This window comes from Streptomyces sp. TLI_146, assembly GCF_002846415.1.
GTDB lineage: Bacteria > Actinomycetota > Actinomycetes > Streptomycetales > Streptomycetaceae > Streptomyces.
On record NZ_PJMX01000001.1, the window covers coordinates 4,898,853 to 5,360,225 of the forward strand.

Annotated in this window: 373 protein-coding genes, 14 tRNA genes, 6 rRNA genes, 1 other RNA gene, 4 pseudogenes and 1 riboswitch (2 of these 399 running past the window's edge); of the genes and pseudogenes, 239 read left to right on the forward strand and 159 right to left on the reverse strand. The window is 71.4% G+C overall.

The features are described 5' to 3' along the window. The 4 genes from BX283_RS22025 to sigJ all read left to right on the forward strand — a co-directional run. Window positions 1–1,366, forward strand: partial view of a Geosmin synthase gene (locus BX283_RS22025; RefSeq protein ID WP_101389268.1) — the 3' portion only. The gene continues 866 nt to the left of window position 1, outside the view; only the last 1,366 of its 2,232 coding nucleotides appear in the window; its start codon lies off the left edge, out of view; it ends in the stop codon at window positions 1,364–1,366. Between the two features lie 13 nt (window positions 1,367–1,379). Further along, on the forward strand, window positions 1,380–2,300 hold the full coding sequence (locus tag BX283_RS22030) for a cation diffusion facilitator family transporter (RefSeq protein WP_101389269.1): 921 nt from the start codon (window positions 1,380–1,382) through the stop codon (window positions 2,298–2,300). 74 nt (window positions 2,301–2,374) lie between these two features. Further along, window positions 2,375–3,151 carry an SDR family oxidoreductase gene (locus BX283_RS22035; protein ID WP_101389270.1) on the forward strand — a complete coding sequence of 259 codons (777 nt, stop codon included), beginning with the start codon at window positions 2,375–2,377 and terminating at the stop codon, window positions 3,149–3,151. Continuing rightward, window positions 3,148–4,056 carry an RNA polymerase sigma factor SigJ gene (sigJ, locus tag BX283_RS22040; protein ID WP_373979276.1) on the forward strand — a complete coding sequence of 303 codons (909 nt, stop codon included), beginning with the start codon at window positions 3,148–3,150 and terminating at the stop codon, window positions 4,054–4,056. The genes BX283_RS22035 and sigJ overlap by 4 nt, the downstream gene beginning before the upstream one ends. Window positions 4,057–4,326: 270 nt before the next feature. On the opposite strand, the gene BX283_RS22045 is transcribed toward sigJ, so the two are convergent. Beyond that, a tRNA-Ser gene (locus BX283_RS22045) sits at window positions 4,327–4,414 on the reverse strand. Between the two features lie 71 nt (window positions 4,415–4,485). Between BX283_RS22045 and ffs the strand changes: the two genes are divergently transcribed. From ffs to BX283_RS22075, 6 genes are all read left to right on the forward strand, one after another. Continuing rightward, an RNA gene (ffs, locus tag BX283_RS22050) (signal recognition particle sRNA small type) lies at window positions 4,486–4,584 on the forward strand. A gap of 189 nt (window positions 4,585–4,773) precedes the next feature. After that, the gene (locus tag BX283_RS22055) at window positions 4,774–7,032 is read left to right on the forward strand and encodes a DNA polymerase III subunit gamma and tau (protein WP_101389271.1); all 2,259 of its coding nucleotides are present in this window, start codon (window positions 4,774–4,776) and stop codon (window positions 7,030–7,032) included. 61 nt (window positions 7,033–7,093) lie between these two features. Beyond that, window positions 7,094–8,350, forward strand: coding sequence for a phosphoribosylamine--glycine ligase (gene purD / locus BX283_RS22060; protein WP_101389272.1), 1,257 nt, complete (start codon window positions 7,094–7,096; stop codon window positions 8,348–8,350). Window positions 8,351–8,623: 273 nt separating this feature from the next. Next, the gene (locus BX283_RS22065; protein ID WP_101389273.1) at window positions 8,624–10,270 is read left to right on the forward strand and encodes a hypothetical protein; all 1,647 of its coding nucleotides are present in this window, start codon (window positions 8,624–8,626) and stop codon (window positions 10,268–10,270) included. Between the two features lie 446 nt (window positions 10,271–10,716). Continuing rightward, window positions 10,717–12,180, forward strand: a complete 1,464-nt coding sequence (locus BX283_RS22070; RefSeq protein WP_101389274.1) for a N,N-dimethylformamidase beta subunit family domain-containing protein — start codon at window positions 10,717–10,719, stop codon at window positions 12,178–12,180. 85 nt (window positions 12,181–12,265) lie between these two features. Further along, window positions 12,266–13,177 carry a phosphoribosylaminoimidazolesuccinocarboxamide synthase gene (locus tag BX283_RS22075; protein ID WP_101389275.1) on the forward strand — a complete coding sequence of 304 codons (912 nt, stop codon included), beginning with the start codon at window positions 12,266–12,268 and terminating at the stop codon, window positions 13,175–13,177. Window positions 13,178–13,222: 45 nt separating this feature from the next. Here BX283_RS22075 and BX283_RS22080 read toward each other — a convergent pair. The 8 genes from BX283_RS22080 to BX283_RS22115 form a co-directional block, all read right to left on the reverse strand. Beyond that, window positions 13,223–13,295: transfer RNA gene (locus BX283_RS22080), tRNA-Gly, on the reverse strand. A gap of 22 nt (window positions 13,296–13,317) precedes the next feature. Continuing rightward, complete coding sequence (locus BX283_RS22085; protein WP_101389276.1) at window positions 13,318–13,968, reverse strand: response regulator transcription factor; 651 nt, start codon at window positions 13,966–13,968, stop codon at window positions 13,318–13,320. After that, window positions 13,965–15,215, reverse strand: a complete 1,251-nt coding sequence (locus tag BX283_RS22090; protein ID WP_257583493.1) for a sensor histidine kinase — start codon at window positions 15,213–15,215, stop codon at window positions 13,965–13,967. Before BX283_RS22090 ends, BX283_RS22085 begins: the two co-directional genes overlap by 4 nt. A 17-nt stretch (window positions 15,216–15,232) precedes the next feature. Further along, window positions 15,233–16,027 (reverse strand): ABC transporter permease, encoded by a 795-nt coding sequence (locus BX283_RS22095; protein ID WP_101389278.1) that lies wholly within the window; start codon window positions 16,025–16,027, stop codon window positions 15,233–15,235. Then, a complete protein-coding gene (locus BX283_RS22100; protein ID WP_101389279.1) occupies window positions 16,024–16,947 on the reverse strand; it encodes an ABC transporter ATP-binding protein in 924 nt (307 codons plus the stop codon). The genes BX283_RS22095 and BX283_RS22100 overlap by 4 nt, the downstream gene beginning before the upstream one ends. A gap of 130 nt (window positions 16,948–17,077) precedes the next feature. Continuing rightward, window positions 17,078–17,150: transfer RNA gene (locus BX283_RS22105), tRNA-Gly, on the reverse strand. A 79-nt stretch (window positions 17,151–17,229) separates the two neighbouring features. After that, window positions 17,230–17,301: transfer RNA gene (locus tag BX283_RS22110), tRNA-Gly, on the reverse strand. 135 nt (window positions 17,302–17,436) lie between these two features. Continuing rightward, complete coding sequence (locus BX283_RS22115; RefSeq protein WP_101389280.1) at window positions 17,437–17,754, reverse strand: Lsr2 family protein; 318 nt, start codon at window positions 17,752–17,754, stop codon at window positions 17,437–17,439. Between the two features lie 331 nt (window positions 17,755–18,085). Here BX283_RS22115 and purS point away from each other — a divergent pair, with 331 nt between their 5' ends. From purS to purL, 3 genes are read left to right on the forward strand one after another with little or no spacing between them, the layout of a single operon-like run. Beyond that, window positions 18,086–18,337, forward strand: a complete 252-nt coding sequence (gene purS, locus BX283_RS22120; protein ID WP_067162360.1) for a phosphoribosylformylglycinamidine synthase subunit PurS — start codon at window positions 18,086–18,088, stop codon at window positions 18,335–18,337. Continuing rightward, window positions 18,334–19,014 carry a phosphoribosylformylglycinamidine synthase subunit PurQ gene (purQ, locus tag BX283_RS22125; RefSeq protein WP_101389281.1) on the forward strand — a complete coding sequence of 227 codons (681 nt, stop codon included), beginning with the start codon at window positions 18,334–18,336 and terminating at the stop codon, window positions 19,012–19,014. The genes purS and purQ overlap by 4 nt, the downstream gene beginning before the upstream one ends. Continuing rightward, the gene (gene purL / locus BX283_RS22130) at window positions 19,014–21,263 is read left to right on the forward strand and encodes a phosphoribosylformylglycinamidine synthase subunit PurL (protein WP_101389282.1); all 2,250 of its coding nucleotides are present in this window, start codon (window positions 19,014–19,016) and stop codon (window positions 21,261–21,263) included. Before purQ ends, purL begins: the two co-directional genes overlap by 1 nt. Before the next feature lie 266 nt (window positions 21,264–21,529). Here the strand turns inward: purL and BX283_RS22135 are convergent, their stop codons facing one another. Then, the gene (locus BX283_RS22135; protein ID WP_101389283.1) at window positions 21,530–22,978 is read right to left on the reverse strand and encodes an MFS transporter; all 1,449 of its coding nucleotides are present in this window, start codon (window positions 22,976–22,978) and stop codon (window positions 21,530–21,532) included. A gap of 236 nt (window positions 22,979–23,214) precedes the next feature. Here BX283_RS22135 and BX283_RS22140 point away from each other — a divergent pair, with 236 nt between their 5' ends. From BX283_RS22140 to purM, 4 genes are all read left to right on the forward strand, one after another. Next, window positions 23,215–23,868, forward strand: a complete 654-nt coding sequence (locus BX283_RS22140; RefSeq protein WP_101389284.1) for a TetR/AcrR family transcriptional regulator — start codon at window positions 23,215–23,217, stop codon at window positions 23,866–23,868. A gap of 262 nt (window positions 23,869–24,130) precedes the next feature. After that, complete coding sequence (locus BX283_RS22145; RefSeq protein ID WP_101389285.1) at window positions 24,131–24,931, forward strand: maleylpyruvate isomerase family mycothiol-dependent enzyme; 801 nt, start codon at window positions 24,131–24,133, stop codon at window positions 24,929–24,931. 306 nt (window positions 24,932–25,237) lie between these two features. Next, window positions 25,238–26,764 carry an amidophosphoribosyltransferase gene (gene purF / locus BX283_RS22150; RefSeq protein WP_101389286.1) on the forward strand — a complete coding sequence of 509 codons (1,527 nt, stop codon included), beginning with the start codon at window positions 25,238–25,240 and terminating at the stop codon, window positions 26,762–26,764. A gap of 45 nt (window positions 26,765–26,809) precedes the next feature. Beyond that, window positions 26,810–27,877, forward strand: a complete 1,068-nt coding sequence (gene purM / locus BX283_RS22155) for a phosphoribosylformylglycinamidine cyclo-ligase (RefSeq protein WP_101389287.1) — start codon at window positions 26,810–26,812, stop codon at window positions 27,875–27,877. Between the two features lie 118 nt (window positions 27,878–27,995). Here the strand turns inward: purM and BX283_RS22160 are convergent, their stop codons facing one another. After that, the gene (locus tag BX283_RS22160) at window positions 27,996–28,259 is read right to left on the reverse strand and encodes a DUF3073 domain-containing protein (RefSeq protein ID WP_101389288.1); all 264 of its coding nucleotides are present in this window, start codon (window positions 28,257–28,259) and stop codon (window positions 27,996–27,998) included. 281 nt (window positions 28,260–28,540) lie between these two features. After that, complete coding sequence (locus BX283_RS22165; RefSeq protein ID WP_101389289.1) at window positions 28,541–29,644, reverse strand: Glu/Leu/Phe/Val dehydrogenase dimerization domain-containing protein; 1,104 nt, start codon at window positions 29,642–29,644, stop codon at window positions 28,541–28,543. A 176-nt stretch (window positions 29,645–29,820) separates the two neighbouring features. Here BX283_RS22165 and BX283_RS22170 point away from each other — a divergent pair, with 176 nt between their 5' ends. Both BX283_RS22170 and bldC read left to right on the forward strand, forming a co-directional pair. After that, complete coding sequence (locus BX283_RS22170) at window positions 29,821–30,663, forward strand: hypothetical protein (protein WP_101389290.1); 843 nt, start codon at window positions 29,821–29,823, stop codon at window positions 30,661–30,663. Between the two features lie 542 nt (window positions 30,664–31,205). Continuing rightward, window positions 31,206–31,412: a developmental transcriptional regulator BldC gene (bldC, locus tag BX283_RS22175; RefSeq protein WP_003949541.1), complete on the forward strand. Its 207-nt coding sequence runs from the start codon at window positions 31,206–31,208 to the stop codon at window positions 31,410–31,412. Between the two features lie 360 nt (window positions 31,413–31,772). On the opposite strand, the gene BX283_RS22180 is transcribed toward bldC, so the two are convergent. The 3 genes from BX283_RS22180 to hrpA form a co-directional block, all read right to left on the reverse strand. Then, the gene (locus tag BX283_RS22180; protein ID WP_306822814.1) at window positions 31,773–31,997 is read right to left on the reverse strand and encodes a DUF6274 family protein; all 225 of its coding nucleotides are present in this window, start codon (window positions 31,995–31,997) and stop codon (window positions 31,773–31,775) included. Between the two features lie 257 nt (window positions 31,998–32,254). Beyond that, window positions 32,255–32,329: transfer RNA gene (locus BX283_RS22185), tRNA-Asp, on the reverse strand. Window positions 32,330–32,433: 104 nt separating this feature from the next. Then, complete coding sequence (gene hrpA / locus BX283_RS22190; protein ID WP_101389292.1) at window positions 32,434–36,366, reverse strand: ATP-dependent RNA helicase HrpA; 3,933 nt, start codon at window positions 36,364–36,366, stop codon at window positions 32,434–32,436. Window positions 36,367–36,448: 82 nt separating this feature from the next. Between hrpA and BX283_RS22195 the strand changes: the two genes are divergently transcribed. The 3 genes from BX283_RS22195 to BX283_RS22205 all read left to right on the forward strand — a co-directional run bounded on the left by BX283_RS22195 (window position 36,449) and on the right by BX283_RS22205 (window position 38,529). Then, entirely contained in the window at window positions 36,449–36,811 is a 363-nt protein-coding gene (locus BX283_RS22195) for a hypothetical protein (RefSeq protein ID WP_101389293.1), read from the forward strand. A gap of 99 nt (window positions 36,812–36,910) precedes the next feature. After that, the gene (locus tag BX283_RS22200; RefSeq protein ID WP_101389294.1) at window positions 36,911–37,711 is read left to right on the forward strand and encodes a thioredoxin domain-containing protein; all 801 of its coding nucleotides are present in this window, start codon (window positions 36,911–36,913) and stop codon (window positions 37,709–37,711) included. After that, window positions 37,708–38,529: a cytochrome c biogenesis CcdA family protein gene (locus BX283_RS22205; protein ID WP_101389295.1), complete on the forward strand. Its 822-nt coding sequence runs from the start codon at window positions 37,708–37,710 to the stop codon at window positions 38,527–38,529. The genes BX283_RS22200 and BX283_RS22205 overlap by 4 nt, the downstream gene beginning before the upstream one ends. Window positions 38,530–38,571: 42 nt before the next feature. Here the strand turns inward: BX283_RS22205 and BX283_RS22210 are convergent. The 3 genes from BX283_RS22210 to BX283_RS22220 all read right to left on the reverse strand — a co-directional run bounded on the left by BX283_RS22210 (window position 38,572) and on the right by BX283_RS22220 (window position 38,856). Beyond that, window positions 38,572–38,645, reverse strand: a tRNA-Phe gene (locus BX283_RS22210). A 24-nt stretch (window positions 38,646–38,669) separates the two neighbouring features. After that, window positions 38,670–38,744 (reverse strand) — tRNA-Asp (locus tag BX283_RS22215). Between the two features lie 39 nt (window positions 38,745–38,783). After that, window positions 38,784–38,856: transfer RNA gene (locus BX283_RS22220), tRNA-Glu, on the reverse strand. 177 nt (window positions 38,857–39,033) lie between these two features. Here BX283_RS22220 and BX283_RS22225 point away from each other — a divergent pair. The 8 genes from BX283_RS22225 to BX283_RS22265 all read left to right on the forward strand — a co-directional run bounded on the left by BX283_RS22225 (window position 39,034) and on the right by BX283_RS22265 (window position 48,509). Next, a complete protein-coding gene (locus BX283_RS22225) occupies window positions 39,034–39,384 on the forward strand; it encodes a metallopeptidase family protein (RefSeq protein ID WP_180357222.1) in 351 nt (116 codons plus the stop codon). After that, on the forward strand, window positions 39,381–39,887 hold the full coding sequence (locus tag BX283_RS22230; RefSeq protein ID WP_101389297.1) for a CrcB family protein: 507 nt from the start codon (window positions 39,381–39,383) through the stop codon (window positions 39,885–39,887). The genes BX283_RS22225 and BX283_RS22230 overlap by 4 nt, the downstream gene beginning before the upstream one ends. Next, window positions 39,884–40,246, forward strand: a complete 363-nt coding sequence (locus BX283_RS22235; protein ID WP_101389298.1) for a CrcB family protein — start codon at window positions 39,884–39,886, stop codon at window positions 40,244–40,246. The genes BX283_RS22230 and BX283_RS22235 overlap by 4 nt, the downstream gene beginning before the upstream one ends. A gap of 164 nt (window positions 40,247–40,410) precedes the next feature. Next, entirely contained in the window at window positions 40,411–40,968 is a 558-nt protein-coding gene (locus tag BX283_RS22240; protein WP_101389299.1) for a hypothetical protein, read from the forward strand. Between the two features lie 230 nt (window positions 40,969–41,198). Continuing rightward, a complete protein-coding gene (locus BX283_RS22250; protein WP_180357223.1) occupies window positions 41,199–43,430 on the forward strand; it encodes a DEAD/DEAH box helicase in 2,232 nt (743 codons plus the stop codon). Window positions 43,431–43,660: 230 nt separating this feature from the next. Next, entirely contained in the window at window positions 43,661–46,615 is a 2,955-nt protein-coding gene (locus BX283_RS22255) for an FG-GAP-like repeat-containing protein (RefSeq protein WP_257583504.1), read from the forward strand. Between the two features lie 130 nt (window positions 46,616–46,745). Next, on the forward strand, window positions 46,746–48,323 hold the full coding sequence (locus BX283_RS22260) for an amino acid permease (protein ID WP_101389303.1): 1,578 nt from the start codon (window positions 46,746–46,748) through the stop codon (window positions 48,321–48,323). Window positions 48,324–48,436: 113 nt separating this feature from the next. Continuing rightward, window positions 48,437–48,509: transfer RNA gene (locus BX283_RS22265), tRNA-Lys, on the forward strand. A gap of 204 nt (window positions 48,510–48,713) precedes the next feature. On the opposite strand, the gene BX283_RS22270 is transcribed toward BX283_RS22265, so the two are convergent. Next, window positions 48,714–49,160: a hypothetical protein gene (locus BX283_RS22270; protein WP_101389304.1), complete on the reverse strand. Its 447-nt coding sequence runs from the start codon at window positions 49,158–49,160 to the stop codon at window positions 48,714–48,716. Window positions 49,161–49,891: 731 nt separating this feature from the next. Here BX283_RS22270 and BX283_RS22275 point away from each other — a divergent pair. From BX283_RS22275 to BX283_RS22285, 3 genes are all read left to right on the forward strand, one after another. Then, window positions 49,892–50,722, forward strand: a complete 831-nt coding sequence (locus BX283_RS22275; RefSeq protein WP_101392508.1) for a helix-turn-helix domain-containing protein — start codon at window positions 49,892–49,894, stop codon at window positions 50,720–50,722. Between the two features lie 143 nt (window positions 50,723–50,865). After that, window positions 50,866–51,963, forward strand: coding sequence for a PhlD (locus BX283_RS22280; RefSeq protein ID WP_101389305.1), 1,098 nt, complete (start codon window positions 50,866–50,868; stop codon window positions 51,961–51,963). A 47-nt stretch (window positions 51,964–52,010) separates the two neighbouring features. After that, a tRNA-Met gene (locus tag BX283_RS22285) sits at window positions 52,011–52,084 on the forward strand. 68 nt (window positions 52,085–52,152) lie between these two features. Here BX283_RS22285 and BX283_RS22290 read toward each other — a convergent pair. Further along, entirely contained in the window at window positions 52,153–52,923 is a 771-nt protein-coding gene (locus BX283_RS22290; protein ID WP_257583509.1) for a GNAT family N-acetyltransferase, read from the reverse strand. An 88-nt stretch (window positions 52,924–53,011) separates the two neighbouring features. Between BX283_RS22290 and BX283_RS22295 the strand changes: the two genes are divergently transcribed. The 4 genes from BX283_RS22295 to BX283_RS22310 all read left to right on the forward strand — a co-directional run bounded on the left by BX283_RS22295 (window position 53,012) and on the right by BX283_RS22310 (window position 56,975). Beyond that, complete coding sequence (locus tag BX283_RS22295) at window positions 53,012–53,305, forward strand: hypothetical protein (RefSeq protein ID WP_101389306.1); 294 nt, start codon at window positions 53,012–53,014, stop codon at window positions 53,303–53,305. A gap of 175 nt (window positions 53,306–53,480) precedes the next feature. Beyond that, a complete protein-coding gene (locus BX283_RS22300) occupies window positions 53,481–54,560 on the forward strand; it encodes a PP2C family protein-serine/threonine phosphatase (RefSeq protein WP_101392510.1) in 1,080 nt (359 codons plus the stop codon). Window positions 54,561–54,729: 169 nt separating this feature from the next. Next, window positions 54,730–54,878, forward strand: a riboswitch (cyclic di-AMP (ydaO/yuaA leader). Window positions 54,879–54,889: 11 nt separating this feature from the next. Beyond that, on the forward strand, window positions 54,890–55,969 hold the full coding sequence (locus BX283_RS22305; protein WP_373979277.1) for a M23 family metallopeptidase: 1,080 nt from the start codon (window positions 54,890–54,892) through the stop codon (window positions 55,967–55,969). A 61-nt stretch (window positions 55,970–56,030) separates the two neighbouring features. Then, complete coding sequence (locus BX283_RS22310; RefSeq protein WP_101389307.1) at window positions 56,031–56,975, forward strand: aldo/keto reductase; 945 nt, start codon at window positions 56,031–56,033, stop codon at window positions 56,973–56,975. 12 nt (window positions 56,976–56,987) lie between these two features. On the opposite strand, the gene BX283_RS22315 is transcribed toward BX283_RS22310, so the two are convergent. The 4 genes from BX283_RS22315 to BX283_RS22330 all read right to left on the reverse strand — a co-directional run bounded on the left by BX283_RS22315 (window position 56,988) and on the right by BX283_RS22330 (window position 61,945). Beyond that, window positions 56,988–58,376 (reverse strand): PrsW family intramembrane metalloprotease, encoded by a 1,389-nt coding sequence (locus BX283_RS22315; protein ID WP_101389308.1) that lies wholly within the window; start codon window positions 58,374–58,376, stop codon window positions 56,988–56,990. Between the two features lie 54 nt (window positions 58,377–58,430). Further along, a complete protein-coding gene (gene trmB / locus BX283_RS22320) occupies window positions 58,431–59,210 on the reverse strand; it encodes a tRNA (guanosine(46)-N7)-methyltransferase TrmB (RefSeq protein WP_257583512.1) in 780 nt (259 codons plus the stop codon). A 41-nt stretch (window positions 59,211–59,251) separates the two neighbouring features. After that, window positions 59,252–60,466, reverse strand: coding sequence for an L-2-hydroxyglutarate oxidase (lhgO, locus tag BX283_RS22325; protein ID WP_373979609.1), 1,215 nt, complete (start codon window positions 60,464–60,466; stop codon window positions 59,252–59,254). 63 nt (window positions 60,467–60,529) lie between these two features. Next, window positions 60,530–61,945: an MFS transporter gene (locus BX283_RS22330; RefSeq protein WP_101389311.1), complete on the reverse strand. Its 1,416-nt coding sequence runs from the start codon at window positions 61,943–61,945 to the stop codon at window positions 60,530–60,532. A gap of 723 nt (window positions 61,946–62,668) precedes the next feature. Between BX283_RS22330 and BX283_RS22335 the strand changes: the two genes are divergently transcribed. Beyond that, complete coding sequence (locus tag BX283_RS22335; RefSeq protein WP_107503680.1) at window positions 62,669–64,780, forward strand: asparagine synthase-related protein; 2,112 nt, start codon at window positions 62,669–62,671, stop codon at window positions 64,778–64,780. Window positions 64,781–65,115: 335 nt separating this feature from the next. Beyond that, window positions 65,116–68,283: a BTAD domain-containing putative transcriptional regulator gene (locus tag BX283_RS22340; RefSeq protein ID WP_101389312.1), complete on the forward strand. Its 3,168-nt coding sequence runs from the start codon at window positions 65,116–65,118 to the stop codon at window positions 68,281–68,283. On the opposite strand, the gene BX283_RS22345 is transcribed toward BX283_RS22340, so the two are convergent. Together BX283_RS22345 and BX283_RS22350 are read right to left on the reverse strand one after the other, a co-directional pair. Continuing rightward, window positions 68,270–70,180, reverse strand: coding sequence for a sigma-70 family RNA polymerase sigma factor (locus BX283_RS22345; protein WP_101389313.1), 1,911 nt, complete (start codon window positions 70,178–70,180; stop codon window positions 68,270–68,272). The two genes, BX283_RS22340 and BX283_RS22345, sit on opposite strands and share 14 nt — an antisense overlap. Before the next feature lie 325 nt (window positions 70,181–70,505). After that, on the reverse strand, window positions 70,506–71,384 hold the full coding sequence (locus tag BX283_RS22350; protein ID WP_101389314.1) for a TetR/AcrR family transcriptional regulator: 879 nt from the start codon (window positions 71,382–71,384) through the stop codon (window positions 70,506–70,508). 323 nt (window positions 71,385–71,707) lie between these two features. Between BX283_RS22350 and BX283_RS22355 the strand changes: the two genes are divergently transcribed. Together BX283_RS22355 and BX283_RS22360 are read left to right on the forward strand one after the other, a co-directional pair. Beyond that, the gene (locus BX283_RS22355; protein WP_101389315.1) at window positions 71,708–73,150 is read left to right on the forward strand and encodes an NAD(P)/FAD-dependent oxidoreductase; all 1,443 of its coding nucleotides are present in this window, start codon (window positions 71,708–71,710) and stop codon (window positions 73,148–73,150) included. A gap of 102 nt (window positions 73,151–73,252) precedes the next feature. Then, window positions 73,253–74,905, forward strand: a complete 1,653-nt coding sequence (locus tag BX283_RS22360) for a SpoIIE family protein phosphatase (protein ID WP_101389316.1) — start codon at window positions 73,253–73,255, stop codon at window positions 74,903–74,905. Window positions 74,906–74,924: 19 nt separating this feature from the next. Here the strand turns inward: BX283_RS22360 and BX283_RS22365 are convergent, their stop codons facing one another. Beyond that, entirely contained in the window at window positions 74,925–76,202 is a 1,278-nt protein-coding gene (locus tag BX283_RS22365) for an MFS transporter (protein ID WP_180357473.1), read from the reverse strand. A 152-nt stretch (window positions 76,203–76,354) separates the two neighbouring features. Here BX283_RS22365 and BX283_RS22370 point away from each other — a divergent pair, with 152 nt between their 5' ends. The 5 genes from BX283_RS22370 (at window position 76,355) to BX283_RS22395 (ending at window position 83,372) form a co-directional block, all read left to right on the forward strand. Beyond that, on the forward strand, window positions 76,355–76,930 hold the full coding sequence (locus BX283_RS22370) for a MarR family winged helix-turn-helix transcriptional regulator (RefSeq protein WP_101389318.1): 576 nt from the start codon (window positions 76,355–76,357) through the stop codon (window positions 76,928–76,930). A gap of 690 nt (window positions 76,931–77,620) precedes the next feature. Next, window positions 77,621–79,146: ribosomal RNA gene (locus tag BX283_RS22380) — 16S ribosomal RNA — on the forward strand. 280 nt (window positions 79,147–79,426) lie between these two features. Then, a 23S ribosomal RNA gene (locus BX283_RS22385) occupies window positions 79,427–82,551 on the forward strand. Between the two features lie 78 nt (window positions 82,552–82,629). Then, a 5S ribosomal RNA gene (gene rrf / locus BX283_RS22390) occupies window positions 82,630–82,746 on the forward strand. The 16S, 23S and 5S rRNA genes sit together here, the layout of an rRNA operon. A gap of 71 nt (window positions 82,747–82,817) precedes the next feature. Beyond that, complete coding sequence (locus BX283_RS22395) at window positions 82,818–83,372, forward strand: GNAT family N-acetyltransferase (RefSeq protein ID WP_101389319.1); 555 nt, start codon at window positions 82,818–82,820, stop codon at window positions 83,370–83,372. A gap of 24 nt (window positions 83,373–83,396) precedes the next feature. On the opposite strand, the gene BX283_RS22400 is transcribed toward BX283_RS22395, so the two are convergent. The 6 genes from BX283_RS22400 to BX283_RS22425 form a co-directional block, all read right to left on the reverse strand. After that, window positions 83,397–85,040 (reverse strand): type IV secretory system conjugative DNA transfer family protein, encoded by a 1,644-nt coding sequence (locus tag BX283_RS22400; protein ID WP_101389320.1) that lies wholly within the window; start codon window positions 85,038–85,040, stop codon window positions 83,397–83,399. 111 nt (window positions 85,041–85,151) lie between these two features. Next, complete coding sequence (locus tag BX283_RS22405; RefSeq protein ID WP_101389321.1) at window positions 85,152–86,576, reverse strand: ATP-binding protein; 1,425 nt, start codon at window positions 86,574–86,576, stop codon at window positions 85,152–85,154. Between the two features lie 24 nt (window positions 86,577–86,600). Next, the gene (locus BX283_RS22410) at window positions 86,601–88,151 is read right to left on the reverse strand and encodes an SCO6880 family protein (protein ID WP_101389322.1); all 1,551 of its coding nucleotides are present in this window, start codon (window positions 88,149–88,151) and stop codon (window positions 86,601–86,603) included. Beyond that, on the reverse strand, window positions 88,148–89,524 hold the full coding sequence (locus tag BX283_RS22415) for a hypothetical protein (protein ID WP_180357224.1): 1,377 nt from the start codon (window positions 89,522–89,524) through the stop codon (window positions 88,148–88,150). The genes BX283_RS22410 and BX283_RS22415 overlap by 4 nt, the downstream gene beginning before the upstream one ends. Next, the gene (locus tag BX283_RS22420; RefSeq protein ID WP_101389323.1) at window positions 89,514–90,359 is read right to left on the reverse strand and encodes a hypothetical protein; all 846 of its coding nucleotides are present in this window, start codon (window positions 90,357–90,359) and stop codon (window positions 89,514–89,516) included. The genes BX283_RS22415 and BX283_RS22420 overlap by 11 nt, the downstream gene beginning before the upstream one ends. A 207-nt stretch (window positions 90,360–90,566) precedes the next feature. After that, complete coding sequence (locus BX283_RS22425; RefSeq protein WP_101389324.1) at window positions 90,567–90,875, reverse strand: hypothetical protein; 309 nt, start codon at window positions 90,873–90,875, stop codon at window positions 90,567–90,569. Window positions 90,876–91,270: 395 nt separating this feature from the next. Between BX283_RS22425 and BX283_RS22430 the strand changes: the two genes are divergently transcribed. After that, window positions 91,271–92,038, forward strand: a complete 768-nt coding sequence (locus BX283_RS22430; RefSeq protein ID WP_101389325.1) for a serine protease — start codon at window positions 91,271–91,273, stop codon at window positions 92,036–92,038. Here BX283_RS22430 and BX283_RS22435 read toward each other — a convergent pair. The 6 genes from BX283_RS22435 to BX283_RS22460 all read right to left on the reverse strand — a co-directional run bounded on the left by BX283_RS22435 (window position 91,978) and on the right by BX283_RS22460 (window position 98,002). Continuing rightward, complete coding sequence (locus BX283_RS22435; RefSeq protein ID WP_257583526.1) at window positions 91,978–92,547, reverse strand: hypothetical protein; 570 nt, start codon at window positions 92,545–92,547, stop codon at window positions 91,978–91,980. The genes BX283_RS22430 and BX283_RS22435 overlap by 61 nt on opposite strands. Further along, complete coding sequence (locus BX283_RS22440; RefSeq protein WP_101389326.1) at window positions 92,544–94,433, reverse strand: alpha/beta hydrolase; 1,890 nt, start codon at window positions 94,431–94,433, stop codon at window positions 92,544–92,546. Before BX283_RS22440 ends, BX283_RS22435 begins: the two co-directional genes overlap by 4 nt. Next, a complete protein-coding gene (locus tag BX283_RS22445) occupies window positions 94,430–94,834 on the reverse strand; it encodes a hypothetical protein (protein WP_101389327.1) in 405 nt (134 codons plus the stop codon). The genes BX283_RS22440 and BX283_RS22445 overlap by 4 nt, the downstream gene beginning before the upstream one ends. A 207-nt stretch (window positions 94,835–95,041) precedes the next feature. Next, complete coding sequence (locus tag BX283_RS22450) at window positions 95,042–95,650, reverse strand: hypothetical protein (RefSeq protein WP_180357225.1); 609 nt, start codon at window positions 95,648–95,650, stop codon at window positions 95,042–95,044. Next, on the reverse strand, window positions 95,647–97,542 hold the full coding sequence (locus BX283_RS22455; RefSeq protein ID WP_257583529.1) for an alpha/beta hydrolase family protein: 1,896 nt from the start codon (window positions 97,540–97,542) through the stop codon (window positions 95,647–95,649). Before BX283_RS22455 ends, BX283_RS22450 begins: the two co-directional genes overlap by 4 nt. 7 nt (window positions 97,543–97,549) lie before the next feature. Then, window positions 97,550–98,002, reverse strand: a complete 453-nt coding sequence (locus BX283_RS22460) for a hypothetical protein (RefSeq protein WP_101389329.1) — start codon at window positions 98,000–98,002, stop codon at window positions 97,550–97,552. Window positions 98,003–98,207: 205 nt separating this feature from the next. On the opposite strand from BX283_RS22460, the gene BX283_RS41655 reads away from it, so the two are divergent. The 4 genes from BX283_RS41655 (at window position 98,208) to BX283_RS22475 (ending at window position 101,895) form a co-directional block, all read left to right on the forward strand. Continuing rightward, entirely contained in the window at window positions 98,208–99,170 is a 963-nt protein-coding gene (locus BX283_RS41655) for a serine/threonine-protein kinase (protein WP_257583532.1), read from the forward strand. Beyond that, window positions 99,167–99,898, forward strand: coding sequence for a hypothetical protein (locus BX283_RS41660; protein ID WP_257583534.1), 732 nt, complete (start codon window positions 99,167–99,169; stop codon window positions 99,896–99,898). Before BX283_RS41655 ends, BX283_RS41660 begins: the two co-directional genes overlap by 4 nt. A gap of 36 nt (window positions 99,899–99,934) precedes the next feature. Then, complete coding sequence (locus BX283_RS22470) at window positions 99,935–100,948, forward strand: bifunctional lytic transglycosylase/C40 family peptidase (RefSeq protein WP_257583536.1); 1,014 nt, start codon at window positions 99,935–99,937, stop codon at window positions 100,946–100,948. Between the two features lie 209 nt (window positions 100,949–101,157). Next, the gene (locus tag BX283_RS22475) at window positions 101,158–101,895 is read left to right on the forward strand and encodes a phosphatase PAP2 family protein (protein ID WP_101389330.1); all 738 of its coding nucleotides are present in this window, start codon (window positions 101,158–101,160) and stop codon (window positions 101,893–101,895) included. A 40-nt stretch (window positions 101,896–101,935) separates the two neighbouring features. Here the strand turns inward: BX283_RS22475 and BX283_RS22480 are convergent, their stop codons facing one another. Next, window positions 101,936–103,531, reverse strand: coding sequence for an FAD-binding oxidoreductase (locus BX283_RS22480; RefSeq protein WP_101389331.1), 1,596 nt, complete (start codon window positions 103,529–103,531; stop codon window positions 101,936–101,938). Window positions 103,532–103,613: 82 nt separating this feature from the next. Continuing rightward, complete coding sequence (locus tag BX283_RS40715; RefSeq protein WP_180357226.1) at window positions 103,614–103,769, reverse strand: hypothetical protein; 156 nt, start codon at window positions 103,767–103,769, stop codon at window positions 103,614–103,616. A 111-nt stretch (window positions 103,770–103,880) separates the two neighbouring features. Here BX283_RS40715 and BX283_RS22485 point away from each other — a divergent pair, with 111 nt between their 5' ends. Together BX283_RS22485 and BX283_RS40720 are read left to right on the forward strand one after the other, a co-directional pair. After that, window positions 103,881–104,747, forward strand: a complete 867-nt coding sequence (locus BX283_RS22485) for a hypothetical protein (RefSeq protein WP_101389332.1) — start codon at window positions 103,881–103,883, stop codon at window positions 104,745–104,747. Window positions 104,748–104,873: 126 nt separating this feature from the next. Next, complete coding sequence (locus tag BX283_RS40720) at window positions 104,874–105,056, forward strand: hypothetical protein (RefSeq protein WP_101389333.1); 183 nt, start codon at window positions 104,874–104,876, stop codon at window positions 105,054–105,056. 141 nt (window positions 105,057–105,197) lie between these two features. On the opposite strand, the gene BX283_RS22495 is transcribed toward BX283_RS40720, so the two are convergent. Beyond that, window positions 105,198–105,536, reverse strand: coding sequence for a metal-sensitive transcriptional regulator (locus tag BX283_RS22495; RefSeq protein ID WP_101389334.1), 339 nt, complete (start codon window positions 105,534–105,536; stop codon window positions 105,198–105,200). A gap of 206 nt (window positions 105,537–105,742) precedes the next feature. Here BX283_RS22495 and BX283_RS22500 point away from each other — a divergent pair, with 206 nt between their 5' ends. Beyond that, window positions 105,743–106,363 carry a DUF47 domain-containing protein gene (locus tag BX283_RS22500; protein WP_067155188.1) on the forward strand — a complete coding sequence of 207 codons (621 nt, stop codon included), beginning with the start codon at window positions 105,743–105,745 and terminating at the stop codon, window positions 106,361–106,363. Window positions 106,364–106,368: 5 nt separating this feature from the next. Beyond that, a complete protein-coding gene (locus BX283_RS22505; RefSeq protein WP_101389335.1) occupies window positions 106,369–107,367 on the forward strand; it encodes an inorganic phosphate transporter in 999 nt (332 codons plus the stop codon). A gap of 470 nt (window positions 107,368–107,837) precedes the next feature. Here the strand turns inward: BX283_RS22505 and pstB are convergent, their stop codons facing one another. The 8 genes from pstB to mshD all read right to left on the reverse strand — a co-directional run bounded on the left by pstB (window position 107,838) and on the right by mshD (window position 117,284). Continuing rightward, the gene (gene pstB, locus BX283_RS22510; RefSeq protein ID WP_101389336.1) at window positions 107,838–108,614 is read right to left on the reverse strand and encodes a phosphate ABC transporter ATP-binding protein PstB; all 777 of its coding nucleotides are present in this window, start codon (window positions 108,612–108,614) and stop codon (window positions 107,838–107,840) included. A gap of 52 nt (window positions 108,615–108,666) precedes the next feature. Beyond that, window positions 108,667–109,743 (reverse strand): phosphate ABC transporter permease PstA, encoded by a 1,077-nt coding sequence (gene pstA, locus BX283_RS22515; RefSeq protein WP_101389337.1) that lies wholly within the window; start codon window positions 109,741–109,743, stop codon window positions 108,667–108,669. Further along, the gene (pstC, locus tag BX283_RS22520) at window positions 109,743–110,738 is read right to left on the reverse strand and encodes a phosphate ABC transporter permease subunit PstC (protein WP_101389338.1); all 996 of its coding nucleotides are present in this window, start codon (window positions 110,736–110,738) and stop codon (window positions 109,743–109,745) included. Before pstC ends, pstA begins: the two co-directional genes overlap by 1 nt. Before the next feature lie 144 nt (window positions 110,739–110,882). Beyond that, entirely contained in the window at window positions 110,883–112,025 is a 1,143-nt protein-coding gene (pstS, locus tag BX283_RS22525) for a phosphate ABC transporter substrate-binding protein PstS (protein ID WP_101389339.1), read from the reverse strand. A gap of 270 nt (window positions 112,026–112,295) precedes the next feature. Further along, window positions 112,296–112,718, reverse strand: coding sequence for an NUDIX hydrolase (locus BX283_RS22530; protein ID WP_101389340.1), 423 nt, complete (start codon window positions 112,716–112,718; stop codon window positions 112,296–112,298). Continuing rightward, window positions 112,715–113,755: a CHAD domain-containing protein gene (locus BX283_RS22535; protein ID WP_101389341.1), complete on the reverse strand. Its 1,041-nt coding sequence runs from the start codon at window positions 113,753–113,755 to the stop codon at window positions 112,715–112,717. Before BX283_RS22535 ends, BX283_RS22530 begins: the two co-directional genes overlap by 4 nt. Continuing rightward, complete coding sequence (locus BX283_RS22540) at window positions 113,742–115,991, reverse strand: RNA degradosome polyphosphate kinase (RefSeq protein ID WP_101389342.1); 2,250 nt, start codon at window positions 115,989–115,991, stop codon at window positions 113,742–113,744. Before BX283_RS22540 ends, BX283_RS22535 begins: the two co-directional genes overlap by 14 nt. Before the next feature lie 354 nt (window positions 115,992–116,345). Further along, on the reverse strand, window positions 116,346–117,284 hold the full coding sequence (mshD, locus tag BX283_RS22545; protein ID WP_101389343.1) for a mycothiol synthase: 939 nt from the start codon (window positions 117,282–117,284) through the stop codon (window positions 116,346–116,348). Between the two features lie 256 nt (window positions 117,285–117,540). On the opposite strand from mshD, the gene BX283_RS22550 reads away from it, so the two are divergent. After that, a complete protein-coding gene (locus BX283_RS22550) occupies window positions 117,541–119,388 on the forward strand; it encodes a bifunctional UDP-sugar hydrolase/5'-nucleotidase (RefSeq protein WP_101389344.1) in 1,848 nt (615 codons plus the stop codon). Between the two features lie 84 nt (window positions 119,389–119,472). On the opposite strand, the gene BX283_RS22555 is transcribed toward BX283_RS22550, so the two are convergent. From BX283_RS22555 to BX283_RS22565, 3 genes are all read right to left on the reverse strand, one after another. Then, window positions 119,473–120,858, reverse strand: a complete 1,386-nt coding sequence (locus tag BX283_RS22555) for a cell wall metabolism sensor histidine kinase WalK (RefSeq protein WP_101389345.1) — start codon at window positions 120,856–120,858, stop codon at window positions 119,473–119,475. Between the two features lie 26 nt (window positions 120,859–120,884). Next, window positions 120,885–121,619: a response regulator transcription factor gene (locus BX283_RS22560; protein ID WP_101389346.1), complete on the reverse strand. Its 735-nt coding sequence runs from the start codon at window positions 121,617–121,619 to the stop codon at window positions 120,885–120,887. Between the two features lie 172 nt (window positions 121,620–121,791). Next, on the reverse strand, window positions 121,792–122,916 hold the full coding sequence (locus BX283_RS22565) for a S1C family serine protease (RefSeq protein WP_101389347.1): 1,125 nt from the start codon (window positions 122,914–122,916) through the stop codon (window positions 121,792–121,794). 687 nt (window positions 122,917–123,603) lie between these two features. On the opposite strand from BX283_RS22565, the gene BX283_RS22570 reads away from it, so the two are divergent. Together BX283_RS22570 and BX283_RS22575 are read left to right on the forward strand one after the other, a co-directional pair. After that, window positions 123,604–124,470 carry an NUDIX hydrolase gene (locus BX283_RS22570; RefSeq protein ID WP_101389348.1) on the forward strand — a complete coding sequence of 289 codons (867 nt, stop codon included), beginning with the start codon at window positions 123,604–123,606 and terminating at the stop codon, window positions 124,468–124,470. 46 nt (window positions 124,471–124,516) lie between these two features. Then, window positions 124,517–125,347 (forward strand): MBL fold metallo-hydrolase, encoded by an 831-nt coding sequence (locus BX283_RS22575; RefSeq protein WP_101389349.1) that lies wholly within the window; start codon window positions 124,517–124,519, stop codon window positions 125,345–125,347. Window positions 125,348–125,591: 244 nt separating this feature from the next. Here BX283_RS22575 and BX283_RS22580 read toward each other — a convergent pair whose 3' ends face one another. Then, window positions 125,592–126,266 (reverse strand): Crp/Fnr family transcriptional regulator, encoded by a 675-nt coding sequence (locus BX283_RS22580; RefSeq protein WP_017947815.1) that lies wholly within the window; start codon window positions 126,264–126,266, stop codon window positions 125,592–125,594. Window positions 126,267–126,517: 251 nt separating this feature from the next. On the opposite strand from BX283_RS22580, the gene nth reads away from it, so the two are divergent. From nth to BX283_RS22600, 4 genes are all read left to right on the forward strand, one after another. Next, complete coding sequence (nth, locus tag BX283_RS22585; protein ID WP_180357228.1) at window positions 126,518–127,633, forward strand: endonuclease III; 1,116 nt, start codon at window positions 126,518–126,520, stop codon at window positions 127,631–127,633. 73 nt (window positions 127,634–127,706) lie between these two features. Next, on the forward strand, window positions 127,707–128,504 hold the full coding sequence (locus BX283_RS22590; RefSeq protein WP_101389350.1) for a CoA pyrophosphatase: 798 nt from the start codon (window positions 127,707–127,709) through the stop codon (window positions 128,502–128,504). A gap of 12 nt (window positions 128,505–128,516) precedes the next feature. Beyond that, a complete protein-coding gene (locus BX283_RS22595; RefSeq protein WP_101389351.1) occupies window positions 128,517–129,737 on the forward strand; it encodes a MarP family serine protease in 1,221 nt (406 codons plus the stop codon). Window positions 129,738–129,781: 44 nt separating this feature from the next. Next, complete coding sequence (locus tag BX283_RS22600; protein ID WP_101389352.1) at window positions 129,782–131,122, forward strand: 6-phospho-beta-glucosidase; 1,341 nt, start codon at window positions 129,782–129,784, stop codon at window positions 131,120–131,122. 33 nt (window positions 131,123–131,155) lie between these two features. On the opposite strand, the gene BX283_RS41665 is transcribed toward BX283_RS22600, so the two are convergent. The 6 genes from BX283_RS41665 to BX283_RS22630 form a co-directional block, all read right to left on the reverse strand. Continuing rightward, window positions 131,156–131,335, reverse strand: coding sequence for a hypothetical protein (locus BX283_RS41665; RefSeq protein ID WP_079126084.1), 180 nt, complete (start codon window positions 131,333–131,335; stop codon window positions 131,156–131,158). A 276-nt stretch (window positions 131,336–131,611) separates the two neighbouring features. Continuing rightward, complete coding sequence (locus tag BX283_RS22610) at window positions 131,612–132,568, reverse strand: alpha/beta fold hydrolase (protein WP_101389353.1); 957 nt, start codon at window positions 132,566–132,568, stop codon at window positions 131,612–131,614. Then, the gene (locus BX283_RS22615) at window positions 132,565–133,026 is read right to left on the reverse strand and encodes a phage holin family protein (RefSeq protein WP_101389354.1); all 462 of its coding nucleotides are present in this window, start codon (window positions 133,024–133,026) and stop codon (window positions 132,565–132,567) included. The genes BX283_RS22610 and BX283_RS22615 overlap by 4 nt, the downstream gene beginning before the upstream one ends. A gap of 75 nt (window positions 133,027–133,101) precedes the next feature. Continuing rightward, window positions 133,102–134,502 (reverse strand): Na+/H+ antiporter NhaA, encoded by a 1,401-nt coding sequence (gene nhaA / locus BX283_RS22620; RefSeq protein ID WP_101389355.1) that lies wholly within the window; start codon window positions 134,500–134,502, stop codon window positions 133,102–133,104. A gap of 460 nt (window positions 134,503–134,962) precedes the next feature. After that, window positions 134,963–136,918: an acetate--CoA ligase gene (gene acs, locus BX283_RS22625; RefSeq protein WP_101389356.1), complete on the reverse strand. Its 1,956-nt coding sequence runs from the start codon at window positions 136,916–136,918 to the stop codon at window positions 134,963–134,965. Window positions 136,919–137,122: 204 nt separating this feature from the next. Next, window positions 137,123–139,441: a bifunctional SulP family inorganic anion transporter/carbonic anhydrase gene (locus BX283_RS22630; protein WP_101389357.1), complete on the reverse strand. Its 2,319-nt coding sequence runs from the start codon at window positions 139,439–139,441 to the stop codon at window positions 137,123–137,125. Between the two features lie 298 nt (window positions 139,442–139,739). Here BX283_RS22630 and BX283_RS22635 point away from each other — a divergent pair, with 298 nt between their 5' ends. Continuing rightward, window positions 139,740–141,023 (forward strand): hypothetical protein, encoded by a 1,284-nt coding sequence (locus BX283_RS22635; RefSeq protein ID WP_101389358.1) that lies wholly within the window; start codon window positions 139,740–139,742, stop codon window positions 141,021–141,023. A gap of 53 nt (window positions 141,024–141,076) precedes the next feature. Here the strand turns inward: BX283_RS22635 and BX283_RS22640 are convergent, their stop codons facing one another. Continuing rightward, window positions 141,077–142,063, reverse strand: a complete 987-nt coding sequence (locus BX283_RS22640) for an ATP-binding protein (protein WP_101389359.1) — start codon at window positions 142,061–142,063, stop codon at window positions 141,077–141,079. Between the two features lie 102 nt (window positions 142,064–142,165). Between BX283_RS22640 and BX283_RS22645 the strand changes: the two genes are divergently transcribed. After that, on the forward strand, window positions 142,166–142,993 hold the full coding sequence (locus BX283_RS22645) for an oxidoreductase (protein WP_101389360.1): 828 nt from the start codon (window positions 142,166–142,168) through the stop codon (window positions 142,991–142,993). Window positions 142,994–143,399: 406 nt separating this feature from the next. Here BX283_RS22645 and BX283_RS22650 read toward each other — a convergent pair whose 3' ends face one another. Further along, window positions 143,400–144,236 (reverse strand): HAD family phosphatase, encoded by an 837-nt coding sequence (locus tag BX283_RS22650; protein WP_101389361.1) that lies wholly within the window; start codon window positions 144,234–144,236, stop codon window positions 143,400–143,402. Between the two features lie 458 nt (window positions 144,237–144,694). Between BX283_RS22650 and ssd the strand changes: the two genes are divergently transcribed. From ssd to BX283_RS22685, 7 genes and pseudogenes are all read left to right on the forward strand, one after another. Continuing rightward, window positions 144,695–145,786, forward strand: a complete 1,092-nt coding sequence (gene ssd, locus BX283_RS22655; RefSeq protein ID WP_101389362.1) for a septum site-determining protein Ssd — start codon at window positions 144,695–144,697, stop codon at window positions 145,784–145,786. Between the two features lie 56 nt (window positions 145,787–145,842). Further along, window positions 145,843–147,048 carry a TadA family conjugal transfer-associated ATPase gene (locus BX283_RS22660; protein WP_101389363.1) on the forward strand — a complete coding sequence of 402 codons (1,206 nt, stop codon included), beginning with the start codon at window positions 145,843–145,845 and terminating at the stop codon, window positions 147,046–147,048. Beyond that, window positions 147,045–147,923 carry a type II secretion system F family protein gene (locus BX283_RS22665; protein ID WP_257583566.1) on the forward strand — a complete coding sequence of 293 codons (879 nt, stop codon included), beginning with the start codon at window positions 147,045–147,047 and terminating at the stop codon, window positions 147,921–147,923. Before BX283_RS22660 ends, BX283_RS22665 begins: the two co-directional genes overlap by 4 nt. Before the next feature lie 68 nt (window positions 147,924–147,991). After that, entirely contained in the window at window positions 147,992–148,807 is an 816-nt protein-coding gene (locus BX283_RS22670) for a type II secretion system F family protein (protein WP_101392520.1), read from the forward strand. Between the two features lie 196 nt (window positions 148,808–149,003). Beyond that, entirely contained in the window at window positions 149,004–149,216 is a 213-nt protein-coding gene (locus BX283_RS22675) for a DUF4244 domain-containing protein (protein WP_373979278.1), read from the forward strand. Further along, window positions 149,203–149,718 carry a TadE family type IV pilus minor pilin gene (locus BX283_RS41670; RefSeq protein WP_257583568.1) on the forward strand — a complete coding sequence of 172 codons (516 nt, stop codon included), beginning with the start codon at window positions 149,203–149,205 and terminating at the stop codon, window positions 149,716–149,718. The genes BX283_RS22675 and BX283_RS41670 overlap by 14 nt, the downstream gene beginning before the upstream one ends. Before the next feature lie 14 nt (window positions 149,719–149,732). Next, window positions 149,733–150,098: pseudogene (locus BX283_RS22685) on the forward strand (Rv3654c family TadE-like protein); the annotation flags it as partial. A gap of 43 nt (window positions 150,099–150,141) precedes the next feature. On the opposite strand, the gene BX283_RS22690 reads toward BX283_RS22685, so the two are convergent. Further along, window positions 150,142–152,733 carry a DEAD/DEAH box helicase gene (locus BX283_RS22690; RefSeq protein ID WP_257583569.1) on the reverse strand — a complete coding sequence of 864 codons (2,592 nt, stop codon included), beginning with the start codon at window positions 152,731–152,733 and terminating at the stop codon, window positions 150,142–150,144. Between the two features lie 79 nt (window positions 152,734–152,812). On the opposite strand from BX283_RS22690, the gene BX283_RS22695 reads away from it, so the two are divergent. From BX283_RS22695 to BX283_RS22755, 13 genes are all read left to right on the forward strand, one after another. Then, entirely contained in the window at window positions 152,813–153,166 is a 354-nt protein-coding gene (locus BX283_RS22695; RefSeq protein ID WP_053728100.1) for an STAS domain-containing protein, read from the forward strand. An 85-nt stretch (window positions 153,167–153,251) separates the two neighbouring features. Beyond that, a complete protein-coding gene (locus BX283_RS22700) occupies window positions 153,252–153,695 on the forward strand; it encodes an ATP-binding protein (RefSeq protein WP_101389366.1) in 444 nt (147 codons plus the stop codon). Between the two features lie 249 nt (window positions 153,696–153,944). Next, the gene (locus tag BX283_RS22705) at window positions 153,945–156,338 is read left to right on the forward strand and encodes a sodium-translocating pyrophosphatase (RefSeq protein WP_101389367.1); all 2,394 of its coding nucleotides are present in this window, start codon (window positions 153,945–153,947) and stop codon (window positions 156,336–156,338) included. A gap of 188 nt (window positions 156,339–156,526) precedes the next feature. Further along, window positions 156,527–157,261: a small secreted protein gene (locus BX283_RS22710; protein ID WP_101389368.1), complete on the forward strand. Its 735-nt coding sequence runs from the start codon at window positions 156,527–156,529 to the stop codon at window positions 157,259–157,261. A 111-nt stretch (window positions 157,262–157,372) separates the two neighbouring features. Further along, complete coding sequence (locus tag BX283_RS22715) at window positions 157,373–158,896, forward strand: methyltransferase (protein ID WP_101389369.1); 1,524 nt, start codon at window positions 157,373–157,375, stop codon at window positions 158,894–158,896. Between the two features lie 320 nt (window positions 158,897–159,216). Further along, window positions 159,217–159,432: a hypothetical protein gene (locus BX283_RS22720; protein WP_180357230.1), complete on the forward strand. Its 216-nt coding sequence runs from the start codon at window positions 159,217–159,219 to the stop codon at window positions 159,430–159,432. Between the two features lie 260 nt (window positions 159,433–159,692). Continuing rightward, entirely contained in the window at window positions 159,693–162,500 is a 2,808-nt protein-coding gene (gene topA / locus BX283_RS22725) for a type I DNA topoisomerase (RefSeq protein WP_101389370.1), read from the forward strand. Window positions 162,501–162,631: 131 nt separating this feature from the next. Then, the gene (gene tmk / locus BX283_RS22730) at window positions 162,632–165,940 is read left to right on the forward strand and encodes a dTMP kinase (RefSeq protein WP_101389371.1); all 3,309 of its coding nucleotides are present in this window, start codon (window positions 162,632–162,634) and stop codon (window positions 165,938–165,940) included. A gap of 102 nt (window positions 165,941–166,042) precedes the next feature. Then, on the forward strand, window positions 166,043–167,248 hold the full coding sequence (locus BX283_RS22735) for a DNA polymerase III subunit delta' (protein ID WP_101389372.1): 1,206 nt from the start codon (window positions 166,043–166,045) through the stop codon (window positions 167,246–167,248). Window positions 167,249–167,496: 248 nt separating this feature from the next. Next, on the forward strand, window positions 167,497–169,047 hold the full coding sequence (locus tag BX283_RS22740) for an alpha/beta hydrolase (protein WP_101389373.1): 1,551 nt from the start codon (window positions 167,497–167,499) through the stop codon (window positions 169,045–169,047). Between the two features lie 96 nt (window positions 169,048–169,143). Then, window positions 169,144–169,217: transfer RNA gene (locus BX283_RS22745), tRNA-Thr, on the forward strand. A 197-nt stretch (window positions 169,218–169,414) separates the two neighbouring features. Next, window positions 169,415–170,203 (forward strand): GntR family transcriptional regulator, encoded by a 789-nt coding sequence (locus BX283_RS22750; RefSeq protein WP_101392523.1) that lies wholly within the window; start codon window positions 169,415–169,417, stop codon window positions 170,201–170,203. Between the two features lie 4 nt (window positions 170,204–170,207). After that, a complete protein-coding gene (locus BX283_RS22755; RefSeq protein WP_101389374.1) occupies window positions 170,208–170,966 on the forward strand; it encodes a glycosyltransferase in 759 nt (252 codons plus the stop codon). Window positions 170,967–170,982: 16 nt separating this feature from the next. On the opposite strand, the gene BX283_RS22760 is transcribed toward BX283_RS22755, so the two are convergent. Together BX283_RS22760 and BX283_RS22765 are read right to left on the reverse strand one after the other, a co-directional pair. Continuing rightward, window positions 170,983–171,906: an FkbM family methyltransferase gene (locus BX283_RS22760; protein WP_101389375.1), complete on the reverse strand. Its 924-nt coding sequence runs from the start codon at window positions 171,904–171,906 to the stop codon at window positions 170,983–170,985. Between the two features lie 88 nt (window positions 171,907–171,994). After that, window positions 171,995–173,233, reverse strand: coding sequence for an amidohydrolase family protein (locus BX283_RS22765; protein ID WP_101389376.1), 1,239 nt, complete (start codon window positions 173,231–173,233; stop codon window positions 171,995–171,997). A gap of 179 nt (window positions 173,234–173,412) precedes the next feature. Here BX283_RS22765 and BX283_RS22770 point away from each other — a divergent pair, with 179 nt between their 5' ends. From BX283_RS22770 to BX283_RS22780, 3 genes are all read left to right on the forward strand, one after another. Then, a complete protein-coding gene (locus BX283_RS22770; protein ID WP_101389377.1) occupies window positions 173,413–173,862 on the forward strand; it encodes a DoxX family membrane protein in 450 nt (149 codons plus the stop codon). A 172-nt stretch (window positions 173,863–174,034) separates the two neighbouring features. Next, window positions 174,035–174,538, forward strand: a complete 504-nt coding sequence (locus BX283_RS22775; RefSeq protein ID WP_143676447.1) for a hypothetical protein — start codon at window positions 174,035–174,037, stop codon at window positions 174,536–174,538. A gap of 543 nt (window positions 174,539–175,081) precedes the next feature. Beyond that, on the forward strand, window positions 175,082–179,080 hold the full coding sequence (locus tag BX283_RS22780) for an AAA family ATPase (RefSeq protein ID WP_101389379.1): 3,999 nt from the start codon (window positions 175,082–175,084) through the stop codon (window positions 179,078–179,080). 322 nt (window positions 179,081–179,402) lie between these two features. Here BX283_RS22780 and BX283_RS22785 read toward each other — a convergent pair whose 3' ends face one another. From BX283_RS22785 to BX283_RS22800, 4 genes are all read right to left on the reverse strand, one after another. Then, on the reverse strand, window positions 179,403–179,660 hold the full coding sequence (locus BX283_RS22785; RefSeq protein WP_101389380.1) for a hypothetical protein: 258 nt from the start codon (window positions 179,658–179,660) through the stop codon (window positions 179,403–179,405). A gap of 71 nt (window positions 179,661–179,731) precedes the next feature. Continuing rightward, window positions 179,732–184,021 (reverse strand): polymorphic toxin type 17 domain-containing protein, encoded by a 4,290-nt coding sequence (locus BX283_RS22790; RefSeq protein WP_373979611.1) that lies wholly within the window; start codon window positions 184,019–184,021, stop codon window positions 179,732–179,734. A gap of 41 nt (window positions 184,022–184,062) precedes the next feature. Continuing rightward, on the reverse strand, window positions 184,063–184,440 hold the full coding sequence (locus BX283_RS22795; protein ID WP_101389382.1) for a hypothetical protein: 378 nt from the start codon (window positions 184,438–184,440) through the stop codon (window positions 184,063–184,065). 191 nt (window positions 184,441–184,631) lie between these two features. Continuing rightward, window positions 184,632–186,143 (reverse strand): FAD-binding oxidoreductase, encoded by a 1,512-nt coding sequence (locus BX283_RS22800; RefSeq protein ID WP_180357231.1) that lies wholly within the window; start codon window positions 186,141–186,143, stop codon window positions 184,632–184,634. A gap of 252 nt (window positions 186,144–186,395) precedes the next feature. Here BX283_RS22800 and BX283_RS22805 point away from each other — a divergent pair, with 252 nt between their 5' ends. The 6 genes from BX283_RS22805 (at window position 186,396) to BX283_RS22825 (ending at window position 195,048) form a co-directional block, all read left to right on the forward strand. After that, window positions 186,396–187,826, forward strand: coding sequence for a PLP-dependent aminotransferase family protein (locus BX283_RS22805; RefSeq protein WP_101389384.1), 1,431 nt, complete (start codon window positions 186,396–186,398; stop codon window positions 187,824–187,826). A 68-nt stretch (window positions 187,827–187,894) separates the two neighbouring features. Next, window positions 187,895–189,724 carry an alpha/beta fold hydrolase gene (locus BX283_RS22810; RefSeq protein WP_257583580.1) on the forward strand — a complete coding sequence of 610 codons (1,830 nt, stop codon included), beginning with the start codon at window positions 187,895–187,897 and terminating at the stop codon, window positions 189,722–189,724. Between the two features lie 372 nt (window positions 189,725–190,096). After that, window positions 190,097–192,106 (forward strand): AfsR/SARP family transcriptional regulator, encoded by a 2,010-nt coding sequence (locus tag BX283_RS42190; protein WP_306822815.1) that lies wholly within the window; start codon window positions 190,097–190,099, stop codon window positions 192,104–192,106. Continuing rightward, a complete protein-coding gene (locus BX283_RS42195; RefSeq protein ID WP_306822816.1) occupies window positions 192,103–193,092 on the forward strand; it encodes a tetratricopeptide repeat protein in 990 nt (329 codons plus the stop codon). The genes BX283_RS42190 and BX283_RS42195 overlap by 4 nt, the downstream gene beginning before the upstream one ends. A 63-nt stretch (window positions 193,093–193,155) precedes the next feature. Beyond that, window positions 193,156–193,692 (forward strand): SigE family RNA polymerase sigma factor, encoded by a 537-nt coding sequence (locus BX283_RS22820; protein WP_101389385.1) that lies wholly within the window; start codon window positions 193,156–193,158, stop codon window positions 193,690–193,692. A gap of 114 nt (window positions 193,693–193,806) precedes the next feature. Beyond that, window positions 193,807–195,048 (forward strand): hypothetical protein, encoded by a 1,242-nt coding sequence (locus BX283_RS22825; RefSeq protein WP_101389386.1) that lies wholly within the window; start codon window positions 193,807–193,809, stop codon window positions 195,046–195,048. Window positions 195,049–195,197: 149 nt separating this feature from the next. On the opposite strand, the gene BX283_RS22830 is transcribed toward BX283_RS22825, so the two are convergent. Both BX283_RS22830 and BX283_RS22835 read right to left on the reverse strand, forming a co-directional pair. After that, window positions 195,198–196,895 (reverse strand): bifunctional 3'-5' exonuclease/DNA polymerase, encoded by a 1,698-nt coding sequence (locus BX283_RS22830; protein ID WP_101392525.1) that lies wholly within the window; start codon window positions 196,893–196,895, stop codon window positions 195,198–195,200. Between the two features lie 75 nt (window positions 196,896–196,970). Then, entirely contained in the window at window positions 196,971–197,858 is an 888-nt protein-coding gene (locus BX283_RS22835; protein ID WP_257583585.1) for an NAD(P)H-binding protein, read from the reverse strand. Between the two features lie 49 nt (window positions 197,859–197,907). Between BX283_RS22835 and BX283_RS22840 the strand changes: the two genes are divergently transcribed. The 3 genes from BX283_RS22840 (at window position 197,908) to BX283_RS22850 (ending at window position 201,855) form a co-directional block, all read left to right on the forward strand. After that, a complete protein-coding gene (locus BX283_RS22840; protein ID WP_101389388.1) occupies window positions 197,908–198,327 on the forward strand; it encodes a helix-turn-helix domain-containing protein in 420 nt (139 codons plus the stop codon). After that, window positions 198,324–199,460, forward strand: a complete 1,137-nt coding sequence (locus BX283_RS22845; RefSeq protein WP_101389389.1) for a DUF2786 domain-containing protein — start codon at window positions 198,324–198,326, stop codon at window positions 199,458–199,460. The genes BX283_RS22840 and BX283_RS22845 overlap by 4 nt, the downstream gene beginning before the upstream one ends. Window positions 199,461–199,767: 307 nt before the next feature. Then, complete coding sequence (locus tag BX283_RS22850) at window positions 199,768–201,855, forward strand: FUSC family protein (protein ID WP_101389390.1); 2,088 nt, start codon at window positions 199,768–199,770, stop codon at window positions 201,853–201,855. Between the two features lie 9 nt (window positions 201,856–201,864). On the opposite strand, the gene BX283_RS22855 is transcribed toward BX283_RS22850, so the two are convergent. Next, the gene (locus BX283_RS22855) at window positions 201,865–202,362 is read right to left on the reverse strand and encodes a hypothetical protein (protein WP_101389391.1); all 498 of its coding nucleotides are present in this window, start codon (window positions 202,360–202,362) and stop codon (window positions 201,865–201,867) included. Between the two features lie 240 nt (window positions 202,363–202,602). Between BX283_RS22855 and BX283_RS22860 the strand changes: the two genes are divergently transcribed. Further along, window positions 202,603–202,842: a DUF397 domain-containing protein gene (locus BX283_RS22860; protein WP_180357232.1), complete on the forward strand. Its 240-nt coding sequence runs from the start codon at window positions 202,603–202,605 to the stop codon at window positions 202,840–202,842. Window positions 202,843–202,972: 130 nt separating this feature from the next. On the opposite strand, the gene BX283_RS22865 is transcribed toward BX283_RS22860, so the two are convergent. Continuing rightward, on the reverse strand, window positions 202,973–203,476 hold the full coding sequence (locus BX283_RS22865; protein ID WP_101389392.1) for an ATP-binding protein: 504 nt from the start codon (window positions 203,474–203,476) through the stop codon (window positions 202,973–202,975). 311 nt (window positions 203,477–203,787) lie between these two features. On the opposite strand from BX283_RS22865, the gene BX283_RS22870 reads away from it, so the two are divergent. The 3 genes from BX283_RS22870 to BX283_RS22880 all read left to right on the forward strand — a co-directional run bounded on the left by BX283_RS22870 (window position 203,788) and on the right by BX283_RS22880 (window position 206,899). Then, the gene (locus BX283_RS22870) at window positions 203,788–204,651 is read left to right on the forward strand and encodes a helix-turn-helix transcriptional regulator (protein ID WP_101389393.1); all 864 of its coding nucleotides are present in this window, start codon (window positions 203,788–203,790) and stop codon (window positions 204,649–204,651) included. 122 nt (window positions 204,652–204,773) lie between these two features. After that, window positions 204,774–206,231: an aldehyde dehydrogenase family protein gene (locus BX283_RS22875; protein ID WP_101389394.1), complete on the forward strand. Its 1,458-nt coding sequence runs from the start codon at window positions 204,774–204,776 to the stop codon at window positions 206,229–206,231. 50 nt (window positions 206,232–206,281) lie between these two features. Further along, complete coding sequence (locus BX283_RS22880) at window positions 206,282–206,899, forward strand: PadR family transcriptional regulator (RefSeq protein ID WP_101389395.1); 618 nt, start codon at window positions 206,282–206,284, stop codon at window positions 206,897–206,899. Between the two features lie 103 nt (window positions 206,900–207,002). On the opposite strand, the gene BX283_RS22885 is transcribed toward BX283_RS22880, so the two are convergent. Then, entirely contained in the window at window positions 207,003–208,433 is a 1,431-nt protein-coding gene (locus tag BX283_RS22885; RefSeq protein ID WP_101389396.1) for a glutamate decarboxylase, read from the reverse strand. A 13-nt stretch (window positions 208,434–208,446) separates the two neighbouring features. Then, window positions 208,447–208,812, reverse strand: coding sequence for a YbjQ family protein (locus BX283_RS22890; protein ID WP_101389397.1), 366 nt, complete (start codon window positions 208,810–208,812; stop codon window positions 208,447–208,449). Window positions 208,813–208,985: 173 nt separating this feature from the next. Here BX283_RS22890 and BX283_RS22895 point away from each other — a divergent pair, with 173 nt between their 5' ends. Beyond that, complete coding sequence (locus BX283_RS22895; RefSeq protein WP_101389398.1) at window positions 208,986–209,696, forward strand: DedA family protein; 711 nt, start codon at window positions 208,986–208,988, stop codon at window positions 209,694–209,696. A gap of 36 nt (window positions 209,697–209,732) precedes the next feature. Here the strand turns inward: BX283_RS22895 and BX283_RS22900 are convergent, their stop codons facing one another. Together BX283_RS22900 and BX283_RS22905 are read right to left on the reverse strand one after the other, a co-directional pair. Next, the gene (locus BX283_RS22900) at window positions 209,733–211,373 is read right to left on the reverse strand and encodes a threonine/serine exporter ThrE family protein (protein WP_101389399.1); all 1,641 of its coding nucleotides are present in this window, start codon (window positions 211,371–211,373) and stop codon (window positions 209,733–209,735) included. Between the two features lie 129 nt (window positions 211,374–211,502). Beyond that, window positions 211,503–211,997, reverse strand: a complete 495-nt coding sequence (locus BX283_RS22905) for an inorganic diphosphatase (protein WP_101389400.1) — start codon at window positions 211,995–211,997, stop codon at window positions 211,503–211,505. Window positions 211,998–212,181: 184 nt separating this feature from the next. Here BX283_RS22905 and dacB point away from each other — a divergent pair, with 184 nt between their 5' ends. The 6 genes and pseudogenes from dacB (at window position 212,182) to folE (ending at window position 219,565) form a co-directional block, all read left to right on the forward strand. Continuing rightward, the gene (gene dacB, locus BX283_RS22910) at window positions 212,182–213,594 is read left to right on the forward strand and encodes a D-alanyl-D-alanine carboxypeptidase/D-alanyl-D-alanine-endopeptidase (RefSeq protein ID WP_373979279.1); all 1,413 of its coding nucleotides are present in this window, start codon (window positions 212,182–212,184) and stop codon (window positions 213,592–213,594) included. 54 nt (window positions 213,595–213,648) lie between these two features. Beyond that, window positions 213,649–214,788: a zinc-dependent metalloprotease gene (locus BX283_RS22915; RefSeq protein ID WP_101389402.1), complete on the forward strand. Its 1,140-nt coding sequence runs from the start codon at window positions 213,649–213,651 to the stop codon at window positions 214,786–214,788. A 209-nt stretch (window positions 214,789–214,997) separates the two neighbouring features. After that, window positions 214,998–216,058, forward strand: a pseudogene (tilS, locus tag BX283_RS22920) (tRNA lysidine(34) synthetase TilS). Window positions 216,059–216,103: 45 nt separating this feature from the next. Then, window positions 216,104–216,643: a hypoxanthine phosphoribosyltransferase gene (hpt, locus tag BX283_RS22925; RefSeq protein WP_067161225.1), complete on the forward strand. Its 540-nt coding sequence runs from the start codon at window positions 216,104–216,106 to the stop codon at window positions 216,641–216,643. 181 nt (window positions 216,644–216,824) lie between these two features. Then, a complete protein-coding gene (gene ftsH, locus BX283_RS22930; protein WP_101389403.1) occupies window positions 216,825–218,852 on the forward strand; it encodes an ATP-dependent zinc metalloprotease FtsH in 2,028 nt (675 codons plus the stop codon). Between the two features lie 107 nt (window positions 218,853–218,959). Continuing rightward, entirely contained in the window at window positions 218,960–219,565 is a 606-nt protein-coding gene (gene folE / locus BX283_RS22935; protein WP_101389404.1) for a GTP cyclohydrolase I FolE, read from the forward strand. Between the two features lie 76 nt (window positions 219,566–219,641). Here folE and BX283_RS22940 read toward each other — a convergent pair whose 3' ends face one another. From BX283_RS22940 to BX283_RS22965, 6 genes are all read right to left on the reverse strand, one after another. Beyond that, a complete protein-coding gene (locus BX283_RS22940) occupies window positions 219,642–220,121 on the reverse strand; it encodes a DUF3180 domain-containing protein (protein ID WP_101389405.1) in 480 nt (159 codons plus the stop codon). A 50-nt stretch (window positions 220,122–220,171) separates the two neighbouring features. After that, entirely contained in the window at window positions 220,172–220,786 is a 615-nt protein-coding gene (folK, locus tag BX283_RS22945; protein WP_101389406.1) for a 2-amino-4-hydroxy-6-hydroxymethyldihydropteridine diphosphokinase, read from the reverse strand. After that, window positions 220,783–221,142 (reverse strand): dihydroneopterin aldolase, encoded by a 360-nt coding sequence (gene folB / locus BX283_RS22950; protein ID WP_101389407.1) that lies wholly within the window; start codon window positions 221,140–221,142, stop codon window positions 220,783–220,785. The genes folK and folB overlap by 4 nt, the downstream gene beginning before the upstream one ends. A gap of 207 nt (window positions 221,143–221,349) precedes the next feature. After that, a complete protein-coding gene (locus tag BX283_RS22955) occupies window positions 221,350–221,811 on the reverse strand; it encodes a nuclear transport factor 2 family protein (protein WP_101389408.1) in 462 nt (153 codons plus the stop codon). Then, window positions 221,808–222,701, reverse strand: a complete 894-nt coding sequence (gene folP, locus BX283_RS22960; RefSeq protein ID WP_101389409.1) for a dihydropteroate synthase — start codon at window positions 222,699–222,701, stop codon at window positions 221,808–221,810. The genes BX283_RS22955 and folP overlap by 4 nt, the downstream gene beginning before the upstream one ends. Before the next feature lie 64 nt (window positions 222,702–222,765). Next, on the reverse strand, window positions 222,766–223,248 hold the full coding sequence (locus BX283_RS22965) for a MarR family winged helix-turn-helix transcriptional regulator (protein ID WP_257583597.1): 483 nt from the start codon (window positions 223,246–223,248) through the stop codon (window positions 222,766–222,768). Window positions 223,249–223,406: 158 nt separating this feature from the next. Between BX283_RS22965 and BX283_RS22970 the strand changes: the two genes are divergently transcribed. Then, a complete protein-coding gene (locus BX283_RS22970; RefSeq protein ID WP_373979280.1) occupies window positions 223,407–224,906 on the forward strand; it encodes an MFS transporter in 1,500 nt (499 codons plus the stop codon). A gap of 117 nt (window positions 224,907–225,023) precedes the next feature. On the opposite strand, the gene BX283_RS22975 is transcribed toward BX283_RS22970, so the two are convergent. Then, the gene (locus BX283_RS22975) at window positions 225,024–226,871 is read right to left on the reverse strand and encodes a phosphatidylglycerol lysyltransferase domain-containing protein (protein ID WP_101389410.1); all 1,848 of its coding nucleotides are present in this window, start codon (window positions 226,869–226,871) and stop codon (window positions 225,024–225,026) included. A 153-nt stretch (window positions 226,872–227,024) separates the two neighbouring features. On the opposite strand from BX283_RS22975, the gene BX283_RS22980 reads away from it, so the two are divergent. Beyond that, a complete protein-coding gene (locus tag BX283_RS22980; RefSeq protein ID WP_101389411.1) occupies window positions 227,025–228,137 on the forward strand; it encodes an esterase family protein in 1,113 nt (370 codons plus the stop codon). On the opposite strand, the gene BX283_RS22985 is transcribed toward BX283_RS22980, so the two are convergent. Further along, window positions 228,124–229,287: an ABC transporter ATP-binding protein gene (locus BX283_RS22985; RefSeq protein ID WP_101389412.1), complete on the reverse strand. Its 1,164-nt coding sequence runs from the start codon at window positions 229,285–229,287 to the stop codon at window positions 228,124–228,126. The two genes, BX283_RS22980 and BX283_RS22985, sit on opposite strands and share 14 nt — an antisense overlap. 177 nt (window positions 229,288–229,464) lie before the next feature. Between BX283_RS22985 and BX283_RS22990 the strand changes: the two genes are divergently transcribed. The 4 genes from BX283_RS22990 to BX283_RS23005 all read left to right on the forward strand — a co-directional run bounded on the left by BX283_RS22990 (window position 229,465) and on the right by BX283_RS23005 (window position 233,029). Continuing rightward, complete coding sequence (locus BX283_RS22990) at window positions 229,465–230,151, forward strand: ABC transporter permease (RefSeq protein WP_101389413.1); 687 nt, start codon at window positions 229,465–229,467, stop codon at window positions 230,149–230,151. Next, window positions 230,151–230,837 carry an ABC transporter permease gene (locus BX283_RS22995; RefSeq protein WP_101389414.1) on the forward strand — a complete coding sequence of 229 codons (687 nt, stop codon included), beginning with the start codon at window positions 230,151–230,153 and terminating at the stop codon, window positions 230,835–230,837. Before BX283_RS22990 ends, BX283_RS22995 begins: the two co-directional genes overlap by 1 nt. A 40-nt stretch (window positions 230,838–230,877) precedes the next feature. Beyond that, on the forward strand, window positions 230,878–231,864 hold the full coding sequence (locus BX283_RS23000) for an ABC transporter substrate-binding protein (protein ID WP_101389415.1): 987 nt from the start codon (window positions 230,878–230,880) through the stop codon (window positions 231,862–231,864). A 130-nt stretch (window positions 231,865–231,994) separates the two neighbouring features. Beyond that, a complete protein-coding gene (locus tag BX283_RS23005; RefSeq protein WP_101389416.1) occupies window positions 231,995–233,029 on the forward strand; it encodes a hypothetical protein in 1,035 nt (344 codons plus the stop codon). 73 nt (window positions 233,030–233,102) lie between these two features. On the opposite strand, the gene BX283_RS23010 is transcribed toward BX283_RS23005, so the two are convergent. Further along, on the reverse strand, window positions 233,103–234,245 hold the full coding sequence (locus BX283_RS23010) for an NADH-quinone oxidoreductase subunit D (RefSeq protein ID WP_101389417.1): 1,143 nt from the start codon (window positions 234,243–234,245) through the stop codon (window positions 233,103–233,105). A gap of 428 nt (window positions 234,246–234,673) precedes the next feature. Continuing rightward, on the reverse strand, window positions 234,674–235,657 hold the full coding sequence (locus BX283_RS23015) for an SAM-dependent methyltransferase (RefSeq protein ID WP_101389418.1): 984 nt from the start codon (window positions 235,655–235,657) through the stop codon (window positions 234,674–234,676). 104 nt (window positions 235,658–235,761) lie between these two features. Here BX283_RS23015 and BX283_RS23020 point away from each other — a divergent pair, with 104 nt between their 5' ends. Both BX283_RS23020 and BX283_RS23025 read left to right on the forward strand, forming a co-directional pair. Continuing rightward, a complete protein-coding gene (locus tag BX283_RS23020; RefSeq protein WP_101389419.1) occupies window positions 235,762–236,979 on the forward strand; it encodes a sensor histidine kinase in 1,218 nt (405 codons plus the stop codon). 48 nt (window positions 236,980–237,027) lie between these two features. Then, the gene (locus tag BX283_RS23025) at window positions 237,028–237,699 is read left to right on the forward strand and encodes a response regulator transcription factor (RefSeq protein ID WP_101389420.1); all 672 of its coding nucleotides are present in this window, start codon (window positions 237,028–237,030) and stop codon (window positions 237,697–237,699) included. 67 nt (window positions 237,700–237,766) lie between these two features. Here BX283_RS23025 and BX283_RS23030 read toward each other — a convergent pair whose 3' ends face one another. Next, window positions 237,767–238,081, reverse strand: coding sequence for a helix-turn-helix transcriptional regulator (locus tag BX283_RS23030; protein ID WP_101389421.1), 315 nt, complete (start codon window positions 238,079–238,081; stop codon window positions 237,767–237,769). A 121-nt stretch (window positions 238,082–238,202) separates the two neighbouring features. On the opposite strand from BX283_RS23030, the gene BX283_RS23035 reads away from it, so the two are divergent. Beyond that, window positions 238,203–239,180 (forward strand): zinc-binding dehydrogenase, encoded by a 978-nt coding sequence (locus BX283_RS23035; RefSeq protein ID WP_101389422.1) that lies wholly within the window; start codon window positions 238,203–238,205, stop codon window positions 239,178–239,180. Between the two features lie 178 nt (window positions 239,181–239,358). Here BX283_RS23035 and BX283_RS23040 read toward each other — a convergent pair. After that, window positions 239,359–240,446, reverse strand: a pseudogene (locus tag BX283_RS23040) (DUF5937 family protein). Between the two features lie 98 nt (window positions 240,447–240,544). Between BX283_RS23040 and BX283_RS23045 the strand changes: the two are divergent. Next, on the forward strand, window positions 240,545–240,769 hold the full coding sequence (locus BX283_RS23045; protein ID WP_101389423.1) for a hypothetical protein: 225 nt from the start codon (window positions 240,545–240,547) through the stop codon (window positions 240,767–240,769). Window positions 240,770–240,830: 61 nt separating this feature from the next. Here BX283_RS23045 and BX283_RS23050 read toward each other — a convergent pair whose 3' ends face one another. Beyond that, on the reverse strand, window positions 240,831–241,994 hold the full coding sequence (locus tag BX283_RS23050; protein WP_101389424.1) for a low specificity L-threonine aldolase: 1,164 nt from the start codon (window positions 241,992–241,994) through the stop codon (window positions 240,831–240,833). A gap of 117 nt (window positions 241,995–242,111) precedes the next feature. Here BX283_RS23050 and BX283_RS23055 point away from each other — a divergent pair, with 117 nt between their 5' ends. The 10 genes and pseudogenes from BX283_RS23055 to BX283_RS23100 all read left to right on the forward strand — a co-directional run bounded on the left by BX283_RS23055 (window position 242,112) and on the right by BX283_RS23100 (window position 250,283). Beyond that, window positions 242,112–243,011 carry a Rossmann-like and DUF2520 domain-containing protein gene (locus BX283_RS23055; protein WP_101389425.1) on the forward strand — a complete coding sequence of 300 codons (900 nt, stop codon included), beginning with the start codon at window positions 242,112–242,114 and terminating at the stop codon, window positions 243,009–243,011. Next, window positions 243,008–243,994, forward strand: coding sequence for a pantoate--beta-alanine ligase (panC, locus tag BX283_RS23060; RefSeq protein WP_101389426.1), 987 nt, complete (start codon window positions 243,008–243,010; stop codon window positions 243,992–243,994). Before BX283_RS23055 ends, panC begins: the two co-directional genes overlap by 4 nt. Then, window positions 243,991–245,700, forward strand: a pseudogene (locus BX283_RS23065) (L-aspartate oxidase); the annotation flags it as partial. The gene panC and the pseudogene BX283_RS23065, both read left to right, overlap by 4 nt. 16 nt (window positions 245,701–245,716) lie before the next feature. Then, complete coding sequence (gene nadC / locus BX283_RS23070; RefSeq protein ID WP_101389427.1) at window positions 245,717–246,727, forward strand: carboxylating nicotinate-nucleotide diphosphorylase; 1,011 nt, start codon at window positions 245,717–245,719, stop codon at window positions 246,725–246,727. A 3-nt stretch (window positions 246,728–246,730) separates the two neighbouring features. After that, the gene (locus BX283_RS23075; RefSeq protein WP_101389428.1) at window positions 246,731–247,537 is read left to right on the forward strand and encodes a type III pantothenate kinase; all 807 of its coding nucleotides are present in this window, start codon (window positions 246,731–246,733) and stop codon (window positions 247,535–247,537) included. Between the two features lie 326 nt (window positions 247,538–247,863). Further along, complete coding sequence (locus BX283_RS40725; RefSeq protein ID WP_180356957.1) at window positions 247,864–248,478, forward strand: hypothetical protein; 615 nt, start codon at window positions 247,864–247,866, stop codon at window positions 248,476–248,478. Window positions 248,479–248,492: 14 nt separating this feature from the next. Next, entirely contained in the window at window positions 248,493–248,672 is a 180-nt protein-coding gene (locus BX283_RS23085) for a hypothetical protein (protein ID WP_101389430.1), read from the forward strand. Between the two features lie 147 nt (window positions 248,673–248,819). Next, window positions 248,820–249,263, forward strand: a complete 444-nt coding sequence (locus BX283_RS23090) for a BlaI/MecI/CopY family transcriptional regulator (RefSeq protein ID WP_101389431.1) — start codon at window positions 248,820–248,822, stop codon at window positions 249,261–249,263. Window positions 249,264–249,272: 9 nt separating this feature from the next. After that, a complete protein-coding gene (locus tag BX283_RS23095; protein WP_101389432.1) occupies window positions 249,273–249,794 on the forward strand; it encodes an amino-acid N-acetyltransferase in 522 nt (173 codons plus the stop codon). Window positions 249,795–249,947: 153 nt separating this feature from the next. Further along, window positions 249,948–250,283, forward strand: a complete 336-nt coding sequence (locus BX283_RS23100; protein ID WP_101389433.1) for an Lsr2 family protein — start codon at window positions 249,948–249,950, stop codon at window positions 250,281–250,283. Here BX283_RS23100 and BX283_RS23105 read toward each other — a convergent pair. Continuing rightward, a complete protein-coding gene (locus BX283_RS23105) occupies window positions 250,262–250,978 on the reverse strand; it encodes an SCO3374 family protein (protein WP_373979281.1) in 717 nt (238 codons plus the stop codon). The genes BX283_RS23100 and BX283_RS23105 overlap by 22 nt on opposite strands. 380 nt (window positions 250,979–251,358) lie before the next feature. Here BX283_RS23105 and BX283_RS23115 point away from each other — a divergent pair, with 380 nt between their 5' ends. Next, complete coding sequence (locus BX283_RS23115; protein WP_101389435.1) at window positions 251,359–253,884, forward strand: ATP-dependent Clp protease ATP-binding subunit; 2,526 nt, start codon at window positions 251,359–251,361, stop codon at window positions 253,882–253,884. Between the two features lie 91 nt (window positions 253,885–253,975). On the opposite strand, the gene BX283_RS23120 is transcribed toward BX283_RS23115, so the two are convergent. Continuing rightward, window positions 253,976–256,816 carry an NACHT domain-containing NTPase gene (locus BX283_RS23120; RefSeq protein ID WP_257583614.1) on the reverse strand — a complete coding sequence of 947 codons (2,841 nt, stop codon included), beginning with the start codon at window positions 256,814–256,816 and terminating at the stop codon, window positions 253,976–253,978. Between the two features lie 254 nt (window positions 256,817–257,070). Further along, window positions 257,071–260,238 (reverse strand): NACHT domain-containing NTPase, encoded by a 3,168-nt coding sequence (locus BX283_RS23125; protein WP_101389436.1) that lies wholly within the window; start codon window positions 260,236–260,238, stop codon window positions 257,071–257,073. A 305-nt stretch (window positions 260,239–260,543) separates the two neighbouring features. On the opposite strand from BX283_RS23125, the gene BX283_RS23130 reads away from it, so the two are divergent. Beyond that, complete coding sequence (locus tag BX283_RS23130) at window positions 260,544–261,191, forward strand: M23 family metallopeptidase (RefSeq protein ID WP_101389437.1); 648 nt, start codon at window positions 260,544–260,546, stop codon at window positions 261,189–261,191. Between the two features lie 7 nt (window positions 261,192–261,198). Here BX283_RS23130 and BX283_RS23135 read toward each other — a convergent pair whose 3' ends face one another. Beyond that, window positions 261,199–261,759 (reverse strand): TetR/AcrR family transcriptional regulator, encoded by a 561-nt coding sequence (locus BX283_RS23135; RefSeq protein ID WP_101389438.1) that lies wholly within the window; start codon window positions 261,757–261,759, stop codon window positions 261,199–261,201. Window positions 261,760–261,866: 107 nt separating this feature from the next. On the opposite strand from BX283_RS23135, the gene BX283_RS23140 reads away from it, so the two are divergent. Next, entirely contained in the window at window positions 261,867–263,495 is a 1,629-nt protein-coding gene (locus tag BX283_RS23140; protein ID WP_101389439.1) for an MDR family MFS transporter, read from the forward strand. Between the two features lie 635 nt (window positions 263,496–264,130). Here BX283_RS23140 and cseC read toward each other — a convergent pair. From cseC to BX283_RS23175, 6 genes are all read right to left on the reverse strand, one after another. Continuing rightward, window positions 264,131–265,435, reverse strand: coding sequence for a two-component system sensor histidine kinase CseC (cseC, locus tag BX283_RS23145; protein ID WP_101389440.1), 1,305 nt, complete (start codon window positions 265,433–265,435; stop codon window positions 264,131–264,133). Window positions 265,436–265,535: 100 nt separating this feature from the next. Beyond that, complete coding sequence (cseB, locus tag BX283_RS23155; protein WP_101389441.1) at window positions 265,536–266,240, reverse strand: two-component system response regulator CseB; 705 nt, start codon at window positions 266,238–266,240, stop codon at window positions 265,536–265,538. 131 nt (window positions 266,241–266,371) lie between these two features. Continuing rightward, complete coding sequence (locus BX283_RS23160) at window positions 266,372–266,974, reverse strand: hypothetical protein (protein WP_257583620.1); 603 nt, start codon at window positions 266,972–266,974, stop codon at window positions 266,372–266,374. Window positions 266,975–267,015: 41 nt separating this feature from the next. Further along, the gene (locus tag BX283_RS23165) at window positions 267,016–267,624 is read right to left on the reverse strand and encodes a SigE family RNA polymerase sigma factor (RefSeq protein ID WP_101389443.1); all 609 of its coding nucleotides are present in this window, start codon (window positions 267,622–267,624) and stop codon (window positions 267,016–267,018) included. Between the two features lie 265 nt (window positions 267,625–267,889). Beyond that, window positions 267,890–268,801: an A/G-specific adenine glycosylase gene (locus BX283_RS23170; protein WP_373979282.1), complete on the reverse strand. Its 912-nt coding sequence runs from the start codon at window positions 268,799–268,801 to the stop codon at window positions 267,890–267,892. 52 nt (window positions 268,802–268,853) lie between these two features. After that, entirely contained in the window at window positions 268,854–269,468 is a 615-nt protein-coding gene (locus BX283_RS23175) for a phosphatase PAP2 family protein (RefSeq protein ID WP_180357233.1), read from the reverse strand. 112 nt (window positions 269,469–269,580) lie between these two features. On the opposite strand from BX283_RS23175, the gene BX283_RS23180 reads away from it, so the two are divergent. Further along, window positions 269,581–270,420, forward strand: coding sequence for a hypothetical protein (locus BX283_RS23180; protein ID WP_101392532.1), 840 nt, complete (start codon window positions 269,581–269,583; stop codon window positions 270,418–270,420). A gap of 529 nt (window positions 270,421–270,949) precedes the next feature. Here BX283_RS23180 and disA read toward each other — a convergent pair. Then, complete coding sequence (disA, locus tag BX283_RS23185; RefSeq protein ID WP_101389444.1) at window positions 270,950–272,074, reverse strand: DNA integrity scanning diadenylate cyclase DisA; 1,125 nt, start codon at window positions 272,072–272,074, stop codon at window positions 270,950–270,952. Window positions 272,075–272,110: 36 nt separating this feature from the next. Further along, window positions 272,111–273,520: a DNA repair protein RadA gene (radA, locus tag BX283_RS23190; RefSeq protein WP_101389445.1), complete on the reverse strand. Its 1,410-nt coding sequence runs from the start codon at window positions 273,518–273,520 to the stop codon at window positions 272,111–272,113. A 198-nt stretch (window positions 273,521–273,718) separates the two neighbouring features. On the opposite strand from radA, the gene BX283_RS23195 reads away from it, so the two are divergent. Then, window positions 273,719–275,440, forward strand: a complete 1,722-nt coding sequence (locus BX283_RS23195; protein WP_101389446.1) for a sigma-70 family RNA polymerase sigma factor — start codon at window positions 273,719–273,721, stop codon at window positions 275,438–275,440. Window positions 275,441–275,463: 23 nt separating this feature from the next. Here the strand turns inward: BX283_RS23195 and BX283_RS23200 are convergent, their stop codons facing one another. Then, on the reverse strand, window positions 275,464–276,276 hold the full coding sequence (locus BX283_RS23200; protein ID WP_101389447.1) for a hypothetical protein: 813 nt from the start codon (window positions 276,274–276,276) through the stop codon (window positions 275,464–275,466). Between the two features lie 40 nt (window positions 276,277–276,316). On the opposite strand from BX283_RS23200, the gene BX283_RS23205 reads away from it, so the two are divergent. From BX283_RS23205 to ilvD, 3 genes are all read left to right on the forward strand, one after another. After that, window positions 276,317–277,249, forward strand: coding sequence for a Ppx/GppA phosphatase family protein (locus BX283_RS23205; protein WP_101389448.1), 933 nt, complete (start codon window positions 276,317–276,319; stop codon window positions 277,247–277,249). A gap of 85 nt (window positions 277,250–277,334) precedes the next feature. After that, entirely contained in the window at window positions 277,335–278,150 is an 816-nt protein-coding gene (locus BX283_RS23210; protein WP_101389449.1) for a sugar phosphate isomerase/epimerase, read from the forward strand. Between the two features lie 197 nt (window positions 278,151–278,347). Next, window positions 278,348–280,198, forward strand: coding sequence for a dihydroxy-acid dehydratase (gene ilvD, locus BX283_RS23215; protein ID WP_101389450.1), 1,851 nt, complete (start codon window positions 278,348–278,350; stop codon window positions 280,196–280,198). A gap of 416 nt (window positions 280,199–280,614) precedes the next feature. Here the strand turns inward: ilvD and BX283_RS23220 are convergent, their stop codons facing one another. Beyond that, on the reverse strand, window positions 280,615–282,819 hold the full coding sequence (locus BX283_RS23220; RefSeq protein WP_101389451.1) for a PQQ-binding-like beta-propeller repeat protein: 2,205 nt from the start codon (window positions 282,817–282,819) through the stop codon (window positions 280,615–280,617). A gap of 138 nt (window positions 282,820–282,957) precedes the next feature. Here BX283_RS23220 and BX283_RS23225 point away from each other — a divergent pair, with 138 nt between their 5' ends. The 3 genes from BX283_RS23225 to proC all read left to right on the forward strand — a co-directional run bounded on the left by BX283_RS23225 (window position 282,958) and on the right by proC (window position 284,745). Then, window positions 282,958–283,248, forward strand: a complete 291-nt coding sequence (locus tag BX283_RS23225) for a peptidase (RefSeq protein ID WP_101389452.1) — start codon at window positions 282,958–282,960, stop codon at window positions 283,246–283,248. A gap of 34 nt (window positions 283,249–283,282) precedes the next feature. Beyond that, window positions 283,283–283,765, forward strand: a complete 483-nt coding sequence (locus tag BX283_RS23230; protein WP_101389453.1) for a hypothetical protein — start codon at window positions 283,283–283,285, stop codon at window positions 283,763–283,765. Window positions 283,766–283,935: 170 nt separating this feature from the next. Beyond that, window positions 283,936–284,745, forward strand: a complete 810-nt coding sequence (gene proC / locus BX283_RS23235) for a pyrroline-5-carboxylate reductase (RefSeq protein WP_101389454.1) — start codon at window positions 283,936–283,938, stop codon at window positions 284,743–284,745. A 13-nt stretch (window positions 284,746–284,758) separates the two neighbouring features. Here the strand turns inward: proC and BX283_RS23240 are convergent, their stop codons facing one another. Next, the gene (locus tag BX283_RS23240; RefSeq protein WP_143676448.1) at window positions 284,759–285,271 is read right to left on the reverse strand and encodes a hypothetical protein; all 513 of its coding nucleotides are present in this window, start codon (window positions 285,269–285,271) and stop codon (window positions 284,759–284,761) included. A gap of 749 nt (window positions 285,272–286,020) precedes the next feature. Here BX283_RS23240 and BX283_RS23250 point away from each other — a divergent pair. The 11 genes from BX283_RS23250 (at window position 286,021) to BX283_RS23300 (ending at window position 298,152) form a co-directional block, all read left to right on the forward strand. After that, window positions 286,021–287,546: ribosomal RNA gene (locus tag BX283_RS23250) — 16S ribosomal RNA — on the forward strand. A gap of 280 nt (window positions 287,547–287,826) precedes the next feature. Then, a 23S ribosomal RNA gene (locus tag BX283_RS23255) occupies window positions 287,827–290,951 on the forward strand. A gap of 78 nt (window positions 290,952–291,029) precedes the next feature. Then, window positions 291,030–291,146 (forward strand): 5S ribosomal RNA (gene rrf / locus BX283_RS23260). Between the two features lie 75 nt (window positions 291,147–291,221). Continuing rightward, window positions 291,222–291,866 carry an HAD family phosphatase gene (locus BX283_RS23265; protein WP_101389456.1) on the forward strand — a complete coding sequence of 215 codons (645 nt, stop codon included), beginning with the start codon at window positions 291,222–291,224 and terminating at the stop codon, window positions 291,864–291,866. A gap of 43 nt (window positions 291,867–291,909) precedes the next feature. Further along, entirely contained in the window at window positions 291,910–293,124 is a 1,215-nt protein-coding gene (locus BX283_RS23270) for an MFS transporter (RefSeq protein ID WP_101389457.1), read from the forward strand. Next, window positions 293,093–294,256: an acetoin utilization protein AcuC gene (locus BX283_RS23275; RefSeq protein WP_180357234.1), complete on the forward strand. Its 1,164-nt coding sequence runs from the start codon at window positions 293,093–293,095 to the stop codon at window positions 294,254–294,256. The genes BX283_RS23270 and BX283_RS23275 overlap by 32 nt, the downstream gene beginning before the upstream one ends. An 87-nt stretch (window positions 294,257–294,343) precedes the next feature. Continuing rightward, a complete protein-coding gene (locus BX283_RS23280; protein WP_101389459.1) occupies window positions 294,344–295,159 on the forward strand; it encodes a phosphatase in 816 nt (271 codons plus the stop codon). A gap of 128 nt (window positions 295,160–295,287) precedes the next feature. Next, complete coding sequence (locus tag BX283_RS23285) at window positions 295,288–295,497, forward strand: helix-turn-helix domain-containing protein (RefSeq protein ID WP_159047648.1); 210 nt, start codon at window positions 295,288–295,290, stop codon at window positions 295,495–295,497. Window positions 295,498–295,606: 109 nt separating this feature from the next. Continuing rightward, window positions 295,607–295,705 (forward strand): 30S ribosomal protein bS22, encoded by a 99-nt coding sequence (locus BX283_RS23290; RefSeq protein WP_003948845.1) that lies wholly within the window; start codon window positions 295,607–295,609, stop codon window positions 295,703–295,705. Between the two features lie 255 nt (window positions 295,706–295,960). After that, a complete protein-coding gene (locus BX283_RS23295; protein WP_101389460.1) occupies window positions 295,961–297,046 on the forward strand; it encodes an NAD-dependent epimerase/dehydratase family protein in 1,086 nt (361 codons plus the stop codon). Between the two features lie 14 nt (window positions 297,047–297,060). Then, window positions 297,061–298,152 carry a lysophospholipid acyltransferase family protein gene (locus tag BX283_RS23300; RefSeq protein WP_101389461.1) on the forward strand — a complete coding sequence of 364 codons (1,092 nt, stop codon included), beginning with the start codon at window positions 297,061–297,063 and terminating at the stop codon, window positions 298,150–298,152. Between the two features lie 105 nt (window positions 298,153–298,257). Here BX283_RS23300 and BX283_RS23305 read toward each other — a convergent pair whose 3' ends face one another. From BX283_RS23305 to BX283_RS23315, 3 genes are all read right to left on the reverse strand, one after another. Continuing rightward, on the reverse strand, window positions 298,258–299,439 hold the full coding sequence (locus BX283_RS23305) for a DUF5667 domain-containing protein (protein WP_101389462.1): 1,182 nt from the start codon (window positions 299,437–299,439) through the stop codon (window positions 298,258–298,260). A 290-nt stretch (window positions 299,440–299,729) separates the two neighbouring features. Further along, a complete protein-coding gene (locus BX283_RS23310) occupies window positions 299,730–300,518 on the reverse strand; it encodes an ECF subfamily RNA polymerase sigma factor, BldN family (protein ID WP_101389463.1) in 789 nt (262 codons plus the stop codon). A gap of 744 nt (window positions 300,519–301,262) precedes the next feature. Then, window positions 301,263–302,231 (reverse strand): HAD family phosphatase, encoded by a 969-nt coding sequence (locus BX283_RS23315; protein WP_101389464.1) that lies wholly within the window; start codon window positions 302,229–302,231, stop codon window positions 301,263–301,265. A 148-nt stretch (window positions 302,232–302,379) separates the two neighbouring features. On the opposite strand from BX283_RS23315, the gene BX283_RS23320 reads away from it, so the two are divergent. The 7 genes from BX283_RS23320 (at window position 302,380) to BX283_RS23350 (ending at window position 310,186) form a co-directional block, all read left to right on the forward strand. Continuing rightward, the gene (locus BX283_RS23320) at window positions 302,380–302,679 is read left to right on the forward strand and encodes a glutaredoxin family protein (protein WP_101389465.1); all 300 of its coding nucleotides are present in this window, start codon (window positions 302,380–302,382) and stop codon (window positions 302,677–302,679) included. 363 nt (window positions 302,680–303,042) lie between these two features. After that, window positions 303,043–303,825 (forward strand): redox-sensing transcriptional repressor Rex, encoded by a 783-nt coding sequence (locus BX283_RS23325; RefSeq protein WP_101389466.1) that lies wholly within the window; start codon window positions 303,043–303,045, stop codon window positions 303,823–303,825. Next, a complete protein-coding gene (locus BX283_RS23330; RefSeq protein ID WP_101389467.1) occupies window positions 303,822–305,432 on the forward strand; it encodes a glutamyl-tRNA reductase in 1,611 nt (536 codons plus the stop codon). Before BX283_RS23325 ends, BX283_RS23330 begins: the two co-directional genes overlap by 4 nt. Further along, the gene (gene hemC, locus BX283_RS23335; RefSeq protein ID WP_101389468.1) at window positions 305,429–306,403 is read left to right on the forward strand and encodes a hydroxymethylbilane synthase; all 975 of its coding nucleotides are present in this window, start codon (window positions 305,429–305,431) and stop codon (window positions 306,401–306,403) included. Before BX283_RS23330 ends, hemC begins: the two co-directional genes overlap by 4 nt. Further along, window positions 306,400–308,061 carry a uroporphyrinogen-III synthase gene (locus BX283_RS23340; RefSeq protein WP_101389469.1) on the forward strand — a complete coding sequence of 554 codons (1,662 nt, stop codon included), beginning with the start codon at window positions 306,400–306,402 and terminating at the stop codon, window positions 308,059–308,061. Before hemC ends, BX283_RS23340 begins: the two co-directional genes overlap by 4 nt. Window positions 308,062–308,215: 154 nt before the next feature. Beyond that, on the forward strand, window positions 308,216–309,202 hold the full coding sequence (hemB, locus tag BX283_RS23345) for a porphobilinogen synthase (protein ID WP_101389470.1): 987 nt from the start codon (window positions 308,216–308,218) through the stop codon (window positions 309,200–309,202). A gap of 18 nt (window positions 309,203–309,220) precedes the next feature. Further along, the gene (locus tag BX283_RS23350; protein WP_101389471.1) at window positions 309,221–310,186 is read left to right on the forward strand and encodes a molybdopterin-dependent oxidoreductase; all 966 of its coding nucleotides are present in this window, start codon (window positions 309,221–309,223) and stop codon (window positions 310,184–310,186) included. On the opposite strand, the gene BX283_RS23355 is transcribed toward BX283_RS23350, so the two are convergent. Continuing rightward, window positions 310,161–311,060, reverse strand: a complete 900-nt coding sequence (locus tag BX283_RS23355) for a hypothetical protein (RefSeq protein ID WP_101389472.1) — start codon at window positions 311,058–311,060, stop codon at window positions 310,161–310,163. The genes BX283_RS23350 and BX283_RS23355 overlap by 26 nt on opposite strands. A gap of 410 nt (window positions 311,061–311,470) precedes the next feature. Between BX283_RS23355 and BX283_RS23365 the strand changes: the two genes are divergently transcribed. Beyond that, window positions 311,471–312,661 (forward strand): PLP-dependent aminotransferase family protein, encoded by a 1,191-nt coding sequence (locus tag BX283_RS23365; RefSeq protein ID WP_101389474.1) that lies wholly within the window; start codon window positions 311,471–311,473, stop codon window positions 312,659–312,661. Window positions 312,662–312,684: 23 nt separating this feature from the next. Here the strand turns inward: BX283_RS23365 and BX283_RS42200 are convergent, their stop codons facing one another. Continuing rightward, window positions 312,685–313,443 carry a DUF4232 domain-containing protein gene (locus BX283_RS42200; RefSeq protein ID WP_101389475.1) on the reverse strand — a complete coding sequence of 253 codons (759 nt, stop codon included), beginning with the start codon at window positions 313,441–313,443 and terminating at the stop codon, window positions 312,685–312,687. Between the two features lie 352 nt (window positions 313,444–313,795). On the opposite strand from BX283_RS42200, the gene BX283_RS23375 reads away from it, so the two are divergent. Next, window positions 313,796–315,169 carry a helix-turn-helix transcriptional regulator gene (locus BX283_RS23375; protein ID WP_101389476.1) on the forward strand — a complete coding sequence of 458 codons (1,374 nt, stop codon included), beginning with the start codon at window positions 313,796–313,798 and terminating at the stop codon, window positions 315,167–315,169. 22 nt (window positions 315,170–315,191) lie between these two features. On the opposite strand, the gene argS is transcribed toward BX283_RS23375, so the two are convergent. Further along, window positions 315,192–316,955, reverse strand: a complete 1,764-nt coding sequence (argS, locus tag BX283_RS23380) for an arginine--tRNA ligase (protein WP_101389477.1) — start codon at window positions 316,953–316,955, stop codon at window positions 315,192–315,194. A gap of 180 nt (window positions 316,956–317,135) precedes the next feature. On the opposite strand from argS, the gene lysS reads away from it, so the two are divergent. Further along, a complete protein-coding gene (gene lysS / locus BX283_RS23385) occupies window positions 317,136–318,872 on the forward strand; it encodes a lysine--tRNA ligase (RefSeq protein ID WP_101389478.1) in 1,737 nt (578 codons plus the stop codon). 109 nt (window positions 318,873–318,981) lie between these two features. On the opposite strand, the gene BX283_RS23390 is transcribed toward lysS, so the two are convergent. From BX283_RS23390 to BX283_RS23400, 3 genes are all read right to left on the reverse strand, one after another. Beyond that, window positions 318,982–320,235, reverse strand: a complete 1,254-nt coding sequence (locus BX283_RS23390) for a DUF2637 domain-containing protein (RefSeq protein ID WP_101389479.1) — start codon at window positions 320,233–320,235, stop codon at window positions 318,982–318,984. A 132-nt stretch (window positions 320,236–320,367) separates the two neighbouring features. After that, window positions 320,368–321,123 carry a DUF3558 family protein gene (locus BX283_RS23395; protein WP_101389480.1) on the reverse strand — a complete coding sequence of 252 codons (756 nt, stop codon included), beginning with the start codon at window positions 321,121–321,123 and terminating at the stop codon, window positions 320,368–320,370. A gap of 71 nt (window positions 321,124–321,194) precedes the next feature. Continuing rightward, window positions 321,195–322,100 carry a hypothetical protein gene (locus BX283_RS23400; RefSeq protein ID WP_101389481.1) on the reverse strand — a complete coding sequence of 302 codons (906 nt, stop codon included), beginning with the start codon at window positions 322,098–322,100 and terminating at the stop codon, window positions 321,195–321,197. Between the two features lie 235 nt (window positions 322,101–322,335). Between BX283_RS23400 and BX283_RS23405 the strand changes: the two genes are divergently transcribed. Then, on the forward strand, window positions 322,336–323,529 hold the full coding sequence (locus BX283_RS23405; protein ID WP_101389482.1) for an RtcB family protein: 1,194 nt from the start codon (window positions 322,336–322,338) through the stop codon (window positions 323,527–323,529). Between the two features lie 92 nt (window positions 323,530–323,621). Here the strand turns inward: BX283_RS23405 and BX283_RS23410 are convergent, their stop codons facing one another. Both BX283_RS23410 and BX283_RS23415 read right to left on the reverse strand, forming a co-directional pair. After that, window positions 323,622–324,386 carry an SDR family NAD(P)-dependent oxidoreductase gene (locus tag BX283_RS23410; protein ID WP_101389483.1) on the reverse strand — a complete coding sequence of 255 codons (765 nt, stop codon included), beginning with the start codon at window positions 324,384–324,386 and terminating at the stop codon, window positions 323,622–323,624. A gap of 103 nt (window positions 324,387–324,489) precedes the next feature. Next, entirely contained in the window at window positions 324,490–324,825 is a 336-nt protein-coding gene (locus BX283_RS23415) for a YnfA family protein (protein ID WP_101389484.1), read from the reverse strand. Between the two features lie 322 nt (window positions 324,826–325,147). Here BX283_RS23415 and BX283_RS23420 point away from each other — a divergent pair, with 322 nt between their 5' ends. Then, window positions 325,148–325,621 carry a hypothetical protein gene (locus tag BX283_RS23420; RefSeq protein ID WP_257583636.1) on the forward strand — a complete coding sequence of 158 codons (474 nt, stop codon included), beginning with the start codon at window positions 325,148–325,150 and terminating at the stop codon, window positions 325,619–325,621. A gap of 57 nt (window positions 325,622–325,678) precedes the next feature. Here BX283_RS23420 and BX283_RS23425 read toward each other — a convergent pair whose 3' ends face one another. Beyond that, on the reverse strand, window positions 325,679–327,169 hold the full coding sequence (locus tag BX283_RS23425) for an FAD-dependent oxidoreductase (RefSeq protein ID WP_101389485.1): 1,491 nt from the start codon (window positions 327,167–327,169) through the stop codon (window positions 325,679–325,681). 101 nt (window positions 327,170–327,270) lie between these two features. On the opposite strand from BX283_RS23425, the gene BX283_RS23430 reads away from it, so the two are divergent. Together BX283_RS23430 and BX283_RS23435 are read left to right on the forward strand one after the other, a co-directional pair. Then, a complete protein-coding gene (locus BX283_RS23430) occupies window positions 327,271–327,849 on the forward strand; it encodes a TetR/AcrR family transcriptional regulator (protein WP_101389486.1) in 579 nt (192 codons plus the stop codon). A gap of 101 nt (window positions 327,850–327,950) precedes the next feature. Next, the gene (locus tag BX283_RS23435; RefSeq protein WP_101389487.1) at window positions 327,951–328,430 is read left to right on the forward strand and encodes a MarR family winged helix-turn-helix transcriptional regulator; all 480 of its coding nucleotides are present in this window, start codon (window positions 327,951–327,953) and stop codon (window positions 328,428–328,430) included. 33 nt (window positions 328,431–328,463) lie between these two features. On the opposite strand, the gene BX283_RS23440 is transcribed toward BX283_RS23435, so the two are convergent. Beyond that, window positions 328,464–329,213 carry a Mut7-C RNAse domain-containing protein gene (locus BX283_RS23440; protein ID WP_101389488.1) on the reverse strand — a complete coding sequence of 250 codons (750 nt, stop codon included), beginning with the start codon at window positions 329,211–329,213 and terminating at the stop codon, window positions 328,464–328,466. Window positions 329,214–329,361: 148 nt separating this feature from the next. After that, window positions 329,362–330,138 (reverse strand): phosphodiesterase, encoded by a 777-nt coding sequence (locus BX283_RS23445; RefSeq protein ID WP_180357235.1) that lies wholly within the window; start codon window positions 330,136–330,138, stop codon window positions 329,362–329,364. 228 nt (window positions 330,139–330,366) lie between these two features. On the opposite strand from BX283_RS23445, the gene BX283_RS23450 reads away from it, so the two are divergent. Further along, window positions 330,367–330,798, forward strand: a complete 432-nt coding sequence (locus BX283_RS23450; RefSeq protein WP_101389490.1) for a GNAT family N-acetyltransferase — start codon at window positions 330,367–330,369, stop codon at window positions 330,796–330,798. A 27-nt stretch (window positions 330,799–330,825) separates the two neighbouring features. On the opposite strand, the gene BX283_RS23455 is transcribed toward BX283_RS23450, so the two are convergent. From BX283_RS23455 to BX283_RS23480, 6 genes are all read right to left on the reverse strand, one after another. Then, window positions 330,826–331,377 (reverse strand): GNAT family N-acetyltransferase, encoded by a 552-nt coding sequence (locus BX283_RS23455; RefSeq protein ID WP_101389491.1) that lies wholly within the window; start codon window positions 331,375–331,377, stop codon window positions 330,826–330,828. Between the two features lie 411 nt (window positions 331,378–331,788). After that, window positions 331,789–334,449, reverse strand: a complete 2,661-nt coding sequence (locus tag BX283_RS23460) for an HAD-IC family P-type ATPase (RefSeq protein ID WP_257583637.1) — start codon at window positions 334,447–334,449, stop codon at window positions 331,789–331,791. Continuing rightward, complete coding sequence (locus BX283_RS23465) at window positions 334,433–334,795, reverse strand: helix-turn-helix transcriptional regulator (protein ID WP_101392535.1); 363 nt, start codon at window positions 334,793–334,795, stop codon at window positions 334,433–334,435. Before BX283_RS23465 ends, BX283_RS23460 begins: the two co-directional genes overlap by 17 nt. Before the next feature lie 141 nt (window positions 334,796–334,936). Continuing rightward, window positions 334,937–336,913 (reverse strand): ABC transporter permease, encoded by a 1,977-nt coding sequence (locus BX283_RS23470; RefSeq protein WP_101389493.1) that lies wholly within the window; start codon window positions 336,911–336,913, stop codon window positions 334,937–334,939. A gap of 77 nt (window positions 336,914–336,990) precedes the next feature. Then, window positions 336,991–337,794: a molybdate ABC transporter substrate-binding protein gene (gene modA / locus BX283_RS23475; protein WP_101389494.1), complete on the reverse strand. Its 804-nt coding sequence runs from the start codon at window positions 337,792–337,794 to the stop codon at window positions 336,991–336,993. Window positions 337,795–337,934: 140 nt separating this feature from the next. Beyond that, window positions 337,935–338,330 carry a molybdopterin-binding protein gene (locus BX283_RS23480; RefSeq protein ID WP_101389495.1) on the reverse strand — a complete coding sequence of 132 codons (396 nt, stop codon included), beginning with the start codon at window positions 338,328–338,330 and terminating at the stop codon, window positions 337,935–337,937. A gap of 276 nt (window positions 338,331–338,606) precedes the next feature. On the opposite strand from BX283_RS23480, the gene BX283_RS23485 reads away from it, so the two are divergent. Together BX283_RS23485 and BX283_RS23490 are read left to right on the forward strand one after the other, a co-directional pair. Next, window positions 338,607–341,264 carry a DNRLRE domain-containing protein gene (locus tag BX283_RS23485; RefSeq protein WP_101389496.1) on the forward strand — a complete coding sequence of 886 codons (2,658 nt, stop codon included), beginning with the start codon at window positions 338,607–338,609 and terminating at the stop codon, window positions 341,262–341,264. Beyond that, a complete protein-coding gene (locus BX283_RS23490; protein WP_101389497.1) occupies window positions 341,261–341,497 on the forward strand; it encodes a hypothetical protein in 237 nt (78 codons plus the stop codon). Before BX283_RS23485 ends, BX283_RS23490 begins: the two co-directional genes overlap by 4 nt. A gap of 58 nt (window positions 341,498–341,555) precedes the next feature. Here the strand turns inward: BX283_RS23490 and BX283_RS23495 are convergent, their stop codons facing one another. Next, entirely contained in the window at window positions 341,556–342,137 is a 582-nt protein-coding gene (locus BX283_RS23495) for a hypothetical protein (protein WP_101389498.1), read from the reverse strand. 142 nt (window positions 342,138–342,279) lie between these two features. Here BX283_RS23495 and hemL point away from each other — a divergent pair, with 142 nt between their 5' ends. From hemL to BX283_RS23535, 8 genes are all read left to right on the forward strand, one after another. Next, window positions 342,280–343,602 (forward strand): glutamate-1-semialdehyde 2,1-aminomutase, encoded by a 1,323-nt coding sequence (gene hemL, locus BX283_RS23500; RefSeq protein ID WP_101389499.1) that lies wholly within the window; start codon window positions 342,280–342,282, stop codon window positions 343,600–343,602. Further along, the gene (locus BX283_RS23505) at window positions 343,599–344,288 is read left to right on the forward strand and encodes a histidine phosphatase family protein (RefSeq protein ID WP_101389500.1); all 690 of its coding nucleotides are present in this window, start codon (window positions 343,599–343,601) and stop codon (window positions 344,286–344,288) included. Before hemL ends, BX283_RS23505 begins: the two co-directional genes overlap by 4 nt. 233 nt (window positions 344,289–344,521) lie before the next feature. Continuing rightward, entirely contained in the window at window positions 344,522–345,754 is a 1,233-nt protein-coding gene (locus tag BX283_RS23510; RefSeq protein WP_101392536.1) for a hypothetical protein, read from the forward strand. Window positions 345,755–345,873: 119 nt separating this feature from the next. Continuing rightward, the gene (locus tag BX283_RS23515) at window positions 345,874–346,482 is read left to right on the forward strand and encodes a TlpA disulfide reductase family protein (protein ID WP_101389501.1); all 609 of its coding nucleotides are present in this window, start codon (window positions 345,874–345,876) and stop codon (window positions 346,480–346,482) included. A gap of 4 nt (window positions 346,483–346,486) precedes the next feature. Next, window positions 346,487–347,287 (forward strand): cytochrome c biogenesis CcdA family protein, encoded by an 801-nt coding sequence (locus BX283_RS23520; protein ID WP_373979283.1) that lies wholly within the window; start codon window positions 346,487–346,489, stop codon window positions 347,285–347,287. 2 nt (window positions 347,288–347,289) lie between these two features. Further along, entirely contained in the window at window positions 347,290–349,062 is a 1,773-nt protein-coding gene (locus BX283_RS23525) for a cytochrome c biogenesis protein ResB (protein ID WP_101389502.1), read from the forward strand. Then, window positions 349,059–350,153: a c-type cytochrome biogenesis protein CcsB gene (gene ccsB / locus BX283_RS23530; RefSeq protein ID WP_101389503.1), complete on the forward strand. Its 1,095-nt coding sequence runs from the start codon at window positions 349,059–349,061 to the stop codon at window positions 350,151–350,153. Before BX283_RS23525 ends, ccsB begins: the two co-directional genes overlap by 4 nt. A 40-nt stretch (window positions 350,154–350,193) precedes the next feature. Next, a complete protein-coding gene (locus tag BX283_RS23535) occupies window positions 350,194–350,694 on the forward strand; it encodes an SRPBCC domain-containing protein (RefSeq protein ID WP_101389504.1) in 501 nt (166 codons plus the stop codon). 245 nt (window positions 350,695–350,939) lie between these two features. On the opposite strand, the gene BX283_RS23540 is transcribed toward BX283_RS23535, so the two are convergent. Beyond that, window positions 350,940–351,215: a PLD nuclease N-terminal domain-containing protein gene (locus tag BX283_RS23540; RefSeq protein WP_101389505.1), complete on the reverse strand. Its 276-nt coding sequence runs from the start codon at window positions 351,213–351,215 to the stop codon at window positions 350,940–350,942. An 89-nt stretch (window positions 351,216–351,304) separates the two neighbouring features. Between BX283_RS23540 and BX283_RS23545 the strand changes: the two genes are divergently transcribed. From BX283_RS23545 to BX283_RS23555, 3 genes are read left to right on the forward strand one after another with little or no spacing between them, the layout of a single operon-like run. Further along, entirely contained in the window at window positions 351,305–352,759 is a 1,455-nt protein-coding gene (locus tag BX283_RS23545; protein ID WP_101389506.1) for a menaquinone biosynthesis decarboxylase, read from the forward strand. After that, entirely contained in the window at window positions 352,756–353,658 is a 903-nt protein-coding gene (gene mqnP / locus BX283_RS23550) for a menaquinone biosynthesis prenyltransferase MqnP (protein WP_101389507.1), read from the forward strand. Before BX283_RS23545 ends, mqnP begins: the two co-directional genes overlap by 4 nt. Before the next feature lie 38 nt (window positions 353,659–353,696). Further along, window positions 353,697–354,392 carry a UbiX family flavin prenyltransferase gene (locus BX283_RS23555; protein ID WP_257583667.1) on the forward strand — a complete coding sequence of 232 codons (696 nt, stop codon included), beginning with the start codon at window positions 353,697–353,699 and terminating at the stop codon, window positions 354,390–354,392. On the opposite strand, the gene BX283_RS41680 is transcribed toward BX283_RS23555, so the two are convergent. Further along, window positions 354,389–354,514: a hypothetical protein gene (locus BX283_RS41680; protein ID WP_257584470.1), complete on the reverse strand. Its 126-nt coding sequence runs from the start codon at window positions 354,512–354,514 to the stop codon at window positions 354,389–354,391. The two genes, BX283_RS23555 and BX283_RS41680, sit on opposite strands and share 4 nt — an antisense overlap. 144 nt (window positions 354,515–354,658) lie before the next feature. Here BX283_RS41680 and BX283_RS23560 point away from each other — a divergent pair, with 144 nt between their 5' ends. From BX283_RS23560 to BX283_RS23570, 3 genes are all read left to right on the forward strand, one after another. Then, window positions 354,659–355,108 (forward strand): Lrp/AsnC family transcriptional regulator, encoded by a 450-nt coding sequence (locus tag BX283_RS23560; RefSeq protein ID WP_067160265.1) that lies wholly within the window; start codon window positions 354,659–354,661, stop codon window positions 355,106–355,108. A gap of 54 nt (window positions 355,109–355,162) precedes the next feature. Next, entirely contained in the window at window positions 355,163–356,341 is a 1,179-nt protein-coding gene (gene mqnE / locus BX283_RS23565; RefSeq protein WP_101389508.1) for an aminofutalosine synthase MqnE, read from the forward strand. A 97-nt stretch (window positions 356,342–356,438) separates the two neighbouring features. Beyond that, the gene (locus tag BX283_RS23570) at window positions 356,439–356,735 is read left to right on the forward strand and encodes a DUF4229 domain-containing protein (protein WP_101389509.1); all 297 of its coding nucleotides are present in this window, start codon (window positions 356,439–356,441) and stop codon (window positions 356,733–356,735) included. Window positions 356,736–356,799: 64 nt separating this feature from the next. On the opposite strand, the gene BX283_RS23575 is transcribed toward BX283_RS23570, so the two are convergent. Next, the gene (locus tag BX283_RS23575; RefSeq protein WP_143676449.1) at window positions 356,800–360,426 is read right to left on the reverse strand and encodes a ricin-type beta-trefoil lectin domain protein; all 3,627 of its coding nucleotides are present in this window, start codon (window positions 360,424–360,426) and stop codon (window positions 356,800–356,802) included. A gap of 300 nt (window positions 360,427–360,726) precedes the next feature. Between BX283_RS23575 and BX283_RS23580 the strand changes: the two genes are divergently transcribed. The 3 genes from BX283_RS23580 to BX283_RS23590 all read left to right on the forward strand — a co-directional run bounded on the left by BX283_RS23580 (window position 360,727) and on the right by BX283_RS23590 (window position 368,287). Further along, on the forward strand, window positions 360,727–367,170 hold the full coding sequence (locus BX283_RS23580) for an RHS repeat-associated core domain-containing protein (protein WP_101389511.1): 6,444 nt from the start codon (window positions 360,727–360,729) through the stop codon (window positions 367,168–367,170). Next, on the forward strand, window positions 367,167–367,529 hold the full coding sequence (locus tag BX283_RS23585; RefSeq protein WP_101389512.1) for a hypothetical protein: 363 nt from the start codon (window positions 367,167–367,169) through the stop codon (window positions 367,527–367,529). Before BX283_RS23580 ends, BX283_RS23585 begins: the two co-directional genes overlap by 4 nt. A 320-nt stretch (window positions 367,530–367,849) precedes the next feature. Beyond that, on the forward strand, window positions 367,850–368,287 hold the full coding sequence (locus BX283_RS23590) for an RICIN domain-containing protein (protein WP_101389513.1): 438 nt from the start codon (window positions 367,850–367,852) through the stop codon (window positions 368,285–368,287). A 66-nt stretch (window positions 368,288–368,353) separates the two neighbouring features. Here the strand turns inward: BX283_RS23590 and BX283_RS23595 are convergent, their stop codons facing one another. Together BX283_RS23595 and BX283_RS23600 are read right to left on the reverse strand one after the other, a co-directional pair. After that, the gene (locus tag BX283_RS23595) at window positions 368,354–368,596 is read right to left on the reverse strand and encodes a DUF397 domain-containing protein (protein WP_101389514.1); all 243 of its coding nucleotides are present in this window, start codon (window positions 368,594–368,596) and stop codon (window positions 368,354–368,356) included. Continuing rightward, window positions 368,593–369,426 (reverse strand): helix-turn-helix transcriptional regulator, encoded by an 834-nt coding sequence (locus tag BX283_RS23600; RefSeq protein WP_257583673.1) that lies wholly within the window; start codon window positions 369,424–369,426, stop codon window positions 368,593–368,595. The genes BX283_RS23595 and BX283_RS23600 overlap by 4 nt, the downstream gene beginning before the upstream one ends. A 121-nt stretch (window positions 369,427–369,547) precedes the next feature. Between BX283_RS23600 and BX283_RS23605 the strand changes: the two genes are divergently transcribed. Then, complete coding sequence (locus BX283_RS23605) at window positions 369,548–369,976, forward strand: ATP-binding protein (protein ID WP_101389516.1); 429 nt, start codon at window positions 369,548–369,550, stop codon at window positions 369,974–369,976. Here the strand turns inward: BX283_RS23605 and BX283_RS23610 are convergent. Further along, window positions 369,960–370,868, reverse strand: a complete 909-nt coding sequence (locus BX283_RS23610; protein ID WP_101389517.1) for a GlxA family transcriptional regulator — start codon at window positions 370,866–370,868, stop codon at window positions 369,960–369,962. The two genes, BX283_RS23605 and BX283_RS23610, sit on opposite strands and share 17 nt — an antisense overlap. A gap of 140 nt (window positions 370,869–371,008) precedes the next feature. Between BX283_RS23610 and BX283_RS23615 the strand changes: the two genes are divergently transcribed. After that, the gene (locus BX283_RS23615; protein WP_101389518.1) at window positions 371,009–371,602 is read left to right on the forward strand and encodes an MBL fold metallo-hydrolase; all 594 of its coding nucleotides are present in this window, start codon (window positions 371,009–371,011) and stop codon (window positions 371,600–371,602) included. Window positions 371,603–371,987: 385 nt separating this feature from the next. Here BX283_RS23615 and BX283_RS23620 read toward each other — a convergent pair whose 3' ends face one another. Together BX283_RS23620 and BX283_RS23625 are read right to left on the reverse strand one after the other, a co-directional pair. Next, window positions 371,988–373,148, reverse strand: a complete 1,161-nt coding sequence (locus tag BX283_RS23620; RefSeq protein ID WP_101389519.1) for a lipase family protein — start codon at window positions 373,146–373,148, stop codon at window positions 371,988–371,990. A 91-nt stretch (window positions 373,149–373,239) separates the two neighbouring features. Continuing rightward, window positions 373,240–374,247: an AraC family transcriptional regulator gene (locus BX283_RS23625; RefSeq protein WP_101389520.1), complete on the reverse strand. Its 1,008-nt coding sequence runs from the start codon at window positions 374,245–374,247 to the stop codon at window positions 373,240–373,242. Window positions 374,248–374,342: 95 nt separating this feature from the next. Here BX283_RS23625 and BX283_RS23630 point away from each other — a divergent pair, with 95 nt between their 5' ends. Beyond that, window positions 374,343–376,043 (forward strand): long-chain fatty acid--CoA ligase, encoded by a 1,701-nt coding sequence (locus BX283_RS23630; protein WP_101389521.1) that lies wholly within the window; start codon window positions 374,343–374,345, stop codon window positions 376,041–376,043. A gap of 93 nt (window positions 376,044–376,136) precedes the next feature. On the opposite strand, the gene BX283_RS23635 is transcribed toward BX283_RS23630, so the two are convergent. Further along, window positions 376,137–376,340, reverse strand: coding sequence for a cold-shock protein (locus BX283_RS23635; RefSeq protein ID WP_003967102.1), 204 nt, complete (start codon window positions 376,338–376,340; stop codon window positions 376,137–376,139). 260 nt (window positions 376,341–376,600) lie between these two features. Between BX283_RS23635 and BX283_RS23640 the strand changes: the two genes are divergently transcribed. Beyond that, entirely contained in the window at window positions 376,601–377,449 is an 849-nt protein-coding gene (locus BX283_RS23640; RefSeq protein WP_101389522.1) for a menaquinone biosynthetic enzyme MqnA/MqnD family protein, read from the forward strand. Window positions 377,450–377,461: 12 nt separating this feature from the next. On the opposite strand, the gene BX283_RS23645 is transcribed toward BX283_RS23640, so the two are convergent. Beyond that, a complete protein-coding gene (locus BX283_RS23645; RefSeq protein WP_101389523.1) occupies window positions 377,462–378,514 on the reverse strand; it encodes an esterase family protein in 1,053 nt (350 codons plus the stop codon). Window positions 378,515–378,724: 210 nt separating this feature from the next. On the opposite strand from BX283_RS23645, the gene BX283_RS23650 reads away from it, so the two are divergent. The 5 genes from BX283_RS23650 to BX283_RS23670 all read left to right on the forward strand — a co-directional run bounded on the left by BX283_RS23650 (window position 378,725) and on the right by BX283_RS23670 (window position 384,410). Then, window positions 378,725–380,494 carry a serine/threonine-protein kinase gene (locus tag BX283_RS23650; RefSeq protein ID WP_101389524.1) on the forward strand — a complete coding sequence of 590 codons (1,770 nt, stop codon included), beginning with the start codon at window positions 378,725–378,727 and terminating at the stop codon, window positions 380,492–380,494. Window positions 380,495–380,618: 124 nt separating this feature from the next. Beyond that, window positions 380,619–381,818, forward strand: coding sequence for a cyclic dehypoxanthinyl futalosine synthase (gene mqnC / locus BX283_RS23655; RefSeq protein ID WP_101389525.1), 1,200 nt, complete (start codon window positions 380,619–380,621; stop codon window positions 381,816–381,818). A 4-nt stretch (window positions 381,819–381,822) separates the two neighbouring features. Beyond that, complete coding sequence (locus BX283_RS23660; RefSeq protein WP_101389526.1) at window positions 381,823–382,359, forward strand: hypothetical protein; 537 nt, start codon at window positions 381,823–381,825, stop codon at window positions 382,357–382,359. Window positions 382,360–382,783: 424 nt separating this feature from the next. Further along, window positions 382,784–383,479: a demethylmenaquinone methyltransferase gene (locus BX283_RS23665; protein WP_101389527.1), complete on the forward strand. Its 696-nt coding sequence runs from the start codon at window positions 382,784–382,786 to the stop codon at window positions 383,477–383,479. 19 nt (window positions 383,480–383,498) lie between these two features. Beyond that, entirely contained in the window at window positions 383,499–384,410 is a 912-nt protein-coding gene (locus BX283_RS23670; RefSeq protein WP_101389528.1) for a glutaminase, read from the forward strand. A 339-nt stretch (window positions 384,411–384,749) separates the two neighbouring features. Here the strand turns inward: BX283_RS23670 and BX283_RS23675 are convergent, their stop codons facing one another. Next, window positions 384,750–385,277 carry a GNAT family N-acetyltransferase gene (locus tag BX283_RS23675; RefSeq protein WP_101389529.1) on the reverse strand — a complete coding sequence of 176 codons (528 nt, stop codon included), beginning with the start codon at window positions 385,275–385,277 and terminating at the stop codon, window positions 384,750–384,752. Window positions 385,278–385,377: 100 nt separating this feature from the next. Here BX283_RS23675 and BX283_RS23680 point away from each other — a divergent pair, with 100 nt between their 5' ends. Next, complete coding sequence (locus BX283_RS23680) at window positions 385,378–386,664, forward strand: geranylgeranyl reductase family protein (RefSeq protein ID WP_101389530.1); 1,287 nt, start codon at window positions 385,378–385,380, stop codon at window positions 386,662–386,664. An 80-nt stretch (window positions 386,665–386,744) separates the two neighbouring features. Here the strand turns inward: BX283_RS23680 and BX283_RS23685 are convergent, their stop codons facing one another. Then, window positions 386,745–387,566: a C40 family peptidase gene (locus BX283_RS23685; protein ID WP_101389531.1), complete on the reverse strand. Its 822-nt coding sequence runs from the start codon at window positions 387,564–387,566 to the stop codon at window positions 386,745–386,747. A gap of 818 nt (window positions 387,567–388,384) precedes the next feature. Between BX283_RS23685 and BX283_RS23690 the strand changes: the two genes are divergently transcribed. From BX283_RS23690 to recQ, 15 genes are all read left to right on the forward strand, one after another. Beyond that, window positions 388,385–388,744 (forward strand): NADH-quinone oxidoreductase subunit A, encoded by a 360-nt coding sequence (locus BX283_RS23690; RefSeq protein ID WP_007383963.1) that lies wholly within the window; start codon window positions 388,385–388,387, stop codon window positions 388,742–388,744. Window positions 388,745–388,761: 17 nt separating this feature from the next. Further along, the gene (locus tag BX283_RS23695) at window positions 388,762–389,316 is read left to right on the forward strand and encodes an NADH-quinone oxidoreductase subunit B family protein (RefSeq protein ID WP_067163033.1); all 555 of its coding nucleotides are present in this window, start codon (window positions 388,762–388,764) and stop codon (window positions 389,314–389,316) included. Continuing rightward, on the forward strand, window positions 389,313–390,038 hold the full coding sequence (locus BX283_RS23700; protein ID WP_101389532.1) for an NADH-quinone oxidoreductase subunit C: 726 nt from the start codon (window positions 389,313–389,315) through the stop codon (window positions 390,036–390,038). The genes BX283_RS23695 and BX283_RS23700 overlap by 4 nt, the downstream gene beginning before the upstream one ends. Further along, on the forward strand, window positions 390,038–391,372 hold the full coding sequence (locus BX283_RS23705; RefSeq protein WP_101389533.1) for an NADH-quinone oxidoreductase subunit D: 1,335 nt from the start codon (window positions 390,038–390,040) through the stop codon (window positions 391,370–391,372). The genes BX283_RS23700 and BX283_RS23705 overlap by 1 nt, the downstream gene beginning before the upstream one ends. Window positions 391,373–391,398: 26 nt before the next feature. Next, window positions 391,399–392,214 carry an NADH-quinone oxidoreductase subunit NuoE gene (gene nuoE / locus BX283_RS23710; protein WP_101392539.1) on the forward strand — a complete coding sequence of 272 codons (816 nt, stop codon included), beginning with the start codon at window positions 391,399–391,401 and terminating at the stop codon, window positions 392,212–392,214. Continuing rightward, window positions 392,214–393,584, forward strand: coding sequence for an NADH-quinone oxidoreductase subunit NuoF (gene nuoF / locus BX283_RS23715; protein WP_101389534.1), 1,371 nt, complete (start codon window positions 392,214–392,216; stop codon window positions 393,582–393,584). Before nuoE ends, nuoF begins: the two co-directional genes overlap by 1 nt. Then, window positions 393,581–396,082: an NADH-quinone oxidoreductase subunit G gene (locus BX283_RS23720; protein ID WP_101389535.1), complete on the forward strand. Its 2,502-nt coding sequence runs from the start codon at window positions 393,581–393,583 to the stop codon at window positions 396,080–396,082. Before nuoF ends, BX283_RS23720 begins: the two co-directional genes overlap by 4 nt. 61 nt (window positions 396,083–396,143) lie before the next feature. Beyond that, window positions 396,144–397,502: an NADH-quinone oxidoreductase subunit NuoH gene (nuoH, locus tag BX283_RS23725; protein WP_101389536.1), complete on the forward strand. Its 1,359-nt coding sequence runs from the start codon at window positions 396,144–396,146 to the stop codon at window positions 397,500–397,502. Further along, window positions 397,495–398,136, forward strand: coding sequence for an NADH-quinone oxidoreductase subunit NuoI (gene nuoI / locus BX283_RS23730; RefSeq protein ID WP_101389537.1), 642 nt, complete (start codon window positions 397,495–397,497; stop codon window positions 398,134–398,136). Before nuoH ends, nuoI begins: the two co-directional genes overlap by 8 nt. Then, window positions 398,136–398,948, forward strand: a complete 813-nt coding sequence (locus tag BX283_RS23735; protein ID WP_101389538.1) for an NADH-quinone oxidoreductase subunit J — start codon at window positions 398,136–398,138, stop codon at window positions 398,946–398,948. The genes nuoI and BX283_RS23735 overlap by 1 nt, the downstream gene beginning before the upstream one ends. Next, entirely contained in the window at window positions 398,945–399,244 is a 300-nt protein-coding gene (gene nuoK / locus BX283_RS23740) for an NADH-quinone oxidoreductase subunit NuoK (protein ID WP_067163047.1), read from the forward strand. Before BX283_RS23735 ends, nuoK (BX283_RS23740) begins: the two co-directional genes overlap by 4 nt. Before the next feature lie 14 nt (window positions 399,245–399,258). Then, window positions 399,259–401,205 (forward strand): NADH-quinone oxidoreductase subunit L, encoded by a 1,947-nt coding sequence (gene nuoL, locus BX283_RS23745; protein WP_101389539.1) that lies wholly within the window; start codon window positions 399,259–399,261, stop codon window positions 401,203–401,205. Between the two features lie 3 nt (window positions 401,206–401,208). After that, entirely contained in the window at window positions 401,209–402,780 is a 1,572-nt protein-coding gene (locus BX283_RS23750; RefSeq protein WP_101389540.1) for an NADH-quinone oxidoreductase subunit M, read from the forward strand. Then, the gene (nuoN, locus tag BX283_RS23755; protein ID WP_101389541.1) at window positions 402,777–404,432 is read left to right on the forward strand and encodes an NADH-quinone oxidoreductase subunit NuoN; all 1,656 of its coding nucleotides are present in this window, start codon (window positions 402,777–402,779) and stop codon (window positions 404,430–404,432) included. Before BX283_RS23750 ends, nuoN begins: the two co-directional genes overlap by 4 nt. A gap of 269 nt (window positions 404,433–404,701) precedes the next feature. Continuing rightward, the gene (recQ, locus tag BX283_RS23760; RefSeq protein ID WP_101389542.1) at window positions 404,702–406,564 is read left to right on the forward strand and encodes a DNA helicase RecQ; all 1,863 of its coding nucleotides are present in this window, start codon (window positions 404,702–404,704) and stop codon (window positions 406,562–406,564) included. Between the two features lie 79 nt (window positions 406,565–406,643). On the opposite strand, the gene fahA is transcribed toward recQ, so the two are convergent. Then, a complete protein-coding gene (gene fahA, locus BX283_RS23765; protein WP_101389543.1) occupies window positions 406,644–407,867 on the reverse strand; it encodes a fumarylacetoacetase in 1,224 nt (407 codons plus the stop codon). 182 nt (window positions 407,868–408,049) lie between these two features. Here fahA and BX283_RS23770 point away from each other — a divergent pair, with 182 nt between their 5' ends. After that, complete coding sequence (locus tag BX283_RS23770) at window positions 408,050–409,300, forward strand: ATP-grasp domain-containing protein (RefSeq protein ID WP_373979284.1); 1,251 nt, start codon at window positions 408,050–408,052, stop codon at window positions 409,298–409,300. A gap of 77 nt (window positions 409,301–409,377) precedes the next feature. Then, a complete protein-coding gene (locus tag BX283_RS23775; protein WP_101389544.1) occupies window positions 409,378–410,577 on the forward strand; it encodes an FAD-dependent oxidoreductase in 1,200 nt (399 codons plus the stop codon). A gap of 21 nt (window positions 410,578–410,598) precedes the next feature. On the opposite strand, the gene BX283_RS23780 is transcribed toward BX283_RS23775, so the two are convergent. Then, window positions 410,599–412,596 (reverse strand): CocE/NonD family hydrolase, encoded by a 1,998-nt coding sequence (locus BX283_RS23780; protein ID WP_101389545.1) that lies wholly within the window; start codon window positions 412,594–412,596, stop codon window positions 410,599–410,601. Window positions 412,597–412,851: 255 nt separating this feature from the next. On the opposite strand from BX283_RS23780, the gene BX283_RS23785 reads away from it, so the two are divergent. Continuing rightward, the gene (locus tag BX283_RS23785) at window positions 412,852–413,862 is read left to right on the forward strand and encodes a polyprenyl synthetase family protein (RefSeq protein WP_101389546.1); all 1,011 of its coding nucleotides are present in this window, start codon (window positions 412,852–412,854) and stop codon (window positions 413,860–413,862) included. A 4-nt stretch (window positions 413,863–413,866) separates the two neighbouring features. Here the strand turns inward: BX283_RS23785 and BX283_RS23790 are convergent, their stop codons facing one another. Continuing rightward, window positions 413,867–414,430: a hypothetical protein gene (locus BX283_RS23790; protein ID WP_101389547.1), complete on the reverse strand. Its 564-nt coding sequence runs from the start codon at window positions 414,428–414,430 to the stop codon at window positions 413,867–413,869. Between the two features lie 528 nt (window positions 414,431–414,958). Between BX283_RS23790 and BX283_RS23795 the strand changes: the two genes are divergently transcribed. From BX283_RS23795 to BX283_RS23810, 4 genes are all read left to right on the forward strand, one after another. Beyond that, window positions 414,959–416,212: an outer membrane lipoprotein carrier protein LolA gene (locus BX283_RS23795; protein WP_101389548.1), complete on the forward strand. Its 1,254-nt coding sequence runs from the start codon at window positions 414,959–414,961 to the stop codon at window positions 416,210–416,212. 66 nt (window positions 416,213–416,278) lie between these two features. Then, on the forward strand, window positions 416,279–417,262 hold the full coding sequence (locus BX283_RS23800) for an ABC transporter ATP-binding protein (protein ID WP_101389549.1): 984 nt from the start codon (window positions 416,279–416,281) through the stop codon (window positions 417,260–417,262). Beyond that, window positions 417,249–418,220: an ABC transporter permease gene (locus tag BX283_RS23805; RefSeq protein WP_180357236.1), complete on the forward strand. Its 972-nt coding sequence runs from the start codon at window positions 417,249–417,251 to the stop codon at window positions 418,218–418,220. The genes BX283_RS23800 and BX283_RS23805 overlap by 14 nt, the downstream gene beginning before the upstream one ends. 161 nt (window positions 418,221–418,381) lie before the next feature. Continuing rightward, window positions 418,382–418,987 (forward strand): TetR/AcrR family transcriptional regulator, encoded by a 606-nt coding sequence (locus tag BX283_RS23810; RefSeq protein ID WP_101389550.1) that lies wholly within the window; start codon window positions 418,382–418,384, stop codon window positions 418,985–418,987. Here the strand turns inward: BX283_RS23810 and BX283_RS23815 are convergent. The 4 genes from BX283_RS23815 to BX283_RS23830 form a co-directional block, all read right to left on the reverse strand. Then, window positions 418,953–419,528 carry a flavodoxin family protein gene (locus BX283_RS23815; protein ID WP_101389551.1) on the reverse strand — a complete coding sequence of 192 codons (576 nt, stop codon included), beginning with the start codon at window positions 419,526–419,528 and terminating at the stop codon, window positions 418,953–418,955. The two genes, BX283_RS23810 and BX283_RS23815, sit on opposite strands and share 35 nt — an antisense overlap. A 163-nt stretch (window positions 419,529–419,691) precedes the next feature. Then, window positions 419,692–421,029, reverse strand: coding sequence for a M28 family metallopeptidase (locus tag BX283_RS23820; RefSeq protein WP_101389552.1), 1,338 nt, complete (start codon window positions 421,027–421,029; stop codon window positions 419,692–419,694). 576 nt (window positions 421,030–421,605) lie between these two features. Continuing rightward, on the reverse strand, window positions 421,606–422,520 hold the full coding sequence (gene rarD / locus BX283_RS23825; RefSeq protein ID WP_257584359.1) for an EamA family transporter RarD: 915 nt from the start codon (window positions 422,518–422,520) through the stop codon (window positions 421,606–421,608). 207 nt (window positions 422,521–422,727) lie between these two features. Further along, complete coding sequence (locus BX283_RS23830; RefSeq protein WP_101389553.1) at window positions 422,728–423,597, reverse strand: NAD(P)H-binding protein; 870 nt, start codon at window positions 423,595–423,597, stop codon at window positions 422,728–422,730. Window positions 423,598–423,723: 126 nt separating this feature from the next. On the opposite strand from BX283_RS23830, the gene BX283_RS23835 reads away from it, so the two are divergent. Further along, a complete protein-coding gene (locus tag BX283_RS23835) occupies window positions 423,724–424,110 on the forward strand; it encodes a helix-turn-helix domain-containing protein (RefSeq protein ID WP_101389554.1) in 387 nt (128 codons plus the stop codon). A gap of 27 nt (window positions 424,111–424,137) precedes the next feature. Here the strand turns inward: BX283_RS23835 and BX283_RS23840 are convergent, their stop codons facing one another. The 6 genes from BX283_RS23840 to BX283_RS23865 form a co-directional block, all read right to left on the reverse strand. Continuing rightward, entirely contained in the window at window positions 424,138–426,093 is a 1,956-nt protein-coding gene (locus tag BX283_RS23840; protein ID WP_101389555.1) for an APC family permease, read from the reverse strand. 60 nt (window positions 426,094–426,153) lie between these two features. Then, window positions 426,154–427,203, reverse strand: a complete 1,050-nt coding sequence (locus BX283_RS23845; RefSeq protein WP_101389556.1) for a 2-oxoacid:ferredoxin oxidoreductase subunit beta — start codon at window positions 427,201–427,203, stop codon at window positions 426,154–426,156. Then, window positions 427,196–429,133 carry a 2-oxoacid:acceptor oxidoreductase subunit alpha gene (locus BX283_RS23850; RefSeq protein ID WP_101389557.1) on the reverse strand — a complete coding sequence of 646 codons (1,938 nt, stop codon included), beginning with the start codon at window positions 429,131–429,133 and terminating at the stop codon, window positions 427,196–427,198. Before BX283_RS23850 ends, BX283_RS23845 begins: the two co-directional genes overlap by 8 nt. A 250-nt stretch (window positions 429,134–429,383) precedes the next feature. Then, window positions 429,384–430,043, reverse strand: a complete 660-nt coding sequence (locus tag BX283_RS23855; RefSeq protein WP_306822865.1) for a response regulator transcription factor — start codon at window positions 430,041–430,043, stop codon at window positions 429,384–429,386. A 355-nt stretch (window positions 430,044–430,398) separates the two neighbouring features. Continuing rightward, window positions 430,399–431,706, reverse strand: a complete 1,308-nt coding sequence (locus tag BX283_RS23860; RefSeq protein WP_373979615.1) for a sensor histidine kinase — start codon at window positions 431,704–431,706, stop codon at window positions 430,399–430,401. A 170-nt stretch (window positions 431,707–431,876) separates the two neighbouring features. Next, entirely contained in the window at window positions 431,877–433,178 is a 1,302-nt protein-coding gene (locus BX283_RS23865) for a sensor histidine kinase (RefSeq protein WP_101389560.1), read from the reverse strand. Window positions 433,179–433,464: 286 nt separating this feature from the next. Between BX283_RS23865 and BX283_RS23870 the strand changes: the two genes are divergently transcribed. The 13 genes from BX283_RS23870 (at window position 433,465) to BX283_RS23930 (ending at window position 445,800) form a co-directional block, all read left to right on the forward strand. Beyond that, window positions 433,465–433,890 (forward strand): NADH-quinone oxidoreductase subunit A, encoded by a 426-nt coding sequence (locus tag BX283_RS23870; RefSeq protein WP_101392543.1) that lies wholly within the window; start codon window positions 433,465–433,467, stop codon window positions 433,888–433,890. Continuing rightward, complete coding sequence (locus BX283_RS23875; protein ID WP_101389561.1) at window positions 433,881–434,615, forward strand: NADH-quinone oxidoreductase subunit B; 735 nt, start codon at window positions 433,881–433,883, stop codon at window positions 434,613–434,615. Before BX283_RS23870 ends, BX283_RS23875 begins: the two co-directional genes overlap by 10 nt. Beyond that, complete coding sequence (locus BX283_RS23880) at window positions 434,612–436,018, forward strand: NADH-quinone oxidoreductase subunit C (RefSeq protein ID WP_101389562.1); 1,407 nt, start codon at window positions 434,612–434,614, stop codon at window positions 436,016–436,018. The genes BX283_RS23875 and BX283_RS23880 overlap by 4 nt, the downstream gene beginning before the upstream one ends. Continuing rightward, window positions 436,015–436,983: a complex I subunit 1 family protein gene (locus BX283_RS23885; protein WP_101389563.1), complete on the forward strand. Its 969-nt coding sequence runs from the start codon at window positions 436,015–436,017 to the stop codon at window positions 436,981–436,983. Before BX283_RS23880 ends, BX283_RS23885 begins: the two co-directional genes overlap by 4 nt. Continuing rightward, complete coding sequence (locus BX283_RS23890) at window positions 436,983–437,573, forward strand: NADH-quinone oxidoreductase subunit I (protein WP_101389564.1); 591 nt, start codon at window positions 436,983–436,985, stop codon at window positions 437,571–437,573. The genes BX283_RS23885 and BX283_RS23890 overlap by 1 nt, the downstream gene beginning before the upstream one ends. Then, window positions 437,570–438,169, forward strand: coding sequence for an NADH-quinone oxidoreductase subunit J (locus BX283_RS23895; RefSeq protein ID WP_101389565.1), 600 nt, complete (start codon window positions 437,570–437,572; stop codon window positions 438,167–438,169). Before BX283_RS23890 ends, BX283_RS23895 begins: the two co-directional genes overlap by 4 nt. Continuing rightward, window positions 438,169–438,528 (forward strand): NADH-quinone oxidoreductase subunit NuoK, encoded by a 360-nt coding sequence (gene nuoK / locus BX283_RS23900; RefSeq protein ID WP_101389566.1) that lies wholly within the window; start codon window positions 438,169–438,171, stop codon window positions 438,526–438,528. The genes BX283_RS23895 and nuoK (BX283_RS23900) overlap by 1 nt, the downstream gene beginning before the upstream one ends. After that, window positions 438,525–440,525 carry an NADH-quinone oxidoreductase subunit L gene (locus BX283_RS23905; RefSeq protein WP_101389567.1) on the forward strand — a complete coding sequence of 667 codons (2,001 nt, stop codon included), beginning with the start codon at window positions 438,525–438,527 and terminating at the stop codon, window positions 440,523–440,525. The genes nuoK (BX283_RS23900) and BX283_RS23905 overlap by 4 nt, the downstream gene beginning before the upstream one ends. A 27-nt stretch (window positions 440,526–440,552) precedes the next feature. Then, complete coding sequence (locus BX283_RS23910; protein WP_101389568.1) at window positions 440,553–442,160, forward strand: NADH-quinone oxidoreductase subunit M; 1,608 nt, start codon at window positions 440,553–440,555, stop codon at window positions 442,158–442,160. Then, window positions 442,157–443,770, forward strand: a complete 1,614-nt coding sequence (locus BX283_RS23915) for an NADH-quinone oxidoreductase subunit N (protein ID WP_101389569.1) — start codon at window positions 442,157–442,159, stop codon at window positions 443,768–443,770. The genes BX283_RS23910 and BX283_RS23915 overlap by 4 nt, the downstream gene beginning before the upstream one ends. A gap of 176 nt (window positions 443,771–443,946) precedes the next feature. Further along, window positions 443,947–444,402 (forward strand): MscL family protein, encoded by a 456-nt coding sequence (locus BX283_RS23920; protein ID WP_101389570.1) that lies wholly within the window; start codon window positions 443,947–443,949, stop codon window positions 444,400–444,402. A gap of 148 nt (window positions 444,403–444,550) precedes the next feature. Further along, window positions 444,551–445,414 carry a zinc metalloprotease HtpX gene (gene htpX, locus BX283_RS23925; RefSeq protein ID WP_101389571.1) on the forward strand — a complete coding sequence of 288 codons (864 nt, stop codon included), beginning with the start codon at window positions 444,551–444,553 and terminating at the stop codon, window positions 445,412–445,414. Further along, entirely contained in the window at window positions 445,411–445,800 is a 390-nt protein-coding gene (locus tag BX283_RS23930) for a YccF domain-containing protein (RefSeq protein WP_101389572.1), read from the forward strand. Before htpX ends, BX283_RS23930 begins: the two co-directional genes overlap by 4 nt. Before the next feature lie 247 nt (window positions 445,801–446,047). Here the strand turns inward: BX283_RS23930 and BX283_RS23935 are convergent, their stop codons facing one another. Beyond that, complete coding sequence (locus BX283_RS23935) at window positions 446,048–447,268, reverse strand: APC family permease (protein ID WP_101389573.1); 1,221 nt, start codon at window positions 447,266–447,268, stop codon at window positions 446,048–446,050. Window positions 447,269–447,374: 106 nt separating this feature from the next. Between BX283_RS23935 and BX283_RS23940 the strand changes: the two genes are divergently transcribed. Beyond that, entirely contained in the window at window positions 447,375–447,647 is a 273-nt protein-coding gene (locus BX283_RS23940) for a GlsB/YeaQ/YmgE family stress response membrane protein (RefSeq protein ID WP_101389574.1), read from the forward strand. A gap of 25 nt (window positions 447,648–447,672) precedes the next feature. Here BX283_RS23940 and BX283_RS23945 read toward each other — a convergent pair whose 3' ends face one another. From BX283_RS23945 to BX283_RS23955, 3 genes are all read right to left on the reverse strand, one after another. Then, complete coding sequence (locus tag BX283_RS23945) at window positions 447,673–448,338, reverse strand: alpha-ketoglutarate-dependent dioxygenase AlkB (RefSeq protein ID WP_101389575.1); 666 nt, start codon at window positions 448,336–448,338, stop codon at window positions 447,673–447,675. A 9-nt stretch (window positions 448,339–448,347) separates the two neighbouring features. Then, window positions 448,348–448,890 carry a methylated-DNA--[protein]-cysteine S-methyltransferase gene (locus BX283_RS23950; protein ID WP_101389576.1) on the reverse strand — a complete coding sequence of 181 codons (543 nt, stop codon included), beginning with the start codon at window positions 448,888–448,890 and terminating at the stop codon, window positions 448,348–448,350. Window positions 448,891–449,025: 135 nt separating this feature from the next. Beyond that, window positions 449,026–449,514: a YajQ family cyclic di-GMP-binding protein gene (locus BX283_RS23955; RefSeq protein ID WP_101389577.1), complete on the reverse strand. Its 489-nt coding sequence runs from the start codon at window positions 449,512–449,514 to the stop codon at window positions 449,026–449,028. A gap of 192 nt (window positions 449,515–449,706) precedes the next feature. Between BX283_RS23955 and BX283_RS23960 the strand changes: the two genes are divergently transcribed. Next, window positions 449,707–449,788, forward strand: a tRNA-Tyr gene (locus BX283_RS23960). Between the two features lie 719 nt (window positions 449,789–450,507). On the opposite strand, the gene BX283_RS23970 is transcribed toward BX283_RS23960, so the two are convergent. From BX283_RS23970 to BX283_RS23980, 3 genes are all read right to left on the reverse strand, one after another. After that, on the reverse strand, window positions 450,508–451,719 hold the full coding sequence (locus BX283_RS23970; RefSeq protein WP_101389578.1) for a Shedu anti-phage system protein SduA domain-containing protein: 1,212 nt from the start codon (window positions 451,717–451,719) through the stop codon (window positions 450,508–450,510). A gap of 1,262 nt (window positions 451,720–452,981) precedes the next feature. Beyond that, complete coding sequence (locus BX283_RS23975) at window positions 452,982–453,638, reverse strand: SDR family oxidoreductase (RefSeq protein ID WP_101389579.1); 657 nt, start codon at window positions 453,636–453,638, stop codon at window positions 452,982–452,984. A gap of 158 nt (window positions 453,639–453,796) precedes the next feature. Continuing rightward, on the reverse strand, window positions 453,797–455,065 hold the full coding sequence (locus BX283_RS23980) for an amidohydrolase family protein (protein WP_257583729.1): 1,269 nt from the start codon (window positions 455,063–455,065) through the stop codon (window positions 453,797–453,799). Window positions 455,066–455,616: 551 nt separating this feature from the next. Between BX283_RS23980 and BX283_RS23985 the strand changes: the two genes are divergently transcribed. From BX283_RS23985 to BX283_RS24020, 8 genes are all read left to right on the forward strand, one after another. After that, window positions 455,617–455,689: transfer RNA gene (locus tag BX283_RS23985), tRNA-Thr, on the forward strand. Window positions 455,690–455,733: 44 nt separating this feature from the next. After that, window positions 455,734–455,806: transfer RNA gene (locus tag BX283_RS23990), tRNA-Met, on the forward strand. A gap of 97 nt (window positions 455,807–455,903) precedes the next feature. After that, on the forward strand, window positions 455,904–456,068 hold the full coding sequence (rpmG, locus tag BX283_RS23995) for a 50S ribosomal protein L33 (protein ID WP_003956487.1): 165 nt from the start codon (window positions 455,904–455,906) through the stop codon (window positions 456,066–456,068). A 170-nt stretch (window positions 456,069–456,238) separates the two neighbouring features. Further along, on the forward strand, window positions 456,239–456,691 hold the full coding sequence (locus BX283_RS24000) for a MaoC family dehydratase N-terminal domain-containing protein (RefSeq protein WP_101389580.1): 453 nt from the start codon (window positions 456,239–456,241) through the stop codon (window positions 456,689–456,691). Between the two features lie 2 nt (window positions 456,692–456,693). After that, window positions 456,694–457,128 carry a MaoC family dehydratase gene (locus tag BX283_RS24005; RefSeq protein WP_101389581.1) on the forward strand — a complete coding sequence of 145 codons (435 nt, stop codon included), beginning with the start codon at window positions 456,694–456,696 and terminating at the stop codon, window positions 457,126–457,128. A gap of 87 nt (window positions 457,129–457,215) precedes the next feature. Continuing rightward, window positions 457,216–457,782 (forward strand): TetR/AcrR family transcriptional regulator, encoded by a 567-nt coding sequence (locus BX283_RS24010; protein WP_180357237.1) that lies wholly within the window; start codon window positions 457,216–457,218, stop codon window positions 457,780–457,782. Between the two features lie 215 nt (window positions 457,783–457,997). Then, on the forward strand, window positions 457,998–459,365 hold the full coding sequence (locus BX283_RS24015; RefSeq protein WP_373979618.1) for a DHA2 family efflux MFS transporter permease subunit: 1,368 nt from the start codon (window positions 457,998–458,000) through the stop codon (window positions 459,363–459,365). 299 nt (window positions 459,366–459,664) lie between these two features. Next, window positions 459,665–460,720 (forward strand): UDP-N-acetylmuramate dehydrogenase, encoded by a 1,056-nt coding sequence (locus tag BX283_RS24020; RefSeq protein WP_101389584.1) that lies wholly within the window; start codon window positions 459,665–459,667, stop codon window positions 460,718–460,720. 19 nt (window positions 460,721–460,739) lie between these two features. On the opposite strand, the gene BX283_RS24025 is transcribed toward BX283_RS24020, so the two are convergent. Further along, window positions 460,740–461,373, reverse strand: the 3' portion of a protein-coding gene (locus BX283_RS24025; RefSeq protein WP_101389585.1) for an NAD(P)-dependent oxidoreductase. Its footprint extends 5 nt past the window's final position; the window shows 634 of its 639 coding nt (coding positions 6–639); the start codon falls outside the window, past its right edge; its stop codon occupies window positions 460,740–460,742.

A 461,373-nucleotide genomic window follows, 5' to 3' on the forward strand; every position in this document is an offset into this window, starting at 1 on the left:
TCTCGACAAAGGCCTCAGCGCGGACGAGTGCGCGCGGATCGCCGCGTACGTGAAGGGGCTCCAGGACTGGCAGTCCGGCGGGCACGAGTGGCACATGCGCTCCAGCAGGTACATGAACAAGGAGGCGCAGGAGCGCAGTTCGATGTTCGGCGGGGTGCTCGGCACCTCCGCGCTGGACATCAAGAACCTCTTCGGGCGCCCGGCCGCGGCCCGGCTGCGCAGCCACACCCATGTGCCGTTCCAGCAGGTCGGGCCGTCTGTGCTGCCCGACTTCGACGTCCCCTTCGCGCTGGGGCTCAGCCCGCACCACGCCGAGGCCCGGGACCGCTCGGTCGCCTGGGCGGGCCGGATGGGGCTGCTCGGCGACATCTGGGACGAGCAGAAGCTGATCGGCTACGACTTCGCGCTCTGCTCGGCCGGACTCGACCCGGACGCCACCTTGGAGGAGCTGGAGCTCCACGCGGAGTGGCTGACCTGGGGGACGTACGGGGACGACTACTACCCGCTGGTGTACGGGCGTTCGCGCGATCTCGCCGGTGCGCGGGTCGCCCATGCGAGGTTCCTCGACATCCTGGACGCCGACCGCCCCCAGGCGGGGATCGCCCTCGCCGTCACCCCGATGGAACGTTCGCTCGCCGATCTGTGGGCGCGTACGGCGGAGCCGATGTCCCCGTACGGACGGCAGGCCTTCCGCCGCGCGGTCGAAGTGATGCTGGAGAGCTGGCTGTGGGAGCTGCTCAACCAGGGCCAGCACCGCATCCCCGACCCGGTCGACTACATCGAGATGCGGCGGCACACCTTCGGCTCCGAGCTGACCGTTTCCCTGGGCCGGCTGCGGCACGCCGACACGCTGCCGCCGGAGATCTTCCGTACGGGCACGATGAGCGCCCTGGAGAACTCCGCGATGGACTACGGGATGCTGATCAACGACTTCTTCTCGTACCAGAAGGAGATCGAGTACGAGGGCGAGGTGCACAACCTGCTCCTGGTCGTGCAGCGCTTCTTCGACTGCGACTACCCGGCGGCCGTGCGGATCGTCGACGATCTGATGCGCTCGCGGATGCAGCAGTTCCTGCACATCAAGGAGACCGGGATCCCGCTGCTGTACGAGGAGTTCGGGCTCGACGCGGACGGGCGGGCGGCGCTCGACGCGTATGTGAAGGAGTTCGAGGACTGGATCGCGGGGATCCTGCACTGGCACCGGAACGTGCGCCGCTACAGCGAGGAGTCGCTGCGCGGCGGCTCGCTGCCGAACGTGGTCCCCTCGGTCCTCGCCTCCTCCGGGCCCGGCACGGCCGCCCTCCGCCTCGCCCAGCTGGTGGCGCAGCCCGCGCCCGCCCCGGTAGCGGGGCTCAGCGGGGCGTGATCGACTTGCGGGCATGGGCCATGACCACGGTCCCACGGGAGCTGCGGGCACGCTGAGCGGCACGTTCCGCAGCCGGCTGCTGTGGACCATCGGCATCAGCGCGTCGATCACCGTCATCCAGGTGGTCGGCGCGCTGCTCTCCGGCTCCCTCGCACTGCTCGCGGACGCCGCGCACAGCCTCACCGACGCGGTCGGCGTCGCGCTGGCGCTCGGCGCGATCACTCTGGCCCAGCGCGCCCCGACGCCCCGGCGCACCTTCGGCTTCTACCGGGTGGAGATCTTCTCGGCCGTCCTGAACGCCCTGCTGCTCGTGGCGATCTTCGTCTGGGTGCTGTGGTCGGCGATCGGCCGGTTCAGCGAGCCCGTCGAGGTCAAGGGCGGGCTGATGTTCGCGGTCGCGGTGGGCGGCCTCGCGGCGAACCTGGTCGGGCTCTGGCTGCTGCGGGACGCCAAGGACCAGAGCCTCAATCTGCGCGGCGCCTATCTGGAGGTCCTGGGCGACGCGCTCGGCTCGGTCGCGGTGATCGTCGGAGGTCTGGTCATCCTCCTGACGGGCTGGCAGGCCGCCGACCCGATCGCCTCCATCGTGATCGGCCTGCTGATCGTGCCGAGGGCGTACGGGCTGCTGCGCGACGCCCTGCACGTCCTGATGGAGGCCACCCCGCAGGACATGGACCTGGCGGAGGTGCGCCGGCACCTCCTCAACGAGCCCGGCGTGCTGGCGGTCCACGATCTGCACGGCTGGACCGTCACCTCCGGAATGCCGGTCCTCACCGCCCATGTGGTGGTCTCCGCCGACGCGCTGGCCGACGGCTACGGGGACCTCCTCGGGCGCCTCCAGCGGTGCGTCGGCGACCACTTCGACGTGGCCCATTCCACGATCCAGCTGGAGCCCGAGGGACACCCCGAGACGCCCGGTGCACTGCACAGCTAGTCCGGTCCTTGCTTTCCCGCCGGGGGAGCGGTAGCCCCTTGTCACATCCTGGCCCGGCGCGTCGTCCTAGGGACATGGACATCGCCATTGCGGGAGGGACGGGGACGCTGGGTAGCCGCGTCGCCGAGGAGCTGCGTACGCGGGGGCACCGCGTACGGGTGCTGAGCCGTAGGTCACCGGAGTACCCGGTCGACCTGAACACGGGGGAGGGCCTGATCGACGCCCTTGCGGGGTGCGACGTCGTGGTGGACGCGGCCAACGGCCACGGGACCGCCAAGGGGGCGGCCCGCACGCTCGTGGACGGCTCGCGGCGGCTGCTCGCCGCCGCGCGCGCCGTGGGCGTACAGCACCACGTATGCGTCTCGATCGTGGGCTGCGACATGGTGCCGATGGGATACATGCAGGTCAAGGCCGAACAGGAGTGGGTCGTACGGGAGGGCAGGGTGCCCTGGACGATCGTGCGGGCCACCCAGTTCCACGAACTGCTCGCCTCGGCGCTCGCGTCGGCCGCCAAGTGGGGGGTGGTGCCGGTGCCCCGGGCGCGGCTGCGCACGGTCGCCTGCATGGAGGCCGCCTGGGTGGTCGCCGACGTGGCGGAGGGGGTGCCGCACCGGGGGCGGATCGAGGTGTGCGGGCCCGAGGACACCGACGTCCGCGAGATGGCCCGGGTCTGGCGCAACGTCACCGGGCGCAAGGCCGTCCTGATGCCGATGCCGCTGCCCGGCCGGATGGGCCAGGCGCTGCGGGCGGGCGCGCTGACCGTCGAGCGGCCGGATGTGCGCGGCACCATGTCGTTCGGGGAGTGGCTGCGCACCGAGCAGGTCTGGGCGAGCGTCGCGGGGCTGCGGTGAGCGGGGCGCGCGGGCCGCTGTCCAACGAGGACGGACTGGCCCGGGCCTTCGAGCGCGAGCGGCCCCGGCTGCTGCGGGTCGCCTATACGACGACGGGGTGCCTGGCGGAGGCCGAGGACTGCGTCCAGGAGGCGTGGCTGCGGCTGCGCGGCCTGGAGGACCCGGGGGCCGTACGGGATCTGCGCGCCTGGCTCACGACGACCGTGGGGCGCCTGGCCCTGGACGCGCTGGGGAGCGCGCGGGTGCGGCGCGAGCGGTACGTCGGCACCTGGCTGCCGGAGCCGCTGGTGGAGCACGCGCCGGACGAGCAGGACCCCGCCGACCGGGTCACGCTCGACGAGTCGGTGTCCATGGCCCTGATGATCGTCCTGGACGAGCTGTCGCCCGCCCAGCGCACCGCGTTCCTGCTGCACGACGTGTTCGGGCTGCCCTTCGAGGAGGTCGCGGGCGTGGTGGGCCGCACCCCGGCGGCCGTACGCCAGCTGGCCTCGCGGGCCCGCCGCCACGTCGACGGCAGCCGCCCGCACCACCCCGCCGGATACGCCCGCCAGCGCGAGCTGGTCAGCGCCTTCGGCCAGGCCTGCCAGGAGGGGGATCTGGAGCGGCTGGTCTCGCTGCTCGACCCCGAGGTGGTCTGGCGCGGCGACGGCGGCGGCAAGGTGACGGCCCTGAACGGCATCGTGCGCGGCGCCGACAACGTGGCACGCGGCATCGTCGCCCTCACCCGCGTACACGTCCCCCCGGACGGCCTGCGCCTCGCCCACGTCAACGGCGCGCCCGGCCTGGCCCTGTACCACTGGGACGGCGCCCGCACGATCGTGGCGATCACCGTGGACGGCGGCCGGATCACATCGGTGGACGCCATCCGCAACCCGGACAAGCTGATGCACGTACCGGACGCGTAGGGGCTCCACGGGGCTGCGGTTGTCTGTCTGCGGTTCCCCGCGCGGATCCGCTTGGACCCCGCCTGCTCTCCGACGTCCGCCCGCGCCACGCCGACCGGTTCGGGCGACCAGTCAGGCCTCCTTCGGCCCGTCACGCCGTGACGGGCCGAAGGAGGCCTGCGCGCCTGCGCGCCCGTGGGCTCCCCTGGACCGCGTCGGCCTCAGCCCACCAACGGCGAAGGGCCCCACCGCAAGCGGTGGGGCCCTTCGACTTCGTGCCCGGTGAGGCACTGGCGGAGGATACGAGATTCGAACTCGTGAGGGGTTGCCCCCAACACGCTTTCCAAGCGTGCGCCCTAGGCCACTAGGCGAATCCTCCGCCGCAAACAATACAAGACGCTGAGGGGTGCTCGCGAACTCGTTCCCCGGTCGGGGATCGGGTACCCTGTGCGGAGCCCCTCACGTGGCGCTATCTGACTGAACTCCCCCAGGGCCGGAAGGCAGCAAGGGTAGGTCGGCTCTGGCGGGTGCGTGGGGGGCGCTTACGTTTGCGGAACCCCGGCGGGTCGCCGGCGGGTCGCCAGCGGGCTGGGCCCGGTCCGGCCCAGTGGGTGGTGGCCGTCACGGCCCGCCCGTGGCCCCCGCGTACGGCCACCCCCGCCGCGCACACCCCGCCCAATTCCCCCGCGAACCGCGACCCGGGCTCGGTTGTCAGTCCGCCCCGATAACCTCGTAGGTGTGTCGTCCCTTGCGCTGTACCGCCGCTATCGCCCGGAGTCCTTCGCCGAGGTCATTGGGCAGGAGCATGTCACCGACCCGCTGCAGCAGGCGCTGCGGAACAACCGGGTCAATCACGCGTACCTGTTCAGCGGGCCGCGCGGCTGTGGAAAGACGACCAGTGCCCGGATCCTTGCCCGCTGTCTGAACTGTGAGCAGGGGCCCACGCCCACCCCGTGCGGCGAGTGCCAGTCCTGTCGGGACCTCGCGCGCAACGGGCCGGGCTCCATCGACGTCATCGAGATCGACGCCGCCTCGCACGGTGGCGTGGACGATGCCCGTGAGCTGCGCGAGAAGGCCTTCTTCGGCCCCGCCAGCAGCCGGTACAAGATCTACATCATCGACGAGGCCCACATGGTCACCTCGGCGGGGTTCAACGCCCTGCTGAAGGTCGTCGAGGAGCCGCCGGAGCATCTGAAGTTCATCTTCGCCACGACCGAGCCCGAGAAGGTCATCGGGACCATCCGGTCGCGGACACATCACTATCCCTTCCGGCTCGTGCCGCCCGGGACTTTGCGTGAGTACCTGGGTGAGGTCTGCGGGCGGGAGGGGATCCCGGTCGAAGACGGCGTGCTGCCGCTCGTCGTGCGCGCCGGGGCCGGGTCCGTGCGTGACTCGATGTCCGTGATGGACCAGCTCCTCGCGGGCGCCGCCGACGACGGTGTGACGTACGCCATGGCCACCTCCCTCCTCGGCTACACGGACGGGTCGCTGCTCGACTCCGTGGTGGACGCGTTCGCCTCCGGTGACGGCGCCGCCGCCTTCGAGGTCGTCGACCGGGTCATCGAGGGCGGGAACGACCCCCGCCGGTTCGTCGCCGACCTGCTGGAGCGGCTGCGGGACCTCGTCATCCTCGCCGCCGTCCCGGACGCGGGCGAGAAGGGCCTCATCGACGCGCCCGTCGACGTCGTCGAGCGCATGCAGGCCCAGGCCTCCGTGTTCGGCGCCGCCGAGCTCAGCCGGGCCGCCGACCTCGTCAACACCGGGCTGACCGAGATGCGGGGCGCCACCTCGCCCCGGCTCCAGCTGGAGCTGATCTGCGCGCGCGTGCTGCTGCCCGCGGCGTACGACGACGAGCGCTCGGTCCAGGCCCGGCTCGACCGGCTGGAGCGCGGCGCCCACTTCCAGCCGGGCGCGGGGGCCGGACCCGCGATGGGGTACGTGCCGGGGGCCGAGGCCCATCCGCCGATGCCCCCCGTGCCCGCCGGACACGGCCCCGAGGCCGCCCGGGCCGCCGCGCGCGCCGCCGCCCCGGCCGCGCCCCAGGCGCCCGCCCCGGCCGCCCCCGCCCCCGTACAGCAGCCGCCGGTCCAGGCCCCGCCCGCGCCCGCTCCCGAGCCCGTCCCGCAGGCCCCGGCCCCGGGCGCCTGGCCCGGTGCGGCCGCGCCCGGCGGCGGTCAGAGCGGCGGCGCTCAGGGCGGCGGTGCTCAGCGGCCCGGCGCCTGGCCCGGTGCCGGAGGTTCCGCTTCCGGAAGCGCGGCCGCCCCCGCACCCTCCGCCCCCACCACCGGCGGCGCCGGAGCCTGGCCCTCCGCCTCCAGCCCCGGCCAGCCCGCGCAGACCCCCGCCCCGGCCCCCGAGCCGACCCCGGCCGCCGCCCCCGCCGCCAACCCCGGCAGCGCCGTCCACGTACGGAACATGTGGCCGGACATCCTGGAGGCCGTGAAGAACAAGCGGCGCTTCACCTGGATCCTGCTGAGTCAGAACGCGCAGGTGGCCGGATTCGACGGCACCACCCTCCAGCTCGGGTTCATCAACGCCGGCGCCCGGGACAACTTCGCCAGCAGCGGCAGCGAGGAAGTCCTGCGCGGCGTGCTCGGCGAGCGCTTCGGGGTGCAGTGGAAGGTCGAGGCGATCATCGACCCGTCCGGCGGCTCCCAGCCCCCGGCCGCGGCGGGCAACTTCGGCGGCGGAGGCAACCCCGGCTCCGGCAACGGCGGCTACCAGGCCCAGGGCGGAGGCGGCTTCACCCCCTCCCGCCCCCAGTCGCCCCCGCCCGCCGCGACCCCGGCCGCCCCCGCCCCCGTACAGCAGCCGCCGCAGGCCTCCGCGCCCGCGCGGCAGGCGCCCCCCGTGGCGCAGGAGCCGCCGCCGGTGCGTCTGGAGGACGACGTTCCGGAGGACGACGACCCCGACCTCGTGGACAACGCGCTCTCCGGCCACGACCTCATCGTCCGCGAGCTCGGCGCGACGGTGGTGGAGGAATATACGAACGAGTAGCGGTACGGGGTTCGGTGACCCGTACGAGGGAGAATCCGCCACTCCGGCTAGGCTGGCTGCCGTGAAGGTCCTTGTCATCGGCGGCGGCGCCCGCGAGCACGCCCTGTGCCGTTCCCTGTCCCTCGACCCCGACGTGACGGCGCTGCACTGCGCCCCCGGCAACGCCGGGATCGCGGAGGTCGCCGAGCTCCACCCCGTGGACCAGCTGGACGGCGAGGCCGTCGCCCGGCTCGCCACCGGCCTCGCGGCCGACCTGGTCGTCGTCGGACCCGAGGCGCCGCTGGTCGCCGGGGTCGCCGACGCCGTACGGGCCGCGGGCATCCCCTGCTTCGGCCCCTCGGGCGAGGCGGCGCGGCTGGAGGGCTCCAAGGCCTTCGCCAAGGACGTGATGGCGGCGGCGAACGTGCCGACCGCGCGCTCCTACGTCTGCACCACCCCGGCCGAGATCGACGAGGCGCTGGACGCGTTCGGCGCCCCGTACGTCGTCAAGGACGACGGGCTCGCGGCCGGCAAGGGCGTCGTCGTCACCGAGGACGTCGAGGCGGCCCGCGCGCACGCGCTGGCCTGCGACCGGGTCGTCATCGAGGAGTTCCTCGACGGCCCCGAGGTCTCGCTCTTCGCGATCACGGACGGCGTGACCGTGCTGCCGCTCCAGCCCGCGCAGGACTTCAAGCGCGCGCTCGACGGCGACGAGGGGCCCAACACCGGTGGCATGGGCGCGTATTCGCCGCTGCCCTGGGCCGACCCCAAGCTCGTCGACGAGGTCATGGCGAGCGTGCTCCAGCCGACGGTCGACGAACTGCGGCGCCGCGGCACGCCGTTCTCCGGGCTGCTGTACGCGGGCCTCGCGATCACCTCGCGCGGCGTGCGGGTCATCGAGTTCAACGCGCGCTTCGGCGACCCCGAGACGCAGGTCGTGCTCGCCCGGCTGAAGACGCCGCTGGCGGGCGTGCTGCTGCACTCGGCCAACGGGACGCTGGACGTCCAGCCGCCGCTGGCCTGGCGCGACGACGCGGCGGTCACGGTCGTCGTGGCGTCGCACAACTACCCCGGTACGCCCCGGACGGGCGACCCGATCGAGGGGCTCGACGAGGTCGCGGCCCTGGACGCGCCGCACGCGTACGTGCTGCACGCCGGGACCCGGCAGGACGGCGGCGCGGTCGTGAGCGCGGGCGGACGGGTTCTTTCGGTCACTGCGACCGGGGCGGACTTGGCGCAGGCCCGCGAGCGGGCGTATGCGGCGGTCGGGCGCATCCGGCTGGACGGCTCGCAGCACCGTACGGACATCGCCCGCAAGGCGGCCGACGCGCAGGTGTGACGCCCTGACATCTGGTGTCCCGGTCCGGGGCGCGGCCCTCCACGAGGGCCGCGCCCCGGGCTTTTTCGTCTGCGGATCCGGCCGCGAACCCCACCCCCAAGCCATTCCATCGAGTGACGGGTGGGCCATCCGGATGACGGGTGGCGGGGGCGCAACTAGGGTGCGGCGGGAGCGGTCCGGCACTTGGGTCACCGGCATTGCGATGTCAGTGGGGGGTGCCACAGTGGGGGAGTGAGCAACGCCGACGCAGTGCAGAGGGGGTGACGTCCGGCCGTGTCCGGTTCCGGGATGGGTGGTGAGGCGGGCGCGCGGTCGGCGCGCTCGCGGGCGCTTGCCGTGCTGCGGGTGCGCAGCCGGGCGCTGGCCTTCGCTCTGCTGCCGGCCGCCGTCGCCGTCGTGCTGCTCGTCGCGGACGTGCAGGGCCGGATCGACGGCCGCGGCTGGGACGCGGCCCGCTGGGCGGTGACGGGCGCGGCGGCCGTGGTGCTGCTGGCCGCCGCCGCGGTGACGGCCGTGATCGTCCGGGCCAGACCCGCGCTCTCTCCGACGGTCGAGCTGGCCGAGTCCTCGGCGCCGGATCTGTACCGGCTGGTGAGGGACCTGGCCGACCGGCTCGACGTGCCCGCGCCCTCCGCGATAGCGCTCACGCCGGACTGCGACAGCTGGCTGGAGGACCGTACGCATCCGGCCCATTCCGTACGGGCGCGGCTCGGGCAGGGTCCGTCGGGCATACCGGGCGTGCGGCGCCGTACCGACGCCGCGCCCGTCCTCGTCATCGGGTCGCCGTTCCTGTGGTGGATGCGGGTCGGTGAGCTGCGGGCCATCCTGGCGCCCGTGGTGGCCGGCACCGGTCCTTCCGCGCAGCCCGACATAGCCTCGGCCCGCCGTTTCGTACGGGGTCTGGACGCGGCGGTCGCCGTGACCAGCGGGCCCGGTGCGGGCCGGGGGGCGCGGCTGGTGCTCGGCTTCGTCGGGCCGGTCGCGCGGCTGCTGCTGCGCGGCTGCCGGGCGCACGCCGCCGAGATGGAGCGGGGAGTCGCGGCCGCGGCCTCCGAACGGGCCCAGACCGTGGACTACGGGCTGCGGATCGTCGCCCAGGAGCAGGTCGGGCTCGCGTACGCGGGCTGGGACCGGCTGCTCACCCGGGTGGCGCTGCCGGCCTGGCGGATGGGGCGGTGGCCGTCCCGGCTGGACGCCGGGGTGGTGTCGGCGCTGACCGAGCTGTCGCGGCGGGACCGGCTGGCCGAGGGGTTCGCGTCCCGGTTGGGTGAGCGGCCCGCGTGCGATCTGCTCGAAGAGCCCGGGGCGGCCGACGAGGCGGCCTCGCTGCTCGCCGCCCGGCTGTTCCACGGCGGTCCGGCCGAGCCCGGACCCGACTGGTCGCCGGTGGACTGGCAGCACTATCCGGAGGAAGTCGTCGACCGGAAGTGGCGCGCGGAGGCGGCACGGCTGCACCGGGTGCTCGACGGGATGGGGACGCGGCCGGGCGCTGAGCCCGTCGAGGCCGTCGCCCCGACGCTGGCAAGGGTCCTCGACCACCTCGCCGGGCAGGACGGGGAGGTGCTGGCCGCGGCCATCGCGGCGGCCGTGGCCGTCGAGGACGCGGCGGGCCCCCCGCTGCCGTCGGCGGACGTGTGGGGCGACTCCGTCCCGCTCTTCCCGCTCCAGCAGCCGCGGACGGGGCGGGAGCTGCTGGCCGACCACGTCACGGCGATGGTGTGCTGCGCGGCGGTCGACACGGCGGGGGCGGCGCCGGGGCTCGACTGGCTGGACGGTCCCGCGCTCCTCGTGGACGGGGAGCGGAAGGGGGATCTGGGGTCGCGGGTGCTGGCGTTGCTGGAGGAGGGGGATGCGGAGCCGTTGCGGCGGTGGTTGGTGGGGGTGGGTGTGCGCCCGGAGAAGCCGGTCCGTCTGGTTTGACCGGTGCTCTCCCGGGGGCTGCGCCCCCGGACCCCTGTTCCGCTGTGGTTCGTCTGCGGACCGTCCCCAACTGGTCGCGCAGTTCCCCGCGCCCCTGAAGTGCTCGGCTTCGCCCTCGCACTCGCCCGCCGCCCGCACCCCCTAGGGGCGCGGGGAACTGCGCGAGCAACCGACCACGGTCCGCAGACGAACGCGGGTTTGGGGGCGCGGGGAACAGCGCGACTAGTTGGGGACGGCCCGCAGACAAAGACCGGGCCGATCAAGGGGCGCGGGGAACCCACCGGACCGGCACAGCCACAGACACCCCGCGCCCACCCCCCAAGCGGAGCCCCCCCTTCCGTATCCCGTCAATTCGCGACGAACAGTGACGGAGTGCGTGCGTTATGTGATGTGCTGGAGACCGACCGCTGACCGGCGGCGTCGGGGGAGTGAGGGAGGGGAGTGGTATGGGGGCGGAGCAGATCCGGCGGTGGGAGTCGGGAGCGCTCGCGCACGCCGTCTCCGATCCTTTCGGGCAGGGCCCGCTGCCCTGGCTGCGCGGCGGGGAGCACTACTTCGACGACACCGGGCACGTCGTGCCCTGGTACGTCGAGCCCGCCCGGCCCGGCACCGGCAGCGCGTCCGGACCCCGTACCGCCGACGACGTACGGCAGCAGATCAAGGGGTTCGCCTCCACCGGTGCCGTCGCGCCCGGTGAGGCGATCGACTTCCACGTCACGGTCGATCCGCCGCAGCAGTTCTCGGTCGACATCTACCGCATCGGGCACTACGGCGGGGACGGCGCCAACCACGTCGCCACCAGCCCCCGGCTCGCCGGGATCGTGCAGCCCGCGCCGCTCGCCGCCAACCGGACCGTCTCCTGCCACCACTGGTGGCTCTCCTGGCGCTACCAGGTCCCCTCGTACGCCTCGATCGGCGCGTACGTGGCGGTGCTCACCACCGCCGACGGGTACCGGTCGCACATCCCGTTCACCGTCCGCGACAGCCATCCGGCCGATCTGCTGCTCCTGCTCCCCGACATCACCTGGCAGGCCTACAACCTCTTCCCCGAGGACGGCCGCACCGGCGCCTCGCTCTACCACGCGTGGGACGGGGACGGGCGGCTGCTGGGCGAGGAGGACGCCGCCATCACCGTGTCCTTCGACCGGCCGTACGCGGGCGCCGGGCTGCCCCTGCACGTGGGGCACGCGTACGACTTCATCCGGTGGGCCGAGCGGTACGGATACGACCTCGCGTACGCCGACGCCCGCGATCTGCACGCCGGGCGCGTCGACCCCACCCGCTACCGGGGGCTGGTCTTCCCCGGCCACGACGAGTACTGGTCGGCCCCCATGCGCCGCACCGTCGAGCTCGCCCGGGAGCACGGCACCTCGCTGGTGTTCCTCTCCGCCAACACGCTGTACTGGCAGGTCGACCTCGCGCCCTCGCCCTCCGGCGTCCCCGACCGGCTGCTGACCTGCCGCAAGCGGCGCGGCCCCGGGCGGCCCGCGCTGTGGCGCGAAGTCGCCCGGCCGGAGCAGCAGTTGCTGGGGATCCAGTACGCGGGGCGGGTGCCCGAGCCGTCCCCGCTGGTCGTGCGGAACGCCGGTCACTGGCTCTGGGAGGCCACCGGCGCGGGCGAGGGCGACGAGATCGACGGGCTGGTGGCGGGCGAGGCCGACCGGTACTTCCCGCGCACCGCGCTCCCCGAGCACCAGGACCGCATCCTGCTCGCCCACTCGCCGTACCGCGACGGCGAAGGGGCCGTCCGGCACCAGGAGACGTCCCTCTACCGGGCCCCCTCCGGCGCGCTCGTCTTCGCCTCCGGCACCTTCGCCTGGTCCCCGGCGCTCGACCGGCCCGGCCACACCGACCCCCGCGTCCAGCGCGCCACGGCCAACCTCCTGGACCGGATCTGCAAGCGCGATTAGCGACCGGGAGCGGCCCCCGTCACGGGGTACTCGTCGCGTGCGAGAGAATCGGAAGCGCTCCTGGATCAATCTACGCGGAGGAACCGTGTCCGGATTTGTAGAAAAGCCCGAGCCGATTCAGGTCCCGGGCCTCACCCACCTCCACACGGGCAAGGTCCGCGACCTCTACCGGAACGAGGCCGGCGACCTGGTGATGGTCGCCAGCGACCGGATGTCCGCGTACGACTGGGTGCTGCCGACCGAGATCCCCGACAAGGGCCGGGTGCTCACCCAGCTCTCGCTGTGGTGGTTCGACCGGCTGGCCGACCTCGTCCCCCACCACGTGCTCTCCACGGAGCTCCCCGAGGGCGCCCCCGCCGACTGGGCCGGGCGCACGCTCGTCTGCAAGTCGCTGCGGATGGTCCCGGTCGAGTGCGTGGCGCGCGGCTACCTCACCGGCTCGGGCCTGACCGAGTACGAGGAGTCCCGTACGGTCTGCGGGCTCGCCCTGCCCGAGGGGCTCAGCAACGGCTCCGAGCTGCCCGCGCCGATCTTCACGCCCGCCACCAAGGCCGCCGTCGGCGACCACGACGAGAACGTCTCGTACGAGGAGGTCGCCCGCCAGGTCGGCGCGGAGACCGCGGCCCTGCTGCGCCAGACGACCCTCGCCGTCTACGGCCGCGCCCGGGACATCGCCCGCGACCGGGGGATCATCCTCGCGGACACCAAGTTCGAGTTCGGCTTCGAGACCGTCGACGGCGAGGAACGGCTCGTCCTGGCCGACGAGGTCCTCACGCCCGACTCCTCGCGCTTCTGGCCCGCCGAGACCTGGGAGCCCGGCCGCGCCCAGCCGTCGTACGACAAGCAGTTCGTGCGCGACTGGCTGACCTCCGCTGCCTCCGGCTGGGACCGCCACGGCGAGCTGCCGCCGCCCCCGCTGCCGCAGGAGGTGGTGGACGCCACCCGCGCCAAGTACGTGGAGGCGTACGAGCAGCTGACCGGCACCAGCTGGAGCTGAGCACGAAGAAGCCCCCGGCCTGAAGGCCGGGGGCTTCTTTCACTGAGCGGACGACGAGATTCGAACTCGCGACCCTCACCTTGGCAAGGTGATGCTCTACCAACTGAGCCACGTCCGCATGCGCCGTAGCGCGCAGCTAACTATACCCAACCCCGGCGGCGCGCGAGACGCACCGCCGTATGACGGTTCTCGGCACCGAGCTTCGAGGCGGCCGAGGAGAGGTAGTTGCGGACCGTTCCCGGCGAGAGTCCGGCGCGCTCCGCGATCTCCGCGACCGGTGCCCCGTCCGCCGCCAGCTCCAGCACCTGCGCCTCGCGGGCGGTCAGCGGGGAGTCCCCCGCGGAGATCGCGTCGGCCGCCAACTCCGGGTCCACATAGCGGTTTCCCGCGTGTACGGACCGGATGATCTCGGCGAGCTTACGGGCGCTCACGGTCTTCGGCACGAAGCCGCGCACCCCCGCCGCGAGCGCCCGCTTGAGGTGGCCGGGCCGCCCGTGGCTGGTGACGATCATGGTGCGGCAGCCGGGCAGTTCGGCCCGCAGGGATGTGGCGACACTCACACCGTCCGCCCCCGGCATCTCCAGGTCCAGGACGGCCACATCGGGCCGGTGCGCCCGTGCCATCGCCAGCGCCTCGGGCCCGGACGCGGCCTCCGCAACCACGGTCAGATCGTCTTCGAGGCCGAGCAGCGCGGCGAGCGCGCCCCGGATCAGATGCTCGTCGTCGGCGAGCAGGACGCGCAGGGGCGCCGGGGCCGCCCCGTCGGGCGCGGTCATGCCGGGCGTGGTCATACGGTCAGCTCCTCGCCCAGTTCCGCCGCGCTGCGCAGCGGCACGGTCACCGTCAGCAGGAAGCGCTCGCCCGTGCGGGCCGCCTCCAGCGTGCCGCCCATCGGGGCGAGCCGTTCGCGCAGACCGGCCAGGCCCGAGCCGGGGGCGGCGGGGGCGCGGTCGGGGACGCCGTCGTTCTCCACGACCAGGGTGACGGCCGGGCCGTCGGCCGCGAGCCGGATCGCGCACCTGCGCGCGTTGCCGTGCCGCAGCACATTGGTGGTGGCCTCGCGCACCACCCAGCCGAGCGCCGACTGCACCCCGGCGGGCAGCCCGGCGGCGGCTCCCGTGACCGCGCAGTCGATCCCGGCGGCCTCCAACACGCCCCGGGCGCCGTCGAGTTCGACGGTCAGATCCGCCTCGCGGTATCCGCGCACCACTTCCCGTACCTCTCGTTGCGACTCCCGCGCGATGCGCTGGACCTCGATCATCTGGGCCACCGCCTCGGGCCGGCCGCGCTCGGCCAGCTGTACGGCGAGCTCGCTCTTGAGGGCGATCACCGCGAGGTTGCGGCCCAGCACGTCGTGCATGTCCCGTCCGAAGCGCAGCCGTTCCTCGGCGACGGCGAGCCGCGCCTGCACGTCCCTGGCCTCCTCGGCCTGCCACATGTTCCGCAGCCCCCAGGCGCCGGGCCGGACCGTGATCAGCATCAGGGCGCCCGCGATCACCACCATCGGCACCGGCGCCACCAGCTCGACGCCCCGCACCCCGGCGGCCGCGAAGAAGGCGAGGACCACGGCCGCGTATCCCAGGCAGTGCAGCAGGTAGGTGCGGGCCGGGACCAGCAGGGCGTACGGGATCATCAGCGCGATCGGCAGGTCGGCGAGGAGCAGCGGGAAGACGCTGCGCGAGTCCGTGGCGGTGGTCGCCGCGAGCAGCGCGGTGCCGAGGCCGAGCAGGACGGCCGGGGCCACCAGGAGGCGGCGGGGGAAGGTGCCGTGGCCGAGGTAGTCGTCGTAGGCCGGGTCGATCCGGCGGGTGCCGACGACGCACTGCGCGATGTTCACCACGAGCAGCGCCACGCCCAGGGCGGTGACCAGGGGGCCGCGGGGACCGGCCGCGAGCAGCGGCAGGCCGCCCCAGGTCAGCATGAAGAACCAGAGCATCGTCTTCATGGTGTTGCGCGTGTACAGGTCCATCTTCTGGATCCTGCTGCGCGCCTGCCAGCGCCGTCGCCAGCCGCCGATCCGGCGTATCCGACCGAGCACCCCGTCATCCCCCTGTGTCAGCGCCGTGGTTCCCAGCGGAACCACTTGCGTACAGCAAACACGCCGAGCAGCGTCCAGGCCACCGCCGTACCGAGGTGGCCGAGCAGCTCGCCGGTGTCGAGCGCGCCGGTCCAGCCGCCCCTGATCAGGGCGATCGCCGGGGAGAGCGGCAGCAGTTCGCAGACCGACGCCATCGCGTCGGGCATGACGTCCAGCGGTACGACCATGCCGGAGCCCACCATCGACAGGAGCAGCATCGGCATCACCGAGATCTGCGCGCCCTCGGCGGAGCGGGTGAACGCCGCGGTCGCCGCCGCGAGTACGCACATCAGCGCCGCGCCGAGCAGCAGCCCGGCCACCGCCAGCCACACAGCGCGGGGCGCGGCCATGTCCAGTACGACGGTGCACCCGGCCGCAAGGAGCACGCACTGCACGAGCGCCAGCGCCACCGCCGGGAGCGCGGCCCCGGCGAGGATCTCGCGGTCGCGCAGCTCGCCGGTGCGCAGCCGCTTCAGGACGAGCTCCTCACGGCGTACGACGAAGACGCCGACCAGGGCCGAGTAGACGGCGAAGAGCAGGACGTAGCCGAGCGAGCCGGGCAGCAGGACCGTGCCGACGGTCAGCCCGCTCTCCTCCAGGTCCATGCCGTCGACGGCCGTGCTCATGGAGAAGGTGAGCATCGCGGGCAGCACCAGCGCGGTGAACATCGCGGCCTTGTTGCGGCCGAGCAGGGTGAGTTCGGCGCGGGCGAGCGCCCTCATCCGCGAGGCGGGGGTGCCGGCGCGGGGTGCCGCGGCCGTGGTGGTGCTCATCGGGTCGACTCCTGTTCCCGGGCGATGTGCAGGAAGGCCTCTTCGAGGGAGGCGGCCCGGATGTCGAGGCCGCGCAGCTCGACGCGGCCGTCCCGGGCCCACAGCAGCAGCTCGGTGGCGGCGTGCTGGAGCGCGGTGGTCTTCAGCCGTACGGTGCGGCCCTCGGTCTCGTGGCCGGTGACCCCGAGCGGGCCGAGCGGCGGGAGGTCGCCCAGGTGGTAGCCCTCGGGCAGCTCGAAGGAGAGGTGCGAGGGCTGGGCGGCGACCACCTCGGCCACCCGCCCGGCGGCGGCGATGCGCCCCTCGTGGAGGATCGCGAGCCGCTCGGCGAGCGCCTCGGCCTCCTCCAGGTAGTGGGTGGTCAGCAGCACGGTGGTGCCCGCGTCGCGCAGTTCGCGGACCAGCTCCCAGGTGGTGTGGCGGCCCTCGGCGTCCAGGCCGGTGGTCGGCTCGTCGAGGAAGAGCACCTCGGGCCGGGCGAGCAGGGCGAGGGCGAGGTCGAGCCGCCGCTTCTCGCCGCCGGACAGCTGCTTGACGCGTACGTCGGCGCGCCGGGCGAGCCCGACGAGCTCCAGCGCCTCGCCCACGGGGCGGGCACCACTCGTACATCCCGCCCACATCCGTACGGTTTCGGCCACCGTCAGCTCGGACGGGAAGCCGCCCTCCTGGAGCATCACCCCGGTGCGGGGGCGCACGGCGGCGCGGTCGGTGTACGGGTCGTGGCCGAGCACCCGCACCGATCCGGCGCTCGGCGGGGCGAGGCCTTCGAGCAGCTCGACGGTGGACGTCTTGCCCGCGCCGTTGGTACCGAGCAGCGCGAAGAGCTCGCCGCGCGCCACGGAGAAGGAGATTCCACGAACGGCCTCGAAGCCCCCGGCGTAGGTGCGCCGCAGCTCCTCGACCTCGATCACATCTGGCATGCGTCCAGCGTTCCGCGGGCGGGAGGCCGGAGGCAGTGCGCGGTGTCATCGCCTGTCATGACAAATGTCAGCGGGGCGCCGGACACACGACAGAGGCCCCGGTCATGATGACCGGGGCCTCTGCTCACTGAGCGGACGACGAGATTCGAACTCGCGACCCTCACCTTGGCAAGGTGATGCTCTACCAACTGAGCCACGTCCGCATTGCTGCCGCTCGGCTCTCACCTGCGGTTGCGAACACCACTGTACCTGATCCACAACAGTGGTCGGTAAGCGATGCAGAGCGGGTGACAGGAATTGCACACTGCGCCTTCCCCCTGGAAGGGGGATGTTCTGCTACTGAACTACACCCGCACGCTGCTGGGGACTCGGCCTCTCGGCCTCGCCCCTCGGCGTGCTCCAGACTCTAGCTGATCACCCCGGGTGCAATGCAACTCGGTTGCCGGGGCCGCCAGTCCGGGGCCCCGGCCCGATCCTCGTGCGGCGGCCTCAGACCGCCGCGCCGAAGGCCTCGTAGACCTTCTTGGGGATGCGGCCCCGGGTGGGCACCTCCATCTGGTGCGACCGGGCCCAGGCGCGGACCGCGGCCGGGTCGGGGGCGACGGCCGTGTGCCGGAACGTCTTCCCCGACTTCGACTGCTTGCGGCCCGCCTCGACGTACGGGGCGAGGGCCTTGCGCAGTTTCTTTGCATTGGCGGGATTGAGGTCGATCTCGTAGGCCTTCCCGTCCAGGCCGAACGTGACGGTTTCCGCCGCTTCTCCGCCGTCCAGGTCGTCGGAGAGGGTGACCACTACGCGCTGAGCCACGGATATCGGTTCCTTCCTACGGTCCGCCGTTCCCACGTGTCTGACGTGCGGCGATCCCGGCCTTCCGGCAGTTTTGGAGCAATGCTGTTTCTCTCGGGTTTCCCCTGAGAAACCTTTGTATCGCGGCAGGCATTGCATTGTGAAGCCCAGCCAATTGCATCCGCGTGTCCGATCGCAATGTGCGTGGACCGTTTTTCCCGGGATTTTTCCCACGTGTTGTCGCGGCCGAAACCGGAACGTGATCGGACAGCTCCGATATCTACTCGCGTAGATTTTCCGGCCGGGTACTCTGAGGGAACCGCCTTCGCACCACACCACCACGGGAGTGCCAGTGGCACGCGTCGTAGTCGACGTCATGCTCAAGCCGGAGATCCTCGACCCGCAGGGACAGGCGGTGCAGCGCGCACTGCCCCGTCTCGGCTTCGAGGGGATCGCGGATGTCCGCCAGGGGAAGCGTTTCGAGCTGGATGTGGAAGGGCCCCTCGACGAGGCCGCCCTCGCCCGCATCCACGAGATGGCCGAAACGTTCCTCGCCAACACCGTCATCGAGGACTTCACCGTGAAGGTCGAGGAGTCCAAGTGACTGCTCGCATCGGTGTCGTCACCTTCCCCGGGACGCTCGACGACCGCGACAGCCTGCGGGCCGTGCGGATCGCGGGTGCCGAGCCGGTGTCGCTGTGGCACCGCGACAAGGACCTCAAGCAGGTCGACGCGGTCGTCCTGGCCGGCGGCTTCTCCTACGGCGACTATCTGCGGGCCGGAGCCATCTCCCGCTTCTCGCCGGTGATGGAGACGGTCATCGACCAGGCGAAGGCCGGGATGCCGGTCCTCGGCATCTGCAACGGCTTCCAGATCCTGACCGAGTCGCACCTGCTGCCGGGCGCCATGCTCCGCAACAACCACCTGCACTTCATCTGCCGCGAGCAGAAGCTGCGGGTGGAGAACGCGCGCACCGCGTGGACCGCCGACTACGAGGCGGGCCAGGAGATCCAGGTCCCGCTGAAGAACATGGACGGCCGGTACGTCGCCGACGAGCGCACGCTCGACGAGCTGGAGGCCGAGGGCCGCGTCGCCTTCCGCTACCTGGACATGAACCCCAACGGCTCGCTCCGCGACATCGCCGGCATCACCAACGCCGCCGGGAACGTCGTCGGCCTGATGCCGCACCCGGAGCACGCCGTGGAGCCGCTGGTCGGCACCGGCCGCACCGACGGCCTCGGTTTCTTCACCTCGATCCTCAAGAAGCTGGTCAACGCCTGATGAGCCTCGACACCGTCAAGCACGCCACCGGGACGCCCGACGTCGAGCAGCCCTGGAAGGAGCTCGGCCTCAAGGAGGACGAGTACGCCCGGATCCGCGAGATCCTGGGCCGCCGCCCCACCGGCGCCGAGCTCGCCATGTACTCCGTGATGTGGTCGGAGCACTGCTCGTACAAGAGCAGCAAGGTCCACCTGCGCCAGTTCGGCGAGAAGGTCCCCGAGAACGACGCGATGCTCGTCGGGATCGGCGAGAACGCGGGCGTCGTCGACGTCGGCCAGGGCTACGCGGTCACGTTCAAGGTGGAGTCCCACAACCACCCCTCGTACATCGAGCCCTACCAGGGCGCGGCCACCGGTGTCGGCGGCATCGTCCGCGACATCCTGGCGATGGGCGCCCGCCCGGTCGCGGTCGTCGACCCGCTGCGCTTCGGCGCGGCCGAGCACCCCGACACCAAGCGCGTCCTGCCGGGCGTGGTCGCGGGCATCGGCGGCTACGGCAACTGCCTCGGCCTGCCGAACATCGGCGGCGAGGTCGTCTTCGACGAGTGCTACCAGGGCAACCCGCTGGTCAACGCCGGGTGCATCGGCGTGATGAAGCACGAGGACATCCACCTCGCGAAGGCGTCCGGCCCCGGCAACAAGGTGATCCTGTACGGCGCCCGCACGGGCGGCGACGGCATCGGCGGCGTGTCGGTCCTGGCCTCGGAGACCTTCGAGTCGACGGGTCCGGCCAAGCGCCCGGCGGTCCAGGTGGGCGACCCGTTCCAGGAGAAGCTCCTCATCGAGTGCACCCTGGAGATCTTCAAGGAGAAGCTGGTCGCGGGCATCCAGGACCTGGGCGGCGCGGGCTTGTCCTGCGCCACCTCGGAGCTGGCTTCGGCGGGCTCCGGCGGCATGCGGGTGGACCTGGAGACGGTCCCGCTGCGCGACGCGACGCTCTCTCCTGAGGAGATCCTCATGAGCGAGTCGCAGGAGCGGATGTGCGCGGTCGTCGAGCCGCAGTACGTCGAGCGCTTCATGGAGATCTGCGAGAAGTGGGACGTCATCGCCACGGTCATCGGTGAGGTGACGGACGGCGAGCGCCTGGAGATCTTCTGGCACGGCGAGCAGATCGTCGACGTACCGCCGCGGACCGTGGCGCACGAGGGCCCGGTGTACGAGCGTCCGTACGCGCGCCCCTCCTGGCAGGACGCCCTCCAGGCCGACGACGCGGGCAAGCTGCCGCGGCCGTCGACGGGCGAGGAGCTGCGCGAGCAGGTCCTTCGCCTCGTCTCCTCGCCCAACCAGGCCTCCAAGTCCTGGATCACGGACCAGTACGACCGGTTCGTGCAGGGCAACACGGTGCTCGCGCAGCCCGAGGACGCGGGCATGGTCCGCATCGACGAGGAGTCGAACCTCGGTGTGGCGATGGCGACGGACGGCAACGGCCGGTACGCCAAGCTCGACCCGTACGCGGGTGCGCAGCTGGCGCTGGCGGAGGCGTACCGGAACGTGGCCGCGTCGGGTGCGAAGCCCCTCGCGATCTCCGACTGCCTCAACTTCGGTTCGCCGGAGGACCCGGACGTGATGTGGCAGTTCGCGGAGGCCACGCGCGGCCTGGCGGACGGCTGCCTCCAGCTCGGTACGCCGGTGACCGGCGGCAACGTCTCGCTCTACAACCAGACCGGTGACACGGCGATCCACCCGACGCCGGTGGTCGCGGTCCTCGGTGTGATCGACGACGTCACGCGCCGTACGCCGATCGCGTTCGCGGAGGAGGGGCAGCTGCTGTACCTTCTGGGCGATACGCGGGAGGAGTTCGGCGGGTCGGCGTGGTCCCAGGTGATCCACGACCACCTGGGCGGTCTGCCGCCGCGGGTGGATCTGGACCGGGAGAAGCTGCTCGGCGAGATCCTGATCTCCGCCTCGCGCGACGGCATGATCGACGCGGCGCACGACCTGTCCGACGGCGGTCTGGTGCAGGCCGTGGTCGAGTCCTGCCTGCGCGGCGGGCACGGCGCCCGTCTTGTCGTCCCGGATGGCCTCTCCGCCTTCACCTTCCTCTTCTCCGAGTCGGCGGGCCGGGCGGTTGTCGCGGTTCCGCGCAGCGAGGAGCTCCGGTTCACGGACATGTGCGGGGCGCGGGGCCTGCCGGCGACGCGGATCGGTGTGGTCGACGGGGAGTCGGTGGAGGTGCAGGGCGAGTTCAGTGTGCCGCTGAGTGAGCTGCGACGGGTGCACGAGGAGACGATCCCGGCGCTGCTGGCGTGAATTGACCCCACCCCACCCCTTCCCGGCTGTGACATGTGCGGCTCCGCCGCGTGGCCTCTGGCGGGCGGCCGGGCGGGGGCGGGGTGGGCTGCCGGGGGCTTCGCCCCCGGACCCTCTCGCTTCGTCTGCGGACCGTGCTGGGTTGCTCGCGCAGTTCCCCGCGCCCCTGGGTAGTCAGGGGCGCGGGGAACTGCGCGACCAGCCACCCACGGTCCGCAGACGAACGAAGCGGGGTGCAGGGGCCGCAGGCCCGGCGGGGTGGGGGATCAAACCCCGCGCGCACGCCCCGGCAGGCGCGTTGCCAAGTACGCCGCCGTCGCCATCAGCGCAGCCCCCACCACGAACACCACATCCATCCCGGACGTCAGCGCATGGACACCGTCCACCCGCGCGGCCCCCCGCAGCGTCCCCAGCGCACTGGTCGAACCCCCGGGGCCGGACGCCTCGTACACCCGGCTCAGGATCGTCCCGAACACCGCCGCCCCCAATGCGTTACCCAGCGTCTGGAAGAACCGCGTCCCCGTCGTCGCGATGCCCAGCTGCCGCGGCGGCGCGGCGGCCTGCACGATCTGGATCAGCTGGCCGATGAGCAGGCCGAACCCCGTACCCATCAGGAGCAGTTCGGCCCGGATCTGCCACAGGTTCGTCGAGACGTGCGTCGTGGCGAGCAGCCCCAGCGCCGCCGCGGCCGCGACCGTACCCGTCAGCACGAACGTCTTCTGCGACCAGCCCCGCCCGGCCAGCCGCTCCGAGGCGAGGCCGACGGCCGTCATGCCGACCGCCATCGGGATGAGGTACAGGCCCGCCGCGGTGGCCTCGACGCCCCGGACGACCTGGAGGTAGATCATCACGTACACCAGCGTGCCCATCATGGCCGCCCCGACCAGCGCCTGGATCGCGAAGCCGAGCCGGACCGCGGGGACCTTGAACATCGACAGCGGCAGGATCGGCTCGGCCGCCGTGGTCTGGCGGCGCAGGAACAGGGCGAGCGAGACGACGGTCGTGGCCGCGAGGCCGAGGACCTGCGGCGAGGTCCAGGCGTACTCCTTGCCGCCCCACTCCGTCATCAGCAGCAGCGAGACGGAGAAGGCCGCGGCGAGCGCCGCGCCGAGGAAGTCGATGCGGTGGCGGACCGGGGTGACCGGGAGGCGGAGGACCACCACCGCCGCCGCGAGGACGGCGATCCCGACCGGCAGGTTCACGTAGAAGATCCAGCGCCAGCTCGCCTGGTCGGCGAGCGTGCCGCCGAGCCACGGGCCCAGCGCCATCCCGGCCCCGGCCACGATTCCGCCGATGCTGCCGCCCTTGCCCCGGCCCGTACCGTCCCCGGGTCCCGCGAGCTGCGCGATCACCACCATCGTCACGCTCATCAGACCGCCGCCGCCGACGCCCTGCACCGCGCGGGCCGCGATCAGTTCGCCCATGGACTGCGCCGCGCCGCACAGCGCCGAGCCGGCCAGGAACGTGGCGATGGCGCCCACGAAGACCTTCTTGGCGCCGATCGTGTCGCACAGCTTCCCGTACAGCGGCAGCACCGCCGCCGAGGCGAGCGCGAACGAGCTGATCAGCCACGGGATCTTGTCCATCCCGTGGACCGGGTCGAGGTCGCTCACGATCGGGACGGTCGCCGCCGACACGATGTTGGTGTCGAGCACCGCGAGCAGGATCGTGACCAGGCAGACGGCGAAGCCGATCCGGCGGTGGGCGGGCGACATCGCGGGCGCGTTCCCCTCCGCCCGCCCGGCCTTCGGGGCTGTTTTCGGCATGGCGGTACTCAAGGTTCTGGACATGGTGAATTCCCCCTCCAGGGCGCAGAGCGCCAGACGGCGGCCCCCATTCGCGGGCCGCCCACCGGCTGTGGCACCACCATGGACCCTGATCCTGTACTGAGTCAACTTTTCATCCAGGATCAAAATTCATCCCGGTACACGCCCGCTGCTACAGTGGGGCCATGGCGAACGAGGTGGCACTGGCCGGCATGGGGCTGCGGGAGCGCAAGAAGTTCCAGACCCGGCGGCGGCTGATGGCCACCGCGCTGAAGCTCTTCGCCGAGCGCGGCTTCGACAAGGTCTCGGTCGCCGAGATCGCCGAGGCGGCCGAGGTGTCGAAGATGACCGTCTTCAACCACTTCGCCACCAAAGAGGAGTTGGTGCTCCGGCCGCTTGAGGAGCACACCGACGACGTCGCCCAGGCCGTACGCGACCGGGCCCCCGGTGAGTCCGCCGTCGCCGCCGTGCGCCGCCACTATCTGACGGCCGTGGAGCAGCGCGACGCCTCCATCGGCCTCGACGGCGAGCCCCTGGTGGTCCAGCTGACCCGGCTGATCATGGACACCCCGGTCCTGCTCACCCGCGCCCACGCCGCCCTCGTCCGCAGCTCCGAGCTGGTGGCCGAGGTGCTGGCCGAAGAGACCGGCGACCTCGTGATGGCCCGGGTCGCGGCGGCCCAGCTGATGGGTACGCGCGCGACGCTGGTCAGCGAGAACCATCGCCGCCTGTTGCTCGGGGACCCGGTGGAGGACATCGCCCCGGACGCCGCCCGGCTGGGCGCCCGCGCGTTCGACCTGGTCGAGTTCGGCCTCGGGGACTTCGCGACACGGGGGTAGTGCCCGGGGTCTGTCTGCGGGCCGGTGGCGGGCTGGCCGCGCAGTTCCTCGCGCCCCTTTTTGGCCCGGTGTTCGTCTGCGGGCCGTCTGTGGCTGGTCGCGCAGTTCCCCGCGCCCCTAGATGCGCCCCTCCGGGCCGCCCCGGGGATTGCCGCGCAGCGGCATCTAAGGGGCGCGGGGCTGTGACATGTGCGGCTCCGCCGCGTGGGCGCGACCAGCCACCCACCGGCCCGCAGATCACGACACCGCATACGCTCCCGTCATGCCTCCCGCCAAGAAGCGCACGCGCAGCTACGACCCGGTCAAGACCCGCGCCGCCGTCCTCGCCCAGTTCGCGCACGTACGCGAAGCCGTGGCGCGGCTCGCGCCCGACGCGCTGGAGCGGCCGACCCGGCTGGCGGGCTGGACCGTGTACGACCTCGCCGCGCATCTGGCGCGGGCCGTAGACGTGGTCGCCCGGAACCTGGCCGAGCCGGCGCCCGCCCCCGGCCGCCCGGAAGTGACCCTGCCGGACTGGCCGTTCGCCACCGCCACCGCCACCGCCACCGCCACCGCCGCGGCCGCCCCGGACACCCGGCCCGACCTCGCCGCGCTCTACGCGGACGTGGCCGCCCGCACCGAGCGGCTGCTCCCGGACGCCGAGGACACCCGGCTCGTCAGGACCGTCCTCGGCACCATGACCCTCGCCGACTACCTGGTCACGCGCACGGTCGAGCTCTGCGTCCACACCGACGACCTGAACGACGCCGTCCCCGGCCTGGACATCCCGTACGACCGCCAGGCGCTCGCCGCCTGCACCCGGCTGCTCGCCGACGCGCTCGCGGTGAAGGCGCCGGGCGGCTCGGTCGAGGTCCGGATCCCGCCGTACGCGGTGGTCCAGTGCGTCGAGGGCCCCAAGCACACCCGCGGCACGCCCCCGAACGTCGTGGAGACCGATCCGCTCACCTGGCTCCGGCTCGCCGCCGGGCGCCGGGCGTGGGCGGACGAGCGGGACGGGGGGCGGGTTTCGGCGAGCGGGGAGCGGGCGGACCTCTCCGCACTCCTGCCGGTGCTTTCCCGCTGAGAGAGCTCTCGGAGCCTGTCTTCGAACCCCTGCCGGCGCCCCGGCCGCCCGGCACGCACGCTCTCCGGAATGCGCCCGGCCGAGGTGGTCATATGGCTACGTCAAGTGACTTCCGGCCGGGTTCCCGGCGGGGCCCGCGCGACCTCCGTCACATTTCCCGGCCGGGCCCTTCCCCGGCCATTTCCCGCCCTGGCGGGAAAAGCCCTGCTCCACCCCGTCCGGCAGATGCCACAAACCGCCCACCACCCCCGCCTCGTCCGTATCCCCAATTCGGACCAGTGGTCGATCTCGCCTACACTCGGTGGCGTGCCACGTGGTGACGGTCGACTCAATCATGATCTGCTCCCCGGCGAGAAAGGCCCCCAGGACGCTTGCGGCGTCTTCGGCGTCTGGGCTCCGGGTGAAGAGGTCGCCAAGCTCACTTACTTCGGGCTTTACGCCCTCCAGCATCGGGGCCAGGAATCCGCGGGAATCGCGGTAAGCAACGGCTCCCAGATCCTCGTCTTCAAGGACATGGGGCTTGTCTCCCAGGTCTTCGACGAGACCTCTCTCGGTTCCCTCCAAGGTCATATCGCGGTCGGTCACGCCCGCTACTCGACCACGGGTGCCTCCGTGTGGGAGAACGCGCAGCCGACGTTCCGGGCGACCGCCCACGGCTCGATCGCGCTCGGCCACAACGGCAACCTGGTGAACACCGCGCAGCTCGCGGAGATGGTCGCCGAGCTGCCGAAGGAGAACGGTCGCGCGACCCAGGTCGCCGCCACCAACGACACCGACCTCGTCACCGCCCTGCTCGCGGGGCAGACCGACGACGACGGCAAGCCGCTCACCGTGGAGGAGGCGGCCGCCAAGGTCCTTCCCCAGGTGCAGGGCGCGTTCTCGCTGGTCTTCATGGACGAGCAGACGCTCTACTGCGCCCGTGACCCGCAGGGCATCCGCCCGCTGGTCATCGGCCGCCTGGAGCGCGGCTGGGTGGTCGCGTCCGAGACCGCCGCCCTCGACATCTGCGGCGCCAGCTTCGTCCGCGAGATCGAGCCGGGCGAGCTCGTCGCCATCGACGAGAACGGTCTGCGAACGTCGAGATTTGCGGAAGCGAAGCCCAAGGGCTGTGTCTTCGAGTACGTGTATCTCGCCCGCCCCGACACCGACATCGCCGGTCGCAACGTCTACCTCTCGCGCGTCGAGATGGGACGGAAACTCGCCAAGGAAGCGCCCGTCGAGGCCGACCTGGTGATAGCGACTCCGGAGTCCGGCACCCCCGCCGCCATCGGCTACGCGGAGGCCAGCGGCATTCCGTACGGCTCGGGCCTGGTCAAGAACGCCTACGTCGGCCGGACCTTCATCCAGCCGTCGCAGACCATCCGCCAGCTCGGCATCCGCCTGAAGCTGAACCCGCTGAAGGAAGTCATCCGGGGCAAGCGCCTGGTGGTCGTGGACGACTCGATCGTCCGCGGCAACACCCAGCGCGCGCTGGTGAAGATGCTCCGCGAGGCCGGGGCCGCCGAGGTCCACATCCGGATCTCGTCCCCGCCGGTCAAGTGGCCGTGCTTCTTCGGCATCGACTTCGCGACCCGCGCCGAGCTGATCGCCAACGGCATGACGATCGAGGAGATCGGCACGTCGCTCGGCGCCGACTCGCTCTCGTACATCTCGACGGACGCGATGATCGAGTCGACCACCATCCCCAAGGACAACCTCTGCCGCGCCTGCTTCGACGGGGTCTACCCGATGGAGCTCCCGGACCCCGAGCTGCTCGGCAAGCAGCTTCTGGAGACCGAGCTCGCGGCCGGCCCCGCCGCCACGGCCGCGGCCGACGCGCTGCGCCGCCCGTAGGCGCCCGCACGAACCCTGCAGTACGACACGAAAGTTCTCACTGTCATGTCTGAGACCACTGGTGCCAGCTACGCAGCCGCGGGCGTCGACATCGAGGCGGGCGACCGCGCCGTCGAGCTGATGAAGGAGTGGGTGAAGAAGACCAAGCGCCCCGAGGTGCTGGGCGGCCTCGGCGGTTTCGCCGGTCTCTTCGACGCCTCCGCCCTCAAGCGCTACGAGCGCCCGCTGCTCGCCTCCGCGACCGACGGCGTCGGCACGAAGGTCGACCTCGCCCGCCGCCTCGGCGTGTACGACACGATCGGCCACGACCTCGTCGGCATGGTCGTCGACGACCTCGTGGTGTGCGGCGCCGAGCCGCTGTTCATGACCGACTACATCTGCGTCGGCAAGGTGCACCCCGAGCGGGTCGCCGCCATCGTGAAGGGCATCGCCGAGGGCTGTGTCCTCGCGGGCTGCGCCCTGGTCGGCGGCGAGACCGCCGAGCACCCGGGCCTGCTCGGCCCGGACGACTTCGACGTGGCCGGCGCTGGCACGGGCGTGGTCGAGTACGACCGGCTGCTCGGCGCGGATCGCATCCGCACGGGTGATGTCGTCATCGCCATGGCGTCGTCCGGACTTCACTCGAACGGGTACTCACTCGTCCGGCACGTGCTCTTCGACCGGGCGAAGATGAAGCTGGAGCAGCAGGTCGAGGAGTTCGGGCGGACCCTGGGCGAGGAGCTCCTGGAGCCGACCAAGATCTACTCGCTGGACTGCCTGGCCCTGACCCGTACCACCGAGGTGCACGGTTTCAGCCATGTCACCGGCGGCGGCCTCGCCAACAACCTGGCCCGGGTCATCCCGGACCACCTGCACGCCACGGTCGACCGCTCGACCTGGGCGCCGGGCGCGGTCTTCGACCTGGTGGGCACGGCCGGTCAGGTCGAGCGGCTGGAGCTGGAGAAGACGCTGAACATGGGCGTCGGCATGATCGCGATCGTCCCCGAGGGCTCGGTGGACGTGGCGCTGACGACGCTGGCGGACCGGGGCGTGGACGCCTGGGTCGCGGGCCGGATCACCGAGCGCGGCGACCGCGCGACCGGCGCCGAGCTCACGGGTGACTACGCGAAGTAGGTCCCCGCGGACAGCACAGAACCCGGTCCGAGGCTGAGGCCCCGGACCGGGTCGGTGGTGCTGTGAGCAGCGGAAACGCTTGCTGCGATACCCGAAGGCTTATGAAGACGTGCGCGCGTCAAGCGCCGCGACGCTGCGCCGACGGACCGGACTCTTCGTCCTCGTCGTCGTCGCTGTTGTACAGCTCCGCATAGCGGGCGTACGGGTCGTCTTCCTCGTCGTCGTCCTCGAACGGCTCGCCATTCGGCGGCTGATTCGAGATCGGCTGCGAAGTCGATGCGCCCAGCTCGTTGGCCAGACGCGACAGGTCAGTCCCGCCGCTGCTGTACTTCAGCTGGCGGGCGACCTTGGTCTGCTTGGCCTTTGCCCGGCCGCGCCCCATGGCTCGACCCCCTCGGTGACGGGGCTCAATGACCCCAGAGTCTTGACACGCGTTCATGAGTCGGAACGGGCTCTCCGTGGAGAGACCGTGTCCGTAGGGCTTCAACGGTACCTGCTTCCGCGGCCATACGGTACGCCGCCCGCATGACGTGCCACTTCGCAGAACCCGCAAGGAGCCCCTTCCTCGCTGGTCAACCGCGATTTTAACCTCTTCTTGGCGTCCGACCCGCCGACCGGCGTGAGTCTTCTCTCGCCGGTCGGCGGATCGGCTGCCGCAGGCGGCTAGCGCCGGCGTGCCTCGGCCATGCGCTGCTCGGCGATCCGGTCGGCCGCGGCGGCCGGCGGAATACCGTCTTCCTTCGCACGTGCGAATATGGCCAGCGTGGTGTCGAAGATCTTCGCGGCCTTCGTCTTGCAGCGGTCGAAGTCGAAGCCGTGGAGCTCGTCGGCCACCTGGATCACGCCACCGGCGTTGACCACGTAGTCGGGCGCGTAGAGGATCGCGCGGTCCGCGAGGTCCTTCTCGACGCCCGGGTGCGCCAGCTGGTTGTTGGCCGCGCCGCACACGATCTTGGCGGTGAGCACCGGGACGGTCTCGTCGTTCAGGGCGCCGCCGAGCGCGCAGGGGGCGTAGATGTCCAGGCCCTCCACACGGATCAGCGCGTCCGTGTCGGCGACCGCGGTGACGCTGCCCGGGTGCTTGTCGAGGATCCGGCGTACCGAGTCCTCGCGCACGTCGGTGATCACGACCTCGGCGCCGTCCGCCACCAGGTGCTCCACCAGGTAGTGGCCCACCTTGCCGACGCCCGCGACGCCGACCTTGCGGCCGCGCAGCGTCGGGTCGCCCCACAGGTGCTGGGCGCTGGCCCGCATGCCCTGGAAGACGCCGAAGGCGGTGAGCACGGAGGAGTCGCCCGCGCCGCCGTTCTCGGGGGAGCGGCCCGTGGTCCACCGGCACTCGCGCGCCACGACGTCCATGTCCGCCACATAGGTGCCGACGTCGCACGCCGTCACGTAACGGCCGCCGAGCGAGGCCACCATCCGCCCGTAGGCGAGCAGGAGTTCCTCGCTCTTGACCGTCTCCGGGTCACCGATGATCACGGCCTTGCCGCCGCCGTGGTCGAGCCCGGCCATGGCGTTCTTGTACGACATGCCGCGGGAGAGGTTGAGCGCGTCGGCGACGGCCTCGGCCTCGCTCGCGTAGGGGTAGAAGCGCGTTCCGCCGAGGGCCGGGCCCAGGGCGGTGGAGTGGATGGCGATGACGGCTTTGAGGCCCGAGGCGCGGTCCTGGCACAGCACGACCTGTTCATGGCCGCCCTGGTCCGAACGGAACAGGGTGTGCAGAACGTCTGCTGAGCTGACAGCGTCGCCGGTCACATCGGTCACGGTGGTGACTCCCAAGTACGAAGCGGCGTTTGACGGCCCGCTTGTGGGTGGGGCGGGCCGCGTCGCGGCCCGCCCGGGGCCGCGCTGGGAGCAGAGTAAGTCCTACGCGTCCGTAGATCAGGCGCAGTGCCCAGGATCACCCTCCGGGCCCGCGTGCGCGTGGGACGATTCGACGCATGGCGGTGGTGTCCTCGGTGATCGTCCCGTACGCGTCCTATCTCCGGGTGTACGAGCCGCTGGCGGCCTTCCCCGAACCGGAGCGCGGCCATTGGGCCCGCTACGCGGAGCGCGGCCGCACCCCGGGTGCCCAGGACGAACTCCGGCGCGCGCTGGCCGATCTGGTGCCGACGCCGCCGGTCGCGGTGCCGGTCCACGAGAGCGCGGACGCGTTCGTGGCGCGGCTCGACGGGGTGGTGTGCGTCTGCCCGTGGCGGACCCGGCTGCGCGGCTGGCAGGCACTGGAGGAGCTGGCGGGCCAGTTCCCCGAGCCGGTCCTTGACGCGCTGCTGCCGCCGGTGGTGCGCCGGCAGGCCGCGGCGGACTACGAGCGGTGGCGGGAGCGGAACCCGGACGCCCGGCCGTGGATCCTGACGGCGGTCTGGCACGTCCCTGTGACCTGGTTCACAGTCTTTTCGGACGAAGAACGGGAGTATGTCCGGGCGGAGGATGGCGCGGCACCCTTGTTGCGCTACCGCACCCCGATGGTCCAGGCCCGGCGCCGCCTCGCGCGGGCGCTGCGGACGCTGCGCGACCACATCGACGAGGGGCCCCTGACCGAGGGGCTGGTCGAGGTGGGGCGCTGGCTGGAGGAGTTCCATCCGCGCTCGCTGGTGGAGCTCGACTACGGGGGCCTGGTGCACGCGCTCTCGCAGGCGAGCCTGGAGGAGGACCGCTCGGCGGCCGACGTCGCCGAGGGGATCGCCGCGCTGCGGGCCGGGGACGGCGCGGGGGCGGCCAGGGCGTACGAGCGCTTCACGGAGCGCTGGCGGGCCGTCAGGGAGCGCCGGCTCGCGAACTGAGGGACCGTCGGACTGAGGGGGCGTCGGCGGGCGCCGCGCGCTGACTCGTTCGGGTGAGCCTCTTCGTACGGCTGAGTGACCTTTTCGGCCGTACGGTCGGGACGTAGGTCCTGATCCGGGCCTTTGCCCCAAGCGTGACGGACCGCACTTACTGGGCCCTTGCGTCGATCCCCCACCCTCGTGCCAAAATAGGACAAGGAGTCCGGGGAGGGCTCCTTCCGTCCAACTAAGGGCGGATTGCTTGGTATTGCCTGCTATGGGGGGTCTGATGACTCCTGATCGCTCTGTGACTGATCGTCACTGTGGCGTGACTGTCCGCTATGGCATGGTCCATCGGCTTCCGTCGCTGATGAACACCTGGGAGGGCAATTCCATCGGTTTGGCCGACGTGGCTGGACAGATGGTGTAGTTGTAGTGCCGAGGACAAGCCGTTCGTCCTATAACCGACTCGGCTCGCGTCCGCCATTTCGGGCAACGCGGGTCAAGGTGCAGAATTTAGAGGAAAGAACCGAGAAGGTTCGGTTCTCCCGAGGAGGCCGCTCATGACCGCTCGCACCCCTGATGCCGAGCCGCTGCTGACCCCGGCTGAGGTTGCCACGATGTTCCGCGTGGACCCGAAGACGGTCACCCGCTGGGCGAAGGCGGGCAAGCTCACGTCCATCCGCACGCTGGGTGGACACCGCCGGTACCGCGAAGCAGAGGTCCGTGCGCTGCTGGCGGGTATTCCGCAGCAGCGTAGCGAGGCCTGAACAACACCCCGATAACGGGCATTCCGGGGCCCCCACCCCGGTCGCCCACCCCATAGCTCCACTGGCGCCAGGCCTGCCCCAACGGGCTCGTCGTCATCGGCCGCGCTGGACTCCGCCGGGTCCAGCGCGGTCTTTTTTATGCCCCGATCCGGGGCGGTCCGGACCGTCTGGGGGTGCTTCGCGGAGTCTGCCGCGGAGGTCTGGAGGGGTGGTGCAATTGCACATATTAAATTGGGAGGTTGTAGGCGCGGCGTAAGTTCCCCTGTCCCCAAAACTTGTTCGGTGACTCCCGTCACACCGCCGGGACCGTCCTCTGATCAGAGCCTGCCACTGCCCGGGGCGCGGCCAACCCGCCATTGGTCACCGCTCGGCGGGACTTTCGTCCTCGGGGCGGGCCTCGGGTGCCGCGTCGGGGGGCACGGCCTCCGGCAGGGGCTCGGGGAGTGCGAGGAGCGCGTCCGGCTCGGAGGGGTCCATGGCGAGCCGCAGGAGGCGCGAACAGACGGGGCAGTGCCGGGTGACGTGCCGGTAGCCGCTGGCGGCCGACAGATGGGCGCGCAGCAGCGCCCGAGTCTCGTGCCTCACGGACGACGCCTTCATGCGCCACCTCCCGGGTGGGGCCCGCTGCCTCCTCCCTGGGTACCGGTGGCAGTTGACCTCGTCAAGACGGCCGGAAAAGCCAAGTGGGCCCCGATTCCGAAGAATCGGGGCCCACTTGCTACTGCGGTCCTGACGGGATTTGCTGTGTCTGTTTCGCGGCTCCGCCGCGGGGCGCGGCCTCGGGCGGCCCCGAACAGCACCAGAGCCCGCATCCGGGAAGGATGCGGGCTCCGACTTCACTGCGGTCCTGACGGGATTTGAACCCGCGGCCTCCACCTTGACAGGGTGGCGAGCACTCCAAACTGCTCCACAGGACCAGGTTTCGCAGCCTGTGCTTGCTCCTTGGCTGCGAGAGAGACTGTACAGCAGGTCAGCTGGTCAGGTCGAACTCACTCAGGGCGATGGGTCCGTCACGGGTCCGTCAGGACTTCTGCGCGGCGACCGCCGCGTCGATCGCCTTCACGATCCGCTTGTCCGAGACGGGGAACGCGGTGCCCAGCGCGTGCGCGAAGTAGCTCACCCGCAGCTCCTCGATCATCCAGCGGATGTCCAGGACCTCCCGGGGCACCGGCCGCCCCTGCGGCATCTGCTCCAGGAGCCACGCGTACTCGTCCTGCATCTCGTGGACCTTCTCCATGCGCGTGGTGTCGCGCTGCACGGACGTCGGCATCTGCTGAAGGCGCCGGTCCACCGCCACCAGATAGCGCATCAGGTCCGGCAGCCGGCGCAGCCCCGTCGCGGTCACGAAACCGGCCGGCATCAGGGCCGCCAGCTGCTCCCGTACGTCCTGGAGGTTGTTGATCAGGACCAGGCTGTTCGTGGCCTTCAGACGGCGCTCACAGGCCTGCCAGGCGGCCAGGATCTGCTGGACCTGCCCCACTGTCCGTACGGTCGCGTCCACGAGGTCGGCGCGGACCTTGTCGTACAGCTTGCGGAACGACTCCTCGTCCCACGCCGGGCCCCCGTGGTCCGCGATCAGCTTGTCCGCGGCGGCCGTCGCGCAGTCCTCGAAGAGCGCCTGGACGGAGCCGTGCGGATTGCGGGAGAGGGCGAGCTTCTGCTGGTTGGTCAGCTTGTCCGAGGCGAACTTCGCCGGGTTCACCGGGATGTTCAGCAGGATCAGCTTCCGGGTGCCGCGCCACATCGCCTGCTGCTGCTCGGCCTCGGTGTCGAAGAGCCGTACGGAGACGGTCTCGCCGGAGTCGACCAGCGCCGGGTACGCCTTCACCGGCTGGCCCGCGCGCTTGGTCTCGAAGACCTTCGTCAGGGTGCCGATCGTCCAGTCCGTGAGGCCCGTGCGCTCGATGGAGACCCCGCCCGAGGGCGCGGCCGCCGCGGCGGCCTTGGAGAGCGCCTGGCGGGCCTTGGGGCGCAGCTGGAGCTTGAGCGCCTCCAGGTCCTTGTCCTCGGCCAGCTTGCGGCGCCGCTCGTCGACGATCCGGTACGTGATCTTCAGGTGGTCCGGGACGCGCGTCAGGTCGAAGTCGTCGGCCGTGACCGGCACCCCGACCATCCGCTGGAGCTCGCGCGCCAGCGTCACCGGCAGCGGCTCCTGCAACGGCACCGCACGCTCCAGGAACTTCGTCGCGAAGTTCGGCGCGGGCACGTAGTGGCGGCGGATCGGCTTGGGCAGGGAGCGGATGAGCTCCGTCACCACCTCCTCGCGCAGGCCCGGGATCTGCCAGTCGAAGCCCTCGTCGGTGACCTGGTTGAGGACCTGGAGCGGGATGTGGACGGTCACGCCGTCCGCGTCCGCGCCCGGCTCGAACTGGTAGGTGACCTTGAACTTCAGCCGGCCCTGGCGCCAGTTGTCCGGATAGTCGTCCTTGGTGACGGCGAGCGCCGACTCCCGGATGAGCATCTCCCGCTCGAAGTCCAGGAACTCCGGTTCGTCATGGCGCTTGTGCTTCCACCAGGAGTCGAAGTGGGCGCCGGAGACGACGTGTTCGGGCACCCGCTGGTCGTAGAAGTCGAAGAGCGTCTCGTCGTCGACCAGGATGTCCCGGCGCCGGGCCCGGTGCTCCAGCTCCTCGACCTCGGTCAGGAGCTTGCGGTTGTCGGCGAAGAACTTGTGGTGGGTGCGCCAGTCGCCCTCGACCAGCGCGTTGCGGATGAACAGCTCGCGCGAGGCCTCCGGGTCGATGCGGCCGTAGTTCACCTTGCGGTTGGCGACGATCGGCACGCCGTACAGCGTGACCCTCTCGTACGCCATCACCGCGGCCTGGTCCTTCTCCCAGTGCGGCTCGCTGTAGGTGCGCTTGACCAGGTGCTGGGCGAGCGGCTCGATCCACTCGGGTTCGACCTTCGCGTTGACCCGCGCCCACAGGCGGGAGGTCTCCACGAGCTCAGCCGACATGACGACCTTGGGCTGCTTCTTGAAGAGCGCGGAGCCCGGGAAGATCGCGAACTTGGCGCTGCGGGCGCCCAGGTACTCGTTCTTGTCGGTGTCCTTGAGCCCGATGTGCGAGAGCAGACCGGCCAGCAGCGAGGTGTGCACCGACTGCTCGGGGGCGTCCTCCTCGTTGAGGTGGATGCCCATCGTCTTGGCGACCGTGCGCAGCTGGGAGTAGATGTCCTGCCACTCCCGGATCCGCAGGAAGTTCAGGTACTCCTGCTTGCACATCCGGCGGAAGCTGGAGGAGCCGCGCTCCTTCTGCTGCTCGCGCACGTACCGCCACAGGTTGAGGAAGGCGAGGAAGTCGCTGGTCTCGTCCTTGAAGCGGGCGTGCTGCTGGTCGGCCTGGGTCTGCTTGTCGGACGGGCGCTCGCGCGGGTCCTGGATGGAGAGCGCGGCCGCGATGACCATGACCTCGCGGACACAGCCGTTCTTGTCGGCCTCCAGGACCATCCGGGCGAGCCGCGGGTCGACCGGCAGCTGCGCGAGCTTGCGGCCCATCGGGGTCAGCCGCTTGCGGGGGTCCTTCTCGGCCGGGTCCAGCGCGTGCAGCTCCTGGAGGAGCTGGACGCCGTCGCGGATGTTGCGGTGGTCCGGCGGGTCGATGAAGGGGAACTTCTCGATGTCGCCGAGCCCGGCGGCGGTCATCTGGAGGATGACGGAGGCCAGGTTGGTACGGAGGATCTCCGCGTCGGTGAACTCCGGCCGGGAGAGGAAGTCGTCCTCCGAGTACAGCCGGATGCAGATGCCGTCGCTGGTACGGCCGCAGCGGCCCTTGCGCTGGTTGGCGCTGGCCTGCGAGACCGCCTCGATGGGCAGGCGCTGCACCTTGGTGCGGTGGCTGTAGCGGGAGATACGGGCGGTGCCCGGGTCGATCACGTACTTGATGCCCGGGACGGTCAGGGAGGTCTCGGCGACGTTGGTCGCGAGAACGATCCTGCGGCCGGAGTGCTGCTGGAAGACGCGGTGCTGCTCGGCGTGGCTGAGGCGCGCGTACAGCGGCAGCACCTCGGTGGACCGGAGGTTCTTCTTGTTGAGCGCGTCCGCCGTGTCGCGGATCTCGCGCTCGCCGGAGAGGAAGACCAGGATGTCGCCGGGGCCCTCGGACTGGAGCTCGTCGACGGCGTCGCAGATCGCGGTGATCTGGTCGCGGTCGGCATCCTCGGAGTCCTCTTCGAGGAGCGGGCGATACCGCACCTCGACCGGGTACGTACGCCCGCTGACCTCGACGATCGGCGCGTCCCCGAAGTGGCGCGAGAAGCGCTCGGGGTCGATGGTCGCCGAGGTGATGACGACCTTCAGGTCCGGGCGCTTGGGCAGCAGCTGGGCCAGATAGCCCAGCAGGAAGTCGATGTTGAGGGACCGCTCGTGGGCCTCGTCGATGATGATCGTGTCGTACGCGCGCAGCTCGCGGTCCGTCTGGATCTCCGCGAGCAGGATGCCGTCCGTCATCAGCTTGACGAAGGTCGCGTCCTGGTCGACCTGGTCGGTGAACCGGACCTTCCAGCCGACCGCCTCGCCGAGCGGGGTCTTCAGCTCGTCCGCGATCCGGTCCGCGACCGTACGCGCCGCGATCCGGCGGGGCTGGGTGTGCCCGATCATGCCGCGCACGCCCCGGCCCAGCTCCATACAGATCTTGGGGATCTGGGTGGTCTTGCCGGAGCCGGTCTCACCCGCGACGATCACGACCTGGTGGTCCCGTATCGCCTCCAGGATCGTGTCCTTCTTCTGGCTGACCGGGAGCTGCTCGGGGTACGTGACCTCGGGCATGCGGGAGGCCCGCCGGGCGACGCGCTCGGCGGACTTCGCGGCCTCGGCGGCGATCTCGTCGAGCACGGCCTGCCGGGCCTCGGGCTTCTTGATGCGGCGGGCGCCTTCGAGACGGCGGCCGAGCCGATGGGCGTCACGCAGCGAGATCTCGGCCAGCAGGGTCTGGAGATCGGCAAAGGAAGTAGACATACCTGATTCAGGATCTCACCCGTCGCGCGGCAGTGGCGAACGCATTTCGGCGGGGGCCCGCCGCGCCCGTACCATTTCGGGCATGCCCCGCACCCACGCCCCGCACCGCCGCCTCGCGGCCGTGCTGCTGATGGTGCTCGGGGTGGTGACGGTGCTGCTGTGCGGGCCGTCCCCGGCGGCGGCGTCCGGCCCGCCCACGCAGACGGCCGTCTCCGTGCTCTCCGACAGCCCGCCCGGCTGCAAGCAGGGCGGCAAGCAGGACAAGGGCGGCGACCCGGCCGCGCCGGTGCGGGCCCGTACCGCGTACGACCAGGCCCCGGCCGTGGGGGAGCGGATCGCCCCGGCCGCGCTCGCCGCGCAGGCCGCCGAGCACCGCACCCCGCCGGTGCGCGGGCCCACCCTCGCCGCGCCCACACCCGTCGAGCTCTCCGTACTGAGGGTCTAGGCGGCCGGTCCCCCGACCGGCCGTCCCTTTCCCCTCCCCTTTTCCCGCCGCAGCCGCAGCCGCAGCCGACGCTGTCGCGGTACGTACACGGAGACCCGTATGTCCAAGTCCCAGGGCACCCCTGCGTCCAAGTCCAACAAGTCCAACAAGTTCAAGACGCCCAAGAAGTCCAAGAAGCCGTTCGTGATCGGTGCCGCGGTGGTCGCGGCCGCGGTCGTGCTCGGCGTCGCCTCCTACCAGGCGACCTCGCCCGGTTCCGGCACCAAGTCCGCCGCCTCCTCCGACGCCGTCGAGCCGCCCGCCGGGACCTTCCCCGAGCTGGAGAAGCTGGCCCGGCGCGACGGCAAGGACCCGCTGGCCCAGGGCCGCGCGGACGCGCCCGTCGTGATGATCGAGTACGCCGACTTCAAGTGCTCGTACTGCGGCAAGTTCGCCCGGGACACCGAGCCCGCGCTGGTGAAGAAGTACGTCGACGCGGGCACCCTGCGCATCGAGTGGCGCAACATGCCGATCTTCGGCGCCGAGTCGGAGGCGGCGGCGCGCGCCGCCTGGGCGGCCGGGCAGCAGGGCCGGTTCTGGCAGTTCCACACGGCGGCGTACGCCAAGGGCGCCAAGGAGAAGGGCTTCGGAAAGGACCGGCTGCGCGAGCTCGCCCAGCAGGCGGGCGTCACCGACCTGGACCGTTTCGTCCGGGACGCGGACGGCGACGCGGCGAAGGCGGCGGTGAAGAAGGACCAGGACGAGGCGTACGCGCTGGGCGCGACCTCCACGCCGTCGTTCGTGGTCAACGGCCGCCCGCTGGCGGGCGCCCAGCCGCTGGACACCTTCGCGCAGGCGATCGACGAGGCGGCGGCGTACAAGGCCGCGCGGACCGCCGGCCCGAAGGGGACCGGAAAGTGAGCCCGGACATCGGCTATCTGGCCGCGTTCCTGGGCGGTCTGCTGGCGCTGCTCAGCCCGTGCAGCGCGCTGCTGCTCCCGGCCTTCTTCGCGTACTCGATCGACTCCACCTCACGTCTGCTGGCCCGTACCGGAATCTTCTACGCGGGCCTGGCCACCACCCTGGTCCCGCTGGGCGCGGCGGGCTCGTACGCCGGACGGCTCTTCTACGGCCACCGCGACCAGCTGGTCCTCTTCGGCGGCTGGCTGATCATCGCGCTCGGCGCCGCCCAGATCCTCGGCATGGGCTTCGCCAGCCGCCGCATCACCGAGCTGTCCGGCCGCATCCGCCCGACCACGGCCGCCTCGGTCTACGCGCTGGGCGCGGTCTACGGCCTGGCGGGCTTCTGCGCCGGGCCGATCCTGGGCAGCGTCCTGACGGTGGCGGCGGTCAGCGGCAGCCCGGTCTACGGTGGCCTGCTCCTCGCGGTGTACGCGCTGGGGATGGCGGCCCCGCTGTTCCTGCTCGCGCTGCTGTGGGAGCGCTTCGGGCTCGGCCGCCGCCGCTGGCTGCGCGGCCGGGCGGTGCAGCTCGGCCGCTTCGAGCTGCACACCACCTCGCTGCTCTCGGGCCTGTTCTTCATCGCCCTGGGCGGTCTGTTCCTGGCGTACGACGGGGCCACGGGGCTGCCCGGGCTGCTCGACGTGGACGACTCGTACGCGGCGGAGAAGTGGGCCCGCTCGGTCGGCGACGCCGTCCCGGACTGGGCGCTGCTGGTGGCCGTGGTGGCGGTGGCCGGGCTGGTCCTGGGCGTACGCGCCCGGCGCGGCCGGGAGTGAGAACGAGGAAGGCCCCGTCCGATGGACGGGGCCTTCCGTTTGTGGCTGGGGCCGGGGTCGAACCGGCGACCTATCGCTTTTCAGGCGATCGCTCGTACCAACTGAGCTACCCAGCCACGAAGTCCCTCGCGGAACTTCAGCGGTCCTGACGGGATTTGAACCCGCGGCCTCCACCTTGACAGGGTGGCGAGCACTCCAAACTGCTCCACAGGACCAAGCAATGTGCGAGCACTAGTCTCGCACACGGTAAAGCGTGCCCCCAACGGGATTCGAACCCGTGCTACCGCCTTGAAAGGGCGGCGTCCTGGGCCACTAGACGATGAGGGCTAAGGGCCCACCTGCGCGCTTCGCAGCGCGTCGGGGACGTGAGAAGCATATGGGATGCGGGGAGCTATCGCCAAAACGGTTTCCCGGGGGCCGGTCGGGGGCCGTCGGCGGCCGGTGGGGGGCTCGTGCGCGGGGCGGGCCGGGGCGGGCCCGCGCCCCATGCGTGACAATGGCCGCGTGCTGGAGATGACGCGCGAGGAGTTCGAGGAACTGGTCGCCGAGGCGCTGGACCGCATCCCGCCGGAGCTGACGCGGCTGATGGACAACGTCGCCGTGTTCGTCGAGGACGAGCCCGCCGCCGACGACCCCGAGCTGCTCGGGCTCTACGAGGGGACTCCGCTCACCGACCGCGGCGAGTGGTACGCGGGCGTGCTCCCCGACCGGATCACCATCTACCGGGGCCCCACCCTGCGGATGTGCGAGTCGCGCGAGGACGTGGTCGCCGAGACCGAGGTGACCGTCGTCCACGAGATCGCCCACCACTTCGGCATCGACGACGAGCGGCTGCACGCCCTGGGCTACGGGTGAGCGCGCCCGGCCGCCCGGAGGCCATCGACCCGGACGTCGACCTCCACGTTCCCGACCAGCGCGCCGAGACGGCCGGGGGCGCGAAGTGGCCGGTGCTCGCGGTGATCTCGGCGGGCGGGGCGCTGGGGGCGAGCGCCCGGTACGGGCTCGCGCGGGCCTGGCCGGTACCGGCCGGCGGCTTCCCGTGGACGACGCTGCTGATCAACGTCCTGGGCTGCGCCCTCATCGGCGTCCTGATGCCGCTGATCAGCGAAGGAGGGCGGCGCGCCCACCATCTGGTGCGGCCGTTCCTCGGCGTCGGCGTGCTCGGTGGCTTCACCACCTTCTCGACGTACGCCGTGGAGGTCTCCCGGCTGCTCGCCCGCCAGCAGGCGGGGCTCGCGATGGCCTACGCGGCCGGGACGCTCCTCGGGGCGCTCGGCGCGGTGTCGGTGGCGGCGACCGCGACCCGGCGGGTGCTCGCCGCACGGACGGGGGCGCAGGACGGGGTGCGGACGCGGTGACCTGGCTGCTGGTGGTCGTGGGCGCGGCTGTCGGCGCCCCGCTGCGGTATCTGACGGACCGCGCGGTGCAGGCCCGGCACGACTCGGTGTTCCCCTGGGGAACGTTCGTCGTCAACGCGGCCGGGAGCCTGCTGCTGGGCGCGCTCACCGGCGCCGCCGCCTCCTCGGACGCGTACGCGCTGCTCGGCACCGGTCTGTGCGGCGCGCTCACCACGTACTCGACGTTCTCGTACGAGACGCTCCGACTGGCCGAGCGCGGCTGGCGGTTCCTCGCGGCGGCGAACGTGGCGGCCTCGGTGCTCGTCGGGCTCGGCGCGGTGTTCCTGGGTGCCGGGCTGACCGGGGGCACTCTGGCGTAAGGCGACCGGGTCCGCCCCGACCTGATCGGGTGGGACCGGATTCGCCGTCGTGGGACCACCCGTCGGAATCCCGTTCGTACGGGCGGGGCCTCGGGCGTGTCCCCGGCGGGGAAAAGGGAGTTGGGCACGGCGACCCTGCCCTGCCCGCGCCCCGGAGGCCGCTCGTGCGCCAGTTGTCCGCCCCCGTCCGTTTGGCCGTGACCGCGCTGGTCGTCGCGGCGTCGGCGGGCTGCATGAGTGTGAGCGACGACGGGAAGGCCCCCAAGCCGTCGGTCTCCGCCGGGCACGAGGGGGCGGCGGCCGAGTCGGACGGGGTGGCCGCGGTCTCCGCCGGGACCGGCAAGGGCCGGCCCGGCAAGCACGGCGCGAAGGCGTCCCCCGGCGCGTCGGCGGCCCCGAGCGCGAGCGGGTCGGCGCCCGGCGCGGGCCCGGTCTCGCCCGGCGGGCGCCCCCGGCCGCAGAACCCGCCGCCCCCCGGCGGCGGCACCGCGGGCGGCCCCTCCGCGCCCCCGCAGCAGCCCTCCCAGCCGCCCGCCTCGCCGACCCCGCCCGCGCCCCCGACCAGCCAGCCGCCGCCGGACCCGCCGGTGACCCCGAAGCCGAGCGACTCGCCGTCCGCCTCCCCGGCCGCCGACACCCGCACCACGGCCCTGCGCGACCTCGGCGAGGGGCCCGCGAGCCGGACAGAACCGGCGGCATCGCCGCAGGTCGGACCGGTTTAGGCGGGGTCGTCCCGACCCGGTGTGACGTGGATCGCAGGGGAACGGTTTGCGCTCCTGTGGGGGGAGTGCGTATGGTGGTAGATCGTTTGATCCCATTGCCCGGCGCCGACACAGAAGAGCGCCGTGTGGCGCGTACTCTCCCTAGCCGTGGCTGACCGCATTGAGGCGGTCGAATTGCGATTCACGGAGTTTGGGCGCGTGCCGAGACTCCGGAAGGTTTCGCATTTCGCATGTCCATTTCCAGTTCTGACCACGCCGTCATGCCCGAGAACGACGAGATCACCGAGATCGCCGTCGTCGACGAGGCCGTCGAGACCGTAGAGACCGAGATCACCGAGGTCATCCAGGCCGACGAGGCCGACGAGGCCGCCGAGCCGACCGTCACCTTCGCGGACCTCGGTCTGCCCGAGGGCGTCGTGCGCAAGCTCGCCCAGAACGGCGTGACCACCCCCTTCCCGATCCAGGCCGCGACCATCCCGGACGCCCTGGCCGGCAAGGACATCCTCGGCCGCGGCCGCACCGGCTCCGGCAAGACCCTCTCCTTCGGTCTGCCGACCCTGGCGCAGCTGGCCGGCGGCCACACCGAGAAGAAGAAGCCCCGCGCGATCATCCTCACGCCGACGCGTGAGCTCGCGATGCAGGTCGCGGACGCCCTCCAGCCGTACGGCGACGTGCTCGGCCTGAAGATGAAGGTCGTCTGCGGCGGTACGTCGATGAGCAACCAGATCTACGCCCTGGAGCGCGGCGTCGACGTCCTCGTCGCCACCCCGGGCCGTCTGCGAGACCTCATCAACCGCGGCGCCTGCTCGCTCGCCAACGTCCAGGTCGCCGTCCTCGACGAGGCCGACCAGATGTCCGACCTGGGCTTCCTGCCCGAGGTCACCGAGCTGCTCGACCAGATCCCCGGCGGCGGCCAGCGCATGCTCTTCTCCGCCACCATGGAGAACGAGATCAGCACGCTGGTCAAGCGCTACCTGACGAACCCCGTCACGCACGAGGTCGACAGCGCGCAGGGCAACGTCTCGACGATGACCCACCACGTCCTGGTCGTGAAGCCGAAGGACAAGGCGCCGGTCACGGCCGCCATCGCCGCCCGCAAGGGCCGCACGATCATCTTCGTCCGCACCCAGCTGGGCGCCGACCGCATCGCCGAGCAGCTCTGCGACTCGGGCGTGAAGGCCGACGCGCTGCACGGCGGCATGACCCAGGGCGCCCGTACCCGGGTCCTGGAAGACTTCAAGAAGGGCTACGTCAACGCGCTCGTCGCCACCGACGTCGCCGCCCGAGGCATCCACGTCGACGGCATCGACCTGGTCCTGAACGTGGACCCGGCCGGTGACCACAAGGACTACCTGCACCGCTCGGGCCGTACCGCCCGGGCCGGCAAGTCCGGTGTCGTCGTGTCCCTGTCGCTGCCGCACCAGCGCCGCCAGATCTTCCGGCTGATGGAGGACGCGGGCGTCGACGCCTCGCGCCACATCATCCAGAGCGCCGGCGCGTTCGACCCGGAGGTCGCCGAGATCACCGGCGCCCGTTCGCTGACCGAGGTCCAGGCCGACTCCGCGAACAACGCCGCCAAGCAGGCCGAGCGCGAGGTCGCCGAGCTCACCAAGCAGCTGGAGCGCCTGACGCGCCGTGCCGCCGAGCTGCGCGAGGAGGCCGACCGCCTGGTCGCCCGCTCCGCGCGGGAGCGCGGCGAAGACGCCGAGGGCGTGGCGGCCGCTGTCGCCGAGGTGGCCGAGGCCGCCGAGGCCGAGGTCGCGGCCGCCGTCGTGGCCGCCGAGCCGGTCGCGCAGGAGCGCCCGGCGTACGAGCGCCGTGACGACCGTGGCAACTACGCCCGTCGTGACGACCGCGGGGACCGTGGCGACCGTGGTGGCTTCCGCCGCGACGACCGTCGTGACGACAACCGTGGTGGCGGCTTCCGTCGCGACGACCGTCCGTCCGGTGGCTTCAACCGCGACCGCAACGACCGTGGATTCGAGCGTCGGGACGACAACCGCGGTGGCGGCTTCCGTCGCGACGACCGTCCGTCGGGTGGCTTCAACCGCGACCGTAACGACCGTGGGTTCGAGCGTCGTGACGACAACCGCGGTGGCGGCTTCAACCGCGACCGCAACGACCGTCCCTCCGGCGGCTTCCGCCGTGACGACCGTCCGTCGGGTGGCTTCAACCGCGACCGCAACGACCGTGGGTTCGAGCGTCGTGACGACAACCGCGGTGGCGGCTTCCGCCGCGACGACCGTGGCGACCGTCCCTCCGGCGGCTTCCGCTCCGGTGGCGGCGACCGTCCGTTCAACCGTGACCGCAACGACCGTCCCGCGGGCGGCTTCCGCTCCGGCGGCGGCACCGGCGACCGTCCCTACGGCCGCCGTGACGACCACCGCGGTGGCGGCACCGGCACGAACACCGGCTCCTTCGGGCGCCGTGACGACAAGCCGCGCTGGAAGCGCAACGGCTGACGCTGAGTCTCCTTAGCGAGTGTTGGGCCCGTACGGCACCCACCGGGTGCGGTACGGGCCCTTCCGTTTCCCCGGGTAATCCGAAGTCACAGCCATGTGGCTGCTGTTAAGGTCAAACCACTCGTATGGGGGGTTTCAGAGAGCCGGGGGGCTTTTCTGCGCAACGCTGTCGCGCCACACATCGCGCGCCGTGCGCCCTCCCATGCCTGAACGGCTTCGGGAGCATCAACTTGAGACGTCACACACTCGTACGGAACGCGATCGCCGCAGTCACTGCGCTCGGCATCGCGGCCGCCATCGCTCCGCTCGCCACGGCCCCGGCCTTCGCCGCGGACGCACCGGCGGAACTCACCGTTCCCGCCGAGCGCACGCCCGACGACAACGCCACCGTGATCAACGGCGCGGGCGAGACCGGCTATCTGTCCGGCTGGACCCAGGCCGGGTTCAACTGGACCTCGTACGCGGACGGCTCCACCGCGCCGGTGGTCATGCCGCAGGGCAGGACCACCGCATGGGGCACCGGCACGGACACCCTCGTCCTCACCGGCAAGGACGACACCTCCGTCGTCCAGCGGAACATGAAGGACGGCTCGGAGCGGACCCTGCCGCTGCCCAAGGGCCAGCTGTTCGCCGGGACCTTCGGCGATGTCGTGGTCACCGACGGCCCGCTCGGCATGAGCCTGCTGTCCTGGGAGGACGGCAAGGTCAAGGAGACGCCGGTCAGCGGAGCAGGCCAGGTCCACTCGCTCTACACGGGGAACAAGGACGGCACCTTCGTCCAGATGGACCTCTCCGGCATGACCATGATCGGCTGGCTGGGCCGCGACGGGATCGTCCGCACCACGCACCTCCAGGCCGAGCAGTACGACAACGGCAAGATCGAGGTCGGCGGCGACCGCGCGGTCCAGTGGACCAAGGACGGCAAGGCCACGGTCTGGAAGACCTCCGACTTCTGGGCGTCCACGGACCAGCTCACCATCGGCGGGTACGACACCTCGCAGCTGCTCGGCGCGGTCGGCGACAACGTCCTGGTGGCGCGCCGGGTCGCGACCGGCGGCCAGGAGCGGTACTCCCAGCTCGACTACCGCGTGGTCGCCGTGCCGCTCAAGGGCGGCCCCGAGCGGGTCGTCCTGGAGAAGGCGACCGCGATGGCCCGCTTCAAGGCCGACGGGACGATGCTGATCGGCGCGGTGGTCGACGGCCACCAGGGCGTGTACGCGGTGGGCTCCGCGCTGGACGTCACCAAGGTCCGCGAGTCGCCCGCCCTCCCGTCGGTGCCGACGGCGCTCGCCCTGGCGCAGGGCCGCCTCAACACGGTGGACCGGATACCGGGCGCGGACGGCGTGTACCCGCGGCTGCGCGGCATCGACCTGTCGGTCACGGGCCCGCTGACGGCCGGCCCGCGCGTCGACCGGGGTACGGACGGGGCCGTTGAGACCCCGGAGATCCAGGCCACCGGCGACGGACGCCTCGTCCAGCGGCTCGCCGACGGCACGGTGAAGGTCCTCGACGAGGGCGCCAAGCTGCCCGCGCGCACCCTCGGTGTGAAGGCGGACGTGCTGCGCCTCTCGGGCCGCTACCTCGCCACCCGGCGCGGGGACGAGCGGGTCCAGGTCACCGACCTCGACACGGGCGCGGTCGTCTACACCGGCATCGCCGCACCCGACTTCGCCCTCTCCGGCAGCACCCTGTGGATCGGCAACGACCCGGGCGCGGCCCAGGCCGTCGACGTCCGTACGGGCAAGGCCACCGGCAAGCGCATCTCCGTCCCCTGCCTGATGACCTCCCTCCAGGCGCAGGGCGGCGACGTCTACTGGGAGTGCGACCGGGACAAGTCCGGGGTGTACGACACGGCGGCGGACAAGAACATCGAACTGCCCGCCCACCAGGGCGCCCTGCTCGGCGACGGCTATGTCGCCTGGCAGAAGGACGGCGAGCTGAGCGTCACGGACCTGCGCGGCACCACGGGCACGCACAAGGTCGGCAAGCCGGCCGTGGCCAAGCCCGGCCAGGGCTGGACGGTCGACCGCTTCGGCGGCGCGGTGGCGTACGTGGACGCGGCCGGTGACACGCACGTGGCGCCGTCCGGGGTCCGGAGTGCTCCCGTCCGCGCGCTGGACGAGGACTTCCCGGCGACGGTCGACGCCAAGTCGGCGGCGCGGACGGTCCGTTGGTGGGCCTCGAAGCCGCTGGTCTCGTGGGAAGTGGACCTGGTGGACCTGGCGACCCGCAACACGGTCCTCTCAGGCTTCGGCCAGGAGACGCGCGGCCAGGTGCGGCTGAACTGGGACGGCAAGAACTCCTCCGGCCAGAACCTCCCGGCCGGCAAGTACGCCTGGAACGTGACGGCGGTCCCCGCCGACGGCGGCCCGGACCAGACGTTCACCACCCCGTTCGAGGTGAAGGGCACGGCCGCGGCCCCGCGCGACTACGTCGGCGCCGACGGCCTGGGCGACCTGCTCGCCGTCACCCCCGCCGGAGTCGCGGACTTCCGCGCGGGCGGCGGCGGCAAGGTCGACGCGAAGGTGTCGGGCAGCGGCTGGACGGGCGCGAACGAGGTGTCGGCGGCGGCCCCGTTCGACGACGTGGACGGCGACGGCAAGAACGACGTCCTGGTCCGCCTGACGAGCGGCGAGCTCCGCGCGTACAAGCCCGCGGGCAAGGCGCTGACCCCCTCCACCCCGTACGCGAAGATCGGTTCGGGCTGGAACATCTTCGACGTGCTCACGTCCCCGGGCGACCTGACGGGCGACGGCCGCGCGGACCTGCTGGCGCGGGAGGCGTCGAGCGGCGAGCTGTACCTGTACGAGGCGAACGGCGCGGGCAACTTCAAGTCCCGCGTGAAGATCGGCACCGGCTTCCAGAACTACCTGTTGGCGTCGGGCGCGGGTGACGTGAACGGCGACGGCAAGGCGGACCTGCTGGCGCGCGACGCGGCGGGCGTCCTCTGGCTCTACCCGAGCACGGGCAGCGGCACCCTGGCCACCCGCGTGAAGATCGGCGGCGGCTGGCAGGTCTACAACGCGCTGGTCGGCGCGGGCGACCTGAACGGTGACGGCAAGGCGGACCTGCTGGCGCGCGGCACGGACGGCGTGCTGTGGGCGTACCCGGGCGACGGCAAGGGCAACTTCGGGGGCCGGGTGCAGGTGGGCGGCGGCTGGCAGATGTACAAGTTCCTGTTCTAGTAACCGGCCTCCAGTGACCGGCTTCCAGTAACCGGCTTCCAATGATCGGCCCGGGGGCTCACGCCCCTGGGCCGATTTTTGGCCAACCGTTGGCGCATGTCATGCCCCCGGCGAGGGAATCGCTGGGGGCATGACAAGTGACGCGAGTACGAATCCGGACGCCCAAGGGGCTCCGGACGGTCTCGGTCCGGCGGACGGTGGCGCGGTGAGCTGGAGCAAGGCCGCTCCGGCGGCCGGCGGCGGCGCGACGTCCGACGAAGAGCGGCTGGCGCAGCTCGGCTACACCCAGGTGCTGGCCCGCCGGATGTCCGGCTTCGCCAACTACGCCGTCTCGTTCACCATCATCTCGGTGCTCTCCGGCTGCCTGACGATGTACGCGTTCGGCATGAATACCGGCGGCCCGGCCCTGATCACCTGGGGCTGGGTCGCGGTGGGCCTGATGACGCTGCTGGTCGGCCTGTCGATGGCCGAGATCTGCTCGGCGTACCCGACGTCGGCGGGCCTGTACTTCTGGGCGCACCGGCTGGCGCCCGAGCGGAGCGCGGCCGCCTGGGCCTGGTTCACGGGCTGGTTCAACGTGCTCGGCCAGGTCGCGGTGACGGCCGGGATCGACTTCGGGGCGGCGTCGTTCCTGGGCGCGTACCTGAACCTCCAGTGGGACTTCGAGGTGACCCCGGGCCGTACGATCGCGCTCTTCGCGGCGATCCTGATCCTCCACGGCCTCCTGAACACCTTCGGCGTACGGATCGTGGCGATCCTCAACGGCGTGAGCGTGTGGTGGCACGTGCTGGGCGTGGCGGTGATCGTGGGCGCGCTGACCTTCACACCGGACCACCACCGCTCCACGACGTTCGTCTTCACCCACTACGTGAACAACACGGGCTGGGGCAGCGGCTTCTACGTGGTCCTCATCGGCCTCCTCATGGCCCAGTACACCTTCACCGGCTACGACGCCTCCGCGCACATGACGGAGGAGACCCACGACGCGGCGACGGCGGGCCCGCGCGGGATCGTGCGCGCGATCTGGACCTCCTGGATAGCGGGCTTCGTGCTGCTCCTGGGCTTCACGTACGCCATCCAGTCGTACGACGACGAGCTCGGCTCGGCGACGGGCGCGCCCCCGGCCCAGATCCTGCTGGACGCGCTGGGCGCGACGACGGGCAAGCTCCTGCTGCTGGTGGTGATCGGGGCGCAACTGTTCTGCGGGATGGCCTCGGTGACGGCCAACTCCCGTATGATCTACGCCTTTTCGCGCGACGGCGCGCTCCCGTTCTCGCGCGTCTGGCACACGGTGAGCCCCCGCACCCGCACCCCGGTGGCGGCGGTCTGGCTGGCGACGGCGGGCGCGCTGGCGCTGGGCCTGCCGTACCTGATCAATGTGACGGCGTACGCGGCGGTGACGTCGATCGCGGTGATCGGCCTGTACATCGCGTATGTGATCCCGACGCTGCTGCGCCTGCTGCGGGGTGAGCCGTTCGAACGCGGCCCCTGGCACCTGGGCCGCTGGTCCCGCCCGATCGGCGTGGCGGCGGTTGCCTGGGTGGCGCTGATCACGGTCCTGTTCATGCTGCCCCAGCTGTCCCCCGTGACCTGGAAGAACTTCAACTACGCCCCGGTCGCGGTCCTGGTGGTCCTCGGCTTCGCGACGGCGTGGTGGACGCTCTCGGCCCGCCACTGGTTCCTCCGCCCCACGGCACCACCCCGCTGACCTGCGTATCCACCCCCCGATGCCCGCCGAATGGGCCCCACCGGGCCCGGAAGCCGATACCCGATCGGCTGCCGGGCCCTGTCGGGCTATGCTGCGGGGGTGCGGTATGCCAGGGGCCATTAGCTCAATTGGCAGAGCAGCGGACTTTTAATCCGTTGGTTGTCGGTTCGAGTCCGACATGGCCTACCGGGCGCGGGGGAGGGGTTACCCCCTCTGACCTGCATGGGAGCGCCCCGGCCGGGGATCATCGGCCGGGGCGCTCCGCCGTTCTGAGGAGCAGGGGGTGCGCTAGAGGGGGCCAGGCCAAGCGTCGGCCCCCACCGCGCAACGCGCGACGGGGGCCGAGCGGGCGGGCTCAGGCGGTGTGTGGAGGCCTGGTCCCGACCGGGGCTAGTCCTCGTTCAGCGGGCTCACGAACTCCAGCGTGAACGTCTCCTGGAACTCCGGCTTCGGTTCGACCAGTTCGAGCTGGGCGCCGCGGTGGCCGGCCCGTAGGGCGAGGCCCTTGTCGGAGAGGAGTTTGACGCCGCCGATGACGTGCTCGAACGTGAACTTCGCCCACTCGGCGCGTTCGACCGTGTTGACGAAGAGCTTGTCCTCGTGGATCACCAGGCCCGCCGCCTCGTGGTGGGCCAGGTGGATCACGTACGGCGCGCCGGGGACGGGCTCGGTGGGCTCGACGATCCAGTCCTGCTCGATCGGGAGCGGGTTGAGGCGGTCGGTGATGACGGGGGCGCCGTGCTTCACCGCGTACTCGGTGGCCGTCACCAGGGACGTCGGTCCGATGATGTGCGCGTGGATCTTGTAGATGCCGGGACGTACCGGGACCGGAGGCATGCGGACTTCCTCTCGCTCGGTTTGTCTGTTCGCGCGCCGTCGGGACAGTCGCGGCGCTGGATCAACCTTCACCGGGTGCCCCACCGCCGTAAAGGATCAGATAGCGCCAAAGCGACTGTGACCTGGATTGATCGGTTATAGGGGTGCGAAGGCCGTGATTTTTGGTCATTTCCCGGCCGGGTACGGCAGAAAAAGACGGCCGGTGCCGTGGGGCCGCCCAAGGGGGGCGGGCTCCACGGCACCGGCCGTTCAGCCCCGGCCCGCATGCCGGAGCTGGCCGGAGACGGGGGAATGTTGCTCTCCGGCGCGCCGCGGGCGGCCGGTGTCGAGGACGCGACGTATTGGCGATTGTCGACACCGGCCGCTGAATGGGGTACGTGTACGCCGGCCGTCCCCGCGGCACAGGGGCGGCCGCCGCGTCCCGGGCGAAGGCGGAATGCGATGTCCTGCGAAGGACACCAAGCAACCGCTTTGGCCTGGGCCGATGCGTACGAATCCCGTGAGGGCTTCGTGCGGAACAGTCTGGAGGGGTACCCCGCCCCCTTTCCAGGGGACTGAATTGCAGATAATGATCCAGCCATCAACATTCGGCCCCTGAGATCAGTGTCACGGGAGAGGGGGAGCGTCGCCGACAGACCGTCACCGCCCGTCGTCCCGCCGCGACGACAGCCGTTCGTCCCCGCCTCCCCGTGAACGAAGGTCCCGTCTTGCCGCTCGCCGCCCGTGACCGCATGTCCCTCAAGACGCTCCTCCAGGAGCGGCGCGCCGCCATCCACCCGGAGTCCGCCGGGTTTCCGCCGCGTCAGGCGGGGCCGGGCAGACGGGTCGCCGGGCTCAGCCAGGAGCAGATGGACATCCTGCTGGAGCGCACGCCGGGCACGTACAACCGCTTCGAGAACGGGCAGTTGAACCCCACTGCCGAGTTCCTGACCAATGTGGCCCGCACCCTGCGCCTCAACGAGCAGGAGTGGACGTTCCTGTGGCGGCTCACCCGGCGCGAGTACCCGCCGTACACCCTGCACCGCGACTCGGGCATGTCGGTGCCCGGCGTCTGGCAGCGGGTCGTCGAGCAGATCGACGGGGCGATGGCCTACATCACCGACGCCGCCTGGAACCTGCTCGCCCACAACGCGGAGTTCGCCGCCCTCTTCCCGCGGGGCGAGGTTCCGGCCAACACCATGCGGTGGATGACCCTCGACCCCGAGGCGCGCGAGGACGTGCTGACGGACTGGTCGGAGCGCTGGGCGCCGATGGTGCTGCCACAGCTGCGGCACGGCGTCGAAATGCGCCCCAACCACGCGGAGTTGCGCCGCCTGGAGGCCGAGGTGCAGGCGGACCCCGTCGCCGGGCCGCTCTACCGGGAGACCGGGGCCACCCCGATCCCGTACCCCGACGGGTCCGAACGGCCCATCCGGCACAGCGAGTTGGGGCCGGGGTGGGTGACGACCTGTGTGGCCGAGCCCGTCACCTCGCCCGGGGCCCGGGTGATGCTGCTCCTCTACACCCCGGGGGCGTCCCTCGTGAGCCGTCACCCGGTGCTGAGCGCGCCCCTCACGAGCTGAGCGCACGACCGGCGTGCCCGAAGGCGGGCCACCCCGCGGAACGACTCCCTCCGGCTTAGCGCTGTTCGAATTCCGAGGAACGAATTCCAGCCGTCTCCAGTAAGTTGAGGTTTCGCTCGTCGGCCACCCGAGGGAGCCCACTCGTGCCCGCTCACATAGCTCTCCCCGCCATAGTGCTGCCGGACCACGTCATCGCAACGGATGAGATCTGCGCAGACATCCGGCGTGCCCACCCCGATCACCCGCGGCTGGAAGCACACCTGCGGATAGCCCGGGCCACCACCGTCCGCACCCGCCGGTTCACCCGCCCTCTCGACGCCCCGACCGTGGCCGGAAATGCCACCGTCGAGGAGCGCAACCGGGCGGCGTACGAGGACGCGTTGGGGCTCGCGGTCCGCTCCGGGCGCCAGGCGCTGGCCCACGCGGGCCTCGCCCCCGACGACATCGACTGCGTCATCACCAGCCACACCACCTCCTGGACCGTGCCCTCCCTCGACGTCGCCCTCGTCCGGGAACTGGGCCTGCGGCCGGACGTGCGGCGCGTGCCCCTGTCGACCGTCGGCTGCGCGGGCGGCGCGCAGGGCCTGGTCCGGGCGCACCAGGACCTCGCCGCGCACCCGGGCTCCCACGTTCTGGTCGTCGTCTCCGAGTGCCTGTCGACGGCCACGTACAACCACACCGACACCAGCCGCGAGTCGATGATCTACAAGGTGCTCTTCGGGGACGGCTCGGGCGCGGTCGTCGTCTCGGACCGCCCGGCCTGGAGCGGGCCCAGCTTCGTCATCGAGGACACCTTCGAGTACGTCCTGCCCGACAGCATCGACCGCTACCGCGGCCGCCTCTCGGGCGCCGGGCTGCACTTCGACTCCACGGCCGCCGCGACCGCCTCGCTCAACGACAGCCTCCCGGCGGTACGCAAATGGCTCGACGGGAGCGGCCGGGCCCCGCGGTTCGCGGTCGTCCACCCCGGCGGTCCCCGGGTCCTGGAGGACGCGGCCGCCGGGTTCGGCCTGGACGGCGACCGCGACCACGGCGATCTGCGGCACGCCTGGGCGAGCCTGGCCGCCAACGGGAACCTGGGCGGCTCCGCCGTCCTGGACGTGCTGGCCCGCACCTTCGCGCAGGCCCCCGGCGACCGCCAGCCGGGCATGATCATCGGCTTCGGCCCGGGGTTCGTGCTGGCCGCCTCGCGGGGCCACTGGTCGGCGGGGGCGAAGGCCCCGGGCGCGGGCTCCTCGTAAAGCGGTACGGAGCACCGCCCCGCATGCCGTACAGTTGTGTTTACCGACGCGGGGTGGAGCAGCTCGGTAGCTCGCTGGGCTCATAACCCAGAGGTCGCAGGTTCAAATCCTGTCCCCGCTACTGAAGTCCCAAGGCCCGGCACATGAAAATGTGCCGGGCCTTCGGCTTTCCCGGGCCTGTGCCCCCGGCTACGCCGCCAGTTCGGCCACCAGGAACGGGCGGTAGGTGAAGCCGAGGCTCTCGTACAGGCCTATCGCCGGGCGATTGGCGTCCTCCACCATCAGACACGCCGTCCCGTGCGCGGCCAGCGCCTCGGCGAGCACCTTGGTGACGACCGGCCGGGCCAGGCCCCGGCCCCGCGCCGACGGGTGCACCGCGACCCCGGCGAGCAGCCCGACCTCGGGGGACGGCCAGGCGAGCGCGGCGACCGCGGTGAGGCGGCCCGCGTCGTCCCGGGTGCCCGCCCACCGCTCCACGCCCGGCGCGCCCGGCACCGCGTACGAGCCGGGGAAGGCCTCCGCGAGCAGCGCGCCGATCTCCGCCGAGTCCTCGTCCGCCAGCCACCGCGCCTTGCCCTCGTCCGCCGCTGCCGCCTCGGCGGGCGACAGGGGGCGCGTCCGGCTCATCCAGCCGTAGGTGGCCAGCGGACGCAGGCCCGGCAGCGCCCCGATCAGCGCCCGTACGGTCGCTTCGTCGCCGAGCGGACTGTAGCCGGGGCCGGTCTCGGCGAGCACCTCGGCGACCAGCGGGGCCAGCGACTCGACGGGGCCCGCGACGGCCAGCCGGTCGTGGCGGGAGAGATGGGGGGCGGCCACGGCGAAGGCGCGGCTGTCCTCGCTCGCCCAGGCGCGGGAGGAGCCGGTCAGGCCCTGGGCGACCCACAGCAGCGACGGGTCGGAGGGCAGAGCGGCGGTCGAGTGGAGTTCATGCACGATCGACGAGCCTGCGCGTATCGTCACGGAACGTCAAATTCTGCCCTGCGCTTCGGCGCCCGCGACTGCCACCTCATCGAAGGGGATGGGGACGAGGAGTAGTCTCACGGGCACTGTGCGCGAGCGTCGGGTAGGGCTGCTGCGGGCGGCCACGCGGCGGAAGGCGCCCGCAGGGCCGCTGTTCCTCGCCCTGTGCGCGCTGCTGATCTGTCTGTCCCTGCCGCTGGCACTGCCCCTGTCGCCCGCCCCGCCCTGGGTGACCGCGCCCTCGTACACGAAGGGCGGCGTCCCTTCCGTGCACGGCGGCCCCGCGGCCCGGCGGCACGCCCGGGGGACCTGTGTACGGGGGCGGGCCGGGCCCCGCAGATGCCGGGCGCGGCTGATCGCGACCGGCGCGGAGCGGCACTGAAGCCGCACCCGGTTGGCGGAGGTGGGCTCGCCGCGTGCGGCCGCGCCCGACACCCTGGGTGGGGCGCGGGACGTCGGTGGCCCTGCGGACGGGCTGGAGGCCACAGGTGCGGCAGCGATCGGACGGCGGCGGCCGGGACGGCTCCCGGCGGCTCGCCCTCGTGCGCGTGCTGCCCATGCTGCTGCTGGTCGTCGGGGTCGTCCTCGACGTGAGTACGCCGCCCGATCTGACCGCCGCCGCCCTCTTCGCCGCCGCGCCCCTGATCGCGGCCCCCTTCTTCGGGCCGGTCGGCACCGCCGTCGCGGGCGCGTCGGCGGTCGGGGCGGTGCTGGCCACGGAGTATCTGCACGACATCCCCAGCACCGGCGAGGCGGTCAGCGAGCTGTTCACCGTCACCACCGTCGGCGCGCTCGCCCTCTTCATCAACCGCATGCTGCGCCGCAGCGGCGAGCGCCTCGCCTCGGCCCGGGTCATCGCGGAGACCGCCCAGCGCGCCGTGCTGCCGACGCCCGCCGAGCGCATCGGGGGCCTCCAGGTGGCCGCGCGGTACGAGGCGGCCCAGGCCGACGCGTTCATCGGCGGGGACCTCTTCGCGGTGCAGGACACGCCGTACGGGGTGCGGCTGGTCGTCGGGGACGTGCGCGGCAAGGGCCTGGAGGCGGTGGAGGCGGTGGCCGTGGTCATCGGGGCGTTCCGGGAGGCGGCCGAGCAGGAGGCGACCCTGGAGGCCGTGGCCGGGCGCCTTGAGCGCGCGCTCACCCGCGAGGGCACCCGGCGGGACGGCCTGGACGCCGTCGAGGGGTTCACCACGGCCGTGCTCGCCGAGATCCCGCGCGGCGCCGGACCCGTACGCCTGGTGAACCGGGGCCACCCCGAGCCGCTGCTGCTCCACCCCGACGGTGCGCTCGACGCGCTCACCCCGTCCGACCCCGCGCTGCCGCTGGGGATGGCGGAGCTGGGGGTGTGGCCGGACCGGGCGGACACCTACCCCTTCCCGGCCGGGGCGACGCTGCTCTTCTATACCGACGGCCTCTCCGAAGCGCGCTCGGTGGACCCGCCGGGGGTCTTCTACGACCCGCACGAGCGGCTGCGCGGCCGGATCTTCCCCGGGCCCGACCGGGTCCTGGACGCGCTGATCGAGGATGTGCGCAGACATACGGGCGGGGGCGCGAGCGACGACATGGCGCTGCTCGCGGTGGGGCGGCCCGGGGAGCGGCAGCCGGAGCGGCGGCGGACGATGCCGGTGGTGCCGTGACCGTCATGCCGTAACGGTGTGTAGTCGAACAGCGCCCCTGCGCATAACAATTGACACACCGTCAACTCTTGCCCCCGACGATCAGGGGGAACTGCTTGGAATCCGGTCCCCCTGTCTATTAACGTTCGATAACGCAGCGCGGTCGTCCCAGCCGTCGCAGAGGCGGCACCGTGCGCACGCGCCGAATCCCGCAAGGGAACCGGGGAACCACCAACTTGGGGTGAATCGGGCACCTTCGTCCCTTCGAAGAGGTGCCCGTAGGAGACCTTCCTGCTCCGAACCCGTCAGCTAACCCGGTAGGCGAGAAGGAAGGAAAGGAGTGCGCCCCCGTGGCGTCCAACGAGCCTGCCCTCGGCACCCCGCCGGTTCCCCCCGTCTCCCTGTACGGGACCGCGCCCAGTGACACCGAGGTGTGGGAGGAGTGGAACCCCACCGAGGACTCCGTCGCCGCCACGCGCGGCCGGCACCGGGTCGTCAAGCAGCGCGGCGGGCTCGCCCGCAGCTCCACCGTCCTCGGCGTCGGTGTCATCGCGGCCGTCGGCGCGGGCGGCATGGCCAGTGCGCAGAGCAAGCCGCCGGTCTCCATATCCCTGCCCGACTCGGTCGCGGACAACCTCCCCGACGTCAAGTCGCTGCCGGGCGTGGGCACGCTGATATCCGACATCGCGGGCGACGAGAAGCCCGACACCTCCCCGGCCGCCCAGGCCGACAGAGCCGTCACGAGCGCCCCCCTCACCATGGCGGGCGTCTCCCGGGCCGATGCCGAACACGGCGCCACCGGCGCGGGCGAGGCCCTGCGCGCCCGCATCCTCCAGCAGGCCGAGCAGCAGCAGAACGACGCCGCGGCCGAGGCGAAGGCGACCGCCGAGAAGGCCGCGGCCGAGAAGGCGGCGTCCGAGGCGAAGGCCGCGCAGAGCGCCGCCGAGCAGAAGGCGGCGGCCGAGAAGAAGGCCGCCGAGGAGGCCGCCGCCAAGAAAGCGGAGGAGGCGCGGCTCGCCGAGCTCGCCAAGAGCTTCTCGCTCCCGGTCGCCTCGTACACGATCACCTCGACGTTCGGCGAGGCCGGCTCGATGTGGTCCTCCGGCCACCACACCGGCCTCGACTTCGCCGCCCCCACCGGCACCCCGCTCAAGGCGATCCACGGCGGCACGGTCAAGTCGGCGGGCTGGTCCGGCTCGTACGGCTACCGCACGGTCATCGAGCTGGAGGACGGCTCGGAGCTCTGGTACTGCCACCAGTCCTCGATCGCGGTCAGCGCGGGCCAGAAGGTGACGACCGGCGAGACCATCGGCCGCGTCGGCGCCACCGGCAACGTGACGGGCCCGCATCTGCACCTGGAGGTGCACACCCCGGGCGGCACGGGCATCGACCCGATGGCGTGGCTCCAGTCGAAGGGCCTGAACCCGTAGGGAGCGTCCGATGGCAGCGGGAGCGCGGAATAGCCGTGCCCCGACCGCCCGTTCACCCCCTATGACCTCTCTGCGCCCCCTAGGCTCCTCCGACCTCTCCGTCTTCCCGCTCGCCCTCGGCGGCAATGTCTTCGGCTGGACCGCCGACGAGGCCGCGTCGTTCGCGGTGCTCGACGCGTACACCGCCGCGGGCGGCAACTTCGTGGACACCGCCGACACGTACTCGTCGTGGATCCCCGGCAACCAGGGCGGCGAGTCCGAGGAGATCATCGGCAAGTGGCTGGCCGCGCGCGGCAACCGCGCGGACGTCGTCGTCGCCACGAAGGTCGGCGCGCACCCGCAGTTCAAGGGACTCGCGGCCCCCACCATCAAGGCCGCCGCCGAGGCGTCGCTGCGCCGCCTGGGCACCGACTACATCGACCTGTACTACACGCACTTCGACGACGAGTCCGTCCCCGTCGAGGAGATCGTCACCGCCCTCGACCAGCTGGTGCGGGAGGGCAAGGTGCGCGCGGTCGCCGCCTCCAACATCTCCCCGGAGCGGCTCGCGGACTCGCTGGACTTCTCCGACCGCGAGGGCCTGGCCAAGTACGTGGCCCTCCAGCCGCACTACAACCTGGTCTCCCGCGACACCTACGAGGGCGCCCTCCAGGACACCGCGGGCCGCTCGGGCCTGGCCGCCGTCCCCTACTTCGCGCTCGCCTCCGGGTTCCTCACCGGCAAGTACCGCCCGGGCCAGGACGTCGAGAGCGCGCGGGCCGGGAGCGCCGCCAAGCACCTGGGGACCGAGCGGGGCACGAAGGTGCTCGCGGCGCTCGACCGCGTCGCGCGGGCGCACGACGCCGAGCCCGCGAGCGTCGCGCTGGCCTGGCTCGCCGCCCAGCCGACCGTGGTCGCGCCGATCGCTTCGGCCCGTACGGTCGGGCAGCTGCCCGCGCTCCTCGCGGTCGCCGACCTGGAGCTCACGGACGCGGAGCTGAGCGAGCTGAAGACCGCCTCGGCCTAGCCACCCGCCGCCTCAGCGCAGATACGGGTTGTACGGGGAGGACCGGTCGTATCCGTACGGGTCCTGGTGTCCGTACGGCGCCGGGTGGCCGTACGGGTACGGCTGGGGCGGGATCCAGATGCGGCCCGCCGCGCCCGCCGCGTAGAGCAGCGCGGGCCCGGCCACCGCCCGGCGCTCCCACAGGTGATGCAGGAGCTCCTGTTCGCGGGCCGTGAAGTCCGGGCCCGCCTGGGTGCGGCGGGCCCGGCGGCGCAGGAACGCCAGCGCCGTCGCGAACGCCTCGTACTCCGCGACCGTCCGCGCCGCCCGCTTGCCCCCGTAGGTGCGGTACGCGAAGTCGCGGGCCATCGAGCGGGCCCGCATCGAGGAGAGCGCGAGCGGTTCGGCCGGGCCCAGCCAGCCCGCCGCCGCGTACGCGGGCAGCTCGGCCGCGACCGTGCGCAGCTCCCGCTGGCGGCTCCAGACCGCCAGCCAGGTGAGCAGGCCGAAGACCGGGACCATGAACGCGGCGTAGACGAGGTAGAAGCCGTACGTCCCGAACGACGATGAGCCGTTCCACAGCGCGTGCATCCCCATCGCGGACAGCAGCCCGAGCACCGGCAGGCCGGTCCGGCGCCACCGGCTGCCCGGTGCGGCCAGCGCCGCCGCCCCGAATCCGATGCCGGTGCACACCGTGAACAGCGGGTGCGCGAACGGCGACATCACGATCCGTACGAAGAACGTCGCCGCGGTCGTCGAGGAGAGGCCCGCGGTGTGGCTGACCTGGTCCTCTCCGAACGCGTTGCCCAGATAGAGGATGTTCTCGGTGAAGGCGAAGCCGGTCGCGGTGAAGCCCGCGACGACGACGCCGTCGACTATCCCCTTGAAATCCCGTCTTCGGAACAGGAAGAGCAGCAGCACGGCCGCCGCCTTGGCGCTCTCCTCGACTATCGGCGCGATGACGGTCGCGCCGAGGTGGTCGGCGGAGGACGGGTCGGCCGTCGCGGTGGCTATCCACTTGGTCGCGAACGAGTTGGCGATGATCGCCACCAGCGCGGCGGCGCACGCGCCCCAGGCGAAGGCGAACAGCAGATTGCGCCACGGGCCCGGGTCCACGCGGTCGAGCCAGCGGAACGCGGTGCCGAGCAGCGGCACCGGCAGCACCGCGAGCCCCAGCCCCACCAGGAACCCCTCGGTGCCGGTCTGCTCCCGCACGATCGCGAGGATGACCAGACCGCACAGGGCGAGCAGGGTGATCAGCGCGCCGGCCCGGACGGCCCGGGAGCGCCAGAAGTCGCGCCGCGGCCGGTAGCGCCACTTGGCGCGCTCCGGCACGGCGTCGAACCGCGGCTCGGCGCCCCGCTCCGGGACCGGCTGGAGCGGGCCCGGCGGCTGGCGTTGCGGAAGCGACTCGGACGACACCAGACGACCCTAACGAGGGGTACGGACAATCCGCGACGGTGCCTGTGGACGCCGTCAGTCGGAGGGCAGCTCGGCGACGCGGGTGAAGAGCAGGTCGTGGACCACATGGCCCTTGTCGAGGCCCTGCCCCTCGAAGCGCGTGAGCGGCCGGAACGCGGGCCTGGGCGCGTAGCCGCCGTCCGCCTGGGTGTTCTCGAACGCGGGGTGCGCGTTCAGCACCTCCAGCATCTGCTCGGCGTACGGCTCCCAGTCGGTGGCGCAGTGCAGTACGGCGCCGGGCTTGAGCCGGGGCGCGGCCAGCGTGAGGAAGTCGGGCTGGATGATGCGGCGCTTGTGGTGGCGCTTCTTGGGCCAGGGGTCCGGGAAGTAGACGCGAAGACCGTCCAGCGACTCGGGCTCCAGCATCTCGCGCAGCAGGATGATCGCGTCGCCGTTGGCGACCCGGACGTTGGTGAGGCCGCCGCGCTCGGCGAGGCCGAGCAGATTGCCCTGGCCGGGGGTGTGGACGTCGACGGCGAGGATGCCGGTGCCGGGGTCGGCGGCGGCCATCTCGGCGGTCGCCTCGCCCATCCCGAAGCCGATCTCCAGGACGACGGGCAGCCCGTCGAACATCTCGTTCAGGTCGAGCGTGCCGTGCCCGTCGATGTCGAGCCCCCAGACCGGCCACAGCCGTTCCAGATACTCGCCCTGGCCGGTGGTCACCCGGCTGCGGCGCGGCTGGAAACTGCGGATCCGCCGCTCGTGGTGCGACCCGGCGGGATCGGCGACGGGACCCCCGGGAAACCGGGGCTCGCCCTTGGGGCGACGGGCGGGGGCGGGCGGCTGCTCAGACACAATTACGGGATTCTACGTGCCCGGCCCCCGGGGCCGCCCGCTCACACCCGGGCCACCCCGAGCACTCCCAGCACCCGCCGGGCCACCTCGCGGCCGATCGGCAGGGACGCGGTGGCCGCCGGGGACGGGGCGTTCAGGACGTGGATCGTGCGGGGGGCCTCACGGATCAGGAAGTCGTCGACCAGGGTGCCGTCGCGCAGCACCGCCTGGGCGCGCACCCCCGACGGCGCCGGGTGGAGATCCGACTCCTCGACCGCGGGCAGCAGCCGGCGCACCGCCTGAGTGAAGGCGCGGCGGGACAGCGAGCGGTGGATCTCGCCCGCCCCGTACCGCCAGTGGCGGCCCGCTATCCGCCAGGAGCCGGGCCAGGTCAGGGTCGAGGCCAGCTCGGCGGGGCGGACCGTGCGCCAGTCGTAGCCCTCGCGGGCGGCCGCCGGCACCGCGTTCGGCCCGACGTGGACGCCGCCGTCGACCCCACGGGTCAGATGCACCCCGAGGAAGGGGAACGCCGGGTCCGGGACCGGATACACCAGGCCCTTCACCAGGCCGGGCCGCGCCAGTTCGTAGTACTCGCCCCGGAACGGCACGATCCGCACCCCCGGGTCGTCCCCGGCGAGCCGCGCCACCCGGTCGCAGTGCAGCCCCGCGCAGTTCACCAGCGCCCGCGCCCGCAGCACCGCCCCGGTCGAGGTGAGTACCGCCACGCCCGTGTCGGGGCGGCGGGATATCCGCACGGCCCGCGTCCCGTACCGGATCTCCGCGCCGGAGAGCTCGCCCAGGCGGGCCGCCACCGCCGGGTAGTCGCACACGCCGGTCGTGCCGACGTGGATCGCGGCGAGGCCCCGGACCTCCGGCTCGTACTCCGCGATCTGGGCGGGGCCCAGCTCGCGCACCGGGATCCCGTTCTCCCGGCCGCGCTGGACCAGCGCGTGCAGCCTGGGCAGCTCGGCGCGCTCGGTGGCCACGATCAGCTTGCCGGTGACCTCGTGCGGGATGCCCTGCTCGGCGCAGAACGCCACCATCTCGGCGGCGCCCCGCACCGCGTACCGCGCCTTCAGGGAGTCCGGGCGGTAGTAGATCCCGCTGTGGATCACGCCGCTGTTGCGGCCGGTCTGGTGGCGCGCCGGGCCGTCCTCCTTCTCCAGGACCGTCACCCGGGTGCCGGGAGAGGCCTGTGTCAGGGCATACGCCGTCGACAGACCGACGATCCCGCCGCCGATCACCAGCACGTCGCAGTCGAACCCGGTCACCCGCACACCTCCCACCCGAATAGTGCACTGGCCCACTGACAATGCCCGTAAACCCGTGCGGGAAGTGATCTACGCCGGGGCGACCAGGAGCGGCCGTGCCCGTTCCCGCAGCTCCACGACGCGCGGCTCGTCCCCGTACGGCTCCAGGCGGTGCAGCAGGTCCCTGACGTACTCGGTGGTGCGCGCCGAGGAGATGCGCCCGGCCACCTCCACCGCGCGCGTGCCCGCCGCGCACGCCGCGTCCAGATTGCCCGACTCCAGCTCGGCCACCGCCGACACCACGAGCCGCAGGCCATGGGAGCGCACGAACTCCTCGGTCGGCCGGGACAGCGCCTGCTCGGTGAAGCGGCGCACCTGGCGCGGGGCCTTCAGGTCGCGGTAGCACTCGGCCGCGTCCGCCGCGAAGCGGTCGTACGAGTAGAAGCCCAGCCAGGACGGGTCCGAGTCGCCGTCCCGGGAGCGCTCCAGCCAGGCTTCGGCGGCCTTGAGCGCGGCCCCGGCCGCCAGCGCGTCGCCCGCCTTCGCGTGCGCGCGTGCCTCGACGAGCCGGAAGAAGCTCATGGTGCGGGCGGTCGCCAGGCCCCGGTTGCGCTCGACGGCGGCCTGCGCCAGGTCCACGCCCTCGTCGGCGAAGCCGCGGTAGGTGGCCTGGAGCGACATCGAGGCCAGTACGTAGCCGCCCAGCGGCACGTCGGCCGCCGCGCGCGCCAGGCGCAGCGCCTGGATGTAGTAGCGCTGGGCGGCCTCCTGCTGGCCGGTGTCGAAGGCCATCCAGCCGGCCAGTCTGGTCAGTTCGGCCGTCGCGCCGAACAGGCCCCGGCCGACCTCGTCGGAGTACGAGCCGAGCAGCAGCGGCGCCGCGTCCACCCGTAAGCACTCGGGAACCATCGACGAACGCCAGTCCCCGCCCCCGTACTTGGAGTCCCAGCGGCGCGCGTCCTCCGCCGCCTCGCGCAGTTTGGCCACATCGCTGTGGCCGACCTTCAGCGGTGTCCCGGCCGCCCCGTCGTGGTCGCGCGCGACCGACGAGTCGGCGGGGGTTATGAGCCAGCGCGAGGCGGGCGTCGCGTACGCGGTGACCGCGAAGGATCCGGCCAGCGACTGCCAGATGCCGCCGCCCGCCCGCCGTCCGGCCAGATCGAGCCGGTAGAGCTCGGTCGCCGAGCGGACCGCCTCGCCCACGTCGCGCGGGAACGCCAGACCGACCTCGGGCGCCGGGTCGGCGTCGGCGAGCCCGATCTCGTGCAGCGGCACCGGGCGGCCCAGCTTGGCGCCGATGGCCGCCGCGATCAGATGGGGCGCGGCGCCCTGGGGCACCATGCCCTTGGAGACCCAGCGGGCCACCGACGTCTTGTCGTAGCGAAGCGTCAGGCCGCGCTGAGCTCCGAGGTCGTTGACCCGTCGTGCGAGTCCGGCATTGCTGATTCCCGCGAGGGCGAGAACGGTGCCGAGCTTCTCGTTCGGCCCGCGTTGCTCCCTGGACATGCGCCACCCCTCGACACAGACGGCGTCCCCCGGGGCCGCGCCCCGGGGCCGTCCGGCCGCACAATCGTGTGGCCGAGCCCCCAGGAATATGCCGCCCGCGGAGAACAGCAGTACACCCAGCGTAGTTCGCCGCATCCCGACCGTTAAGAGGCGGTGTTCCGGATGGCGAGATTGTTTTCCGTACGGACGAGTTGGGGCGCTGCGCGTGTGCTCCGGGTGTGTGGCCGTGCGCGGTGCGTGCGCTCTGGCCCGCGCGGAGCGGTGAGCGCTTCCATGACAGGTGCGTGGGTCGGCCCGCTGAACTGGATCCAGTGGGCTGGGGGACACCGTCGCCTCAATCCCCGCGGGCGGCGGACCGGTCCGGGAGGCGGACAGCGCCTCCCGGACTGTGGGTCTTCTCCGCCGGCTTCGCTGCCGGTTTCATGCCCGCTTCGGGGCGTCCGCCACGCGCGCCCGGGGTGAAGTTGGCCGAAAACCGATGGTCCCGCACTGCTCGGAAACGTGGCTTCGGCCCGCCCGAAGGGCTGTCAATCGGCCATCCGCGGGGGCGCGTTCACTTTTTGCGCGCGCTACCCCGAGGCCCCTCTCGTACGCCATTGTCATGGCAGCATGGTCCCGAGCGCCCTCGGCACCGCACGGACACCCCCGCCGTACGTCCGCGTACGGCCGGTCCCGGTTCTGTCGGCGCGTGCGACGGGTTGTCCACAGGCTGTGGAGGCGGCGATGCGGTGGCTGGTGGGCTGGAGCAGTGTCGCCGCGAGGTTCGGTGCCGCCGGGACGGCCGGCGCCGTGGGCGCGCCCGAGGAGGGGCGCACGGTCCACCCCGTCGGCTCCCAGCTGCTGTGGGGCGACCCCGACCCGCTCTGGGCGGTCGGCGACTGGCGGCCCGACGAGATCCGGGTGGTCAGCGTGGGGGCGGACACCCGGCTCGCGGTGCTCGGCTGCTGCGCCGCCAGTGACGAGGAGCTGCGGGTAGGGCTGTTCGCGGCACGCGGGGGCGCACTGCGGCACCTTTCGGCGTGGCCGGGCAGCTATACGGCGGTTGCCCAGGTCGGCCGCAGGGTCACTGTCGTCGGTGACCTGGCCGGGGCGCGCCCCGTCTTCTACACGCCGTGGGCGACCGGCACCGCCTACGCCACGGCCGCCCTGCCGCTCGCCGACCTCATCGAAGCCCAGCTGGACATCGGCCACTTGGCGGCGCTGCTCGCCTGCCCGGACGTACCCGAGGCGCTCGGCGACTCGACCCCCTACGCGGGAGTGCGGCGCATCCCGCCCGGCCACGCGCTGGTGCTGCGGGAGGGCTCGCGGGAGATCACCGGATACGAGCCGGTCGCCTCGCTCGCCGTCGCCGCCGCCCAGGTGGACGAGGAGAGCGCGGTCAACGGCGTACGGGAGGCGCTGGTCGCGGCCGTACGGGCCAGGCTCACCGCGCCGCGCCACGCCCCCGAGACGCTGCCGCAGGACCCCGGGCCGGTCCCCGGCATGGGGCCCGCCGAGCGGCGCGCCGCGCGCGGGGGCCCGGCGCCCGGCATCGGCGCCGACCTCTCCGGCGGCCCGGCCTCGGCCACCCTCGCCCTGCTCGCGGCCGGGCTGCCCGGCAACCCCGGCACGGTGCTCGGCCACGGCACCGGCGCGGGCGAACGGCTCCTCGCGGTCACCTTCAACGACCTCGCCGTGCCCGGCCGCAGGGGCGAGGCCGAGCTGGAGCGGGCCGGGGCGATCGCGGCCAACCCACGGCTGCACCACGTGGTGGTGGCGGGCGACGAGGAGGCCCTGCCGTACGCGGAGCTGGCGGGCCCGCTCACCGACGAGCCGGGCCCTTCGCTGGTCATCGCCGAACGCCACCGCCGCCGGCTCGCGGCGGGCAGCGCGGACCACTTCACGGGCAGCGGCGCGCGGCAGGTCCTGGACGCCCATCCGGCGCGCCTCGCCGACCTCCTGATGGACCGTCAGCGGCGTCATCTGCTCCGCCCTGCGGCCGCGCTCGCCAAGGCGGGCGGGCCCTCGGCGCACTCCCTGTTCGTCCCGCTCACGGTGTACCGGGCGGCGCGGAAACTGGCGCGCACGCCGTACCGCGCGGGCATCGAGTCGGCGGCCGAACGGCTGCGCCGCGACGCGGACCTGGCCGTCGCGGAGGCGGAGAGCCCGCTGGACGCCTCGCTCGCTTCCCTGGCCTGGACGCGGCCCGGTCCGGCGGCGCGCTGGCTCACCGGGGAGGCGCTGGCTGAAGTATCGATCCGGCTGATGGCGTCGGCGACACGCCCGGCGACGGTGCTGCGGCCCGGCGAGGCGCGGGCACGGGCCGCGCTCGCCCGGTACGCCGCCGACCACCGCGTCCTGGAGCAGGCCGCCGAGATCCGCAGCCAGCGCCTGCACGCGCCGTTCCTGGACAACCAGGTGGTACGGGCGTGCCGCGCCCTGCCCGAGGCGCTGCGGGTACAGCCGGGCGCCCGGGCGGCGATCCTGCGGACGGTGCTGGCGGGTTCCGGGGTGCGCGATCTGCCCGTGGGCTGGGGAGCGACGTCCCACGCCTCCTCGTCGGCGGCGGTACGGGCGGGCCTGCGCCGCTCGATCGACCCGCTGATCGCGCTGTTCGAGGCGCCGCTGCTGGCGGACGCGGGCCTGATCGAGGCCCGCACGGTCCGCCGCGCCCTCCGCGCGGCGGCCTCCGGCGAACGCCTCCCCCTGGACGGCCTGGCGGACCTGATCTCCACAGAGCTGTGGCTGCGCCGCCTGCTCTCCCGCCGGGGAACCTGCTGGACGGGAACGGCGGCACCGAAGCAGCGGGCGGTGGCGGGAGGGGTGACACCGGCGCGTCCACCGCTACGGGCATAAGCCCCCACCCCGCCCCTTCCCCAAACCCTCCGGGGGATCGCGTTCGTCTGCGGGCCGTCTGTGGCTGGTCGCGCAGTTCCCCGCGCCCCTGGAAGCGCCCCTTCGGGGCGCCCAGGGGATTGCCGCGCAGCGGCATCCAAGGGGCGCGGGGAACTGCGCGAGCAACCGGCCACGGTCCGCAGACGAAGGCGGGTTGAGGGGCGCGGGGAACTGCGCGACCAGCCACATGCGGCCCGCGGCCGAAGCACCCGGCCGCCCGCCCAGGGCTTACGGGAAGGGGCGGGGTGGGGAAAAAGCCCGCCGCAGGCGGAGCGAGCCCGAGACACAATGACCCGGTGCGGTACAGAATCCTGGGCGCCACCGAGGCGCAAGACGAGCAAGGCCGAAACGTCCCCCTAGGGGGACCCCGGCTGCGCGCCCTGCTCACCGCCCTCGCGTCCCGAGCCGACCGCCGCACCCCCGTGACCCCCACCACCCTCATCGACGAGATCTGGCCCGAGGACCCCCCGCACGACGCCCCCGCCGCCCTCCAGGCCCTCATCGGCCGCCTGCGCCGAGCGATCGGCCGCGACGCCGTCGCCTCCGAGCCCGGCGGCTACCGGCTCGCCGTCGACGCCCCGCACGACGTCGACCTGTTCGCGTTCGAGCAGCAGGTCCGCACCGGCACGCGCCAGCTCGACGACGGCGACCCCGAGACCGCCGCCGAAACGCTCCGCGCCGCCCTCGCCCTGTGGCGCGGACCCGCCCTCGCCGACCTCCCCGACCGGGAGCCGGCGGCCGCGGGCCCGAACGCCCAGCACCTCACCGCCCTGCGCGCCCGTATCGAGGCCGACCTGCGCCGCGGCGCCACCGCCCACCTCCCCGCCGAACTCACCGCGCTGATCGGGACCCACCCGTACGACGAACCCCTCCACGCCCAGCTGATCCGCGCCCTGCGGGCCGAGGGGCGTACGGCCGACGCGCTCCTGGCGTACGAGAGCGCCCGCCGCACCCTCGCCGACGCCCTCGGCGCCGACCCCGGCCCGGAGCTGGCCGCGCTCCACCAGGAGCTGCTGAACCCCGCCCCCGTGGCCCTCGGCAACCTGCGCCCCCGCCTCACCTCCTTCGTCGGCCGCGAGCCCGAACTCACCGCTATCCGAGCCGACTTGGCGGCCCATCGGCTCGTCACGCTCACCGGGCCCGGCGGCTCCGGCAAGACGCGGCTGGCGGAGGAGTCCGCCGTGCACGCCCCCGCCTGGCTCGTGGAGCTCGCCCCGCTCGACCACCCGGATGCCGTCCCCGGCGCCGTCGTCTCCGCGCTCGGGCTGCGCGAGACCACCCTGCTCGGGCGGGACGGGCAGCCGCACCCGGACGACCCCGTCGCCCGGCTCGTCGACCACTTCGCCGCCGCCTCCGCCACCCTGCTCGTCCTCGACAACTGCGAGCACGTCGTCGACGCCGCCGCCCGGCTCGCCGAGACGCTGCTGACGCGCTGCCCGGCGCTGCGCATCCTCGCCACCAGCCGCGAACCCCTCGGCGTGCCCGGCGAACGGGTCCGGCCGGTCGAGCCGCTGCCGCCCGACCCCGCGCACCGGCTCTTCGCGGAGCGCGCCCGTACCGTACGGCCCGACTTCGACCCGGCCGACGACCCCGAGGCGATCGACGAGATCTGCCGGCGGCTCGACGGGCTGCCGCTGGCGATCGAACTGGCCGCCGCCCGGCTGCGGCTGCTCGGCCCGCGCCAGATCGCGGACCGGCTCGACGACCGGTTCCGCCTGCTGACCAGCGGCAGCCGGACCGTACTGCCCCGGCAGCAGACCCTGCGCGCGGTCGTCGACTGGTCGTGGGAGCTGCTCGACGAGCGCGAGCGCGCGGTGCTGCGCCGCGCCTCCGTGTTCGCCGGCGGCTGGGACCTGGCCGCCGCCCAGGCCGTCTGCGGCTCGACCGACGACCTGGCGGCCCTGGTCGACAAGTCCCTGGTCGTGGCCGCCCCCGACCCGGACACGGGCGCGATGCGCTACCGGATGCTGGAGACCATTCACGAGTACGCCGCCGAGCGCGCGGCCGAGACCCCGGGCCTGCTCGACGAGGCCGCCCGCGCCCACACCGCGTACTACCGCGAACTGGCCCAGGAGGCCGACCCGTTGCTGCGCTCGCGCGGACAGCTGGTCTGGATCCGCCGCCTCGAACGCGAGCTGGACAACATCCGCGCCGCCCTGCACCGTGTCACCACCACCGCCCCCGACCCCGCCGAGGCGCGCGAGATCGCCCTCGCCATGGGCTGGTTCTGGTGGCTGCGCAACTACCGCGGCGAGGGGGTGGTGTGGGTCGACCGCGTCCTCGGCCTGGAGGACGAGCCCGAGACCGGGCCCGAGGACCCCCACTACTGGCCCCGTATGCGGCTCGGGCTGCTGCGGATCTTCCTGCTGGAGGAGTCCGGCCGGGGCGACCGGCTGCGTACGCCCGCGATACTGGCCGAGATGGAGCGGCTGCGCGCCGCGTTCGCGGGCGGCGGCCCGCAGGCGGCGTGCTTCCCGGGGCTGCTCTGGCCGTTCGCCGTCTTCCTCACCCACACGGCAGGACAGGTGCGCGACTCCGTGGACGCCGTGGTCGCCAACTGCCGTAGGTACGGCGGCGAATGGGAGGTCGGCGTCAGCCTCATGTTCCGTACGCACATGGTCATCGACATGCCGGGCGGCGTCTGGGACGTCGACGGCGACCTCGCGGAGCTGCGGGAGCTGAGCCGCCGCGTCGGCGACCGCTGGATGCGCGCCCAGGTCGCGAGCGCCGCCGGGGAGGCGGCGATGATGCGCGGGCTGCCCGCGCGGGCGCTGCCGGAGTACGAGGAGGCGCTCGGCCTCGCCCGCGAGGTGGGCGCGCACGCGGAGGCCCCGTTCCTGCTGGCCCGGCTTGCGGAACTCACCTACAGGGCAGGCGACTTGGACGGCGCGGCCAAGGTCCTCGACGAGGCCGCGGCGGAAGCCGCCCGCTACAGCGTCTTCGACACCATCGGCTACATCCACTATCTGCGCGCCTGCATGGCCCTGGACAGGGGCGACACCGCCACCGCGCGCGCCGAGTGCGACGCCGCCGCGGCGGAGACCGCCCGCAGCACCCCGCCGCCGCACTTCAGCGCGGTCCTGGAGGGCCTCCAGGCCCGCGTCGCGGCGGCCGAGTCGGGCCCGGCGATCGGCGTACGCGGCCTGGCCAAGGCCCTGCGCGCGGCCATTGCGGCGGACTGCGCGGAGATCCTGCTGGCCCACTTCGCGGAGGGTGCGGCACCCCTCCTGCGGGAACTGGGTGAGGCGGAGGCGGCGGTACGGGTGCTGGCGGCCGCGGAGACGTGGCGTGCCGGGATCCCCTTGTGGCTCCAGGACCGCGCGGTCCTGGAGAAGCTCCGCACCCGTCTGCGCGAAGACCTCGGGCCGCGTCGGTACGAGGAGGAGCACGCGGCAGGCGCCGGGCTCACGACGGCGGAGGTGGCGGAGCTGCTGGAGGGGGCGGTCGCCGCTAACGGCAGTTGATGACCGACTTGGCCCAGTCGGCGAGCGCCACCGACCCGAACGGCGTATGCGGGTCGACCACGAGCCGAATCGTGCGATGCCCCGTGAGATCCGCGTGGACCGGCACCGCCGGATCCCCGCCGTGCATCACGGGCGACCGCCACAACAGCGTCTGATCCCCGTACACGGAGAACCGCACCGCACCGAGCCCCATGGTCAGGTCGTCGACCCCGGCGAACGCGTCGTAACTGGTGCACTTCCGGTTGAGGTCGATGGTCACGGAGGACCGGGCATGCACGGTCACCCCGTGGCTGTACGGCTTGCCGTCGATCTCCATGCCCCACCGCTGCCAGAGCCAACTGGACGCCCCGAGCCGCACCTCGGGCTTGGTGTGGTCACCGAACGCCCCGTACTGGAGCCGGTTGATCTGGTACACCGTCGCGGGCGGAGGCGGCGGCGGAGGAGGCGGCGTCGGCTTGGGCGGCGTGGGCTTCGGAGGCGCGGGCGGCGGCTTCGGCTTGGGCTTCGGTGTGGGCTTGGGCGCGGGCTTCGGCGGCACCGGCTTGGGCTTGGGCGCCGGCTTCGGAGGCGGCGGCGGTACGGGCGCGGGCGGCGCGGGCGGCTCCGGCGCGGGGGACGGCGGTGGCTTCTGCGGGGCCATCGGCACCACGGCCGGCGGCTTGACCTCGGGCTTCGCCACGGGCTTGCTGTCGTTGCCGCTCAGCGCGAAGACCACGCCCGCGGCCACCGCGACGGCGACCGCCGCCGCGATGCCCGCCTTGGCCGGGGCGCCGAGCCCCTCGGAGGCGGCGGCCCCACCGGCCGCGCCCCCGGACGAACTCCCGCCCGTGGCCGCCGCGGCGGCACCAGCGCCCGCCGCACCGGCGGCGCCTCCCGCCACGAGCCCGGCGGCCTTGAGCGAGTACCCGGCGGCGAACCAGCCGACCACCGCGACCGGCAGCAGCGCGGGGATCCCGGCGTTGACGTCCTTGAGCTCGACGACCGCGACCCGGCACTTGGCGCACTCCTCCAGGTGCTTGCTCAGGCCCCGCTCGGCCCGCACCCGCAGCCCGCCGCGCGCGTACGCCCCGAGCCGGTCCGCGTAACGGGCGCAGTCGCCGCCCTCGGTGAGCGCGGTGGAGACATGCGCCTGCAAGTACGCCTGCTTGAGGCCCTCCCGGGCCCGGCTGGCCAGGACCGCCGTGGCGTTGGCACTGAGCCCGAACAGCGGCGCGATCTCGCTGGGCGACTCCTCCTCGACCGTGGTGTGCCAGAGCACGGCCTGCCACCGCTCCGGCAGCGACCGGAACGCCTGCATGGCCAGCGACTGCTCGGCCTCGTGCATCGCCCGTACGTCCGCGCCGAGGTCGACCGTGTCGTCGTCCCGGCCGTCCGAGCTGCGGGCGGCCTGGTCGGCGAAGAGGGCGAAGTCCTCGACCAGTTGCTCCCGCTTCGCCGTCTTCGTCCAGGAGGCGGCGACGCGGCGCACGGTGGTCATCAGATACGCGCGCACGGCCTGCTCCGGCCCGGCGCCGCCGCGCACCGCCTGGAGCGTACGGGCGAACACCTCGGCCGTGAGGTCGTCGGCCGTGTGCGCGTCCCGGCAGCAACTGCGCGCGTACCGGCGGACCGCGTCCGAGTGCCGCCGGAACAGCTCCTCGTACGCGGTGTCGTCGCCCGCCCGCATCCGCTGGATCAGCTCGGCGTCAGCGGTGGTCCGGTCGCGCTGCTGCGGAACACCGGGCGCGGCCGGGGCATCGGGCTCCTGGGCAGGGCCCCACGGCCCGGGCAGCACGGTCCCGCTCTCGGCGTCCGGCCGGCCACCGGGACCGCCCTGGCTGGGGACCTGCCGCGAGGGCAGACCGTCCGGCTCGGTGCCGCTGCCGCCGCCGAGCTCGTCCCGCCCGTCAACGTTCATCGCGGAAGCCCCCGTCAGCACGCTCAGACCCAACCACGAGCCAAGCGTCCCACAGAGCCCCACCCCCAAGCAGCCCCCGCCCACCCAACCACCCGTTAGTGGAGGGGGGACACGGGACGGGGCGCGCCTGCCTACCCGCCGCCGCTGTGGGCGTGCGTGCCGCTAGGGGCGGCACGGGCGGGCACAGCGGCACCCCGGCCCCGCCGGAACCCCGCAACCCGCCCTGACCCCGGCCCCGCAAAGACCCGCAGCCAGAGGCTGACCCGCGGCTAGAAGCTGACCCGCGGCAAGAGGCTGACGCGCAGCCAGTGGCTGACCGCCCCGCCTAGCCCGCCGGCCGCGACCGCAACCCCTCCAGCAAAATGTCCAGCAGCCGAGCAGAAGCCGCAGCCTGCTGATGCGGATCCGGCAGCGAAGGCGCCGCCGTGGCTATCACGAGCAGCACATCGGCCACGGTCACATCCCCCCGCAGCTCCCCCGCCTCACGAGCCCGCTGCACCAGCTGCCCGACGACCGCGAGCAGCTCCGCCGCCCCCGCGTCGTCCAGCTCGTCCATGGACGCCGACCGCGGCTCGACGACCCGCAGATCGGGCACGCCAGGCACGCCCGGCACCCCGGACGCACCCGCCAACCCGGCCTGCCGCTGCTGCGGCACACGGGCCTCGGCGCCGCCGGAGCCCGACGAGTCGAGCGACTCGACCGGCTCAAGGACGGGCACGGGCGAGACGGCACCGCCCACCACCGTCGACTCCTCGGAGTCCACGTCCACCCCGACCCGCAGCACCTGCGGCGGCAGCAGCCGCCCGGCCCCGGACGCCACCGACGTCCGCAGGAACCGGGAGAGCGCCGACCACGGCTCCTCCTCCTGACCCAGCGCGGTCCGCGCCTGGTCGGTGAGACGCGCGGTCTCCTCCTCGGCTATCCGCCGCACCAGCACGTCCTTGCTCGGGAAGCGCCGGTACACCGTGCCGACTCCGACGCGGGCGCGGCGCGCCACGTCCTCCATCGGCGCGCCGTACCCCAGCTCGCCGAACACCTCGCGCGCGGCGCGCAGCACGTGCTCCAGATTGCGCTGGGCGTCCACCCGCAGCGGCGCGGAGCGGGAAGCGGAAGCGCTCCCACCACCGCCGACCGCGCCCACACGTCCATTGCCGTCCGCCGACGCGACGACGGCGGACTGCCAATGAGAGTCCTGAATATGCATAACCGTTCCCCCGGTAATGACGTCTCCCCCCGGAGACTCCCCGCCCTGACAGTCGGGTGGCCGGACCCGACACCCCGACGAGGTACGAACATAGTTGAGCCGGAGTCAATTCAGAAGGGGGTTGTTCCGCACGGTGTGTGCCCCGATCGGAGCAAGGACCGGAACGTTCCCGATTCGGCCCCCCAAACCGCCCCCATCTCCCGGCCCTGACCTGCGCATTCTCCCCGACCGACGAGAAATCCCCGCACCTGTTCCGGCCACATCCGTCAGTCACACAATTTGCCGGGCCTGTGGACAAACACCGGACGCCGATGCCTCATGGGATGGTGAAGGCTGCGATCAATCGGGGGCCGAGCCCCGAACCACCGCCCGGCACGCGCATTCTCGTCGTGGGCGGCGGCTACGTCGGGATGTACACGGCGCTGCGTCTGCAGCGCGAGCTCAAGGCGCAGCTGCGCGACGGCCGGGTGGCCATCACCGTGGTCGCCCCGGATCCGTACATGACGTACCAGCCGTTCCTGCCGGAGGCGGCCGCCGGATCCATCTCGCCGCGGCATGTCGTCGTCCCGCTGCGCCGCGTCCTGGACCGCTGCCACATCGTCATCGGCGAGGCGCAGCGCATCGACCACGCCGCGCGGACCGCGACCGTCACCACCCTCGCCACCGAGGAGGAGGGCACCGGGCCGGTCGAGATCGCGTACGACGAACTGGTCCTGGCGCCCGGCTCGATCTCCCGCACCCTGCCGGTCCCCGGTCTCGCCGACTACGCGATCGGCTTCAAGACCGTCGAAGAGGCCATCGGGCTGCGCAACCACGTCATCGAGCAGATGGACATCGCCTCCTCCACCCGCGACCCGGCCGTCCGCGACGCGGCCCTGACCTTCGTCTTCGTCGGCGGCGGCTACGCGGGCGTGGAGGCGCTCGCCGAGCTGGAGGACATGGCCCGCTACACCGCGCGGTACTACCACAACATCAAGCCCGAGGACCTGAAGTGGATCCTGGTGGAGGCCAGCGACCGGATCCTGCCCGAGGTCGGCGAGGAGATGGGCCGGTACGCCATCAGGGAGCTGCGCGGCCGCAACATCGACGTACGTCTGGAGACGCGCCTCGACTCCTGCGAGAACCGCGTCGCCGTGCTCAGCGACGGCTCCCGCTTCCCCACCCGTACGGTCGTGTGGACCGCCGGGGTCAAGCCCGCGCCCGTCCTCGCCGCCACCGATCTGCCGCTCACCGAGCGCGGCCGCCTCAAGTGCACCGCGAAGCTCCAGGTGGAGGGCGTCGAGCAGGCCTGGGCGGCCGGGGACGCCGCCGCCGTACCGGACGTCACCGCCGCCGAGAAGGACAAGGAGTGCGCGCCCAACGCGCAGCACGCGGTGCGCCAGGCCAAGGTGCTCGCCGAGAACATCGCCGCCTCCGTCAACGGGAAGCCGCTGCGCGAGTACGCGCACAAGTACGTGGGCTCGGTCGCCTCGCTCGGCCTCCACAAGGGCGTGGCCCATGTCTACGGCCGCAAGCTCAAGGGCTATCCCGCCTGGTTCATGCACCGCGCCTACCACCTGAGCCGCGTGCCCACCTTCAACCGCAAGGCGCGCGTACTCGCCGAGTGGACGCTCGCGGGCCTGTTCAAGCGTGAGATCGTCTCGCTCGGCTCGCTGGAGCACCCGCGCGCCGAATTCGAGCTGGCGGCGGGCGGCGGCCCCGCCAAACCGGGCCCCGAGCCGGGTCCCGAACCGGGTCCCAAGGGGACCGGCGGCAAGGAGAACTGACGGTTGTCAGTGCGGTCCGTCACACTGGACGTGTGACCATAGGTGGGCCCACACCTGCACAGCGTGACCCAGCAGCCAGCGACACACGAGGCCAAGAGATCCGTGAACTTCACGCGTTGGAGCGCCCGGCTCCCCGGTACGCAGCGCCGCGCCGCCGCACGGACCGACCGGGGCTCCGTGCCCGCCGCGCGCGGTGAGTCCGGGCCCGGGCCCGACACCTGGCCGGACGGCGACGGGACGGAGGGCCCGGCGGCGCCCGCCCTGGAGGAGCTGTCGGTCCGTCAGCTCCTCGGCCAGCTCCCGGCCCTCGCCGCCCTGGTGTACGGCCCGGAACACCGTGTGGCGTACGTGAACGACGCGTACGCGACGACGTTCGGCCCCCGCCCCGTCGGCGCCCCCGCCGCCAAGGCGCTGCCCGAGCTGGACGAGCTGGGCCTGCTGCCGCTGATGGACCAGGTGCTGCGCAGCGGCAAGCCGCGCACGGTGAAGTCCCGCAAGGCCCAGGGCGGCGGGTCGTACACGGTCACCTGCACCCCGGTCGAGATCCCCGCGCGCGGGGAGGCGGGCGGCGGGGTGCTCGTCTTCGCGGCCGACGTCACCGACCACGCCGAGGCCGCCGAGCGGCTGCGCGCCAGCGAGCGCCGCCACCGCGAGACCGCCGTGACGCTCCAGCGCTCCCTGCTCCCGCAGGAGCTGGAGCAGCCCGACGACCTGCGGGTCGCCGTCACGTACCAGCCGGGCGGCACGGACGCGGCGGTCGGCGGCGACTGGTACGACGTGATCACGCTGGGCGCCGGGCGCACCGCGCTGGTGATCGGGGACGTGATGGGGCGCGGGGTCCGCGCGGCCGCCGTGATGGGCCAGCTCCGCACGGCGGTGCGGGCGTACGCACGCCTGGACCTGCCCCCGCACGAGGTGCTCCAGCTGCTCGACGGCCTGGCCGCCGAGATCGACGCCAGCCAGATCGCCACCTGCGTCTACGCGGTCCACGACCCCAACGAAGGCCGCCTCGTCTACGCCTCGGCGGGCCACCTGCCCCTCCTCGTCCGCCACGAGGACGGCAGTGTGCACCGCGCGGCGGACCCGACCGGGCCCCCGCTGGGCACCGGCGGCTGGCTGCACACCTCCGGCACGATCGCCCTGCCGCCCGGCGCGACCGCCGTCCTCTATACGGACGGCCTGGTCGAGCGCAGGGGAGAGGACATCGACGAGGGCGTGGCGTCCCTGGAGCGCGCGCTGTCCGGCGCGGTCGGCACCCCGCAGGTCGTCTGCGACCGGCTGATCCGCTCGCTCGGGGTGACCGCCGAGCACGACGACGACGTGGCGGTCCTGGTCCTCCAGCACCCGGCCCGCACCGGCCCGGACGCCGAGCTGTTCCACAACGCGGCGCTCGACCTGCTCGGCGGCGTGGAAGCCGCGCCACGCGCGCGTGCCTTCGCGTCCGGGGTGCTGGCCTCCTGGCGCTTCCCGGTCGAACTGCGCGACCTGGGAGTCCTGGCGGCGAGCGAACTGGTGGCGAACTCGCTCCAGCACGGCACCCCGCCGATGCGGCTGCGCCTGCGCCGCACCGACCGCCGGCTGATCATCGAGGTGACGGACGGCGACGACCACCTGCCGCGCCGCCGCCGCGCCGAGCCCGGGGACGAGTCAGGACGAGGCATCTCGATCGTCGCGACGATCGCCTCGTCCTGGGGTTCGCGCCGCACACCGGGCGGCGGCAAAGCGGTGTGGTGCGAGTTCGCCCTGCCGGGCTGAGGGCCGGGCGGCCGACGGCTCAGGCCGCAGCGCCGACCTGCTCGCTCTTGTGCACGGCGACCACCCGCGAGGGGGCCGCGAGCGTCGGCTGGTCCTGCGCGGGCGTCAGCTTCCGGCCGAGCCGCAGCGCCAGCACGGTGATGCCGAGCGAGAACAGAATGAAGGTGACGATGTACGGGCCGTGCAGCGTCGCACCCATCGGCCCGCCCACGAACGGGCCGAGCGCCAGCGCCATCTGCTTGACCAGCGCGAACGCCGAGTTGTACTGGCCGACCATCGACTCCGGCGCCAGGTCCGCGACCAGCGGCGCCACGGTCGGCGACAGCATCGCCTCACCGAGCCCGAACAGCGCGTACGTGGAGACGAACGCGGCGGTCGCCATGGTCTGGCTGCCGTGGCCGAGCCCCGCGTACCCGGCGAAGAGCCAGGCCACGGTCCAGATGAGCCCCACGGACGCGATGACGCGGCTGCGGCGGCGGCGCTCGACGAAGCGCAGCACCAGGAACTGGGCGACCACGATGACGGCGGTGTTGGCGGCCAGGGCGAAGCCCAGGGCCGACGGGTCGATTCCGGCGGCCTCGGTGCCGTACGCCGCGAGACCCGACTCGAACTGCCCGTAGCAGGCGAAGAACAGCACGAAGCCGAGGACGCAGAGCTGGAGCATGGCGCGGTGGGCGAGCACGGCCCGGAAGCCGCTGCCGCCCTTGCCGTCCTTGGGGCGGGCGTCCGCGATGACCGCGTTGCGCGGCAGCTTCACGGACAGCGCGATCGCGGCGAGGACCAGGAACATCCCGGCCTCGATGGCGAAGAGCAGGGTGAAGGACGCCGGACGGCTCTCGTCGACGATCTGGCCGCCGAAGAGCCCGCCGATGCCGAGCCCGAGGTTCTGCAGGAAGAACTGCATGGCGAAGGCACGGGTACGGGAGGTCGGCCCCGAGCACCACACGATCATGGTGGCGAGCGCCGGCTGCATGACCGCGGTGCCCGCGCCGAGCAGGGCGGCGGACCCGAGGACGGTCACCAGATTGTTGGCGAGCCCGAGGCACAGCGCGCCCACGGCGGCCGTGACAGCGGCGCCGACCAGGACGGGCAGGGGGCCGCGGCGGTCGATGACCCGGCCGGTGAAGAGCAGCGCGACGAGCGCGGCCAGGGCGAAGACGCCGAGGACGATCCCGGCCCAGAAGGAGCCGAGCCCGCGCACCGAAGCCACGTAGATGTACAGATACGGAACGGTGAACCCGAGTCCGAACGCGCTCAGCGCGTTCCCCGCCTGGATTCGGCGCATCGCCGCGCCCATCACCTTGGTCACACTCACCACCTTGAGGTCTCGAAGTGGAAGTCCTCGAACCTGAAGGTCTCAGGTGCGAAGACTTCAACACTAAAGTTAGAACCTCAACAATACACACTCAAGGACTTAGACGCCAACGCCCCCCGTGCGATACTCGCGGCATGGCTGAGACCACCGAGCCCGGCGGCCCCACCGGCCCAGCGGGCCCCGAGGAGCCGACCCTCGACGAGCAGATCGCGGCGTACCAGCGCGAGTTCCGCGACCTGGACCCCCAGGTCGAGAAGGTCGTCTCGGCCCTGGGCCGGCTGAACCGCCGGATGAACGTGGCGTACGGCCGCCAGGTCGCCGCACTCGGCATCAGCAACGCCGAGTGGGAGGTCCTGAAGACCCTCGTCCTCGCGGGCAAGCCGTACCGGCTGGGCCCCGGCGAGCTCGCCAAGCGCCTCGGCCTCACCCCCGCCGCTATGACCCACCGCATCGACCGCATGGCGGGCGAAGGCCTGGTCACGCGCGACCGGGACGAGAACAACCGGGTGCGCGTCATCGTCGAGCTGACGGACGAGGGGCGTACGAAGTGGCTGGAGGCCATGCAGATGGCCACCGACTTCGAGGAGGACCTGCTCCAGGACCTCACCCCGGACGAGCGCGGGGCGCTCGGCGAGATGCTGATCCGTCTGCTGCGGCGGGTGGAGCACGCCCAGCCGGACGCGGGCGGACGGCTGACGGACCTGGACTGACGGCCCGCGAAATGGGTTGACAGGCACCGGCCGACGGGGGTTGACACCCCCTGGGCAGGCGCGTAAGGTTCTTCGAGTTGTCACGGAGACGGAACGGTTCTGCGGCAACCGTCCGCCGCAGATTTGCGGCAACCCCACCTCAGTACGACCTCCCGATCGGGACGAATTTCGGCATGCCGAATTCCTTTCCGAAGTGGGGTCGGATGGATCGGTCGGCCCGATTAGGAGCCGCCCGGGAAATCCGCTAGAGTTTGGGACGTCGGAACGGCCCAACAGCCGGGAAGACAAACCGACTTGACCCGGGAGACCGGAAATCGGAACCGCGAGGATCTGATAGAGTCGGAACCGCCGGAAAGGGAAACGCGAAAGCGGAAACCTGGAAAGCACCGAGGAAGTCGGACCGGGAAACGGTCTGATAGAGTCGGAAACGAAGGAAGCGCCCGGAGGGCCCGGAAACGGGAACAAAGGAAGCGTCCGTACCTTGAGAACTCAACAGCGTGCCAAAAGTCAACGCCAGATTGACAACCCCGGCCCACCGCTTGTCGGTTGGGTTGGAGGTTCCTTTGAAAAGTCCTGGCGGCCCTCGTGGTCGGCAGGCAATTACACAGCGAGGACGCTGAGGACGGTCGGTCTTATTCCGACATGACCGTCCCGCTCTTTCGTGTGTGCGCACCGGATTACCGGTACACATTCATGGAGAGTTTGATCCTGGCTCAGGACGAACGCTGGCGGCGTGCTTAACACATGCAAGTCGAACGATGAAGCCCTTCGGGGTGGATTAGTGGCGAACGGGTGAGTAACACGTGGGCAATCTGCCCTTCACTCTGGGACAAGCCCTGGAAACGGGGTCTAATACCGGATACGACCCGGAAGCGCATGCTTCTGGGTGGAAAGCTCCGGCGGTGAAGGATGAGCCCGCGGCCTATCAGCTTGTTGGTGGGGTAATGGCCTACCAAGGCGACGACGGGTAGCCGGCCTGAGAGGGCGACCGGCCACACTGGGACTGAGACACGGCCCAGACTCCTACGGGAGGCAGCAGTGGGGAATATTGCACAATGGGCGAAAGCCTGATGCAGCGACGCCGCGTGAGGGATGACGGCCTTCGGGTTGTAAACCTCTTTCAGCAGGGAAGAAGCGAAAGTGACGGTACCTGCAGAAGAAGCGCCGGCTAACTACGTGCCAGCAGCCGCGGTAATACGTAGGGCGCAAGCGTTGTCCGGAATTATTGGGCGTAAAGAGCTCGTAGGCGGCTTGTCACGTCGGATGTGAAAGCCCGGGGCTTAACCCCGGGTCTGCATTCGATACGGGCTAGCTAGAGTGTGGTAGGGGAGATCGGAATTCCTGGTGTAGCGGTGAAATGCGCAGATATCAGGAGGAACACCGGTGGCGAAGGCGGATCTCTGGGCCATTACTGACGCTGAGGAGCGAAAGCGTGGGGAGCGAACAGGATTAGATACCCTGGTAGTCCACGCCGTAAACGTTGGGAACTAGGTGTTGGCGACATTCCACGTCGTCGGTGCCGCAGCTAACGCATTAAGTTCCCCGCCTGGGGAGTACGGCCGCAAGGCTAAAACTCAAAGGAATTGACGGGGGCCCGCACAAGCAGCGGAGCATGTGGCTTAATTCGACGCAACGCGAAGAACCTTACCAAGGCTTGACATATACCGGAAACGGCCAGAGATGGTCGCCCCCTTGTGGTCGGTATACAGGTGGTGCATGGCTGTCGTCAGCTCGTGTCGTGAGATGTTGGGTTAAGTCCCGCAACGAGCGCAACCCTTGTTCTGTGTTGCCAGCATGCCCTTCGGGGTGATGGGGACTCACAGGAGACTGCCGGGGTCAACTCGGAGGAAGGTGGGGACGACGTCAAGTCATCATGCCCCTTATGTCTTGGGCTGCACACGTGCTACAATGGCCGGTACAATGAGCTGCGATGCCGTGAGGCGGAGCGAATCTCAAAAAGCCGGTCTCAGTTCGGATTGGGGTCTGCAACTCGACCCCATGAAGTCGGAGTTGCTAGTAATCGCAGATCAGCATTGCTGCGGTGAATACGTTCCCGGGCCTTGTACACACCGCCCGTCACGTCACGAAAGTCGGTAACACCCGAAGCCGGTGGCCCAACCCCTTGTGGGAGGGAGCTGTCGAAGGTGGGACTGGCGATTGGGACGAAGTCGTAACAAGGTAGCCGTACCGGAAGGTGCGGCTGGATCACCTCCTTTCTAAGGAGCACAGTACCGATTGCAGGCAAATGTTCTGCACGGTCAGCTCATGGGTGGAACGTTGACTATTCGGCACGGTTTTCGAGGGATCACTAGTACTGCTTCGGCGTGGAACGTGAACCTGAGGGAGCCGGGCCGGGCACGCTGTTGGGTGTCTGAAGGCACGGGCTTTGCCCGCTTCACCTTCAGTCGCCGGCCCCAGTGAACTCACCATGTTGTTGGTGGGGTGATGGGTGGCTGGTCGTTGTTTGAGAACTGCACAGTGGACGCGAGCATCTGTGGCCAAGTTTTTAAGGGCGCACGGTGGATGCCTTGGCACCAGGAACCGATGAAGGACGTGGGAGGCCACGATAGTCCCCGGGGAGCCGTCAACCAGGCTTTGATCCGGGGGTTTCCGAATGGGGAAACCCGGCAGTCGTCATGGGCTGTCACCCATGCCTGAACACATAGGGCATGTGGAGGGAACGAGGGGAAGTGAAACATCTCAGTACCCTCAGGAAGAGAAAACAACCGTGATTCCGGGAGTAGTGGCGAGCGAAACCGGATGAGGCCAAACCGTATGCGTGTGATACCCGGCAGGGGTTGCGCATACGGGGTTGTGGGATCTCTTTGTCACAGTCTGCCGGCTGTGAGACGAGTCAGAAACCGTATGAATAGGCGAAGGACATGCGAAAGGTCCGGCGTAGAGGGTAAGACCCCCGTAGCTGAAATTCATGCGGCTCGTTTAAGAGACACCCAAGTAGCACGGGGCCCGAGAAATCCCGTGTGAATCTGGCGGGACCACCCGTTAAGCCTAAATATTCCCTGGTGACCGATAGCGGATAGTACCGTGAGGGAATGGTGAAAAGTACCGCGGGAGCGGAGTGAAATAGTACCTGAAACCGTGTGCCTACAAGCCGTGGGAGCGTCGCGTTGCATGCTTGCATGCAACGTCGTGACTGCGTGCCTTTTGAAGAATGAGCCTGCGAGTTAGCGGTGTGTAGCGAGGTTAACCCGTGTGGGGAAGCCGTAGCGAAAGCGAGTCCGAACAGGGCGATATAGTTGCACGCTCTAGACCCGAAGCGGAGTGATCTAGCCATGGGCAGGTTGAAGCGGAGGTAAGACTTCGTGGAGGACCGAACCCACCAGGGTTGAAAACCTGGGGGATGACCTGTGGTTAGGGGTGAAAGGCCAATCAAACTCCGTGATAGCTGGTTCTCCCCGAAATGCATTTAGGTGCAGCGTCGTGTGTTTCTTGCCGGAGGTAGAGCACTGGATAGGCGATGGGCCCTACCGGGTTACTGACCTTAGCCAAACTCCGAATGCCGGTAAGTGAGAGCGCGGCAGTGAGACTGTGGGGGATAAGCTCCATGGTCGAGAGGGAAACAGCCCAGAGCATCGACTAAGGCCCCTAAGCGTACGCTAAGTGGGAAAGGATGTGGAGTCGCAGAGACAACCAGGAGGTTGGCTTAGAAGCAGCCACCCTTGAAAGAGTGCGTAATAGCTCACTGGTCAAGTGATTCCGCGCCGACAATGTAGCGGGGCTCAAGCGTACCGCCGAAGTCGTGTCATTGCAGCAATTAAGCCCCAACGGGTGCTGTGATGGGTAGGGGAGCGTCGTGTGCCGGGTGAAGCCGCAGCGGAAGCTAGTGGTGGACGGTTCACGAGTGAGAATGCAGGCATGAGTAGCGATACACACGTGAGAAACGTGTGCGCCGATTGACTAAGGGTTCCTGGGTCAAGCTGATCTGCCCAGGGTAAGTCGGGACCTAAGGCGAGGCCGACAGGCGTAGTCGATGGACAACCGGTTGATATTCCGGTACCCGCTTTGAAACGCCCAATATCGAATCAGGCGATGCTAAGTCCGTGAAGCCGTTCCGGACCCTTCGGGGAAAGGAAAGTGGTGGAGCCGACGAACCAGACTTGTAGTAGGTAAGCGATGGGGTGACGCAGGAAGGTAGTCCAGCCCGGGCGGTGGTTGTCCCGGGGTAAGGGTGTAGGCCGTGTGGTAGGCAAATCCGTCACACGTTAAGGCTGAGACCTGATGCCGAGCCGATTGTGGTGAAGTGGATGATCCTATGCTGTCGAGAAAAGCCTCTAGCGAGTTTCATGGCGGCCCGTACCCTAAACCGACTCAGGTGGTCAGGTAGAGAATACCGAGGCGTTCGGGTGAACTATGGTTAAGGAACTCGGCAAAATGCCCCCGTAACTTCGGGAGAAGGGGGGCCATCACTGGTGATGAGTCTTGCACTCTGAGCTGGGGGTGGCCGCAGAGACCAGCGAGAAGCGACTGTTTACTAAAAACACAGGTCCGTGCGAAGCCGTAAGGCGATGTATACGGACTGACGCCTGCCCGGTGCTGGAACGTTAAGGGGACCGGTTAGCTCCATTTCGGTGGGGCGAAGCTGAGAACTTAAGCGCCAGTAAACGGCGGTGGTAACTATAACCATCCTAAGGTAGCGAAATTCCTTGTCGGGTAAGTTCCGACCTGCACGAATGGCGTAACGACTTCTCGACTGTCTCAACCATAGGCCCGGTGAAATTGCACTACGAGTAAAGATGCTCGTTTCGCGCAGCAGGACGGAAAGACCCCGGGACCTTTACTACAGTTTGATATTGGTGTTCGGTTCGGCTTGTGTAGGATAGGTGGGAGACTTTGAAGCAGCCACGCCAGTGGTTGTGGAGTCGCCGTTGAAATACCACTCTGGTCGTGCTGGATGTCTAACCTGGGTCCGTGATCCGGATCAGGGACAGTGTCTGATGGGTAGTTTAACTGGGGCGGTTGCCTCCTAAAGAGTAACGGAGGCGCCCAAAGGTTCCCTCAGCCTGGTTGGCAATCAGGTGTTGAGTGTAAGTGCACAAGGGAGCTTGACTGTGAGACCGACGGGTCGAGCAGGGACGAAAGTCGGGACTAGTGATCCGGCGGTGGCTTGTGGAAGCGCCGTCGCTCAACGGATAAAAGGTACCCCGGGGATAACAGGCTGATCTTCCCCAAGAGTCCATATCGACGGGATGGTTTGGCACCTCGATGTCGGCTCGTCGCATCCTGGGGCTGGAGTCGGTCCCAAGGGTTGGGCTGTTCGCCCATTAAAGCGGTACGCGAGCTGGGTTTAGAACGTCGTGAGACAGTTCGGTCCCTATCCGCTGTGCGCGTAGGAATATTGAGAAGGGCTGTCCCTAGTACGAGAGGACCGGGACGGACGAACCTCTGGTGTGCCAGTTGTCCTGCCAAGGGCATGGCTGGTTGGCTACGTTCGGAAAGGATAACCGCTGAAAGCATCTAAGCGGGAAGCCTGCTTCGAGATGAGTATTCCCACCTCCTTGAGAGGGTAAGGCTCCCAGTAGACGACTGGGTTGATAGGCCAGATGTGGAAGCCTCGTAAGGGGTGGAGCTGACTGGTACTAATAGGCCGAGGGCTTGTCCTCAGTTGCTCGCGTCCACTGTGTTAGTTCTGAAATAACGAACAGCCGTGTTGTTGCCCGGTTTCGTTAATTTCATAGTGTTTCGGTGGTCATAGCGTTAGGGAAACGCCCGGTTACATTCCGAACCCGGAAGCTAAGCCTTTCAGCGCCGATGGTACTGCAGGGGGGACCCTGTGGGAGAGTAGGACACCGCCGAACAAATTTTGAGAAAAGCCCCGTACCGGGAAACCGGTGCGGGGCTTTTCTGCGTTTCATGGCAGGATCTGGCCATGGACCACGTGATACGCCCCGTACGGGCCGATGAATGGCGCAAGGCCAAGGAGCTCCGGCTGGCCGGGCTCGCCGACCCTTCCGCCCCTCTTGCTTTCCTTGAGACCACTGAGCAGGCCAACGCCCACCCGGACGTGTTCTGGCAGGAACGTACCGCCGGCGCCAGCAGTGGCACCGGCGCCCGCCAGTTCGTGGCCGAGGGCCCCGACGGCACCTGGGCCGGGACCGTCGTCGTCCTGGTCGAGCAGGCCGGGAACGTCGACTTCTTCGGGGTGGACATCGAAGCCCCCCAGGGACATGTGGTCGGCGTCTTCGTACGCCCCGAGTTCCGGGGCATCGGGCTCACCGAGAGGCTCTTCGAGGCCGCGCTGGAGTGGGCCTGGTCGCTGGAGGAGCCGCGGCTCGAACGCGTACGGCTCTATGTGCACAACCAGAACGAGCGGGCCGAGGGCTTCTACCGGAAGTTCGGGTTCGCGCGGACCGGGAAGACCGTGCCCGCGTCGGCCGGGCTGCCGGACGCGCACGAGGTCGAGATGGAGTTCCTCCGCCCGTAGCCCCAGGCGGGCCACTTCGCGCCGCTACGGCGCCAGCGTCTCCGTCCAGCGGGCCCGGGCCTGTTCGGCCGAGCGGAGCAGGACCAGGGTCGGGAGGCCAAGGTCGTGCCCGGTCGACAGGAGTTCGGGCAGCCGGGGCAGCGGCGCGACTGCGGCCACGTCGTCCAGGACCAGCGTTATTGGTGGGTCGAGCCGACCGTCGGGTGACCGTTCGGCCATGCGGCGGCCGCGCTCGACCACGTCTGAGGCGAGGGCCGTGAGGAGGGGCATCGCGGCCGGGCGGGACCGCGGATCCTCGATGGCTTCACCCACCACGTAAAGCGTGCCCCCTTCGGCGGCGAATGATTCCAGGGCGAGCGAATCCGCTCGGTTTGGTGTGCAGGCCTCGCGGATGTGGATCGAGGACAGCGCGTCGAGTGCCCGGGCCGTCAGCGCCTGGGCGATCTCCCGGCGTTCGGGGTGGGCGGTCAGCGCGGACTCCAGGAGGCCCGCCGAGCCGCTCATGGCCTTGGGGTGGGTGCGGAGTACGCGTACGGCCTCGTGGGCGCCGGTGCCCTGGGCCCAGCGGTGCATCTGCTTGACCGCCTTGCCGTCCCGGCTGTCCAGCGCGGCCGCGTGCAGCCAGCACCGCAGCAGGGTCTCGGCCGTGTCGGCCATCGCGGCGTCTATGCGCGCCTGCGGGCGTACGGGCGCGAGCAGCGCGGTCGCGCGCGCCGCCGCCACGTCCGCGTCCTCGCAGCCGCTCGTGGGCGACCAGTGGAGCCGGGCCGGGGTGTCGCACAGGTGCCCCGGGTCGTACACGTGCACAGGGCCGAGCTTCGCGCGCGCGTCCTTGGTCTCCGCCCAGAGGGTGGGGTCCGAGGTGATGACGAGTGCGGCGCCCTCGGCGTCCTGGATGGCCTGTACGGCCGTGGGGCGGCGGGCGTCGGGGCCGCCGTAGACGAGCCGGGGCGGGCGGGCCGCACGCGGCGACGGGAGCCGCCCGGCTCCCGGGCCTTCGGGCTGCCAACTTGCCGTGGCGGGTGTGGGGGTGAGGGTGTCGTCCCATGCTCCCGCTGCCCCGTCCGTACGTACGGTACGAGCCGCTCCTGTCCCCGCGGCCGGGCCCCACGCGCGCGTGTCCGCAGGGTCGGGGCCCCGATCAGCCCCTGCGTCCATCACAGGCGGCGGTCCCGGCTGGGCCTGGGGCTGGGCTTGCGGTTGTGCTTGGTGCGTCGGTGTCGTCGTACCACCGACCGGCCCGCCGCCCCCGGCCCCGCCCCTGTTCAGGCCCAGCACCGGATTGCCCGGCATCGCGGCCGCCGCCTTGGCTCTCGCGCGTACGGCTCGCCAGCGCGACCAGGTGCCAAGGGCGAAGATGAAGAGGACCAGGAGCACAAGGAGTTGGCCGATGAGCAGGCCCCAGAAGAGGCCGTAGCCGGAGAGCTGGGCGGCGGGGGTGTCCGGCCAGGCGGCCGGGAGGTCGTGCGGGGCCTGGACCAGCTGGTGCATGGCCTGCGGGGTGCGGGTGAACGTCACTGCGTCCGGCCAGGCGCCGTGGCTGAACAGGCCCGCCAGGCCCGTCGCCGTCCAGACCAGGACCGTGAGGCCGAGCAGGAACGCGAGCAGCCCGATCAGCAGGGAGTCGGGGATGCCGCGCTCCTCGCCGCGGGAGCGGGACTCCGGCATGTCAGGCAACCTCCGGCGTGTCGGTCCGACGTGCGCGTGTCGGGGGAACTTCCTTGGGGTGGGCGGGCGTTGATCCGGCAGGCCCCTTGAGGGGAGGGGTCTGCCGGACCGTCAGGCCACGGTCGACTCGGGGGAGGAGGTGCCGGACATTTGCTGTTCCATCAGCGCTGCCCTGCGTTCGCTCTCCGACTCCAGCTGGCTCTCCAGCTCATGGGCGAGTACGTCATCGGTCGCCGCCGACTCCGTCATCGCGCGGTCGGTGAAGACCAGCGGCCGTTCCCGTTCGGTGACCAGGTGCTTGACCACCTGGACATTGCCGTTGACGTCCCAGACGGCGATACCGGGCGTGAGGGTCGGGATGATCTCGACCGCCCACCGTGGCAGGCCGAGGACCCCGCCCGTCGCCCTCGCCTCGTCCGTCTTCTGGGCGTAGATCGTCCTGGTCGACGCCATCTTCAGGATCGCCGCCGCCTCCCGCGCCGCCGCCCCGTCCACCACGTCCGACAGGTGGTGCACCACCGCCACGAAGGACAGACCGAGGCGCCGGCCGAACTTGAGCAGCCGCTGGAAGAGCTGTGCCACGAACGGCGAGTTGATGATGTGCCAGGCCTCCTCCACCAGGAAGATGCGCTTCTTGCGGTCGGGCCGGATCCAGGTGTGCTCCAGCCAGACGCCGACGATCGCCATCAGGATCGGCATCGCGATCGAGTTGCGGTCGATGTGCGAGAGGTCGAAGACGATCAGCGGCGCGTCCAGGTCGATGCCGACGGTGGTCGGTCCGTCGAACATGCCCCGCAGGTCGCCGTCGACCAGCCGGTCCAGGACGAGCGCCACGTCCAGGCCCCAGGCCCGGACGTCGTCTATGTCGACGTTCATGGCGACCGCCGAGGCGGCCTCCGGGTGGCGCAGCTGCTCCACGATGTCGGTGAGGACGGGCTGCCGGTCGGTGATGGTCTCGTTGACGTAGGCGTGCGCCACCTTCAGGGCGAAGCCCGAGCGCTCGTCCAGGCCGTGCCCCATCGCCACCTCGATGATGGTGCGCAGCAGCGCCAGCTGGCCGGTGGTGGTGATCGCCGGGTCCAGCGGGTTGAGCCGGATGCCGCCGTCCAGGGCGGCCATCGGGTCGAGCCGGATGGGAGTTATCCCCAGCTCGCGCGCGATGAGGTTCCACTCGCCGACGCCGTCCTCGCCCTGGGCGTCCAGCACCACGACCTGCCGGTCGCGGAACCGCAGCTGGCGCAGCACATAGGTCTTCTCCAGCGCCGACTTGCCGTTGCCGGACTCGCCGAGGACCAGCCAGTGCGGCGCGGGCAGCTGCTGGCCGTACAGCTGGAAGGGGTCGTAGATGTATCCCTTGCCGCTGTAGACCTCACGGCCGATGATCACGCCCGAGTCGCCCAGGCCGGGCGCGGCCGTCGGCAGGTAGACGGCCTGCGCCTGGCCGGTGGAGGTGCGCACGGGCAGCCGGGTGGTCTCCACCTTCCCGAAGAGGAAGGAGGTGAAGGCGTTGGTGAGCGCGGAGAGCGGATCTCGCATGAGCAGGCCCCAATCAGCTCTCGGCTAGCGGCGGATGCCGGTCGCGAACGGCAAGGTGTTGACGAAGGCCCGGTGGTGCTCGCGGTCGCACCACTCCAGCTTCAGGTACGACTTGCCGGCCGAGGCGCGGATGGTGCGCTTGTCCCTCGCCAGCGCCTCGGGGGAGCGCGCCGACACCGTGATGTACCCGACGAGGTTGACTCCTGCCGCGCCGCTGGCGAGATCTTCACCCCGTTGGTCGAGGCGGCCGTGGGCGGCGATGTCGCGCGGGTCGACGGTCCGGTTCATCTTGGCCGCGCGCGAGGCCTCGGCCTCGTCGTTGGTCTTCTCGGTGAGCATGCGCTCGATGGCGACCTCGGTGGGTTCGAGGTCCATGCAGACCGCGACCGTACGGATCACGTCCGGGGTGTGGACGAGCAGGGGGGCCAGGAAGTTGACGCCCACGGGGGTCATCGGCCACTCCTTCACCCACGCCGTGGCGTGGCACCAGGGCGCGCGCGTGGAGGACTCGCGGGTCTTGGCCTGGAGATAGGTGGGCTCGACCGCGTCCAGCTCGGCGGGCCAGGCGTTGCGCTTGGTCATGGCCTGGATGTGGTCGATGGGGTGGTCCGGGTCGTACATGGAGTGCACGAGCGAGGCGAGCCGCCCCTGGCCGAGCGGCTGGCGCACCCGGATGTCGGCCTCGGCAAGCCGGGCGCAGATGTCGGTGAGCTCGCGGGCCATGACGACGGCGAGCCCGGCGTCCCGGTCGAGCTTGCGGCCGGGCTGGGGGCGGGCGGCGCGGGCCATGGCGTGCGCCTCGGCGGCGAGTTCGCGCGAGTACTGCATACAGGCGACGAGATACGCCCGGTGCTGCTCGCTGGAGGTGGACACCATGGACTGGAGCTGTTCGTACGACTCCTGGAGCCAGCCGGGTGAGCCGTGGTCGCCGCGCTGGGCGACGTCCTTGGCGTGCGCGTCCGGGTCGGCGGGCAGGGTGCGGGCGAGCATCTGGAGGCGGGTGACGAACCCGTCGCCGTTGGCGACGTGCTTGAGCAGCGTGCCGAACCGGTCGACGAGGGCCTCCTGGTCCTCCGAGTCGCGCAGGCCCACGCCGGGGCCCTCGATCTCGATGGCCGCGGTGACGGTCCGGCGGTCGGCGTGCAGCAGGACGGCGATCTCGTCGGGGCCGAAGGGCGCGGCGAGCCAGCTGATCCGGCCGATGCCGGGCGGCGGGCCGACCTCGACCTCGCGCCCGTCGCCGCGCACGCCCGCCTCCATGGCGGCGGAGCGGTAGGTGGTGCCGCGGCGCAGCGAGCGCTTGTAGCTGCGGTTGATCTCGAACCACTTGTAGAACGTGCGGTGTTTGTACGGGAGGTACACCGCGGCGAGCGCCAGCATGGGGAAGCCCATGAGCAGCACGATCCGCAGGGACAGGACGGGGACCAGCAGTCCGGCCATCATGCCGAGGAACGCGCCGCCGATGATCAGCGCGATCTCGCCGGTCTCGCGGTTCTTGCCGACGATGGCCGACGGCCGGGCGCGGCCGATCAGATACGTGCGGCGGGGCGAGACCGAGTGGGACTGGGTCGTCAACGCCCTCCACCTCCTGTGCTCTTGTTGCCTTTGTTGCCGGTGTTGCGGCTGCTGTGCGGGGTGCCGCTGGTGGGTCCGGAGCCGTTACGGGGCGGGGGTGCGGCGGAGGGGACAGATCCGCCGCCACCGCCGCCACCGCCGCCGGAGGAGCCCCGGCTGCTGTGGGCGGCCACGCCGCCGGACATCGGGTTGGCGGGCCGGGGCTGGGCGCTGTTGTTGCCCTGGTTGCCGCGGCTGCTGTGGGTCTTGATGCCCTGGGAGACGAGGGCGGCCGGGGAGGAGATCACGGCGGCGGCCTGGGAGCCGTCGGTGGCCTGCTTGCGGTTGGTGCGGGCGGCGGCGATCTCGTCGCCGAAGCCCGGTACGAAGCGGTAGATCATCGCGGAGGCGAAGATGGCCAGCAGGATGATGGCGAGGCCGGAGACGACGGCCTGGAAGGAGTCCGGACCCTTCCCGGCGGAGAGGGCCCCCGCCAGGCTGAGCACGATCACGATGATGGGTTTCACCAGGATGATCGCGATCATGATCCCGGCCCAGCGGCGGACGTGGCCCCACATGTTCTTGTCGACGAGTCCCGAGTACACGACGACGCCGAGCAGCGCTCCCACGTACAGCAGCAGGGCGCGGATGTAGAGCTCGAGGAAAAGGATGCCGGCGGCCAGGATGGTGACCAGGGAGACGACGATCAGCATGATCGGGCCGCCGCCGATGTCCGTGCCCTTCTTCAGCGCGTCCGAGAACGACCCGAAGAAGACGTCGGTCTGGTCGCCGGTGCCGGCGGCGATGACGTCGGTGACGGCGTCGGTGGCGTTGACGACTGTGTAGAGGATCAGCGGGGTGAACGCCGAGGCGAGCACGGTGAGCCAGAGGAAGCCGACGGCCTCGGAGATCGCGGTCGTCAGCGGCACCCCGCGGATCGCCCGCTTGGCGACGGCGAGCAGCCACAGGACGAGCGTGAGGATGGTGGCGGCGGCGAAGACGACGGCGTAGCGGCCGAGGAAGGCGGGGTTGGTGAAGTCCACCTTGGCGGCGGTCTTCACGAACTTGGAGAGCGTGTCGACGACCCAGACGGCGGCGTCGGCGCAGCCGCGGGCGAGGGAGGTCAGGGGGTCGGCGGGGTCGCCGGGGGCGACGGTGCCGCCCCTCTGCGGCGCGCCCGAGGACCCGCTGTCGCAGTAGTCCCGGGCCGGCCCGGAGATCAGCGAACAGGGGTTGCCGCTCTTGTCCGGCGCCGGTGACGGCGAGGTGCCGGGCGGCGTCGGGGTCGGCGTCGGGGCAGCCGCCGCGCGGGCGGCGAACAGGAAGACGGCCGTGTGCAGGACGGTCACCGACGTGACGAGCGCGCGCGTACGGCCGCGAGGGCTACCGGGCATACGTGAACCCTCCGAATTCCTTGACGGCGTTCGCGATCTCCTCGGAGCCGGACACGGTGTTGTCGCCGGTGACCGGTGTCGGACCCTTCTTCTGCGCGGTCTCCAGGACCTTCCAGTCCGACCCGTTCCAGGCCAGCTTGAGCGTCATCGTGAACCAGTTGGTCGTCACCGGCTTGGTGGACTTCTCGCCGGTGAGGCCGAACAGGCCGATGCACCACACGTCGACGCTGGTGGCCTGCGGCGAGTAGCTCTGGACCTTGGTGCCCGCCGGGACCGTCCGGTTCACGAACGTCGTGCCCGCCGGGGCGGCGCCGTCCGCGGTGAGGCCGATCTGCTGGTTGAGACCGGGCGAGTAGTTGGTGTCGAAGCCCGCCTGGAGCTTGTCCTTGCTGGTGGCGTCGGCCACGGCCTCGACGATGGTGTGCCGGTGCGCGGCGTTGAACATGCCGTCGGAGCCCAGCGCCACCGCGTAGTTCGCCGCCGCCGACTGCGCCCCCTGTTCCGTCTGGGGGAAGCCCGTCGCGATGCCGGCCGTTTTGCCCTGGACCGGGTTGACTCCGGTCGCGGCCGTCGGCTTCGCGTCGGAGTGGTCGGGGTCGTCGGAGGAGCCGTCGCCGCCGTCGCCGCGGTTGGCGAAGGCGATCGCGGCGACGAGCAGGACCACCACGCCGACGACCGTGAGCAGGGAGCGCGAGGGGCGGACGGGACGGCGGGCGCCGCCGTACACGTCGGCGCCCTCGCCCTCGGGCAGCCGGGTGCGCGTCTGGCGCGTACCGCCGACGGTGCTGTACGCGTCCTCCGTGCGCCTGGAGTCGTGCTCGTCGCCGAGGCTCATGCCGCGTACGCCCCCTCAACCCTTCGCTGGTCCGTCGTGTAGTACGACGGTAGCCGTGCTGGTTCCCGCGCGGGCGCGGTGTGGTGACTCGACATCAGGGAGACGCAACCTCAGCCGGTGGGCACGACGGACGGATGGTGTGGGGGAGGGCCTGGGCGGGCCCTCGGGGGACGGACGCGGCGGGACGGGGCCGGACCTGAGGTCGGGTCAGACGGCCATCCCGTACACGATGGTGAACAGCGTGCCGAGTGAGCCGATGATGAAGACCCCGGTCAGCCCGGCCACGATCAGACCCTTGCCCTGTTCCGCGCTGAACGTGTCGCGCAGCGCGGTCGCACCGATCCTCTGCTTGGCGGCGCCCCAGACGGCGATGCCGAGGCACAGCAGGATGGCCACGGCCATCACGACTTCGACCATCACCCGGGCCTCGTTGCCCAGGCTCCCGAACGGGCCCCAGTTGGGCGCGATCCCGCCGATGATCGTGGTGATGTCGCCCTTTTCTGCTGCCAGGTACACGTAACTCACCGCCCCTGTCGGGTAGTTCGATGCCCCTGCCCCATGGCATGGGTCAGGCTCTATCTTCGCTGATGAAACCGCCCGGGTATGTCGACTTGGCGGCTCTCTTTACGCGAAACCGCACAGCTGTGCCGGTCGCACCGCCCTGACCTGCGGTGGACCGGTTCTCCACGGATTCACGTATGGTTACTCTGTGTATCACGCAGGGTGACTCCGGGCAATGACTGTCGTTGGTGCACTCTGGGCCTGTTCGCTAGAGCCGGGCTCGCGTTCGAGGTCGGGGGCAGGGTCGGGCTGCCGCTGCCGCCGGCGGGCGCGGGAGCCGAGGCGCTTCACAGACTCTTCTCAGAAAAGTTCCAGGGGTGTTCTCAGGTCCGCGCGTCAGCGTCGGGGCCATGAGACACGTCTCCCGGCTGCGAGCCCTGTCGGCGGTGGCCGTGCTCCTGGTGACCCCCGGCTACGGGGACCGGGAGCCCGGATCGGCCGGTACGACCGTCACGGCGCCCGCCACGGCCGCCAACGCGCGCGTGGGCGCGCTGTTCGACGGGGGTCTGGACGGGGACCACTTCTGTACGGCGTCGGTGGTGCACAGCGAGGGCCGGGACGTGATCGTCACGGCCGCGCACTGCCTGGACGACCAGGACGACGCGGTGTTCGTGCCGGGCTACCGGGACGGCCGGGCGCCGTACGGGACGTGGCCGGTCGAGGACACGTACACGGACGACGCGTGGCAGGAGGACCGGAGCGAGGACGACGACGTGGCCTTCGCGGTCCTGGGGCCCGGGTCCCTGACCGGGGCCCGGGTGGAGGACGCGGTGGGCGCGGCGCGGCTGGCCGTGAACGCCCCGGCCGGCGGCGAGGTGACGGTGGTCGGCTACCCGGGCGAGGCCGACACCCCGCAGTCCTGCACCACGCGCGCGACGCCCTTCGGCGACACGCAGCAGCGCGTGGAGTGCCCGGATTACCCCGGCGGCACGAGCGGCAGCCCGTGGGAGGCGGCGGACGGAGCCGTGGTGGGGGTCATCGGCGGGTACGAGGAGGGGGGCGATGATCCGGATGTGTCGTACAGCGTGCGGTTCGGGGGGACGGTGGGGGCGCTGTATCAGTTGGTGGCGGACCAGAAGGGGTCGTGCATGTCGGGGCGCCAGGGGAAGTCGCCCTGACGGGGCGCGGTGTTGGGCGCGGGCGTCGGGGCGGCCACCGGGGATTCGGTGAAGCAGGGCGTGGCGACACTGAGGTGGAACTGTCCCGCGTATCCGACGACGACGTCCATCCGGAAGTCGTCGGGAGTGCTGGCATAGATCGCGGGCAGTTCCTTGTCCTGGTTGACACCGGTGATCTTGAAGCCGCGCGACTTCCAGTTGCGCTCGATGACGCCCAGGAGGGCTCCACGGCGCTGTTCGGAGACGACGGTCATGATGCTGATGCCCCGGGTGACGGAGCCGGTGTTCTTCCGGCCCGGGCAGCCGGAGTCGCTCGACGCCTCATGGACCCAGTGGAGTCCAGGGGTGACTGCGGACAGGGTTTCCTGGAGGAGGGTGTCGGCCTTGTCGGCCGCTTGCTGCATGTTCACCTTCGAGCCGTTCCTTTCGGCGGGGTCAGTACCGGTGAGGCCGCAGCCGGTGGTGGCCAGGAGCGCCAGCACGATGACAGCGGGGCGGCGGGACTTCATCGGGGCTCCTGGGTGGTGATCTTGTCCCCTCGGCCCGCGACGATCCGGGCGATGTTGTCGGCGGACTGTCTGTCCTTTTCGGGGTTGAAGTAGTTGGAGTGGGCTTCGATGTCACCGAGCTCCAGGTGGCGGGGGTCGAAGTCGAAGAGGGGCGGGCCGTCGCCGGTGGCGAAGCGCCGCGCGCCGAACTCGTGGTTCGCGGGGTCGGTACCGAAGTAGATCTGGCTCTCGTCCGTGACGGCGTCACCGACTTCGTAGCCTGTGAAGGCTCCGGCGAGGCCGGAGACGAGGCCCGGGACGACGCCCTGGGCGGATCCGGACCGGAAGCCGGCCTTGAAGCCTTCCAGGGCGCCGACGCCTTCGACGGGGTTCGGCAGCTTGGTGACGACGTCGTTCTTGGCGGCCCCGATGTACACGTGATCCTCGCCGACGCCGAGTTGGTCGGCGGTGTGGGCTCCGGTGCCGGGGCTGCCGACGAGGATGATGTCGTCGGCTCCGGGGATGCCGCCGGGACGCTGGGCAGCCTGTCCGACGGTGAGGGAGCCGTAGGAGTGGCCGATGGCGGTGATGTGGGGGTCGGCGTTCTCGTTCGTGGCCGAGATGCCCGCCATGAACTGGTTGTAGGCAGGCGCGCCCGCGACCGCGTCCCGTCTGCTCATGACGGCCAGATTGTCCGCGAGTTTCTCCGCGGGCAACTGGGGCGCGTCGTACCCGAGCCACACGATTGACGCGCTGGACGGGTCGTACACGCGTGCGCCCTTGACCGTGTCCCGGGCCCGCTGGATGTCATTGCGTGCGAAGTCCGCGTCCAGCGACGTGCCCAGGCCCGGCACGTAGGCCGAGACGTTCCTCGACTCGTCGGGGTTGCCGAAGGCGACGATCGCGCGGCCGTTGCCCTGGTCGCCGATGCCGAGCAGGTACATGGGCGGGATGCCAGGCCCCGGCGTGGCCCGCAATTGGGTGTCGATGGAGCGCAGCCCGTCCAGCTTCGCCTTGGCCCCCTCCCCGTCCTCCCCCGCCAGCTTCCCCATCAGCAGCCGCAGGTTGTCCCGGTTGGCCTCGTCGCGGACCGCGGCCGGGATGCCGTCGAGGTTGCCGAGGATGTCGGGGCACGCCGCGAGGTACTCGTCGCGCTGGGTCGCCGACAGGTGGGTCCACCAGTCGTGGCGGTCGGCCGGGGAGGCGCCGGTGGGGATGGTCTTCTTCAGGTAGTCGCCGGAGACCTCGCGTACCGCCGCCAGGTCGCCCGCCGCGTCCTTCCACGTCGACTCGGTCACGTCCAGGCCCGGCTCGGCCTTGAGGCGGTTCAGGGCCTTGCTGAAGTGTTCGTCCGCCTCGCGGGCCGCCGTGAGCGCGCGCAGGATGCGGTCCGCGATGTCCTGGGCCTTGCCGAAGTTCGGGTTGGGGTTGAGCAGGCCCGGCTGGGGCGCGTTCAAGGACGGCGGGCGGGAGAGCGGCAGGTAGCCGCCCGTCACGCTGCCGCCGGGAATCGGCTGGTTCGTGATCAGGTTCTTGCCGCCGGCCGGGTAGCTCACCGAGCCGTCCGCCGCGACCGTGAAGCCCAGGCTCGCCGCGTCGTCCAGCGCGTCCTTGAGCTGGCTCTGGAAGCCGACCAGTTCGTACACGAGCGAGTTCACGGTCGTACGGACCAGTCCGCACTCGGTACGGATGTAGTCGTAATTGCGGTCCAGGCGCCGCAGGCGGCCCACGGCGGCCGGCGCCGCCATGCCCTTCTGGGTGGCCTCCAGGCTCCGCACCATCTCGTCGCTGATCCGGTCCCGGGCCGCGTCCGCCTGGGTGCTGACGGCGCCCCAGCCCTCGGCCGCGTCCAGGAGCTCGTCGCACTTGAGGTCGTGCAGCTGCTTCCAGGTCAGCACCCCCGTCACCGCTTCCCCGAGTACTGCGCGAGCGCCGACTTCACCCCGGCGTCCACCTCGCCCTGCGCCCACGCCGTCTCCCGCAGGACCGGCTCCAGCGCACCGCACTCGGCCTGCACGGCCGACAGCCGCTTGTCCCACGACGCCAGTACGGACTTGAGCGCGGCCATGCTCGCCAGCCCGGCCGTGCCCGCCTCCGCGCCCGCGTGGGCCGAGGTGAGCTTCGCCTTGGCGGTCGCGGTGTCCGTCTGGAGGGAGTGGGCCGCGCCCGCCGCGTCCGACCACGGCTTGGCACTGTGCTTCAGCTCGCCGCTGCCGCCCGTCGGCCCCGTCGGTCCCGCCGACGCCAGCGACATCGACCCCGACGGCCCCGCCTGGTCCAGCAGCCGCTGCCAGCTCTGCGCGTACACGTACTCCCCCGCGGTCCCGTGCGACGCCCTTCCGCCGCCCCGAAATGACGCTAACGGGGCAGGTGGGGACATGCGCAAGCGCGAACCGGGGTACGGGGAGAAAAAGTCCGCTCGTACGTAGCAGCAGGTCAGGGGTGTGCGCAAGAGGTCTCGCGCTCAGGCGGGTGGGTTCGCGCCGTCAACTTCCGTCGCGGGCCCAATGAGTCTCTACTGGTCGCCCGTCCTGTACTGGGGGTCCACGTAACAGGGCGAGTCCACCGTGATGAAGAGGCCGTCGCGGCCCGCCTTCTCCCACTTGGAGGCGGCCGGGTCGCGCGAGACGAAGTCCTCCTCGACCGTCACCGTGTGATGGAGCTTCATGTCCTCCACGTCGAGCTGCATCTGCTGGGCCTTGGAGTTCGCCTTCTCGAAGCGGTACACCTTCCAGCCGCGCTTCGGCAGCTCCTCGTGGAGGCGTTGCAGCGCGGCCGACAGGACCTCGCGGGACGGGCCGTACGCCTTCCAGAAGTGCTTGACGCGGTAGCCGTGCTCGACCTTCTCGCAGGGGCTGACGTCCGGCGAGCCGTTGGACGTCTCGTACCGCAGGCCCGAGGCGTCCAGGATGACGCTGGACTGCCTGCGGACCAGGTCCTTGGCGTCCTTGACGGACATCTTCCGGGGTGTGTAGTCCAGCCCGTCGTCCTGCATGGCGGTGCATCCTGTCGTGGAGATCAGCGAGGTCAGCGCGATCAGTGAGGTCAGCGCGGTCATTGCGAGCGCGGCGGCGGGGCGGGCCGCGCGCCGCCGAGGGCGGTTCCTGTACGTCATTCCGGTCATGGTTCGAGCGTCACCTTGTCGTACTTGCCCACTGTGACCCGGGCCTGGTTGAGGAGGCTCTGGGTCCCTTCGTCCCAGTACCCACTGTGGCCCCGGGAGCCGTCCGTGGCGACGATGTTGGCGCCGAAGTCCGGGTTGCTCGGGGTCAGCGGCTTGACCACACTCATGCCGTCGCCGTCGATCCACGAGGGCAGCACGTCGATGTCGAGCTTCTTCGGGGCGTGCCCCCAGCCGCCGATCTCGGGGACCGGGTCGCTGGACAGAAAGGGGATATTGACACCCCCGTACTTGTCATCGCCGATGAACGGGATCGGTATGCCCTTCAGGAAGGGCTCGCTGTCGGCGTTGGCCGCCCACACATGACCCTTCTTCACGTCCATCTCGGAGGCGTGGCCGACCTGCTCGCCCGGGCTGCCCGCCACGAAGACGTCGTCGACGGGCAGGGTGCCCTGGCGGGCGGCCGAGCCGATGACCGTACTGCCGTAGCTGTGGCCGACGGCCGTCAGATGGCCGGGCTCGCCTTCGTGGGAGGCGCGCAGGCCGCCGAGGAAGTTGTTGAGGATGGGGCCGCCCTCGTTGGCGTAACCGCTCTGGGGCGCGTCCGTGAGGATGCTCTGCGGGGCGTCGTAGCCGAACCAGGTGACCGTGGAGACCTTGCTGCCGTCGGCCATGGCGTCCGAGGCGCGCCAGAGCGTCTCCATCCGCTTGATGTCGCCGTTGATGCCTTCGAGGTTGGTGCCGGTGCCCGGGACGTACACGGAGGTGTGGGTCGCGGTGTCGGGGTTGCCGTTGGCCACGATGGCGCGGCCGATGCCGTCCGCGTTGAAGCCGAGCAGATACGCCTCGGGCAGCGGGTGTTCACCGCTGCGGTCGGCCTCGCCGGTGCGGTCGAAGCGGGCCTGGATCGCGTCCATGCCCTTGAGCTTGGCGTCCAGGACGCCCCGCTTCTTGTCCCACTTGCGCCACTCGGGGTTCTCGATCATCACCGGCTCGCCGCCCCGCCGCGTCGTGATCATCCGGTCCGGCGCCGGGCCCAGGGCGTCGCGGTCCAGCTGGACCTGCGCGCGGGTCTCGGCCAGCACCATCCGGTTGGAGTCGTCGCGGACCGTGGCCGGGATGCCGTCGAGGGCGCCGACGGCCGCCGGGTAGAGGGTCGCGTACTCGTCGCGCTCCTCCTGGCTCAGCCCGTCCCACCACTTCTTGTTGTCGGCCGGGGACTTGCCCTTGGGGATGCCCGACTCCGGCAGGAACTTGGCGTTCTTCTGGACGTCCCTGGTGTCCGCCGCCGCGTCGACCAGCATCTCGTTGGTGACGTCGAGGCCCGCCGGGGACTTGAGGCGGCGCAGGACGCCCGCGTACCGGCCGTCGATCTCGTTCGCGTCGCGCACCGCCCCGGCGATCCGCTCGGCGATGTCCTCGGCCTTCGCCTTGTTCGGGTCGCCGCCGCCCTCGCCCTTGCCCGCCAGGAACGGCACCGGGGCGCCGGGCCTGGCGACACCGGGGCCGGGGGCGAGCGGCACGGTGACCGCGACGGTCGTCGGGTACTTCACCGACCCGTCCGACTCGACCGTGAACTTCAGGTTCTCCGCGTCCTCCAGCGCCTGCTTCAGCTTCTTCTGCGGCGCGGCCAGCTCGGTGGCGAGCCCGTCGAGCGCGGTACGGATCAGACCGCACTCGGTGTGCAGGTACTGGTAGTTGCGGCTGAGCCGGCCGATGTCGCCGACCGCGCCCTCGGCGGTCCTGCTCTTCTGCGTCTCGTGGATCCGCGCGCGCATCTCGTTGTCGACGCGGTCCTTGGCCGCGTTGGCCCGGCTGGAGACCTTGCCCCAGCCGTCGGCCGCGTCGCTGAACTCGGACAGCTTCACATCGCGCAGTTGCTGCCAGGTGGGCACGGCGGGGTCACCGGCCCTTCGGCTCGGCCGGGGCGACGGCCTTCATGTCGTTGCCGACCTTCACGTCGACCTCGCCGAACTCCTTGCCGACGCTCTTGAGCACGCCGTCGAGCCGCCCGCACTCGTCGCGTACCGCGCCGAGCCGGTCCTTCCAGGTCGTACGTATCTCCTCCAGGGCGGCCGTGGCGCCGAAGCCCTCGGTGCCGGCGGTGACGCCCTCGGAGGCGGAGTCGAGGTCGGCGAGCGCGCCGGCCGTGCCGGTGCGCAGCTCCCCGGCGACCTTGCCGGCGGAGCTCCAGGGGGATTTGCTGAACTGGACGTCGGGGGCGCCGCCGCCTTTGCCGTCGGCGGATTTGCCGTTGGCAGACGCGAGCCGCATCCCGGCGGCGGAGGGCTCCTGCCCGCCCGACCTGAGCGGAGCGCCCGCGAAGAGCTCGTCCCACTGCGCGCTGAGTGCCATGTGCGGCCGTTCCCCCGTTGCCATGCCTTTTGGTTCCCTTTACTTGCCGACGCAACCTAGCAACGATGAGGAGGGCAGGCGAGCCCTGTCCTGTGCACGGCCGCACACCCAAAGTGATCATTTCCGGACATCGCTATTCGGCCAAGTGATCACAACTGGGTCAACGGGCGTGAGGGGCCTGAGGGTTGCATGACAGAGTCGTCCGGTGGACGCGCTCAGAGCCCGGGATCCGGCACACATAGGTACGTACGCCCTGCTCGCCCGGCTGGGCGCGGGCGGGATGGGCATGGTCTACCTCGGCCGCTCGCCGGGCGGGCGGCTGGTCGCGCTCAAGGTGATCAAGGACGAGATCACCGACCACCCGGAGGCGCTGGCCCGCTTCCGCCGGGAGGCGGAGACGGTACGGGCGGTGCGCAGCGCGTACACCGCGAACCTGATCGACGCGTCGCTGGCGGCGCCGCCGTACTGGCTCGCCACGGAGTATGTGTCCGGGCCGACCCTGAGCCGGGCCGTCGCCGACCGGGGCCCGTTCCCGCCCGACACCTGCCGCAAGCTGTTCGCGGCGCTGGCGGAGGGGCTGGCGAGCGTGCACGCGTACGGGGTGACGCACCGGGACCTCAAGCCCCAGAACGTCATCCTGGCCCCGCAGGGCCCCCAGCTCATCGACTTCGGCATCGCACGGGCGGCGGCCGACACGGCCCTCACCCAGACGGGCGTCGCCCCCGGCACCCCCGGCTACACGGCCCCCGAGGTCCTCGTCCGCAACGAGGTCGCCGACGCGGCGGACGTGTTCGCGCTGGGGGCGACGATCGCGTTCGCGGCTACGGGGAGGGCGCCGTTCGGGTCGGGATCGATGGAGGGGGTGTCGTACCGGGCCGTCCACGAGCCCATCGACGTGGCGGGCGTCGAGCCGGAGCTGGCCGCGCTGATCCTGGACTGTGCGGCCAAGGACCCGGCGCGGCGGCCGACTCCGGCGGAGGTCATCGTGCGGTGCGCGGTGACCTCCGCGCTGGTGGAGGACCCGTACTACCAGGCCCTGGCGGAGGGCCTGGCGGACCCGGCCCCCACGACCTCCCCACGGCAACGGCCGCGTCCCCCGTCCCCCCGCCCTACACCCCCACAGTCACCTCGCCCCCGCCCCGCTCCCGCCGCACCCCCTGGCTGGTGACGGTCGCGGTGGCGGCGGTGCTGGGGGTGGTGGGGGCGGTGGTGTTCCGGATGCTGCCGGGTGGGGGCGGGGACGGTTCGGCAGGGGCGTCGGGGCCGCCCGCGCAGTCGGGCAAGCCGTCGGGCCGGACCTCGCCGAGCGGTCCCGCCGGCTCCGGGGGAGCGGCGCAGCCGCCGGGGTACATCGAGAACAACCGTGTCTCGCGCGACTACTGGACGCTGTCCAAGGACCCCGTCACCGCCTCGCACGGGATCGGTGAGTGCCACACGATCGGCGGCGAGGGGAACACGCCGGCCGAGTTCCTGACAGCGGTCGAGAACTCTGCCCGGCAGGACCTCCCGTACGTCACCAAGAAGGCGAAGATCCTGATGCGGATGAAGTACGCCGAGCTGAAGAACACCAGGCCCGATCCGTACTACATCTCCGTCGGGGTGAAGCCGCCGCACGAGATCGACCCCGAAACGGGCAGGCCGTTCGTGGACCTCAAGATGGAGAACAAGACCATCGGCTACACCAGCAAGCCGGTGGACATCTACAGCAAGTGGAAGTCCGGCGAGTTCATCGAGCTGACGTATCCGGACGACTTCACGAGTCACTTCGGGGGCAAGACCGACGAGGCCATCCCGGTCGCCAACGACCCGGGGGACTGGACGGTCGTCTTCTACCACGTCAAAGGCGGCCCCACGGACTACGCGAGCATCGCGTGTTCTGGCTTCCGAGTGAAGTAGGCGGTGAACCGGGCCCGGATGGGGGAGGGTTGAGGGGTGCGCAAATTCCTGGTGGCCGGAGGCATCGCGACAGGGGCGGGTGTGGGCTTCGTCGCCCTGCTCGTCGTGGGCACGTACTCGGCGGCGGCCGGGCTGAACTCGGGGCTCGGCGCGGGCAAGTCGGTAGGGCTGGCCAAGGGCGCGGTGCCCGCCCTGTACCAGCCGATGGTGCAGAAGTGGGGGAACCTGTGTCCCGCCCTCAACCCGGCCATGCTCGCGGCGCAGTTGTACCAGGAGAGCGGCTGGGACCCGACGGCCAAGAGTCCGGCCGACGCGCGCGGCATCGCCCAGTTCATCCCCGGCACCTGGGCCACGCACGGGATCGACGGCAACGGTGACGGCAAGAAGAACATCTGGGACCCGGCCGACGCGATTCCGTCCGCCGCCTCCTACGACTGCGAACTGGCCGGATACGTCAAGAACGTGCCGGGGGACCAGAGCAGCAACATGCTCGCCGCGTACAACGCGGGGTCGTACGCGGTCATCAAGTACGGGGGCGTGCCGCCGTACAAGGAGACCCAGGGCTACGTGAAAACCATCCGCACCCTGGAGAAGAGCTTCGCCCGCCCCACCACCCGCGTCGCGCCCTCCCAGCAGGCCGCCGGGGCCATCTACTACGCGCAGCAGAAGCTCGGGACGCCCTACCTCTGGGGTGGGGAGGGGACCGCCGAGCAAGGGGGGCGGTTCGACTGTTCGGGGCTTACGCAGGCCGCCTACCAGAGCGTCGGGATCACGCTGCCGCGCGTCGCCAACGACCAGTACAACGCCGGCCCGCACCCCGCCCGCGGCGAGCTCCTCCCCGGTGACCTCGTCTTCTTCTCCGACGACCTCACCAACTCCCGCGCCATCCACCACGTCGGCCTCTACGTCGGCGGCGGCTACATGATCAACGCCCCCTACACCGGCGCCGTCATCCGCTTCGACAAGATCGACGCGCCCGACTACTTCGGCGCGACCCGGGTCACCAAGGACGGCGCCGCCGCGTTGCCGACGTTCAAACCGGGTACGTGACCGGCGGTACGAAGTGGCCGGATCTCGTCGGCACTCTCCGTCAGGTCATGGCCCTGAGCTGCGACGATGAGTCTCTCTTCGGTAACGTCGTGGTGATCATTCCGTGGAGAGTGGAACGCGAGGGCCGTTCAGGCCGTTCAGTGGACAGTGACCGCAGGAGTACTGACCACGGGGGTTGGTAGCTACACGCACAGGCAAGGGGCCTCGGCATGGCTGGACTCGCGCTGGACGGGTCGAACCCGGACGTCAGCCTGCTCTACGACATCAACGGACTCGCCGCTTCCGCCCCCACGTGGTTCGACCGCGTCATGGAGTTCGTCGGCGAGTACGGCATCCTGCTCGCTCTCGTCCTCCTCGTGCTCTGGTGCTGGTGGAGCCTGCGCCGGGGCGAGGACCGGGAGAGCGCCCTCGCCTCTCTCGCGGCCCTCGTCTGGGCGCCGCTCGGCGCCGGGATCGCCCTGCTCGTCAACATCCCCATCAGGGGATTCGTGGAGCGGCCCCGCCCCTTCGTCTCCCACAAGGGACTCGACGTCCTGGTCGACGGCAAGACGGACTACTCGTTCGTGAGCGACCACGCCACGATGGCGATGGCGATCGGGGCCGGACTCTTCGTCGCGCACCGCAAGTTCGGGCTCGCCGCGATCGGCCTCGCGCTCGCCGAGGGCTTCTGCCGGGTCTACATGGGCGTGCACTACCCCACGGACGTGGTCGGCGGCTTCGCCCTGGGCACCGCCGTCACCCTGCTGCTCGCGCCGCTCGCGCTGATGCTGCTGACCCCGCTGGTGTCGACGGTGGCCCGCTCGCCCCGGCTCGGCCGTCTCGTACGGTCACGGCGGGCCGGTCAGTCCGCGCTGCGGCTCGCCGTGGACCTGCCCGAGTCCCGGTCGGGAGCGGGCAAGGGGACGGCGCAGGGCACGGGACCGGGCGAGAACGACCTGGCGGCGTAAGGCGGTTCGCCCCACTGCCGAGTGAGACGGTCCGCCCGGCTCACAGCGCCTGCGGGAAGTCGAACACGCGCGTCGGGTCGTAGCGGCGCTTGAGCTCGGCCAGCCGGGGCGCCGCGACGCCGTAGTACGCCGTGCGCCAGTCCGTCAGCTCCGGGTCGGCGTAGTTCTGGTAGGCGGCCCCGTTGGCGTACCGGCTCAGTGCGTCATGGGTGGTATTCAGCCATGCCCGCTGGGCCGTTCCGGGGGTGCCCGGGCGCCAGGAGGCGATGTACTGCGCGAGCACCCGCGAGCGGCGGTGCACGAACGCCGTGGCCGTCGGGGAGACCCGGTTCAGCGCCCCGCCGAGCGCCGTGAGCGCCACGCTCCCTCCCCCGCCGCCCTGCGCGGCCGGCACGCTCCCGAAGGCCTCGGTCCTGGCGAGCAGGGCCCGTACGCCGTCGGCGGGCATCGCCCGGTCGAAGAACGCGGACCGGGCGGCGTACGTCTCGCGCTGGAGGGTGCCCTGCGGGGTGCGGCCGGGGGTGCTGCCCGGGAGGTGGCACTGCGCCTCGGAGAGGGCGGCGCACCCGGCGTACGCGAGCATCGCGTCGGTGTAGCCGTGGCGGCGCAGCGAGACGGAGGCGGCGGGGGCGCCGACGCGGTCGGCGAGGCGGTCCACGGCGTTCTGGAGGTCGTCGTGGGAACCCAGCGTGAACGCCGAGACGTTGACCGTGGGAGCGGCTCCGGCCGCCCTGCCGCCCGCGGCCGCAGCGAGATGGGCGGCGGACCAGATCTCGTCGGGCTGCTCGGGGCCCCACTCCTGCCAGGCCTCGATCACCGCACGCGCCTTCGCCCAGGGCCAGGTCAGATACGCGGTGACGGTCCGCGGGGCGTCGTGCGTACGGAAGGTGAGCCCGGTGACGACGCCGAAGTTGCCGTTGCCCGCGCCCCGCAGGGCCCAGAAGAGGTCGCTCTCGCGGTCGGCGTCGGCGGTCAGCCGCTTGCCGTCGGCGGTGATCAGGGTCGCGGAGGTGAGGCTGTCGCAGGTCGCGCCGTACGCGCGCGTGGCGACGCCGTGGCCGCCGCCGAGGGTGAGTCCGGTGATGCCGACGGTGGGGCAGGAGCCACCGGGGATCGTACGGCCCTTCGCGCCCAGGGCGAGGTAGACGTCGAGCAGCCGGGCGCCCGCGCCGACCGTGGCGGTGTCGCCGTCGGCGCGGACGCGGTTCAGCCGCGACACGTCCAGGACGAGGCGGCCGGTGCCGGAGGACCACCCGGCGTACGAGTGGCCGCCGCCCCGCAGGGCGACCGGGGTGCGGTGGGCGCGGGCGAACGCCAGGCACTCCTGGACGTCGGAGTCGTTCGCCACGTACGCGACGGCCGTCGGCTTCAGGGTGTCGAAGCGGGTGTTGTAGAGCTGGCGCGCGGTCGGGTACGCGGCGTCGCCGGGCCGCACCAGGGACCCGGCCAGCGAGCGCGCGAGGGCGGTCCAGGCGGCCGGGGAGGCGGTCGCGGCGGCTCGCCCGGTGCCGCCGGTGGCCGTGGGCGTCCCGGAAGACCGGGAGGGCTGCGCGCGGGAGGCGTCGGAGGTGCAGGCGGACGCCGTGGTGGCGAGGGCGGCGCCGGCCCCCGCGGCGAGGAGGGAACGGCGGTCCATGCGGAAGGGTCTTCCCGGAGGACCGTGTTCCGAACCGCCCGCTGAGCCGCCCTCTGAACCGCCCGGTTCGGAACCGGTCCGGCTAGTCCGCCGACTCGTGCTGCTCCGCGTCCGTTCTCGCCTTGTCGCGGGAGCGGCGGGCGGGGCCGGACCAGCCGCAGGTGCAGTGGGCGTGGGCGAAGCTGCCGCGTTCCGTCGTGCTGGTGCGGTGCTCAGGAGCCGAGGCTTGGTGGGGCACCCGACCACGGTACCCAGCGCCGGGCGCGGGCGTGACCGGGGTGGGGACGCGGTCGTTAAGCGGGGCGGGTGGTGTGGCGGCTCGTGGATGGCGTTTGGGGGTTGGACGGCGATGACGGTGCGGTGGCAGAGGCCTGGGGGCGCGGGGTTCGCCGGTGCCGTCGTGCCCGGCGTGACGGCCGCCGCGGTGGCCGCCGCGGGCGTGCTCGTCACCGGGTGCGGAGCAGGCGGCTCCCCGGGTGCCGGCGGTCCTGACGGGCTCGCGGCCGAGCCGGGCCAGGTGGTGGCGGGGGCGGCCGACGCGCTGGTGGCCGCCCGCAGCTCCAAGACCAGCACCTCCATGGAGATGGCCGTGGGCGGGACGAGGGTGACGATCCGGGGCGAGGGGGTGTACGACTTCGCGCGCCGGATGGGCCAGTTGAAGGTGGTGCTGCCCAAAGACGCGGCGGGCGCGGAGGAGCACCGGCCGATCACCGAACTGCTCGCGCCCGGCGCGCTGTACATGAAGAACCGGGGCGCGGGCGTGCCTGTCGACAAGTGGGTCCGGGTCGACACCGCGACGCTGCCCGACGGCAACCTGGTCACCGGCGGGGTCACCGACCCGATGGTCGCGGCTGAACTGCTGCGCGGGGCGGGCGCGGTGAGGTTCGTGGGCGAGGAGGACCTGGCGGGCGTCCGGGTCCGGCACTACCGGGGCACCGCCGACATCCCCCGCGCGGCGGGCGCGGCCGGGCCGCACGCGCGCGGCTCGCTGGCGGCGGCGGCGAAAGGGTTCGGCAGGTCGAAGGGCGCGGTGCCGTTCGACGCGTACTTCGACGCGCAGGGCCTGCTGCGCAAGCTGCGCCAGCAGTTCAGCTACGTCAACGGGGGGCGTACGGTCGCGGTCGCCTCGACCACGCTGCTGTACGGATTCGGGGTGCCCGCGGTGATCCGGCTGCCGGCGGAGCGGGACATCTACGCCGGAAAGATCGAGTCATAGAGGACCGGGGGGCGTTCGGGAATTCAGTCATGGGCGGTGGCGGAAATGGTCCGTCCGTGCCATGCGCGGTGTGTGTCCTCCTCCCTACGCTAGGAAGCCGACGACGGCAGAAAGAGGGGTAGAGGGGTGAGGTGCGTGGCCGGGCTTCGCAGCGCAACCGTCCAGGACCACGTGGCCCTCGTCGAGATCGAGCTGTGCGGCGAGCTGATGATCGCCGCGTCGGCCGCGGACGGGGAGCGGCTCAGCGCGGACCTGATCGACGAGGTACTCAAGGTCGAGCCGGAGGGGCGTCTGGGGTCCGGGGGCTGATTCCGGCCAAGCGGCCGCGCCGGGCGGGCGCGCCCGCCCCGAGCCACCGGGTTTCGGCCAGGTGGCCGGGGGTGCGGCTGCGTCACCGGTGTCCCTGGCGTGGTGCCGTGCGCCCGCCGGGCGGCCCTGCCCGCAGCCCTCTTACGTACGCAGCAGGCGGGCGATCGCCTTGGTGGCCTCTTCCACCTTCGCGTCGATCTCGCCGCCGCCCTTGACCGCCGCGTCCGCCACACAGTGCCGCAGGTGCTCCTCCAGGAGCTGGAGGGCGAAGGACTGCAGGGCCTTGGTGGAGGCGGAGACCTGCGTGAGTATGTCGATGCAGTAGACGTCCTCGTCCACCAGGCGCTGGAGCCCGCGGATCTGGCCCTCGATGCGGCGCAGCCGCTTGAGGTGCTCGTCCTTCTGCTTGTGGTAGCCGTGCACGGCGTGTGGCTGGTCCGAGAGGACGGTGTCCGGCTCGGCGGGCTCGGTGGTCGTCATCGCGTCCTCCCGTGGTGCGAAGAGGGGGTGGATACCCCTCGTGGGTATAGGGTAACGAACCCTGTGAAAGCGGGTCCGGAAACGGGCCGGGGGCCCGTGCTGATCACTGTGCCTGATGGGCGACACTGAAGTACGCCGGTTAGCCGTGGCCGGATGATGCGCCTAGCATCAGCCTGACCGAATCCAGAGCACCCCGAGGACCCCACGTGCGCTTTCGTCTGACCCCCAGGGAGACGAGCTTCTACGACATGTTCTCCGCATCCGCGGACAACATCGTCACGGGCTCGAAGCTCCTCATGGAACTGCTCGGAGCGGACTCCGCGTCCCGGGCCGAGATCGCGGAGCGCATGCGGGCAGCGGAGCACGCGGGCGACGACGCGACCCACGCGATCTTCCACCAGCTGAACTCCTCGTTCATCACGCCGTTCGACCGCGAGGACATCTACAACCTCGCTTCGTGCCTCGACGACATCATGGACTTCATGGAGGAGGCCGTCGACCTCGTCGTCCTCTACAACGTGGAGGAACTGCCCAAGGGTGTCGAGCAGCAGATCGAGGTGCTGGCCCGGGCGGCCGAGCTGACCGCCGAGGCCATGCCGAACCTGCGGACGATGTCCAACCTCACCGAGTACTGGATCGAGGTCAACCGGCTGGAGAACCAGGCCGACCAGATCCACCGCAAGCTGCTCGCCCATCTCTTCAACGGCAAGTACGACGCCATTGAGGTGCTCAAGCTCAAGCAGATCGTGGACGTACTCGAAGAGGCCGCCGACGCCTTCGAGCACGTGGCGAACACGGTGGAGACCATCGCCGTCAAGGAGTCCTGAGCTTCGTGGACACCTTTGCACTGGTCGTGACCATCGCGGTCGCGCTCGGATTCACGTACACGAACGGGTTCCACGACTCGGCGAACGCCATCGCGACCTCCGTCTCGACGCGGGCGCTGACCCCGCGCGCGGCGCTGGCGATGGCCGCGGTGATGAACCTGGCCGGTGCCTTCCTCGGCAGCGGTGTCGCCAAGACCGTCAGCGAAGGCCTGATCGCCACCCCCGAGGGCAACAAGGGGATGGGGATCCTGTTCGCCGCGCTGGTCGGGGCGATCATCTGGAACCTGGTGACCTGGTACTTCGGGCTGCCGTCCTCGTCCTCGCACGCCCTGTTCGGCGGCATGGTCGGCGCGGCGCTCGCGGGCGGGACGACCGTCCACTGGAACGGGGTGCTCGACAAGATCGTCATCCCGATGTTCATCTCGCCGGTGGTCGGCCTCGTCGTCGGCTATCTGGTGATGTGCGCGATCCTGTGGATGTTCCGCAAGGCCAACCCGCACAAGGCCAAGCGCGGCTTCCGTATCGCGCAGACCGTCTCGGCGGCGGGCATGGCGCTCGGCCACGGTCTCCAGGACGCGCAGAAGACCATGGGCATCGTGGTGATGGCCCTGGTCATCGCGGATGTCCAGTCCGCGGGCGACGAGATCCCGATCTGGGTGAAGATCGCTTGCGCGGCGATGCTGTCGCTGGGGACGTACGCGGGTGGATGGCGCATCATGCGGACGCTCGGGCGCAAGATCATCGAGCTGGATCCGCCGCAGGGGTTCGCGGCGGAGACGACCGGTGCGTCGATCATGTTCGGCTCGGCGTTCCTGTTCCACGCGCCGATCTCCACGACGCATGTGATCACCTCGGCGATCATGGGTGTGGGGGCGACGAAGCGGGTCAATGCGGTGCGGTGGGGTGTTGCGAAGAACATCATCCTGGGGTGGTTCATCACGATGCCGGCGGCTGCGCTGGTGGCGGCGGGCAGCTATTACGTGGTGCGGATCTTCTTCGGCTGAGCCGCGTTCTGTGGGGGCTCGGGGCGTCGGCCCCGGGCCCCCTTTTTTTCGTCTGCGGGCCGTGGGCGGCTGGTCGCGCAGTTCCCCGCGCCCCTAGGTAGTCCGCCGCAGCCGGAGAACACAGCTCAGCCACAGTCCTTCAGGGGCGCGAGGAACTGCGCGAGCAACCCAGCACGGTCCGCAGACGACCGAAGCTTTAGGGGCGCGGGGAACTGTGCGAGCAACCACCCACGCACCCGCAGACGAATCCCGGGCCGAGAAGGGGCGCGGGGAACTGTGCGAGCAACCACCCACGCACCCGCAGACGAACCCCGGGCCGACAAGGGGCGCGGGGAACTGCGCGACCAGCCGCCCACGCACCCGCAGACGAACCCCGGGCACAAAAACGGGCCCGCCTCCTGACACCAGGAGGCGGGCCCTTCGTCTTGCGGTGGCACCGCCATGCAGCACCGCAGACGTCCGGGGCGGGCCTAGCCGAAGCGGCCCGAGATGTAGTCCTCCGTGGCCTGGACGGACGGGTTGGAGAAGATCCGCTCGGTCTCGTCGATCTCGATGAGACGGCCGGGCTGGCCGACGGCCGCCAGGTTGAAGAAGGCCGTGCGGTCCGAGACGCGCGCCGCCTGCTGCATGTTGTGCGTCACGATGACGATCGTGAAGCGCTCCTTCAGCTCGCCGATCAGGTCCTCGATGGCGAGGGTGGAGATCGGGTCCAGGGCGGAGCAGGGCTCGTCCATCAGCAGGACGTCCGGCTCGACCGCGATCGCGCGGGCGATGCACAGCCGCTGCTGCTGGCCGCCGGACAGGCCCGAGCCGGGCTTGTTGAGGCGGTCCTTGACCTCGTTCCAGAGGTTCGCGCCCTTGAGGGACTTCTCGACGACGTCCGCCAGCTGGTTCTTCTTGTACGAGCCGTTCAGCCGCAGCCCGGCCGCCACGTTGTCGAAGATCGACATGGTGGGGAACGGGTTCGGGCGCTGGAAGACCATGCCGACCGTACGGCGCACGGCAACCGGGTCGACGTCCTTGCCGTACAGGTTCTCGTCGTCGAGGAGCACCTTGCCCTCGACGCGGCCACCGGGGGTGACCTCGTGCATCCGGTTCAGGGTGCGCAGGAACGTGGACTTGCCGCAGCCGGACGGGCCGATGAAGGCGGTCACGGAGCGGGGCTCCACGGTCATCGAGATGTCCTCGATGGCCTTGTGTGAGCTGTAGTACGCGGTCAGGCCGCTGACGTCGATTCGCTTGGCCATGGGGATCACTGCTTCTTTCGAGCGGGTGAGGAAGGGTCGCTGAGTGGCCGCGTCAGCGACCGGTCTTGGGGGCCTTCCAGCGGGCGATGCCGCGGGCCACCAGATTGAGGATCATGACGAAGGCGATCAGCACCAGGGCCGCGGCCCAGCCGCGGTCGTAGGACGCGTCGCTGCCGACCCGGTACTGCTCCCAGATGTAGAAGGGCAGCGAGGACTGGGCGCCGTCGAAGGGGTTCGTGTTGATCAGCTGGCTGCCGAAGACGAGCAGCATGATCGGGGCGGTCTCACCGGCGATACGGGCGATGGCGAGCATGACGCCCGTGGTGATGCCGCCGATCGCGGTCGGCAGGACCACCTTCAGGATCGTGCGCCACTTCGGTACGCCGAGGGCCAGCGAGGCCTCGCGCAGCTCGTTCGGGACGAGCTTGAGCATCTCCTCGGTGGAGCGGACCACGACCGGCATCATCAGGATCGACAGCGCCAGCGAGCCCATGAAGCCGGACGGCTTGAGCTCGAACATCAGCATCAGGGTCAGGATGAACAGGCCCGCCACGATGGAGGGGATGCCCGTCATGACGTCGACGAAGAAGGTCACGGCCTTGGCGAGCGCGCCCTTGCCGTACTCGACCAGGTAGACCGCGGTCAGCAGGCCGATCGGGGCGGAGATCACCGTGGCGATGCCGACCTGCTCCAGGGTGCCGATCAGCGCGTGGTAGACGCCGCCGCCGGGCTCGAAGCCGGTGACGCCGTTCATCGAGTGCGAGAGGAAGTCCCCGCTCAGGGCCTTGCTGCCGCGCTTGATCGTCGTCCACAGCAGGGAGACCAGCGGGACGAGGGCGAGGATGAAGCACACCCAGACGAGGCTGGTGGCGACGCGGTCCTTGGCCTGGCGCTTGTTCTCGACGACCGAGGTGGTCACGTACGAGATGAGCACGAACAGGATCGCGGAGAGCAGGCCCCACTGGACCTTGCTGTCGAGGCCGAAGGCGAGGCCGATGCCGCAGCCGAGCGCGAGGCCGGCGGCGCCGAAGGCGGCCCCGGCCCAGCGGGGCAGGCCCCGGCGGCTCAGGCTGCCCTTGCGGGGCGCGGACGAGGGCGGGCGGGTGTCCTGGACTACTGCGTTCGACATCAGGCGTTCGCCCCCGAGTACTCCTTGCGGCGCGCGATGATCAGGCGGGCCGCGCCGTTGACCAGCAGGGTGAGGACGAAGAGGACCAGGCCGGACGCGATCAGCGCGTCCCGGCCGAGCTGGTTGGCCTCGTCGAACTTCGCCGCGATGTTCTGGGCGAAGGTGCCGCCACCCGGGTTGAGCAGGTGCAGCGAGATCAGATAGCTGGGGGAGAGGACCGTGGCGACGGCCATCGTCTCGCCGAGCGCGCGCCCGAGGCCGAGCATCGAGGCGGAGATGATGCCGGAGCGGCCGAAGGGCAGCACCGACATCCGGATGACCTCCCAGCGGGTGGCGCCGAGCGCCAGCGCGGCCTCCTCGTTCATCCGCGGGACCTGGAGGAAGACCTCGCGGCTCACGCTGGTCACGATCGGCAGGATCATGATCGCGAGCAGGACGCCCACGGTGAAGAGCGAGCGGGCGACGCCCACCTCGGTCTTCTCGAAGACGTACGTCCAGCCCAGGTACTCGTCCAGCCAGGAGTTCAGGCCTTCGAGGTACGGCACGAGGATGAGGGCGCCCCAGATGCCGTAGATGATCGAGGGGACGGCGGCGAGCAGGTCGACGACGTACGCGAGGGGTGCGGCCAGCTTGCGCGGCGCGTAGTGCGAGATGAACAGCGCGATGCCGACAGCGATCGGAACCGCGATGACCATCGCGATGATCGAGCTGACGACCGTGCCGAAGAGCAGGACGGCGATGCCGAAGACCGGCTTCTGCGCGGCGGGGTCCCAGTCGAAGGTGGTGAGGAAGTTGCCCTCGTCCTTCGAGATGGCCATGCCGGCGCGGACGCTCAGGAAGATGGCGATCGACGCCATCAGGACGAGCAGGAAGATGCCGGATCCCCGGGAGAGGCCGAGGAAGACCTTGTCGCCCGCGCGGCCGGTGGACTTGCGGCGCAGGGCGGGTGCCGGAGCCGCCGGTGGCGGCGGGGTGTTCGTGGTTATGGAAGCCATTGATCTTTCCGGTCTGTGGGCGGGGACGGCAGGAGTCCCCTGGCGGCGGTGCACCGGATGGTGGGGGCGGGGGCCGGATCGGGACCCCCGCCCCGGAGGCCTCCGGACGACCGGTTCAGCGGTCGTCCGAAGGCCCGACAGGTGTTACTGGAGGCCGGCCACGGTCTCGCGGACCTTGGCGTTGATCTCGGCCGGGATCGGCGCGTAGCCGGCGTCCGACAGGATCTTCTGGCCCTCGTCGCCGGAGGTGTAGGTCAGGAAGGACTTGACCGTGCCGAGGGTGTCGGCCTTGTTGCCCTTGTCGCAGGCGATCTCGTACGTGACGAGGACCAGCGGGTAGGCGCCGTCGGCCTTGGTGGTGTAGTCCAGGCCCAGGGCCAGGTCCTTGCCGGTGCCCTTGATCTTGGCGGCGGCGATCGCCTTGGAGGCGTTCTCCGGGGTGGCCTTGACCGGGGCCGCGGCGCCCGTGTTCAGGTCCACGGTCTTGATGGACTGCGCGGTGGCGTAGGAGAGCTCGAAGTAGCCGATCGCGCCGTCCGTCTGCTTGACCTGCGCGGCGACGTCGGAGGAGCCCGCCGCGGCCTGGCCGCCCGGGGCCGGCCACTTCTTCTCGGCCGGGTACGGCCAGTCGGCCTTGGCGGTGGCGCCGAGGTACTTGCCGAGGTTCTGCGTGGTGCCGGAGTCCTGCGAGCGGTGGAAGGCCTGGATCGCCTTGTCCGGGAGCTTGGCCGACGGGTTCAGCTTGGCGATGGCCTCGTCGTTCCAGTTCTTGATCTTGCTGTTGAAGATCTTCGCGACGGTCGGGGCGTCCAGGACCAGGCTGTCGACACCCTCCAGGTGGTAGCCGATCGCGATCGGGCCGCCGACCATCGGGAGGTTGATGCCCTGGCCGCCGCCGGTGCAGACCCGCTTGGAGTTGGCGACCTCCTCCGGCTTCAGCGCGGAGTCGGAGCCGGCGAAGCCGACCTGGGACTGGTTGAAGGCGATGATGCCCTCGCCGGACGAGGAGGCCTTGTAGTTGATCTCCACACCCTTGCAGGCCGCCATGTAGTTCTTGACCCAGAGGTCCATGGCGTTCTTCTGCGCGGAGGAGCCGGAGGCCAGCAGCTGGCCCTTGGCGCCGTCGCACTTGATGTTCGACGCGGCGCTCGTCTTGCCGGCGCCGCCGGTGGAGCTCGAACCCTTGTCGTTGTCGTCGCTGCCGCACGCCGTGAGGGCCAGGGCGCTGGACACGGCGATGACGCCGAGAGCGGTGGCGCGGAGCCGGTTCTTGCGCTGAAGCTTCACTTTCGGGTGTTCCTTCCAGGAGCCGCCGGTGTCCGTTCGTTGTACGGCGGCGTGCGAAGAGGTGTCCGGTCGGGCGGGTCGCCTCACACCGTGTAAGGCCGAAATTAGGCAGAACAGGTGAAGCCGCCGACGGAGGAGAGTGAACGGAAGGTGAACCGTGTCGGACAGTGCGGTGCCGACCGTTACCTGTTTGTGTTCAGCGGGCCCCGGAGGTGAACCGCGCCCTGCCGCAGGGCGGCCCCGGGGTGTCGCGGGGCCCCGGCTTTCCCGTCAGGACCGGTGCAGCGCGTCCAGCAGGGCGTCGACGAGCTGCCGGTCGCGGGGCTCGGTGAGCCGGTGGCGGGCGGCCGCCGGGGCCAGCCACAGCAGCCGGTCCACCTCGTCGCCGGGTATGAAGCGCCCCTCGCCCGCCTCGGCGGCCCAGTAGTCGACCACCTTGGGGCGGCCCAGCGCGTCGACGTAGTACGCGGTGGGCAGCCGGGCGCCGGGCACACACTCGTGTCCAGTCTCCTCCAGGACCTCCCGGAGCGCCCCCGCGAGCGGCTCCTCGCCCCGCTTGAGCTTGCCCTTGGGATGCGACCAGTCGTCGTACCTCGGGCGGTGGACCAGGCAGATCTCCAGACCGCCGTCGCCCCACGGGGAGCGGCGCCACAGGACGCAGCCCGCGGCGAGGACCCGCCCTTCCCGGTTCACGGCGCGCTCACCGTGGGGGCGGTCACGGGCGCGGTGACCGGGGTGGTGACCGGGGTGGTCACCGCCGCCATCGGCTGCCAGATCTGCTGGAACGCGAACCGGGCCGCCTCCACCTCGTGCCGCTGGTCGGCGTGGAGCACCCCCAGCGCGTACGCCGTCGCCGGGGCGATCCTCGGCGTGCGGGCGGCGGCCGCGGCGGCGGCAGCGGCCTCCGAGGCGTCCCGGTGCCGGTCGAGCGCCCGCCCGGCCCGCAGCAGCCGCTCGTCTTCCTCGTACGGCAGACCGGTGTGCAGCGCCTCCTGGGCGTACCGGTGCAGCCGCAGCAGCAGCCGCACCTGGTGCCAGGGGGCGTCCTGCGCCTCGCCGGACTGGACCAGGGCCTCCGCGTTGTACGGATGGGCCGCGCGGGCCAGCGGCAGCGCGGCCACCGCCTCCACGAGCCGCTGCTCGGCGAGCTGCGCGGCCGGCGGCAGCACCTCCACCGCGTACGCCGCCGCCGAGCCGGCCAGCGGTACCTCGCTGGCCAGCAGCGCCACGGCGTCGGCCACCGCGTGGAAGCGGGACGAGCCCAGCGCCTGCAGGGCCGCCGAGTGCGCCCGGGTGCGGGCCAGCGTCAGCTGGCGGTCCAGGAGCGCCCCGGCCCGGGCCGCCCCCACCGCCAGCGCCCCGGCCGCCGACTCACCGCGCTGCGCGGGCACCTGGCTGCCGGAGAGCCGCTGGAGGCCGTCAAGGAGCCGGGCGAGCCGGGCCGCGCAGGAGTGCTCCCCGGCCAGCGTGGCCGACAGCCAGCCCAGTTCCGTACGCAGCGGCTCGGACCAGGACGGGTCAAGGAGCGGGCGGAAGGTGTGCAGCGTGCCGCTGATGCGGCGGGCGGCGCGCCGCAGCGCCCGCGTGGCCTCCTCGGTGCCGTCGTTGTCGGGCCCCGCCTCGCGGTGGAGGCGGAGGCTGCGCAGGAATTCCCCCGCCTGCGCGTGGAGATACGGGGACAGGACGTCCCCGGCGGTCTCCGGTCCCGGGGTTTTGTCATGGCGTAGCACGCCGGCGCCTCCGGGCGTCTATCAGCATCTCCTGTACGTGGCGCAGCGGCTGTCCGTCGGCGTCGGCGGCGTGCCGGGTCCACTCCCCGTCCGGGCCCAGGTGCCAGGAGGAGGTGGCGTCCGACATACCGGTCTCCAGGAGCCGGGTGAGAGCCGCGCGATGGGCCGGGTCGGTGACCCGGACCAGGGCCTCGATGCGTCGGTCGAGGTTGCGGTGCATCATGTCGGCGCTGCCCAGCCAGACCTCGGGCTCGCCGCCGTTGCCGAACGAGAAGACCCGGGAGTGCTCCAGGAAGCGCCCCAGTATCGAGCGCACCCGGATGTTCTCCGAGAGCCCGGTGACGCCGGGCCGCGCCGCACAGATACCGCGTACCCAGATGTCGACCGGCACACCGGCCTGCGAGGCCCGGTAGCAGGCGTCGATCACGGCCTCGTCGACCATCGAGTTGACCTTGATGCGTACGTAGGCGGGGCGTCCGGCGCGGTGGTGCGCCGTCTCCTTGTTGATACGGGAGACCAGGCCGTCCCGAAGGGACTTGGGGGCGACCAGGAGGCGGCGGTAGGTCTCGCGGCGCGAGTAGCCGGACAGCCGGTTGAAGAGGTCCGAGAGGTCGGCGCCGACCTGCGGGTCGGCGGTGAGCAGCCCCAGGTCCTCGTAGAGACGGGCCGTCTTGGGGTGGTAGTTGCCGGTGCCGACGTGCGAGTAGCGGCGCAGGATGTCGCCCTCCTGGCGCACCACGAGCGACAGCTTGCAGTGCGTCTTCAGACCGACCAGGCCGTAGACGACGTGGCAGCCCGACTCCTCCAGCTTGCGGGCCCACTTGATGTTGGCCTGCTCGTCGAAGCGCGCCTTGATCTCGACCAGGACGAGGACCTGCTTGCCGGACTCGGCGGCGTCTATCAGCGCGTCCACGATCGGCGAGTCGCCCGACGTCCGGTACAGCGTCTGCTTGATGGCGAGCACGTCCGGGTCGGCGGCCGCCTGTTCCAGGAACGCCTGCACCGAGGTGGAGAACGAGTCGTACGGGTGGTGCAGCAGCACGTCCCGCTCGCGCAGCGCGGCGAAGATGTCCGGCGCCGACGCCGACTCGACCTCCGCCAGGTCGCGATGGGTTCCGGCCACGAACTTGGGGAACTTCAGCTCGGGACGGTCGAGCGCCGCGATGCCGAAGAGACCGGTCAGGTCCAGGGGACCCGGCAGCGGATACACCTCGGCGTCGCTGATCTTCAGCTCGCGCACCAGCAGGTCAAGGACGTACGGGTCGATGGACTCCTCGACCTCCAGACGCACCGGCGGCCCGAAGCGGCGCCGCATGAGCTCCTTCTCCAGCGCCTGGAGGAGGTTCTCGGCGTCGTCCTCCTCCACCTCCAGGTCCTCGTTCCGGGTCACCCGGAACATGTGGTGGGCCAGGACCTCCATGCCCGGGAAGAGCTCTTCGAGGTGGGCCGCGATGACGTCCTCAAGGGGCACGTACCGCTGCGGCGAGGCCTCCAGGAACCGCGAGAGCAGCGGCGGCACCTTGACCCGGGCGAAGTGGCGGTGGCCGCTGACCGGGTTGCGCACGACCACGGCGAGGTTGAGCGAGAGCCCCGAGATGTACGGGAAGGGGTGCGCCGGGTCCACGGCCAGCGGGGTCAGCACCGGGAAGATCTGCTGGCGGAAGAGCGTGAAGAGCCGCGCCTGCTCCTTCTCGGTGAGGTCCGGCCAGCGGATGAGGTGGATGTTCTCGTCGGCGAGGGCCGGGGCCACGTCCTGCTGGTAGCAGGCGGCGTGCCGGGCCATGAGCTCGCGCGAGCGGGTCCAGATCAGGTCCAGGACCTCGCGGGGCTGGAGCCCGGAGGCGGAGCGGGTGGCGACGCCGGTGGCGATGCGGCGCTTGAGGCCCGCCACCCGGACCATGAAGAACTCGTCCAGGTTGGAGGCGAAGATCGCCAGGAAGTTGGCCCGTTCGAGCAGGGGCGTGGCCGGGTCCTCGGCGAGCTCCAGGACGCGCTCGTTGAACGCGAGCCAGCTGCGCTCGCGGTCCAGGAAGCGCCCGGAGGGCAGCTCGTCGTCGCCTGGCGCGTCCTCACGGTCGCGCTCGTACCCTTCGTACCCGTCCAGATCCGCGTCGATGTCCGGCTCCAGGTCGGAGACGGCGGCCGCGAGGGTGTGCGGCCGGTGCGCGGCTATGGAACCGACCGACGGCTGGGACGCGGGCTGGAGGTGGACCTCGGCGCTGGGCTGCTGGCTCATAAACCCATTCTTCCGCGCCGGACCGCTGTCAGGCGCGTCGGAGAGCACGTCGGAGCGGGCAGGCGCGAGCGCCTTGGGGCGGGCGGCGGTCCCGTTCCGGGAGGGTGGCACCTCGGGCTGCATTGAGTGAGCGTCGCAAGCGTGTCTGAATGCCCGGTAACGAGGACATGACGTGCGGGAATCCGTGGCCCGTCACGGGCGTCAGGTCTAGTCCGGTCGGGTGCCCCCGCGCCCTTTCAGGGGCGCGGGGCTGCGACATGTGCGGCTCCGCCACGTGGGCGCGACCGGTTGGGGACGACCCGCACCCGACAGACGGCACGTCCCCTGCCCCCGCTCCACTCCCCGCAGGGCCCGTCAGGACTCCGTGCGGTACATGAGATCCACCTCGTGCGTGGTGAACCCGAGACGTTCGTACACGGTCACGGCCGCCGTGTTGTCGGCGTCGACGTACAGCATCGCGGTCGGCACCCCCTCCGCCGCCAGATGCCGCAGCCCCGTCGCCGTGAGCGCCTTGCCGAGGCCGCCGCCCTGCGCGTCCGGGCGGATCCCCACCACGTACACCTCCCCGATCCTCTCCGCGGCGTGCACCTTCGTCCAGTGGAAGCCCACGATCCGGCCGTCGCGCTCGGCGAGGAAGAAGCCCTTCGGGTCGAACCAGGGCTCCGCCTTGCGGTCGTCCAGGTCGCGCTGGGTGAGCGCGCCCTGCTCGGGGTGGTGGGCGAAGGCCGCCGCGTTCACGGCCAGCCACTCCGTGTCGTCCTCCCCGGGCACGAAGGTCCGTACGCTCACGCCCGGCGGGTACACCGGCTCGGCGATGTCCGGCGGGCTCAACGGCCGCCGCATCTGGCGCAGTTCGCGGAACAGCGTGAGGCCGAGGACCTGGGCGAGGTGGCGGGCGGCGGAGTGCCCGCCGTGCGCCCACACCCGCAGCCGCTTGCCGGAGGCGCCGAGCAGTGCCGAGCCGAGCGCCCGGCCGTGGCCGCGGCCGCGGTGGGCGGGGTGGATGACGAGCTCCGCGGCCGGCGCCTCGATGGGGTCGGTGTCCTCCAGCTGCGCGTACCCGATCAGTTCGGCGCCCTCGGCCGTGCTGACCGTGAGGAGGAAATGGCGGATTCCGGGCCGTCGGCCGCCCCGCAGCTGGAGCCGCCCCTGCTCGGACACGGCCTGCTGCCCGTCCGTCCGGGCGGCCTCGGCGAGCAGCGCGAGGACCTCCTGGGCCTGGGGGTGGGTCAGCTCGTCGAGGGTCTGGATCTCACGTCCGGAGGGGCCGGGCACGGCGGGGTCAGTCGTCATGTGTACGAGCGTACGGCGACCGGGGGCAAAAGCTGACGTACCGCCAAACGGCAACCATCCCGTAACCCCACCCCCCTGTCGCGCTACGCGCGTTGACTCTAGGCTTCCGCTCGCGGCGGCCCTACCCACGGGTTTCGGCCACGCGGACCACGTTTCACGACACGCTTCACGTCACGTGGGGTGACGCGCTGCACGACACGCTTCACCACACGCTCGACGACTCGTTGCACGACCAGCTGAATCATTTAGGGGAGAGATGACAGCGACACCCCGGAAGCACCAGGACGGCCGCGCGGGCCGCCGGGTCCTGGCGGCCGCCGCCGGGCTCACCACGCTCGGCGCGCTGATCGCCGCGATGCCCGCGGCCGACGCCCACGACAAGGGCCACGGCCACGGGCACCCGAAGCCCTCGCGGACGGTGGACGTCCAGCTCCTCTCCTTCAACGACCTGCACGGCAACCTGGAGCCGCCGGCCGGCTCGGCCGGGGCCGTGAACGAGAAGCAGGCCGACGGGACCGTGAAGTCCATACCGGCCGGCGGCGTCGAGTACCTGGCGTCCTCGCTGCGCACCGCGCGCCAGGGCCACCCGTACTCGATCACCGCCGCCGGCGGCGACATGATCGGCGCCAGCCCGCTCCTGTCCGGCCTCTTCCACGACGAGCCGACCATCGAGGCGCTCAACAAGATCGACCTCGATGTGACGGCCGTGGGCAACCACGAGTTCGACGAGGGCGCGGTCGAGCTGGCCCGGATGCAGAACGGCGGCTGCCACCCGGTCGAGGGCTGCTACGAGAAGGGCAAGAAGTTCCGCGGAGCCGACTTCCCGTATCTGGCCGCCAACGTGACCAGCGAGAAGACCGGCAAGCCGATCCTCAAGCCGTACACGGTCTGGAAGAAGAACGGCGTCAAGATCGGCTTCATCGGTGTGACCCTGGAGGGCACCCCGGACGTCGTGACCGCCTCCGGCGTCAAGGGCCTGAAGTTCCGCGACGAGATCGAGACGATCAACAAGTACGCCAAGGAGCTCGACCGGCAGGGCGTGAAGTCCATCGTCGCCCTGATCCACGAGGGCGGGATGCCGACGACCAACGCGTACAACTACGACTGCGACTCGGCCGGTCCCGGCAGCGGTCTGTCCGGCCCGATCGTCGACATCGCCAAGGGCATCACGCCCAAGGTGGACGCGCTGGTCACCGGCCACACCCACCAGGCCTACGCCTGCACCGTCCCGGACCCGGCGGGCAACCCGCGCATGGTCACCTCGGCCGCCTCCTACGGCAAGCTCTTCACCGAGACCACGCTCACCTACGACAAGCGGACCAAGGACATCGTCCGGACCGCCGTGAAGTCGCCGAAGTCGGTGAACCACATCGTCCGCCGCGACCAGGCCAAGGCGCAGGACATCACCGACCTGATCGCCCGCTGGAACAAGCTGGCCGCGCCCATCGCGAGCCGCCCGCAGGGCTACATCTCCGCCGACATCAACGGCCGCGGCTCCGAGGCGCCCGAGAAGCCGCTCGGTGACCTGATCGCGGACGCGCAGCTCGCCGGGCTCTCCCCGGCCGACAAGGGCGGCGCCCAGCTCGCCTTCATGAACCCGGGCGGCATCCGTTCCGACCTCGTCCACAAGGCGAGCGGCAGCGAGGGCGACGGGGTGGTGACCTACGGCGAGGCGTTCACCGTCCAGCCGTTCACCAACATGATGAACGTCGTCGACCTGACCGGCGCCCAGATCATCCAGGGCCTCCAGCAGCAGGTCAGCGGCGGCAACGCGGCCAACCCGAAGATCCTCCAGGTCTCCAAGGGCTTCACCTACACCCTCGACATGACCAAGGCGGGCGCGGACCGCGTCCTCGTCGACACGGTCAAGCTGAACGGGGTCGCCCTCGACCCGGCGAAGACCTACCGCGTCGCCATGAACGAGTTCCTCGCGGGCGGCGGCGACGGCTTCGCGGCGCTCGGCCAGGGCAAGAACAAGCTGGTCGGCGCCTCCGACCTGGACGTCTTCAACGCCTACCTGGCCGCGAACTCGTCGGCCTCCGCGCCGCTCGCGCCCCCGGCCGGGGGCCGGATCACGGTGCTGGGGAAGGTGGTGGGCGACTAGTCGCCCTTCGTTGTACGCAGGTGGGGCGCCGGGATCTTCCCGGCGCCCCTGTCTGCATCCGGCGCTGCGCGTGCGGCGGGCCGCTCACACCCCCGGGGCGTCCGGCGGCGGGGTGGGGGCACCCGGCAGGCGGATCGTGGCCACCGTGCCGCCGCCCTCCGGCGCCGCGCCGAGGGTGATCGTGCCGCCCGCGTGCTGGACCGTACGGGCCACGATCGACAGGCCGAGCCCCGACCCCGGCAGCGAGCGGGCCGAGGGCGAGCGCCAGAACCGTTCGAAGACGTGCGGCAGTTCGTCGGCGGGGATGCCCGGGCCCTGGTCGCGCACGGTCAGGGTGCCCCGGTCCAGGGTGACCTCGACGGTGCCGTGCGGCGGGCTGAACTTCACCGCGTTGTCCAGCACGTTGACGATCGCCCGCTCCAGGGCCGCCGCCTCGGCCCGTACGTACCAGGGCGCCAGCTCCGCCCTGATCTCCAGCTCGGGCCCGCGCAGCCGGGCGCGGTCGAGCGCGATGCGGGCGATGTCATGGAAGGCGACGACCTCCAGCGGCCCCTCGCGGACCGCGTCCGGCCGGGACAGCTCCTGCAAGTCGCCGATCAGCGCGGCCAGTTCGGTCATCTGCGCCTTGACGGAGGCCATCAGCGCCTTGCGGTCGGCGGGCGGGATGGCCCGCCCGGTCTCCTCGCTCCTGGCCAGCAGCTCGATGTTCGTACGGAGCGAGGTCAGCGGGGTGCGCAGCTCGTGCCCCGCGTCCGCGATCAGCTGCGACTGCCGGTCGCGGGAGGAGGCGAGGGCGGCGGTCATCGCGTTGAAGGACCGCGAGAGCCGGGCGATCTCGTCCTCGCCCTCGACGGGGATGCGCACGGTGAGGTCCTCGGTACGGGCCACGTGCTCGACCGTGCCGGTCAGCTGGTCCACGGGGCGCAGCCCCGTACGCGCGACCCACAGTCCGGCGGCGCCGCCCGCCACGACCCCGGCCCCGGCGAGCCCCGCCAGGAGCAGCGCCAGCCGGTTGAGCGAGGAGTCGATCTCGGTGAGCGGCCGGGAGAGCGACACGGTGACCACCCGGCCCCCGATCTGCTGGCGCTGGGTGCGCACGCGTACGTCCTCGCCGCCGTCGGTGACGCTGGTGTGCAGGGCGTCGAGCCGGTGGCCCCGCGCCACGGCCACGTCCTGGCCCGTGACCCGCACCGGCGGCGACTCCGGGGCCGCGCAGCGGGTGCCGTCGATCAGGACGACCTGGATGTACGCGAACCCCGACCGCTGGTCGTCGGGCACCGTCACCGGGGCCCCGCAGGTGGCGAGCGCGGCCTGCACCAGCGTGGGCGGGGCGCTGGTGTTGCGCAGCGTGTTGTCCAGCTCCTCGCCGAGCTGGGCCCGGGTCAGCAGCCAGCACGCCACCGACACGGCCGCGACCGCGACCGCCACGGCCGTCGCCACCAGCAGCGCGAGCCGCGACCGCAGCGGCATCGCCCGGTACCGCCGGACGACTCCGTTCACTCCGCGCCGCCCGAGCGCAGGGCGTACCCCACCCCGCGCACGGTGTGGACCACGCGCGGCTCGCCGCCCGCCTCGGTCTTGCGGCGCAGGTACATGACGTACACGTCGAGGGAGTTGGACGACGGCTCGAAGTCGAAGCCCCAGACCGCCTTGAGGATCTGCTCGCGGGTGAGCACCTGCCGGGGGTGGGCCAGGAACATTTCCAGGAGCGTGAACTCCGTACGCGTCAGCTCCACCACCCGCTCGCCGCGCGTCACCTCACGGGTCGCCAGGTCCATCCGCAGATCACCGAAGGTGAGGACGTTCTCGTCGGGCTGCTCGCCGCCCGCCGTCGCGGCGTACGAGCTGCGGCGCAGCAGCGCGCGGATCCGGGCGAACAGCTCGTCCAGCTCGAACGGCTTGACCAGGTAGTCGTCCGCGCCCGCGTCGAGCCCGGTGACGCGGTCGCCGACCGTGTCGCGCGCGGTGAGCATCAGGACGGGGGTGGTGGACCCGGCCCCGCGCAGCCGCCGGGCGGCGGTGAGCCCGTCCATCCGGGGCATCTGGATGTCGAGGACGATCAGATCGGGCCGGTAGGCCTCCGCCTTGGCCAGCGCGTCCAGACCGTCGACGGCGACCTCCGTCCCGTACCCCTCGAAGGCGAGGCTGCGCTGGAGCGCCTCCCGTACGGCGGGCTCGTCGTCGACGATCAGGATGCGCTGGGTGTCGTCCTCGGCGGGTGCGGGGCTCATCGGTCTCGGGTCTTCCTCGGGGTGTGGTCCGGCGGTGGTGCGGCGCGGTGGTGCGGGGGTGGTGCGGGGGTGGTGCGGGTCGGGCGCTGTCCAGCGTCGCATGCCGCGCTTGTGCCTGCCGTGCTTGTGCCTGCGGTGCTTGCGCCTGCGGTGCTTGTGCCTGCGGTGAGGATCAGCTGTCGCTGCTGTTGCCGCTGTCGCTGCCGGAGCGGAGGGAGGCGAGGTCGGCCTTGACGGTGTTGACCGGGATGGCGAACCCGAGCCCGACGCTGCCCGCCGCCGAGGAGGACTGGGCGTTGGCGGAACTGGGGCTGTACATCGCGGAGTTGATGCCGACGATGTTGCCGTTCATGTCGATCAGCGCGCCACCGGAGTTGCCCGGGTTGAGCGAGGCGTCCGTCTGGATGGCCTTGTACGTGGTCTTCGACGAGCCGGTGTCGCCGTTGAACTGCTGCCCGCCGAACTCGAACGGCCAGCCGCCGCGCCCGCCGCGTCCGCCGTCCTGCTGGTCCTGGCCCTGTCCCTGGCCCTGCTCCTTCGCGACCGTGACGTCGCGGTTGAGGGCGGAGACGATGCCGCTGGTGACCGTGCCGGTCAGGCCCTCGGGGGAGCCGATGGCGACGACCTGCTCGCCGACCTTGAGGTTGTCGGAGTTGCCGAGGCTCGCGGGCTTGAGCCCACTGGCCCCCTTCACCTTGATGAGCGCGAGGTCCTTGTCGGGGTCGGTGCCGACGACGCTCGCGGTGTACGTCTTGCCGTCGCTCATCCGGACCTTGACCTGGTCGGCCCCGGCGATCACGTGGTTGTTCGTGACGATCTCACCGCTGGAGGTGATGATCACGCCGGATCCGGTGGACTGCCCGGAGGCGGAGGTCGCGCTGATCTCCACGATGCTGGGCGAGACGGCCTGGGCCACGCCCGCGACGGTCCCGTTGGTGTTCCTGGAGGCGTTCGTCCCCGGGACGGCGGGCGCGCTGGCGCTGCTGTCGCCCCCGGTCCACCGCTCCACGAGCGTGGCGGTCCCGCCTCCCACGGCCGCGGCGGCGAGCGCGACGGCGGCGAGGAGGCCGACGGAGCGGCGGGCGCGGCGGTGGGGGGTGGGTGCGGCGCCGGTCGTGCCGGGGGTGCCCCCGTCAGCCCCGTCGGCCCCGTGGCCGTTCGACGGCCAGATGGTGGTCCCGGGGCCGGCGTGCACGGGTCGGCTCGGCTCGTACGGGGGCGGCGGGGGGTAGGCCCCGGGTGCCTGCGGGTACGGCTGCGGCTGCGGCTGCTTCGGCTGCTGGTCGGGAAAGGTCATGTCCATTACCTTCGCGGCGCTGGATGAGAGCTGTCTGAGTACGGGGTGAGAAGGGCGGCAGAAGGGTGTTTGCCCGACATAAAGGTGCGGGTGGTGGCGCTCGGGTGGGTTGCCCCCACCCCGCCCCTTCCCGAAAGCCCTCTGGCGGGCGGCCGGGGGCTGCGCCCCTGGAGCGTGTTCGTCTGCGGACCGCGGATGGCTGGCCGCGCAGTTCCCCGCGCCCCTGAAGTGCTCGGCTCCGCCCTCGCACTCACCCGCCGCCCGCACCCCCTAGGGGCGCGCGGAACGGCGCGAGCAACCGGCCACCGGCCCGCAGGCGAAGGCGGGTTTGGGGGCGCGGGGAACTGCGCGAGCAACCGGCCACCGGTCCGCAGAGGAAGGCGGGTTTTGGGGCGCGGGGAACGGCGCGAGCAACCGGTCACCGGCCCGCAGAGGAAGGCGGGTTTTGGGGCGCGGGGAACGGCGCGAGCAACCGGCCACCGGCCCGCAGACGAAGGCGGGTTTAGGGGCGCGGGGAACTGCGCGAGCAACCCAGTACAGCCCGCAGGTCAACGTCGGCCCGACAAGGGGCGCCGCAGGCGAGCGAGGGGGGCGGGGCGGAGCCCCGGGAAGGGGTGGGGTGCAGCCGCAGGGGCGGGCGTGGCGGGTGGTCTCGAACACGCGCGCGTCAGGGGATAGCCTCCGGCCATGCCCAATGGTCAGTGGTACCCGCCGGAATGGCCCGACCGCATCCGCGCCCTAGCCCACGGCGAACTCACCCCCGTGCAGCCCCGCCGCGCCGCCACCGTCATGCTGCTGCGTGGCGGACCGCTCGCCGTGCACATGCTGCGCCGCCGCACCTCCATGGCCTTCGCCGGCGGCGCCTACGCCTACCCCGGCGGCGGCGTCGACCCCCGGGACGACGCCCGCCGGATCGGGTGGGCCGGGCCCAGCCGCGAGACCTGGGCGGCCCGCCTGGGCGTGGGCGCGGACGACGCCCAGGCCATCGTCTGCGCGGCCGTCCGCGAGACGTACGAGGAGGCCGGGGTCCTCCTCGCCGGGCCCGACGCCGACAGCGTGGTGCGCGACACCACCGGCGACGACTGGGAGGCCGACCGCCAGGCCCTCGTGACCCGCGACCTCTCCTTCGCCGAGTTCCTCGACCGCCGCGGCCTGGTCCTGCGCTCGGACCTGCTCGGTGCGTGGGCCCGCTGGATCACCCCGGAGTTCGAGCCCAAGCGGTACGACACCTGGTTCTTCGTCGCCGCGCTCCCCGAGGGCCAGCGCACCCGCAACGCCTCCACCGAGGCCGACCGGACGGTGTGGATCCGGCCCGCCGAGGCCACGGCCGGGTACGACGGGGGCGAGCTGCTGATGATGCCCCCGACCGTCTCGACCCTGCGCTCCCTCCTCCCGTACGCCGCCCCCGCCGACGTCCTCGCCGCCTCGGCCGCCCGCGACCTCACCCCCGTACTGGCGCGGGCCAGCCTCGGCGACGACGGTGAGATCGTGCTGAGCTGGCCCGGGCACGACGAGTTCACCAAGCGCGTCCGCACCGGCGGCGGTACGCCGTGACCCCTTTCGCCACCACGTCCCCGCTCTCCATGGAAGGTGCCCCCGCGTGACCGAAGCCGCGGCCCTCCCCGGCCAGCCCCGCGGCGGGGTGCTGTCCGGCCCCGCCACGACCCGTACCGTCAACGTCCTCGCGCCCAACCCCTCCGCGATGACCCTGGACGGCACCAACACCTGGATCGTCGCCGAGCCCGACTCCGACCTCGCCGTCGTCGTCGACCCCGGACCGCTCGACGACGCCCATCTGCGGAACGTGGTCGCCACCGCCGAGCGGATGGGCAAGCGGGTCGCCCTCACCCTGCTCACCCACGGCCACCCCGACCACGCCGAGGGCGCCGCCCGCTTCGCGGAGCTGACGCGCACGCACGTACGCGCGCTGGACCCGGCGTTGCGCCTCGGGGACGAAGGGCTCGGCGCGGGCGACGTGATCACCACCGGCGGACTGGAGATGTGGGTGGTGCCCACCCCCGGTCACACCGCAGACTCCCTCTGTTTCCATCTCCCCGCCGACCGGGCCGTGCTGACGGGGGACACGGTCCTCGGGCGCGGCACCACCGTCGTGGCGCACCCCGACGGCCGCCTGGGCGACTACCTCGACTCACTGCGGCGGCTGCGCTCGCTCGCGGTCGACGACGGCGTCCACACCGTGCTGCCCGGGCACGGTCCGGTCCTCGACGACGCGCAGGGCGCCATCGAGTTCTACCTCGCCCACCGCGCCCACCGGCTGGCCCAGGTGGAGACGGCGGTGGAGAACGGCTTCACCACGGCGGCGGACGTGGTGGGCCGCGTCTACGCGGACGTCGACCGCTCGCTGTGGCCGGCGGCCGAGCTCTCCGTACGCGCGCAGTTGGAGTATCTGAGCGAGCACGGGCTGATCTGACCGCCGGAGGCGCCGGGTCCGTCGGGGCTGCCGGGGCCGCCCAGCAGCCAGGGCGGCCGGCCGCATCGCCCGCTCGCCCGCCCATTCGCTCGCTCGTAACTCGCCTTTTTCCACGGTGCACTTGTCAAGGAGCCGCGTGGTGTCTGCCACGTATCAACAGACTAGGACCGACCACTGACAACGGGGCCCGCCTCCCGAGGGAGAGGGGCCCCGTCACGTACGAACGCGCAGGTGAACGGCCGTATCAGCGCGAGCGCTTGGCGAGCCGCTCGACGTCGAGCAGGATCACCGCACGGGCCTCCAGGCGCAGCCAGCCGCGCTGCGCGAAGTCGGCGAGGGCCTTGTTCACCGTCTCGCGGGAGGCGCCGACCAGCTGGGCCAGCTCTTCCTGCGTCAGGTCGTGCACGACGTGGATGCCCTCTTCCGACTGCACGCCGAAGCGGCGCGACAGGTCGAGGAGCGCGCGGGCGACGCGGCCCGGGACGTCGGAGAAGACCAGGTCGGACATCTGGTCGTTGGTCTTGCGCAGTCGGCGGGCGACGGCGCGCAGCAGGGCGGTGGCCACCTCGGGCCGGGCGTTCAGCCAGGGCTGGAGGTCGCCGTGGCCCAGGCCCAGCAGCTTGACCTCGGTGAGCGCGGTCGCGGTGGCGGTGCGCGGGCCCGGGTCGAAGAGGGACAGCTCGCCGATGAGCTCGCCGGGGCCGAGGACCGCCAGCATGTTCTCGCGGCCGTCGGGGGAAGTGCGGTGGAGCTTGACCTTGCCCTCGGTGACCACGTAGAGGCGGTCGCCGGGGTCGCCCTCGTGGAAGAGGGCGTCGCCGCGGGCGAGCGTCACCTCACTCATCGAGGCGCGGAGCTCCGCGGCCTGCTCATCATCGAGCGCCGCGAAGAGCGGGGCGCGCCGCAGAACGTCGTCCACGAGTTCTCTCCTTGTCGACCGGTACAGGGGACCGTGCTCCCCATTTTGCCGGACGGGGTAAACAGTGCGATCAATCACAAGGATGACGCACCGGAGTGTCGGACTGTGCGGCAGGGGGCCGATTGGGGTGGTGATTCGCTGTGGCCGGGGCGGATGTCAGTGCGTGGCTTTAGGCTGGCCGGGTGTCCAATTCGCCGGTGAGAGCGCAGGCCAGGGGGGCCACAAGAGTGTCCGCAGGCAGTGATTCCGCTGTGGGCGAACAGCCCGCGAGTAAACCGAAAAAAGCCGCGAAAGAATCAAAATCGGCCAATCGGGCCGCGTCGGCGCCGGCGCCCGCCCCGGGCGCGTCGGCCACCCCGGGCACGCCCGCGAAGGCCCCGGCCAAGAAGGCGGTGAAGAAGACCGTGGCCAAGGAGGCACCGGCCAAGGAGGCACCGGCCAAGAAGGCACCGGCCAAGAAGGCCGTCACCAAGAAGGCCGTCACCAAGAAGGCCCCGGCCAAGCCCGCGAAGACCGCGAAGACCGCCAAGCCCGCGAAGGCTGGCGAGACCGCCAAGGCCGCGAAAACCGCCCCCGCCCGGCCCGCCGCCAAGCCCGCCAAACCCGAGTCCCACCTCTCCATGGTCCGCCGCGCCCGCCGGATCAACCGCGAGCTGGCGGACGTGTATCCGTACGCCCACCCGGAGCTCGACTTCCGCAACCCCTTCGAGCTCCTGGTCGCGACCGTCCTGTCCGCGCAGACGACGGACCTGCGGGTCAACCAGACGACGCCCGCGCTGTTCGCCGCGTATCCGACCCCCGAGGACCTGGCCGCGGCCGACCCGGAGGCGGTCGAGCAGCTGATCCGGCCGACCGGGTTCTTCCGCGCCAAGACCAAGTCGATCATGGGTCTCGCCGCCGCCCTCCGCGACGACTTCGGGGGCAACGTCCCGGGCCGCCTCGACGACTTGGTGAAGCTCCCCGGAGTCGGCCGCAAGACGGCGAACGTGGTGCTCGGCAACGCCTTCGGCGTCCCCGGCATCACCGTCGACACGCACTTCGGCCGACTGGTCCGCCGCTGGAAGTGGACGGACGAGGAGGACCCGGTCAAGGTCGAGGCCGTCGTCGCCGAGATCTTCCCGAAGAGCGAGTGGACGATGCTCTCGCACCGCGTCGTCTTCCACGGCCGCCGCATCTGCCACGCCCGCAAGCCCGCCTGCGGCGCCTGCCCCATCGCCCCGCTCTGCCCGGCGTACGGGGAGGGCGAGACGGACCCGGAGAAGGCGAAGAAGCTCCTGAAGTACGAGAAGGGCGGCTTCCCGGGCCAGCGGCTCTCCCCGCCCCCGGACTACCCGGGGCTCCCGGCCCCGCCGCTGGGGGCCGGATGACGGATCGCGGATGACCGGACGGAACGAACGCGACCGTCCCGGACGTTGTGACCGGTGGACGACGGGGGTGCCTATGACGCAAGCGAGTGACACCAGCAAGACGAGTGACCCCAGCAGGCCGTACGAGAGGTACGAGAGCGGCGCGGGCGGCGTTGCCGTGCCCGACGGGCACCCGGGCCGGGACGGCGGCTCCCAGGGCCTCCAGGGCCCCGTGGTGAGCCGTGACGGCCTGCCCGAGTGGCTCGACCCCGTCGCGCGCGCGGCCGACAGCATCGAGCCGCTCCAGCTCAGCCGCTTCCTGCCGCCCGAGAGCGGCGCAGGGCGGCAGTCCGCCGTGCTGATCCTCTTCGGCGACGGCCCGGCCGGGCCCGAGCTGCTGCTCATGGAGCGCGCCAGCCAGCTGCGCTCGCACGGCGGCCAGCCCTCCTTCCCGGGCGGCGCCCTCGACCCCGAGGACGGCGACCCGCAGACCACCGGACCGCTGCGCGCCGCCCTGCGCGAGGCCGAGGAGGAGACCGGCCTGGACCCCGAAGGGGTACAGATCTTCGGCGTGCTGCCCCGGCTCTACATCCCGGTGAGCGGTTTCGTGGTGACCCCCGTCCTGGGCTGGTGGCGCGAGCCGACCGAGGTGCGGGCGGTGGACGCGGCGGAGACCGCCCGGGTCTTCACCGTCCCCGTGGCGGATCTCACGGACCCGGCCAACCGGGCCACCGCGGTCCACCCGAGGGGGCACGCAGGCCCGGCCTTTCTGGTCGAATCCGCCCTCGTCTGGGGCTTCACGGCCGGGGTGATCGACCGGTTGCTGCACTTCGCGGGCTGGGAGCGCCCCTGGGATCGCACCAGGCGGGTCCCGCTCGACTGGCACGCGTGACAGGGTGGGCCCGTGAACGTGCTGGACATCCTGTTGCTGGTCGCCGCCGTGTGGTTCGCGATCGTCGGCTACCGCCAGGGCTTCGTCGTCGGCATCCTGTCGGTGATCGGCTTCCTCGGCGGTGGTCTCATCGCCGTGTATCTGCTGCCGGTCATCTGGGACCAGCTGACGGACAAGCGGGACGTGTCGACCACCGCCGCCATCGTGGCGGTCGTCGTCGTGATCGTCTGCGCCTCCGTGGGCCAGGCCTTCACCACGCACCTGGGCAACAAACTGCGCCAGCACATCACCTGGTCGCCCGCGCGCGCCCTGGACGCCACGGGCGGCGCGCTGGTCAACGTCGTGGCGATGCTCCTGGTCGCCTGGCTGATCGGCACCGCGCTCTCCCCGCTGGCCGACCCCCAGTCGTCGAGCAGGGGGAATGCGCTGGGACGGGCGGTCAACGACTCCCAGATCCTGCGCGGCGTCGACAAGGCGATGCCCAAGCAGGCGTACACCTGGTTCTCGGACTTCTCCTCCATGCTGGCGCAGAACGGGCTGCCGCAGGTCTTCGCCCCGTTCACCAACGAGTCGATCACCAAGGTCCCGCCGCCCGACCAGGCGCTGGCCACCAGCCCCGTGGCGGCCCAGGCCAAGCGCTCGATCGTCAAGGTCACCGGCACCGCGCCGAGCTGCGGCAAGCGCCTGGAGGGCACCGGCTTCGTCTTCGCCGAGCGCCGGGTGATGACCAACGCCCACGTAGTGGGCGGCGTGGAGGACCCGAAGATCCAGATAGGCGGCCAGGGCCGGACGTACGACGCGACGGTGGTGGTCTACGACTGGCGCCGCGACATCGCGGTCCTGGACGTGCCCGACCTGAAGGCCCCGGTCCTGCACTTCTCCTCGCAGGCGGCGCACAGCGGCAGCGGAGCGATCGTCGCGGGCTTCCCCGAGGACCAGCCGTACGACGTGCGCGCCGCGCGCGTCCGCGGCCGGATCACCCCGCCGGGCCCGGACATCTACCACCGCGGCACGGTCACCCGCGAGGTCTACTCGCTGTTCACCACGGTCCGCCCGGGCAACTCCGGCGGCCCCCTCCTCACCCCCGACGGCAAGGTCTACGGAGTGGTCTTCGCCAAGTCCCTCGACGACCCGAACACCGGATACGCGCTGACGGCCGGTGAGATCCGCGAGGACATCCAGCTGGGCCGCACCGCCAACCAGCAGGTCGACAGCCAGCAGTGCGCCCTGTGACCGGAGCCCCGCCCCGCTGACCCCGACTCCCGGAAGAGGCCGGAATGCGACTGACGATCCTCGGCGGCGGCGGTTTCCGCGTGCCGCTCGTGTACGGCGCCCTGCTGCGCGACCGCGCGCCCGGCCGGGTCACCGAGGTCACGCTGTACGACGTGGACGCGGCCCGGCTCGCGGCCATCGCCAGGGTCCTCGCCGACCAGGCCCGCGACAGCGCCGACGCGCCCGCCGTACGGGCCACCACCGACCTCGACGAGGCCCTGCGCGGCGCCGACTTCGTCTTCTCCGCGATCCGCGTCGGCGGCCTGGCGGGCCGGGCGGCCGACGAGCGGATCGCGCTCGCCGAGGGTGTCCTGGGCCAGGAGACGGTCGGCGCGGGCGGCGTGGCGTACGGACTGCGGACCGTGCCCGTGGCGGACGCGATCGCCCGCCGGATCAAGGCGGTCGCGCCCGGTGCCTGGGTCATCAACTTCACCAACCCGGCCGGTCTCGTCACCGAGGCCATGGCCCGCCACCTGGGCGAACGAGTGATCGGCATCTGCGATTCCCCGGTCGGCCTGGCCCGCCGCGTGGCTCGTACGGTCGGCGCCGACCCCGACGCCGTACGGCTGGACTACGCGGGCCTCAACCACCTCGGCTGGCTGCACGGCCTGTACGAGGGCGAGGAGAACGTCCTGCCGCGCCTGTTCGCGGACGACGCGCTGCTGACCTCGTTCGAGGAGGGCAAGCTCTTCGGCGCCGACTGGCTGCGCTCGCTGGGCTCGGTGCCCAACGAGTATCTGCACTACTACTACTTCAACCGCGAGGCCGTCGCCGCGTACCGGCAGGCCGAACTCACCCGCGGCGCCTTCCTCCTGGACCAGCAGGCGCGCTTCTACGCGACCGTGGCGGACGGCGAGCAGGCGTGGGACGCCTGGGACCGCACCCGCGCCGAGCGCGAGGCCACGTACATGTCCGAGAACCGGGAGGTCTCGGGCGCGGGCGAGCGCGCCGCCGACGACCTGGAGTCGGGCGGGTACGAGAACGTCGCCCTGGCGCTGATGCGGGCCATCGCGCGCGACGAACCGGCGACGCTCATCCTCAACGTGCGCAACGGCGCCTCACTGCACGCCCTAGACGCCGAGGCGGTCGTCGAGATCCCGTGCCGCGTCGACGCGTCAGGCCCGCACCCGCTGCCCGTGACCCAGCTGACCGGCCACGAGGCGGGCCTGGTCAGCGCGGTGAAGGCGGTCGAGCGGTGTGTCCTGGAGGCCGCCGAGGCCGACTCGGCGCGGGCGGCGGTGAAGGCCTTCGCCCTGCATCCGCTGGTCGACTCGGTCCAGGTCGCCCGACGGCTTCTGGACGGCTACCGGGACGTCCACCCGGGCCTCGCGTATCTGCGCCCGTAATCGCGTACGTACGTCGTCCACGCGCGGCCCGTGCTACGTACGCGAATGGCGCAGCCGCGCCGAGACCCAGCGGGCCCGGCGGCGGAGGATACGCGGAATACCGAGTTGGGGATCATGGCCCTGACCTTGCGGGCCGCCCCTCTCGTGCGAAATCGGCGCGGTGGCCGAGCGGCGGTTGCGTGCTGCGTCACCGTAGTCGTGCGTCCAGCCCATACCCCGACGTCTGCCCGGGCCCCAAGGTCGGTAACCGCGTCTCGGGCGGCCAATTGGCCTATGCGCCGGGCATTTGGCTGTTCGTCAGACAAGCGTTCCCGTCCGCTTGCCGGACAGAGCCGCGGGACCACCGGCCCCGCTGCCGGTCGGCCTACCGGTCGGGCTCGGGATCCTTCAGCCAGTTCACCAGCTCCGCCGAGAACGCGGCCGGGTCCTCCTCATGCGGGCTGTGTCTTCCCGGGGGATAACCCCCGGACCCCCAGCCGCGAGGGGGTTTCACCTATCCGGCTCGGGATCCTTCAGCCAGTTCACCAGCTCCGCCGAGAACGCGGCCGGGTCCTCCTCGTGCGGGAAGTGGCCCAGACCGTCGAACAGCCGCCAGCGGTAGGGCGCTTCGACGTACTCACCGGAGCCCGCGGCACTGCGGGTGCGCATCACCGGGTCGAGCGACCCGTGCAGATGCAGTGTCGGTACCCGTACCGGCCGCTTCATCCGGCGGTTGAACTGGATGCCGTCGGGCCGGGCCATCGACCGCACCATCCAGCGGTACGGCTCGACCGAGCAGTGCGCGGTCGACGGGATGGTCATCGCCCGCCGGTAGACCTCCACGGCCTCGTCCTCCGGCGCCACCGGACCTGACCACTCCCGCACCAGCCGCCCCACCAGCGCCGCGTCGTCCGCGACGAGCTGACGCTCCGGCAGCCACGGCCGCTGGAAGCCCCAGATGTAGGAACCGGCCCGCGACTGCGAGAAGTCGGAGAGCATCGCCGAGCGCCAGCGACGGGGGTGCGGCATCGACGACACGACCAGCCGGCGCACCAGCTTGGGCCGCATCACGGCCGCCGTCCACGCCAGATAGCCGCCCAGGTCATGGCCGACCAGCGCCGCGTCGGGCTCGCCGAGCGACCGTACGACCCCGGTGATGTCCAGCGCGAGGTTGGCCGGGTCGTAGCCCCGGGGTGTGCGGTCGCTGCCGCCGACGCCCCGCAGGTCCATCGCGACCGCCCGGAAACCGGCGTCGGCGAGCGCGGTCAGCTGGTGCCGCCACGTCCACCAGAACTGCGGAAAGCCGTGGAGCAGCAACACCAGGGGACCGTCACCCAGCTCCGCGATGTGGAAGCGCGCACCATTGGCCGCCACGTCCCTGTGTGTCCAGGGACCATCGATGCGCACAGGGCTGCCATTGCCGCCAGGGCTGCCCGTGGCGCCGGTACCGGTATCAGGTGCGGTCATGCAGACGAGCGTGCCACAGCCGGGGCCTGGTCGGTGACCGGGCGGGGATGCGGCTTGACGCCCCCGAGCACGGCGGCGGTCTGCTTGGCCGAGGCGATGGACTTCTCCGGCGGCTTGACCTTCTTGAACTTGGTCACGGCCAGCAGCCCGAGCAGGGCCGCGAGCAGCAGGAACGCACCGCCCACGATCAGGAACGACCACGCGAGGCCCAGCCCCAGGTTGTGGATCCCGTACGCCGCCGCGAAGCTCAGCACCGGCAGCGAGAACAGGACGAGCACTCCCGCGGTACTGATGGCGATGCCACCGATCGCCCCGCGCTTGACGTCCTGGCGCAGCTCCGCCTTGGCGAGCGCGATCTCGTCGTGCACCAGCGCGGACATCTCGGCGGTCGCCGAGGCGATCAGCTGGCCGAGGCTGCGGTCGGCGCCGCCGACGGCGGTGTTGCTGGGGTCGCTCATTCGCTGACTCCCTCTCCTCTTCTCCGGTCCCGTCATCTCCCGGCCCAGATGTCCTTCTCCGGCCCAGATGTCAGATCATGCCGGACGGCCGCCCTCGTCGCTCCCCGCCCCCGCCAGTTGCGCGAGGCGGCGGTGCTCGGCGGCCTTCTCGTCGTAGATGGCGGCCATCCGCAGGTGGTAGGCCGGATTGTGCTGTTCGTACACATCCGGGATGCCGTCGTGGTCCTCGTCGCGCTCCTCCTCCTCGACGAGCGCCTGGTACCGGCGTACGCGCAGCTTCAGCAGGACGGTGGCGCACACGGCCGCGATCAGCGAGCCCATGAGCACGGCTGCCTTGATCTCGTCCGCCAGCGCGCCCTCGCCGTCGAAGGCCAGCTCGCCGATGAGCAGCGAGACGGTGAAGCCGATCCCGGCGAGCGCGGCGACGGCGAAGACGTCCGGCCAGGCCAGGTCGTCGTTGAGCTCCGCCCTGGTGAACCGGGCCGCGCACCAGGTGCCGCCGAAGATCCCGACCGCCTTGCCGACCACCAGGCCGAGCACCACGCCGAGCGTCTCGGGCTGCGTGAAGACGTCCGCGAGCGCCCCGCCGCTGACGCCGACCCCGGCCGACATCAGCGCGAAGAGCGGCACGGCGAGCCCGGCGGAGAGCGGTCGCACCAGGTGCTCGATGTGCTCGCCGGGGGAGTGCTCCTCGCCCTCCCGGCGGCTGCAGCGCAGCATCAGACCCATGGCGACGCCCGCGATGGTCGCGTGGACGCCGCTGTTGTACATCAGGCCCCAGATGACCAGCGCGAGCGGTACGTACACGTACCAGCCGCGCACGCCCTTGCGCAGCAGCAGCCAGAAGACCGCGAGACCGACGACGGAGCCGCCGAGGGCGGCGAAGTCGATCTCCTTGGTGAAGAACACGGCGATGATGAGGATGGCGAACAGGTCGTCCACGACGGCGAGCGTCAGCAGGAACGCACGCAGGGCGGACGGCAGCGAGGTCCCGATGACCGCGAGCACGGCCAGCGCGAAGGCGATGTCGGTGGCCGTCGGCACGGCCCACCCGTCCATCGCGCCGCCGCCGACGGTGTTGACCAGCGCGTATACGAGCGCGGGCACGGCCATTCCGCAGATCGCGGCGATCACCGGCAGCGCGGCGGCCTTGGGATCGCGCAGCTCACCGGCGACGAGCTCGCGCTTGAGCTCGATCCCGGCGACGAAGAAGAAGACGGCGAGGAGCCCGTCGGCGGCCCAGTGCTGAAGCGAGAGATCGAGCCCGAGGGCCTCGATGCCGACGTGGAACCCGCGCACGTCGGCGTAGCTACCGCCGAGGGTGTTGGCCCAGATCAACGCCACGATCGCGGCCACGAGCAGCAGCACACCGCCGACGGTCTCGGCGCGCAGTGCATCGGCGACGAAGTTCCGCTCGGGCAGCGAGAGCCGCCCGAGAAACTTCCGGCGGTCCTTCGGGGTTACGGGCGCGGCCACGGGGGACGACCTCCGGTCGGTTCGGCGGGCATGACAAAGCACGTTGCCGACCAGACTTCCCGGCGCACCTAGGTTCCTCGATCTTTACTTTACCTAAGTCTTTACCTGGGTGCGGGGATGAATCCGGCGATCGTCACTTTATGCGTAAGTGGGGAGGTGGGCCCTCCGGGTGCGGGCGGGTTTCGTCCGCGGGTGGGGGTGGGTTGCGCGCGCAGTTCCCCGTGCCTCTAGGGGGTACGGGCGAGTGCGAGGGCGAAGCCGAGCATTTCAGGGGCGCGGGGAACTGCGCGACCAGCCATCCACGGTCCGCAGACGAACGCGAGCCGGGGTGCAGGGGCCGCAGGCCCCAAACGGGGTCCGGGGGCGCAGCCCCGGGAGACCCACCTCAGCCCCCACCCACCCACCCCGGAGGGTTAAGGCCCAGCCACGCACAACCCGCAGCCGGGCCCCAAGCCCCCGCTCAGTCCTCGCTGGAAGCGGTCGGCAGCTTCGTCTGAATCAGATCCATCACCGACGAGTCCGTCAGCGTCGTGACGTCCCCCAGCTCCCGGTTCTCCGCAACATCCCGCAGCAACCGCCGCATGATCTTCCCCGACCGAGTCTTCGGCAGCTCCGCCACCGGCAGCACCCGCTTCGGCTTGGCGATCGGCCCCAGCGTCGCACCCACGTGCGCCCGCAGCTCCTCCACCAGCCCGTCCGACTCCGCCGCCGACCCCCGCAGGATCACGAACGCCACGATCGCCTGACCGGTCGTCTCGTCGGCCGCGCCGACCACCGCCGCCTCGGCCACCGACGGGTGCGACACCAGCGCCGACTCGACCTCGGTCGTCGAGATGTTGTGCCCGGACACGAGCATCACGTCGTCGACCCGGCCGAGCAGCCAGATGTCCCCGTCCTCGTCCTTCTTCGCCCCGTCACCGGCGAAGTACTTCCCCTCGAACCGCGACCAGTACGTGTCGATGAACCGCTGGTCGTCGCCCCAGATCGTGCGCAGCATCGACGGCCACGGCTCGGTCAGGACGAGGTAACCGCCGCCCCCGTTCGGCACCTCGTGCGCCTCGTCGTCCACGACGGTCGCCGAGATGCCCGGCAGCGCCCGCTGCGCGGACCCGGGCTTGGTCTCCGTGACGCCCGGCAGCGGCGAGATCATCATCGCGCCGGTCTCCGTCTGCCACCACGTGTCCACGATGGGGCACTTGTCCGCCCCGATGTGCTTGCGGTACCAGATCCACGCCTCGGGGTTGATGGGCTCGCCCACCGACCCCAGCACCCGCAGCGACGACAGGTCGAACTTCGCGGGGATGTCGTCGCCCCACTTCATGAACGTACGGATCGCGGTGGGCGCCGTGTAGAGGATCGTCACCCCGTACTTCTGCACGATCTCCCAGAACCGCCCCTGGTGCGGGGTGTCCGGCGTGCCCTCGTACATGACCTGCGTCGCCCCGTTGGCCAGCGGCCCGTACACGATGTACGAGTGACCGGTCACCCAGCCGATGTCGGCGGTGCACCAGTACACATCGGTCTCGGGCTTGAGGTCGAAGACCGCGTGGTGCGTGTAGGCGGCCTGCGTCAGATAGCCGCCGGAGGTGTGCAGGATGCCCTTCGGCTTACCCGTGGTCCCCGAGGTGTACAGGATGAACAGCGGGTGCTCGGCGTCGAACGCCTGCGGGGTGTGCTCGGCCGACTGACGGCCGACGATGTCGTCCCACCAGACGTCCCGGCCCTCGGTGAACGCGGTCTCCTGGCCCGTACGCCGCACCACGAGCACGTGCTCGACCTGCGGGCACTTCGCCACGGCCTCGTCGATCGCGGGCTTGAGCGCGGACGGCTTGCCGCGCCGGTAGCCACCGTCGGCCGTGATGACCAGCTTCGCGTCGGCGTCCTGGATACGGGAGGCGACGGCGTCGGCCGAGAACCCGCCGAACACCACCGAGTGCGCGGCCCCGATACGGGCGCAGGCCAGCATCGCGACGGCCGCCTCGGGGATCATCGGCATGTACACCGCGACCCGGTCACCGGCCCGTACACCCAGCTCCGTAAGGGCGTTGGCGGCCCGGGAGACCTCGTCCTTCAGCTCCGCGTAGGTGATCGCGCGGCTGTCGCCGGGCTCGCCCTCGAAGTGGATGGCGACCCGGTCGCCGTTCCCGGCCTCGACGTGCCGGTCCACGCAGTTGTACGCCACGTTGAGCTGCCCGTCGGCGAACCACTTCGCGAACGGCGGGTTCGACCAGTCGAGCGTCTCGGTCGGCTCCGTGGCCCAGGTCAGGCGCCGGGCCTGCTCGGCCCAGAAGCCCAGCCTGTCCGCCTTGGCCTGCTCGTACGCCTCCGCCGTCACGTTGGCGTTGGCAGCCAGCTCGGCAGGAGGAGCGAACCGGCGCTCCTCCTTCAAGAGGTTGGCCAGGCTTTCGTTGCTCACGACATCTCCCTTTCCCAGGGCGTCCTATGTGCCTATGTGTCCCGGGCCCTAGCTCATCAGGCCAATCGCCGGGTGACAAGAGTCTCCCGAAAATTGGTTTAGACCTGTAAGGGTTCCGGCTCATCGGCGTGTCATCAGACGGTCTCACGGACAAAGTCCGCCCCGGGTTCAGGGATGCGCGGGAGGCGCGGCGCCACCACCACCTCAGATGGGGGACGCCTCAAGGGCCGTCGGACCCACTCCCTCGAACACCTCCTCGCAGTCGTCGGACGCCAGCAAGTACGCCTGGGCCTCGCCCACATGGAAGTACATCCCGTGCAGTGTCAGCGTGCCCTCGGCCAGCCGCCGCGCCACCGACTCATGGCGCCGCAGATGGTCCAGCTGCTGCACCACATTGGTGAGGCAGAGCTGCTCCACGGCGTCGGCGGGCAGCCGCCCGGCGATCCGCGCCCAGGAGTGCCTGCGGCTCGCCATCCGCTCCAGGCTCGGCATCCCGTGGCGCAGCCAGCGCCGCAGGGGCGTCTGCGGGGCGTCCGGCTTGCTGTTCAGGAGCGCCTGCATCGCCCCGCAGCCGGAGTGCCCGCAGACGGTGATGGACTCGACCCGCAGCACCTCGACCGCGTACTCGATCGCCGCCGCCACCGAGTCGTCGCCGTACTCCTCGCCGGGCAGGGGCACCAGATTGCCGACGTTGCGCACGGTGAACAGATCGCCCGGGCCGCTCGACGTGATCATGCTGGTGACCAGCCGGGAGTCCGCGCAGGTGAGGAAGAGCTGGGAGGGCTGCTGCCCTTCGCGCGCCAGGCGCGCCAGCTCGTCCCGCACCAGCGGCGCGGTGTTGCGCTGGAACGAGCTGAGCCCGCTGGCCAGTTGATGCCCGTGCCGCCTGGGCGCCGGCGCCTTGCCGTGGCAGTGGTGGTTGCGCCAGGGCGTCCAGGGCCGGCAGCAGCTCTGCGAGCCGGAGGCGGGCTCGGCGATCCGTCCGCCGGCCCGGCCGGTGATCCGCACCTCGCCACCGCGCGCGGTGTGCGTGCCCTGCCAACTGTGCAGTGCCTCGTACGCCGCGTGGTCCATGAACGAGCCGTCCAACTCCACCACAGCGCTCGCCCCTTGGGGCACCTGGAGGAGCGACCGGGTCAGCCGGGGCACGGCGAGGAACGTCAACTGGCCGCGTGCCCGGACCAGATACGACAGGTCGTCCTGGCGCTGCACCGTGATCCGGGTGCGCGCCACCCGGCGCAGCGCGACCGCGACGGCCATGGCGATCCCGATGACCACGCCGTGCAGCACCCCGAACAGGAGCACCCCGGCCACCGTCGCCGCGTACACCAGGAACTCGCGGTGCTTGTGGACGTTGCGGATGTGGGCGAACGACACCATCTGGATGCCGACCATCATCACCAGTGCGGCCAGCGCCGCCAGCGGGATCCACTCCAGGACGGCCACGAGCAGCCCGGCGGCGAGCAGCACCCACACCCCGTGCAGCACGGTGGAGGCACGGCCGGTCGCCCCGGCCCGTACGTTGGCGCTGCCGCGCACCGCGCCGCCGGAGACCGGCATTCCGCCGAGCAGCCCGGAGACGGCGTTGGCGATGCCCTGGCCGCGCAACTCCCGGTCGAGGTCGGCCCGGGCGGGTGCGGCGGCCCCTGGCCGCTCGGCCGCCAGCTTGTCCACGGCGACGGCGGAGAGCAGCGACTCCAGGCTGGCCACCAGTGTCACCGTGAGTACGGCGGCGACCAGCCCGGCCACCGGTCCGTGTGGCGGCTCCGGCAGCACATGGGCGTCCCAGGAGGGCAGGTCGACCCGGGCGATGCCGGGCGCGGCCACGGCGGCCACGCCGGTGGCGATCACCACACAGGCGAGCGCGGCGGGGATGCGGCGCAGCGCCTTTCCCACCCGCCCGGGAAGGCGGGGCCACGTCATGAGCACGGCGATGGTGAGCGCCCCGATGAGGGGTGCGGCAGGGCCGACCTTGGCCAACTGGCCTGGGAGAGCTTGGGCGTTGTCCACGGCCGAGCTCTGCGGGGAGCCGCCCAGGACGATGTGGAGCTGGGCGAGCGCGATGGCGGCGCCGATGCCGGCGAGGGTGCCGTGCACGATGGCGGGGCTCACGGCGAGCGCGGAGCGCGCGGTCCTGAGTGAGCCGAGTGCGATCTGGAGCAGACCCGCGAGCACGGTGATGGCGCAGGTGGTGCGCCAGCCGTAGCTCTGGATCAACTCGGCCGATACCACCGTGAGTCCGGCGGATGGGCCACTGACAAGGAGCGGTGAGCCGCCGAGCAGCCCGGCGACGATGCCGCCGACTCCGGCGGCGATGAGTCCGGCTTCCAGCGGGGCGTCGATGGCGACGGCGAGGCCGAGCGACATCGGGACGGCGAGCAGGAAGACGGTGACGGATGCGGACAGATCGGCTCCGGCGATCCGGAAGCGGCGGCCCCCTTTCCTGGGCGGTGGCGCGTGCGAGTGCTGCTGGCTGTCGGTGTGAGTGAGGGGCTGGGTGCGGGTGGGGACGCAGGCAGACATGGTTCCCGTCTCCTCCGGGGCGGCGCGGTCGCGGATGTGGGGTCGCGGCCGTGGGTCACGGCGTGCAGCGGCGGGATTCTCAACTCTCGGTAAACGAATCGTAATGCAGAGTAAAGGTCAGCGCTTGGCATTTAGGGCAAATAGGTCAACGATTCACTCTTGGCGGTGAATAAGCAGCTTTTCGTGCGGCCTGTCGCGCCTTCTTCCTTCATGCTCCGTGTCACTTTTGCGGCGATTTGATGATGTTCAGCGCGAGAGATCTTCGGATCTACCGATCTGCGAGGAAGAGGGTGGGCGGATGATGGCCGCCACGAAGAGGATCGCCACCGGGGCCGTCGTCGCCGCGCTCGTCGCGAGCGCCGCCGGATGTTCCGTGGGCAACGGGACCAAGGCGGCCGCGCCCGGCCCTGGAGCGGCCGGTGCCGCCGCCCCCAAGACGGCCGTACGCCTGATCGGCGACGGCTCCACCGCGTTCACCGGACTCCAGCCCCATCTGCTGAAGCCGCGCAAACTGGCGCCCGGTCAGCAGCCCCCGCAGTTCGTCGTGTTCTCCTGGGACGGCGCGGGAGAGGACAGCCAGCGGCTGTTCTCCCACTTCCGCGAGGTCGGCAAGAAGTACAACGCGACGATGACGTACTTCCTCAGCGGTGTGTACATGCTCCCGGAGGAGAAGCGCGAGCGGTACACCGCGCCCAAGCACTCGGCGGGCAGCAGTGACATCGGGTTCAACGACCTCAAGGGCATCAAGGACACGGTCACCCAGCTGCGGGCCGCCTGGCAGGAGGGCAACGAGGTCGGCACCCACTTCAACGGCCACTTCTGCGGGAACGACGGCGGCGTCGGCACCTGGTCGGTGGACGAGTGGAAGAGCGAGATCGCCCAGGCCAAGTCGTTCGTGAAGAACTGGAAGTCGAACTCCGGGCTCACGGCGGAGGCGCCGCTTCCGTTCGACTACGACAAGGAGCTCATCGGCGGCCGCACGCCCTGCCTGGAGGGCCGCAAGAACTTCGTGCAGGCGGCCGGCCAGCTCGGCTGGCGCTATGACACCAGCGGCGTCAACGACCAGGTGTGGCCGAAGAAGAACGACAACGGCGTCTGGGACCTGTCCATGCAGCTGGTGCCGGTCCCGGGCCGCGCCTTCCAGACGCTGTCGATGGACTACAACTTCTACATGAACCAGTCGGGCGCGGTGACGGGCGAGGCCGACCAGCACGAGTACTGGGGCAACCAGATGCGCGACGGCCTGCTCCAGGCCTTCGAGCGCTCGTACAACGGCAACCGCGCGCCGCTGATCATCGGCAACCACTTCGAGTCCTGGAACGGCGGCACGTACATGCGGGCCGTCGAGGACACGATCAAGACGGTCTGCGTCAAGCGCGACGTGCACTGCGTGTCGTTCCGTCAGCTCGCCGACTGGCTGGACGCGCAGGACCCGTCGACACTCGACAAATTCCGTCAGCTGAAGGTCGGCGAGGCCCCGAAGGGCGGCTGGACGGCCTTTCTGACCGCCCAGCCCGCGGTGCCGGTCCAGCCGGCCAAGCCGCTCCCGCAGCCCGGCCTCAAGCAGGCCGCCGCGCGCTGATCCCTTCGGCGAGCCGAGCTCACGGGATCAGCACGCGAGATCGGCTCGCGGGATCAGCTCGGCTGCGGAACGGCGAGTTCCTCCCGCAGGACGAAGGCGGGGTCGACCTGGGCCGCCAGGTCGGCGCCCGTCTTCGCGTTCCCCCAGCTCTCAGCGTTCTTCAGATGGAAGTGCACCATCTGGCGGGTGTAGCGCTCCCAGTCGCGCGACTCGTACGAGTCGTCCGCCGCGTTCTGAAGGGCCTGGAGGGCGAGCCGGTTGTCCGCCTCCAGGAGCTCGAAGCGCGGCGGGCGCCCCTTCTCCATCGCGCGCACCCAGTCGGAGTGGCCGACCGTGACGAGCAGGTCCTCGCCGACCTCGGACCGCAGGAAGTCCAGGTCGTCCTGGCCCTGCACCTTGTTGCCGACGACCTTCAGAGCGACCCCGAAGTCCCGTGCGTACTCCTTGTACTGGCGGTAGACCGACACGCCCTTGCGGGTCGGCTCGGCCACCAGGAACGTCATGTCGAAGCGCGTGAACATGCCGGAGGCGAACGAGTCCGACCCGGCCGTCATATCGACGACGACGTACTCGTCCGGCCCGTCCACCAGGTGGTTCAGGCACAGCTCCACCGCCCCGACCTTCGAGTGGTAGCAGGCCACGCCCAGGTCGGACTCGCTGAACGGGCCGGTCGCCATCAGCCGGATGTCCCCGTCGTCGAGCACCACCCGCCGCGCGCACGCCTCGTAGACCGGATTCGACTCGCGGATCCGCAGCAGCCGGGAGCCCTGGCCCGGGGGCGTCGTCTTGATCATCGTCTCGGCGGAGGCGATCCGGGGGTTGGTGCCGCGCAGATAGTCCTTGATCATCGGCAGCTGCGCGCCCAGCGCGGGCAGCGCGGCGGCCTCCGCCTCGTCGAGCCCGAGCGCGGCCCCCAGGTGCTGGTTGATGTCGGCGTCGACCGCGAGCACGGCGGCCTCGTTGGCGGTGAGGTGGCGGATGAAGAGCGAGGACAGCGTGGTCTTGCCGCTGCCGCCCTTGCCTACGAAAGCGATCTTCATGTTCACCAACGGTAATCGCGTGACAGCATGATGTAGGGGTGGCGAGTGAAGAAGACCACTCGAAGGTGGGGTGTGGGCCGGGGGCGCGTAGCCTCCCTACTTATGAGTACGAACGCCTCGTCGGCCCCCGATCCGCTTGTCGCCCTGGGCTCGCTGCCGGGTGTCCCGGACGCCGTGGACTCCGTACGCAAAGTCGTCGACCGGGTCTACGGACACCGGGTCATGCGGCGGCGCAGCAACGAGATCACCTCGGAGGCGGCGCTGCGCGGGGCGCGCGGCAGCGCGGCGCTCTCCGGCGCCGACTGGGCCCTTGAGGAGGTGCGGCGGCGCACCGACTTCGGCTCGGAGGCCGAGGCGCGCACGGTCGGCGCGGCCCTGCGGCTGACCGCCGAGGCCGGCCAGCTGCTCTCCATCTGGCGGCAGTCGCCGCTGCGGGTCCTCGCCCGGCTGCACCTGGTCGCGGCCGCCGACTCGGCCGACACGGTGGGTCGCCCCCGGCAGCACGGCGAGCCGGTGGACGAGCCGCTGATCGAGCTGGCGCTGCCGGACGCGGACGAGGTGGCGGGCCGACTGGAAGGGCTCTCCCAGCTGATCATCGCGGGCTCCTCGGCCCCGGCGCTCGTCACGGCCGCCGTGGTACACGGCGAACTGCTCGCGCTGCGTCCGTTCGGCTCGTACAACGGGCTGGTGGCGCGGGCCGCCGAGCGCATCGTGCTGATCGGCAGCGGCCTCGACCCGAAGTCGATCTGCCCGGCCGAGGTCGGCCATGCGGAGCAGGGGCGCGCGGCGTACGCCGCGGCGCTGGACGGCTATGCCTCGGGGACGCCGGAGGGCGTGGCGGCCTGGATCACCCACTGCGGGCGCTCGATCGAGCTCGGGGTACGGGAGTCGACGGCCGTCTGCGAGGCGCTTCAGCGCGGAGCCGCGTAGGCGGTACGGCGCTGGGTGCTGGACGGCGTGGGCCGGAAGGCGAAGGGCGCCGGAAAAGGGTTGCGGCGGTACCGGATCGGTACCGCCGCTGGCATGTTCACCGTGTTACCAAGCGTCCTCGAATGTTGCCCATCAGGTCGGGAACTTCTGCCCGTCACCTGGTGCGGCTGGCCCGTAATCGACGGGTCGACGTCGCGTGGGTGCTCGATGTCCATGCTCGGTCCGTGGGGCCGTGTTGCGTAGAAGGTGATCCTCTCGGATGTCCCAGGTCTCGCGGGCCGTTGCCTTATTTGTACTCCAGGCCGGGGTGAAGCGGAACCCCTGACTGCACTTCTTTACTTTTAGGTTCAAACAGGGCAGAACGGTCAGCGCTGATCGGATGCCCCTCGGACGTGGTGCCTCTCGGTCAGCTCGCGGTCGCGGCGCGCCGCCGACTCGCGTACCAGACGAGCCCGGCGGTGGCCGCCGCGGCGCCCACGGCCGCCGCCGCGACCAGTGCCGGGCGGGGCGGCATGGAGAGGGCGGGCAGCCGCTGCTTGAGCCGGACCGGCCGATTGAAGACGAGAACCGGCCAATCTCGGATGGCCGCTTCGCGCCGGAGTGCCCGATCCGGGTTGACCGCGAAGGGGTGGCCCACCGCCTCCAGCATCGGGACGTCGGTCGCCGAGTCGCTGTACGCGTAGCAGCGGGCCAGGTCGTAGCCCTCGGACGCGGCGAGCTCCTTGACGGCCTCCGCCTTGGTGGGGCCGTAGGCGTAGTACTCGACGTCTCCCGTGAAGCAGCCGTCGGGGCCCACGACCATCCGGGTGGCCACCACGCGGTCCGCCCCGAGCAGCTCGCCGATCGGCTCGACCACCTCGGCGCCGGAGGTCGAGACGATCACGACGTCCCGGCCGGCGGTGTGGTGCTCCTCGATGAGGGAGGCAGCCTCGTCGTAGATGATCGGGTCGATCAGGTCGTGGAGCGTCTCGGCGACGATCTCCTTCACCTGCTGGACGTTCCAGCCCTTGCAGAGCGCCGACAGATACTGGCGCATCCGCTCCATCTGATCATGGTCAGCGCCGCCCGCGAGGAACACGAACTGTGCGTAGGCCGTGCGCAGCACGGCCCGGCGGTTGATGAGCCCCCCTTGATAGAAGGACTTGCTGAACGTGAGAGTCGACGACTTGGCAATGACTGTCTTGTCCAAGTCGAAGAAGGCGGCGGTCCGCGGCAAGGAGTGGTTTTCCACGAGGGCGAGCATAGGCGCCCACCATTCGGCGTACGCTGGGGCGTGTGGGTTTGCCTGAGAAGGCTCTCGGGTACACCATGGAAGTCACGGATCGTTCGCGACCGTGCTAACCCGGTCCGGCTCCTCCCCCCCCGAGTCGGCCGGAGAGACGACCCCCGCTCTCCCCCCCGGCGGGGGTCGTCGCATGTCCGGATGCATTTTCGGGCCTCGCACACGATCCTTCACCCCTCCCTCGGGCCTCGTCGGCTCCTCCCTCTGCCTGTCCAGACTCGTCACGCAGAGTAATGGTTCCGGTGCGCTCTGGAAGTCACCGGTATAGGTGAACGGAATATTCACAACCGGCGAGTTGTCCACAGCTTTTGACCAAGATCCACTTAATTTCCGGAACCGCTCCACCGTGATTCCAGTTCGCGAGATCCGCGGACGCCAGGAATCGCAGTGAGAGGGGGGCGGAGATCGTGGACGGACCCATGGCTTCCGACCGGTCGGTGGGCGCTCAGGGGCGGCGTGCGGGGCCGCTGATCGTGACCGAGGACGAGGCGTTGCTCGACGATCTGCTGCGGCTGTGCGCCGCCGCCGGAGCCGAGCCCGAGGTGCACCACTCGGTGCCCGAGCGCCGCTCCGGCTGGGAGAGCGCACCGCTGGTCCTGGTCGGTGACGACGCGGCCGCCCGGGTGCGCGGCGCCGCGCGAAGGCGCGGAGTGCTCCTCGTCGGGCGGGACCAGGACGACCCCGGGGTGTGGCAGCGCGCGGTGGAGATCGGCGCCGACCATGTGCTGCGGCTGCCCGACGCGGAGCAGTGGCTGGTCGACCGGATCGCGGACGCGGCGGAGGGCGTGGGCCGCCAGGCGCTCACCGTCGGAGTCGTCGGCGGGCGGGGCGGAGCCGGTGCGTCGACGCTGGCCTGCGCCCTGGCGGTGACGGCGGCGAGGGCCGGCCGGCGCACCATGCTCATCGACGGCGACCCCTTGGGAGGCGGCCTCGACGTGCTGCTCGGGGGCGAACAGGCCGAGGGCAGACGGTGGCCGGATTTCGCCGCTTCCCGTGGCCGGGTCGCCGGGGGTGCGCTGGAGGAGTCGCTGCCGCATCTGCACGCGCTGCGCGTGCTCAGCTGGGACCGGGGTGACTCGGTGGCGATCCCAGCGGAGGCGATGCGGGCGGTCCTCGCGGCCGCGCGCAGACGCGGCGGCGTCGTGGTCGTCGACCTGCCCCGGCGGGTGGACGACGCGGTGGCGGAGGCGCTGGCCCAGCTCGACCTGGGCCTGCTGGTCGTCCCCGCCGAACTGCGGGCGGTCGCGGCGGCCAACCGGGTCGCCTCCTCGGTCGGCATGGTGCTGCGGGACCTGCGGGCGGTGGTGCGCGGTCCGTACGCGGCGGGGCTCGACGAGCAGTGGGTGGCAGCCGCCCTGGGGCTCCCCCTGGCCGGTGAACTCCCGGTGGAGTACGGCCTGCTGGAGGCCCAGGAGAAGGGGTCCCCACCGGGCAGCGAAGTGCGCGGCCCCCTCTCCCGCTTCTGCACGGCCTTCTGGGAGCAGGCGCTGACGGGGGGTGCGGTCGCATGAGCACGGGACGCGCGCGTACGGGTCGCCCGAGTGCGGGTCGGGTGGATACGGGGCGCATGAGCGCGGGGGCGGGGTTGCCTCCCGGCGGTGCGCCGCCGGGTGTGGCCGGGGTGTCGCCGAGGCCGCTGCTCGACGCGGTGCGTCAACAGCTCGCGGAGAGCGGGGCCGAACCCACCCCGGCCCGGGTCGCGGCGGCGCTGCGGGCTCAGGGGCGGCTCCTGGGCGACGCGGAAGTCCTGGGCGGCGCCGAGGAGTTGCGCTCCGAGCTGGTCGGCACGGGCCCGCTGGAGCCGCTGCTCGCCGATCCCGCGGTGACGGACGTCCTGGTGTCGGCCCCGGACCGGGTCTGGGTGGACCGGGGCGCCGGGCTCGAACTCACCGGGGTCCGCTTCAGCGACACGGCCGCCGTGCGCCGACTGGCCCAGCGGCTGGCGGCGGTCGCCGGGCGGCGCCTCGACGACGCCCGGCCGTGGGTGGACGCCCGGTTGCCGGACGGGACCCGGATGCACGCGGTGCTGGCACCGGTCGCGGTCGGGGCGGACTGCCTGTCGCTGCGGGTGGTGCGGCCGAGGGCGTTCTCGCTGGACGAACTGGTGGCGGCCGGGACGGTGCCGCCGGGCGGGGACGGGGTGCTGCGGGCGCTCATCGGCGCCCGGGTCTCGTTCCTGGTGAGCGGTGGCACGGGCTCCGGCAAGACGACCCTGCTGTCGACGCTCCTCGGCCTCGTGGGAGAGCGCGAGCGGATCGTCCTGGCCGAGGACTCGGCCGAGTTGAGGCCCGACCACCCCCATGTGGTGCGGCTGGAGTCACGGCCCGCCAACCAGGAGGGCGCGGGCCTGGTGACCCTGCGGGACCTGGTGCGCCAGGCCCTGCGCATGCGCCCGGACCGGCTGGTCGTGGGCGAGGTGCGCGGCGCCGAGGTCACCGACCTGCTGGCCGCGCTCAACACCGGCCACGAGGGCGGTTGCGGCACGGTGCACGCCAATACGGCCGCGGACGTCCCGGCCCGGCTGGAGGCCCTGGGCACGGCGGCTGGGCTCGACCGGGCGGCCCTGCACAGCCAGTTGGTGGCGGCGCTCTCGGTGGTGCTCCATCTCGTGCGGGACAGGGCCGGGCGGCGCCGGGTCGCCGAGGTCCGGGTCCTGGAGCGGGACGCGGCGGGCCTTGTGGTGGCCGTCCCGGCGCTGCGCTGGGGCATGGGCGGCTTCGTCCAGGAGCGCGGCTGGGAACGGCTGCGGGTGCTGCTCGGGAGCGCGTGGTGACCGCCTGGACGGCCCCGGGGGCACCCGGGCTGCTCACCCCGGCCTCGGCGGCGGCCGTGTGCGCGTTCGCGGCGGCCTGGCTCTCGGTGGGGCGGGAGCAGGGGCTGCGCAGGGCACGGCTGATCGTCGCGGGCGCGGAGGTGGAGCCCGAGGAGCCGCCGTGGGGACGGCTCCGGGAGCGGCTGCGCGCCAAGGCGCGGCCGGAGTGGCTGTGCCTGCCGGCGGCGGTGGTCGTGGCGGTCCTGGCGGGCTCGGTACTGCCGCTGGCCGCCGGGGCGGTGGCGGTGCCGCTGGTGGGGCGGCGGCTGCGGGCCGGTGAGCGGGAGCGGGCGAAGTGGCGCCGGGGCGACGAGGTGGTCGCCTGGTGCGGGGCGGTCGCCGGGGAGCTGCGGGCGGGCCGCCAGCCCGGCCAGGCGCTGACGCTGGCCACCCGGGACACGGAGGCGCTGGGCGGGGCCGAGCCGCGGGTGCTGGCGGCGGCACGGTTCGGCGGCGATGTGCCCGGGGCCCTGCGGGAGGCGGCCCGGGAGCCGGGCGCGGAGGGGCTCGCGGGAGTGGCCGCGTGCTGGCAGGTGGCGGTCGACGGCGGCGCGGGCCTCGCGGCCGGCCTGGAGCGCCTGGAGGCGGCGCTGCGGGCCGAGCGGGACCAACGGGAGGAGTTGAGAGCCCAGTTGACGGGGCCGCGCACGACGGCCGCGCTGCTGGCCCTGCTGCCGGCCCTCGGCCTCCTGCTCGGCACGGCGATGGGCGCGAAACCCCTGCGCGTGCTGCTGCACACCCCCGCCGGGCTCGGCTGCCTGGCTCTGGCCGGCGTGCTGGAGGCGGCGGGGCTGTACTGGACGGCGCGGATCACCCGGGCGGGGGAGCGGCGGTGAACGGTCGGCTCGGACTCGGGGTCGTGAGCGGCGAAGCGCTCCGAGATGTTTTCCACAGGCTGGGGGTGATGGCGGCGATCGCGGCCCTTGTCCTGTGGACAGGGCTGGAGTTGGCGCGCCGAAGGCGCGAGCGGGCGGTGCGGCGGCGGGTGGTGGACCTGCTGGTGAGGGCGGAAACGGTGCCCGCGCGGCGTGACGGGGAGAGGGCTTGGCTGCCGGGCGCTTGGCCGCGGGGCGCCTGGTCGCCGGTCGCCCGGCTGATGGGCGGTGGCGCGGCGCGCGGGACGCTCGTACGGGCCTGGGCCGGGCCACTGGGGGTGCTGGCCGCCGCATACGTACTGGTCGGCGGGGTGCCAGGAGCCGTGGTGGGGCTGGTGGCGGCGTACGGGGCGCGGCGCTGGGCCCGCCGCCGGAAGCCACAGCGGGCGCGCCCCGGGGCCGAGTTGTTGGACCCGGAACTGCCGCTCGCGGCCGATCTGCTGGCCGCCTGTCTGGTGGCCGGAGCGGGACCGCGCGAGGCGGCCGGAGCCGTGGGGGAGTCGCTGGGCGGGCCGGTCGGGCGGCGGCTGGCCCAGATCGCCGCCGAACTGCGGCTGGGCGGTGAACCGGCTGAGGCGTGGGGGAGGTTGGGCGCGATACCGGGCGCGGCCGGGCTGGCCCGGTGCCTGGAGCGGGCCGCCTCCTCGGGGGCACCGGCGGCGGGCCCCGTCGGACGGGTGGCCGAGCGCTGCCGGGCCGAGCGAGCACGGACGACGGCCGCCCGGGCCCGACGGGCGGGCGTCCTGATCACCGGGCCGCTGGGGCTCTGCTTCCTGCCCGCGTTCCTGGCTGCGGGGGTGGCGCCGGTGGTGATCGGGCTGGCGGGCGGGTTACTCAAGCACTGATGGGCGGGCGGGCGACATGGGCTTTCCACAGCTCGCTCAAGCACGCGACGGCTCACGTACTCAGGCACGCGCCAGCTCACTGGCTCAGCACACAACAGCTCAACGGAGTGGCTCAACGGCCACTTGCTCAACAGGTCAACAGGTCAACAACTCAGCAGACCAACAGGTCAACAGCAGGACTCACATGGGGGTTGGGATGAAGACATGGATGCGGTGCGTCGCACGTCGGGTGCGGGTGCGGGTGCGGGTGCGGGTGCGCGGGGACGCCGGGATGACGACCAGCGAGTACGCGGTCGGAACGATCGCCGCGTGCGGTTTCGCGGCGGTGCTCTACAAGGTGGTGACCAGCGGGGCCGTCTCGTCGGCGCTTCAGTCGGTGGTGGAGAGGGCGCTCGATGCGCAGTTCTGAGGGCGGTGCTTCCGGGCCGGGCGACGATCGGCCCGGCCGGGGCCGCCGGTCCGGGAGAGGCCAGCGGCTGGGCGGCGGCCGCAGGCGTCGGCTCAGGGGACTCAGGGGGCTCAGCGGGCTCAGGGCTGACCGGGACGCCGACGCCGACCAGGGCTTCGTAACGGCCGAGGCGGCCGTGGCGATCCCCGCGCTGGCCGCGTTCGCCCTGGCCCTGATGTGGGGGCTGATGGCGGCCGCCGCACAGATCGAGTGCCTGGACGCGGCCCGGGCGGGGGCCCGGGCGGCCGCGCGCTCCGAGGCCGAGCAGGCCGTGCTGGCCGCCGCTCGTTCAGCGGCCCCGGCCGGGGCGCGGGTCGAGCTACGGCGGGACGGCGACCTGTGGCGCGTACGCGTGGAGGCCCCGACTCCCGGACCCCGCGCGCTGGCTCTGACGCTGAGCGGGGACGCGGCCGCGCTGGCGGAGGACACGGTGGGGGAGCCCATGGTGGGGGAGGAGCGATGAGGCCGGGGCCGAGGATGCGCGGTGCTCTCGCGGAAGGCCTTCGCGTCCGGGACTGGGGACTTCGTGGAGGACGAGCGAGGGGGCTGCCGTCACGCGGTGACCCGACGGAGGGGCGCGCGGCTCACGCCCGGGACCGGGGCTCGGCATCCATCTGGGTGGCTGTGGCCGCCTCCGCCCTCTGCGTGGTCTTCGCGGCCGTCCTCGCCCTCGGGCAGGCCGTGGCGGCCCGGCACCGGGCAGGTGGCGCGGCGGACATGGCCGCGCTCGCGGCGGCCGACCGGGCCTTGTGGGGGACGGCCGAGGCCTGCGCCAGGGCGGCCAGGGTCGCCGGAGCGCAGGGCGGCGAGGTGGTGCGGTGCGCGGTGACCGGGGAGATCGCCGACGTGACCGTACGGGCGAGGTTCGGCCCGTACGGCCCGGAGGTCAGGTCCCGGGCGGGCCCGGCGGCGCCTCCTCCGTACCGCTTCCTGCCGCAGCGCCCGGTTCGGGAGCGGCCCCACGGGCCTGCGTCGGGGGCTCCCCGGCCGTCGGCTCCGCCAGGGCTTCCGGGGTCGTCGCCTCCGGCGCCCCGCGCAGGAGTTCCGTGAGGAGGCGGACCGCGCCCCGTTTGTGGAGCGGGTCGTTGCCGTTGCCGCACTTGGGGGACTGGACGCAGGACGGGCAGCCCGCCTCGCACTCGCAGGAGGCGATGGCCTCCCGGGTCGCCGTCAGCCACTCCCGCGCGGTGTGGAAGGCGCGCTCCGCGAACCCGGCGCCGCCCGGATGGCCGTCGTACACGAAGACCGTCGGCAGCAGGGTGTCCGGGTGCAGCGGGATCGAGACGCCGCCGATGTCCCAGCGGTCGCACGTGGCGAAGAGCGGCAGCATGCCGATGGAGGCGTGCTCGGCGGCGTGCAGGGCGCCGCCGAGGATCTCCGGGTTGATCCGGGCGGCGTCGAGCTGGTCCTCGGTGACCGTCCACCACACGGCCCGGGTGCGCAGGGTGCGGGGCGGCAGGTCCAGCTTGGTCTCGCCGAGCACCTCGCCGGTGATGAGTTTGCGGCGCAGGAAGGAGACGACCTGGTTGGTGACCTCGACGGAGCCGTAGCAGAGGCGGCCGGCTCCCCAGGCGATCTCGGTGTCGGTTTCGAGTACGGAGATGGAGGTGGTGTCACGGGCGACGGTGGAATAGGGCGGGCTGGCCTCCTCGACGAGGGCGACGGAGCCGTCGGGGTCGTCCAGGTCCAGACGCTTCACCAGGTACGTACGGCCCTGGTGGAGGTGGACGGCGCCGTCATGGACGGCGGTGTGGGCGGCGGACGCGTCGACCGTGCCGAGCAGCCGTCCCGTCGACGCCTCGACGATCTGGACCGGGCGGCCTCCCTCGCCCCGGATGTCGGTGAGGTCGGCGGCCCGCTCGCGGCGGGTCCAGTGCCAGCCCGACGCCCGGCGCCGCAGCAGCTTCGCGGCCTCAAGCTGCGGCATCAGTCCGGGGCTCGCCGGACCGAAGAGCTCCAGGTCGGTCTCGGTGAGCGGCAGCTCGGCGGCGGCGGCGCACAGGTGCGGGGCGAGGACGTACGGGTTGTCCGGGTCGAGCACGGTCGACTCGACGGGCCGCTGGAACAGCGCCTCGGGGTGGTGGACGAGGTAGGTGTCCAGCGGGTCGTCCCGGGCGACCAGGACCGCCAGGGCGCCCTCGCCCGACCGCCCGGCCCGTCCCGCCTGCTGCCACAGCGAGGCCCGGGTGCCGGGGTAGCCGCAGATCACCACGGCGTCCAGCCCCGACACATCGATGCCGAGCTCCAGGGCGGAGGTGGCGGCGAGGCCGAGCAGCTCGCCGGAGTGCAGGGCCTGCTCCAGGGCCCGGCGCTCCTCGGGGAGGTAGCCGCCCCGGTAGGCGGCGACGCGGCGGGCGAGGGTGCGGTCCACCTCGTACAGCCGTTCCTGGGCGATGACGGCGACCAGCTCGGCGCCGCGCCGGGAGCGGACGAAGGCGACCGTGCGGACGCCCTGGACGGCCAGGTCGGTGAGGAGGTCGGCGGTCTCGGCGGTGGCCGTGCGGCGGACGGGGGCGCCCTTCTCGCCGTGGAGGTCGGTGAGCGGCGGCTCCCACAGGGCGAAGACCAGTTCGCCGCGCGGGGAGGCGTCGTCGGCGACCTCGACGACGGGCAGGCCGGTCAGCCGGTGGGCGGCCACGGACGGCTGCGCCGCGGTGGCGGAGGCGAGGAGGAAGACGGGGTTCGCGCCGTAGCGGGCGCACAGACGGCGCAGGCGCCGCAGGACCTGGGCGACGTGGGAGCCGAAGACGCCCCGGTAGGTGTGGCACTCGTCGATGACGACATAGCGCAGCGCGCGCAGGAAGGAGGACCACCTGGGGTGGGCGGGGAGTATGCCCCGGTGCAGCATGTCCGGATTGGTGAGGACGTAGTTGGCGTACTGGCGCACCCATTCGCGTTCCTCGACCGGTGTGTCGCCGTCGTAGACGGCGGGCCGGATCGCGTTGCCCAGGGGCTGGGCGAGGGCCTTCACCGAGCGGCGCTGGTCGGCCGCCAGGGCCTTGGTGGGGGCCAGGTAGAGGGCGGTGGCGCCGCGTCCGTTCGGGGCCTCGGAGCCGTCCAGGAGCGTGCTGAGGACCGGGGCTAGGTAGGCCAGGGACTTGCCGGAGGCCGTTCCGGTGGCGATCACGACGGACTCGCCGTCCAGGGCGTGCTCGGCGGCGGCCGCCTGATGGGCCCAGGGGTGCTCCACGCCCGCCTGCTGAATGGCGTTGATCACTTCCGGGCGGATGCGGTGCGGCCAGACCGCATGACGGCCCGCACGCGGGGGCAAGTGCTCCGTATGAGTGATGCGCGCAGCCCGGTCCGCTCCCGAGGCGAGCCGGTGCAGGACCGTGCCGGGGTCGGGTCGTTCACCCGTGCCCTTGGCGGGTGTTCTGGGGCGGAGATTCCTGGCCATCGGCACCGAGTGTGTCACTGGCGTGACGGACAATGGTCCCAAGGCGTCGTGCATGGCTGCTGGTAAGTGATTGAATGCCATCGCGGCTGGCGATCCGTTCTCTGGCTCCGCCGGGGAGACTCAGGGGGCGGCCGCTCGATAGCAAGGTGCTGGAGGATCCGTGGACCTGTCCCTGTCGACTCGCAATGTGTCCGGCCCTGGTGGCGACCGTACGGTCGTCGAGGTCGGTGGCGAGATTGATGTGTATACCGCGCCCAAGCTGCGCGAGCAGTTGGTCGAGTTGGTGAACGACGGCAGCTACCACCTGGTTGTCGACATGGAGGGCGTGGACTTCCTCGACTCCACCGGCCTCGGCGTGCTCGTGGGCGGACTCAAGCGTGTCCGTGCCCACGAGGGCTCCCTGCGGCTGGTCTGCAACCAGGAGCGCATTCTGAAGATCTTCCGGATCACCGGGCTCACCAAGGTGTTCCCGATCCACGGCTCGGTCGACGAAGCCGTCAACGCCACTGACTGACGGCTCCGGAGGAAGGACAGGGGCACCGGGCTCCTCATCGCCCGGGGCCCCTGAGAAGCACGCCCGTACGTCCGAGGGGGACCGCATGGCCACCGTTGAACTCCGCTTCAGCGCCCAGCCCGAACACGTCCGGACGGCCCGCCTGGTGGCGGCCGCCGTGGCGCGCCGAGCCGGGGTGGACGAGGCGGTCCTCGACGAGGTCAGGCTCGCCGTCGGCGAGGCGTGCAGCCGCGCTGTGGGGCTGCACCGCGCGTACGGGGTGACGGCGCCGGTGCGCGTCGCGCTGACCGAGGAGGAGAAGGCGTTCTCCATCGAGGTCGGCGACGAGGTGCCCGGTCCGGGTTCCGGGGGTGCCGCGCCGGGTGTGCGCGGCGCCACGGCCGCCGAGGAGCCGGACGACGGCGGGGAGGACGGGATGGGCCTCGCGGTCATCAGCGGCCTCGTCGACGACGTGGAGGTCACTTCGGACGAGTCCGGTGGTGTCATCCGGATGACCTGGCCGATCACCGGGGCGACAGCCGAGCCCTGACCGATCCGTCGACCCCCGCTGTACAGGCCCTGCTGAGCAGGGCCTTTTTCATTTTTGGCGATTATTCTCTAGATCATTGATCAGGCGTCAATGCTTTTGCCCCATTACCGCTTTCGGGCGCCTTTTCGTGGCGCGATCATTTGCTGAGTAGCAACTGAAGGTCAATTCCGCTAACCGCGCCCTGTTTTGATCGTGTTCCGCTCCCTACAATCCGTCCACATCTTGGGCTCTGAACGTCAAGGAGGACGAATGGCGGGGCTCTTCAACCCACAAGAACTCGATCACCCCACTTCACTCGCGGCCGCGGTTCTGACCGACGACAACCGGCTGATCGTGATCGTCATCGCGGCCGTGGCCCTCGCGGCCCTGGTCGTGGCTCAACTGCTGGTCCGCCAGGTGCTGGCGGCCGGCGAGGGCACCGACTCGATGAAGAAGATCGCGGCAGCCGTACAGGAAGGCGCGAATGCCTATCTGGCCCGGCAGCTGCGCACCCTCGGCATCTTCGCCGTCGTGGTGTTCTTCCTGCTCTTCCTGCTGCCGGCCGACAACTGGTCGCAGCGTGCGGGCCGGTCGGCCTTCTTCCTGATCGGCGCGCTCTTCTCGGCGACGACCGGATACGTCGGCATGCGACTGGCCGTACGCGCGAATGTGCGCGTGGCGGCCGCTGCCCGCGAGGCGACCCCTGCGGAAGGCGAACCCGAAAAAGATCTCACGACTGTCTCGCACACAGCCATGAAGATCGCTTTCCGTACGGGCGGCGTGGTCGGCATGTTCACGGTGGGCCTCGGCCTGCTGGGTGCCTCCTGCGTCGTCCTGGTCTACGCCGCGGACGCCCCCAAGGTGCTGGAGGGCTTCGGCCTGGGCGCCGCGCTGATCGCCATGTTCATGCGTGTCGGCGGCGGCATCTTCACCAAGGCAGCGGACGTCGGCGCCGACCTCGTCGGCAAGGTGGAACAAGGCATTCCGGAGGATGACCCGAGGAACGCCGCCACCATCGCCGACAACGTCGGAGACAACGTCGGCGACTGCGCGGGCATGGCGGCGGACCTCTTCGAGTCCTACGCCGTGACCCTGGTCGCCGCACTGATCCTCGGCAAGGCGGCCTTCGGCGACTCGGGCCTCGCCTTCCCGCTGATCGTCCCGGCGATCGGCGTGGTCACCGCGATGATCGGCATCTTCGCGGTCGCCCCGCGGCGCGCCGACCGCAGCGGGATGTCCGCCATCAACCGCGGCTTCTTCATCTCCGCGGTGATCTCGCTGACCATGGTGGCGGCGGCGGTCTACATCTACCTGCCGTCCACGTACGCCGAGTTGGACGGGGTCACCGACGCCGCCATCAAGGCGCACGACGGCGACCCGCGGATCCTGGCGCTGGTCGCGGTGGCCATCGGCATCGTGCTCGCGGCCGTCATCCAGCAGCTGACCGGGTACTTCACCGAGACCACCCGGCGCCCCGTCCGCGACATCGGCAAGTCGTCGCTCACGGGCCCCGCGACGGTCGTCCTGGCCGGTATCTCCATCGGCCTGGAGTCCGCCGTCTACACGGCCCTCCTGATCGGTCTGAGCGTCTACGGGGCCTTCCTGCTCGGCGGTACGTCGATCATGCTCGCCCTGTTCGCGGTGGCGCTGGCCGGTACCGGTCTGCTCACCACGGTCGGCGTGATCGTCGCCATGGACACCTTCGGCCCGGTCTCCGACAACGCGCAGGGCATCGCCGAGATGTCCGGCGACGTCGAGGGCGCCGGTGCCCAGGTGCTCACCGACCTGGACGCCGTCGGCAACACCACCAAGGCCATCACCAAGGGCATCGCCATCGCCACCGCGGTCCTCGCGGCGGCGGCGCTGTACGGCTCGTACCGCGACGCCATCGCCACCGCGGTGAACGACGTGGGCGCCAAGTCCAGCGAGATGACCCTCAGCATGGACATCTCACAGCCCAACAACCTGGTCGGCCTGATGCTGGGCGCGGCCGTCGTGTTCCTCTTCTCGGGCCTCGCGATCAACGCGGTGTCCCGGTCGGCGGGCGCGGTGGTCTTCGAGGTGCGGCGGCAGTTCCGCGAGCACCCCGGGATCATGGACTACAGCGAGCAGCCGGAGTACGGCCGAGTCGTCGACATCTGTACGAAGGATGCCCTCCGGGAGCTGGCGACCCCCGGCTTGCTCGCGGTGCTGGCGCCCATCGCGGTCGGCTTCACGTTCGGCGTCGGCGCGCTCGGCTCGTATCTGGCGGGCGCCATCGGCACCGGCACGCTGATGGCCGTCTTCCTCGCCAACTCCGGTGGCGCGTGGGACAACGCCAAGAAGATGGTCGAGGACGGCAACTTCGGCGGCAAGGGCAGTGAGGCCCATGCCGCCACCGTCATCGGCGACACGGTGGGCGACCCGTTCAAGGACACCGCGGGCCCGGCCATCAACCCGCTCCTGAAGGTGATGAACCTGGTGGCGCTGCTCATCGCGCCCGCCGTGGTCAAGTTCAGCTACGGGGCGGACGCCAGCCCCGCGGTGCGCGCGGTCGTCGCGGTGCTCGCCACGAGCGTCATCGTCGGCGCGGTGTACGTCTCCAAGCGCCGCGGAGTGGCGGTGGGCGACGAGGGAAACCATGAGATGACCGCCAAGTCGCCTGACCCGGCGGTCGTTTCCTAGCAAGGTCACGGCAAGGGCGGGCGGACGGTGCGGATTGACGCACCGTCCGCCCGTCGCTTTGTGTCGTGAGCCTTGTCTCCCTTGGTGCAAATGGCTCCAAAAGCGAGCACATCCGGCGTAGGGCACGCGGTTGTCGCCCACTTGGCGTGTATGTTCCGGGGCCGAGAGCCTTGGAAGGGACCGATCCGGTGAACAAGAAGCTTGCGGCCGCACTGTCCGGCGGCGCGGTACTGGTGCTCGCACTGTCGGGTTGCAGCAGCGACGACTCGGACAAGAAGGTGAAGGACTGGGCCAAGACCTTCTGCGACCAGGCCCAGCCGCAGATCAAGAAGATCACTGACGCCAACGCCGCCATCGAGAAGCAGACGGCCGACGAGAGCAAGCCGGTTGACGTCCAGAAGACCGACTCGGCTGCCTTCCAGCAGATCTCCGACGCGTACAAGTCGCTTGCCGACAGCCTCAACAAGGCCGGTGTCCCGCCCGTCAAGGACGGCGACAAGACCCAGCAGGAGGCCGCCAAGGAGCTGACGGCGTCCTCCGCCTCGTACGCCGACCTGAAGAAGAAGGTCGACGCGCTCGACACCGGTGACCAGGCGAAGTTCGCCGACGGCCTCAAGGGCGTCGCCGACCAGCTGAACACCATCAGCAAGAGCAGCGACGACGCCCTCAAGAAGCTGGAGTCCGGCGACCTCGGCAAGGCGATGCAGAAGCAGCCCGGCTGCCAGAAGCAGACCGCCTCCGCACCCTCCTCGGCCTCGCCCGCGGCCGGTGGCGACGCCTCCAAGCAGGCCTCCCCCTCGGGCTCCGCCTCGCAGGGGGCGAAGCCCTCGGAGTCCGCGAAGCCTTCCGGGTCCGGCAAGCCCTCGGAGTCGGCGAAGCCGTCCGACTCGGCCAAGCCGTCGTCCTCGGCGAGCGGCGAGTAGCCCCTACTGCGTAGGGGCGACGCCGTCGCGCGGACGCCCTCTCGTACGGCCCGGACCCATGTGGGTGCCGGGCCGTGGGTGTTTGTCGGTGCCAGCCGCCACAATGGCCGGGTGAGTACGACCAGTGTTTCCGCCAGCCCGCCCGCCGGCCTGCCCGTGCCCGACCGCGCCGCCGCGATCCGCGACGCCCTGCTCGCGGCCGAGTTCACCGCCGACGGCCTGCTCGACCTGCTCGGCGCGCCCGCCTACGCCGCGCTGGCCCGCAGCGAGACCGTGCCCGCCCTGCGGGCCACCCGCGGCGGCTCGCCGCTCGACACGCTCGTACGGCTGTTCCTGCTCCAGCAGCCCGTCGCGTACGAGCGCGCCAGAGCGGCCCTGCCGGGCGACGAGGCGCTGGAGGACGGCTGGCTCACCCGGAAGGGCGACGAAGTGCGCGCCGCCGTTGACGTGCGTCCGTACGGCGGCCCGGAGGGCGAGGACTGGTTCATCGTCTCCGACCTCGGCTGCGCGGTCGGCGGTGCCGGCGGCGCGAGCGGCCGCGACGAGGGCATGGTCCTCGGGGTCGGCGGCGCGTCCACCACGCTCGCCGGGCTCACCGTCCGCACCCCGGTGGCCACCGCCCTGGACCTCGGCACCGGCTCCGGCATCCAGGCGCTGCACGCGGCGCAGCACGCGACCCGGGTCACCGCCACCGACCTGAACCCGCGCGCGCTCGCCTTCACCCGCCTCACCCTCGCCCTGTCCGGCGCGCCCGCGGCGGAGCTGCGCGAGGGCTCGCTCTACGAGCCGGTGGGCTCCGAGACGTACGACCTGATCGTGTCCAACCCGCCGTTCGTCATCTCGCCGGGCGCCCGGCTGACGTACCGGGACGGCGGCATGGGCGGGGACGATCTGTGCCGCACGCTCGTTCAGCAGGCGGGAGCCCGGCTGAACGAGGGGGGATACGCGCAGTTCCTCGCCAACTGGCAGCACGTGGAGGGCGAGGAGTGGCAGGAGCGGCTGCGCTCATGGGTGCCGCGCGGCTGCGACGCCTGGATCGTGCAGCGCGAGGTCCAGGACGTCACCCAGTACGCGGAGCTGTGGCTGCGGGACGCCGGGGACCACCGCACCGACCCCGAGGCCTACGCGGAGCGGTACGGGGCGTGGCTCGACGAGTTCGAGGCGCGCAGGACCAAGGCGGTCGGCTTCGGCTGGATCACGCTGTTCAAGTCGGGGTCCGAGCAGCCGTCGGTCACCGTCGAGGAGTGGCCGCACCCGGTCGAGCAGCCGCTCGGCGAGACCGTCCGGGCCCACTTCGCCCGGCAGGAGTACCTGCGGACGCACGACGACGCGGCCCTGCTCGCCGACCGGTTCCGCCTCGCCGACGAGGTGGTGCAGGAGCAGGTCGGGCTGCCGGGCGCGGAGGACCCGGAGCACGTGGTGCTGCGGCAGAACCGGGGCATGCGGCGGGCCACCACCGTGGACACGGTCGGCGCGGGCTTCGCGGGCGTCTGCGACGGCCAGTTGGACGCGGGCCGGATCCTCGACGCCATCGCGCAGCTGATCGGCGAGGACCCGGTCCAGCTGCGCGACCGCACCCCGGAGGCGATCCGGATGCTGGTCGGCCAGGGCTTCCTGGAGCCGGTCGGCGAGTGACCGCCGCGTCCCGCGGCCGCCGCCGGGACGGCTGCGCGCGAAGGGGCCGCGTACGACAGGTGAGGTAGGGGCGCTCCCGCATCCGGCGGGGGTGGCCCGGCGGCGGACGCCGGGTGCGGGGAGGGAAAACAAGGGTGTGAATTCGGCCAACCACGCCGGACCCCACGCCGCACCCCACCGCGCACCCCGCCCGCCCACCTCGGCCGACACCCGGCGCCCCGCCCCAACACGCCCGTCCGCCCGCCGCTGGGCCGGATGGAGGTGGGGCCGTTCACCTGGAGTTCGCCCGGACTCCTCCCGCGAGTGCCAGGATCCGCGCCATGAACGGGATGGGTGGGGCGGAGGCCGGTCCGGCCGTGTTCGCGGGGACGGTTTTCGTACTGTTCGGGGGCGCGCTGCTGCTGTGGACAGGGGTCCGTGTGCGGCACCGGGCGCCGGTGGCGGACGGGGCGGGGCTGGTGGCCTCGGCGGCGCTGGCCGTCTTCTTCGGCGCGGTCTTCCTGCTCGCCGGGGTGTGGTGCTTCACACGCCTGTGAGTTCCGGCGATCTTGTGGCGCCGCGCCGGGCCGGTCGGGCTCGTGCCCAGGTCCGCGCTGGGACGAAACGCTTTTCAGAACGTTCTGGGACGGTCCAGGCGGCAGACTCGCCGTAAGTCGGGTTACCGTTCGAGTGGCCGCTGCGGGCTTTTGCTGTTTGACACGGGGGCGGGTTGTACCGTCACACTCCGCAGCGACCGTACAGCTCGTAACGTGCCACCCGAGTGCCACCCGAGTGCCGACCGGAGAGAAGAGCGAAGTTGTCCCCGACCAGCGAGACCGCAAAGGGCGGCCGCCGACTCGTCATCGTCGAGTCTCCTGCCAAGGCGAAGACGATCAAGGGCTACCTGGGCCCCGGTTATGTCGTCGAGGCGAGCGTCGGGCACATCCGCGACCTCCCGAACGGCGCCGCCGAGGTGCCCGACAAGTACACCGGCGAGGTGCGCCGCCTCGGTGTGGACGTCGAACACGACTTCCAGCCGATCTACGTCGTCAACGCCGACAAGAAGGCCCAGGTCAGGAAGCTCAAGGAGCTGCTGGCCGAGTCCGACGAACTCTTCCTCGCCACCGATGAGGACCGCGAGGGCGAAGCCATCGCGTGGCACCTGCAGGAAGTCCTCAAGCCCAAGGTCCCGGTCCACCGGATGGTCTTCCACGAGATCACCAAGGACGCCATCCGGGACGCCGTCGCCAACCCGCGCGAGCTCAACCAGCGCATGGTCGACGCCCAGGAGACCCGCCGCATCCTCGACCGCCTCTACGGCTACGAGGTCTCGCCGGTCCTGTGGAAGAAGGTCATGCCGAGGCTCTCGGCGGGCCGCGTCCAGTCGGTGGCGACCCGGCTCGTGGTGGAGCGGGAACGCGAGCGCATCGCTTTTCGTTCTGCTGAGTACTGGGACCTGACCGGGACGTTCTCCACCGGCCGGGCGGGCGACGCCTCCGACCCGTCCTCGCTGGTGGCACGGCTCGCGACGGTCGACGGCCGCCGAGTGGCACAGGGCCGCGACTTCGGTCCCGACGGACAACTCAAGAGCGACGTCCTCCACCTCGACGAGGCGAACGCCAGGGCGCTGGCGGCCGCCCTCGCCGACTCGGCCTTCGCCGTGCGCTCGGTGGAGTCCAAGCCGTACCGCCGCTCGCCGTACGCCCCGTTCCGTACGACGACGCTCCAGCAGGAGGCCTCCCGCAAGCTCGGCTTCGGGGCCAAGGCCACCATGCAGGTCGCCCAGAAGCTGTACGAGAACGGCTTCATCACCTATATGCGTACGGACTCCACCACGCTCTCCGAGACCGCGGTCTCGGCGGCCCGTGCGCAGGTCACGCAGTTGTACGGCGCCGACTACCTCCCGGAGAAGCCGCGTACGTACGCCGGGAAGGTCAAGAACGCGCAGGAGGCGCACGAGGCGATCCGTCCGTCGGGTGATCGTTTCCGCACTCCGGCGGAGACCGGTCTGACCGGCGACCAGTTCCGGCTCTACGAGCTGATCTGGAAGCGGACCGTCGCCTCCCAGATGAAGGACGCGGTCGGCAACTCCGTCACCGTGAAGATCGCGGGCCGGGCGAGCGACGGGCGGGACGCGGAGTTCACCGCGTCCGGCAAGACGATCACCTTCCACGGCTTCATGAAGGCCTACGTCGAGGGCGCGGACGACCCGAACGCGGAGCTGGACGACCGCGAGCGGCGGCTGCCCCAGGTCGCCGAGGGCGACGCGCTGTCGGCCGAGGAGATCACCGCGGACGGCCACGCCACCAAGCCGCCGGCCCGGTACACCGAGGCCTCGCTGGTCAAGGAGCTGGAAGAGCGCGAGATCGGCCGTCCGTCGACGTACGCGTCGATCATCGGCACGATCCTCGACCGCGGCTACGTCTTCAAGAAGGGCACGGCGCTGGTCCCGTCGTTCCTGAGCTTCGCCGTCGTCAACCTGCTGGAGAAGCACTTCGGCCGGCTCGTCGACTACGACTTCACCGCGCGCATGGAGGACGACCTCGACCGCATCGCGCGGGGCGAGGCGCAGTCGGTGCCGTGGCTGAAGCGCTTCTACTTCGGCGAGGGCGAGGCCGGTGCGGCCGGCACGGCCTCCGACGCCGGGAACGGTGACGGGGACCACCTCGGCGGTCTGAAGGAGCTGGTCACGGACCTCGGCGCGATCGACGCGCGGGAGATCTCCTCGTTCCCCGTGGGGAACGGGATCGTGCTGCGGGTCGGCCGTTACGGGCCGTACATCGAGCGCGGGGAGAAGGACGCCGAGGGCCACCAGCGCGCCGACGTGCCGGAGGACCTGGCGCCCGACGAGCTGACGGTGGAGCACGCGGAGGAGCTGCTGGCCAAGCCGAGCGGCGACTTCGAGCTGGGCACGGACCCGGTGAGCGGCAACCAGATCGTGGCGAAGGACGGCCGCTACGGACCGTACGTCACCGAGATCCTGCCGGAGGGCACCCCGAAGACGGGCAAGAACGCGGTGAAGCCGCGGACGGCCTCGCTCTTCAAGTCGATGGCCCTGGACACGGTCACGCTCGACGACGCCCTGAAGCTGATGTCGCTGCCGCGTGTGGTGGGCACCGACGCCGAGGGCGTCGAGATCACCGCGCAGAACGGGCGGTACGGGCCGTACCTGAAGAAGGGCACGGACTCGCGTTCGCTGGAGTCGGAGGACCAGCTCTTCTCCATCACCCTGGAGGAGGCGCTGGCGATCTACGCGCAGCCGAAGGCGCGCGGACGTGCGGCCGCCAAGCCGCCGCTCAAGGAGCTGGGCACCGACCCGGTCAGCGAGCGGCCGGTCGTCGTGAAGGACGGGCGCTTCGGCCCGTACGTCACGGACGGCGAGACCAACGCGACCCTGCGGACCGGCGACAGCGTGGAGGACATCACGCCGGAGCGCGGCTACGAGCTGCTCGCGGAGAAGCGCGCCAAGGGGCCCGCCAAGAAGACGGCGAAGAAGGCTCCGGCCAAGAAGGCGCCCGCGAAGAAGACCGCGGCGAAGAAGACGGCCGCCAAGAAGACCGCGGCCACGGCCAAGAAGGCTCCGGCCAAGAAGACCGCCGCGAAGAAGACGGCAGCGGCCGAGTAGACGCCGGACAGATACCGAAGGGGCACGGCCGGGGCGATCGCCCCGGCCGTGCCGCGCCTGTGGCGAGCCGATCCCGCCCGTATGTTCGGGCGGCCCCTCGGGGATCTGGGCGCTCCGGATAGGCTGGGCGGATGACGCGAGCCGAGCATCCCCAGAGCTCCGAAGGCGCAGGGACCCCCACGGTCGTGAGCCCCGTCTCCGACGCCCTAGCCGCAGACTCACGCGAGCGTGCCGTACGGGCCCTGTTGCGCATCCCGCCGCTGAGGCGGCTGTGGAGCGCGCAGTTCGTCGGCGGGATCGGCGACGCCCTGGCCGTACTCGTCCTTCTGCTCCTCGCCCTGCAGGCGGCGGTATCCGAGGACGCCCTCGGCGGCGGCTACCGGGGCGCGGCCTTCGCCGTCGCCGCGGTGCTCGGCGCCCGGGTCCTCGCGACGTTCCTGTTCGGGGCGGTGCTGCTCGGACCCGTGTCCGCGCTGACCGCGGCCGGCGGTCCGCTGGACCGGCGCTGGACCATGGTCGGGGCGGACGGCGTACGCGCCGTGCTGCTGATCGTCGCGCCGCTGTGGATCGACTGGACCCCCGACAACGCGCTGGTCTTCCTGCTGGCCACCGTCTTCGTGGCCGGGGCCGCCGAGCGGTTCTGGACGGTGTGCAAGGAGAGCGCGGCGCCCGCGCTGCTGCCCGCGCCGCCGCTGGAGGGCGCCGCCGTGCGCCCGCTGCCGGACCATCTGGACGCGCTGCGGCGCCTGTCGCTGCGTACGACGTTCGCGTCCGTGCCGGTGGCAGCCGCCGCCCTGCTGGTGGCCGCGCTCGTGAGCAAGGGCCTCGGCAAGGGCATCGACTGGTTCTCGCTGCACCAGGCGGCGCTCGGCTCGTATGTGGCGGCCGGGCTGTTCGCCGCGTCCGTCTCCGTGCTGGCGATGCTCGAACTTCCGGACTCCCAGACTCCGCGCGCCCGCTCGCCGCTGGAGGGCCTGCGCAGGCCCTCGACCGGCGCCGGTCCCGACAAGGGGCGTACGGGCGCGGTCCCGCTGCTCGTGCTGGCCTGCGGGGCCGTCGCGGGCGCCGTCGCGTCGGCGGTCGCCGTGGCCGTCCTGCACGCGGCGGACCTCGGCGGCGGGCCCGCGGCGTTCGCGCTGCTGGTCCTCGCGCTGCTCGGTGGCACGGGCGCGGGCATCCGCACCGCGCCCAAGGTCCTGCCCGTGCTCTCCCGGCGGCGGCTGCTCTCGCTCGCCATCGCCGTCACCGGCGTCGCGCTGCTGGCCATGGGCCTGGTGCCGGACACCGCCACGGTCCTGTTCATCGCGCTGCTCGCCGGTGTCGCCGCCGGTGTCGCCGCGAACAGCGGGCACACGCTGGTCGACCAGGAGACCGAGGAGTACCGCCGGGCCCGCACCACCGACCACCTCCAGGCGGTCGTACGGGTCGCGATCGGCCTCGGCGCGATCCTCGCCCCGCTGGTCGCCGCGGCCATCGGCCCGCACCGGCTGGCCGGTGACGGATTCGTCTTCGCGCACGGCGGCGCCGGCTTCACGCTGATGCTGGTCGGCGCGCTGCTGCTGCCGGTCGCCGCGGTCGTCCTGGCCAAGACCGACGACCGCCAGGGCGTGCCGCTCCGGCGCGACCTGCGGGACGCGGTGCGCGGCGCCGACCCGGTCCAGGCCCCGGCCCCGACCGGCTTCTTCATCGCCCTGGAGGGCGGCGACGGCGCCGGCAAGTCCACCCAGGCGCAGGCGCTGGCCGAGTGGATCAGGGCCAAGGGCCACGAGGTCGTGGTGACCCGCGAGCCGGGCGCGACCCCGGTGGGCAAGCGGCTGCGCTCGATCCTGCTCGACGTCTCCAGCGCCGGGCTCTCCAACCGCGCGGAGGCCCTGCTGTACGCGGCGGACCGCGCCGAGCACATCGACTCGCTGGTCCGCCCCGCCCTGGAGCGCGGCGCGATCGTCATCTCGGACCGCTACATCGACTCCTCCGTCGCCTATCAGGGCGCCGGACGCGATCTGTCGCCGACCGAGATCGCCCGGATCAACCGCTGGGCGACCGGCGGTCTCGTACCGAATCTGACGGTGCTGCTCGATGTGGCGCCGGAGACCGCGCGGGAGCGGTTCACGGAGGCGCCGGACCGGCTGGAGTCGGAGCCGCCCGAGTTCCACGCGCGCGTGAGGGCGGGGTTCCTCACCCTGGCGGCCGCCGACCCGTCCCGCTACCTGGTGGTGGACGCGGGCCAGGAGCCCGAGGCGGTCACCACGGTCGTACGCCACCGGCTCGACCAGATGCTGCCGCTCTCCGAGGCCGAGGTGAAGGCCCAGGAGGAGGCGCGCAAGGCGGCTGAGGAGGAGGCCCGGCGCAAGGCCGAGGAAGAGGCCGCGCGCAAGGCCGAGGAGGAGCGCCTGGAGCGCGAGCGCCAGGCGCAGCTCGCCAAGCTGCGCGCCGAGGAGGAGGAGCGCAAGCGGCGCGAGCTGGAGGAGGCGCGCCGCCGCGAGGAGGAGCGCCAGGCGGAGGAGGCCCGGCTGCGGGCCGAGGAGGCCAGGCGCCTCGCCGAGGAGGAGCGCGTACGGCGCGAGGCGGAGGCCAAGGCCGCCGCGGCCGAGCAGGAGCGGCTGCGCAAGCAGGCGGAGGAGCAGGCCAGGCTGCGTGCCGAGGCCGAGGAGCGCCGTCTGGAGAAGCAGCGCAAGGCCGAGGAGGCGCTGCGGCGGGCGGAGGAGGCCCGCCGTCTCGCGGAGGCGGCGAGCGCGGCCGCCGCGGCCGCCGCGACTTCGGCCGCCGCGGCTTCTCCCTCGGCCCCCGCCCGGGGCGCCGAGGACACTTCGGCCACGCGCGCGAAGCGGAAGCCCCAGGCGGAGTCGGCCTCCGAGGTGACGGTGCCCACGCCTGTCGTGAAGCCCGGTGCCCGGCCCGAGGTGAGCCCCGACGAGATCACCCAGGAAGTCCCGGTGCCGGGTACGGAGGGGGCCGAGCCGGGTCCGGCCGCCGCGGAGACCACGGTGCTGCCGCAGGTCCCGGCCGAGGCCGCCGAGACGACGGTGCTGCCGCCCGTACGGGACGCGGACGAGACCACCGTGCTGCCTCCCGTACGGGAGGGGGCGCGGGACGCCGACGAGACGACGGTCCTGCCGCCCGTGCGCGACGGGGGCGGGCAGAGCGCGGCGCACCCGTCGGCGCGGGACGGCGACCGGTTCCCGCCGGGGCTCTTCCGGGACGAGCGGGAGCAGGAGCAGTCCGAGCGGCCCAACGAGCGGACGCGGGAGCTGCCGCAGGTGGACCCCGACCAGCTGGGTGCGGAGCCCGGGGCCGGGGCGGAGCCGAAGCGGGGCCGTCGGCCCCGGCGGCGTTCGGACTGGGCCGAGGAGACCCCGCTGGACGATCTGCCCACGCTCGCCGACGAGCTGCTCGGGCCGCACGCCGACGACGAGGACGACCGCCGGGGCCGCCGCCGCTGACCTGCGGGAAGGCCGCGCCGGACGGGATTGTCCGACCCCTCCCTCACAATGGGGTCGTAGCGGGGACGTACGGGGCGGAACAGAGCGCGGAGGCGGTGACCCATGACGGTGTGGGACGACCTGGTCGGCCAGGACCGGGTGCAGGAGCAGCTGGCCGCTGCCGCGCGCGACGCCGACGCGCAGGTGACCGCGGTCTCGGCGGGCGAGCCCGTCGCGGACGCGTCGAAGATGACGCACGCGTGGCTGTTCACCGGGCCGCCGGGCTCGGGCCGGGCCACGGCCGCGCGCGCGTTCGCCGCGGCGCTCCAGTGCGTCAGCCCGGACCGGGCGCTGGGCGGGCAGCCCGGCTGCGGGTTCTGCGACGGCTGCCACACCACGCTGGTCGGCACGCACGCGGACGTGGAGATCGTCCGCACCGACCTGCTCTCCATCGGCGTCAAGGAGACCCGCGAGCTCGTCCGGCGCGCCCAGCTGTCGCCCGCCGTCGGCCGCTGGCAGGTGATCGTCCTGGAGGACGCGGACCGGCTGACCGAGGGCGCGGGCAACGTGCTCCTGAAGGCCGTGGAGGAGCCCGCGCCGCGCACGGTGTGGCTGCTGTGCGCGCCGTCGCTGGAGGACGTGCTGCCGACGATCCGTTCGCGCTGCCGCCATCTGACGCTGCGCACGCCCCCGGTGGAGGCCGTCGCCGACGTGCTGATCCGCCGTGACGGCATCCCCCCGGAGACCGCGCTCGCCGCCGCCCGCGCCACCCAGGGCCACATCGGCCGGGCCCGCCGTCTGGCCACCGACGACCGCGCGCGTGCCCGCCGCGCCGCCGTGCTGAAGGTGCCGCTGCGGGTCGAGGACGTGGGCGGCTGCCTCAAGGCCGCCCAGGAGCTGGTCGACACGGCCGCCGAGGACGCCAAGCAGCTCGCGGAAGAGGTCGACGTCAAGGAGACCGAGGACCTGAAGGCGGCCCTCGGCGGCCAGGCCGGAGGCCGTATGCCGCGCGGCACCGCCGGGGCGATGAAGGAGCTGGAGGACCGCCAGAAGCGCCGCAAGACGCGTACGCAGCGGGACAGCCTGGACCTCGCCCTCACCGAGCTCACCGGCTTCTACCGCGACGTCCTGGCGCTCCAGCTCGGCTCCCGCATCGCGCTGGCGAACGAGGAGGTACGGGACGCGGTGGACCGCATCGCGCGCGCCTCCGCGCCCGAGGGCACCCTGCGCCGGATAGAGGCGGTCCTGGCCTGCCGCGAGGCACTGGACCGCAATGTGGCGCCGCTGCTCGCGGTGGAGGCGATGACGATGGCGCTGCGGGCGGGCTGAGTCCGCCCGGCTGACACCGGCCGCGCTGACCCGGCCGCGCTGACCCGGCCGGGCTGACACCGGCCGCGCTGACCCGGCCGGGCTGCTCCCACCCCGGCAGCCCCCGTCCCCGGACCACTCGCCCCGCGCCCGGGCCGCTCGCCCCGCCCCCCGCCCCCGGGTCCTCCCGGTTGACCGCCTCACTCGTACGAGCCGTCGTCCACCCACCAACGGGGCACGTGCCGTCACTCCCCGGTTACGCTCCGGGGATGGACTCCAGGCGCCTGCTCCGTTCCTCCGCCCTCGCCGTCGCGACCGCCGGGCTGCTCGCCTCCGGATGCTCGTCCGGCAGCTCGTCCACCACCGCGACGGCGTCCACCACCTCGGCGGCGGGCGCCCAGCAGTCGGCCGTCCTGCGCCCGTACTACCAGCAGAAGCTGACCTGGCGGGCGTGCGGCGTACCGGGCTTCGAGTGCTCCACCATGAAGGCGCCGCTGGACTACGACCAGCCGACCGGCACGTCCATCAACCTGGCGGTCGCCCGCAAGAAGGCCACCGGCCCGGGCAAGCGGATCGGCTCGCTCCTGGTCAACCCGGGCGGCCCGGGCGGCACGGCCGTCGGCTACCTCCAGCAGTACGCGGGCCTCGGCTACCCCGCCCCGATCCGGGCCCGGTACGACATGGTGGCCGTCGACCCGCGCGGGGTGGCCCGCAGCGAGCCCGTCGAATGCCTGACGAGCCAGGAGATGGACGCGTACACCCAGGTCGACCAGACGCCGGACGACGCCGCCGAGAAGGCGGCGCTCGCGACCTCCTTCGAGAACTTCGCGAAGGGCTGCGAGAAGCACTCCGGGAAGGTGCTGCCGCACGTCTCCACCGTCGAGGCGGCCCGTGACATGGACATCCTGCGCCAGCTGCTCGGCGACGAGAAGCTGCATTACTTCGGCGCCTCCTACGGCACGTTCCTGGGTGCGACCTACGCCGAGCTGTTCCCGGACCGCACCGGGCGCCTGGTCCTGGACGGCGCGATGGACCCGTCCCTGCCGGCGCTGGACATGAACCGCGACCAGACGGCGGGCTTCGAGACGGCGTTCCAGTCCTTCGCGGCGGACTGCGTCGGGCGCAAGGAGAAGGACTGCCCGCTGGGCACGACGTCGGTCGCGGACGCGTCGAACCAGCTGAAGAAGTTCTTCGCCGCCCTCGACGCGAAGCCGATCGAGACCGGCGAGACCCGCAAGCTGGGCGAGGCGCTCGCCACGACCGGCGTGATCGCCGCGATGTACGACGAGACGACCTGGCCCGAGCTGCGCACCGGCCTCACGCGCGCGATGCACGGCGACGGCGGGGGCCTGCTGACCCTCGCCGACTCGTACTACGAGCGGGACGCGGAGGGGAAGTACGCGAACCTGATGTACGCCAACGCGGCCGTGAACTGCCTCGACCTGCCCCCCTCCTTCTCCGGCCCCGACGCGGTCGACGCCGCGCTCCCCTCCTTCGAGAAGGCCTCCCCGGTCTTCGGCCAGGGCTTCGCCTGGGCGGCCCTGAACTGCGCGTACTGGCCGGTCAGGGCCACCGGCACCCCGCACCGCATCGAGGCGAAGGGCGCGGCCCCGATCGTGGTGGTCGGCACCACCCGCGACCCGGCCACCCCCTACAAGTGGGCCGAGTCCCTCGCCTCCCAGCTCGCCTCCGGCAGGCTCCTCACGTACGAGGGCGACGGCCACACGGCGTACGGCCGGGGCAGCGACTGCATCGACACCGCGATCAACACGTACCTCCTGGAGGGCACGGCCCCGCCCGCCGACAAGAAGTGCACCTGAGCTGCGAGAGTCCCTCGAACAGGGGTGGTCAGGAGCACCCCCGGAAACTGTGTAGACTTGGCCGCGTTGCTGATCGCACCATGGTGCGGACGGCGCGCCGCCTTAGCTCAGTTGGCCAGAGCAACGCACTCGTAATGCGTAGGTCTCGGGTTCGAATCCCGAAGGCGGCTCTGTGGAAGCCCCAGGACTCACTCGCCGTGACCTGGGGCTTTTGCTTTTGCCGGAGGCGTCGGCGTGCCTGGTGACCCTGGTGACCCACCCGATCGCGGCGGCGATCGCGGGAGCGTGGCGGACGGCTCTCGACTCGTCATGACCTCTTGATGACTCGTATCCTGATCGAGGTCGTACGACGGGGACGGTGAGCACGTTGGCGAAGGTCTACGAGCGGATCGCCGATGAGCTGAGGGAGTCCATCCGGGCGGGTCAGCTGGCTCCGGGGGACCAACTGCCCACGGAGGCGAAGCTGTCCGAGCGATTCGGGCGCAGCGTGCCGACGATCCGGGAGGCCCTGCGTCTCCTGAGGGACGAAGGGCTCGTCGAGAAGCAGCACGGGCGCGGCAACTTCGTACGCCGCCCGCGTACGACGGTGGTGCGCTCGAACGCCCGCCACCAGTGGGAGAAGGACCGGGCGCGCCAGCCGGAGCCCCAGCGGTTGCAGACGGGCGTCACGGAGCATGACACCGGGCTGACGGTCGACGACCTCGTCTTCTACGCGTCGTACCGCGAGGCCAAGGCGGACGCGGAGCTGGCAGAGGCCTTCGGAGTCCCCGAGGGAACGCTTCTCCTCCAGCGCACCTACCGGACCCGGTACAGCGCGGAGACCGCCCCGTTCAGCCTCGTGACCTCGTACCTCGTTCACGATCTCGTCGCCGCCCATCCGGCTCTGCTGGACGAGACCAACGAGCCGTGGCCCGGCGGCACCATGAACCAGCTCTTCACCATCGGCATCGAGCTGGGACGTATGGAGGAGCGTGTCACCGCCCGCCCGCCGACGCCGGAGGAGGCGGAGGAGCTTGAGCTCCCGCCCGGGACGGCTGTCGTGCTGCTCCGGAAGACCTCGTACGACATCGACGACCGGCCTGTGGAGATCTCGTACGTCACGGTGCCCGGCGACCGCACGGAAATGATCTTCAATACTCCCCTGGAAAGGTGGTGACGCCGTGCCCCGGCGCATCATCGTCGTGACCGCTGTGCACCCGCCGTCCGCCACGTTCCTGTCCGAGGCGTACAGGTCGCTCCGCGACCAGGAGCTCCCGGACGGCTGGGAGTGGCACTGGGTCATTCGCGAGGACGGGCGCAGCGAGGAAGTCGCTCCGCATGTCCCCGACGATCCGCGGGTGACCTTCCGGCAGGGGCGCGCGGGCGGCCCCGGCGTGGCGCGCACGATGGCGCTGGCGGACGCGGATGGCGACTACGTCAAGATCCTCGACGCCGACGACCAGCTCGCTCCTGGCGCGCTCGCCCGCGACCTGGCCGTTCTCGAATCCGATCGCGGTATCGGCTGGACGACGTCCCGGGTGCTGGATCTCCTTCCCGACGGCTCGACCCTCGGCTTCGACCAGGACCCGGAAGGCGGGCCGATCGAGCGCGGTGACGTGCTGCGCCACTGGCAGGAGCACGGCTACCGCGCGCAGGTGCACCCGGCGACCCTCTTCGTACGCCGTGATCTCCTCGTCGCGCTCGGCGGGTGGATGGCCCTCCCAGCCTCGGAGGACACGGGGCTGCTGCTCGCCCTGGACGCCGTCAGCCGCGGGTACTTCACGCGCGAGGTCGGCCTCATCTACCGCAAGTGGGAAGGGCAGTCGACCAGCCAGGCGGCCCACACGGACACCGCCGAACGCGATGCGCGCATGGCGGTGGTGGAGGCCAGGGCCCTGGCCCTGTCGCACTTGCAGTGGCACTTCCCGGCGATGGACTGACCAGCGCAGACGGGGTTCAAGGCAGCCTCTCGGCGTCGACGCGCGAGAAGACCAGGTCGCTCTCCGAGTCGACCGGCGCGCGCCACCGCATCGGCACCGCGGCGGGTCCGCTGAGGGCGGCGGGGTAGGACTCCGGGGCGTAGTCGTTGGTCAGGCGGTACGTGTGGAAGCCGTGTTCGCGCATGGTGGTCAGCAGCTCGGTGACGTCGTCGCCGAGCTGCCGCATGCGGTGGGGGGTCACCTCGACGGTGATCTCGGCGTCGGGCCGGAGCTTGTCGAGCAGGGGGGCCAGGCCCCGTACGACGCTTCCCTCCGCGCCCTCCACGTCGATCTTGATCACGCGGGCGTCGGCGACCTCCCGTGGGGCAAGGATCTCGGGCAAGGGGCGCGACTCGATCTCGAATGTGGACTCCGCCGGGCCCTCGTAGGGGACGGTGCTCGTCGCGCCCATGTTCCGCGAGCTGGCCAGGATGAACCGCAGCGTCTGGTTCCGGTCGGAGACAGCGGAGTTGACCGCGCGGATGTTGCCGCAGTCGTTCAGCCGGGCGTGCTGGAGCACCCGGCGATGGAACGTGGGGGAGGCCTCCACGGCCACCACGCGCCCCTCCGCGCCGACCAGGCGTGAGGCGAGCACGCTGTAGTAACCGATGTTGGCGCCGACGTCTATGAAGGTGTCCCCGGGGCGCAGCCGACGCTCCAGCCACCGCGTCATGTGGGGTTCCCAGACGCCGTACATATAGAGGTACCGCTGGATCAGGTCCGTCGTGTCGACGGCGAAGCGTGCGCCGAAGCGGGTGCGGACCACGCGGCGGCGGGGGTGATCCCGTAGTCGTGGGTTCAGGTGGTGCGCGGCGAGCGGGGCCTTGCCGAGGGCTGTGGGGGCGTGGCGCACATAGCCGCGCCCCACGCTGACCAGGGCCTCTGACACCGGATTGCTCATGCGTCCACCTCTCCGCGGGTCTTGCCCTGAACGGTAACGCCGAGGGCGCGCATGCCCCCAGCGTCCGGCCGAGGCGGAACCCGGGGCATCAGGCGGGCGAGCCGGCCCTCCGCTCCCGGTCGAAGGGCAGATCCAGCATGCGGATGGCGTTCCCGCGCAGGAGCTTGTACGCGACGTCCTCCGGCAGTCCCGCGACGTGGTCCTCCGCCACCGACTTCGTGTGCGGCCACGTCGAGTCGACGTGCGGATAGTCGGTCTCGAAGGTGGCGTTGTCGACGCCCACGGTCTCGATCGACGCGATGCCGTGCTTGTCGCGGAAGAAGCAGCAGAAGATCTGCCGGTAGTAGTACGTGGAGGGCGGCTCGGGGATGAGGCCGCGGACCCCGCCCCAGGCGCGGTGCTCCTCCCAGACGTCGTCGGCGCGCTCCAGGGCGTACGGGATCCAGCCCATCTGACCTTCGCTGTACGCGAGTTTGAGGCGCGGGAACTTCACCAGGACACCGGAGAAGAGGAAGTCCATCATCGACGCCATGGCGTTGTTGAAGGACAGCGCGGCCTGCACGGCGGGCGGGGCGTCGGGGGACGCGGCGGGCATCTGGCTGCTGCTCCCGATGTGCATGTTCACCACGGTCCCGGTCTCCTCGCAGGCCGCGAAGAAGGGATCCCAGTAGCCGGAGTGGATCGAGGGCAGGCCGAGGTAGGTGGGGATCTCGGAGAACGTCACGGCCCGTACGCCCCGGGCCGCGTTGCGCCGGATCTCCGCGACGGCGAGGTCGATGTCCCACAGCGGGATGAGACACAGAGGGATCAGCCGCCCCCCGCTGTCCCCGCACCACTCCTCCACCATCCAGTCGTTGTACGCCCGTACGCAGGCCAGAGCCACGTCCTTGTCCTGCGCCTCCGCGAACGTCTGGCCGCAGAACCGGGGGAAGGTGGGGAAGCAGAGGCTGGCCTCGACATGGTTCATGTCCATGTCGGCGAGCCGGGCCTTGGGATCCCAGCAGCCCTGCCGCATCTCCTCCCGGGTGATGCCGTCCAGCGTCATCTCGTCCCGGGAGAACCCTACGGCGGCGATGATCCGCTTGTACGGGAAGAGCAGGCCCTCGTACTCCCACCAGTCGGTGATCTGGCCCGCGGGGTCCGTGGTGAACCGGTACTTCCCGCCGACGTACGCCAGGTCCCCGATCCCGGCGGTGAAGGGCTTCGGCCCCTTGTCGCGGTACTTGCCGGGGAGCCATGTCTCGAAGAGGTGCGCGGGCTCGATCACGTGATCGTCCACGCTGATGACCCGGGGCACGCCACCGGTGCCGATGTCGCCGTTGACCACGCCGTCTACCCCCTACTGCCTGCCGGTTCGACCGACTCGAATCTGACGATCCATCAGATCGAGGCTAGGGGGTCCTTCGCGGGGCGGCAAGGAGCAGCACGGGCCGGACTCTTGCGCGAACACCCGGTCTCACGGTCAACTGACGATCCGTCAGGTCAGTGCGAGGAAGGGGATCCGCCGTGGAGACGGTCTGGCTCAGCGGAGCGGAGTGGTTCGCGGTCCTGCGGATCGGGCTCGGCCTGTGGTGGCTGGAGAGCTGGCGCCACAAGGACAAGAAGACGTGGTTCGCCGGTGGCGGGATCACCTGGGCCGCGGGAATCGCGGACGAGCACCGCTGGCCGTTCGTACGGCGCGGATTCGACCTGGTGGTGAAGCCCCGCCCCAGACTGATGGCGTACGTCGTCGCCTACGCCGAACTGGCACTCGGCCTCGGCCTGGTCTTCGGTTTCCTGACGCCGATCGCGCTCGTGGGCGGGCTGCTGCTGAACCTCGTCTACTTCGTGCTCATGATCCACGACTGGGCGGAGCAGGGGCAGAACCTGATGATGGCGCTCATATCGGTGGTCGGGCTGTTTGCTGTGAGCTGGCAGAGCTGGTCCGTCGATGACGCCTTGGGGCTGTTCACGTAGCGGCGGCTCAGTGGCGGGCGACCGTCGGCCCGCCGTGGCGGCGACGCTTCCTGACCGGATTCAGAGCCGCACTGGTTTGTTGGCGCCGGACCTGTCACCCTGCCGCACGACCGTTGCCCAGGGCGAACAACGGTGCTTGATCACCGTGGTCCGGGAAGACAGGGAGAGGGCGATGAGCGAACCCATTGGCGCTGCGCGACTGGCCACCTCAGCCGCCGAGACCGGCTCGGCCTCGGCGGCCGCACTCAGGCAGGTGCACGCCGCACGTGGCAGAAAGGCCCTGGACCGTGCCGAGGCCGCGTGCCGCCACGCCGGTATCGAAGCGCACGACGCCCGAGCCGTGCCCACGGAGCCTGCCGCGAAGGCGGCGAATGCCCTCCGTCTGTCCGCTCAGGTGCTCGCGGAGCTGGACCGCTCGCCCCTGGACCCGGCAGCGGACGCCCGCTGCGCGAGGAACGCCGCCGCCGCCGCCGCTGTCGCCGCCCAGGTGGCTCGTGACCACGACGGCGCGACCGAGCCCTCCGCGGCCGCCTACCGAGCGGCGCTGAAGGCGTCTGAGGCCGCCATGCGGGCTGCGGGCAGCGAGGGGATGGGCAGGAACGAAGAGCTGAACGCCACCGCGGATGCGGCCGAAGCGGATGCGTCACTCGCTGCTCAAGCGGCGGGCTGGATCTAGAGCCGGAAGGCGACCGACGTAAAGCCCGGCAACGCCGAAGAGGCCGTCCCCTGAGAGAACGACCTCTTCCGCTTGGGCTGCGCAAGCCCCCCTGTAGCCGACCGAAGCATTCACAGCTGACCGCATGGGTCCGGCGCCAGTCCCTCCCCTGTTGGGACCGGTGCCGGACCACACGGTCGGCGTCGATCCGTGCCGGGTATGTGGCACGGATCAAGGGATGCCGGACCCGTGGTTGACGCACCGGCCGTCCGCATACGGCTGGCTTCACGGATCCCTGTTGCTCACGCGGCGAGGCCGTCGCCGTACGTTTCGTGACTCCGAATCGAAGCTGACCGAGAACGTGCGGCATCATGAGCTGTCTCGTCGAGCGCCGGGCCGGTGGCCTGTCTGGGCTTCGCCCGGTCGGTGCGCTACTGCGTCGAGATCCTGCCAGCCGAGGCTCCCGCCGAGGAGGCCCTGGCATCGATTCCACGGCTTAACCGCAGGTCAGCCGTATAGGGTGAGTTTTCCGGTCCGGATGTCCTGGCGCGGGGGAAGTAAGGAGTGGAGACCTTGAGTTCCGACTCAGGGGCACGCACAGCCTTCGCGGAACGTCTCGCGCTGCTGTACACGGAGGCCGGCAATCCGCCCCTCAAGCGCGTGGCCGAGGCCGTCGTCCGGCTTCAGCGGGTCGACGAGCGAGGGCGGCCCGTGCGGGTGTCCGCCCAGCGGATCAGCGACTGGCGACGGGCCCGGAACGTGCCTGCCCACTTCGCCGCCCTCGCCGTGGTGCTGCACGTCCTGATCCCCGAGGCGCGGCGCTCGCGGCCCGCGCCCGTGTCGCCGGGCCTGTACGACATGGCGCACTGGCAGCGCCTCTGGGAGCGCGCGGTCGCCGACCCGGTCGGCGACCGCCCCGCGTCACCCGAGGAGGAGGAACGGCCCCCGGCCGAAGCGGGGACCGTCCCCGGTGGCGTGTGCCCGTACCGGGGCCTGGCTTCGTACCGTCCACAGGACGCCCGGTGGTTCTTCGGCCGGGAGCGGAGCAGGGACGCCCTCGTCGCCCAGCTGCGCGCGGCGGAGAAGACGGGCGGCCTGGTCATGCTCGTGGGCGCCTCCGGAGCGGGAAAGTCCTCCCTGCTGAACGCCGGGCTGGTGCCCGCGTTGCGGGACGGCACTCCGTGCGAGGAGGGAGGCCGGACGAGGGAGGTGCTCCAGCTCGTACCGGGAAGCGACCCTCTCGCGGAGCTGACCCGCCGGATACCCGATCTCGCACCCGTGATCTCCGACGCGGGGGAGCCCGGCACTCCGGGGTTCGCGCACGCGGTGAGGGAAGCCGTCACGGCATGGGCGCGCCGTGAGACCTCTTCGCCCACCTCTCCGGTCGTCATCGTCGATCAGTTCGAGGAGACGTTCACCCTCTGCTCCGACGAGGCGAGTCGGCGCACCTTCGTCCAGCTCCTCCACGCCGCCTGCACGCCGGACGACCCGGGCGCCGCCGCCCCCATGCTCGTCGTCCTCGGCATCCGCGCCGACTTCTACGAGCGGTGCCTCGCGTATCCCGAACTGGCCGACGCCCTCCAGCACCGCCACATGGTGCTCGGGCCCCTCACCACCGCGGAGCTGCGCGAGGCGGTGACCGGCCCGGCCAAGGCGGTGGGCATGGAGCTCGAACCGGGCCTGGCGGAGCTGATCGTCCGGGAAGTCAGTGCGGACGGGCCCCGCGGGGTGCACGACGCGGGCGCGCTGCCGCTCCTCTCCCACGCCCTCCTCGCCACCTGGCAGCGGCGGAAGGCGGGCAAGCTGACGCTGGCCGGCTATCGCGCGGCGGGCGGAATCCAGGGAGCGGTGGCGGCGACGGCCGAGCGCGCCTGGTCGAGCCTCGACCCGGCGGCCCGTACGGCCGCGAGACTGCTCCTGCTCAGGCTGGTCAGACTGAGCGAGGACACCCAGGCCACCCGCAGGCGGGGGACGCGGCGCCAGCTGGCGGAGGAGTCGACGGACCCCGGCAGGACGGAGGAGTCGCTCGAAGCGCTCGTTCGCGCCCGGTTGGTGACGCTCGACGCGGAGACCGTGGAGATCACCCATGAGGCGCTGCTCCACGCCTGGCCGCGGCTGCGCGACTGGATCGACGAGGACAGAAGCGACAATCTGCTGCGCCAGCGGCTGGAGGAGGACGGCCGGGCCTGGGAGGACTCGAAGCGCGACACCGCGCTGCTCTACCGGGGTTCTCGGCTGGAACAGGCCCATACCTGGGCGAAGTCCGCCGGTGACACCTTCCTCACCCGCAGCGCCGTGGAGTTCCTGGCCGCTTCCGTCAGGCTGCGCAAGCGCACGGTCTGGCTCAGCCGCAGTGCGATATCCGCTCTGGTCGTGCTGGCGATCCTGGCTGTCTGTGCGGCGTGGGTCGCACGGGAGCAGCGGGACGACGCCGTGTTCGAGCAGGTGGTCGCCGAGGCCGATCGTGCCCAGCACACGGACCCCTCGCTGTCCGCTCAGCTCGCCTTGGTGGCACACCACCTGCGGCCGCACGACAAGGGCGCGAACAACCGGCTGATCTCGATCGTGAACGCCCCGCTGGCCACTCCGCTCCTCGGCCACACCGGAGCCGTCTACCTCACGTCGTTCAGCCCGAACGGCCGGATCCTGGCGACCGCCAGCTACGACCGGACCGTGCGGCTGTGGGACGTGGCGGACCCGTCCCGGCCCAAGCAGCTGGGCACCCCCCTCACCGGCCACACGAGCTGGGTGAGCAGCGCGGTCTTCAGCCCGGACGGCAGCACCCTGGCCAGTGCCTCGGACGACGGAACGATCCGGCTGTGGGACGTACGGAATCCGAGCCGCCCGCAGCCGCTCGGCGCCCCCCTGACCGGTCATGGCGGCACGATCTACCTCCTCGCCTTCCGGCCGGACGGGCACACCCTGGCCTCCGCCAGTGAAGATCGCACTGTTCGGCTGTGGGACGTGGCCGACCCGGCCCGGCCGAAAGCGCTCGGCGCCCTGACCGGCCCCACCGCCGCCGCGCGCTGCGTGGCGTTCAGCCGGGACGGGCGGACGCTGGCGGCGGGTGGCGACGACGGCTCGATCAGGCTGTGGGACACGGCGGATCCGCTCAGGCCCGTCCCGCTCGACACGGCGCTGACCGGCCACACGGGCACGGTGCACTCCGTGGCCTTCAGCCCCGACGGCCGCACCCTCGCCAGCGGCGGCGCGGACGACACCATCCGGCTCTGGAACGCGGCCGACCCACGTCACGCCACATCGCTCGGCACACCGCTCGCCGGCCACACCGGCCCCATCTGGTCGGTGGCCTTCAGCCCCGACGGCACCAAGCTCGGCGCCGCCAGCGCGGACAGTACGGCGAGCCTGTGGAACGTCAGCGATCCGGCCTACCCGTCGCAGGTCGGCGAGCCTCTGGCCGGGAGCAGCGGCGAGATGTACGCCCTGGGCTTCAGCCCCGACGGCCGGACCCTCGCCACCGGGAGCGGTGACAGCAAGGTCCGTCTGTGGTCGATACCGACGTCGGACATGATCGGCCGCATCGGGGCGTTCCGCCCGGACGGCCGGGTGCTCGCCACGGCCGCGCGCGACCACCGGGTCCGGCTGTGGAACGTGGAGGCTCCCAACCGGCCCGTGTCGCTGGGCGAACCCTTCACGCCGGGGGACGGTGATGTGCGTTCGCTGGCGTTCTCCCCCGACGGCCGCACCCTCGCGGTGCTGATGAGGAACCGCGCCGTGCAGCTGTGGAACGTCACCGACCCGGCCCGGCCCCGCCCCTACGGGGCGCCCGTCGCGCTGCGCACCCGGTTCTCGGGCCCCGACGCGCTGGCGTTCAGCCCCGACGGGCGCACGCTGGCGACCGCCTACGACGACCGCACGATCCAGCTGTGGAACGTCGGCGACCCGGCCCGGCCGCACCCGCTCGGCACGCCGCTCTCCGGCCACAAGGGCTACGTCAACTCCCTCGTCTTCGGCCCGGACGGCCGCACCCTCGCCAGCGGCAGCGCGGACGGCACCATCCGGCTGTGGGACGTGGCCGACCCGCGCCGCGTCCCTCCGCTCGGCACGCCCCTGACGGGACACCTCGGTCCCATCAACGCGCTGTCCTACAGCCCGGACGGCCGTACGCTGGCCAGCGGCAGCGACGACGACACGGTCCGCCTCTGGAACATCACCGACCCGCTCAAGGCGGCCCGGCTGGGCTCACCCCTCACCGGACACACCGAAGCGGTGGTGTCCCTGACGTTCAGCCAGGACGGCCGCACCCTGGCGAGCGGAGGCAACGACAACGCGGTCCGGCTCTGGAACGTCGCCCGTCCGTCCGAGGCCACTCCCATCGGTAAGTCGATGAGCCCCAACGCCAAGACGGGAAACTTCCTGTCGTTCAGCCCCAACAGTCACATGCTCGGAGTGTCGAGCGGCAGCGATACGGTCCGGCTGTGGAACTTGGACGCCGATGAGGCCATCAGCCGTATTTGCTCGACCACTCGGGGTGTCCTGACGCCGGATAAATGGCATGAGAATCTACCTCGGCTGTCGTACTCGCCTCCTTGCGACCAGTAACCGCGCGATGTGATCCCGATCACAAGTCGCTGTTGACGTGGAGCAGGCCATTCCCGCAGCGCAAGCAGGGTTGTTAGGGTTGGCTACAGCCCGATCGCTGGTGCATCCCCCGTCGCCAGCGGTCGGGCGCTTCTGTGTCCTGGGGGAATTGCGGAGGCTTTTCGGTGCGGCGGATCGGCGGATAACTGGCCCACACCAAGGCAATAGCCGGGCATAACGCGGTCGGGCCCGGCTCGCTTGTGGGCGGTACGCGGTGGCTTCCGTGGAGAACGCCTGGAACTCGGTGTCCCAGGCGGCCTCGACGTATTTCAGCGGCAACCGGTCAGTAGTAGTCCTCGTGCTTCCGGTCCCGCCCCGTGGGGGTCAGCTCCTCGCGTTCGAACTGCACCGTGTAGTCGTAGTCGTCCACCATGACCGCGTAGGCCGGGGGGACCGCCGGGTCGCGGGGTTCCGTGATGCCGAGGATCGCGCCCAGGCGGCCCGCCAGTTCCGGACGGCGGGGGGAGTGGGTGATGCGCACTTCGGCGTAGAAGTGGAACGCGTCCTCTTGGGGCTGTTCGGTCTGCTCGGTCTGTTCCATGGCGGTCGGTCCGTTTCCTGCTGTCTCGGCGGCTGCGACGCCGTCCACTGTCTCAGTTGGCCCACCGGGGCTCACTTGTGGGTGATCTCGCCGTCCAGCGACACGTTCAGATGGCTGCCGTCGCGGCTCAGCCAGCCCAGCTGGGCCTTGCCCTTCTTGCTCAGCTGGACGTCCCACTCGAACGGCTGGCCCGCGGTGCGCGACGGTCCCTTGATCCACTCATTACCGAAGCGGTCGATATAGCCCTTCCGCGTTCCTCGGGGCAGGCCCGAGTTCACGTTCACGTCCTGCGACGGTACGAACCGGATGCGGCCGGAGGTCGGCAGCTGGGCCTCCTTGATGAGGCCCTTCACACCCGTCCGGGGCTTCGACGTCGGCACCGGCTCGTCGCACGTCTTCAGACCCAGCGGGTCGATCATCGACAGCGGGGTGTCGACGTACCCGTGGTGGTTGGGCGCCGGATCGAGGCCGAGCGGGTCCGCCGACAGATAGCGGGCCGTCTCCGGGTCGTAGTAGCGGAAGTAGTTGTAGTGGAGGCCGGTTTCGGGGTCGGCGTACTGGCCCGGGAAGCGAAGGGGGCAGTCGGCCGAGGCCTCGTCCAGTCCGGTGGCGTGCTGGGCGCCCCACAGGACGGTGCGCCGCTGCCACGCCAACTCGCCGTCCGGCGCGACCAGTTCGGTGGGGGTGCCCGCCGTGTCGGTGATGACCGCGTGGAAGCGGACCGTGCGGTCGGCCGTGGTGTCCTCGGCCAGCGACGCCAGGAGGGACGTACCTCCGGTACGGACGAGAGGGCGGTGGCCGGTCTGCGTCAGGGGAGTGTGCGCACCGGGGGCGTAGTCCCAGGCGGTGACCCGGCCGTCGGGGGCGCTTTGCTCGGCGAGGCGGGTGTCGTCCCAGGCGAAGTCGGTGCGGTCGGCCGTCGAGCCGTCGTCGAGCAGCCGGTACTTGGCGATGCGGCGGCCCATCGGGTCGTACGCGTAGTGCCAGCGCTCCCCGTCGGGGGTCACCACCCCGGTGAGGCGGTCCTCGGGGCTCCAGGTGAAGGTCCAGCTCCGGCGCTGCCCGTTGAGGAGCTTGCGCGTGCGGCGGACCAGACGGCCCTGGGCGTCGTGCTCGTACGCCGTGCTCCCGGACCGGCGGATCAGGGTGCCCTCGAACTCGCGCTCGTCCGCGGCTCCGGCGTCGACGCCCGCGGCCGGAGCAGCCGCACGCGTCAGGTTGCCCGCCGTGTCGTACGCGTACGCCTCGGTCCAGCCGTGGGCGCGAACGCCGGTCACCCGGCCGGCCGGGCTGGTGGTGAACCTCCTCGTCCCCGAACTCAGGTCGCGGATCTCGGTCAGATGGCCGTCGGCGCGGTAGGCGTACGTACGGTGCTGGAGGAGTCGGTCGGCCTGCTCCGAGCGGGCGGTGAGGGACTGGGAGGCCAGCCGGTTCCCGGCGTCCCAGGCCTGGTGCAGGGTGACCCCGTCGCCGATGCGGCGCGAGGTCTCGCGCCCGGCCGCGTCGTAGGCGAACGTCAACGTGCCCGCGTCCGAGGCCAGTTCCAGCGCGCGCCCGGTCGCGTCGTACGACCAGCGCGAGACCAGCCCTGACGGGGTGGTGCGGCGGACGAGCCGCTCGCCCGCGTCGTACTCGTACGTCGTGGTGCGGCCGTTCACCGTCTCGGCCGTCACCCGCCCGAGCGCGTCCCGGACGAAGGTGACCTCCGCGTCGGCGTTGACCGCGCGGATCAGATGGCCGGCCGGGTCGTAGGCGTAGGTCGTGGTCGCACCCGCGGTCTCGGGCCCGTCTGCCGCCTCGGTGCCGTCCTCGGTCGCGTCCGGCTGCGACCGCTGTTCGGTGATCCGGCCGAGCGGGTCCCGCGTGAAGTGCAGGGATTCCCCCGCACCGTTGGTGCGCGAGACCAGTTCGCCCGCCGCGTTGTACGTATACGTGAGGGTGCGGCCGTTGAAGTCGGTCTCCGCTGTCGGGCGGCCCGCCTCGTCGTAGGTGTAGGTCCAGGTCAGGCCCTGTGCGTTGGTGACGCCCGTGAGCCTGCGCTCGGTGTCGTGGGTGAAGGTGTACGTCGCGCCGTCGGCGGTGGTGTGGGTGGCCGGGACGTCGAACGGGGCGGGGGTGTGGTGGGTGGTGTGGCCCGCCTGGTCGGTGTGGGTGAGGGGGTTGCCCTCGGCGTCCCAGGTCCACGACTCGCTCGTGCCGTCCGGGTGCTCGCGGCGGGCGGGCCTGCCCTCGGTGGTCCAGGTGGTGCGGGTGGTGTGGCCGAGGGGGTCGGTGACCTCGGTCGGGCGGCCGAAGGGGTCGCGGCGGACGGTCGTGGTCCGGCCGAGCTCGTCGGTGATCGCGGCGGGAAGCCCTGCCGGGTCCGGGGTGATGTGCCGTGTGCCGCCGAGGGCGTCGGTGACGGCGACCAGATGGCCCGACCCGTCGTAGGCGTGGGTGGTCAGCGCGCCCAGCGGGTCGGTGGTGGTGAGGAGGTTGCCGAGCTCGTCGTAGGTGTGGTGCCAGGTGGCCCCGCCCGGTTCGACCACCTCGACGGGCTGGCCCAGCCGGTTGTAGGCGGCGCGGGCCACCGAGCCGTCGGGCAGGGTGAGTTCGGTCAGGTTGCCGCGGTCGTCGTAGCCGTACCGGGTGGTGCGGCCGAGGGGGTCGGTGCTGGTGAGCGGGTTGTCGCCGCGCTCGTCCCACTGCGTGCGGGTGGTGTGGCCGAGCGCGTCGGTCTCCTCGACGACCAGGCCCTCCGCGTTGTAGCGGTGGGTGGAGGAGTGCCCCAGCGAGTCGGTGTACGTCGTCGTCCGGGCCGCCTCGTCGTAGGTGAGGGTGCCGGAGAGGATGCCGTCGACGCCGTCGGTGCGCACGACCCGGCCGCGCGCGTCGTACACGTACGAGAACCACGTGCCGTTGCGGTCCGTCCAGCGGGTCATCCGGCCCTGGCCGTCGTACGCGAACGTCAGGGGCTCGCCGGAGGAGTTGATCACCTCGGTGAGGTTGCCCGCCTTGTCGTACCCGTAGCGCATCACCACCGTGCCCGCGTCCGGGGGGAGGTGGCCGGTGTAGCGGTCGGGGGCCTGGTCGAGCAGGCGCAGGGCGGTGATGCGGGGGCCGTGGGAGTCGACCGCGAGGTAGTAGCCGCCGGAGTGGCGGATGCCCTCGGGGACGCCGCCCGCGTTGCGCTCGACGTCCACGCGCGCGCCGTTGCGGTCCTGCCAGGCGTCGATGGGGAGGTGGAAGACGCCGGGGGTGGCGGAGTTGAGCGGGGTGCTGAAGGAGCGGACCACTCCGGTGGCCGGGTCGGTGATGGTCATCACGCCGTCCGGCTTGCCGTCCCACTCCAGCGGCCAGCGCGGGCCCTTGACCGGCAGCACCGGCTCGCCGGGCGTCGGCACCGGGTAGACCAGGCGCATCCCGTCCGCGCCCGCGAAGACGACGCCCTCGCCGTCGATCTGGACGCACTCGTCCAGGGTGGAGATCCAGGTCGGGCCGAAGCACACCCCGCCCCGGTACGAGGACAGATGCGTGCGCTCGAAGACGAAGGGCAGCGACGCGGGCAGCGACAGGTCGGTCTGCGCCATCAGCATCGCCCCGGTCGCCACGTCGATCGGCTCGCCCACGCACCGGGTGCGCTCGCAGTTGCGGGCGGCGGGGCCGAGTTCGACCAGGTCGGGGCGGAGGGAGGGCGGGCGCAGCATGAAGGGTGTGGGGTTGGTGAAGGCGCCTTCGACGCCCGCCTTCAGCACGCCGCTTCCCGCTCCCAGCGCGCCGCCGAAGATCATGCCGTCCTTGGCGGCCTGGTTGACCTCGTCGAGGCTGAAGCCGTCCTGCAGACCGGTGGAGATCTTCAGGGGCTGGGCCACGGCCAGGTCGACGGTGACCGACTCGATGCCGCCGAAGGCGGCCGCCACCAGCGTGCCCGCCGCGATCTCCGCCACCGTGGTGGAGACCGCGACGCCGAGGGTGGCGCCCATCTCGATGATCACGTCGGCGGCCGCCACCGCGGCCCCCGAGGCGAGGCCCGCGGTGAAGAAGGCCAGGGCGATCCCGCCCGCGATCACCGCCGCGTCGATGCCGATCTGCGTCCACAGCTTGGTGATCGCGTCGTCCACCGCGTCCGCGAACTTCTCCAGCCCCTCCGCCATCTTCCGCGAGGACTTGGACAGGTCGCTGAGCCAGCCCGCGTCCTTGCCCTTCGCGTACCGCTCCCAGAAGGTGGTGAAGGTCGCGATCGCCTCACCCTGGTTGTTGTGGATGAGCGAGTTCGCCGTGTTGTTCACGGGGGTGCGGACGTCGTCGACCGCGTCCGCGAAGTCGCGCCAGGCCTTCGCCGCGTGCCGCAGGGTGCCCGAGTTGGCGTCCGGCCACCACATGCCCAGCTTGAGCAGGATCTTCTTGGCCTCGTCCTCCAGGCTCACTCGGCACCGTCCTGGGGCTGGTCCTGGGGCTTGTCCTGGCCCTTGTCCTGGGGCTTCACCTTCGCGAACATCCCGGCGATCAACTCGTCGTTGTCGACGTGCCCGTCGGACATGTCGATCATGGCTTCGTGGATGCTGGTCAGCCCGAGCACCAGGATCCCGGCACCCCGCTCGATCGCCTTCTGCTGTGGCTCGTAAGCATCCCCGAACGCCTTGCCCTGCTCGTCGTCGCCCCACGGCTTGCCGAAGCCGTCCAGCGCCTTGACCAGGTTCGTCAGCGCGGTGCTGAGGTTCTTCGCCTGTTCGTGGAAGACCGGTGCCGACAGCTTCAGATCAGCCGTCTTGATGTCCAGAACCTTGCCGTCGTCGCCCACCCGGGCACCTTCCCCCGTCGTTCCCGCATGCGCCCTTGTCCTCCGCGCATGCCGCCCCTCGACCGTAGGAGGCCAGGGTCATGAGATCGCAAAGCGGAGGTTGTGGCTACGTAACGAAGGGCCGGGTCGGATGAGTTCCGACCCGGCCCTTACGGGTGAAAACGCGCTCAGTCAGTTGATGTGACGTAACGTCAGTCGATGCCCTGCGCGAACGAGAACACGCCGTAGGGGTCGTACTTCGACTTCACGTAGGACAGGCGGTCGTAGTTCTCGCCGTAGTACGCCGTGCGCCAGTCCGTCAGGGCCGGGTCGATGAAGTTCTGGTACGACTCGCCCTTCGAGACCGGGTCCACCGCGGCGAAGCCGTTGTCGACGAAGCGCTGGCCCGAGGCGAGCTGGTCGCCGGAGAGGATGCCGAAGGCGAACGTGTAGTACGACATCAGCAGCGTGCTGTCGCGGTGGACGTACGCCGTCGAGGTGCGCGAGACCTTGTTCGCGGCGCCGCCGAGCGCCATGATCTCGAACTTGTGGAAGTGGCCGGCCGTGCGCTCGGTGTCGAAGACGCTGACCAGCCGCGCCCACTCGGTCTCCGAGGGCGACCGGCTCAGCAGCCGGCCGCGGCCCAGGACGTGGCCGAACGGGGCGAGCTTGCCGTTCTCCGGGTCCCAGGTGTTGTTGTGGCACTGCTGCTGCGAGTACGTACCGCAGCCGAAGATCTTCATCATCGCGGACTTGTAGGTGTCCGTGTAGACGTTCTGCTGGATCGGCGCCGCGCCCGTCAGGGCGATCAGACGGGCGATCTCGGTGTCGAACTCCGCGCGCGTGCCGATCGAGGTGACGAGCAGCGTCACCAGAGGGGCGTTGCCCGCCGCCGAGTCGAACAGGTCGATGTTGGAGCGGCTGCCGAACGTGGTCGGCGCGCTCTCCAGCCACTGGGTGAGGCCGTGCATCGCGCCGACCGCGTGGTCGTACGTGAACAGCAGCTCGGCCACGTTCAGGTTCGGCACGGCGGTCGGGGTGACCGTGTACTGGGTCACGATGCCGAAGTTGCCGCCGCCGCCGCCGCGGATCGCCCAGTACAGGTCGGGGTTGGAGGTCGGGGACGCGGTGACCTGGCGGCCGCTGGCGAGGACGACCTTCGCCGAGGTCACCTTGTCAGCGCCGAGCCCGTGCTGGCGGGTGAGCAGGCCGACGCCGCCGCCCTGGAGGAAGCCGCCGAGCGCGACCGTCGGGAACATGCCGCCGGGGATCGCCAGGCCGCTCGCGCCGAGGCCGTTGACGACGTCCACCAGCTGCGTACCGCCGCCGACGGTCGCCGTGCCGGAGCCCGCCGTCACCGCGTTCAGCTTCGAGACGTCGATGATCAGGCCCTCGGTGGTCGAGTAGCCGCCGCCGCTGTGGCCGCCGCTGCGGGCCGTCACCGGGATGTCGTGGTACTCGGCGAAGATCAGGCTGGTCGTCACGTCGTTGGCGTTCGCCGCGTACACGACGGCCTGCGGATTGGTGAGGCTGTACTGGCCGTACTCGACGGTCTTGGCCGCCGTGTACGAGGAGTCCGACGGCAGCACCAGTCGGCCCGTCAGATTCGCGCGCAACCGGTCCCATTGGCCGGTGGTCGTGGCGGTGGCACTGGTGAACCCCGACAGGGACAGGGCCGCGGCCCCGGCCCCCGCCATCCCGATGAACGACCTGCGATTGATCATGCCTTGCTCTCCCCTGTAAGCCTCGTTTGAGCGCCGAGCGGTCGGCATCCTGCCACGGATGCCGTTCGGCGGGTGGGGCAGTTGGCCAGTACGGCTCGGCCTCGACTGTCACTCAAGTCCCGCTGGAGCTGGGCAAGTTCACGAACCGGAACGTGCGCCGCCGCGTTCAAGTGTGGAGCTTGACGTGGTCCGCGAGCTTGTCCGCGCCCCCTAGGCTGAGCGCCTGGAGACCACGTAAAAGGCGGGTGTTTCATGGCGGACTCATGGGTCAATTCCGCGGAGCGGATCGGTGCCGACCTCCATGTGGAACTGGCCGGATCCGGCAGTCGGCGGGCCGCGCTCATCCGCGCGCTGCGCGCCGCCGTCCAGGACGGGCGGCTCGCGCCCGGCACCCGGCTGCCCCCGTACCGCTCGCTCGCCGCCGATCTGGGCCTGGCCCGCAACACCGTCGCCGACGCGTACGCCGAGCTCGTCGCCGAGGGCTGGCTGACCGCACGCCAGGGCTCGGGCACCCGGGTCGCGACGCGCGCCGAGCCCGTACGGGCCGCGCGCGTGCCCAAGAAGGTGCCGCGCCGGGCCACCGCCCCGGCACACAACCTGATGCAGGGCCAGCCGGACGCCGGATCGTTTCCGCGCGGCGCCTGGCTGTCGGCCGCCCGCCGCGCGCTCAACGCGGCCCCCAACGAGGCCTTCGGGCCCGGCGATCCGCAGGGCCGCGTCGAGCTGCGCCGGGCCCTCGCCGGGTATCTGGCGCGGGTGCGGGGCGTACGGACCGCGCCCGAGCGGATCGTGGTCTGCTCCGGCTTCGCGCACGCCCTGCGGCTGCTCTTCGGCGGCCAGGTGCTGCGCGGCCCGCTCGCCGTGGAGTCGTACGGCCTCGCCTTCCACCGCTCCCTGCTCGCGGCGGAAGGCGTGCGGACCGTGCCGGTCGGACTCGACGAGCGGGGCGCGACGGTGGCGGAGCTGACGGAGGAGGCGGCGCTCAAGGGCGTACGGGCCGCGCTGCTCACGCCCGCCCACCAGTTCCCGACCGGCGGCCCGCTGCACCCGGAGCGCCGCGCGGCCGTCGTCGACTGGGCGCGCGCCCGGGGCCGGGTGATCCTGGAGGACGACTACGACGGCGAGTTCCGCTACGACCGGGAGCCGGTCGGGGCGGTCCAGGGGCTCGACCCCGAGCGGGTCGTCTACATCGGCTCGGTCAGCAAGAGCCTGTCCCCGGCGGTGCGGCTGGGCTGGATGGTGCTGCCCGAGCAGCTCGTCGACCCGGTGCTCGCGGCCAAGGGCCGGCGCGAGGCGTGGGCGAGCGTCCTGGACCAGCTGACCCTCGCGGACCTGATCGAGAGCGGCGCCTACGACCGTCATGTGCGGCGGATGCGGCAGCGCTACCGGGGCCGCCGCGACCAGCTCCTCGCCGCCCTCGACGAGCACGCCCCGCACATCACGGCGGCCGGGATCGCGGCCGGGCTGCACGCCGTGCTGCGGCTGCCGCCGGGCACCGAGCGGGCGGTCCTGAAGGCCGCGGCCTGGCAGGGGATCGCGCTCGACGGACTGGCCGCCTACCGCCACCCGGACGCGACCATGCCGGGCCAGGACGGCCTGGTCGTCGGCTATGCGACCCCGCCGGACCACGCCTATCAGGCGGCCCTGGACGCCTTGTGCCGGGCGCTGCCGCCGGCGCCGTGAGGCCCGGGGCTTCGAGGTCGGGGACTTAGGCTGGAGGAGCCTGGCGATCATGAGGGGGAGTGGCTGACGTGGCCGAAGTGACGGAACTGGTCGGGGAGTTCGACGGGGAGCGGATCAGCTGCGCGGTGGCGGAGCCCGACGCAATGATCCCCTCCGTCACGGTCGTCCTGCTGCACGGCGCCGGAATCGGCGACAAGGCGCGGCTCGCGGAGCTGGGGGAGGACTTCCGCTCGCGTGGCCACCGCGTCCTCGCCCTCGACTTCTCCGGGCACGGCGCCTCCAGCGGCGACCTCGCGGAGCTGAGCCTGGAACGCCGCTTCCGGCAGGCGCGGGAGGCGGTCGACGCGTACGTTCCGTCCGGCCAGAGCCTGGTCCTGACCGGCTTCAGCATGAGCGGCCAGACCGTCGCGGACCTGGCCGCGCACTACGGCTCCCGGGTCGCGGGGATCGGCCTGTGCGCGCCCGCCGTGTACGCGGACGCGGCCTGGTCCGAGCCGTTCGGGGCCGAGCCGGGAGCGCCGGGGACCCCGCCGGGGGCACCCGTCTCACGCTTCACCGAGATCCTCCGGACGCCCGACAGCTGGCGCGGCTCGCGCGCCCTCGACGTCTTCCGGTCGCTGCGCACCCGGGTGGTCCTGGCCGTACCCGAAGTGGACGAGATCATTCCGTACGCTGTCACGGAGGCGGTGGCGCAGGCGCTGGCCGAGGGGAACGAGCCCCGCTTCACCCGGCTGGTGTTCGAGGGCGCGCACCACCGGCTCGGGGTGTGGTTCAAGGAGCACCCGGCTGAGCGCGGGCGGTTCGTGGACGCGGTCCTGGACGACCTGGGCGCGGACGGCTGGGAGCTGACCCGCCGCTGGGTCGACAAGTCGCTTCCGCAGGGCGAGCGGGTACGGGACGCGGTGGCGCTGCGGGGCGGGTGGACTTCACAGATGCGGCTGGTCCGTACGGAGGTGGCCGACGGCATACGTACGGAGGTCGCCGACGGCATACGTCCTGAAGGCGGCGGCATACGTACAGAAGGCGGCGGTGGTGCCGAGGGTTTGCGTGCAGAGGGCGGCGGCAGCGCCGAGGGTGGGCGCACAGAATCAGCCACTTCCGTACGCGAATTGGTGCTGCGCTCCTTCGCCAAGCCCTTCTACCGGCGGCACGCGGCGGGCCTCCTCGCGCGCGAGGCCGCGGTGCTCGGGCTGCTGGCGGGGACGGGCGTGCCCGCGCCCGCGCTCGTGGCGGCCGATCCGCACGGCGAGCACTGCGACCACCCCTCGCTGCTGATGACCCGCCTGGAGGGCGCGGTCCGGCTGGACGAGGAGGGGCTGGAGCGGCGGATCGAGCTGCTCGCGGGGCAGTTGCTGGACATCCACCGCCTCCCGGTGGCGGCGGCCAACCGGCCCCGGGAGTACGAGCCCTGGACCTCCGCCGACCGGGTGCGCGTCCCGGAGGGCACCCGGCGGCCCGAGGTCTGGCGCCGGGCGGTCGACGTCATCCGGCAGCCGCCGCCCCCGTACGGGGGGTGCTTCCTGCACCGGGACTTCCACCCGGGGAACGTGCTGTTCAGCGGCGTGGGCGACGAGCTGCGGATCAGCGGGGTCGTCGACTGGGTGGAGACGTCGTGGGGCCCGGCCGCGCTCGACGTGGCGCACTGCTCGACGGCGCTCGCGCTGCTGCACGGGGCCGGGGCAGCCCGGGAGTTCGTGGCGCGGTACACCGCCGGGGGCGGGCGGCTCGGCGCCGGGCTGCTCCACTGGCAGCTCCTGGACGCGCTGGCGTACGCGCCGGACGCCGAGAAGGTCGCGGGGCCGTGGCGGGAGCTCGGGCGCACGGACCTGACGCCTGAGCTGCTGAGCGGACGGCTGGAGGAGTACATCGCGTCGCTGCTAGACGGGGAGACCGACTGAGAGGCGCGCCCAAGACGCTTGAGCGGCCCAAAGGTTGTACGCATTCGTAAAATTGGCGCAAAATCGCTGGACCGGCCAGGGGGCGGTCTGCGCCGCCGGACAGGCGCGCACCGAGGGGCGAAGGGGCGCCCGCCGGGCGGGCGCGGACAGGACGAGGTCCCCGGGCACTCACCTGGGATGCCCGAGGACCTCTCTGTCCTTCGGATCCGTTCCGACGGCGACACTCCCCCGAGGGTGGTCGTCCACCGAGCACCGGCGGCCCGGATCCGATGGAAAGATCTAATCAGCGCCCACCAACAGATCGCTAACATGTGGCCAACGGTCAGCGGGGCAGCCGGTGGACGGGCAGTGGGGGAACCGGTGGAGTTCGGCGTGTGCGTGCGATTCGGCCTGCTCGGCCCACTGACCGTGGGAGGCGAACCTGTCGGCGGCGGCAAGGTCCGTTCCCTGCTCGCCGCCCTGCTGATGCGGCCCGGCCGGGTCGTCCCCAGCGACGACCTGAAGGTGGCGCTGTGGGGCGACGACCCGCCCGCCTCCGCCACCGCGTCGCTGCACAACCACGTCGCCCGGCTGCGGCGGCTGCTCGACTCCGAGGACCGGGTACGGGCCGTGCCGCCGGGATACGTGCTGCGGGTCGACCCCGGCGAGCTCGACACCGAGGTCTTCGAGGCCCACGCGCGCGTGGCGCTCGCCGCGCACAACCGGGGCGACTGGCCGACGGTCGCCGAGGAGACCGCCGCCGCCCTCGCGCTGTGGCGCGGCGCGCCCCTCAGCGGGCTCTACGACCCGGCCGACGGCGAGCCCGCCCTGGTCCAGCGGCTCGGCGAGACCCGGCTGCTCGTCCTGGAGTGGAAGTACGAGGCGGAGCTGCGGCTCGGCCGCCATGAGGGGATCGGGCCGGAACTGGCGGCGCTGACCGGCCAGTTCCCGCTGCGCGAGGCCTTCCACCGGCAGCTGATGCTGGTGCTGCACCGCACCGGGCGTCAGGCGGAGGCGCTCGCCGTGCACCAGCGGCTGCGCCGCACCCTGGTCGAGGAGCTGGGCGTCGACCCCGGTCCCGCTGTCCAGGAGGCGCACCGGGAGATCCTGCGGGAGCCCGCGCCCCGCGCCGAGCTGCCCACCCCGGCCCAACTGCCTCCCGGCCCCGCCCATTTCACCGGCCGCGGCGATCTGGTGGCGCGGCTGTGGGCCGCCCTGACCCAGGGGAGGCGGCAGCCGCAGGAGCCCGGCGGGCCTCCGGCAGGGGCGGCGGTCCACCCCGCGGCTCCTGCACCGCGCGCGTCCGCCGCCCGGCACGAGGGCGTGCCCGCCGCCGCCCTCGCCGTGATCACCGGCATGGCCGGGGTCGGCAAGAGCGCGCTCGCCGTCCATGTGGCGCACGCCCTGCGCGAGGAGTTCCCGGACGGGCAGCTGTATCTGAACCTGCGCGGCGCGACCCCCGGGCTCCCCCCGCTCCCGCCGATCCAGGCGCTCGCCGCGCTGCTCAACGCGCTGGGCGTCGACTCCCGCAACGTCCCCGACACGCCCGACGCGGCGGCCGCGCTGCTGCGCTCCCGGCTCGCCCCGACCCGTACGCTCCTCGTCCTCGACGACGCGGCCTCCGCCGCCCAGGTACGGCACCTGCTGCCCGCCGGGGACGGCTGCGCGGTGGTCGTGACCAGCCGGTCGCCGCTGGCCGCGCTCGACGGCGCCACTCGCTTCCCGCTCGCCCCGATGACCGCCGACGAGAGCCTCGGCCTGCTCCGGGCCGTCTCCGGGCGCCAACTGGCCGACGGCGCGGCCCGGCTGGTCGAGCTCTGCGGGCGGCTGCCGCTGGCGCTGCGGGTCGCGGCCGCCCGGCTCGCCGCCCGCCGCGCGCTCAGCCCCGACGCGCTCGCCGGGCTCCTCGACGCCGAGGACGGGCGCCTGGACCACCTGGAGTACGACGACCTGAGCGTGCGCCGCTCGCTCGCCGTCGCGCTCGGCGCGCTCGACCCGGACGCGGCGCTCGCCCTGCGCCGCCTGGGAGCGCTGGACCTGCCCGCGTACGAAGTCCCCGTCGTCGCCCGGCTGATGGGCCTGCCCGAGCAGCGGGCGGGGGCCGCGCTCGACCGCCTCGTGGAGGTGGCGCTCCTGGAGGAGATCTCGTACGGGCGGTACGCGCCGCACGACCTGGTGCGCGACTTCGCCCGTGAGCTGGCCGCCCAGGACGACGGGCGGGAGGCGGCCGTCGAGCGCGGGCTGCGCTGGTACGCCGAGGCCGCCCGGCAGAGCGGCCTGACCCTGTCCCCGCCCGAGCGCGAGGGCCCCGCGCGCGTGCCCGAGCCCGTCGGGGACGCCGCGCCCTTCCCGGACACCGCCGCCGCGTTGGCCTGGGGGACCGCGAACTGCCCGCCGTCGTGACGCTCACCGAGCGGTACGCGCGCTCCTCACCGACCTTGTTCCTGCTGGTCAGGGCGTACTTCAGCCATCTCCAGTACCGGGGCAAGTACGGCGCGCTGCGCCATCTCAACCGGTTCGTCCTGAGCGCCGCCCGGGCGAGCGGCGACCGGGTCGCGCAGGCGCATGCCATCGGGGACCTCGCCGGGGCGCACTTCCTGGCCAGCCGCATCGAGGAGGCACTGGCCCTCAACGACGAGGCGATCGCGCTCTGGCAGGAGCTCGGCGAGCGGGGCCGCACCCAGCGCACCCTCGCCAACCGCGGCATGCTCCTGGAGCGCCTCGGCCGGCACGCCGAGGCCGCCGAGCCGCTGGAGCGGAGCCTGGCCCTGACCCGCGAGCTCGACGACGCCTATGGCGAGGCGATCATCCTCAGCCACCTCGGCAACCTGCACGAGCACACCGACGCGCGCGTGGCCATCGCCTACCACGAGCGCAGCCTCGCGACCGGCTGCCGCATCGGCAGCGAGCTCCTGGCGCACACCGCGCACTGCAACATCGGGTACGCGCACCTCACCCTGGGCGAATGGGCCGCCGCCGTCGGCCACTTCGAGCGGGCGCTGTGCATCCTCGGCGACCAGGGCGACTGGCACGGGCGGTCCCAGTCGTGGGTGGGCCTGGTCCGGGTCCTGGGCGAGCTGGGCCGTACCGACGAGGCGTACGCCGCCTGCGCGAACCTGCTCGACCAGGCCGTCGAGCGGTGCGACGCGTACAGCGAGGGGCTTGGCAGGCGTGAGTACGGCCGCCTGGAGCGGTCGCGCGGGCGGATCGCGCAGGCGCGGGTCCAGTGGGAGCTGGCGCTGAAGGCCCTGGAGGGCGGCGACCCGAAGGCGCACGCGGAGGTGACGGAACTGCTGGCGGGGCTGGACGCGGGGCCGGACGTGGGGCCGGAAGGGGAGCTGGACGCGGGGCCGGACGGGGAGGGGCGGGGCCGGGCGGAAGTCGGGTGAAACATTCCTGGCCTCCTGGCGCGTCAATGAGGTGTAGGGGAGGTCAAGGGGTCGGGGGAGAGCATGAGAAAGCTGGGGCAGCCGAGGCAGCCGAAACAAGCGCGCACGGATGAGTTCCTGGAGTTCGCGTCTGGCCGAGCGAACCACCTGTTCCGCGCCGCGTGCCTGCTGACCAGCGGCGACACTCATCTCGCCGAGGACCTGGTGCAGGAGACGCTGGGCCGGATGTACGCGATGTGGGGCCGGATCTCCAGGATCGACAACCCCGCGGGATACGCGCAGACGATGCTCGTGCGCACGTTCCTCACCCACCGGCGGCGCCGCTCGGCCGCCGAACGGCCGATAGGGGAACTGCCGGACCGGCCCGTGACCACGGACGGAGACCCGGCGCTGCGGCTCGCGCTGCTCGACGCGCTCGCCCGGCTGGCGCCCAAGGACCGCGCTGTGGTGGTCCTGCGGTACTGGGAGGACCACAGCGTCGAGGAGACGGCGGAGGCGATGCGGGTCAGCTCGGCCGCGGTCCGCACCCGCTCGGTCCGCGCGCTGGCGAAACTGCGCGAACACCTGGGCGGCAGCCTCGCGGAACTCGCAGCGCTCTGACCCGCGAACCAGGCACCGCGAACCACGCACCAGGCACCAGGCAAGACGAGCCACGCACCACCACCGACGACCGACCGCCGACCACGAACACGAAGCGAGGAGTGGGGTTTCACCATGCCTTTTGAAGACCAGCTCGGGGACGCGATGCGCAGCACCGGCGACGGCTTCGTCCCGCAGGACAGCCGCGCGCTGCTCGACGGCGCCCTGATGAGCGGCCGCCGCCGACTGGCCCGGCGCCGGGCCGCCACGGTGACCGGCAGTGTGGTGGCGCTGGCCGCGGTGGGCCTCGGCGGCGCCTGGGCGAGCGGGCTGGTCGGCGGCTCCTCCGGCGGCTCGCGGGACTCCGGCGGTCCGGCCGCGTCCGTGGCGGCGCCGCCCAAGTCGACGCTTCCGGAAGGGGTGTCGGTCACCGCCGAGCAGATGATCAAGAACCTCATCGCGCTCCTCCCGCCCGGGAAGACCAGTAACGAGCAGGGCAGTGGCGCGGACCGGACAGGCAAGAAGTTCGCGTCGCCGACCGCGTCGGTCGTCTTCGACGACGGCAAGGGCCAGGGCTCGATCGGGATCTCGCTGAGCACGATCGATCCGGCGGGCGAGGGCGCCACCGGATATGTGACCTGCCCCTCGAAGGCGATCACGGACTACGACCACTGCGCGGCCGAAGTGCTCCCCGACGGCTCGCGGTTCATGCTCTTCCAGGGGTACGAGTACCCGGACCGCCGCGAGGAGACGAAGAACTGGCGGGCCACGCTGATCACTCCGAAGGGCGTACTGGTCGACGCGAGCGAGCACAACGCGGCGGCCGAGAAGGGCGGGAAGACAACCCGCGTCGACCCGCCGCTGACCGGAGCGCAGATGAAGGCGCTGGTCACGGCCGAGGTGTGGAAGACGACCATGGCGGGTGCCAAGGTGCCGCGCTCGGAGCCGGTGCGCCGGGGCGAGCCGAGCGGGGCCGCGATGCAGCGCGAGCTGGCCGCCTCCCTGCCGAAGGGGCTCAAGGTCGTGGACCAGGGCAACCAGGGTGGCTACGCGTTCGCGGTCGTGGACGACGGCAAGGGCAAGAGCCTGGTCGGGATCAACGTCCAGCCCGGGATGGGCGACGTGCCGCTCCAGGGCACGGTGTCGACGCTGCCCAACGGCACCCGGGTCGGCGAGGAGCAGCGACCGGGGGAGAAGGGCGGCGCGGGCGTGGTGTGGTGGACGGTCGACACGATACGGACGAACGGCCTCCGGGTGGTCATCAGCGCGTTCAACACGGGCAACCAGAACGCGCCCGCCACCCGGGCCACTCCGGCGCTGACCATGTCGCAGCTGAAGGAGATCGCGTTGGATGCGAAGTGGGACAAGTTGAGCTGAGCGCTCGACTCGGAGGCGCGGGGATTCCGGTGCGGGCCGGTGGGGGGTGCTCGCGGGTGGGGCGCTCGCGGGTGGGGTGCTTGCGCCCACGTGGCGGAACCGCACATGTCACAGCCCCGCCCCCCTGTGGGGCGCCCCGGCGGGACACCTCACTTCACCTCCGAGTACCGCTGCACCACCGCCGTCGTGAACGGGAACCTCACCGGGGTCTGGCCGAAGGCGATGCGGCCGGCGAGTTCGCCCGCGGCGCGGATCGCCTGTACGACCTGGGGGGCCTCCGCCTCGGGGCAGTGGACGATGACCTCGTCGTGCTGGAAGAAGACCAGCTCGGCCCGCATTCCGGCGGTGGCGAGCTCCTGGCGCAGCGCGGCGAGCAGCAGCAGGGCCCAGTCGGCGGCGCTGCCCTGGACGACGAAGTTGCGGGTGAAGCGGCCCCGGGCGCGCGCGTTGGTGGACGCGTAGCCGGGGGTGAACTCGCCGTCTGGGGAGGTGAGTTCGGCGCCGCCCTCCTGGGGGAGGCCCGCCTCGCCGTCGTCGCCCGCCCCGGCCGCGGGCGGGCTGGTGCGGCCGAGCCAGGTGCGTACGAGATGGCCCTCCTCGCCCGCCTTCGCGGCGTCGTCGACGTACGCCACGGCCCGGGGGAAGCGGCGGCGCAGGGCGGCGAGGTTCTTGAGGCCGTCGCCGGACGTCTGGCCGTAGATCGCGCCGAGCAGGGCGATCTTGGCGTGGTCGCGGTCGCCGGAGAAGGCGCGGTCGGACAGGGCGGTATAGAGGTCGCCGTCGTGCCCGGCCACCTCCATCAGCCCCGGGTCGCGGGAGATCGCGGCGAGGACGCGCGGCTCCATCTGGTCGGCGTCGGCCACCACCAGGCGCCAGCCCTCGTCGGCCACCACCGCCTGCCGGATGACCTTGGGGATCTGGAGCGCGCCCCCGCCGTTGGTGGTCCAGCGGCCGCTGACCGTGCCCCCCGGGGTGTACTCGGGACGGAAGCGGCCGTCGCGCACCCAGTCGTGCAGCCAGCTCCAGCCGTGCGCGGTCCAGATCCGGTACAGCTTCTTGTAGGCGACCAGCGGTGCCACGGCCGGGTGGTCGATCTCCTCCAGGGCCCAGCGGCGGGTGGAGGTGATCCGGATGCCCGCCTCGGCGAACGCCTTGATGACGTCGGCGGGCAGATCGGGCCGGACCCGGCGGCCGAACGCGGCCGACACCTCGTCCGCGAGCTCGGCGAGGCGGCGGGGCTCGCCGCCGCCCGCGTACCGCTCGCCGAGCAGGTCGTTCAGCAGGGCGCGGTGGACGTCCGCGCGCCAGGGCAGGCCCGCCCGGTTCATCTCGGCGGCCACCAGCATCCCGGCGGACTCGGAGGCGGTGAGCAGCCGCATCCGGCCGGGGTGCTCGGCCTTCTCGTGCCGCCGCTGCTGCTCCGCGTACACCTCGACCAGGGCTTCGAGGGGCAGGGCGGTGCCGCTCGGCGGCTCGAAGAGGGGGGACTGGCGGCCGGGCTCGGCGGCGCGGGCGCGAGGGTCCGCCGGTACGGGCAGGTGGTGCAGCCGGGCCCAGGCGGCCGCCGCCGAACGCGGCTCGCCGAGGCGGCCCTCGTGGCCGAGGAGGAGCAGCTCGGCGGCCTCGATGTCGTAGCACCGCTCGACGCGGACGCCGGCGGCGAGCAGGCGCGGGTAGATGTCCGCGGTGGAGCGCCACACCCAGCGCCCCACACCGGGCCGGGCCCGGACGGCCCCGGCCAGATCGGGCTCGTGCGCCACGGGCCCTTCGGGCAGCCCGTCCCGCCCGAGGGCGACGAGCCGCGCGCCGCCGTCCTCGGTGGGGTCCACCGCCCACTTCTCGTCCACGAGTGCGAGTGTGGCACCGGCCACTGACAACGGCGTTCCGAGGCGCGGGGAAGGGACCAGGGGAAGGGGAAGGGGCTACCGGCCGGATGCCGCGGCCACCGCCTCCGCGTACACCTCCAGCGCGTCGAGCGGTGCGCAGCCGAGGAGCTCCCGCAGCTCGCCCGCGTCCGGGGTGGCGAGGAAGCCGCCGGCGATCGCCGAGTACGTGCCGACCAGCATCGGGACCTGGAAGTCCAGCGCCCCGGACGCGGAGATCCGTTCGCGCGCGTCGGCCAGCGTCTCCGGCGCGTACGTCGTTCCGGTCGCGGCGGCCAGTTCGGCGCCGCCGAGGGCGCGGGGGCCGGCGAGTTCATAGACCCGGCCCGCGTGCGGGGCGGGGTCGAGGGCGACGCGGGCCGCGATCTCGGCCAGGTCGGCGCGTGCCACCGCCGCGAGGCGGCCGTCGGCCAGCGGCGCGGTGAGGCGCCCGTCGGCGTCCGGGGCGGCGAGGAAGGCGAGGAGCTCGGCGTAGAGGCCGTTGCGCAGGACCGTCCATTTCAAAGAAGTGGACGCGCTCAGACGGCGCTCGGTCCAGCGGTGGGCGAGGGCGTACGGCAGGTGGTCGCCCGCGCCGGTGAGGCTGGTGTAGACGACGTGGCGCACCCCGGCGCGCTCGGCCACCGAGATCGCGGCGTCGTGGCGGGCGATGACGGTGTCGTCCTCGCCGTAGCCGGCGGAGATCAGCAGCAGGGTGTCGACCCCGGCGAACGCCCCGGGCAGGGACTCGGGCTCGTCGAAGTCGACGCGCCGGGCGCCGGGCAGCGGTGCGCGCGTGCCGAGCACGACGTCGTCGCGGCCCGCGAGGCGCTCGGCTACGAGTCGGCCCAGACCGCCGGAGACACCGGTGACGAGCAGCATGGAGGACTCCCAGGAGAGGCGGGTGAGGAACGCGCACAGGGATCTGTTCGCGGTGGTGTTCGACAACTGCGACCATCGTCTGCGGTTCGGCACGCGCGCGTAAGGAGGCACTTCGATGTCAGTGGGGCACACGGAGGTAACCACCCCCGGGGACCGGCGGGTGATCGCCGACCCCGTGATCAGCTGCGAGACCCCGCAGGACGAGTGCGGGGTGCGCGATGTGCTCGACCGGCTCGGCGACAAGTGGTCGGTGTACGTGGTGGTCGAACTCGCCGCGGGCGTCAAGCGGTTCCGCCAGCTCCAGCGGGCCGTGCCCGGCATCTCGCAGCGGATGCTGACGCTGACCCTGCGGCGTCTGGAGCGCGACGGTCTGGTGGACCGGACGGTGTATCCGACGGTCCCCGCGCAGGTCGAGTACGAGCTGACCGCGATGGGCCACAGCCTCACCCACCTGGTCAAGGCGCTCGCCGACTGGTCGATCGGCCACCGGGACGCGATCGCCCGGGCCCGCCGGGACTGGGACGCGGCGCAGTGACGACGGTCGAGCGGGCGCTGGCCGCGGCGCTGTACGCCGAGTCCGATACGGACCTGGACACGGGTGCATCGCTGCTGGCCGCCGACCCGTCCGCCGACGCCGAGCTCGCCCTGCGCGGGCAGGAGCTGGTCGGGCGGGCGTGGGAGCGGGGCTGGCAGCCGGCCGATGTCGTACGGATGGTCAGGCGCGAGCTGGCGGAGCCGCACGTACGGCTGGCCGTGGAGCTCGTGCTCGTACAGCTGAAGCGGTACGAGCGACTGCCGGCGCGGTGGGCGGAGCAGGCCGACGCGCTCGCGGACGCCGTCCGGGGCGCGGGCGAGCGGTCGGAGGACCGCTTCACGCGCGCGACGACGGTCCTTGAGCTGTACCGGCTGCTGCTGCGGCTGCCCGCGATCGAGCCGGTGGGGCCGGTGCCGGGTACGCCCGTGCATCTGCCGCCGGTGCACGGCGAGCCCAAGACGCTGACGCGGATCCGGGCGCTGCTGGCCAAGGCGGAGGCGACGGAGTTCCCGCAGGAGGCGGAGGCGCTGAGCGCCAAGGCGCAGGAGCTGATGGCGCTGCACAGCATCGACGAGGCGGTGCTCGCGGCGGGCGGTCAGCGGGGGGACGCGCCGGGGGCGTGCCGGATCGGGGTGGACGCGCCGTACGAGACGGCCAAGGCGATCCTGCTCGACGCGGTCGCCTCGGCCAACCACTGCCGGGCGGTGTGGAACGGCGAGTTCGGCTTCTCGACGGTGGTGGGCTTCGAGGCCGACCTGGAGGCGGTCGAGCTGCTCTACACGTCGCTGCTGGTGCAGGGGACCGCGGCGATGACGCGGGCGGAGGCCTTGCAGCGGGCGGGCGGCCGTAAGCGGACGAAGACGTTCCGGCAGTCTTTCCTGCTGGCGTACGCGAACCGGCTCGGCGACCTCCTGTCGGCGACGGCCCGCGAGGTGGAGTCCACGGCGTCCCCCGACCTGCTGCCGGTGCTGGCCACGCGCGCGGTGGCGGTCGCGGGGCGGGCGGAGGAGATGTTTCCGCGGACGGTACGGACGCGGGTGCGGGGGGCGACGGATGCGGCGGGCTGGGAGTCCGGCACGACGGCGGCCAACCGCGCCCACCACGGCCCGGCCCGCCGACGCTTGCCGGGCTGACCCCGTCTGCCGGGGCGGCGCTCCCTGCCCCCGCACCCCGCTTTCGGGGCTGCGCCCCCATGTCCCTGTTCGTCTGCGGACCGTAGATGGCTGGTCGCGCAGTTCCCCGCGCCCCTAGGGGATGCGGGCGAGTGTGATGGCGAAGCCGAGCCCTTTAGGGGCGCGGGGAACTGCGCGACCAGCCCAAGACGGCCCGCGGACAAACACGGGGCCCGGGGCGCAGCCCCCGGAGAAATCCACCTTTACCCACCCCCACCCCCGGAGGGTTTAGGGAAGGGGCGGGGTGGGGGATCGATACGCTCGCCCCATGAGCTGGCTCCGCTCCCTCAAAGCCACCGCCCGATCGGGGCTGAGCGTAGAGCGGCGGCGGCTGGAGCCCACCGTCGCGCTGCGCGGAGCCACCGGACTCGCCCTGGTCGTCGGCGTCAGCCTCGTCACCCTCGGCCCCACCGCCGCCGTGAGCTCCGCGTTCGGCGCGTTCCAGGCCGCCATCGCCACCTTCCAGCGCAGCTGGCGCCCCCGCCCGGTCCTGGCGCTCGCGTCCGGCGCCAGCCTCGCCCTCTCCACCTTCCTGGGCTACCTCGTCGGCGCCCACTCCCCGTTCTTCCTGGCCCTGCTCGCCGTCTGGACGTTCGCCGCCGGTCTCGCCTGGGCCGTCGGCCCCACCGCCGGGATCATCGCCTCCTCCAACGTGGCGATCATGCTGGTCACCGTCACCCTGCCCACCTCGATCGCGACCGCCGCCGGGCACGCCGCGATGATCGCCGCGGGCGGCGTCGTCCAGGCGGCCCTCGTCGTGCTCGTCCCGATCCGCCGCTGGGGCGCCCAGCGCGACGCGCTCGCCGACGCGCTGGCCGCCGAGGCCGACTACGCCCGCCGCCTCCGGCAGGACCCGCGCGCCGCCTTCGACCCGGAGCCTCTGATGACGGCCCGGCTGGCCGCCACCGTCACCCCCCGGGAGGCCCGCCGCCGCCCGGCGGAGCTGCACGGATCCCGGGGCGTGGCCGAGCGGATCCGGCCGGTCCTCGCCTCGCTCGCGGACCCCGCGCTCGGCGTGCCGGAGCAGGGCCCCGAGCGCGACCGGGTGCGCGAACTGCTCGGCGCCGCCGCCTCCGTGCTCGACGCGGCCGCCCGCGCGATCCGGCACGGCGAGGCCGTACGCATCCCGGCGCCCGCCGAGGCCGCGCTCAGGACGCCCGACACCGGCGCGATCCTCAGCGGCCCCGCCTTCCGCGCCGCCACCCGCCTGATCGCGCTGCTCGGCGACGTCGTGGAGACGGCCGAGGGCACCGGAGGCGACGACTCCGAGCCGCTGCTGCGGCCCACCCTGCCCCGGCTCGTCCCGCTCGCCCTGCGCACCATGCGCGCCGAGCTGGGCCGCCGCGACTCCCCGGTCTTCCGGCACGCCGCCCGGGTCTGCGCGGTCGCCGCCGCCGGATACCTCCTGGGCAAGGCCCTCCCGCTCGGCCACGGCTACTGGGCGCCGATGGCCTCCGTCATGGTGATGCGCCCGGACTTCTCGCAGACGTACTCCCGCGCGGTCGCCCGCTTCGGCGGCACCCTCGTCGGCGTCGCCCTCGCCACCGGTCTCGTCCAGCTCACCCACCCGGGCCCCGGCCTCTCGGCCGCGCTGGCGGTGCTCTGCGCGTTCCTGATGTACCTGCTGATGCGTACGGGATACGCGGCGGCCAGCGCGTGCACCTCCGCGTATGTGGTCTTCCTGCTCGGCACCGGCGGCCTCCAGTGGACCCAGACCGTCCCCGACCGGGTGCTGCTCACCTTGCTCGGCGGGGTGCTGGCGATGGCCGCGTACGCGCTCTACCCGGCCTGGGAGACGCCCCGGCTGCGCACCCGGCTCGCGGACTGGCTGGCCGCCTGCGGGCGGTACGCGGCGGCGGTCGTCGAGCGGTACGCCGACCCCGCGGCGCCCGCCGACGAGGTGCGCCGGGCGCTGCTCGCCACCCGCGCGGCCCGGGTCGCCTGGCAGGAGGCCCTGGAACGGGCCACCCACGAACCGGTGCGCCACCGGGGGCTGTCCCGGGCCGCCGCCGAGGGCGCCGGGCACGCGGTGGGGCAGCTCGGCCGGATCGCGATGCTGATGGAGGCGCACGTCCCCGAGCGCGGCGCGCCCCCGGTCCCGGCCGCCGCCGCGTTCGCCGGGGCGCTGCGCGGGGCCACCGAGCGCGGTGCGAAGGCGGTGCGGGAGCGGCGGGTGCCGCGGTGGGACGAGGCGGAGCAGGCGCTGGCCGCGTGGGATGTCGGCGAGGGGGCGCCTGACCGGGTCGTGCGCAAGGGCGCGGGGCTGCTGCTGCACTCCCTGGAGGAGCTCTCGGACGCGCTCGCCTCGCCCGCCCCGCCGATGGCCCTCAAGGACGCCGGGACGCCGAGGTCCTGAAGGGGAGCGTCAGGGAGTCGGCAGGCCCGCCGTCGGGATGGCCGTCGGCAGCTTCCCGTCCAGCTCCGACTTGGTGTAGGTGTCGGTCTTGCCGCCCTCCCACTTCACCGTGAGGGTCTTGCGGTCCGCGCTCAGCGAGGGCATGCCCGCCGCCCGGTCGGTGTTGCCGTCGGCGCACTTCAGCTCGATCATCGCCATGCCGTTGTCGCTGACCGTGCCGCTGCACGTGTGTTCGCCGCCGAGCGCCACGGTCGTACCGCTGATCACCAGGGCGGTGGGCCTGCCCTCGAGGACGGCCGCCCAGGCGCCGGCGATGTCCTTGGCGGCCACCTTGCCGCCGCCGGTGCTCCCGTTGCCGCTGCCGCCGCTCGGGCTCGCGCTCTGCCCGCTGCCGCCGGTGTCCTTCTCCTTGGGCTTGTCGCCGCCGTCCGAGCTGGAGCACCCGGCCACGGTGAGACAAGCGGCGAGCGCCACGGCGCCCGCCCCGGTACGTACATGCCTGCGCACTGCGAAATCCCCTTGGTAGGACGGTTTCCGGACGCGTCAAGCTACCAGCGCGTGAACCAGGGGGGCGTGAGACGCGTCTATACCCAGTGGACGAGTAGTCCAACCCGGTGGAATGCCTGTAACGGCCCGAGTACCGCGCGTGCACGTGCATATGCTCATGCAGGCGCACATGAACACGGCTATGATCCGGGGCAGTTGACCTTTCACAGATGCACGCCTGCACATCCCCCGGGAGCGACCTTGCACCACGCGTACAACGGCATGGCGGCAACGGAGCTTCAGGGTGTCGTCTGGCAGAAGAGCAGGCACAGCAACTCCCAAGGGACCTGCGTGGAGTTCGCCCGGCTGCCGGGAGGAAGGGTTGCCGTCCGCAACTCGACGTTCCCGGACGGACCCGCGCTGGTCTACACACGGGCGGAGATCGAGGCGATGCTGCTCGGCGTCAAGGACGGCGAGTTCGACCACCTGATCACCGACTGAGTCCGCGGCATCCCCGGGATCCCCGCTATCCCCAGGGCTCATCGACCCCGCATACGCGAACGGGCCCCCAACCGGGGGCCCTCATGTCGTACAGGTGAGAACAGGTGGGAAGTGCGGCTCGTGCGGCCGGTCAGTCGACCGGCTGGAGGCGGAACAAGGCCCAGACCACCTTGCCGCTCAGCGTGCCCGTGAGCGGGTGCCAGCCCCAGGAGTCGCTGAACGAGTCCACCAGGAACAGTCCGCGCCCCGACTCCGCGTCGCAGTCGTCCGACCCGGGCGAGGAGGGGCTGTCCACGCTGGGGTCGCGTACCGCGCACACCAGCCGGCTGGTCCACCGCATCAGATGCAGCCGCACGGGCGGCGCGTCCGGCTCACGGGCGGTGTCGGCGGGCAGCGCGTGGCGCAGGGCGTTGGTGACGAGCTCCGAGACGACCAGGGCCACTTCGTCGAAGCGCTCCGACAGCTCCCACTGGCCGAGCGTCTTCTTGGTGAACTGCCGGGCACCGCGCACGGCTTCGTAGCGGGCGGGCAGCGCACAGGAGGCGGAACTGGCCACGGCGGACGGGTCGATGGGCGGGAGGGTCTGCCTTAAAGGCTCCAACGGCTCCAGCATGGTCGATCCATTCGTCCCCATGCGAGGCACTCCCGGGATTCGCGGCCGTGGCGGTACAGGCGAACGTGGCGTACAGCAGAACAGAACGCTAGGCACAGCAGGACACAAGACGAGCACGCAGGTGCGCGGGGACCATGGTTCCGAATGGCCGCTCCTGATGCAAGGGCAGATGCACGTGCACGTGCCGGGCGTGTCCAATCCCGTGGTGATTGTTGCTCATTTCTTCCCGAGGCCGATTTCGGAGCTTGACCATTTCCGTAATCGATTGAGTACGGGGTGAAGCGTTTTGGTGGCAGACTGCCGTGCACCGTCGGTTGGGGAGGGACAGCGAAGTGACCGCAGGAGAGTCGAGCGGGTCGGTGGTCCGGCGCATTCTGCTGGGCTCACAGCTCAGGCGCCTGCGCGAGTCCCGGGGCATCACCCGTGAGGCCGCCGGGTATTCGATCAGGGCGTCCGAGTCGAAGATCAGTCGTATGGAGTTGGGGCGGGTGAGCTTCAAGGCAAGGGATGTCGAAGACCTGCTGACGCTCTACGGGGTCACCGACGACGCCGAGCGCGCGTCGCTCCTGGGGCTGGCCAAAGAGGCCAACATCGCGGGCTGGTGGCACAGTTACGGCGATGTGCTGCCCGGCTGGTTCCAGACGTACATCGGTCTGGAGGGCGCGGCCTCCCTCATCCGGATCTACGAAGTGCAGTTCGTCCACGGCCTGTTGCAGACCGAGGCGTACGCCCACGCCGTCGTGAGGCGCGGTATGCCCAACGGGTCCAACGCGGAGATCGACCGCCGGGTGGCGCTGCGCCTGGAGCGCCAGAAGGCCCTCGTCTCCGAGCGGGCGCCGAGGTTCCACGCCGTCCTGGACGAGGCGGCGCTGCGCCGCCCGTACGGCGAACGGGACGTGATGCGCGGCCAGTTGAAGCACCTCATCGAGGTGTCCGAGCAGCCGAACGTGACACTCCAGGTGATGCCGTTCAGCTTCGGCGGACACGCCGGCGAGAGCGGGGCCTTCACCCTGCTGCGCTTCCCGGAGTCCGACCTCTCCGACATCGTCTATCTGGAGCAGCTCACCAGCTCCCTCTACCTGGACAAGCCGGAGGAGGTCGCCCAGTACGACAGGGCGATGGAGCGGCTCCAGAAGGACAGTCCGGGCCCGGAGGAAAGCCGCGATCTTCTCCGTGGACTACTCCAACTCATCTGATACGTCAGTACGATGACGTCACATCAGGGTTGTGTACCAGAAGCGGGGGACACAGTGGACGCGACGACGAACACGTTCGCGACGGACACGGTGGCGGCGCAGTGGCAGCAGTAAGGGATGGCATGTCCTTCTTCACCGACCTGGCCCACCAGTACATCGACGGCGAGTGGCGCACCGGCAGCGGGTCGTGGGACATCATCGACTTCGATCCGTACAACGGGGAGAAGCTCGCCGCCATCACGGTCGCCACGGTGGACGAGGTCGACGAGGCCTATCGCGCGGCCGAGCGCGCCCAGGTCGGCTGGGGTGAGACCAACCCGTACAGCCGAAGACTGGTCTTCGAGCGCGCGCTGCGGATCACCGAGGAGCGCGAGCCGGAGATCATCGAGGCGATCGTCACCGAGCTGGGCGGCACCCGCCTCAAAGCCGGTTACGAGGTGCACCTCGCCAAGGAGTTCCTGCGCGAGGCGATACAGCTGGCGATCCGGCCGGAGGGCCGGATCCTGCCCTCGCCCGTCGACGGCAAGGAGAACCGCGTCTACCGGCTGCCGGTCGGCGTGGTCGGGGTGATCAGCCCCTTCAACTTCCCCTTCCTGGTGACGCTGAAGTCGGTCGCACCGGCGCTCGCGCTCGGCAACGCCGTCGTCATCAAGCCGAACCAGAACGCGCCGGTGGTCGGCGGCGGCCTCATCGCCAAGATCTTCGAGGACGCGGGCCTGCCGGCCGGGCTGCTGAACGTGCTGGTCACGGATATCGCCGAGATAGGCGACGCGCTGATAGAGCACCCGGTGCCCAAGGTGATCTCGTTCGCCGGCTCCGACCGCACCGGCCGCCATGTGGCCGCCGTCGCGGGCAGCCACTTCAAGCGGGCGATCCTGGAGCTGAGCGGCAACAGCGCGCTGGTCGTCCTGGACGACGCGGACATCGACTACGCGGTCGAGGCGGCGGTTTTCAGCCGTTTCGTCTACCAGGGTCAGGTCTGTATGGCCGCCAACCGGGTCCTGGTGGACCGGAGCATCGAGCAGAAGTTCACCGAGAAGTTCTGCGCGCGCGTAGCCGCCCTCAAGACCGGTGATCCGGCCGACCCGGCCACCGACATCGGCCCGGTGATCAACAACTTCCAGGCGGACGCGCTCACTTCGCTGGTCGACCAGGCCCTGGCCGAGGGCGCCACCGCGCTGGTCCGGGGCCGCACCCGCGGCAGCCTCGTCGAGCCGACCGTCCTGACCGGGCTGCCGGAGGACTCCCCGCTGCTGCGGCAGGAGATCTTCGGGCCTGTCGTGCTGCTGCTCTCCTTCGACGGCGAGGAGGAGGCGGTACGGATGGCCAACGACAGCCCGTACGGACTGAGCGGCGCCGTCCACACCGCCAACGTGGAGCGGGGCGTGCGGTTCGCCAAGCGGATCGTCACCGGGATGATCCACGTCAACGACTCGACCATCCAGGACGAGCCGCTGGTGTCGTTCGGCGGCGAGAAGTACTCGGGGCTGGGACGGCTGAACGGGGATTCGACGATCGAGGCGTTCACCACCCAGAAGTGGATCTCCGTGCAGCACGGGAGAAGCCTCTTCCCGTTCTGAGCGACCGGGTGGTTGCTCTCGCGAACGGATGAGGTCATAGGCTGAGGCGCATGTCAGCGATCCGTCTCCTCGTGCTCGGCGCGATCCGCCAGCACGGCCGGGCGCACGGCTACCAGGTCCGCAACGACCTGGAGTACTGGGGCGCCCACGAGTGGTCCAACGCCAAGCCCGGCTCGATCTACCACGCCCTCAAACAGATGGCGAAGGAGGGCGTACTGCACGCCCACGAGATCGCGCCGAGCACGGCGGGCGGTCCGCCGCGCACCGAGTACGAGCTGACGGACGCGGGTTTCGAGGAGTATCTGAAGCTGCTGCGCGCGGCGCTGACCTCGTACGACCAGAAGATGGACATGCTCTCGGCGGCGATCGGCTTCATGGTCGACCTGCCGCGCACGGAGGTGGTGGCGCTCCTGCGCGACCGCCTGGAGCGCCTGGCGGCGTGGCGCGCCAGGGTGACGGAGCACTACATCCCCGAGGACGGCCCCGAGTCCCTCGGCCACATCGGCGAGATCATGAACATGTGGGTCCACTCGGCGGACGGGGAGGCGGAGTGGACGGGCGGCCTGATCACGAGGATCGAGGCGGGCGCGTACACGTTCGCGGGGGAGGGGAAACCGTTCGTGGCAGTGCTGGCGGACGGCGAGGCGAACCCGTACGCGGAGAAGTGAGGGTGCTGCCCGGCTTTTAGGGGCGCGGGGCTGTGACATGTGCGGCTCCGCCGCGCGGGCGCGACCAGCCCCCCACCGGCCCGCAGACGAACACGCAACCCACTCAGTGGTGGAAGGCAGTAGCCACAGACTCGTCCCGCCCGAGTGGACCGGGCTGCCGGCGCAGCTCCGGCAGCAGCCGCCCCAGGTCCTCCACCAGCATCGCCGCCAGATCCGCCGAGAACCCGTTCCGGCACACCACCCGCAGCACGGACAGATCCTCCCGGTGCGGCGGGAACGTGTACGCGGGCACCAGCCACCCCTTCTCCCGCAGCCGCCGCGACACGTCGAACACGTCGAACCGCTCCACCTCAGGCGCCGTCGTGAACGCGAACACCGGCAACTCGTTGCCGCGCGTGAGCAGCCGGAAGTCGCCCAGCGCCTCCACGCGCTCGGCGAGCGTCCGCGCCACGTCCCGGGTGGTCTGCTGCACCGCCCGGAACCCCTCCCGCCCCAGGCGCAGGAAGGTGTAGTACTGCGCCACCACCTGCGCCCCCGGCCGCGAGAAGTTCAGCGCGAACGTGGGCATGTCGCCGCCCAGGTAGTTCACCCGGAAGACCAGCTCTTCCGGGAGCTCCTGCGCCGAGCGCCACAGGGCCCACCCCACGCCCGGGTACACCAGCCCGTACTTGTGCCCGGACGTGTTGATCGACGCGACCCTGGGCAGCCGGAAGTCCCACACCAGGTCCTCGTCCAGGAAGGGCGCCACCATCGCCCCCGACGCGCCGTCCACATGGACCGGCACGTCCAGCCCCGTACGCTCCTGCAACGCGTCGAGCGCCGCGCAGAGTTCCGCGATCGGCTCGTACGATCCGTCGAAGGTAGAGCCGAGGATCCCGACCACGCCGATCGTGTTCTCGTCGCACAGCTCGGCCGCCGCCAGCGGGTCGAGGTGGAAGCGGTCGCCCTCCATCGGGACCTGGCGTGCCTCGACCTCCCAGAAGGTGCAGAACTTCTCCCAGCAGACCTGGACGTTCACGCCCATCACCAGGTTCGGCACCGCGTCCCGCCCCGGATAGCGGTCCGCGTTCCGCTTCGCCCAGCGCCGCTTGAGCGCCATCCCGGCGAGCATGCACGCCTCGCTCGACCCCGTCGTCGAGCAGCCCACCGCCCCGGCCGGGTCGGGCGCGTGCCACAGGTCGGCGAGCATCGCCACACAGCGCCGCTCCAGCTCGGCGGTGCGCGGGTACTCATCCTTGTCGATCATGTTCTTGTCCCGGCACTCCGCCATCAGCACCCCGGCCTGCGGCTCCATCCAGGTGGTGACGAAGGTGGCCAGGTTGAGCCGGGAGTTGCCGTCCAGCATCAGTTCGTCGTGGACGAGCTGGTACGCCGTGGCGGGGGCCAGCGGGCGGTCCGGCAGCCGGTGCCGGGGCGGCGCGGACGTCATGGAGCCGACCGGGTCGGCCTCCCCGTAGAACGGGTTGAGGGCGAGCCGCCCGTACTCCTTCTCGTACTCCTGCGCCTTCTTGTCGGCGCCCGGGTGCAGTGCCACGGCCGTCCCCTCCTCAGAGCTTCGTGATCACGACCGCCGTTCCGTACGCGCAGACCTCCGTCCCGACGTCGGCCGCCTCGGTGACGTCGAACCGCATCATGAGGACGGCGTTCGCCCCACGCGTGCGTGCCTGCTCCACCAGGCGCTCCATGGCCTGGTTCCGGGTCTGCACGAGCGTCTTCGTCAGCCCCTTCAACTCGCCGCCGATCATGGACTTCAGCCCGGCGCCGATCTGGCTGCCGAGGTGGCGCGAGCGCACGGTCAGGCCGAAGACCTCGCCGATGACCTGCTGGACCTGATAGCCGGGTACGTCGTTCGTCGTCACGACCAGTACGTCGGACTGCGCGCCCTGCCCGCCGCCGTATTCCTCGATGCCCATCGCGCCGCCTTCCTGGAGGATCCTGGGACCCAGCTTCGTACCCGCCAGGGCCCGGCGCATCCCCAGGAACCCGGTGGAACCTGGAGCGTGCCGGAGGCGTTGATAGCTTTGGCCCGTCAACGCGCGCTTACGCGCCCCCCACCCCGACCCCTGACCCAGGAGCGCCGGAACCCGTGACCAACCTCGCACTCGGTCCGAGCTGGCTGGACCCCGACCAGCTGCTGTCGTCGTTCGGCCTGGCCGGTCTGCTGGTGATCGTCTTCGCCGAGTCCGGCCTGCTCATCGGCTTCTTCCTGCCGGGCGACTCGCTCCTGTTCACCTGCGGTCTGCTGGTCACCAGCGGCAAGATCGACCACCCGCTGTGGCTGGTCTGCGTGGCGGTCGTGGCCGCGGCCGTCGTGGGCGACCAGGTGGGCTACCTCTTCGGCCGCAAGGTCGGACCCTCGCTCTTCAACCGGCCGGACTCCAGGCTCTTCAAGCAGGAGAACGTGGAGAAGGCCCACGACTTCTTCGAGAAGTACGGCCCGAAGTCGCTGGTACTGGCCCGGTTCGTGCCGATCGTGCGGACGTTCACGCCGATCATCGCGGGCGTCAGCCGGATGAACTACCGCTCCTTCATCACGTACAACGTGATCGGCGGCACGCTGTGGGGCGCGGGCGTGACGCTGCTCGGCGCGGCGCTCGGCAACGTCGAGTTCGTGCACAAGAACATCGAGCTGATGCTGGTCGCGATCGTGCTCGTCTCGGTGGTCCCGATCGCGATCGAGTACCTGCGGGCCCGCTCCAAGGCGAAGAAGGCGGGTCCGGGCGGCCCCGGCGCGGCAGGTCCGTCTGGCCCGCGCGCGCCCCAGCCCCCGCAGCGCAGGCGCCACGCCAAGCGCTGAAGCCCCCCAGGGCGCGGGGCTTAGAAGCCTCGCGTCCTAGAAGCCTCGCGTCCGCTTCGCCGCCTTGCGGGCCGCTCCAGGTGCCTTGAGGAACATCCGGGACATCTCGCTCCCGAGGTTCACCCCGATCGCGATCGCCATCGCCAGCGCCGCCGCCTTGGCGATGTTGGCGAGCCCCTGGTCCCGGTGGTTCTGGGCGATCGCGAGCACGCCGAAGTACGTGGCGGAGCCGGGCAGCAGCGGCCCGATCGCCGCCGTCACGTACGGCAGCGCCGAGGTGTTGCGGTAGCGCGCGACCAGCTGCCCGAACAGGCCGACCAGCCCCGCCGCCACCGCCGTCGCCATGATCGGCGAGCCCTTCGCGGTGACCGCGATCGACGCGTAGATCACCCAGGCGATCCCGCCGTTCACCGTCGCGATCCACACGGTGGAACGTTCCTGCTGGAGCAGGACGGCGAACGTCAGACACAGGGCCATCGAGGCCAGGGTCTGCACGATGGGCCGCTCGATGGGGCTCAGCGCCCCTTCCGGGTTCAGCTTGGCGTCGACCTGGAGCCCCCCGTACAGCACGGTGAGCACGCCGATCACGATGGCCACGAAGAAGTACGTGACCTCCAGCAGACGGGCCGAGGCGGTGATGTAGAAGCCGGTCAGGCCGTCCTGGACGGCGGCCACCAGCGCCCGCCCCGGGATCAGGGCGAAGAGCCCACCGGTGATCACCGCCGAGGGCCGCAGGTCCCAGCCGAGCAGGCTGAGCGCCACACCCATCGCCGCGGGCGGCATCGCCGCCACCACGAACTGATAGAACTCGGGCAGCCCGCGCGCCGCGCAGAGCCAGGCCAGCCGGTCGCCGAGGATGGCGCCGGCCGCGGCCACCAGGAACACCGTCACACCGCCGCCCACCAGCACGGAGGCCGCCCCGGCGAGCCCGCCCGCGGCCGCGGTGAGGACCCAGCCGGGGTACGGGTGCCGGTTTCGGCGGATCTCGGCGAGGCGGCGGTAGGCCTCTTCGAGGGTGACGTCGTGCTCGGGGCTGGTCATGTCCGTGACGAGCCGGTGGACGGCCGCCAGGCGCGTGTAGTCGGTGCCCCGGCGGCGTACCGTCCGGTTCGCCGTGACCGGGTCGTCCACCAGGGACGGCTGGTGGGTGATCGACAGCAGGGTGAAGGTCACCGTCGGCTCGCAGCGGTCCAGGCCGTAACTGCGGCAGATCGCGAACATCGCCGCCTCGACGTCCTCCGCGCCCTCGCCGCCCGCGAGCAGCAGCTCGCCGATACGCAGCGTCAGGTCGAGCACGCGCGGCACGGCGGGCCCGGCCTCGTCGGTCTTCGGAGCCGTCTCCGGCACCGGCCGGTCGCCCACCGGCATCCGCAGCATGGTGCGCATCCGGTCCTGCCAGGGCGCGTCCTTGGAGAGCCGCACCAGCGGCAGCCCGGCGGTGGTGATCGTCGCGGACGGGGCCTCGCGGGCCGAGTAGGTGCGGGGCGGCGCGAAGGCGGAGACGGGCTGCTCCACGACCGGTTCGGGCTCCGGCACCCCGGCCGGCAGCGCGAACTCGGAGGTCGGCGCGTCCTCCTCGGGGGGCCCGGGCTGCTCCACCCCGTCGGGAGCCGCGAAGGCGCTGCGCGCCTCGTCGGAGGGCGGCTTGCGATCCTCCGGCACCTGCTGCTCAGCCACCCCTTACCTCCCTCCGGTCCCATCCGTACGCATGCGTGTGCCCAGTATGTGGGCGATCATCAAGTCGTACGACAACGGGCGGCGCACCCCGGAAGGTGCACCGCCCGTCGTCGTACGGATGAGAACGCGTCAGTGCGCGCCGCCCTGCGCCTCAAGGCGCTTGTAGGAGGCCTTGATCTCTTCCTCGGCCTCGGCGCGGCCGACCCAGTTGGCGCCCTCGACGGACTTGCCGGGCTCCAGGTCCTTGTAGACCTCGAAGAAGTGCTGGATCTCCAGGCGGTCGAACTCGGAGACGTGGTGGATGTCGCGCAGGTGCTCGACGCGCGGGTCGGACGCCGGCACGCAGAGCAGCTTGTCGTCGCCGCCCGCCTCGTCGGTCATACGGAACATGCCGATGGCGCGGCAGCGGATCAGGCAGCCCGGGAAGGTCGGCTCGTCCAGGATGACCAGCGCGTCCAGCGGGTCGCCGTCCTCGCCGAGGGTGTTCTCGACGAAGCCGTAGTCCGCCGGGTAGCTGGTGGAGGTGAAGAGCCGACGGTCCAGGCGGATCCGGCCGGTCTCGTGGTCCACCTCGTACTTGTTCCGCGAACCCTTCGGGATCTCGATGGTGACGTCGAACTCCACGGGTGGCTCTCCTCAGTGATCAGCACATGCATGGGACGGTTCTGCGCCCCCGGGCCGGGCCCGGGACGTTCAGCCGGATGGGCCGCCGGTGCTGACCCGGAGTGCCATGTTCGCGGCAAGACGCAGTTCTGGTGATTAAGTGTCCCTCACGCAGGTGTGTGATCGCGAAAGGGGCTGGTCCTCGGTGCCGGGACCCAAGACTTGGCAGCTCATGGCGGGTGCGGCTGCGGTAGGCCTGGCGGTGGCGGCCGGAGCGGTGGCCACGGCCGGTCCCTGGGACTCGGGCCAGCGTACGGCCGAGCGCGACAAGGCGGCGGCCGGTCACCGGACAGGTGGCGCACATCACCTGGGCGCGCCCCCCGCACCGGCGCCCGCGCCCAGCGCGAGGGGCGTGCTCACCGCGCTGAGCGCCCCCGCGGACGCCCCCGCGGACACCGCGCTCGACCAGGTCCTCGGCCCCCTGCTCGCCGCGCCCGGCCTCGGCCCGCAGCCCGCCGCCGCCGTGTACGACACGGCCACCGGCAAGCAGCTCTACGGGCAGCGCGCGGACACCGCGATGACGCCCGCCTCCACGGTCAAGATCGCCACCGCGGTGGCCGCCCTGTCGGCGCTCGGCCCCGACCACCGCATCCCCACCACCGTCGTCGCCCCCGCCACCGGCAACCTGCTCACCCTCGTCGGCGGCGGCGACCCCACCCTCGGCAAGGACGGCCTGCGCGCCCTGGCCGACGCCACCGCCCGCGCCCTGCGCACCCGGGGCTTCACCGACGCGGCCCTCGCCTACGACCTCTCCCGCTACAGCGGGCCCGAGCTGCACCCCATCGGCCCGAACGAGAACCTCGCGCCCGTCGTCGCCCTGATGACCGACGAAGGCCGGACCGACGGCAGCGAGAGCGGGCCCGCCCCGCGCACCGCGGACCCGGCGGGCGACACCGCCCGTACGTTCGCCTCGCTGCTGCGCGAGCGCGGCATCGCCCTCACGGCCCCGCCCGGGCCCGGCAGGGCCCCGCAGGGCGCCACCGAGCTCGCCCGCACCCTCTCCGCGCCGCTCTCGGACCTGGTCGAGCGGATGCTGACCAACAGCGACAACGACCTCGCCGAGGCGCTCGCCCGCCAGACCGCCGTCGCGGCCCGGCTCCCCGCCGACTTCGGCGGCGCCGCCAAGGCCGTCGCCGACCGGCTCGCCGCGCTCGGCCTGCCGCAGGCCGCCACCGCCCGGTTCGCCGACGGCAGCGGCCTCAGCCGCGAGGACCGGGTCAGCGCCCAGCTCCTGACCCTGCTGCTCGCCCGCGCCGCCGACCCCGCCCACCCGGAGCTGCGCCCGGTCCTGACCGGCCTGCCCGTCGCCGGGTTCACCGGCACCCTGCGCGCCCGCTACGGGGCCGCCTCCTCGGGCACCGGCCTGGTCCGCGCCAAGACCGGCACCCTCTCCGGCGTCAACGCGCTCGCGGGCACCGTCGTGGACGCCGACGGCCATCTGCTCGCCTTCGCCTTCCTCGCCGCCGGCACCCCCGGACCCGACCCGGCCCAGCGCGCCCTCGACAGGCTCGCCGACCGACTGGCCCGTTGCGGCTGCCACGCCGCCCCCGCTTCGTAAGCACCCGGCTTCAACCCCCCTCCCCTCAAGGAGGGGACAACGTACGGTTGACGCATGACAGGCATCGGTGGTGCTGCTTCTGCTGGGATGGTCGACTGGAACCTCGCGGTGGCGACCGCGACCCGACTGGTGAGGCCGGGGCCCGACGTGAGCCGGGACGAGGCGCGGGCCGTCGTCGCCGAGCTGCGCCGGCACGCCAAGGCCTCCGAGGAACACGTGCGGGCCTTCACCCGGATGATCCCGGACAGCGTGCGGCCCGCCGACACCCCGGTCCTCGTGGTCGACCGCGCGGGCTGGGTCAAGGCCAACGTGGCCGGCTTCCGGGAACTCCTGAAGCCGCTGCTCGACAAGATGCAGGAGCGCCGCGGCAGCAGCCCGGGCGGCGCCGTGCTCGGCGCGGTCGGCGGCAAGGTCACCGGCGTGGAGCTGGGCATGCTGCTCAGCTTCCTGTCCTCGCGCGTCCTCGGGCAGTACGAGACGTTCGCGCCCCCCACCCGCGAGCTCCCGGCCGGGGAGAACGGCGGCGGCCGCCTCCTGCTGGTCGCCCCCAACATCGTCCACGTGGAGCGCGAGCTCGACGTCGACCCGCACGACTTCCGGCTCTGGGTGTGCCTGCACGAGGAGACCCACCGCACCCAGTTCACCGGCGTGCCCTGGCTGCGCGACCACCTCGAAGGCGAAATCCAGTCATTCCTGGGTGAGACCGACGTCGACCCGATGACCGTCCTGGAGCGGCTGCGCGAGGCCGCCCAGTCGCTCAGCGGAAGCCGCCCCGAGGGCGAGGAGGGCGACAGCGGCCGCTCCCTGGTCGAGCTGGTGCAGACCCCCGCCCAGCGCGAGATCCTCGGCCGCCTCACCGCCGTGATGTCCCTGCTCGAAGGCCACGCGGACTTCGTGATGGACGGGGTGGGACCGCAGGTCGTGCCCTCGGTGGCCGAGATCCGTGAGAAGTTCCAGCAGCGCCGTGCCAAGGGCGCCTCCCGCCTCGACCAGGCCCTGCGCAAGCTGCTCGGACTCGACGCGAAACTGCGCCAGTACCGCGACGGCGAGCGGTTCGTACGGGCCGTCGTCGACCAGGTCGGCATGGACGGCTTCAACCGGGTCTGGACCTCGCCCAACACGCTCCCCACCAAGGCGGAGATCGCCAAACCGGCGGACTGGGTCGCGCGGGTGCACCGCAGGACGGAGGGCTGATCCCGCGAGCGCCGACCGCACCCACGTACCCGGGGCCCACAGGTGTCCCCCGGAAATGCGCAGGATCACCCATCCGAGGGACCGTAGGGCATGGGTAGGCGTGCAATGCTCGGGTATCGGCTCGGTTCTGTCACCATCTACGCACTCTGTGTGACCGATCTTTTCCCTCGTCCCGAGGCACCCCCCAACTTCACCGAAGGGCACCGGACATGGGTCCCCATCCTGCGGTCGCGGCGATACGCCTGGCGGTCCGCCGCGTACTCCACGACGTACTGCACGACGCGCTCGTCCTCAGCGACGGCCGCACCCCACCCCCGACACCACCCCCCGCGACCACGCGCGCGAGGGCGACGCCCCCGGCCCCCTGGTCCTCGTCGCCTGCTCGGGCGGCGCCGACTCCATGGCGCTCGCCTCCGCCCTCGCCTTCGAATCCCGCAAGCTCTCCGTCCGCGCCGGCGCCGTCACCGTCGACCACGGCCTCCAGGCCGGCTCCGACCAGCGCGCCGCCGAGGTCGCCGCCCGGCTCACCGCGATGGGGCTCGACCCGGTCGAGGCCGTCGCCGTGAAGGTGGGCCGCGAGGGCGGCCCCGAAGCCGCCGCCCGGGACGCCCGCTACGCCGCCCTGGACGCCGCCGCCGAGCGCCACGGCGCCGCCGCGATCCTGCTCGGCCACACCCGCGACGACCAGGCCGAGACGGTTCTGCTCGGCCTCGCCCGCGGCTCCGGCACCCGCTCCCTGTCCGGCATGGCCGCCGTCTCCGGAGCCCACGGCCGCTACCGCCGCCCCTTCCTCCAGATCGACCGGCACACCGCCCGCAAGGCCTGCCTGGTCCAGTCGCTGCCCGTCTGGGACGACCCGCACAACGCCGACCCCGCCTACACCCGCTCCCGGCTGCGCCACGAAGGCCTGCCCGCCCTGGAGAAGGCCCTCGGCAAGGGCGTCATGGAGGCCCTGGCGCGCACCGCCGAGCTCTCCCGCGACGACGCCGACGCCCTGGACGCCTGGGCCGCCGAGGCCGACCCGTCCGTCCGGGACGAGGCCGGCGAGCTGCTGTGCGGAAAGCTCTACGCGCTGCCCGCCGCGGTCCGCCGCCGGGTGCTGCGCAAGGCCCTCATCCACGCCGGTTCCCCCGCCGGCTCGCTCTTCGCCCGCCACGTCGAGGAGGTCGACCGGCTCATCACGGGCTGGCGCGGCCAGCGGGCCATCAACCTCCCCGGGCGCGTCGAGGCACGGCGGCAGGGTGGCAGACTGGTCATCCGGCAGAGCTGAGCTCACGTACGTACAACGAAAGTGGCCCGGGTGAACGAGAAGGACATGGGCACCGACCTCCAGTCGGTGCTCATCACCAAGGAAGAGATCGACGCCAAGCTGGCCGAGCTGGCCGCGAAGATCGACGCGGAGTACGCGGGCAAGGACCTCCTGATCGTCGGCGTCCTCAAGGGTGCCGTGATGGTCATGGCGGACCTGGCGCGCGCGCTGTCCACCCCGGTCACCATGGACTGGATGGCCGTCTCCTCCTACGGCGCGGGCACCCAGTCCTCCGGCGTCGTCCGGATCCTCAAGGACCTCGACACCGACATCAAGGGCAAGCACGTCCTGATCGTCGAGGACATCATCGACTCCGGCCTCACGCTGTCCTGGCTGCTCTCCAACCTCGGATCCCGCGAGCCCGCCTCTCTTGAGGTCTGCACGCTGCTCCGTAAGCCGGATGCCGCAAAGGTCGCGATCGACGTGAAGTGGATCGGATTCGACATTCCGAATGAATTCGTCGTCGGATACGGCCTCGACTACGCCGAGAAGTACCGCAATCTCCCCTTTGTCGGGACGCTGGCTCCGCACGTCTACGGCGGCTGAGCCGGGAACCCGGTCGGGAACCCAGAGCCCCCTTCCCGCGTTGGAGCTTGGGAAGGCGGGTTTGCCAGCCGTCCCTTGCGGCCGCGGGTGACAATGCTGGGGTACCGTCCGAAGAACAGTCTTTACTCACAGCAGCATTTACCTACGGGCAGGAGGGACGGGGCGTTCTCGCTCCGTATGGATGGACGTGAAGCGATACTTCCGTGGGCCGGTCATGTGGATCGTGCTGGCCGTCCTCGCCGTGGTCGTGTTGATGCAGGTCGTCGGCTCGTCGGGCGGCTACAAGACGGTGGACACCTCTGAGGTCGTCCAGGCGATCGACAAGAACCAGGTAGACGAAGCCAAGATCACGACCGGCGACGAGTCGGTCATCAAGGTCGACCTCAAGGACGGCCAGAAGGTCAAGGGCGCCAACAAGATCCAGGCGAGCTACATCGGCGACGCCCAGGGCACCAGCCTGGCCAACAAGCTGCAGGGCAAGTTCGACAGCGGAGACCTGACCAAGGGCTACACGGTCTCCCCCTCGAAGCAGAACCCGATCGTGGGGATCCTGCTCTCGCTGCTCCCCTTCGTCCTCATCGTCGTCGTCTTCCTGTTCCTGATGAACCAGATGCAGGGCGGCGGCTCCCGGGTCATGAACTTCGGGAAGTCCAAGGCCAAGCTCATCACCAAGGACACCCCGAAGACGACGTTCGCCGACGTGGCCGGGGCGGACGAGGCCGTCGAGGAGCTCCACGAGATCAAGGAGTTCCTCCAGGAGCCGGCGAAGTTCCAGGCCGTCGGCGCCAAGATCCCCAAGGGCGTGCTGCTCTACGGCCCGCCCGGCACCGGCAAGACCCTCCTCGCGCGCGCCGTCGCGGGCGAGGCCGGCGTCCCCTTCTACTCGATCTCCGGCTCCGACTTCGTCGAGATGTTCGTCGGCGTCGGCGCCTCGCGCGTGCGCGACCTCTTCGAGCAGGCCAAGGCGAACGCCCCGGCGATCGTCTTCGTCGACGAGATCGACGCCGTCGGCCGGCACCGCGGCGCGGGCCTCGGCGGCGGCCACGACGAGCGCGAGCAGACCCTCAACCAGCTGCTCGTCGAGATGGACGGCTTCGACGTGAAGGGCGGCGTCATCCTGATCGCCGCCACCAACCGGCCCGACATCCTCGACCCGGCCCTCCTGCGCCCCGGCCGCTTCGACCGCCAGATCGCGGTCGACCGCCCGGACATGCAGGGCCGTCTGGAGATCCTCAAGGTCCACCAGAAGGGCAAGCCGGTCGCCCCGGACGTCGACCTCTCGGCCGTCGCCCGGCGCACCCCCGGCTTCACCGGAGCCGACCTGTCGAACGTGCTGAACGAAGCGGCGCTCCTCACGGCGCGCAGCAACCAGAAGCTGATCGACAACAACATGCTGGACGAGGCGATCGACCGCGTCGTGGCGGGCCCGCAGAAGCGGACCCGGATCATGTCCGACAAGGAGAAGAAGATCACCGCGTACCACGAGGGCGGACACGCCCTGGTCGCGGCGGCTTCCCCGAACTCGGACCCGGTCCACAAGATCACGATCCTGTCGCGCGGCCGGGCCCTCGGCTACACGATGGTCCTGCCGGACGAGGACAAGTACTCGACCACGCGCAACGAGATGCTCGACCAGCTCGCCTACATGCTGGGCGGGCGCGCGGCCGAGGAGCTCGTCTTCCACGACCCGACCACGGGCGCGGCGAACGACATCGAGAAGGCCACGGCCACCGCCCGCGCGATGGTCACGCAGTACGGCATGACCGAGCGGCTCGGCGCGATCAAGTTCGGCGGCGACAACACGGAGCCGTTCCTGGGCCGTGAGATGGCGCACCAGCGCGACTACTCGGAAGAGGTCGCGGCGCTCGTCGACGAAGAGGTCAAGAAGCTCATCGAGACGGCGCACAACGAGGCCTGGGAGATCCTCGTCGAGAACCGCGACGTCCTCGACAACCTGGTCCTCCAGCTGCTGGAGAAGGAGACGCTGGGCAAGGAGCAGATCGCCGAGATCTTCGCTCCCATCGTCCGGCGCCCCGCGCGCCCGGCCTGGACGGGCTCGTCGCGGCGTACGCCGTCGACCCGCCCCCCGGTCCTCTCTCCCCGGGAGCTCGCCCTGACCAACGGCGCCTCCACCGCCAACGGAGCGGCCCCGACGGACTCGGTCCCGACCGAGCAGCTCCCGGGTGTGGAGGACCGCCCCGAGAGCTGACCCCCGGCTCCTCGGACCCGGAATGCACGCCGCGCCCCCCAGGTTTTAGCCTGTGGGGGCGCGGCGCTCTCGTACGCCCGTGCATACGAACGAGGAACGAGGCACAGATGACCGACCCGGTGACGCTGGACGGCGAGGGCCCCATCGGCGAATTCGACGAGAAGCGCGCCGAGGCCGCCGTGCGCGAGCTCCTCCTCGCCGTCGGCGAGGACCCGGACCGGGAAGGGCTGCGGGAGACGCCGGGGCGGGTCGCCCGGGCGTACCGGGAGATATTCGCGGGCCTGTGGCAGACGCCCGAGGACGTGCTCACCACGACGTTCGACCTCGGTCACGACGAGATGGTCCTGGTGAAGGACATCGAGGTCATGAGCAGCTGTGAACATCATCTGGTGCCGTTCGTGGGCGTGGCCCACGTCGGGTACATCCCGTCGGCGGACGGAAAGATCACCGGCCTGTCGAAGCTGGCCCGGCTGGTCGATGTGTTCGCCCGCCGCCCCCAGGTCCAGGAGCGCCTGACCACGCAGATCGCGGACTCCCTGATGGAGATCCTGGAGCCGCGCGGTGTCATCGTCGTCGTGGAGTGCGAGCACATGTGCATGACCATGCGCGGGGTGCGCAAGCCCGGGGCCAAGACGATCACCTCGGCGGTCCGCGGCCAGCTGCGCGACCCCGCGACGCGCGCGGAGGCGATGAGCCTCATCATGGCGCGCTGAGCGCTCCGCCGGACATGCCACGGCCCCGCACCCCCTGAGGGGTGCGGGGCCGTGGCGTGTGCTCAAAGACAGGCTTTCACTCCGCCGTCGCCGTGCCCTCGTCCTCGTCGTCCGGGAGCTTGCAGACCCGTTCCAGGAAGAACGCCGCCGCCACCACCGCGATGCCGGCCACCACCGAGAAGCCCGCGTAGATCGCCTGGTCGCGGCGGGCCGGGATGTCCAGGGAGTCGAGGAGGAAGACGCCCGTTCCCCCGTACATCCCCGAGACCAGGGCGGCCACCAGGGCGCTGGACTGGCCGAAGACCACGGCGCGGGCGGCCATCAGGGGCTCCACGCCCTTCGCGCCGGGGCGGCGCTCGCGCTGGGCGCGCAGGCGGGAGCGGATGGACAGGGCCGTGGCGAGGAGGATGACCGCGATCACGGCCAGCACGATCGGCGCGGCCAGCGGGACGCTCGGCAGGGTGCCCAGGGAGTCCCACAGCCGGGCCCCGGCCCAGGAGAGCACTCCGGCGACGGCGAAGAGTCCCGCCAGTACGCCCAGCCTCAGTTGTTTCACCGAAGAGTGCCCTTCATGTCGGAACCTACTCGCCGTCAGCAGCCTAACGACTACTCGGGCAGGCGGAGTTCCAGGTCGGGGCGCGGCAGCACACCTTCGCGGCCGATCGCGTCGAGCAGCGCGGCGACCGGGCCGCGGCCGGGCAGCTGGGCCTGCGGGTCCACGTCGTGCCAGGGGGCGAGGACGAACGCCCGCTCGTGGGCGCGCGGGTGGGGCAGCGTCAGGACCGGGTCGTCCACGATGAGATCGGCGTAGGCAACGATGTCGACGTCGATCGTGCGCGGGCCCCAGCGCTCCTCGCGGACCCGGTCGAAGGCCTCTTCGATGGCCTGGCCCCGCTCAAGGAGGGACGTCGGCGGGAGGGTCGTCTTCACGACGACCACCGCGTTGAAGTACGAGGGCTGGGAGCCGGGGGCGACACCCCAGGGCTCCGTCTCGTACACCGGGGAGACCGCTTTGACCCGCAGGCCCGGCGTGTCCTCCAGGGCGTCGATCGCGCCCTGGAGCGTCTCCAGGCGGTTGCCGAGGTTGGAGCCGAGGGAGATCACGGCGCGCTTCGGGTTGGAGAGGGTGACGTCGGCCGCGTCCACCTGCTCGACCACGGAGGCGGGCACCGGCTGCACGGTCGGGTCGCTCTGCGGGCTCTCGTGGGAGAACACAGTCATACTCGGCTCCGGGTGATGGTGATGGTCACGTCGTCGAAGGGGACGGTGATCGGCGCGTCCGGCTTGTGGACGCACACCTCCACCTGCTGGACCCCCGCGTGCTTCAGGCACTGCTGGGCGATGCGCTCGGCCAGCGTCTCGATCAGGTCGACCGGCTCGCCTTGGACGACGTCCACGACTTCCTCGGCCACCACTCCGTAGTGCACGGTCTTCGCCAGGTCGTCGTCGGCCGCCGCGGGGCGGGTGTCGAGGCCGAGCACCAGGTCGACGATGAAGGTCTGGCCCTCTTCGCGCTCCCGGGGGAAGACGCCATGGTGCCCGCGGGCCTTGAGGCCGCGCAGCGCGACACGATCCACGCGAATCACTCCTGCTGTCGTTGGTCGGTCGGGCACCCGCCGCGTGCGGGCGGCTCGATACCCACCATCGAATCTACCTGCGAGCACTGACAACGCTCGCCCACGGGGGCTATGGACAGACGGCGTCGGGACTGGTACCCGCCCCTACCCCGAGCCCCCTGTTTCAATCCTCCGGATCCGGGTCTTCAACCGCCGGCAGCCCGGGCTTCAGCCCTCGGAACCCTCGTCGTCGCCTGTTTCGGCCAGGACGGGGGAGCCGTGGTGGGACCAGAGCTTCCAGCCCTCGGGTGTGCGGCGGAACACATTGGTGGCGACCACGAGCTGTCCCACCAGCGGGCCGAGCTCGCCGCTCTCCTGGGCGGGGCCGCCGCTGAGGATGTTCTCGGTGCAGGTGACCAGGGCGGTGTCGGTGAGGACGACGACCTTCACGTCGGTGAGGAAGAACTGGATGTACTCCGTGTTCGCCATGATCAGCGCGTACGAGCGGAGCACCTCGCCGCGGCCGGAGAGGACCGGCCAGCCGGGGTGGACGCAGGAGATCGAGGTGTCGCCGGCGTCGGTGGCGCTCAGCCAGAGCTCGGAGAGCTCGTCGAAGTCGCCGCGCTCCAGCGTCTCGTAGAACGCGGTGTTGGCCAGCTCGACGGCCTCGACGTCGGTGCGGGCCGTCACGCGGTCCCCTCGCCGGGCCGGGCCGGGCCGCCCGCCGCGCCTTCGACCGCGCGCGCGACGCGTACGGCGTCGGCGGTCGCGCGGACCTCGTGGACCCGGACCGCCCAGGCGCCCTCGTGGGCGGCGATGGCGGAGACGGCGGCCGTGGCGGCGTCCCGTTCGCGGGCGGGGGGCGGGCCGGAGCCGTCCCCGGCGAGGACGTGGCCCAGGAACCGCTTGCGGGAGGCGGCGACGAGCAGGGGGCGGCCCAGGGCGCCCAGCTCGGCCAGGTGGGCGACGAGCGCGAGGTCGTGTTCGGCCTGCTTGGCGAAGCCCAGGCCGGGGTCGATGACGATGCGCTCGGGGGCGATGCCGCCGGCGACGACGGCCTCCACGCGCGCGTGGAGCTCGGCGACGACTTCGCCGACCACGTCCGCGTACACCGCGCGGCTGTTCATGTCCTGGCTGAAGCCGCGCCAGTGCATGACGACGAAGGGGGCCTCGGTGGCGGCCACCACGGGGATCATGCGGGGGTCGGCGAGGCCGCCGCTGACGTCGTTGACCAGCAACGCGCCCGCCGCGACGGCCTGTTCGGCGACGGAGGCGCGCATGGTGTCGACGGAGACGGTGACGCCTTCGGAGGCGAGGCCCCGCACCACGGGGACGACGCGGCGCAGCTCCTCGTCCTCGTCGACGCGGGAGGCGCCGGGGCGGGTGGACTCGCCGCCGACGTCCACCAGGTCGGCGCCCTCGGCGACGAGGTCGAGGCCGTGCTTGACGGCGGCGGCGGTGTCGAACCAGCGGCCGCCGTCGGAGAAGGAGTCGGGCGTGACGTTGACCACGCCCATGACCGCACAGCGGTCCCACTCGGGCAGTCCGGTCACCGTGCCCCGTCGGCGCAACGTACTCATACGTCCAGCGTAGGCGTCAGCCGCCGGTGCTCGGACCAGACGTCCGCCCGGCCCCTGCCGTACGTCAGCCGAGGGCCCGCGGGCCGGGGCCCGGGCGGGCGGCGGGGCCGGCGAACAGGCGGCGCAGAAGTTCGTGGAGGGCGCCGCGGTCGGCGTCCGCCAGGGCGTCCAGGGCGCTGTGGGTGCCGTGCATGCCCGCGCGGATCGATTCGACGGTGCGGACGCCGTCGTCGGTGAGCAGGACGTTCTTCACGCGGCGGTCGGTGGGGCTGGGCTCGCGGCGGACCAGGCCCCGGGTTTCGAGGCGGTCCACGATGCCGGTGATGTTGGAGGCGTCGCAGTGGAGCGTGGTGGCGAGCGAGCGCATCGCGGCGGGGCCCCGGCGCAGCACGGTGAGGGCCTTGGCCTGGCTGGCGGTGAGGCCGGCCTCGGCGGCGGCCGCGGTGAAGTCGCCGTAGTAGTCCGCCAGGGAGTCCCAGAGGGCGTCCATGAGCGCGTCGTTCGTGACGGCGTCGGTCACGGCGGCCGGGCGGCTGGTTCCAGACATGACGCCACCTTACCGCGAGAAACTTGACGATCTCAACCTTTGAGGTTTACCGTCAGTCTAGTTGCTTGGGGTAATCAAGCACTTGAGGTAGTCAAGCATCTGTCAAGGATCGAAGACCTCGGGCGAACCCCTCCCTACGGACTCCTACGGAAGAAACCGTGACTCCCACACATCACGTGGCGCCCACGCGCCCCACCGGCGGCCCCGCGCTCGTCCTGGTCCTCGGGCTGGCCGCCATGGTCGTCTCGATGATGCAGACCCTGGTCGTGCCGATCCTCGGCATCATCCAGAACGACCTCGGCACCTCCACCGCCAACGTCAGCTGGGTCACCACCGCGACCCTCCTCTCCGCCGCCGTCTTCACCCCGCTGCTCGGCCGCTTCGGCGACATGCACGGCAAGAAGCCCACGCTCATAGGCGTCCTGGTGCTGATGGTCGCGGGCTCGGTCCTCGCGGCCACCACCAGCTCGCTGCTCTGGCTGATCGTCGGCCGGGTCATGCAGGGCGCCGCCACCGCGATCTTCCCGCTGGCCCTCTCGGTGCTGCGCGAGGAGATCCGCCCGGAGAAGCTGCACGGCGCGATGGCGCTGGTCAGCGGCACCCTGGCGTTCGGCAGCGGCCTCGCCCTGGTGGGCGCGGGCCTGCTGACCCAGGGCGACAACCCCGACTACCACCGCGTCTTCTGGCTGGCCGCCGTGCTCGCCGTCGTCGCCCTGGTCGGCGTCGTCGTGGGCGTCCCGGCCTCGCGCCACAAGCCCGGCGGGCGCACCGACTGGTTCGGCGCCGCGACGCTGGCCGCCGTCCTGGTCCTTCTGCTGCTGCCGATCTCGCAGGGCCACGAGTGGGGCTGGACCTCGGTCCGCACCCTCGGCCTGTTCGTCGCCTCCGTCGTCATGGCCGCGGTCTGGGTCCTGGTCGAGCGCAAGGTCAAGGCGCCCATGGTGGACATGAAGATGTTCGCCCACCGCCCGGTGCTCTTCACCAACCTGGCCGGTCTGCTGCTCGGCTTCGCGATGTTCTCGCAGTTCATCGGCGTCTCGTACCTGGTACAGATGCCGGAGAAGGTCACCGGTTACGGCTTCACCGCGTCGGTGCTGCGCGCCTCCGTCGAGTACCTGCTGCCCACCACGATCATGTCGCTCCTCGCGGCCCAGATCGGCGGCATGCTGGTCCGCCGCATCGGCGCCCGCTTCACGCTGACGGCCGGTGCCGCGTTCGGTGTCATCGGCTTCGCCTGGCTGACCGGCGCGCACGACTCCAGCGCCTCGGTGATCCTGGCCGGCATGGTGATCGGTGTCGCCATCAGCTTCGGTTACGCGGCGATGCCCGCGCTGATCGTGGCGAGCGTCCCGCACCACCAGACGGGTATCGCCAACGGGATCAACTCGATCTCGCGGTCGGTCGGCAGCGCGATCGCCAGTGCGGTGATCACGTCGCTGCTCGCGTCCAAGACGATCGAGCACCTGCCCGCGGGGGTGCCGCCGCTGCCGCAGGAGAGCCAGTTCACGCTGAGCTTCGCGCTTGCGGGGGGTGCGTTCCTGCTGGTCGTTCTGGTTGCTCTGGTCGGGCTGCACTCCGACCGGCGGGCGGCCGAGCCGGAGCAGCCGGGGCAGCCGGAGGCTGCTGTGGACAAGGCTGAGGAGAGCGTCTCCGCGTGATGCGGAAAGGGCCCGGGGATTTTCCCCGGGCCCCTCTTTTTGACGTCTATTGGCTGCGGACCGTGCGTGGCTGGTCGCGCAGTTCCCCGCGCCCCTTACGGGGCGCCTCCCGCGTCGCTACGCCGCCCTTACCGCTCTCTCGCCCTCCGGCGCCTTCAGGTGGGCGCACGGGCGCTGGCGGTGGGAGCGGCTGAAGCGGGTGAAGGGGCGGGGCAGGGCGACGTTGACGAAGCCCTCCGCCTGCATCACCGCGAAGCCGATGCGCGGCAGGTCGCCGTGGGCCCGGTAGACCATGAAGCGCGGCTCCCAGCGTGGCTGGAACTTTGCGTTGAACTTGTACAGCGACTCAATCTGGAACCAGCGCGACAGGAACACCAGCAGTCCGCGCCAGAGCCGCAGCACCGGGCCGGCGCCGATCTTCTCGCCGCGCGCGAGGGCCGAGCGGAACATCGCGAAGTTCAGGGAGACGTGTTCGATGCCGATCTTGGGCGCCGCCTGGAGGGCGGCGACGATCAGCAGCTCGTTCATACCCGGGTCGGCGGAGCGGTCGCGGCGCATCAGCTCCAGCGACATTCCGTCGGTTCCCCAGGGGACGAAGTGAATCATTGCCTTGAGGTCGCCGTACGGGCCCGGCTCGCCCGAGCCGTCGTCGTCGGCCTTGTGGGCGGTGGCGATCACGCAGTCGCCGTCGCCCGGGTCGCCGATCCGCCCCAGCGCCATGGAGAAGCCGCGCTCGGTGTCGGTGCCGCGCCAGGCCTCGGCGGCCCGCTGAATCCGTTCCAGCTCACCTACGGAGAGATCACGGACGCGCCGTACGCGGGTTTCGTAGCCATTGCGCTCGATGCGCTTGACCATCTGGCGTACGTTCCGCATGGCGCGCCCGGAAAGGGAGAAATCCGCGGCGTCCACCACCGCCTCGTCGCCCAGTTCCAGGGCGTCGAGCCCGGTCTCGCGGGTCCACACCTCGCCGCCCGTCTCCGAGCAGCCGACCACGGCCGGGGTCCAGGAGTGGGCCTTGGCCTCGTCCATGAACCGCTCGATGGCGCCGGGCCAGGCCTCGACGTCGCCGATCGGGTCGCCCGAGGCGAGCATCACACCGGAGACCACGCGGTAGGTGACGGCCGCCTTGCCGCTGGGGGAGAAGACGACCGCCTTGTCGCGGCGGAGCGCGAAGTGGCCGAGCGAGTCGCGGGCGCCGTGCTTGGCGAGCAGGTCGCGCAGCTGGCGCTCGTCGTCCTCGGTGAGCCGGGCCGCCGGGTGCTCCGGGCGGAAGGCCAGGTAGATGGTGGTGATCGCGGTCAGCAGGCCGAGCGCGCCCAGCGAATAGGCGACGGTCCAGCTGGTGTCGCCCGCGTACTCGACGGGGCCCTCGAAGCCGAACAGGCCGTACATCACGTGCTGGATGCGGTCGGCGATCGACGGGTTGCCGACGACCCGGCCCGGGTGGACCGAGACGATCACCAGGCCCAGGCCCAGCGAACCGGAGCCGAGCAGGATGAAGTTGGCCAGCGCCTTCCAGCGGCTGCGCGGGTCGGGCAGCGCGGTGAACTCGCTGCGGTGCCTGACCAGCAGCACCAGCAGGGCGATCGAGATCAGTACGCCGACGACCGAGTGCCGGTAGAGGAACTGGGCCACCGCGCCGATCGGCAGCAGGGCGACCGCGGCCCGCCAGGCCCGCCGCTTGCGCCGCTTCAGGCCGTGCGCCAGGAGCAGCAGCAGGACGCCGGTGCTGAGGGCGAGGGCCGCCGCGAAGGGGCCCGTCGTACCCGGCAGGACCTCGGTGACGGCGTGCATCCGGCTGGCGCGGAAGCGCGGGAAGATGCCGGCGGCGATGTTGAGCAGGCCGACGAACGTCGCGGCCGTGCCGACCAGTGAAGGTACCGTCTCGGGGCGCGGTCCCCGGAGGACTTTGCGCGCCCCGGCCGGAACCGAACCCTTTTTGTCCCCATCTATCCTGACAGACATCGCTTCCCGTGACTCCGCGAGAGATTCTGTTGTCCGCCACAGTGACAAGGTCGCCGCTGTGTTCCGGACAATTTGCGCCCTCTAGGACGGCACTTCCCGGGGGCGGGTTCCCTCGGCCTCAGGAAAATCTCAGTCAGAAAGTTTCGACGACTCATGGGTCTCACGAGCAACAAGGTTCTGGCGCTCGCCGTCGTTCTGGCGGTAGTGCTGTTCGCGCTCACCGTCTGGCTCTGGCCGAAGCTGGCCAAGCGCAGCTGGCGAGCCGTTCTGGGCCGGATCGGCCTGCTCCTCGGCACTCAGCTGATGCTCTTCGCCTCGGTGGGCCTCGCGGCCAACAACTCCTTCCTCTTCTACGGCTCGTGGGCGGACCTGTTCGGCCAGGAGAACGGCATGGGCGTGGTCGTCGACCACTCCGCCGGAAGCAAGGACATCAAGGTCACGGGGAAGCAGAAGCCCGACACCCCCGGTGCCGGGAACCCCGCGGCGGGGGGTGAGATCCAGAAGGTGGTCGTCCAGGGCCAGCGCTCCAAAATAGCCAGCCCCGCCTACGTCTATCTGCCCCCCGAGTACTTCCAGAAGAAGTACGAGAACCAGAAGTTCCCGGCGGCCGTGGTGCTCACCGGCTACCCGGGCACCGCGGAGAACCTGATCAAAGGGCTGAGGTACCCGAAGACGGCGTGGGCGCAGGTCAAGCAGAAGAAGGCGCAGCCCATGATCCTCGTGATGATGCGCCCGACCGTGGCGCCGCCGCGCGACACCGAGTGCGTGGACATCCCGGGCGGCCCGCAGACCGAGACCTTCTTCGCCAAGGACCTGCCCAAGGCCGTCTCCCAGACCTACCGGGTCGGCACCAAGCCGCAGAACTGGGGCTTCATCGGGAACTCGACCGGCGGCTACTGCGCGCTGAAGATCGGCATCCACCACCCGGAGACCTTCGGCGCCAGCGCCGGCCTCTCGGCGTACTACAAGGCCGCGAGCGACCCGACCACCGGTGATCTCTTCCATGGCGACAAGGCCGCGAAGAATCGTTCCAACCTGCTGTGGTCGCTCGACCACGTGGCCCCGGCCAAGTCCTCGTTCCTGGTCACCAGCTCCAAGTCGGGCGAGGACAACCTCAAGCCGACGCTGAAGTTCATCGAGAAGGTGAAGTCGCCCGCGCGCGTCTCGTCGATCACGCTCGACAGCGGCGGGCACAACTTCAACACCTGGCGGCGGGAGATACCGCCGGTCCTGGAGTGGATCAGCAGCCGCCTCAGCGCGAACTGATCGATTCCACTTCCACTTCGGTACGGGGGACGGCCTGGGCGTCCGCGTCGATCGAGCGGCGCAGCGCCTCATGGAGGCGGGCCGGGGTGAGCACGCCGAGGAAGCGGCCCGTCCCCTCGTGGTCGATGACCGCGATCCACCCCGCGTCGTGCTGGAGCATTGTCGCGAAGGCCTGCTTGAGGGAGGCGCCGAGCGGCAGCCAGGCCTCCATCCGGCGGGCGTGCTCGCGGACGGTCGCCTTGCCGGTCCCCGCGCCGGCCTGCGCGGCCTTCTCGGCGGAGATCCAGCCGTGCAGGTCCCCGGCGGCGTCCAGGACGACCGCCCAGGGGGCGCCGAGATCACGGGGGAGCGGGTCGTCGAGCCGCACCACCGGCGGCTGCTCCAGGTCGCCCTCCTCGATGGGGGTCACCGAGAGGCGCTTCAGGCCCCGGTCGGCGCCGACGAAGTCCGCGACGTACGGGGTCGCCGGGGTGCCGAGGACGGCCGCCGGGGCGTCCAACTGCTCGATGCGCCCCTGCCCGTACACCGCGATGCGGTCGCCGAGGCGGACCGCCTCCTCGATGTCGTGAGTGACGAACAGCACCGTCTTGCGGACCTGCGACTGGAGCTTGAGGAACTCGTTCTGGAGCCGCTCGCGCACCACCGGGTCCACCGCGCCGAACGGCTCGTCCATCAGCAGCACCGGCGGGTCGGCCGCCAACGCCCGTGCCACGCCCACCCGTTGGCGCTGCCCGCCGGAGAGCTGCTCGGGGTAGCGCGACCCGTGGACCTTCGGGTCGAGGCCGACCAGGTCGAGCAGTTCGGCCGCGCGCTCACGGGCCTTGGCGCGCTTGACGCCGAGCAGGTGCGGGACGGTCGCGGTGTTCTCCAGGACCGTCTTGTGCGGGAAGAGCCCGACCTGCTGGATGACATAGCCGATGCGGCGCCGCAGTTGGACCGGATCGACGGTGGATATGTCCTCACCGTCCAGGAATATCCGACCCTCGGTGGGCTCGATCAGCCGGTTCACCATCTTCATCGTGGTGGTCTTGCCGCAGCCGGACGGCCCGACGAGCGTGACCAGTTCTCCCTCGGCGACCTCGAAGGAGAGGTCGTCGACGGCCTTGGTGCCGTCGGCGTACCGCTTGGTGACGTGCTCGAATCGGATCATGGTTCCCCATTGTCGCCGGTGGTGACCGTGGCTGTGTGAACCCCATGTTGCCGCTCTGTGTGCGATTGCGGGGATCCCCCCACCGGCCCTCGGCGATTGTCAGTGGTGGGGGTTAGGGTCGCCAGACAGACGTTCGGCAGGGGGACTCATGGGATCCGGCGGGGGAGGTGGGGCACGGTGAGCGCGCAGAACTGCCTGGTGCGCAACGACTGGATCTGCTGGGAGTACGTGCACTCCCGCAGCCAGGAACTGACCGACGCCACGGTCCAGCACATCTGGATCACCGTGGTCTCGGTGCTGATCGGGCTGCTGATCGCCTTTCCGCTGGCGCTGCTCGCGCGCGGGCGCAAGGCGGTCGCGGGCGCGGTCCTGACCCTGACGACCGTGCTCTACACGGTGCCGTCGCTGGCGATGTTCTCGCTGCTCCTGCCGGTGTTCGGGCTCTCCGCGTCGCTGGTCGTGACCGGGCTGGTGCTCTATTCGCTGACGATCCTGGTGCGGAACATCCTGGCCGGCCTCGAAGCCGTCCCCGCCGAAGTCCGCGAAGCGGCCCGGGGAATGGGGTACGGAAGGATACGGCTGCTGTTCGAGGTCGAGCTGCCGCTGGCGCTGCCCGCGCTGCTGGCCGGCGTGCGCATCGCGACGGTGTCGACGGTGGCGCTGACCACGGTCGGCTCGGTGGTCGGCAAGGGCGGCCTGGGCAACCTCATAGGCGACGGCGTGCAGTCCACGTTCAAGGCGCAGGTGCTCACCGCCTCCGTGCTGTGCGTGCTGCTCGCGCTCGTGGCGGACCTGCTGCTGCTCGGCCTCCAGCGCCTGCTCACCCCGTGGACACGCATACGCACGACGGCGGGGGCGCGCTGATGGGGGTCATGGCCGACGCCTGGACCTGGCTGACGACGGGGTCCAACTGGTCGGGCGAGGACGGCGCCTGGCACCGCCTGGCCGAGCACGCGTACGTGAGCGGTGTCGCGCTCCTGGTGGCCTGCGCCATCGCGCTGCCGCTGGCGCTGTGGCTCGGGCACATCGGGCGGGGCGGGGCGCTCGCGGTCAACCTGTCCAACGTGGGCCGGGCGGTGCCCGTCTTCGCGGTGCTCGCCCTGCTGATGCTCACCCCGCTGCGCAAGGAGGGGTACCTGCCGACGATCATCGCGCTGGTGCTCTTCGCGGTGCCGCCGCTGCTGACCAACGCGTACGTGGGCATGCGCGAGGTCGACCGGTCGGTGGTGGAGGCCGCGCGCGGGATGGGGATGTCGGGCGGCCAGCTGTTCGCCCGGGTCGAGCTGCCGCTCGCCTACCCGCTGATCATGATCGGGGTGCGGTCGGCCGCGGTGCAGGTGGTGGCGACGGCGACGATCGCCTCCATGGTGGGGCTCGGGGGCCTCGGCCGGATCATCACGGCCGGGTTCGCCACGTACAACACACCGCAGGTGGTCGCGGGGGCGATCCTCGCCGCGCTGCTCGCGTTGCTGGTCGAGGGCGTGCTGGTGGTGGCCGACCGGCTGTTCAGCCCGCTGCGCCACCGCCGCGCGCAGGGCACGACCCCGTAACTCCCTTTCGCAATCGCCGACTCTCGGATGGTGGACGTTCATGAGCAAGATCCTGCGCACGGCCGGTGCGGTACTGGGCACGCTGGCGCTGGCCGGGTCGCTGGCCGCGTGCGGCGGCGACAGCCTGGAGAAGGACAAGGACAAGGGCAGTACGGGCGGCGCGAGTAGCGGCGGGGGCGGCAAGAAGGGCTCGCTGACCGTCGGCGCCGCCGGCTTCACCGAGTCCGCCGTCCTCGCCGAGCTCTACTCCCAGGTGCTGCGCGACGCCGGATACGGCACCTCGGTCACCACGGTGAAGAACCGCGAGCTGTATGAACCCGCCCTGGAGAAGGGCGAGATCGACATCGTTCCGGAATACGCGGCTACGCTTACCGAATTCCTCAACGCCAAGGTGAACGGCGAGAAGGCGAAGGACAAGCCGCTCGCCTCCAGCGACGCGGCGGCGACCGTCGCCGAGCTCACCAAGCTCGCCTCCCCGCGCGGTCTCAAGGTGCTCCCGGCGGGCGCGGCGGTCGATCAGAACGCGTTCGCGGTGACCAAGGAATTCGCCACCAAGAACAACCTCAAGAGCCTTTCGGATCTGGGGAAGTCGAAGGTCAAGGTCAAGATCGCGGCGGGCGACGAGTGCACGGTCCGCCCCTTCTGCGCCCCGGGCCTGAAGTCCAAGTACGGCATCGAGGTCGGCGGAATCGACCCCAAGGGCGTCGGCACCCCGCAGGCCAAGCAGGCGGTCAAGGACGGCGTCGACCAGCTGGTGCTGACCACCACGACCGACGCCACGCTCGACCAGTACGGCCTGGTGCTCCTGGAGGACGACAAGAAGCTCCAGAACGCGGACAACGTCCTTCCCGTGGTCAATGCGAAGGAAGCGGGCGCCCCGGAGATAGCCGACGCGCTCGCCAAGCTCACCAAGACGCTGACGACCGCTGATCTCGTCGAACTTAACCGCAAGGTGGACGCGGAGCGGGCGAAGGCGGCCGACGTCGCGAAGGACTATCTCCAGTCGAAGGGACTGATCAAGAAGTAGCGAAAACGGGGCCGCGGGACGGGCTCGCGAACGGGGTGCGGACGGGCTCGTAGAAGACGGTTGCGAGAAGATTCGGGAGATTGGCGGGCTGGGGCTCCATTGCGCGTCTACGCACGGTAAATTTCAGGCCATGCCACGTGGACGCCACCGCCATTCCCCTCCTCTGCACAGGCTCCTCTCGCCGTCGGCCGTCGCCGGCGCCGCTGTCTTCTGCGCCGGTGGCGCCTGGCTGTTCGATCAGCCCCTGGCACTGCGGGGCCTGGCCGCGGCCGCCGCGGTGGCCGCCGTCACCGGCTCGGTGCTGATGCGCGGCTGGGACCGGGCGGCGGGTCGCCGGGTCGCCGAGCTGACCCGTTCGCGCGCCGCCGACCAGTGGCGCACCGAGGAGCGGATCGCCGAACTGGAGGCGGACCTGGAGGAGTCGCGCGAGCTGCGCGGCCGCCTGGACGCCAAGCTCCGTGCCAAGCGCATGGAGCTGGCCGGGCTGCGCGGCGAGCACGCGGCCCTGCTGCGGCGGTACGCGACGGCGGAGACCGAGCGGGCCAGCGCCCTGGAGGGCCGCCGCCAACTCGCCCTGGAGGCCCACGCGCCCAAGGCGCTGCCCACCGCGGCCAGTACGCCGACGCCGGCCGCCTATGCGGCGGCCTCCAAGGCGCTGGAGAACCTGCCGTACGCACGGCGTGCGCAGGAGGCGCGCAGCGCGGCGGCGCGGGCGGCCGAGGCCCGGGCCGCGGCGCCCAAGGCCCCCAAGAGCGTGCTTCCGTCGCCCGCCGCCCCAGCGGACCGGGAGGCGGACGAGCCGCAGGGGAAGCGCTCGGCGGCCGCCGGGAGCGGGGAGCACGTCCGCCCGTCGTCCGCCGCTCTTCCCGCGCTGCCCGCGGCCCCGAAGCCGGTCGCGGCGGCGGTGGTTCCGTACGTCGCCCGCCCCGCCGTACGGCCCGAGGGCAGCTTCGACTTCTTCGGCACCGCGGCCGAGAAGGAGGCGGTCGAGGCCGCGATAGAGGCGGCCGCCGAGGAGGACCTGGCCGACGTGGTCGGCGAGGAGGTCCTGGCCGAGCGGCCGCACAGCGGCCCCGAGCGGGTCGTGGGCAAGGTCATCGACCTGACCGCGCACGACGAGACGGAGCAGCTGGACGTGGCGGTGCTGCGGACGGCGATCTCGTAACGCGCAGGCGGTACGAGGAAGGGCCCCGGTGCTTGCCGCCGGGGCCCTTCCGTATGTCGGCTGTCGGCTGGGGCTACTTGTCGATGTCGCCCACGACGAAGAAGAGCGAGCCCAGGATGGCGACCATGTCGGCGACCAGCGTGCCCGGGAGGAGCTCGGTGAGGGCCTGGATGTTGTTGTACGAGGCCGAGCGGAGCTTGAGCCGGTACGGGGTCTTCTCGCCCTTGCTGACCAGGTAGTACCCGTTGATGCCCAGCGGGTTCTCGGTCCAGGCGTAGGTGTGGCCCTCGGGGGCCTTCAGGACCTTGGGGAGGCGCTGGTTGATGGGGCCGGGCGGCAGCTCGGCGAGCCGGTCGAGGCAGGCGTCGGCGAGTTCGAGGGCGTTGTGCGTCTGCTCCAGGAGCACCTCGAAGCGGGCCAGGCAGTCGCCCTCGGTGCGGGTGACGACCCGCAGGGTGTCCTGGAGTTCGCCGTACGCGAGGTACGGCTCGTCGCGGCGCAGGTCGAAGTCGACGCCGGAGCCGCGGGCGATGGGGCCGCTGACGCCGTACGCGTGCACGGCCTCCTGGGACAGGACGCCGACGCCGCGGGTGCGGCCGCGGAAGATCTCGTTGCCGAGGACGAGCCGGTCGTACACGTCCATCCGCGAGTTGGCGGCGGCGACGGCCTCCCGGACGCGGCCCAGCCAGCCGAGCGGGAGGTCCTCCTTGAGGCCGCCGACGCGGTTGAACATGTAGTGCATGCGTCCGCCGGAGACCTCCTCCATCACGTGCTGGAGCTCTTCGCGCTCGCGGAAGGCGTGGAAGATCGGGGTGATTCCGCCCAGTTCGAGGGGGTACGAGCCGAGGAACATCAGGTGGTTGAGCGCGCGGTTCAGCTCGGCGAGGAGCGTGCGGGTCCAGACGGCGCGCTCGGGGACCTCCATGCCGAGCATGCGCTCGACGGCCATGACGACGCCGAGCTCGTTGGAGAACGCGGAGAGCCAGTCGTGGCGGTTGGCGAGCATGACGATCTGGCGGTAGTCGCGCGCCTCGAAGAGCTTCTCGGCGCCGCGGTGCATGTACCCGACGACCGGTTCGGCGTGCTGGATGCGCTCGCCGTCGAGGACGAGGCGGAGGCGGAGCACGCCGTGGGTGGAGGGGTGCTGGGGGCCGATGTTGAGCACCATGTCGGTGCTCTCCGCCGCGCCGCCGATGCCGACCGTGGTCTCCGTCATGGGCGACAGTATCCCCGGCCGGGGGGTGTTTTCCCCACCCCGCCCCTTCACCTGGACCCTCCGGGGGTGGGTGGGCGGCTGAGGCGGGTCTCCCGGGGCTGCGCCCCCGGCCCCCGTTGCGGGGCTGCGCCCCGGGGCCCCGTTCGTCTGCGGGCCGTCTGTGGCTGGTCGCGCAGTTCCCCGCGCCCCTGGGTAGTCCGCCGCCGCCGGGGAACCCAGCTCAGCCACAGTCCTTCAGGGGCGCGGGGAACTGCGCGAGCAGCCGGCCACAACCCGCAGACGAACGAGGGTTTTCAGGGGCGCGGGGAACTGCGCGACCAGCCCCCACCGCCCCGCAGGCAAAGAACCCGCCGCGGCTGAGGGCTTTAGGGAAGGGGCGGGGTGGGGGAATCCGGCGCGCAGCCACAGACGGCCCGCGGACTCACCCGTCACACCCCCACCCGCTCCCGCAGCCACAAGAAGTCCCCAAGCCCACCCCGAGCCGTCAGCTCCGCCGCCTCCCCCGCCCGCGCCAGCGCCCGGACGTACGACGCCGGATCCGTCGTCGCCAGGGACAGCGGCGGACGGGCGCCCGAGACGCCGAGCGCGGCGAGCGCCTCGCGCTGGGGGACCAGGTCGGCGTGCGGCCCCGCGCACGCGTCCAGGGCCACATGGGACGTGATGTCGCACGTGCCGTCGGGGACGGGCGGCACCTCGCGGCCCGCTCGGAACCCCGTCAGGCTGCCGTACCGGGGCCGCGCGGACGCCACATGGCCGTAGTCCACCGCGACCGCGAGCCCCGCCGACAGCGTCGACACCACCCCCGCCCACGCCGCGTCCCGCGTACGCCCGATCTCCGCCCGCTCGCCAGGCTCCCGCAGCGGCCACCACCGCTCCAGCCAGCGCGCGTCCTCGCCGGAGACGGGGGCGCCCAGGCGCTCGGTGCCGTCGGGGCGGACCAGGACCTCGCGTGGGACGCCGTCCGCGTCGGCCTCGGCCACGTCCGCCGGAACGTTGTCCAGCCACTCGTTGGCGAACAGGAGGCCCCGCACGCCCGCCGGAGGATCGGCGAGCCAGGTCACCTGCCCGTCCAGCCCCGGCGGACGCGCCGCGCGCTCCACCGCGTACGCCCTTACGGGGAATCCGGCGGGCAGCGCCGCCAGTACGCCCGTCACGAGCTCCCCGCGCCCCGCGCCCATGTCGACGAAAGCGACCTCGCCGCCGCCGAGCTCCTCCGCCACCTCCTGAAGGAGCCGCGCCACGGCATGTGCGAAGAGCGGTGAGGCGTGGACGGAGGTACGGAAGTGGCCCGCGGGGCCCTCGGGGCGGAGGTAGAAGCCGCCGGGACCGTACAGGGCCCGTTCGGTCGCCGCCCGCCAGCCGGACCATGGCTGCGAACCCCTCGCCGTGTCGTCCCTCACCTCGTGATTCACAGCAGAAGGCTAGGCTCCCTCCACCTTGGGGAGTACGCCCCGGCGACCCGGATCGACCCTCCGGTTGACCCTTGCACCGATCCGACGTCCCTACGCTGGGTTACGTGCAGCGCCTCTACGACTTCATCCGCAGACACCCGACCGCGGTCGACACCCTCTGGGCCGTCTTCCTCCTCGGGATCTCCGGCATGTCGCTCGTCTCCGGCGGCGTCGGCCACGGCTCGACGGCGGCCGCCCTCCTGATCGTGATCGGACTGAGCGTCGTCGTGGCGCTGCGCCGCCGCGCACCCGAGAAGATGGTGGTGCTCGCGGCCCTGATGGGGCTGGCCCAGCTCGCCCTGAACGTCAGTCCGAACGTGTCGGACTTCGCCATGCTGGTCGCGATCTACACCGCCGCCGCCGTCGGCGAGCGCTGGGCCTCGCGGTTCGCCCTGGTGGGCTCGCTGCTCGCGGCTGTGATCGCGAGGGTGCGCTGGCCGGGCTACAGCGACAACGGCGACGGCAACGGCGTGAGCCCGGGGCAGACCGTCTTCTTCGTCGTCGTGATGACCGTCCCGTTCATCCTCGCCTGGGTCCTCGGCGACTCGATGCGCACCCGCCGGGCGTACTTCGCCCAGCTGGAGGAGCGCGCCGCCCGCCTGGAGAAGGAGCGCGAGGCGCAGGCGAAGGTCGCCGTCGCCGCCGAGCGCGCCCGGATCGCCCGCGAGCTGCACGACGTCGTCGCCCACAACGTCTCGGTGATGGTGGTCCAGGCGGACGGCGCCGCGTATGTGATGGAGAGCGCGCCCGACCAGGCGAAGATCGCCCTGGAGACCATCTCGATGACCGGCCGCCAGGCGCTCGCCGAGATGCGCCGCCTGCTCGGCGTGCTGCGCACCGGCGAGCACCGGGAGGCGGGGGAGTATGTGCCGCAGCCGGACGTCGAGCAGATCGAGGAGCTGGTCGAGCAGGTGCGTACGGCCGGGCTGACCGTGGACTTCAAGATCGAGGGCACCCCGCGCCCGCTGCCCAGCGGCGTCGAGCTCACCGCGTACCGGATCGTGCAGGAGGCGCTGACCAACACGCGCAAGCACGGCGGCCCGGAGGCGGGCGCCAGCGTCCGCCTGGTCTACTTCGACGACGGTCTCGGCCTGCTGGTCGAGGACGACGGGCGGGGCGCGGCGCACGAGATGTACGAGGACGGCGGCGCCGACGGCCAGGGGCACGGCCTGATCGGCATGCGCGAGCGCGTCGGCATGGTCGGCGGCACCCTGGACGCGGGGCCGCGCCCGGGCGGCGGCTTCCGCATCAGCGCCCTGCTGCCGCTGAAGCCCGCCCACTAGGTTTCCCGTACGCATGAATTTTCGTACGTCGTGAGGGAAGAGGGACCGATGACGATCCGCGTGATGCTCGTCGACGACCAGGTGCTGCTGCGCACCGGCTTCCGGATGGTGCTCGCCGCCCAGCCGGACATGGAGGTCGTCGCGGAGGCGGGCGACGGCGCGGAGGCGATCGAGATCCTCCGCGCGACCGCCGTGGACGTGGTGCTGATGGACGTGCGCATGCCCAGGCTCGACGGGGTGGAGGCGACGCGCCGGATCTGCTCGGCCGAGACGCACCCCAAGGTGCTGATCCTCACCACCTTCGACCTGGACGAGTACGCGTTCTCCGGTCTGAAGGCGGGTGCCAGCGGCTTCATGCTGAAGGACGTGCCGCCGGGCGAACTGCTGGGCGCCATCCGCTCGGTGCACAGCGGCGACGCGGTCGTGGCGCCGTCCACCACCCGGCGGCTGCTCGACCGGTTCGCCCCGATGCTGCCGACGACCGGCAAGGAGCAGGGCCCCGGCGGCGCCATGGACAAGCTGACCGAGCGCGAGCGCGAGGTCATGCTGCTGGTCGCGCAGGGCCTCTCGAATGGCGAGATCGCGGCGCGTCTGGTCCTCTCGGAGGCCACCGTGAAGACCCACGTCGGCCGGATCCTGACGAAGCTGGGGCTGCGGGACCGGGTGCAGGTGGTCGTTCTCGCGTACGAGTCGGGGCTGGTGCGGGCCGGCGGGCTTTAGCGCCCGTCCGGCGGGTCCGGTCGGCTTCGGCTCGGGGCCGCCCGGTCCCGGTGCCGGTGCGCGGCCCTCAGTCGCCGCGCAGGACCAGTGCGAGCAGGCCGGGGAAGCGCTCGTCGAACTCCTCGCGGCGCAGGCGGTTGACCCGCTTGGGCCCGTCGTCGCGCTGCTCGACGAGACCGGCCGCGCGCAGCACCGAGAAGTGGTGGCTCAGCGCCGCCTTGCGTACGGGCACGTCGAACGAGCCGCAGCTGCGCGTCCACTCCCGCGATGCGGCGAGCTCGCGCACGAGCTGGAGACGGACCGGGTCGCCGAGCGCGTCCAGGGCCGTGATCAGGGGGACCTTGTCGGGGTGGGTGTGTTCGGGTGCCGCGCGATGGGTCATCGGTGTCCTTCCTCTGGGCCGGGCCCGGCGGTGCGCCCTTGCCGACTGTTCGATGAGGGTCGTACACTCCCGAGTGTTCGACTTTCATTGAACACTTTAGGTGTCGAGGGGGACCCACGTCATGCGTGCGATTCAGGTCAGCGAGCTGGGCGGTCCGGAAGTACTGCGGCTGGTGGAGACCGAGGTGCCCCGGCCCGGCCCCGGCGAGGTCACCATCGACGTCGCCTACGCCGGGGTCAACTTCGCCGAGGTGAAGGCCCGTTCGGAGGGGTACCGGGTGCGCTCGCTGCCGTTCGTGCCGGGCCTTGAGGTCTCCGGGCGGGTACGGGAGCTCGGCGCGGGCGTCGAAGGGCTCGCGGTCGGGCAGGAGGTCGCGGCGATGGCGGAGGGCGGCGGCTACGCGGACGTCACCGTCGTCTCCGCCGCCGCCGTCTTCCCGGTGCCCGACGGCGTCGGCCTGCGCACCGCCGCCACGCTCCCCACGGTCCTGCCGACCGCGCACGCCCTCGTCCACGAGGTGGGCCGGCTCCAGCCCGGCGAGAGCGTCCTGGTCCAGGGCGCGGCGGGCGGCGTCGGCACGGTCGTCGGCCAGCTCGCCCGGCTCGCGGGCGCGGGCGCGGTCTACGGCGTGGTGTCCAGCGAGGCCAAGGCCGCGTACGCGCGCGAGCACGGGTACGACGACGCGTTCCTCACCGCCTCCTTCGCCCAGGACGTACGCCGGGCGACCGGCGGCCGGGGCGTGGACCTGGTCCTGGACCCGGTCGGCGGCGAGACACTGCGTCAGGGGCTGGACGCGCTGGCCCTGTTCGGCCGCCTGATCTCGTACGGGAACGCGGGCGGCGAGACCCCCTGGCAGGTCGGCCAGCCCGAGCTCTACCCGGGGGCACGCTCGGTGGCAGGCTTCTCCATCCTGGGCCTGGCGTCCGGCGCCCCGGACGCACTGCGGGAGTTGGCGGCCCGGGCGTTCGCGTTCGCGGCGGACGGACGGGTGGAGCTGCCCGTCACGGCTGAGTTCCCCTTGGAGGACGCGGCCGCGGCCCACCGCCTGATGGAGGGCCGCACGTCTACGGGGAAGCTGCTGCTGCGGGTTACTGGCTGACGGGTGGGCCGTGTTTGTCTGCGGGCCGGTGGTGGGTTGCTCGCGCAGTTCCCCGCGCCCCTGGATGCACCCCTGCGGGGCGCCCACGGGGGTGCCGCGCAGCGGCATTTAAGGGGCGCGGGGAACTGCGCGACCAGCCCACCACCGGCCCGCAGACGAACGACAACCCCACCCGTCCTCAGCGAAGCACTCCCTCCAAAAAGTCGCTCCCCAGCCGAGCCACCACCGCCACATCCAACTGATGCAGCACATACCGCCCCCGCCGCTGCGTCGTAAGCAGCCCCGCCTTCTTCAGCACAGAAAGATGCCGAGACACCTCCGGCGCGGAAATCCCGTACGCGTCGGCCAACTCGCTCGTCGTATACGCCCCCCGCGCCAGACTCCGGCACAACCGCATCCGCATAGGGTGCGCGACCGCCTCCAGCCGTGCCTTCACCACGTCGACCGGCGCCGCGCCCCCCAACTCGCCCGTAGGGACCGGGTACTGGACCACCGGCTGCCACCCCGGCGCGTGCAGCGCGAACAGGTGCGGCCAGCCGAACGCGGTGGGGATGAACGTCAGCCCCGTGCCCGCCGCGCTCGTACGCCCGTGGGTCAGCTTGTCCACGACGACGCGGCTGCCCCGTTCGTCCTGTTCCAGGGCGACCGCGGGGGACACCGCCGCGACCGCCTCCGCCAGGCCCTTGCGCTTCAGGAGCTCCGTCTTGTGCCGGGCGTCGGCGGCCAGCTGGACCCGGACGCGCTGCCAGGTCTCCCCGAAGAACGCGGCGTCGCAGTCCTCGAACAGCCTGCGTATCCACGCGCGCGCCCCCGGCGGGTCCAGCAGCATCCGCTTCACGAAGGCGGCCTGGCGGGGGCCGCGCGCGGCGGCCAGGTCCAGGGCGCGGTCCCGCATCCGCGCGTCGACCAGCGGGGACGGCGCCCCCGCGTTGTAGAGGCTCGCGCAGGAGATCTCCAGCGCCGCCGCCACGTACTTCTCGTCGTCCATCCGGTCGAGGTCGTCCAGCTCCTCGGCCAGCGTCTCGCGGGGCGCGGCGGCAGCAGGATGTCCGAGCGGGTGGACCGCCACAGGAAGTCCGCCTCGTGCAGCCGGTCGGCCAGCTCCGGCTTGAGCCCGGCCGCCGTGGTGATGGTCCAGCCGTGCAGCCGGGCGTGGTGCGCGGGCTCGGAGAGCGCGTGCAGGGCGGCGCCCAGCTCGGCCAGCGGAGAGGGCCCGAAGGCGATCCGCTCCCGCGGCAGTCCCGTGATGTCGATGCACACGCTCATGCGCCCATGGTGCACCGCCCCACTGACAGCGCCCCCGTCATTTGACGCCCCTGGTCAATCGGCGCGACGGACGGCCGAGACCGGCGCAGCCTGGATGCATGGACGCCATCCAGCAGCACATGCTCGACACCTACCGCGCGGCCCGCCTCCAGGAGCCGCCGCCCCCGCTGCCGGGCACGCACGACGTGCGCACCCTGCGCGAACTGCGTGACTACCGCCGCTTCGAAGCGGTCCTCTCCGGCCGTCTCGCGGAGGGCCGGCTGCGCGCCGCCCTGACCCGCCTCCTCGCCCCGCTCCGCCACCGGCCTCCGGCCTGCCGCTGACCCGGCGGACAGGCGGACCGGCGGACAGCTCTGGGCCGGTCTCCGTGGCCGGCGACAGGCCCTAGCCCAGCCTCCGTACGAACTCCGCCACCGCGTCCCGTAGGTCCTCCGCCGACCACCGCAGGCCCGGCCCCGCCACCGTCATCTCGGTGTACGAGAGCCCGGGCGGGCCCGCGGGCGCCGGGAACCAGCGGCGGAAGAGGGCCACGCCGGTCTCCTCGGCCTGGCCGACCGCGGCCTCCGTCAGGGCGTCCGCGTCGTAGGGCAGCCACACGTGGAACTGGTGGGTGTGCGGGACCTCCGGGTTGACCCGGAACCACGCCACGCCCGCCTTGGTGAACCCCTCCGCCAGCGCCCCGGCCACCACGCGCGCGTGGGCGACGTACGACGGCAGCTCGGGCAGCACCCGGTCGAGCCCGACCAGCGCGGACAGGGCCGCCGGATACTGCTGGAAGAGCTGGCCCCCGTAGCGGTGGCGCCAGGTCCGGGCCTCCTCGATCAGGGATTCGGGGCCGGCCAGCGCCGCGCCCGACATGCCCTCCAGCGTCTTGTAGTACGACACGTAGACGCTGTCCGCGAGCCGCGCGATCTCCTGGAGCGGCCGGTCGAAGTGCACGGCGCACTCCCACAGCCGCGCGCCGTCGAAGTGCACCACCGCGTCCCGCTCCCGGGCCGCCTCCACCACGGCGGTCAGCTCGTCCCAGGTGGGCAGGGTGAACCCGGCGTCGCGCAGCGGCAGTTCCAGCATCAGCGCGCCGAACGGCTCCTCGAAGTCCCGTACCTCCTCGGCCGTGGGCAGCCGGGGCGCGGTCGTCGGGTGGACCGTGCGCAGCCCGCTCACCGCGCCGAAGGCGCCCCGCTCGTGCACCTCGGGGTGGGCCAGCGGGTGCAGCGCCACCGTGCTGTCGCCGGTGCGCCCGGCCCAGCAGCGCAGGGCGACCTGCTGGGCCATGGTGCCGGTCGGGAAGTAGGCGGCCGCCGGGAAGCCCAGCAGGTCGGCGGTGCGCCGCTCCAGCTCGGCGACCGGCCCGTCGCCGTAGAAGTCCGGGGACTCGGCCATGTCGTAGACCGTGTGCGCCTCGGCCGCCAGCGCCGTCAGCCGCTCGCCCATGTCCATGTCGCCCGGCGCCCGCCACAGGGTCCGCTCCGCGTTGCGCCAGGCCGCCAGCCTGCGTACGCGCTGGTCCTGCTCGGACCGGTCGTTCTCGCCCGCCTCGTTCGTCATGATCAGATCATCGCCCACAGCCTGTGGACAGCCACGGAGGTCTGTCGAAACCTGGGCGTAGCATGACGGGGAAATCGTCCGGTACCCCCCGCGGACTGGAACGGAAGGCCCCGCCGCGTGAACGCACAACCAGAAACCCGCCCAGCCCGCCTGACCGTCGGAGTCGTCGGCGCCGGCCGGGTCGGCCCCGCCCTCGCCGCCGCGCTGAAGCTCGCCGGGCACCGCCCGGTGGCGGTCTCCGGCGTGTCGGACGCCTCCGTGCGCCGCGCCGCCGCCCTGCTGCCGGACGTGCCCCTGGTGCCGCCCGCCGAGGTGCTGGCCGCCGCCGACCTGGTGCTGCTCACCGTCCCCGACGACGCCCTGCCGGGCCTGGTGGAGGGCCTCGCCGAGACCGGCGCGATCCGCCCGGGCCAACTGCTCGTGCACACCTCCGGGCGGTACGGGACGGACGTGCTCGCGCCCGCCACGCGCGCGGGGGCGCTGCCGCTGGCCCTGCACCCCGCGATGACGTTCACCGGGACCGCCGTCGACGTCCAGCGCCTGGCCGGATGCTCGTTCGGCGTCACCGCGCCCGAGGAGCTGCGGCTCGCCGCGGAGGCCCTGGTCATCGAGATGGGCGGCGAGCCCGAGTGGATCGAGGAGCAGAACCGGCCGCTCTACCACGCGGCCCTCGCCCTCGGCGCGAACCACCTGGTCACCCTGGTGGCCCAGTCCATGGAGCTGCTGCGCCTCGCGGGCGTCGCAGCCCCCGACCGGATGCTCGGCCCGCTCCTGGGCGCGGCCCTCGACAACGCGCTGCGCTCCGGCGACGCGGCCCTGACCGGCCCCGTCGCGCGCGGTGACGCGGGCACGGTCGCGGCGCACGTCGCCGAGCTGCGCAAGCACGCCCCCGGCACCGTCGCCGGATACCTCGCCATGGCCCGTACGACCGCCGACCGGGCGCTCGCCCACGGCCTGCTGAAGCCCGAGCTCGCCGAGGACCTGCTGGGCGTGCTCGCGGACGGAGAGAACCGATGACCCTTCTGGTCCGCACCGCCGCGGAGCTGGCCGCCCTGGAGCGCACCGGCCGCCGCGCCGTCGTCATGACGATGGGCGCCCTGCACGAGGGGCACGCCACCTTGGTGCGCACCGCGCGCGAGAGCGTCGGCCCCGGCGGCCAGGTCGTCGTCACGGTCTTCGTGAACCCGCTGCAGTTCGGCGCGGGCGAGGACCTCGACCGCTATCCGCGCACCCTGGACGCCGACGTCGAGCTGGCCGGACAGGCGGGCGCCGACGCCGTGTTCGCGCCCTCCGTGGACGAGGTCTACCCCGGCGGCGAGCCGCAGGTGCGCATCACCGCGGGCCCGATGGGCGAGCGCCTCGAAGGCGCGTCCCGCCCCGGCCACTTCGACGGCATGCTCACCGTCGTCGCCAAGCTGCTCCACCTCACCGCCCCCGACCTCGCGCTGTTCGGGCAGAAGGACGCCCAGCAGCTCGCCCTGATCCGGCGCATGGCGCGCGACCTCAACTTCCCCGTGGAGATCGTCGGCGTGCCCACGGTCCGCGAGGCCGACGGGCTCGCCCTCTCCAGCCGCAACCGCTACCTCTCGCCCGCCGACCGCACCACCGCGCTCGCGCTGTCGCGGGCGCTGTTCGCGGCCCGCGACCGGCTGACCGCCGAGCACGCGCTCCACGCGCGCGCCGCGGCCACCCACGCCTCCTCCGGGCGTGCCCTGGCGCTGTCCCGGATCGGCGAGGCCCGCGCGGCCGCCGACGCGTACGCGGTGGAGGCGGCCGGCCCGTCCCCCGCGGTCGTGCGCGCCGCCGCCCAGAGCGTCCTGGACGAGGCCGCCAAGGCGGAGCCGCCGCTGGCCCTGGACTACCTGGCGCTGGTCGACCCGGCGACGTTCGACGAGGCCGGGGACGGCTTCGCCGGTGAGGCGGTCCTCGCGGTCGCCGCGCGCGTCGGCACCACCCGCCTGATCGACAACATCCCGCTGAACTTCGGAGCCCCCGCATGACCAGGACGACGGACGGTCCGGCCAGGACCGGCATACGACTGGACGCGCCCGCCCCGGGCTGGGCCATCGACGCGGACGTCGTGGTCGTCGGCTCGGGCGTGGCGGGCCTGACCGCGGCCCTGCGCTGCACCGCCGCCGGGCTCACCACCGTGGTGGTGACCAAGGCGCGGCTCGACGACGGCTCGACGCGCTGGGCGCAGGGCGGCATCGCGGCGGCCCTCGGCGAGGGCGACACCCCCGCACAGCACCTGGACGACACGCTGGTGGCGGGCGCGGGCCTGTGTGACGAGAACGCGGTGCGCCTGCTGGTCACCGAGGGCCCGGACGCGGTGCGGCGGCTGATCGCCACCGGCGCCCACTTCGACACCGACGACTCCGGCGCCATCTCGCTGACCCGCGAGGGCGGCCACCACCGCCGCCGCATCGCCCACGCGGGCGGCGACGCCACCGGCGCCGAGATCTCCCGCGCACTGGTCGAGGCGGTCCGCGAGCAGGCCGTACGGACCATCGAGAACGCGCTCGTACTGGACCTGCTGAGGGACGACGACGGGCGTACGGCGGGCATCACCCTGCACGTCATGGGCGAGGGCCAGCACGACGGCGTGGGGGCCGTCCACGCCCCCGCCGTGGTGCTCGCCACCGGCGGCATGGGCCAGGTCTTCTCGGCCACCACCAATCCGCCGGTCTCCACCGGCGACGGCGTCGCCCTGGCGCTGCGGGCCGGCGCCGAGATCTCCGACCTGGAGTTCGTCCAGTTCCACCCCACCGTGCTGTTCCTCGGCGCCGACTCCGAGGGCCAGCAGCCGCTGGTCTCCGAGGCGGTACGGGGAGAGGGCGCCCATCTCGTCGACGCCTCCGGGACGCGCTTCATGCTCGGGCAGCACGAGCTTGCCGAGCTGGCGCCGCGCGACATCGTCGCCAAGGCGATCACCCGCCAGATGCAGCTGCGGGGCACCGAGAACATGTACCTGGACGCGCGGCACTTCGGCGCCGAGATGTGGGAACAGCGCTTCCCCACCATCCTGGCCGCCTGCCGCGCCCACGGCATCGACCCGGTCACCGAGCCGATCCCGGTCGCCCCGGCCGCCCACTACGCCTCCGGCGGCGTGCGCACCGACCTGCACGGCCGCACCACGGTCCCGGGGCTGTACGCGTGCGGCGAGGTCGCCTGCACCGGCGTCCACGGCGCCAACCGGCTCGCCTCCAACTCCCTCCTGGAGGGCCTGGTCTTCGCCGAGCGCATCGCGGCGGACATCGCGGCGGGCGGCCACGCGCGCGTGGACAGCGCCCCCGGGGAGGTCCCCGAATCCGCGCCCACCTGCCCGCTGCTCGCCCCCGAGGCCCGCATCCAGATCCAGCGGATCATGACCAACGGCGCGGGCGTGCTGCGCTCCGCCGACAGCCTCGCCGAGGCCGCCGCCCGCCTGGAGGCGATCCGGGCCGACGCCGACGGGGCCGACGAGCGCAAGGCCGCCGAGCCCGGCGTGGACGCGTGGGAGACCACCAACCTGCTGCTCGTCGCGCGCGTACTGGTCGCCGCCGCGGCCGCCCGCGAGGAGACCCGCGGCTGCCACTGGCGCGAGGACCGGCCCGACCGCGACGACCAGGACTGGCACCGCCACCTCGTCGTACGGGTGACGCCGGACCGTACGCTCGACGTCCGCCGTACCGATTCCGCAGACTTCCCCCGACAGTCGCCGACGCCCCCAGGGAGCCGTAACCGTGAGCACCCCCGACGAACACCGTCCCGAGCCGGTGGACGTACCGCTGATCCAGATCGGCGTCCCCGCGAGCGGAGGCGGCTGCGGCGACGACTGCGGCTGCGGCGACGAGGACGTGTACGAGTGCGGCCTCGACCCCACGCTGGCCGCGCTGCTCGCCGAGTCGGGCCTGGACCCCGTCCAGGTCGAGGACATCGCGCACGTCGCCATCGAGGAGGACCTCGACGGCGGCGTGGACGTGACGACCGCGGCGACCGTCCCCGAGGACGCCGTCGCCACCGGCGACTTCACCGCCCGCGAGGCCGGTACGGTCGCGGGCCTGCGGGTCGCCGAGGCGATCCTGTCGATCGTGTGCACCGAGGAGTTCGAGGTCGAGCGGCACGTCGCCGACGGCGACCGCGTCGAGGCGGGCCAGAAGCTGCTGAGCGTCACCACGCGCACCCGCGACCTGCTCACCGCCGAGCGCAGCGCGCTCAACCTGCTGTGCCGCCTGTCCGGCATCGCGACGGCCACGCGCGCGTGGGCGGACGCCCTGGAGGGCACGAACGCGAAGGTGCGCGACACCCGCAAGACGACGCCGGGGCTGCGCGCCCTGGAGAAGTACGCGGTGCGCTGCGGCGGCGGTGTCAACCACCGCATGTCGCTCTCCGACGCGGCGCTGGTCAAGGACAACCACGTGGTGGCCGCGGGCGGCGTCGCCGAGGCCTTCAAGGCCGTACGGGAGATGTTCCCGGAGGTGGCGATCGAGGTCGAGGTCGACACGCTCGACCAGGTCACCGAGGTCCTGGAGGCGGGCGCGGACCTGATCCTGCTGGACAACTTCACGCCGGAGCAGACGGCGAAGGCCGTCGAACTCGTCGCCGGGCGCGCCTTCCTGGAGTCCTCCGGCCGCCTCACCCTGGAGAACGCGGCGGCGTACGCGGCCACGGGCGTCGACTACCTGGCGGTCGGCGCGCTCACCCACTCCTCGCCGATCCTCGACATCGGGCTCGATCTGCGCGAGGCGGCGTAACCGATGCTGCTGACGATCGACGTAGGCAACACGCACACGGTCCTCGGCCTGTTCGACGGCGAGGAGGTCGTCGAGCACTGGCGCATCTCCACCGACCCGCGCCGCACCGCGGACGAGATGGCGGTCCTGCTCAACGGTCTGATGGGCATGCACCCGCTGCTCGGCGCCGAGCTGGGCGACAACATCGAGGGCATCGCGATCTGCTCGACGGTGCCGTCGGTGCTGCACGAGCTGCGCGAGGTGACGCGCCGCTACTACGGCGACGTCCCCGCGGTCCTGGTCGAGCCCGGCATCAAGACCGGCGTCCCGATCCTGATGGACAACCCCAAGGAGGTCGGCGCGGACCGCATCATCAACGCGGTCGCGGCGGTCGAGCTGTACGGGGGCCCGGCGATCGTCGTCGACTTCGGCACGGCGACGACGTTCGACGCGGTGAGCGCGCGCGGCGAGTACGCGGGCGGGGTGATCGCCCCCGGCATCGAGATCTCGGTCGAGGCGCTCGGCGTCAAGGGCGCCCAGCTCCGCAAGATCGAACTGGCCCGGCCGCGGGCGGTGATCGGCAAGAACACGGTCGAGGCGATGCAGGCGGGGATCGTGTACGGGTTCGCCGGGCAGGTCGACGGGGTCGTGACCCGGATGGCCCGCGAGCTGGTGGGCCCCGGGGGCGACCCGGCCGACGTCACGGTGATCGCCACGGGCGGCCTGGCCCCGATGGTCCTGGGCGAGGCCCACGTGATCGACGAACACGAGCCGTGGCTGACGCTGATCGGCTTGCGCCTGGTGTACGAACGCAACATCTCCCGCATGTAGCTGGGCCCCCGCCCCGCTGCCCCGTTCGTCTGCGGCTCGGTGGCGGGCTGCTCGCGCAGTTCCCCGCGCCCCTGGAAATGCCGCTCCGCGGCAATCCCCTGGGCGCCCCTCAGGGGCGCATCTCAGGGGCGCGGGGAACTGCGCGACCAGTTGGGGACGGCCCGCAGACAAAACGAGGGGGTCCGGGGGCGAAGCCCCCGGCAGCCCGCCCCGACCCGCCACCCGGCCGCCCGCCCAGGGCTTCAGGGAAGGGCGGGGAGGGGAATTCAACTCGCCGGGGCGTCCCATTAAACGGATTTTGTCCCTTTACGGCGTATTGTCGGGTCATGCCCACGCCCTACGGATCCCGCGGCGGAATGGCGTTCAGCGCAGACGAGCTGCGTGTGCTCAGACGTGCTCTCGCCGTCGCCCTCCACCCTGCCCCCCTCGCGGACGCGGACGTCCACGACTGCCTACGGCTAGCCGGCTCCGTGGACGAGGCCGTCCGCGAGGCGAACCGGCTGCGCGCCTTCCTGCTGGCCGATCTCGCCCGCTACCGCACCGCTCTGCCCGGCTCCGCCCCGGGCTATCTGGAGCTGCTCCAGGACGCCCTGGCGGCCGGTTACGACCCGACCCCGGACGACCTGGCCGCGCTGCGCGGGCTGCGCGCGCTCCCGGTGGCCGCCGCCCTGCTCGAACGGTGCCGGCGCCTGGCCGAGAACTCCGTACGGGCGCGGCTCGCCGCCGTGACCCCCGGCCCGCGCACCCGGCTCCTCGCCCTGCCGGGCGGCCGCGCCGCCGCGCAGGACCCGAAGCCACGGACCCAGCCCAAGTCCGAGCCCGCCCCCGCCCGGCCGCAGCCCAAGGCGCCCCGCCCGGACCGGCCCATCCCCACCCCCGGTGAGGTGTTCCCGCCGCGCCGCAAGCCCCTGCCCCCGCCCGCCGCCCGCGCCGCCGGGTAGCTACCCTGGTCGGCATGGACTACGTTTCCGCGCTCGTTCCCCCCGTGGTGATGGCCGTCTTCTTCATCGGGCTCATCGTGACGATCGTCAAGAGCCAGGGCGGCCCCAACAAGGGCAAGGAGGACGCGGCCGTGGACGCCGCGCTCGCCCGTGCCGAGGCCGCCCAGCAGCGGCCGACCACCGGCCAGGCCTGACCGGAGGCAGAACCCGCGGCCCCTCCCGGCCGCACGGCGCGTTCACGCGTCAAGGGCGCGCGACCCATATCAGGGGCGCGCGCTCTTTTTGCTGTTCACCACCGTAAATAACCAGCCATTCAGGACATCTCCCACTATGGTGCAGATGTGCCTCGCCAATTGGGAGAGCTGGAAGACGCCGTCATGACGCGCGTCTGGCAGTGGAACCGTCCGGTCACCGTCCGGGAAGTCCTGGAAGACCTTCAGCAGGAACGGTCCATCGCGTACACGACCGTGATGACCGTAATGGACAATCTCCATCAGAAGGGCTGGGTACGCCGGGAAGTCGACGGACGTGCCTATCGATATACCGCGGTCTCCACCCGTGCCGCCTACGCGGCCGCACTGATGAACGAAGCGTGGTCGCAGAGTGACAACCCCGCCGCCGCACTGGTCGCCTTCTTCGGCATGATGTCACCCGAGCAGCGCGAGTCCCTGCGCGATGCCGTACGGATGGTGGGACCGCCCGAGGACAACCCGGATCCGGCCGATCCGGAACAGCGCGCACAACCCGCAGAACCCGATGGGACTGCCGGCGACGCGGGGCGATAGCGTCCGCTCATGTCTTATGCCCCCGCAAATGCCGTCACCGTCCGCCGGGCCAGGACCAGCGATGTCCCGGCGGTCCGCCGCCTTCTCGACGCGTACGTCGGCGCGGGGATCCTGCTCGACAAAGCGACCGTGACGCTTTACGAGGACATCCAGGAGTTCTGGGTAGCGGAACGCGACAGTGATGCCCGGGTGGTCGGCTGCGGCGCGCTGCACGTGATGTGGGAAGACCTCGCCGAAGTGCGTACTCTCGCGGTGGACAGCGAGTTCAAGGGCGCCGGAGTGGGGCATCTGGTGCTCGACAAGCTGCTCGGCACCGCCCGCTGGCTCGGTGTGCGCAGGGTTTTCTGTCTCACCTTCGAAGTGGACTTCTTCGCGAAGCACGGCTTCACCGAGATCGGGGAGACTCCGGTCGACACGGATGTCTACAGCGAGCTGCTGCGCTCGTATGACGAGGGTGTCGCCGAGTTCCTGGGTCTCGAACGAGTGAAGCCGAACACCTTGGGCAACAGCCGGATGCTTCTGCACCTGTGATCGCGGGAACCCGGCGGAACCGGCAGAGCCCTATGTCCGAATCGCGTACGTTTCCCGCTGCGCAAGGTCCCTGAACCTCTGCCGGGGGTTTGTGTTTTCCAGGCAAAAGCGGTTTCCTTTCCGCGTACTGCATTTTCGATGAAAGGAAATCCGGTGGCACAGAAGGTTCAGGTCCTTCTTGTCGATGACCTCGACGGCGGCGAGGCGGACGAGACCGTGACGTTCGCTCTCGACGGCAAGACCTACGAGATCGACCTCACCACCGCCAACGCGGACAAGCTGCGGGGTCTGCTCGACCCGTACACCAAGAGCGGTCGGCGCACCGGTGGCCGCGCGGCCGGCGGCCGGGGCAAGGCCCGTGGCGCTGCGACGGGCAGCCAGGACACCGCCCAGATCCGCAAGTGGGCCAAGGAGCAGGGCTACAACGTGAACGACCGCGGACGCGTCCCGGCCGATATCCGCGAGGCCTACGAGAAGGCGAACGGCTGAGTTCCCGCCTTACCCGACCTCTTCGCGCCGCCCCTCTCCGGGGCAAGCGCGGAGCCGGTTACCGATTTCGTGGGGAACAGGCGGGCCCGGTGGCATTCCGTCGCCGCCGCGTCCACCAGCCGGACGAGGTCGGGGGTGCCCCCACCGCCCCCGCAGCCCTTGGGACCGGCGAATCCGGCGAAAGCCGGAAGGGTTGCTTCTACCTCGCACCCCGGCTCGGGAGGCCGCAGCCACACGGCGGTCTCCCGCGAGCCGTCCCGGCCGGGCGGCACGCTCCAGCCGGGCGGCAGGGGAGCGGTGATCCGGCCGTCGGCGCCGACGGCCGTCAGGTCCAGGCCGACGCCGCCCCACTCCAGCCAGTCGAGCAGCCCCGGCAGCTCCTCCGCGCTGCCCGCGGCCACCAGGAACCGCATCCGGCGCCCCACGAGGGCGACAGGGCCCGTGCTCCCGTACCGCCCGAGCAGGGCGGCACCCGCGGGCGCCGGGAGGTCGAGCACGTCGAAGCGCAGCCCCGTCAGGAGCCGCACCGGCGGCCCCGCCTCCACGGCCCAGCCGAGCTCCCGCTCGTACCACTGGACGAGCGGCCGGCCGAGCGGGGCGCGGGGGAGGGCACGGTGAGGGCCATGAACGGAGCAACTCCTGAAACGTCCCGGAGTTACGCAGAGTTTCCGGACGGATGCGTTCCGTAGGCTCATCGGGGGCGCTCGGAAGCATTCGGCGGCGCAAGTGTGTTCGCCCGTAGCTGAGGGAACCAGGGCGCGCCGCATGGACTGTCAGTGCTTACGGGTAAGACATTCCTAGTGGGGAGGGGCGAGAAGCTCGCCGGGCCGTCTCGCGTTCGCCATCGGCGTACTGGAGACAGGGGTATCTGCCTGGCCTGCGGGAACATCGTCTCGCACCATCGAGTTGGAGCAGTTGTCGACAGTTCGGCAGCAAGTTTCCCCGCCTGGGCGGGGGTGATCGGGTCGGATGTCGGCAGTTGGAATGAGCTGTCCCGTCCCACGGGACTAGCATGCGGAAGGACAGGGAGGGGACCGACCCCTTACTGCCCGACCGCTCTGAGGAGCGATTAACGATGTTCGAGAGGTTCACCGACCGCGCGCGGCGGGTTGTCGTCCTGGCTCAGGAAGAAGCCCGGATGCTCAACCACAACTACATCGGCACCGAGCACATTCTCCTGGGCCTGATCCACGAGGGTGAGGGTGTCGCCGCTAAGGCCCTGGAGAGCCTCGGGATTTCTCTTGAGGCGGTCCGTCAGCAGGTGGAGGAGATCATCGGTCAGGGCCAGCAGGCCCCGTCCGGTCACATCCCCTTCACACCGCGTGCCAAGAAGGTCCTGGAGCTGTCGCTCCGCGAGGCCCTCCAGCTCGGCCACAACTACATCGGCACCGAGCACATCCTGCTCGGCCTGATCCGCGAGGGCGAGGGCGTCGCCGCCCAGGTCCTCGTGAAGCTGGGCGCCGATCTCAACCGGGTCCGGCAGCAGGTCATCCAGCTGCTCTCCGGCTACCAGGGCAAGGAAGCCGCCACCGCGGGCGGCCCGGCCGAGGGCACGCCTTCGACCTCCCTCGTCCTCGACCAGTTCGGCCGGAACCTCACCCAGGCCGCTCGTGAGTCCAAGCTCGACCCGGTCATCGGGCGCGAGAAGGAGATCGAGCGGGTCATGCAGGTGCTGTCCCGCCGTACCAAGAACAACCCGGTGCTCATCGGCGAGCCCGGCGTCGGCAAGACCGCCGTCGTCGAGGGCCTGGCGCAGGCCATCGTCAAGGGCGAGGTGCCCGAGACCCTCAAGGACAAGCACCTCTACACCCTGGACCTGGGCGCGCTGGTCGCCGGCTCCCGCTACCGCGGTGACTTCGAGGAGCGCCTGAAGAAGGTCCTCAAGGAGATCCGCACCCGCGGCGACATCATCCTGTTCATCGACGAGCTGCACACGCTCGTGGGTGCGGGTGCCGCCGAGGGCGCCATCGACGCGGCCTCGATCCTGAAGCCGATGCTGGCCCGCGGTGAGCTCCAGACCATCGGCGCCACCACGCTCGACGAGTACCGCAAGCACCTGGAGAAGGACGCCGCTCTTGAGCGCCGTTTCCAGCCCATCCAGGTCGCCGAGCCGTCGCTGCCGCACACCATCGAGATCCTCAAGGGGCTGCGCGACCGGTACGAGGCCCACCACCGCGTGTCCATCACGGACGAGGCGCTGGTCCAGGCCGCGACGCTGGCCGACCGGTACATCTCGGACCGCTTCCTGCCGGACAAGGCGATCGACCTGATCGACGAGGCCGGTTCCCGGATGCGCATCCGCCGGATGACCGCGCCGCCGGACCTCCGCGAGTTCGACGAGAAGATCGCGGGCGTGCGCCGCGACAAGGAGTCGGCCATCGACTCCCAGGACTTCGAGAAGGCGGCCTCTCTCCGCGACAAGGAGAAGCAGCTGCTCGCCGCGAAGGCCAAGCGCGAGAAGGAGTGGAAGGCCGGCGACATGGACGTCGTCGCCGAGGTCGACGGCGAGCTCATCGCCGAGGTCCTCGCGACCGCGACCGGCATTCCCGTCTTCAAGCTCACCGAGGAGGAGTCCTCCCGCCTGCTGCGCATGGAGGACGAGCTCCACAAGCGCGTCATCGGCCAGAAGGACGCCATCAAGGCGCTCTCCCAGGCGATCCGGCGCACCCGTGCGGGTCTGAAGGACCCGAAGCGCCCCGGTGGCTCGTTCATCTTCGCCGGCCCGTCCGGCGTCGGTAAGACCGAGCTCTCCAAGACGCTCGCCGAATTCCTCTTCGGCGACGAGGACGCGCTGATCTCCCTCGACATGTCGGAGTTCAGCGAGAAGCACACGGTCTCGCGCCTCTTCGGTTCCCCGCCCGGATACGTGGGTTACGAAGAGGGCGGCCAGCTGACCGAGAAGGTCCGTCGCAAGCCCTTCTCCGTCGTCCTCTTCGACGAGGTCGAAAAGGCCCACCCGGACATCTTCAATTCCCTGCTCCAGATCCTGGAGGACGGTCGCCTGACCGACTCCCAGGGCCGGGTCGTCGACTTCAAGAACACGGTCATCATCATGACCACGAACCTCGGCACCCGGGACATCTCCAAGGGCTTCAACCTGGGCTTCGCCGCCCAGGGCGATGTGAAGACCGGCTACGAGCGGATGAAGGCCAAGGTCAACGAGGAGCTGAAGCAGCACTTCCGCCCCGAGTTCCTGAACCGTGTCGACGACACGGTGGTCTTCCACCAGCTCACCGAGGAAGACATCATCCAGATCGTCGACCTCATGATCGCCAAGGTGGACGAGCGCCTGAAGGACCGCGACATGGGCATCGAGCTCAGCGCGGACGCGAAGTCGCTCCTGGCGAAGAAGGGCTACGACCCGATCATGGGTGCGCGCCCGCTGCGCCGCACCATCCAGCGCGAGATCGAGGACATCCTCTCGGAGAAGATCCTCTTCGGCGAGCTGCGCCCCGGCCACATCGTGGTCGTCGACACCGAGGGCGACGGCGAGGCGAAGAAGTTCACCTTCCGCGGCGAGGAGAAGTCGGCTCTGCCGGACGTCCCGCCGATCGAGCAGGCGGCAGGCGGCGCCGGCCCGAACCTGAGCAAGGAGGCGTAGCCTCCGCGGGCTCGCTTCGAGGGGCTGCCCCGGCTGTACGGACGCGTTGTCGTCCGTACGGGTCGGGGCAGCCCCTTTTTCGTAGGTACGGTCAGAGGGGGCGGCCGTTCACGGTGACGGCCACTCCGGAGAGCGTGCGGAGTTCTTTGCGCTCCTCACGGCTCAGCTGCTGTCTGGTGAGGAGAATGAGACTCAGCCTCTCCAGCGAGGGGAACAGGCGGCTCAGGAGTCGGCAATCGCCGACGTCATCCATCCCGTTCAGGCGGACTTCGCGGATCTGCGGGCACGGCGGGCCGCTGAGGATTTCCCGGAACATGCGGACCTGGAGCTCCATGGAAGTGAGCCTCGGCATTCTCGCCACCTGGGCGAGGAGAGCGGCCGTGTCCCCTGACTGATACACCGAGAAGTGGGAGAGCCCCTGCCAGGCTTCCAGCACGCTGGGATCCCGTATCCGTTCCACGTGCAACTGTGTCACCCCGGTATGCGCAGGCACCACTGCCAGGCCGCCGGTTTCCACCCTTTCGAGACTGAGGGAATCGAGGGTGGTCAGTCCCGTAAGAGCGGAGAAGTCTTCGAGGCCGGGGCAGTCGCCAACGGACAGTTGGTGAAGTCCCTGGACACCGAGGAGGAAGGAAAGGCTGGACACGGCGGCGTTGAACGGCAATGTTACGGAGCGCAGGGCCAGGTTGCTCAGGGAGCCGGTCAGTTCCTCGGTGGTGAAGTCCCCGATGATGAACACATCCTGGACGGTGGGGAGACGGCGAAGCTCTTCCAGCTGGTCCTTCGATGTGATGCCCAACGGGGTACCTGCCCATCGGATCTGTGACAGCACCTCGCGCGCGTATGCGGCGATAGGGTAGCGATCCCATGCCTTCGCGAACTCGTACTTCGCCGAGTCGCTGTGAGAGGCCCAGGCTCGCGCGTAGGGAATGGCCTCGACCCCGCCGATCATGTTGATCAGCGCGACGACAGGGCCCGCCCTGTATGTGTCGCCCTCCATGTCACCCGGCATGGGCAACTGCGGGAGCAGATCCGGGCCGAGACGGGCCAGCGAAGTGATCGTGCGTGCATTCGGCGGCAGTAGCGCCGCGATGCTTCGTTTCACCCGTTCACTGGTCTGCTCATCGAGCCACGCCGCGTGCTGGGCGCAGAGCGCGGCCAGGACATGGGCTTCGTGCGCTTGGATTCCCTTCACCTTCAGCAACCCATTGACCAGAACCGGCAGTTGACCCCGCCCGCAATGCCCCGCCGCCAGCAGAATGACGTCCTGCCACTGTTCGTTGCCCGCATGCCGGACGAGTTCCTTGATGTGGTCGTCCTCCACCAGCTCCTTCGCCGCCAGGAAGTCCTGGAAGGTGCGGTGCGTGAACTGGTAGACGTCGATGCCGCGTTCCTGGAGCAGTCCGCTGCGGTTCAGCAGGTGCCGCAGGATCAACTCCGGGGGCCCCTGCGCCCGTACGTTCGGCATTCCCGGCAGGGCCCGCAGGATCTGTAGCCCGGCCTGTTCGGCCGTGAACTCCGTCTGTCCTTCCCGCACCAGCCACACCGCGATCCGCTGGAGGAGCTGCGTGGACTCCTCCACCGTGAGGGTGATCCGCTCAGGCGAGCCCACCTTGCGGCGCTCGTCGCGGTTGCCCAGGAGCATGCGTAGAGCCGATTGGTACAGGTCCCAGCGGGTCCTCGGCAGGAAGCCCTGGCGCAGGCGGTGCAGGGCGCAGATGACCGCGCAGAGCAGGGGCGTACGGGCGAGGGCGGCCAGTGTCGCGTTGGTGCGGAACTGATGGGCGAGGTCCCGCTCCAGCTCGTCCAGCGGCTCCTGCGGATCGCTGTCGAGCCGGGCCGCCCGGTGCCAGGCGGCCACGAACGCCTGGATGTCCCCGTCCCGCATCGGCAGCAGCCGCAGCTCCTCGAACTCGGCGTGCCGCAGCCACCCCGGCTCCACCGCGAGCGGGCGTACGGTCGCCACGCATCGCACCCGCGGATAGCGCTCCAGGAGGCTGGAGAGCCAGCGGTGGGCTTCCTCGCGGTCGTCCTGGGGGACCTCGTCGAGGCCGTCCACGAGGAGCATCGCCCGCCCGGTCTTCAGGACCCGCGCCGCCCAGCCGTCCGGCGCGTCGTCGACCACCAGCCGTGCTGCGTAAGGGAGTTCGCTGGGTTTCGGGTAGGCACCTCCCTGGGCGCGCAGGGTGCGCAGCGGCACGACGAACGGCACCAGGCCGTTCAGCTCGGCCAGTTGGGGCCCCAGCGTTCCCGCTGCCGCGTGCGCGGCCAGCCACCACACCAGGGTCGTCTTGCCCGCGCCCGCCTCGCCCCGCAGCAGGACGCGCGGGCGGGAGGCGAGGAGCGCGTCGACGCGCTGGGGCGCCCCGGCGTCGGGCATCCCCAGCCCCCCGTGCCCCTTCGACTGCGCCTCCAGGCTCAGGTACGCGGTGTCGAGGTCCCACTCCGCGTCGTGCCGGTTCAGGTCGTCGAGCCCGAAGATCCGGGTGCGGCGGTACTGGGCGCGCAGGGCCTTGGCGTACTCCTCCTCGTACGCCACGTCGTCCGGGTACACGCCGGTGACCTCGGGCAGGGCGCCGTTGAAGCCGACGCACCGGGAGCGGAACCCCACGTTCGCGGCGAGCTCCACCATGGGTACGCACTCCACGCGACGGTGACCGCGTCCCTCGGGCACCTTCCTGACCAGGCCGACCACCGTATCGCCCACGAACACGGGCGCGCCGGACAGCCCGGCGAGCGGGGAGCTGCCGTCGCGGCGCTCGGTCGCGGGCGGACGGTCGAACTCGAAGGTCAGCGTCCGGCGGAGGCGGCCGACGACGGGCAGGACCGTCCCGGTGAACTGGTCGAAGTCCAGACAGCTGCCGTCGTACCGCTGGACGTCCGGGAACCCGACGATCTCGCAGTAGGGGAGCGGCCGTTCGGAGGCGACCACACCGAGATCAGCACCGCTGGATGGCCCTCCCGGAACTCTGCCGTCCCACCACAGGAGCGCGGCATCGAGTTCCGCGTCCTGCCACACCACCTGGCAGGGGCTCTTTTCGCTCTCCCATGGAAACCCGACACTCGGAGTGCCATCGAGCCCGAGGTGTGCGCAGGTCAGCACTTGCCCCGGGGCACCGATCAGCACCCCCGTCCCCTGCATCTCACCGAACACAGCCACGACATGACGGGAAACCTGGAAGCCGCTCACGACACCTCCACCCCACCGACGAACACCGCGACTCCTTCCGGAAGCCGGTCCACCCCGTTCACCGTATGGCCGGTCTGGACACAGATCTGGAGCAGCGGCGGCGGGGCCGCGAGGCTGCTCACGTCGTACTCCCGTTGCCGCGCCCAGAGGTTCAGGACGTGCAGGCGCGGGAAGAGGTCCGCGAGGCGGGTGAGGGCGGCCGGGGGCACGTGGTCGGTCAGGTAGACCTGGAACACGGACGGCAGGGCGAGCCCGGCGGGGGCGGTGGACAGGGACGTGCCCGTCACCTGCAAGGTGCGCAGCCGGGGGACGCGGGCCACCTCCGCCCACTCCTCCGGGCTCTCCGGGCTGCTCCACGGGCCGAGGTAGAGGCCGGTCAGGGCCGTGGCACTGGCGGCCAGGCCCCGCAGGCCGGCCGCCGCCACCCCCGTGACGTCGAGCGCCTCCAGCGGGGCCGCCGCCGGGAGCGCGGCCGGTGACCACTTCAGCCGGTCGCCGTTCAGGGTGAGCGAGCGGAGGTGGCGCAGCGAGGCGAGCGGGCTCAGGTCCGCGTTGCCGATCCCGCTCAGCGACAACTCCGTGAGCGGCGTGTCGCGCAGGCCCGAGAGGTCCGTCAACCGGGGGCAGTCGCGTACACCCAGGTCGGTGAGCGGGCCTGCCAGGAACGACAGGTCCTCCAGCGTCGGGTTGTCGCGCAGCCGCACCCGGGTGAGGGAGGCCTCGGCGGCGTACGCCCGCAGGGCCTCGGCCGACACGTCGCCGCGCGTCTCCAGCTGCGGCCGGGTGCCGAGTGCGCGCAGGGCGCGCAACTGCTCGTCGGAGGTGACCGTGAAGAGGACGTCCTCGGGGTCGATCCCGGCGATGACCTCGTCGGCGTACTGCTGGGTGTCGAACCGGCCCCAGGACCAGACGAGCTGCGCCCTCACCCGCCGTGCCGGGTGGCGGCCGAAGCGGGCCAGGAAGGGGATCGCGCGCTCCGACTCCACGTAGGAGGCGGCGGTGACGACCAGCTCGGCCGTGTACTTGTCCAGCTCCTCCGGCCCCGGCAGCAGGTCGAGGATCATCGGGCCCGCCGCCGCGAGCGCCCGTGCGGCCACCAGGTCGCGCGGCGGGATCAGCGCGGCCGTGCGCCGCTCGACCTCGGTCCGTACCTCGGCGGCGAGTTCGGGCGCGTGCTCCAGGCAGGTGGCCGCGAGCAGGTGGACGCGGGTGCGCACGGTCGTACCGGTGTGCGCGTCGCCGTACTTCAGGAGCTCCCCGAACAGCTCCACGCGCTCGCGCGGGCGCGCGTGGGCGACGGCCATCCGGATGACGTCCTCCCACTGGTCGTCGGCGGAGTGGGCGACGAGCAGACCGAGGTCGCCGGCCTCCACGGCGGCCCGCGCGCCCAGGTAGTCCTGGAAGGTGCGGTGGATGAAGTCGACGGTGCCGGGGGCGGGTTCGCGCAGCAGGCCGCTGCGGTGCAGGAAGTGCTCGAAGACGGCCCGCGCGTCACCGAGCTCGGCCAGCTCCGGTACGGAGGGCAGCAGATCCGCGATGACCGTCTCGGCACGGGCGCGGTCCATCTCGGTGCGGCCGTTGCGGATCAGCCAGTACGCGAGCTGCTGGAGGAGCTGGATCTGCGGCTCCTGGCGGCGCTCGGGCACCCGCATGTCGCGCTCGCGGTCGCGGCGGATCAGCAGCATGGAGAGTGCCGCGTCGTACAGGTCCTTGCGGCCGTACGGCAGGAAGCCGCGCCGGTCGCGGTGGAGGGCGCAGATCAGGCCGCACATCAGCGGGTTGGTGGCGAGCCGCCCGAGGTCCGGTTTGGCGCGCACGGCCTCCAGGAGCTGGCTCTCGTACGCGGTGAGCTCGCCGTCGTCGTCGGTGCCGGTCCGGGCCGCCGTGTGCCAGCGCCGGACGAACGCGGCCACGTCCGCCGGGCTCATCGGGCAGAGCGTGAGCTCGGTGAAGCCCTCGTCGCCGAGCCAGTCCTCGCCGACCGCCGAGGGGCGCGAGGTGACCAGCCAGCGGTTGCCGGGGTAGGCCTCGATCAGCTCGCCCAGCCAGGCCCGGGTGTGGGCGCGCTCGGCGTCCGGGATCTCGTCGATGCCGTCGACCAGGAGCAGGCCGCGCCCGTCCTCCAGGACCCTGGACTCCCAGCGGGACGGCTGCTCGCCCGCGAGCGGGGAGCCGACGGCGGCCAGGAAGTCCTTGGGCGCGGGCAGCCGGGCGCCGTGGCGGGTCAGGGTGCGCAGCGGCAGGACGTACGGGATCCGGTCGTAGAGGTACGCGGTCCCGTGGTCGAGGTCGTCGCGCGCGGCGGACAGGGCGAGCCACTGCACGAGCGTGGTCTTGCCGGACCCGGCCTCGCCGCGCAGCAGTACGCGCTCGTGGTCGGCCAGTACGCGGTCGGCGGGTCGGGGAGCGAAGTCGTCCCCGGGGTTCACAGGGCCCTTGTGCCAGGGCACGGCGTTCGGCCCCACCACCTCCAGCCGCAGATACGCGGTGTCCAGCGGCCATTTGCGTGGCGAGTTGGCGAGGTCGATCCCGTAGATCGTCACCTTGCCGTGCTTCTTCGCCAGATGCGCGAGGTAGCGCGCCTCGAACGTCCCGTCCTGCGCGTCCGGGCGCGGCGTGCGCGCGATCAACTCATCCATACGGGCGATGAGTTCGCTCTGCCTCCGGCTCTGCTCGACCAGCGTCGCGGCCACGAAGGTGGAGCGCTGGGTGAAGAAGTTCAGGATGTGCAGACAGGCGGTGTCGAGGAGGCGTTCGTAGAAGTGGGTGGCGTCGGCGGAGAGGTGGCGCTCGGGGTGGTCGCCCGCGCGGCGCAGCTCGCGGGCGAGCTCCCGGTGGCCCAGGGCGACCGCCTCGGCGTCGCTGAGGGTGAGCTCGCCCAGGGCGTGGAGGGTCCGGGCGAGCGCGTCGGCCACGGCCCGCTCCTCGTCGGCCGGGACCGGCCGCTCGCCGGACCGCAGGGCGGCCCTGACCAGCTTGGCGGCGAGGGCGCGCAGATCCGCCTGCCCGAGCGTGCGCTTCTCGCCTCGGAAGGAGACGTACGAGGAGATCCGGACCGGTTGGTCGGCCAGACCGGCACCGGCGGGTTCGGCGGTGAAGAGCTTCCGGATCAGCGGGGTGATGGCGGCGGACGCGACTTTGGCGGTTAACAGTCCGGGTTCCACGACGCGCCAGCGTAGCCGTGGACACGGGACCTTGGTCCCGAAAAGGAAGGACTTAGGTCCCGCCGGAGGGGGGCGAACGGTGACAAGGCGCACAAGCCCCCGACCCCCTACTAGGGCGGATAGCAGTCCATGACCCGTGCACGGAGCAAATTCCGCGGGTGATCGATACGGCTTTCGTTAGTAGATGGGCGTTTTGGGACTGAACGGGGGCGCGGGTTACCAAGGGATGCAGCCCGGCGCACCGCATGTGTGCCGGGCCTGTCTCTGCTCTCTGCCCTTGTCGTCCATCCGGAGGATGTCCCCGCATGTCCCAGCGCCCCGCTTCCCGCACCCCCCGCCCGACCGTCCTCCGCCTCTGCGCCGCCGTTGCGGGCGCGGGTATGGGAGCGACGGCGCTGCTGGGTGCCGGGACGGCCGTCGCCGCCGACAAGGGGGCCCCGGGGCTGGCCGGTGCGGCCGCTTCCGTCGCCGCGCAGGCCGACGCGCAGGCCAAGGCGGCGGCGCAGGCCGAGAAGGCGGCGGCCAAGAAGGCCGTGGCGTGGGTCGACCCGGTGGACACGTACAAGCTCAGCGCCACCTTCGGTACCGGCGGCTCGATGTGGGCGCACAAGCACTCCGGCCAGGACTTCGCGGTGCCGGTCGGCACCCCGGTCAAGGCCGTGCACGCGGGCACGGTCGTCAAGGCCGGCCCGAACGGCGGCGGCGACGGCCCGGCGTACGGCAACGCCATCGTGATCCGGCACGCCGACCACACGTACTCGCAGTACGCGCACCTGTCGCGGATCGACGTCCGCATCGGGCAGACGATCTCCACCGACCAGCGGATCGCACTCTCCGGCAACACCGGCAACTCCAGCGGCCCGCACCTGCACTTCGAGATCCGCACGACGGCGAACTACGGCTCGGCGGTCAACCCGGTGGCGTTCCTCCGTACGGAGGGCGTGACGGTCTGACGACCGGCTAGCGCCCGCCGCCGTGGGCCTGCGTGACAAGATCGATGGCGACTTCGAGGATGGCCTTGCGCTTCTCCTCGGGGTCGCCTTCGAGGTCCTTGAGGGCGTGCATGCCGACGTGCATGGAGAAGAGCGCGGTGAAGCAGCGGATCTGGTCGGTCAGGGGGGCGTCCGGGTCCTTGAGCAGCTCGACCATCGCGAGGACGCGGTCCTTGAAGTTCTCCCCGATGGACAGCTCGCGGACGGTGGCCTGGTTCTCCTGCATGAAGCGGAAGAGCGGGGCGGCGCTGGTCAGGGCGTCGCTGTAACGTCGCAGAACCTCGATCTTGGATTCCAAGGTCTGAGGCTGCGTCCGCCCCCACTCCAAAAGTTCATCCATGGGCCGGGTGAGGTCCTCGAAGAGGCTCACCAGGATGTCTTCCTTGGTTTTGAAGTGGTAGTAGAGCGCCGCCTTGGTGACGTCGAGCCGCTCCGCGATCTCGCGCAGCGAGGTCTTCTCGTACCCCTGCTCGCCGAAGAGCTCCAGGGCCACATCCTGGATGCGCTGGCGGGTGTTGCCTCTGGCCATCGAGCTCTCCTGAAAACTTACTTGACGCCCGGCTAGTAGGGGGTCTACTTTCCCCAGTGTAGTAACTAGCCGGGCGGCAAGTAAGTGTGGGGCAGGGAGTGGGAGAGATGGCACAACAGATTCAGCCGGAGGCCGGTACGGCCGCGGCTCCAGCGGCGGGGCCGAAGCAGCGCAGCACGCGCGTGGTCCTGATGGCCCTGATGATCGCGATGCTCCTCGCGATGCTCGACAACATGATCGTCGGCACCGCGATGCCCACCATCGTCGGTGACCTGGGCGGGATGGCCCATCTGTCCTGGGTGGTCACCGCGTACACGCTGGCCACCGCCGCCTCCACGCCCATCTGGGGCAAGCTCGGCGACATGTACGGCCGCAAGGGCGCCTTCCTCAGCTCCATCGTCGTCTTCCTGGCGGGCTCCGCGCTCAGCGGCATGGCCCAGGGCATGGGTCAGCTGATCGGCTTCCGGGCGATCCAGGGCCTGGGCGCCGGCGGTCTGATCGTCGGTGTCATGGCGATCATCGGCGAGCTGATACCGCCCCGCGAACGCGGCAAGTACCAGGGCATGATGGCCGGTGTCATGGGCGTCGCCATGATCGGCGGCCCGCTGGTCGGCGGCTCCATCACCGACCACCTCGGCTGGCGCTGGTCCTTCTACATCAACCTGCCCCTCGGCGCGGTCGCGCTCGCGATGGTGACGGCCGTCCTGCACCTCCCCAAGAAGAAGTCCAAGCCGAAGATCGACTACCTCGGTACGGTGCTGCTGACCATCGGGATCACCTCGATCGTGCTGGTCACGACGTGGGGCGGGACGGAGTACGCCTGGGGCTCGGCCCGGATCATGGAGCTGATCGCGCTGGGCGTCGCGTCCCTGGTCGGCTTCTTCTTCGTCGAGACGAAGGCGGCGGAGCCGATCGTGCCGCTGCACATCTTCCGCAGCCGCAACTTCTCGCTGATGGCGACGATCGCGTTCATCACGGGCTTCGTGATGTTCGGCGCGGTCCTGTTCCTCCCGCTCTACCAGCAGTCGGTCCAGGGCGCCTCGGCCACCAACTCGGGCCTGCTGCTCCTGCCGATGCTGCTCTCGATGACGGTCGTGTCGCTCTTCGCGGGCCGGGTCACGACGTCCACGGGCCGCTACAAGGCGTTCCCGATCGTCGGCAGCGTCCTCATGGTGACGGGCCTCTACCTCCTCTCCACGATGGACACGGGCACCACGCGGCTGACCTCCGGCCTGTACATGGCGGTCCTCGGCGCGGGCATGGGCTGCCTGCTCCAGATCACCATGCTGGTGGCGCAGAACAGCGTCGAGATGAAGGACATCGGCGTCGGCTCCTCGACGAGCACGCTGGCCCGTACGCTCGGCTCCTCCTTCGGTGTGGCCATCATGGGCGCGCTCTTCAACAGCCGGGTCCAGGACGAGATGACCGCGCGGGGCGGGGCCGGGGTCACCCAGCAGTCCGCCCAGCTCGACGCGGCGAGCCTGGCGAAGCTGCCGGTGCCGCTGCGGGAGGCGTACCAGCACGCGGTGTCGTCCGGTACGCACGGGGCGTTCGTCCTCGGTGCGGCGGTCGCGCTCGGCGCGGTGCTGGCTTCGCTGTTCGTGAAGGAGGTGCCGTTGCGGGGGGCGGGCCCGAAGCCGTCTGATGCGGCGCCGGCCCCGGCGGAGGCCGCCGACGACTCGGCCCCGGCCGACGCGGGTGCGGCTGCGTCACCGACGGTACGCGAACGCGTCTGACCCGTTTCCCCTAGCCCGAGGCCCCCGGATTCTGTCCCCCGGGGGCCTTTGTGGTGCCCGGGGATCGATCCCCCCCCCGCCCCTTCCCGAAAGCCCTGGGCGGGCGGCCGGGGGATGGACTGGGGCAGTCTGCTGGGGCTTCGCCCCGGGTTTCGTTTGTCTGCGGGCCGTCCCCAACTGGTCGCGCAGTTCCCCGCGCCCCTGAGGGCGGCCCCGGCGGCTTCGCCGATCCGACCACGTACAGCCGTACAGCCGTATGCGCGTCATCGGTGCGTCTCGACCGCAGAAGGTCGCTGCCACGGTCGTGGGTGGGGGCGTGGAGGGGTGTCCCCGCAAGGAGGAGCGCACGAGTGGCCGGGCCGGGTGTGGAGGCCGAGCGCGCGACGAAAGAGGAGATACCCCTCCACGACCCCACCCACCCCACCACCGGACGGGCGCCACCCCCACCGGACCCGGTGTTGCGCCGCAGGCACCGCCCTCAGGCCACGCGCACCGCCCTCAGGCCACACGCACCGCCCTCAGGCCACACGCACCGCCCTCAGGCCACGCGCCACCGGCACAGCCAAAGCCACCGGCACAGCCAAAGCCACCGGCACGCCAAAGCCACCGGCACCGCCATCCAAAGCCCCCCGGCCCTACCCCCCTTGCGGCGGCAGCACCGGAAAGCTCCCCGTCGCCGTCGGGGCGTGTTCCGGGAGCCAGAGGACTGCGATTGCTCCGCCGGGGGTCGACGGGGAGCCCGCCGCGTTGCGGAACGTCAGGCGGGCGCCCAGTACCCGGGCCTGGCCCGCCGCGATCGTCAGGCCCAGGCCGTGGCCGTGGCCCGCCCGGTCGCTGCTGCCCGTGCGGAACCGGCTCGGGCCCTCCCGCAGGAGCGCCTCCGGGAAGCCAGGACCGTGGTCGCGGATGCGCACCACGCGGCCCTCCACGGTGACCTCCACCGGCCCCTTGCCGTGCTTCGCCGCGTTCCCCAGCAGATTCCCCAGGATCCGTTCGAGCCGGCGCGGATCCGTGTTCACCCAGGACTCGTGGACGACCCGGACGACCACCTCAGGATCCAGCACCGCCACCCGCCGGCTGACGAACTCCCCGAGCGCGATCTCCTGGAGCTCGGCCCGCTCGGACGCGCTGTCCAGCCGCGCGACCTCCAGCACGTCCTCCACCAGCGTCCGCATGGCCTGAGCCCGGTTGCGTACGAGCTCGGTGGGCCGCCCCGGCGGCAGCAGCTCGGCCGCCGTGAGCAGCCCCGTCACCGGCGTACGCAGCTCGTGCGCGATGTCCGCCGTCACCCGGCGCTCCGCCTCCAGCCGCTCCTGGAGCGCGTCCGTCAGCGCGTCGACCGCCCGGGCCAGCTCGTCCGTCTCGTCGCGCACGACCCCGCCGATCGCGTCCCGTACGCGTACGTCCGTATGCCCCTCGGCCACCTTCGTCGCCGCCGCCGCGGCCTTCCGCAGCCGCCGCGAGATCTGCCCGCCGATCAGGATGCCGAGCGCGCACCCGCCGAAGACCACCGCCACCGACCCGATGACCAGCGCGCGGTCCAGGTCCGAGATGACGTTGGAACTGCGGTCGGTGAACGTGCTGTGCAGCGACAGGACGTCGCCGTTGCCGACCGGCACGGCCGCCCAGATGTCGGGCACGCCGTTCTTCCCCTCGGCCACGGACGTGGCCTTGCGGCCCCGGTCCGTCTTGGCCTTCAGATCGGCCGGCAGCGCGGCGTCGTTGAGCTTCGCGCCGAACCGCGTCTGCTTGCTCGTCTCGTAGATGCGCTGCGCGAACAGCACACGGTCGAGCTGGAGGTCGCGCGCGTTGTCGAGCATCGAGACCCGGGCCGCGTTGTGCACGACGAGGCTGAGCGCCATCACGGTCAGCGCACCGACCGCGGTGATGGCGATACTGATCTTCCAGCGGACCCCGGTCCGCAGGGTGGGCCGCCTCACGCGCCCCTCACCCACACCGCACCCGTACCCGCACCCGAAACGGCACCCGCACCCGAAACGGCACCCGCACCCGAAACCGACCCCGCGCCCACGCCCGCGTTCACGCCTTCAGTTTGTAGCCGAAGCCACGCACGGTCTCGATCCGGTCCTGCCCGATCTTCGTCCGCAGCCGCTGCACATGGACGTCCACCACGCGGGTGTCACCGCCCCACCCGTAGTCCCACACCCGCTCAAGGAGCTTGTCGCGGGAGAGCACGGTGCCGGGCGCCGAGGAGAACTCCAGGAGCAGCCGCATCTCGGTCGGGGTGAGGGCGACCGTCTCGCCGCCCTTGCGGACCTCCATGCCCTCGGTGTCGACCTCCAGGTCACCGAAGGCGAGCACCCCGCGCTCCGGCTCCCCGTCCGGGTCGGGAGCGCCCGCGCCGGGCCCGCCCGCGTGCCCGAAGCGCCGCAGCACGGCCCGGATCCGGGCGACGAGCACGGCCCCGTCGAACGGCTTCGTCACGTAGTCGTCCGCGCCCGCCTCAAGACCGAGCACCACGTCGATCGAGTCCGCGCGCGCGGACAGCATGATCACGGGGACGGTCGACTCGTCGCGGATGCGGCGGCACAGGCTCACCCCGTCCAGACCCGGCAGCATCACATCGAGCAGCGCGATGTCCGGCTGGTCGGCGCGGAACGCCTCCAGGCCGGAGAGCCCGTCGGGCATGGCGGTCACGGTGAAGCCGTCGCGCTCCAGCGCGAGCTGGGTGGCTTCACGGATGACGTCGTCGTCCTCGACGAACAGGACATGGGTCTCGGCCATCGTGCTGCTCTCAGTTCCTCGGCGTGCGCTTGCGCTTCTTACGTACGTACAAGTGCGGCTCAAACAAGTGCGGCTCAAACGTACAAGTACGGCTCGAAAACGGTCGGGCGGTCAAGGGCGGTCAGGGCCGGTCACGGCGAGGCCGGTGCCGGCGCCTCGGTGCCCTCGTCGTTCCCGACCGCCTTGCTGAAATCGTTCTCCACCTGGTCGTGCTTGGCGAACTTCGTACCCGACCAGCGGTAGGTCGTCACGATCTCACTGGAGGCGAACGCCGGCTTGTCGCCCTTGGCGTACATCTGCCGGGTCACCACCAGGTCGCCCCGGTCGATCTCCGCGTAGACCGGCGCCTCCTCGGAGGTGAAGACATTGTCGTACGAGGACCCGTCCTCGCGGTACACATACGAGCCGAGTCCCACGGCGTCTCCGCAGGTCATCACGTTCACCACGACGTCCTGGCCGCCCGCGCCGGTAATGTGCCCGTAGGAGACGTCGATCGGGTACTCGTCCTTCACACAGGGCTTCAGATCGGCCTTCACGCGCTCGCTGACCTTGGGGTCGGCCTTGAGCAGCCGTACGGCGTTGACCTTCTTGAAGGGCGCCTCGGCGGCCGCGCTCGGTGTCGCCGAGGCGCGGGGAGCGACCTTGTCGGTGTGCGCCTCGCCCTCGTCGCGCGTCCCCGTACCGCCGGTCGAGCATCCCGCCGCGAGCAGGCCGAAGGCGGCGAGCCCGGCCATCGCCGTGGTTCCCGCCGCCAGTACGCCCCCTCTGCCCCTGCCTAGGCCGCGCACCGCTCCCGCCCCTTTTCGTCGCGCTCCTCGCGGCCGACCCGGCGGTCGGCCTGACGGCCCACCCGGCCGTCGCGTGCTTCAGCGTTGCCGAGAGCGTGGAAGTCCAGCTCGCGGCTCTCCAGCTCCTGCCGGAGCCGGGCCAGGGCCCGGTGCAGCGTGCTCTTGACGGTACCCGCCGACATCCCGAGGGCCGCGGCGGTCTCCTCCGTGCTCATCTGCTCCCAGTGTCGCAGCACCACGACACTGCGCTGCTTGGGCGCCAGGACTTTCAGTACGTCCATGAGGAGCGCGCGGTCGGCGCGCTGCTCGGAGCCGTCCTCGATGCGGGCGTCCGGCAGCTGCTCGGTGGGCACCTCTTCGAGCTTGCGGGCGCGCCACCACTCGGTCCGCGTGTTGATCATCACCCGGCGAAGGTACGCGTCGGCGAGCGCCTTGTCGGCGATGCCGTCCCAGCGGCCGTACGTACGGGCCAGGGCGGTCTGCAGCAGGTCCTGTGCGTCGACCGGGTCCGGAACGAGCCGCCGGGCGCTGCGCAGCAGGGCCTCCTGCCGGGTGCGTACGTACTCTTCGAACTCGAGCACCTCGCCGTGCGCCATACCCAACCGCCTCCGTCCCCGTGTTTTCCCGCCTGTCCCACTTACCTGACTGAACCTACGGAGCCGTTGTCACGGGCCTGTGCGGAGCAGCCGTCGGGGGGCGCACGGAGAGCCATCGGTTGTGTAACAGCCGAGGTTTGACCCGTGTTTACAAGGGGTACGGGCGTGTCCCCCCGGTGACACAGAGCCATCCGAAAGAGGTGCGGCCCGGGTCAACAGGGGCCACGGGCAAGGAAGTTCGCCGGTACGCCGGTGCGCCGCTCCGTCAGCTCAGCGGCAGCCGGTACACCCCGCCCGCCAGCGGCTCCACCAGTCCGTCCGCGACGAGGCCGTCGAGCGCGCGGGCCCGCTGCACCGGCTCGTGCCACACCGCGTCCAGCGCGGCCTGCGGCACGGGGTCCACCGCCTCCCGCAGCACCGCGAGCAGCTTGCCGCGCACCTGGCGGTCGGTCCCGGCGTACGTCTGGCCGCGGCGCGGCGGGCCGTCGTGCGCGGGCTTGCCCGCCAGGTGCCAGGCGCAGCGCGCGGCGATCGGGCAGCTTCCGCAGTCCTCGTTCCTGGCGGTGCACACCAGCGCGCCCAGCTCCATCGAGGCGGCCGCCCAGCGGGCCGCGCGGGCCTCGTCGTCGGGCAGCAGCGCGCGGGCGAGGCGCCGCTCGGCGGCGGTGGTGGCGTTCGGCGGGTACTGGACGCCGGTGACGGCCCGCGCGAAGACCCGGCGCACATTGGTGTCCAGGACGGCGTGGCGCTGCCCGTACGCGAAGGAGGCCACCGCGGCGGCCGTGTACTCGCCGATGCCGGGCAGCGAGAGCAGCTGGCCGTGGTCGCGCGGCACGTCGCCGCCGTGCCGTTCCGTTATCGCCACGGCGGCCCCGTGCAGCCGCAGCGCGCGGCGCGGGTAGCCGAGCCGCCCCCAGGCGCGCACGGCCTCGCCCGGCGCGTCGGCGGCCAGGTCGGCCGGGCGTGGCCAGCGGGCCAGCCACTGCTCGTACACCGGGAGCACCCGGCTCACCGGCGTCTGCTGGAGCATGAACTCGCTGACCATCACCCCCCAGGCACCGGCCTCGGGGCGGCGCCAGGGCAGGTCGCGCGCGTGCTGGTCGAACCACCCGAGGACGGGGGTGTGGAGAGCGTCGGGGGAGACCGTGTCGGGGTCGGTCGTCGGCATCGTCGTCATGGCACCCCCGATCCTGGCACGGAACGGGGGCACGACGGGTACGGCGGGCCGCTCAGCGGCGGGCGTGCAGCGGCGCGCCCGGCCCGGTCAGCCACAGAGCCGCGCCGTTGCTGCTGTTCCGCATCGACTCGACCAGCGAGCGCACCGGGCGGGTACCGGCCTTGGTCACGAGGAAGGCGACGGCCGTGCCGAGCAGCAGGCCCACCGCCACGTCGTGCGGGTAGTGCACGCCCACGTACACCCGGGAGAAGGCCATGAGCAGCGCCATCGGCACGGTCAGCGCCCAGATGCGCGGCCAGGCCAGCGCGAGCGCGACGGCCGCGCCGCCCGCGATGGTGGCGTGGTTGGAGGGGAACGACCAGTCGCCGTTGACCGGGCAGGTGATCAGGGAGGTGGCGGCGCCCTTGACCGCGCGGCACGGGCGCTCCTCGTCCACCAGCGACTTGATCACCTCGCTGGAGAGGTACGCGGCGGCGGTCGCCAGCGGGGCGAGCAGCGCCAGGGCCATCGCCGTCGAACCGGCCCGGCGCGCCCGCCACCAGCAGACGACGAACAGCACGCCGAACAGGATCAGCCCCACCTCCGTCCAGAGCTCAAGGAGGTGCTGCAGCCACGAGGGGTTGTCGTGGGCGAAGTCGGTGATGTCGCGGTAGAGATCGCTATCCATGGTGACGGACAGTATGGAACATCGCCTTCCGGAATGATGATCCGGAAAAGTTGCGGCGGGCGAGCGGCGGGTGGGGCGGGAGTTGGTGCGGAACTCTCGTAGAGTTTCGTCCGTGGGATCTCTGCGCAATCCGGTCGGGCCGCTTCCCTCCTCCATCTACTGGCGACGGAGGGCAGTCGCGCTGTCCTTGCTCGCGCTGCTCGCGGTGGTGATCCTATGGGCCGTCAGTTCCGGTGGCGGGGGCGGAAGTAAGGGCAGCTCCAACGACAAGGGCTCCCATCCGGCCCCCTCGATCACGCCGGGGCCGGGGAGCTCGGGCCCGGCGATCAGTACGGCGCCGGGGGGCCGCGACGAGACCCCCGGCGGCTCCGGCTCCTCGTCCGCGGGTTCCTCCTCTTCCTCCTCGGGCGGCGGTACGGGCGGTTCGTCCGGCGGCGTCGGCAACGGGGGCGCGGACGGCGGGGGTTCGGGGTCCGGAGGCGGCGCGGGCGCCGTCGGCGGCGGCTCCTCCGACGGCGGTACGGCGCGGCAGGTGCCCGCGGAGTCCACGCTGCCGGTCTGCGCGCCGGGTCAGCTGAAGCTGACGGTCCGGAGCCTGAAGAACACGTACGCGCCCGGGGAGAAGCCGCGGGTCGAGATCTCCGTCGAGAACACGACGTCCTCCACCTGCAAGGCGGACCTCGGGCCCAAGGGCGCGGTGCTCGTGGTGACGGACTCCGGGGACAGCAAGGTGTGGGCGTCGGACGACTGCCCGAGCGGGCCGGGGAGCGTGCTGTTCCAGGTGCCGGGCAAGGGGACGGTCACGCATGTGGTGGCGTGGGACCGGACGCGGAGCGCGGCACACTGCGCGACGCCGCCGCCGGGCGCCCCGTCCCCGGGCACGTACCTCTTCGAGGTCCAGACCCCGGGCCTGCCGGTGGCCCGAGCGCCGTTCTCCTTGACGAAGGACTAGTTTCGCGGGCGGCGTCGAGGGCCCACGTCCCCTGCAGGCTACTTTCCGGGGCTCCGCCCCGGTCCCGGTTCGTCTGCGGACCGTGGCGGGCTGGTCGCGCAGTTCCCCGCGCCCCTTATCGAGGCCGTCGTTCGTCTGCGGGCCGTCCCCAACTGAGCGCGCAGTTCCCCGCGCCCCTTAAATGCGCCCCTGCGGGGCGCCCCTGTAGGGGCGCGGGGAACGGCGCGAGCAACCGGCCACGGTCCGCAGATGAAGGGGGGTTGAGGGGCGCGGGGAACGGCGCGAGCAACCGGCCACGGCCCGCAGACGAAGGAGGGGTTAGGGGCGCGGGGAACGGCGCGAGCAACCCAGCACGGTCCGCAGACAAACACCGGCCAAAAAAGGGGCGCGAGGAACTGCGCGAGCAACCCACCACACACCCGCAGACGAACCCCGGGCCAAAAAAGGGGCGCGGGGAACTGCGCGACCAGCCCACCGCATCCCGCAGACAAACACCGGGCCGCAGTCGACTCACCGCACCCCGGCGGAGCTAGACGTAGCGCTCCAGGATGGACGACTCCGCCAGCCGGGACAGCCCCTCCCGGACGCTCCGAGCCCGCGCCTCGCCGACCCCGTCGACCGTCTGGAGGTCGTCCACCGACGCGGCCAGCAGCTTCTGGAGGCCGCCGAAGTGCTCCACCAGGCGCTCGATGATCGCGCCGGGCAGGCGGGGGACCTTGGCCAGGAGGCGGTAGCCGCGCGGGGAGACCGCGGAGTCCAGCGTCTCGGGCGAGCCGCTGTAGCCCAACGCCCTCGCCACTATGGGGAGTTCGAGCAGCTCCGCATGGGTCAGCTCGTTCAGCTCGTGCAGCGCCTCGGCCACCGTACGCGAGCGCTTCGCCGTCGGCTCCGGCACATAGTCCCGCACCACCAGCTCCCGCTCGGGCTCGACGCCCGCGATCAGCTCGTCCAGCTGGAGCGAGAGCAGTCGCCCGTCCGTGCCCAACTCCACCACGTACTCGGCGATTTCCGTGGCGATGCGTCTGACCATCTCCAGGCGCTGCGCCACCGCCGTCACGTCCCGGACCGTCACCAGGTCCTCGATCTCCAGCGCGGAGAGCGTGCCCGCCACCTCGTCCAGGCGCAGCTTGTACCGCTCAAGCGTCGCCAGCGCCTGGTTGGCGCGCGAGAGGATCGCCGCCGACTCCTCCAGGACCCGGCGCTCCCCGTCCACGTACAGCGCGATCAGGCGCATGGACTGGGAGACCGAGACGACCGGGAAGTTGCACTGCTTGGAGACGCGGTCCGCCGTGCGGTGGCGGGTGCCCGTCTCCTCCGTGGGGATGTCCGCGTCCGGGACCAGCTGCACCCCGGCCCGGTGGATCTTGGTGATGTCCTTGTCCAGGACCAGCGCGCCGTCGAGCTTGCACAGCTCGCGCAGCCGCGTCGCGGTGAACTCGACGTCCAGGACGAAGCCGCCCGTGCACATCGAGTCGACCGTCTTGTCGAGGCCGAGGACGATCAGGCCGCCCGTGTTGCCCCGGAGGATGCGCTCCAGGCCGTCGCGGAGTGCGGTGCCGGGCGCGACGGCGCTCAGCGCGGCACGCATCAGCGCTTCGTTGCCGGAGCCTGTGCCGGACTTGCCGGATCCCGCTGCCCGGTCGTTGGCTGCCACTGCACTCCTCCGGTCGCAGACGTTCGACGGCAAAGTCTACCGGCGCTCCTCCTCCCCCCGTGGGGCCTCCGTGCGACGCCCGCGCGGCAGCACCCGCAGGGCGTCCCCCATGTCGGCGACTTCCGTGACCTTCATACCGGCCGGGACCTTGCCCGGGTCGGACGGCACCAGCGCGTGCGTGAAGCCCAGGCGGTGGGCCTCGGCGAGCCGGCGCTGGACGCCCGTCACCCGTCTGACCTCGCCCGCGAGCCCCACCTCACCGATCGCCACCAGGTTCTTCGGCAACGGGGTGTCGCTCGCCGCCGACGCCAGCGCGAGGGCGATCGCCAGGTCCGCGGCGGGCTCGGAGAGCTTCACCCCGCCGACCGTCGCACTGTAGATGTCGCGCTTGCCCAGCGCGCTGATCCGCCCGCGCTGCTCCAGGACCGCCAGCATCATCGAGACCCGCGAGGTCTCCAGGCCCGACGTGGTGCGGCGCGGGGAGGGGATCTGGGAGTCGACGGTGAGCGCCTGGACCTCGGCCACCAGGGGCCTGCGGCCCTCCAGGGTCACCGTCAGGCACGTGCCCGGCACCGGCTCGTCGCGCCGGGTGAGGAACAGGCCCGACGGGTCGGCCAGGCCCGTGATCCCCTCGTCGTGCAGCTCGAAGCAGCCCACCTCGTCCGTCGCCCCGTACCGGTTCTTCACGCCGCGCACCAGCCGCAGGCGCGCGTGCCGGTCGCCCTCGAAGGACAGGACCACGTCCACGAGGTGTTCGAGCAGACGCGGGCCCGCGATCGCGCCGTCCTTCGTGACGTGGCCGACCAGGAGCGTCGCCATCCCGCGCTCCTTGGAGGCGCGGATCAGCGCGCCCGCCACCTCGCGCACCTGCGCCATGCCGCCGGGCGCGCCGTCGATCTCCGGGGAGGCGACGGTCTGCACGGAGTCGAGGACGAGCAGGGACGGCTTGACCGCGTCCAGATGGCCGAGCACCGCCGAGAGGTCCGTCTCGGCCGCCAGATACAGATGGTCGTTGAGCGCGTTGATCCGGTCGGCGCGCAGCCGGACCTGGCTCGCGGACTCCTCGCCCGTCACATAGAGGGTGGGGTGCGCCTCGTGGGCCGCCTTCGCCGCCACGTCGAGCAGCAGCGTGGACTTGCCGACGCCCGGCTCGCCCGCGAGCAGCACCACCGCGCCCGGGACGAGCCCGCCGCCCAGGACGCGGTCCAGCTCGTCGACGCCGGTCGAGCGCGCGGTGGCCTGGCGGGCGTCCACCTGGCCGATCGGCAGCGCGGCGGCGGAGACCCGGCCCGCCGACGTGGTGCGCACCGCGGGCGCGCCGTACTCCTCGACCGTCCCCCACGCCTGGCACTCGGGGCAGCGGCCGAGCCACTTGGCGGTCGTCCAGCCGCATTCGGTGCAGCGGTAGGACGGCCGGTCCTTCGCGGATTTCGTACGGGTAGCCATGACGTCACCGTAGCGGCGACCACTGACAGCGCCGCCGGGCGGCGCATCCTCGGGGTCCGGCCGGTGGCATATCCACGGCCGAAGGCCGTTCCCCCACAAGGGGGAAGGCAACGTTCCGCGTCGAGGAAGGCAAGCTTCCGCGATGGAAGAGCGGGTTCCTGTCCCCTTTTGAGGGATACCTTCACCCGTAAGGAGTAAATGTGCTCAAGGGGCACGAAGGACCCGGGATCCTGCGCCTACCTTCGCCGGGTGAAGAGCAGCGGTCTGGATCACTCCACGCACACCACCGGCGCACACCGGGCGCAGCGCCGCGCGCCCCGGACGTTGACCCAGCGCCCGCCGGCGCGTTACGAGGCGTATCTCGACGGCCTGTTCACGTACTGCCTGTCCGTGCTCTGCGACCACGACGAGGCCGTCCACGTCCTCGGTGACGTCCTCGCCGTCTCCGAGCGCCAGCACGCGCGCTGCCCCGACACCGAGGCCGAGCGCAAGGCGTGGCTGTACGCGCTGGCGCGCTGGTCCTGTCTGCGCAAGCTCGCCGAGCGCAAACGCGCCCGCAAGGGCGCCCACACCGGCCGCCCGCAGACCTGCGAGCCGGGCGCGGCCGCGTCCGCCGACCCCGAGGAGGCCGAGCGGCGGCAGCGCGAACTGGCCCTGCTCGCCTGGCCCGAGGCGGCCGGCACCACCCCCGAGCAGCGCGAGGCCCTGGAGCTCGCCGTCCGCCACCAGCTGGGCCCCCGCGAGGTCGCCTCCGTCCTCGGCATGAGCTACCCGGCCGCCCGCGAGCTGCTCGCCGCGGGCGCCTGCGAGGTCGAGCGGACCCGGGCCGCGCTCGCCGTCGTCGAGACCGGCGGCTGCCCGTCGGTGGCCCGGCTCACCGGCGACCACCAGGTGCTGCTGTCGGCGGCCCTGCGCCGCGAACTGGTCCGGCACGTCGACGACTGCCCGCGCTGCCGCCGGGCCGCCGAGCGCGCCGGTGCCGCCGGGCCCTGGCCGGGCTCCTCGGTCACCCCGGCCGCGCTGCCGCTGGCCGAGGCGCCGCGCGCGGCGGCGTACGCGGCGATGCTCCATGTGCCCAGGACCCGCGGCGGCGCGCCCCGCTTCGACCGGTCCGGCTTCCCGATGGACCCCAAGGACCGCGCCGCCCGCCGCGACCGGCTGCGCGCGCGTGCCGTGACGACCACGGTGGTGGCCACGGTCGTCGCCGCCCCGGCCTTCGCGCTCTGGGCCGCCTACCGGGGCGCCCCCGCGACCGGCGAGTCGCACGACGGCGCCAAGATCACCGCCAGCGAGGCGGACAGCGGCGGCGAGGGGCTTCCGTACGAGCGCTATCAGAACGCGGGCAACGCCCGCACCGACCCCGACCCCCGCGCCACCCCGGGCGGCCGCGCCCCCGCCGACGTCTCCGTGGAGGTCGTCAGCCCGGGCTCGGCCAGCCCGACGAGCCCCGGCGAGCTCACCGTCTCGGCCCGTTCGCAGGGCGGCGTCACGGTCCTCACGCTCACCGCGACGGGCGACGGCCCGGTGAACTGGTCGCTGTGGACGGACGCGCCCTGGCTCGTCTTCAGCAGCACGGGCGGGACGCTGGACGCGGGCGGAAACGTATCCGTGTACGTGTCGGTCAACCACGCGCGCGAACCGCGCGGCCCCTGGTCGGCCCAGGTGGGCGTGCGGCCCTCGGGCGCGGTCGTGCGGATCACCGGGACCGGGCAGGGCACCCGGGCCATCCCGCCCGCCTCGCCCGACCCCGGCACACCGTCCTCGCCGGAGCCGACCCCGCCGACCACGCCGCCCGCCTCCCCGACGCCGACCAGCCCCTCGCCCACGCCGACCTCGCAGTCGCCGACCCCGACCCCGACGGACCCGTCCTCTCCGCCGGGCACGCCGAGCGACACGGCGTCGCCGACCCAGCCGTCATGAGCGGTCCGCCGGTGCGGCCGCCGTCAGCGGGACGGGTCCGCCGGGTGCGGTGCCACCAGCGGCAGCGAGGACGCGAGCCGCGCCTCGCACAGGCCCACGAGCACGTCGTACGCCTTCTTGCCCATCAGCTCGGTCAGCTCCGGCCGGTAGGTCACATAGACCGGGTCGCCCGCGCCGTGCGCCGAGGTCGCCGAGGTGCACCACCAGTGCAGGTCGTGGCCGCCCGGACCCCAGCCGCGCCGGTCGTACTCACCGATCGAGATCTGCAGCACGCGCGTCTCGTCCGGCCGGTCGATCCAGTCGTACGTACGCCGCACCGGCAGCTGCCAGCAGACGTCCGGCTTGGTCTCCAGCGGCTCCTTGCCCTCCTTGAGCGCCAGGATGTGCAGCGAGCAGCCCGCGCCGCCCGCGAACCCGGGCCGGTTCTGGAAGATGCAGGAACCTTCCCACCTGCGGGTCTGCCGCTCGCCGTCCTCGTCGAGCTGGACCCAGCCGCTCTGCGTTCCCTCGTCGTGGAACTGCCACAGCTCCGGCGTGAGCCGCGCCACGTGCTCCGCCACGCGCTTCTCGTCGTCCTCGTCCGAGAAGTGCGCGCCGAGCGTGCAGCAGCCGTCGTCGGCGCGGCCCGCCTGGATGCCCTGGCAGCCGCTGCCGAAGATGCAGGTCCACCGCGAGGTCAGCCAGGTCAGGTCGCAGCGGAAGACCTGTTCGTCGTCGGCGGGGTCCGGGAACTCGACCCACGCGCGCGGGAAGTCGACCCCCTGCTCGTCGGCCCGCTGCTTGGGAGTCTTGGGGGCCTTGGCTTTGCCCGGCTTCGCCTTTTTCGTCTTTGGCACGGGACAAGCGTATGTCCGCAACCGCAGTAGCGTTCAGCTCATGAGACTCGGAGTCCTCGATGTGGGGTCGAATACGGTTCACCTGCTGGTGGTGGACGCGCACGCCGGTGCCGCGCCGCTGCCCGCGTACTCGCACAAGGCCGAGCTGAGGCTCGCCGAGCTCCTCGACGAGGACGGTGCGATCGGACCGGAGGGCGTCGACCGGCTGGTGGCCACGGTCAGCGGCGCGCTGATCGCGGCCGAGGACAAGGGCGTCGAGGAAATGCTCCCGTTCGCCACCTCGGCGGTGCGCGAGGCCAGCAACGCGGACCTGGTGCTCGCCCGGGTCAAGGAGGAGACCGGCGTCGACCTCGGTGTCCTCTCCGGCGAGGAGGAGGCCCGCCTCACCTTCCTCGCGGCCCGCCGCTGGTACGGCTGGTCCGCCGGGAAACTGCTGCTCCTGGACATCGGCGGCGGCTCCCTGGAGGTCGCGTACGGGATCGACGAGGAGCCCGACGCGGCCGTCTCGCTGCCGCTGGGCGCGGGCCGGCTCACCGCCGCCTGGCTGCCGGGCGACCCGCCCGACCCGTCCGACGTACGGGCCCTTCGCCGCCACGTCCGCGCGCAGATCGCCCGTACCGTCGGCGAGTTCACCCGCTCCGGCTCCCCGGACCACGTGGTCGCCACCTCCAAGACCTTCAAGCAGCTCGCCAGGATCGCGGGCGCCGCCCGCTCCACCGAGGGCGTGTACGTCCAGCGCACCCTGAGCCGCAAGTCGCTGGAGGAGTGGGTGCCCAAGCTCGCCGCGATGACCACCGAGCAGCGCACCACGCTGCCCGGCGTCTCCGAGGGCCGGGCCCGCCAGCTGCTGGCGGGGGCGCTGGTGGCCGAGGGGGCGATGGACCTGTTCGGGGTGGAGGAGCTGGAGATCTGCCCGTGGGCGCTGCGCGAGGGCGTGATCCTGCGCCACCTCGACCAGCTGCCGGTGGGATGACGTCCGGCGGCGCGGCGGCGGCCGGATCCGGCCGCCCGGACACTCCCCTCGCGGACCCTCTTGCGGGTGCCCGTACGCTGTCTCCGTGGCAGAACCAGTAGTGCGCATCCCGGATGCGAAGGTCGCCCTGTCGACGGCTTCGGTCTATCCGGAGTCGACGGCGACGGCCTTCGAGATCGCGGCGCGCCTGGGGTACGACGGCGTCGAGGTCATGGTCTGGACCGACCCGGTCAGCCAGGACATCGACGCCCTGCGCCGCCTGTCGGACTACCACCAGGTGCCCATCCTGGCCGTTCACGCCCCTTGTCTGCTGATCACCCAGCGGGTCTGGTCGACCGACCCCTGGGTGAAGCTGCAACGCGCGAGAGCCGCCGCCGAGAAGCTGGGCGCCTCCACCGTGGTGGTGCACCCGCCGTTCCGCTGGCAGCGCCAGTACGCCCGCGACTTCGTCACCGGCATCTGGCGGATGGCGGACGAGACGGACGTACGGTTCGCCGTCGAGAACATGTACCCGTGGCGCTACCGCGACCGGGAGATGCTCGCGTACGCACCCGACTGGGACGTCACCAAGGACGACTACCGGCACTTCACGGTCGACCTCTCGCACGCCGCGACCGCCCGCACCGACGCGATGGCGATGGTCGACCGCATGGGCGACCGGCTCGCCCACGTCCACCTCGCCGACGGCAAGGGCTCGGCCAAGGACGAGCACCTGGTGCCCGGCCGCGGCAACCAGCCGTGCGCCGAACTCCTGGAGGGACTGGCCCGCACGGGCTTCGACGGCCATGTGGTCATCGAGGTCAACACCCGCCGAGCGATGTCGGCGGCCGAACGCGAGGCCGACTTGGCGGAGGCGCTGGCCTTCACGCGGCTGCATCTGGCTTCGAAGGTACGCCGCTGATCAACGCTTTGGCGTGGGCGGCGTTGCTTTAGCGCAGGTGGCGGACGCTCGGGACCGCGGTCCGAGACCGAAGGGGCGGCGCCCGGATGCCGAGCCGCGCGTCCCGCCATCCGGACAGCCTGTCCAGATCTTGGAGCCGGAGCGTACGCTCGAAGGCAGCCCCATCTGTCTGAGAAGGACGCTAAGGAGCAAGCGCAATGCCCGAGCTGAGGTCCCGCACCGTCACCCACGGCCGCAATATGGCCGGCGCCCGCGCCCTGATGCGCGCCTCGGGCGTAGCCGGCGCGGACATCGGCAAGCCGATCATCGCCGTGGCGAACAGCTTCACCGAGTTCGTCCCCGGGCACACCCACCTCGCCCCCGTCGGCCGCATCGTCTCCGACGCGATCCTGGCCGCCGGCGCCGTCCCCCGCGAGTTCAACACCATCGCGGTCGACGACGGCATCGCGATGGGCCACGGCGGCATGCTCTACAGCCTCCCCTCCCGCGACCTGATCGCGGACAGCGTGGAGTACATGGTCGAGGCCCACTGCGCCGACGCCCTGATCTGCATCTCCAACTGCGACAAGATCACCCCGGGCATGCTGATGGCCGCGATGCGCCTCAACATCCCCACCGTCTTCGTCTCCGGCGGCCCGATGGAGGCCGGCCAGGCCACCCTCGTCGACGGCACCGTCCGCAAGCTCGACCTGATCGATGCCATGGTCGACGCGGCCAACGAGAAGATCTCGGACGCGGACGTCCTGCGCATCGAGGAGAACGCCTGCCCCACCTGCGGCAGCTGTTCCGGCATGTTCACCGCCAACTCGATGAACTGCCTGACCGAGGCCATGGGCCTGAGCCTGCCCGGCAACGGCTCGGTCCTCGCCACCCACACCGCCCGCCGCGCCCTGTACGAGAACGCGGCCCGTACGGTCGTCGACATCACCAAGCGGTACTACGAGGACGACGACGCCTCCGTCCTCCCGCGCAGCATCGCCACGCGCGCGGCGTTCGAGAACGCGATGGCGCTCGACATCGCCATGGGCGGCTCCACCAACACGATCCTGCACCTGCTGGCCGCCGCCCAGGAGGCCGAGCTCGACTACGACCTGAAGGACATCGACGCGGTGTCCCGCCGGGTGCCGTGCCTGGCCAAGGTCGCGCCCAACGTCGCGCCCACCACCACGTACTACATGGAGGACGTGCACCGCGCGGGCGGCATCCCCGCCATCCTCGGCGAGCTCTACCGCGCGGGCCTGCTCAACGAGGACGTCCACACCGTGCACTCCCGCTCCATCAAGGAGTGGCTGGACGCGTGGGACGTGCGCGGGGGCTCCGCGACGCCCGAGGCCGTCGAGCTGTGGCACGCGGCGCCCGGCTGCGAGCGCTCGGCGACCGCGTTCTCGCAGTCCAAGCGCTGGGAGACGCTCGACACGGACGCGGCGAACGGCTGCATCCGCGACGCGGCGCACGCGTACTCGCGGGACGGCGGCCTGGCCGTCCTCAAGGGCAACCTCGCCGAGGACGGCTGCGTAGTGAAGACGGCCGGCGTCGACGAGTCCATCTGGACGTTCGAGGGCCCGGCGGTCGTCTGCGAGTCGCAGGACGAGGCCGTCGACAAGATCCTCCGCAAGGAGGTCAAGGAGGGCGACGTCGTCGTCATCCGCTACGAGGGCCCCAAGGGCGGCCCCGGTATGCAGGAGATGCTCTACCCGACGTCGTTCCTCAAGGGGCGCGGCCTCGGCAAGTCCTGCGCGCTGGTCACGGACGGCCGCTTCTCCGGTGGCACTTCGGGCCTGTCCATCGGCCACGCCTCGCCCGAGGCGGCGTCCGGCGGCACGATCGCCCTGGTCGAGGACGGCGACCGCATCCGCATCGACATCCCCAGCCGCTCGATCGAACTCCTGGTCCCCGAGGCCGAGTTGACGGCCCGTCGGGAGTCGCTGGGCGGGGTGTACGCCCCGAAGTCCCGCGAGCGGAAGGTCTCGGCGGCGCTGCGGGCGTACGCGGCGATGGCCACGAGCGCGGACAAGGGCGCGGTCCGAGACGTCTCCAAACTGTCCTGACGCCGCACTGGCCAGCGCCGGGGATTCCCGACACCCCGGCGGGGCCTTGGCGGGTCGTGCTCGCCGTCTCCCCCCGCCGCCGCTGTGGGCGCGCGCCGCGTCTCTCTCCCCCCCGCCGCTGCGGATGCGCGTGCCGCCGCTATCCGCCGCCGCTGGTGGGCCCGCGCACCGCTGTACCCCCCGCCGCTGTGGGCGTGCGTGCCGCTAGGGGCGGCACGGGCGGGCACAGCGGCACCCCGGCCCCGCCGGAACCCCGCAACCCGCCCTGACCCCGGCCCCGCACAGGCCCGCACCGGAGGCTCCGCCCCTCGGGACCCCGTTCGGCTGCGGGCCGTCCCCAACTGGTCGCGCAGTTCCCCGCGCCCCTGAGATGCGTCCCTTCGGGACGCCCAGAGGGGATTGCCCCGCAGCAGCATTCAAGGGGCACCGCGCCCCGCCAAAGCCCCCACCCCCACCCCAAACACCGCCCCATCCGGCGCACCCCCGTACACCACCGCCCCCACCACCACCGGCGCCCCCAGACTCGCCGCAAACGTGTCCCGCCCGGACGCCATCCGCGGGGCCGTCTGTCCGACCAGCACCCCCCGCCCCGCGTCCACGGCCAGCAACCGCCCGTCCGAAGCGGTGACGTACACCCGTCCCCCGCCCGCGACCGGGCGCGAGGCCCGCGCCGCCCCCGTCTCCAGCCGCCACAGCTGCGCGCCGCGCCCCGCGTCCACCGCGAGCAGTGACCCGCCCGCCCCGAACACGTACACCCGGGAGCCGTCGTCGGCGACGGTCGCCTGCGCCTGGTCGACGGGGGCGGGCAGCGGCGTACGGCGTACCGCCCGGGTCGCCGTGTCCAGACGTACGACCGCCGTCGTGAAGCTGTCGGCGTCCGCCGCGAGCAGGGCGAGCGCCCCGCCCGCCACCCCGACGGGCCCCAGCGAGCCCGGCAGCCGCTTGGTCCACAGCACCTTGCCGGTGTTCGGCGCGACGGCGGTGACCAGCGAGGTCGCCGCGTCCTCGGCCACCGACACGGCGTACCACGCCGTTCCGCCGGGCGCCGCGACCCACTGCGCCGTCGCGGCGGCGGGCCGCCCGCGCCAGCGCTCCTTGCCGGTCGCGCTGTCGAGGCAGCGCACCTCGCCGCTGTCGGCGGTGAACACGACGGACGTGTCGCCGATGGCGAGCGCCGCGTGCGCCGGGACCGGGCGGGACCAGCGCGTGGCGCCGGTCGCCGGGTCGAGCGCCTCGACACGGCCCGCGCCCGGCGGCGCCACGAGGACGAGCCCGCCCGAGACCCGCGGCTGCCCGTCGTCGGCCACCCGCCCGGCCGCGCCCTTGGCCTTCACCGACCACACGACGTGCCCGTTCGCGGGATCGAGCCGGGCCGCCGTGACACCGGGGGCGGCGCAGTAAAGGGCCCGGTCCGCTCCGGCGAAGGAGCAGGCCGGGGTGCGGTTGCCGCCCCCGCCGCCCGCGAGCGGCACGGCCCAGGGCGTGAACGCGTCCGCGCGCCGGGCCACTTGACCGGCCGGACCCGTCGGCGGGGCGCTGTCGCCGTCCCCGCCCGCCCCCATCCGTACACCCAGCACCCCACCCGCCACCACGGCCACGAGCGCCGCACCGGCGGCGACCCACCGCAGCGGCCGACGCGCCCGCCCGGGAGCCGGGACGGGCTCGGCGGCGGCTCTCTTGTGCGTGGGCACGTCGGAGGAGGAACCCTCCTCCTCCCCGCCCGGCCAGGGCCGCCCCGGCACCTTCTCGACCGGATTGCGGAACCGCTGGGTCGGGATGAAGGCCTCGGTCCCGTACGCCGCCGACCGCAGCTCCGCCATCAGCTCGTCCGGCGTCGGCCGGTCCTCGGGCTTCTTGGCGAGACAGCTCCGCAGCAGCGGTACGAGATCGTCCGGAACCCCGGTCAGATCGGGCTCGTTGTGCACGACCTGGTACGCCACGATGTAGTGGCTCTCGGAGTCGAACGGCCCGTTCCCGGTCGCCGCGTGCACCAGCACCGCGCCCATCGCGAAGACATCGGCGGCGGGCCCGACCTCGCGCGGCGACTGGAACTGCTCCGGCGCCATGAACGGCGGCGTGCCGATCAGCTTCCCCGTCTCGGTGCGCAGATCGCTGTCGTACGGGCGCGAGATGCCGAAGTCGATGACCTTGGGCCCGTCGGCGGCGAGCAGGACGTTGCTGGGCTTGAGGTCGCGGTGCACGACCCCGGCGCGATGGATGTCGCGCAGCGCCTCGGCGAGCCCGGCGCCGAGCCGCCGCACCTGCGAGGGCGCGAGCGGCCCGTTGAGCTTCACTTCCTCGGCGAGGGTGGGCCCGGGGATGTAGAGCGTGGCCATCCAGGGCCGCGCGGCCGTCGGGTCGGCGTCGACGACGGACGCGGTGAACGCCCCGCTCACCCGCCGCGCGGCCGACACCTCCTGCCGGAACCGCGCCCTGAACTCGGGGTCCTTGGCGTGCTGGGCGTGCACGACCTTGACGGCCAGGCGCAGGCCGGAGGCCGACGCGGCCAGATGGACCACGCCCATGCCGCCGGAGCCGAGCGTCGACTCCAGCAGGTACTGCCCCGCGTACTCCGGATGATCCGCTTCTGGGCCCGGCCCCGTGCTGCGCAGCGGCGGCATCGCCCACCCCCGTGTGTTCGTCCCCGAGCGCGACGCTCGGAGCCTAGTCGATGATGCGTGCGAGACCCGAGGGGCTTGCTAGCCTGCGGGTCGCGTGCGAGGCGTACGCACAGTGACGGTGATGGGGGAGGACCGGAGATGACTGCGGAAGAGCTCGCGGACGTGGCGGCCGAGACGACGACGAAGCGGTACCCGGTGGCGCCGGGCGTCCGCGTGAACGTCCGCAGCGGCCCGGGCACCGGATACCCGGTGGTCAAGGTGCTGTCCGCCGGGGTGAGCGTCCCGATCAACTGCCAGTGCCCCGGCACGACGGTCTCCGGCCCGTACGGGACGACCAACATCTGGGACAACATCGCCAACGGTCAGTACGTGTCGGACGCGTACGTGAAGACGGGCAGCGACGGTTACGTGGCGGTCCGCTGCGGCTGAGGTCGGCGCTCGCGGCCGGGGGATAATCGAGCCCATGAGCGACCAGAACGGCAACGGCGGCGGCCCCGAGCCGGAGCCCATCCGCTTCTTCGGCACGACGTGGGTCGACCACGACAACGGCTACGGCCTGCGCCGCGCCGGGGTGGCGATCGGCGCCCTGGCCGCGGCGGTGGCGGCGTGCTTCGTGCTGCGTTTCGCGTACGAGGGTCTCCAGATCGCGGACACCGGCAGCTTCGTGACCGTGCTGGTCGTGGTGATGTTCGCGGTGTGCAGCGCGATGGCGTTCCGCAAGACCTGGGAGGGCTTCAGCGCGCGCCCCACGGACCCGGAGCGGGAGCGTTCCCTCCAGGGCCTGAAGGCGATCGGCTTCGTGGGCTCCCTCCTGGCCTACGCCTTCCGCGCCCTCCAGGAGGCCCCCGGCGAAACGCTCCACCGCAAGGAGTACGAGGAGGCGCTGAAGCGCTGGGAACGCCGCAAGGGCAACCCGGCGACCCGAAAGCGCCCGAAGCGGAAGTAGGGGCCCCGGGGATTGCCGCGGAGCGGCATTTTTCAGGGGCGCGGGGAACTGCGCGACCAGCCCGGCATGGTCCGCAGAAGAAGCAAGGGGGTCGGGGGCGCAGCCCCCAGCGGCCCACCCACGGTGCGAGGATGAGGCCGAAGACCCCGCACCACCCGGAGGGTGACCGCATGACCCACACCGTCGCAGTCCTCGGCACCGGCAAGATCGGCGAAGCCCTCCTGAGCGGGATGATCCGCGCCGGCTGGAACCCCGCGAACCTCCTCGTCACCACCCGCCGCCCCGACCGCGCCGAAGAACTCCGCACCCGCTACGGCGTCGAGGCCGTCACCAACGCCGACGCCGCCAAGCGCGCCGACACCCTGATCCTCGCCGTGAAGCCCCAGGACATGGGCCGCCTCCTCGACGAACTCAGCCCGCACATCACCCCCGACCGCCTGGTCATCAGCGCCGCCGCCGGCATCCCCACCGCGTTCATCGAGGAACGGCTCGCCCCGAACACCCCGGTCGTCCGCGTCATGCCGAACACCCCGGTCCTCGTGGACGAGGGCATGTCCGTCATCAGCGCCGGCAGCCACGCGACCCCGACCCACCTCGCCCACACCGAGGAGATCTTCGGCGGCGTCGGCAAGACCCTGCGCGTCCCCGAGTCCCAGCAGGACGCGGCCACCGCACTCTCCGGCTCGGGCCCGGCGTACTTCTACTACCTCGTCGAGGCGATGACCGACGCCGGCATCCTGCTCGGCCTGCCGCGCGCCCAGGCCCACGACCTGATCGTGCAGGCCGCCATCGGCGCCGCCGTGATGCTCCGCGACAGCGGCGAACACCCGGTCAAGCTCCGCGAGGCCGTCACCTCCCCGGCGGGAACCACGATCAGCGCGATCCGCGAACTGGAGAACCACGGCGTACGGGCCGCCCTGATCGCCGCCCTGGAAGCCGCCCGCGACCGCAGCCGAGAGCTGGCGTCGGGCAACGGCTGAGCCCCCGGCTCCCTCAGTCCCGCCGTCGCCACCGCACGGAGGCGACGGCGGCCCCTCCGCCCACCAGCAGGACGGACGTCCCCACCACCAGCGCGGCGGCCCCGACGGGCTCCCCTTCCCCCACGTCACGGGCGGCCCCCAGGGGATCACCGGGGACCTCGACAGCATCCGCGCCCACCACGCGATACGTCCGCTCCACTCCGTACGAACGTGTCTCACCCCGTACAGCCGCGTGCCGCGCGAGCGGCGACCGTACGGAGTGAAGCTGCTCTGCATACACACACGAGTCCCGAAGCAGCCGTTCCAGCCGATCCGCTTCGGCCCGCGACACCTCGTCGTGGCACCGCCGCAGCCGGTGGATCTCGTCGCGCGTCTCCCGGTTGACTGCATCCACCACGCGCGCGCGGACGCGCGCGACCCGCTCGTCGCCGTCGGTGGCGTACGCGGTCACGGCCCCGACCACACTCGCGGCGCTCAGGACGGCGGTGACCCCGACAACTCCGGCGACTCGGACAAGACTCCTCATGCAGCCCAAACTAGGCGTGCACCCACCTGCCCCAGATCGGCCGTCCTGCCACTCCTCCCTCGGCCGAAAGAACCAGCCGGACGGCCCCCCGGGCCGGGGTTGACACGCCCTTGACCCGTACGTAGTGTTCTCCGAGTTGTCCGACGTGAGCGCCGACTCCGGTCGGTCCCCGGACAGCCATTCCGCACCAACCACTTGATCCGAACGGCGATCCGCCGTCTCGTTTTTCGTGCGCTTTTGCGAAATGAGGAATCGCGTTCGAAAGGGCGCAACCCCCGATTGGCATCGGGGGCCAGGATTCCGCTAAAGTCTTACTCGTCGGAACGGCCGAACAGCCGGGAAGACAAACCGACTTGACCCGGGAGACCGGAAATCGGAACCGCGAGGATCTGATAGAATCGGAACCGCCGGAAAGGGAAACGCGAAAGCGAAAACCTGGAAAGCACCGAGGAAGTCGGACCGGGAAACGGTCTGATAGAGTCGGAAACGAAGGAAGCGCCCGGAGGGCCCGGAAACGGGAACAAAGGAAGCGTCCGTACCTTGAGAACTCAACAGCGTGCCAAAAGTCAACGCCAGATTGACAACCCCGGCCCACCGCTTGTCGGTTGGGTTGGAGGTTCCTTTGAAAAGTCCTGCAGGCCCTCGTGGTCGGCAGGCAATTACACAGCGAGGACGCTGAGGACGGTCGGTCTTATTCCGACATGACTGTCCCGCTCTTTCGTGTGTGCGCACCGGATTACCGGTACACATTCATGGAGAGTTTGATCCTGGCTCAGGACGAACGCTGGCGGCGTGCTTAACACATGCAAGTCGAACGATGAAGCCCTCCGGGGTGGATTAGTGGCGAACGGGTGAGTAACACGTGGGCAATCTGCCCTTCACTCTGGGACAAGCCCTGGAAACGGGGTCTAATACCGGATACGACCCGCCTCGGCATCGAGGTGGGTGGAAAGCTCCGGCGGTGAAGGATGAGCCCGCGGCCTATCAGCTTGTTGGTGGGGTAATGGCCTACCAAGGCGACGACGGGTAGCCGGCCTGAGAGGGCGACCGGCCACACTGGGACTGAGACACGGCCCAGACTCCTACGGGAGGCAGCAGTGGGGAATATTGCACAATGGGCGAAAGCCTGATGCAGCGACGCCGCGTGAGGGATGACGGCCTTCGGGTTGTAAACCTCTTTCAGCAGGGAAGAAGCGAAAGTGACGGTACCTGCAGAAGAAGCGCCGGCTAACTACGTGCCAGCAGCCGCGGTAATACGTAGGGCGCAAGCGTTGTCCGGAATTATTGGGCGTAAAGAGCTCGTAGGCGGCTTGTCACGTCGGATGTGAAAGCCCGGGGCTTAACCCCGGGTCTGCATTCGATACGGGCTAGCTAGAGTGTGGTAGGGGAGATCGGAATTCCTGGTGTAGCGGTGAAATGCGCAGATATCAGGAGGAACACCGGTGGCGAAGGCGGATCTCTGGGCCATTACTGACGCTGAGGAGCGAAAGCGTGGGGAGCGAACAGGATTAGATACCCTGGTAGTCCACGCCGTAAACGTTGGGAACTAGGTGTTGGCGACATTCCACGTCGTCGGTGCCGCAGCTAACGCATTAAGTTCCCCGCCTGGGGAGTACGGCCGCAAGGCTAAAACTCAAAGGAATTGACGGGGGCCCGCACAAGCAGCGGAGCATGTGGCTTAATTCGACGCAACGCGAAGAACCTTACCAAGGCTTGACATATACCGGAAACGGCCAGAGATGGTCGCCCCCTTGTGGTCGGTATACAGGTGGTGCATGGCTGTCGTCAGCTCGTGTCGTGAGATGTTGGGTTAAGTCCCGCAACGAGCGCAACCCTTGTTCTGTGTTGCCAGCATGCCCTTCGGGGTGATGGGGACTCACAGGAGACTGCCGGGGTCAACTCGGAGGAAGGTGGGGACGACGTCAAGTCATCATGCCCCTTATGTCTTGGGCTGCACACGTGCTACAATGGCCGGTACAATGAGCTGCGATGCCGTGAGGCGGAGCGAATCTCAAAAAGCCGGTCTCAGTTCGGATTGGGGTCTGCAACTCGACCCCATGAAGTCGGAGTTGCTAGTAATCGCAGATCAGCATTGCTGCGGTGAATACGTTCCCGGGCCTTGTACACACCGCCCGTCACGTCACGAAAGTCGGTAACACCCGAAGCCGGTGGCCCAACCCCTTGTGGGAGGGAGCTGTCGAAGGTGGGACTGGCGATTGGGACGAAGTCGTAACAAGGTAGCCGTACCGGAAGGTGCGGCTGGATCACCTCCTTTCTAAGGAGCACAGTACCGATTGCAGGCAAATGTTCTGCACGGTCAGCTCATGGGTGGAACGTTGACTATTCGGCACGGTTTTCGAGGGATCACTAGTACTGCTTCGGCGTGGAACGTGAACCTGAGGGAGCCGGGCCGGGCACGCTGTTGGGTGTCTGAAGGCACGGGCTTTGCCCGCTTCACCTTCAGTCGCCGGCCCCAGTGAACTCACCATGTTGTTGGTGGGGTGATGGGTGGCTGGTCGTTGTTTGAGAACTGCACAGTGGACGCGAGCATCTGTGGCCAAGTTTTTAAGGGCGCACGGTGGATGCCTTGGCACCAGGAACCGATGAAGGACGTGGGAGGCCACGATAGTCCCCGGGGAGCCGTCAACCAGGCTTTGATCCGGGGGTTTCCGAATGGGGAAACCCGGCAGTCGTCATGGGCTGTCACCCATGCCTGAACACATAGGGCATGTGGAGGGAACGAGGGGAAGTGAAACATCTCAGTACCCTCAGGAAGAGAAAACAACCGTGATTCCGGGAGTAGTGGCGAGCGAAACCGGATGAGGCCAAACCGTATGCGTGTGATACCCGGCAGGGGTTGCGCATACGGGGTTGTGGGATCTCTTTGTCACAGTCTGCCGGCTGTGAGACGAGTCAGAAACCGTATGAATAGGCGAAGGACATGCGAAAGGTCCGGCGTAGAGGGTAAGACCCCCGTAGCTGAAATTCATGCGGCTCGTTTAAGAGACACCCAAGTAGCACGGGGCCCGAGAAATCCCGTGTGAATCTGGCGGGACCACCCGTTAAGCCTAAATATTCCCTGGTGACCGATAGCGGATAGTACCGTGAGGGAATGGTGAAAAGTACCGCGGGAGCGGAGTGAAATAGTACCTGAAACCGTGTGCCTACAAGCCGTGGGAGCGTCGCGTTGCATGCTTGCATGCAACGTCGTGACTGCGTGCCTTTTGAAGAATGAGCCTGCGAGTTAGCGGTGTGTAGCGAGGTTAACCCGTGTGGGGAAGCCGTAGCGAAAGCGAGTCCGAACAGGGCGATATAGTTGCACGCTCTAGACCCGAAGCGGAGTGATCTAGCCATGGGCAGGTTGAAGCGGAGGTAAGACTTCGTGGAGGACCGAACCCACCAGGGTTGAAAACCTGGGGGATGACCTGTGGTTAGGGGTGAAAGGCCAATCAAACTCCGTGATAGCTGGTTCTCCCCGAAATGCATTTAGGTGCAGCGTCGTGTGTTTCTTGCCGGAGGTAGAGCACTGGATAGGCGATGGGCCCTACCGGGTTACTGACCTTAGCCAAACTCCGAATGCCGGTAAGTGAGAGCGCGGCAGTGAGACTGTGGGGGATAAGCTCCATGGTCGAGAGGGAAACAGCCCAGAGCATCGACTAAGGCCCCTAAGCGTACGCTAAGTGGGAAAGGATGTGGAGTCGCAGAGACAACCAGGAGGTTGGCTTAGAAGCAGCCACCCTTGAAAGAGTGCGTAATAGCTCACTGGTCAAGTGATTCCGCGCCGACAATGTAGCGGGGCTCAAGCGTACCGCCGAAGTCGTGTCATTGCAGCAATTAAGCCCCAACGGGTGCTGTGATGGGTAGGGGAGCGTCGTGTGCCGGGTGAAGCCGCAGCGGAAGCTAGTGGTGGACGGTTCACGAGTGAGAATGCAGGCATGAGTAGCGATACACACGTGAGAAACGTGTGCGCCGATTGACTAAGGGTTCCTGGGTCAAGCTGATCTGCCCAGGGTAAGTCGGGACCTAAGGCGAGGCCGACAGGCGTAGTCGATGGACAACCGGTTGATATTCCGGTACCCGCTTTGAAACGCCCAATATCGAATCAGGCGATGCTAAGTCCGTGAAGCCGTTCCGGACCCTTCGGGGAAAGGAAAGTGGTGGAGCCGACGAACCAGACTTGTAGTAGGTAAGCGATGGGGTGACGCAGGAAGGTAGTCCAGCCCGGGCGGTGGTTGTCCCGGGGTAAGGGTGTAGGCCGTGTGGTAGGCAAATCCGTCACACGTTAAGGCTGAGACCTGATGCCGAGCCGATTGTGGTGAAGTGGATGATCCTATGCTGTCGAGAAAAGCCTCTAGCGAGTTTCATGGCGGCCCGTACCCTAAACCGACTCAGGTGGTCAGGTAGAGAATACCGAGGCGTTCGGGTGAACTATGGTTAAGGAACTCGGCAAAATGCCCCCGTAACTTCGGGAGAAGGGGGGCCATCACTGGTGATGAGTCTTGCACTCTGAGCTGGGGGTGGCCGCAGAGACCAGCGAGAAGCGACTGTTTACTAAAAACACAGGTCCGTGCGAAGCCGTAAGGCGATGTATACGGACTGACGCCTGCCCGGTGCTGGAACGTTAAGGGGACCGGTTAGCTCCATTTCGGTGGGGCGAAGCTGAGAACTTAAGCGCCAGTAAACGGCGGTGGTAACTATAACCATCCTAAGGTAGCGAAATTCCTTGTCGGGTAAGTTCCGACCTGCACGAATGGCGTAACGACTTCTCGACTGTCTCAACCATAGGCCCGGTGAAATTGCACTACGAGTAAAGATGCTCGTTTCGCGCAGCAGGACGGAAAGACCCCGGGACCTTTACTACAGTTTGATATTGGTGTTCGGTTCGGCTTGTGTAGGATAGGTGGGAGACTTTGAAGCAGCCACGCCAGTGGTTGTGGAGTCGCCGTTGAAATACCACTCTGGTCGTGCTGGATGTCTAACCTGGGTCCGTGATCCGGATCAGGGACAGTGTCTGATGGGTAGTTTAACTGGGGCGGTTGCCTCCTAAAGAGTAACGGAGGCGCCCAAAGGTTCCCTCAGCCTGGTTGGCAATCAGGTGTTGAGTGTAAGTGCACAAGGGAGCTTGACTGTGAGACCGACGGGTCGAGCAGGGACGAAAGTCGGGACTAGTGATCCGGCGGTGGCTTGTGGAAGCGCCGTCGCTCAACGGATAAAAGGTACCCCGGGGATAACAGGCTGATCTTCCCCAAGAGTCCATATCGACGGGATGGTTTGGCACCTCGATGTCGGCTCGTCGCATCCTGGGGCTGGAGTCGGTCCCAAGGGTTGGGCTGTTCGCCCATTAAAGCGGTACGCGAGCTGGGTTTAGAACGTCGTGAGACAGTTCGGTCCCTATCCGCTGTGCGCGTAGGAATATTGAGAAGGGCTGTCCCTAGTACGAGAGGACCGGGACGGACGAACCTCTGGTGTGCCAGTTGTCCTGCCAAGGGCATGGCTGGTTGGCTACGTTCGGAAAGGATAACCGCTGAAAGCATCTAAGCGGGAAGCCTGCTTCGAGATGAGTATTCCCACCTCCTTGAGAGGGTAAGGCTCCCAGTAGACGACTGGGTTGATAGGCCAGATGTGGAAGCCTCGTAAGGGGTGGAGCTGACTGGTACTAATAGGCCGAGGGCTTGTCCTCAGTTGCTCGCGTCCACTGTGTTAGTTCTGAAATAACGAACAGCCGTGTTGTTGCCCGGTTTCGTTAATTTCATAGTGTTTCGGTGGTCATAGCGTTAGGGAAACGCCCGGTTACATTCCGAACCCGGAAGCTAAGCCTTTCAGCGCCGATGGTACTGCAGGGGGGACCCTGTGGGAGAGTAGGACACCGCCGAACAAATTTTGAGAAAAGCCCCGTACCGGGAAACCGGTACGGGGCTTTTCTGCGTTTACCGGCGTTTAGGGTCGAGCCATGCGCTATGACCTCATCATCTTCGACAACGACGGCGTGCTCGTCGACAGCGAGCCGATCTCGAACACCATCCTCGCCGGGTACCTCACCGAGCTGGGCTTCCCCACCTCGTACGAGGAATCCATTCGCGACTACATGGGCTCCGCCATGCACCGCATCCACGACCTGATCCAGGAGCGGACCGGGCAGGTGCTGCCCGCCGACTTCGACGACGCCTTTCATGCCCGGGTCTTCGCCGCCTTCGAGCGGGAGCTCCAGCCGGTGGCCGGGGCCGCCGACGTGCTCGCGAAGCTGGTGGCGGACGGGGTGCCGTACTGCGTCGCGTCCTCCGGGAGCCATGAGCGGATCCGCGTGGGGCACCGTACGACCGGGCTCGACGAGTGGTTCGAGGAGGAGTGGGTGTTCTCCTCGCAGGACGTCGGGCGCGGGAAGCCGGCGCCGGACCTGTTCCTGTACGCCGCCGAGCGCATGGGTGTCGCGCCGGAGCGGTGTGCCGTCGTCGAGGACAGCCCGCTCGGGGTGCAGGCCGCGCGGGCCGCCGGGATGGATGTGTACGGGTTCACCGCCATGACGCCCGAGGAGCGGCTCCAGGGCGCCACGGCCCTCTTCTCCGACATGGCACAGCTGCGCGAATTGCTCGGGTGATCTGTCTACCCAGGGGTAGCTTGCGGCCCTAAGCTCTGCGGCCATGACAGACGTACGCCTGCGGCGGGGCCGGGCGTCCCTCGCGCTCAGCTTCTGCGCGCAGGGCATCGCCTTCGCCCTCCTGGTGACCCGTATCCCGGCGATCCAGGACCAGTACGGGATATCCGACGGCCTGTTGCCGGCGTTCCTCGCGGGTGTGCCGATCCTGGCCGGGGTCGGGAGCGTCACCACCGAGCACCTGGTGAAGCGGGTGGCGCCCAGTGTGGCGCTGCGGTGGGTGCAGCCGCTCGTGCTGCTCGCGCTGCTCGGCGTCGCGGCCGGGGACCGAATGTGGCAGGCGGCCGTCTCGCTCGCGGCGTTCGGGCTGGCCGTCGGCGGGCTCGACGCGTGCATGAACATGCTGGGGATCAGCCTTCAGCGCGCGTACGGGCGCAGCATCATCCTGGGCTTCCACGCCGCGTTCAGCCTCGGCGGGATCGTGGGCGCCTCGCTCGCCTGGGTGGGGGCGCACTGGGACCTGTCGCTGCTCGTCTCGTATCTGCCGGTCGTCCTGGTGCTGCTGCCGCTGTGTCTGGCCGGGAGCCGGTGGTACGTGGACGGGGAGGCGGCCACTGTCGGCCCGGAGGCCGGTTCCGGGAGCGACGCGGCGGGTGGCAAGCCCGTCGCCTTCCGGCTGCTGCTGCCGCTCTGCCTGGTGATGGCCTTCGCGTACATCGGGGACTCGACCGTCTCCAACTGGAGCGCGAAGTACCTCCAGGACGTCCTCGGCAGCTCCGAGCAACTGTCGACCGTCCCGTACAACGTCTACATGGTCACCACCCTGCTGGGGCGGGCGGCCGGGGACCACGGGGTGCGGCGGTTCGGGGCCGTGGCCGTGGTGCGGGGCGGGGCCGTGCTCGCGAGCGCCGGGTTCGCGGTCGTCGCGGTGGCGCCGGGGCCGTGGGTGGGGATGCTCGGGTTCACCATGCTGGGGTTCGGGCTGTGCGTGATCGTGCCGCAGACATACGCGGCGGCGGGGCGGCTGTTCCCGCAGGCCTCGGACGCGGCGATCGCGCGGCTCAACGTCTTCAACTACGTGGGCTACCTCTTCGGGTCGCCGCTGGTCGGCGGGATCGGCGGCGCGTGGAGCTATCGCGGCGCCATGCTCATCCCGATGGTGCTGGTTCTGCTGACGCTCGTGTACGCCCGTTCGTTCGGCGCGGAGGGCGCCCGATACGGTGGCGGGCATGAGCGGCCGCACACTGTTGATGTGGGATGACGCCGTCACGGCGTACGACTTCGGACCGAGCCATCCGATGGATCCGGTACGGCTCTCGCTGACCATGGGGTTGGTGCGGGCGTACGGGCTGGACAAGGCGGTCGACGTGGTGGCCGCGCCGGCGGCGGGGGACTCGACGCTGCGGCTCGTCCACCGCGAGGACTATGTGGCGGCCGTACGGGCCGCCTCGGCGGATCCGGGTGCCGCGGACCAGGCGTACGGCCTGGGGACCGTGGACGACCCCGCGTTCGCCGGGATGCACGAGGCGTCCGCGCTCATCGCCGGGCAGTCCGTGGGGGCCGCGGAGGCGGTGTGGCGGGGGGACGCGGCGCACGCGGTGAACTTCGCGGGTGGGCTGCACCACGCGATGCCGGGCGGGGCGGCGGGGTTCTGCATCTACAACGACGCGGCGCTCGCGATCGCCCGCCTCCTGGAGCTGGGGGCGGAGCGGGTCGCGTACGTGGATGTGGACGTGCACCACGGGGACGGCGTGCAGGCGGCGTTCTGGGACGACCCGAGGGTGCTGACGATCTCCCTCCACGAGCATCCCCGGCTGCTGTTCCCCGGGACGGGGTGGCCGGAGGAGACGGACGCGGACGGGACGGCCGTCAACGTGGCGCTGCCGGCCGGGACCGGGGACGAGGGGTGGCTGCGGGCCTTCCACTCCGTGGTGCCGGAGCTGCTGGCCGAGTTCCGCCCCCAGGTGCTGGTGACGCAGCACGGCGCGGACACGCACTTCGAGGACCCGCTGGCGCATCTGGCGGTCTCGCTGGACGCCCAGCGGGCCGTCCAGGAGGCCTGCCACGCGCTGGCGCACGAGCATGTGGCGGGCGGGAAGTGGGTGGCCCTCGGGGGCGGAGGGTACGCCGTGGTGGACGTGGTGCCGCGCTCGTGGACGCATCTGGTGGGGGTGGCGGGGCATGCCCCCGTCGACCCCGCGTCCGTGATCCCCTCCTCGTGGCGGGACGAAGTGTTCGCGCGTACGCGGCAGTTGGGGCCGGGGCGGATGACGGACGGGCGGGCCGTGCTGTGGCGTGACTGGGAGTCGGGGTACGACCCGGCGGACCGACTAGACCAGGCGATCCTGGCGACTCGTCGGGCGGTTTATCCGTTGCGGGGGTTGCTGGCGTAGGGGCTTCGCCCCCGGACCTTTACGCCAACTGTGCGGTCTACGGCTCGATTCGGCCCCCCGGAGCCCCGACTGCGAGAGCATCGTCCCGTGTTGAGCACCGGGGCGCTGCGGGCGCATCTGTTGGCCGCGCGGCTGGCCGGGCCTGTGGCCACCTCGCGGGAGGAGAGCCTGCGCAGCTACCGGCTGTTCGCGGCCCGGGATCCGCGGGTCACGCTCGGGCTCGACCCCGAATGGGGGTGGGGCGAGCGGGACCTGCTGCGGCTCATGGCGGACAAGTGCGGGGTGAGCCCGGATCCGGCGCATGTGTCGGGGCCGGACGTCATCGATCCGGAGCGGACGCTCGCGGGGCTCGACGCGCTGGCCGCCCGGATCCACGACGTGGCCGCGCGGCGCGGCGCCGTACTCTTCGGAACCGGACATCCACACCGGCTGCTCGCCTTCTACGCCGCCCTCGCGGACGCTTTGTCGGCGGCCGGATGTGATGTCCTCACCCCCGCGCAGGGGCGATGTGTCGACATAACGACCCGGTTCGGGGTACGTACGTACAACCTTGACTACGTACGAGGAGTCGCGCTGGTGCGCGAACCCGGCGCGCGGGGTTCCGCCAGTGAGACCGGCGCACACACCCATTCTCCGCTGCCGGTTCGGGTCGCCCTGGGGGCCGCGGCGACCCTCCGGGGGCGGCTGCCGGACCTGGTCGTGGGAGATCACGGATGGGTCTGCGGAGCAGGTCAGCTGGGTATTGAGGCGGTCGGCCTGGCCGATACGGACGATCCCGCGCTGTTCGTCGGAGAGGCCGAGGGGCGGGTGTCCGTAGCCGTTCCGCTTGATGACGCTGTGCGGTCTGATTACTACCGGCCGCTTACTCGCTATGTACTCAATCGAGCGTGTCTGTCACAGTAGGCGGCCGTTGGCAGCTCCTCTTCCCCACTCGCACCACCCGCCCCTAGTCTGGGGAGTGAGCGCACAGCGACGAAGAGTCACCGGAGGGGAAGCCGGTGCGCGTCGGGTGCGGAAGGTACAGGTGGGTCATGGCTGCTGATCAGAGGCCTCTGAACGAGGTCGTGTTCCTGACCGTGGCGGAAGTCGCCTCGGTGATGCGAGTGTCGAAGATGACCGTGTACCGCTTGGTGCACAGCGGTCATCTGCCGGCGATCCGGGTGGGCAGGTCGTTCAGGGTCCCGGAACAGGCGGTTCAGGAGTACCTCCGAGAGTCCTTCGTGGGGGTGGAGACAGCCTGACGGTCCCCTCGGTTACGACCTCTGCGCTCGGGCGGGTAGGCTAGCCCCTCGTAGGTCGTGTGGGCCCAGACGCCCCGCACCGAGTGAAGAGAAGTGAGCGAGGGTAGTCGTGGGCTCTGTTATCAAGAAGCGGCGCAAGCGGATGGCTAAGAAGAAGCACCGCAAGCTGCTCAAGCGCACCCGCGTTCAGCGTCGCAACAAGAAGTAAGCGACAGCTGTACGTGAACTCGCAGCCCTTCCGCCGTCCTGGTGGGAGGGCTGCGGTGCGTTACCGGCCGCATATCCCGCACGCCATATCCCGTACGCCCTTTCGGTATCCGGGAAGCTCGTGCCGGGTGCTTTCCGGCGGCCTTTTCAGCGGCGCAATTCCCGGCCACGAGCGGCGACGCGGTCATCACCGGGCAACATCCAGCCGCTACGGTGGCGCCAAGGGTGGACCTCAGGCCAAAGGAAGGCGCTGATCTTGGGGAAGGTCGTGCTCGTCACCGGAGTGGCCCGGCAGCTCGGAGGCCGTCTCGTATGGCGCATCCAGCGTGATCCGGAAGTGGACCGGGTGATCGGCGTGGACGCCGTGCCGCCCGCCCACCATCTGGGCGGAGCCGATTTCGTACGGGCGGACATACGGCAGCCCGCCATCGCGCGCGTGCTGGCCGAGCACGCCGTGGACACCGTCGTGCACATGGACGTGACCGGCACGCCGCTGGGCGCCGGCGGGCGGACGTCCGTGAAGGAAACGAACGTCATCGGCACCATGCAGCTGCTCGGTGCGTGCCAGAAGTCGCCGTCGGTGCGGCGCCTGGTGGTGAAGTCGAGCACCAGCGTCTACGGGTCGGCGCCGCGCGATCCGGCCGTCTTCACCGAGACGACCCCGCCGAAGTCGCTGCCCAGCGGCGGCTTCGCGAAGGACGCCGTCGAGGTCGAGGGATACGTGCGCGGCTTCGCGCGGCGCCGGCCCGACGTGGCGGTGTGCGTGCTGCGGTTCGCGAACATCCTGGGGCCGGGCGCGGACTCGCCGCTCGCCGAGTACTTCTCGCTGCCGGTGCTGCCGACCGTGTTCGGCTACGACCCCCGGCTCCAGTTCGTCCACGAGGACGACGTCATCGACGTGCTGCGGATCGCCGCGCACGAGCCGAGGCGCGGGACGCTCAACAGCGGCACCTTCAACGTGGCCGGGGAGGGCGTGCTGCTGCTCTCGCAGTGCTCGCGGCGCCTCGGCCGCCCGACCGTGCCGGTGCTGCTCCCGGCGGTCCGCTGGGTGGGCTCGGCGCTGCGGTCAGTCGGCGTGAGCGACTTCTCGCCCGAGCAGATCAGGCTGCTCACCCACGGCCGGGTGGTGAGCACCGAGCAGATGCGTCAGACGCTGGGCTTCGAGCCGAAGTACACGACGGCGGGTGCGTTCGCCGACTTCGCGCGCAGCCGGGGTCCCGGGCTGCTGCCGCCGGAGGCTCTGGCGCGGGCCGTGGACCGGGTGGCGGCGCTGCCGTTCCGGCCCTTCGCCCCGGGTGCTGCTCCGGCCACTTCCACCTTGTCCACTCCCGGCGCGGAATGAGGAGCTCAACCACGATGGCGGACGCCAAGGTCATTCCGTTCGACGACGACCGCTCGCGCGGCGGCACGCAGCGCCCGGGGCGCCGCCGCTCCGGCGGACGGCGGGGTGCGGCCCCGGAGGCGGCTGCCGCCCCGGTGAGCGCCCTGCCGGGCCAGCAGGCCGTCTCCCAGGGCCCGGAGGGCGATCGGGGGCTGCAGGAGGCCGCTCAGGCCGTCGGCCCGCAGCGGGACGGCGGGCAGGCCGAGGAGGCGCGGGAGCAGCCGGGCGGCGGCTGGGACCGGCGGGTCGCGGGCGGGCTCGCGTTCCTGCGGCGGCGGATCACCGGTGAGTACGAGGTCGACGAGTTCGGCTACGACAAGGAGCTCACCGACCAGGTCCTGATGTCCCTGCTCCGCCCCTTCTACGAGAAGTACTTCCGGGTGGAGGTGAAGGGCGTCGAGAACATCCCGGCCGAGGGCGGGGCGCTGGTCGTCGCCAACCACTCCGGGACGCTGCCGCTGGACGGGCTGATGATGCAGGTGGCGGTGCACGACCACCATCCGGCGGGGCGGCATCTGCGCCTCCTCGCGGCGGACCTGGTGTTCATGCTGCCGGTCGTCAACGAGCTGGCCCGCAAGGCCGGGCACACCCTGGCCTGCGCGGAGGACGCGCAGGCGCTCCTGGAGCGGGGCGAGGTCGTCGGGGTGATGCCGGAGGGCTTCAAGGGCATCGGGAAGCCGTTCAGCGAGCGGTACAAGCTCCAGCGGTTCGGGCGGGGCGGGTTCGTCTCGACCGCGCTGCGGACCGGGACGCCGATCGTGCCGTGCTCGATCGTCGGGGCCGAGGAGATCTACCCGATGATCGGCAACTCCAAGACGCTGGCGCGCCTTCTCGGTTTCCCGTACTTCCCGATCACGCCCACGTTCCCGTGGCTGGGGCCGGCCGGGCTGGTGCCGCTGCCGACGAAGTGGACGATCCAGTTCGGTGAGCCGATCCCGACCGACGGGTATCCGCCGGAGGCGGCGGAGGACCCGATGCTGATGTTCAACCTGACGGACCAGGTGCGGGAGCAGATCCAGCACACGCTGTACAAACTGCTGGTGCAGCGGCGATCGGTCTTCTTCTGAGCGGGCTCCGACCGGGCCGGTTCTGACTGGCTGTTTTCTGGCGGAGGCACGGGTGTGGGGCGCCGGTGGTGAACCGGCGCCCCACACCCGTACGCACGCGTCGGGTTACTTCGGTGCGTCCTCGCCCTCGATGCCCAGGCCCGGGAGCAGGCCGGGGAGGAGCGGGGGCAGGGTGACGTCCGGGACCGGCGGCTTGGCCGGGGTGGTGCCGGACGTCGGCGGGGTGCTCTTCGCCGGAGGGTCGAAGAGGCCGCCGGTGCTGCCGCCGAGCAGGCCCTCGTTCGGCTTGGTGCCCGGGGTGGAGGGCTGCGGCTTGGCGCCGCCGCCCGCCGTGCCGTGCGCGGGGGCCGAGGAGGCCGGGGCGGGGCGGGCCGTGTGGCTCGTCTCGCTCGGGTGCGAGGTGTCCGTACGCCCATGGGTCTTCGTCTTGGGCGGCGGGAGCATCGAGCGCAGCGGCTCGACCTCTTGGTCTATGGCGACGAAGACGGAGGTGACCTCGTCGCCGACGTCGGTGAGCTGGGCGGGCAGCTTGTCGCGCAGCTTGCTCCAGCTGTCGCGGTGCGCCGAGGCGAACGACGACAGGGCGGCGATGGGGCCGAGCGAGCCGTCCTTGGCATACGCGGCGTGGAGGAGGCGGTGGCCTTCCGTCACGTCGTGCTGCATGCCGCTGAGCGCGCGGCGGACCTCGCTCAGCTGCTCGTGGTCGAGGTCGCCGGCGCGGCCGCGCTCCATCAGGCGGCGGGCCTCGCTGAGCCGGGTGGAGGCCTGGTCGAGGTAGATCCTGCCGCGGTCGGCGTCGTCGTCCGCCAGGTTGAGCTTGAGGTCCTCCATGCCGCGCTTCAGCCCGTACAGCGAGTCACCGGGGAGGGCGTCGGAGCTGGCAGCGGCCACGCCGCTGAACGCGCCCGCGGCCACACCGATGCTGAGGCCGCCCGCAGCGATGCCCTTCGACCAGCGGGAGCGGGGGCGCAATTTCCGGAGCGGGGCCGCCCGGTGGGCGCCCCTGCCGGCTCGCTGCTCGGGCACCTGAGGGTCGGCGGCGCCGCCCGAAGCGAACATCTGCTCCATGGCGGCCACGAGCAGCGCCCGCTGCTCCACCTTCACCTGTGGGTCCAGCTCAGGTTTGGGCAGCTCACCGAGGACGGTCGCCAGGGTCAACAGGTCGGCTTCCGCCGCCTGTTCGGCCGTGGCGGCCTGGGTGGCGGGTGGCTGCTGGGCCGCCGAGGCTTCTTCCAGGGCCTGGGCGAAGGCGTTCGCCCGCCGGTGCGCCGATACGTTCGCGATCACTGGCGGCACCTCCTCTCGTCATCACGGTCGACTCCCCAAGGGGCCTGGAAGGTTGCACGCCTTGAGCACATCCACACGATCGAGTGAGCGGCTGTGGACATGGCGTGACCACAGGGAGCCTGCATCCGGCACAACGACGGACGCGGCACTTGGGTTACGGACGAAGGATGATCGGACCACAGTGTGACCAGGGCAGCACTGAGCGCTCACCGAAGGTGAGTTGAGGGCGCCGATACGGGCCCGGTGCGGGCCTCAAAGAAGGGCCGCTGCCCCGTGGGACGGGGAGCGGCTCAGCGGGCATCTTCGGGGAGGAGCCGGGCGAGGGTGCGCACGGCGCGGTACTGGAGGGTCTTGATGGCGCCCTCGTTCTTGCCCATGACGCGGGCGGTCTCGGCGACCGAGAGGCCCTGGAGGAAGCGCAGGGTGACGCACTCCTGCTGCTGCGGATTGAGTTTCCGTACGGCTTCGAGGAGCGCGGCGTTGGAGAGGGACTCCAGGACGGAGTCCTCGGGCGAACGTTCCACTTCATTGGCGTCGAGCATTTCGCCGGTGGTCACTTCGAGGCGGAAACGGCTCGACTTGAAGTGGTCCGCGACCAGGTTGCGCGCGATCGTGACCAGCCAGGCGCCGAAGTCGCGGCCCTGCCAGGTGAAGGTGGAGATCCGGCGCAGGGCGCGCAGGAACGTCTCGCTGGTGAGGTCCTCGGCGGTGGCCTTGCCGCCGACGCGGTAGTAGATGTACCGGTACACCGTGTCGCTGTACTGGTCGTACAGCCGTCCGAAGGCGTCGGCCTCGCCCGCCTGGGCGCGTTCGACGAGGTCCATCATGCGGGCGCTGTCGCTGTCCGCGCTGGGGCGGCGGGCGGTCGGCGTCGCGGACGTGCCCGTGCTGCGGCCGCCGCTCCGTCTTCCGACCGCGGCACCCCCGTCTGCCAGCGCGTAGCAGGCACCGAGGGGTGAGGCGGTGGCGAAGGCGGGGGCGGTGGCGTACGCGGTGGGGACGAAGCCGCGCAGACGGTCGACGACCGCTGCGCGCAGCGTAGCCAGGCCCGAGGCGTCAACCCCGACGTGTGGGTACACGGGACTCCCAGAGGCAGAGCTTCCATCACGTGCAGTGCGGGACCGTTCACCCGCCGTGGCGATGTGTGGGTTCCGGTATGCGTCTGAGGAGAATAACGCTTCGTGCAGGGAGCGCTACACCCAGTTGCTCAAATCGTCGATTCCGTCGCTTCTGTTACGTCTATGGGGCGGATTGGGTTGCGGAGTGTGAGCGGGTGGTGTCGGGGTGGTGATCGATGTTGATCGGTTGGGGGGTGGGATGTGGCCGAGTGGGGGGTGGGGGACTGGTGGGGGTTCCCTGCGGGTATGCAGTCCCGGATCGGGCCCCGCCCCGCCGCACCCTCCGGGGGTGGGGGAGGTGTGGGTGGCTCCTGGGGCTGCGCCCCCGGCCCCTGCGCCCCGCTTCCGGGCTGCGCCCCGGATCCCGTTCGTCTGCGGACCGTATGTGGCTGGTCGCGCAGTTCCCCGCGCCCCTTATCGGGCCGGTGTTTCTCTGCGGGTTGTGGTGGGTTGCTCGCGCAGTTCCCCGCGCCCCTGAAAGCGCCCCTCCGGGCCGCCCCGGGGATTGCCGCGCAGCGGCATCTAAGGGGCGCGGGGAACTGCGCGAGCAACCGGTCATGGTCCGCAGACGGGCGAGGGGTTAGGGGCGCGGGGAACTGCGCGGGCAACCGGTCACGGTTCGCAGACGGGCGAGGGGTTAGGGGCGCGGGGAACTGCGCGAGCAGCCCACCACGCACCCGCAGGCGAACCCCGGGGCGATCCCGCTCAGCGCCTGCGGCGGTGCAGGGCCACCGCCGCCGCCGTGCCGCCGGCCAGCGCGCCTACCCCCGCCGCCGCCGGGATGCCGACCTTCGCCGCCTTTCGGCCCGTGCGGTAGTCCCGCAGGCGCCACTCCCTCGCCCGGGCGTGCTTGCGCAGCTTCGCGTCGGGGTTGATGGCGTAGGGGTGGCCCACCAGGGACAGCATGGGGATGTCGTTGTGGGAGTCGCTGTACGCCGCGCAGCGCGTGAGGTCCAGGCCCTCCGCCGCCGCCAGGGCGCGTACCGCCTCCGCCTTGGCGGGGCCGTGCAGCGGCTCGCCCACCAGGCGGCCGGTGTACACGCCGCCCACGGACTCCGCGACCGTGCCGAGCGCGCCCGTCAGGCCGAGCCGGCGCGCGATGATCGTCGCGGTCTCCACCGGCGCGGCCGTCACCAGCCACACCTTCTGCCCCGCGTCCAGGTGCGCCTGGGCCAGTGCGCGGGTGCCGGGCCAGATGCGGTCCGCCATGTACTCGTCGTAGATCTCCTCGCCGATGGTCATCAGCTCGGAGACGCGGTGGCCCTTGACAATGGACAGGGCGCTCTCGCGCGCGTCCTGCATGTGCTCGGGGTCCTCGACCCCGGCCAGCCGGAACCACGCCTGCTGCCAGGCGAACCGTGCCAGGTCGCGGCGCTGGAAGAACTTCCGCTTGTACAGGCCGCGCCCGAAGTGGAAGATCGCCGCGCCCTGCATCACCGTGTTGTCGAGGTCGAAGAAGGCTGCGGCCAGGTCGTCCCCGACGACCGGGAACTCAGGCTCGGAGGGAGCACCGGAACCGGAATCCGCGTCGGCTTTCCTTCTGGCTTCCGCTTCGGCCAGTTCCGCCAGTTCCTGTTCGGATTTGCGGGCTGCCTCGGCTGCGGCCTCGCCGGCCAGCACGCTGCGGGCTGTCGCCGAGCGCCTACGAGGGGTGAGCCATCCCAGTACGGCCATGTCGTGAGCATAGCCAGTCTGTTCGGTCCGGCCCGACACGCCGGGATGCCATGGCGTGAACTCCTCGGGGCGGGACTGTTAAACGGGCGGAGTGCCGCAAACCCTGCTTATGGGGCGGGCCGGTTTCGCGGAGGCGGAGAATGGACTCATGAGTCCTCTCTTCCGGCGGGGGAAGTCCCCGCAGAGCCCCGGCCCGGCCGACCGGTCCGCCCCGCCGCTCGTCACGCTCATCGGCAAGCCCGGCTGCCACCTGTGCGACGACGCCCGCGCCGTCGTCGAGCGCGTGTGCGCCGAGACCGGTGCGGCGTGGGAGGAGAAGGACATCACTCAGGACGAGGCGCTGCACCGCGAGTACTGGGAGCAGATTCCGGTCGTCCTCGTCGACGGCGCGCAGCACACCTTCTGGCGCGTGGACCCCGCGCGGCTCAGGGGCGCGCTGGGCGCGTGAGGCGGGTGGGAAGGGTGGAGCGGCTGTGCCCGCTCGTGTGCGCCCGTGCAACCGCGACCCTGTGATCCGCCCCGTGATCGAGTGGGTGATCAGCGGTAGTTGTGGTTACCATCGAGGTCGTTTTGTCGCGTTCGGGGGTGACATCGTGGAGAGGTGTGTACGGTTTTGCCCCCTTCGGGTTCTCAACGGGTCGACTTCGCTGTCGGTTCCCGGAAATCGGCGCCGGTTCGCGTGAGCCCGGTCACTTTGCTCGGACAAAGCGGACACCATCTTTGTGCACGCGTTCACAAAGACATAGCCTGCATTCGACGGGGCGGTCCTGGGACACATGGCCGCCTGCCTCGCTCATCCCGCAGGAGCACCGTGGCAACTGGCCGAACTCACCGACCGGCGACCCGTAGCCGAGGAATCCCCGAGGCCACCGTCGCCAGGCTTCCGCTGTATCTGCGTGCGCTGACCGGACTGTCGGAGCGCTCCGTACCCACGGTCTCCTCCGAGGAGCTGGCCGCGGCCGCGGGGGTCAACTCCGCGAAGCTGCGCAAGGACTTCTCGTACCTCGGCTCGTACGGGACCAGGGGCGTCGGCTACGACGTCGAGTACCTCGTCTACCAGATCTCCCGCGAGCTCGGCCTCACCCAGGACTGGCCGGTCGTCATCGTCGGCATCGGCAACCTCGGCGCGGCCCTCGCCAACTACGGCGGCTTCGCCTCCCGTGGCTTCCGGGTCGCCGCGCTGATCGACGCGGACCCCGCGATGGCGGGCAAGCCCGTCGCCGGGATCCCGGTGCAGCACTCCGACGACCTGGAGAAGATCATCAGCGAGAACGGGGTCTCCATCGGCGTCATCGCGACGCCGGCGGGCGCCGCGCAGCCGGTCTGCGACCGTCTGGTCGCCGCCGGGGTCACCTCCATCCTGAACTTCGCGCCGACCGTCCTGTCGGTGCCCGAGGGCGTCGACGTGCGCAAGGTCGACCTCTCCATCGAGCTGCAGATCCTCGCCTTCCACGAGCAGCGCAAGGCCGGTGAGGACGCGGCCGCCGCCGAGGCCGGCGGTGTCTCCGAGGCAGTGGCGCCCGTGGTGCGCGGCGGCGCGGCCGTGGACCGGAAGGGACCCGACGGGGACATGCCCGCCGTGATGCCGGCATGAGCCTCCTGGTCGTCGGCCTCAGCCACCGCAGCGCCCCCGTCAGCATCCTTGAGCGGGCCTCGCTCTCGGCGGACGCGCAGGTCAAGCTGCTTCAGGACACCCTCGCCGCGGAGCCCGCGGCCGAGGCGGCGGTCCTGGCCACCTGTAACCGCATCGAGCTGTACGCGGACGTGGACAAGTTCCACGCGGGCGTCGCCGAGCTCTCCACGCTGCTCGCCCAGCACAGCGGCGTCGGCCTGGAAGAGCTCACTCCGTATCTCTATGTGCACTACGAGGACCGGGCCGTCCACCACCTCTTCTCGGTGGCGTGCGGGCTGGACTCGATGGTCGTGGGCGAGGGGCAGATCCTCGGCCAGATCAAGGACACCCTGGCGCTGGGGCAGGAGCTCCACACCGCCGGGCGGCTCCTCAACGACCTGTTCCAGCAGGCCCTGCGGGTCGGCAAGCGCGCCCACAGCGAGACCGGCATCGACCGGGCCGGGCAGTCCCTGGTCACCTTCGGCCTGGAGCAGCTGGCCGTCGGTGTGACGGTGGACAGCTGGGCCAAGGACAAGCGCGCCCTGGTGATCGGCGCGGGCTCGATGTCCTCGCTGGCCGCGGCGACGCTGGCGCGCGCCGGAGTGCGCGAGGTCATCGTCGCCAACCGCACGCCCGCCCGCGCCGAGCGCCTGGTCGAGATCCTCACGGAGTCGGGCACGGCCGCCCGCGCGGTGGCGATGAGCGATGTCGCGCGCGAGCTGACACGAGTCGACGTGGCGGTGTCCTGTACGGGCGCGACCGGTCTGGTCCTGACGGCTCAGGCCGTCGGCGACGCGGTCGGCGCCCCGGTGGCCGCCGCTCCCGCGAGCCACGCGCCCGCCGCCGAGGGCTGCCCCGTCGACTTCGGCGCCACGGCCGCCGCGGGCGCCGGACTCGCCGCGTACACGGCGGTCGCCGAGGCCGCCGACGCCGTACGCGACCAGGGCGTCGACGCCGACTCGCTGGAGCTGCACGGCAGTTGGGCCGACAACGCCACCGGCGCCCGGCCCGCCGGCCGGCGCCGCATCCCCGCGCAGACCGGCCCGGTCCGGCTCGCGCTGCTCGACCTCGCCATGCCGCGCGACATCGACGCCGCCGTCCACCGCATCCCCGGTGTGCGTCTCGTCGACATCGAGTCGCTCGCCGAGGCCTCGGCCGACGCGCCGATGGCCGCCGACGTCGACCAGGTGCGCTCGATCGTCTCCGACGAGGTCGCCGCCTTCGGCGCCGCCCAGCGCGCCGCGCACATCACGCCGACCGTGGTCGCGCTGCGCGCCATGGCCGCCGACGTGGTGGCCGGCGAGGTGGCCCGCCTTGAGGGGCGGCTGCCCGATCTGGACGAGAAGCAGCGCGCCGAGGTCACCCAGACCGTGCGCCGCGTCGTCGATAAGCTCCTGCACGCGCCGACCGTGCGGATCAAGCAGCTGGCGGCCGAGCCCGGCGGCGCCGGGTACGCGGACGCGCTGCGCACACTCTTCGACCTCGACCCGGAGACGGTCGCCGCCGTGTCGCGGGCCGATCTGAGCGACGCGGACGTCAAGAACCGGGACGTTAAGAACCGAGACGCGAAGAACCGAGGGCGGTCATGACCCAGAAAGCACTGAGGCTGGGGACCAGGCGCAGCATGCTCGCCATGGCCCAGTCCGGCCAGGTGGCCGACGCCGTACGGCAGTTGACCGGGCGTCCGGTCGAGCTGGTGGAGATCACCACGTACGGCGACACCTCGCGCGAGCACCTGGCGCAGATCGGCGGCACGGGCGTCTTCGTGACCGCGCTGCGCGACGCGCTGCTGCGCGGCGACGTCGACTTCGCCGTGCACTCGCTCAAGGACCTGCCGACCGCGCAGCCCGACGACCTCGTGCTCGCCGCCGTGCCGGTCCGCGAGGACCCGCGCGACGTGCTGGTGGCGCGCGACGGGCTGACCCTGACCGAGCTGGCCGCCGCCGCCGAGGGCCGTCCGGTCCGCATAGGCACCGGCTCGCCCCGGCGCATGTCGCAGCTGAACGCGTACGCGCGCAGCCACGGCGTGGCCGTCGAAACCGTGCCGATCCGGGGGAACATCGACACCCGGATCGGATTCGCGCACAGCGGTGAACTCGACGCGGTGGTACTCGCCGCGGCCGGGCTGAACCGTATCGGCAGGATCGGTGAGGTGACCGATTTCCTTCCGGTCGACACCATGCTGCCCGCCCCCGGCCAGGGGGCACTGGCGATCGAGTGCACGGCAGCCGATGCCGACCTCGCCGCCGCGCTCGCCGAGCTCGACGACCCGTACACCCGGGTCGCCGTGACCGCCGAGCGGTCCCTGCTCGCCGCCCTGGAGGCCGGCTGTTCCGCACCCGTGGGTGCCTACGCCGACCTTCTGGCCGACGGGCAGATTGTTCATGAGATGCGCCTGCGCGGCGTCGTCGGTACCACCGACGGCTCGACGCTGGTGCAGCTGTCCATCACCGGTCCCGTACCTGCGTCGCACGACGAAGCCGTGGCGCTCGGTCGCGAACTCGCGGTCGAGATGCTTGCCAAGGGTGCGGCCGGTCTTATGGGGGAGCGAGCACTTTGAGCCCCACCAACTCCTCGAACCTTCCCGCCGTCTCCGCGCACGGGTGCGTCACCTTCCTCGGTGCCGGCCCAGGGGACCCGGGACTGCTGACGCTGCGCGCCGTGGAAGCGCTGGCGTCGGCCGATGTCCTGATCGCCGAGCCGGCTGTGCTCGACGTGGTTCGCGCGCATGCGCGGGCAGGTGTGGACACGCCTCAGCTGACGGTAGTTGACGAGGCGTCAGCCACCGCAGGAGTCCCCGTGTTGCGGGACGCGGCCAATCTTGTCATGGAGGCCGCGCGCTCCGGCAGGCGGGTCGTCCGTGCCGTCTCCGGTGACCCCGGGCTCGACGGCAGCGCGGGCGACGAGATGCTCGCCTGCGCCGCGGAGGGCATCCCCTTCGAGGTCGTGCCCGGTGTCGCGACGGCGGTGGGCGTACCCGCGTACGCCGGTGTTCCGCTCAGCGACACGACGGGCGCCGACGTCCGCTTCGTCGACGCGCGCAGCGCGGGCGAGCGCTGCTGGACCGAGGTCGGCGCGAGCGACGGCACGGTCGTCGTCTCCGCGACCCTGGAGACGGTGGCCGCGGCGGCGGGCGAACTCGTCGCGGCGGGCCGCAAGCCCGACACCCCGATGACGGTGACGATCGCCGGTACGACCACGCGCCAGCGCACCTGGAACGCGACGCTCGGCTCCATCGCCCAGGTCCTCAAGCAGGCGAAGGTGCTGCCGTCCCCGGACGGCCACCAGCCGGTCATAGCCGTGGTCGGTGAGCGCACCGCCGCCGCCCAGCGCGACCGGCTGTCGTGGTTCGAGTCCAAGCCGCTCTTCGGGTGGCGGGTGCTCGTACCGCGCACGAAGGAGCAGGCGGCTTCGCTCTCCGACCAGCTGCGTTCGTACGGCGCGGTGCCGCACGAGGTGCCGACCATCGCCGTCGAGCCGCCGCGCACGCCGCAGCAGATGGAGCGCGCGGTCAAGGGCCTGGTGACGGGCCGCTACGAGTGGATCGCCTTCACCTCGGTGAACGCGGTCAAGGCCGTACGCGAGAAGTTCGAGGAGTACGGGCTCGACGCGCGCGCGTTCGCGGGCATCAAGGTCGCTGCGGTGGGCGAGCAGACGGCGGCGGCGCTGGTGGAGTTCGGCGTGAAGCCGGACCTGGTGCCGAGCGGCGAGCAGTCGGCGGCGGGCCTCCTGGAGGACTGGCCGCCCTACGACCCGGTCTTCGACCCGATCGACCGTGTCTTCCTGCCCCGTGCGGACATCGCCACCGAGACCCTGGTGGCGGGGCTCATCGAGCTGGGCTGGGAGGTGGACGACGTCACGGCGTACCGCACCGTGCGCGCGTCGCCGCCGCCGGCCGACACCCGTGAGGCGATCAAGGGCGGCGGGTTCGACGCGGTGCTCTTCACGTCGTCTTCGACGGTCCGGAATTTGGTCGGCATCGCCGGGAAGCCGCACAACGTGACGGTGATCGCGTGTATCGGTCCCGCCACGGCGAAGACGGCGGAGGAGCACGGGCTGCGGGTCGACGTCATGGCTCCGGAGCCGTCGGTGCTGAAGCTGGCGGAGGCGTTGGCGGAGTTCGGTGCGGCGCGCCGTGATGCGGCGGTGGAGGCGGGCGAGCACGTGACCCGGCCCAGCGAGCGCCGTCCCGGGGCGCGGCGGCGTCGCACGACCTGACGTTCGTCTGCGGACCGTGGTGGGTTGCTCGCGCAGTTCCCCGCGCCCCTAACTACCTAGGGGCGCGGGGAACTGCGCGACCAGCCACCCACGGTCCGCAGACAAAGTCCCGGCCGCCCGCCAGGAGCTTTCGCGACCGGCGTAGCGTAGGCGCATGACCTACGGATCCTTCCCCGGCGCCCGCCCCCGGCGGCTCCGCACCACCCCCGCCATGCGCCGCATGGTCGCCGAGACCCGGCTGCACCCCGCCGACCTGATCCTCCCCGCGTTCGTACGCGAGGGCATCACGGAACCCGTCCCCATCCAGGCCATGCCCGGCGTCGTGCAGCACTCGCTCGACACCCTGCGCAAGGCCGCCGTGGAGGCCGTCGAGGCCGGGGTCGCCGGGATCATGCTCTTCGGGGTGCCGGAGGACGAGAAGAAGGACGCCGCCGGGACCGCCGGCACCGACCCCGACGGCATCCTCCAGGTCGCCATCCGCGCCGTGCGCGACGAGATCGGGGACGACCTCGTCGTCATGTCCGACCTCTGCCTCGACGAGTACACCGACCACGGCCACTGCGGTGTCCTCGACGCCGACGGGCGCGTCGACAACGACGCCACCCTGGAGCGGTACGCCGAGATGGCCCAGGTCCAGGCCGACGCCGGCGTCCACGTCGTCGGCCCCAGCGGCATGATGGACGGTCAGGTCGGCGTCGTCCGCGACGCCCTCGACCAGACCGGCCACGAGGACGTCTCCATCCTCGCCTACACCGCCAAGTACTCCTCCGCCTTCTACGGCCCCTTCCGCGAGGCCGTCGGCTCCTCCCTCCAGGGCGACCGCAAGACGTACCAGCAGGACCCGGCCAACGTCCGCGAGTCCCTGCGCGAGCTCGCGCTGGACCTCGACGAGGGCGCCGACATGGTCATGGTGAAGCCCGCGGGCCCCTACCTCGACATCCTCGCCAAGGTCGCCGAGTCCGTGGACGTGCCCGTCGCCGCGTACCAGATCAGCGGTGAGTACGCGATGGTCGAGGCCGCCGCCGAGAAGGGCTGGATCGACCGCGACCGGGCGATCCTGGAGACCCTGACGGGAATCAAGCGGGCCGGTGCCAACTTGATCCTTACGTACTGGGCGACGGAGGTCGCCCGCGGGCTGTAGGGCGATGGGGGTCCAGCGGTGGCGGAACAGGCGTTAGACGTACGGGACTTCGACGACGTCGTCGACTTCGTCACGCCCGTGGACAACGTGTTCGTGCGCGCCCACCTCGGGGTGCCCGACCTCGACCTCGACTCCTGGACCCTGTCGGTCGAAGGGCTCGTCGAGCGGCCGTTCCGGCTGCGGCTCGACGAGGTCCTCGCCCTGCCCGCCCGCCGGTTCACCGCCTTCCACGAGTGCTTCGGCAACCCGTTCAAGCCGGACGTGCCGACCCGGGCCGTGGCCAACCTGGTGTGGACCGGGTTCGACCTCTCCGCGCTCCTCGACCGGGCCGTGCCACTCGCCTCCGCGCGGCACGTCTGGTTCGAGGGCGCGGACACCGGGGCGTTCGACGGCGAGGACGGGCTCTCGTACGTGAAGGACCTGCCCCTGGAGACGGCCCGGCGGGACGTCTTCCTCGCGTACGAGATGAACGGCGAGCCGCTCACCGTCCGGCACGGGCATCCGCTGCGGACCGTCGTGCCCCGGATGTTCGGCACGAACTCGGTGAAGTGGCTGACCCGGATCATCCTGGCCGACGAGCGGCCGGACCACATGTTCACCACGCGCTTCTACACCCGCGTCCACCCCGGCGAGCGGACCGCCCGGCCGGTGCGTTCCGTGGATGTCGGAAGCAAGATCCTCGGTCCCCAGGACGGGGATCAACTGCCGGGGGAGCGGGTCGAGTTGGTCGGGCGCGCCTGGAGTACGTGTGAGGTCGTCGCCGTCGATGTGAGTGTGGATGGGGAGGGCTGGCGGCCCGCCTCACTCGAACCGCTCGGGGCCGATCCCGCCTGGCAGCCCTTCACCCTGGACTTGCGGCTCCCGCCCGGCCGCCACCGCATCCGCGCCCGCGCCACCGACCGCGACGGGCGCGTCCAGCCGCCGCCCGGGGTGCGCAACTCGATCCACGAGATCACGGTCACCGTCGGGGGAGCGGGAGCGTGACCGGGCGCCCGGACGGGTGGCCCGTGTGCGGGCTCAGCTCGGTCACCGCGAGCGTGGCCGTGGTGGACGCGTAGAGGTAGGTGCCCCGGGGGTGCACCGCGATCCCCGTGCAGTGCGGGACCGTGAAGCCCGGCAGCTTCTCGGGCGCGGTGTCCTGGGCGAGGAGGCCGTCGGTGCCGAGGGCGTCGCGATACACCGCTCCCGTCTCCTCTTCGGCGAAGTAGACGCAGCTGGCCGCCGGGTGGACCGTGAGCGGGCCCGGGGCGGGCGGCATCTGCCGGGTCAGCGACGGGCCGTCGGAGTCCGCCCGGCCGTCCGCGTTCAGCGCGAAGACGTTCAGGGCGCGGCCCTGGGGGTCGCTGACGTAGAGGTGGGTGCCGGCCGGGTGGACGGCCAGGCCCTTGTGGAGGGGCGCTGTGCCGCGTACCCAGAGCGTCGTCGTGCCCCCGTCGTCGGGCCTGCCGTCCTCGCCCAGCGGAACGCACGAGACGGCCGCCTTCTCGTCCCGGTTGGCCACATAGAGGAGCGGACGGGACGGGTGCGGCGCGACCGTGCCGCCGGGCTCGGCGCCGGTCGGGGTGAACACCTGCCAGCCGATGCCGCGCGAAGGTCTGCCGGTGGCGTCCAGGACGTGCCACAGCAGCCGTCGGCCCGGGGGGTCGGTGACGTACAGGCGGGCGCCCGTGCTGTCCGCCGCGAGCCCGTACGGCCTGATGCCCGGGGTCCACTCGGCCGGGGCCTCCGGACGGCCGTCCTCGCCCAGCGGGACGCGCAGGATGCCGTGCGGCTCGCCCACGTACAGCCACGTCCCGTCGGGGTGGACGTGGAGCTCCGCCCGGACGTCCGCGTCCCACTGTTCCTCGTCCCGGCTCACTTGGCCTCCCGACGTCGTCGTGCGCCTGTCCCGCGTGTCGTCACAGAGGTAACGAGTCCGGCGACGGGCCGGGGCGCAGCCGCGCGGCCGGGTCACCCGGGCGGGTGTGTTCCCCCACCCCGCCCCTTCCCCAAAGCCCTCGGCCGGGCGGCTGGTTCTTCGGTTGCGGGCCGTCCCCAACTGGTCGCGCAGTTCCCCGCGCCCCTGAGACGCGCCCCTGCGGGGCGCCCAGGGGATTGCCGCGGAGCGGCATTTTCAGGGGCGCGGGGAACTGCGCGACCAGCCCCCACCGGGCCGCAGACGAGCAAGCGCTTCCCCGACCAAAACACGGACAGGCGTGTGTAAGCGGCACGGAAGTGCGTACGCTGCCTGGCTAGTTGGATGTCCTACTAAACGACTGGGGGCCGCCCATGAACGTCGCCGCCGCACCACCCGCCCTCGCCGCCCGGGCCGCCTCCGTGGGGGCCTCGCCCGTGCGGGAGATCCTGGCGCTCACCGCCCGGCCCGAGGTCATCTCGTTCGCGGGCGGGCTGCCCGCGCCGGAGCTGTTCGACGTGGCGGGGATGGCCGAGGCGTTCGGGGCCGTGCTCGCGGGCGAGGGGCGGGCGGCGTTGCAGTACTCGACGACCGAGGGCGACCCGGGGCTGCGGGCCGCCACCGCCGCGCGGCTCACCGCGCGCGGACTGCCCACCGGGGCCGGGCAGTTGCTCGTCACCACCGGGTCGCAGCAGGGCCTCACCCTGCTCGCGGCGGCCCTGGTCGAGCCCGGGGACACCGTCCTCGTCGAGGATCCCTGTTACCTCGCCGCGCTCCAGGTCTTCGGGTTCGCGGGTGCCCGGATCGTCGCCGTGCCCTCGGACGCCGACGGGCCCGACCCCGTGGCCCTCGACGAACTCGTCGCCCGGGAGCGGCCGAAGCTCTTCTACTCGGTGCCCACCTTCCAGAACCCGACCGGCCGCACCATGACCGCCGAGCGGCGCCGGGCCGTCGCCGAGGTCGCTGTCCGGCGCGGGCTGTGGGTGGTCGAGGACGACCCGTACGGCGAGCTGCGCTACGAGGGCGAGAGCGTGCCGTGGATCTCCTCGTACGAGGGCGCCGCCGACCGTACCGTCCTGCTCGGCAGCTACTCGAAGATCATGGCGCCGGGGCTGCGGCTCGGCTGGCTGCGGGCGCCCGAGGCGCTGCTGCGGGCCTGCGGCATCGCCAAGCAGGCCGCCGATCTGCACACCCCGACCGTCAACCAGCTCGCCGCCGCCCGCTATCTGGCCGACCGCGACCTGGACGCGCACGTCGCCAAGGTGCGGGCGGCGTACGGCGAGCGGCGGGACGCGATGCTCGCCGGACTGGCGGACGCGCTGCCCGAGGGCTCCTCGTGGAACCGGCCCGAGGGCGGCATGTTCCTGTGGGCCACGCTGCCGCCGGGAAGCGACGCGACCGCCTCCCTGAAGGAGGCGGTCGCTCACGACGTGGCGTATGTGCCCGGCGCCCCCTTCTTCGCGGGGACACCCGACCCGGCCGCGCTGCGGCTGTGCTTCGTCACCTCGGCGCCGGACGAGATCGCGGAGGGGCTCAGGCGGCTGGGGCGGGCGCTGCGGGGCTGAGGGCCTGTCTTTGCCGGGGCCTGCTACCAGGCGCTGATCGCGCCCATGTCCGACTGCCAGTAGGTGGCCATGGCCTGCGCGTCGACGACGCCGACCGGCTTGGCCAGCGAGGCGTAGGCCGAGCGGCCGACGGACTCCATGCCGACGGCGCCGCGGAAGTACACGACGACCTGGCTGGTCATGTACGGGTCGGTGCCGTCGGGCTCGCCCTGGGTGCGGATCATCGCGTACGCGGACTGGCCCGGGGCGAGCGAGACGACCGACTGCGGGATGGTGTCCTTGTCGACGGGGATCGGCGACTGGGCGTTGGAGAACTTGACCGCCGGGGCGTCGTAGGCGTTGCAGGTCGTCTTGCCGATGTTGGTCGCGGTCAGCAGGACGTGGTTGATCGGGCGGGAGACCGGGGTCGCCGTCAGCTTGACGTTGGAGCCGGTGCAGGTGACGCGCTTGGACGAGCCCGAGCCCGAGCCCGTCTGGCCGCCCGACTGCTTGCCGTTCGACTTGGCGGGCTTGGCGGTGCCGGTGCCGCCGGTGGTCGCACCGGACCCGCCGGTGCCGCCGGAGGTGCCGCCCGTGCCGCCCGTCGTCCCGGCCGAGCCGCCGGCGGTCGTGGCGCCCTGGCTGCCGCCGTCCGTGCCGGAGGTGGCGGGCGCCGAGGCGGACGGCTTCGACCCCGCCTTGTCCGACTCCTTCGAACCGGAGTCGCTGCCGCAGGCGCTGAGGGACAGCGCGGCGATGAGGGCGGTGGTCGCGGCGGCGGTGATGCGGAGGTTGGTGCGCATGGTGGATCGAGCTCCCCGTTGGTCGGTGCGTGAGCGGAACGTGCTGAGTACGTGAGTGAGCGGGTCAGGCGTGAAGACTGAGGACCAGTGCGACGACCGTGACCACCGAGGCGGCCAGCATCGCGGCGGCCAGCGTGTCCGCCAGGTTGACCCGGATGCGGAATCGCATTGCCTGCTCCCCCGGTGGTGCCGGTGTGGCTGGTTGCTGCACCTACCTTGCGGGCCGGTCGGCGGCGATCGCAATCAGCAGGGGACAATGGGGGAAGCTGGAACGCGGAAACACGCTCTGACCTGGGGAAACGCACTTCCCCTGGAACGCGTTTCCGGGACGGACAGGGGAGGGAAACGACTCGTGGCTACGGCTGAGTCCGAGGATTTCGCGGCGTTGCTCAGGGAGTTGAAGGACCGTTCGGGACGGAGTTACGGCGTCCTCGCGGGCAAGCTCCATGTGAGTACGTCGACGCTCCACCGGTACTGCAACGGTGACGCCGTGCCCAATGAGTTCGCCCCGATCGACCGGCTGGCCCGGCTCTGCGGGGCCACCCGGGAGGAGTCGGTCGAGCTCCACCGGCGCTGGATCCTGGCGGACGAGGCGCGCCGCCGCTCGCGGGGCGCGGCGGCGGAAGCGGCGCGTCCGGTCGCGCGGACCGAGCCGGAGCCGAAGGCGGCCGCGCCCGCTGCCGCGACGGGCCCGGCACCCGAACCGGAGCCCGCGACCCCCGAGCCGGAACCCGCGCCCGAGCCGGAAGTCGTCTCCGTGGTCACCGATGTGGTCACCGGCGTGGTCACCGACGCGCCCGCCCCGCGCCGTCCGTCCCGTATCACCAAGCGCACCCGCCTCGTGCTCATCGGGGCGGCCGTCGTCGCGCTCGCCGTTCCGGCCGTGGCCGTCGCCGCGCTCTCCGGCGGGTCCGGGGACGACGGGGGCCCCAAGAGCTCGGCCGTCGCCGACGCCGAGGAGACCGGGCGTACCCTGCCGAAGGGCACGCTCCCCAAGCCCCCCGCGCCGAGCCCCGATGCCTCCTCGGCGAGCCCGTCCGGCAGCGGCAGTCCGTCCGCCCGCACCCCGTCGGCGCCCGCCCCCCGCAAGCACGCCCCGCCCGCCGCCGACCCGCTCGCCGTCGGCGTCAGCTCGTACCAGTGGGACGGGCCCTGCGGGAAGTTCTATCTGCTCGACCAGAAGCCGGGCTCGGTGCCGAAGCCGCCCGCCCCGGAGGAGAGCCGCCCGTGGGCGGGGCTGCTCGGCGGGGTCGACGGAGGGCACCTCACGCTCCAGCTCACCGCGACCGGCAAGACGGCCGAGTCGGTCGTCATCAACGCCGTGCACGTCCGGGTCGTGGACCGGGGGGCGCCGCTCGACTGGACCGCGTACTCGATGGGTTCGGGGTGCGGGGGCTCGATCACCCCGGGCTTCTTCGACATCGACCTGGACGCGTCCCAGCCGCGCGCCAAGCCGGTCGGCGGCACGCAGGGCGAGGCGAAGGCGCCCGCCACGGACTTCCCGTACAAGGTGTCCGCGACCGATCCGCAGGTGCTCAACCTCGATGTGCACACCGACGCGCACGACGTGACCTGGTACCTGGAGATCGACTGGAGCAGCGGCGACCGCTCCGGCAAGATCCCGGTCTACGACAACGGGAAGCCGTTCCACAGCAGCGCCATCAAGGGCCGCCCGGCCTACGAGTACCGGCTGGACACCAACGTGTGGGAGCGGCTCACCACGTGAGCCGCTCCCCGCACGGGGCGGATCAGAGGCGCTCGGGCGTCCGGATGCCGAGCAGGGCCATGCCCTGGTGGAGCGTCCGGGCGGTCAGGTCGCACAGGAACAGCCGGTTCTCGACCACGTCCTGCGCCGGGCGCGGCTTGATCACCGGGCACTGGTCGTAGAACGTCGTGAACAGGGACGCCAGCTGGTACAGGTACGCCGCCAGCTTGTGCGGCGCGTACTCGGCCGAGGCCTCGTAGACCAGATCGCCGAACGCGTCCAGGTGCAGGCCCAACGCCCGCTCCGCCGGGGCGAGTTCGAGCTCGGGGTGCGCGGCGGCGGTGTCGCCCTCGGACTTGCGCAGGATCGACTTGATCCGGGCGTACGCGTACTGGAGGTACACGGACGTGTCGCCGTTCAGCGACACCATCTGGTCCAGGTCGAACTTGTAGTCCCGGTTCGCCGACGTCGACAGGTCCGCGTACTTCACGGCGCCGATGCCGACGTACCGCCCGTTCTCGACGATCTCCTCCTCGGTCAGGCCCACCTTCTCGGCCTTCTCGCGCACGACCGCCGTGGCCCGCTCGACGGCCTCGTCGAGGAGGTCCTCCAGCTTGACCGTCTCGCCCTCACGGGTCTTGAACGGCTTGCCGTCGGCGCCCAGCACCGTGCCGTAGCCCATGTTGTGCGCGGTGACGTCGTCGCCGAGCCAGCCCGCCCGGCGGGCCGCCTCGAAGACCATCTTGAAGTGCAGCGACTGGCGTACGTCCACGACGTAGATCAGCGAGGTCGCGTTCAGGTCGGTGACCCGGTTCCGGATCGCCGAGAGGTCGGAGGCCGCATAGCCGAAGCCGCCGTCCGCCTTCTGCACGATCAGCGGGACCGGCTGGTCGTCCTTGCCCCGGATCTCGTCGAAGAAAACCACGAGCGCGCCCTCGGAGCGCACCGCGACACCGGACTCCTCAAGGAGGCGGGCCGTCTCCGGCATCAGGTCGTTGTACGCGGACTCGCCGACGATCTCCTCGTCCCGGACCTCCATGTCCAGCTTCTCGAAGACCGAGTAGAAGTAGACCTTCGACTCGTCGACGAACTGCTGCCACAGCTCCAGGGTCTCCTTGTCGCCCGACTGGAGGGCGACGACCCGCTTGCGCGCCCGCTCCTTGAACTCCTCGTCGGAGTCGAAGACCGCGCGCGAGGCCTTGTAGACCCGGTTCAGGTTCGACATGGCCTGCTCGCCGTCGACCTCGTCGGCCGGGGCCAGCTCGCCCGGGTTCTCGATCAGGTACTGGATGAGCATGCCGAACTGGGTGCCCCAGTCGCCGATGTGGTGCCGGCCGATCGTCTTCTCGCCGGTGAAGTCGAGCATGCCGCGCAGCGCGTCGCCGATGACCGCCGAGCGCAGATGGCCGACGTGCATCTCCTTCGCCACGTTCGGCTGGGCGTAGTCGACGACCGTGACGCCCGGCTTCTCCTTCAGCGGCACGCCGAGCCGGTCGTCGGCGGCGCGCGCGGCCAGCGTCCGGGTGATCGCCTTGTCGGTGAGCGTGATGTTGAGGAAGCCGGGGCCCGAGACCTCGACGTCCTTCAGCACGTCACCGGCGTCCAGCGCGTCGGTGACCTTCGTCGCCAGCTCGCGCGGGTTGCCCTTGAGCTTCTTCGCGAGCGCCAGGATGCCGTTGGCCTGGAAGTCGGCCCGGTCGCTTCGTCGCAGCAGCGGGTCGGTGGAGCCGGCCTCCGGCAGGGCTGCCGAGAGGGCGTCCGCCAGTCGCTGCTGGACAGTGGAAGCGAGGGAAGGGACCGAAGCCATGGGTTCCGTTTCCTGTCGGTCGGCCGCCCGCGAATGGGTTTGCGGACGGGATGCGTACAGGGGGATTCTCCCATGCAAGCGTCTCCCAGTTCTCCGGGAATACGCGCAACCCCGGAGGGGGTGGTTCCGTCTGGGACAATGGGCGGGCCAGCCTCTTCAAGGCGTACGAGAAAGAAGGACGTGCCGACCGTGGCTCAGAGCAGCACCGAGACCGACTGGGTCTCCCGTTTCGCGGACGAGGTCATTGCCGACTCGGAGCGTCGTGCGCCTGGCAAACCGGTCGTCGTCGCGTCCGGCCTGTCTCCCTCCGGCCCCATTCACCTGGGCAACCTCCGTGAGGTCATGACCCCGCACCTGGTCGCGGACGAGATCCGCCGCCGCGGGTACGAGGTCCGCCACCTGATCTCCTGGGACGACTACGACCGGTACCGCAAGGTCCCCAACGGCGTCCCCGGCATCGACGACTCGTGGGCCGAGCACATCGGCCGCCCGCTCACCTCGGTCCCGGCCCCGGCCGGCTCCGCGTACCCGAACTGGGCCGAGCACTTCAAGGCCGCGATGACCGAGGCCCTGGCCGAGCTTGGCGTCGAGTACGACGGGATCAGCCAGACGCGGCAGTACACCTCGGGCGCCTACCGCGAGCAGGTCCTGCACGCGATGAAGCACCGCGGCGACATCGACGCGATCCTGGAGCAGTACCGCACCAAGAAGGCCCCCGCCAAGAAGGGCCAGAAGCCGGTCGACGAGGCCGAGCTGGAGGCCGCCGAGGGCTCCGGCGCGGCCGCCGAGGACGACGGCACGGGCTCCGCGGGCTACTTCCCGTACAAGCCCTACTGCGGCGGCTGCAACAAGGACCTCACGGTCGTCAGCGCCTACGACGACGAGACCACCGAGCTCACCTACACCTGCTCGGCGTGCGGCTTCTCCGAGACCGTCCGGCTCAGCGAGTTCAACCGCGGCAAGCTGGTCTGGAAGGTCGACTGGCCGATGCGCTGGGCGTACGAGGGCGTGATCTTCGAGCCGTCCGGCGTCGACCACTCGTCCCCGGGCTCCTCGTTCCAGGTCGGCGGCCAGATCGTCTCGATCTTCGGCGGCGAGCAGCCGATCGGCCCGATGTACGCGTTCGTCGGCATCAGCGGCATGGCCAAGATGTCGTCGTCCAAGGGCGGCGTGCCGACCCCGGCCGACGCGCTGAAGATCATGGAGCCGCAGCTGCTGCGCTGGCTGTACGCGCGCCGCAAGCCCAACCAGTCCTTCAAGATCGCCTTCGACCAGGAGATCCAGCGGCTGTACGACGAGTGGGACAAGCTGGAGGCCAAGGTCGCCGACGGCAGCGTGCTGCCCGCCGACGCCGCCGCCTACGCGCGTGCCGCCCGCACCGCCGCCGGTGAGCTGCCGCGCACCCCGCGCCCCATGCCGTACCGCACGCTCGCCTCGGTCGTCGACATCACCGCCGGCCACGACGAGCAGACCGTCCGCATCCTCAGCGACCTGGACCCGGCGAACCCGCTGTCCTCGCTCGACGAGGTGCGGCCGCGGCTCGACAAGGCCGAGGCGTGGATCAACACGCAGGTCCCCGCCGACCAGCGGACCGTGGTGCGCGAGGAGCCCGACACCGAGCTGCTCGCCACGCTCGACGACCAGGCCCGCGAGTCGCTGCGGCTGCTCGTGTCCGGCCTCGACGACCACTGGTCGCTCGACGGTCTGACCCACCTGGTCTACGGCGTGCCGAAGGTCCAGGCCGGGTTCTCCGCGGACGCCACGCCCAAGGAGCTGCCGCCGGAGATCAAGACCGCCCAGCGGACGTTCTTCGCGCTCCTGTACCACCTGCTGGTCGGCCGCGACACCGGCCCGCGCCTGCCCACGCTGCTGCTCGCCGTGGGCGCGGACCGGGTGAGGAAGCTGCTGGCGGCGTAGCCGCCGCACGCGGGAGAGGGGCCCGGGGCTTTCGCCCCGGGCCCCTTTTGCCCAGGGGCGCGGGGAACTGCGCGAGCAGCCGACCACCGGCCCGCAGACAAAGACCGGGCTACGCGATGTGGTCCGCCTCAAGCTCCGCGTGGTAGCGCTGCTTGAACTCCGGCATCAGCCGCCGCAGCAGCGCCGCCGCACGCGGGTGCGTCACGCCGTGCCCGTCAGCGAGGTGTATCTCCAGCGCCTCGACCGTCGGATAGTCGCTGCGCTCGTTCACGTACTCGACGAAGACCTTGTACGCCATGTCCGCGAACACGGAGTCCTCCGGCTGCCACGACTCCTCGGCCGCGGACGGCGCCATGTGCGGCAGGTGCTGCTCGGGCGCGCTGCCCAGCGGACGGGTGCGGCCCGGGCCCGCCGGGACCATCACCGGAGTCGGCTCCAGACCCTCGACGTACTGCGGGTCGTACGTGCCCTCGTACGCCTCCGGACCCAGCTGCTGCGCGGCGAACCAGGGGCTCTCCACGGGCTCGGCCTGCGCCTGCTCCTCGGCCTGCACGGGGGCGGGCGCGGGCACCGGCTCGGGCTGAGGCTCGGGCTCGGGCGCCGCCGGGAGCTCGACCGGCTGGGGCGTCGCGCTCACCACCGGCGTGACCGGCGGGGCCGTGGGCAGCAGGGTGGGCTCGATGCCCGCCGCCGCGAGGCCCGCGGGGCCGGTGTCGGCGAGCGGGACGCCGAACTTGGCCAGGCGCAGCGGCATCAGGGATTCGACGGGGGCCTTGCGGCGCCAGGCGCGGCCGTAGCGGGCCTGCAGGCGGGCGCGGTAGACGAGGCGGTCCTGTTCGAGCTTGATGACCTGCTCGTAGGAGCGCAGTTCCCACAGCTTCATGCGGCGCCACAGGCGGAAGGTGGGGACGGGGGAGAGGAGCCAGCGGGTGAGGCGGACGCCTTCCATGTGCTTGTCGGCGGTGATGTCCGCGATGCGGCCCACCGCGTGGCGGGCGGCCTCGACGGCGACGACGAACAGGACCGGGATGACGGCGTGCATGCCGACGCCGAGCGGGTCGGGCCAGGCGGCCGCGCCGTTGAAGGCGATGGTCGCGGCCGTCAGCAGCCAGGCGGTCTGGCGCAGGAGCGGGAAGGGGATGCGGATCCAGGTCAGCAGCAGGTCGAGCGCGAGCAGCACACAGATGCCCGCGTCGATGCCGATCGGGAAGACGAGGGAGAAGTTCCCGAAACCTTTCTTCTCCGCGAGCGCGCGCACCGCCGCGTAAGAACCCGCGAACCCGATCCCGGCAATGATCACCGCACCCGCGACCACCACCCCGATGAGTATGCGATGCGTGCGCGTCAGCTGCGTCGCGGCCACCCGCGATCCCCCTCCGTCGTCGACAACCGGCGCGCAAAGCCTGGCACATGAACACGGAGTCCCGCCCACAGGGGAGGGCAGGACTCCGTATCGAGCCCGGCTCGTTACCGGCCGCTGGTGAAAGCGCTGCCGCTACTGCTTGGCGCCGTTGGCCGCGACCACCGAGGCCACCGCCTCCTTGGCCGCGCCCTGCGCGTCCTTCATCAGATCGCCGGCGTCCGGCGCGTCCGCGCCCTGGTAGCCCGCGCCGTTGTAGTCGAGCACGACCACCGCGTTCGCCGTACGGGCCACGATCACCGCGTACTTGAAGTCCTCGTCGGTCTTGTGCAGGTCGTAGGCGACCGCCGTCGCCTCGTCGCCGATGCCGCTGACCGGCGTCGCCTTCACGTTCTTGGCGCCGTCCGTCGCCTTCGTCGCGGCGAGCAGGCGCGCGTACTCCTTCGCCGCGCGCTGGTCGCCGCTGCCGATCGCCGCGTCCGAGCCGTACCGCTTGAAGGAGACGTCCAGCCAGCGGTACTGCGAGCCCTTCACGCCCTTGTCGTCCAGGCCGTTCCACGAGCAGGTGCCCTGCGAGGCCACGTCCGTCGACTTGCCCGCCGTGCCCGACTTCGACTTAGCCTTCGGCACCAGCTCGTCGATCGTCTTCTCCGCCAGCGCCTTGCACGGGTCCGGCAGCTTGGCGTACTTCGCCGGGGCGACGGTCGGCGACGAGGACTGCTTGCCGCTCGGCGTGGCGGCCGAGGACGAGGACCCCGAGTCCTTCTTCTTCTCGTCGCCGCCGGAGTCGGACGAGCAGCCTGCGGCGACGAGCATCACGGGGACGGCGGCGCAGGCGAGCACACGGGCGAGCCGCGTGCGCGGGGCGGTGGCAGGGGCGGGTCGGTGCATGGTTCTACGCGTTCCTTCGCTGGTCGCTGCTGGCTGGTCGCTCATGGGGTCGCTCAAGGGGCCCGGCGGGCTCAGTCGCCGAAGAGCTCGGCGAGCTTGGCCGACAGGGCCTGGGTCTTCTCCTGGAGTTCCTGGCTGTCGGGGGCGGTCGCGCCCGGGGAGCTGGGCTGTTCCGTGTACTCGACGGTCACGATCACATTGGACGTACGGAAGACGACGGTCACGGTACGGCGCTGGGCTGCCGACCCGCTCGCCGTGAGCGCGTCGTCCAGGTACGCGGCGTCGCCGAGCCCGGTGAGGATACGCGGCTTCAGCCCGTCGGGGGTGGTGGCGGGCGGGCCGGAGGAGACGGGAGGGGACGCGGGCGGGGCGGTGGGGGAGGCGGCGGCCTGGCCCTGGACGCGCAGGCCGGCGGAGGGCTTGCCGGAGGGGGTGCCGCTCGGGGTTTCGGACTTGCCGGTTCCGTTGCCGCTGGGGGTCCCGGACTTGCCGGTTCCGCTGCCGCCCGGGCGGGTGTCCTTGCCGCCGTCCTTCGGGGCGGCGGGCAGCTTGGCGGCCGCCTCCTTCTTCCCGTAGACGGCCTTCGCCCGGTCGTCGTCGCTGACGGCCGGGTCGTACGACACGACCCGCTCGAAGTCGACGTACAGCCGCCGCACCGCGTCCGGCGCCTCGTCCTTCCAGCGGCAGCCCACCCGCCGGTCCGTGTCGTACGTGAGCTCCGCGGCCCCCGCGTACGCCTTCGCCTTCTGGTCGTCCGGAAGCTCGGCCGCGCCCGGCAGCATGTCCTTGAGGACGCCCTTGTTCACGGCCCGGCACGGCTCGGGCAGCGTGCGGTACCGGCCCGGCGGGGCGGCCGCGGCCTTGGGCACGCCCGCCTTGGAGTCCGTGGTGGCGCCGTCGGTGCCGGATCCCGAGGAGCAGCCCGCGACGAGCACCACGAGGAGCGCCACACCCGGCACGTACGCCTTTCGCTGCACGGTTCCCAGGCTCCTTTCGGGAGAAAAGCGGTTGCCGCCGGAAGGCGGCGGCTGGACACAATGTCTATCGCACGCGCTGCCGTGAACGCCGGTCCACTGTCCTGTTTGTGGTCTTTGGTGACGGTTTTTGCGCACCAGGCGCATGATGACGCAAAGGGATGTTTCGGGAAAACCAGTCAAATCACCCAACTGGGGTGACTGTGGAGACTCGGGAGACTCGGGGGAACGAGGAATTATGTCGTATGTAGAGGTACCGGGCGCGCAGGTCCCGATCCGGATGTGGGCGGACCCGGCGACGGTCGAGGACGGCGCGATGCAGCAGCTGCGCAACGTCGCCACGCTGCCGTGGATCAAGGGCCTGGCCGTGATGCCGGACGTCCACTACGGCAAGGGCGCGACCGTGGGCTCGGTCATCGCCATGCACGGCGCGGTCTGCCCGGCGGCGGTCGGGGTCGACATCGGCTGCGGCATGTCCGCGGTCAAGACGTCCCTGACCGCGAACGACCTCCCGGGCGACCTCTCCCGCCTCCGCTCCAAGATCGAAGAGGCCATCCCGGTCGGCCGCGGAATGCACGACGACGCCGTGGACCCGACCCGCTTCCACGGCTTCGCGACGGCGGGGTGGGACGACTTCTGGGGGCGGTTCGGGGGGATCGCGGATGCGGTCAAGTTCCGTCACGATCGAGCCGTAAAGCAGATGGGAACGCTCGGATCCGGGAATCACTTTGTCGAGTTCTGCCTCGACGAGTCGGGTTCGGTCTGGCTGATGCTGCACTCCGGGTCCCGCAACATCGGCAAGGAGCTCGCCGACTTCCACATCGGCGAGGCCCAGAAGCTTCCGCACAACCAGGGCCTGGTCGACCGCGACCTGGCGGTGTTCATCGCGGACACCCCGCAGATGGCGGCGTACCGGAACGATCTGTTCTGGGCGCAGGAGTACGCGAAGTACAACCGCGCGATCATGATGGCGCTCTTCCAGGACGTGGTCCGGAAGGAGTTCAAGAAGGCGAAGGTGACCTTCGAGCCGGTGATCAGCTGCCACCACAACTACGTGGCGGAGGAGCGGTACGACGGCATGGACCTGCTGGTCACCCGTAAGGGCGCGATCCGCGCCGGGTCCGGGGACTACGGGATCATCCCGGGTTCGATGGGCACCGGCTCGTACATCGTGAAGGGCCTCGGGAACGCGGCGTCCTTCAACTCCGCCTCGCACGGCGCGGGCCGCAAGATGAGCCGGAACGCGGCGAAGCGGAAGTTCACCACGCGCGACCTGGAGGAGCAGACGCGGGGCGTGGAGTGCCGTAAGGACTCCGGTGTCGTGGACGAGATCCCGGGCGCGTACAAGCCGATCGAGAAGGTCATCGACCAGCAGCGGGACCTGGTGGAGGTCGTGGCCAAGCTGAAGCAGGTCGTCTGCGTGAAGGGCTGAGGCGCGCGCTGGGACGCCCGGGGCGCTGAAGGGCTGAGGGGGCAGGGGCGTCGGGCAGTGGTCCGACGCCCCTCGGCCGTGGTGCCTGCGGGCTACAGCTCCCGGTGGACCTTCGTGTTGGAGGCCTGGGCGCGGGGGCGGACCACCAGGAGGTCGATGTTGACGTGCGGGGGGCGGGTGACCGCCCAGGTGATCGTTTCCGCCACGTCGTCGGCCGTCAGGGGTTCCGCCACGCCCGCGTAGACCTTCGCTGCCTTCTCGTTGTCGCCGCGGAAGCGGGTCGTGGCGAACTCCTCCGTCTTCACCATGCCGGGCGCGATCTCGATCACGCGGACCGGGCGGCCCACGATCTCCAGGCGCAGGGTCTCGGCGATGACCCGGGCGCCGTTCTTCGCGGCGACATAGCCCGCGCCGCCCTCGTAGGTGCCGTGGCCCGCCGTCGACGACAGGACGACCACCGTGCCGTCGCCGGACGCGTCGAGCGCGGGGAGCAGGGCCTGGGTGACGTTGAGCGTGCCGATGACGTTCGTCTCGTACATCTGGCGCCAGTCGGCCGGGTCGCCGGTGGCGACGGGGTCGGCGCCGAGCGCGCCGCCCGCGTTGTTGACGAGGACGCCGATGGTGCGGAAGGCGCTCGCGAAGGCGTCCACGGCTGCGCGGTCGGTGACGTCGAGGGCGTACGCCGTGGCCTGGTGGCCCGCTTCGTTGATCTCGGCGGCCAGCGCCTCGATACGGTCCTTGCGGCGCGCGGTGAGCACCACGCGGTAGCCGGCGGCGGCCAGTTGCCGCGCGGTGGCGGCGCCGATACCGCTGCTCGCGCCCGTGACGACGGCGATGGGGGTCCCGGTGGCGGTCATGGCGTACTCCTCGCGCGAATGATCGGAATGCGGTCAGGATAGGCCGGGCGGGGTGCGGGGCGGGTGCCGAGGTCTCCCGCTGCCGGGCGCGGCTGCGCTGCCTTCAGCGGCCGCGCGGCGCGTACACGATGACCGCCATGCCGGCCAGGCAGATCAACGCGCCCGTGACGTCCCAGCGGTCCGGGCGGTAGCCGTCGGCGACCATGCCCCAGGCCAGCGAGCCCGCGACGAACACCCCGCCGTACGCGGCCAGGATCCGGCCGAACTCGACGTCCGGCTGGAGGGTCGCCACGAACCCGTACACGCCGAGCGCGATCACCCCCGCGCCGATCCAGATCCAGCCCCGGTGCTCCTTGACGCCCTGCCAGACGAGCCAGGCCCCGCCGATCTCGAAGACGGCGGCGAGGAGGAACAGGAGCACGGAGCGGGCGACGAGCATGCGGACAGCGTTGCACGCGGAGGGGGACGCGTCGGGGTGGCGACCCGTGAATATAAGCCGCTAAAGGTATCTTTCGGGCATGGCTGGGATCTGTGGGATGCGTGGGATGCGTAGGGGGCTGAAGCGGTTCAGGTGGTTTACCGGTTTCACCGGGTTCTCGGTGGGGGGCGTCGCTGTGCTGGTCGCGGTGTGCGGGCTGTCGGCCGGGGTGGCTCATGGTGGGGTCGCCCACGGTGGTGTGGGTGATCCCGTGGGGCGGATGGGCTTCGGGGCGGGGCCCGCACCCGCGCCCGCGAGCGGTGCGGTGCCGGGGGATACGGGTGTGGGTACGGATGTGGTCGGCGGGCCTGTCGGGGGTGCCACGGTCGCTCCGGTCGCTCCGGTCGCTCCGGTCGCTCCGGTCGCGCCCGGCGCCGAGGCCGATCTCGCCTACCACGGGCACGTCTCCCTCTGGGCCGGGCGCGTCGGCGTGTGGGTCGAGCCGTCGAACCACGGGCCCGCCGCCGTACCGGACGCCACCGTCCGCCTGCGGTTCTCCGCGCCGCTCGACGGCACCGAGCAGCTGCCTCCGGGGTGCCTGCGCGGCAGTCCGGAGACCGTGCTCTGCTCCACGGGCGAGATGCGGGCCGCCGGGGCGGGGCGGCCGATCGCCCTTGACCTGCGGGTCGCGGGCAGCCCGGCCGAGGTCGTCGTGAACATCAACACCTCCTGGAGCGGTGGCGCGGGCGACCGCAACCCGGGCAACAACACGCACCGGGTGCTGGCGCCTGCCACGGGGGACAAGTACGCGTACTGAGTGCGTGGGATGCCGGGGCGTGTGCCGGTCATGACTGAGGTCTTGGGCCTCTGCCGGTTACGGCTGCCGCGCCGCGACAGTCCCCCGCTCGCCCGTCCAGCGGTGCAGGGCCTCTTCGAGGGCGGTGGCGTCCGGGGTCTCGCTCGCCCACGCCACATACCCGTCGGGGCGGATCAGGAGCGTGGTGCGGCGGGCGCCGTTCCAGCGCGCCCGTATGAGCCGCCGCCCGGGTGCTGCGTCTTCCACGGCGGGCGTCACCAGGACGAACTCGCCCTCGCGCAGCAGCTCGTACAGGCGGCCCTCCGCCAGCGCCAGGTCGGGGACGCGGGTCCCGGTGAGGCGGTGGGCGTCGCGCCCGGCCGGGTAGGCGATCCCGATGCCGCTGATCCGGCCCATCGCCTTGTCCCGCGCGGGGCGCACCCCGTTCAGCAGGCGGGTCACGAGAGAACGGGCCGTGCGCTGCACGGGGTTGTGCGCCATGGCGAGGCGGACGATCGCGCCGCTGGTGCGCAGCACCGCCGCGCCGACGGGGTGCCGCTCCTCGTGGTAGCTGTCGAGCAGCGCCTCGGGCTCGCCGGTGGCGCCGCGCAGGACGGCGGCGAGCTTCCAGGACAGGTTGGCGGCGTCCTGGATGCCGGTGTTGAGGCCCTGTCCCCCTGCGGGGGAGTGGCAGTGCGCGGCGTCGCCCGCGAGGAAGACACGGCCCGTCCGGTAGCGGGGGACCTGGCGCTCGTCGCTGTGGAAGCGCGAGAGCCAGCGGGCGTCGTGCATTCCGTAATCCGTGCCCAGGGCCTGGCGGGTGATCTCGCGGACGTCGTCGAGGTCGATGGGGGCGCTGTCGGGGACCTGGTGCTTCCGGTTCCACCCCATCACCCGGTAGTAGCCGTCCCCGAAGGGGACGATGAAGGCGAACGCCTCGTCCGAGCCCGCCACGCTGAGCGATCCGGCGGGCTCCTCGGCGAGCTTCACATCGGCCAGCACGATGGAGCGGATCACCGAGGTGCCGGGGAAGGGCAGGTCCAGGGCGTGGCGCACGGCGCTGCGCACGCCGTCGGCGCCGACGAGGTAGCGGGCGTGGAGGGAGCACTCGGCGTCGCCGCCCCCGACTCCCCCTATCTCGGCGGTCACCCCGTCCGCGTCCTGCCGCAGGCCCAGCAGCTCCGTCTCGTGGCGGAACTCCACCCCCGCCTCCCGCGCCCGGCGTTCGAGGAGGTGCTCCACCTCGTACTGCGGTGTCACCAGCAGATACGGGAAGCGCGAGCGCAGGCGGCCGAGGTCGAGGGAGAGGTGGCGGAACGCGTTCATCCGGTCGACCGTCGTGCCGGTGGCGACGAGCTCGTCCGCCAGGCCCCGGGCGTCGAGCAGCTCCAGCGTGCGGGCGTGGACACCGAAGGCGCGCGTCATCGTGCTCGTACCGCGCGGACGGCGCTCTATCAGTGTGACGCTCAGGCCCGCCGCCGCGAGGTCCCCCGCGAGCAGCAGGCCGGTTGGGCCCGCGCCCACGACGAGCACATCGGCGGTGCCGGAAAAGGTGGTGGTGCTGTTCATGGCGACCTCCTCGATGCCAACGCTTGTTGGTCAACGCTTGTTGGCAAATGTAGAGCCGCCGGGGCTGGCATGTCAACACTTGTTGGCCTACAGTTGTTGACATGACAACCGACGCCCCCACCGCCGGCCCCCGCCGCTCCGACGCCACCAAGGCCGCGATCCTCGAAGCCGCCCGCGAGCGCTTCGCGGCCGATGGCTACGAGCGCGCGACCATCCGCGCCATAGCGCGTGACGCGGGCATCGACCCGTCGATGGTGATGCGCTACTACGGGAACAAGGAGGGCCTGTTCGCCGCCGCCTCCGAACTCGACCTGCGCCTCCCGGACGTGGGCGCGCTGCCGGACAAGCACATCGGGGCCGTCCTCGTCACCCACTTCCTCGACCGGTGGGAGGGCGACGACGTGCTGACCGCGATGCTGCGCGTCGGCGTCACCAACGCCGCCGGGGCCGAGCGGATGCGGGCCGTCCTCGGCGACCAGCTGGGGCCGATCGCGGCCGGGATCTGCCCCGATCCCGCCGACGCGCCGCGCCGCGCGGCCCTGGCCGCCTCGCAGATCCTCGGGATGGCGCTGGCGCGGTACGTGCTGAAGTTCCCGCCCGCCGTGGAGATGACCCGCGAGGAGGTGGTCGCCTGGCTCGCGCCGACCGTGCAGCGCTATCTCACGGCGGAGACGCCCTGACGCCGCCGATCGCGTAAGCCGTAAGCCGTACGCCGCCACGCGTGTGACGGAGTGCGGCGGGTCGGCTCCCGTCGTAGACCCCTGCGTCGTACAATCTCTGCATGCCGCAGAAGAAGGACGGCCGGGCCCGTCTCATGACCGAGCTCGGCGTCGAGTCGCGCCGCTACATGGCCTCGTACGCCCTGTTCAACCAGGCGCTCGCGGACCATCTGCGGCTGCACCCCACCGACCTCCAGTGCCTCAACCTGCTGGGCCTGGAACCCGGACCCGTCACCACGGGGCGGATCGCGGAGCTGACCGGGCTCACCACCGGGTCGGCCACGCGGCTCGTCGACCGCCTGGAGAAGGCCGGATACGTCACGCGCAGGCGCGACACGGCGGACCGGCGCAAGGTCCTGGTCGAGGCCGTGCCCGCGCGGATGGCCGAGCTGGGTGCGGTGTGGGGGAAGCTGAACGGGGCGTGGTTCACCATGTTCGACGCGTACGACGACGGCGAGATCGAGCTGCTCATCGCCCATATGCGACGGACGGTGGAGCTCTCCGGGGCGCAGATCGAGCGGCTCAGGAGCGGGCAGTTCTGAACGGGCAGGTTACGCAGGGGCTCTGACGAGGCGTCACTGTCGACCTGTGCCCGTCGCCGTCCCGCCGAACTCCGCCATCGCGTCCTCGACGATCGCCTCCAGGCGGGCGTGGTGGGCGCCGCGCCAGTAGACGCGCTCGCACGCCGTGCACTGGGCGAAGACGTCGTACGCGCTGCGCGTCCCGTGTTCCAGGAGCTCGCGGACGGAGTCCTTGTCGGCCTCCTGGAGCGGCGCGTTGCAGGCGGTGCAGCGGGTCCACGGGGCGAGGACCGGAGCGAACCGCTCCAGTACGTCCCGGAGTTGCTCCTCGGGGCGGTGGCTGTACACGTACGCGCCCGCCCAGAGCTCGCGGCGCCGCAGCAGCCCACGGTCCCGGGAGAGCAGTACGCGCTGTTCGGTCGCGGAGAGCGTGGCGAGCGCGGGGTCGCCGATGTCCTCGCTCTCGTACGCCGCGTCGACGCCGAGGAGCCGCAACCGGCGGGCCAGCGTGCCCAGATGGACGTCGAGGAGGAAGCGGAGCGGGGCGCCGGGGACCTGCTGGGGGCGCTCGACGGCGCGCACCTCGACGCTCTCGTCCGCGCGCGGGATGTGCGAGACGGGGACCTCGTGGCCGTCGACGAGCAGCCGGCCGACCTCGGTCAGCGGGACGCCGAGCGACTCGACGACGTGGCCGAGCGTGGACGAGCCGTCCGTGACCACGGCCGTGCGCCCCGCGCGGCGCTCCGCCGGGACGAAGAGGTGCAGCTCGGGGGCGAATCGACAGTGGATCTCCGGTCCGTTCACGACGCCAGGATGCCATCGGGGGCGGGGCCGGAGCCATGTATTTGGGCGGGCCGGGGCGGTGGACCGGGGCGGTGGACCGGGCAGGTGGAAGGCCCGCCGGTCAAGTGGGTCGTTCCGGTGGGCCTTCGTGTCCCGTCGTGGCGCGGGGTTACTCGGAGGGGCGCTCCACGACCCGGAAGTGGGTCGTGATCCGCCGGTCCTCGTCGAGGACGTGGAAGGCGAGGCCGGGCGGCGAAACGATGTTGACCAGGTCCTCTCCGGTCTCCCACGGCATCCGCAGCGTCGACGTCACGCCCGGCGCGATCAGCAGCGGCAGCCCGGCGAAGGTGGTCGCGGCGGAGGTGTGGGCGTGGCCGACGAGTACGGCGGGCACCTGGGTGCGCCCCGCCAGGAGCTCGGCCAGCCGGTCGGCGTCGGAGAGGTTGATCGAGTCCAGGTACTCGTGGTGGATCACGGTCGGCGGGTGGTGGAAGGCGACCAGCGCCGGGGTGTCGCCGAGCGCCTCGAGCGTACGGGCCAGCCACTCCAGGGTGGTGTCCTCCAGGGCGCCGCCGTCCTCGCCGGGGATCGTCGAGTCGCACATCAGGATCGCGTAATCGCCCACCCGGTGCAGGCGGTTGACCGGTGCGTACGGGTCCGGGGCCGTGCCGCCCGGCTCGCCCGGCAGGTCGAGCAGGCCCTTGCGGTACGCGGCGCGGTCGTCGTGGTTGCCGGGGCAGGTGAGGACGGGTGCGTCGATACGGGCGAGCAGGTCGGCGGCCTCGGCGTACTCGGCCGGGGCGCCGTGGTCCGCGATGTCGCCGGTGACCAGGACGGCGTCCGGGCGGCGGGTCATCGCGTTGATGTACGTGACGACCCGCGCGGCGCGTTCGGCGGCTCGCGCGCCCCCGTCGAGGTGCAGATCGCTGATGTGGGCAAGCAGCACGGAAATCCCCCTGGTTGACCTGGTTCGCGTGGCGGTGGGCCACTTGGTGAACTACTTGGTGAGCTACCTGGGGAAGCGTGCGGGCTAATGGTTTAGCCGCTCGCTTCCATTAGGGCTCTAGGACTCTAGGGGGTGCCCGGCGGTACGGACAAGAGCCGATCCCGGGTCGGTGGCCCGGTCCTGCGGCGGCGCTGGTCTCCTGGCGGGCGGCGCGCCTACAGTGCTCCGATGAAGATCATCGACCTTGAGCCGGGCGACCCGCGCCTGGTGAACGACCTGCTGCCGGTCCTGCGCGAGCTGCGCCCGCACCTCACCGAGGAGCTCTTCGGTGAGATCTACGCCGAGGGGTACGGGCAGGGGCTGCGCTTCTCCGCCGCGTACGGCGAGGACGGGGTGTGCGTGGGCGCGGCCGGGTGGCGGATCGTCGCCACCACGGTTGCGGTGCGCAAGCTGTACGTGGACGACCTGGTGACGGCCGAGGGGGCGCGGTCGCGGGGCGTGGGCCACGCGCTCCTCGCCCACGTCGAGGAGATCGCGCGCGGCGCCGGGTGCACGTCGCTGAACCTGGACTCCGGTACGCACCGGACGGATGCGCACCGCTTCTACTTCCGGGAGCGGATGGCGGTCACGGCGTTCAACTTCGACAAGAAGCTGGGCTGATGGTGTCCTGGCTGAGCTGATGGTGCCCTAGTTGACGGTGTCCTGGTCGAGGGGCTGCTCCCCGAGCGGGCGCTCTTCCAGGTCGAGGCACCAGTCGTTGGACCTGAGCAGGTGGCCCGGCGGGTACTCGAACTCGACCTCGCCCAGGAGGCGGAAGCCGGCCTTGCGGAGGACGGCGTTCGAGGCGGCGTGGTCGACGGAGGGGTAGGCGTGCAGCTCGCGAGGGCCGCCCGCCTCCCGTGCGGCCTGCGCGACCGCCACGATCGCGGCGACGGCGAGCCCGCGGCCCTGGAACTCCGGGAGGATCCCGTACCCCGTCTCGTACACCTCCCTGCCCTGCCACTCGCGCGGCCAGTACCCGACCGAGCCGACGGCCTCGTCCGTTCCCGTGAGGGAGACGCGGAACATCCGGCCCTCGGTGGCGTCGCGTCGGCTCAGCGCGACGTACCGCTGCTGGCGGGCCGTCAGCTTCTCCTCGTCCTCCGGGCCGCCGGTGTGGGCGGTCATAGCGGGGGAGTTGGAGTGGTGGAGGAGGGGGAGGTCGTTGTTGGACCAGGGGGTGAGGGTGACGGTGTCCATGGGGCGACTGTAGGTGGGGGGTGTGACATCCCCGCCCCGCCCCTTCCCGTAAGCCCTCCGGCGGGCGGCCGGGTGGGGGCTGCGCCCCTTAATGGCCCGGGGGTTGTCTGCGGGTGTGTGGTGGGCTGGTCGCGCAGTTCCCCGCGCCCCTTAATGGGCCGGTGTTTGTCTGCGGACCGTGGTCGGTTGCTCGCGCAGTTCCCCGCGCCCCTGAGACGCGCCCCTGCGGGGCGCCCAGGGGATTGCCGCGGAGCGGCATTTTTAGGGGCGTGGGGAACTGCGCGACCAGTTGGGGACGGCCCGCAGACGAACGGGATCCGGGGCGCGGCCCCGAAGCGGGGCCCGGGAGCGCCACCTCCACCCCCACCCACCCCCGGAGGGTTAAGGGAACGGGGCGGGGAGGGGCAAAAATCACCGGTGGGCCCGGCCGCACCAGCCCAATCCCCCCGCATACAACCCCAACACCACCCCCACCAACGGGTAATACACCCCCGGCAGCGGCGCCATCCCCAGCCCCGCCCCCACCGGCGTCACCGGCAGCAGCAGCCCCGCCGCCGCGAGCCCGCACGCCGCCACGGGGACCGGCCCCCGCGCGCCCCGGCCCGCCCGCAGCAGCACCATCACCAGCGCCTGCGTGAGCAGGTTCTCCGTGAACCACCCGGCGTGGAACGACGCCTGCCCCTCCGCGTCGCTGCCCGCCCGTACCGCCCACGCCAGTACCGCGAACGTCGCGAGGTCGGCGGCGGCGTTGAGGAGGCCGAAGCCCGTGACGAAGCGCAGCACCTCGCGCGGGCGCAGCCGCAGCGGGCGGCGCAGGGCCGCCGGGTCCTGGCGGTCGTACGCGAACGCCAGCTGCGCCGCGTCGAAGCACAGGTTCTGCACCAGGACCTGCGCCGGGAGCATCGGCAGGAACGGCAGCAGCAGCCCCGCCGTCAGCATCGCTATCACGTTGCCGAAGTTGGAGGAGAGAGTGATCCGCAGGTAGCCCGCTATCGTGCCGCCCGCCCGGCGGCCCGCCGCGATCGCGTGGTCCAGGGACGTGAGGTCCTTCGCCGCGAGCACCACGTCCGCCGCCTCCCGCGCCACGTCCACCGCGTCGCGCGGGCAGATCCCGACGTCCGAGGCGCGCAGCGCGGGCAGGTCGTTGACGCCGTCGCCCAGGAAGCCGGTGACATGGCCGCGTTCGCGCAGCACCCGTACGATCCGGGCCTTCTGTTCGGGCGCGCAGCGGGCGAACACCGTGGTGCGGGCGGCCAGTTCGGACAGAGCGACATCCGACAGGCCGTCGAACTCGTCGGCCGTCACCACCTCCCCCGGCGCCAGCCCCAGCTCCCGGCACGCGCGCGCGGCCGTCCCCGGGTGGTCGCCGGTGAGGACTTTGACCTCGACGCCGCTGCGGGCCAGCGCGGTCAGCGCGGCGGCGGCCGTCTCGGCGGTCGCGTCGCGCAGCCCGACCAGGCCGACGAAGGTGAGCCCGCGCTCGTCGGCCGCCGTGTACGCGCGCGTCCGCGCGGGCCGTTCGCCGAGCGCCACCGCCAGCACCCGCAGCCCGTCGTCGGCGCGGGCGGCGGCGAGCGCGGTGATACGGGAGCGCTCCCCCGCGCCGAGCGCGCACCGGTCCAGGACCTCCTCGACCGCGCCCTTGACGATCAGGGTGTGGCTGCCGAGGCGGTCCGGGGTGCGGACCACGGCGGTGGACAGGCGGCGCACCGGGTCGAAGGGGAGGGCCGCGACGGGGTCGTGCTCCAGCGCGTCGAGCCCGCCGGGCAGCCGCTGCTCGGCGGCGTCGAGGAGGGCCTCGTCGAGGGCGTCGGCGGCGGGCACCTCGGCGAGCTGGAGCGTCCACAGGCTGTTGGCGGCCGCCCAGCGCAGGACGTCCGGGTCCTCGGCGCCGGACGCGTCGAGGGCGCAGTCGAGGACCGGGCGGTCCTGGGTGAGCGTGCCCGTCTTGTCGACGCAGACGACGTCGACGGCGCCCAGGTCGTGCAGCGCGGGCAGCCGTTTGACGATCACCTCGTGCGTACGGGCTAGGGCGGCCGCGCCGCGGGCCAGCGCCGTGGTGACGATCACCGGCAGCATCTCGGGGGTCAGCCCGACGGCCACCGCCACGGCGAACGGCAGGGTCTCCAGGCCCCGCCCGCGCAGCGCCGCGTTGGCCATCAGGACGAGCGGCGGCGTGAGCAGCAGGAATCTGATCAGGATCCAGGAGATGCCGTACACGGAACGGTCGAAGGCGGTCGTACGGCGGTCACCTCCGCGCACCTTGCCGCGCGCCGCCGACCCACGGGCCGACCCCCGAACCGCCCCACGGACTGACCGGCGGACCGACCCGCGGACCGACCCGCGGACCGACCCGCGGGCCGCCCCCCGCACCGCCCCGTCCCCGCCGTACGCCGCCGCGAACCGCGTGTCCGCGCCGGTCGCGACGACCACTCCCGTACCGCTTCCGCAGGCCACACTGCTGCCCTGGAAGCACAGCTCCGGGCGGTCGAAGCCGCTCCCGTCCGGGGACGGTTCGTCGGCCGGGTGTTTGCGCACCGGGGCCGACTCGCCCGTCAGTGCCGCCTGATGCATCGTCAGTCCGGTCGCGCGCAGCAGCCGCAGATCCGCCGGGACCAGGTCGCCCGGCCCGAGCCGGACCACATCGCCCACCACCACCTGGTCCACCGGGATCTCGCGCGGCGCCGGGTCCGCGTTTGGGCCCGCCCGGCGCACCACGGTCGCCGTGGTCGCCACCAGCTCGCGCAGCCCGGCCGCCGAGCGGTCCGCCCGGTACTCGCCCGCCGCCCGCAGGACGCAGCTCACCGCCACCAGGACCGCGATGACGGCCGCCGTGCCCCACGCCGCGACCAGCGCCGACACCACGGCGAGCGAGGCGAGCACCGCCGTGAACGGGTCCCGCAGGCTTCGCACGAGCCGCAACGGCCAGGACGGGGTGCGCCGGGTGGGCGGTACGTTCTCGCCGTCGCGCGCGAGGCGGGCGTCGGCCTCGGACTCAAGCAGTCCGCGCGGCCCGGATTCGAGCGCGCGCAACACCTGTAGCGGGGTCCGCCGCTCAGGCGCCCAGGTCACGGACGAGTCCTGGAGTCGCACCCGCCCCGCGCCGGTCGCCCAGGCGCGCCACGAGCCAGCGCACCAGCTCGGCCACCTCCGGGTCGTCCACCAGGTAGACCACCCGGCGGCCTTCCCGGCGGGAGCGGACGAGCCCGGCGAGCTTCAGCTTCGCCAGGTGCTGGCTGACGGCGGGCAGCGCCCCGCCGACGCGCTCGGCGAGCCCGGTCACGTCCGACTCGCCGTGGCTGAGCGCCCAGACGATGTGCAGCCGCGCGGGCGAGGCGAGCAGCCCGAAGACCCCGGCGGCCTCGCCGAGCACCTCGGCGGACGGGTCGGCGGACGCGTCGCCCGACGAGCTGGTCAGCTTCTTCACCGGCGCCTCCTGCCCGTGTCCGTTCCGTACGTACGTACGTGCCCGCGTGAGCACGTCACGTACGCGATGAAGTCAGGCGGCCAGTCTAGGGGCGGCCACTGACATCGCCCCTGACCTGGGGAAGGCCTCGGGCTACAGCGGTACGAGCGTGACCTCCGTCGCCTTCACGCTCGACCAGACCGCCACGCCCTCCGCGAGCCGCAGCTCGGCCGCCGCCTGCGGGGTGATCTCCGCGACCAGGTCCGGGGCGTCGGGCGAGCCGATCAGGACGCGCAGCCGGCTGCCGGTCGCGGTGATCTCGCGGACCGTGCCGGGCCAGGTGTTGCGGGGGCTGCCGCCGGGCCGGTCGCGGTGGACCGAGACCGACTCCGGCGCGATGATCGCCAACGCGCGGCTGCCGGCGGGCAGTTGCTCGGCCGCGACGATCCGGCCGCCGCCGGGCAGCGCGAGCCCGTCCGCCCCGGCCTCGCCCGGCCAGGCGTTGCGGCCGAGCATCCGGGCCACCCACGGGGAGCGCGGGTGGCGGGTCACCTCGGCGGGCGGCGCGTCCTGGAGGGCGCGGCCGCCGTCGAGCACCAGGACGCGGTCCGCCAGCGACACCGCCTCGACCGGGTCGTGGGTGACGATCAGGCAGACCCCGCCGAAGCCGTCGAGGTGGGTGCGCAGGGTGTGGCGCACGCGCGCGCGGGTCGTCTGGTCGAGGGCCGCGAGCGGCTCGTCGAGCAGGAGCAGCCGGGGCCGGGCCGCCAGCGCCCGGGCCAGCGCGACCCGCTGGGCCTGCCCGCCGGAGAGCTGGCTAGGTCGGCGCTGGGCGAGGCGGCCCACCCCGAGCCGGTCGAGCCACGCCTGCGCCTCCCGTCGGGCCTCGGCGCGCGCGACGCCCTGGGCGCGCAGCCCGTACGCCGTGTTGGCGAGCGCCGTCAGGTGCGGGAACAGCGCGCCGTCCTGCGGCACCCAGGCGACCCCGCGCCGGTGCGGCGCGAGATCGGTGACGTCCTGGTCGCCGAGGCGCAGTGCGGCACGCGCGCGTGGGGTGAGGCCGAGCAGGGCGCGCAGGAGGGTGGTCTTGCCCGCGCCGTTCTCGCCGACAACGGCGATGGTGGTGCCGGGGGCGGCGTCCAGGGTCAGCTGGGTGAACCCGCTGACCTCGGCGTGCAGCGCCCAGCTTCCGGCGGGGGCGGGGGACTTGGGGGCGTCGGCGGGCGCGGGCTCGTCGGACTCGTCCGCGCGGCTCCGTTCCGTACCGCTGTCTTCCGTACGGAGTACGGATACGGAACGTGTTCCGCCGCCCGTCCAGCGGCCGCGCAGGGCCACCAGGACCGCCATCGCGATGGCGAGCAGCAGCAGGGAGACGGAGGTCGCGGCCTCGGGGGAGTTCTGGAGCAGCAGATAGACCTGGAGGGGGAGGGTCTGGGTGGTGCCGGGGAGGTTGCCCGCGAAGGTGATCGTGGCGCCGAACTCGCCCAGCGCGCGCGCCCACGTCAGCGCGGCCCCGGCGACCAGCCCGGGCGCGACCATCGGCAGCGTGACCGTCAGGAACACCCGGAACGGGGAGGCGCCGAGGGAGGCCGCGGTCTCCTCGTAGCGGGGGCGCAGCCCGCCGAGCGCGCCCTCCAGGCTGATCACCAGGAACGGCATCGCCACGAAGGTGGCGGCGACGACCGCGCCGGAGGTGTGGAAGGGCAGCGTGATGCCGAAGGTGTCCTCCAGCCACGGCCCGAGGAGCCCGCGCCGCCCGAAGCCGAGCAGCAGCGCCACACCGCCGACGGTCGGCGGCAGCACCATCGGCAGCAGTACCAGCGAACGCACCAGCGCCTTGCCGGGGAAGTCCACGCGCGCGAGGAGCCACGCCAGCGGCACCCCCAGCACGAGGGACAGGCCGAGCGCCCAGAACGAGACGAGCAGGGACAGCTTCAGCGCCTCGGTGACGCCGGGGCTGCTGAGATGCGTACCGAGGTCGCTCCAGGAGGTGCGGGCCAGGATGCCGATCAGCGGCATCAGCAGGAACGCCACGGCGAGCAGGGCGGGCACCAGGAGGGTGACGGGGGCGCGCAGGCCGCGGGAGCGGGCGCCCGGGCTCCAGCGGTGCGACCGGCTGCTGTTCTTCATGGCGTGACCGCGGCTTCCTGGTGGTGCGGGGCCGACGTTTCGCCCCCCGTGCGCAACGGGCGGCCCCGGCAGGGGGGTTACGGCTTCTGGAAGCCCGCGTCCTGGAGGATCTTCTGCGCCTCGGGGCCGCTGAGCCACCGCACGAACGCGGCCGCCGCGTCGGCGTTCTTGGTGGACTTCAGGGTGGCGGCCGGGTACTGGGCCACCGCGTTCTGCGCGTCCGGGATCTCCACGGCGTCGACCTTGCCGGTCGCGCCGGCGGCGTCCGTCTTGTAGACGATGCCCGCGTCGGCCTCGCCGAGCTCGACCTTGGTGAGGACGGCCCGTACGTTCGGCTCCTGCGAGACCGGCTTGACCGTGATCTTCTGCGCGTCCAGGACCTTCTTGCTGTAGCGGCCGACCGGCACCTCGGGCGCGGCGAGCACGACCTTCAGCTTGGTGTCGGCGAGGTCCGTGAGCGCGCCGACCTTCTTGGGGTTGCCCTTGCCGGTCGCGATGACCAGCCGGTTCCTGGCGATGACGGTGGCGGCGCCGGTGTCCGCCTTGAGCCCGTCCATGGTCTTGTTGTCGGCGGTGACCAGGGCGTCGGCGGGGGCGCCCTGCTTGACCTGGGCGGCGAGCTCCTGCGACCCGGCGAAGGAGAACGTCACCTTGGTGCCCGGGTGCGCCTTCTCGTACGCGGCGCCCGCCGTCTTGAAGACGTCGGTGAGCGAGGCGGCGGCGAGGACCGTGAGCCTGGCCGCCGGCGCGCCGGTGGAACTCTTCGCGGTACCCGGGTCGTTCTTCTTGTCGTCGTCCTTGCCGCAGGCGGCGAGGGGGACGAGCAGGGCGGCGGTGACGACGGCGGCCGCGGCGCGGCGCCGGGTGAGGAAGGGGGCCATGGGGGCGGATCTCCTTGGATGCTGAGCCGCGCCGGTGACGGCGACGCCGCCGGGAACGTGGACGTGGACGTACTACGGGGACGTACGGGAACGTCCCTGAGCGGGTGCGTCCTGAGCGGTGTGCTGTTGAGCGGTGCGTATCAAGCGCGGTCGATGTGCACGCTGGTCGACTTCACGCGGGCGGTGGCCTGCATGCCGACTTCGAGCCTCAGCTCCTCGACGGCCTCCCGGGTGAGCAGCGAGACCAGCCGGTGCGGACCGGCCTGGATCTCGACCTGGGCGGCGACGTCGCCGAGCTTCACGGCGGTGACGATGCCCGGGAAGGCGTTGCGGGCGGAGGTGTAGGAGACGTCGTCCTCGCCGGTGCCGCTCTGGGCGACCTCGACGGAGAAGGCGGCCAGGTCGCGGCCGTCGATGAGACGGCGGCCGCTGTCGTCGCGGTGGGTGGCGACGCGGCCCGCGTCCGCCCAGCGGCGGGCGGTGTCGGGGCTGACCCCGAGCAGACGGGCGGCCTGGCCGATCGTGTAGGACTGCATATGCGACAAGATAGGCCAGTTCAGCCCGCATTTACAGAAGCTTTGGGCGTATGTACATCGCAGATGCGATGCCTGATGGAGGAACCTCCAGGGGGCGTGACCCGGGACGACCGGCCCTGCGGCAGGGGACTTTAGTCCCTGTTTACCATTGCTTTACTTACGCTTGGATCTTGCTCGGTAGTTGAAACTGGATCTTGTCCTGCTGTCCTCCCCTCCGCGCGTCCTCGGGCGGCCGACGGGCGCTCAGGGGGCGGATCGTGATCACGAGGACCGTGCATGTCGCTACGCCGCAGGCGTTCCAGATCCGTTGCCGCGGGCGGGATCTCCGCGCTCACCGCACTCGCCCTGCTCGGGGCGGCCGCCCCCGCCGTGGCCGACGAGGGCGGGGTGGAGGGAGCCGCCACACAGGCCGAACTGCTCGATGCCGTACGGGCGAAGAACCCCGTCGGACCGCCGGTGAAGGAAGCCGTCACGGCCGAGTCGGCGCTGCTCGCCGCGCAGGTGTACGGCCGTCGGGTGGAGGTCCTGGACCGCAGGACCGAGACGTCCACGACCTGGGCGAACCCGGAGGGCACGCTCACCACCACGCTGAGCGGCGGGCCCGTACGGCTGCTGCGGAACGGCAAGTGGGTCGACGTGGACGCCACGCTGAACCGGCGCTCGGATGGTGCGGTGGAGGCCGAGGCGCACCCCGGTGAGCTGCGGCTTGCCGGTCCCGGCGGGGCCAGGGCCCGGTCGGCGAAGGCCGCGGCCCAGGCCCCGGCCTCGGCCGCGCGCGATCTGATCACCCTCGGCGCGGGCAACCGGAAGATCGGTGTCCAGTGGAAGGGCGGGCTGCCCGCGCCGGTCCTGGACGGCCCCCGGGCCACCTACCCCGACGCCGTGCCCGGCGCCGACCTGGTCGTCGACGCCACCCGTACCGGCTTCGAGCAGTATCTGAACCTCAAGGAGCGGCCCGCCGACGGCGCCGCGCCGATGACGCTGCCGCTGCGCATCCCGGGCCTGACGGCCGCTCAGCAGGCGGACGGGTCCGTGGCGTTCACCGACCGCGAGAGCGGCGAGCGCGTCGCCACCATGCCCGCGCCGGTGATGTGGGACGCGCGGGTCGACAAGCGCTCCGGCGAACGCGTCCGTACGCAGCGGGTGCCGATGACGGTCGCGCAGGACGGCGACACGGTCGAGCTGCGGCTCACCCCGGACGCCAAGTTCCTCGCCGACCCGGCGACGCGGTACCCGGTGACGATCGACCCGGCCACCGACACGCTCTCCATCCTGTTCGACACGTTCGTGCAGGGCGGCGACACCACCGACCAGTCGGCCTCCACCGACCTCAAGCTGGGCTGGCCCGGTGACCACGCGGGCACCACCAAGCGCACCGCGCGCTCCTTCATCACCTGGGAGACCGGCCAGTTCGCGGACGCCCTGGTCACCGACGCCAAGCTGGCGCTGTACAACTACCACTCCTGGTCGTGCGAGAAGCGCGGCTGGGAGGTGTGGGCGGCCGACCCGGCCGACACGGGCAGCCGCTGGACCAGGCAGCCCGCGCTCAAGCAGAAGATGGCGACCTCGACGGAGACCCGCGGCACCGCCTGCGGCAACGCGGGCTGGGTGAGCGCGGACGTCACCGAGCTCGCAAGGACCTGGGCGAGCGCGAAGGCGGCGACGGGTTCGGTGGCGCTCAAGGCGGCGGACGAGTCGGACACGTACGGCTGGAAGCGCTTCTACTCCTCGGAGGCCACCGAGGACAAGATCCCGCAGCTCACGGTCACCTTCAACTACCGCCCGAAGACGGGCACCAACCTCCAGGCGGGCACGCCCTTCTACAGCGAGGGCGGCGTCTACAAGGTCAACAGCCTGACCCCGACGCTGAGGTTCACGACACAGGACGTGAACGAGGACGACGAGGTCCAGGGCACCTTCGAGGTGACGGACAAGGCGACGGGCGAGGTGGTGGCCCTCTTCAACTCCCCGTTCGTACGCTCCGGTTCGACCGCGTCGGCGAAGGTCCCGGCGGGCAAGCTGGCCACCGGCCGCGCGTACACCTTCCGTACGACGACCTACGACCGCCAGCACTACGCCAACGGCTGGTCGGACCCCGTGACGTTCACCGTGGACACGACGTGGAAGCCGGGCGCGGCGATCGACGCGTACGGCGCGGCGAACGCGGCGCTGGAGGCGGCGGACGTGGCTCCGGCGACGACGGGCACCTCCGCCTTCGCCGCGGTCGCGGAGACGGCGACGGGCACGGTCACCGTCCCGTGGGACGCGAACGGCAGGATTGAGGTGAAGCCCGACGACATCGCTGCGGTGGGCATCGGCTCGGGCGCCCCCCTGGTGCGGCGCGGCGTGAACGTCAACGGCAGCGTGGTGCACGCCGACCCGGCGTCGCCGGTCGACACGGTCGTCCAGCCCACCCTGGAGGGCGGCAGCCGTACGCTCCAGATCATCAAGAACGCCCAGGCGCCCCGCGAGTACCGCGTCCCGGTGGAGCTCCCGCCAGGCGCGAAGCTGCGCCAGGAGCCGGACGGCTCGGTGGTGATCGTCCCGGCGAACCCGGACGAGCCGGTGGCCCCGATCAACGCGCCGTGGGCGAAGGACGCGACGGGCAGGCCGGTCCAGACGTCGTACCGGGTGGAGGGCGACACGCTGATCCAGACGGTCTCCTTCGACGCGACGACGGCGTTCCCGGTCGTGGCCGACCCCTGGTGGAACCCGTTCAGCTGGAACTGGAAGCGGATCGGCAAGAAGGTCAAGAGCGCGGCGAAGAAGTGCGGAGTGGGAGCCCTGGCCGCGTACGTCCCGGTCCAGTCCCACCACGTCTCGGTCAACATCCAACGCGCGAGGGCGGGCCTGCGGATGGTCAAGTTCGCGGGCGGCCCGTGGGGCTATGTGTCGGTCGCGGTGGCGGGTTGCCTGATGGGCCAGCTGTCATGAGCCGGGGACGAGCGCTCCTGGGCTGGTCGGGCGAGCCGGGAAACCGCCGGGCGGCGGCGGTCGACCTGACCCTCCTCCTGGCAGTCCTGACCGGCGTGGCCCTGCTCTGCATCGCCCTGGGGGCGCCGACGTGGCTGTCCCCGCTGCTCGGCGGCGCGGCCGGAGCGGCGAGCACGCGGCTGCGGGCGGGGGAGCGGATCACCGGGTCCGCGACCCGGAGGAAGCGGGACTGAGGGGCGCGGCGGCGGAGGCCGCGTGAAGGGGGGCGCTACCGGGAGCCGGTGGCGCCCCTTACGGCCACACCAGGCAGTAAGGCTGATGCCCGGCCTCATGCAGCCGGATGGAAAAGTCCTGCCACTCGTGCAGCAGCTGGTACACGTTGAACGCGTCGCGCGGGCCGCCGCGGTCCGGGACCGTGGACCAGATGAAGGCCGCCGCGCCCACCGTCTCCTCGCCCACGCCCCGCAGCGGGTCCACGACCGTCATCGGGAGCTTGACCACCGCGTAGTCGGGGTGGAGGACGACCAGCTCCAGCGGGGGGACCTTGTGCAGCGGTATGCCCTGGATGCCGGTGAGGACCATCGCGGCGACCGTCTCCGGCTTGATCTTGGTGAACATGCCGCCCATGCCGAGCTCGTCGCCGCCGAGCTCCTCGGGGCGCATCGAGATCGGCACCCGGGCCGCGGTGGCTCCGTCGGGCGCGCCGAAGTACTTGTAGGTCACCCCCACTCGGCCACTCCCGTTTCCCGGACCCGTGACGCGGTCGATCCGTTCGATCCGTTCCTCCGCGTCGCGCCGGTGCCGTCCCCGCCGACGGGCGCGCTCGGGACCCCGGTCATCGGTCCCCTCGCCCAGTCCGCCACCGCGATGCATATCTTTCACCCGATTGCTTGTAGCCCGACTGCTTTGTAGACGGCGCGACCCCCGCCGCGCAACCCGATCATCGTGTCAGTGACCTCCCCCACCGGGGTGCGGTGAAACACCTGTCCGCAAGAACGTCCGGGCCTCTGCCACCATGGCCTGTGTGAGCTATCCGTACGAATACGACGCCCCAGTTTCGCAGACGCTATTCGACCGCGCGTCCCTCGTGACGCCCGGCGGCGTGAACTCCCCCGTCCGTGCCTTCCGGGCCGTGGGCGGTACGCCCCGGTTCATGGTGTCCGGCAAGGGGCCCTATCTGACCGACGCCGACGGGCGCGAGTACGTCGACCTGGTGTGTTCCTGGGGTCCGATGATCCTCGGGCACTCGCACCCGGATGTGATCGCCGCCGTGCAGGAGGCCGTCGCGCGCGGCACCTCGTTCGGTACGCCCGGTGAGGGCGAGGTCGCGCTCGCCGAGGAGATCGTCGCCCGGATCGAGCCCGTCGAGCAGGTCCGCCTGGTGTCCTCGGGCACCGAGGCGACCATGTCCGCGATCCGGCTCGCCCGCGGCTTCACCGGCCGCGCCAAGGTGATCAAGTTCGCCGGTTGCTACCACGGTCATGTCGACGCGCTGCTGGCCGCCGCCGGTTCCGGCGTGGCCACGTTCGGGCTGCCGGACACCCCGGGCGTCACCGGCGCCCAGGCCGGCGACACGATCGTGCTCCCGTACAACGATCTGGAGGCGGTGCACGCGGCCTTCCACGCGCACCCCGGCGAGATCGCCTGTGTGATCACGGAGGCCTCGCCCGGCAACATGGGCGTCGTGCCCCCGGCGGACGGCTTCAACGCCGGTCTCAAGGCCGCCTGCGCCAAGAACGGCGCGCTGTTCATCTCCGACGAGGTCATGACCGGCTTCCGGACCTCGAAGGCCGGCTGGTACGGCGTCGACGGCGTGAAGCCCGATCTCATGACCTTCGGCAAGGTCATGGGCGGCGGCTTCCCCGCCGCGGCCTTCGGCGGCCGCGCCGACGTGATGGCCCACCTCGCCCCGGCCGGACCCGTCTACCAGGCGGGCACCCTCTCCGGGAACCCGGTCGCCACCGCCGCGGGCCTCGCCCAGCTGCGGCTGCTCGACGACGCCGCGTACGAGAAGGTCGACGCGGTGTCGAAGGAGATCCAGGGGCTGGTCACGGCCGCCCTGACCAAGGAGGGCGTCGCCCACCGGCTCCAGACGGCGAGCAACATGTTCTCCGTCTTCTTCACCTCCAGGGAAGTGCGCGACTACGAGGACGCGAAGAAGCAGGAAGCCTTCCGCTTCACCGCCTTCTTCCACGCGATGCTGGCGAACGGCGTCTACCTGCCGCCGTCCGCCTTCGAGTCCTGGTTCGTCTCGACCGCCCACGACGAGCGCGCGATCGAGCGTGTCGCGGCCGCGCTGCCCGCCGCCGCCCGTGCCGCAGCGGAGGCCACCGCATGAGCGAGAACCCCACCGAGGACATCACCGTCGTGCACCTTATGCGCCACGGTGAGGTCCACAACCCCGACGGCGTGCTCTACGGCCGCCGCGCCGGGTACCACCTCTCCGAGCTCGGCCGCCAGATGGCCGACCGGGTCGCCGAGCACCTTGCGGGCCGCGACATCACGCACGTGGTGGCGTCCCCGCTGGAGCGCGCCCAGGAGACGGCCACCCCGATCGCCAAGGCGCACGGGCTCGACCTCGGCACCGACGAGCGGCTGATCGAGGCGGGCAACGTCTTCGAGGGCAAGACCTTCGGCGTCGGTGACGGCGCCCTGCGCAAGCCCGCCAACTGGAAGCACCTCACCAACCCGTTCCGCCCGTCCTGGGGCGAGCCGTACGTCGAGCAGGTCGTCCGCATGATGGGCGCCCTCGACGCGGCCCGCGACGCGGCCCGCGGCCATGAGGCGGTGCTTGTCAGCCACCAACTGCCGATCTGGACCGTGCGCTCGTTCGTGGAGCGGCGGCGGCTGTGGCACGACCCGCGCAAGCGGCAGTGCACGCTCGCCTCGCTGACCTCGTTCACGTACCGGGGCGACAAGATCGTCTCGGTGGGCTACAGCGAGCCGGCCCGCGACCTGGTCCCGGCGCATCTCCTCGCAGGGGCGAAGCCGGTGAAGGGGAAGGCGAAGGCCTTCGGCGCCTGAGCCCCGACGGGCGGGCGCGGGCCGTGGGTCGGCCCGCACCCGCCCGCCCTCATTGCCTGCACCCCGCGACCCCCTCGTCGCCCTGCGTACAACAGAACTGACGATCCGTACGATTTGCGAAGTTTTGTGCGACTGTACGGAACCATCGCGTCCCCACAGGCATCTCATCTGATGTCCACAGGGCTGTGGCCGGTGTGGACACCGGGGACGACGATGCGATGGGGACGAACGGTATGCGTGGGATCAGTCGAAGGGGAATGCTCGGGCTGGGACTGGGGGCGGCCGCCGCGGTCGGTGTGGCCGGTTGCGGTGGCGGTGACTCGGACGGCGGCAAGACCGGTACCGGCAGCGACAAGGGAGCCCAGGGCTCCGGCAAGAAGGCGGACGCCAAGCTCATCGGTGACGGCTCCACCGCCGACACCGGCAAGCAGCCGCACCAGCCCGCCAAGCCCGTCCCCCTCGAACCCGGCCAGACCCCGCCGCAGTTCGTGGTCTTCTCCTGGGACGGCGCCGGCGAGGTCGGCAACGGCCTCTTCCCGCGCTTCCTGGACCTCGCCAAGGACCACGGCGCCTCGATGACCTTCTTCCTCTCCGGGCTCTATCTGCTGCCCGAGTCGAAGAAGCGGCTCTACCACCCGCCGAACAACAAGGTCGGCGCCTCGGACATCGGCTACCTCACCGACGACCACGTCAAGGCGACCCTGACCAACGTGCGCCGGGCCTGGAACGAGGGCCACGAGATAGGCACCCACTTCAACGGCCACTTCTGCTCCGGCCGTGGCGACGTCGCCAACTGGACCCCGGCCCAGTGGCAGAGCGAGATCGACCAGGCGATGTCGTTCGTCACCAACTGGAAGACGAACACCGGCTGGACCGACGAGGACCCGCTCCCGTTCGACTACAAGCGCGAGCTCATCGGCGGCCGCACCCCGTGTCTGCGCGGCCAGGACAACCTGCTGCCGACCGCGCAGAAGCTCGGCTGGCGCTACGACGCCTCCTCGCCCGGCGGCACGCAGGTCTGGCCGGTCAAGCGCCACGGCCTGTGGGACCTGCCGCTCCAGCAGATCCCCTTCCCGGGGCACTCCTTCCAGGTCCTCTCGATGGACTACAACATCCTCGCCAATCAGTCGAAGAATTCGACCAAGGCGCCGCCGGCGAACTACCCGGGCTGGCGCAAGCAGGCCACCGAGGCGTATCTCCAGGGATTCAAGCGCGCCTACGAGACGAATCGCGCGCCCTTCTACATCGGCAACCACTTCGAGCAGTGGAACGGCGGCATCTACATGGACGCCGTCGAGGAGGCGCTCAAGGGGATGGCGGGCAAGAAGGACGTACGCCTGGTCTCCTTCCGGCAGTACTGCGACTGGCTCGACGTCCAGGACCCGAAGGTCCTCGCGAAGCTGCGTACGCTGGGGGTCGGCCAGAAGCCCACCGGTGGCTGGAACACGTTCCTTCAGCAGGCGTGAGGCGCGGAGCAGGCACTACGGGTGCGCGGCGCGGCTCTTTAGGCGGCCTTGACAAGGGTCTTTACGGGCACTCAGGGGGGTGCCCAAGATCCCCCAAACGGTCATGCGAAACTTTTCACATGTCCGTGAGTCCTGCCCTTCCCCGTCGCCGCGCCTTCCTGCTGGTCACGGCAGTCGCGGCCACCGGTGCGCTGACCCTCACCTCGTGCGGCTCCGGTGGCACGTCCGGCGGATCGGGCGACACCAAGTTCGTCACCGGAACCGGCGGCATCTCCACCGTCGCCAAGGGCGGCCGGCACGCCGCGCCCAAGCTCTCCGGTGAAACCGTCGACGGCAAGCAGCTCGACGTCGCCGATCTCAAGGGCAAGGTCGTCGTGCTGAATGTGTGGGGCTCGTGGTGCGCGCCCTGCCGGGCCGAGGCGCCCTATCTCAGCAAGGTCGCCAAGGAAACCCGCTCGCAGGGCGTCGAGTTCGTGGGAATCAATACCCGCGACACGGACAAGGGCCCGGCCGTCGCGTTCGAGAAGCAATTCGAGGCGGACTATCCGAGTCTGTACGACCCGATCGGCAAGCTGATTCTCCGCTTCCCCAAGGGAAGCCTGAATCCGCAGGCCATTCCGTCGACGATCGTGCTCGACAAGGACGGAAAGATCGCGGCCCGGGCGCTGATGGCGCTCGACGACAAGAAGCTCCACCAGATGATCGACCCGCTGATCGCGGAGAAGTGATTCCGTGGACGCGTCCCTGACCGTACTCGCCGCGCAGTCGACACTCGCCGCCCAGGCGACGCCCGGCGTGAACGACACGGTCCTGAGCGGGGCCCTGCTCGTCGCGCTGCCGGTGGCCGTGCTCGGCGGGCTGATCTCGTTCTTCTCGCCCTGCGTCCTGCCGCTGGTGCCCGGCTACCTCAGTTACGTGACGGGTGTCACCGGCACCGATCTGGCGGAGGCCAAGCGCGGCCGGATGGTCGCCGGGGCCAGTCTCTTCGTCCTCGGGTTCACCGCCGTCTTCGTCTCCGGCGGGGCCCTGTTCGGCTTCTTCGGCCAGACGCTCCAGGACCACAACGACACGCTCTCCAAGATCCTCGGCGTGCTGATGATCCTGATGGGCGTCTTCTTCATGGGCCTGATGCCCTGGCTCACCCAGCGCGAGTTCCGGTTCCACAAGCGGCCGGTGACCGGGCTCGCGGGGGCGCCGATACTGGGCGCCCTCTTCGGCGTCGGCTGGACGCCGTGCCTGGGGCCGACGCTCACCTCGGTGAACGTGCTGGCGATGGACCAGGCGAGCGCGGGCCGCGGCGCCATACTGACCGTCGCGTACTGCGTCGGTCTCGGACTGCCGTTCGTGCTGGCGGCGGTCGCCTTCCGCAAGGCCCTCGGCGCCTTCGGCTGGGTGAAGCGGCACTACGCGTGGGTGATGCGCACCGGAGGCGTGATGATGATCGCGACCGGTCTGCTGCTGCTCACCGGGGCCTGGGCGGAGCTCATCCAGCAGGTGCAGGTGTGGTCCAACGGCTTCCAGGTGGGTGTCTGAACATGAGCAAGACCGAAGCGGCCCCGGAAGAGGCGCCGCGAACCGTGGCGGAAGCGGGCGGGGCCGAACGGGCCGCCGACGAGCGCGAGCTCGGCGCGGCCGGGTCGCAGCTTTCCACGGCCCCGGCCGAGGACCTGTCCAACGGCCCGGTCGGCATCGGTGTGCTCGGCTGGGCGCGCTGGTTCTGGCGCCAGCTGACCTCGATGCGGGTCGCCCTCGTCCTGCTGCTGCTGCTCTCCCTCGGCTCGATCCCCGGCTCGCTGATCCCGCAGACCAATGTGGACGAGCTGAAGGTCGCCGACTTCCAGAAGCGGCACGACACGATCTCGCCGATCTACGAGAAGCTCGGCATGTTCCACGTCTACAGCTCGGTGTGGTTCTCCGCGATCTACATCCTGCTGTTCGTCTCCCTCATCGGCTGCATCGTCCCGCGCACCTGGCAGTTCGTCGGCCAGCTGCGCGGCCGCCCGCCGGGCGCGCCCCGGATGCTGACCCGGCTGCCCGCGTACACCACCTGGCGCACCGAGGCCGATCCGGAGCAGGTGCGCGCGGCCGCGGCCGCGATGCTGAAGAAGCGCCGCTTCCGTACGCACGTCGTGGGGGACGCGGTCGCCGCGGAGAAGGGCTACCTCCGCGAGGCCGGGAACCTGATCTTCCACGTCTCGCTGATCCTCATCCTGGTGGCGTTCGCCGTCGGCCAGCTCTTCAAGTCCGAGGGCGGCAAGCTGATCGTCCAGGGCGACGGGTTCTCCAACACGCTCACCCAGTACGACGACTTCAAGTCCGGCTCGCTGTTCAAGACGGACGACCTCGCGCCGTTCAGCTTCACCCTCGACCGCTTCGACGCCACGTACGAGCGCAGCGGGCCCAACCTCGGCACCGCCCGCGAGTTCGTGGCGCACGTCACCTACTCCGAGGGCGCCGACGGCAAGCCGCAGAAGAAGGCCATCGAGGTCAACAAGCCGCTGGTGGTCGACGGCTCCAAGGTCTACCTGCTGGCCCACGGCTACGCGCCGACCGTCACCGTCAAGGACGGCCGCGGCAAGGTCGTCTTCCACGGCGCCGTGCCGCTGCTGCCCATCGACAACAACATCTCCTCCAGCGGCGCGATCAAGGTGTACGACGGCTACACCGACGCCAAGGGCAAGTGGGACCAGCTGGGCTTCGCCGCGTTCTTCGTGCCGACCTACGGCGGCAAGGGCAACGGGACGATGTTCTCCCAGTTCCCGGCGCTGGACTTCCCCGTCCTCAACGTCGGCGCGTACCACGGAAGCCTCGGGGTCAACTCCGGGCTGCCGCAGAACGTGTACCAGCTCGACACCGACAAGATGAAGCCCTTCAAGGACGACCAGGGCAAGGTCCTCAAGAAGACCCTGCTGCCCGGCGAGACGCTGACGCTTCCGGAGGGCGCCGGGTCGATCACCTTCGACAAGGACATCAAGCAGTGGGCGAGCTTCCAGATCTCCCAGCAGCCCGGCAACAACCTCGCCCTGACCGGCTCGGTCCTGGCGATCGCGGGCCTGGCCGGGTCGCTGTTCATCCAGCGGCGCCGGGTGTGGGTCCGCGCCGTACCCGGTAAGGACGGCGTCACCGTCGTCGAGATGGCGGGGCTTGGGCGGAGCGAGTCCGCGAAGCTCCCCGAGGAGCTGGCCGATCTCGCGGTCACGCTCATTCCAGAGGCGCCGACCGCGCCTGATCCCGCACCTGAGCCCGCCAAGGACCAGGTGGCAGAACCTGCCGAAGCTGAAGCCGAAGCTGAAGGGGCCGAGAAGTGATCCTCGCCGCCACAACCAACGAGAGCCTGGCGCACACCAGTAACTACCTGATCTATTCGGCGATGGCGGTCTATCTGCTGGCCTTCTTCGCGCACATGGCGGAGTGGATCCTCGGCAGCCGCAGCAAGGTCGCCCGCACGGCGGCCGCGCTCACCGCCGACGCCTCCTCCTCGGCGGCGGACTCGGGCACGGTGAAGGTGCAGGTCGCCACGAAGGGCGGCGGCACCGCGGTCCTGGAACGGCCCAAGGTCGTCACCCGCTCCTCGTCCGGCAACCGCGACGTGCCCGACGGGCCGGGCGCGGCGGGCGGCGATGTGAAGGGCGACCTCTACGGCCGTATCGCCGTGTCCTTCACCGTGCTCGCGTTCCTCGTCGAGTTCTCCGGTGTGCTCACCCGCGCGCTGTCCGTGCAGCGGGCGCCGTGGGGCAACATGTACGAGTTCAACCTCACCTTCTCCACCGTCGCCGTCGGTGTGTACGTCGCGCTGCTCGCGCTGAAGAAGAACGTGCGCTGGCTGGGCCTTCCGCTGGTCACCTCGGTCCTCCTCGACCTCGGCCTCGCTGTCACTGTCTTGTACACCGCCAGCGACCAGTTGGTTCCCGCCCTGCACTCGTACTGGCTGTGGATCCACGTCTCCACCGCGATCTTCTGCGGCGCGGTCTTCTACGTGGGCGCCGTCGCCACGATCCTGTACCTCTTCCGGGACCGGTACGAGGCGAAGCTCGCGGAGGGCGGCAAGCCGGGCTCCTTCGCCACCTCGGTCCTGGAGCGGCTGCCGGCCGCGGCGTCCCTGGACAAGTTCGCGTACCGGGTCAACGCGGCGGTCTTCCCGCTGTGGACGTTCACGATCATCGCGGGCGCGATCTGGGCGGGCGACGCGTGGGGCCGCTACTGGGGCTGGGACCCCAAGGAGGTCTGGTCCTTCATCACGTGGGTCGCGTACGCCTGCTATCTGCACGCGCGCGCCACGGCGGGCTGGAAGGGCCGCAAGGCCGCGACGCTGGCGCTGCTGGCGTTCGGTTGCTGGCTCTTCAACTACTACGGCGTCAACATCTTCGTGAACGGCAAGCACTCGTACGCGGGGGTGTAGCCGACGGGCGGCGTGCGTCTGTTCGGGTGACACTGGTGCCATGACGGATGTGATCCCTCATGGCACCAGTGAGATCCACGACGGCGCCTGGCTCCTCCGCTACGAGCTCCACCTGCCGCACCCGCAGGAGCGGGTCTGGGCGGCCGTCGCCACCCCCGAGGGCCTGCGCGGCTGGCTCTGCGCGGCGGATGTGCTGGAGCCCCGTCTCGGCGGCGCGGTGACGCTGCGCTGGCTCAACGCGGGGCCGGAGGGGGTGCACTCGGGGCACGTCACGGCGTGGGCGCCGGAGACGGTGGCCGAGTACTCGGTCGACCTCCACGGCCGGATCCGCTTCCACCTGGAGTCCGTGGCTCCGTCGGCGACGGTGCTGCGCTTCACGAACGAGTTCCCCGGGGACGACGCGCTGCGCCTGGACTGCCTGGCGGGCTGGCACGACCACTTCGACTTCCTCGTCGACGCGCTGTCGGGCCGTCCGAAGGACTGGTCGACGTGGTCGGCGGGGCGCTGGCAGGCGCTGCGGGCCGCGTACGCGGGGCGCTAGGGGCTGCGCCCCGGGCCCCGTGTTTGCCTGCGGCCCGGTGGTCGGTTGCTCGCGCAGTTCCCCGCGCCCCTGAGATGCGCCCCTGCGGGGCGCCCAGGGGATTGCCGCGCAGCGGCACTCAAGGGGCGCGGGGAACTGCGCGCTCAGCCATCTACGGTCCGCAGACGAACACGCTCCAGGGGCGCAGCCCCCGGCCGCCCGCCAGAGGGCTTTCGGGAAGGGGCGGGGTGGGGGCTCAAAAGCCGTTACGCCTGCGGGTCGTCCTTCGGCGGCCTCTTCAGGCTGGCCAGGAATTCCGGGTTGTCGTCCGGGGCCGTCCAGGACTGGGCCGGGGCGCGGCGCGGGCGGCCCGCGAAGAGCCAGGCGACCGGGCCGATCAGCACTTCGCCGAAGAGCAGGATCACGATGACCCACACCACCTTGGGAAGGCCCCGCACCTCCTCCTCCGGCGTGTTCAGACAGTCGATGAACGCGTAGATCCACAGCGCCAGGACCAGCAGGAACGGCAGATACCTGAGCATGTTCGGGTGGTCCCCCCAGGGAACGGCGGCGGGGCGTCCGGCGGCCCCGGTGACGGGCCCAGGGTAACCGGTGCCCGATACTTGACCCCATGGCTTACGACGATCTTCGCTCGCTCCTGAGGGCGCTGGAGCGTGAGGGCGACCTCATCCGCATCAAGGCCGAAGTCGACCCGTACCTGGAGGTCGGGGAGATCGTCGACCGCGTCAACAAGGCCGGCGGCCCCGCGCTCCTCTTCGAGAACGTCAAGGGATCCGCGATGCCCTTGGCCATGAACGTGTACGGCACCGACCGCCGCCTCCTCAAGTCCCTCGGGCTGAAGTCGTACGAGGAGATCAGCGAGAAGATCGGCGGGCTGCTCAAGCCCGAGCTCCCGCACGGCTTCGTCGGCGTCCGGGAGGCCTTCGGCAAGCTCGGCTCGATGGTCCACGTCCCGCCGAAGAAGGTGAAGGACGCGCCCGTCCAGGAGGTCGTCCTCACCGGCGACGACGTCGACCTGGAGCAGCTGCCCGCCCTGTTCACCTGGCCGGAGGACGGCGGGTCCTTCTTCAACCTCGGGCTGACCCACACCAAGCACCCCGAGACCGGCGTGCGCAACCTCGGGCTCTACCGGCTCCAGCGCCACGACAAGCGCACCATCGGCATGCACTGGCAGATCCACAAGGACAGCCGCAACCACTACGCCGTGGCGGCCAAGAAGGGCGAGCGGCTGCCCGTCGCCATCGCCTTCGGCTGCCCGCCCGCCGTCACGTACGCCTCCACCGCGCCGCTGCCCGGCGACATGGACGAGTACATGCTCGCCGGGTTCATCCAGGGCAAGCGCGTCGAGATGGTCGACTGCAAGACCGTGCCGCTCCAGGTGCCGGCGCACGCCGAGGTCGTCATCGAGGGGTGGCTGGAGCCGGGCGAGATGCTGCCCGAGGGGCCGTTCGGCGACCACACGGGCTTCTACACGCCGCAGGAGCCGTTCCCGGCGCTCACCATCGACTGTGTGACCATGCGCAAGCGTCCGCTGCTCCAGTCCATCGTCGTGGGGCGGCCCCCGACCGAGGACGGGCCGCTGGGGCGCGCCACCGAGCGGTTCTTCCTGCCGCTGCTCAAGGTGATCGTGCCGGACATCGTCGACTACCACCTGCCGGAGTCCGGAGGCTTCCACAACTGCGCGATCGTCTCGATCGAGAAGAAGTACCCCAAGCACGCGCAGAAGGTGATGCACGCGATCTGGGGAGCGCACATGATGTCGCTCACCAAGCTCATCGTGGTCGTCGACGCCGACTGCGATGTGCACAACCTGCACGAGGTCTCCTGGCGGGCCCTCGGCAACACCGACTACGCCCGTGACCTCACCGTCGTCGAGGGCCCGGTCGACCACCTCGACCACGCCTCGTACCAGCAGTTCTGGGGCGGCAAGGCGGGGATCGACGCGACCGCGAAGTGGCCCGAGGAGGGCTACACCCGGGACGGCGGCTGGCCGCACATGGTCGAGTCGGACCCGGACACGGCGGCGAAGGTCGACCGCCGCTGGAAGGAGTACGGCCTCAAGTGAGCGCCTCAGCCGCAGCAGTTCCGCAGCCCGGACGGACCAGGGCGTTCCTTCGTCTGGTCATGATCGAGCACTCGGTCTTCGCGCTGCCCTTCGCCTACATCGCCGCCCTCACCGCGATGTTCCAGCTGGACGAGGAGATCCACTGGGGCAAGCTACTCCTGGTCACGATCGCCATGGTGGGTCTGCGGACGTTCGCGATGGCCTGCAACCGGATCATCGACCGCGAGATCGACGCCCGCAATCCGCGCACCGCCTCCCGCGAGCTGGTCACCGGCGCGGTGAGCGTGCGCTCGGCCTGGACCGGCGCGCTCGTCGCCGTCGTCGTCTTCCTCGGCGCGGCCGCCCTGCTCAACCCGCTGTGCCTGGCGCTCGCGCCGATCGCCGTGATCCCGATGGTCGTCTATCCGTACGGGAAGCGGTTCACCAACTTCCCGCACGCGATCCTCGGTCTCGCGCAGGCGATGGGCCCGGTCGGCGCCTGGCTCGCCGTCACCGGCGAGTGGTCCGGGGACGCGGTGATCCTCGGGCTCGCCGTCGGCGTCTGGATCGGCGGGTTCGATCTGATCTTCGGCAGCCAGGACGTCCAGGCCGACCGCGCCCATGGCGTGAAGTCGGTACCGGCCCGCTTCGGCGTCCCGGCCGCGCTGTACGGGGCGCGCGCCTGTCATGTCGTCACCACGGCGCTGCTCGTCTGGTACGCGCTGGCGACCGAGGCCGGGGCGTTCTTCTGGACCGGGCTCGTGGTCGTGGCGGTGGCGTTCGTCTACGAGCACACGATCGTCAAGCCGCACGACCTGTCCAGGTTGAACCGCGCGTTCTTCACCACGAACGGGTTCATCGGGATCTCGCTCTTCGTCTGCGCGCTCCTCGACCTGCTGGTGCGCGGGCTCTCGGTGTGACCGTTCCCGCCCCCGGATGGCCGGATAGGCTCGGACACGTGGAGCAGGTGAACGTACACAGTCAGCGAGAGGCGGCGCCGCGCACGCCCTGGGTCGTCGGGGTCTCCGGTGCGTCCGGGACGCCGTACGCGGCGGCCGTGCTGCGGGGGTTGCTGGACGCGGGCGAGAGCGTGGACCTGGTGGTCTCGCGGGCCTCGCGGCTGACGCTGCTCGACGAGACCGGGATCGCCTTCCGCGACGCGCACTGGCGCGAGGACCTCGCGCAGTGGCTGGCGCGGGGGGCGGACGGGAAGCCGGGCACCTTCGAGGTGGACGTGGCGCGGGTACGGCACTGGAGCGCCGGGGATCTCGGCGCCGGGCCGTCGTCCGGGTCGTACCCGGTCAAGGGGATGCTGATCGTGCCCGCCAGCACGGCCTGTGTGGCCGGGGTGGCGCTGGGGCTTTCGAAGGACCTGTTGCAGCGGGCCGCGAGCGTGACGCTCAAGGAGCGGCGGAAGCTGGTGGTGGCGGTCAGGGAGACACCGCTCAACGGTCAGACGCTCAGGCATCTGGTGACGCTGGACGAGGCGGGCGCCGTGGTGCTGCCCGCCTCTCCGGCGTTCTACGCGGGGGCGACGCACATCCAGGATCTGGTGGACTTCGTCGCCGGGCGGGTGCTGGACGCGGCCGGTGTGCCGCACAGTCTGTACCGCCGGTGGGAGGGAGAGCTCGGGGGAGGCTCTCGACCCGGTTAGCGCTTCTTGGCGGCGCGCTTGAGGGCGCGGCGCTGCGTCGCGGTGGGCTGGTGGGCACGCGAGCGGTTGGCCAGGTCCTGAAGCTCGCGCATACGGGCGTAGGCCATCTCGATCGTGTACACGGTGTCGACACTCCTGAAAGATCGTCTTTGATCTGCTGGAAAATGATGCAAGCAGCTGAATGATTCGCAGGGCCTCGACCCTGTGTACCTTAGATTCTACACCTAAACTCGCGGTATTGCTGAACAATGGAAGGCTTCAGGCATATGGACGCCGTGGACAGGCAGCTCATCCAGGCCCTGCGGGAGAACGGCAGGGCCTCGTACGCCGAGCTCGGCCGGCTCGTCGGTCTCTCCGGGCCCAGCGTCACCGACCGCATCAACCGTCTTGAGGCGGCCGGGGTGATCACCGGCTACCGCGCCACCGTCAACGCCGCCTCGCTCGGCCTCGGCGTGACCGCCCTCATCGGCATCTCGCTCTCCGACGCCGCCGACCACGAGGACGTCGCCCGCAGGCTGCGCGACCTGGAGGAGATCGAGGACTGCTGGTTCATCGCCGGCGACGACTCGTACATGCTCAAGATCCGCGCCTCGGACGTCGACGGGCTGGAGAAGACCATCCGGCGCCTGGGCTCCACCAAGGGCGTCTCGCGCACCCGGACGACGATCGTGCTGTCCACCAAGTGGGAGAACCGGGTCGGCGAATTGCCCGAGTAAGTGGGGGCGTAACGTGGGCGAGGCTGTGTACGGAGATATTTGGGAGGCCGCCGCATGACCGCGTCCATCGCCGATGTGGGCTTCAAGCGCGAGCTGGAGGCGAAGGTCCGGGCCGGTGAGCGGCTGTCCCGCGAGGACGGCATCGCACTCTACGAGTCGGACGACCTGGCCTGGCTGGGCGGCCTCGCGCACGAGGTGCGCACCCGCAAGAACGGTGACGTCGTCCACTTCAACGTCAACCGGCACCTCAACATGACGAACGTGTGCACCGCGTCCTGCGCGTACTGCTCGTTCCAGCGCAAGCCGGGCGAGAAGGACGCGTACACGATGCGCATCGAGGAGGCGGTCAAGCTCGCCAAGGCGATGGAGAGCGAGAACCTCACCGAGCTGCACATCGTCAACGGGCTCCACCCGTCGCTGCCCTGGCGCTACTACCCGCGCTCGCTCAAGGCCCTCAAGGAGGCGCTGCCGAACGTCGGCCTCAAGGCGTTCACGGCGACGGAGATCCACCACTTCGAGACGATCTCGGGGCTGAGCGCGAGCGAGATCCTCGACGAGCTCATCGACGCGGGCCTCGAATCGCTCACCGGCGGCGGCGCGGAGATCTTCGACTGGGAGGTCCGCCAGCACATCGTGGACCACCGCACGCACTGGGAAGACTGGTCGCGGATCCACCGCCTCGCCCACGAGAAGGGCCTCAAGACGCCCTCGACGATGCTGTACGGGCACATCGAGGAGCCCCGTCACCGCGTCGACCACGTGCTGCGGCTGCGTGAGCTCCAGGACGAGACCGGCGGCTTCCAGGTCTTCATCCCGCTGCGCTACCAGCACGACTTCGTGGACATGCAGGACGGCAAGATCCGCAACAAGCTCCAGGCGCGCACCACGATGGCGACCGGCGCCGAGGCCCTGAAGACCTTCGCGGTCTCCCGGCTGCTGTTCGACAACGTGCCGCACGTGAAGTGCTTCTGGGTGATGCACGGCGTGCAGACCACTCAGCTCGCGCTCCAGTTCGGCGCGGACGACATGGACGGCTCGGTCGTCGAGTACAAGATCACGCACGACGCGGACAACTACGGTACGCCCAACAAGCTGACCCGCGACGACCTCCTCGACCTGATCCGCGAGGCCGGGTTCCGCCCGGTGGAGCGCAACACCCGCTACGAGATCATCCGCGAGTACGAAGGACCGGACCCGGCCCTGCGCGAGTCGCCGCAGGCGATGCGGCTCTGAGGAGCGTCGCCCGCGGGGCCGATCCCCCTGAATTGATCCAATAACGGGCGTGCTTCACTGGTCGGGCAGGGTCGCCGTACGAGAGAGAAGGTCAGCCGTGAACATCGCCAAGCCGAGCGCAGCCGTCCGGTACACCGCGATGCGCGTCGCCGTCTTCGTCGGCTGCCTGGTGTTCGTCGCCCTGCTGGTCCACGTCGGGGTCATGCCCGCGGGCCTCGGGGACGCCAACGCGATCTGGGTCGTCCTGCTGGCGCTGGTCCTGTCCGCGCCGCTGAGCTTCGTCCTGCTGCGCAAGCAGCGCGACGAGATGTCCGCGCAGATCGTCACCAAGGTCGAGTCGGCGAAGGCCCGCCTGGAGGCGAACCGCAGCCAGGAAGACGGCGCGGTCCAGTAACCGCTGACGTGACTGTGCCCGCCCCCGATGGATCGGGGGCGGGCACAGTCACGTACGAACAGGCCTAGAACAGCCCCACCAGGTCCTGCACCAGCGCCGCGTCCCCCACGACCACCGCCGTGCCGTGCGTCGTCGCCGTGCCCGGGTAGAAGCGCAGACCGCCCGGGGCCGCCTTGAAGACCGCCCAGAGGTCCGGGGCCTCCTGGCCCGCGGTGGGGACGAACTTCAGATACGTGCCGGTGTCGACGACCGTGCCCTGGGCGTTGCCCGCGCTCGCGAAGAACGGGATGTTCGTCGACTGCCAGGCGCTCGACCCGTAGGTGGTACGGGTGCCGATGCCGTACGTCGTGTTGCCCGAGGTGTCCGTGGTGCGGGTGCCCGGGTACAGGTACAGCTTGCCGTAGTCGGCGCTCGCCGTGTCCGTGGTGACGTGGCGGCCGAGCAGGTCGGGGATGCCGTCGCCGTTGACGTCACCGGGCGCGGTGAGGTCGAAGCGGTCCCAGGACGTGAAGCCGAACTGCTTGGCCGGGAGCAGCTTGTACGAGCCGGGCTCCGCCGCGAGCGGGCCCTCGGCCGTGCCGGAGTACAGCCACATCCCCTCGCCCTCCTGGACGATCAGGTCGGCGCCGGGCATGCCGTCGGCGTCGCGCGGGGTGAGGATCTGGCCGGTGCCCGCCCAGGTGCCCGGGACGGCCCAGTCCTGGGTCGCGTCGCCGTCGCAGTTGAGGACCTGCACGGGCGTGCTCTTGACGACCGCGCCGCCCGCCGTGTCCAGGCAGCGGCCCGAGCCCTGGTTGAGCAGGGAGCCGTCACCGCGGTCGAGCCACTGCTGGGCCGGGCTGCCGTCGCAGTCCGCCAGCTGGACGGGCGAGGCCAGGTCCGTGCCCGCGGCCGCCGCGCACTTGCCGAGCACCTTCAGGGCGCCGCCGGTGAGCTGGAAGTCCTGCGCGGTGGTGGCGTTGCAGGTGTAGATCTGGAGCGGGGTGCCGTTGGCGGTGTTCGCCGACTTCACGTCCAGGCAGAGGCCGCCGGGGCCGGTCAGCGGGCCGTTGTCCTTGCCGGTGGGGCGCAGCAGCTCCTTGCGCTGGGTGGTGAGCGGCATCCCGTTGCCGTCACCGGGGTAGAGGTAGAGCTTGTTGCCGACCTTGACGAAGAAGTCCTCGTACCCGTCCATCGTCTGGCCGTCGGTGGCGGCGATGAAGTCGCCCCGGTGCGCGATGCGCGCGCCGTTCCAGCCGCCCGATGCGAGGGTGCGCGGCGCCTTCAGGGTGCCGTCGCCCTTGCCGCCGAGCAGCCGCAGGGTGCCGTCGGATGCGGTGGCCAGCAGGTCGATCTGCCCGTCGCCGTCGAGGTCGCCCGGCAGGTCGCCCTGGACCCGCCCGGCGGCGTCGTGGACGTACACGGGGCGGTCGGTGGCGATCAGCGTGGTGTCGGACGGCGCGGAACCGCCGCCGTACGCCGAGGTGTTGCCCGCCTTGTCGTACGCCTCCACGTGCAGCCGGTTGCTGGGCCACAGGCCGGGCCTGACGGTCACCGTGGCGGTGCCGTCGGCGGCCGCCTTCACATACGTACCGCCCGGGCACTTGAGGTTCGAGACGGACAGCGGCTGGTTGAGCGCGTAGCAGAATCCGTCGACACCACTGCCGCCGCCGGCGTCGGTGGAGGCGAACCTGACCGTACGGTCGGTGCGCGCGGGCACCTCGGCCACGTCCAGGGCGTGGCCGTCGGTGGCGGTCACGGTGGGCTTGGCGGGCGCGTCCTTGTCGACGCCGAAGCCGCAGGCCGTGGTCCACGCCGAGGTGTCCAGGCCGTCACGGGACTGGACGGACCAGGTGTAGCGCTTGCCGGTGGTGAGCAGTGAGCCGTCGATCCGGGCCTGGGCGGTGCCGCCCGCGGCCACGGTCGAGGTGGGGGAGGCGACCACCGCGCCCGTGTCGTAGTCCTTGAGCTGGAAGGCGCCGGTGAGCTGGCCGCCCTCCGGGTCGGAGATCTTCGCGGTGAGGGTGAGGCCGGTGTTGCCGACGACCGGGAACGCGGCCGGGTCGGTGGCGCAGGCCACCTGCACGAGCCCGCTCGCGCCGGGCGCCCAGGAGCCCTGGTAGGCGGCCGAGGAGTCGACCTTCGGCGCGGTGTTGTACGTGATCTCCAGGCTCGGGTCGTTCTGGAACTTCTTCCAGCTCTGCTCGTTGCCCTCGAAGTCCGCGCGCGAGCGCAGGCCCAGCGTCATGTCGTTGTCGCCGGCGTCCGCGACCGCCTGCACCGCGGTCTTGATGGTGTCGGCGTCGAAGTCCTCGCCGGCGGCGGCGCACGAGGTCGAGGACCAGCCGTGCGCGAACGTCTTCTCCTGGAGGGTCTGCTTCCAGGCGGGCTGGTTGTTCCAGGTGGTGGCGGAGGAGATGGGGCCGGTCAGACCGAGCTCCACCGGGGTCTTGGTGCACGACCACGAGTAGCTGTTGAAGACGTTGAACTTGGCCGAGATGATCTTCGAACCGGCCAGGCCCTTGGTGTTCAGCTGGAAGTACGAGCGGGCGGTGCCGTTGGTCGACGTCTCGTGGCCGACCCGGGCGAGCTTGTCGCTGAACGTGCCGCCGTTCCAGTACGCGGTGTTGGCGATCGAGGAGTTGCCCGACTGCTTGTACGCCATGGCCCAGTTGTTGCGGCCGCCACCGGAGAAGATCGGGTCGATGACGACCGGGAAGACCGTCTTCGGGTCCTTCAGCATCGCCGCGTCCGGGGTGATCCGCAGCCGGTCGCCGGTGACCTTCGTGCCCATCGCCACCAGCTTGGGCGGCGCGGTCTCGGCGGCGGTCGGGCGGGCGCCGCGCACCAGCTGGGCCGCCGCCTGCCGGGGCAGGTGCGAGGAGTCCCACATGGCCGGCGCGGGGGCGCTGAACAGCCGGGCGCCGGTGCGGGTGTCGGTGGCCGTCAGATTGCCCTTGGCGTCCGCCTTCAGGGCGGCGCCCGCCGTGTGCAGCGCGAGCGACAGCTCGGCCAGGCGCGGATTGTCCGCCGCTTCGCGGGTCTTGACGACCAGGTGCTGGGCGAAGCCGTCGGTGTCGGCGCGCAGGGTGAGGTCGACGCCGGGCAGCACCTCGGGGTAGAGGGCCGTGTCGCCCTCGACGCGGGGTTGCGGCAGCGCGTCCGGCCAGGAGACCGAGAGGGTCCCGCCGTTCTTCGTCAGGGTGGCGAGCGGGCCGGTGCCGCCGCCGGAGAAGGAGATGCCGAAGGTGGCGGCGGCCGGGGAGAGCCGGCCGTCGGCGCCCTGCTTCAGCGTGGCGTCGGCCGTGCGCCAGACGCCGCCGACGCGGGCGAAGGCGGGGCGTACGTACTGGCGCATGGTGAGCGACCCGTCCGGGTTGGCCAGCACCTGCGTCATCTCGTCGCGGCGGTCCAGGATCTCGACCTGGCGGCCGGACCGCTTCGCCTGCGCGAGGGCCTGCGCCTCACCCGTACGGGAATTCTCAGTTCCGGAAGTGCCGGCTCCGGAAGTGGTGCTTCCGGAAGTGATGGTTCCGGAATTGCCAGTTCCGGCCACGGAATTCTTGGTTCCATGTGCACTTGTCCGGCTCTGCGTACCGCCGTCGGCGATCTCGTCCGCAAAGGCCGTGTGTGCTGCGGCCAGTTGAGCAAGGCCGCCCGCGCCGAGCGCGGCTGCCATCAGCGCGGCCGGCAGGCGTCTGCCCCGGCGCATGTGATGTCCCCTCACCAGTCCCCACCCTCATATCAGTTAATGCTGCTTGCAGAGCGGGAGCGTAACGCCGGAATAAGGTCCGAACTGGCCCCTTCGCACCCTTGGCTGCGCCTTTGCGTGTGTATGGTTCGGCGATCGTTCTCCTCTCGTTATATCCCCTCCCAACTGCGGTGTTCGCAGAGTGAATTGTTCTTCCGCCCGTAAATTCCTTGGTGTTAAGTTCCCCCCGGCGTCCCTCTCTTGGGGCGCCTTTTGAGCTGAATACGGAGAGTTGGAGAGTTCCAGGTGACTCGTTCACGGGTGGGGACAGGGAGATTCGACGAGGACTCGGGGGGAGGCAGACGCGGGCGCGCCACGGCGGCGCTCGGCGCGGTCACGGCGAGCGCGCTGCTGGTCACGCTGCTGCCGACCGTCGCGGCGGCCGCCGGGAAGGTCGACTTCTCGGTGCGTTCGGTGCAGAAGACGGCCTCGGTGACCGGCTCCGAGCTGGGCGGGAGCAGTTCCGGCGCCAAGAGCGAGACCGCGCGGCGGCCCTGGCGGGCGCCGAAGGTGACCTGGCCGAAGGCCGGGGACAGCGAGGTCGACCTGGGGCGGGTCGCGGCCGATGCGTTGGCGAAGAGCGCGGCGGGGCGGAGCGTGGCCGGATCGCGTCACGCGGCCGCGCCGGGCAGTCCGGTCGGGGTCGCGCCGCTCGCGCCCAAGTCCGCCAAGGGGGCGGCGCCCGCGAAGGTGCGGGTGCGGATGGGTGACCGGAAGGCGGCGGACCGGCTGGGGCTCGACGGTGTCGTGCTCGGGGTCGCGCGTGACGACCGGGGGACTGCGGCGGGCCGGGCGTCCGTCCAGCTCGACTACAACGCGTTCCGCGGGGCGTACGGGGCGGACTGGGCGTCCCGGTTGCGGCTGGTGCAGCTGCCGTCTTGTGCGCTGACGACGCCGGAGAAGGCCGAGTGCCGTACGGTCACGCCGCTGGCTTCGCGGAACGACGCGAAGGCCGGGCTGCTCAGTGCCGAGGTCGAGGTCGCGCCGGACGCCGCCGCGGGCGGGGCGAGCGGCGTGGCCGCACGCAGCGGCTCGGGTGCGGGGGCCTTCACCGTCCTCGCCGCCACCGCCACCCCCGACGGCGCGAACGGGGACTTCAAGGCCACCTCGCTCTCGCCCAGCGGGAGTTGGGCCGCCGGGGGCAACGAGGGCGGGTTCTCCTGGGAGTATCCGCTCCAGGTGCCGCCCGTTCCCGGTGATCTCACCCCCAAGCTCGCCCTGGGGTACTCCTCCTCCGGTGTCGACGGCCGTACCGCCGCGACCAACAACCAGCCCTCCGCGATCGGCGAGGGCTGGTCGATGGAGATGGGGTTCATCGAGCGGCAGTACATGGCCTGCAAGGACGACAGCGGTACGGGGACCAACGCCCCGGCCAAGTCCGGCGACCTGTGCTGGCGTTCGGACAACGCCGTGATGTCGCTGAACGGGTCCTCGACCCCGCTCGTCAAGACCGGGACCGGTGACGTCTGGCGGCCCGCCGACGACGACGGCTCCCGCATCGAGCGGGTCAAGGGCACCGCCACCGACACCAACAACGGCGACGACGACAACGAGTACTGGAAGGTGACCACGCTCGACGGCACCCAGTACTGGTTCGGCAAGAACCGCCTCCCCGGCTGGGCCACCGGCAAGACCGAGACCGGATCCGCCTACACCGTCCCGGTCTACGGCAACCACACCGGCGAGCCCGGTCACGCCGCCGCCTTCACGGACTCCGTTCGCAACCAGGCCTGGCGCTGGAACCTGGACTACGTGGTCGACCCGCACGGCAACGCGATGGCGCTCTTCTACACCCAGGAGAAGAACGCGTACGCCAAGAACTCCGGCGGCTCCACGACCACCAAGCCCAAGGCGGACGCGAGCTACGCGCGCGCCGGCTACCTCGACCACATCGAGTACGGCCACCGCGCGGGCCAGGTCTACGCGGCCCAGCCCGCCGCCAAGGTGAACTTCGCCATGGGCGACCGCTGCCTGGGCACGGCCACCGACTGCGCCTTCGACAAGGCGCACGCCTCCAACTGGCCGGACACGCCGGTCGACGAGGTCTGCACGGTCGGCGCGGACTGCCTCAACGGCTCGCCGTCGTTCTGGTCGAAGAAGCGGCTGACCTCGGTCTCCACCCAGGTGCTCAAGGGCACCGGCTACGTCGACATCGACACCTGGACGCTGGGCCAGAGCTTCCCCGGCACCGGTGACACCGGCGGCAACGGGCTGTGGCTCGACTCCATCGTGCGCACCGGCAAGGCGGGCGGCACCGCCCTGTCGAACCCGGCGGTGACGTTCGGCGGCACGCTGATGCCCAACCGCGTGGACGCCTCCGAGGGCCGCCCGCCGCTGAACAAGTACCGGATCACCAAGGTGAGCTCCGAGTACGGCGCCGACACGCTCGTCGAGTACTCGCCCACCGAGTGCACCTATGCCAGCCCGCCCGACGAGGCGACCAACACCAAGCGCTGCTACCCGAACTGGTGGACTCCCGAGGGCGGCTCCCAGCCGGTCAAGGACTGGTTCCACAAGTACGTGGTGACCAAGGTGACCGAGGACGACAAGGTCGCGGGCACCGACTCGGAGGTGACCGAGTACGAGTACCTGGGCGGCATCGCCTGGGCCAAGGACACCAGCGAGTTCACCCTCGACAAGCACCGCACGTACAGCGACTACCGGGGCTACGGCAAGGTCCGCACCCGCACCGGCACGACGAACAGGACGCTGTCGGAGACGACGTATCTGCGGGGCATCGACGGCGCCCAGGTGGCCGACTCCTTCGGCGCCCTGTACACCGACGCCGAGCAGTACAGCGGCAGGGAGCTGGAGAGCGTCAGCTACGACAAGGACGGCGGCAAGATCGTCGAGTCGTCGGTGGAGAAGCCGTGGTCGAAGCTGACCGCGACGCAGACCCGGCCGGGCACCACCGATCTGCACGCCTACCAGGCGGACACCGAGACCACCACCGGCCGGTCTTTGATGGACGACGGCAGCTGGCAGACCACGCGCTCCACGGACACCTTCGACGCCTACGGCCAGACCCTCACCACTTCGGACGAGGGCGACGTCGCGGTCTCCGGTGACGAGCAGTGCACCCGCACCACCTACGTCACCCCGGACACCACCAACCATCTGATCTCCTACGTCGCCGACGAGCAGAAGAGCTCCACCACCTGCGGCACGGCCCCCTCGGCGAGCACCGTCACGGGCGAGACCCGCACCACGTACGACACCAGCGCGTACGGCGCCGCGCCCGTCGCGGGCAAGGCGATGCCCTCCAAGATCGAGGAGCTGGACCACTACAGCGCCGGTCTGCCGGTGTACGTCACCACCTCCACCGCGCTCTACGACGCGTACGGGCGGATGACGCAGACCACGGACGCGGCGCAGGCGAAGACCCTCACCGCGTACACCCCGGCGACCGGCGCCCAGCCCACGACGGTGAAGACCACCGACAACAAGGGCTTCACCACCAGCGTCGACCTCGACGGGCTGCGCGGGCTCACGGTGAAGGCGACCGACGCCAACGGCCGCGTCACCAGCCAGGAGTACGACGCGCTCGGGCAGCTCACCGCCGCCTGGAAGCCGGGCCGGGTCAAGCCCGCCTCGGCCGACGTCACCTTCTCCTACCAGGTGCGCAACGACGGCCCCACCGCCGTCACCTCCAACACGCTCCTGGAGAGCGGCAAGTACCGCAAGGCGGTCACCCTCTACGACGGTCTGCTGCGCAAGCGGCAGACCCAGACCGAGGCGTACGGCGGCACGGGCCGGCTGATCACGGACACGTTCTACGACAGCCAGGGCCGCGCCTACAAGGACAACGCCGAGTACTACAACGACCAGCCGGTCGCGACCGCCGTCTTCGCGGTGGCCGACAGCCAGGTCCCGGCGCAGACCGTGACCGAGTTCGACGGCCTGGGCCGTACCACCGCGAACATCGCGGTCACCAAGGGCACCGAGCGGTGGCGCACGAGCACCACCTACGGCGGCAATTGGACGGCGACCGTCCCGCCGAGCGGGGCCACCGCCACGCTGGTGGTCAACAACGCCCACGACAAGCCGGTGGAGCTGCGCCAGTACAAGGACGGCAACCCGGTCATCGGGGCGAGCCCCGACAAGTACGAGGCGCTGAAGTACACCTACGACACCGCCGACCGCCTCACCAAGGCGGTGGACGCGGCGGGCAACACCTGGTCGGCCACCTTCGACCTGCGCGGCCGCCAGATCGCCTCGTCGGACCCGGACAAGGGCGCGGTCTCCACGACGTTCACGCCCGACGGCAAGACGGCGACGACCAAGGACGCCCGGGGCACGGTTCTGGCGTACACCTACGACGAGATCGGCCGTCCCACCAGCCTGCGCAAGGACAGCGACACCGGCCCCAAGCTGGCCGAGTGGACGTACGACTCGCTGACCGGCGGCAAGAAGATGCTGAGCTCGTCGACCCGCTGGGACAACGGCAACGCCTACACCACGGCCGTCAAGGGCTATGACGCGGCGGGCCGGGCCACCGGTTCGGTGATCACGGTTCCGGCGGCCGAGGGCAAGCTCCAGGGCACCTACGAGTTCAGCTCCACGTTCACGCCGAACACGGGCCTGGCCAACACCACCACCTTCCCGGCCGGCGGCGGGCTGCCCGCCGAGACGGTCCGCCAGGGCTACTCGGACTACGGTCTGGCGACCACGGTCGGCAACGGCACGGACGTGTACTCGCTGGGCAACCAGTACTCGCCGTCCGGCGACCTCCTTCAGACCGTGCTCGGCTCGGTCGGCGCCCGCACGGTCCAGACGTTCACCTACGAGGAGGACACCAAGCGCCTGAGCAGCGTGGTCAACGACCGCGAGACGCAGGGTCCGCAGACCATCGACAACAAGGTCTACAGCTACGACCCGGCGGGCAACATCACCCGCATCCGCAACGACCGCGACGACAAGACGGTCACCGACACGCAGTGCTTCACGTACGATTTCGCGGCGCGGCTCTCGCACGCGTGGACGGGCACGGACGACTGCGCGCTGAAGCCGTCGACGGACGCCCGCCCGAAGGTGGGCGGCATCGACCCGTACTGGTACTCGTACACGTACGACACGGTCGGCAACCGGGCCTCCGAGGTCCAGCACGACGTCACCGGCGACACCACCAAGGACGTCCGGCGCGGCTACTCCTACCCGCAGCCGGGCGAGACCCGGCCGCACGGCATGGACACGGTCGGCATCACCGGACCCGGGGCGCGCACCGACTCGTTCGAGTACGACGCCTCCGGCAACACCACCCGCCGGGTGACGGCCGCCGGTGACCAGCAGCTGACCTGGGACGCGGAGGGCAACCTCGCCTCCTCGACGCTCGGCGGCCAGACGTCCACGTTCCTCTACGACGCGGACGGCTCCCGGCTGCTGCGCCGGGACCCGGGTGCGGTGACGCTGTACCTGGGCGCCGAGGAGCTGACGCTGACCAAGTCGAGCAACACGGTGAGCGGTGTGCGCTACTACGACGCGGGCAACGCCACGGTCGCGCGCGGCTCGGACGGCTCGATCACCTATCTGCTCGGCGACCACCAGGGCACCGACGAGGTGGCGGTCGACTCGGTGACGCTCAGCGTCACCCGGCGCGCCTCCGGCCCGTTCGGCACCCCGCGCGGCACCCAGCCGCAGACGGGCTGGCCGGGCGACCGGGGCTTCGTGGGCGGCACCACCGACAAGTCCACGGGCCTGACCCACATGGGCGCGCGCGAGTACGACGCGGCCAACGGCCGGTTCGCCTCGGTGGACCCGGTCATGGACCTGTCCGACCCGCAGCAGATCAACGGGTACGCGTACGCCAACAACTCGCCGGTCACCGACAGCGACCCGAGCGGCGCGTTCCACATCGGCCACATCTTCAAGAAGATCAAGCACGCGGTGAAGAAGGTCATCCGTTACCTCAAGAAGACCGTCCGGCACATCGTGCACAAGGTCGTCCACCACCTCAAGTCGGCCTACGCGCGCGCCAAGCGGGCCATGTGGTCGCACGGCGAGAAGGGCACCCAGTTCGGCCACTTCAACGTGGGCAAGGGTCCCGACCGGGGCATCATCATGATGAAGTTCTTCATCCACACCAAGGACGCGATGAAGATCCCGGGCCTGGGCTACCAGCTGCTCGGCGACAACCGGGAGTACACCACGGACCCGGACGCGGCCTACCGCATGGTCCTGTTCTGGGACACCGCCACGGGTGACGTGACCTTCAAGGTCTCGCCGTCCCACACCAAGCCGTCCACCAAGCACGTCTCGTCGTACCTGATGAGCCAGGCGGGCGGCGGTCCCGGATACGACATCGAGTCGCCGTCGAGGATGATCCCGGCGGACCCGCTGTCGCTCAACGAGTACCCCTCGGAGAGCGTCACCGGACGCAACATCGTGAACTACAGCTTCCTCGGCAAGTACCACTCGAACTCGTCCAAGCTCGATCTGGGCATAGCGGGGGTGAACAGTCTGATGCCGCTGTTCTCGGTCGACACCCATGTGACGATCGCGGCCAACAAGGGTTCGGTGACCGTGACCCGCAAGGGCGATCACTACCCCGACATGGAGGTCGTCCAGTACCGTCGGGCGCAGAAGCCGCTGGTCGTGGCCCACGACCGGATGGACAACGTCTCGGGGCTCGACTCGATGCCCTGGTACGGCAACAAGGACATGCGGTACTGGAACTCCGCCCAATGCCTGAAGGACCCGCCGAAGTGACCCACGCACCCTGGTTCCCGCGCTGCGCGGCTCGCTACCTCCCGCTCTGCGCGGCCGGCTGGTTCCTCGCGATGGCACTGACCCCGCGAGGGGCGCTGTCCTTCGGGGAGCAGCTGGCGGACGGCGTGAACCTCATGCTGTTCGTGGCGGCCGTCTCGCTGTTCCTGCTCCTCCTCCTGGGCCTGCTCAAGAGGTACGGAACGCCGGGCGGCTTCCGCACGGCGGCAGCCTTCCTGCTGCTCATGCCGGTGCTGCCGCTGGCACTGGGCGGCGGGGGAGCGCTGTTCGGGATCATGCTCCTCACCCAGGTGGTCTTCGCGACGGCGGTCATGCCGAAGCCGGAGCTGCTGGCGGTGTAGGCACGTGAATGGGGGAGGGGCCCGGCGCCGAGGGTGGCGCCGGGCCCCTCGTCGTTTCGGAAGTACGCCCACGGCCGAAGAGGTTCCGGGCGGGAGCGGTTCCGCTTCCGGGGACTTGACGCGCCCGAGCTCGCAATTCCCGGAAGCGGGATTGATTTACTCGGCCAGCCGGGCCGAAACGCGGGGGGTGAATTGCGCCCCGCCCCGGCCATCCTCATTCCCGCCGTACGACGTGAAGTCCCCGTTACGGAACGGGCAAAGGCCACCTAGGTTGGGGCTCGCTCGATCAAAGCCGTCCCCTTGTGAACCCAGGAGGATTCATGGCAGCCGAGTTCCTCACCCACGGCACGTACGCGATCAAGAACGCCGCGTACCAGGACCGCGTGATCGACGTGCGCGACGCCCGCCCCGAGCCGAACACCCCGATCATCGGCTACAGCTACCACAAGGGCGAGAACCAGCAGTGGGAGGTCGAGCAGTTCCCCGGCAACGTCTACCAGCTCAGGAGCAAGCTCACCGCCGGTGGCACCCCGATCTTCTTCGCGCAGAGCATCATCAGGGTCTACCCGCCGATGATCGCCACCCAGCCGTACGGCCAGCAGTGGTCGATCGAGCCCGTCGGCGACAACCTGTTCCGCATCCACTTCCCGTACATGGACGGCGTGGCAACGCTGCCTGACGAGAAGGAAAAGACCCAGCTCATCATCGAGCCCTGGGAAGGCCGCGAAAACCAGAAGTGGCGGTTCGAGAACGTCTGATCCTGACGGCTCGAAAGCGGGGCGGCTGCGCCGACTTACAAAGTCGGCGCAGCCGCTTTTTTTGTTTTACCGTGTGGCGTACGAGACGAATGCGGCCCAGGCGGTGGGGAGTACGGTGATTTCCGGGCCCGGGGTGTTCTTTGAGTCGCGGATGTGGATGGCGGAGGGGTGGGCCGCCACCTCGACGCACTCACCGCCTTCGGCGCCGCTGTAGCTCGACTTGCGCCAGTCGTAAGCGACTTCGATGCATGCGCCGCCCTCGCCGTCGCTGTAACTGCTCTTGAACCAGGAAAGTTCAGTGGTGTTCATCGTTCTCCCAGCATCTTCTCGATCAGGGACAGAGACTCCCGGGGCGTGAGAGCCTGCGCTCGGATGATCCCATAGCGTTCGATGAAGACGCGGGCTTCCTCTGGATCGGTGATCAGCCGAGGGTGTCCGTAGATCTCCGTATATGCCACCGGCTGTCGCCCCTTGGGGGTCAACAGGATGAACGGCCCACCCAGGCCGGGGTGTTCCTCCCTGTCAGTAGGCATCACCTGCAGTTCGACCGTCCGCAGTGTGCCGACCCGCAGCAGCTGTCGCAGCTGATCCTGCTGCACGGCTCGGCCGCCAACTGGCCTCTGTAGTACGGACTCCTCCATCACGAAGCTGAAGGTCGGTGCGGGCCAGCGTTCGAAGATCTGCTGCCGGGCCAGCCGGTCAGCCACTCGCTTCTCGATCGTTGCGTCGTCCAGCAGCGGGCGGCGGTGCCTGAAGACGGCTCGGGCGTAATCCTCGGTCTGCAGCAGCCCAGGAACCGCCAGCGTGCTGTAGTCGTGCAGGGATACGGCCTCCGCCTCCGCCTTGGCGTAATCCCGAAACCAACCCGGATGCCGCACCCGCGCCTTCGTCTGCGCCTTCTCGATCGACTTCTTCACCGCGATCAGCAAGCCGCCCGCGTTCAGGATCTTGTCCGCCTTCTCAAGGAAGTCCGGCTGCGGGACCCGTACACCCCGCTCGATCGACGAGATCTGACTCTCCGTGTACCCGACCAGACGGCCGAACTCCCGCTGCGTCAGCCCGGCCCGTATCCGCAGCACCTTGATCTGCTCGCCCACGGCGGTGAACAGGTCCGAGGTGGTGTCCTCTTCCTCCTCCATGCACCCCTCCATGGGTCACGGGCGAAGACTCGTACAGGGCAGGCGCCGGACCCGTACAGAAAAGCCGGTGTCGGGCCGACGACCCTGTTCAGCGTACGCACACCTCGTCACGCTCGGTGACATGAATCCGCAAATCACCACCCCCACGGTCGAGTTCGCGCGGCGGTTCAGCAGTACGCGCAGAGGCGCGCGGCTCGCCCGGATCCTCGCGCTGGGGCAGCTCGACGCCTGGGGCGTGCCGCACGACAGCGAGGGGTCCGACACCGCCGCCCTGATCGTGGCCGAGCTGGCGGCGAACGCCGTGCTCCACGGACGCGTACCGGGCCGGGACTTCGAACTCCGGCTCGTACTCGGCACGGTACTCCGCATCGAGGTGACGGACACCAGGGCCGACCGCCTGCCGCACCGCCCGGAGCCGGTGGGGGAGGACGAGGGCGGGCGGGGCCTGCTGCTGGTCGAGGCGCTGGCGAGGGCGTGGGGGGTGGACGGGAGGACGCCGGGGAAGACGGTGTGGGCGGAAGTGGACCTGGGCGCTACGGCGCGTTCGTGAACGAGCGGCGGTAGGAGCGGGGCGGCACTCCCCGGCGGCGTACGAACTGCTCGCGCAGGACGGCGGCGCTGCCGTAGCCGACCCGGCGGGCGATCTCCTCGACGGGCAGGTCCGTGGTCTCCAGGAGCTCTTCGGCGCTGCTCAGACGCAGACTGCGCAGCCAGGCGTGCGGGGTGGTGCCGGTCGCGGCGGTGAAGCGGCGGGCGAAGGAGCGCTTGCTCATCAGGGCGCGCCGGGCCAACTCCGCGACCGGAAGCGGCTCGTGGAGGTGGGCGCGGGCCCAGGCGAGGACCTCGGCGAGCCGGTCGTCCTGGCCGTCCTCGGGGACGGGGGCGGCCAGGTACTGGGCCTGTCCGCCCTCGCGGTGGGAGGGCAGCACCATGTCCCGGGAGACGGCGTTGGCGGTGGCGGCTCCGTACTCCCGCCGCAGCAGGTGCAGGCACAGGTCGAAGCCCGCGGCGGCGCCCGCGCCCGTGATCACCCGCCCCTCGTCGATGTAGAGGGCGTCGGGCTCGACGGTGACGTCCGGGTGGCGGTCGGCCAGCAGGTCGGCGAACCGCCAGTGGGTGGTGGCCCGGCGGCCGTCGAGCAGCCCGGCGGCGGCGAGCGCGAAGGTGCCGACGCAGTGGGCGGCGACGAGTGCGCCGTGCTCGTACGCCGTCGAGAGCGCGTCGAGTACGGCGGGGCCGGGCGGCGTACGGAACTCCGCGCCCGGGAGGGCGATCACCAGATCCGCGGCGGCGAGCCGGTCCAGGCCGTGCGTGAGGGCGAGCGGGACGCCGAGGTCGGTGGGGACGGGGCCGGGCCGCTCGGCGCACAGGGCGAAGTCGAAGCCGGGCAGCGCCTCACCGTGCGGGCCGAACACCTCGCTCACGATGCCGACGGCGAGCATGCCGACTCCTGGCGGGACGTACGCGGCGACGGTCGTGAAGGGCGGCACGGGGAGCAGTCTGGCACGGCTGGCAGGAATCCTGCGGTCGGCGGCAGGTGTGCCACTCGTGGGAGGGCCGCGCGCCCGGAAGGATCAAAGCCATGACAGACGCACCGCTCGGCCGCAGCGCCAAGTACACGATCCTGACCACCGGTTACGTCGGCTCCACGGGGCCGGGGGTCGCCGCCACCGTCTCGTACGTCCGGGACGGCGACCGGCACGTCGTCTTCGACCCGGGCATGGTGGCGAGCCGCGACGACATCCTCGGGCCGCTGGCGGAACTGGGGCTCGGCCCCGACGACATCACCGACGTGGTGCTCAGCCACCACCACCCGGACAACACGATGAACGTGGGGCTGTTCGGGCGGGCCCGGGTGCACGACCACAAGGTGGAGTACGCGGGCGACCAGTGGCGCAACCGGGACGCCGAGGGCTATGAGCTCACCCCGTCGCTCCGGCTGATCCGCACGCCGGGCCACAGCCCCGAGGACATCACGCTGCTGGCGGGCACGGACGCGGGGGTGGTGGCGTTCGCGGGGGACCTGTGGTGGCACGCGGAGGGCCCGGCGGACGACCCGGTGGCCCCGGACCGCGAGGTCCTGCGGGCCTCGCGGGGGCGGGTGCTGGCGGTGGCGTCCCTGATCGTGCCGGGGCATGGCGCTCCGTTCGCCCCGTCGCCGACGGTCCCGCGCTAACCACTCCGTGGAAGGTGTCGTCTGCGGCCCGGTGGCGGGCTGGTCGCGCAGTTCCCCGCGCCCCTTTTTGGCCCGGAGTTCGTCTGCGGCCCGTCCCCAACTGGTCGCGCAGTTCCCCGCGCCCCTTATCGGGCCGGTGTTTGTCTGCGGGCTGTCCCCAACTGGTCGCGCAGTTCCCCGCGCCCCTTATCGGGCCGGTGTTCGTCTGCGGGTTGTGGCCGGTTGCTCGCGCAGTTCCCCGCGCCCCTAAAGGAGCGCCCCGAAGGGGCGCATCTAAGGGGCGCGGGGAACTGCGCGACCAGCCATCTATGGTCCGCAGACGAAGGCGGGTTTAGGGGCGCGGGGAACTGCGTGAGCAACCGACCACCGGCCCGCAGGCGAAGGATCAGCAGTTGCCGGCCGCAGGCCGGCCCGCGAACCGGTCGCCCAGCCAGTCCGCCGCCGGCAGCGCACCAACCGTCACCCCACCAATATGCCCCAGCAGCGGCAGCGGATGCCAAGACACCGACGCCCCCCGCCCGCACCAGTCGCCCCGCAGACCCTCCCCCACCCCGTACGGGATGAGCTCATCCACCGTCCCGTGGTACAGGTACACCGGCGCATCCGGCGCCACCGTCCCGAGGCGGGACTCGTTGAGGCGGGACTGCCAGTCCGGCTGTTCCAGGGGGTTCTTGACCGTCAGGTCGGTGATCTTCTTGAAGGAGCCGACCGTCGAGTCGACCGCCACGCAGTGGGACTTGAAGTAGTCGACCAGCGCCTTGCCCGCCGGGTTCAGGTACGTGTCGAGCTTCAGCTCGGGAAACGCCGCGTCCTGCCCCGCCGCCGCCATGAAGATCAGGCCGGAGCCGAGCCCGCCGTCGTTGAAGTGGGCGACCTTCATCAGGTCGGCCGGGACACCCCCGGTAGCCGTGCCCTTGACCTTCAGCTCCGGCGCGTACGACTTGTGCAGCTCGGCCGCCCAACTGCTGGCCTGGCCGCCCTGGGAGTACCCCATGATCCCGACGGGGGATTCGGCGGAGACCCCGGGGATGCCCAGGCGCTGGGCCGCGCGCGCCGCGTCGAGGACGGCCGTGCCCTCGGCCCGGCCGACCGTGTACGTGTGGTCCCCGGGCGTGCCGAGACCCTCGTAGTCGGTCACCGCGACCGCCCACCCGCGCTGCACGATCTGGTTGATGAGCGTCGCCTCGACGGTCGTCCCGTACGGGAAGCCCGCACTCGGCGCGCAGGAGTCGCCCATGCCCACCGTGCCGACCGCGTACGTGACGAGCGGGCGCGGCCCGGTCCGGCCGTCGTCGGGCACGATCACCGTGCCGGACACGACGTTCGGGCCGCCCTTGGCGGTGGTGGAGCGGTAAGTGATGTGCCAGGCCTTGGTGTTGGTCCACTGGCCGGGCAGCGGGTGGAACGCGGTGGGCGCGGAGCTCACGACGTCCCCGGGCCGGGCGGCGGCGCCGGAGTCGGAGTCGGCCGCGAACGCGGTGGGGGTGGCTGCGGAGAGGAGGAGCCCGGCGGCGAGTGCGCCGGTGACCTGGGTCCGGAGGGGCATTGCGGCTCTCCCAACGTCCTGGGGGGTGGGGGCAGTTGAGGAGACCGTAGTGACTGACCAGTAGGTACGGCGCTGACCGTATCGCTCACCTTCACTGGCCCAGCCGATACGCCCCCGGCGTCGTCCCCGTCCAGCGCCGGAACGCCCGGTGGAACGAGGTGTCCTCGGAGAACCCGAGCCGGGCCGCGAGTTCGGCGATGGGCTCGCGCCCCTCGGCGAGCCCCGCGATCGCCGCGTCCCGCCGCACCGCGTCCTTGAGCTGCTGGAACGAGGTGCCCTCGTGCTGGAGGCGGCGCCGCAGGGTGGCGGGGGAGAGGGCGAGCCGGGCCGCCGTCTCGTCCAGCGACGGCAGCCGGGGCGAGGCGAGCAGCGCGCGGCCGAGGTCGCGGTGGACCTGCTCGGCCACCGTCGTCCCGTACGCCCGTCGGCTCAGCAGTTCGAAGGGTGAACGCCGCAGCATCTGCTCCAGCGCGGCTTCGTCCCGTACGAGCGGCGCGGTCAGCCAGCGCGCGTCGAACACCGCCTCCGTACGCGCCTGGCCGAACCGGACCGGGCAGCCGAACAGCGACGGGTACTCGTCCTTGTGCGGGGGCGGCGGATAGCCGAACGACGCCCGCAGGAGCGGGATGCGGCGGCCCACCAGCCAGCTGCACAGCCGGTGCGAGATGATCAGCAGGCACTCGGTGAGGAACCGGTCCTCGTCCCGCCCGCCGAGGTCGCTCCGCACCGCGAAGACGGCTTCCGGCCCGTCGGCCGTCAGGGCGAGATCGGGTCCGCCCGGAAAGAGCCGGTAGAACGCGATCCCGCGCCGCATCGCCCCGCCCAGATCGCGGCAGCCCAGCGACGCGTAACACATCATGGCGAACGTCCCGGGCCTGCTCGGCGCCGAGCCGAGCCCGAGGAACTCGTCCTGGGTGGCCCGGTACAGCGCCCGGAACAGCAGCGCGAACTGCGCGGGCGTGACCCGCGCCCGGTCGTCCCCGAGCAGCAGCGGCGGGATGCCGGCGGCCTGGAGCAGCGGCACGGTGTCGATGCCGCGCCGCTCGGTGCCGCGCAGCACGGCGCGTACATGGTGCACGGTGATCGTCCCCTTGCCCATGGCCAACGACCGTAGCGGGATTGAGCGGTGCGGTCAGCGGGGGTGACGTTTCCGGTCATCCCCGGTGGCCGACGGGCGTCCCTACCGTCGGGTACATGACGGGATCCCCGGTACGACCCCCGACCCTGGCCCTCTTCGCGGAGTGGACCGCCGACCGCTACGCGCACCACCCCGCCCTGCGCTACCGCTCGGCCGGTGGCTGGACCACCGAGACGTACGAGGAGCTCCGCGCCACGGTCCGCCACCTGGGCCGCGCCCTGCTGTCCCAGGGCCTGCGCCCCGGCGACCGAGTGGCGATCCTCGCTGAGACGAGCCCCCGGTGGACCCACGCCCACCTGGCGTGCCTGGCGGCGGGCGCGGTGGTGGTCCCGGTCTACCCGACGGCGGGGGAGGAGGAGGTGGAGTGGGTGCTGAGGGACTCGGGGGCGAGATTCGCGCTGTGCGAGGCCGAGGAGCAGGCGGGCAGGCTGGAGGCGCTGAGGGCCCGACTCCCGGGGCTGGAGGAGGTGTTCCTGCTGAAGGTGTCGGTGCCGGATGACCTACAGGGGCGCGGGGAACTGCGCGACCAGCCACCGACGACGGACAGCCGGACACGATGGCGGGCCCTCCTGGACCTCCCCCCGGCCCCGCCGCAGGACCTCCTGGCCACCGCGAAAGCCGTCCGCCCGGAGGACACCGCGACCCTGGTCTACACCTCCGGCACCACCGGCCCCCCGAAGGGCTGCCGCCTCACCCACGGCAACCTCGGTGCCGTCCAGGACGCCACCCTCCCCCTCACCGAGGGCGGCCCGGGCGACAGGACGTACCTCTACCTCCCCCTCGCCCACCTCCTCGCCCAGCTCATCCAGTTCTCCACGCTCCTGTACGGCGGCGAGCTCTGCTACTTCGGCGGTCGCGTCGAGGACATCGTGGCGGAGCTGTCCGAGGCGCAGCCGACCCATCTCCCGTCCGTGCCAAGGCTGTTCGAGAAGGTGCACCAGGGCGTGCTCTCGCTCGCCGAGGAGCTCCACGTCACCGACGAGAAGGAGCTCGCGGAGCTGGTGCGCGCGGCCTTCGGCGGCAACCTCCGCTGGGCGCTCACCGGCGGCGCCCCGATCGCCCCCGAGACCCTCGACTTCCTGCGGGCGGCCGGGATCCAGGTGTTCGAGGGGTACGGGATGACCGAGTCGGCCGGAGTGATCACGCTCAACCACCCCGGCGCCGTCCGGTACGGCACGGTCGGCCGCCCCATCGACGGCTGCGAGGTGAGGATCGCCGAGGACGGCGAGGTGCTGGCGCGCGGCGCGAACGTCTTCCCCGGCTACCACGCCAACCCCGCAGGAACGGCGGAGGCGCTCGACGGGGACGGCTGGCTGCACACCGGCGACCTGGGCGCCCTGGACCCCGACGGCTTCCTGACGATCACCGGCCGCAAGAAGGACCTGATCATCACGTCCGCCGGGAAGAACCTCGCCCCGTCCGAGGTCGAGCTGGCCATCGAACGGTCCCGGTTCGTCTCGCACGCGGTGATGGTGGGGGACCGCCGCCCGTACCCCGTCGCCCTGATCACCGTGGACGCGGCCGAGGTCGCGGGGAAGGACCCGGCGACCGTACGGGCCCTGGTCCAGGAGGCCGTGGACGCCGCCAACGCCCGCGTCTCGCGCCCCGCCCGCATCCGCGCCTTCGCGGTCCTGGACGAGGACTTCACGGTCGAGAGCGGGGTGCTCACCCCCACCCAGAAGGTCCGCCGCAGGGCGGTGACCGAGCGGTACGCGGAAGAAATAGAACGTCTGTACGAGAACGTTCGTACCGCATAAGGCGTGGCAAAGGCAGGAGCCCTGTTCCGTACGTCGCCGTACGGAACAGGGCTCCTTGGGTACTGCTGGTCAGCGATCGCCGACCCGGGCGGGTTAGGCCGGGGTGACGTTCTCCGCCTGCGGGCCCTTCGGACCCTGCGTGACGTCGAAGTTCACGACCTGGTTCTCCTCGAGGGAGCGGAAGCCAGACGCGTTGATCGCGGAGTAGTGGACGAAGACATCCGGGCCGCCGCCGTCCTGGGCGATGAAGCCGAAGCCCTTTTCAGCGTTGAACCACTTGACGGTTCCGGTAGCCATAAGCCCTCCTTGGGCCAAAGGGTTGCCCTGCTCCAGAACCTGCAAACAAGTCTGAAAACTACAAAAGCCTGCGGGTTACATGCTCCGCAGGCTCTGTACTGCAAGGGAAACCAAACTGCAACTTGCGAGGAGCGTAGCACGCAGGATCGGGGCCGCGGTAGAGGGAAAGATCACGTCACTCGGGAGTTTGACGGGCCTCTGACGTGCTGACGAACCTACCCGCCGTAGCTGGACAAACGGGACAGGTCTAGTCTCGCGATGTGGACCAAACAACCACCCGGCCACGGGTCGGGCACATCCAGTTCCTCAACTGTCTGCCGCTCTACTGGGGGCTCGCCCGCACGGGCACGCTGCTGGACCTGGAGCTCACCAAGGACAGCCCCGAGAAGCTGAGCGAACAGCTCGTCCGGGGCGACCTGGACATCGCGCCGGTCACCCTCGTGGAGTTCCTGCGCAACGCCGACGACCTGGTGGCCTTCCCCGACCTCGCGGTCGGCTGCGACGGCCCCGTCATGTCCTGCGTGATCGTCTCGCAGCTGCCGCTGGACCGGCTCGACGGCGCCCGGGTGGCGCTGGGCTCCACCTCGCGCACCTCCGTACGCCTGGCGCAGCTGCTGCTCGCCGAGCGGTACGGGGTCCGGCCCGACTACTACTCGTGCCCGCCCGACCTCGGCCTGATGATGCAGGAGGCGGACGCGGCGGTGCTGATCGGGGACGCCGCGCTGCGCGCCTCGCTGCACGAGGCCCCGCGTCTCGGCCTCCAGGTCCACGACCTGGGTGCCATGTGGAAGGAGTGGACGGGCCTGCCGTTCGTCTTCGCCGTGTGGGCGACCCGCAAGGACTACCTGGCCCGCGAGCCGGAGGTCGTGCGCGAGGTCCACAAGGCGTTCCTGGCCTCCCGCGACATCTCCCTGGAGGAGGTCACCAAGGTCGCCGAGCAGGCCGCCCGCTGGGAGGTCTTCGACGCGGAGCTCCTGGAGCGCTACTTCACGACGCTGGACTTCCGGTTCGGCGCCGAGCAGCTCAAGGGCGTACGGGAGTTCGCACGCAGGACCGGGCCGACCACCGGGTTCCCGGCGGACGTCTCGGTGGAGCTGCTCGGCCGGTAGGCGCCGGCGCGGTCAGGACGACGGGATCGGGGCCTGGAGCTTGCTGCTGATCCACTGCATGGTCCCGTCGCCCATCCCCTTGATGTAGGTGTGGGCGTTGTGCTTGCCGCCCTGGATCACCTGGAGACGGGTCTTCACCGGGCCCTTGCCGTACTTGGCTATGAAGCCGTTCAGGTTCGCCATGCCGCCCTCCTTGGTGCCGATCTGGAAGGCGAGGTCGACCTCGGGGCCCTTCTTGTCTATCAGGTCCTGGGCGAGCTTCTCCGGGTTGTTCGCCTGCTTCTCGGCCTCGTGGCCGGCCCACAGCGGGGAGTCCGGCACGGTGTCGGGGCCCGAGGCGATCACGGCCTTGAACTGGTCCGGTCGCTTGAGCACCGACTTCAGACCGACGAAGCCGCCGGAGGAGGAGCCCATGAAGGCCCAGCCGTCACGGGACTTGAAGGTGCGGAAGTTCGCCTTCACGAAGTCCGGCACGTCCTCGGTCATCCAGGTGCCCATCTTGGGCTGGCCCGGTATGTCGCTGCCGTCGTAGTAGTACTTCGCGTCCGGGTTGAGCACCGGCATCACCACGACGAACGGGACGCTCTTGCCCGTCTTGGACCACTCGGTGATGCTGCTCTGGAGCTTGAGGTCGGTGCCCATCCAGTAGTTCTTGGGGTAGCCGTTGCCGCCGGGCAGGGCTATGAGCACCGGGAAGCCGCTCTGGGCGTACTTGGGGTCGAAGTACTGCTTCGGCGCCCAGACCCACACCTTGCCCGTGAAGCCCGACTTCTTGCCGTGCAGCGTGGTCACGCCGATCTTGGTGCCGTCCTCCAGCGTGTTCTGCGTGCTGAACTGCGCCTTCGGACCGGTCGGCAGCAGGGTCTTGGAGGCGACCTCGGAGGTCTTCTGGTTCTGCCCCTTGTCCTGCCCGGAGCCCGTACCGCCGCTGCCCTTGGGCGCGGGCGTCGACGTGGCACCCGGGTTGTCGAAGCTCACCGGCTTGCCCTCGTCGGAGCAGCCGGAGACCAGCGCGACAGAGCCGAGGACGGCGGCGGCCATCAGTGCGGTGGTGCGGCGATTCATTCGGTGCTCCGAGGTGTTTTGGGACGCTTGGCGCGTTTTCCGGCTCACTGCGAGGTTTCCCGTGTGAACTCCGCAGAGAGAGACGACCGGTCGTTCGAATCGGTTCGCCGTCGTACGCCGTGGATCCGGCCCGGCCGAGTGATCCCGCGCACGTCACGCTCTACCCTGCTGTGCGACCGTACTTGACGGCATGGGGGAGAGCAGATCGCGATGCAGCCGCTCGAAACCGGCGAACCGCGCACCATCGGCGCCTACCGACTGCTCGGCCGGCTCGGTGCGGGCGGCATGGGCCGGGTCTATCTGGGCCGCAGCGCCGGAGGCCGCACGGTCGCCGTGAAGGTGGTCCACCCGCACTTCGCCCTGGACGAACAGTTCCGCGCCCGGTTCCGCCACGAGGTCGAGGCGGCCCGCCGGGTCGGCGGCGCCTGGACCGCGCCGGTCCTGGACGCCGACCCCGAGGCCTCGGTGCCGTGGGTCGCCACCGGCTATGTGGCCGGTCCCTCGCTGACCCAGGCCGTCACCGCGCACGGGCCGCTGCCCGAGCACACGGTCCGCGCGCTGGGCGCGGGGCTCGCGGAGGCGCTGGCGGCGGTGCACGCGCTGGGGCTCGTCCACCGCGATGTGAAGCCGTCCAACGTGCTGCTCACCCTCGACGGCCCCCGGCTGATCGACTTCGGCATCGCCCGCGCCACGGACGGCACGGCCTCGCTCACCGCGACGGGCGTCTCGATCGGCTCGCCCGGCTATATGTCGCCCGAGCAGATCCTCGGCAAGGGCGTCACCGGCGCCGCCGACGTCTTCTCGCTGGGCGCGGTCCTGGCGTACGCGGCGACGGGCGCGCCCCCGTTCCCGGGCGACTCCTCGGCCGCGCTGCTCTACAAGGTGGTGCACGAGGAGCCCGAGCTGGACGGGCGGCTCGACGGGGAGCTGCGGGCGGCGGTCGACGCGTGCCTCGCCAAGACGGCGGCGGACCGCCCCGCCCCGGCCGAACTGGCCCGGCGGCTCGCCCCGGGCGGCGCGGCCGCGCTGGTCGCGGGCGGCTGGCTGCCGGGGGCGCTGGTGGAGGAGGTCAGCCGGTCGGCGGTGCGGCTGCTCGACCTGGAGCCGGAGGCGCCGCCGTCGGACACGCAGGGGTCGGGCCCGGTGGCGTTCACCAGCCCGGCGGTGGGGGTGTTCGGCCCGCCGGACGCGTCGTATGGGGCGGGGGCCGGTGCTTCTGCTCCTGCTCCTGCTCCTGCTTCGCAAGGCTCGTACGCGTACGGCAATGGCAACGGGAGCGGCGGTGGCGGTGGCAGTACGGGTTCCGTCGCCGATGCCGTGCCCGCGCCGCGTACGCCCGAGCCGCCCGCCGCCCCGCCCCGCGTCTCGCTCTCCGTCGGGACCGCCGTCGAGCCGGGGGAGCGGGGCCGGGGCCGGAAGATGAGCTGCACGGTCGCGCTGGCCGTGGCGGGGGCGGTGGCTGCCGCGTCCGTCGGCGCCGCGTTCCTCTTCGACCTGATGCCGGGCGGCGACCAGAAGCACGACTCGGCGGCGTCCAGCGGCCCGACCAAGTCGAGCGAACCGGGGGACGCGGGCACGGGCGCGACCGGCGGCCCGGCGGTGTCGGAGGTGCCGAAGGCGTTCCTGGGGACCTGGAAGGGCCCGATGACGGAGTCCACGACCGGGCAGCCGCACGGCGATCTGACGGCGGTGTTCAAGGCGGGCGCCACCGGCGAGGACGTCCTGCGCACCTCCTCCAAGATCACCGTGATCGGTACGACGGTGGAGTGCTTCGGGGTGGGCAAGCTGGTCTCCGGCACGGCGCAGCGCGTGACGATCGAGGAGCGCACGGACACGACCCGCCAGGGCACGGCGGGCCTGTGCACCACCGGCACGGCCACGCTGGTCTTCACCCGCAACTCGGACGGCACGCTCAAGTACGAGTCGAGGGAGCTCGGCGCGGGCAACCCGTACGCGACGCTGGTCAAGGAGACGGGCTGAGGGGACGGGCGGCAGGGGACGGTCCTCGGTCCGGGGGTGGTCCCCGGGCCCCGGACCGAGGCCGGGGAGCCCCGCTGGCGTAGGCTGGCGGTCCGTCCGCAACCCTGCCGAAAGGGACACCCCGGTGACTGAGAAGGCCGACCTTCAGTCCGTCCTCGACCGTGCCGCCGCGGGCGGGCGCATCACCCCCGAAGAGGCGCTCGACCTCTACCGCTCGGCGCCGCTGCACGCGCTGGGCGCCGCCGCCGACGCGGTGCGCCGCCGCCGGTACGCCGGGACCGAGCACATCGCCACGTACATCATCGAGCGCAACATCAACTACACGAACGTGTGCGTCACGGCGTGCAAGTTCTGCGCCTTCTACGCGGCCCCCAAGGACACCAAGAAGGGCTGGACCCGCGACCTCGACGACATCCTGCGCCGCTGCGCGGAGACCGTCGAGCTGGGCGGCACCCAGATCATGTTCCAGGGCGGCCACCACCCGGACTTCGGCGTCGAGTACTACGAGAAGCACTTCAGCGCCATCAAGCAGGCCTTCCCGCAGCTGGTCATCCACTCCCTCGGCGCGTCCGAGGTCGAGCACATGGCCCGTATCTCCGGGGTCCCGGTCGAGGAGGCGATCCAGCGCATCCACACCGCCGGGCTCGACTCCTTCGCGGGCGCCGGCGCCGAGCTGCTGCCCGCGCGACCGCGCAAGGCGATCGCCCCGCTCAAGGAGAGCGGCGAGCGGTGGCTGGAGATCATGGAGATCGCACACGGGCTCGGCGTCGAGTCGACGTCCACCATGCTGATGGGCACCGGCGAGACCAACGCCGAGCGCATCGAGCACCTGCGGATGATCCGCGACGTACAGGACCGCACGGGCGGCTTCCGCGCGTTCATCCCGTACACCTACCAGCCCGAGAACAACCATCTGAAGGGCCGGACGCAGGCGAGCGTCTTCGAGTACCTGCGGATGATCGCGGTCGCGCGCCTGTTCATGGACAACATCGCGCACATCCAGGGCTCCTGGCTCACCGTCGGCAAGGAGGCGGGCCAGCTGTCGCTGCACTACGGCGCGGACGACCTCGGCTCGATCATGCTGGAGGAGAACGTCGTCTCCTCGGCGGGCGCCAAGCACCGCTCCAACCGCATGGAGATCATCGACCTGATCCGCAAGGCGGGCCGCGTTCCGGCGCAGCGCGCCACGACGTACGAGCACCTGCTCGTCCACGACGACCCGGCGAACGACCCGGTCGACGAGCGCGTCATGTCGCACATCTCGTCCACCGCGATCGAGGGCGGCACCGCCCATCCCGAGCTGAAGCTGCTCGCGTCGAACTGACGCCGTGCTGACGATTCACGCCCCCGCCGCGGGCGACGCGGTCGTGGTCGAGGGCTCGGTGGTGGCCGCGATCGGGCCGTACGAGGAGCTGGCGGCGGCGTACCCGGCGGCCCGGGTGCGGCGGTGGCCGGGGGTGCTGGTGCCCGGCCTGGTCAATCCGTACGGGCCCGAGCTCCTGGAGCAGACCTACCACCCGGATCCCCGTGAGGCCGACGAGCTCGGTGTCGACCCGGTGCCGGTGTTCTTCACGGACGAGGCGCGCTTGGGCGCGAGCGCCCGGCGTGGGGTGCAGCGGATGCTGGCGTGCGGGGTGGTGGCGGTTTCCGGGGAGTTGCGGGTGCGGGCGGTGGTGGAGGCGGTCCGGCGCTCGGGCGTCGCCGTGGTGCCGCGCGTGTCCGTTCCGGCCGGGACGCCGTCGCTGGCGGCGGGGGATTCGTTGCCGCCGCTGCGGGTGGGGGGCGGGGCGCGGTTCGCGGTGTTCGAGGGGGCGGGGTGTGTGGCGACGGTGTTGGGGGGCCGGCTGGTGTACCGGGCGCGTTGATTTCCCCCACCCCGCCCCTTCCCGAAACTCTCCGAGGGATCCCGTTCGTCCGCGGACCGGTGGACGGCTGGTCGCGCAGTTCCCCGCGCCCCTAAGAATGCCGCTGCGCGGCAATCCCCTGGGCGCCCCGAAGGGTCGCTTCCAGGGGCGCGGGGAACTGCGCGAGCAACCGGGCACGGTCCGCAGGCGAACGAGGGTTTTGAGGGGCGCGGGGAACTGCGCGAGCAACCGGCCACGGTCCGCAGGCGAGCGAGGGTTTGGGGGCGCGGGGAACTGCGCGAGCAACCGGCCACCGGCCCGCAGGCGAACGAGGGTTTGGGGGCGCGGGGAACTGCGCGAGCAGCCCGTCACCGGCCCGCAGACGAACACCGGGCAAAAGGGGGGCGTGGGCGCCCGGGGCGGAGCCCCCAGGCACAATGAGGGGGTGACCCGCGCATCTCTGGACAAGCAGCCGCACGAAGTCGCCACGATGTTCGACGACGTCGCCGCGAACTACGACCGAACCAACGACGTGCTCTCGCTCGGCCAGGCCCGCCTGTGGCGCAAGGAGGTCGCGAAGGCGGTCGACGCGCGCCCGGCGCAGAAGGTCCTAGACCTCGCGGCCGGTACGGCCACGTCCTCCCTCCCCTTCGCCGCCACCGGCGCGTACGTCGTCCCGTGCGACTTCTCCCTCGGCATGCTGAAGGTCGGCAAGGGACGCCACCCCCACCTGCCGTTCACGGCCGGTGACGCCACGAAGCTCCCCTTCAAGGACGACACCTTCGACGCCGTCACCATCTCCTTCGGGCTACGCAACGTCCAGGACACCGACACCGCCCTGCGCGAGCTGTTCCGGGTGACCCGCCCCGGCGGCCGCGTGGTCATCTGCGAGTTCTCGCAGCCGACCTGGAAGCCGTTCCGTACGGTCTACAGCGAGTACCTGATGCGGGCGCTGCCCCCGGTCGCCACGGCGGTGTCGTCGAACCCGGACGCGTACGTCTACCTCGCCGAGTCCATCCGCGCCTGGCCCGACCAGCCCGCACTGGCCGCGCGCCTCCAGCAGGCCGGCTGGTCCAAGGTCGCCTGGCGCAACCTCACCGGCGGTGTGGTCGCGCTGCACCGCGGCTACAAGCCCCAGTAACCCGGCGGGCACGACCACCGTGGACTACCAGGCCGTCCTGCACCAGATCGCCGACGACGTCGCGCCCCTCGTCGGGCGCGGCACGCCCGCCGCGTACATCCCTGCCCTCGCCGACGTCGACCCGTCCCGCTTCGGGATGGCCGTCGCCGACCTCGACGGCAAGGTGTACGGGGTGGGGGACTGGCAGCGGCCGTTCTCCGCGCAGTCGATCACCAAGGTCTTCACGCTCGCGCTGGCGCTCGCGCGCGGCGGCGACACGCTCTGGGAGCACGTCGGCCGCGAGCCGTCGGGCAATCCGTTCAACTCGCTCGTGCAGTTGGAGTACGAGAACGGGATCCCGCGCAATCCGTTCATCAACGCGGGCGCGCTGGTCGTCACCGACCGGCTCCAGACCCTCACCGGGGACGCCAGCAGCGAGCTGCTGGAGTTCCTGCGCGAGGAGACCGGCAACCCGGAGCTCGCGTTCGACGCGGTGGTGGCCGAGTCGGAGTCGGCACACGGCGACCGGAACGCGGCCCTGGCCCACTTCATGGCCTCGTACGGCAATATCGCCAACGACGTACCGACGCTGCTCGACCACTACTTCTGGCAGTGCGCCATCGAGATGAGCTGCGCGGACCTGGCGCTGGCGGCGCGCTTCCTGGCCCGCCACGGCCTGCGCGCCGACGGCTCGCGGCTGCTGTCGCGCAGCGAGGCCAAGCAGATCAACGCGGTGATGCTGACCTGCGGGACGTACGACGCGGCGGGCGACTTCGCGTACCGGGTGGGGCTGCCGGGGAAGAGCGGCGTGGGCGGCGGGATCGTCGCGGTCGTGCCCGGCCGGTGCACGCTGTGCGTGTGGAGCCCGGGGCTGGACGCGCGGGGCAACTCGGTGGCGGGCGTGGCGGCCCTGGACCGCTTCACGACCCTGACGGGCCTGTCGGTGTTCTGATTCCCTAAAGCCCTGGGCGGGCTGCCGGGGACGTTGCCCCCGGACCCCCTGTTTTCGCCTGCGGACCGTAGCTGGCTGGTCGCGCAGTTCCCCGCGCCCCTGAATGCGCCCCTTCGGGCCGCCCAGGGGATCGCCGCGCAGCGGCATTCTTGGGGCGCGGGGAACCGCGCGGGCAACCGGCCACAACCCGTAGACAAAGACCGGGCCAGAAAGGGGCGCGGGGCTGTGACATTTGCGGCTCCGCCGCGCGGGCGCGACCAGCCCACCACGGCCCGCAGACGAACCGCGCACCAAGTTGGCTGAAAGCCGCTCACCCCCCGGTGTTTAGGCGCGGCAGCGTCACAGCGCCAGCCGAAAGCAGTACCCCTCCCGCTCGGACAAGGGCGTCCGGAACGTCTCGGCAAGCCGCATCCCCAACCGCCGGGTAACGGCGACGGACCGCTCGTTGCGGGCATCCACCATGGCCACCACCCCGCCGACCCCGGCGCCCCGCACCCGCTCCACCGCGACCCGCGCCGCGGCCGTCGCGTACCCCCGCCCCCACGCCCGCCGGGCGAGCCGCCAGCCGATCTCGACCTCCCCGACCGGCCCCCAGGCGTGCGGCCACGGCTGGGCGCCGGTGAAGCCGATCACGGAGTCGTCCTCGTCGAGCAGCGTCCACAGGCAGAACCCCCGCTCGGCGTCGTGCATCCGCTGGCGCGCCGTCAACTCCTCGTACACCGAAAGCTCCGCCGACCTGCCCCCGTGGAACTCCATGACCTCCGGGTCGTCGAACACCTCGTGCCAGGCCCAGGCGTCCTCCTCGGTCGGCACACGCAGCCGTACGACGGGCGGCGACGGCAGGGACTTCTCCTCGGGCGAGCTCATAGCGGGGCAACCCTTCGCGATAACGATCAACAGCCACCCATAGACTGCACATGTCCTGTGCTTTCCGGCATGCCAAATCGAGTCTTCGGGAGATCCCGCTGTGACCGAGCCCCTCTCCGAACACACCGCGGATGTGATCGTCGTCGGGGCCGGCCCCGCCGGGTCGACCACGGCGTACTACCTGGCCAAGGCCGGACTCGACGTACTCCTGCTGGAGAAGACCGCCTTCCCGCGCGAGAAGGTGTGCGGCGACGGGCTCACCCCGCGCGCCACCAAGCAGCTGGTCGCCATGGGCATCGACATCTCCGAAGAGGCCGGCTGGCTGCGCAACAAGGGCCTGCGCATCATCGGCGGCGGCGTCCGCCTCCAGCTGGACTGGCCGGAGCTCGCCAGCTACCCCGACTACGGACTCGTCCGCAAGCGCGACGACTTCGACGAGCAGCTGGCCCGCCAGGCCCAGAAGGCCGGCGCGCGGCTGTACGAGCGGTGCAACGTCGGCAGCCCGATCATCGACGACCGCACCGGCCGCATCACCGGCGTCAACGCCAAGCTGGGCGAGGAGAAGACCGAAGTCGCCTTCCACGCCCCGCTCGTGGTCGCCGCCGACGGCAACTCGACCCGGCTCTCCCTCGCGATGGGCCTGCACCGCCGCGAGGACCGCCCGATGGGCGTCGCCGTACGGACGTACTTCGAGTCGCCCCGCCACGACGACGACTACCTGGAGTCCTGGCTGGAGCTGTGGGACCGGCGCGGGCCCGGCGAGGACCGGCTGCTGCCCGGCTACGGCTGGATCTTCGGCATGGGCGACGGCACCTCCAACGTCGGCCTCGGCGTGCTCAACACCTCCGACTCCTTCAAGGAGCTGGACTGGCGCGAGGTCCTCAAGGCCTGGTGCGCCTCGATGCCCGAGGACTGGGGCTACACCCCGGAGAACATGACCGGCCCGATCCGCGGCGCCGCGCTCCCCATGGCCTTCAACCGTCAGCCGCACTACACCAAGGGCCTGTTGCTGGTGGGCGACGCGGGCGGCCTGGTCAACCCGTTCAACGGCGAGGGCATCGCCTACGCCATGGAGTCGGGGCAGATCGCCGCGGACGTCATCGTCCAGGCGCACGCCCGCGCGACCCCGGCCCAGCGCGAGCTGGCGCTGCACAACTACCCGAAGATCCTCAAGGACACCTACGGCGGCTACTACACGCTGGGCCGCGCCTTCGTGAAGCTCATCGGCAACCCGAAGGTCATGAAGATCGCCACCCAGCGCGGCCTGACGCACCCGGTGCTGATGAAGTTCACCCTGAAGATGCTGGCGAACCTGACCGACCCCACGGGCGGCGACGCGATGGACCGCATCATCAACGGGCTGTCGAAGGTGGCCCCGAAGGCCTGAGAAGGCCCCCTGCGCGGCGAAAGGGCCGGTGCCCCCTCTCGGGGAGCACCGGCCCTCTCGTATGCCTGTGAGCGCCGCGACTAGAGGACGCGGACCGCGCCGCTCGGCCGGTCCCAGTCCATGCTGCGCTCGACCACACCGGTCGAGGAGTTCTGCGCGCCGACGAACTTGCCGCCGCCGACGTAGATGGCCACGTGGTACGCGGAGCCCGAGCCGCCCCAGTACAGGATGTCGCCGGCCTGGAGGTTGGACAGCGAGACCTGGCGGCCGGTGGCCGACTGGTCCTGCGAGACGCGCGGCAGGTCGATGCCCACCTGGCGGTACGCGGCCTGCACGAGGCCCGAGCAGTCGTACGCGCTGGAGCCCGTGGCACCCGACACGTACGCCTTGCCGACCTGCGCCAGCGCGAAGTTCACGATGGTGGCGGCGGAGCCCGTGGCGCTGGAGGACGACGTGGTGGTGGAGCTGCTGCTGCCACCGGTCGACGCGCTCAGGGTGGTGCGCGCGGAGGAGCGGGAGGCGCGCTCGGCGGCGTCCGCCTTCGCCTTGGCCTCCGCCTTGGCCTTCTTCTCCGCCTCGGCCTTGGCGTCCGCGTCGGCCTTCGCCTTCTTGGCGACCTTCGCGGCGCTGGAGGCGGCCGCGTTCTGCTGGGCCTTCAGCTGGAGGTCGGCGGCGACCTGCTGGGTGGCCTCGGCGGAAGCGGCGGCGGTGCTCGCGAGCCCGGTCGTGAGCGTGGGCATCTCGATGGTCTCGGTCACCGGCTCGGCGGCGTGCGCCGGACCGGTGGCGCCTGCCACCGCGATGGTGCTGAGGACGCCACCGGCAACTCCGGCACGGAGCGCGAGCTTGGAGGCGCTGCGGCGGGGCTTCCGGTGGCTGGGTATGTGAGCGGTGTGGGACATGAGGACAACCGCTATCAGGGGTTCACGGTTCCCTTCAAGAAACGTGTGCTGCGCCACAGTTGCGGTCGGAAGGGACGAATCCGCTTCCTCCGCGCCCTTATTGACGCCGTAACGGGCAATCCGGGCATGCGCGATCACGGCTGTGATCATGTGGTTTTTATAAAAAGTCCGAATTGCCCGTCGCCTACCATCCGTTCACACCGTTGGCCAAGCCCGGTTTAATCCGTGACGGTTTCCTGTGACGCAGGTCACTTCGTATCCGGGTGTCGGCCGCGCCGTGACCGGCCCGTGATCAGTGAGGCGGGGGTGGGGCGGGCGGTGGGGTCGTCGGGCGATCGGCTCGCGGTCGGTTCTAGATCACTTCGAGCCGACTCCGGACCGATCCCGGACCGGCTCGGCGTTAGTGAACGCGTGCACAGGTCCACCCTTCGGCAGCGCTCTCACCCGCATGAGTGAGCCGCGATCCTTTACCACTCGAACGAGTCCATCGCCAATTTGCCTGTAGGGCCCATGTCTTGATAGTGCCGCACCCCTTGCGACCAGCGGTAACAGGAGTGGATGCTACGCCTTGTGATCACTCGGCCGCTTCGGGTGTGAAGATCACTGCTCATCCGACTTCATGATCCTTCGTCAGGTGGTGGAGATCACAAAGCCGTTGGCGTACCCCGTGTCGCAGATCACAGACCACCGGGCATAGGATGCGGTGCAGTCGGGCTTGTGAACTGCCTCACATGTGCGCGATCTTCGCGCGGCGAGGGGGCGGCAGCGGCGCCCGTGTGCGGTCCAACGGTCAAGGACGACTGGAAGGAGCGAGGAGCGTGAATGCCTACGCGCCCATCCTCGTGCTCGGCGCCCTAGGGGCTGGGTTTGCGATCTTCTCCGTGGTCATGGCCACGCTTATCGGCCCAAAACGGTACAACCGGGCGAAACTTGAGGCGTACGAGTGCGGCATCGAACCGACTCCCACGCCGGCCGGAGGCGGCCGCTTCCCCATCAAGTACTACCTGACGGCGATGCTCTTCATCGTCTTCGACATCGAGATCGTCTTCCTCTACCCCTGGGCCGTCACCTTCGACGCCCTGGGGGTTTTCGGGCTCGTGGAGATGCTGCTCTTCGTGCTCACCGTCTTCGTCGCCTACGCGTACGTGTGGCGGCGCGGCGGCCTGGAATGGGACTGAGGGGCTGAGGGGCACCTATGGGACTCGAAGAGAAACTGCCGAGCGGCTTTCTGCTGACCACCGTCGAACAGGCCGCGGGCTGGGTGCGCAAGGCGTCCGTCTTCCCCGCCACCTTCGGCCTGGCCTGCTGCGCCATCGAGATGATGACGACCGGCGCCGGACGGTACGACCTGGCCCGCTTCGGCATGGAGGTCTTCCGCGGCTCGCCGCGCCAGGCGGACCTGATGATCGTGGCCGGCCGGGTCAGCCAGAAGATGGCGCCGGTCCTGCGGCAGGTCTACGACCAGATGCCCAACCCCAAGTGGGTCATCTCCATGGGGGTTTGCGCATCCTCGGGCGGAATGTTCAACAATTACGCGATTGTGCAGGGCGTCGACCACATTGTGCCGGTCGACATCTATTTGCCCGGTTGCCCGCCGCGGCCCGAGATGCTGATCGACGCGATCCTCAAGCTCCACCAGAAGATCCAGGGCTCCAAGCTCGGGGTGAACGCGGAGGAGGCCGCCCGCGAGGCGGAGGAGGCCGCCCTCAAGGCGCTGCCCACCATTGAGATGAAGGGGCTGCTGCGGTGAGCGACGACCGTACTCCCGAGGCGCCGGAGAACGGCGGCCTGCCCGCCCAGCGCGACGACACCGGCGACACCATCGGCGTCCGCAGGGGCATGTTCGGTGCGGCCAACGGCGGCGACACCAGCGGCTACGGCGGCCTGGTGCGCACCGTGACCCTCCCGGGCGCCTCCTCCCGCCCCTACGGCGGCTGGTTCGACGAGGTGGCCGACGAGCTCGAAGGCGCGCTGGAGGAGCAGGACCTGCTCCCCGAGAACGCCATCGAGAAGACCGTCGTCGACCGCGGCGAGCTGACCTTCCACATCGCGCGCGAGCACCTTGTACGCGTGGCACGCACCCTGCGCGACGACCCGGCCCTGCGCTTCGAGCTCTGCACGGGCGTCAGCGGCGTGCACTTCCCCGGCGACAAGGGCCGCGAGCTGCACGCCGTCTACCACCTGCGCTCGCTCACCCACGGCCGGCTGATCCGGCTCGAAGTCACCGCCCCGGACAGCGATCCGCACCTTCCGTCCCTGGTCGGCGTCTACCCGACCAACGACTGGCACGAGCGCGAGACCTACGACTTCTTCGGCCTGGTCTTCGACGGCCACCCCGCCCTCACCCGGATCATGATGCCGGACGACTGGCAGGGCTTCCCGCAGCGCAAGGACTACCCCCTCGGCGGCATTCCCGTCGAGTACAAGGGCGCCCAGATCCCGGCTCCGGACCAGCGGAGGTCGTACAGCTGATGAACACCGACAGCGCAACTTCGCGCGCTTCCGCCAGGGAGACGACGGAGGGGACCGTATATACGGTCACCGGCGGCGACTGGGACGAGGTCGCCCGCACCGCCGCCCGCGCCGACGACGAGCGCATCGTCGTCAACATGGGCCCCCAGCACCCCTCGACGCACGGCGTGCTCCGCCTCATCCTGGAGATCGACGGCGAGACGGTCACCGAGGCCCGCTGCGGCATCGGCTATCTGCACACCGGCATCGAGAAGAACCTCGAATTCCGCACCTGGACGCAGGGCACCACCTTCGTCACGCGCATGGACTACCTGACGCCGTTCTTCAACGAGACGGCGTACTGCCTGGGCGTGGAGAAGCTGCTCGGCATCACCGACCAGATCCCCGACCGCGCCTCGGTCATCCGGGTGCTCCTGATGGAGCTGAACCGGCTCTCCTCGCACCTGGTCTGCATCGCCACCGGCGGCATGGAGCTCGGCGCCACCACGATCATGATCTACGGCTTCCGGGACCGCGAACTCATCCTCGACGTCTTCGAGCTGATCACCGGTCTGCGCATGAACCACGCGTTCGTCCGCCCCGGCGGTCTCGCCCAGGACCTGCCCCCGGGCGCGGTGGACCAGCTCCGCGAGTTCGTGAAGACGATGAAGAAGAACCTGCCGGAGTACGACAAGCTCGCCACCGGCAACCCGATCTTCAAGGCCCGTATGCAGGACGTCGGGTACCTCGACCTGACCGGCTGCATGGCGCTCGGCGCGACGGGACCGATCCTGCGCTCCGCGGGCCTGCCGCACGACCTGCGCAAGACCGACCCGTACTGCGGCTACGAGACCTACGACTTCGAGGTCCCCACCGCCGACAGCTGCGACGCCTACGGCCGCTTCCTGGTGCGGCTGGAGGAGATGCGCCAGTCGCTGCGGATCGTCGAGCAGTGCCTGGACCGGCTCGCGCCCGGACCGGTCATGGTCGCCGACAAGAAGATCGCCTGGCCCGCCCAGCTCGCGCTGGGCCCGGACGGACTCGGCAACTCCCTCGACCACATCAAGAAGATCATGGGCACCTCCATGGAGTCCCTGATCCACCACTTCAAGCTGGTGACCGAGGGCTTCCGCGTCCCCGTCGGACAGACGTACGCGGCCGTCGAGTCGCCCAAGGGCGAGCTCGGGGTGCACGTCGTGAGCGACGGCGGCACCCGCCCCTACCGGGTCCACTTCCGCGACCCGTCCTTCACCAATCTCCAGGCCATGGCGGCGATGTGCGAGGGCGGCCAGGTCGCCGACGTCATCGTCGCCGTCGCGTCCATCGACCCCGTGATGGGAGGCGTCGACCGGTGACCGAGACCACGCCGACGAGCCTGGGCATGCCCCAGCTGCCCGCGCCCGACTTCCCGGCCGACGTCCGGGCCCGGCTCGAAGCGGACGCCAAGGAGGTCATCGCCCGCTACCCGGACAGCCGCTCCGCGCTGCTGCCGCTGCTGCACCTCGTGCAGTCGGAGGAGGGCCATGTCTCCCGCACCGGGATGCGCTTCTGCGCCGAGATGCTGGACCTCACGACCGCCGAGGTGACCGCCGTCGCCACCTTCTACACGATGTACCGGCGCAAGCCCTCCGGCGACTACCAGGTGGGCGTCTGCACCAACACCCTGTGCGCGGTGATGGGCGGCGACGCCATCTTCGACGAGCTCAAGCACCACCTCGGCGTCGGCAACGACGAGACCACCCCCGACGGCAAGGTCACGCTCGAACACATCGAGTGCAACGCCGCCTGCGACTTCGCGCCCGTGGTGATGGTCAACTGGGAGTTCTTCGACAACCAGACCCCCGAGTCGGCCAAGCGCCTGGTCGACGACCTGCGCGCGGGCAGGCCGGTGGAGCCCACCCGCGGGGCCCCGCTGTGCACCTACAAGGAGACCGCCCGGATCCTGGCCGGCTTCCCCGACGAGCGCCCCGGCGCCGTCGCGGCGAGCGGTGGCGCGGGCCCGGCCTCCCTGGTCGGCCTGCGCCTGGCGAAGGGCGAGGCCCCGCACCCGCGCGTGGTCCACCCGCGCGGCGAGGGCCCCCGCGGCGAGGAACCGCAGCCCGGCGCCGAGCACTTGAGCTCGCACGACGCACCGCAGCAGACCTCTGCGTCCGACCCCGCGCACCCGGCGGGCCCGGTCGACGAGGAGGGGGAGTGATGACCTTGGCAGCCGAACTGAGTGGGAACGGGAACGGAAGCAGCCCCGAGAAGCTGCTGGCACCCGTGCTGTCGGCCTTCTGGGACCAGCCCGAATCCTGGACCCTGGAGACCTACCGCCGGCACGACGGCTATGAGGGGCTGCGCAAGGCCCTGGCCATGTCGCCGGACGACCTCATCGCGTACGTGAAGGACTCCGGGCTGCGCGGCCGGGGCGGCGCGGGCTTCCCCACGGGCATGAAGTGGCAGTTCATCCCGCAGGGCGATGGCAAACCGCACTATCTAGTTGTCAACGCCGACGAGTCGGAGCCCGGGACCTGCAAGGACATCCCGCTCCTCTTCGCCAACCCGCATAGCCTCATCGAGGGCATCGTGATCGCCTGTTACGCGATCAGGTCGTCGCACGCGTTCATCTATCTGCGCGGGGAAGTCGTCCCCGTACTGCGGAGGCTGCACGAGGCCGTGCGGGAGGCCTACGCGGCCGGCTACCTCGGCAAGGACATCCTGGGCAGCGGTCTCGACCTCGAACTCACCGTGCACGCGGGCGCGGGCGCGTACATCTGCGGTGAGGAGACCGCCCTGCTGGACTCCTTGGAAGGCCGTCGCGGTCAGCCCCGGCTGCGTCCCCCCTTCCCTGCGGTCGCCGGTCTCTACGCGTGCCCCACTGTTGTCAACAACGTCGAGTCCATCGCCAGCGTTCCCGCGATCCTCACTCGCGGAAAAGACTGGTTCAAATCGATGGGGAGCGAGAAGTCCCCGGGCTTCACGCTCTATTCGCTCAGCGGGCACGTCGCCAACCCCGGCCAGTTCGAGGCCCCGCTCGGCATCACGCTGCGCCAGCTGCTCGACATGAGCGGCGGGATGCGCCCGGGCCACCGGCTCAAGTTCTGGACCCCGGGCGGCTCCTCGACCCCGATGTTCACCGACGAGCACCTCGACGTCCCGCTGGACTACGAGGGCGTGGGCGCGGCCGGCTCGATGCTGGGCACCAAGGCGCTCCAGTGCTTCGACGAGACCACCTGCGTCGTACGGGCGGTCACCCGCTGGACCGAGTTCTACGCCCACGAGTCCTGCGGCAAGTGCACGCCGTGCCGCGAAGGCACCTACTGGCTCGTCCAGTTGCTCCGCGACATCGAGGCGGGCAAGGGCGCCATGGGCGACCTCGACAAGCTCAGTGACATCGCCGACAACATCAACGGCAAGTCGTTCTGCGCGCTCGGCGACGGCGCCGCCGCGCCCATCTTCTCCTCGCTCAAGTACTTCCGCGCGGAGTACGAGCAGCACATCACGGGCCGGGGCTGCCCCTTCGACCCGGCCAAGTCGACCCTGTGGGCCGACAGCCCGCACCGCACCACGGAGGTGAACGCATGACGGTGACGACTGGCGCTCCCTCCAGCGGCGGAGAGGCGGCGGTGCCGCCCGAGGACCTGGTCTCGCTGACCATCGACGGCATCGAGATCAGCGTCCCCAAGGGCACGCTGGTGATCCGGGCCGCCGAGCAGCTCGGCATCGAGATCCCCCGGTTCTGCGACCACCCGCTGCTCGACCCGGTCGGCGCCTGCCGTCAGTGCATCGTGGAGGTGGAGGGCCAGCGCAAGCCGATGGCGTCCTGCACCATCACCTGCACCGACGGCATGGTGGTCAAGTCGCAGCTGACGTCGCCGGTGGCCGAGAAGTCCCAGCGCGGGGTGATGGAGCTGCTGCTCATCAACCACCCGCTGGACTGCCCGGTCTGCGACAAGGGCGGTGAGTGCCCGCTGCAGAACCAGGCGATGCAGGTCGGCGACCCCGACACCCGCTTCGAGGGCCACAAGCGTACGTACGAGAAGCCGGTGCCCATCTCGACGCAGGTGCTGCTCGACCGGGAGCGGTGCGTGCTGTGCGCCCGGTGCACCCGGTTCTCCGAGCAGATCGCGGGCGACCCGATGATCGAGCTCCTGGAGCGCGGCGCGCTCCAGCAGGTCGGCACCGGCGAGGGCGACCCCTTCGAGTCGTACTTCTCCGGCAACACCATCCAGATCTGCCCGGTCGGCGCGCTGACCTCGGCGGCGTACCGGTTCCGCTCGCGCCCCTTCGACCTGGTCTCCTCGCCGTCGGTGTGCGAGCACTGCGCGGGCGGCTGCGCCACCCGCACCGACCACCGGCGCGGCAAGGTGATGCGCCGCCTGGCGGCCAACGACCCCGAGGTCAACGAGGAATGGCTGTGCGACAAGGGCCGGTTCGCCTTCCGGTACGCGCAGAAGCCGGACCGTCTGACCACCCCGCTGGTGCGCAACGCGGCCGGTGAGCTGGAGCCCGCCTCCTGGCCCGAGGCGCTGGAGGCGGCCGCGGCCGGGCTCATGGCGGCCAGGGGCCGGGCCGGGGTGCTCACCGGCGGGCGGCTGACCGTCGAGGACGCCTACGCGTACGCCAAGTTCGCCCGGATCGCCCTCGACACCAACGACGTCGACTTCCGCGCGCGCGTGCACTCGGCCGAGGAGGCCGACTTCCTGGCGGCGAAGGTCGCCGGGCGCGGCCACCTCACCGGCGAGGGCGTCACGTACGCCTCCCTGGAGAAGGCGCCCGCGGTGCTGCTCGTCGGGTTCGAGGCGGAGGAGGAGGCGCCCGGCGTCTTCTTGCGGCTGCGCAAGGCCTGGCGCAAGCACGGCCAGCGCACCTTCTCGCTGGCCACGCATCTCACCCGCGGCCTGGCCAAGGCGGGCGGCACGCTGCTGCCCGCCGCGCCCGGCACCGAGACCGAGTGGCTGGACGCGCTGGCGGGCGGGGTGGGCCTGGACGGCGAGGGCTCGGCCGCCGCCACGGCGCTGCGGGCCGAAGGGTCCGTCATCGTCGTCGGCGAGCGGCTGGCGGCCGTGCCGGGCGCGCTGACCGCGGCCGTACGGGCCGCCGCCGCGACCGGCGCCGAACTCGTGTGGATCCCGCGCCGGGCCGGCGAGCGGGGCGCCATCGAGGCGGGCGCCCTGGCGGCGCTGCTGCCCGGCGGGCGCCCGGCCACCGATCCACGCGCGCGTGAGGAGGTGGCCGCCGCCTGGGGCGTACGCGAACTGCCGCACCGCTTCGGACGGGACACCGGCCAGATCGTGGAGGCCGCGGCCACCGGCGAGCTGGGCGCGCTGCTCGTCGCGGGTGTCGACCCGGCCGACCTGCCGGATCCGGCACGCGCGCGTGAAGCACTCTCCGGCGCCTTCGTGGTCTCCCTTGAGCTGCGGCCGAGCGAGGTCACCGAGCGGGCGGACGTGGTCTTCCCGGTCGCGGCCGTCGCCGAGAAGTCCGGCTTCTTCCTCAACTGGGAGGGCCGGGCGCGGATGTTCGAGGCCGCGCTGAAGCCCGAGCAGATGACCCGGCGCCTGGCGCCCGCCGACGCGCGCGTGCTGCACATGCTGGCGGACGCCATGGACGTCCACCTGGCGCTCCCGGACAACCGCGCCGCGCGCGCGGAGCTGCGGGGTCTGGGCCACTGGGACGGGCCGCGCGCCACCGAGCCGCTGGAGACGGCGCACGCGCTGCCCCGGCCCGCCGACGGCGAGGCGGTCCTCGCGGGCCACCGGCTGCTGCTCGACCTCGGCACCCTCCAGGAGGGCGACGAGGCGCTGGCCGGGACCCGGCACGCGGCCCCGGCCCGGCTCTCGGCGGCCACGGCGGCCGAGACCGGCGTCAAGGACGGCGACCTGCTCCAGGTGAGCGGCCCCGCGGGCGCGGTCCGGCTGCCGCTGAAGGTCACCGAGATGCCCGACCGGGTGGTGTGGCTGCCGCTCAACTCGACCGGCACCGGCGTGTACGCGGACACCGGCGCCGTCCCGGGCCAGGTCGTCCGCATCGGCCCGGCGGCACCGGACGCCGCCACCGCCGCACCGGAGGTGCAGCCGTGACCGACTTCCCCGTCCGCCCCGCGGCACCGGGCGCCGCCGTCCACGTACCGGAGGTGCGAGCGTGACCCCGACCTTCCTCGCGGCCGAGGACCTCTCCCTGTTCGGCCGCGACCCCTGGTGGCTCATCGCCCTCAAGGCCGTGTTCTGCTTCGCTTTCCTGATGGTGACCGTGCTGTTCTCGATCGTCTGGGAACGCAAGGTCGTCGCCTGGATGCAGCTGCGCATCGGGCCCAACCGGCACGGCCCCTGGGGGATGCTCCAGTCCCTCGCCGACGGCATCAAACTGATGCTGAAGGAAGACGTCATCGTCAAGCGGGCCGACAAGGTGGTCTACGTCCTGGCCCCGATCGTCGCCGCGATCCCGGCCTTCATGGCGATCGCCGTGATCCCGTTCGGGCCGTCCGGCAACGAGGTCTCGATCTTCGGCCACCGCACCACGATGCAGCTCACCGACCTGCCGATCGCGATGCTCTACATCCTCGCGTGCGCCTCGGTCGGCATCTACGGGATCGTGCTCGCGGGCTGGTCCTCCGGCTCCACGTACCCGCTGCTCGGCGGGCTCCGCTCGTGCGCGCAGATGATCTCGTACGAGATCGCGATGGGCGCCGCGTTCGCCTCGGTCTTCCTCTACTCGGGGTCGATGTCGACCTCGGAGATCGTCGCCCAGCAGCACGACCGCTGGTACATCGTGCTGCTGCCGGTCTCCTTCATCATCTACGTGGTCACGATGGTGGGCGAGACCAACCGCGCCCCCTTCGACATGCCCGAGTCCGAGGGCGACCTGGTCGGTGGCTTCAACACCGAGTACTCGTCGATCAAGTTCGCGCTGTTCATGCTGGCCGAGTACGTCAACATGGTCACCGTCTCGGCGGTGTCGACCACCCTCTTCCTGGGCGGCTGGCGGGCCCCGTGGCCCGTGTCCACCTTCTGGGAGGGCGCCAACCACGGCTGGTGGCCGATGCTCTGGTTCGTCATCAAGGTCCAGCTGCTGCTGTTCTTCTTCATCTGGCTGCGCGGCACGCTGCCCCGCGTCCGCTACGACCAGCTGATGAAGCTCGGCTGGAAGGTCCTCATCCCCGTCTCGGTCGTCTGGCTGATGCTGGTGGCGACCGTGCGCGCGCTGCGCAACGACGGCCACGACTTCTCCAAGATCGTGCTGTACGTCGGGGGCGCGGTCGTCGCGGTCCTGCTGATCTCGCTGGTCGCGGACGTGTTCCGGGGCCGCAAGGAGGAGTCGGCGGCCGAGGACGGGCCGCCCGCCTTCGACCCGATGGCGGGCGGGTTCCCGGTGCCGCCGCTGCCCGGACAGACCCTTCCGCCGGTGCCACGCCGACGCCCCAGGCAGGAGCGGGAGTTGGTTGTCAGTGGTGGGTCCGATACTGAGAGTGACCGTGACGGAAGGGAGGACGAGGGTGTCTGAGTCATCGGAACCGGCGGAGCCCGCGGGCTCGGCGGAGTCGTCCGAGGGGAAGTTCCTGAACCCCGTGGCCGGCTTCGGCGTGACCTTCAAGGCCATGTTCAAGAAGCGGCTGACCGAGCAGTATCCGGAGCAGCAGAAGACCACGGCCCCCCGCTTCCACGGGCGCCACCAGCTCAACCGGCACCCGGACGGCCTGGAGAAGTGCGTCGGCTGCGAGCTGTGCGCCTGGGCCTGCCCGGCCGACGCGATCTATGTGGAGGGCGCGGACAACACGGACGAGGAGCGCTACTCGCCGGGCGAGCGGTACGGAATCGTCTACCAGATCAACTACGCCCGCTGCATCCTGTGCGGGCTGTGCATCGAGGCGTGTCCCACGCGCGCGCTGACGATGACCAACGAGTTCGAACTGGCCGACAGCAGCCGCGCGAACCTGATCTACACCAAGGAGCAGCTGCTCGCCGGGCTCGAAGAGGGCATGGTCGACTCGCCGCACGCGATCTACCCGGGCATGACCGAGGGCGACTACTACCGGGGCCTGGTCACCGAGGCCGCGCCCGGCACGGTCCGCCAGGTCGCCGTCTCCAAGGGCGAGCAGCCGGCCGACGGAGAACAGCCCGAGGAGGTGGACGCGTGATGCAGCTCGCCGTCTCCGCCACGACGACCTCCACCGGGGAGGCGTTCCAGTTCTGGGTGCTGGGCACCGTCGCCGTCATCGGCGCGCTGTGCACCGTACTGATGAAGAAGGCCGTGCACAGTGCGCTGTGCCTGGCCGGGACCATGATCATCCTGGCGGTCTTCTACCTGGCCAACGGGGCGTACTTCCTGGGGATCGTCCAGGTCGTCGTCTACACCGGCGCGATCATGATGCTCTTCCTCTTCGTGGTGATGCTGGTCGGTGTCACCGCCGCCGACTCGCTGAAGGAGACCATCAAGGGTCAGCGCGTCTGGGCCGCGGTCTGCGGGATCGGCTTCGGGGTGCTCCTCATCGCGGGCATCGCCAACGCCTCCCTGAAGCACTTCGACGGACTGAAGCAGGCCAACGCGGGGGGGAACGTGGAGGGCCTGGCCGCCCTCATCTTCACCAAGTACGTGCTCGCCTTCGAAATCACCGGCGCCCTGCTGATCACCTCGGCGATCGGCGCGATGGTGCTCACGCACCGCGAGCGCACCGAGCGCGCCAAGACCCAGCGCGAGCTCTCCGAGCAGCGCGTGAGCGACGGCAAGCACCTGCCGCCGCTGCCCGCCCCGGGTGTCTACGCCCGGCACAACGCGGTGGACATCGCGGGCCTGCTGCCCGACGGCACACCGTCCGAGCTCACCGTCAACCAGACGCTGCGCGGCCGGGGCCAGATCCGCGACGTGTCCAGCGAGGCGCTGTCCGACCTGAAGGCGCTGGAGCAGCGCTCCACCGAGCGGCTCGGCCGTGAAGAGGAGGCCGCGAAGTGAACCCCGTCAACTACCTGTATCTGTCCGCCCTGTTGTTCACCATCGGCGCGGCCGGTGTGCTCATCAGGCGGAACGCGATCGTGGTCTTCATGTGCGTCGAGCTGATGCTCAACGCCTGCAACCTCGCGTTCGTGGTCTTCTCCCGGATGCACGGCAACCTCGACGGCCAGATCATCGCCTTCTTCACGATGGTCGTCGCCGCCGCGGAGGTCGTCGTCGGGCTCGCGATCATCGTGTCGCTCTTCCGTTCCCGCCACTCGGCCTCGGTCGACGACGCCAGCCTGATGAAGCTCTGAGGGGTCGCTGAATCGTGGAGAACCTGATTGCGCTGCTCATCGCGGCGCCTCTGCTCGGAGCGGCCGTCCTGCTGTGCGGCGGACGGCGGCTCGACGCCGTCGGACACTGGCTGGGCACGCTGCTCGCGGCCGTGTCCTTCGGCCTCGGTGCGGCGCTCTTCGCCGACATGCTGGGCCGCTCGGCCGACAACAGGGCGGTGCACAAGCACCTGTTCAGCTGGGTCCCGGTGGAGGGCTTCCAGGCCGACGTCGGCTTCCAGCTCGACCAGTTGTCGATGACCTTCGTCCTGCTGATCACCGGTGTGGGCACGCTGATCCACATCTACTCGATCGGCTACATGGAGCACGACGAGAACCGCCGCCGCTTCTTCGGCTACCTCAACCTGTTCCTGGCGGCGATGCTGCTGCTGGTCCTCGCCGACAACTACCTGCTCCTGTACGTCGGCTGGGAGGGCGTCGGTCTGGCGTCCTACCTGCTCATCGGCTTCTGGCAGCACAAGCCCAGCGCGGCGACCGCGGCCAAGAAGGCGTTCCTGGTCAACCGGGTCGGCGACATGGGCCTGTCCATCGCCATCATGGTCATGTTCACCACCTGGGGCTCGTTCGCCTTCTCGACGGTCTTCAACCAGGTGGGCGAGACCGGCTGGGGCCGCAACACCACGGTCGGCCTGATGCTGCTGCTCGCGGCCTGCGGCAAGTCGGCCCAGGTCCCGCTGCAGTCCTGGCTCGGGGACGCGATGGAGGGCCCGACCCCGGTCTCGGCCCTGATCCACGCGGCGACGATGGTGACCGCGGGCGTGTACCTGATCACCCGCTCCGGCGCCATCTTCAACCAGGTGCAGGACGTCCAGACGGTGGTGGTGATCGTCGGCGCGGTCACGCTGCTCTTCGGTGCGATCGTCGGTTGCGCGAAGGACGACATCAAGAAGGCCCTCGCGGGCTCGACCATGTCGCAGATCGGCTACATGATCCTGGCCACCGGCCTCGGCCCCATCGGCTACGCCTTCGCGATCATGCACCTGGTCACCCACGGCTTCTTCAAGGCCGGGCTCTTCCTCGGCGCCGGTTCCGTGATGCACGGGATGAACGACGAGGTCGACATGCGCAAGTACGGCGGTCTGCGCAAGTACATGCCGGTCACCTTCGCCACCTTCGGCCTCGGCTACCTCGCCATCATCGGCTTCCCGGGCCTGTCCGGCTTCTGGTCCAAGGACAAGATCATCGAGGCGGCGTTCGCCAAGGGCGGCACCGAGGGCTGGATCCTCGGCGCGGTCACCCTGCTCGGCGCGGCCATCACGGCGTACTACATGACGCGCGTGATGCTGATGACGTTCTTCGGAGAGGAGCGCTGGCGCAACGCCCCGACCCCGTCGCCGGCCGAGCCCAGCGTGGAGCCGGCCGCCGAGCACCGCGGCGAGCACGCCGAGCCGCACCCGCACGAGTCGCCCGGCACCATGACGATCCCGATGATCGTCCTGGCCTTCGGCTCGGTCCTGGCGGGCGGTCTGTTCAGCATCAACGAGTCGTTCGTGAAGTGGCTGGAGCCGGTCACGAGCTTCTCGCACGGCGACTCGCCGGTGAGCGCGGGAGCCGTCACGGCGGCCACCGTCGTGGTGCTGCTGCTCGGCGTCGGCCTCGCCTGGATGCAGTACGGCCGCAAGCCGGTCCCGGTCGTCGCCCCGCGCGGCTCGCTGCTCACCCGGGCCGCCCGCCGCGACCTGCTCCAGGACGACTTCAACCACGTGGTCCTGGTCCGCGGCGGCGAGCACCTCACCCGCTCGCTGGTGTACGTCGACCACACCCTGGTCGACGGAGTGGTCAACGGCACCGCGGCGGGGTTCGGCGGGCTCTCCGGCCGACTGCGCAAGCTGCAGAACGGCTTCGCCCGTTCGTACGCGGTCTCGATGTTCGGAGGTGCGGCGGTGCTCATCGCCGCCACCCTGCTGATGAGGGCGGTGTAAGGCATGTCGTTCCCCCTCCTTACCGCGACGGCGGCGCTCCCGGCGGTCGGCGCGATCGCCACCGCCGCCGTCCCGGCCGAGCGGCGGACCGCCGCCAAGTGGCTGGCGCTGCTGGTCTCGCTGGGCACGTTGGTGCTGAGCGCGGTCCAGCTCGTACGGTTCGAACCGGGCGGCGACCGCTACCAGTTGACGGAGTCGCACGCCTGGATCAAGGACTTCGGCGTCCGCTACGAACTGGGTGTGGACGGCATCGGGGTGGCGCTCATCGCGCTCACCGCGCTGCTGATCCCGTTCATCATCGTCGCGGGCTGGCACGACGCCGACCCCCTGGAGACGCACAGCAGCCGCTGGCGGCCCACCCAGGGCTTCTTCGCCCTGATCCTCGCCGTCGAGGCGATGGTGGTGCTCTCCTTCGAGGCCACCGACGTCTTCCTCTTCTACATCCTGTTCGAAGCCATGCTGATCCCGATGTACTTCCTCATCGGCGGCTTCGGCGACCGGGCGCACGAGCACGGGGACGAGGCGGCGGCCACCCAGCGGTCGTACGCGGCGGTCAAGTTCCTGCTCTACAACCTGGTCGGCGGTCTGCTGATGCTGGCCGCGGTGATCGGGCTGTACGTGGTGGCCGGGACGTTCTCGCTGGACGAGATCGCGGCGGCGCGCGCGAACGGCTCGCTGGACATGGCGACCAACACCGAGCGGCTGCTGTTCCTCGGCTTCTTCTTCGCCTTCGCGGTGAAGGCCCCGCTCTGGCCGCTGCACACCTGGCTGCCGAACGCGATGGGCGAGGCCACGGCCCCGGTCGCCGTGCTGATCACGGCGGTTGTCGACAAGGTCGGCACCTTCGCGATGCTCCGCTTCTGCCTCCAGCTCTTCCCGGAGGCCTCCAAGTGGGCCACCCCGGTGATCCTGGTGCTCGCGGTGATCAGCATCATCTACGGGGCGCTGCTCGCGGTCGGCCAGCGGGACATCAAGCGCCTGGTGGCGTACGCGTCGATCTCGCACTTCGGCTTCATCGTCATGGGCATCTTCGCGATGACCACCCAGGGCCAGTCCGGCGCCACGCTGTACATGGTCAACCACGGGATCTCGACGGCCGCGCTGATGCTGGTGGCCGGCTTCCTGATCTCGCGCCGCGGCTCGCGTCTGATCGCGGACTACGGCGGGGTGCAGAAGGTGGCCCCGCTGCTCGCGGGCACGTTCCTGGTGGGCGGCCTGGCGACCCTCTCGCTGCCCGGACTCGCGCCGTTCGTCAGTGAGTTCCTGGTCCTGGTGGGCACGTTCAGCCGCTATCCGGCGATCGGCGTGATCGCCACGCTGGGCATCGTGCTGGCCGCGCTGTACGTGCTGGTGCTCTACCAGCGGACGATGACCGGCCCGGTCAAGGCCGAGGTGCAGGGCATGCCGGACCTCAAGGTCCGCGAGCTCCTGGTGGTCGCCCCGCTGATCGCGATCCTGGTCTTCCTGGGGGTCTACCCGAAGCCGCTGACCGACATCGTCAACCCGGCGGTGCAGCACACCATGTCCGACGTACACAAGAAGGACCCCAAGCCCGTGGTGGAGGCGGCCCAGTGAGCACAGCAACAGCTGTCCACAGCCTGTGGACGACGGCGGCCGACGGCAAGGTGGACAAGATCCCGGCGCCGCACATCGAGTACGCGCAGCTGGCGCCCACGCTGATCGTGGTCGGTGCGGCGGTGGTGGGCGTGCTGATCGAGGCGTTCGTCCCGCGCAGGAGCCGCTACTACGCCCAGGTGTTCCTCTCCGTGATCGCGCTCGCCGCCGCCTTCGCCGCGGTGGTCGCCCTCGCGGCCGACGGATACGGCACGACGAAGGCGCACATCGCGGCGATGGGCGCGGTGGCCGTCGACGGCCCGGCGCTCTTCCTCCAGGGGACCATTCTCCTCGCCTCGATCGTCGCGATCTTCACCTTCGCCGAGCGCCGCCTCGACCCCGAGGCGCACGGCAACCGGGTCGACTCGTTCGCCGCGCAGGCCGCGTCCGTACCGGGCAGCGACAGCGAGCAGGCCGCGGTCAAGGCCGGTTTCACGACCACTGAGGTCTTCCCGCTGGCGCTCTTCGCGGTCTCCGGGATGCTGGTGTTCCCGGCGGCCAACGACCTCCTGACGCTCTTCGTGGCGCTGGAGGTCTTCTCCCTGCCGCTGTACCTGCTGTGCGCGCTGGCCCGCCGCAAGCGGCTGATGTCGCAGGAAGCGGCGGTGAAGTACTTCCTGCTCGGCGCCTTCTCGTCGGCGTTCCTGCTGTTCGGCATCGCCCTCCTGTACGGCTACGCGGGCTCGGTCCAGTACGCGACCATCGCGGACGTCGTCGACGGCACGGTCCAGACCGTGGACCCGGCGCTCGCGGGCACGATGGGCAACGACGCGCTGCTGCTGATCGGCGGCGCGATGCTGCTGATGGGGCTGCTGTTCAAGGTCGGCGCGGTGCCGTTCCACATGTGGACGCCCGACGTCTACCAGGGCGCGCCCACCCCGGTCACCGGCTTCATGGCGGCCGCCACCAAGGTCGCGGCCTTCGGCGCGCTGCTGCGGCTGCTCTATGTGGTGCTGCCCGGGATGCGGTGGGACTGGCGGCCGGTGATGTGGGGCGTCGCCATCGTCACGATGGTGGGCGGCGCGATCGTCGCGATCACCCAGACCGACATCAAGCGGCTCCTCGCGTACTCGTCGATCGCGCACGCCGGGTTCATCCTGGCGGGTGTCATCGCCACCAACGCGGACGGCATCTCGTCGGTGCTGTTCTACCTGGGCGCGTACTCGTTCGTGACGATCGGGGCGTTCGCGGTCGTCACGCTGGTGCGCGACGCGGGCGGCGAGGCGACGCACCTGTCCAAGTGGGCCGGGCTCGGCCGCCGCTCGCCACTGGTGGCGGCGGTGTTCGCGGTCTTCCTGCTCGCCTTCGCGGGCATCCCGCTGACCTCCGGCTTCACCGGGAAGTTCGCCGTGTTCAAGGCGGCGGCGGAGGGGGGCGCGGGGCCGCTGGTCGTGGTGGGTGTGATCTCGTCGGCGATCGCCGCGTTCTTCTACATCCGGGTGATCGTGCTGATGTTCTTCAGCGAGCCGAAGGCGGACGGGCCGACCGTGGCGGTTCCGTCGCCGCTGACGATGACGGCGATCGGCGTGGGTGTCGCCGTGACGCTCATGCTCGGTGTGGCGCCGCAGTACTTCCTGGATCTGGCCGGTCAGGCGGGGGTGTTCGTGCGCTGACGCTCCGCGGGGTGCGGATCTCGGCCGCGGCTCGTCCGTGGCCGGTCGCGCGGTTCCCCGCGCCCCTGAGATACACCGGGCCCCGGCACGCATGTCGTGCCGGGGCCCGGCGCATCCCACCCCCTGTGGATAACTTTTTAGCCCCTCTGACCTGCGGTTTCGTGTCCGCGCGAGGGGGATTTGGCCGGACTTCGGCGGGGGGTGTCGGCCCGGGCCCCTATCGTGGCAGGGGTGGCGGAGTTACGAGGACGACGGGCGGGGACGCAGTGATGATCGGGACGGACGAGAAGGGCGCGGCGGTCGAGAGCGAGGCGCTGCGGACGCTGAACCGCGTCTTCGGCTACGAGAGCTTCCGCGGCGACCAGGGCGCGGTCATCGAGCACGTGGTGGCCGGCGGCGACGCCGTGGTGCTCATGCCGACGGGCGCCGGAAAGTCGCTCTGCTACCAGATCCCGGCCATCGTCAGACCCGGTACGGGTGTGGTCGTCTCCCCGCTGATCGCCCTGATGCAGGACCAGGTGGACGCGCTGCGGGCGCTCGGCGTGCGGGCCGGGTTCATCAACTCCACGCAGGACTTCGACGAGCGCCGCACGGTGGAGGCGGAGCTCCTCGCGGGCGAGCTCGACCTGCTCTATCTGGCCCCGGAGCGGCTGCGCGTGGAGGCCACGCTCGATCTGCTCTCCCGGGCCAAGATCTCCGTCTTCGCCATCGACGAGGCGCACTGCGTGGCGCAGTGGGGCCACGACTTCCGCCCGGACTACCTGGCGCTCTCCATGCTGGGCGAGCGCTGGCCGGACGTGCCGCGCATCGCGCTGACGGCGACGGCGACGCGGGTCACCCACCGGGAGATCACCGACCGCCTGGTGATGCCGAAGGCGCGCCACTTCGAGGCGAGCTTCGACCGGCCGAACATCCAGTACCGGATCGTGCCGAAGAACGACCCCAAGAAGCAGCTCCTGACCTTCCTGAAGGACGAGCACGACGGGGACGCGGGCATCGTCTACTGCCTCTCGCGCGCCTCCGTGGAGAAGACCGCGCAGTATCTGAGCGACAACGGCGTGGCGGCGGTGCCGTACCACGCGGGGCTCGACGCGGGCACGCGCGCGCGGCACCAGTCCCGCTTCCTGCGGGAGGACGGTCTGGTCGTGGTGGCGACCATCGCGTTCGGCATGGGCATCGACAAGCCCGACGTGCGGTTCGTGGCCCATCTGGACCTGCCCAAGTCGGTCGAGGGCTACTACCAGGAGACGGGCCGCGCGGGCCGCGACGGCCTGCCGTCCACGGCGTGGATGGCCTACGGCCTGCAGGACGTGGTCCAGCAGCGCAAGATGATCCAGGGCGGCGAGGGCGACGAGGCGTTCCGGCGCCGGGCGGCCGCGCACCTGGACTCGATGCTGGCGCTCTGTGAGACGGCCGGGTGCCGCCGCGCCCAGCTGCTGGGCTACTTCGGCCAGGAGGCCACGGCCGAGAACTGCGGCAACTGCGACACGTGTCTGAACCCGCCCGAGACCTGGGACGGCACGGTGGCCGCGCAGAAGGTGCTGTCCACGGTCGTCCGGCTGGAGCGGGAGCGCCGCCAGAAGTTCGGCGCGGGCCAGATCATCGACATCCTGCTCGGCCGCAAGACGGCCAAGGTGATCCAGTTCGACCACGACGGGCTGTCGGTGTTCGGCATCGGCGAGGAGCTCTCCGAGGCGCAGTGGCGGGGCGTGGTGCGGCAGTTGCTCGCCCAGGGCCTGCTGGCGGTGGAGGGTGAGTACGGGACGCTGGTCTTGACGGAGACCAGCGGCGAGGTCCTCGGGCGCCAGCGCGAGGTCAGGCTGCGCTCGGAACCGGCGAAGCCGGAGCGCGCGCCCCGCGCACGGGCCGCGGCCAAGGCGAAGGCGGCCCCGGCCGACTTCCCGCAGGAGGCGGCCCCGCTCTTCGAGGCGCTGCGCGCCTGGCGGGCCGCGCAGGCCCGCGAGCAGGGCGTTCCGGCGTATGTGATCTTCCACGACGCGACCCTGCGGGAGATCGCAGTCGCCCGCCCCGGCTCGGTGGAGGAGCTGGGCACGATCGCCGGAGTGGGCGAGAAGAAGCTCGCGACGTACGGGGAGGGCGTGCTGGAGGTGCTGATGGGGGAGCAGGAGTAGCCGGGGGCGCCGGCGGCGCCCCCGCGGGCCTCACCGGCCCTCCCCTCCACGAGCCGTCGGCGCCCCCCCGGCGCACCCGTTACGCCTCCACGATCCGTCCCGTGACCTCGCCGAGCCCCACCCGGACGCCGTCCGGGCCCGGGGCCCACGCGGTCATCGTGACGACGTCGCCGTCCTCCAGGAACGTGCGCTTGCCGGTGGGCAGTTCCATCGGCTCCGTACCGTTCCAGGTCAGCTCCAGGAAGGAGCCGCGCTGGTCGCGCTCGGGGCCGCTCACGGTGCCCGAGCCGTACACGTCGCCCGTCCGCAGCGACGCGCCGTTCACCGTCATATGGGCGAGCTGCTGGGCGGCCGTCCAGTACATGCCCGCGAACGGCGGCTCGGCCACCAGCTGGCCGTTGAGCGCGACGGCGATACGGATGTCGAAGCCGCCCGGCACCTCGGCGTCCGCGTCGTCGAGGTAGGGCAGCAGCGGGAAGTCCCGCTCCGGCGGCGCCACCCGGGCGGCCGTCAGCGCCTCCAGCGGGGTGACCCACGCCGAGACCGACGTGGCGAAGGACTTGCCCAAGAACGGGCCGAGCGGGACGTACTCCCACGCCTGGATGTCCCGCGCCGACCAGTCGTTCAGCAGGAACAGACCGAAGACGTGGTCCTCGAAGGACGCCAGGTCCACCGGCCGGCCGAGGGCGGACGGGGTGCCCACCACGAAGCCCACCTCCGCCTCGATGTCCAGCTTCACCGAGGGGCCGAACACCGGCGCCGGGTCGGTGGGCGCCTTGCGCTGCCCGTGCGGGCGCGCCACATCCGTACCGGAGACCACGATCGTGCCGGACCGGCCGTGGTAACCGATCGGCAGGTGCTTCCAGTTGGGGGTGAGCGCGTCCCCGTCCGGCCGGAAGATCCGGCCCACGTTGGTGGCGTGGTGCTCGCTCGCGTAGAAGTCGACGTAGTCCGCGACCTCGTACGGCAGATGCAGGGTGACCGTGTCCAGCGGGTGCAGCAGGGGCTCTATGTCGGGCCGGTGCGCGGGGACCGTCACCCACGCGGTGAGCGCGCGCCGCACATCGCGCCACGCCGTGCGCCCGGCCGCGAGCAGCGGGTTCAGCGTGGGCCTGGCCAGCAGCGCCGCGTACGGGGAGCCGAGTGCGTGCGCGGCGGCCCCCGCGTCCAGGACGTGATCGCCGATGCGGACGCCGACGCGGCGGTGCTCGGGCGCGTCGGGCGTGGAGAAGACGCCGTACGGAAGGTTGTGCGGGCCGAAGGGGTCGCCCTCGGCCAGGTCGAGCGGGCTCTGCTCGGACATCTGTGCCTGCCTCGCTTTCCACGGGTGTGGAGGACACGTTACGTCGGCGATGGTTGCGTAGGCAGTGTCTAAAGAGTTCGTAATGTCCGGAAACTCCGTCTCCGGAAGGGGCGATTCCGCCCTTACCGTCCTTGCCGGGACACGAACACGGCGAGGGGGCCGTGCGTCCCTGGGGGGGACTGGTGTCGCGCAGCAACGCCCTGTTCACGGCCGACCGGACCGTGCCCGCACTGATCGTGAAGATCGGGAACTACCCGCTCCACCACGGCGGCGTCGGCGCCATCCGCAGCCTCGGCAGGCTCGGCGTGCCGATGTACGCGATCACCGAGGACCACTGGACCCCCGCGGCCCACTCGCGCTATCTGCGCCACGCCTTCGCCTGGCCCACCACCGGCCGCGAGGACCCGGACGCCCTGGTCGACGGGCTGCTGCGGATCGGCCGCCGGATCGGCCGCCCGGCCGTCCTCGTGCCGACCGACGAGGAGGCGGCGGTGCTGGTCGCCGAGCACCGGAAGGAGCTCGACGGGTACTTCCTCTTCCCGCCGGTGGCACCGGAATTGCCCCGCAGGCTCGCCAGCAAGCGCGGGCTGCACGAGCTGTGCGTCGAGCACGGGGTGCCCTCGCCCGCGGCCGCCTTCCCCGACAGCTACGACGACGTCGAGGACTTCGCCCGGCACGCCCGCTTCCCGCTGGTCGCCAAGAACCGCGAGGCGTTCGTGCGGCGCGAGCGGCCCGCGGTGCGCGGCACCACCCGCGTCGAGAGCCCCGCGCACCTGCTCGCCCTCGCCCGCGCATGGGGCGAGCGGCCGGGCGTGATCCTCCAGGAGTACCTGCCGCGCGAGGACGCCGAGGACTGGATCGTCCACGCCTACTTCGACGAGAACGCGGCGCCGCTCGCGCTGTTCACCGGCGTCAAGGTCCGCTCCTGGCCGCCGCATGCCGGGATGACCGCCACCGCGTACGCCGTCGACAACCCCGAACTGGCCCAGCTGGCCGAGCAGTTCGTGAAGCGGATCGGCTTCAGCGGGATCGCCGACCTCGACCTGCGCTTCGACCGGCGCGACGGCCAGTACAAAATGCTCGACTTCAACCCGCGGATGGGCGCCCAGTTCCGCCTCTTCGAGAACGAGGCGGGCGTCGACGTCGTGCGCGCCCAGCATCTGCACCTCACCGGCCGCGCGGTGCCCGAAGGCGAGCAGCGGGCCGGGCGCCGCTATGTCGTGGAGAACATCGACCTGCCCGCCCTCCTGGCCTACCGGCGCAGCGGCTACACCACCCCGCACGCGCCCGCGCGCCCCCGTGGCACCGAGCTGGCGTGGCTCGCCCGGGACGACCCGAGGCCGTTCTTCACCATGCTCGCCCGCTTCGTACGACCGGGGGCCGAGCACCTGTACCAGCTGTGGCGCGGCTCCCGTCGGGCGATGGCCGAGTAGCCGGGCGGGACCGGCGCGGCAGGCACCACCAGCGCCGCCAGCACCTGTGCGCACCACCCTGGGGAGGGGACCTTCACGTGATTCGTCCGGTAGCTGTCATCGGGGCGGGGCCCTACGGTCTGTCCACCGCCGCGCATCTGCGCGGACGCGGCCTCCCGGTCCGCGTCTTCGGCTCGCCCATGGTGAGCTGGCGCGCGCACATGCCCGCGGGCATGGTCCTCAAGTCGACACCGTCCGCGTCCAGCATCGACGCGCCCCAACGCGGCCACACCCTGGTCGACTTCTGCGCCGACACCGGGATCCGGCGCTACGAGTCCGACTGGGACCTCATCCCGGTGGAGGACTTCGCTGCGTACGGGCAGTGGTTCGCCGAGAAGCTGCTGCCGGACCTGGAGGACGTACGGGTGGTCTCCGTGGACCGCACCCGGGCGGGCCACTTCGAGCTGAAGCTGGACTCCGGCGAGGCCTTCGAGGCGCGCGCGGTGGTGGTCGCGACCGGCCTCGACGGGCTCGCCCGGATGCCCCGCGAGCTGGCGGCCGCGGTCCCCGACGGCCCCTCGGCGACCGGCCCGGTCTCGCACGCCTCGCAGCACGCCGACCTCTCCCGCTTCGCCGGGCGCGAGGTGCTGGTCGTCGGCGCGGGCCAGTCGGCCATCGAGAGCGCGGTGCTGATGGCGGAGGCGGGCGCGAGCGTACGGATCGTGGCGCGTCGGACCGGCGCCGTCCGCTTCGGCGCCGCCCCCGACCGGCAGCCCCGGCTCAGCCCCGACTCGCCGTTCGGGCGCGCCTGGTCGCTGTACGCGTTCTCGTACCACGCCACCCATTTCCGCCGGCTGCCCGCGCCCGCCCGGCACTATCTGGTACGCAGGGTGCTGGGCCCGCTGGGCGCGTGGTGGCTGCGCGACCGGTTCACCGGCCGGGTCGCGGTGACCGACGGGCGCCGAGTGGTCCGCGCGCGCGTCGAGTCCGGCCGCCCGGTCCTGACGTTGAGCGGCGGCACCGGCGCCCAGCGCGAACTGGCCGCCGACCATGTGCTGGCCGCGACCGGCTACCGCATGGACGTGGCCGCCCTCGACTACCTCGGCCCGGGCCTGCGCACCCGGCTCGCCACCTCGCGGGGCGCGCCGGTCCTGGACGCGGGGTACCGGTCGACCGTGCCCGGCCTGTACTTCACGGGTCTGCCGGCCGCGTCGTCGTTCGGGCCGGTGATGCGGTTCGTGTGCGGGACCGGGTACGCCTCGCCCCGGCTCGCGGCGTCGGTGGCGGCGGGCGGCTGAGAACAGGCTCCGAAGGGGGCGTCAGCCCGCCGTCCGGGGGATGCGCTTCTCCCACGTCCGGTGGAAGACGACCTCCCCGCCGTCCCGGCAGATCACCTCGTCCGAGGTGAGGAAGTCCGCCGCGTCGCAGGCGATCTCGGACCGCGAGGTGATGGTGACGTCCCAGGCCGGCTCCGGCCGGTGCAGCCGGATCGTCCAGTCCGAGCGGGTGCGCGCGGACAGCGGGTCCGACTCGTCGATCGTGTACGTCTCCAGGGCGTCCTCGGTGCACTCCAGGCCGTCGGGGTGGACCCGCGTACCGCCGTGGCGCGGGTCCACCTCAAGGCGCCACTCGCCCTTGGCGACATCGCGCACGACCAGCCGCTCCGGTCGGGGCTCGTCCAGCGGCTCGGGGGAGGCCACGCCGAGCGGCGCCGACTGCTCGGGCTCCTCGAAGGCGATCGCGTCGGCCGTCCGCTCCCGTACCGGCAGGGTCAGCGAACTGCCCTCGGGCGCGAGCGTGAAGCCCACCGAGTCGGCCTGCGGCCAGATCCACGGCCAGTACGCCGAGGAGACCGCGAGGCGGACGCGGTGGCCCGGCGGGAAGCTGTGGCCGATGCCGTTGAGGAGAAACGTCACGTCCTGGGTGGCGCCCAGCGGCCACGCGTCCGCCCGGTCCCGGCCCTCGCGCGCGGACAGATTGAGCGCGCCCCGCGTGACCAGCGTGGACGAGCCGTCCGGCGCCACGTCGCAGAGCCGTGCCACCGCCTGCCCGAACGGCACGTCCATACGCAGCCGCAGCGTCACCCCCGGGCGCCCGAGGATCTCCAGCGGCGGCCCGTCGTCCGGCACCGGGAAGTCGAACGCCGCCGAGTGCGCGTCCTCGGCGCGCTGGTCCGGCGGCAGGTCGCCGTCGCTGCCGAGCGGGCGGAAGCGGCCCGCGTCCAGGCCGGTGTGCTGCGGCGAGTCGACCCGGACCGGGGCGCCGCCGAGCGCGTACGGGACGGGGGTGACGTGCGGCGAGGGCCACGCCGGGTCGCCGACCCAGCGCCCGGGCAGCTCCTCGTACACCGTGGCGGGCCGGTGCGACTCGCTGATCCAGGAGCGCAGCAGCGGCTCGTCCATGACGCCGCTGTCCGCGCCCTTGAGCCAGTGGTCCCACCAGCGCAGGGTCTCCTGGAGGAAGCCGATGGCCGGGCCCGGCGGCAGCCCCCGGTCCGGGTACTGGTGCGACCACGGCCCGATCAGCCCGCGCACCCGGTCGGCGGGCAGGTGCTCCACCAGGCGCAGCACGCTGTCCCGGTACGGGTCGTGCCAGCCGCCCACCGCGAGGACGGCCGCGCCGATCGCCCCGTAGTCCTCGCGGACGCCGCCGTGCCTCCAGTAGTCGTCGCGGGTCTGGTGCGCCAGCCATGTGTGGACGTACGGCCGCAGGGACTCCAGGCGCGTCAGCCACATGTCCCGCCACCGGTCGCCGACGTACGCCGGGTCCGGCGGGCGCGCCGTGAACGCCAGCATCGTCGCCGCCCGGGCGTGCATGTCCACGGCGAGGACGGAACCTCCCAGGTAGTGCCCGTCGTTGTCATAGCGGTCGTCCGACGCGCAGACCGTGACGACCGCCTTGAGCGGCTCGGGTGAGAGGGCCGCGATCCGGAGGGAGTCGAAGCCGCCCCAGGAGATCCCGAACATGCCGACCTTGCCGTCGCACCAGGGCTGCGCGGCGAGCCACTCGACGACCGCGACCCCGTCCGCCAGCTCCCGCGCGTCGTGCGCGTCGCCCGGCACGCCCTCGCTGTTGCCGTGTCCGCGCACATCGACGCGCACGGAGGCGTAGCCGTGCCCCGCGTACCAGGGATGGCGCTGCCAGTCGCTCGGCGCGGTCCCGTCGGTGAGCCGGTACGGCCCATATTCGAGCAGCGCCGGCACCGGCTCGTCGGTCACCGGGCGCCAGGTCCGTACGTAGAGCAGCGTCCCGTCGGGGAGCGGAATGCGACCGTCCACGCGGGTGGTCTCGTACGGGAAGTCGGTTCTGATCCGCATGGCAGCCTCGCAGGACCTCAGTGGACGGGATACAGGGTGCCGGTGTCGGGCACGGTGTCGGTGGTCGGTCCGGACAAAAGGTCCACTCCTGATCGTATGAGCCGATCACGAACATACCGGGGTCCATCGGGCTGTGCGCGAGGGGTGACGGGAAGGCGCCAGCGGTGATCGAACAGCGACCGGATACGCTGACTTGAGTGAAGGCAGCGACACATCGACAATCCGTGTGATCGTCAGCAGACAGGAGTACCCCTCGTGACCGTCGTCGGGCCGTTCGGGCTGAGCGTGCGGGACCAGGCTCTTGAAGCCGATGTCCAGACCGGATTGGCGGCAGTCGAGGCGGGCCTGCTCGACGCCACCAAGAGCGAGGTCCCCTTCATCACGGAGGCCGCGCAGCACCTGGTGCGCGCGGGCGGCAAACGCTTCCGGCCGCTGCTCGTGATGCTCGCCGCGCAGTTCGGCGACCCCTACGCGCCGGGTGTCGTGCCCTCGGCGGTGGTGGTCGAGCTGACGCATCTGGCGACGCTGTACCACGACGACGTCATGGACGAGGCCGAGGTGCGGCGCGGGGTGCCCAGCGCCAACGTCCGCTGGGGCAACTCGGTCGCGGTCCTCACCGGCGACTTCCTGTTCGCCCGCGCCTCGCACATACTGGCCGACCTGGGCCCGGAGGCCGTGCGCATCCAGGCCGAGGCGTTCGAACGGCTGGTCACCGGCCAGATCCTGGAGACCGCGGGTCCGCGCGACGGCCGCGACCCGGTGGACCACTACCTCGACGTGCTCGCGGGCAAGACCGGCTCGCTGGTCGCCGTCTCGGGCCGGTTCGGCGCGATGATGTCGGGCGCCGACGAGTCGGTCGTGGACATCCTCACCCAGTACGGCGAGCGGCTCGGCACCGCGTTCCAGCTGGCCGACGACGTCCTGGACATCGCCAGCGACTCGCACGAGTCCGGCAAGACCCCCGGCACGGACCTGCGCGAGGGCATTCCGACGCTGCCGGTCCTGCACCTGCGGGCGCAGGCCGCCCAGTACGGCCGTCCGGAGGACCTGGAGCTCGTTGAACTGCTCGACGGCGACCTGACGGACGACGCCCGGCACGCCGAGACGCTGCGCCGCCTGCGGGTGCACCCTGCCCTTGAGCAGGCCCGCAGGGACACCGTGCGGTACGCGGAGGAGGCCCGCACCACGCTGGCGCCCCTGCCGGAGTGCTACGCGAAGTCGGCTCTGGAGGAGCTGTGCGACGCGGTGGTGCACCGGGCGGGGTAGGGGTTCAGTACCCGGATCCGCCCGGGGGCGTCATGACGCCACCCGAGGTCGTGCCGCCGCCCGTGTCGGCCGTGGCCTTCGCCCCGGTGGGGGTGATCGCGAACCAGGTGCCGCCGGCGCCCTGCCCGTACGCCTCGCGGGGCCCGTCGTCCTTGGCGTACCGGTAGAGCGGCCAGCCCGCGAGGGTCAGCTGCTTGGTGCCGTCCGGGCGGGTGACCTGGCCGACCAGGGCCTTGTCGATGCCCTTGACGCTCAGCGCGTCGGTGGCGGGGGCCGGGGGCCAGATCGCGGCGCAGGCGGCCAGGCAGTTCGAGTGGGACGGCTTCGCGGTGTCCTTGTCGAAGCGGTAGAGGACGTAACCGTTGCTGTCGGTGACGACCGTGCCGACCTTGTCGACCTCGGTGGCGCTGAGGGTGGGGGCGGCCGGGTTCGGGGTCGCGGGGGCCGTCGTGCCGGTCGACGGCTTCTCGGTCTTGCTGTCGTTGCTGCTTCCGCACCCCGTGGCGGCCAGCGCGAGGACGGCTGTCCCGGCGGCCGCGCCGACGGCGATGCGGTGGACGGTGAGCATGGCGATCCCCTTTGGTGGTGCCGGTTGCTCTCACTCAGGTGTACGGATTCCGGCCCAAAGCGACTCGAACACCCGATCTGCCAATAGTGTGACCCAGGTCACACTATTGGGTGCTCGGTAACGCTGTGCAATCACTTGCATGCCTGGTGAAACAGTAGTGAACCGGACCCGCAACCGCATGTCGGCCGCGTGCCGGTCGTGTGCAGGCTGCGTGGCTGAAGGTCGCTCAGTCGGGAGCGTGTCGCGGTCTGTTGGCGATGGCGGGAAGCAATCCCGTCTGACCTCGGCGGAGTTGACGCTTCTGACAGGTACGCGACGTACAACCCCTACTGGTCGGGGGAGGTCCCGCGCCTCGGTGTCATCCCAGAGAGGTACACGAGGTTGCTCCCGAGGGGTGACGCCCGACGGCGGCTGATTTGGTCAGATTGAGAACACCACTCCTGACCAATTCGGGTGAGAATGGCGGCGCGGGGTGGACAGAGCGCAGCACTACGGACGGACGCCGCCGACCACGGAGGTAAGGCACACATGGCACCGAACGACAGCGCACACACCACCGAGGAGGCCAGGGACCTCGTCGCGGGCCGCCGCAAGGCCGCGCGGTATCTGGTCCCGGTCGGGGTGGCGGGGGTGGCGGCCGCGACCATCGGGCTGGTCCCGGCGCTCGCGGCTTCAGGTGACCCCGATCTGCCGAAGATCAGCGCACAGCAGCTCATCGAGAAGATCGCCGCGTCGGACGCCCAGCAGCTCTCCGGCACGGTGAAGATCAAGACGGACCTGGGCCTCCCGTCCTTCGGCGGCCTCGGCTCCTTCGCCCCCAAGGGCGGCGACGGCAAGGGCGGCTCCGCCTCGCCCGACAGCAAGCTGATGGAGCTGGCCTCCGGCTCGCACACCCTGCGGGTCGCGGCCGACGGCCCGGACAAGCAGAAGCTGTCGGTGCTCGACAAGGCGTCGGAGTACAGCGTCGTCCACAGCGGGGATGACGTATGGGCGTACGACAGCGCCTCGAACGAGGTGTACCACTCGAAGCGGGCCGGCGACGGCAAGAAGGGGCTCGGGGGCGACGCGGCCAAGCGCCACGGCCACCCCGGCAAGGCCCCGGAGTCGCTGCCGACCACGCCCAAGGCGCTGGCCGAGCAGGCCCTCAAGGCGGTCGACCCGACCACCTCGGTGACCGTCGACGGCACCTCCCAGGTGGCGGGCCGGGACGCCTACCAGCTGGTGATCAAGCCGAAGCAGTCCGGTACGACGGTCGGCGCGATCCGGATCGCGGTCGACGCGAAGAACGGTGTGCCGCTGAAGTTCACGCTCGCGCCGTCCGGCGGGGGCAAGGCCGTGATCGACGCGGGCTTCACCAAGGTCGACTTCGGCAAGCCGTCCGCCTCGACCTTCGACTTCACCCCGCCGAAGGGCGCGAAGGTCACCGAGGACGACGGCAAGAGGCACGCGGACCAGGGCGGCCCGGGCTTCAAGGGCTCGCCGGGCGGCGAGTTCAAGGGCGCCGACGTCATCGGGAAGGGCTGGAACTCCATCGCCCGCCTCGACGTTCCAGGAGGTAAGGGCATCCCGACCGCACCTTCCGGCAAGGGCGGCAAGGGCGATGTCCCGCCGGAGGCCCGGAAGTTCCTCGACTCCCTGGGCGACAAGGTCACGGGCAAGTTCGGCTCGGGCACGGTCTTCAAGACCCGTCTGATCAACGTGCTGGTGACGGACGACGGGAAGGTGTTCGTGGGCGCGGTGAACAAGGATGCGCTGGTGAACGCGGCGAACGCGGCGAAGTAGTCAGGGCGAGGGGGGACTTGGGTCCCCCCTCGCGACCCCCCGGATCCCAGCGGCGGCCGCCGAGGGATGCGGGGTGAAGCACCAGCCAAGGGAAGGGGCGGGGTGGGGAACTCTCCATCGGTGATCGAGACCCGCGGTCTCAGCAAGCGCTACCGAGGCGGCCAACTGGCCGTCGACGGCCTGGATCTCACCGTCCCCAGCGGCAGCATCTTCGGCTTCCTCGGCCCCAACGGCTCGGGCAAGACGACCACCATCCGCATGCTGATGGGCCTGATCGAGCCGACCTCCGGCACGGCCCGGGTCCTCGGCAGCCCCATGCCCCGCGCGGGGCGCACGGTCCTGCCACAGGTGGGCGCCCTGATCGAGGGCCCCGCGCTGTACGGCTTCCTGTCCGGCCGCGACAACCTCGTACGGTACGACTCGGCCGATCCCACCGCCGACCCCCGCACCCGCGCGAGCCGGGTCGCCCACGCGCTGGACCGGGTCGGCCTCGCCGCCGCCTCCGGCAAGAAGGCGCGGGCGTACTCGCTGGGCATGAAGCAGCGGCTCGGGCTCGCGGCCGCGCTGCTCCAGCCCCGCAAGCTGCTGGTCCTGGACGAGCCGACCAACGGCCTCGATCCCCAGGGCATGCGGGAGATCCGCGCCCTGGTGCGGGAGCTCGCGGCCGACGGCACCACGGTCTTCCTCTCCTCGCACCTCCTGGACGAGATCGAGCAGGTCTGCACGCACGCGGCGGTGATGACCCGGGGCCGTCTTGTCGTCCAGGGCGAGGTCGCCGAGCTCGCGGCGGGCAACCGGGGCCGGCTCGCCGTCACCACCCCGGACCCAGCCGACGCGGCCCGGCTGCTCAAGGAGCGCGGGGTCGCGGACGTGACCGTGGACGGGGACCGGGTGACGGGCGAAGTCCCGCCGGACGACGTGGAACTGGCGGAACTCAACGCCGCGCTGGTGCACGGCGGCGTACGGGTGAGGGCCTTCGGGGTCGAACGGGCCTCGCTGGAGGACGCGTTCGTGGCACTGACGGGGGAGGGGTTCGATGTCGCGGGCTGAGGTGAACGCCGCGCAGGACGTGCCGATGCCGGCGGTTCCGGCCGGCCCGGATGCCGCACGGGGCGCGGCGGACCAGAGCGCCCCGGACCTGCCGGGGCTCGCGGCGGTCCGACGCCCCAGCCCCCTGTGGGCGCTCGGGCTGTTCCGGTCCGAGCTGGTCACCGTCGTGCGGCGGTGGCGCACCCTCGCGCTGCTCGGGGTGCTGGCGGCGGTCCCGATCCTCATCGGCATCGCCGTGAAGATCGAGACCCGTGACGGCGGCACGGCCGGTCCCAGCGGCGGTGACGGCCCGGCCTTCATCTCGCAGGTCACCAACAACGGGCTCTTCCTCGTCTTCGCGGGGCTCGCCGCGACCCTGCCCGTGTTCCTGCCGATGGCGATCGGCGTGGTCGCGGGCGATTCGATAGCGGGCGAGGCCAACAGCGGCACCCTGCGCTATCTGCTGGTCGCCCCGGCGGGCCGCACCCGGCTGCTGCTCGCCAAGTACGCGTCGGTGCTCGCGTTCTGCCTGCTGGCGACGCTGGTCGTGGCGGCTTCCGCGCTCGCCGTGGGCGCGCTGCTCTTCCCGCTCGGCGAGGTCACGACCATCTCGGGCACCCAGATATCGTTCGCGGACGGGCTGCTGCGGGCGCTCGCGATCGCCGGGCTGGTGGCCCTGTCGCTGACCGGCATGGCCGCGCTCGGCCTGTTCATCTCCACCCTCACCGGCAGTGGCGTCGCGGCGATGGCGGCGACGGTCGGCCTGCTGATCACCGTGCAGATCCTGGACCAGATCCCCCAGCTGCACGCGATACACCCGTATCTCTTCCCGCACTACTGGCTGTCCTTCGCGGACCTGTTGCGGGTGCCGGTCTACTGGGACCAGCTGGTGAAGAACCTGGAGCTTCAGGCGCTGTACGTGGCGGTCTTCGGCTCGGCGGCCTGGGCGCGCTTCACGGCGAAGGACATCACGGCCTGAGCGACGCGAGTCCGCGAGGAGGGCGGATCCTAGGGAAAGGACGGTCGTGCGAGCCGACCCCCGTGGCGGCTCGACACGACACGTACCGTTTCCTCGGCACATTCTTGGAGCAGACCATTCCGCTGTCAATACGCTACGGACCGTCCTCGTAGACTCGCCCCGTGACCGAGTCGCCACGTTCAGCCCCCAACCCCCGGCGCCGGAGCGAGAGATCGCGCCGCGCGATCCTCTCGGCGGCCCTCGAACTCTGCTCGGAAAACGGCTATGGGCGCGTCACGATCGAGGGCATCGCCGCCCGTGCGGGAGTGAGCAAGAAGACGATCTACCGCTGGTGGGCGACGAAGGGCGCGGTGCTCCTGGAGGCCGTGATCGAGGCCGTGGTCAGCACCTCGCCGCTGCCCGACACCGGGGACATCGACACGGATCTGGTGACGCACGTCACCAGCGTGATGCGGGTCTTCACCTCGCCGGTGATCGGCCCCGCGTACACCGGCATCCTCTCCGAGCTGCTCCATGACGAGGCGCTGGCCAGGGCCGTCAACGAGGAGCTGGTCGGGCCGCGCGTGGCGCTGGTGCACGAGCGGCTGCGCGCCGGACAGCGCCAGGGCCAGCTCCCGGCGGACGCGGATCTGGAGCTGGCCGTGGAGATGCTGTACGGGCCGCTGTACTACCGGCACGCGCTGAAGCGGCCGTTCCACGACCCGGACAGGATCGCCTCGCTGGTGGCGCACGTCATGCGTGCGTTGCGAGCACCGTCGGCGAGCTGAAGAAGGTCTTGGCGCGGACCGTCGCCCCGGTGTCCTGCCCGATGGTGCCGGGCCGGTTCGCGGAGCCGAGCAGCACACCGCCCCACCGCATGCTCATGTACGCGGCGGTGTGGCGCAGGGTCCCCACCAGCGGATCGGCCACGGACGGGTCGGCGGTGGCGAGCGCGGTCACGCCCCACATGGTGCGCCCGGCCATCCTCGGCCGGAACTCCAGGCCCGGCACCCGCATCCACCCCGACCAGTGGTCGAGGTAGTGCTTGACGGGGGTCGACACCCCGTACCAGTACAGCGGCGAGGCGATGACCAGGTCGGTCGCCTCCAGGGTCGCGTCGAGCAGGGTCGCGGCGTCCCCGGTCGGGTCGGCGTACAGGCCCTCGCCGTCGTGGCGCCGGTCGGCGAACTCGGGCAGCCGCAGCTGCGAGAGGTCCAGCCAGCGCTGCGGAGCGTCACTCGGCAGCTGCTCGGCGGCCAGCCTGGCCAGCGCCTCGGTGTTGCCGCCGGGGCGTGTACTGCCGAGCAGGAAAAGGAAGTTGCGGGCCATGATCCCCTCCAGAGAAAAGCATGCGCGTGCAGTATATGCACGCGCATGCTTGTTGGGGGAGGGGTGAATTCGGGGGCCGGGGTCCCCGTGGCCCGGGTTGGGCGGTCAGAAGGCCAACTTCCAACCTTGGAAGGTCAGAAGGCCAACCTCCAACCTTGGGCGGTCAGAAGGTCAACTTCCAGCTGTTGATGTAGCCGGTGTCCTGCGGCCCCTTGTCCTGGACCTTCAGCTTCCAGGTCCCGTTCGCCGTCTCGGTGGACGCGTTCACGGTGTACGTGGTGTCGATGTTCGGCGTGGAGTCCGACGACGAGTTGTGCAGCCGATACGCCTTGCCGCTCGGGCCGATCAGATCGACCACCAGGTCGCCGCTGTAGGTGTGGACGATGTTCACCCCGACCTTGAGCGCGGCGGACGCGTTGCCCGTACGCCCGGTGACCGAGACCGACGAGGTCACGGCCGCGCCGGGGGAGTCCGGGATGGTCACGTCGGTGGTGTTCTCGTACGTGTCCCCGGTGGGCGGGGTGGTGGTGCCGGCGGACAGCTGCCACAGCGCGTACGCGATGGCGTCGCTGTTGTGGTCGAGCGCGGTGTCGTCGATGTTCGTGCTGGTGTCGCAGGAGGAGTGGTAGCAGGCGTCGAACGCGCGGCCCGCCGTGCCGCCCCACTTCTGGGCCTGGGCCGAGGTCTTGCTGTAGTCGGCGCCGGAGAAGAGGCCGCCGACGCGTATCCCGGCGTTCTTGAACGGCGCGTGGTCGGAGCGGCCGTCGCCCTCGGTCTCGATCTCGGTGGGTATGGAGAGGGTCGCGAAGTAGTCCTTGAAGACCTTCTCCAGGGCCGGGTCGTCGTCGTAGACGAAGTAACCCGGGTTCGGCGAGCCGATCATGTCGAAGTTCAGATACGCCGAGATCTTGCCGCGGTCGGCCGTCGACAGGCTGTTGACGTAGGACTTCGAGCCGACCATGCCCAGCTCTTCCGCGCCGAACCAGCCGAACCGCAGGTGCTTGTCGGGCTTGAGCTGGGCGCGGGAGACGGCGAGCGCGGTCTCCAGGACACCGGCCGTGCCGGAGCCGTTGTCATTGATGCCGGGTCCGCCGGTCACCGAGTCGAGGTGCGCGCCGGCCATCACGGTCTGCGAGGTGTCGCCGCCCGGCCAGTCGGCGATCAGGTTGTAGCCGGTGGCGCCGGAGGAGGTGAACTGCTGGACGGAGGTGGTGAACCCGGCGGCGTCCAGCTTGCCCTTCACGTAGTCGAGCGAGGCCTTGTAACCGGCCCGGCCGTGGGCGCGGTTGCCGCCGTTGGCGTTGGCTATCTGCTGGAGCTGGCTGAGGTGGGCCTTGACGTTGGCCACGGGGATGTCGGGGGCGGCGGCGGTGGGGGCCGAGGCCTGAACGGTGGGGGCGGCCAGGCCGAGGGCGGCGATGGCGAGAGCCGCGGCGGTGGCGAGGCCGGTTCTGCGGTGGTTGGTGTTGGTGTTGGTGTGGTTGGAGTGCTTGGTGCGCATGTGGGGGCTCCGTGTTCCGTTCGGGGATGGGACGGAGACGCGAGCCTGATGTTCAGGGAGGGTTTGACTCACCGTCAAGAACGTATTCCGGTCATGGGCGTCCGCTGGCCGGACGCTGGCCGGATTCCCCCCACCCCGCCCCTTCCCTGCTGTGACATGTGCGGCTCCGCCGCGTGGCCTCTGGCGGGCGGCCGGGGGGTGGGCCGGGGCGGGCTGCTGGGGGCTGCGCCCCCAGACCCCCTTTCGCGGGGCTGCGCCCCGGGGCTGTGCTTCGGCTGCGGGCCGGTGGTGGGCTGGTCGCGCAGTTCCCCGCGCCCCTAACCCCTCTTTCGTCCGCGGACCGTGGTCGGTTGCTCGCGTAGTTCCCCGCGCCCCCACCCTCGTTCGTCTGCGGGCCGTCCCCCACTGGTCGCGCAGTTCCCCGCGCCCCTAGGGGGTACGGGCGGCGGGTGATTGCGAGGGCGGAGCCGAGCATTTCAGGGGCGCGGGGAACTGCGCGACCAGCTACCCACGGTCCGCGGACGAACGCGAGCCGGGGTGCAGGGGCCGCAGGCCCCGCAGCAGGGGGGAGAACCCCTACTCCTCGCCCACCCTCACCGCCGGAGGGTCAAGGGAAGGGGCGGGGAGGGGATCAACCCGCCGCGCGGCCGCCAGCGCCAACCGGCCCCGTCGAGCCCCCCGCAGCGCATCCCACGTAAGCAGCGTCAACGCCAGCCACACCAGCGAGAACCCGGCCCACCGCTCCGCCGGCATCGCCTCGTGGAAGTACAGGATGCCCAGGCCGAACTGGAACACCGGCGCCAGGTACTGCAACAGCCCCAGCGTCGACAGCGGAACCCGGATCGCCGCCGCCCCGAAGCAGACCAGCGGCGCCGCCGTGACCACGCCGGTCGCCGCGAGCAGCGCCCCGTGCCCGGCGCCGTGGGACGCGAAGGTCGCGTCGCCCTGGGTCCCGAGCCACACCAGATACCCCAGCGCCGGCAGGAACTGCATCGCCGTCTCGGCGGCCAGGGACTCGAGCCCGCCGAGGTTCACCTTCTTCTTCACCAGGCCGTAGGTGGCGAACGACAGCGCGAGGGTGAGGGAGATCCACGGCGGGCGGCCGGCGCCCACCGCCAGGACGATCACCGCCGCCGCGCCGATCCCCACCGCCGCCCACTGCACCGGCCGCAGCCGCTCCTTGAGCAGCAGCACGCCCATCGCGATGGTGACCAGCGGGTTGATGAAGTAGCCGAGCGACGCCTCGACGACGTGGCCGGAGTTGACCGACCAGATGTAGACGCCCCAGTTGACCGTGATCACGGCCGCGGCGAAGCCGATGAGCGCGAGCCGGCGCGGCTGGCGCACGAGCTCGCCGATCCACCCCCAGCGGCGCAGTACGAGCAGCGCGGCGCCGACGAACACGAGGGACCACACCATCCGATGGGCCAGGATCTCGATCGCGCCGGACGGTTTCAGGAGCGGCCAGAAGAGCGGGACCAGCCCCCACATCCCATAGGCGCCGATCCCGTAGAGCAGTCCCGCCCGCTGCTCACCGGCAGCGGTACTCGGTTCCTCGGCCACTGGCCCTCCCGTACGCGCACGTCGACGCGCGCACGCCGACGAATCGAAGGTAGCGCCAGGCGACTGCACCTGTCATGCCCGATATCCGAAAACGGTCCTGACTGAGGCGTGGCCGATTCCGCCCGTCCGATGCCGTCAGGCGGCGGTCGCCGACACCGCCGCCGCGATCGTCTCCGAGATCGGCGTGGTCGGCCGCCCGATCAGCCGCGCCAGCTCCCCGGACGTGCCCGCGAGGCGGCCCCGCCCGATCGCCAGGTCCACGTCGACCAGGATCTCGGCGAACGGCGCCGGGACCCCCGCGCCCGTGAGGATGCCGAGGTGCACCTCGGGCGCGACGGCCTGGTACGCGATCTCCTTGCCGGTCGCCCGGGCGACCTCCGCCGCGTACTCCGCGAACGACCACGCCACGTCGCCGCTCAGCTCGTACGTCCGGCCCAGGTGGCCCTCGCCGGTCAGCACCGCCGCCGCGGCCGCCGCGTAGTCGGCGCGGGCGGCCGAGGCCACCCGGCCCTCGCCCGCGTTGGAGACGATGGCGCCGTGCGCCAGGACCGGCTCCAGGTGGGCGGTGTAGTTCTCGGTGTACCAGCCGTTGCGCAGGAAGGTGTGCGGCAGCCCCGAGTCGAGGATCAGCTGCTCGGTCGCCTTGTGCTCGTCCGCGAGGCGGAAGTCGGCCTCCGGTCCGCCGAGGATGCCGGTGTACGCGAGCTGCGCCACCCCGGCGTCCTTCGCGGCCGCGACCACGGCGGCGTGCTGCGCCACCCGCTGCCCGACCTCGCTGCCGGAGATCAGCAGCACGCGGTCCCCGGCGCGGAAGGCCCCGGCCAGCGTCTCGGGCGCGCTGTAGTCGGCCACCCGCAGCTCCACACCGCGCTCGGCGAGAGCGGCGGCCTTCTCCTTGTTCCGTACGACGGCGGCTATCCCGCTCGCGGGCACGCCCGAGGCGAGCAGCTCGTCGATGACGAGACGGCCGAGGGCTCCGGTGGCTCCGGTGACGACGATGCTCATGGCTGCTGACTCCTTGGCTTGCGGTCCCGTCCGGAACCGGCTTCGGTTCCCGTGCGGAACCGTGCCACTCACCGTACGGCGGGCGCTAACCTTTCGTAAGTACCCACTTTGAAGTAAGGTACTGGTATGGGAGTAAGCACCCGGTCCGCCGAGGACCTCCGTGAGGCGATGTGTCCGCACCGGCTCGTCCTGGAGCATGTGACCAGCCGCTGGGGCGTGCTCGTGCTGCTCGCGCTGCTCGACCGGTCGTACCGGTTCAGCGAGCTGCGCCGGCACGTGGGCCGGGTCAGCGAGAAGATGCTGGCCCAGACCCTCCAGACGCTGGAGCGGGACGGCTTCGTGCACCGCGACGCCAAGCCGGTCATCCCGCCGCGCGTCGACTACTCGCTGACCCCGATCGGCCGCGAGGCCGCCGAACGCGTACGGGCCCTGGCCGAGTGGACCGGCGTACGGATGGAGCAGGTGCAGGAGGCGCGGGCGGCCTACGACGCGGCCCGCGAAGCCAGGTCCTAGAAACCGGGCCCGCGCCTCCTAGTCGGGCTAGTCGGGCTGCGGCTCCCGCCCCGCCTCCAGCGACCGCAGCGCTCGCGACACGTCGAACGGCAGCATCGTGACCGCCACCGACGGCAGCTGCTCCAGAGCCTTGGCCATCGCCTCGCCGGTGCCCCGGTGCAGCAGCCTGCCGAGGAAACCGGTGTACGTACGGTGCGGGACGAGCACCGTCAGCCAGGTCCGGCCGTCCTCGGTCGTCCGGGCCGCCAGCTCCTTCATGGCGTGCCGCAGCCGCCGGTCCGGGCAGTCCACCAGCTCCAGCGGCACCGAGGTCGCCGCCGTCGTCTCCCACTGCGCCGACAGCCGCCGCGCGTGCGCCTCGTCGATCGCGAAGTGGACCGCCCGGATCTCGTCGGGCCGCAGCTCGTGCGCGTACCGCAGCCCCTTGAGCGCGGCCAGGTCCAACGTCTCCACCAGCACGAACACCAGATGGCGGCGGCCGTGCGGCAGATCGGCGCCAGGCGCCTGGAGGGTGCCGAGGGCGGTGGCCTCCCGCCGGTACTCGCGGTTGATCCGCGTCAGCGCCCACACCCCCAGCGGGAACACCACGACCACCAGCCAGGCGCCCTCGGTGAACTTGGTGACCGCGAAGATCAGCACGACGGCCGCCGACACCACGGCCGCGAGCCCGTTGACGGCGACCTTCAGCCGCCGGTGCCGCTCGCGCCGCCGCAGGTGGTACGCGGTGAGCCCGGCCCCGGCCATGGTGAACGCGGTGAACACCCCGATCGCGTACAGCGCCACCAGCTTGTCCACGTTGGCGCGGGTGACGAGCAGCAGCGCCAGCGCGACGACGGTCAGCGAGAGGATCCCGTTGGAGAACGCGAGCCGGTGCCCGCGCCGGGTCAACTGCCGTGGCAGGAACCGGTCCTCGGCCACGAAACTGGCGAGGAAGGGGAAGCCGGTGAACGGCGTATTGGCGCCGGTGTAGAGGATCAGCGCGGTCGCGAGCTGCACGAAGACGAGCCCGGCCGTGCCCAGCGCCCCGCCGCCGAACGCGAAGTGGGCCTCCTGCGCGATGACGGTCGGGGTGCCGTCGCTGTACGGCACCGCGTGCGTGAAGTGGGCGAGCGTCGACACACCGAGCACCAGCACGCCCAGGGCGCAGCTCATCGCGATCAGCGTGCGGCGGGCGTTGCGGCCCTGCGGCTCGCGGAACGCCGAGATGCCGTTCGAGATCGCTTCGAGCCCGGTGAGCGACGACCCGCCGTTGGCGAACGCCCGCAGCACCATGAACAGCGACGCCCCGTACAGCCAGCCGCTGCCCGCGCTGCCGACCGCGATCGTGCCCGCCGCGTGCAGATCGGCGCGCGGCAGCCCGGAGGTGAGCCCGCGTACGGCGGAGACGACGAGCAGCAGCCCGACGGCCGCCATGAACAGATAGGCGGGCAGCGCGAACAGCCGCCCGGCCTCCCGCACCCCGCGCAGGTTCCCGTACGCGAGGAAGAGGATCACCCCTGCGGAGATCGGCAGTTGGAGGTGGTCCATGCCGGTCCAGCCGCCGCCCAGCAGATGCGCCAGCGAGATGATCGCGTTGGTCCCGGCCGACACCTGGACGGCGACGGTCACGATGTAGTCGACGAGCAGCGCCACGGCCGCGATCTGCGCGACGTCCGGCCCGAAGTTCTCGCGCGCCACGACGTACGAGCCGCCGGCCCGCGTGTAGATGGTGACGACGTCGCTGTAACAGAGCGTCAGAAGCACCAGGACGAACAGGATCGCCCCGGTCACGGGCATCAGCAGACTGAACGCCGCCGCCCCGACCACGGGCACCAGAACCCGCAGTATCTCCTCGGAACCGTACGCGGACGAGCTGATGCAGTCCGACGCCAGCACCCCGAGCGCCGTGCGGTTGTCCAGCTTCTCGGCACTGATGCGCTCGGTGGTGAGCGGTTTGCCGAGCAGCCGCCGTTTGACGCGGTACGCGAGACGGTCCATGGGCATATCAGTACGGGTGCCCGGCCGGGGGCCCGCGCAGGCTCCCCGGCCGGTCGGCCCTTTGGGTCAGCCCGCGACGGTCCAGGTGTCGTTGCCGGTGAGGAGGGCGGTGAGGTCGCCCTTGCCGTGCTGCTCGATGGCGGTGTCGAGCTGGTCGGCCATCTGGGTGTCGTAGACGGGCCGGTCGATGCTGCGCAGGACGCCGATGGGGGTGTGGTGGAGGGTGTCGGGGTCGGCGAGGCGGGAGAGGGCGAAGGCGGTGGTGGGGGAGGCCGCGTGGGCGTCGTGGACGAGCACGTCGGCGATGTTGTCCGGGGTGACGGGAACGATCTTCAGATCCCCCGTGGAGGCGTCACGGACGACGCCCTTGGTGTTGTCGGCGCCGAACAGGATGGGCTGCCCGTGTTCGAGACGGATGACGGCGTCCTGAGCCTGGTCATGGTCTTTCAGGGTGTCGAATGCGCCGTCGTTGAAGATGTTGCAGTTCTGGTAGATCTCGATGAGGGCGGTGCCGGGGTGGTCGGCCGCTTGCCGTAGCACCTCGGTGAGGTGCTTGCGGTCGGAGTCGATGGTGCGGGCGACGAACGAGGCTTCGGCTCCGAGGGCCAGCGACACCGGGTTGAAGGGTGCGTCCAGGGACCCCATGGGTGTCGACTTGGTGATTTTGCCGACTTCGCTGGTGGGGGAGTATTGGCCTTTTGTCAGTCCGTAGATCCGGTTGTTGAAGAGGAGGATCTTGAGGTTGACGTTGCGGCGGAGGGCGTGGATGAGGTGGTTGCCGCCGATGGAGAGGGCGTCGCCGTCGCCGGTGACGACCCAGACGCTCAGGTCTTGGCGGCTGGTGGCGAGGCCGGTGGCGATGGCGGGGGCGCGTCCGTGGATGGAGTGCATCCCGTAGGTGTTCATGTAGTACGGGAAGCGGCTGGAGCAGCCGATGCCGGAGACGAAGACGATGTTCTCTTTGGCGAGGCCGAGTTCGGGCATGAAGCCCTGGACGGCGGCGAGGACGGCGTAGTCGCCGCAGCCGGGGCACCAGCGCACTTCCTGGTCCGACTTGAAGTCCTTCATCGACTGGGCGGCCTCGGCCTTGGGGACCAGCTTGAGCGCCTCAGACATGGATGGCCTCCTTCAGGGCCGTGGCGAGCTGCTCGGCTTTGAACGGCATGCCGTTGACCTGCGTGTAGGACTGCGCGTCCACCAGGTACTTCGCGCGGATGAGCGTGGCGAGCTGGCCGAGGTTCATCTCGGGGACGACGACCTTGTCGAAGCGCTGGAGTGCTTCGCCGAGGTTGCGGGGGAAGGGGTTGAGGTGGCGCAGATGGGCCTGGGCGATGGGTTCGCCCTGGGCGCGCAGACGGCGCACGGCGGCGGTGATCGGCCCGTAGGTCGAACCCCAGCCGAGGACGAGGGTCCGGGCGCCGTCCGGGTCGTCGACCTCCAGGTCGGGGACCTCGATCCCGTCGATCTTCGCTTGGCGGGTGCGGACCATGAAGTCGTGGTTGGCGGGGTCGTACGAGATGTTGCCCGTGCCGTCCTGCTTCTCGATGCCGCCGATGCGGTGCTCCAGGCCCGGGGTGCCCGGGATGGCCCACGGCCGGGCGAGGGTGTGGGGGTCGCGTTTGTAGGGCCAGAACACGTCGGTGCCGTCGGCGAGGGTGTGGTTGGGGGTGGTGGCGAACTGGACGCGGAGGTCGGGGAGTTCGTCGGTGTCGGGGATGCGCCAGGGCTCGGATCCGTTGGCGAGGTAGCCGTCGGAGAGCAGGAACACCGGGGTGCGATACGTCAGCGCGATCCGGGCGGCGTCCAGTGCGGCGTCGAAGCAGTCGGCGGGCGTTTTAGGTGCGACGACGGGGACGGGGGCTTCGCCGTTACGCCCGTACATCGCCTGCAGCAGATCGGCCTGCTCGGTCTTCGTCGGCAACCCGGTGGAGGGCCCACCGCGCTGGATGTCCACGATCAGGAGCGGCAGCTCCAGCGACACCGCGAGCCCGATGGTCTCGGACTTGAGCGCCACGCCCGGGCCGGAGGTGGTGGTGACGGCGAGCGATCCGCCGAAGGCCGCGCCCAGCGCCGCGCCGATTCCGGCGATCTCGTCCTCGGCTTGGAAGGTGCGGACGCCGAAGTTCTTGTGCTTGGACAGTTCGTGGAGGATGTCGGAGGCCGGGGTGATGGGGTACGAGCCGAGGTAGAGCGGCAGGTCGGCCTGGCGGGAGGCGGCGATCAGCCCGTAGGCGAGGGCCAGGTTCCCGGAGATGTTGCGGTACGTACCGGCGGGGAAGGCGCGCGTGGCCGGGGCGACCTCGTAGGAGACGGCGAAGTCCTCCGTCGTCTCGCCGAAGTTCCAGCCCGCCCGGAAGGCGGTGACGTTCGCCTCGGCGATCTCGGGCTTCTTGGCGAACTTCTTCCGCAGGAAGGCCTCGGTGGCCTCGGTGGGCCGGTGGTACATCCAGCTCAGCAGCCCCAGCGCGAACATGTTCTTGGAGCGCTCGGCCTCCTTGCGCGAGAGCCCGAAGTCCTTGAGTGCCTCGACCGTCAGGGTGGTGAGCGGCACGGGGTGGACGTTGTAAGCGTCCAGGGTGCCGTCCTCCAGCGGGCTGGTGGCGTAGCCGACCTTCGCCATGGGGCGTTTGGTGAACTCGTCGGTGTTGACGATGATGTCCGCGCCGCGCGGCACGTCGGCGAGGTTGGCCTTGAGGGCGGCGGGGTTCATGGCGACCAGCACGTTGGGCGCGTCGCCGGGGGTGAGGATGTCGTGGTCGGCGAAGTGGAGCTGGAAGCTGGAGACCCCGGGCAGGGTGCCTGCGGGGGCGCGGATCTCGGCGGGGAAGTTCGGCAGGGTCGAGAGATCGTTGCCGAACGATGCGGTCTCCGAGGTGAAGCGGTCACCCGTGAGCTGCATCCCGTCACCCGAATCACCCGCGAAGCGGATGATCACCCGATCAAGGCGCTTGACCTCTTTCTCGCCCACGGGTTTGCGCTGCTCGCCGACGACGGCCTCATCGGCCCCATCTGCCTGCTCCGCTGGCGTACTGACCTGGCTGGTCACTGAACTGGACCTCCCTGGGACGGGCTGCTCGGGCGCGTCCGGAGAACCGGTCGCTCCAAAGCCCACCCTACGTCGGTAAGGGTCGCCTTCCTTGGATGGATCGCATCCTGGACGCCCTTTTGAGATGGTCCAATGCCCCGGTTTGTCATATTTCAGTCGCCCCCCGGCTCCTTCTGGTAAGACGCCCCTCGCTCGGTCTTTGGTTGTAGGTCTCCAACCCCGCCGACGCACCTGACAGGGTGTCAGGTGGTCAGGAATTGAGATAGGTCAGTACCGCGAGTACCCGCCGGTGGTCGCCATCACTTGGGGAGAGGCCCAGCTTCAGGAAGATGTTGCTCACGTGCTTCTCGACTGCGCCGTCGCTCACGACCAGCTGTTTCGCGATCGCGTTGTTGGTACGCCCCTCCGCCATCAGACCGAGGACCTCGCGCTCGCGCGGAGTGAGACCGGCCAGTACGTCCTGCTTGCGGCTGCGGCCCAGCAGCTGGGCCACCACCTCGGGGTCAAGGGCGGTACCGCCCTGGGCGACCCTTACGACGGCGTCGACGAACTCCCTGACCTCGGCGACGCGGTCCTTGAGCAGATAGCCCACGCCGCGGCTGGAACCGGCCAGCAGTTCGGTGGCGTACCGCTCCTCCACGTACTGCGACAGCACCAGCACCCCCACACCGGGGTAGAGCTTCCGCAGCAGCACCGCGGCCCGTACGCCCTCGTCGGTGTGGGTCGGCGGCATCCGTACGTCCGCGACCACCACGTCCGGCAACGCGTCCTGGTCGGCGAGCTCGCCGACGGTCTTGACCAGCGCGTTTCCGTCGCCGACCCCGGCGACGACATCGTGCCCCCGGTCGGTCAGCAGGCGGGTCAGTCCCTCCCGAAGCAGCACTGAATCCTCGGCGATGACGACCCGCACCCTGTCCTCCACGATCTGCAGCCCCCCGGCTCGGCGTTGCTCGGCTCCGCACACCCAACGGCTGTGCGCACCCAGCATCCCAGCATCCGGACCGGGCTGCGCGAAATCCGGAGGACGGTTCTTTCCACGTCCCGGCGTCTCTGGGCGCCCCAGAGGGGCGCATCTAAGGGGCGCGGGGAACTGCGCGACCAGTGGGGGACGGCCCGCAGACGAACGAGGGGGGTCCGGGGCGAAGCCCCGAAGGGGGCGCAGGGGCGCAGCCCCCGCAAAGGGGTCCGGGGGCGAAGCCCCCGGGAACGAGCCTCCACCCCCACCCACCCCCGGAGGGTTTAGGGAAGGGGCGGGGAGGGGCCCACTACGCCCGCCACGGCAGCTCCGCCGTAACCGTCGTAGGCCCACCCCGAGGAGAATCCACCACCAGAATCCCGTCCACCGCATCCAGCCGCTCCGCGAGCCCCGCGAGCCCGGACCCCCCGGCCACCGAAGCCCCACCCCGCCCGTTGTCCGTGACCTGCAGCATCAGCCGGTCCTGAGCCCGCCACACATCCACCCCGGCCCGGCTAGCCCCACTGTGCTTGCTCACGTTCTGGAGCAGCTCGGAGACGGTGAAGTACGCGATCCCCTCGATCGCCGGTACGGGACGGCCCGGCAGATCCACCTCCACCGTCACCGGCACCGTGCACCGCGAGGCGACCGACGACAGCGCGGCGTCCAGCCCCCGGTCGGTCAGGACCGCGGGATGGATCCCACGAGCCAGATCCCGCAGCTCCTGGAGCGCCACCTTCACCTCGCCGTGCGCCGAGTCCACCATCCGCGCCGCCGCCTGCGGGTCCTCGGTCAGCTTCTCCTTCGCGAGACCCAGATCCATCGCGAGCGCGACCAGCCGCGCCTGCGCGCCGTCGTGCAGATCCCGCTCGATGCGCCGCAGGTCCGCGGCGGACGTGTCCACGACCACCCCCCGGTCCGACTCCAGCTCCACGACCCGCTCCTCCAGCCGCGACGGCCCGAGCAGCCCGAAGAGGAGCCCCCTGTCCACGTACGCGAAGACCCGGATGATCCACGGCACCGCGAGCGTGACGACCAGGCCGACCAGCACGGTCAGGGTGATCTCGAACGGCGAGTCCAGATAGAAGTCGTGCGTCCCGTCCCCGTACAGCTGGATCCCGTCCTGACCGGTGTACGTCGGGAACACCCACTGCCACAGCGGGTAGGTGACCAGCCCCCACCCGTACACCCACAGCGACAGCGAGACCACGAAGGAGAAGACCGCCCACGGGAAGTGCAGCACCGAGTACAGCAGGTGGCGCCAGGACACGCCGCTCTTCAGTACGGCCCCGATCCAGGCCATCCCCCGCTTGCCCCGCACGGCCTGCGGCGCGGGCACGTCCACGCCGAGCAGCGCGCGCGCCCGCTTGCGCTCCAGCGCGCCGAAGGCCCGGCAGCCGACGAGCCCGGCCGCGAGCACCGGGATGCCGAGGAACGTGATCAGCAGGCCCGCGCTCAGCGACACCATGACGACGGCCCAGGTGAACATGACGATGCTGATCGGCAGGCTGAGCAGCAGATAGCCGAACTCACGGAACGTCCGGGCCTCCAGCGGCGCGCGCAGCGCCGGCGGAAGGAAGTGCTGCCGTGCAGGCCGCCGCCCGTACTCCGTCTCCATGATCATCGGTCCGTCCGTTTCCGTTTCCGCTGATGTACGCGTGGCCGCGTTCTCGTATGTTCAAGACTGCTGGCCACGGCCGCTCGGGACCATGGAGCCGGTCACCGTCTCGAACGGGGGGTTTTCCCTACCCCGGCGCGCGGGACCGCGCACGAGGCGCCCGGCCGGTCCTACTCCTTCGGCCCCCGCGCCCGCCACGGCAGCTCCGCCGTGACGACCGTCGGGCCGCCCGGCGGGGAGTCGAGCACGAACAGGCCGTCCACCGCGCCGAGGCGTTCGGCGAGACCCGCCATGCCCGTACCGCCGTCGAGCCGCGCGCCCCCGTGCCCGTCGTCCTCGACCTGGATGAGCAGCCGGTCGCCCGCCCGCCACACCTCCACCGAGGCCGCCCGCGCGCCGCTGTGCTTGCTGACGTTCTGGAGCAGCTCGGAGACGGTGAAGTACGCGATGCCCTCGATCGCCGCCGCGGGCCTCTCCCGTACGTCCACCGTCACCCTCACCGGCACCGTGCAGCGCGAGGCGACCGACGACAGGGCGGCGTCCAGGCCGCGGTCGGTGAGGACCGCCGGGTGGATGCCCCGGGCCAGGTCGCGCAGCTCCTGGAGGGCGAGCTTGACCTCGCCGTGCGCCTCGTCGACCATCGCCGCCGCCGCGTCCGGGTCCTCCAGGAGCTTCTCCTTGGCGAGGCCGAGCCCCATGGCGAGCGCCACGAGCCGGGCCTGCGCGCCGTCGTGCAGATCGCGTTCGATCCGGCGCAGATCGGCCGCCGCCGTGTCCACGACCACCCCGCGGTCCGACTCCAGTTCGGCGATCCGCCGCTCCAGGTCGTCCGAGGGCGACAGCAGCCCCCGCACCATCGCCCGGTCGGCGTTGGTGAGCACCCGGGCGACGAATCCGAGCACCGGCCACGCCACGAACAGGCTGACCATCGTGACGGCGAAGGTCAGCACGCCCCAGGGCAGCCGGATGAACTCGTACAGCACGTTCCGCCAGCCCACCGGGTCCTTCAGGCTCGTCCACAGCCAGCGCAGGGCCCCGCCGCGCGCGCCCCGCCGCAGCGCCCGGGCCGGGATCGGCGTGGGCTCGTCGATCCGTACGCCGAGGAGCGCGCGCGCCCGCGCACGCTCCAGCTTGCCCAGCTGGCGCGCGCCGAGCAGACCGACCGCAAGCAGCGGCAGGCCGATCACGGTGACCGAGAGCCCGGCGCCGGTGAAGACCAGCACGGCCACATAGACGAAGCCGATGAGCGCCATCGGCAGATTGGCCAGCAGATGGAGGATCTCCTTCCAGGTCTGCCGGTCGTAGGCGAACCGCGCGGGCGGCAGCCTCTCGTCGTCGTACTGGTCGTACTGGTTGTACGAGGGGTCGTGCGGCCGGTCGTGCGGCTGGTGCTGCGGCCGGTCGGACCGTCGGCCGGGCTGTCGGCCTGATCGGCGGCCGGGCCGCCGCTCGTCACGGAAGGTGCTGGTCATGAGGGCAAGCCTGCCGGGCCGCGGAGCCCGGCGCCATGGGGTAGCTAGGCCGGTTTCGCCTGGGGAAAACCCCACCCCCGGCGCCGCCCGCACCCTCCCGGGACCACTCGCGCCAACGCGATCGGGTCACACCCCGGGTCGTCTTCCGGACACATGAACGGCGTATGCCGGGACGCCGCCGCCCGGGCGTCAGGTGTGCAATCTGCGTGAGACACCTGCTTACGCCGTCCTTAGCAGGGCCTAGACTCCCGTGCGTACAGATCGTCGAACAGACTGCAACGAACGCATCGAGGTCAGGGAGCGAGGGGCGGACGTGCCGGAACCGACCGTACGCCAGCTGTCGGCGGACTACTTCCACAGCTATTCGGTCGTCGGACTGCTCGCCGTCGTCGGCGTGCTCTTCGTCGCGGTGGCCTTCGGGGCCGGACGCCTGCTGCGGCCGGTGGTCCCGACGCCGGAGAAGCTGCTCACGTACGAATGCGGAGTGGACCCCGTCGGCGAGGGCTGGGCGCACACCCAAGTGCGCTACTACGTCTATGCCTTCCTGTACGTGATCTTCGCCGTCGACTCGATCTTCCTCTTCCCGTGGGCGACGGTCTTCGCCGCCCCCGGATTCGGCGCGGCCACGCTGGTCGAGATGTTCATCTTCCTCGGCTTCCTGGCCGTGGGACTGCTCTACGCATGGAAGAAGGGCGTCCTCGAATGGACGTGACGACTCCCGATCCCCAGTTCCTGCCCACGCCGAAGGTGGCCGAAAACGGTGCCCCGGCGCCCGTGGGGGCCACCGCCGTGCAGGGACAGCGCCTGGGCGTGCTCTCCCGCCTGGCGCCCGAGCCGATGAAGGTGGTCCTCAACTGGGGCCGCCGCTACAGCCTCTGGGTGTTCAACTTCGGACTCGCCTGCTGCGCCATCGAGTTCATCGCGGCCTCGATGGCCCGCCACGACTTCATCCGGCTCGGCGTGATCCCCTTCGCGCCCGGCCCGCGCCAGGCCGACCTCATGATCGTCTCCGGCACGGTGACGGACAAGATGGCCCCGGCGGTGAAGCGGCTGTACGAGCAGATGCCCGAGCCGAAGTACGTCATCTCCTTCGGCGCCTGCTCCAACTGCGGCGGCCCGTACTGGGACTCGTACTCGGTGACCAAGGGCGTCGACCAGATCATCCCGGTCGACGTGTACGTCCCCGGGTGCCCGCCCCGTCCCGAGGCGCTCCTCCAGGGCATCCTCAAGCTCCAGGAGAAGATCGCCCACGAGTCCCTGGGCGAGCGGTACGCGACGCAGGCGTCACCGGCGCAGCTGACGAGCGGGCTGGTGACGGCTCCGGCGGTGCCGGGGGCTTCCGCCGGTGGGGCTGGTGCGGCCGGTGGGACTGAGGGGGCTTCCAGGTCCGCTGGGGCTTCGGAGGGCGACACGCCGACGCCGGGGGCCGCGCAGTGACCGCGTACGACCGTCTGCCCGACGCCGTCACGGAGATCTTCGGCGAGGAGGCCACCGCCGAGGAGGCGTACGGCCTCCTCACCGTCGACGTCCCCGTCGGCTCCTGGCTCCCCGCGCTGGAGATCGCCCGCGACGAGCTGGGCTGTACGTACTTCGACTGGCTCAGCGCGGTCGACGAGCCCGGCACCGGCTTCCGCGTCTGCGCGCACGTCGTCTCCCTCGAAGGCCGCCGGGTACGCCGCCTCCTCGTCCGTACGACCGTGCCGCACACCGCCCCCGTCCTGGCCTCGGCCGTCGACGTGTACGCGGGCGCGGCCTGGCACGAGCGCGAGACGCACGAGATGTTCGGCGTCACGTTCGAGGGCCACCCGAACCTGATCCCGCTCCTCCTTCCCGAGGGCTTCGAGGGCCACCCCCTGCGCAAGGACTTCGTCCTCGCGGCACGGGTCGCCAAGGCCTGGCCGGGCGCGAAGGAGCCGGGCGAGTCGGAGCACGGCGGCCCCAAGCGCCGCCAGATGCTCCCGCCCGGCGTCCCCGACCCGAACGAGTGGGGCCCCCTCAAGGGCCAGCTCCCGCCCGCCCCGGCCCGCACCCCGCGCGCCGCCGGAGACCGCCCGGTCCGCCGGACCCGTACGGTCACGGAGGGCTCCGCGTCCCAGGCACCGACCCCCGCGACGGCCGAGGGCACCGCCCCGCCCCCGCGCCGCGCCCGCAGCGCGTCGCAGGGCTCGGCGTCCCAGGCGCCGGAAGCCCCCCAGGCCCCGGAGGCCGCACCGTCGAGCGGGGCCCCGGCCCCGGAGGCCCCCACTCCGCGCCCGCGCCGGACCCGCACCGCGTCCGAGGGCTCGGCGTCCCAGGCACCGGCGGCACCGGCGGCACCAGAGGTCCCGGCGGCACCTGAGACCCCGGAGGCCACACAGGCCCCGGAGGCCACGCCCGGAGCCGCCCCCGACGCCGGTACGCCGCCGCGCCCCCCGCGCCGCAACCGCAGCGTGTCCGAGGGTTCGGCCTCGCAGGCCCAGGCGTCGGCACGGCCCGAGGCCACGGCCCCGCCGCGCACCCGCAGCACGGACGCCCCCTGGAACAACCCGCGCCCGGCGTTCGACGACGCGCCGCAGGGCCCGGCGGCCGACGAGCCCACCGGATCAGCGGCGGCCACGGAAGCAGCGGAAGCTACGGAAGCCACCGAGGCGCCGAAGGCCGCGGAGGCTAGGGAAGCCGGCGAAGCGGCCGAGGCCACGAAGGCCACCGAGGCGACGAGGGCCACGGAAGCCACCGAGGCCACGAAGGCGACCGAGGCCCGGCCCGCCGGATCCGACGACCGCGCCCGCGACACCAGCGCCACAACCGACCCCGACCCCGACCCCGAACCCGACACCCCCGCCGGAGGCGAACCCGCGTGAACGACGCACTCGACGTCGCCCTCCGGCTCCTCGTCGTCTTCGCCGTGTTCCTCGTCCTGCCCCTCGTCATCGGGCAGACCGAGCACAAGGTCATGGCCCATATGCAGGGCCGCCTCGGCCCGATGTACGCCGGCGGCTTCCACGGCTGGGCCCAGCTCGTCGCCGACGGCGTGAAGTTCGCGCAGAAGGAGGACGTGGTCCCGGCCGACGCCGACCGCCGCGTCTTCCAGCTCGCCCCCGCCGTCGCCCTGCTCCCGTACCTCCTCGTCCTGGTCGCGATCCCCGTCGGCCCGAGCGAGGGCGCCGTCGGCCAGGTGGTCGACGCGGGCATCTTCTTCGTTCTCGCCGTGATGGGCGTCGGCGTACTCGGCTCGCTCATGGCGGGCTGGGCCTCGGCCAACAAGTTCTCCCTCCTCGGCGGACTGCGCACCGCCGCCCAGCTCCTCGCGTACGAGCTGCCGATGCTGCTCGCCGCCGCCTCCGTGGCGATGGCGGCGGGCACGGTCTCCCTCCCCGGCATCCTCAACGCCTTCGAGTGGTGGTGGCTGCCCTGGCAGATCGTCGGCGCCCTGGTCTTCTTCATCGCCGGGCTCGCCGAACTCCAGCGCCCGCCCTTCGACATGCCCGTCGCCGACTCCGAGATCATCTTCGGCGCGTACACCGAGTACACGGGCCTGCGCTTCGCTCTCTTCCTCCTCGCCGAGTACGCCGGGATCGTCGTCCTGTGCGGCCTCACCACCGTCCTGTTCCTGGGCGGCTGGCACGGCCCCTTCGGTACCGACGGGCTCGGCTGGGTGTGGACGCTCCTCAAGACCGCGCTCCTCGCCTTCGTCGTCATCTGGCTCCGCGTCAGCTACCCCCGGCTCCGCGAGGACCAGCTCCAGAAGCTCGCCTGGACCACGCTCATCCCGCTCGCTCTCGCGCAGATCGCGCTCACCGGCATCGTGAAGGTGGCGATCAACTGATGGCTGCTTCCCTCCCGCCCACCCGGCCCCGCATCCCAGGTTCCGGCTTGGCCAAGGGCCTCGCAGTGACGCTGCGCACGATGACCAAGAAGACGGTCACCGCGCAGTACCCGGACGCCCAGCCCGAACTCCCGCCCCGCAGCCGCGGCGTGATCGGCCTGTTCGAGGAGAACTGCACGGTCTGCATGCTCTGCGCCCGCGAGTGCCCCGACTGGTGCATCTACATCGACTCCCACAAGGAGACGATCCCGGCCGCCGCCCCCGGCGGCCGCGAGCGCAGCCGCAACGTCCTCGACCGCTTCGCCATCGACTTCTCCCTCTGCATGTACTGCGGTATCTGCATCGAGGTGTGTCCTTTCGACGCGCTGTTCTGGTCACCCGAGTTCGAGTACGCCGAGACGGACATCCACGAGCTCACCCACGAGCGCGACAAGCTCCGCGACTGGATGTGGACCGTCCCGGCCCCGCCCGCCCTCGACCCGGCGGCCGAGGAGCCCAAGGAGATCGCCGCGGCCCGCAAGGCGGCCGAGAAGCTCGCCGCCGCCGAGGCCGCCCCGGCGGCCCCCGAGGCAGAGGAGGGCCCGGCATGATGCTCCTCGCCAGCGGTCACCACCCGCTGCACCACGGCTTCCTCTCCCCGACCGGGGTCGAGATCGCCTTCCTCCTCGTCGCGGCGGTCACCTTCGGCGCGGCCGTCCTCACGGTCACGACCAAGCAGCTGGTGCACGCCGCCCTCTGGCTGGTCGTGGCGCTCGGCGGCATCGCCGTCGAGTACCTCCTGCTCACCGCGGAGTTCATCGCCTGGGTGCAGGTGCTGATCTACGTCGGTTCCGTCGTCGTCCTCCTCCTCTTCGGACTGATGCTCACCAAGGCGCCCATCGGCCGCTCCCCGGACGCCGACTCGGGCAACAAATGGGCAGCCCTCGTCGTCGCCCTGGCCGCCGCCGGCTCCCTCCTGTGGGTCGTCGTGGACGCCTTCCGTACGACCTGGATCAACCTCGACGGCCCCGGCCAGGGCTCGACCAAGGTCTCCGGCTCGATCCTGTTCCGCCACTGGGTGCTGCCGTTCGAAGCGCTCTCCGTCCTCCTTCTCGCCGCACTCGTCGGCGCGATCGTGATGTCCCGCAAGGGCGGCGACCCGAGCGGTGCCCCCGGCGACGCCCCCAGAGACAAGGAGCAGCGCTGATGCACCTGATCTATCCGGCCGTGCTCGCCGTCCTCCTGTTCTGCACCGGTGTGTACGGGGTGCTCGCGCGCCGCAACGCGATCCTGGTCCTGATGTCCGTCGAGCTGATGCTCAACGCCGTCAACCTCAACCTGGTCGCCTTCGACGTCTGGCTGCGCGACACCCTCCACGCCGGACAGGCGCTCACCCTGTTCACCATCGCCATCGCCGCCGCCGAGATCGGCATCGGCCTGGCGATCGTCCTGGCGGTGTACCGCAACCGGGGCACCTCGGACATCGACAAGCTCCGCGACACCGCCGAGGGCTCGGGCCCCGACGACCCCGCCGCCCCGGCACAGAAGGCTGAGGCCGCCGCGTGACCACCACGACCCTCGCCGTCCTCGTCCCCCTCCTTCCGTTCCTGGGCGCGGCCGCCGGACTCCTGCTGGGCCGCGCCGCCCCCGGTTACGTACGCCCGCTGGCCGTACTGCCGACCCTGGCCGCGTTCGTCCTCGCGATCGTCGTCGCCGTGGACCAGGGCGGCGGCAAGTCGATCGACGCGTCGAGGCGGCTCACCCCGACCGGGTCCGTCCCGATCGACCTCGCCCTGCACCTCGACGGCTTCGCCGTCCTCGTCGCGATCCTGGTCGGCCTGGTGGCGACCTGTGTGCAGCTGTATTCGACCGGGTACCTGCGCGACGACCCGCGCTACCCCTCGTACGCCGCTCTCGTCTCCCTCTTCACCTCCGCGATGCTGCTCGTCGTCTACTCCGGCGACCTGATGGTGCTGCTGGTCGGCTGGGAGATCATGGGCATCTGCTCGTACTTCCTGGTCGGCCACTACTGGGAGACCCCCGAGGCGCGCGCCGCCTCCCTCAAGGCCTTCCTGGTCACCAAGCTCGGTGACGTCCCCTTCCTGATCGGTCTGTTCGCACTGGCCACCGACGCCGGTACGTTCCGGATCACCGGGGTCGTCCAGGCCGCCCTCACCGGCGGGATCGACCACCCCACGCTGATCGCCCTGCTGCTCCTCGCCGGTGTGGCGGGCAAGTCGGCGCAGTTCCCGCTGCACACCTGGCTGCCCGACGCGATGGCGGGCCCGACCCCCGTCTCCGCGCTGATCCACGCCGCGACGATGGTCGCCGCCGGCATCTACTTCGTGGCCCGTCTCCTCCCCGTCTTCGCGGCCTCGGCGGCCGCGATGACCGTGCTCGCCGTGATGGCCGCCGTCACGATGGTCGGCTCCGCGCTGGCCGCCCTCGCGCAGGACGACATCAAGCGCGTCCTCGCCTACTCGACGATCGGTCAGCTCGGCTATATGTCCGGCGCCCTGGCCGTCGGCGACCGCGGCGCCGCCGTCTTCCACCTCCTGTCGCACGGCGCCTTCAAGGCGCTGCTCTTCCTCGCGGCCGGCGTGATCATCCACGCGGCCGGCACCAACTCGCTGTCCGCCATGTCCCGCATGGACGGCCTGGCCAAGCGCATCCCCGACGCGTACTGGACGATGACCGTCGCCCTCCTCGCGCTCGCCGCCATTCCTCCCTTCGCCGGTTTCTTCTCCAAGGAAGCCGTCCTGTCGGCCGCCGAGCACACCGCCCTCGGCGACAGCACGGTCGCCCCGCAGGGCACCGGCTGGATCGTGCTGATCGCCGGTCTGTTCACCGCCCTGCTGACCGCCGCGTACGCCATGCGCCTGTGGCTGATGGCCTTCCGCGGCAAGGGCGCCCCGGCCCCCGACCACGGCCGCCAGCCCGTGGCGATGAACGCCGTGCTCTGGGTGCTCGCGATCCCGTCCATCGGCTTCGGCCTGACCACCGGCTACCTGGACGACTGGTTCGACGGCCACGCGCTCACCCCGGCCCTGACCACCTCGGTGCTCTCGACCGGTGTCGCCCTGGTCGGCGGACTCGTCACGTACGCCACCTGGCGGCACACCAGCGCCCTGGCCGCGCGCACCCCGATCGGCGCGGTCGCCGCCCACCCGGAGGCGGACGGAGGCCTGGTCGAGGAGGAGGCCATCGCCAGCCACACCCCGGCCTACGGCGACATCGCCTCGGCGTACGACCCGGCCGACCCGGGCCGCCTGCTGCTCGGCCCGCTGCACCGCCACGCGGCCACCGGCTTCCACCTCGACGCGGTCTACCGGACGCTGTTCGTTCGCCCCGTACTCGCCGCCGCCTCACTGGTCCGCTTCCTGGACCGCGAGGTCGTCGAGACGTACGTACAAGGCGCGGGCGCCCTGCCCCGCTGGCTGGGTGCGGCCGTCCGCAAGGCCCAGACCGGCAATGTGCAGACCTATCTCAGCGCGCTGCTCGCGGGCTCCGCCGTCCTGGCGCTCGTCGCCGTCGTCCTTGCCAACGCCAACGCCGGATCGTGAGCCGTGATTGATATCAGCGCGTCCGTGATGCAGTTCCTTCTCGCGTTCATCGTGGTCGGCCCGCTCGTCGGCGCGGTGGCGGCGCTGCTGCCCGCCCCGCCCGGACTGAAGGGGAAGTCGCCCGGCCAGGCCGTGCTCCGCCACGGCGTGACGGTCACCGGCGCGATCCTGCTCGCGGCGATCGTCCTGGCGCTCGGCTTCGACCGCGACCAGCCGTCGAAGATGCAGGCCACGACGGACATCAAGTGGATCCCCACGCTGAACGTGCGCATCCACCTCGGCATCGACGGCATCTCGCTCCCCCTTCTCGTCCTGACCGCGCTGCTGACCTTCCTCTGCGCGCTGTACAGCTACTTCAAGATGCCCTCGGGCCCGTCCCCGAAGGCCTTCGTCGCTCTCCTGCTCGTCCTGGAGTCCGGCACCCTCGCCACCTTCGCCGTCCTCGATCTGCTGCTGTTCTTCCTCGCGTTCGAGATGGTCCTCATCCCGATGTACTTCCTGATCGCCCGCTGGGGCGGATCAGAAGGTGTGGCGCGAAGCGCCTCCAATAGGGGTGGTGGTCGGGAGACGGGCGGGCGGCAGGCCGCCGCCTGGAAGTTCATCCTCTACACCCTGCTCGGTTCCGTCGTCATGCTGCTCGGCCTGCTGCTGATCGGGCTGAAGACCGGCACATTCGACATGGTGGCACTCGCCACTGACAACGGCCGGGGGATGACCACATCGGTGCAGGTCATCGCCGTTTTGGCGATCGGGATCGGGCTCGCGGTGAAGACCCCGATGTGGCCCCTGCACAGCTGGCTGCCGGACGCCCACACCGCCGCGCCCACCGTCGGTTCGGTGCTGCTCGCCGGTGTGCTGCTGAAGATGGGTACGTATGGATTCGTCCGGATCGTTCTGCCGATCGCCCCGGACGGAATGCACCGGTTCGCCCCGTATCTGGCGGCCTTCGCCGTCGCCGGGATCATCTACGGATCGCTGGCCTGCCTGGCCCTGGCCAAGCGCGGCAACAAGGGCGATCTGAAGCGCCTCATCGCGTACTCCTCGGTCGGCCACATGGGCTTCGTGCTCCTCGGCATCGCGAGCATGACCCCCACCGGCGTCAACGGCGCGCTCTTCGCGAACATCGCCCACGGCCTCATCACCGGCCTGCTGTTCTTCCTGGTCGGCGCGTTGAAGGACCGGTACGGCACGGCCGACCTGGACACCCTCTCCGGCGCGACCGGCGCCGCGCTCTACGGCCGGGCCCCGCGCCTGGGCGGCCTCCTCGCCTTCGCGGCGGTCGCCTCGCTCGGGCTGCCCGGACTCGCCGGGTTCTGGGGCGAGATGCTCTCGATGTTCGGCGCGTTCGACCCCGCCGACGGTCTGAGCCGCCCCGCGTTCCTCACCTTCGTGGCCGTCGCGGCCGTCGGCACGCTGCTCACCGCCGCGTATCTGCTCGTCGTCGTGCGCCGCGTCTGCATGGGCACGCCTGGCGCGCAGCCGCAGGAGACCCGGCTCGTGGACGTCCAGGGATACGAAGTCGCCTCCTGGAGCCCGCTCGTCGCCCTCACCGTCCTCGCCGGCCTCTGGCCCGCGGTCCTCCTCGGCCTCACCGATCCGGCCGTCCACAAGCTCCTCGCAGGAGGCAAGTCGTGACCGTGGCCGCCGCAAGCGCCGCATCCGTCACCGGCGCCGCAAGCGTCGTCCAGTCCGTCGACTGGCTCGCGATCGCCCCGCCGGTGATCACCGCGTCCGTCGCGCTGATCGTGCTGGTCGCCGACCTCTTCCTGCCGCGGAAGCGCAAGCCGTTGCTCGGCGGGCTCGCGATCGCCGGGCTCGCAGCCGCGCTGCTCCTCCTCATCCCGCTCCACAAGTCGACGCGCTCGACCTTCTGCCTCACCACCAACCCCGAGGCGTGCAGCTACACCGTCGACCGCTTCACGCTGGTGCTCCAGTTCCTGGTGCTCGGCGGCGCACTGATCACCGCGCTGCTGTCGATGACGGGACCCACCGAGGGCCGGGAGGAGCTGCCCGCGGGCGAGTTCTGGTTCCTGCTGCTCTCCTCGGCCGCCGGCGCCGCCCTGCTGCCCGCCTCCCGTGACCTGGCCACCCTGGTCGTCGCCCTGGAGGTCGCCTCGCTGCCCGCATTCGCGCTCGTCGGCCTCAAGCGGGGCGACCGGCTGTCCTCGGAGGCGGCCCTCAAGTTCTTCCTCTCCTCGGTGACCGCGACCGCGGTGATGCTGCTCGGCGTCAGCTTCGTGTACGCGGCGACCGGCACCCTGCACCTCACCGAGATCGCCAACCGCCTCGCCGACGTGCCCTACCAGCTGGACACCGTCGCCCAGACGGGCGTCGCGCTCACCCTGGTGGGCTTCGCCTTCAAGACGGCCGCGGTCCCCTTCCACTTCTGGGTCCCGGACACCTATGTGGGCGCGCCGCTGCCGGTCGCCGCCTACTTGTCGGTCGTCGGCAAGGCCGTCGGCTTCTCCGGCCTGATCCTGGTGTGCGTCATCGCCTTCCCGGCGTACGCGGACGTGTGGGGCCCGGCGCTCGCGGTCGTCGCCGCGCTGACGATGACCATCGGCAATGTGGGCGCCCTGCGCCAGTCGGCCACGCGCGCGTACAGCGCCGTCCGCCTGCTCGCCTGGTCCTCGGTCGGCCAGGCGGGCTACCTCCTGGTGCCGATCGCGGCCGCGGGCTACTCCAGCGACGCCCAGGTCGGCGCGACCGTCGCGTACGCCCTGATGTACGCCGTGGTGAACCTCGGCGCCTTCGCGGTGGCCGCGCTGGTGGCCCGTACGAAGCCGCTGAACCGTATCGCCGACTACCGCGGCCTGTACGCCGAGCGGCCGTTCGCGGCGCTCACGCTCGGCTTCTTCCTGCTCTGCCTCGCCGGTCTGCCGCCGGGCATCATCGGCCTGTTCGCCAAGGTGACGGTCTTCTCGGCGGTGGTCGACGCGGGACTGGGCTGGCTGGCGGTCGTCATGGCGTTCAACGTCGTGATCGCCCTCTACTACTACCTGCGGTGGACCGCCGTGCTGTTCCGCGCGCCGGAGGAGGCGGAAGCCGCACCGGAGGCCGCCTCGCCGGTCCCTGGGGCCGAGGGTTCGGGCACCGGTGCGGTAGGGGTCCTCACGGCGCGCCCGGTGCGCCTCGCCGTCCCGGCTCCGCTGACGCTCGCCATCGCGCTCACCGCCCTGGCGGCCGTCGCCCTGTCGGTCATGCCCCAGATCGCCCTGCACTTCGCGTCCATCAGCCTCTTCTGAAGCCTCTTCTGACCCGGTCGACCTCTGCACCGTTGGCCCGTCGGGACCACCGATCGGCGCAGCGGGTTTGAACTCGGGTGCCCGGACAAGGCAGTGTCGTACGCGCGTACGTGTGCGCACGCGTGCCCGTACGGCGGACGGCCGGCCGGGCAGCCGGATACGACTAGGAGCGAGCAGTGCTGAGCGGGTTCAAGGACTTCATCCTTCGCGGGAACATAGTGACGATGGCCGTCGGTCTGGCCGTCGGATCGGCGTTCACCGCCGTGGTCACCGGCTTCAGCACCGCCTTCATCACCCCGCTCATCGGCCTCGCCACCCGGTCGACGGGCGACTTCACCGCGGCGACCTTCAAGGTCGAGGGCGTCGAATTTCCCTACGGGAAATTCATCAGCGCCGCCATCGCCTTCGTGATCACCGCAGCGGTGCTCTACTTCCTCGTCGTGGTCCCGATGATGAAGGTGCAGGCGCGGCTCGACCGCGACAAGCCGGTCGACATCAAGGCCGCCCTGCGCGACTGCCCCCGCTGCTACACCCAGATCCCGGGCATCGCCACCCGCTGCGCGCACTGCACCAGCGAGCTGGAGCCCGACCCGAAGGCCCTGGAGCTCGCGGGACTGCCCGCGCCGCGCTGACCCACCCGTACGGAGTAGGGCGCCCTCCAGCGCGCACAAGGGAACCAGCGGTCCTCGTCTGGCGTTGACCAGTACGGGAGCGTCCACTGGAAAGTGGAAGGACCATCAGGCAAAGGGTTCCCCTGCCGCACCATTTGGAGGGCGTACCGTGCACCGCCGGCACAACGGGTTGAGGACCGCCGTCCTTCTCGGAGGACTGTCCGCGCTCATCATCGTCATCGGCAGCTTCTTCGGGCGTACGGGGCTGATCGTCGCGCTGCTCGTGGCGCTGGGCACCAATGCCTACGCGTACTGGAACAGCGACAAACTGGCCCTGCGGGCCATGCGCGCCCGCCCGGTCAGCGAATTCGAGGCCCCGGCGCTGTACCGGATGGTCCGCGAGCTGTCGACGACCGCGCGCCAGCCCATGCCGCGCCTGTACATCTCGCCGACCCAGGCGCCGAACGCCTTCGCGACCGGCCGCAACCCGCGCAACGCGGCGGTGTGCTGCACCGAAGGGATCCTGCAGATCCTGGACGAGCGCGAGCTGCGCGGGGTGATCGGCCACGAGCTCAGCCATGTCTACAACCGGGACATCCTGATCTCGTCGGTCGCCGGAGCGCTCGCCTCCGTGATCATGTTCCTGGTCAATTTCGCCTGGTTGATCCCGGTGGGCCGGTCCAACGACGACGAGGGCCCGGGCATCTTCGGCATGCTGCTGATCATGATCCTGGGGCCGCTCGCGGCGTCCGTCATCCAGCTGGCGATCAGCCGTTCGCGCGAGTACGAGGCGGACGCGTCCGGCGCCCAGCTGACCGGTGACCCGCTGGCCCTCGCCAGTGCCCTGCGCAAGCTCGACGCGGGCACCAAGCAGTTGCCGCTGCCGCCCGAGCCGCGGATCGAGACCGCGAGCCACATGATGATCGCCAACCCCTTCCGCCCCGGCCAGGGTGTCTCCAAGATGTTCTCGACACATCCGCCGATGGCGGAGCGCATCGCCCGACTCGAACAGATGGCAGGTCGCCGCCCGTGAAGACAATCCTCAACGTCATTTGGCTGGTCCTGTGCGGCTTCTGGATGTTCCTGGGCTATCTGCTCGCAGGCGTCCTGCTCTGCATCACGATCATCGGCATCCCCTTCGGCCTGGCCGCCTTCCGTATCGGCCTGTACGCGCTCTGGCCGTTCGGGTACACGGTCGTGGAGCGGTCGGACGCGGGCGCCGCGTCCTGCATCGGCAATGTGCTCTGGCTGATCCTGGCGGGCTGGTGGCTGGCGCTCGGCCACATCGTCACGGGCTTCCTGCTGTGCATCACGATCATCGGCATCCCGCTGGGCATCGCGAACTTCAAGCTGATCCCGGTCTCGCTGCTCCCGCTGGGCAAGCAGATCGTGCCGACGGACCAGCCTTTCTACCGGTAGCCGAACCGGTAGGCGATCGGGCAGCCGAGCAGGTTATCCACAGGCTGCTGACGGAGAGCATGCAGGTCAGGACGGGTTCGGGGCAAGCTCCAGGCCGACTGTCAGCGCCGTGGTCCACCATGGAGCCATGACCGAGAACGAGATGGCGTCGCCGACTTTCCCTGCGGGGTTCACCGGCCGAATATGAGGCCGCGTCAGCCACGTCAGCCGTGACGTGGCGTGGCGTGTCGCCGCGCCCGAGGTGGCCTCAGCGCCGCCGCCGCACGGCGTACGCGACCGCCCCCACGGCCAGCACCGCGCTGCCCGCCACCACCGACGACGGCGGCAGCGCGAAGGCGAGCAGCAGACACCCGGCCAGCCCGCAGGCCGCGAGCAGCCGCCCGCCACGGCCCGGGCCGAGCGTCCAGGCCGACGCGTTGGCGATCGCGTAATAGACGAGCACGCCGAACGACGAGAAGCCGATCGCCCCGCGCAGATCGGCCGTCGCCGCCAGCACCGCCACCACGGCGCCCACCGCGACCTCCGCCCGGTGCGGCACCCGGAACCGGGGGTGCACGGCGGCCAGCGTGCCCGGCAGATGGCCGTCCCTGGCCATCGCGAGGACCGTGCGCGAGACCCCCAGCACCAGCGCGAGCAGGGACCCGAGCGCGGCGACCGCAGCCCCGGCCCGCACCACCGGCACCAGCGCCGGCGCGCCCGCCGCCCGCACCGCGTCGGCGAGCGGCGCCGACGCCCGGCCGAGACCGTCCGCGCCCAGTACGGAAAGGACAGCCACCGCGACACAGACATAGACGGCCAGCGCGATGCCCAGCGCCAGGGGAACGGCGCGCGGGATCGTCCGGGCCGGATCGCGCACCTCCTCACCGAGGGTGGCGATCCGGGCGTACCCGGCGAACGCGAAGAAGAGCAGCCCCGCCGCCTGGAGCAGCCCCGCCCCGCCCCCGGAGAGCCCGAGGTCCGGGTGCCCGGCGGCGGACGACCCTAGGCAGGTCGCCACCACCGCCGCGAGGACCGCGAGCACCAGCGCCACGATCGCCCGCGTCAGCCACGCCGACTTCTGCACACCCCCGTAGTTCACGGCGGTCAGCGCCACCACCGCCGCGACCGCAACCAAGTGAGCCTGCCCCGGCCAGACATAGGCGCCCACGGTCAGCGCCATCGCCGCACACGAGGAGGTCTTGCCGACGACGAACCCCCAGCCCGCCAGATAGCCCCAGAACGGCCCGAGCCGCTCCCGCCCGTACACATAGGTGCCACCGGACGCGGGATAGCGGGCGGCGAGCCGTGCCGAGGCCATGGCGTTGCAGTACGCCACGGCCGCGGCCAGCGCCAGCGCGGCCAGCAGCCCGGTCCCGGCCGCGTCCGCCGCGGGGGCGAGCGCGGCGAAGACCCCGGCCCCGACCATCGAGCCGAGCCCGATGACCACGGCGTCGAAGACGCCGAGGGTGCGGCGCAGTTCCTGTGTCATGCGCCGCACCCTAGCCACCGGCGCAACCGCGGTCCGAACAGAGGGCGTCTTCCCGTACAACACGACATGACATAAGACGACACCGAACGAAAGGCAGGTTCAGGACATGGGCATCGTCAGCTGGATCATCCTCGGCCTGCTCGCCGGAGCAATAGCCAAGATCCTGCTCCCCGGGCGGGACCCGGGCGGTCTGATCGGCACGACGGTCATAGGGATAGCGGGTGCGTTCGTGGGCGGCTGGATCTCGGCCCGCTGGCTGGACCGTCCCGTCGCCAACCACTTCTACGACGGCGCCACTTGGGCGGCGGCGGTCGGTGGCTCGCTCGTGCTGCTGATCGCCTACCGCATAGTCTTCGGCAACTCGCGCGACCGCCGCTGACGCGGACCGTCGGCAGGTCGGCAGGTCAGTCCTTCAGCCCGGTCTCACGGAGAGTCAGGTTGAGGCGGCCGCCGGGCAGGCCGGTGACCGCCGGGTCGCCTGTGACGGGGAGCACCTTCGGTACGCCGTGGTAGGCGAACCGAGAGGGGCCGCCGAAGACGAAGAGGTCACCCGAGGCCAGCTCGACATCGGTGTAGGGGCGGCCCCGGTCCTCGGTGTTGCCGAAGCGGAAGAGGCAGCTGTCGCCGATGCTCAGGGAGACCACGGGCGCGCCGGACCGCTCGTCCTTGTCCTGGTGCATCCCCATGCGCGCGTCGCCGTCGTAGAAGTTGATCAGGGCGGTGTCGGGGGAGTAGTCGTCCCCGGCGGCGGGGTCGTCGTACGCCTCGGCCACGGCGGCGCGGCCCAGCGCGGCGAGCCAGTCGGGGAAGGGGGCGACGGGGCGGCCGTTCACGTCGCCGGCGGTGCGGGTGTACCGGTAGGGCTGCCAGTGCCAGCCGACGCAGACGGTCTGCACGGACATGACACCGCCGCCCGGCAGCACGGTGTGCCGGATGGGGACGGGCCCCCGCGCCCACTCCCGGCAGGCGGCCACCAGCTCCCGCTGCCGTTCGGGCGGGAGCCACCCCGGCACGTGCACGGCGCCGGGTGCGACGACGGCGCGCGGCCGGGGGAACAGGGCGTCGTTCATCTGTCCGGGCTAGCGGGGCGCGTGGGGAACGGCGGGGTTGCCGGGGGCCGCCACCAAGGCCCCTTCGAGCCCCAGCAGCCGTTCCTTGCGCTCCAGGCCGCCCGCGTACCCCTTCAGGGTGCCGTCGGAGCCGATGACACGGTGGCAGGGGCGTACGACGAGCGCGGGGTTGCGGCCGATGGCGGTGCCGACCGCGCGCACCTTCACCGAGGAGGCGCCGATCCGGCGGGCGATCTCCCCGTACGAGGTGGTGGCCCCGTACGGAATGGAGTCCAGCTCCGCCCAGACCTGCCGCTGGAAGTCGGTGCCGGTGCCGGGCGCGTACTCGATGTCGAAGCGGGTCAGCTCGCCGCCGAAGTACGCCCGCAGCTGGCGGGTGATCTCCTCGAAGGCCTCCGGCGCCCGCCGCCAGCCGTCCCGGACGACGGCGGCGCCCTTCTGGCCGGGCATGGAGAGCGAGACCAGCGCGGTCCCGCCCTTGGCGGTGGCGGACTCCTCACCGACCAGGAGCAGTTCACCGAGCGGGCTGTCGAGGGTCGCATAGACCGTCATCGCACGTTCCTTTCCTTGCGACGAGTCCTCACGTACGAGTCCTGAGTCCTCGTTCACGAGTCCTCACGTACGAGACCGAGTCTGCGACCCCCGCCCGGCCGGCGCTGGCGGAAATCGGACAGCACGTCCGAGGGGTCAGCGGTAGTTCACGAACTGCAGCGCGAAGTCGAAGTCCTTGCCCTTGAGCAGGGCCTGAACGGCCTGGAGGTCGTCGCGGCTCTTGGAGGAGACCCGCAGCTCTTCGCCCTGCACCTGCGCCTTGACGCCCTTGGGGCCCTCGTCGCGGATGACCTTGGCGACCTTCTTGGCGTTCTCCTGCGAGATGCCCTCCTCGATGGAGGCGAAGATCTTGTACTCCTTGCCGGAGAGCTGCGGCTCGCCGGCGTCCAGCGCCTTGAGCGAGATCCCGCGCTTGACCAGCTTGGTCTGGAAGACGTCGAGGATCGCGTTGACGCGGTCCTCGGAGTTGGCCTCCATCAGGATCTTCTCGCCGGACCAAGAGATCGACGCGCCCACGTTCTTGAAGTCGTAGCGCTGCGAGATCTCCTTCGCCGCCTGGTTGAGGGCGTTGTCGACCTCCTGCCGCTCGACCTTCGAGACGATGTCGAAACTGGAGTCGGCCATGTCCTGTGGCTCCTTGGATCGGGTGCGTGGGGGTACGGCCTGGCTGCCGAACCGCTTCCCCAAAGCCTAGCCACCCGCGCCCCCGCGAAGCGCTGATCAACCGGGTGGCGAAGCACCCCCGGGCATCAGGTATCGTTTACGTCGTTGCCAGGGAGCACCGCGCAAGCGGGACCTCCACCGGCGACATCCCATGGCGGTGTGCCCGAGTGGCCAATGGGAGCGGACTGTAAATCCGTCGGCTTAGCCTACCCAGGTTCGAATCCTGGCGCCGCCACGCGATGTGAGACCCCTGTTGATCTGCGGAAACGTAGATCGGCGGGGGTCTTCTCGTTGTGCCGGAGCGATCTTTCGAGCGGAATCGAAAGTGGGTGGCCTGTCTCACAGTGGGTCGCATGGATCCGGGGCTGACCAGGGTGTGCGGGCCACGCGAGCGGTAAGCCCCTGGCGGGGGCACGCCGCGGCTGGGGTGGTCGATCCACCGCTTTACCCACCTCCCCGGGGCGGGACCCGCGCCGAGTAAGACCAGGGGGCCACTCGGACACAGCGGGATTTGGGGTCGGCGATCACACGGCGGCCGGTGTTCAACTCGGGAGCCGCCCGTCGGACCCGGACGGATCCGGTGTCGAGGTCGATGTCGGCGCGACGCGGCTCGGCCAACCCCTCGGGGCTCATGGAGGCGAAGGCGCTCAGCAGCACCATCCGTCGCCAGCGGACACCTATGGCCGCGGCGAATTGCGGAGACCTGTTCGATGCTGGCGACTGACCGCTGGTCGGGAATCGCCCGGCCTCGGCATTGGGCACCAACCCCAACTTTCTTTCGGGCAAGCAGAGGGGCGGCGGCTGGGCCGACCAGATATAGGGGCGGGCCCGTACGGCCGACCCCGAACGTTCGAAGGTCTTATCCACCGCCTTCGCTCTCCAGGGCTAGCGAGGCCCCCTGGAACGCCGAGCATCGGGGCCCTCTGTCATTCACCGTCTGCCCCGGGGCAGCCCCTATGTCCCGGAGGGATCCCCGAGGGAGCGTCCGGCATTGTCGATGAGTTCCTTGTATGTGATGACCTCAACACGGTTCACGTGCGTGTTGAACGTCCGCAACGCTTCGTTGATCTCCCGCTCTGGCACGCTCGGCTGGACAGCTGGATGGCCGATCAGGACGATGGCGCTCGCCCGGCGTGTCTCGATGCCAAATTCTTCGAAGATCTGCTGTCGGTTCTCATCCAGCCCGACAAGGTAGTTAACCGCTTGCCCGACGGCATCGTGCACTGCCGCAGTGGGTACCCAGGCTCCGCGATGTCGCTTCACTAGAGGCCCCTGCATACTGACGGCCCGCTTCAACTCGACGATGTGAAGGCTTCCATCCCCGCGGATCAGAGGAATGTCGACCTCGTCACCGGACACCAGCCTGCGCTGGGCAGCTTCCCCAACGTATCGCCCACCAAAGATCCAGTGCTGTCCCTCCAACGCCTTTTGCAGATCCAGCTCGGTGGCTGTTCTGTCCTCCGCCACTTCGCGCAGGCTGGCCAGCCGGGCCGAGCGCTGCTGCAACTGGGCCGCCCGGAGGATCATCTGGCCATTCGGGTCGGCGGCCAGGAGAGCCCACGCCTCTGGCGACGCGGCAATCCGCTGAGCAGCTTCCTCTGAGTCTTCGATGTCGACCCGTTCCCGAAGCACACGTTCCAGCCACACCATCCTCTCCGCTCGGCCGCGGAAGAGGGAGTAGCGCCCTGGCCGGCCTTCCGGCGCTACGAGGTACCGCGCGTCATGGCTGAGTGAGTCAATATGCGCCAACAGATCACGCACACCTGCACCGGGATGCAGCTCCATGAACTCGCGACCCGCCTCGGCGACGTACTTGAAGTTGATCTCAAGCGTGCCCGCCACAAACCGCCGAAGATGCTGGTTGCGAAGGCCATCTCGAAAGAGACGGTATCTCTCGTGAAAATCCGGCTGCAGGATCCGTTCCTCGGCGTAGTCGAGAGAGTCCTGCAGCAGCCGCACAACCTCCCACTCACCAACCGTGGCTGCGTGTCCGCGCGCCTCTACCAGCAGTTGCACGAGCGCCTTCCCGCCTCTGCGGTGGCCACCTCGTCCAGTTCTCATGTGCTGGATCACAGAGGCGATCGCTCGCTTCACCTCGTCGTTCGCCGCCTGCTCGTGTACGTACTCGAGCTGCAGATCCAGCGAGAAGTCTGATCTGACACCCATGGGCTGAAGTATGACCGGCAGGTCTGACAGCGCTCGCGGGCGCCGACCCGTCTCAACCCGACTCGGCCTGGACCCACTTCGACCGCTTGACGGAGAAGAACACCGGCGATGGCGGCGGCAGGACGGACCACGGCTCTCCGCCGAGCCCATCGCCGCGGCCGCACGCGCGAGCACACTGCTGCGCCAACGCTTAGCGCACACCGCCGCCTGCTTTTCGACAGTGCACGAGACCCTCGGCGAGCAAGTAACGGCTGCTTTTGTCTGCGGAGTTCGGAGAGGGGGAGTTGTGTCTACAGGCCGAAGGCTTCGCCGTTGCGGGTGGCGGTGATGCTCAGCCTTTCGGCTGTCGGCCAGGGGCTTCGTCAGGTAGGACTCGGATCCTTCCCGGCCGGCCACGGCCCATCAAACCCGTTCCAGAGCTCCTTGCGCGGCTGGGGCGTTGGGCTGACTCGGCTTCCCCTTCGACCTCACCGCGTGACGGCCTGCGGCTAGTGCTTTTCTTTGGAGTACGTGATGACGTACGCGACCGCCAGCGTGACTCCGAGACCGCCGATCGCCGCCAGTGCGAGCACCTCGAGCACTGATCCACCCTCGGCTACTCCTCTGATGGCGCCGACGATCCCGACGACTGCGGCACCGATGCCCAGGAGGAATGACCGGTGGTCTCTGGGGCACCACGGCCACCGTCGTGGCTTTCGCTTCCGCGGGGGTCGAGGGGAGCCCGCCGCGCGTGCGTGTGTCACTTGTACTTCACCGAACCTGGTGCTCCGGGGGCGACCACTTTGGTGTCGCCAGGCTGCTTGTTTTCGCCCGGTGGCGTGTAGTGGAAGTCGATTCCGGTGGCGACGACTGCCACGGGAGCCCCGAAGATCTTCCCGCCGAATCTTCCCAGGGCGTTGACAGGCGATGGCTTTCGGTGCAGGCCTCCGCCGCCGATGTTATTTTCCAGCCCTTTGCTGACGAGGCCCCCCGGACCAGGACGGTGCACCTCCCAGGAAGCCGGCCCATGCCTTTCCCCACTCTCCGCGAAGCACAAGATCCGGGCCATGTGCGGCCACGGCGGTGCGTCTCGTGGGAGTTCGGGGCTTGGTTGCGGCTCGGGGAACCTGAGTGGACTGTCGCAACAGCGGACCGTGAATCCGTCGCCTTAGCCCGCCCAGGTTCGGATCCTGGCGCCGCCACGCGACGCAAGAGTCCCTTGAACGGCTGAAACGCAGACCAGCGGGGATCCTCTCGTTGTCTGGCCGGGGGTTCCAACCCCTTCAGTTCCCCGCCACCCCCTTCACCGCCACAGTCACCGGTACCGACCCGCTGATCGCCTCCAGGGTCAGGCCCGTCGTGGCGGGGGTGTCGATGAGTTCGGCCAGGAGGGCGGCTACGTCGTCTCGGGGGATGGGGCCGCGGCCCGTCGACGCGGCCAGGGTGATCAGGCCCGTGCCGGCGTCGTTCGTGAGCATTCCGGGGCGCAGGATCGTCCAGTCCAGGCCCGGGCGGGCCCGTACCGCCTCGTCGGCCGAGCCCTTGGCGCGCAGATACGCGTCGAAGACCTCGTCGCCCTCGTGGCGCGGGTCCGCGCCCATCGAGGAGACGACCAGGTAGCGGCGTACGCCCGCCCGCTCCGCCGCGTCCGCGAACAGGACCGCCGCCGCCCGGTCCACCGTCTCCTTGCGGGCCGCGTCGCTGCCCGGGCCCGCGCCCGCCGCGAAGACCGCCGCGTCGGCGCCCTCCAGGACGGCCGCGACCTCGTCCACGGACGCCGACTCCAGGTCGAGTACGACGGGCTCGGCGCCCGCCGTCCGCAGGTCGTCCGCCTGTTCCGGCTTGCGGATGATGCCCGCGACCTCGTCCCCGCGCGCCGACAGCAGCCGTTCGAGCCGCAGCGCGATCTGACCATGGCCTCCTGCGATGACAATGCGCATGCTCACGACCGTACGCCGGTGCGCCGCCCGGCGCGTCCCCGCGAATCCCTTCGGGTGCCGCAGCCCCGCGCGGGCCTTACGCCGACTCTGTGCCTGTCGCGCGTGCTCGCCCCGCGCCGCCCTCGCCCCGAGCGCCCCCCCCCGCAGACAACCCCCCCTCACCCCCCAGAATCCGCCCGCCCCTGCCGCGGCAGATCCAGCGCCACCGCCGCCGCCGAGTCGCAGTACTCCCGTACCGCGCTCGTCCGGGCCACCACCCGGCCGCGGTGGATCACGATGCGGCTGTACGCGAGGGACAGGACGCCCGCGATGCGTTCGCCGCGGACTGCCAGGAGTTCTGCCGGGAAGCCCGCCTCCACGCGGACCTCGGGCAGGCCCATCGCCTCCCGGGCGGCCGTGCTCACCGCGGCGTACGCGTCCTCGGGGTGCAGGCCCGCCTGGGAGGCGAGGAGGTACGCGGCCTCCAACGGGTCGCCCCGGCCCACCGGGTTGGCGAGGTCGCGCAGCGCGCCGCCGCCCGCCGCCACGCGTACGCCCGCGGCCTTCAGCAGCCGTACGGGCGGCATGCCCTGACGGGCCGTTCCCTGACGTTCCGTCATGCCGCAGCCGCCCTGCGGCAGGCAGACCACCGCGACGCCCGCCGCCGCGAGCTGGTCCGCCGCCCGCGCGGCCGCCTCGTGCGGCAGCCGGGAAAGGCCCGCGCAGGGGCCGATCGCCACGCCCGGGCGCAGCCCGGCGGTCATCGCCGCGAGCCGGGCCAGACGCGCCGGATCGTCACCGTCCGTATGCAGATCGACCGCGCAGCCGTGCTCGGCGGCGACCTCCAGGACCGCCTCCGTGTACCCCGCCGGGTCCGGGTCGAGGTCGGGGCAGCCGCCGACCACCGACGCGCCCATCTTCACCGCGTCCCGCAGCATCGCGAGCCCGTCCGCGCCCGCCGCGCCGGTCAGCAGCCGGGGCACCGCCACCACGTTCAGCTCGGCGAGCCCGCGCAGCGAGCGGCGGGTCCGCAGGGCCGCCTCCAGCGGCTCCAGACCCCGTACGTCGTCGATCCGCACATGCGAGCGCAGCGCGGTCGCGCCGTGGCCGAGCTGGAGCAGGGCGGCCTCGGTGGCGCGGCGCTGGACGTCCTCCGCCGCGTACGAGACCGGGCCCTCGGGGCCGAACGCGGTCAGCGCGGTGTCGCTGTGCGCGTGCGGCTCGGCGGGCGCCGGGAGCAGCAGGAAGCCGTTCAGGTCGACCTTGGAGAAGTGCGCGGCGAGGCTGCCCGCGGTCCCGACGGCCTCGATGCGGCCGCCGCCGAGCCGGACGTCCACGGTCCGGCCGTCGGCGAGCCGGGCGCCGGACAGCAGGAGCGTGGTGGCGGCCTCGGCGGGGCCGTCCCCGGTGCCGGGGGAGTGGGCCGGCTGCGAGTGGCTGTCGGACATCGCGCTCCAGGTGGTTCCAGGTGGTCCTCGGGGCCCCGCAGGGCCTTCAGGGCAAGATCACGCAGCGTGACCCGAGCCTAGGGCCTGCCCGGCGGATCCTGTCGGCACGCGGGCGCCTGTCACACCCGTCTGCCGCGTCGCCGCCGGTTGCCGGGGCTCCGCCACGCCGCCCTCCTCCGCCTTGCGGCCGGACCCGCCGGACCCGCCGACCCGCCAGACCCGCCGACCCGCCAGACCGGCGGCCCCCGCTCACCAGCACCGAAGCGGCGCCCGGGGCCGAGGCCGACCAGATCCACCGGACAGACCCTAGGGGCGCACCCGGCGCGCATCGAGGAGGAGCGCAATAGTCGTACCGGTGTGGCCACGAGTGGCGTACGGGACGGCTGGGGCGGAGCGGGCGGGAGCGGTCCGTCGTCGGGTCCCACGCGCCTCCCGACCCCCGTCAGTCCCCTGCGGGAGCCGTCCCGCGACGGCCCTCCGAGGGCTCCGCGGCGGCCCGGCGAAACGGATTTGGGCGATCGGCGGCCGACCGTGTAATGTCTTCATCGCTCGCCCCAATAGCTCAGTCGGTAGAGCGTCTCCATGGTAAGGAGAAGGTCTACGGTTCGATTCCGTATTGGGGCTCTGGTGAGAGGGTCCCCGCCCACAAGCGGGGACCGGATCATCAAAGCGGTGTAGCTCAGTCGGTAGAGCAAGCGGCTCATAATCGCTGTGTCACCGGTTCAAGTCCGGTCACCGCTACTCCAAGTAGCAACAGTAGCCGATTGTGGGGTCGGTCTCCCGATCGGCTACTCTTTTATGCGTTCATCCGTCTATCCGTCCGTCAAGGAGCACTCACGTGGCTGCCACCGACGTCCGCCCGAAGATCACGCTGGCCTGCGTGGAGTGCAAGGAGCGGAACTACATCACCAAGAAGAACCGGCGTAACAACCCGGACCGACTGGAGATGAAGAAGCACTGCCCGCGCTGCAACTCGCACACCGCGCACCGCGAGACCCGCTAATCACGGGTTTAGCACTCAGGCTCGTACGAGAGGCCGTTCCCTGTCATGGGGGGCGGCCTCTCGTCGTATCCCGTTTCGTCGTACCCCGTTCCGCAGGTCACCAGGCCCGCAGGTCACCTGGCCCGCGGATCGCCCAGTCCGTAGATCACCAAGCAGGAGGTTGCGAGCCCATGGCGCTCGACCAGTCCTTCGTGGGGCGGACCTATCCGCCCACCGCGCCGTACGAGGTCGGCCGGGAGAAGATCCGCGAATTCGCCGAGGCCGTGGGGGACGCCAACCCCGCGTACACCGACCCGGAGGCCGCCAAGGCGCTCGGGCACCCCGATGTGATCGCGCCGCCGACCTTTGTGTTCGCCATCACGTTCAAGGCCGCGGGCGTGGTGATCCAGGACCCGCAGCTGGGCCTGGACTACAGCCGGGTCGTGCACGGCGACCAGAAGTTCGCCTACCGGCGCCCGGTGCGCGCGGGGGACCGGCTCACCGTGACCTCCACCATCGAGGCGATCAAGTCCCTCGCGGGCAACGACATCCTGGACATCCGCGGCGAGGTCCACGACGAGGCGGGCGAGCACGTCGTGACCGCCTTCACCAAGCTGGTGGCCCGCGCGGCCGAGGGGGAGTGACGATGAGCGCCAAGATCCGTTACGAGGACGTGGAGACCGGCACCGAGCTGCCGGCGCAGTCCTTTCCCGTGAGTCGCGCCACACTCGTGCAGTACGCGGGCGCCTCGGGCGACTTCAACCCGATCCACTGGAACGAGAAGTTCGCCAAGGAGGTCGGGCTGCCCGACGTCATCGCGCACGGCATGTTCACCATGGCCGCGGCGATCCGGGTGGTCACCGACTGGGTGGGCGACCCGGCGGCGGTCGTCGAGTACGGGGTGCGCTTCACCAAGCCGGTCGTCGTGCCGAACGACGATACGGGCGCGCTCATCGAGGTCAGCGCCAAGGTCGCGGCCAAGCTGGACGACGAGGCGAAGACGGTCCGGGTCGACCTGACGGCGATGAGCGCGGGCCAGAAGGTGCTGGGCATGTCGCGCGCGGTGGTCGCGCTGGCGTGAGCCCCGCGGGACGGCCGCCGGGGCGGAAACCGGCGGCCGTTCCCGCAGGGGTTGCGAAGTTAGTTATTGGCCACTAACTTTGGATTCATGGTCAGGATGAGTGCGGAGGAGCGGCGCGAGAGCGTCGTACGGGCGGCGATGAGTGAGTTCGCTCACCGCGGCTACTACGGGACGTCCACCGAGGCGATCGCCAAGCGGGTGGGTGTCTCGCAGCCGTATCTGTTCCGGCTCTTCCCGAACAAGCCCGCGATCTTCCTCGCGGCCACGCACCGCTGCATGAAGGACACCGTCCAGATGTTCGCCGAGGCGTCCGAGGGGCTGCGCGGCGAGGAGGCGGTGCACGCGATGGCGAACGCGTACACCAAGGTCATCGCGGAGGAGCCGGAACGGCTGCTCATGCAGATGCAGGTGTACGTGGCGGTCGCCGCGGCCGAGGCGGCGGGCGACCACACCTTCGGCGAGGCCGTCCGGCGGGAGTGGATGGAGCTGTGGGACGCGGTGAGCGTTCCGCTGGAGGGCTACAAGGACACCACGGAGTTCCTGGCCTACGGGATGCTGATCAACACGCTGGTGGCGATCGGTTTTCCTCCCGAGCATCGCGTGTGGGAGGAGATCTATCCGTCCGCGCGGGCGAAGGGGCGACTGGAGAAGTAGGGCCCCTTCGCGGGGCCGGGTGCGGCGCACTCGTCTGCGCTCGAAAGTTAGTAACTGATAACTAACAACAGGGGAAAGCGATGTCCGAGCGGGAATCCGAGCAGGAACAGGCACACGAGCCGCGCGAACGTGACCGGGCAGGTCACGAGCGGCCGGGAACGGCCCGGCGCGGGGGCGCGGTCTGGGCACTCGTCATCACCAGCATCGCCGGGTTCATGGCGGCGCTCGACAACCTCGTCGTCACCACCGCCCTGCCGTCGATCCGCGAGGACCTGGGCGGGGCGCTGGACGACCTGGAGTGGACGGTCAGCGCGTACACCCTCACCTTCGCCGTCCTGCTGATGTTCGGGGCGGCGCTGGGGGACCGGTTCGGGCGCCGCAAGCTCTTCATCGTCGGCCTGACGATCTTCACCGGCGCGTCCGCCGCGGCGGCGCTCGCACCCGGGATCGACGGTCTGGTCGCGGCGCGCGCGGTGCAGGGCGTCGGGGCGGCGATCATGATGCCGCTGACGCTCACGCTGCTCACGGCGGCGGTGCCGGCCGCGAAGCGGGGCCTGGCGTACGGGATATGGGGCGCCGTCAACGGCCTCGCCGTCGCGAGCGGGCCGCTGATCGGCGGCGCGCTGACCGAGCACTTCTCGTGGCAGTGGATCTTCTGGCTGAACGTTCCGCTCGGCGTGCTCGTCCTGCCGCTGGCGCGGCTGCGGCTCGCCGAGTCGTACGGGAGCGGGGCCCGGCTGGACATCCGCGGCACGGTGCTCGCCAGCGGCGGCCTCTTCGGGATCGTCTACAGCCTGATCCGGGGCAACGTGGACGGCTGGAGCAGCCCGACGGTGCTGACGGGGCTGGTGGCGGGTACGGCGCTGCTCGGCGCGTTCGTCTGGCACGGGATCGTCAGCGAGGCGCCGGTGCTGCCGATGCGGCTGTTCCGGAGCCGGGCGTTCGCGGCGATCAACCTGTCCAGCCTGCTGATGTTCGTGGGGATGTTCGGCTCGATCTTCCTGCTCAGCCAGTTTCTCCAGGGCGTCCTCGGCTACTCGCCGACCGAGGCGGGGCTGCGGATGCTGCCGTGGACCGCGATGCCGCTGCTGGTCGCGCCGGTCGCGGGCGTCCTGTCCGACCGGATCGGGGGACGGCCGGTGGTGGCGGTGGGGCTGGCACTCCAGGCGATCGGGCTCGGCTGGTTCGCCCTGATCCTGTCGCCGGACGTGTCGTACGGGACGCAGCTGCCCGCGCTGGTGGTCAGCGGGATCGGGATGGCGCTGTACTTCGCGCCGGCCGCGAACCTGGTGATGTCGAGCGTGCGACCGTCCGAGCAGGGGATCGCGTCCGGGGCGAACAACGCGCTGCGGGAGGTCGGCGGGGCGCTGGGTGTCGCGGTCCTGGCGGCGGTGTTCTCCGCGCAGGGCGGCTACGGGTCGGCGTCCGCGTTCGTGTCCGGGCTGCGGCCCGCGCTGTGGGTGGGGGCGGGGGTGGTGGCGCTGGCGGCTGTCAGTGCGGTGTGCCTGCCGCGGGTGTCTGTGGCGGGGTCTTCGGATGCGGCTGACGCCGGGGTGGCTCGGGAGGATGCGCTGGTGGGGTGAGGACGGCTTTCCCGGGGGCTGCGGCCCCCGGACCTCGTTTGCGGGGCCTGCGGCCCCTGCACCCCGCTGTGTTCGTCTGCGGACCGTGGCCGGTTGCTCGCGCAGTTCCCCGCGCCCCTGAAGATGCCGCTGCGCGGCAATCCCCTGGGCGGCCCGAAGGGGCGCTTTCAGGGGCGCGGGGAACTGCGCGAGCAACCCACCACACACCCGCAGACGAACCCCGGGCCGAAAAGGGGCGCGGGGAACTGCGCGACCAGCCACCCACCACCCGCAGACGAACGCCCCCGTACCCTGGACCCGTGCACGTACTTCACGACGCCCCCCTCGCCCCCCTCACCACCTTCCGGCTCGGTGGGCCGGCCGAGCGGCTGGTGACGGCTGTCAGTGATGACGAGGTCATCGGGGCCGTGCGGGAGGCGGACGCGGCGGGGACGCCGTTGCTCGTCATCGGGGGCGGCAGCAATCTCGTCATCGGGGACAAGGGCTTCGCCGGGACCGCCCTGCGGATCGCCACCACGGGGTTCGAGCTCGACGGGACGCGGCTCGACGTGGCCGCCGGTGAGGTCTGGAGCGACATCGTCGCCCGGACCGTGGAGGCCGGGCTCGCCGGGATCGAGTGCCTGGCCGGGATCCCCGGATCCGCCGGCGCCACCCCGATCCAGAACGTCGGCGCGTACGGCCAGGAGGTCTCCTCCACCATCCGCGAGGTCGTCGCGTACGACCGGGTCGAGGGACGTACCGTCGCCCTCGCCGCCGAAGAGTGCGCGTTCTCCTATCGGCACAGCCGGTTCAAGGCCCTGCCCGACCGGTACGTCGTGCTGCGCGTCCGGTTCGAGCTGGAGGACGCCGGCGGGCTCTCCGCGCCCATCAAGTACGCCGAGACCGCCCGCGTCCTCGGCGTCGAGCCCGGCGACCGCGTTCCGGCCGCCACCGCCCGCGAGACCGTCCTGAAGCTCCGGGCCGGCAAGGGCATGGTGCTCGACCCCGAGGACCACGACACCTGGTCCGCCGGGTCCTTCTTCACCAATCCGATCCTGGGGGAGGCCGAGTACCGGGCGTTCCTCGACAAGGCCGCCCGCCGGCTCGGACCCGACGTCTCGCCGCCCGCCTGGGAGCTCGGCGGCGGGCTCACCAAGACCTCCGCCGCCTGGCTCATCGACAAGGCCGGGTTCACCAAGGGGTACGGCTCCGGGCCCGCCCGGATCTCCACCAAGCACACCCTCGCCCTCACCAACCGCGGCGGCGCCACCACCGAGGACCTGCTCGCGCTCGCCCGCGAGGTCGTCGCGGGCGTGGAGCAGGCCTTCGGGGTGACGCTCGTCAACGAGCCGGTGACCGTCAACGCGGAGATCTGACCGGTCCACCGAGGGCCGCTCAGTACGCCACGCAGACCCCCTGCTTCACCGTCGCCTGGTTGTCGATCATCGCCAGCATCGCGTCCGCCACGTCCGCCCGCCCGATCGTGCGCGCGCTGCGCGGGGTCGCCCCGATGGCCGTGCGGTAGGTGCCCGTCCGCGGCTTGTCGACCAGGCGGACCGGACGTACCGCCGTCCAGTCCAGGGCCGAGTTGGCCAGCACCGCCTCCGTGCGGCGCAGGTCCTCGTAGACGTCCTTGAGGACGCGCGTGACGACCGTCAGCGTGAGGCGGTCGAGGAACGGGTCGTCCGGCGCCTCCGGGCCCACCGGGCCCGCGCTGACCACCAGCAGGCGGCGGGTGCCCTCGGCGTCCATCGCCTGCACGATCGAGCCGGTCAGCCGGGCCGTGATGCCCGCCGCCGCGTCCGCCCGTTTGTTCGCGCCGAGGCACGAGAGCACCGCGTCCCGGCCCGCCACCGACGGGCGCAGCGACTCGGGGTCGGCCAAGTCGCCCCGGACCACCTCCAGGCCCGGTCCCGTCACCGTGAACCGTCCCGGGTCCCGTACCACCGCCGTCACCTCGTGTCCGGCGGCCAGCGCCTGCCGGACCAGCTCCGCACCGATCCTGCCCGTCGCACCGAAAACCGTGAGC

Excerpts from the sequence above, each read along its gene's own strand:
- BX283_RS22030 (WP_101389269.1), top strand. The coding sequence starts at position 1,380 with ATGGGCCATGACCACGGTCCCACGGGAGCTGCGGGCACGCTGAGCGGC.
- BX283_RS22035 (WP_101389270.1), top strand. The coding sequence starts at position 2,375 with ATGGACATCGCCATTGCGGGAGGGACGGGGACGCTGGGTAGCCGCGTC.
- BX283_RS22070 (WP_101389274.1), top strand. The coding sequence starts at position 10,717 with ATGGGGGCGGAGCAGATCCGGCGGTGGGAGTCGGGAGCGCTCGCGCAC.
- BX283_RS22085 (WP_101389276.1), bottom strand. The coding sequence starts at position 13,968 with ATGACCACGCCCGGCATGACCGCGCCCGACGGGGCGGCCCCGGCGCCC.
- BX283_RS22095 (WP_101389278.1), bottom strand. The coding sequence starts at position 16,027 with ATGAGCACCACCACGGCCGCGGCACCCCGCGCCGGCACCCCCGCCTCG.
- BX283_RS22100 (WP_101389279.1), bottom strand. The coding sequence starts at position 16,947 with ATGCCAGATGTGATCGAGGTCGAGGAGCTGCGGCGCACCTACGCCGGG.
- purL (WP_101389282.1), top strand. The coding sequence starts at position 19,014 with ATGAGCCTCGACACCGTCAAGCACGCCACCGGGACGCCCGACGTCGAG.
- BX283_RS22135 (WP_101389283.1), bottom strand. The coding sequence starts at position 22,978 with ATGTCGCCCGCCCACCGCCGGATCGGCTTCGCCGTCTGCCTGGTCACG.
- BX283_RS22140 (WP_101389284.1), top strand. The coding sequence starts at position 23,215 with ATGGCGAACGAGGTGGCACTGGCCGGCATGGGGCTGCGGGAGCGCAAG.
- BX283_RS22145 (WP_101389285.1), top strand. The coding sequence starts at position 24,131 with ATGCCTCCCGCCAAGAAGCGCACGCGCAGCTACGACCCGGTCAAGACC.
- purM (WP_101389287.1), top strand. The coding sequence starts at position 26,810 with ATGTCTGAGACCACTGGTGCCAGCTACGCAGCCGCGGGCGTCGACATC.
- BX283_RS22160 (WP_101389288.1), bottom strand. The coding sequence starts at position 28,259 with ATGGGGCGCGGCCGGGCAAAGGCCAAGCAGACCAAGGTCGCCCGCCAG.
- BX283_RS22170 (WP_101389290.1), top strand. The coding sequence starts at position 29,821 with ATGGCGGTGGTGTCCTCGGTGATCGTCCCGTACGCGTCCTATCTCCGG.
- bldC (WP_003949541.1), top strand. The coding sequence starts at position 31,206 with ATGACCGCTCGCACCCCTGATGCCGAGCCGCTGCTGACCCCGGCTGAG.
- hrpA (WP_101389292.1), bottom strand. The coding sequence starts at position 36,366 with ATGTCTACTTCCTTTGCCGATCTCCAGACCCTGCTGGCCGAGATCTCG.
- BX283_RS22195 (WP_101389293.1), top strand. The coding sequence starts at position 36,449 with ATGCCCCGCACCCACGCCCCGCACCGCCGCCTCGCGGCCGTGCTGCTG.
- BX283_RS22200 (WP_101389294.1), top strand. The coding sequence starts at position 36,911 with ATGTCCAAGTCCCAGGGCACCCCTGCGTCCAAGTCCAACAAGTCCAAC.
- BX283_RS22250 (WP_180357223.1), top strand. The coding sequence starts at position 41,199 with ATGTCCATTTCCAGTTCTGACCACGCCGTCATGCCCGAGAACGACGAG.
- BX283_RS22260 (WP_101389303.1), top strand. The coding sequence starts at position 46,746 with ATGACAAGTGACGCGAGTACGAATCCGGACGCCCAAGGGGCTCCGGAC.
- BX283_RS22270 (WP_101389304.1), bottom strand. The coding sequence starts at position 49,160 with ATGCCTCCGGTCCCGGTACGTCCCGGCATCTACAAGATCCACGCGCAC.
- BX283_RS22275 (WP_101392508.1), top strand. The coding sequence starts at position 49,892 with ATGTCCCTCAAGACGCTCCTCCAGGAGCGGCGCGCCGCCATCCACCCG.
- BX283_RS22300 (WP_101392510.1), top strand. The coding sequence starts at position 53,481 with ATGCTGCTGCTGGTCGTCGGGGTCGTCCTCGACGTGAGTACGCCGCCC.
- BX283_RS22310 (WP_101389307.1), top strand. The coding sequence starts at position 56,031 with ATGACCTCTCTGCGCCCCCTAGGCTCCTCCGACCTCTCCGTCTTCCCG.
- BX283_RS22330 (WP_101389311.1), bottom strand. The coding sequence starts at position 61,945 with ATGTCCAGGGAGCAACGCGGGCCGAACGAGAAGCTCGGCACCGTTCTC.
- BX283_RS22335 (WP_107503680.1), top strand. The coding sequence starts at position 62,669 with ATGCGGTGGCTGGTGGGCTGGAGCAGTGTCGCCGCGAGGTTCGGTGCC.
- BX283_RS22345 (WP_101389313.1), bottom strand. The coding sequence starts at position 70,180 with ATGAACGTTGACGGGCGGGACGAGCTCGGCGGCGGCAGCGGCACCGAG.
- BX283_RS22350 (WP_101389314.1), bottom strand. The coding sequence starts at position 71,384 with ATGCATATTCAGGACTCTCATTGGCAGTCCGCCGTCGTCGCGTCGGCG.
- BX283_RS22355 (WP_101389315.1), top strand. The coding sequence starts at position 71,708 with ATGGTGAAGGCTGCGATCAATCGGGGGCCGAGCCCCGAACCACCGCCC.
- BX283_RS22365 (WP_180357473.1), bottom strand. The coding sequence starts at position 76,202 with ATGGGCGCGGCGATGCGCCGAATCCAGGCGGGGAACGCGCTGAGCGCG.
- BX283_RS22370 (WP_101389318.1), top strand. The coding sequence starts at position 76,355 with ATGGCTGAGACCACCGAGCCCGGCGGCCCCACCGGCCCAGCGGGCCCC.
- BX283_RS22395 (WP_101389319.1), top strand. The coding sequence starts at position 82,818 with ATGGACCACGTGATACGCCCCGTACGGGCCGATGAATGGCGCAAGGCC.
- BX283_RS22400 (WP_101389320.1), bottom strand. The coding sequence starts at position 85,040 with ATGCCGGAGTCCCGCTCCCGCGGCGAGGAGCGCGGCATCCCCGACTCC.
- BX283_RS22405 (WP_101389321.1), bottom strand. The coding sequence starts at position 86,576 with ATGCGAGATCCGCTCTCCGCGCTCACCAACGCCTTCACCTCCTTCCTC.
- BX283_RS22415 (WP_180357224.1), bottom strand. The coding sequence starts at position 89,524 with ATGCCCGGTAGCCCTCGCGGCCGTACGCGCGCGCTCGTCACGTCGGTG.
- BX283_RS22420 (WP_101389323.1), bottom strand. The coding sequence starts at position 90,359 with ATGAGCCTCGGCGACGAGCACGACTCCAGGCGCACGGAGGACGCGTAC.
- BX283_RS22430 (WP_101389325.1), top strand. The coding sequence starts at position 91,271 with ATGAGACACGTCTCCCGGCTGCGAGCCCTGTCGGCGGTGGCCGTGCTC.
- BX283_RS22435 (WP_257583526.1), bottom strand. The coding sequence starts at position 92,547 with ATGAAGTCCCGCCGCCCCGCTGTCATCGTGCTGGCGCTCCTGGCCACC.
- BX283_RS22450 (WP_180357225.1), bottom strand. The coding sequence starts at position 95,650 with ATGACCGGAATGACGTACAGGAACCGCCCTCGGCGGCGCGCGGCCCGC.
- BX283_RS22460 (WP_101389329.1), bottom strand. The coding sequence starts at position 98,002 with ATGGCACTCAGCGCGCAGTGGGACGAGCTCTTCGCGGGCGCTCCGCTC.
- BX283_RS22475 (WP_101389330.1), top strand. The coding sequence starts at position 101,158 with ATGGCTGGACTCGCGCTGGACGGGTCGAACCCGGACGTCAGCCTGCTC.
- BX283_RS22480 (WP_101389331.1), bottom strand. The coding sequence starts at position 103,531 with ATGGACCGCCGTTCCCTCCTCGCCGCGGGGGCCGGCGCCGCCCTCGCC.
- BX283_RS22485 (WP_101389332.1), top strand. The coding sequence starts at position 103,881 with ATGACGGTGCGGTGGCAGAGGCCTGGGGGCGCGGGGTTCGCCGGTGCC.
- BX283_RS22495 (WP_101389334.1), bottom strand. The coding sequence starts at position 105,536 with ATGACGACCACCGAGCCCGCCGAGCCGGACACCGTCCTCTCGGACCAG.
- pstB (WP_101389336.1), bottom strand. The coding sequence starts at position 108,614 with ATGGCCAAGCGAATCGACGTCAGCGGCCTGACCGCGTACTACAGCTCA.
- pstA (WP_101389337.1), bottom strand. The coding sequence starts at position 109,743 with ATGTCGAACGCAGTAGTCCAGGACACCCGCCCGCCCTCGTCCGCGCCC.
- pstC (WP_101389338.1), bottom strand. The coding sequence starts at position 110,738 with ATGGCTTCCATAACCACGAACACCCCGCCGCCACCGGCGGCTCCGGCA.
- BX283_RS22540 (WP_101389342.1), bottom strand. The coding sequence starts at position 115,991 with ATGAGCCAGCAGCCCAGCGCCGAGGTCCACCTCCAGCCCGCGTCCCAG.
- mshD (WP_101389343.1), bottom strand. The coding sequence starts at position 117,284 with ATGACGACTGACCCCGCCGTGCCCGGCCCCTCCGGACGTGAGATCCAG.
- BX283_RS22550 (WP_101389344.1), top strand. The coding sequence starts at position 117,541 with ATGACAGCGACACCCCGGAAGCACCAGGACGGCCGCGCGGGCCGCCGG.
- BX283_RS22555 (WP_101389345.1), bottom strand. The coding sequence starts at position 120,858 with ATGCCGCTGCGGTCGCGGCTCGCGCTGCTGGTGGCGACGGCCGTGGCG.
- BX283_RS22560 (WP_101389346.1), bottom strand. The coding sequence starts at position 121,619 with ATGAGCCCCGCACCCGCCGAGGACGACACCCAGCGCATCCTGATCGTC.
- BX283_RS22565 (WP_101389347.1), bottom strand. The coding sequence starts at position 122,916 with ATGACCTTTCCCGACCAGCAGCCGAAGCAGCCGCAGCCGCAGCCGTAC.
- BX283_RS22570 (WP_101389348.1), top strand. The coding sequence starts at position 123,604 with ATGCCCAATGGTCAGTGGTACCCGCCGGAATGGCCCGACCGCATCCGC.
- BX283_RS22590 (WP_101389350.1), top strand. The coding sequence starts at position 127,707 with ATGACGCAAGCGAGTGACACCAGCAAGACGAGTGACCCCAGCAGGCCG.
- BX283_RS22600 (WP_101389352.1), top strand. The coding sequence starts at position 129,782 with ATGCGACTGACGATCCTCGGCGGCGGCGGTTTCCGCGTGCCGCTCGTG.
- BX283_RS41665 (WP_079126084.1), bottom strand. The coding sequence starts at position 131,335 with ATGGGCTGGACGCACGACTACGGTGACGCAGCACGCAACCGCCGCTCG.
- BX283_RS22610 (WP_101389353.1), bottom strand. The coding sequence starts at position 132,568 with ATGACCGCACCTGATACCGGTACCGGCGCCACGGGCAGCCCTGGCGGC.
- BX283_RS22615 (WP_101389354.1), bottom strand. The coding sequence starts at position 133,026 with ATGAGCGACCCCAGCAACACCGCCGTCGGCGGCGCCGACCGCAGCCTC.
- BX283_RS22630 (WP_101389357.1), bottom strand. The coding sequence starts at position 139,441 with ATGTCTGCCTGCGTCCCCACCCGCACCCAGCCCCTCACTCACACCGAC.
- BX283_RS22635 (WP_101389358.1), top strand. The coding sequence starts at position 139,740 with ATGATGGCCGCCACGAAGAGGATCGCCACCGGGGCCGTCGTCGCCGCG.
- BX283_RS22640 (WP_101389359.1), bottom strand. The coding sequence starts at position 142,063 with ATGAAGATCGCTTTCGTAGGCAAGGGCGGCAGCGGCAAGACCACGCTG.
- BX283_RS22645 (WP_101389360.1), top strand. The coding sequence starts at position 142,166 with ATGAGTACGAACGCCTCGTCGGCCCCCGATCCGCTTGTCGCCCTGGGC.
- BX283_RS22650 (WP_101389361.1), bottom strand. The coding sequence starts at position 144,236 with ATGCTCGCCCTCGTGGAAAACCACTCCTTGCCGCGGACCGCCGCCTTC.
- ssd (WP_101389362.1), top strand. The coding sequence starts at position 144,695 with ATGGCTTCCGACCGGTCGGTGGGCGCTCAGGGGCGGCGTGCGGGGCCG.
- BX283_RS22660 (WP_101389363.1), top strand. The coding sequence starts at position 145,843 with ATGAGCGCGGGGGCGGGGTTGCCTCCCGGCGGTGCGCCGCCGGGTGTG.
- BX283_RS22670 (WP_101392520.1), top strand. The coding sequence starts at position 147,992 with ATGGCGGCGATCGCGGCCCTTGTCCTGTGGACAGGGCTGGAGTTGGCG.
- BX283_RS22675 (WP_373979278.1), top strand. The coding sequence starts at position 149,004 with ATGAAGACATGGATGCGGTGCGTCGCACGTCGGGTGCGGGTGCGGGTG.
- BX283_RS41670 (WP_257583568.1), top strand. The coding sequence starts at position 149,203 with ATGCGCAGTTCTGAGGGCGGTGCTTCCGGGCCGGGCGACGATCGGCCC.
- BX283_RS22690 (WP_257583569.1), bottom strand. The coding sequence starts at position 152,733 with ATGGCATTCAATCACTTACCAGCAGCCATGCACGACGCCTTGGGACCA.
- BX283_RS22700 (WP_101389366.1), top strand. The coding sequence starts at position 153,252 with ATGGCCACCGTTGAACTCCGCTTCAGCGCCCAGCCCGAACACGTCCGG.
- BX283_RS22705 (WP_101389367.1), top strand. The coding sequence starts at position 153,945 with ATGGCGGGGCTCTTCAACCCACAAGAACTCGATCACCCCACTTCACTC.
- BX283_RS22720 (WP_180357230.1), top strand. The coding sequence starts at position 159,217 with ATGAACGGGATGGGTGGGGCGGAGGCCGGTCCGGCCGTGTTCGCGGGG.
- tmk (WP_101389371.1), top strand. The coding sequence starts at position 162,632 with ATGACGCGAGCCGAGCATCCCCAGAGCTCCGAAGGCGCAGGGACCCCC.
- BX283_RS22735 (WP_101389372.1), top strand. The coding sequence starts at position 166,043 with ATGACGGTGTGGGACGACCTGGTCGGCCAGGACCGGGTGCAGGAGCAG.
- BX283_RS22740 (WP_101389373.1), top strand. The coding sequence starts at position 167,497 with ATGGACTCCAGGCGCCTGCTCCGTTCCTCCGCCCTCGCCGTCGCGACC.
- BX283_RS22760 (WP_101389375.1), bottom strand. The coding sequence starts at position 171,906 with ATGAGCAATCCGGTGTCAGAGGCCCTGGTCAGCGTGGGGCGCGGCTAT.
- BX283_RS22775 (WP_143676447.1), top strand. The coding sequence starts at position 174,035 with ATGAGCGAACCCATTGGCGCTGCGCGACTGGCCACCTCAGCCGCCGAG.
- BX283_RS22785 (WP_101389380.1), bottom strand. The coding sequence starts at position 179,660 with ATGGAACAGACCGAGCAGACCGAACAGCCCCAAGAGGACGCGTTCCAC.
- BX283_RS22790 (WP_373979611.1), bottom strand. The coding sequence starts at position 184,021 with ATGTGGTGGCCGGACGCCAACTCGGGCACCCTGCGGCACGCGGCGAAG.
- BX283_RS22800 (WP_180357231.1), bottom strand. The coding sequence starts at position 186,143 with ATGATCAATCGCAGGTCGTTCATCGGGATGGCGGGGGCCGGGGCCGCG.
- BX283_RS22805 (WP_101389384.1), top strand. The coding sequence starts at position 186,396 with ATGGCGGACTCATGGGTCAATTCCGCGGAGCGGATCGGTGCCGACCTC.
- BX283_RS22820 (WP_101389385.1), top strand. The coding sequence starts at position 193,156 with ATGAGAAAGCTGGGGCAGCCGAGGCAGCCGAAACAAGCGCGCACGGAT.
- BX283_RS22825 (WP_101389386.1), top strand. The coding sequence starts at position 193,807 with ATGCCTTTTGAAGACCAGCTCGGGGACGCGATGCGCAGCACCGGCGAC.
- BX283_RS22840 (WP_101389388.1), top strand. The coding sequence starts at position 197,908 with ATGTCAGTGGGGCACACGGAGGTAACCACCCCCGGGGACCGGCGGGTG.
- BX283_RS22850 (WP_101389390.1), top strand. The coding sequence starts at position 199,768 with ATGAGCTGGCTCCGCTCCCTCAAAGCCACCGCCCGATCGGGGCTGAGC.
- BX283_RS22865 (WP_101389392.1), bottom strand. The coding sequence starts at position 203,476 with ATGGGGACGAATGGATCGACCATGCTGGAGCCGTTGGAGCCTTTAAGG.
- BX283_RS22875 (WP_101389394.1), top strand. The coding sequence starts at position 204,774 with ATGTCCTTCTTCACCGACCTGGCCCACCAGTACATCGACGGCGAGTGG.
- BX283_RS22880 (WP_101389395.1), top strand. The coding sequence starts at position 206,282 with ATGTCAGCGATCCGTCTCCTCGTGCTCGGCGCGATCCGCCAGCACGGC.
- BX283_RS22890 (WP_101389397.1), bottom strand. The coding sequence starts at position 208,812 with ATGGGCATCGAGGAATACGGCGGCGGGCAGGGCGCGCAGTCCGACGTA.
- BX283_RS22915 (WP_101389402.1), top strand. The coding sequence starts at position 213,649 with ATGACAGGCATCGGTGGTGCTGCTTCTGCTGGGATGGTCGACTGGAAC.
- hpt (WP_067161225.1), top strand. The coding sequence starts at position 216,104 with ATGGGCACCGACCTCCAGTCGGTGCTCATCACCAAGGAAGAGATCGAC.
- ftsH (WP_101389403.1), top strand. The coding sequence starts at position 216,825 with ATGGACGTGAAGCGATACTTCCGTGGGCCGGTCATGTGGATCGTGCTG.
- folE (WP_101389404.1), top strand. The coding sequence starts at position 218,960 with ATGACCGACCCGGTGACGCTGGACGGCGAGGGCCCCATCGGCGAATTC.
- folK (WP_101389406.1), bottom strand. The coding sequence starts at position 220,786 with ATGACTGTGTTCTCCCACGAGAGCCCGCAGAGCGACCCGACCGTGCAG.
- folP (WP_101389409.1), bottom strand. The coding sequence starts at position 222,701 with ATGAGTACGTTGCGCCGACGGGGCACGGTGACCGGACTGCCCGAGTGG.
- BX283_RS22965 (WP_257583597.1), bottom strand. The coding sequence starts at position 223,248 with ATGTCTGGAACCAGCCGCCCGGCCGCCGTGACCGACGCCGTCACGAAC.
- BX283_RS22975 (WP_101389410.1), bottom strand. The coding sequence starts at position 226,871 with ATGTCTGTCAGGATAGATGGGGACAAAAAGGGTTCGGTTCCGGCCGGG.
- BX283_RS22980 (WP_101389411.1), top strand. The coding sequence starts at position 227,025 with ATGGGTCTCACGAGCAACAAGGTTCTGGCGCTCGCCGTCGTTCTGGCG.
- BX283_RS22985 (WP_101389412.1), bottom strand. The coding sequence starts at position 229,287 with ATGATCCGATTCGAGCACGTCACCAAGCGGTACGCCGACGGCACCAAG.
- BX283_RS22995 (WP_101389414.1), top strand. The coding sequence starts at position 230,151 with ATGGGGGTCATGGCCGACGCCTGGACCTGGCTGACGACGGGGTCCAAC.
- BX283_RS23000 (WP_101389415.1), top strand. The coding sequence starts at position 230,878 with ATGAGCAAGATCCTGCGCACGGCCGGTGCGGTACTGGGCACGCTGGCG.
- BX283_RS23005 (WP_101389416.1), top strand. The coding sequence starts at position 231,995 with ATGCCACGTGGACGCCACCGCCATTCCCCTCCTCTGCACAGGCTCCTC.
- BX283_RS23010 (WP_101389417.1), bottom strand. The coding sequence starts at position 234,245 with ATGACGGAGACCACGGTCGGCATCGGCGGCGCGGCGGAGAGCACCGAC.
- BX283_RS23025 (WP_101389420.1), top strand. The coding sequence starts at position 237,028 with ATGACGATCCGCGTGATGCTCGTCGACGACCAGGTGCTGCTGCGCACC.
- BX283_RS23030 (WP_101389421.1), bottom strand. The coding sequence starts at position 238,081 with ATGACCCATCGCGCGGCACCCGAACACACCCACCCCGACAAGGTCCCC.
- BX283_RS23035 (WP_101389422.1), top strand. The coding sequence starts at position 238,203 with ATGCGTGCGATTCAGGTCAGCGAGCTGGGCGGTCCGGAAGTACTGCGG.
- BX283_RS23045 (WP_101389423.1), top strand. The coding sequence starts at position 240,545 with ATGGACGCCATCCAGCAGCACATGCTCGACACCTACCGCGCGGCCCGC.
- BX283_RS23050 (WP_101389424.1), bottom strand. The coding sequence starts at position 241,994 with ATGACGAACGAGGCGGGCGAGAACGACCGGTCCGAGCAGGACCAGCGC.
- panC (WP_101389426.1), top strand. The coding sequence starts at position 243,008 with ATGACCCTTCTGGTCCGCACCGCCGCGGAGCTGGCCGCCCTGGAGCGC.
- BX283_RS23075 (WP_101389428.1), top strand. The coding sequence starts at position 246,731 with ATGCTGCTGACGATCGACGTAGGCAACACGCACACGGTCCTCGGCCTG.
- BX283_RS40725 (WP_180356957.1), top strand. The coding sequence starts at position 247,864 with ATGCCCACGCCCTACGGATCCCGCGGCGGAATGGCGTTCAGCGCAGAC.
- BX283_RS23085 (WP_101389430.1), top strand. The coding sequence starts at position 248,493 with ATGGACTACGTTTCCGCGCTCGTTCCCCCCGTGGTGATGGCCGTCTTC.
- BX283_RS23095 (WP_101389432.1), top strand. The coding sequence starts at position 249,273 with ATGTCTTATGCCCCCGCAAATGCCGTCACCGTCCGCCGGGCCAGGACC.
- BX283_RS23105 (WP_373979281.1), bottom strand. The coding sequence starts at position 250,978 with ATGAGCCTACGGAACGCATCCGTCCGGAAACTCTGCGTAACTCCGGGA.
- BX283_RS23115 (WP_101389435.1), top strand. The coding sequence starts at position 251,359 with ATGTTCGAGAGGTTCACCGACCGCGCGCGGCGGGTTGTCGTCCTGGCT.
- BX283_RS23130 (WP_101389437.1), top strand. The coding sequence starts at position 260,544 with ATGTCCCAGCGCCCCGCTTCCCGCACCCCCCGCCCGACCGTCCTCCGC.
- BX283_RS23135 (WP_101389438.1), bottom strand. The coding sequence starts at position 261,759 with ATGGCCAGAGGCAACACCCGCCAGCGCATCCAGGATGTGGCCCTGGAG.
- BX283_RS23140 (WP_101389439.1), top strand. The coding sequence starts at position 261,867 with ATGGCACAACAGATTCAGCCGGAGGCCGGTACGGCCGCGGCTCCAGCG.
- cseB (WP_101389441.1), bottom strand. The coding sequence starts at position 266,240 with ATGGCCGAGACCCATGTCCTGTTCGTCGAGGACGACGACGTCATCCGT.
- BX283_RS23160 (WP_257583620.1), bottom strand. The coding sequence starts at position 266,974 with ATGGCCGGGCTCGCCGCCTTCGGCCTGCTCGCGGCGGGATGCTCGACC.
- BX283_RS23165 (WP_101389443.1), bottom strand. The coding sequence starts at position 267,624 with ATGGCGCACGGCGAGGTGCTCGAGTTCGAAGAGTACGTACGCACCCGG.
- BX283_RS23170 (WP_373979282.1), bottom strand. The coding sequence starts at position 268,801 with ATGACGACGATGCCGACGACCGACCCCGACACGGTCTCCCCCGACGCT.
- BX283_RS23175 (WP_180357233.1), bottom strand. The coding sequence starts at position 269,468 with ATGGATAGCGATCTCTACCGCGACATCACCGACTTCGCCCACGACAAC.
- radA (WP_101389445.1), bottom strand. The coding sequence starts at position 273,520 with ATGGCTACCCGTACGAAATCCGCGAAGGACCGGCCGTCCTACCGCTGC.
- BX283_RS23195 (WP_101389446.1), top strand. The coding sequence starts at position 273,719 with ATGTGCTCAAGGGGCACGAAGGACCCGGGATCCTGCGCCTACCTTCGC.
- BX283_RS23205 (WP_101389448.1), top strand. The coding sequence starts at position 276,317 with ATGAGACTCGGAGTCCTCGATGTGGGGTCGAATACGGTTCACCTGCTG.
- ilvD (WP_101389450.1), top strand. The coding sequence starts at position 278,348 with ATGCCCGAGCTGAGGTCCCGCACCGTCACCCACGGCCGCAATATGGCC.
- BX283_RS23220 (WP_101389451.1), bottom strand. The coding sequence starts at position 282,819 with ATGCCGCCGCTGCGCAGCACGGGGCCGGGCCCAGAAGCGGATCATCCG.
- BX283_RS23225 (WP_101389452.1), top strand. The coding sequence starts at position 282,958 with ATGACTGCGGAAGAGCTCGCGGACGTGGCGGCCGAGACGACGACGAAG.
- BX283_RS23230 (WP_101389453.1), top strand. The coding sequence starts at position 283,283 with ATGAGCGACCAGAACGGCAACGGCGGCGGCCCCGAGCCGGAGCCCATC.
- proC (WP_101389454.1), top strand. The coding sequence starts at position 283,936 with ATGACCCACACCGTCGCAGTCCTCGGCACCGGCAAGATCGGCGAAGCC.
- BX283_RS23240 (WP_143676448.1), bottom strand. The coding sequence starts at position 285,271 with ATGAGGAGTCTTGTCCGAGTCGCCGGAGTTGTCGGGGTCACCGCCGTC.
- BX283_RS23265 (WP_101389456.1), top strand. The coding sequence starts at position 291,222 with ATGCGCTATGACCTCATCATCTTCGACAACGACGGCGTGCTCGTCGAC.
- BX283_RS23270 (WP_101389457.1), top strand. The coding sequence starts at position 291,910 with ATGACAGACGTACGCCTGCGGCGGGGCCGGGCGTCCCTCGCGCTCAGC.
- BX283_RS23275 (WP_180357234.1), top strand. The coding sequence starts at position 293,093 with ATGAGCGGCCGCACACTGTTGATGTGGGATGACGCCGTCACGGCGTAC.
- BX283_RS23285 (WP_159047648.1), top strand. The coding sequence starts at position 295,288 with ATGGCTGCTGATCAGAGGCCTCTGAACGAGGTCGTGTTCCTGACCGTG.
- BX283_RS23300 (WP_101389461.1), top strand. The coding sequence starts at position 297,061 with ATGGCGGACGCCAAGGTCATTCCGTTCGACGACGACCGCTCGCGCGGC.
- BX283_RS23315 (WP_101389464.1), bottom strand. The coding sequence starts at position 302,231 with ATGGCCGTACTGGGATGGCTCACCCCTCGTAGGCGCTCGGCGACAGCC.
- BX283_RS23320 (WP_101389465.1), top strand. The coding sequence starts at position 302,380 with ATGAGTCCTCTCTTCCGGCGGGGGAAGTCCCCGCAGAGCCCCGGCCCG.
- BX283_RS23330 (WP_101389467.1), top strand. The coding sequence starts at position 303,822 with ATGAGCCTCCTGGTCGTCGGCCTCAGCCACCGCAGCGCCCCCGTCAGC.
- hemC (WP_101389468.1), top strand. The coding sequence starts at position 305,429 with ATGACCCAGAAAGCACTGAGGCTGGGGACCAGGCGCAGCATGCTCGCC.
- hemB (WP_101389470.1), top strand. The coding sequence starts at position 308,216 with ATGACCTACGGATCCTTCCCCGGCGCCCGCCCCCGGCGGCTCCGCACC.
- BX283_RS23365 (WP_101389474.1), top strand. The coding sequence starts at position 311,471 with ATGAACGTCGCCGCCGCACCACCCGCCCTCGCCGCCCGGGCCGCCTCC.
- BX283_RS42200 (WP_101389475.1), bottom strand. The coding sequence starts at position 313,443 with ATGCGCACCAACCTCCGCATCACCGCCGCCGCGACCACCGCCCTCATC.
- argS (WP_101389477.1), bottom strand. The coding sequence starts at position 316,955 with ATGGCTTCGGTCCCTTCCCTCGCTTCCACTGTCCAGCAGCGACTGGCG.
- BX283_RS23395 (WP_101389480.1), bottom strand. The coding sequence starts at position 321,123 with ATGCACCGACCCGCCCCTGCCACCGCCCCGCGCACGCGGCTCGCCCGT.
- BX283_RS23405 (WP_101389482.1), top strand. The coding sequence starts at position 322,336 with ATGTCGTATGTAGAGGTACCGGGCGCGCAGGTCCCGATCCGGATGTGG.
- BX283_RS23410 (WP_101389483.1), bottom strand. The coding sequence starts at position 324,386 with ATGACCGCCACCGGGACCCCCATCGCCGTCGTCACGGGCGCGAGCAGC.
- BX283_RS23415 (WP_101389484.1), bottom strand. The coding sequence starts at position 324,825 with ATGCTCGTCGCCCGCTCCGTGCTCCTGTTCCTCCTCGCCGCCGTCTTC.
- BX283_RS23425 (WP_101389485.1), bottom strand. The coding sequence starts at position 327,169 with ATGAACAGCACCACCACCTTTTCCGGCACCGCCGATGTGCTCGTCGTG.
- BX283_RS23430 (WP_101389486.1), top strand. The coding sequence starts at position 327,271 with ATGACAACCGACGCCCCCACCGCCGGCCCCCGCCGCTCCGACGCCACC.
- BX283_RS23435 (WP_101389487.1), top strand. The coding sequence starts at position 327,951 with ATGCCGCAGAAGAAGGACGGCCGGGCCCGTCTCATGACCGAGCTCGGC.
- BX283_RS23450 (WP_101389490.1), top strand. The coding sequence starts at position 330,367 with ATGAAGATCATCGACCTTGAGCCGGGCGACCCGCGCCTGGTGAACGAC.
- BX283_RS23455 (WP_101389491.1), bottom strand. The coding sequence starts at position 331,377 with ATGGACACCGTCACCCTCACCCCCTGGTCCAACAACGACCTCCCCCTC.
- BX283_RS23470 (WP_101389493.1), bottom strand. The coding sequence starts at position 336,913 with ATGAAGAACAGCAGCCGGTCGCACCGCTGGAGCCCGGGCGCCCGCTCC.
- modA (WP_101389494.1), bottom strand. The coding sequence starts at position 337,794 with ATGGCCCCCTTCCTCACCCGGCGCCGCGCCGCGGCCGCCGTCGTCACC.
- BX283_RS23480 (WP_101389495.1), bottom strand. The coding sequence starts at position 338,330 with ATGCAGTCCTACACGATCGGCCAGGCCGCCCGTCTGCTCGGGGTCAGC.
- BX283_RS23485 (WP_101389496.1), top strand. The coding sequence starts at position 338,607 with ATGTCGCTACGCCGCAGGCGTTCCAGATCCGTTGCCGCGGGCGGGATC.
- BX283_RS23490 (WP_101389497.1), top strand. The coding sequence starts at position 341,261 with ATGAGCCGGGGACGAGCGCTCCTGGGCTGGTCGGGCGAGCCGGGAAAC.
- BX283_RS23495 (WP_101389498.1), bottom strand. The coding sequence starts at position 342,137 with ATGCATCGCGGTGGCGGACTGGGCGAGGGGACCGATGACCGGGGTCCC.
- hemL (WP_101389499.1), top strand. The coding sequence starts at position 342,280 with ATGGCCTGTGTGAGCTATCCGTACGAATACGACGCCCCAGTTTCGCAG.
- BX283_RS23505 (WP_101389500.1), top strand. The coding sequence starts at position 343,599 with ATGAGCGAGAACCCCACCGAGGACATCACCGTCGTGCACCTTATGCGC.
- BX283_RS23510 (WP_101392536.1), top strand. The coding sequence starts at position 344,522 with ATGCGTGGGATCAGTCGAAGGGGAATGCTCGGGCTGGGACTGGGGGCG.
- BX283_RS23515 (WP_101389501.1), top strand. The coding sequence starts at position 345,874 with ATGTCCGTGAGTCCTGCCCTTCCCCGTCGCCGCGCCTTCCTGCTGGTC.
- BX283_RS23525 (WP_101389502.1), top strand. The coding sequence starts at position 347,290 with ATGAGCAAGACCGAAGCGGCCCCGGAAGAGGCGCCGCGAACCGTGGCG.
- BX283_RS23535 (WP_101389504.1), top strand. The coding sequence starts at position 350,194 with ATGACGGATGTGATCCCTCATGGCACCAGTGAGATCCACGACGGCGCC.
- BX283_RS23540 (WP_101389505.1), bottom strand. The coding sequence starts at position 351,215 with ATGCTCAGGTATCTGCCGTTCCTGCTGGTCCTGGCGCTGTGGATCTAC.
- BX283_RS23545 (WP_101389506.1), top strand. The coding sequence starts at position 351,305 with ATGGCTTACGACGATCTTCGCTCGCTCCTGAGGGCGCTGGAGCGTGAG.
- BX283_RS23560 (WP_067160265.1), top strand. The coding sequence starts at position 354,659 with ATGGACGCCGTGGACAGGCAGCTCATCCAGGCCCTGCGGGAGAACGGC.
- mqnE (WP_101389508.1), top strand. The coding sequence starts at position 355,163 with ATGACCGCGTCCATCGCCGATGTGGGCTTCAAGCGCGAGCTGGAGGCG.
- BX283_RS23575 (WP_143676449.1), bottom strand. The coding sequence starts at position 360,426 with ATGCGCCGGGGCAGACGCCTGCCGGCCGCGCTGATGGCAGCCGCGCTC.
- BX283_RS23590 (WP_101389513.1), top strand. The coding sequence starts at position 367,850 with ATGGCAGCCGAGTTCCTCACCCACGGCACGTACGCGATCAAGAACGCC.
- BX283_RS23595 (WP_101389514.1), bottom strand. The coding sequence starts at position 368,596 with ATGAACACCACTGAACTTTCCTGGTTCAAGAGCAGTTACAGCGACGGC.
- BX283_RS23600 (WP_257583673.1), bottom strand. The coding sequence starts at position 369,426 with ATGGAGGAGGAAGAGGACACCACCTCGGACCTGTTCACCGCCGTGGGC.
- BX283_RS23605 (WP_101389516.1), top strand. The coding sequence starts at position 369,548 with ATGAATCCGCAAATCACCACCCCCACGGTCGAGTTCGCGCGGCGGTTC.
- BX283_RS23610 (WP_101389517.1), bottom strand. The coding sequence starts at position 370,868 with ATGCTCGCCGTCGGCATCGTGAGCGAGGTGTTCGGCCCGCACGGTGAG.
- BX283_RS23615 (WP_101389518.1), top strand. The coding sequence starts at position 371,009 with ATGACAGACGCACCGCTCGGCCGCAGCGCCAAGTACACGATCCTGACC.
- BX283_RS23620 (WP_101389519.1), bottom strand. The coding sequence starts at position 373,148 with ATGCCCCTCCGGACCCAGGTCACCGGCGCACTCGCCGCCGGGCTCCTC.
- BX283_RS23625 (WP_101389520.1), bottom strand. The coding sequence starts at position 374,247 with ATGGGCAAGGGGACGATCACCGTGCACCATGTACGCGCCGTGCTGCGC.
- BX283_RS23630 (WP_101389521.1), top strand. The coding sequence starts at position 374,343 with ATGACGGGATCCCCGGTACGACCCCCGACCCTGGCCCTCTTCGCGGAG.
- BX283_RS23635 (WP_003967102.1), bottom strand. The coding sequence starts at position 376,340 with ATGGCTACCGGAACCGTCAAGTGGTTCAACGCTGAAAAGGGCTTCGGC.
- BX283_RS23645 (WP_101389523.1), bottom strand. The coding sequence starts at position 378,514 with ATGAATCGCCGCACCACCGCACTGATGGCCGCCGCCGTCCTCGGCTCT.
- BX283_RS23650 (WP_101389524.1), top strand. The coding sequence starts at position 378,725 with ATGCAGCCGCTCGAAACCGGCGAACCGCGCACCATCGGCGCCTACCGA.
- BX283_RS23675 (WP_101389529.1), bottom strand. The coding sequence starts at position 385,277 with ATGAGCTCGCCCGAGGAGAAGTCCCTGCCGTCGCCGCCCGTCGTACGG.
- BX283_RS23685 (WP_101389531.1), bottom strand. The coding sequence starts at position 387,566 with ATGTCCCACACCGCTCACATACCCAGCCACCGGAAGCCCCGCCGCAGC.
- BX283_RS23695 (WP_067163033.1), top strand. The coding sequence starts at position 388,762 with ATGGGACTCGAAGAGAAACTGCCGAGCGGCTTTCTGCTGACCACCGTC.
- BX283_RS23705 (WP_101389533.1), top strand. The coding sequence starts at position 390,038 with ATGAACACCGACAGCGCAACTTCGCGCGCTTCCGCCAGGGAGACGACG.
- nuoE (WP_101392539.1), top strand. The coding sequence starts at position 391,399 with ATGCCCCAGCTGCCCGCGCCCGACTTCCCGGCCGACGTCCGGGCCCGG.
- nuoF (WP_101389534.1), top strand. The coding sequence starts at position 392,214 with ATGACCTTGGCAGCCGAACTGAGTGGGAACGGGAACGGAAGCAGCCCC.
- BX283_RS23720 (WP_101389535.1), top strand. The coding sequence starts at position 393,581 with ATGACGGTGACGACTGGCGCTCCCTCCAGCGGCGGAGAGGCGGCGGTG.
- BX283_RS23735 (WP_101389538.1), top strand. The coding sequence starts at position 398,136 with ATGCAGCTCGCCGTCTCCGCCACGACGACCTCCACCGGGGAGGCGTTC.
- BX283_RS23750 (WP_101389540.1), top strand. The coding sequence starts at position 401,209 with ATGTCGTTCCCCCTCCTTACCGCGACGGCGGCGCTCCCGGCGGTCGGC.
- recQ (WP_101389542.1), top strand. The coding sequence starts at position 404,702 with ATGATCGGGACGGACGAGAAGGGCGCGGCGGTCGAGAGCGAGGCGCTG.
- fahA (WP_101389543.1), bottom strand. The coding sequence starts at position 407,867 with ATGTCCGAGCAGAGCCCGCTCGACCTGGCCGAGGGCGACCCCTTCGGC.
- BX283_RS23780 (WP_101389545.1), bottom strand. The coding sequence starts at position 412,596 with ATGCGGATCAGAACCGACTTCCCGTACGAGACCACCCGCGTGGACGGT.
- BX283_RS23790 (WP_101389547.1), bottom strand. The coding sequence starts at position 414,430 with ATGCTCACCGTCCACCGCATCGCCGTCGGCGCGGCCGCCGGGACAGCC.
- BX283_RS23795 (WP_101389548.1), top strand. The coding sequence starts at position 414,959 with ATGGCACCGAACGACAGCGCACACACCACCGAGGAGGCCAGGGACCTC.
- BX283_RS23800 (WP_101389549.1), top strand. The coding sequence starts at position 416,279 with ATGCGGGGTGAAGCACCAGCCAAGGGAAGGGGCGGGGTGGGGAACTCT.
- BX283_RS23805 (WP_180357236.1), top strand. The coding sequence starts at position 417,249 with ATGTCGCGGGCTGAGGTGAACGCCGCGCAGGACGTGCCGATGCCGGCG.
- BX283_RS23815 (WP_101389551.1), bottom strand. The coding sequence starts at position 419,528 with ATGGCCCGCAACTTCCTTTTCCTGCTCGGCAGTACACGCCCCGGCGGC.
- BX283_RS23820 (WP_101389552.1), bottom strand. The coding sequence starts at position 421,029 with ATGCGCACCAAGCACTCCAACCACACCAACACCAACACCAACCACCGC.
- rarD (WP_257584359.1), bottom strand. The coding sequence starts at position 422,520 with ATGTGGGGGCTGGTCCCGCTCTTCTGGCCGCTCCTGAAACCGTCCGGC.
- BX283_RS23830 (WP_101389553.1), bottom strand. The coding sequence starts at position 423,597 with ATGAGCATCGTCGTCACCGGAGCCACCGGAGCCCTCGGCCGTCTCGTC.
- BX283_RS23835 (WP_101389554.1), top strand. The coding sequence starts at position 423,724 with ATGGGAGTAAGCACCCGGTCCGCCGAGGACCTCCGTGAGGCGATGTGT.
- BX283_RS23840 (WP_101389555.1), bottom strand. The coding sequence starts at position 426,093 with ATGCCCATGGACCGTCTCGCGTACCGCGTCAAACGGCGGCTGCTCGGC.
- BX283_RS23845 (WP_101389556.1), bottom strand. The coding sequence starts at position 427,203 with ATGTCTGAGGCGCTCAAGCTGGTCCCCAAGGCCGAGGCCGCCCAGTCG.
- BX283_RS23860 (WP_373979615.1), bottom strand. The coding sequence starts at position 431,706 with ATGGAGACGGAGTACGGGCGGCGGCCTGCACGGCAGCACTTCCTTCCG.
- BX283_RS23865 (WP_101389560.1), bottom strand. The coding sequence starts at position 433,178 with ATGACCAGCACCTTCCGTGACGAGCGGCGGCCCGGCCGCCGATCAGGC.
- BX283_RS23875 (WP_101389561.1), top strand. The coding sequence starts at position 433,881 with ATGGACGTGACGACTCCCGATCCCCAGTTCCTGCCCACGCCGAAGGTG.
- BX283_RS23890 (WP_101389564.1), top strand. The coding sequence starts at position 436,983 with ATGGCTGCTTCCCTCCCGCCCACCCGGCCCCGCATCCCAGGTTCCGGC.
- BX283_RS23895 (WP_101389565.1), top strand. The coding sequence starts at position 437,570 with ATGATGCTCCTCGCCAGCGGTCACCACCCGCTGCACCACGGCTTCCTC.
- nuoK (WP_101389566.1), top strand. The coding sequence starts at position 438,169 with ATGCACCTGATCTATCCGGCCGTGCTCGCCGTCCTCCTGTTCTGCACC.
- BX283_RS23910 (WP_101389568.1), top strand. The coding sequence starts at position 440,553 with ATGCAGTTCCTTCTCGCGTTCATCGTGGTCGGCCCGCTCGTCGGCGCG.
- BX283_RS23935 (WP_101389573.1), bottom strand. The coding sequence starts at position 447,268 with ATGACACAGGAACTGCGCCGCACCCTCGGCGTCTTCGACGCCGTGGTC.
- BX283_RS23940 (WP_101389574.1), top strand. The coding sequence starts at position 447,375 with ATGGGCATCGTCAGCTGGATCATCCTCGGCCTGCTCGCCGGAGCAATA.
- BX283_RS23945 (WP_101389575.1), bottom strand. The coding sequence starts at position 448,338 with ATGAACGACGCCCTGTTCCCCCGGCCGCGCGCCGTCGTCGCACCCGGC.
- BX283_RS23950 (WP_101389576.1), bottom strand. The coding sequence starts at position 448,890 with ATGACGGTCTATGCGACCCTCGACAGCCCGCTCGGTGAACTGCTCCTG.
- BX283_RS23955 (WP_101389577.1), bottom strand. The coding sequence starts at position 449,514 with ATGGCCGACTCCAGTTTCGACATCGTCTCGAAGGTCGAGCGGCAGGAG.
- BX283_RS23970 (WP_101389578.1), bottom strand. The coding sequence starts at position 451,719 with ATGGGTGTCAGATCAGACTTCTCGCTGGATCTGCAGCTCGAGTACGTA.
- BX283_RS23975 (WP_101389579.1), bottom strand. The coding sequence starts at position 453,638 with ATGCGCATTGTCATCGCAGGAGGCCATGGTCAGATCGCGCTGCGGCTC.
- BX283_RS23980 (WP_257583729.1), bottom strand. The coding sequence starts at position 455,065 with ATGTCCGACAGCCACTCGCAGCCGGCCCACTCCCCCGGCACCGGGGAC.
- BX283_RS24000 (WP_101389580.1), top strand. The coding sequence starts at position 456,239 with ATGGCGCTCGACCAGTCCTTCGTGGGGCGGACCTATCCGCCCACCGCG.
- BX283_RS24005 (WP_101389581.1), top strand. The coding sequence starts at position 456,694 with ATGAGCGCCAAGATCCGTTACGAGGACGTGGAGACCGGCACCGAGCTG.
- BX283_RS24010 (WP_180357237.1), top strand. The coding sequence starts at position 457,216 with ATGGTCAGGATGAGTGCGGAGGAGCGGCGCGAGAGCGTCGTACGGGCG.
- BX283_RS24015 (WP_373979618.1), top strand. The coding sequence starts at position 457,998 with ATGGCGGCGCTCGACAACCTCGTCGTCACCACCGCCCTGCCGTCGATC.